Source organism: Geomonas limicola, assembly GCF_014193675.1.
Classification (GTDB): Bacteria; Desulfobacterota; Desulfuromonadia; order Geobacterales; family Geobacteraceae; genus Geomonas; species Geomonas limicola.
The window spans coordinates 1-415,727 of the sequence record NZ_BLXZ01000006.1; the positions used below are offsets into that span (position 1 = coordinate 1).

General features: G+C 62.0%; 352 protein-coding genes, 1 tRNA gene, 2 pseudogenes and 7 riboswitches. Of the genes and pseudogenes, 203 read left to right on the top strand and 152 right to left on the bottom strand.

Annotation, left to right across the window (positions count from 1 at the left end):
* Nucleotides 1-21: 21 nt before the first annotated feature.
* The 3 genes and pseudogenes from H7688_RS22680 to H7688_RS14690 all read left to right on the top strand — a co-directional run.
* Nucleotides 22-495 (top strand): annotated as a pseudogene (locus H7688_RS22680) (MBG domain-containing protein); the annotation flags it as partial.
* A gap of 118 nt (nucleotides 496-613) precedes the next feature.
* Nucleotides 614-1,831 (top strand): YDG domain-containing protein, encoded by a 1,218-nt coding sequence (locus tag H7688_RS14685; protein ID WP_443093458.1) that lies wholly within the window; start codon nucleotides 614-616, stop codon nucleotides 1,829-1,831.
* 26 nt (nucleotides 1,832-1,857) lie between these two features.
* Complete coding sequence (locus H7688_RS14690) at nucleotides 1,858-2,421, top strand: hypothetical protein (protein ID WP_183361933.1); 564 nt, start codon at nucleotides 1,858-1,860, stop codon at nucleotides 2,419-2,421.
* A 204-nt stretch (nucleotides 2,422-2,625) separates the two neighbouring features.
* Here H7688_RS14690 and glgA read toward each other — a convergent pair whose 3' ends face one another.
* The 8 genes from glgA to H7688_RS14730 all read right to left on the bottom strand — a co-directional run bounded on the left by glgA (nucleotide 2,626) and on the right by H7688_RS14730 (nucleotide 14,355).
* On the bottom strand, nucleotides 2,626-4,170 hold the full coding sequence (gene glgA, locus H7688_RS14695; protein WP_183361934.1) for a glycogen synthase GlgA: 1,545 nt from the start codon (nucleotides 4,168-4,170) through the stop codon (nucleotides 2,626-2,628).
* 206 nt (nucleotides 4,171-4,376) lie between these two features.
* Complete coding sequence (locus tag H7688_RS14700) at nucleotides 4,377-5,621, bottom strand: M48 family metallopeptidase (RefSeq protein WP_183361935.1); 1,245 nt, start codon at nucleotides 5,619-5,621, stop codon at nucleotides 4,377-4,379.
* A 264-nt stretch (nucleotides 5,622-5,885) separates the two neighbouring features.
* Nucleotides 5,886-6,695 carry a DNA-binding protein gene (locus H7688_RS14705; RefSeq protein WP_183361936.1) on the bottom strand — a complete coding sequence of 270 codons (810 nt, stop codon included), beginning with the start codon at nucleotides 6,693-6,695 and terminating at the stop codon, nucleotides 5,886-5,888.
* A 112-nt stretch (nucleotides 6,696-6,807) separates the two neighbouring features.
* Nucleotides 6,808-9,399, bottom strand: coding sequence for an ATP-dependent chaperone ClpB (clpB, locus tag H7688_RS14710; RefSeq protein WP_183361937.1), 2,592 nt, complete (start codon nucleotides 9,397-9,399; stop codon nucleotides 6,808-6,810).
* 128 nt (nucleotides 9,400-9,527) lie between these two features.
* Entirely contained in the window at nucleotides 9,528-10,670 is a 1,143-nt protein-coding gene (locus tag H7688_RS14715) for an HD-GYP domain-containing protein (RefSeq protein WP_183361938.1), read from the bottom strand.
* Nucleotides 10,667-12,838, bottom strand: coding sequence for a HEAT repeat domain-containing protein (locus H7688_RS14720; RefSeq protein WP_183361939.1), 2,172 nt, complete (start codon nucleotides 12,836-12,838; stop codon nucleotides 10,667-10,669). The genes H7688_RS14715 and H7688_RS14720 overlap by 4 nt, the downstream gene beginning before the upstream one ends.
* Before the next feature lie 175 nt (nucleotides 12,839-13,013).
* Nucleotides 13,014-13,223 (bottom strand): hypothetical protein, encoded by a 210-nt coding sequence (locus H7688_RS14725; RefSeq protein WP_183361940.1) that lies wholly within the window; start codon nucleotides 13,221-13,223, stop codon nucleotides 13,014-13,016.
* 58 nt (nucleotides 13,224-13,281) lie between these two features.
* Entirely contained in the window at nucleotides 13,282-14,355 is a 1,074-nt protein-coding gene (locus tag H7688_RS14730; RefSeq protein WP_183361941.1) for a branched-chain amino acid aminotransferase, read from the bottom strand.
* A gap of 245 nt (nucleotides 14,356-14,600) precedes the next feature.
* On the opposite strand from H7688_RS14730, the gene rpoH reads away from it, so the two are divergent.
* Nucleotides 14,601-15,455 (top strand): RNA polymerase sigma factor RpoH, encoded by an 855-nt coding sequence (gene rpoH, locus H7688_RS14735; RefSeq protein ID WP_183361942.1) that lies wholly within the window; start codon nucleotides 14,601-14,603, stop codon nucleotides 15,453-15,455.
* Between the two features lie 116 nt (nucleotides 15,456-15,571).
* A complete protein-coding gene (locus H7688_RS14740; protein ID WP_183361943.1) occupies nucleotides 15,572-16,321 on the top strand; it encodes a HesA/MoeB/ThiF family protein in 750 nt (249 codons plus the stop codon).
* 44 nt (nucleotides 16,322-16,365) lie between these two features.
* Here H7688_RS14740 and plsY read toward each other — a convergent pair whose 3' ends face one another.
* Entirely contained in the window at nucleotides 16,366-16,947 is a 582-nt protein-coding gene (gene plsY / locus H7688_RS14745; protein WP_183361944.1) for a glycerol-3-phosphate 1-O-acyltransferase PlsY, read from the bottom strand.
* Between the two features lie 312 nt (nucleotides 16,948-17,259).
* Here plsY and H7688_RS14750 point away from each other — a divergent pair, with 312 nt between their 5' ends.
* On the top strand, nucleotides 17,260-18,645 hold the full coding sequence (locus tag H7688_RS14750; RefSeq protein ID WP_183361945.1) for a sensor histidine kinase: 1,386 nt from the start codon (nucleotides 17,260-17,262) through the stop codon (nucleotides 18,643-18,645).
* A 92-nt stretch (nucleotides 18,646-18,737) separates the two neighbouring features.
* Here H7688_RS14750 and H7688_RS14755 read toward each other — a convergent pair whose 3' ends face one another.
* The 4 genes from H7688_RS14755 to H7688_RS14770 form a co-directional block, all read right to left on the bottom strand.
* A complete protein-coding gene (locus H7688_RS14755) occupies nucleotides 18,738-19,202 on the bottom strand; it encodes a MauE/DoxX family redox-associated membrane protein (RefSeq protein WP_183361946.1) in 465 nt (154 codons plus the stop codon).
* Nucleotides 19,199-19,702 carry a rhodanese-like domain-containing protein gene (locus H7688_RS14760; RefSeq protein ID WP_183361947.1) on the bottom strand — a complete coding sequence of 168 codons (504 nt, stop codon included), beginning with the start codon at nucleotides 19,700-19,702 and terminating at the stop codon, nucleotides 19,199-19,201. The genes H7688_RS14755 and H7688_RS14760 overlap by 4 nt, the downstream gene beginning before the upstream one ends.
* A gap of 111 nt (nucleotides 19,703-19,813) precedes the next feature.
* Complete coding sequence (locus H7688_RS14765; RefSeq protein ID WP_183361948.1) at nucleotides 19,814-20,866, bottom strand: AI-2E family transporter; 1,053 nt, start codon at nucleotides 20,864-20,866, stop codon at nucleotides 19,814-19,816.
* Between the two features lie 24 nt (nucleotides 20,867-20,890).
* On the bottom strand, nucleotides 20,891-21,328 hold the full coding sequence (locus H7688_RS14770; RefSeq protein WP_183361949.1) for a UPF0158 family protein: 438 nt from the start codon (nucleotides 21,326-21,328) through the stop codon (nucleotides 20,891-20,893).
* A gap of 66 nt (nucleotides 21,329-21,394) precedes the next feature.
* On the opposite strand from H7688_RS14770, the gene H7688_RS14775 reads away from it, so the two are divergent.
* A complete protein-coding gene (locus tag H7688_RS14775) occupies nucleotides 21,395-22,108 on the top strand; it encodes a UDP-2,3-diacylglucosamine diphosphatase (protein WP_183361950.1) in 714 nt (237 codons plus the stop codon).
* Between the two features lie 15 nt (nucleotides 22,109-22,123).
* Here H7688_RS14775 and H7688_RS14780 read toward each other — a convergent pair whose 3' ends face one another.
* The 20 genes from H7688_RS14780 to gspC all read right to left on the bottom strand — a co-directional run bounded on the left by H7688_RS14780 (nucleotide 22,124) and on the right by gspC (nucleotide 40,904).
* Nucleotides 22,124-22,354, bottom strand: a complete 231-nt coding sequence (locus H7688_RS14780; protein WP_183361951.1) for a CxxCxxCC domain-containing protein — start codon at nucleotides 22,352-22,354, stop codon at nucleotides 22,124-22,126.
* A 9-nt stretch (nucleotides 22,355-22,363) separates the two neighbouring features.
* A complete protein-coding gene (locus H7688_RS14785; RefSeq protein ID WP_183361952.1) occupies nucleotides 22,364-23,707 on the bottom strand; it encodes a penicillin-binding transpeptidase domain-containing protein in 1,344 nt (447 codons plus the stop codon).
* 50 nt (nucleotides 23,708-23,757) lie between these two features.
* Nucleotides 23,758-25,098 (bottom strand): YhjD/YihY/BrkB family envelope integrity protein, encoded by a 1,341-nt coding sequence (locus H7688_RS14790; RefSeq protein ID WP_183361953.1) that lies wholly within the window; start codon nucleotides 25,096-25,098, stop codon nucleotides 23,758-23,760.
* A gap of 151 nt (nucleotides 25,099-25,249) precedes the next feature.
* The gene (locus H7688_RS14795; RefSeq protein WP_183361954.1) at nucleotides 25,250-25,561 is read right to left on the bottom strand and encodes a YtxH domain-containing protein; all 312 of its coding nucleotides are present in this window, start codon (nucleotides 25,559-25,561) and stop codon (nucleotides 25,250-25,252) included.
* 5 nt (nucleotides 25,562-25,566) lie between these two features.
* Nucleotides 25,567-25,959 (bottom strand): DUF948 domain-containing protein, encoded by a 393-nt coding sequence (locus H7688_RS14800; RefSeq protein ID WP_183361955.1) that lies wholly within the window; start codon nucleotides 25,957-25,959, stop codon nucleotides 25,567-25,569.
* 114 nt (nucleotides 25,960-26,073) lie between these two features.
* A complete protein-coding gene (locus H7688_RS14805) occupies nucleotides 26,074-26,958 on the bottom strand; it encodes a cytochrome c3 family protein (RefSeq protein WP_183361956.1) in 885 nt (294 codons plus the stop codon).
* Nucleotides 26,959-27,476: 518 nt separating this feature from the next.
* The gene (locus H7688_RS14810) at nucleotides 27,477-28,295 is read right to left on the bottom strand and encodes an ABC transporter substrate-binding protein (RefSeq protein WP_183361957.1); all 819 of its coding nucleotides are present in this window, start codon (nucleotides 28,293-28,295) and stop codon (nucleotides 27,477-27,479) included.
* 113 nt (nucleotides 28,296-28,408) lie between these two features.
* Nucleotides 28,409-29,143, bottom strand: a complete 735-nt coding sequence (locus H7688_RS14815; protein WP_183361958.1) for an amino acid ABC transporter ATP-binding protein — start codon at nucleotides 29,141-29,143, stop codon at nucleotides 28,409-28,411.
* Between the two features lie 139 nt (nucleotides 29,144-29,282).
* Nucleotides 29,283-30,119 (bottom strand): type II secretion system protein GspN, encoded by an 837-nt coding sequence (gene gspN, locus H7688_RS14820; RefSeq protein ID WP_183361959.1) that lies wholly within the window; start codon nucleotides 30,117-30,119, stop codon nucleotides 29,283-29,285.
* Nucleotides 30,116-30,661 carry a general secretion pathway protein GspM gene (locus H7688_RS14825; RefSeq protein ID WP_183361960.1) on the bottom strand — a complete coding sequence of 182 codons (546 nt, stop codon included), beginning with the start codon at nucleotides 30,659-30,661 and terminating at the stop codon, nucleotides 30,116-30,118. The genes gspN and H7688_RS14825 overlap by 4 nt, the downstream gene beginning before the upstream one ends.
* The gene (gspL, locus tag H7688_RS14830; protein ID WP_183361961.1) at nucleotides 30,658-31,947 is read right to left on the bottom strand and encodes a type II secretion system protein GspL; all 1,290 of its coding nucleotides are present in this window, start codon (nucleotides 31,945-31,947) and stop codon (nucleotides 30,658-30,660) included. Before gspL ends, H7688_RS14825 begins: the two co-directional genes overlap by 4 nt.
* Complete coding sequence (gene gspK, locus H7688_RS14835) at nucleotides 31,947-32,876, bottom strand: type II secretion system minor pseudopilin GspK (protein ID WP_183361962.1); 930 nt, start codon at nucleotides 32,874-32,876, stop codon at nucleotides 31,947-31,949. The genes gspL and gspK overlap by 1 nt, the downstream gene beginning before the upstream one ends.
* Nucleotides 32,873-33,553, bottom strand: a complete 681-nt coding sequence (locus tag H7688_RS14840) for a type II secretion system protein GspJ (protein ID WP_183361963.1) — start codon at nucleotides 33,551-33,553, stop codon at nucleotides 32,873-32,875. Before H7688_RS14840 ends, gspK begins: the two co-directional genes overlap by 4 nt.
* Nucleotides 33,543-33,887, bottom strand: a complete 345-nt coding sequence (locus H7688_RS14845) for a prepilin-type N-terminal cleavage/methylation domain-containing protein (RefSeq protein ID WP_183361964.1) — start codon at nucleotides 33,885-33,887, stop codon at nucleotides 33,543-33,545. Before H7688_RS14845 ends, H7688_RS14840 begins: the two co-directional genes overlap by 11 nt.
* On the bottom strand, nucleotides 33,884-34,429 hold the full coding sequence (locus H7688_RS14850) for a prepilin-type N-terminal cleavage/methylation domain-containing protein (RefSeq protein WP_281379503.1): 546 nt from the start codon (nucleotides 34,427-34,429) through the stop codon (nucleotides 33,884-33,886). The genes H7688_RS14845 and H7688_RS14850 overlap by 4 nt, the downstream gene beginning before the upstream one ends.
* Before the next feature lie 80 nt (nucleotides 34,430-34,509).
* Entirely contained in the window at nucleotides 34,510-34,953 is a 444-nt protein-coding gene (gene gspG, locus H7688_RS14855) for a type II secretion system major pseudopilin GspG (protein WP_183361966.1), read from the bottom strand.
* Nucleotides 34,954-35,136: 183 nt separating this feature from the next.
* The gene (gene gspF, locus H7688_RS14860; RefSeq protein ID WP_183361967.1) at nucleotides 35,137-36,348 is read right to left on the bottom strand and encodes a type II secretion system inner membrane protein GspF; all 1,212 of its coding nucleotides are present in this window, start codon (nucleotides 36,346-36,348) and stop codon (nucleotides 35,137-35,139) included.
* Nucleotides 36,329-37,891 (bottom strand): type II secretion system ATPase GspE, encoded by a 1,563-nt coding sequence (gene gspE, locus H7688_RS14865; protein ID WP_183361968.1) that lies wholly within the window; start codon nucleotides 37,889-37,891, stop codon nucleotides 36,329-36,331. The genes gspF and gspE overlap by 20 nt, the downstream gene beginning before the upstream one ends.
* A gap of 19 nt (nucleotides 37,892-37,910) precedes the next feature.
* Nucleotides 37,911-39,917, bottom strand: a complete 2,007-nt coding sequence (gene gspD, locus H7688_RS14870) for a type II secretion system secretin GspD (RefSeq protein WP_371873188.1) — start codon at nucleotides 39,915-39,917, stop codon at nucleotides 37,911-37,913.
* Between the two features lie 99 nt (nucleotides 39,918-40,016).
* Nucleotides 40,017-40,904, bottom strand: coding sequence for a type II secretion system protein GspC (gene gspC, locus H7688_RS14875; protein WP_183361969.1), 888 nt, complete (start codon nucleotides 40,902-40,904; stop codon nucleotides 40,017-40,019).
* A gap of 546 nt (nucleotides 40,905-41,450) precedes the next feature.
* Between gspC and mqnB the strand changes: the two genes are divergently transcribed.
* The 5 genes from mqnB (at nucleotide 41,451) to H7688_RS14900 (ending at nucleotide 47,452) form a co-directional block, all read left to right on the top strand.
* The gene (gene mqnB / locus H7688_RS14880) at nucleotides 41,451-42,188 is read left to right on the top strand and encodes a futalosine hydrolase (protein ID WP_183361970.1); all 738 of its coding nucleotides are present in this window, start codon (nucleotides 41,451-41,453) and stop codon (nucleotides 42,186-42,188) included.
* A 114-nt stretch (nucleotides 42,189-42,302) separates the two neighbouring features.
* Nucleotides 42,303-43,184, top strand: coding sequence for a 1,4-dihydroxy-6-naphtoate synthase (locus H7688_RS14885; RefSeq protein WP_183361971.1), 882 nt, complete (start codon nucleotides 42,303-42,305; stop codon nucleotides 43,182-43,184).
* 84 nt (nucleotides 43,185-43,268) lie between these two features.
* Entirely contained in the window at nucleotides 43,269-45,482 is a 2,214-nt protein-coding gene (locus H7688_RS14890; RefSeq protein WP_183361972.1) for a PAS domain S-box protein, read from the top strand.
* Between the two features lie 93 nt (nucleotides 45,483-45,575).
* The gene (locus H7688_RS14895; RefSeq protein WP_183361973.1) at nucleotides 45,576-46,049 is read left to right on the top strand and encodes a septal ring lytic transglycosylase RlpA family protein; all 474 of its coding nucleotides are present in this window, start codon (nucleotides 45,576-45,578) and stop codon (nucleotides 46,047-46,049) included.
* A gap of 302 nt (nucleotides 46,050-46,351) precedes the next feature.
* Nucleotides 46,352-47,452 carry a class I SAM-dependent methyltransferase gene (locus H7688_RS14900; RefSeq protein ID WP_183361974.1) on the top strand — a complete coding sequence of 367 codons (1,101 nt, stop codon included), beginning with the start codon at nucleotides 46,352-46,354 and terminating at the stop codon, nucleotides 47,450-47,452.
* Between the two features lie 15 nt (nucleotides 47,453-47,467).
* Here the strand turns inward: H7688_RS14900 and H7688_RS14905 are convergent, their stop codons facing one another.
* Together H7688_RS14905 and H7688_RS14910 are read right to left on the bottom strand one after the other, a co-directional pair.
* A complete protein-coding gene (locus H7688_RS14905) occupies nucleotides 47,468-47,866 on the bottom strand; it encodes a protease inhibitor I42 family protein (protein WP_183361975.1) in 399 nt (132 codons plus the stop codon).
* On the bottom strand, nucleotides 47,863-48,234 hold the full coding sequence (locus H7688_RS14910; RefSeq protein ID WP_183361976.1) for a hypothetical protein: 372 nt from the start codon (nucleotides 48,232-48,234) through the stop codon (nucleotides 47,863-47,865). The genes H7688_RS14905 and H7688_RS14910 overlap by 4 nt, the downstream gene beginning before the upstream one ends.
* 213 nt (nucleotides 48,235-48,447) lie before the next feature.
* On the opposite strand from H7688_RS14910, the gene H7688_RS14915 reads away from it, so the two are divergent.
* Complete coding sequence (locus H7688_RS14915; protein WP_183361977.1) at nucleotides 48,448-48,930, top strand: phage holin family protein; 483 nt, start codon at nucleotides 48,448-48,450, stop codon at nucleotides 48,928-48,930.
* A 3-nt stretch (nucleotides 48,931-48,933) separates the two neighbouring features.
* Here the strand turns inward: H7688_RS14915 and H7688_RS14920 are convergent, their stop codons facing one another.
* The 3 genes from H7688_RS14920 to H7688_RS14930 all read right to left on the bottom strand — a co-directional run bounded on the left by H7688_RS14920 (nucleotide 48,934) and on the right by H7688_RS14930 (nucleotide 54,323).
* The gene (locus H7688_RS14920; RefSeq protein ID WP_183361978.1) at nucleotides 48,934-51,420 is read right to left on the bottom strand and encodes an MXAN_2562 family outer membrane beta-barrel protein; all 2,487 of its coding nucleotides are present in this window, start codon (nucleotides 51,418-51,420) and stop codon (nucleotides 48,934-48,936) included.
* Between the two features lie 59 nt (nucleotides 51,421-51,479).
* Nucleotides 51,480-52,253, bottom strand: coding sequence for a class I SAM-dependent methyltransferase (locus tag H7688_RS14925; protein ID WP_183361979.1), 774 nt, complete (start codon nucleotides 52,251-52,253; stop codon nucleotides 51,480-51,482).
* A gap of 153 nt (nucleotides 52,254-52,406) precedes the next feature.
* Nucleotides 52,407-54,323: a tetratricopeptide repeat protein gene (locus H7688_RS14930; protein ID WP_183361980.1), complete on the bottom strand. Its 1,917-nt coding sequence runs from the start codon at nucleotides 54,321-54,323 to the stop codon at nucleotides 52,407-52,409.
* Between the two features lie 347 nt (nucleotides 54,324-54,670).
* On the opposite strand from H7688_RS14930, the gene H7688_RS14935 reads away from it, so the two are divergent.
* Genes H7688_RS14935 through thiL form a run of 3 tightly spaced genes read left to right on the top strand, consistent with a single transcriptional unit; the run spans nucleotide 54,671 to nucleotide 58,561 of the window.
* Complete coding sequence (locus H7688_RS14935; protein WP_183361981.1) at nucleotides 54,671-55,111, top strand: Hsp20/alpha crystallin family protein; 441 nt, start codon at nucleotides 54,671-54,673, stop codon at nucleotides 55,109-55,111.
* 10 nt (nucleotides 55,112-55,121) lie between these two features.
* The gene (lon, locus tag H7688_RS14940; RefSeq protein ID WP_183361982.1) at nucleotides 55,122-57,584 is read left to right on the top strand and encodes an endopeptidase La; all 2,463 of its coding nucleotides are present in this window, start codon (nucleotides 55,122-55,124) and stop codon (nucleotides 57,582-57,584) included.
* Entirely contained in the window at nucleotides 57,581-58,561 is a 981-nt protein-coding gene (thiL, locus tag H7688_RS14945) for a thiamine-phosphate kinase (protein WP_183361983.1), read from the top strand. Before lon ends, thiL begins: the two co-directional genes overlap by 4 nt.
* A 217-nt stretch (nucleotides 58,562-58,778) precedes the next feature.
* Here the strand turns inward: thiL and H7688_RS14950 are convergent, their stop codons facing one another.
* Together H7688_RS14950 and H7688_RS14955 are read right to left on the bottom strand one after the other, a co-directional pair.
* A complete protein-coding gene (locus H7688_RS14950) occupies nucleotides 58,779-59,180 on the bottom strand; it encodes a secondary thiamine-phosphate synthase enzyme YjbQ (protein WP_183361984.1) in 402 nt (133 codons plus the stop codon).
* A 33-nt stretch (nucleotides 59,181-59,213) separates the two neighbouring features.
* Nucleotides 59,214-59,678 (bottom strand): tetratricopeptide repeat protein, encoded by a 465-nt coding sequence (locus tag H7688_RS14955; RefSeq protein WP_183361985.1) that lies wholly within the window; start codon nucleotides 59,676-59,678, stop codon nucleotides 59,214-59,216.
* Nucleotides 59,679-59,889: 211 nt separating this feature from the next.
* Here H7688_RS14955 and folK point away from each other — a divergent pair, with 211 nt between their 5' ends.
* Genes folK through fsa form a run of 3 tightly spaced genes read left to right on the top strand, consistent with a single transcriptional unit; the run spans nucleotide 59,890 to nucleotide 61,309 of the window.
* The gene (gene folK / locus H7688_RS14960; RefSeq protein ID WP_183361986.1) at nucleotides 59,890-60,378 is read left to right on the top strand and encodes a 2-amino-4-hydroxy-6-hydroxymethyldihydropteridine diphosphokinase; all 489 of its coding nucleotides are present in this window, start codon (nucleotides 59,890-59,892) and stop codon (nucleotides 60,376-60,378) included.
* A 12-nt stretch (nucleotides 60,379-60,390) separates the two neighbouring features.
* A complete protein-coding gene (locus H7688_RS14965; RefSeq protein ID WP_183361987.1) occupies nucleotides 60,391-60,627 on the top strand; it encodes a YHS domain-containing protein in 237 nt (78 codons plus the stop codon).
* A gap of 37 nt (nucleotides 60,628-60,664) precedes the next feature.
* Nucleotides 60,665-61,309 carry a fructose-6-phosphate aldolase gene (gene fsa, locus H7688_RS14970; protein ID WP_183361988.1) on the top strand — a complete coding sequence of 215 codons (645 nt, stop codon included), beginning with the start codon at nucleotides 60,665-60,667 and terminating at the stop codon, nucleotides 61,307-61,309.
* A gap of 158 nt (nucleotides 61,310-61,467) precedes the next feature.
* Here fsa and H7688_RS14975 read toward each other — a convergent pair whose 3' ends face one another.
* Complete coding sequence (locus tag H7688_RS14975) at nucleotides 61,468-62,079, bottom strand: DedA family protein (RefSeq protein ID WP_183361989.1); 612 nt, start codon at nucleotides 62,077-62,079, stop codon at nucleotides 61,468-61,470.
* 86 nt (nucleotides 62,080-62,165) lie between these two features.
* Between H7688_RS14975 and H7688_RS14980 the strand changes: the two genes are divergently transcribed.
* The 5 genes from H7688_RS14980 (at nucleotide 62,166) to H7688_RS15000 (ending at nucleotide 68,400) form a co-directional block, all read left to right on the top strand.
* Entirely contained in the window at nucleotides 62,166-63,812 is a 1,647-nt protein-coding gene (locus tag H7688_RS14980; RefSeq protein ID WP_183361990.1) for a putative manganese-dependent inorganic diphosphatase, read from the top strand.
* Entirely contained in the window at nucleotides 63,812-65,635 is a 1,824-nt protein-coding gene (locus tag H7688_RS14985; protein WP_183361991.1) for a bifunctional homocysteine S-methyltransferase/methylenetetrahydrofolate reductase, read from the top strand. The genes H7688_RS14980 and H7688_RS14985 overlap by 1 nt, the downstream gene beginning before the upstream one ends.
* A gap of 78 nt (nucleotides 65,636-65,713) precedes the next feature.
* Complete coding sequence (locus tag H7688_RS14990; protein WP_183361992.1) at nucleotides 65,714-66,406, top strand: ferredoxin-like domain-containing protein; 693 nt, start codon at nucleotides 65,714-65,716, stop codon at nucleotides 66,404-66,406.
* A 48-nt stretch (nucleotides 66,407-66,454) separates the two neighbouring features.
* Complete coding sequence (gene ttcA, locus H7688_RS14995; protein WP_183361993.1) at nucleotides 66,455-67,222, top strand: tRNA 2-thiocytidine(32) synthetase TtcA; 768 nt, start codon at nucleotides 66,455-66,457, stop codon at nucleotides 67,220-67,222.
* Nucleotides 67,223-67,401: 179 nt separating this feature from the next.
* Entirely contained in the window at nucleotides 67,402-68,400 is a 999-nt protein-coding gene (locus tag H7688_RS15000; RefSeq protein ID WP_183361994.1) for a 4Fe-4S binding protein, read from the top strand.
* Nucleotides 68,401-68,564: 164 nt separating this feature from the next.
* Here the strand turns inward: H7688_RS15000 and H7688_RS15005 are convergent, their stop codons facing one another.
* From H7688_RS15005 to H7688_RS15070, 14 genes are all read right to left on the bottom strand, one after another.
* On the bottom strand, nucleotides 68,565-68,984 hold the full coding sequence (locus H7688_RS15005) for a TraR/DksA family transcriptional regulator (protein WP_183361995.1): 420 nt from the start codon (nucleotides 68,982-68,984) through the stop codon (nucleotides 68,565-68,567).
* An 85-nt stretch (nucleotides 68,985-69,069) separates the two neighbouring features.
* On the bottom strand, nucleotides 69,070-70,416 hold the full coding sequence (gene rimO, locus H7688_RS15010; protein ID WP_183361996.1) for a 30S ribosomal protein S12 methylthiotransferase RimO: 1,347 nt from the start codon (nucleotides 70,414-70,416) through the stop codon (nucleotides 69,070-69,072).
* A gap of 131 nt (nucleotides 70,417-70,547) precedes the next feature.
* Nucleotides 70,548-71,033: a YajQ family cyclic di-GMP-binding protein gene (locus H7688_RS15015; protein ID WP_183361997.1), complete on the bottom strand. Its 486-nt coding sequence runs from the start codon at nucleotides 71,031-71,033 to the stop codon at nucleotides 70,548-70,550.
* A gap of 89 nt (nucleotides 71,034-71,122) precedes the next feature.
* Complete coding sequence (locus H7688_RS15020; protein ID WP_183361998.1) at nucleotides 71,123-71,830, bottom strand: LolA family protein; 708 nt, start codon at nucleotides 71,828-71,830, stop codon at nucleotides 71,123-71,125.
* A gap of 144 nt (nucleotides 71,831-71,974) precedes the next feature.
* Nucleotides 71,975-72,592 carry a chemotaxis protein CheC gene (locus H7688_RS15025; RefSeq protein ID WP_183361999.1) on the bottom strand — a complete coding sequence of 206 codons (618 nt, stop codon included), beginning with the start codon at nucleotides 72,590-72,592 and terminating at the stop codon, nucleotides 71,975-71,977.
* Nucleotides 72,593-72,719: 127 nt separating this feature from the next.
* Complete coding sequence (locus H7688_RS15030; protein WP_183362000.1) at nucleotides 72,720-74,408, bottom strand: chemotaxis protein CheA; 1,689 nt, start codon at nucleotides 74,406-74,408, stop codon at nucleotides 72,720-72,722.
* A 3-nt stretch (nucleotides 74,409-74,411) separates the two neighbouring features.
* Nucleotides 74,412-74,777 (bottom strand): response regulator, encoded by a 366-nt coding sequence (locus tag H7688_RS15035; RefSeq protein WP_183362001.1) that lies wholly within the window; start codon nucleotides 74,775-74,777, stop codon nucleotides 74,412-74,414.
* Between the two features lie 69 nt (nucleotides 74,778-74,846).
* Complete coding sequence (locus H7688_RS15040; protein ID WP_246329826.1) at nucleotides 74,847-75,272, bottom strand: chemotaxis protein CheW; 426 nt, start codon at nucleotides 75,270-75,272, stop codon at nucleotides 74,847-74,849.
* Entirely contained in the window at nucleotides 75,272-76,585 is a 1,314-nt protein-coding gene (locus H7688_RS15045) for a methyl-accepting chemotaxis protein (protein ID WP_183362003.1), read from the bottom strand. Before H7688_RS15045 ends, H7688_RS15040 begins: the two co-directional genes overlap by 1 nt.
* Before the next feature lie 93 nt (nucleotides 76,586-76,678).
* A complete protein-coding gene (locus H7688_RS15050; RefSeq protein WP_183362004.1) occupies nucleotides 76,679-77,518 on the bottom strand; it encodes a CheR family methyltransferase in 840 nt (279 codons plus the stop codon).
* A 283-nt stretch (nucleotides 77,519-77,801) separates the two neighbouring features.
* Nucleotides 77,802-79,106, bottom strand: coding sequence for a pyridoxal phosphate-dependent aminotransferase (locus H7688_RS15055; protein ID WP_183362005.1), 1,305 nt, complete (start codon nucleotides 79,104-79,106; stop codon nucleotides 77,802-77,804).
* 257 nt (nucleotides 79,107-79,363) lie between these two features.
* Nucleotides 79,364-79,918 (bottom strand): SH3 domain-containing protein, encoded by a 555-nt coding sequence (locus tag H7688_RS15060; RefSeq protein WP_183362006.1) that lies wholly within the window; start codon nucleotides 79,916-79,918, stop codon nucleotides 79,364-79,366.
* Between the two features lie 4 nt (nucleotides 79,919-79,922).
* The gene (locus tag H7688_RS15065) at nucleotides 79,923-80,390 is read right to left on the bottom strand and encodes a WbuC family cupin fold metalloprotein (protein WP_183362007.1); all 468 of its coding nucleotides are present in this window, start codon (nucleotides 80,388-80,390) and stop codon (nucleotides 79,923-79,925) included.
* Complete coding sequence (locus H7688_RS15070) at nucleotides 80,390-80,743, bottom strand: VOC family protein (protein ID WP_183362008.1); 354 nt, start codon at nucleotides 80,741-80,743, stop codon at nucleotides 80,390-80,392. The genes H7688_RS15065 and H7688_RS15070 overlap by 1 nt, the downstream gene beginning before the upstream one ends.
* 120 nt (nucleotides 80,744-80,863) lie before the next feature.
* On the opposite strand from H7688_RS15070, the gene H7688_RS15075 reads away from it, so the two are divergent.
* From H7688_RS15075 to H7688_RS15100, 6 genes are all read left to right on the top strand, one after another.
* Nucleotides 80,864-82,480, top strand: coding sequence for a thiolase family protein (locus tag H7688_RS15075; RefSeq protein WP_183362009.1), 1,617 nt, complete (start codon nucleotides 80,864-80,866; stop codon nucleotides 82,478-82,480).
* A gap of 99 nt (nucleotides 82,481-82,579) precedes the next feature.
* The gene (locus H7688_RS15080; protein WP_183362010.1) at nucleotides 82,580-83,824 is read left to right on the top strand and encodes a GGDEF domain-containing protein; all 1,245 of its coding nucleotides are present in this window, start codon (nucleotides 82,580-82,582) and stop codon (nucleotides 83,822-83,824) included.
* Between the two features lie 171 nt (nucleotides 83,825-83,995).
* Nucleotides 83,996-84,145 carry a hypothetical protein gene (locus tag H7688_RS15085; protein WP_183362011.1) on the top strand — a complete coding sequence of 50 codons (150 nt, stop codon included), beginning with the start codon at nucleotides 83,996-83,998 and terminating at the stop codon, nucleotides 84,143-84,145.
* A 342-nt stretch (nucleotides 84,146-84,487) separates the two neighbouring features.
* On the top strand, nucleotides 84,488-85,102 hold the full coding sequence (locus H7688_RS15090) for a flavodoxin family protein (RefSeq protein WP_183362012.1): 615 nt from the start codon (nucleotides 84,488-84,490) through the stop codon (nucleotides 85,100-85,102).
* 129 nt (nucleotides 85,103-85,231) lie between these two features.
* The gene (locus H7688_RS15095) at nucleotides 85,232-85,672 is read left to right on the top strand and encodes a hypothetical protein (RefSeq protein WP_183362013.1); all 441 of its coding nucleotides are present in this window, start codon (nucleotides 85,232-85,234) and stop codon (nucleotides 85,670-85,672) included.
* A 230-nt stretch (nucleotides 85,673-85,902) separates the two neighbouring features.
* A complete protein-coding gene (locus H7688_RS15100; protein WP_183362014.1) occupies nucleotides 85,903-86,985 on the top strand; it encodes a phosphatase PAP2 family protein in 1,083 nt (360 codons plus the stop codon).
* Between the two features lie 250 nt (nucleotides 86,986-87,235).
* Here the strand turns inward: H7688_RS15100 and H7688_RS15105 are convergent, their stop codons facing one another.
* From H7688_RS15105 to H7688_RS15130, 6 genes are all read right to left on the bottom strand, one after another.
* Complete coding sequence (locus tag H7688_RS15105; protein WP_183354693.1) at nucleotides 87,236-87,364, bottom strand: FeoB-associated Cys-rich membrane protein; 129 nt, start codon at nucleotides 87,362-87,364, stop codon at nucleotides 87,236-87,238.
* A gap of 1 nt (nucleotide 87,365) precedes the next feature.
* Nucleotides 87,366-89,609, bottom strand: coding sequence for a ferrous iron transport protein B (gene feoB / locus H7688_RS15110; RefSeq protein ID WP_183362015.1), 2,244 nt, complete (start codon nucleotides 89,607-89,609; stop codon nucleotides 87,366-87,368).
* Nucleotides 89,606-89,833 (bottom strand): FeoA family protein, encoded by a 228-nt coding sequence (locus H7688_RS15115; RefSeq protein WP_183362016.1) that lies wholly within the window; start codon nucleotides 89,831-89,833, stop codon nucleotides 89,606-89,608. The genes feoB and H7688_RS15115 overlap by 4 nt, the downstream gene beginning before the upstream one ends.
* Nucleotides 89,830-90,081: a FeoA family protein gene (locus H7688_RS15120; RefSeq protein ID WP_183362017.1), complete on the bottom strand. Its 252-nt coding sequence runs from the start codon at nucleotides 90,079-90,081 to the stop codon at nucleotides 89,830-89,832. Before H7688_RS15120 ends, H7688_RS15115 begins: the two co-directional genes overlap by 4 nt.
* 230 nt (nucleotides 90,082-90,311) lie before the next feature.
* Nucleotides 90,312-90,494: a hemin uptake protein HemP gene (gene hemP / locus H7688_RS15125; protein ID WP_246329827.1), complete on the bottom strand. Its 183-nt coding sequence runs from the start codon at nucleotides 90,492-90,494 to the stop codon at nucleotides 90,312-90,314.
* An 18-nt stretch (nucleotides 90,495-90,512) separates the two neighbouring features.
* Entirely contained in the window at nucleotides 90,513-90,770 is a 258-nt protein-coding gene (locus H7688_RS15130) for a hypothetical protein (RefSeq protein WP_183362018.1), read from the bottom strand.
* Nucleotides 90,771-91,425: 655 nt separating this feature from the next.
* Here H7688_RS15130 and H7688_RS15135 point away from each other — a divergent pair.
* The 9 genes from H7688_RS15135 (at nucleotide 91,426) to H7688_RS15175 (ending at nucleotide 102,030) form a co-directional block, all read left to right on the top strand.
* Nucleotides 91,426-91,905 carry a Fur family transcriptional regulator gene (locus H7688_RS15135; protein ID WP_183362019.1) on the top strand — a complete coding sequence of 160 codons (480 nt, stop codon included), beginning with the start codon at nucleotides 91,426-91,428 and terminating at the stop codon, nucleotides 91,903-91,905.
* Nucleotides 91,906-91,990: 85 nt separating this feature from the next.
* On the top strand, nucleotides 91,991-93,640 hold the full coding sequence (locus tag H7688_RS15140) for an alginate export family protein (RefSeq protein WP_246329828.1): 1,650 nt from the start codon (nucleotides 91,991-91,993) through the stop codon (nucleotides 93,638-93,640).
* 235 nt (nucleotides 93,641-93,875) lie between these two features.
* Complete coding sequence (locus tag H7688_RS15145; RefSeq protein WP_183362020.1) at nucleotides 93,876-95,852, top strand: FTR1 family iron permease; 1,977 nt, start codon at nucleotides 93,876-93,878, stop codon at nucleotides 95,850-95,852.
* A 90-nt stretch (nucleotides 95,853-95,942) separates the two neighbouring features.
* The gene (locus H7688_RS15150) at nucleotides 95,943-96,473 is read left to right on the top strand and encodes an iron transporter (protein WP_183362021.1); all 531 of its coding nucleotides are present in this window, start codon (nucleotides 95,943-95,945) and stop codon (nucleotides 96,471-96,473) included.
* Between the two features lie 427 nt (nucleotides 96,474-96,900).
* Nucleotides 96,901-98,364 (top strand): Fe-S-containing protein, encoded by a 1,464-nt coding sequence (locus H7688_RS15155; protein ID WP_183362022.1) that lies wholly within the window; start codon nucleotides 96,901-96,903, stop codon nucleotides 98,362-98,364.
* A gap of 9 nt (nucleotides 98,365-98,373) precedes the next feature.
* Nucleotides 98,374-99,672 carry an ABC transporter permease gene (locus H7688_RS15160; protein ID WP_183362023.1) on the top strand — a complete coding sequence of 433 codons (1,299 nt, stop codon included), beginning with the start codon at nucleotides 98,374-98,376 and terminating at the stop codon, nucleotides 99,670-99,672.
* Complete coding sequence (locus H7688_RS15165; protein ID WP_198424498.1) at nucleotides 99,659-100,822, top strand: ABC transporter permease; 1,164 nt, start codon at nucleotides 99,659-99,661, stop codon at nucleotides 100,820-100,822. The genes H7688_RS15160 and H7688_RS15165 overlap by 14 nt, the downstream gene beginning before the upstream one ends.
* 46 nt (nucleotides 100,823-100,868) lie before the next feature.
* Complete coding sequence (locus tag H7688_RS15170; RefSeq protein ID WP_183362024.1) at nucleotides 100,869-101,531, top strand: ABC transporter ATP-binding protein; 663 nt, start codon at nucleotides 100,869-100,871, stop codon at nucleotides 101,529-101,531.
* Nucleotides 101,521-102,030 carry a TlpA family protein disulfide reductase gene (locus tag H7688_RS15175; RefSeq protein WP_183362025.1) on the top strand — a complete coding sequence of 170 codons (510 nt, stop codon included), beginning with the start codon at nucleotides 101,521-101,523 and terminating at the stop codon, nucleotides 102,028-102,030. The genes H7688_RS15170 and H7688_RS15175 overlap by 11 nt, the downstream gene beginning before the upstream one ends.
* Nucleotides 102,031-102,329: 299 nt before the next feature.
* Here the strand turns inward: H7688_RS15175 and H7688_RS15180 are convergent, their stop codons facing one another.
* Complete coding sequence (locus tag H7688_RS15180) at nucleotides 102,330-102,515, bottom strand: hypothetical protein (RefSeq protein WP_183362026.1); 186 nt, start codon at nucleotides 102,513-102,515, stop codon at nucleotides 102,330-102,332.
* 275 nt (nucleotides 102,516-102,790) lie between these two features.
* Complete coding sequence (locus H7688_RS15185; RefSeq protein ID WP_246329829.1) at nucleotides 102,791-103,381, bottom strand: helix-turn-helix domain-containing protein; 591 nt, start codon at nucleotides 103,379-103,381, stop codon at nucleotides 102,791-102,793.
* A gap of 204 nt (nucleotides 103,382-103,585) precedes the next feature.
* On the opposite strand from H7688_RS15185, the gene H7688_RS15190 reads away from it, so the two are divergent.
* The 6 genes from H7688_RS15190 to H7688_RS15215 all read left to right on the top strand — a co-directional run bounded on the left by H7688_RS15190 (nucleotide 103,586) and on the right by H7688_RS15215 (nucleotide 108,376).
* Complete coding sequence (locus H7688_RS15190) at nucleotides 103,586-103,870, top strand: hypothetical protein (protein ID WP_183362028.1); 285 nt, start codon at nucleotides 103,586-103,588, stop codon at nucleotides 103,868-103,870.
* Between the two features lie 313 nt (nucleotides 103,871-104,183).
* Complete coding sequence (def, locus tag H7688_RS15195) at nucleotides 104,184-104,699, top strand: peptide deformylase (RefSeq protein ID WP_183362029.1); 516 nt, start codon at nucleotides 104,184-104,186, stop codon at nucleotides 104,697-104,699.
* Nucleotides 104,699-105,652, top strand: coding sequence for a methionyl-tRNA formyltransferase (gene fmt, locus H7688_RS15200; RefSeq protein WP_183362030.1), 954 nt, complete (start codon nucleotides 104,699-104,701; stop codon nucleotides 105,650-105,652). Before def ends, fmt begins: the two co-directional genes overlap by 1 nt.
* Before the next feature lie 49 nt (nucleotides 105,653-105,701).
* Entirely contained in the window at nucleotides 105,702-106,421 is a 720-nt protein-coding gene (locus H7688_RS15205) for a DUF116 domain-containing protein (protein ID WP_183362277.1), read from the top strand.
* Nucleotides 106,421-107,386 (top strand): polysaccharide deacetylase family protein, encoded by a 966-nt coding sequence (locus tag H7688_RS15210; protein WP_183362031.1) that lies wholly within the window; start codon nucleotides 106,421-106,423, stop codon nucleotides 107,384-107,386. Before H7688_RS15205 ends, H7688_RS15210 begins: the two co-directional genes overlap by 1 nt.
* Nucleotides 107,387-107,539: 153 nt before the next feature.
* Nucleotides 107,540-108,376 carry an NlpC/P60 family protein gene (locus H7688_RS15215; protein WP_183362032.1) on the top strand — a complete coding sequence of 279 codons (837 nt, stop codon included), beginning with the start codon at nucleotides 107,540-107,542 and terminating at the stop codon, nucleotides 108,374-108,376.
* Here H7688_RS15215 and H7688_RS15220 read toward each other — a convergent pair.
* The 3 genes from H7688_RS15220 to merA all read right to left on the bottom strand — a co-directional run bounded on the left by H7688_RS15220 (nucleotide 108,366) and on the right by merA (nucleotide 111,858).
* On the bottom strand, nucleotides 108,366-109,421 hold the full coding sequence (locus tag H7688_RS15220; RefSeq protein WP_183362033.1) for an HD domain-containing phosphohydrolase: 1,056 nt from the start codon (nucleotides 109,419-109,421) through the stop codon (nucleotides 108,366-108,368). The two genes, H7688_RS15215 and H7688_RS15220, sit on opposite strands and share 11 nt — an antisense overlap.
* A gap of 160 nt (nucleotides 109,422-109,581) precedes the next feature.
* Nucleotides 109,582-110,439 carry a hypothetical protein gene (locus tag H7688_RS15225; RefSeq protein WP_183362034.1) on the bottom strand — a complete coding sequence of 286 codons (858 nt, stop codon included), beginning with the start codon at nucleotides 110,437-110,439 and terminating at the stop codon, nucleotides 109,582-109,584.
* Nucleotides 110,440-110,451: 12 nt separating this feature from the next.
* On the bottom strand, nucleotides 110,452-111,858 hold the full coding sequence (gene merA, locus H7688_RS15230) for a mercury(II) reductase (protein ID WP_183362035.1): 1,407 nt from the start codon (nucleotides 111,856-111,858) through the stop codon (nucleotides 110,452-110,454).
* 560 nt (nucleotides 111,859-112,418) lie between these two features.
* On the opposite strand from merA, the gene glyQ reads away from it, so the two are divergent.
* The 5 genes from glyQ to H7688_RS15255 all read left to right on the top strand — a co-directional run bounded on the left by glyQ (nucleotide 112,419) and on the right by H7688_RS15255 (nucleotide 119,168).
* Entirely contained in the window at nucleotides 112,419-113,294 is an 876-nt protein-coding gene (glyQ, locus tag H7688_RS15235; RefSeq protein WP_183362278.1) for a glycine--tRNA ligase subunit alpha, read from the top strand.
* Complete coding sequence (gene glyS, locus H7688_RS15240) at nucleotides 113,294-115,357, top strand: glycine--tRNA ligase subunit beta (protein ID WP_183362036.1); 2,064 nt, start codon at nucleotides 113,294-113,296, stop codon at nucleotides 115,355-115,357. The genes glyQ and glyS overlap by 1 nt, the downstream gene beginning before the upstream one ends.
* Before the next feature lie 196 nt (nucleotides 115,358-115,553).
* Nucleotides 115,554-118,211, top strand: a complete 2,658-nt coding sequence (ppdK, locus tag H7688_RS15245; RefSeq protein ID WP_183362037.1) for a pyruvate, phosphate dikinase — start codon at nucleotides 115,554-115,556, stop codon at nucleotides 118,209-118,211.
* Nucleotides 118,212-118,409: 198 nt separating this feature from the next.
* On the top strand, nucleotides 118,410-118,610 hold the full coding sequence (locus tag H7688_RS15250; RefSeq protein WP_183362038.1) for a cold-shock protein: 201 nt from the start codon (nucleotides 118,410-118,412) through the stop codon (nucleotides 118,608-118,610).
* 105 nt (nucleotides 118,611-118,715) lie between these two features.
* Nucleotides 118,716-119,168 (top strand): YaaR family protein, encoded by a 453-nt coding sequence (locus H7688_RS15255; protein ID WP_183362039.1) that lies wholly within the window; start codon nucleotides 118,716-118,718, stop codon nucleotides 119,166-119,168.
* 231 nt (nucleotides 119,169-119,399) lie between these two features.
* Here the strand turns inward: H7688_RS15255 and H7688_RS15260 are convergent, their stop codons facing one another.
* The 6 genes from H7688_RS15260 to H7688_RS15285 form a co-directional block, all read right to left on the bottom strand.
* Nucleotides 119,400-120,056 (bottom strand): fumarylacetoacetate hydrolase family protein, encoded by a 657-nt coding sequence (locus H7688_RS15260; protein ID WP_183362040.1) that lies wholly within the window; start codon nucleotides 120,054-120,056, stop codon nucleotides 119,400-119,402.
* A 274-nt stretch (nucleotides 120,057-120,330) separates the two neighbouring features.
* Entirely contained in the window at nucleotides 120,331-121,299 is a 969-nt protein-coding gene (gene mnmL / locus H7688_RS15265; protein ID WP_183362041.1) for a tRNA modification radical SAM protein MnmL/YtqA, read from the bottom strand.
* A gap of 10 nt (nucleotides 121,300-121,309) precedes the next feature.
* Nucleotides 121,310-121,966, bottom strand: coding sequence for a thiamine phosphate synthase (gene thiE / locus H7688_RS15270; protein WP_183362042.1), 657 nt, complete (start codon nucleotides 121,964-121,966; stop codon nucleotides 121,310-121,312).
* Entirely contained in the window at nucleotides 121,963-122,745 is a 783-nt protein-coding gene (locus tag H7688_RS15275) for a thiazole synthase (RefSeq protein ID WP_183362043.1), read from the bottom strand. Before H7688_RS15275 ends, thiE begins: the two co-directional genes overlap by 4 nt.
* Before the next feature lie 56 nt (nucleotides 122,746-122,801).
* Nucleotides 122,802-122,999, bottom strand: coding sequence for a sulfur carrier protein ThiS (gene thiS, locus H7688_RS15280; RefSeq protein ID WP_183362044.1), 198 nt, complete (start codon nucleotides 122,997-122,999; stop codon nucleotides 122,802-122,804).
* Between the two features lie 157 nt (nucleotides 123,000-123,156).
* Complete coding sequence (locus tag H7688_RS15285) at nucleotides 123,157-124,773, bottom strand: sensor histidine kinase (RefSeq protein WP_183362045.1); 1,617 nt, start codon at nucleotides 124,771-124,773, stop codon at nucleotides 123,157-123,159.
* A 337-nt stretch (nucleotides 124,774-125,110) separates the two neighbouring features.
* Between H7688_RS15285 and H7688_RS15290 the strand changes: the two genes are divergently transcribed.
* Nucleotides 125,111-125,893 (top strand): IclR family transcriptional regulator, encoded by a 783-nt coding sequence (locus H7688_RS15290; RefSeq protein ID WP_183356440.1) that lies wholly within the window; start codon nucleotides 125,111-125,113, stop codon nucleotides 125,891-125,893.
* Between the two features lie 124 nt (nucleotides 125,894-126,017).
* Here H7688_RS15290 and coaE read toward each other — a convergent pair whose 3' ends face one another.
* Both coaE and H7688_RS15300 read right to left on the bottom strand, forming a co-directional pair.
* On the bottom strand, nucleotides 126,018-126,617 hold the full coding sequence (gene coaE, locus H7688_RS15295; RefSeq protein WP_183362046.1) for a dephospho-CoA kinase: 600 nt from the start codon (nucleotides 126,615-126,617) through the stop codon (nucleotides 126,018-126,020).
* Nucleotides 126,618-126,653: 36 nt separating this feature from the next.
* Nucleotides 126,654-128,297 (bottom strand): flagellar assembly protein A, encoded by a 1,644-nt coding sequence (locus H7688_RS15300; protein WP_183362047.1) that lies wholly within the window; start codon nucleotides 128,295-128,297, stop codon nucleotides 126,654-126,656.
* A gap of 370 nt (nucleotides 128,298-128,667) precedes the next feature.
* Here H7688_RS15300 and H7688_RS15305 point away from each other — a divergent pair, with 370 nt between their 5' ends.
* The 3 genes from H7688_RS15305 to H7688_RS15315 all read left to right on the top strand — a co-directional run bounded on the left by H7688_RS15305 (nucleotide 128,668) and on the right by H7688_RS15315 (nucleotide 133,685).
* A complete protein-coding gene (locus tag H7688_RS15305; RefSeq protein ID WP_183362048.1) occupies nucleotides 128,668-130,686 on the top strand; it encodes an FAD-dependent oxidoreductase in 2,019 nt (672 codons plus the stop codon).
* Nucleotides 130,687-130,742: 56 nt separating this feature from the next.
* Nucleotides 130,743-133,226, top strand: coding sequence for a molybdopterin-dependent oxidoreductase (locus tag H7688_RS15310; RefSeq protein ID WP_183362049.1), 2,484 nt, complete (start codon nucleotides 130,743-130,745; stop codon nucleotides 133,224-133,226).
* A gap of 222 nt (nucleotides 133,227-133,448) precedes the next feature.
* Complete coding sequence (locus tag H7688_RS15315; protein WP_246329830.1) at nucleotides 133,449-133,685, top strand: hypothetical protein; 237 nt, start codon at nucleotides 133,449-133,451, stop codon at nucleotides 133,683-133,685.
* A gap of 473 nt (nucleotides 133,686-134,158) precedes the next feature.
* On the opposite strand, the gene rpsT is transcribed toward H7688_RS15315, so the two are convergent.
* From rpsT to H7688_RS15335, 4 genes are all read right to left on the bottom strand, one after another.
* On the bottom strand, nucleotides 134,159-134,422 hold the full coding sequence (gene rpsT, locus H7688_RS15320) for a 30S ribosomal protein S20 (RefSeq protein WP_183362050.1): 264 nt from the start codon (nucleotides 134,420-134,422) through the stop codon (nucleotides 134,159-134,161).
* Nucleotides 134,423-134,853: 431 nt separating this feature from the next.
* The gene (locus H7688_RS15325; protein ID WP_183362051.1) at nucleotides 134,854-136,245 is read right to left on the bottom strand and encodes a cytochrome C; all 1,392 of its coding nucleotides are present in this window, start codon (nucleotides 136,243-136,245) and stop codon (nucleotides 134,854-134,856) included.
* A 158-nt stretch (nucleotides 136,246-136,403) separates the two neighbouring features.
* Nucleotides 136,404-136,730, bottom strand: a complete 327-nt coding sequence (locus H7688_RS15330) for a hypothetical protein (RefSeq protein ID WP_183362052.1) — start codon at nucleotides 136,728-136,730, stop codon at nucleotides 136,404-136,406.
* A 111-nt stretch (nucleotides 136,731-136,841) separates the two neighbouring features.
* Nucleotides 136,842-138,494: a DUF3373 domain-containing protein gene (locus H7688_RS15335; protein ID WP_183362053.1), complete on the bottom strand. Its 1,653-nt coding sequence runs from the start codon at nucleotides 138,492-138,494 to the stop codon at nucleotides 136,842-136,844.
* A 300-nt stretch (nucleotides 138,495-138,794) separates the two neighbouring features.
* On the opposite strand from H7688_RS15335, the gene miaB reads away from it, so the two are divergent.
* The 8 genes from miaB (at nucleotide 138,795) to H7688_RS15375 (ending at nucleotide 147,129) form a co-directional block, all read left to right on the top strand.
* Entirely contained in the window at nucleotides 138,795-140,114 is a 1,320-nt protein-coding gene (gene miaB, locus H7688_RS15340; RefSeq protein WP_183362054.1) for a tRNA (N6-isopentenyl adenosine(37)-C2)-methylthiotransferase MiaB, read from the top strand.
* Between the two features lie 169 nt (nucleotides 140,115-140,283).
* Nucleotides 140,284-140,784, top strand: a complete 501-nt coding sequence (locus tag H7688_RS15345; RefSeq protein WP_183362055.1) for a bifunctional nuclease family protein — start codon at nucleotides 140,284-140,286, stop codon at nucleotides 140,782-140,784.
* Nucleotides 140,785-141,110: 326 nt separating this feature from the next.
* Entirely contained in the window at nucleotides 141,111-142,181 is a 1,071-nt protein-coding gene (locus H7688_RS15350; protein ID WP_183362056.1) for a M42 family metallopeptidase, read from the top strand.
* 436 nt (nucleotides 142,182-142,617) lie between these two features.
* A complete protein-coding gene (guaB, locus tag H7688_RS15355) occupies nucleotides 142,618-144,087 on the top strand; it encodes an IMP dehydrogenase (RefSeq protein WP_183362057.1) in 1,470 nt (489 codons plus the stop codon).
* Between the two features lie 209 nt (nucleotides 144,088-144,296).
* Nucleotides 144,297-145,847, top strand: a complete 1,551-nt coding sequence (gene guaA, locus H7688_RS15360) for a glutamine-hydrolyzing GMP synthase (protein ID WP_183362058.1) — start codon at nucleotides 144,297-144,299, stop codon at nucleotides 145,845-145,847.
* Between the two features lie 99 nt (nucleotides 145,848-145,946).
* A complete protein-coding gene (locus H7688_RS15365) occupies nucleotides 145,947-146,636 on the top strand; it encodes an HAD family hydrolase (protein ID WP_183362059.1) in 690 nt (229 codons plus the stop codon).
* A gap of 60 nt (nucleotides 146,637-146,696) precedes the next feature.
* Nucleotides 146,697-146,999: a flagellar biosynthesis anti-sigma factor FlgM gene (flgM, locus tag H7688_RS15370; protein WP_183362060.1), complete on the top strand. Its 303-nt coding sequence runs from the start codon at nucleotides 146,697-146,699 to the stop codon at nucleotides 146,997-146,999.
* A gap of 55 nt (nucleotides 147,000-147,054) precedes the next feature.
* Nucleotides 147,055-147,129 (top strand) — tRNA-Gly (locus H7688_RS15375).
* A gap of 201 nt (nucleotides 147,130-147,330) precedes the next feature.
* Here the strand turns inward: H7688_RS15375 and H7688_RS15380 are convergent.
* Nucleotides 147,331-147,786: a flavodoxin gene (locus tag H7688_RS15380; protein WP_198424500.1), complete on the bottom strand. Its 456-nt coding sequence runs from the start codon at nucleotides 147,784-147,786 to the stop codon at nucleotides 147,331-147,333.
* A 331-nt stretch (nucleotides 147,787-148,117) separates the two neighbouring features.
* Between H7688_RS15380 and H7688_RS15385 the strand changes: the two genes are divergently transcribed.
* The 13 genes from H7688_RS15385 to H7688_RS15445 all read left to right on the top strand — a co-directional run bounded on the left by H7688_RS15385 (nucleotide 148,118) and on the right by H7688_RS15445 (nucleotide 162,509).
* Nucleotides 148,118-148,999, top strand: coding sequence for an AraC family transcriptional regulator (locus H7688_RS15385; RefSeq protein WP_308470309.1), 882 nt, complete (start codon nucleotides 148,118-148,120; stop codon nucleotides 148,997-148,999).
* Between the two features lie 350 nt (nucleotides 149,000-149,349).
* Nucleotides 149,350-150,330 (top strand): aldo/keto reductase, encoded by a 981-nt coding sequence (locus tag H7688_RS15390; RefSeq protein WP_183362062.1) that lies wholly within the window; start codon nucleotides 149,350-149,352, stop codon nucleotides 150,328-150,330.
* Between the two features lie 61 nt (nucleotides 150,331-150,391).
* Nucleotides 150,392-151,579, top strand: coding sequence for an iron-containing alcohol dehydrogenase (locus H7688_RS15395; RefSeq protein WP_183362063.1), 1,188 nt, complete (start codon nucleotides 150,392-150,394; stop codon nucleotides 151,577-151,579).
* A gap of 22 nt (nucleotides 151,580-151,601) precedes the next feature.
* Nucleotides 151,602-152,222, top strand: coding sequence for a flavodoxin family protein (locus tag H7688_RS15400; protein ID WP_183362064.1), 621 nt, complete (start codon nucleotides 151,602-151,604; stop codon nucleotides 152,220-152,222).
* Between the two features lie 20 nt (nucleotides 152,223-152,242).
* Entirely contained in the window at nucleotides 152,243-153,484 is a 1,242-nt protein-coding gene (locus H7688_RS15405; RefSeq protein ID WP_183362065.1) for a multidrug effflux MFS transporter, read from the top strand.
* Nucleotides 153,485-153,514: 30 nt separating this feature from the next.
* Nucleotides 153,515-154,366, top strand: coding sequence for an aldo/keto reductase (locus tag H7688_RS15410; RefSeq protein WP_183362066.1), 852 nt, complete (start codon nucleotides 153,515-153,517; stop codon nucleotides 154,364-154,366).
* A 96-nt stretch (nucleotides 154,367-154,462) separates the two neighbouring features.
* A complete protein-coding gene (locus tag H7688_RS15415) occupies nucleotides 154,463-155,446 on the top strand; it encodes an aldo/keto reductase (RefSeq protein ID WP_183362067.1) in 984 nt (327 codons plus the stop codon).
* Nucleotides 155,447-155,675: 229 nt separating this feature from the next.
* Nucleotides 155,676-156,167 carry a hypothetical protein gene (locus H7688_RS15420; protein ID WP_183362068.1) on the top strand — a complete coding sequence of 164 codons (492 nt, stop codon included), beginning with the start codon at nucleotides 155,676-155,678 and terminating at the stop codon, nucleotides 156,165-156,167.
* A gap of 21 nt (nucleotides 156,168-156,188) precedes the next feature.
* The gene (locus tag H7688_RS22520; RefSeq protein ID WP_209006550.1) at nucleotides 156,189-157,382 is read left to right on the top strand and encodes a carboxymuconolactone decarboxylase family protein; all 1,194 of its coding nucleotides are present in this window, start codon (nucleotides 156,189-156,191) and stop codon (nucleotides 157,380-157,382) included.
* Nucleotides 157,383-157,428: 46 nt separating this feature from the next.
* Nucleotides 157,429-158,130 carry a 4Fe-4S dicluster domain-containing protein gene (locus tag H7688_RS15430; RefSeq protein ID WP_183362069.1) on the top strand — a complete coding sequence of 234 codons (702 nt, stop codon included), beginning with the start codon at nucleotides 157,429-157,431 and terminating at the stop codon, nucleotides 158,128-158,130.
* Nucleotides 158,127-159,935, top strand: a complete 1,809-nt coding sequence (locus tag H7688_RS15435; RefSeq protein WP_183362070.1) for an aldehyde ferredoxin oxidoreductase family protein — start codon at nucleotides 158,127-158,129, stop codon at nucleotides 159,933-159,935. The genes H7688_RS15430 and H7688_RS15435 overlap by 4 nt, the downstream gene beginning before the upstream one ends.
* A 403-nt stretch (nucleotides 159,936-160,338) precedes the next feature.
* Nucleotides 160,339-160,914 (top strand): transglutaminase-like domain-containing protein, encoded by a 576-nt coding sequence (locus H7688_RS15440; RefSeq protein WP_183362071.1) that lies wholly within the window; start codon nucleotides 160,339-160,341, stop codon nucleotides 160,912-160,914.
* A 1,277-nt stretch (nucleotides 160,915-162,191) separates the two neighbouring features.
* Nucleotides 162,192-162,509, top strand: a complete 318-nt coding sequence (locus H7688_RS15445; RefSeq protein ID WP_183362072.1) for a hypothetical protein — start codon at nucleotides 162,192-162,194, stop codon at nucleotides 162,507-162,509.
* A 130-nt stretch (nucleotides 162,510-162,639) separates the two neighbouring features.
* On the opposite strand, the gene H7688_RS15450 is transcribed toward H7688_RS15445, so the two are convergent.
* Nucleotides 162,640-163,446 carry a ferritin family protein gene (locus H7688_RS15450; RefSeq protein WP_183362073.1) on the bottom strand — a complete coding sequence of 269 codons (807 nt, stop codon included), beginning with the start codon at nucleotides 163,444-163,446 and terminating at the stop codon, nucleotides 162,640-162,642.
* Nucleotides 163,447-163,864: 418 nt separating this feature from the next.
* On the opposite strand from H7688_RS15450, the gene H7688_RS15455 reads away from it, so the two are divergent.
* Nucleotides 163,865-165,010: a DEAD/DEAH box helicase gene (locus H7688_RS15455; protein WP_183362074.1), complete on the top strand. Its 1,146-nt coding sequence runs from the start codon at nucleotides 163,865-163,867 to the stop codon at nucleotides 165,008-165,010.
* Between the two features lie 269 nt (nucleotides 165,011-165,279).
* Here H7688_RS15455 and H7688_RS15460 read toward each other — a convergent pair whose 3' ends face one another.
* The gene (locus H7688_RS15460; protein ID WP_183362075.1) at nucleotides 165,280-166,362 is read right to left on the bottom strand and encodes a GTP pyrophosphokinase; all 1,083 of its coding nucleotides are present in this window, start codon (nucleotides 166,360-166,362) and stop codon (nucleotides 165,280-165,282) included.
* A gap of 529 nt (nucleotides 166,363-166,891) precedes the next feature.
* Between H7688_RS15460 and H7688_RS15465 the strand changes: the two genes are divergently transcribed.
* From H7688_RS15465 to H7688_RS15485, 5 genes are all read left to right on the top strand, one after another.
* The gene (locus tag H7688_RS15465; RefSeq protein ID WP_183362076.1) at nucleotides 166,892-167,092 is read left to right on the top strand and encodes a cold-shock protein; all 201 of its coding nucleotides are present in this window, start codon (nucleotides 166,892-166,894) and stop codon (nucleotides 167,090-167,092) included.
* A 139-nt stretch (nucleotides 167,093-167,231) separates the two neighbouring features.
* A complete protein-coding gene (locus tag H7688_RS15470; protein ID WP_183362077.1) occupies nucleotides 167,232-167,477 on the top strand; it encodes a DUF3553 domain-containing protein in 246 nt (81 codons plus the stop codon).
* Nucleotides 167,478-168,164: 687 nt separating this feature from the next.
* On the top strand, nucleotides 168,165-169,835 hold the full coding sequence (locus H7688_RS15475) for a methyl-accepting chemotaxis protein (RefSeq protein WP_246329831.1): 1,671 nt from the start codon (nucleotides 168,165-168,167) through the stop codon (nucleotides 169,833-169,835).
* A gap of 96 nt (nucleotides 169,836-169,931) precedes the next feature.
* Nucleotides 169,932-170,378 (top strand): type 2 periplasmic-binding domain-containing protein, encoded by a 447-nt coding sequence (locus H7688_RS15480; protein ID WP_183362078.1) that lies wholly within the window; start codon nucleotides 169,932-169,934, stop codon nucleotides 170,376-170,378.
* Nucleotides 170,379-170,394: 16 nt separating this feature from the next.
* Entirely contained in the window at nucleotides 170,395-171,624 is a 1,230-nt protein-coding gene (locus H7688_RS15485) for a putative porin (RefSeq protein ID WP_183362079.1), read from the top strand.
* Nucleotides 171,625-171,908: 284 nt separating this feature from the next.
* On the opposite strand, the gene H7688_RS15490 is transcribed toward H7688_RS15485, so the two are convergent.
* The 3 genes from H7688_RS15490 to H7688_RS15500 all read right to left on the bottom strand — a co-directional run bounded on the left by H7688_RS15490 (nucleotide 171,909) and on the right by H7688_RS15500 (nucleotide 176,099).
* The gene (locus tag H7688_RS15490; RefSeq protein ID WP_183362080.1) at nucleotides 171,909-174,368 is read right to left on the bottom strand and encodes a methyl-accepting chemotaxis protein; all 2,460 of its coding nucleotides are present in this window, start codon (nucleotides 174,366-174,368) and stop codon (nucleotides 171,909-171,911) included.
* A gap of 20 nt (nucleotides 174,369-174,388) precedes the next feature.
* A complete protein-coding gene (locus tag H7688_RS15495; RefSeq protein WP_183362081.1) occupies nucleotides 174,389-174,844 on the bottom strand; it encodes a cache domain-containing protein in 456 nt (151 codons plus the stop codon).
* Nucleotides 174,845-175,424: 580 nt separating this feature from the next.
* The gene (locus H7688_RS15500) at nucleotides 175,425-176,099 is read right to left on the bottom strand and encodes a YiaD family glycine zipper/OmpA-like lipoprotein (protein ID WP_183362082.1); all 675 of its coding nucleotides are present in this window, start codon (nucleotides 176,097-176,099) and stop codon (nucleotides 175,425-175,427) included.
* A 312-nt stretch (nucleotides 176,100-176,411) separates the two neighbouring features.
* Between H7688_RS15500 and H7688_RS15505 the strand changes: the two genes are divergently transcribed.
* Nucleotides 176,412-178,403: a TolB-like translocation protein gene (locus H7688_RS15505; RefSeq protein ID WP_183362083.1), complete on the top strand. Its 1,992-nt coding sequence runs from the start codon at nucleotides 176,412-176,414 to the stop codon at nucleotides 178,401-178,403.
* A 107-nt stretch (nucleotides 178,404-178,510) separates the two neighbouring features.
* Here the strand turns inward: H7688_RS15505 and H7688_RS15510 are convergent, their stop codons facing one another.
* Entirely contained in the window at nucleotides 178,511-181,669 is a 3,159-nt protein-coding gene (locus tag H7688_RS15510) for a PocR ligand-binding domain-containing protein (RefSeq protein ID WP_183362084.1), read from the bottom strand.
* 727 nt (nucleotides 181,670-182,396) lie between these two features.
* Nucleotides 182,397-182,474, top strand: a riboswitch (cyclic di-GMP riboswitch).
* A 308-nt stretch (nucleotides 182,475-182,782) separates the two neighbouring features.
* On the opposite strand from H7688_RS15510, the gene H7688_RS15515 reads away from it, so the two are divergent.
* The 5 genes from H7688_RS15515 to H7688_RS15535 all read left to right on the top strand — a co-directional run bounded on the left by H7688_RS15515 (nucleotide 182,783) and on the right by H7688_RS15535 (nucleotide 189,321).
* The gene (locus H7688_RS15515) at nucleotides 182,783-183,133 is read left to right on the top strand and encodes a hypothetical protein (RefSeq protein WP_183362085.1); all 351 of its coding nucleotides are present in this window, start codon (nucleotides 182,783-182,785) and stop codon (nucleotides 183,131-183,133) included.
* Between the two features lie 11 nt (nucleotides 183,134-183,144).
* Nucleotides 183,145-183,822: a hypothetical protein gene (locus H7688_RS15520; protein WP_183362086.1), complete on the top strand. Its 678-nt coding sequence runs from the start codon at nucleotides 183,145-183,147 to the stop codon at nucleotides 183,820-183,822.
* Between the two features lie 48 nt (nucleotides 183,823-183,870).
* Entirely contained in the window at nucleotides 183,871-186,909 is a 3,039-nt protein-coding gene (locus tag H7688_RS15525) for a CxxxxCH/CxxCH domain c-type cytochrome (RefSeq protein ID WP_183362087.1), read from the top strand.
* Nucleotides 186,910-187,285: 376 nt separating this feature from the next.
* Nucleotides 187,286-188,560: an L-lactate MFS transporter gene (locus H7688_RS15530; RefSeq protein WP_443093457.1), complete on the top strand. Its 1,275-nt coding sequence runs from the start codon at nucleotides 187,286-187,288 to the stop codon at nucleotides 188,558-188,560.
* Between the two features lie 299 nt (nucleotides 188,561-188,859).
* Nucleotides 188,860-189,321 (top strand): YaiI/YqxD family protein, encoded by a 462-nt coding sequence (locus tag H7688_RS15535; RefSeq protein WP_183362089.1) that lies wholly within the window; start codon nucleotides 188,860-188,862, stop codon nucleotides 189,319-189,321.
* A 21-nt stretch (nucleotides 189,322-189,342) separates the two neighbouring features.
* Here H7688_RS15535 and H7688_RS15540 read toward each other — a convergent pair whose 3' ends face one another.
* The 7 genes from H7688_RS15540 to H7688_RS15570 all read right to left on the bottom strand — a co-directional run bounded on the left by H7688_RS15540 (nucleotide 189,343) and on the right by H7688_RS15570 (nucleotide 198,512).
* Nucleotides 189,343-190,416: an HD domain-containing phosphohydrolase gene (locus tag H7688_RS15540; RefSeq protein WP_183362090.1), complete on the bottom strand. Its 1,074-nt coding sequence runs from the start codon at nucleotides 190,414-190,416 to the stop codon at nucleotides 189,343-189,345.
* Nucleotides 190,417-190,617: 201 nt separating this feature from the next.
* Nucleotides 190,618-193,356 carry a PAS domain S-box protein gene (locus H7688_RS15545; RefSeq protein ID WP_183362091.1) on the bottom strand — a complete coding sequence of 913 codons (2,739 nt, stop codon included), beginning with the start codon at nucleotides 193,354-193,356 and terminating at the stop codon, nucleotides 190,618-190,620.
* A gap of 321 nt (nucleotides 193,357-193,677) precedes the next feature.
* A complete protein-coding gene (locus tag H7688_RS15550; RefSeq protein ID WP_183362092.1) occupies nucleotides 193,678-194,886 on the bottom strand; it encodes a molybdopterin molybdotransferase MoeA in 1,209 nt (402 codons plus the stop codon).
* Nucleotides 194,887-195,142: 256 nt separating this feature from the next.
* Nucleotides 195,143-195,532 carry a 4Fe-4S binding protein gene (locus H7688_RS15555; protein ID WP_183362093.1) on the bottom strand — a complete coding sequence of 130 codons (390 nt, stop codon included), beginning with the start codon at nucleotides 195,530-195,532 and terminating at the stop codon, nucleotides 195,143-195,145.
* A gap of 9 nt (nucleotides 195,533-195,541) precedes the next feature.
* Nucleotides 195,542-195,847, bottom strand: coding sequence for a hypothetical protein (locus H7688_RS15560; RefSeq protein WP_183362094.1), 306 nt, complete (start codon nucleotides 195,845-195,847; stop codon nucleotides 195,542-195,544).
* Nucleotides 195,848-195,878: 31 nt separating this feature from the next.
* Entirely contained in the window at nucleotides 195,879-198,200 is a 2,322-nt protein-coding gene (locus tag H7688_RS15565; RefSeq protein ID WP_183362095.1) for a molybdopterin-dependent oxidoreductase, read from the bottom strand.
* A 72-nt stretch (nucleotides 198,201-198,272) separates the two neighbouring features.
* Nucleotides 198,273-198,512: a chaperone NapD gene (locus H7688_RS15570; RefSeq protein ID WP_183362096.1), complete on the bottom strand. Its 240-nt coding sequence runs from the start codon at nucleotides 198,510-198,512 to the stop codon at nucleotides 198,273-198,275.
* 613 nt (nucleotides 198,513-199,125) lie between these two features.
* Between H7688_RS15570 and H7688_RS15575 the strand changes: the two genes are divergently transcribed.
* From H7688_RS15575 to H7688_RS15605, 7 genes are all read left to right on the top strand, one after another.
* Nucleotides 199,126-200,157, top strand: coding sequence for a hypothetical protein (locus H7688_RS15575; protein ID WP_183362097.1), 1,032 nt, complete (start codon nucleotides 199,126-199,128; stop codon nucleotides 200,155-200,157).
* A gap of 281 nt (nucleotides 200,158-200,438) precedes the next feature.
* Entirely contained in the window at nucleotides 200,439-200,852 is a 414-nt protein-coding gene (locus H7688_RS15580) for a hypothetical protein (protein WP_183362098.1), read from the top strand.
* A 78-nt stretch (nucleotides 200,853-200,930) separates the two neighbouring features.
* Nucleotides 200,931-202,694 (top strand): type VI secretion system tip protein TssI/VgrG, encoded by a 1,764-nt coding sequence (gene tssI / locus H7688_RS15585; RefSeq protein ID WP_183362099.1) that lies wholly within the window; start codon nucleotides 200,931-200,933, stop codon nucleotides 202,692-202,694.
* 62 nt (nucleotides 202,695-202,756) lie between these two features.
* Nucleotides 202,757-203,176 (top strand): type VI secretion system baseplate subunit TssE, encoded by a 420-nt coding sequence (gene tssE / locus H7688_RS15590; protein ID WP_183362100.1) that lies wholly within the window; start codon nucleotides 202,757-202,759, stop codon nucleotides 203,174-203,176.
* Between the two features lie 39 nt (nucleotides 203,177-203,215).
* A complete protein-coding gene (gene tssF, locus H7688_RS15595) occupies nucleotides 203,216-204,949 on the top strand; it encodes a type VI secretion system baseplate subunit TssF (protein WP_183362101.1) in 1,734 nt (577 codons plus the stop codon).
* Nucleotides 204,913-205,887 (top strand): type VI secretion system baseplate subunit TssG, encoded by a 975-nt coding sequence (gene tssG, locus H7688_RS15600; RefSeq protein WP_183362102.1) that lies wholly within the window; start codon nucleotides 204,913-204,915, stop codon nucleotides 205,885-205,887. The genes tssF and tssG overlap by 37 nt, the downstream gene beginning before the upstream one ends.
* A 116-nt stretch (nucleotides 205,888-206,003) precedes the next feature.
* A complete protein-coding gene (locus H7688_RS15605) occupies nucleotides 206,004-206,933 on the top strand; it encodes an AraC family transcriptional regulator (RefSeq protein ID WP_183362283.1) in 930 nt (309 codons plus the stop codon).
* A gap of 118 nt (nucleotides 206,934-207,051) precedes the next feature.
* Here the strand turns inward: H7688_RS15605 and H7688_RS15610 are convergent, their stop codons facing one another.
* The 3 genes from H7688_RS15610 to H7688_RS15620 all read right to left on the bottom strand — a co-directional run bounded on the left by H7688_RS15610 (nucleotide 207,052) and on the right by H7688_RS15620 (nucleotide 211,056).
* Nucleotides 207,052-209,055, bottom strand: a complete 2,004-nt coding sequence (locus H7688_RS15610) for a methyl-accepting chemotaxis protein (protein WP_183362103.1) — start codon at nucleotides 209,053-209,055, stop codon at nucleotides 207,052-207,054.
* A 269-nt stretch (nucleotides 209,056-209,324) separates the two neighbouring features.
* The gene (locus tag H7688_RS15615; protein ID WP_183362104.1) at nucleotides 209,325-210,551 is read right to left on the bottom strand and encodes a multidrug effflux MFS transporter; all 1,227 of its coding nucleotides are present in this window, start codon (nucleotides 210,549-210,551) and stop codon (nucleotides 209,325-209,327) included.
* 58 nt (nucleotides 210,552-210,609) lie between these two features.
* The gene (locus tag H7688_RS15620; RefSeq protein ID WP_183362105.1) at nucleotides 210,610-211,056 is read right to left on the bottom strand and encodes a MarR family winged helix-turn-helix transcriptional regulator; all 447 of its coding nucleotides are present in this window, start codon (nucleotides 211,054-211,056) and stop codon (nucleotides 210,610-210,612) included.
* A gap of 321 nt (nucleotides 211,057-211,377) precedes the next feature.
* Here H7688_RS15620 and H7688_RS15625 point away from each other — a divergent pair, with 321 nt between their 5' ends.
* The 4 genes from H7688_RS15625 to H7688_RS15640 all read left to right on the top strand — a co-directional run bounded on the left by H7688_RS15625 (nucleotide 211,378) and on the right by H7688_RS15640 (nucleotide 217,988).
* On the top strand, nucleotides 211,378-211,911 hold the full coding sequence (locus H7688_RS15625; protein ID WP_183362106.1) for a DUF2939 domain-containing protein: 534 nt from the start codon (nucleotides 211,378-211,380) through the stop codon (nucleotides 211,909-211,911).
* 351 nt (nucleotides 211,912-212,262) lie between these two features.
* Nucleotides 212,263-213,594, top strand: coding sequence for a radical SAM family protein (locus H7688_RS15630; RefSeq protein WP_183362107.1), 1,332 nt, complete (start codon nucleotides 212,263-212,265; stop codon nucleotides 213,592-213,594).
* A 168-nt stretch (nucleotides 213,595-213,762) separates the two neighbouring features.
* Nucleotides 213,763-217,383, top strand: a complete 3,621-nt coding sequence (locus H7688_RS22825) for an ATP-binding protein (protein ID WP_183362108.1) — start codon at nucleotides 213,763-213,765, stop codon at nucleotides 217,381-217,383.
* On the top strand, nucleotides 217,365-217,988 hold the full coding sequence (locus tag H7688_RS15640) for a response regulator (protein ID WP_183362109.1): 624 nt from the start codon (nucleotides 217,365-217,367) through the stop codon (nucleotides 217,986-217,988). The genes H7688_RS22825 and H7688_RS15640 overlap by 19 nt, the downstream gene beginning before the upstream one ends.
* Before the next feature lie 3 nt (nucleotides 217,989-217,991).
* On the opposite strand, the gene H7688_RS15645 is transcribed toward H7688_RS15640, so the two are convergent.
* Genes H7688_RS15645 through proC form a run of 3 tightly spaced genes read right to left on the bottom strand, consistent with a single transcriptional unit; the run spans nucleotide 217,992 to nucleotide 219,566 of the window.
* Nucleotides 217,992-218,489: a thioredoxin fold domain-containing protein gene (locus H7688_RS15645; RefSeq protein WP_183362110.1), complete on the bottom strand. Its 498-nt coding sequence runs from the start codon at nucleotides 218,487-218,489 to the stop codon at nucleotides 217,992-217,994.
* Nucleotides 218,482-218,766 (bottom strand): acylphosphatase, encoded by a 285-nt coding sequence (locus H7688_RS15650; protein WP_183362111.1) that lies wholly within the window; start codon nucleotides 218,764-218,766, stop codon nucleotides 218,482-218,484. The genes H7688_RS15645 and H7688_RS15650 overlap by 8 nt, the downstream gene beginning before the upstream one ends.
* Nucleotides 218,763-219,566 (bottom strand): pyrroline-5-carboxylate reductase, encoded by an 804-nt coding sequence (gene proC, locus H7688_RS15655; RefSeq protein ID WP_183362112.1) that lies wholly within the window; start codon nucleotides 219,564-219,566, stop codon nucleotides 218,763-218,765. The genes H7688_RS15650 and proC overlap by 4 nt, the downstream gene beginning before the upstream one ends.
* A 1,048-nt stretch (nucleotides 219,567-220,614) precedes the next feature.
* Here proC and H7688_RS15660 point away from each other — a divergent pair.
* The 11 genes from H7688_RS15660 (at nucleotide 220,615) to glpK (ending at nucleotide 236,777) form a co-directional block, all read left to right on the top strand.
* Nucleotides 220,615-222,675, top strand: a complete 2,061-nt coding sequence (locus H7688_RS15660) for a fibronectin type III domain-containing protein (RefSeq protein WP_183362113.1) — start codon at nucleotides 220,615-220,617, stop codon at nucleotides 222,673-222,675.
* Between the two features lie 104 nt (nucleotides 222,676-222,779).
* Nucleotides 222,780-224,897, top strand: a complete 2,118-nt coding sequence (locus H7688_RS15665; RefSeq protein ID WP_183362114.1) for a hypothetical protein — start codon at nucleotides 222,780-222,782, stop codon at nucleotides 224,895-224,897.
* Between the two features lie 240 nt (nucleotides 224,898-225,137).
* Nucleotides 225,138-226,487, top strand: a complete 1,350-nt coding sequence (locus tag H7688_RS15670) for a hypothetical protein (protein ID WP_183362115.1) — start codon at nucleotides 225,138-225,140, stop codon at nucleotides 226,485-226,487.
* Nucleotides 226,484-226,957, top strand: coding sequence for a cytochrome C (locus tag H7688_RS15675; RefSeq protein WP_183362116.1), 474 nt, complete (start codon nucleotides 226,484-226,486; stop codon nucleotides 226,955-226,957). The genes H7688_RS15670 and H7688_RS15675 overlap by 4 nt, the downstream gene beginning before the upstream one ends.
* A gap of 14 nt (nucleotides 226,958-226,971) precedes the next feature.
* On the top strand, nucleotides 226,972-228,843 hold the full coding sequence (locus H7688_RS15680) for a CxxxxCH/CxxCH domain c-type cytochrome (protein WP_183362117.1): 1,872 nt from the start codon (nucleotides 226,972-226,974) through the stop codon (nucleotides 228,841-228,843).
* Nucleotides 228,844-228,939: 96 nt separating this feature from the next.
* Nucleotides 228,940-230,466 (top strand): carboxypeptidase-like regulatory domain-containing protein, encoded by a 1,527-nt coding sequence (locus H7688_RS15685; RefSeq protein ID WP_183362118.1) that lies wholly within the window; start codon nucleotides 228,940-228,942, stop codon nucleotides 230,464-230,466.
* 120 nt (nucleotides 230,467-230,586) lie between these two features.
* On the top strand, nucleotides 230,587-233,322 hold the full coding sequence (locus H7688_RS15690) for a cytochrome c3 family protein (protein ID WP_183362119.1): 2,736 nt from the start codon (nucleotides 230,587-230,589) through the stop codon (nucleotides 233,320-233,322).
* A 205-nt stretch (nucleotides 233,323-233,527) separates the two neighbouring features.
* The gene (locus H7688_RS15695) at nucleotides 233,528-234,004 is read left to right on the top strand and encodes a hypothetical protein (RefSeq protein WP_183362120.1); all 477 of its coding nucleotides are present in this window, start codon (nucleotides 233,528-233,530) and stop codon (nucleotides 234,002-234,004) included.
* A gap of 191 nt (nucleotides 234,005-234,195) precedes the next feature.
* Nucleotides 234,196-234,756, top strand: a complete 561-nt coding sequence (locus H7688_RS15700; protein ID WP_246329832.1) for a hypothetical protein — start codon at nucleotides 234,196-234,198, stop codon at nucleotides 234,754-234,756.
* Nucleotides 234,757-234,847: 91 nt separating this feature from the next.
* Nucleotides 234,848-235,054, top strand: a complete 207-nt coding sequence (locus tag H7688_RS15705) for a GSU3473 family protein (RefSeq protein WP_183362121.1) — start codon at nucleotides 234,848-234,850, stop codon at nucleotides 235,052-235,054.
* Nucleotides 235,055-235,277: 223 nt separating this feature from the next.
* The gene (gene glpK, locus H7688_RS15710; RefSeq protein ID WP_183362122.1) at nucleotides 235,278-236,777 is read left to right on the top strand and encodes a glycerol kinase GlpK; all 1,500 of its coding nucleotides are present in this window, start codon (nucleotides 235,278-235,280) and stop codon (nucleotides 236,775-236,777) included.
* Here glpK and H7688_RS15715 read toward each other — a convergent pair.
* Entirely contained in the window at nucleotides 236,763-238,874 is a 2,112-nt protein-coding gene (locus H7688_RS15715; RefSeq protein WP_183362123.1) for a hybrid sensor histidine kinase/response regulator, read from the bottom strand. The genes glpK and H7688_RS15715 overlap by 15 nt on opposite strands.
* A gap of 308 nt (nucleotides 238,875-239,182) precedes the next feature.
* Between H7688_RS15715 and H7688_RS15720 the strand changes: the two genes are divergently transcribed.
* The 5 genes from H7688_RS15720 (at nucleotide 239,183) to H7688_RS15740 (ending at nucleotide 245,763) form a co-directional block, all read left to right on the top strand.
* Nucleotides 239,183-240,805 (top strand): glycerol-3-phosphate dehydrogenase/oxidase, encoded by a 1,623-nt coding sequence (locus tag H7688_RS15720; RefSeq protein WP_198424501.1) that lies wholly within the window; start codon nucleotides 239,183-239,185, stop codon nucleotides 240,803-240,805.
* A gap of 569 nt (nucleotides 240,806-241,374) precedes the next feature.
* Complete coding sequence (locus H7688_RS15725; protein ID WP_183362124.1) at nucleotides 241,375-242,589, top strand: hypothetical protein; 1,215 nt, start codon at nucleotides 241,375-241,377, stop codon at nucleotides 242,587-242,589.
* Nucleotides 242,590-242,604: 15 nt separating this feature from the next.
* Nucleotides 242,605-243,291, top strand: coding sequence for a cytochrome C (locus tag H7688_RS15730; RefSeq protein WP_183362126.1), 687 nt, complete (start codon nucleotides 242,605-242,607; stop codon nucleotides 243,289-243,291).
* A 33-nt stretch (nucleotides 243,292-243,324) separates the two neighbouring features.
* Nucleotides 243,325-245,301 carry a hypothetical protein gene (locus tag H7688_RS15735; RefSeq protein ID WP_183362128.1) on the top strand — a complete coding sequence of 659 codons (1,977 nt, stop codon included), beginning with the start codon at nucleotides 243,325-243,327 and terminating at the stop codon, nucleotides 245,299-245,301.
* A 255-nt stretch (nucleotides 245,302-245,556) separates the two neighbouring features.
* On the top strand, nucleotides 245,557-245,763 hold the full coding sequence (locus H7688_RS15740; protein WP_183362129.1) for a GSU3473 family protein: 207 nt from the start codon (nucleotides 245,557-245,559) through the stop codon (nucleotides 245,761-245,763).
* 84 nt (nucleotides 245,764-245,847) lie between these two features.
* Here the strand turns inward: H7688_RS15740 and H7688_RS15745 are convergent, their stop codons facing one another.
* From H7688_RS15745 to H7688_RS15755, 3 genes are all read right to left on the bottom strand, one after another.
* Entirely contained in the window at nucleotides 245,848-248,148 is a 2,301-nt protein-coding gene (locus tag H7688_RS15745; RefSeq protein ID WP_183362130.1) for a coiled-coil domain-containing protein, read from the bottom strand.
* Nucleotides 248,149-248,225: 77 nt separating this feature from the next.
* Nucleotides 248,226-248,302: riboswitch (cyclic di-GMP riboswitch) on the bottom strand.
* A 255-nt stretch (nucleotides 248,303-248,557) separates the two neighbouring features.
* Nucleotides 248,558-249,154 (bottom strand): OmpA family protein, encoded by a 597-nt coding sequence (locus H7688_RS15750; protein ID WP_183362131.1) that lies wholly within the window; start codon nucleotides 249,152-249,154, stop codon nucleotides 248,558-248,560.
* Between the two features lie 84 nt (nucleotides 249,155-249,238).
* Nucleotides 249,239-249,574, bottom strand: coding sequence for a hypothetical protein (locus H7688_RS15755; protein WP_183362132.1), 336 nt, complete (start codon nucleotides 249,572-249,574; stop codon nucleotides 249,239-249,241).
* A gap of 344 nt (nucleotides 249,575-249,918) precedes the next feature.
* On the opposite strand from H7688_RS15755, the gene H7688_RS15760 reads away from it, so the two are divergent.
* The gene (locus H7688_RS15760; RefSeq protein WP_183362133.1) at nucleotides 249,919-250,125 is read left to right on the top strand and encodes a hypothetical protein; all 207 of its coding nucleotides are present in this window, start codon (nucleotides 249,919-249,921) and stop codon (nucleotides 250,123-250,125) included.
* A gap of 234 nt (nucleotides 250,126-250,359) precedes the next feature.
* Nucleotides 250,360-251,136: a C40 family peptidase gene (locus H7688_RS15765; protein WP_183362134.1), complete on the top strand. Its 777-nt coding sequence runs from the start codon at nucleotides 250,360-250,362 to the stop codon at nucleotides 251,134-251,136.
* A 94-nt stretch (nucleotides 251,137-251,230) separates the two neighbouring features.
* Here H7688_RS15765 and H7688_RS15770 read toward each other — a convergent pair whose 3' ends face one another.
* Nucleotides 251,231-251,740, bottom strand: a complete 510-nt coding sequence (locus H7688_RS15770) for a hypothetical protein (RefSeq protein ID WP_183362135.1) — start codon at nucleotides 251,738-251,740, stop codon at nucleotides 251,231-251,233.
* A gap of 24 nt (nucleotides 251,741-251,764) precedes the next feature.
* Nucleotides 251,765-254,056 (bottom strand): Lcl domain-containing protein, encoded by a 2,292-nt coding sequence (locus H7688_RS15775; protein ID WP_183362136.1) that lies wholly within the window; start codon nucleotides 254,054-254,056, stop codon nucleotides 251,765-251,767.
* A 421-nt stretch (nucleotides 254,057-254,477) separates the two neighbouring features.
* Here H7688_RS15775 and H7688_RS15780 point away from each other — a divergent pair, with 421 nt between their 5' ends.
* From H7688_RS15780 to H7688_RS15790, 3 genes are read left to right on the top strand one after another with little or no spacing between them, the layout of a single operon-like run.
* Complete coding sequence (locus tag H7688_RS15780) at nucleotides 254,478-255,185, top strand: ABC transporter ATP-binding protein (protein WP_183362137.1); 708 nt, start codon at nucleotides 254,478-254,480, stop codon at nucleotides 255,183-255,185.
* Entirely contained in the window at nucleotides 255,182-257,722 is a 2,541-nt protein-coding gene (locus H7688_RS15785) for an ABC transporter permease (protein WP_183362138.1), read from the top strand. The genes H7688_RS15780 and H7688_RS15785 overlap by 4 nt, the downstream gene beginning before the upstream one ends.
* Nucleotide 257,723: 1 nt before the next feature.
* Entirely contained in the window at nucleotides 257,724-258,884 is a 1,161-nt protein-coding gene (locus H7688_RS15790) for a lipocalin-like domain-containing protein (RefSeq protein WP_183362139.1), read from the top strand.
* Between the two features lie 63 nt (nucleotides 258,885-258,947).
* Here the strand turns inward: H7688_RS15790 and H7688_RS15795 are convergent, their stop codons facing one another.
* The gene (locus tag H7688_RS15795; protein WP_183362140.1) at nucleotides 258,948-259,310 is read right to left on the bottom strand and encodes a CZB domain-containing protein; all 363 of its coding nucleotides are present in this window, start codon (nucleotides 259,308-259,310) and stop codon (nucleotides 258,948-258,950) included.
* A gap of 669 nt (nucleotides 259,311-259,979) precedes the next feature.
* On the opposite strand from H7688_RS15795, the gene H7688_RS15800 reads away from it, so the two are divergent.
* The 7 genes from H7688_RS15800 to H7688_RS15830 all read left to right on the top strand — a co-directional run bounded on the left by H7688_RS15800 (nucleotide 259,980) and on the right by H7688_RS15830 (nucleotide 267,160).
* Nucleotides 259,980-260,954 (top strand): quinone oxidoreductase family protein, encoded by a 975-nt coding sequence (locus H7688_RS15800; protein ID WP_183362141.1) that lies wholly within the window; start codon nucleotides 259,980-259,982, stop codon nucleotides 260,952-260,954.
* Between the two features lie 89 nt (nucleotides 260,955-261,043).
* On the top strand, nucleotides 261,044-261,910 hold the full coding sequence (locus tag H7688_RS15805) for a rod shape-determining protein (RefSeq protein WP_183362142.1): 867 nt from the start codon (nucleotides 261,044-261,046) through the stop codon (nucleotides 261,908-261,910).
* 94 nt (nucleotides 261,911-262,004) lie between these two features.
* Entirely contained in the window at nucleotides 262,005-262,838 is an 834-nt protein-coding gene (locus H7688_RS15810; protein ID WP_183362143.1) for a ChaN family lipoprotein, read from the top strand.
* A 596-nt stretch (nucleotides 262,839-263,434) separates the two neighbouring features.
* Complete coding sequence (locus H7688_RS15815) at nucleotides 263,435-264,937, top strand: methylmalonyl-CoA carboxytransferase subunit 5S (RefSeq protein WP_183362145.1); 1,503 nt, start codon at nucleotides 263,435-263,437, stop codon at nucleotides 264,935-264,937.
* A 30-nt stretch (nucleotides 264,938-264,967) separates the two neighbouring features.
* Nucleotides 264,968-266,512 carry an acyl-CoA carboxylase subunit beta gene (locus H7688_RS15820; RefSeq protein ID WP_183362147.1) on the top strand — a complete coding sequence of 515 codons (1,545 nt, stop codon included), beginning with the start codon at nucleotides 264,968-264,970 and terminating at the stop codon, nucleotides 266,510-266,512.
* Between the two features lie 15 nt (nucleotides 266,513-266,527).
* The gene (locus H7688_RS15825) at nucleotides 266,528-266,704 is read left to right on the top strand and encodes a hypothetical protein (protein ID WP_183362148.1); all 177 of its coding nucleotides are present in this window, start codon (nucleotides 266,528-266,530) and stop codon (nucleotides 266,702-266,704) included.
* Between the two features lie 57 nt (nucleotides 266,705-266,761).
* Nucleotides 266,762-267,160: an acyl-CoA carboxylase biotin carboxyl carrier protein subunit gene (locus H7688_RS15830; protein ID WP_183362150.1), complete on the top strand. Its 399-nt coding sequence runs from the start codon at nucleotides 266,762-266,764 to the stop codon at nucleotides 267,158-267,160.
* A 236-nt stretch (nucleotides 267,161-267,396) separates the two neighbouring features.
* On the opposite strand, the gene H7688_RS15835 is transcribed toward H7688_RS15830, so the two are convergent.
* Nucleotides 267,397-268,314 carry a DUF4382 domain-containing protein gene (locus H7688_RS15835; protein WP_183362152.1) on the bottom strand — a complete coding sequence of 306 codons (918 nt, stop codon included), beginning with the start codon at nucleotides 268,312-268,314 and terminating at the stop codon, nucleotides 267,397-267,399.
* Between the two features lie 93 nt (nucleotides 268,315-268,407).
* Nucleotides 268,408-268,484: riboswitch (cyclic di-GMP riboswitch) on the bottom strand.
* A 247-nt stretch (nucleotides 268,485-268,731) separates the two neighbouring features.
* On the opposite strand from H7688_RS15835, the gene H7688_RS15840 reads away from it, so the two are divergent.
* Together H7688_RS15840 and H7688_RS22830 are read left to right on the top strand one after the other, a co-directional pair.
* Entirely contained in the window at nucleotides 268,732-269,922 is a 1,191-nt protein-coding gene (locus H7688_RS15840; protein ID WP_183362154.1) for an MFS transporter, read from the top strand.
* A gap of 193 nt (nucleotides 269,923-270,115) precedes the next feature.
* Nucleotides 270,116-270,247, top strand: coding sequence for a hypothetical protein (locus H7688_RS22830; RefSeq protein WP_281379497.1), 132 nt, complete (start codon nucleotides 270,116-270,118; stop codon nucleotides 270,245-270,247).
* Nucleotides 270,248-270,384: 137 nt separating this feature from the next.
* Here the strand turns inward: H7688_RS22830 and H7688_RS15845 are convergent, their stop codons facing one another.
* A complete protein-coding gene (locus H7688_RS15845) occupies nucleotides 270,385-271,059 on the bottom strand; it encodes a lipid-binding SYLF domain-containing protein (protein ID WP_183362156.1) in 675 nt (224 codons plus the stop codon).
* A 75-nt stretch (nucleotides 271,060-271,134) separates the two neighbouring features.
* Nucleotides 271,135-271,211: riboswitch (cyclic di-GMP riboswitch) on the bottom strand.
* A gap of 281 nt (nucleotides 271,212-271,492) precedes the next feature.
* Here H7688_RS15845 and H7688_RS15850 point away from each other — a divergent pair.
* Nucleotides 271,493-271,870, top strand: a complete 378-nt coding sequence (locus H7688_RS15850) for a VOC family protein (protein ID WP_183362158.1) — start codon at nucleotides 271,493-271,495, stop codon at nucleotides 271,868-271,870.
* Nucleotides 271,871-271,998: 128 nt separating this feature from the next.
* Here the strand turns inward: H7688_RS15850 and H7688_RS15855 are convergent, their stop codons facing one another.
* From H7688_RS15855 to H7688_RS15865, 3 genes are all read right to left on the bottom strand, one after another.
* Nucleotides 271,999-273,354, bottom strand: coding sequence for a hypothetical protein (locus H7688_RS15855; protein ID WP_183362160.1), 1,356 nt, complete (start codon nucleotides 273,352-273,354; stop codon nucleotides 271,999-272,001).
* A 37-nt stretch (nucleotides 273,355-273,391) separates the two neighbouring features.
* Nucleotides 273,392-274,246, bottom strand: coding sequence for a response regulator (locus H7688_RS15860; RefSeq protein ID WP_183362162.1), 855 nt, complete (start codon nucleotides 274,244-274,246; stop codon nucleotides 273,392-273,394).
* Between the two features lie 454 nt (nucleotides 274,247-274,700).
* Complete coding sequence (locus H7688_RS15865) at nucleotides 274,701-274,895, bottom strand: hypothetical protein (RefSeq protein ID WP_183362164.1); 195 nt, start codon at nucleotides 274,893-274,895, stop codon at nucleotides 274,701-274,703.
* 351 nt (nucleotides 274,896-275,246) lie between these two features.
* On the opposite strand from H7688_RS15865, the gene H7688_RS15870 reads away from it, so the two are divergent.
* From H7688_RS15870 to H7688_RS15895, 6 genes are all read left to right on the top strand, one after another.
* Nucleotides 275,247-276,638 (top strand): sigma-54 interaction domain-containing protein, encoded by a 1,392-nt coding sequence (locus H7688_RS15870; protein ID WP_183362165.1) that lies wholly within the window; start codon nucleotides 275,247-275,249, stop codon nucleotides 276,636-276,638.
* Nucleotides 276,639-276,784: 146 nt separating this feature from the next.
* Complete coding sequence (nrfH, locus tag H7688_RS15875; RefSeq protein WP_198424502.1) at nucleotides 276,785-277,249, top strand: cytochrome c nitrite reductase small subunit; 465 nt, start codon at nucleotides 276,785-276,787, stop codon at nucleotides 277,247-277,249.
* Between the two features lie 16 nt (nucleotides 277,250-277,265).
* Entirely contained in the window at nucleotides 277,266-278,714 is a 1,449-nt protein-coding gene (locus tag H7688_RS15880) for an ammonia-forming cytochrome c nitrite reductase subunit c552 (RefSeq protein ID WP_371873189.1), read from the top strand.
* A gap of 131 nt (nucleotides 278,715-278,845) precedes the next feature.
* Nucleotides 278,846-279,370: an HPP family protein gene (locus H7688_RS15885; RefSeq protein WP_183362167.1), complete on the top strand. Its 525-nt coding sequence runs from the start codon at nucleotides 278,846-278,848 to the stop codon at nucleotides 279,368-279,370.
* A gap of 362 nt (nucleotides 279,371-279,732) precedes the next feature.
* On the top strand, nucleotides 279,733-283,068 hold the full coding sequence (locus tag H7688_RS15890; protein WP_183362168.1) for an FG-GAP-like repeat-containing protein: 3,336 nt from the start codon (nucleotides 279,733-279,735) through the stop codon (nucleotides 283,066-283,068).
* Nucleotides 283,069-283,453: 385 nt separating this feature from the next.
* The gene (locus tag H7688_RS15895; RefSeq protein WP_183362169.1) at nucleotides 283,454-284,581 is read left to right on the top strand and encodes a hypothetical protein; all 1,128 of its coding nucleotides are present in this window, start codon (nucleotides 283,454-283,456) and stop codon (nucleotides 284,579-284,581) included.
* Nucleotides 284,582-284,603: 22 nt separating this feature from the next.
* On the opposite strand, the gene H7688_RS15900 is transcribed toward H7688_RS15895, so the two are convergent.
* Nucleotides 284,604-286,724: a spermidine synthase gene (locus H7688_RS15900; protein ID WP_183362170.1), complete on the bottom strand. Its 2,121-nt coding sequence runs from the start codon at nucleotides 286,722-286,724 to the stop codon at nucleotides 284,604-284,606.
* Nucleotides 286,725-286,860: 136 nt separating this feature from the next.
* Nucleotides 286,861-287,370 (bottom strand): chemotaxis protein CheW, encoded by a 510-nt coding sequence (locus H7688_RS15905; RefSeq protein WP_183362171.1) that lies wholly within the window; start codon nucleotides 287,368-287,370, stop codon nucleotides 286,861-286,863.
* A gap of 321 nt (nucleotides 287,371-287,691) precedes the next feature.
* On the opposite strand from H7688_RS15905, the gene H7688_RS15910 reads away from it, so the two are divergent.
* Nucleotides 287,692-288,741, top strand: a complete 1,050-nt coding sequence (locus tag H7688_RS15910) for an acyl-CoA thioesterase (RefSeq protein WP_183362172.1) — start codon at nucleotides 287,692-287,694, stop codon at nucleotides 288,739-288,741.
* 143 nt (nucleotides 288,742-288,884) lie between these two features.
* Nucleotides 288,885-289,589: a response regulator gene (locus H7688_RS15915; protein ID WP_183362173.1), complete on the top strand. Its 705-nt coding sequence runs from the start codon at nucleotides 288,885-288,887 to the stop codon at nucleotides 289,587-289,589.
* Nucleotides 289,590-289,663: 74 nt separating this feature from the next.
* Here the strand turns inward: H7688_RS15915 and H7688_RS15920 are convergent, their stop codons facing one another.
* The 5 genes from H7688_RS15920 to H7688_RS15940 form a co-directional block, all read right to left on the bottom strand.
* Entirely contained in the window at nucleotides 289,664-292,327 is a 2,664-nt protein-coding gene (locus H7688_RS15920; RefSeq protein WP_183362174.1) for a DUF4118 domain-containing protein, read from the bottom strand.
* Between the two features lie 3 nt (nucleotides 292,328-292,330).
* Nucleotides 292,331-292,897, bottom strand: a complete 567-nt coding sequence (gene kdpC, locus H7688_RS15925) for a potassium-transporting ATPase subunit KdpC (RefSeq protein WP_183362175.1) — start codon at nucleotides 292,895-292,897, stop codon at nucleotides 292,331-292,333.
* Nucleotides 292,898-293,038: 141 nt separating this feature from the next.
* The gene (kdpB, locus tag H7688_RS15930; protein ID WP_183362176.1) at nucleotides 293,039-295,105 is read right to left on the bottom strand and encodes a potassium-transporting ATPase subunit KdpB; all 2,067 of its coding nucleotides are present in this window, start codon (nucleotides 295,103-295,105) and stop codon (nucleotides 293,039-293,041) included.
* A gap of 6 nt (nucleotides 295,106-295,111) precedes the next feature.
* Complete coding sequence (gene kdpA / locus H7688_RS15935; RefSeq protein ID WP_183362177.1) at nucleotides 295,112-296,893, bottom strand: potassium-transporting ATPase subunit KdpA; 1,782 nt, start codon at nucleotides 296,891-296,893, stop codon at nucleotides 295,112-295,114.
* A complete protein-coding gene (locus H7688_RS15940) occupies nucleotides 296,890-297,108 on the bottom strand; it encodes a hypothetical protein (protein ID WP_183362178.1) in 219 nt (72 codons plus the stop codon). The genes kdpA and H7688_RS15940 overlap by 4 nt, the downstream gene beginning before the upstream one ends.
* Before the next feature lie 299 nt (nucleotides 297,109-297,407).
* Between H7688_RS15940 and H7688_RS15945 the strand changes: the two genes are divergently transcribed.
* Entirely contained in the window at nucleotides 297,408-298,193 is a 786-nt protein-coding gene (locus H7688_RS15945; RefSeq protein WP_198424503.1) for an alpha/beta hydrolase, read from the top strand.
* Between the two features lie 18 nt (nucleotides 298,194-298,211).
* Nucleotides 298,212-298,484, top strand: a complete 273-nt coding sequence (locus H7688_RS15950) for a hypothetical protein (RefSeq protein ID WP_183362179.1) — start codon at nucleotides 298,212-298,214, stop codon at nucleotides 298,482-298,484.
* Between the two features lie 164 nt (nucleotides 298,485-298,648).
* Here H7688_RS15950 and H7688_RS15955 read toward each other — a convergent pair whose 3' ends face one another.
* From H7688_RS15955 to H7688_RS15965, 3 genes are all read right to left on the bottom strand, one after another.
* A complete protein-coding gene (locus H7688_RS15955; RefSeq protein WP_183362180.1) occupies nucleotides 298,649-300,190 on the bottom strand; it encodes a SulP family inorganic anion transporter in 1,542 nt (513 codons plus the stop codon).
* A gap of 81 nt (nucleotides 300,191-300,271) precedes the next feature.
* Nucleotides 300,272-301,543 (bottom strand): bifunctional alpha/beta hydrolase/OsmC family protein, encoded by a 1,272-nt coding sequence (locus H7688_RS15960; RefSeq protein WP_183362181.1) that lies wholly within the window; start codon nucleotides 301,541-301,543, stop codon nucleotides 300,272-300,274.
* Nucleotides 301,544-301,555: 12 nt separating this feature from the next.
* On the bottom strand, nucleotides 301,556-302,638 hold the full coding sequence (locus H7688_RS15965; RefSeq protein ID WP_183362182.1) for an ADP-ribosylglycohydrolase family protein: 1,083 nt from the start codon (nucleotides 302,636-302,638) through the stop codon (nucleotides 301,556-301,558).
* Between the two features lie 761 nt (nucleotides 302,639-303,399).
* Between H7688_RS15965 and H7688_RS15970 the strand changes: the two genes are divergently transcribed.
* The 10 genes from H7688_RS15970 (at nucleotide 303,400) to H7688_RS16015 (ending at nucleotide 313,539) form a co-directional block, all read left to right on the top strand.
* Nucleotides 303,400-306,801 (top strand): response regulator, encoded by a 3,402-nt coding sequence (locus H7688_RS15970; protein ID WP_246329833.1) that lies wholly within the window; start codon nucleotides 303,400-303,402, stop codon nucleotides 306,799-306,801.
* A gap of 6 nt (nucleotides 306,802-306,807) precedes the next feature.
* Complete coding sequence (locus H7688_RS15975; RefSeq protein ID WP_183362183.1) at nucleotides 306,808-307,641, top strand: CheR family methyltransferase; 834 nt, start codon at nucleotides 306,808-306,810, stop codon at nucleotides 307,639-307,641.
* Nucleotides 307,634-308,203, top strand: a complete 570-nt coding sequence (locus tag H7688_RS15980) for a chemotaxis protein CheB (RefSeq protein WP_183362184.1) — start codon at nucleotides 307,634-307,636, stop codon at nucleotides 308,201-308,203. The genes H7688_RS15975 and H7688_RS15980 overlap by 8 nt, the downstream gene beginning before the upstream one ends.
* A 6-nt stretch (nucleotides 308,204-308,209) precedes the next feature.
* Nucleotides 308,210-309,460, top strand: a complete 1,251-nt coding sequence (locus H7688_RS15985; protein ID WP_183362185.1) for a response regulator — start codon at nucleotides 308,210-308,212, stop codon at nucleotides 309,458-309,460.
* 1 nt (nucleotide 309,461) lies between these two features.
* Nucleotides 309,462-309,866, top strand: coding sequence for a response regulator transcription factor (locus H7688_RS15990; protein ID WP_183362186.1), 405 nt, complete (start codon nucleotides 309,462-309,464; stop codon nucleotides 309,864-309,866).
* 322 nt (nucleotides 309,867-310,188) lie between these two features.
* Nucleotides 310,189-310,596: a hypothetical protein gene (locus H7688_RS15995; protein WP_183362187.1), complete on the top strand. Its 408-nt coding sequence runs from the start codon at nucleotides 310,189-310,191 to the stop codon at nucleotides 310,594-310,596.
* A 197-nt stretch (nucleotides 310,597-310,793) separates the two neighbouring features.
* Nucleotides 310,794-311,234, top strand: a complete 441-nt coding sequence (locus tag H7688_RS16000; protein ID WP_183362188.1) for a MarR family winged helix-turn-helix transcriptional regulator — start codon at nucleotides 310,794-310,796, stop codon at nucleotides 311,232-311,234.
* A gap of 96 nt (nucleotides 311,235-311,330) precedes the next feature.
* The gene (locus tag H7688_RS16005) at nucleotides 311,331-311,921 is read left to right on the top strand and encodes a YceI family protein (RefSeq protein WP_183362189.1); all 591 of its coding nucleotides are present in this window, start codon (nucleotides 311,331-311,333) and stop codon (nucleotides 311,919-311,921) included.
* 42 nt (nucleotides 311,922-311,963) lie between these two features.
* Entirely contained in the window at nucleotides 311,964-312,662 is a 699-nt protein-coding gene (locus H7688_RS16010; protein ID WP_183362190.1) for a pirin family protein, read from the top strand.
* A 100-nt stretch (nucleotides 312,663-312,762) separates the two neighbouring features.
* The gene (locus tag H7688_RS16015) at nucleotides 312,763-313,539 is read left to right on the top strand and encodes a DODA-type extradiol aromatic ring-opening family dioxygenase (protein WP_183362191.1); all 777 of its coding nucleotides are present in this window, start codon (nucleotides 312,763-312,765) and stop codon (nucleotides 313,537-313,539) included.
* An 82-nt stretch (nucleotides 313,540-313,621) separates the two neighbouring features.
* On the opposite strand, the gene H7688_RS16020 is transcribed toward H7688_RS16015, so the two are convergent.
* A complete protein-coding gene (locus H7688_RS16020) occupies nucleotides 313,622-313,813 on the bottom strand; it encodes a hypothetical protein (RefSeq protein WP_183362192.1) in 192 nt (63 codons plus the stop codon).
* Nucleotides 313,814-314,455: 642 nt separating this feature from the next.
* Entirely contained in the window at nucleotides 314,456-315,277 is an 822-nt protein-coding gene (locus H7688_RS16025; RefSeq protein WP_183362193.1) for a nitroreductase family protein, read from the bottom strand.
* Between the two features lie 203 nt (nucleotides 315,278-315,480).
* On the opposite strand from H7688_RS16025, the gene H7688_RS16030 reads away from it, so the two are divergent.
* Nucleotides 315,481-316,668: an MFS transporter gene (locus H7688_RS16030; protein WP_183362194.1), complete on the top strand. Its 1,188-nt coding sequence runs from the start codon at nucleotides 315,481-315,483 to the stop codon at nucleotides 316,666-316,668.
* A 128-nt stretch (nucleotides 316,669-316,796) separates the two neighbouring features.
* Here the strand turns inward: H7688_RS16030 and H7688_RS16035 are convergent, their stop codons facing one another.
* On the bottom strand, nucleotides 316,797-317,093 hold the full coding sequence (locus H7688_RS16035) for an MTH1187 family thiamine-binding protein (protein WP_183362195.1): 297 nt from the start codon (nucleotides 317,091-317,093) through the stop codon (nucleotides 316,797-316,799).
* Nucleotides 317,094-317,479: 386 nt separating this feature from the next.
* Here H7688_RS16035 and H7688_RS16040 point away from each other — a divergent pair, with 386 nt between their 5' ends.
* The 8 genes from H7688_RS16040 to H7688_RS16075 all read left to right on the top strand — a co-directional run bounded on the left by H7688_RS16040 (nucleotide 317,480) and on the right by H7688_RS16075 (nucleotide 328,775).
* Nucleotides 317,480-318,166, top strand: coding sequence for a PilZ domain-containing protein (locus H7688_RS16040; RefSeq protein ID WP_183362196.1), 687 nt, complete (start codon nucleotides 317,480-317,482; stop codon nucleotides 318,164-318,166).
* Between the two features lie 198 nt (nucleotides 318,167-318,364).
* Nucleotides 318,365-318,565, top strand: coding sequence for a hypothetical protein (locus H7688_RS16045; protein WP_183362197.1), 201 nt, complete (start codon nucleotides 318,365-318,367; stop codon nucleotides 318,563-318,565).
* Between the two features lie 228 nt (nucleotides 318,566-318,793).
* Nucleotides 318,794-319,066 carry a hypothetical protein gene (locus H7688_RS16050; protein ID WP_183362198.1) on the top strand — a complete coding sequence of 91 codons (273 nt, stop codon included), beginning with the start codon at nucleotides 318,794-318,796 and terminating at the stop codon, nucleotides 319,064-319,066.
* Nucleotides 319,067-319,240: 174 nt separating this feature from the next.
* Nucleotides 319,241-320,707: an NlpC/P60 family N-terminal domain-containing protein gene (locus H7688_RS16055; RefSeq protein WP_183362199.1), complete on the top strand. Its 1,467-nt coding sequence runs from the start codon at nucleotides 319,241-319,243 to the stop codon at nucleotides 320,705-320,707.
* Nucleotides 320,708-320,787: 80 nt separating this feature from the next.
* Nucleotides 320,788-322,731 (top strand): transporter substrate-binding domain-containing protein, encoded by a 1,944-nt coding sequence (locus H7688_RS16060; RefSeq protein WP_246329834.1) that lies wholly within the window; start codon nucleotides 320,788-320,790, stop codon nucleotides 322,729-322,731.
* 84 nt (nucleotides 322,732-322,815) lie between these two features.
* Nucleotides 322,816-324,240: a sigma-54-dependent transcriptional regulator gene (locus tag H7688_RS16065; RefSeq protein WP_183362200.1), complete on the top strand. Its 1,425-nt coding sequence runs from the start codon at nucleotides 322,816-322,818 to the stop codon at nucleotides 324,238-324,240.
* Between the two features lie 275 nt (nucleotides 324,241-324,515).
* Nucleotides 324,516-325,841: an anaerobic C4-dicarboxylate transporter gene (locus H7688_RS16070; RefSeq protein WP_183362201.1), complete on the top strand. Its 1,326-nt coding sequence runs from the start codon at nucleotides 324,516-324,518 to the stop codon at nucleotides 325,839-325,841.
* A gap of 381 nt (nucleotides 325,842-326,222) precedes the next feature.
* Complete coding sequence (locus H7688_RS16075) at nucleotides 326,223-328,775, top strand: ATP-binding protein (RefSeq protein WP_183362202.1); 2,553 nt, start codon at nucleotides 326,223-326,225, stop codon at nucleotides 328,773-328,775.
* A 255-nt stretch (nucleotides 328,776-329,030) separates the two neighbouring features.
* Here H7688_RS16075 and hcp read toward each other — a convergent pair whose 3' ends face one another.
* Nucleotides 329,031-330,665: a hydroxylamine reductase gene (gene hcp, locus H7688_RS16080; protein WP_281379500.1), complete on the bottom strand. Its 1,635-nt coding sequence runs from the start codon at nucleotides 330,663-330,665 to the stop codon at nucleotides 329,031-329,033.
* 446 nt (nucleotides 330,666-331,111) lie between these two features.
* Here hcp and H7688_RS16085 point away from each other — a divergent pair, with 446 nt between their 5' ends.
* The gene (locus H7688_RS16085) at nucleotides 331,112-332,479 is read left to right on the top strand and encodes a TAXI family TRAP transporter solute-binding subunit (protein ID WP_183362204.1); all 1,368 of its coding nucleotides are present in this window, start codon (nucleotides 331,112-331,114) and stop codon (nucleotides 332,477-332,479) included.
* A gap of 18 nt (nucleotides 332,480-332,497) precedes the next feature.
* Here the strand turns inward: H7688_RS16085 and H7688_RS16090 are convergent, their stop codons facing one another.
* Nucleotides 332,498-332,770, bottom strand: a complete 273-nt coding sequence (locus H7688_RS16090) for a hypothetical protein (protein WP_183362205.1) — start codon at nucleotides 332,768-332,770, stop codon at nucleotides 332,498-332,500.
* A 287-nt stretch (nucleotides 332,771-333,057) separates the two neighbouring features.
* The gene (locus H7688_RS16095) at nucleotides 333,058-334,287 is read right to left on the bottom strand and encodes an MFS transporter (RefSeq protein ID WP_183362206.1); all 1,230 of its coding nucleotides are present in this window, start codon (nucleotides 334,285-334,287) and stop codon (nucleotides 333,058-333,060) included.
* Between the two features lie 121 nt (nucleotides 334,288-334,408).
* On the opposite strand from H7688_RS16095, the gene H7688_RS16100 reads away from it, so the two are divergent.
* Nucleotides 334,409-335,287 carry a LysR family transcriptional regulator gene (locus H7688_RS16100; RefSeq protein ID WP_183362207.1) on the top strand — a complete coding sequence of 293 codons (879 nt, stop codon included), beginning with the start codon at nucleotides 334,409-334,411 and terminating at the stop codon, nucleotides 335,285-335,287.
* A 39-nt stretch (nucleotides 335,288-335,326) separates the two neighbouring features.
* On the opposite strand, the gene H7688_RS16105 is transcribed toward H7688_RS16100, so the two are convergent.
* The 11 genes from H7688_RS16105 to H7688_RS16155 all read right to left on the bottom strand — a co-directional run bounded on the left by H7688_RS16105 (nucleotide 335,327) and on the right by H7688_RS16155 (nucleotide 348,795).
* Nucleotides 335,327-335,896, bottom strand: a complete 570-nt coding sequence (locus tag H7688_RS16105; RefSeq protein ID WP_183362208.1) for a CheB methylesterase domain-containing protein — start codon at nucleotides 335,894-335,896, stop codon at nucleotides 335,327-335,329.
* A gap of 8 nt (nucleotides 335,897-335,904) precedes the next feature.
* Complete coding sequence (locus H7688_RS16110; RefSeq protein ID WP_183362209.1) at nucleotides 335,905-336,282, bottom strand: response regulator; 378 nt, start codon at nucleotides 336,280-336,282, stop codon at nucleotides 335,905-335,907.
* A gap of 21 nt (nucleotides 336,283-336,303) precedes the next feature.
* Nucleotides 336,304-338,454: a PAS domain S-box protein gene (locus tag H7688_RS16115; protein ID WP_183362210.1), complete on the bottom strand. Its 2,151-nt coding sequence runs from the start codon at nucleotides 338,452-338,454 to the stop codon at nucleotides 336,304-336,306.
* Between the two features lie 25 nt (nucleotides 338,455-338,479).
* Nucleotides 338,480-339,574, bottom strand: coding sequence for a protein-glutamate methylesterase/protein-glutamine glutaminase (locus tag H7688_RS16120; protein WP_183362211.1), 1,095 nt, complete (start codon nucleotides 339,572-339,574; stop codon nucleotides 338,480-338,482).
* Complete coding sequence (locus H7688_RS16125; protein WP_183362212.1) at nucleotides 339,574-340,134, bottom strand: histidine kinase; 561 nt, start codon at nucleotides 340,132-340,134, stop codon at nucleotides 339,574-339,576. The genes H7688_RS16120 and H7688_RS16125 overlap by 1 nt, the downstream gene beginning before the upstream one ends.
* A gap of 306 nt (nucleotides 340,135-340,440) precedes the next feature.
* Nucleotides 340,441-341,322: a CheR family methyltransferase gene (locus tag H7688_RS16130; RefSeq protein ID WP_246329835.1), complete on the bottom strand. Its 882-nt coding sequence runs from the start codon at nucleotides 341,320-341,322 to the stop codon at nucleotides 340,441-340,443.
* Nucleotides 341,323-341,339: 17 nt separating this feature from the next.
* The gene (locus tag H7688_RS16135; protein ID WP_183362213.1) at nucleotides 341,340-343,085 is read right to left on the bottom strand and encodes a methyl-accepting chemotaxis protein; all 1,746 of its coding nucleotides are present in this window, start codon (nucleotides 343,083-343,085) and stop codon (nucleotides 341,340-341,342) included.
* A 42-nt stretch (nucleotides 343,086-343,127) separates the two neighbouring features.
* Nucleotides 343,128-343,628 carry a chemotaxis protein CheW gene (locus H7688_RS16140; protein ID WP_246329836.1) on the bottom strand — a complete coding sequence of 167 codons (501 nt, stop codon included), beginning with the start codon at nucleotides 343,626-343,628 and terminating at the stop codon, nucleotides 343,128-343,130.
* Complete coding sequence (locus H7688_RS16145; RefSeq protein WP_183362214.1) at nucleotides 343,625-345,775, bottom strand: chemotaxis protein CheW; 2,151 nt, start codon at nucleotides 345,773-345,775, stop codon at nucleotides 343,625-343,627. The genes H7688_RS16140 and H7688_RS16145 overlap by 4 nt, the downstream gene beginning before the upstream one ends.
* Entirely contained in the window at nucleotides 345,775-346,104 is a 330-nt protein-coding gene (locus tag H7688_RS16150) for an STAS domain-containing protein (RefSeq protein ID WP_183362215.1), read from the bottom strand. The genes H7688_RS16145 and H7688_RS16150 overlap by 1 nt, the downstream gene beginning before the upstream one ends.
* 618 nt (nucleotides 346,105-346,722) lie before the next feature.
* A complete protein-coding gene (locus tag H7688_RS16155; protein WP_246329837.1) occupies nucleotides 346,723-348,795 on the bottom strand; it encodes a thioredoxin domain-containing protein in 2,073 nt (690 codons plus the stop codon).
* A gap of 280 nt (nucleotides 348,796-349,075) precedes the next feature.
* On the opposite strand from H7688_RS16155, the gene H7688_RS16160 reads away from it, so the two are divergent.
* The 15 genes from H7688_RS16160 to H7688_RS16230 all read left to right on the top strand — a co-directional run bounded on the left by H7688_RS16160 (nucleotide 349,076) and on the right by H7688_RS16230 (nucleotide 364,972).
* On the top strand, nucleotides 349,076-349,783 hold the full coding sequence (locus tag H7688_RS16160; protein ID WP_183362217.1) for a Crp/Fnr family transcriptional regulator: 708 nt from the start codon (nucleotides 349,076-349,078) through the stop codon (nucleotides 349,781-349,783).
* A 386-nt stretch (nucleotides 349,784-350,169) separates the two neighbouring features.
* Complete coding sequence (locus tag H7688_RS16165; protein WP_183362218.1) at nucleotides 350,170-351,285, top strand: sugar transferase; 1,116 nt, start codon at nucleotides 350,170-350,172, stop codon at nucleotides 351,283-351,285.
* Nucleotides 351,286-351,307: 22 nt separating this feature from the next.
* A complete protein-coding gene (locus H7688_RS16170; protein ID WP_183362219.1) occupies nucleotides 351,308-352,318 on the top strand; it encodes a Gfo/Idh/MocA family protein in 1,011 nt (336 codons plus the stop codon).
* Nucleotides 352,319-352,346: 28 nt separating this feature from the next.
* On the top strand, nucleotides 352,347-352,868 hold the full coding sequence (locus H7688_RS16175) for an acyltransferase (RefSeq protein WP_183362220.1): 522 nt from the start codon (nucleotides 352,347-352,349) through the stop codon (nucleotides 352,866-352,868).
* 234 nt (nucleotides 352,869-353,102) lie between these two features.
* Complete coding sequence (locus tag H7688_RS16180) at nucleotides 353,103-354,029, top strand: GNAT family N-acetyltransferase (protein WP_183362221.1); 927 nt, start codon at nucleotides 353,103-353,105, stop codon at nucleotides 354,027-354,029.
* A 60-nt stretch (nucleotides 354,030-354,089) separates the two neighbouring features.
* Nucleotides 354,090-354,773, top strand: coding sequence for a polysaccharide biosynthesis/export family protein (locus H7688_RS16185; RefSeq protein ID WP_183362222.1), 684 nt, complete (start codon nucleotides 354,090-354,092; stop codon nucleotides 354,771-354,773).
* 26 nt (nucleotides 354,774-354,799) lie between these two features.
* Complete coding sequence (locus tag H7688_RS16190) at nucleotides 354,800-356,233, top strand: GumC family protein (protein WP_183362223.1); 1,434 nt, start codon at nucleotides 354,800-354,802, stop codon at nucleotides 356,231-356,233.
* Between the two features lie 2 nt (nucleotides 356,234-356,235).
* Nucleotides 356,236-357,423 carry an AAA family ATPase gene (locus tag H7688_RS16195; RefSeq protein WP_183362224.1) on the top strand — a complete coding sequence of 396 codons (1,188 nt, stop codon included), beginning with the start codon at nucleotides 356,236-356,238 and terminating at the stop codon, nucleotides 357,421-357,423.
* 38 nt (nucleotides 357,424-357,461) lie between these two features.
* On the top strand, nucleotides 357,462-358,190 hold the full coding sequence (locus tag H7688_RS16200) for a P-loop NTPase family protein (RefSeq protein WP_183362225.1): 729 nt from the start codon (nucleotides 357,462-357,464) through the stop codon (nucleotides 358,188-358,190).
* 131 nt (nucleotides 358,191-358,321) lie between these two features.
* A complete protein-coding gene (locus H7688_RS16205) occupies nucleotides 358,322-359,128 on the top strand; it encodes a WecB/TagA/CpsF family glycosyltransferase (RefSeq protein WP_183362226.1) in 807 nt (268 codons plus the stop codon).
* A gap of 28 nt (nucleotides 359,129-359,156) precedes the next feature.
* Complete coding sequence (locus H7688_RS16210; RefSeq protein WP_183362227.1) at nucleotides 359,157-360,653, top strand: O-antigen ligase family protein; 1,497 nt, start codon at nucleotides 359,157-359,159, stop codon at nucleotides 360,651-360,653.
* Nucleotides 360,654-360,901: 248 nt separating this feature from the next.
* A complete protein-coding gene (locus H7688_RS16215) occupies nucleotides 360,902-361,849 on the top strand; it encodes a glycosyltransferase family 2 protein (RefSeq protein WP_183362228.1) in 948 nt (315 codons plus the stop codon).
* Nucleotides 361,850-361,859: 10 nt separating this feature from the next.
* The gene (locus tag H7688_RS16220) at nucleotides 361,860-363,122 is read left to right on the top strand and encodes a glycosyltransferase family 4 protein (protein ID WP_183362229.1); all 1,263 of its coding nucleotides are present in this window, start codon (nucleotides 361,860-361,862) and stop codon (nucleotides 363,120-363,122) included.
* Nucleotides 363,123-363,125: 3 nt separating this feature from the next.
* Nucleotides 363,126-364,109, top strand: coding sequence for a glycosyltransferase family 2 protein (locus tag H7688_RS16225; protein ID WP_183362230.1), 984 nt, complete (start codon nucleotides 363,126-363,128; stop codon nucleotides 364,107-364,109).
* Between the two features lie 59 nt (nucleotides 364,110-364,168).
* Nucleotides 364,169-364,972, top strand: coding sequence for a glycosyltransferase family 2 protein (locus H7688_RS16230; protein WP_183362231.1), 804 nt, complete (start codon nucleotides 364,169-364,171; stop codon nucleotides 364,970-364,972).
* A gap of 97 nt (nucleotides 364,973-365,069) precedes the next feature.
* On the opposite strand, the gene H7688_RS16235 is transcribed toward H7688_RS16230, so the two are convergent.
* A complete protein-coding gene (locus H7688_RS16235; RefSeq protein WP_183362232.1) occupies nucleotides 365,070-366,638 on the bottom strand; it encodes a hypothetical protein in 1,569 nt (522 codons plus the stop codon).
* Nucleotides 366,639-366,854: 216 nt separating this feature from the next.
* Nucleotides 366,855-368,156: a fibronectin type III domain-containing protein gene (locus H7688_RS16240; protein ID WP_183362233.1), complete on the bottom strand. Its 1,302-nt coding sequence runs from the start codon at nucleotides 368,154-368,156 to the stop codon at nucleotides 366,855-366,857.
* A 215-nt stretch (nucleotides 368,157-368,371) separates the two neighbouring features.
* Nucleotides 368,372-368,448: riboswitch (cyclic di-GMP riboswitch) on the bottom strand.
* A 177-nt stretch (nucleotides 368,449-368,625) separates the two neighbouring features.
* Between H7688_RS16240 and rfbA the strand changes: the two genes are divergently transcribed.
* The 6 genes from rfbA (at nucleotide 368,626) to H7688_RS16270 (ending at nucleotide 375,418) form a co-directional block, all read left to right on the top strand.
* Nucleotides 368,626-369,504: a glucose-1-phosphate thymidylyltransferase RfbA gene (gene rfbA, locus H7688_RS16245; protein ID WP_183362234.1), complete on the top strand. Its 879-nt coding sequence runs from the start codon at nucleotides 368,626-368,628 to the stop codon at nucleotides 369,502-369,504.
* 263 nt (nucleotides 369,505-369,767) lie between these two features.
* A complete protein-coding gene (asnB, locus tag H7688_RS16250; RefSeq protein ID WP_183362235.1) occupies nucleotides 369,768-371,771 on the top strand; it encodes an asparagine synthase (glutamine-hydrolyzing) in 2,004 nt (667 codons plus the stop codon).
* Nucleotides 371,772-371,790: 19 nt separating this feature from the next.
* Nucleotides 371,791-373,413 (top strand): class I adenylate-forming enzyme family protein, encoded by a 1,623-nt coding sequence (locus H7688_RS16255; RefSeq protein WP_183362236.1) that lies wholly within the window; start codon nucleotides 371,791-371,793, stop codon nucleotides 373,411-373,413.
* Nucleotides 373,410-374,405 carry an NAD(+) synthase gene (nadE, locus tag H7688_RS16260; RefSeq protein WP_183362237.1) on the top strand — a complete coding sequence of 332 codons (996 nt, stop codon included), beginning with the start codon at nucleotides 373,410-373,412 and terminating at the stop codon, nucleotides 374,403-374,405. The genes H7688_RS16255 and nadE overlap by 4 nt, the downstream gene beginning before the upstream one ends.
* A gap of 30 nt (nucleotides 374,406-374,435) precedes the next feature.
* Nucleotides 374,436-374,729 (top strand): acyl carrier protein, encoded by a 294-nt coding sequence (locus H7688_RS16265; protein WP_183362238.1) that lies wholly within the window; start codon nucleotides 374,436-374,438, stop codon nucleotides 374,727-374,729.
* 47 nt (nucleotides 374,730-374,776) lie between these two features.
* Nucleotides 374,777-375,418, top strand: coding sequence for a GNAT family N-acetyltransferase (locus H7688_RS16270; protein ID WP_183362239.1), 642 nt, complete (start codon nucleotides 374,777-374,779; stop codon nucleotides 375,416-375,418).
* Nucleotides 375,419-375,516: 98 nt separating this feature from the next.
* Here H7688_RS16270 and H7688_RS16275 read toward each other — a convergent pair whose 3' ends face one another.
* The 3 genes from H7688_RS16275 to H7688_RS16285 are packed head-to-tail and all read right to left on the bottom strand — an operon-like array spanning nucleotide 375,517 to nucleotide 377,883.
* Complete coding sequence (locus tag H7688_RS16275; protein WP_246329839.1) at nucleotides 375,517-376,335, bottom strand: cytochrome c3 family protein; 819 nt, start codon at nucleotides 376,333-376,335, stop codon at nucleotides 375,517-375,519.
* Entirely contained in the window at nucleotides 376,332-377,438 is a 1,107-nt protein-coding gene (locus H7688_RS16280; RefSeq protein ID WP_183362240.1) for a cytochrome b, read from the bottom strand. The genes H7688_RS16275 and H7688_RS16280 overlap by 4 nt, the downstream gene beginning before the upstream one ends.
* Before the next feature lie 25 nt (nucleotides 377,439-377,463).
* A complete protein-coding gene (locus tag H7688_RS16285) occupies nucleotides 377,464-377,883 on the bottom strand; it encodes a QcrA and Rieske domain-containing protein (RefSeq protein ID WP_183362241.1) in 420 nt (139 codons plus the stop codon).
* Between the two features lie 415 nt (nucleotides 377,884-378,298).
* Between H7688_RS16285 and H7688_RS16290 the strand changes: the two genes are divergently transcribed.
* Together H7688_RS16290 and arsS are read left to right on the top strand one after the other, a co-directional pair.
* On the top strand, nucleotides 378,299-378,631 hold the full coding sequence (locus H7688_RS16290) for an arsenosugar biosynthesis-associated peroxidase-like protein (RefSeq protein WP_183362242.1): 333 nt from the start codon (nucleotides 378,299-378,301) through the stop codon (nucleotides 378,629-378,631).
* 11 nt (nucleotides 378,632-378,642) lie between these two features.
* A complete protein-coding gene (arsS, locus tag H7688_RS16295; RefSeq protein ID WP_183362243.1) occupies nucleotides 378,643-379,605 on the top strand; it encodes an arsenosugar biosynthesis radical SAM (seleno)protein ArsS in 963 nt (320 codons plus the stop codon).
* Between the two features lie 34 nt (nucleotides 379,606-379,639).
* Here the strand turns inward: arsS and H7688_RS16300 are convergent, their stop codons facing one another.
* The 5 genes from H7688_RS16300 to H7688_RS16320 all read right to left on the bottom strand — a co-directional run bounded on the left by H7688_RS16300 (nucleotide 379,640) and on the right by H7688_RS16320 (nucleotide 384,591).
* Nucleotides 379,640-380,182: a hypothetical protein gene (locus tag H7688_RS16300; RefSeq protein ID WP_183362244.1), complete on the bottom strand. Its 543-nt coding sequence runs from the start codon at nucleotides 380,180-380,182 to the stop codon at nucleotides 379,640-379,642.
* Nucleotides 380,183-380,200: 18 nt separating this feature from the next.
* Nucleotides 380,201-381,085: an SDR family oxidoreductase gene (locus H7688_RS16305; RefSeq protein ID WP_183362245.1), complete on the bottom strand. Its 885-nt coding sequence runs from the start codon at nucleotides 381,083-381,085 to the stop codon at nucleotides 380,201-380,203.
* Between the two features lie 47 nt (nucleotides 381,086-381,132).
* Nucleotides 381,133-382,266, bottom strand: a complete 1,134-nt coding sequence (locus H7688_RS16310; RefSeq protein WP_183362246.1) for an NAD(P)/FAD-dependent oxidoreductase — start codon at nucleotides 382,264-382,266, stop codon at nucleotides 381,133-381,135.
* The gene (locus H7688_RS16315) at nucleotides 382,253-383,530 is read right to left on the bottom strand and encodes an SAM-dependent methyltransferase (protein ID WP_183362247.1); all 1,278 of its coding nucleotides are present in this window, start codon (nucleotides 383,528-383,530) and stop codon (nucleotides 382,253-382,255) included. The genes H7688_RS16310 and H7688_RS16315 overlap by 14 nt, the downstream gene beginning before the upstream one ends.
* Nucleotides 383,531-383,766: 236 nt before the next feature.
* Complete coding sequence (locus H7688_RS16320; protein ID WP_183362248.1) at nucleotides 383,767-384,591, bottom strand: alpha/beta fold hydrolase; 825 nt, start codon at nucleotides 384,589-384,591, stop codon at nucleotides 383,767-383,769.
* 384 nt (nucleotides 384,592-384,975) lie between these two features.
* Here H7688_RS16320 and H7688_RS16325 point away from each other — a divergent pair, with 384 nt between their 5' ends.
* The 13 genes from H7688_RS16325 to H7688_RS16385 all read left to right on the top strand — a co-directional run bounded on the left by H7688_RS16325 (nucleotide 384,976) and on the right by H7688_RS16385 (nucleotide 400,842).
* Nucleotides 384,976-385,173: a ferredoxin gene (locus H7688_RS16325; protein ID WP_183362249.1), complete on the top strand. Its 198-nt coding sequence runs from the start codon at nucleotides 384,976-384,978 to the stop codon at nucleotides 385,171-385,173.
* Between the two features lie 94 nt (nucleotides 385,174-385,267).
* Nucleotides 385,268-388,027 (top strand): aconitate hydratase AcnA, encoded by a 2,760-nt coding sequence (acnA, locus tag H7688_RS16330; protein WP_183362250.1) that lies wholly within the window; start codon nucleotides 385,268-385,270, stop codon nucleotides 388,025-388,027.
* Between the two features lie 301 nt (nucleotides 388,028-388,328).
* Complete coding sequence (locus tag H7688_RS16335) at nucleotides 388,329-389,438, top strand: two-component system sensor histidine kinase NtrB (protein WP_183362251.1); 1,110 nt, start codon at nucleotides 388,329-388,331, stop codon at nucleotides 389,436-389,438.
* A gap of 172 nt (nucleotides 389,439-389,610) precedes the next feature.
* Entirely contained in the window at nucleotides 389,611-390,978 is a 1,368-nt protein-coding gene (locus tag H7688_RS16340; RefSeq protein WP_183362252.1) for a TolC family protein, read from the top strand.
* Nucleotides 390,979-391,048: 70 nt separating this feature from the next.
* A complete protein-coding gene (locus H7688_RS16345; RefSeq protein WP_183362253.1) occupies nucleotides 391,049-392,425 on the top strand; it encodes an efflux RND transporter periplasmic adaptor subunit in 1,377 nt (458 codons plus the stop codon).
* A 35-nt stretch (nucleotides 392,426-392,460) separates the two neighbouring features.
* Nucleotides 392,461-395,610, top strand: a complete 3,150-nt coding sequence (locus tag H7688_RS16350) for an efflux RND transporter permease subunit (protein ID WP_183362254.1) — start codon at nucleotides 392,461-392,463, stop codon at nucleotides 395,608-395,610.
* Nucleotides 395,611-395,832: 222 nt separating this feature from the next.
* A complete protein-coding gene (locus H7688_RS16355) occupies nucleotides 395,833-396,294 on the top strand; it encodes a hypothetical protein (protein ID WP_183362255.1) in 462 nt (153 codons plus the stop codon).
* 395 nt (nucleotides 396,295-396,689) lie between these two features.
* Nucleotides 396,690-397,100, top strand: coding sequence for a heavy-metal-associated domain-containing protein (locus tag H7688_RS16360; protein ID WP_183362256.1), 411 nt, complete (start codon nucleotides 396,690-396,692; stop codon nucleotides 397,098-397,100).
* A 96-nt stretch (nucleotides 397,101-397,196) separates the two neighbouring features.
* Complete coding sequence (locus H7688_RS16365; protein ID WP_183362257.1) at nucleotides 397,197-397,667, top strand: DUF2318 domain-containing protein; 471 nt, start codon at nucleotides 397,197-397,199, stop codon at nucleotides 397,665-397,667.
* A gap of 55 nt (nucleotides 397,668-397,722) precedes the next feature.
* Nucleotides 397,723-398,883 (top strand): ABC transporter permease, encoded by a 1,161-nt coding sequence (locus H7688_RS16370; protein WP_183362258.1) that lies wholly within the window; start codon nucleotides 397,723-397,725, stop codon nucleotides 398,881-398,883.
* 76 nt (nucleotides 398,884-398,959) lie between these two features.
* Nucleotides 398,960-399,634: an ABC transporter ATP-binding protein gene (locus H7688_RS16375; RefSeq protein WP_183362259.1), complete on the top strand. Its 675-nt coding sequence runs from the start codon at nucleotides 398,960-398,962 to the stop codon at nucleotides 399,632-399,634.
* Nucleotides 399,635-399,711: 77 nt separating this feature from the next.
* The gene (locus H7688_RS16380; protein WP_183362260.1) at nucleotides 399,712-400,341 is read left to right on the top strand and encodes a hypothetical protein; all 630 of its coding nucleotides are present in this window, start codon (nucleotides 399,712-399,714) and stop codon (nucleotides 400,339-400,341) included.
* A 120-nt stretch (nucleotides 400,342-400,461) separates the two neighbouring features.
* Entirely contained in the window at nucleotides 400,462-400,842 is a 381-nt protein-coding gene (locus tag H7688_RS16385) for a hypothetical protein (RefSeq protein WP_183362261.1), read from the top strand.
* A 155-nt stretch (nucleotides 400,843-400,997) separates the two neighbouring features.
* Here the strand turns inward: H7688_RS16385 and H7688_RS16390 are convergent, their stop codons facing one another.
* The gene (locus H7688_RS16390; protein ID WP_183362262.1) at nucleotides 400,998-402,848 is read right to left on the bottom strand and encodes a TPR end-of-group domain-containing protein; all 1,851 of its coding nucleotides are present in this window, start codon (nucleotides 402,846-402,848) and stop codon (nucleotides 400,998-401,000) included.
* A 242-nt stretch (nucleotides 402,849-403,090) separates the two neighbouring features.
* On the opposite strand from H7688_RS16390, the gene H7688_RS16395 reads away from it, so the two are divergent.
* Nucleotides 403,091-403,387, top strand: coding sequence for an SEL1-like repeat protein (locus H7688_RS16395; protein ID WP_183362263.1), 297 nt, complete (start codon nucleotides 403,091-403,093; stop codon nucleotides 403,385-403,387).
* 183 nt (nucleotides 403,388-403,570) lie between these two features.
* Here H7688_RS16395 and H7688_RS16400 read toward each other — a convergent pair whose 3' ends face one another.
* Together H7688_RS16400 and H7688_RS16405 are read right to left on the bottom strand one after the other, a co-directional pair.
* Complete coding sequence (locus tag H7688_RS16400; RefSeq protein ID WP_183362264.1) at nucleotides 403,571-405,655, bottom strand: OmpA family protein; 2,085 nt, start codon at nucleotides 405,653-405,655, stop codon at nucleotides 403,571-403,573.
* 106 nt (nucleotides 405,656-405,761) lie between these two features.
* Nucleotides 405,762-406,163, bottom strand: coding sequence for a hypothetical protein (locus tag H7688_RS16405; protein WP_183362265.1), 402 nt, complete (start codon nucleotides 406,161-406,163; stop codon nucleotides 405,762-405,764).
* Nucleotides 406,164-406,442: 279 nt separating this feature from the next.
* Here H7688_RS16405 and H7688_RS16410 point away from each other — a divergent pair, with 279 nt between their 5' ends.
* Nucleotides 406,443-406,844: a hypothetical protein gene (locus tag H7688_RS16410; protein ID WP_183362266.1), complete on the top strand. Its 402-nt coding sequence runs from the start codon at nucleotides 406,443-406,445 to the stop codon at nucleotides 406,842-406,844.
* A 75-nt stretch (nucleotides 406,845-406,919) separates the two neighbouring features.
* Here the strand turns inward: H7688_RS16410 and H7688_RS16415 are convergent, their stop codons facing one another.
* Nucleotides 406,920-408,239: a cytochrome C gene (locus tag H7688_RS16415; protein WP_183362267.1), complete on the bottom strand. Its 1,320-nt coding sequence runs from the start codon at nucleotides 408,237-408,239 to the stop codon at nucleotides 406,920-406,922.
* A gap of 604 nt (nucleotides 408,240-408,843) precedes the next feature.
* Between H7688_RS16415 and H7688_RS16420 the strand changes: the two genes are divergently transcribed.
* The gene (locus H7688_RS16420) at nucleotides 408,844-409,758 is read left to right on the top strand and encodes a cytochrome C (protein ID WP_246329840.1); all 915 of its coding nucleotides are present in this window, start codon (nucleotides 408,844-408,846) and stop codon (nucleotides 409,756-409,758) included.
* A 77-nt stretch (nucleotides 409,759-409,835) separates the two neighbouring features.
* A riboswitch (cyclic di-GMP riboswitch) is annotated at nucleotides 409,836-409,921 on the top strand.
* 25 nt (nucleotides 409,922-409,946) lie between these two features.
* Nucleotides 409,947-410,897: a CxxxxCH/CxxCH domain c-type cytochrome gene (locus tag H7688_RS16425; protein ID WP_183362268.1), complete on the top strand. Its 951-nt coding sequence runs from the start codon at nucleotides 409,947-409,949 to the stop codon at nucleotides 410,895-410,897.
* A 266-nt stretch (nucleotides 410,898-411,163) separates the two neighbouring features.
* On the opposite strand, the gene H7688_RS16430 is transcribed toward H7688_RS16425, so the two are convergent.
* Nucleotides 411,164-412,099 carry a CxxxxCH/CxxCH domain-containing protein gene (locus tag H7688_RS16430; protein ID WP_183362269.1) on the bottom strand — a complete coding sequence of 312 codons (936 nt, stop codon included), beginning with the start codon at nucleotides 412,097-412,099 and terminating at the stop codon, nucleotides 411,164-411,166.
* Between the two features lie 25 nt (nucleotides 412,100-412,124).
* Nucleotides 412,125-412,209, bottom strand: a riboswitch (cyclic di-GMP riboswitch).
* An 810-nt stretch (nucleotides 412,210-413,019) separates the two neighbouring features.
* Here H7688_RS16430 and H7688_RS16435 point away from each other — a divergent pair.
* The 3 genes and pseudogenes from H7688_RS16435 to H7688_RS22700 all read left to right on the top strand — a co-directional run.
* Entirely contained in the window at nucleotides 413,020-414,468 is a 1,449-nt protein-coding gene (locus tag H7688_RS16435; RefSeq protein WP_183362270.1) for a heavy metal sensor histidine kinase, read from the top strand.
* Between the two features lie 32 nt (nucleotides 414,469-414,500).
* Nucleotides 414,501-415,178 (top strand): response regulator, encoded by a 678-nt coding sequence (locus H7688_RS16440; protein WP_183362271.1) that lies wholly within the window; start codon nucleotides 414,501-414,503, stop codon nucleotides 415,176-415,178.
* A gap of 404 nt (nucleotides 415,179-415,582) precedes the next feature.
* Nucleotides 415,583-415,727, top strand: a pseudogene (locus tag H7688_RS22700) (cytochrome C); the annotation flags it as partial.

Here is a 415,727-nt window from a genome sequence, read left to right on the forward strand (position 1 = left end):
ACCATCACTACCCGCGGGACCCTGAGCGGAATCCTAAGCCCCGACGTGGTGACCCTGGCCGGCGGCAGCGCCAATTTCGGAGATGCCAATGTGGGTACCGGCAAGGCCGTTACCATTACCGGCCTCACCCTGGGTGGGGCGGACGCGGGCAACTACAACCTGGCAAACAGCACTGCCTCGGCAAGCGCCAACATCACCCCGGCAGCCCTGACGGTGACGGCGAACGCCCAAAGCAAGGTCTACGGTTCGGCAGACCCGAGCTTCACCTACACGCCGACCGGCACCCTGTACGGCAGCGATGCACTGACCGGGGCACTGGGACGCGCCGGCGGCGAGAGCGTGGCGGGTAGCCCGTACGCCATCAACATCGGCACCCTGAGCGCAGGCTCAAACTACAGCATCACCTTCGTCCCGGCCAACCTGACGGTCACGGCGAAACCGCTTGCCATAAACGGCATCACCGCGAACAGCAAGGTGTACGACGGCACCCGGAGCGCCACGCTCAACACCGGCACGGTCACCTTGGGTGGCGTGGTGGGCTCCGACGTTGTNCTATACCCTCGGCAGCAGCACCGCCTCGGCAAGTGCCAACATCACCCCGGCAGCCCTGACGGTGACGGCGAACGCCCAAAGCAAGGTCTACGGTTCGGCAGACCCGAGCTTCACCTACACGCCGACCGGCACCCTGTACGGCAGCGATGCACTGACCGGGGCGCTGGGACGCGCCGGCGGCGAGAGCGTGGCGGGTAGCCCGTACGCCATCAGCATCGGCACCCTGAGCGCAGGTTCGAACTACAGCATCACCTTCGTCCCGGCCAACCTGACGGTAACGGCGAAACCGCTTGCCATAAATGGCATCACCGCGAACAGCAAGGTGTACGACGGCACCCGGAGCGCCACGCTCAACACCGGCACGGTCACCTTGGGTGGCGTGGTGGGCTCCGACGTTGTGTCGCTTTCTGGTAGCGCTACCGGCACTTTCGACACGAAGAACGCAGGCACCGGCAAAACGGTAAGCTTCAGCGGCCTGAGCCTCTCCGGCGCCGCAGCCGGCAACTACAGTATCACGAGCACCGCGAGCACCACCGCCAACATCACCCCGGCGCCGCTTACCGTTCTGGCGGGAAGTGCGACGGTCGCCAACAAGGTATATGATGGCAGCACGTCGGCCACCATCACTGCTCGCGGCACACTGGGCGGGATCATAGCACCTGACGTGGTAACTCTGAATGGCGGCAGCGCCAACTTCGACGATGCCAACGCGGGTAATGGCAAGGCTGTCACCATTACCGGGCTTACCCTGGGAGGGGCGGACGCTGCGAACTACGCCCTGGGCAGCACCAGCGTCTCCGCTACGGCAAACATCGCCAAGGCGGACCAGGTCCTCAGCTTCTCTACCGCTTTAATTGACAAGGTGGTGGGAGATCCGCAGTTCGACCTGACGGCAAGCTCCAATTCAGGTTTGCCGGTAAGCGTAAGCGTGACCGGGCCGGCAACCTATGCGGCTCCGACATTGACGCTTGGGATCCCTGCTACGGTCGCAGCGAGTGCGGCTGACTATACGGTCACCGTGACCGCGAACCAAGCCGGAGATGTCAACCACAACTCCGCCACCTTGAGCGGCACCTTTAAAGTACTGCAACTCGGCGATATTACCCACGATGGTTCGGTGACCATCATCGATGCCATGGAGTACCTTAAGGTCGCATTGCACCTCGATCCTTCTCCGAGTTTCACCCGTAACATCTTCCTGGACGGGAGCAACAGAGCGGTAATAGATGTACGCGATGTCCTACTTGTGCTGCAAAAGGTTGTTTCCCAACCTATCTAAAGAACCTATGTGAAGAGGGACTCTACATGAACTATGCGATCAAGATTTTCGGCGGCATCTTTATTTTTGGAGCATTCGCCCTGTTCTACGGGTGTGGCGGTGGTGGAGGGGGAGGGGCTACGGTGCAGTCTAAGGCAGTAGCGGTGAAGTTCCGCATCTACTCGTCCAGCAACCAGGGGCCGGGGCTGACTCCCACGCCTTTGCAGGGGGTTCAGTTCACGGTGGCCCTGCCGGCGGGGGTAACCGTTGCAACAGACCCCGGTAACCCGAAGCTGACCGCTCCTGGCGTGCTCAAGCTGTCGGGCGTCTTTACCGGCGTTTTCAGCAACGTCACCAGCAGCATCTTTCCGCGTCCGCTGTTTGGAAGCTATTCCAGCTCCAAGCCGGCAGGCTCGGGACCGAACTACGTTCGCGTCGTGATCGCCGCCAATCCGGGGCACACCTTCGGAGCCGGGGAGATCCTCACCATCAACTGCACGGCAGGGCCAGGTGTCACTGCCACTACGGGCGACTTTGCCTACAGCCAACTTCTGCTGGTAGATAGCGGGTTTCACGACATAACCAGCGAATACAAGTTCAAGGCGCTCTGATTGAGAACATAAAAGGGTAGCTGCCTAGAAAAGGCGGGAGCGAGGTTGGCCGCTCCCGCCTTTCTTTTTCATGGATGAGGTGGCATGCAAGGAATACTGAGCTGTATGGCTGCCGCTGGCTCGTCATAGCACAGAAAAAGGCCATCGGATAAGATCCGGTGGCCTTTTCTTGTGGAGCTGTCCTGAACGCTGCTGCACTTCTGATCAGATCCCTTCACCCTCCTGCTGCTCTTGCTCCTCGCCCCTGCGCGCTTTCTCGATCTCGGCAAACCGCGTCGCCCCGAGCCGCGCCTGCAGGGCGTGCCGGTAGAGGTGGTCGTATTTCTTGGCTGCCTCGTCCCAGGTGAAGCGTTCGGCCATGCCGTTTTGCCGCAGGACGTCGATCATCTCCTTGTCGTGGTACCAGGTGTGCACGGCCCAGCCGACGGTGTCGAAGAGTGCTCCGGCCGAGAGGGCCCAGAACTTGAACCCGGTACCGGTGCGGTTGCCGGAGTCCAGGTTGTGCACCGAGTCGTCCAGACCGCCGGTGGCGCGCACGATGGGGATGGTCCCGTAACGCAGGCTGAACATCTGGTTCAACCCGCACGGCTCGAAGGCCGAGGGCATCAGGAAGAAATCGCAGCCCGCCTCGATCTGGTGGGCGAGTTTGTTATCGTAGCCGATCCGGCAGGCGAAGCGGTCCGGCCGGTTGGCCGCCATCCCCCCGAAATAGAAATGCGCCCAGGGCTCGCCGGCGCCCAGGAGCACGAACTGCACATCCATCTCGAGCAGTCGCGGCAGCGCCTCGGCGAGGACGTCGATCCCCTTTTGTTTCACCAGGCGCGAGACCAGGCCGATGAGCGGTACCTCGGCACGCTCGGGAAGCCCCAGGGCGCGCTGCAACTCACGCTTGCAGACGGCCTTTCCGGAGAGGTCGCCTGCCGAGTAGGTGGCGGGAATGAGCGTATCGACCTCCGGGTTCCACTCCTCGTAATCCACCCCGTTCAGGATGCCGCAGAGTTCCCCGGAACGCTCGCGCACCACCCCCTCGAGCCCCCAGCCGTACTCCGGTGTTTGCATCTCGCGGGCGTACCCCTCGCTCACCGTGTTGATGACGGTCGCGTGGTAGATCCCCCCCTTGAGGAGATTCACCTGGTTGTCCATCTCGAGCCCCAGGTAGGTGAAGTGCTGCCAGCCGATACCGAGGACGTCCATGGCCCCCTCGTAGAAGCTCCCCTGGTGCTGCATGTTGTGGATGGTGAGTACCGAGGCGGCTTCCTTGAGATAGTGGTCGTGCCGGTACAGGGTATTCATGAAGACCGGGACCGCGGCGGTGTGCCAGTCATGGGCATGCACGATGTCCGGTGCGAAGTCGAGCATCCTGCAGAGTTCCAGGCTGGCACGGGAGAGGAAGATGAAACGGTTGTCGTTGTCGATGTACCCCTTGTTGTCCACTTCGTAGAGGGAGTCGCGTCCGTAGAACTTCTCGTGCTCCAGGAAGTAGATGGGGACCTCGCTCCCGGGCAGGCGCCCTTCGTACACGCTGCAGTACATCTCGCCGATAATCCCCATCGGCACCACCAGGGTCCCCGGCAAAAGGCGCAACTGGTGCTTGTCCCGATCGACCTTGTAGTAGCGGGGCATCACCACCCGCACATCGTGACCCTGGGATTTGAGGAATTTGGGGAGGATTCCCACCACGTCGGCGAGTCCACCCTCCTTGGCGAAGGGGACTGCTTCCGAGGCGGTGATGAGTATGTTGAGACGCATGAGACGAACTCTCCTCGCGGCAGGTGGTTTCTGGCGGCGCTATATACATACCACGCGGCGTCTGCCGGGGCAATCTTTCCCTATTTGGAAAATAAAATTATAAAAAAATAATAAAACTGTTGCACTGCGCTGCCGGGTAGCGTACCCTCCGTCGGCACCTGCTACCAGGGGCGGAGAAGGAGGACACAATGGACAGATATCGGGAGTCATCTCCCGTCGCCGTACTCCAGCAATCGGGCCACCCGGTCTACCACCGGCGGGTGGCTGTAGTAAAACGCGGCGTAGACGGGATGCGGATGCAGGTTGGACAAATTGTCACGGGAGAGTTTTACCAGCGCGCTGGCCAAGGCGCGGGGCGTGCCGCACACTTCGGCTGCGAAACGGTCGGCTTCCCACTCGTCCCTTCGTGACAGCCACGAGGAGAGGGGCGTGAGCGGGAAGAGGGCGAGCGATCCCAGGAAACTCACCAGGACCACCTGCGCCACGAACGATGCCTCGTCCAGCCCGAAGAGCCCGGGGACCAGGCCGCTTCCCAGGAGCCGGTACACCAGGTAGCTGACCAGGAGTGCTGCTAGTTCGGTAAGCACCAGGCGCTTGCGGATGTGCCCCAGCTTCCAGTGCCCGGCCTCATGGGCCAGGATGGCCAAAAGCTCCTGGCGCTCCATCTGGTTGATGAGCGTGTCGAACAGGACGATGCGCTTTACCCGCCCGATGCCGGTGAAGTAGGCGTTGGAGTGCAGGCTGCGCTTGGAGGCGTCCATCTTCTGAACCCCCTTGACCTTGAGCCCCGCCTTGGCCAGCATCTGCTGGATCTCCCCCTCGAGTTCCGGATCTCCCAGCGGTTCGAACTTGGAGAAGAGCGGCTCGATCAGCACGGGAGAGAGGTACATCATGGTGATGGAGAAGAGGGCGAAGAAGGCCCAGACCCAAAGCCACCAAAGCTGCGGGGAGTGACGCACCAGGAGCAGCGCGGCGCTCGCCAAAAGCGCCAGGAGCGCCGAGGAGACGAGGGTCGACTTGAGGAGGTCGCTCAGCCAGAGGCCGGGGCTCGTGGTATTGAAGCCGTAACGCTTCTCCACCCGGAAGGTGGAGTACAGGTTGAAGGGGATCTCCATAACGGATTCCGCCCAGGTGAGCAGCAGCAAAAAGAGAAGTCCCTGAAGTACGAAGGAGCCGGTGAGCGAGCCGATCCAGGCGTCGTAGCGCGGCAGGAGCGGGGTGAAGAGGAAGGCGATGAGGAGGATGCCGTCGTACACCGACTCCCACAGGGCGACCCGGCTCACCTCGAAGGTGTACCGGGATGCCTTGGTCAGGGCCTCGGTGTCGACCGTGCCGGCGAAGGCTGCGGGGACCGTCGTGCCATGCCGCTTGAGGTGGCTGAGGTTCAGGTAGCGCAGCAGGCAGACCGCTGCGAAGCGGGCGAGGTACAGGGCGATCAGGACGGTTTTCATGCGTCTCCTCAGGGGGGGGCGGTAGTGCGTGCCATTGGTGGCGGTCGAACCTGCCGGCCGGCGGGCAGCCCTGCAACGGTAACATCTTTGCCGGCCGAGTACAAATGTCCTAACATTTTGGGGACGGCTGGACTGGAGAGCGCACCTCCAAGGCGAATCCCCCCTGTCCCCCCTTTTTCAATGGGGGGACGTGATGATTGCTCCTCAAGCCAAAAGAAAAGGCCCCTCGCGTTGGCGGGGGGCCTTTTTTGCCGGAGCATCGAGCTATTTCTTGATGGTCCCCTTCTCGAGGATCACCTTGTACTTGTAGCCGCTGCCGAAGTCTTTCTCGGCTGCGACCTTGCCGGAGACGGTCACCACCTCGCCATCAGCCGGGACCGCATCGGTGGTGGTGACCACCAGGTCGTTGGTCTTCTCCTTGGGGCTCCCGGTGCCGTCCTGCAGGTGAATCCAGTTCTTGTTCATGATGCCGCTGGCGCTCTTCACCACCTGGCCCCGCACGGTGACCTGCTTGCCGTTGAGCGCCGACCTCTTGGCAAAGAGCTCGGAGACGGTGTAGGCGTTGGCGCCGGTTGCCTTGGCAACCTTGACCTTCCCCTTGGCCTTCGCCGCAGCCCCGGCACTACCCGGAGACTTCTGGTTGCCGGTGGTCGTCGAGGTGACCTTGGGGTCGCCGCAGAAGAGAATCGAGTCGAACTTGCGCTTCAGGCTCTTGCTCTCGAAGCTCTGCATCTCGACGCACCCGTCGAACTCGAGGTGGTCGCCGACGCGGGTTTCCCTGTTGTTGTAGGCAACCCAGGTCTCTTTACCGTCCTTGACGATCTTCGCATAGGTGTAGCCGCCGGCGTTCATCGTTTCGGCAACCTTTCCCGAGGCATTCTGGTTGGAACCGCCCCCCTTATTGGCCTCGAGAGCTCCCATCATCTTGGACTGCTTGGAGCTTTTCAAGGCGTCGCTTACCGCGTCGACGGACGCTGCAGGCTTTTCCGGCTCTTTCGGGGTGTCGGCACAGGTGGCCGCGATCGGGAGTGCCAGGGTCAGCAGAACCGACATGAGGGTCGAATAACGCTTCATTTAATCTCCTTGCGTGCTGGTTGCCGCCGCACCGGGCCGCGGACCTGAGAGTATCGACAGGTCCGGAGCATAGCACGTTTCCCTGCCCGTTCACAACGCAGTTGATGATCCCTTACTGCTTCTTTTCGATGACCAGCGCGTCGCCGCCCGGTGCCGCATCCACCCGCACCAGGTCGCCGGAGACGAACTCCCCTGCGAGGAGCATGAGGGCGAGCGGATCCTGGATCTTGCGCTGCAGCGCGCGCTTCAAGGGACGCGCACCGTAGGCCGGGTCGTACCCCTCCTGCGCCAGCACCTCGCGGGCCCCGTCGGTGACCTCGAGCAGGATCCCCTTCTCCTCGAGCCGCTTGGTGAGCGAGCCGAGCTGGATCACCACGATCTCCTTGATCCGCTCGAGCGGCAGGGCATGGTAGATGACGATCTCGTCGACACGGTTCAAAAACTCCGGCTTGAAGTGCTCCTTCAGGGTCTCCATGACGTTCGCCTGCATGCGCGGGAAATCGGTGGCGTACTGCTGGATCCACTGCGAGCCGAGGTTGCTGGTCATGATGATCACCGAGTTCTTGAAGTCCACGGTGCGTCCCTGGCCGTCGGTGAGCCGGCCGTCGTCGAGCACCTGCAAGAGCACGTTGAATACCTCGGGGTGCGCCTTCTCGATCTCGTCGAAGAGCACGATGCAGTAGGGGCGACGCCGTACCGCCTCGGTGAGCTGGCCACCCTCCTCGAAACCGACGTATCCCGGAGGCGCACCGATGAGCCGCGCCACCGTGTGTTTCTCCTGGTATTCGCTCATGTCGATGCGCACGATGGCCTGGTCGTCATCGAACAGGAACTGGGCCAGGGCGCGCGCCGTCTCGGTCTTGCCGACGCCGGTGGGGCCCAGGAAGATGAAGGAGCCGATGGGGCGGTTTGGGTCCGAAAGTCCGCTGCGGGCACGCCGGACCGCGTTCGCCACCAGGGTGAGCGCGTCGTCCTGCCCCACCACCCGGCTTTTCAGCCGCTCTTCCATGTGCACGAGCTTCTCGGACTCGCTCTCCAGCATCCGGTTCACCGGAATGCCGGTCCACTTGGCGACGATCTCGGCGACCATCTCGCCGTCCACCTCTTCGGGGAGCATCTTCCCTTCCTTCTGGATCTCCTCCAGGAGATGGGTCTTCTCCACGACCTGTTTTTCGATGGCCGGGATCTCCCCGTAGCGGATCTCGGCGGTGCGGGCCAGTTTCCCCTCGCGCTCGGCGATCTTCGCCTCGTCCTTCAACTGCTCGATGCGCTGTTTGAGGACGCTCTGCTCCTTGAGGATATCCTTCTCCTTTTGCCAGTGGTTCTTCAGGTTGGCCGACTGCGCCTTCAACTGCTCCAGCTCGTCCACGAGTTTCTTGAGCCGCTCCTGGGCGTGGGGGTCCTTCTCACGCAAAAGCGCCTGCTCCTCGATCTTCAGCTGGATGATGCGGCGGTCCACCTCGTCGATCTCGGTCGGCTTGGAGTCGATCTCGATCCTGAGCCGCGAGGCCGCCTCGTCGATCAGGTCGATCGCCTTGTCCGGCAGGAAGCGGTCGGTGATGTAGCGGTCCGAGAGGGTGGCCGCGGCGATGATCGCGCTGTCCTTGATCCGGATGCCGTGGAAGGTCTCGTACTTCTCCTTGAGGCCGCGCAGGATCGAGATGGTGTCGGCCACGCTCGGTTCGCCGGTGTAGACCTGCTGGAAGCGGCGCTCGAGGGCGGCGTCCTTCTCGATGTGCTTTCTGTACTCGTTGAGCGTCGTGGCGCCGATGCAGTGCAGCTCGCCGCGGGCCAGGGCGGGTTTCAGCATGTTGGAGGCGTCCATGGCCCCTTCGGCGGCGCCGGCACCCACCAGGGTGTGCAACTCGTCGATGAACAGGACGATCTTCCCTTCGGCCTTCTCCACTTCCTTGATCACGGCCTTCAGGCGATCCTCGAACTCACCGCGGTACTTGGCACCGGCAATGAGGGCTCCCATGTCGAGCGCCAACAGCTGCTTGTCCCTGAGGGTCTCCGGCACGTCGCCCGAGACGATACGCTGGGCGAGTCCCTCGACGATGGCGGTCTTCCCCACGCCCGGTTCGCCGATCAGGACGGGGTTGTTCTTGCTGCGGCGCGAGAGCACCTGGATGACCCGGCGGATCTCGTCGTCGCGGCCGATCACCGGGTCGAGCTTGCCGCGGCGCGCCAGCTCGGTGAGGTCGCGGGCGTACTTGGCGAGCGCCTGGTATTTCTGTTCGGGGTCCTGGTCGGTCACCGCCTCGTCCCCCCGGAGCGCCTTCAGTGCGCTCAGCACCGCATCACGGGTGACCCCGAAGTTCGCGAGCAGCCTCGCGCAGGGGACCTCCTTGGCACCGACCAGTGCGAGCAGGAGGTGCTCGGTGGAGACGAAGGAGTCGCGCATGGCGTCCGCCTCCTTCTGCGCCTGGTCCAAAAGCCGCGCCAGACTTTGCGAGAGCCCCACCTGCACGGCACCGGAGACCTGGGGGCGACGCTGCAACTCCGCCTCCAGGTTCTGGCGCAGTTGGGCGGTCGGTGCGCCGATCTTTTTCAAGAGTTCGGGTACCAGGCCGCCTTCCTGGTCCAGCAAGGCGAACAGCAGGTGTTCCGGCTCGATCGAACCGGCGGACAGGGCAGCGGCCTTCTCCTGGGCTGTGGCCAGCGCTTCCTGGGTCTTCACGGTCATCTTCTCGGGTCTGATCATGGCGTGTGCCTCCTGGCTGGGAATATAGGCAGGGGGGGAGGCAGTGTCAAGGGAGGGGGGGAGACAGTACGAAGTTATTCCCACGATCTGGGAGGGGAGCAGAGGAGGGGAGGGAGGACACAGACGGTTCAGGACCGGGTCAGCGGCTGTAAGAGCTGGAAAAAATTCCGGGTCAGGTCCGGGTGCAGGTGACTTCCTGCCAAGGAACCCATCAGGTTCATGATCTGGTCGAGCGGCAGCGGTTCCCGGTAGGAGCGCCGGGTTCGGGTGGCATCGAAAAAGTCGGAGATCATGGTGAGGTGGCTCCCCAGGTTGAGGCGCCAGCCCGGGGTGAACGAGGGGTAGCCGGTCAGGTCGAACTTGGCGTGGTGCTCGTAGGCCGCGATGGCGGCGATGCGCGGGGCGCCCGTCTGTTCCATCAGGTAGCGTGCCCCCCTGACCGGGTGTTCCTGCATCAGCTTGAACTCGGCGTCGGTCAGGGCACCCGGTTTGGTGATGATCTCTTCGGGGATGAAGAGCTTGCCGATGTCGTGCAGCATGGCCGCGATGCCGATGTCCTTGAGCTGCTGTCCCTTGATTCCCAGGGCCGCTGCCTGGGCCAGGTTGAGGATGCAGACGTTGGTCGAGTGGGTGAAGGTGTATTCGTCGCTTTCGCGCAGCGTCGCCAGTACCAGGAGCGGCAGGCTCTCCTGGCGCAGGACGTCCACCAGGTTGTTCACCATCTCCACGACCCCGCCGAGCCTCAGTTTCTGGTGGCGCTTCACGGCGCGGTAAATCTCGTTGAACTGTTCGAGCTCCTGCTCCGACAGCTTGGGGAGCAGCGCCTCGGGGGAGCCTGCCACCTCGCCGCACCCGTCGGCTTCGTTCTCATCGAGACGCAGTTCGAGCCTGCCGAACCTGACATGCTCGCTGGAGGCGAGCTGGCCGTCGGTCCCGGGCCTCGTGGAGAGGGCCTGGACCAGTTCCTCCACCTCGGGCGGCGTTATGCCGCGGGAGATTCCCAGGTGCTCGATGCCGCGCGCCTTGAACAGCTCGACGATGCGGCTTAGGAACAGGCAGGCATCCTGGGGCTGGTGGTTGATGACCAGTTCGTTGTCCACCATCATGAAGGAGAGTTCTTCCGCGGACTCAAGGACGCTCTCGAGTTGGCTGCAAAGCTGGGCCAAAAGGCGAACCACCTGGGGGTGCTGCGGTCCGTAGAGCGAGACGTTGGCGCTTGCCGCAAGGAGCAGCCGGATGATCTGTTGCGGGTTGCAGGCGGTCACGGTCATGCAAGCCTCCCTGGCAGGCTCGACAACAGCTGCGCTGCCTGGCGCGCTACGCTGCCGCGCCCCTGGGCGAGCCTTTTGAGCAGCGCCCGGCAGGGGGCCGCCGGGTAGCGGGCCAGGGTTGCCAGCGCCTCCATCTTGAGCTTGTTGAGCTGGATCGGGTGCAAGAGGCTGCGGGCGGCGAAGAGTTCCTCCAGGACCCGCAGCGCATCCGTGGTGCCGATCTCCGCCAGGGCCGGCAGCACCGCGCTTTTCAGCTCGCAGTCGCGCGCTCCGAACCCCGGGGCGGCCAGGAGCCGGTGCAGCTTGCCCAGCATGGCCGGGGCGGCCGATTTGCCCGCGAGGCCCAGGCAGAAGAGCTGGGTGCCGCGATCGGGGCTCTCCAGGCCGTTCATCACGCGGGTCTCGGTATCGGGGTCCCGGAACTGCAAGAGGGTGCGCAGCGCCTCCTGGGCCACGCGCCCGTCGCGGTGCCGTGCCAAGGGGCGCAGCCGTTCCACGCACTCGGTGAGCTGTGACTGCCGAACCACGCCGATCAGGTTGCGCAGGTAGTACCAGGGACCGTCGCCCAGCCGTGCCGCAAGTGCGGGGGCCGCGACCGGCCCGAACTCGACCAGGCGATCCATCAGGAAGCGGCGCAGCGACATGCCCTGCTCGACCGCCAGCCGGTCCAGAAGGGGGGGGATGCAGGCCGGGCCGATCTCCTGGACCAGGTGCGTGACCACCTCGAACTTTTCCTTGCCCCAGACTCCCAGCCCCTCCAGGAGTTCCTCGACGAAGTCACGTTCCCCGAAGATCTCGGCCAGAAGACCGGGACCCTGGGCGCCATGGGTCTTGAGCTGGCGCAGTACCTTGAGCAACTCCTCGTACGCGCCGGTCTGCTGGAAGAAACCGCAGATCTCCTTGAGGTTCTGGGCGAGCGCCTCGTGGTCGGCGTCGCCCGCAGCGTCGTCGTGCAAAAGCAAAAGGAGGATGTCGCCGGTCCTGCTCTCCAGGCTGGCCACCTCCATGGTCTCCAATAGCCCGTCCAGCCCAGCGCTTCCCAACAGTGGTATCTGCTCCAGCTCCAACATGCGTCCCAGCTTCTCCTGGTAGCTTTCCGGGATGTATTCCTCCATCGCATGTTCCCGCAGCAGGATGCGCATCTTCTCCTGGAGGGCCTGCTCGGAATCCTGGCTGCCGGTGAGGGCTCCCGGCTGCCCCAGCCCAGCCAACTGCTGCAGCATGCCCAGGATGAACGGCGGCACGCTGGTCTGGTTGGCGTTCACCTCCTCCAGTACCTCGAGGACCACGTCCCTGGGGAGCTCGCGGAGCAGGGCGCTGGCCGCCGCGGAGGCGCCTTGCCGGTTCAGGTCGAAGCTGGCGTTCAGGAACTGACGGCGCAAGGCGGGAGTAAGCGAACTGACGAAGGTCGCCAGGGCACGGAAGGCCGGGTTGGCTGCAGAATCCTCGGCGAAGCCGCGCGAGGTTCCGAAGATGTCGCGACGCACCAGGTAGCCGGCAAACTCGCGCGCCTGAGCCTCGAAGTTCACGCCTTGCAGGAACTCGCGGTTCATGTCCTGCGCCAGGAGTTGGGGATCCAGTGCCTCGACACCGGCTGCCCCCTGGTCGAACAGGCCGCGCACGGCCCCCCTGGCGAACTGCTCCCACAGGGTCGGCTGCGCAGTTCCCTGGGGCTGGTCGGGAAGTCCCGGGGCGGTACTGGTAAAGATGTCGTAGCGGACCACCCTGATCCCCAGGGCGGCAATGCCCGTTTTGTCCCAGACGCTCTCGATCCCCCCTTGCTGGTAGATCTCCTCGCGACTGGTGGCCAGAATGCCGATGAAGCGCTCCAACTCGTCGCCGGTAAGCCCCGGGCGCAGGGTCAGCGCGGCGATGGAGCGCTCGTGTAGGGCGCGGGCAAAGTCCCTGAAGACACGGTTCGACTTGTCGAGCGGGTCCTCCTGCCAGAGCAGCGCATCGCCGGAGACCCCGAGGACGATCTCTCCCGCGGGCATGGTAAGGGTGCCGTAGGTGGTAAGCACCTTGCCCAGGCCGCTCACGATCACCTGGTGCCCCGGAGGGTAGGCGCGGATGTTGCGGCGCGAGATGTTCAACTCGTGGATCAGTGTAGCGAGAGTCCGGACCGTTACGTGGTCATCTGGAGATTCGAGGGTGGTGTGGTTGGTCATATGCCGGCCCGCAGAGAGGTGATGAGCGGCACCAACATAAAACAACCGTATTAAATGTCAATGAGGGAAATGGTAAGTGAAAGCGCCGCTTCTGACGGGGCTTTGGGTCGCTGTTTGTAGGGAGGGGACGCCGGGTGGTGAAACGTGCCGAGGGGGAAGGGAGGAAGACGGTAGGTCAGCGCTGCTTGCTGCGGCTCTTCTTGGCCGGTTCATGCGCAGCGTTCTCCGGCGCCATGGGGAGGAGGGAGAGCTGTTTCCAGTCGACGCGCTTGATGTTGGGACCCTGGTAGTAGCGGGGGCAGGCTGCAATGAGGACGCTGGCGTCCTGCTTGCAACTGCGGCGGCAGGAGAGGCAAAGATGGTTGATTGCTTCGGGTTGCTTCATGGGCCTTCCTGCGTCGCCGCGCGGCAGGGGAGTCCCTGCCGCGCGGCGTTCGCCAATGTTACGCGATCTTCCTGATCCAGCCGAACGTGTCGGCGATCTTCCCGGTCTGGATGCCGGTCAGGGTGTCGTAAAGGGTCCGGGTGTGCTTGCCGACGCCACCGCCGGAGACCTCGAGGCACTCTTCCTTATAGCACAGCGCACCTACCGGCGTCACCACCGCTGCCGTGCCGGAGCCGAACGCCTCGGTGATGGCACCGCTCCTGATGTCCTTCATCAGGTCGTTCACGTCGATGCGGCGCTCCTCCACCTTGAGGTCGAGCGAACGGGCCAGGGTCAGTACCGAGTCGCGGGTCACGCCGTGCAGGATGGTCCCCTGCAGGGGGGCGGTCACGATGGTGTCGCCGTAGACGAAGAACATGTTCATGGCGCCCACTTCCTCGATGTAGCGCTTCTCCACGCCGTCCAGCCAGAGCACCTGGTCGAACCCCTTTTCCTTGGCCTCGAGGCCGGCCTTGAGGGAACTTGCGTAGTTGCCGCCGGTCTTCGCCTCACCGGTGCCGCCCGGGGTGGCGCGCACGTACTTGCTCTCCACCATGATGCGTACCGGCTTGAATCCCTGCGGGTAGTAGGCGCCCACCGGGGAGAGGATCACGTAGAAGTAGTAGTGATCGGACGGTTTGATCCCCACCACCGGCTCGACGGCGATCATGGTGGGACGGATATAGAGCGAGGTCCCTTCCGCGCTGGGGACCCAGTCGCGCTCCAGGCCCACCAACTGTTCGATGCCTCCTACGAAAAGCTCCTCGGGGACCTCCGGCATGCAGAGGCGCTCCGCGGAATGGTTGAAGCGGCGTGCGTTCATCTCGGGCCTGAACAGGGCGATGCTGCCGTCCGCCCACTTGTAGGCCTTGAGACCCTCGAAGATCTCCTGGGCATAGTGCAGGACCAGCGCCGCCGGATCGAGAACGAACGGCTCGTTCTTCTTGATCCGGGCGTCGACCCAACCCTGGCCGGCCTTCCACTCGACCAGGAGCATCCGGTCGGTGAATATCTTGCCGAAACCAAGCTTCGACTCGTCGGTGAACTTCGCTTTCTTCTCCCCCTCGCTAAGCGGTACTATCCGTATTTCCATATGGCTAAACCTCCGGTTATTCGGCGCCGAGCGTCGCTTTTCTGTAGACATTTCCGTTTACCACAACAGCCTGTCAGGGGCAAGCCTTTTAAAGGCTTACCTGTTCTTACGCAGGTTTATCGCCTCCGGGGACGCTTGATTTTTATCGGCGCACTTGTTATATTATTAGCACTCAGGTATAAAGAGTGCTAAAGTCCGTGCCGCTGGTACGGCCACGCCAAACACGTACAGGGAGATGCTACACGATGAACTACAGCATGCCGGTACCTATAGATAGTCTGTCCATCTACCTCACCGAGATAAACCGCTTCCCGCTTTTGAGCGCGGACGAGGAGCAGCGCCTGGCGCTGCGCTTCAGAAACGAGGGTGACCTGGAGGCGGCCCAAACCCTGATCACCTCCAACCTCCGCTTCGTGGTGAAGGTCGCCGGCGAGTACCGCTCCTACGGGATGAAGATGCTCGACCTGATCCAGGAGGGGAACATCGGCCTCATGATGGCGGTGCGCAAGTTCGATCCGAGCAAGGGGGTGCGCCTCATCTCCTACGCCGTCTGGTGGATCCGGGCCTATATCCAGAACCACATCATCTCGGCCTGGAGCCTCTTGAAGATCGGCACCACCCAGGCGCAGCGCAAGCTCTTTTTCAAACTGAACCAGGCCAAACAGGCCATCATCAACATGACCGGTGAGTCCGACCTGCACTCCACCGCGCTTTCGCTCGATGTGAAGGACGTGGAGGCCCAGGAGATGGAACAGCGCCTGCGCGGCGAACTCTCCCTCGACGTCGAGATGTTCGAAGGGGAGGGGGGCTCTTACCTGGAAAGCCTGCCCGACCAGCGCCAGAACCAGGAAGAGCTCCTGGCCGAGTACCAGGAGTCGGCGCAGCTCGAGAAAAACGTGGCGCTCGCCCTCGAGAACCTGAACGAGAAGGAGCGCTTCGTCATCGAGCGCCGCGTCACCGCCGACACCCCGATGACCCTGCAGGAGATCGCCGACCATTTCTCGCTCTCCCGCGAGCGGGTGCGCCAGATCGAGGACGGGGCCCTGAAGAAGATGAAGCGTCTCCTGGCCCCGCTGGTGATCGAGCAGCAGCCGGCCTGATCCAACCGTCAAGCACCGTGAGTCGTGAGAAGGCGTTTCCGCAGAGGAAGCGCCTTTTTTTTATAGGCAGCACAACGATTGTAGGCTATGCTCGAGCTCCTTCGAAGGAGCCTAACATGTTCAACGAACAGGACAAAGAGCGCTACGCCCGGCATCTTATGCTTGAGGAAGTCGGGGAGGCGGGACAAGAGCGTCTCAGGGGAGGGCGGGTGCTGGTGATCGGGGCTGGCGGGCTCGGTTCGCCGGTGGCCCAGTACCTGGCGGCCGCGGGGGTGGGGACCATCGGGATCGCCGACGGTGACCGGGTGGAGCTCTCCAACCTGCAGCGCCAGGTGATCCACGGTACCGGCGACCTCGGGCGCCCCAAGGTGGCCTCGGCGCGGGACCGCATGCTGGAGATCAACCCGGGGGTGCGGGTGGAGTGCCACGAGGGGTGGGTAACGGCGCAGAACATCGCGGACCTGGTGCGGGGCTACGACTTCGTGGTGGATGCCACCGACAACTTCGCCGCCAAGTTCCTCATCAACGACGCCTGCCTCGCGGCGGGAAAGGCCTACTCACACGGCGGGATCCTGAAGTTCCAGGGGCAGACCATGACGGTCTTGCCGCAGCAAAGCACCTGTTACCGCTGCATCTTCCCGGAGCCACCCGAGCCCGAGGTGGCGCTCTCCTGCTCGCGCGCCGGGGTGCTCGGGGTACTGCCGGGAGTGATCGGGGTGATCCAGGCGACCGAGGCGATCAAGTACCTCGTGGGGATCGGGGAGCTTTTGACCTCGCGGCTGATCACCTACGACGCGCTCAGGCTGCGTTTTCGGGAGGTTCCCCTGAAGCGCAACGACAGCTGCCCGGCCTGCGGGGGCGGGTGAGCGCTCGAAAGCTCCGCTGCGTCCTTGTCGCGCTGCCGGAGCGGTCAGGCCTTGAACTTGCTCTCGGTGCCGGCACGCAGCCGGGCGATGTTTTCGTGGTGCCGGAAGATGACGATGAGCGCGATGACGAGCGACATCACGATGAGCTCGGGCTGGCGGGTCGCCAGGGCGACGAAGAGCGGGATGGTGGCCGCCGCGCTGATCGAGGCAGCCGAGACGTAGCGCCACTGGTAGAGGACGCCGGCAAAGACGGCGACGCCCCCCAAGAGGGAAACCGGTGCCGCGGCGAGGAAGACGCCGAGCGCGGTCGCCACCCCCTTGCCCCCCTTGAAACCGAGGAACACGGTGTAGACGTGACCCAGGAAGGCGGCAAGGCCGATGGCGGCGACCCAGGCCTCGGGGAGACCGACCTGGCGTGCGACCAGCACCGGGATCACCCCTTTGAGGCAATCGCCCGCCAGGGTGAGCAGGCCGACCTTGCGACCGGCACTGCGGTAGACGTTGGTGGCCCCGATGTTGCCCGAGCCGGTCTCGCGGATGTTGACGCCGCAGGCCCGCGCCAATAAGAGGCCGGTAGGGACGGAACCGAGCAGGTAGGAAAAGATAAGGAGCAGAATCTCTTTCAAAAAGGCTCTCCTTGGTGTCGATGTTGAGCACCGCGCATCCTACAGTATTTCACGGCAAACTGCAAGGTGCCGTAAGTTTTAAGAAATTAGTAATCTGTCAATGTGCTGTTGGCGCTTTCCACATTGTCATGGAGCTAAACTGTGGTAACCATAACAAGAGAATCGGCCCCGCTTCTCTTAAATACTCTGTACCAGGGAGCCCTCTGGATCCAATCGCAGCGTTTGCTCTTATAGATGCAGCCGGTAACGGCTTTGTGCAGTGCTCGTTGACTGCTGGTTCGAAATCCGCACGAGTAACTTGAGGAACAGGATGTGACGGATCGCAGACGCTTGTCAATTGCCGGGAGGCAGCTCACTACCTTTCTGGTTGGCATGTCCATCATGCTGGTGTCGTGGGTAATGGATGCGGCGCTGGATACTGCCTTCGAACGGGGGAGTTTCTTCACCCAGCTCTTAAGTCCCGCCGACCACGACATGGCCATCCGCATCTGGTTTCTGGCCACGGTCCTCTTCTTCATCGTCTACATCTCCCGCAACAACACCCGGCAGCGTCAGCAGGAAGCGCGGGTGCGCGCCGCCCTGCACAGCGCGGAGCTGGAGCGCAGCCGGTCCCAGGCCATCCTGGAGAGCCTGGGTGACGCCATCAGCCTGCAGGACCTGGAGATGCGGATCCTGTACCAGAACAAGGCGCACATCGCCATGATGGGGGAGCACCTCGGCGAGTACTGCTACCAGGCCTACCAGGGGCAGGAGGCGATCTGTTCCGGCTGCCACCTCGACCAGTCCTACCGCGACGGCGAGACCCACAAGACCGAGCGGCAGGCACTCACCGCCCAGGGGTTACGCTGCACCGAGATCATCTCTACCCCCTTGCGTGACGCCAGCGGTCGCATCGTCGCCGGGGTCGAGTCGGTGCGCGACGTCACCGAACGCAAGAGAGCCGACCTGGAGATCGAGCGGATGAACCGGGAACTGGAGCTGCGTGCCCTCGAGCTGGTGGAGGCCAACCGGGAGCTGGAATCCTTCTGCTACTCGCTCTCCCATGACCTGCGCTCCTACATCACCCGGATCAGCACCGCGCAGCAGATCCTCTCCCAGAACCCCCAGCTCGAGGACCCGGAGCTGGCCTACCCTGCGGGGATCATCGAGGAGTCCTGCCGCGGCATGGAGGAACTCATCGAGGCGATCCTCACCCTGTCGCGGCTCTCCCGCGAGACCATGCACTGGGAGGATGTCCCGCTTTCGGAGCTGGCGCAGCAGGTGGTGTTGCAACTCAGGCAGGGGGATTTGCAGCGGCAGGTCGAGGTGGTGCTCCAGCCGGGTATCGTGGTGCGCGGCGACCGTAACCTGTTGCGGGTGATCCTGGAAAACCTGTTCGCCAACGCCTGGAAGTACACTGCGCAGGCGCCGGTGCCCCGGATCGAAATGGGGAGCACGACCTGTGAGGGGAGACGCTGCTTCTACGTGCGAGACAACGGGATCGGTTTCGACATGGCCGACCAGGAGTTGCTGTTTCACCCCTTCAAGCGTCTCAAGAACGCCCAGGGGTATCCGGGGACCGGAGTGGGGCTTGCCACCGTGGAGCGGGCAGTGCAGCGCCACGGCGGCAGGGTCTGGGGGGAAGGTGCACTTGGGGAGGGAGCCAGCTTCTTCTTTACCCTCCCCGAAAAAATGGAGAGTGCTGTCGCAGGGGAGTGAGGTCGTTCGATCTCTTCCGGTGGTGCCGCGGGGAGTGCACCGCGGAGCGCACGAGGAAGGCACGCGAGCAAGGCACGGAGGTGGCCGCCTCCTCAACCTGCCGGGGCTGCCGGACCGGCACCTGTTTCCGAACCCCGGTCGCGCCGCGCTTCGACCTTCAGCACGAACCAGGTCATGGCGAGAAACAGTACGTCACGGGCCAGCGCCGTCCACGGGGTGGTCTTCTCGCCCCCCTGCTTGAAGCAGCCGCAATCGATGTCGAGCCCCCGCACGATGGCCGAGGCCAGCGCCACGATAAACACCAGGTTCAACACGCCGATGATGAGCGCCCCGCTGCGCACCCGGTAGCCCAGCACCAGCAATATACCGCAGCAGAGTTCGACAAAGGGGAGCGCCGCCGCTGTCAGGTAGCTGCCGAAGTAGGGGAGGATCCGGTAGGCGGCCACGCTGCCGGCGAAGGCGACCGGGTCGGCGATCTTCAGAAGCGCCGCGTAGATGAAAACGGCACCGAGCGTTATGCGCACCAGGGCCGGCAGGTAATGCTTCAACTGGCTCATGCCCCCCCCTTCGCTACCGGGTACCCCGCGTCGCGCCACTCAGGAAAGCCCCCCTCGTAGACATAGACGTTCGGGTAACCCGCCTTGACCAGGATCTTCGCGAGTTCCATGCTGTCGTGGCAGGAAAAACCGTTGCAGTAGGTGATGATGGAGGCCTCGGCGGGAACCTGCACCTTGAGCGGGCGCGACGGGTTCTTGGCGGCCTCCTCGAGCGGCAGGTTGAAGGCACCCTGGAGGTGCCCTTCCGCAAAGCTCGTCCTGCTGCGGGCGTCGAGCAGCACCGCCTGCTTCGCATCTACAAGCTCCTTCACCTGCATAAGCCCAAGCGGCATCGGCTCGGTGACCGCGTTGGCCGCGGGTGCCGCCGCTTCGGCCGGTCGGGCAACCTCCCCACGCCAGGCGCTGGTCAAAAGGGTCCTGTTCCAGGCGATGCCGACGCTTGCCGAGATCGCCACGATGAGCAGGATTTCCATGACTGTCCCCAGCCCGTTCTTCTTCATGACCCCAACCTTTCGTACCGGGCCAGCTCCGGCCCCGCACACCACATTTTAGCTGATAAAAGAGATTCTACCGAGGAACGTTCCGAGGCGTCAACCGCGGCACCACGCAGGTCAGGGCTCTTCCCACTCGCGGAAGTCTCCCCGCTCGATGGAAACCGAGACGATCTTGGCCGCCGCTGCCACCGGGATGGCGAGCAGGATCCCCCAGAAGCCGAACAACTCCCCGAGCGCCATCACCATGATGATGGTGAGCAGCGGGTTTAAATTCATGGAGCGCTTGAACACCAGCGGCTTCACCAGGTACCCCTCGAGGAAGTAGATGGCCGCAAAGGAGATTACCACCTTGACGAGGATGAGCCCGCTTTGGAACTTGAGGTAGGCGAAGAAGAGCGCCGGGATGGTGGCGATGATCACCCCGATGAAAGGGAGCACCGAGGCGAGCCCCGCGAAGATGCCGTTGAACAGGGCGTAGTCGACGTCGAGGATGACGAGGGCGATGCTGGAGAACAGGGCGACGATGAAGGAGACGATCAATTGCCCCCGGAGGTAGCCGCCGATGCTCTCGTTCACCTCGTTACCGATCTCGAGGAGCACCTCGCGGCGGCGCCAGGGGAGCCAGGAGGTGAGGGTCTTCTTGATCTGGGCCTTGTAAAAGAGCATGAAGAAGACCAGGATCGGCGAGAGCACCAGGTTGAAGATGTTGAAGATCAGGCTTGCGGCCGCGTTGTAGACCCCGGTCCCCAGGGTGGAGAAGAGCTTGTTGAGCCCCTCCACCGCCTTGTCCACCGCCCAGCTCCACTCCTCGGCGCCGTAGTAGGGCTGGATCTGCGCCTCGAGGCCGGCCGCCAGGTCACGCGCCTTCTGCAGGTAGAGCGGGATGCTGGGGATGAGTGCCTGCCAGCGCATCAGCACGAAGGGGACGAAGTAGGAGAAGAAAAAGACGGCGAAGATCGAGAGCCCGAGGTAGAGCACCAGGATCCCCTTGGGGCGCGAGATTCCCCGTTTCTCCAGCTGCAGTACCAGGGGGTCCAGGAGATAGGCGATCACGAAGGAGAGCAGGAAACAGGAGGTGGTGTGGCGCAGGGCATGACCGGCCGCGAAGAGCGCCGCCCCGACAAGCAGGATCAGGACGGCACGGTTCGTAGCGCTGGCAGATGATGACATAGGCTCCTCGGGAGGTGCTCTGAATTAGAATCCGCGTTCCGGCGGATAGATGTCGTGTTCTTCGAGCCACTGCCCGACGCGGCCGGTGATGAGCTCCTCGCGCACCGCGTTGAAGCGTTCCTGCTCTTCCGGGTAGAAGGAGAGGATCTCGCTCAGCCTGCCGTGGGACTGCTTCCCCACGAAGGCACGGACCAGCATCGCCTTCAGGCCGTCGTTTTCCACCCCCTGGATGAAGGCGTGCACCATCTGGCGTTCCTGGGCGTAGTCGAAGGCCGGGATGGTCAGGTAGCGCTCGTTCTGAGCCTCCACCTCGTCCCAGAAGGGGTCGTCGTCATAGTCGGCCGGCACCGAGAAGATCTCGCCGGTCTCCCGGTCCAGGAAGTAGATCATCTCGGGATCCGGGTTCTCGAAGGCTTCCATGAGATCGTCCCACACTATTTCCAGGTTCCGCATGTTGTGCATCAAAACTCCACCAAAGACAGGTTAACAACCGTAGACCTGCCCGCTATTTTTGTATATATTGGCGCAATGCGCAAGATCTTCGTCGCCGACGCCCACCTGAGAGCACCCCAGGACCACAACTACCGGACCCTGATCCGTTTCCTGGACACCCTGCCCCCCGACACCGACACCCTCTACCTCCTGGGAGACCTCTTCGAGTTCTGGATCGGTAACCCCGACCCCGTCTACCGTCACTATCGGGAGTTCGTGGACTGTCTCAAGGGGGTGCGCAGGCGGGGGGTACGGATCGTCTACTTCGAGGGGAACCATGATTTCCACCTGGAGCGCTTCTTCACAGAGCAGCTCGAGGCTGAGGTCCATGACGGCGCGGCGCTGGTCGAGATCGGCGGGCGCCGGGTCTACCTGTGCCACGGCGACGAGGTGAACCGCGAGGACCGCGGTTACCGGCTGTTCCGGGGCCTCTTGCGCCACCCGCTGGTGAAGGCCCTGGTCCCGATCTTCCCGCAGCGCCTGGCCTGCCGGCTCGCGGAGTTCCTCTCCCGGCGCAGCCGCAGCCAGCACGGCCTGCGCGCCTCGCGCTGGGACTACCGCAGCATCCTGGAATCCTTCGCCCGGGAGCGTTTCGCCCAGGGGTGCGACGTGGTGATCACCGGGCACTTCCACCTGCCGATCATCTCCCACGTCGAGGGGAAAACCCTCATCTGCCTGGGGGACTGGATCAGCCAGTTCAGCTACGCCCAGTGCCTGGACGGCGAATTCACCCTGGAAACCTTCTCCTGATCCCCGCCGGCCCCTTCAGGGGAGGCCGAACAGCTTCAGATACCCGGCCACCCGTTCCTCCAGGGTTGCCGCGGCAATTTTTTCGCAGAGCTCATCGGGACGGTAGCCGCGGCAGACCGCCGGCCGCTCCTGGTAGATCCCGCACTGAAAGGTTTCGGACAGGTGCCGGCAGCGCTCGCCGACCCTCTTGCCGAGTGAGCTTATGTCCGGTGCCACACAGCAGGTACCGCATCTTCGGCAGTCCATGCCACCCCCCTACTTGAAGAAGGCCTCCAGGGCCTGCTCGCCCACGTGGGTCGCCTTGATGCGCCACTTGTTCTGGTTGATCACCAGGGCCGCGATGGCCACCTGGGGATCCTCCATCGGTGCGTAGGCGGCAAACCAGCTGTAGTGGCCGGCGGGGTCCTTCCCGTCGATGGACCCGGTCTTGGCCGCGACGTGCAGCGAGTTGAACAGCGGGCGCCCGCGCCGGTCGTGGAAGGCCTTGCGCGAGGTGCCGCTCACCACCGTGGTGGAGAGCATGCGTGCCAGCTCGTTGGCGGTCTGGGGGGTGAAGACGGTACGCAGCGGCTTCGGCTGCTGGGTAAAGAGCGGTTTCCCCTTGGCGTCGAAGATCTGTTGTGCCAGGGACGGTGTCATCATCACCCCGTTGTTGGCCACGGTGGCCATGATGGTCGCGGCATGAAACGGCGAGGTCTTCACCTCGTGGTCCAGCCCGGCCCCCATGCGCATCAGCTGGTCAATGGTCCCCGGCGCGGGGGCGCGGCTCGGGATTGCCGGCGAGCCCGGGAAGAGTTCCTGGTTGAAACCGTAGCGCCCGGCGTAGGTGAGGAGCGGGTCGCGCCCGACAAACTCGCCGGCCAGGCGGCCGAAAACCGGGTTGACCGACTTTCCCATCGCCATGGTAAGCGACATCTGCTGGCCGCGCCCCGAGCGTACCCGCCAGTACTTCGGGTTCTCAGAGGTGAGCCGGCCGTTGAAGGCGAAGGCGGTGTCGGCGGTGACCTTCTTCTCTTCCAGCGCAGCGGTTGCCGTGACGATCTTGAAGAGCGAGGCCATCGGGTAGAGGTTGTAGCAGGCGTTCTGCTCCCAGCCCGGTTGGACCGAGGAGTGCGCCACCGTAGCCAGCACCTTGCCGGTCTTGGGCTCGATCGCCACGAACAGCCCGTAGGGGACCTTATAGTCGTTGAACACCTTCTCGACGCGTCGCTGCATCGCCTCGTTGATCGCGTAGACCACCGTTCCCCCCTGGGGGAGCGGTGCGCAGAAGGTACCGTTTTCGGGACGGGCGTTGGGGTAGGCCTGGGCGGCCAGCCGGAAGGCGTTGCTGCTGTCCACCTTTTCCGCAGTGAGCGCGGCAAACGGGGTACTCTTGGGGGGACTCGGAGCGCTGGTCTTGGGACGGGTCGAGCCGAACAGCGAGATGAGCGGGTAACAGGCGAGCAGCAGCGCCAGCACCGGAAGGATGATCTTGAGACGGCGCCTTTTGGGGGGCGTCTCTTCGATATCGCTGAAGGGGGTGCGAAGTTCCGGTTTCCTGGTGGCCTGGGGCTGACGCCTGCGTCGGGACTGGTTATCTATATCTTTAAAATCTTGCATAAACTCGCTTTACACCCGCCGTTTTAATCGGCCCACTATATGTCATGTGGTCACGCTTTGTCAACGCCGGGGGGCGGAGAATTCTGGGCCGTTCGGGCCGTGCCGAACTCCTTCAGGTTCACCCCGGCAAGCCGCTCGCGCAGCGCCTGATCGACCACCTCGAGCATCTCCTGGGCCTCCGCTTCCTCGACCAGGTTGCAGCGGTTGCCGTGGCGACGCAGGGCGATCAGCACCTCGGCTATCGGGATCTGGTCCAGTTCACGGGCCGGCAGGTACGAGGCGACCGGCCGGTCGGTACTCACGATGAACCCGGCTGCGGTAAGTTTGCCCAGGGTGTCCCGGATGATGCGCAACGGTACCCCCATGCGGCGCGCGAGCTGCTCCTCGCTCCAGGCGGGTAAGCCGCCGTGGAAGGCCTCGGCGATGTGGCGCAGGGTGGCGAGGGCCACCAGTTCGGCCGAGGCCTGGCTGATCTGGCCGCCGCGCAGGTCGCGCCGGAAGGTGTGCAGCTGCTGGTGGGCCGCCACGACCTCCATCCCGAACAAGACGATGATCCAGCTCACGTAGATCCAGACCATGAGGATGGGGAGCACCGCGAGGGTCCCGTAGATGGCGTTGTAGTTGCCGACCCCCACCTGGAAGTGGATGTAGCCCCACTGCGCGATCTGCCAGAGCGTCCCGGCGCACACCGCCCCCAAGAACGCCGATCTGAAGCGCACCTTCGTGTTGGGGATGAAGCTGTACATGAGGAAGAGGGCGATCCAGACGCTCAGGTAGGGGGCGAGCCCGAGCACCAGGAAGAAGAGGTCCCCCAGGTAGGTGTTCTCGAAAAACCAGGTGGCCAGCCACCTGCTCTGCAGCGTGGTGGTGATGGAGGTGGCGGCGAGGAGTAAAAGCGGTGCGCTCAAAAGGACGCTCAGGTAATCGCTGAACTTGCGGTACAGCGTGCGGGTCTCGGTGACCCCCCAGGAGACGTTGAAGGAATCCTCGATGCTCCCCAGCATGCTGATCGCGGTCACCAAAAGCGCCGCGAGGCCGATGGCCCCCACCGACCCCATGTTGGTGTTGTTGATGTAGGAGAGGACCCTGGTGACCACCACCTCGGAGCCGGCGGCGACCTGTTTCAGGATGAGCGGCGCCAGGCGGTTCTGGGCGCCGAAACCCTTGAGGATGGAAAAGGCCAGGGCAAAAAGGGGCACGAAGGAGAGTAGCGTGGTGAAGGAGAGTGCGGAGGCGCGCAATAGCGAGTTGTTGCGCATGAAGTTCGCGCCGACGTAGCTTAGGAACTGCACGAGGGCGACCAGCTGCCCCTTGCTGCCGCCGAGCGCCTTCGGGTCGAGCTCCCAGAGTCCCGTGCCGAAAAGATCTTTCCATCCTGGTGCCTGGTTCATACCCTACCTCGAAAGAAGCCGGTGAGAGTCGTCAACGTGGTGAGTCGAAGGAGCGTCGGCCCCCACGGTGCGCTCCGGGTGCTGCAGCCCGCTTGCGCACCGGTCACAAAAAAAGCCCACCGAAGTGGGCTTTTTCAGGGAACACGACCGGCTAGACGGCCTTTTGTTTTTCCTTCTCCCGCTCCATCGCCTCCTTGCCGGCTTCGATGGCGGAGGTGATGATGCTCTTCTTTTCCAGCACGACTTCCTTGCCGTCCTCATAGCTCGCCCTGATCTTGTCCTGAGCCTCAGTGGCGTACTCTTTGATCTTCTCTACGGCATCATCGGCCAGATCCTTGATCTTGCCGCGCATCTCTTCGCCGGTCTTCGGTGCAAACAAAAGTGCAGTACCTACACCTACAGCAGCACCAGCGAGAAAAGACAGCAGCATCGTCATAGTTGCGTTGTTGTTATCATCAGACATGGCAGTTACCCCCCCTTTTTTTTAAGTAGTCTATCAGCAATAAACTGCCCTGCAACTCTCGCTCCGGTGAGCCAACTGGAAGAACCAGAGACAATGGTCGAGGCGACCCCGATCACCCGGTTGATCATGCGGATGTTGTGTCCGGCGTGCCCCAGCTCCTCCATGAACAGGTTGATCCCGTCGGCATTGGCCGCGGCAGAGTTGGTCACCACCTTCACGTCGGCCACGGTGTCGCGCAGGTCCTTGATGAGGGGCTTGAGCTCGAGCTGGAGCGTGTCGGAGAAGGTACGCAGCGAAATTGCGGTTTGTTTCAGTTCGAGCAGGACGGGGATCAAGCAGAACGCCAGAACCACCAGCGTCAGCGCCGTCACTGCCGAGGTTATCTCCAGAAATAGCATGCGTTCCTCCCTTAACAGCGATTCTTTGCCAGGGTTTTCGATAGCAGTGGTGGAAGGGACAAACGGTTCGGGGAGGCCGGAAACCCGGCCTCCCCGAGAGGTGCAAAAGAAGGGTTACTTCTTGGCCGGTGCGGCAGCGGGCTTCTTGGCAGCCGGAGCAGCCGGAGCCTTCGGAGCAGCAGCCGGTGCCGAAGCGGCGGCCGGAGCGGACCAGTGGTTCAGGTCGTGGGCGATGCTGTGGCACTCGCCGCATTTCGGGAACTTGGCCATGATGGCTGCCGGGTGCGGTTTCACGTGGCACTGGGTGCAGGCCGGAACGGTCTTATGCTTGTCCTTGTGGCAGTATGCGCAGGCCAGCTTGCTGTGCTTGGAGGTGCTGGCGGTCAAGAGGGTGAAGGCCTTCTTGTGGCAGGCGGCGCAGAACTTGGACGGAACGTCGGACTTGTAGGTCACCTCTTTCGGCATGTGAGCCTGGTGGCAGGCCTTGCAGTCTTTCTGCACGATTTCGGTGGAGTGCGACTTGTGGCACTGGGTGCAGTCCGGAATCCGGCCGTGAACGTTGTGGCAGAAGGAGCAGGCGAGGGCGGAGTGCTTGCTCTTGAAGGTGCGCAGCTTCTCGATCTGCGGGGTGTGGCAGGTGAGGCACGGATCGGTTACGTTGTTGCCGAACTTGATCACCTTCGGGGTATGCGGGTTGCTGTGGCAGTTCAGGCAGCCCTGGAGTTTGTAGTGCGGCTTGCCGTCGTGGCACTGGCTGCAGAGGGGGATCGGCTTTTTCACCTTGGGCGGGTGACCCTGGTGGCAGTCCTGGCAGGTGACTTCGGTCTTGTGCTTGCCGCCGTTGGTCGCGATGTCCTTGGGCGGTTTTTCATGGCACTTGACGCAGTCGGCGTTGGTCAGGGTTGCCGGCGCTTGTGCAGGGTCAGCGGCCACGGCCGTTCCAATACAGCAGAACAGAAAAATTGCCGAAAGAAGATTTAGTACTCGTGCTACTCTCATTGCCCCCTCCTTGGTGGTAAAACGAAGTTAATTATAAGCATGGATTTATATAACGTCTTGAGGTTCCTTGTCAACACTTGCCTGATAGAATCCCCCTTGATTTTCCGGTTTTTAAGACAAAAAGAGGCAGTTCTGCCAGTTCCTGCCTATACCAGCTCCACGTCGGCTAAGGTGTCGCCCTAGTAGCCTGTGCGAAGTAGTGACTGCTCAGCTGACTGGAAGCATGTTCGAATCGCGAAACCGGACGAAACGCTGCGGCATTTGGGGAGCGTCCTGTCGTTGTCGAAACTAAGTTCTTGCGGAGCCGGGGCTGGTGACGTAGCGGGAGGATGGCGAAAAGAAGTTCCTGAGTCTTAATGGCGGAAACTCGTCGAGGTGAGCTGATGCGGTACCGGGGTGGGGAGGGGAGCGGGGCTTGGCAGGGACTGGGGCGGGGGGAAGGTATCGACTGCTTGGAAAACACGTCGAGGTTAAGGCGAGGGCTTACACCCTCAACCTTAACCTCGACCCGATGCTCGTTACTTGTCAGCAGTGATCTTGAAGGTGCGCTTGAGCGGGGTCTGGGTCTTCGGACCGAACCACTTCTCGAAGATCTTCTTGGCTTCACCCTTCTTCTCCATCTCGAGGAGGGTCTTGTTCACGAAGTCCACGAAGTTCTTGTCGTCTTTGCGCATACCGAGACCGTAGGGCTCCTCGGAGATCTGCAGGTTCGGGATCTCGAACTTGGCCTTGTTGGGGGCCTTGCCGAGGATGCCGGCCAGGATCGACTCGTCGGTGGTGACGGCGGCAACCTTACCCTGCTGCAGGGCAAGGAACGCCTGCGGGTAGTCGTCGAAGGAGAGCACGGTAGCGGTCGGGATCGATTTTTTCACGTTCTGCTCGGAGGTGGAGCCTTTGGCGGTGCCGATCTTCTTCCCTTCCAGGTCCTTGAGGCTCTTCACCTTCCCTTTGTTGGTGATGAACTTCTGGCCGGTCAGGAAGTAGGTGTGGCTGAAGTCGATCTGCTTGGCGCGCTCCGGGTTCTTGGTCATGGTGGCGGCGATCATGTCGATGTTGCCTTCCATGAGCTGCGGCATACGGCTTGCGGAGGTAACCGGCTTCAGTTCGAGCTTGACGTGCAGTTTGTTGGCGATGGCCTTGCAGAAGTCGATGTCGTAGCCCACGATCTCGCGGGTTTTCTCGTCGACGTAGCCAAACGGCGGCAGGGAGTCCTTGACACCGCAGACCAGCACACCTTTCTTCTTCACTTCGGCCAGGGTGTCCCCGGCGGCCAGAGCGGCGTGTGCGAACGAGCCAACCAGGGCGACCGCAGCCAAGAACGTCATCAGTTTCTTCATCGTGTTTCCTCCTGTGGTTTAGTTAGTGCAGCGACAGAACAAAGAGAGCGGGAACCACTGCTGTTCCCGCTGACACAGTCTACTTACCCTTTTCGAAGACAAAATTCCAGCAGTTAATGCATGGGCGAGAGTAATTGTCTCAGGAACTGCTGGGCACGCTCGTGCTGGGGATTCTTGAAGAACTCTTCCGGATCGGCCTGTTCCAGTATGATCCCCTGATCCATGAACACCACGCGGTGCGCCACCTCGCGGGCAAAGCCCATCTCGTGGGTGACCACCACCATGGTCATGCCACTTTGCGCCAGGTCCTGCATGACCGCGAGCACCTCGCCGATCATCTCGGGGTCGAGGGCCGAGGTCGGCTCGTCGAAGAGCATGATGTGCGGTTTCATGGCGAGCGCGCGGGCTATGGCGACGCGCTGCTGCTGCCCGCCGGAGAGCTGGCTCGGATAGGAGTCGCGCTTTTCGGCGAGTCCCACCCGCTCGAGGAGTTTCATGGCCTGCTCCTCGGCCTCCTTCCTGGGAGTCTTGCGGATCTTGATGGGCGCCAGGGTGATGTTGGAGAGCACCGAGAGGTGGGGGTACAGGTTGAACTGCTGGAAGACGAACCCCACCTCGGCTCTCAGCTTGTTGAGGTTGGTCTTCTTGTCGGCCAGGTCCATGCCGTCCACGATCAGCTGTCCCTTGTCGATCGGCTCCAGCTGGTTCACGGTGCGGATCAGGGTCGACTTGCCGCTTCCCGAGGGGCCGCAGACCACCATCACCTCGCCGGGCTTCACGTGCAGGTTGATGTCGTTTAAGACGTGGAGCTTCTTGAACCATTTATGGACGCCGATGAACTGGATCATGGTCTGCTCCTCGAGGCGGCCCGCCTCGTTCTTAAAAACGCGAACGCGGTGACTTCATTAGACATAGTAATGGATGCCACCGCGCATATCAACTAACTTTTTTCGAAAACTCAAACTTTGTTTTGATATACCGCCTACACTAAAGCGCAGGGTGGGCGAGGCTCCCGTGGATCGGGACGGTGTAGGCGCCGGGAGAGGTGAGGTACTTGACGAGCATCAGGAAAACGAATTTCTGCCGATCGAGGAACTCCGGCTTGGGCATCATCTCCAGGGTCAGGTTGAGCGGCGAGTCCCCGAGCGGGGTGGCGAGGTTCACGTCCCCCTTGAGCCTGACGTAGATGCCGTCGCCGGTCAGGGTGAAGCTCTTCAGGTGGGCCTGGCCGCGGTCGAGGCTCAAGGCGCCGCGCACGTCCTGGTAGGTGGCGTCGGGAAGCGGCATCTCGCCCAGCTTCACCGAGGCGAGCTCGGCGCCGCGCACCTGGAGCTGCACTTCCCCCTGCGGGGCCCCCTTGACGCTGGCCACCTCGCCGGTCAGGCGCAGGTCACCGCGCACCCGGGCCCCGGCAACCGTGCCGAAAAATGGGATGTCCTCGAGGCGGATCCCCTTGGCGAGGATGCTCCAGCCCGGCTTCCTGCCGAGGGTGACGGTCCCGGAGAACTCACCGGTGCCGATGTTGCCCCGGTAGGCGACCCGGGGCTTGCCGATGAATAGCGGCAGCAGCTCGAGCCCGACCCGGACGTCGGCTGCCTTGATGAGCAGCCCCTGCTGCGAAGAGAGTTCGACACCGCGCGCCTTGACGGCCAGCGGGAATCCCTTGCCGAACCCGGCAAGGTCCAGGGTGTAACCGGCATTGCCCGCCGCGCGCACCACTACCCCCTTGAGGGCGTCGTTGGGGACGAAGCACAGGGTCAGGTAGGTGAAGAGGAGCAGTCCCGCGGGGATGCCGAGGGCAAGGTAGAGGGCGCGCCGCCTCATTTGCTCCCCGCGGGTGCCGGCTTGATCAGGGCGATAGTGAGGGTGACGTCGAGCTTGCTGGGATCCTCGAAGCGCTGCCGGATGGCGGCCTTCTTCACCGTGATGGGGCGGGTCCCCTTCTCCAGGCGGTAGATCAGGTTGGTCGCCTCATTGGCGGAGAGCCCCTCGATTTTCACTTCGGCGGCATCCTCCACGAACCCGGGGATTTCCGCGCCTTTCACCGGTTTCACCTGGCTGTTGCGCCCCTTGATGCCGATCTCCTCGATGACCTTGGCCGGCGAGTCGTCCGGGCGCACCGCCTGGAGCCGGTTACTGACGCGCTGGCTCCCCGCGCTCGCCTCACGGTAGCGCTGGCGCAGTTTCATGAGTTCGGTCAGGTCGGCCTCGCGCGCCCGCCGTTTCTTTTCCAGGGCGGTGATCCGGGCGTTCAGGGTGGAAAGCCCGATGATCACCACGAGCAGCACCGCGAGCAGCACCCCGAGCCGGGTCCTGGTGCGGCTGTCCAGGTTCTGGAAGGCCTCGCTCACTTCTGAGAGCTTCATTGTGCCACCCCCTTCAGTTTGCCGCGGAAGGAGAAGGTGACGCTGCCATCCGGACGCGATTTGATGTCGGTTACCTCGGCGCCGTCCACCAGCGCTGCGGCGCGCCCCTTGAAGTCGTTGGCGGCCTGGAAGCTGCGGGCTTCACCCTTGAGGCGCACCTCGGCGCCGTCCAGCTCGGTCTCGTAGAACCCGGTGACCCCGTCACCCTTGGCGATAGCGAGCTCCTTGAAGAACTTCAGGGTGTTGCTGGAAACCTTGGCCCCTTCCAGCTTGCGGATCTCGGCGCGCACCTCGGCGACCTCGTCGACCGGCTTCTTGCGGCCGGGGAAGACGTCCTTGTAGATTACCTGGATCGACTTGTCCAGGGAGCTCAGGTCGCGCTTGGCCAGGGCGAAGCGGACGCCGCTCTCGGCGAAGACCAGGAGAATCACGGCGGCGGCGAGGCCGGCGGTGAGGCGCAACTTGCGGTAGAGCTTCTGGGTGCCGGCCGTGTAGGCGAGTGCGCCACGGCGCAGGTTGAGGAGGCTCCCGTCGGCGAGTGACGCTGCCACGGCGTAGGCGCCGGCCAGGTCGTGGGCGGCGTGGGCGTCGTCGGCAAAGGCCTCGGCGAGCGCCGGTCGGGCCTGGGCCAGCACGCCGCGCTCCGGGCTCGTGCGGGCAAAGGAGATGGTCCGCTCCACCTTGACGCCGTGGGCCACCTCGAGGGCCGCCACCGTGCGCTCCAGTTCCGTGTCCCCGCTTCCCGGGCGCAAGGCCCTCAGGTAGATCGGCTTCGCGTCGCGGTAGGCCGCCAGGGCGTCGCCGTCGGTCACCGCGACCGTACCGGCGGCGGGCGCGATCTTCTCCCAGTGGTACAGCGACGCGGTCACCGCCTCGGGTTCCAGGCCGGCCCCCTTCAGGAGCTCGATCTTCTCCTGGATCTCCTTGCTGCGCCCCCAGACCGCCAGGAACCTGCCGGTCGCCAACTGCAGCGCATCGAAGCTCAGATCGTCGGTGTCGAGGGCGGTCTCACCCTTGAGTTCCAGGGGGAGCAGCTCGCGCACCTTGGCGCGGTCGGTGAGCGGCAGCTCCAGTTCGCGCATGAAGAGCTGCGAGGCGGGGAGCGCCAGCACCACGCGACGCTCGCCCGGTACCCGCGCCGCCGCCTCCAAAAGCCGGGTCAGTTCCTGCTCGTCCCCGGCAAGCGGATGGCGTTCGGCGGCGAGGAAGCTGACGCCGCCGCGTTTGGGACGGAAGCTGGCCAGGGTCAGCTCGTCGCGCTTTAAGGCTACGATCAAAATATCCATCAGTATTCTCTCCAGTAGATCGTGGACGTGGGGATACCGGTGCCTTCGCTCACGGGTACCACCGCCTCGACGACGGCGATGCTGTCGCCCACCTTCCCCTCGGAATGGATGCGGTACAAGGAGCCCATGAACCCTATCTTCAGGCTGATGCTGTTGTACACCCTGTCGAGCCCGGTGATGTTCTTCACATCGGCAGCTTTTATGGGGGTCGTCTTCCGGTAGTCGAGGATCCTTTGAACCAGGTCCTCGGTCATGCTCTCGTCCAGCGCGAGCAGTACCTCTTTCGGGGCGGTGTTGATGTTGACCTTTACCTGGTTGCTCCCGTTGCCGACCGTCACAAACGGTTTCAGCTTGGCGACGATGGTGGGGGTGAACCCTTTGAGCAGGCCAAGTTCCTCGACCGTGTAAAACTTCCCGTTCTTTGCCTTGTAGGGAGCCTTGAGTGTTTTGTAGTAGCTGGTTTCCGCACCAGCCGGATTCGGGGCGTCGTTGAGATCGCCCCAGTCCATGATGACGTCAACGAGATCAGGTGACAGCTTGAGGTTCTTGAAGAGCCGCAGCGCCACCTCCGCTCCATCCAGGTACTTGCCGTTCTCGGTCACCACGGCGTTCAGGTCGAGCTTGCCGGATTCCTCCTCGATGGTGACCGTGACCGTCCCGTCGCCGGTGTCGTAGCTGAAAGGTTGGGCCCACTTTTCGGTGAGCGCGCTGTAGCTGGCACCGGCACGCAAAAGTGCCGAGTACTGCAGGAGCTGGTAGCCACCCTGGATGCCGGACTCCGCCAGGATCGAGGCCTGCTGCGAGGCGACGAAGTTGTGGCTGTGCGAGGTGTCGACGTAGACCTCGTTCACGAACTCGGCCAGGAGCGCCACCAAAAGCGCCGTCACGATGAGCGTTATCACCAGGGCGAAGCCCCGCTCGCCTCTCATGGCTGGTACCCCGGCGACGCCACGGTGCGGAACACCTCGCCACCTTTCAGGGTGATGGTCACCCGGACCGTCTTGGGGATCCGGTTGTTGAGCGCGGTGTCCCAGGTTTTCACCCACTTGGAACCGTCGTAACACTCCACCTGGAACCCCTCGATCACCTCGATCACCGGGTAGGGGGTGCTCTTCACCGTGGTCTCCAGGTACGGGTCACGCGCCTCACGCCTCAGGGTAAGCACGCCGTCCTTCTCCTTGACCGTGTAGCTCACCAGGGTCAGGTCCGAGGTGGGCGCAGACGTCAAGCGGGGCGGCGCCAGGTAGGTGAAGGCGAGCGTCGAGGCGGGCTTGCCGAAACTGTCGCGATCCTCGACGACGAAGAGCATGCTCGGGAGATTGCTGTTCGAGCCGCTACTTGTGCTGCCGCCGGTGCTGCTCCCCGGCGTGGACCCGGGCTTGCTGGGTGCCGGACCGGAGCCCTGCTTGAAGAAGGCGGAGGCGATCTCGTTGTGCAGCCCCCCCAGGGTGGCCGAGATCTCGCGGCGCGACTCCATGCGCTGGCCGCCGCGCTCGCGGGCCGCGGTGACCGAGAAGTAGGTACCGTAGAGCGCCCCGGTGAGGATGACCAGCAAGGCCAGCGCGACCAGCAGTTCGATCAGGGTGAAACCTTTGTTATCGAGCATTGGTCGCCACGTACTTCACCAGGTTGATCTTCTTTTTGTCGTCGTCCCAGCTCACCGTGAGCCGGATCTGGCTCAAGCCCGGGACCAGGGTCTCGGTTTTCTGCCGCTCCCACTTAAGGTCCGGGTGCTCCGGGGCAAAGTTCCCCTTGGTCTCGGTGGACTTGTCGAAATCGGGATCATCCAGCCTGGCCCGCCCCACCAGGGCCGCGGCGGTCTCCTCGTTGTCGCGTCCCACGATGGAGAGGTGGTAGTTGACCGAGGAGATCACGGTGAGCAGCACGCCGGCTGCAATGGCGAGCGCGATCATCACCTCGAGCAGGGTAAAGCCCCTCATGATGCGTTCTCCTGCCCCACTTCCTGGCGCCCTTGCTGTACCAGCACCTTGCCGCCCGACGGGTAGGCGATGATGGTGTAGCGCGCCTCGCCCCCCTTGAGGTGGATGGTGATCAGGTCCGGGCTCCCGCCGGGGCCGAACGGTACCTCCACCTCCCCCTCGGTTACCGTTCCCAGGCGCGGAACCGTGACGTCCTCGATGCTGATCCCTTCCTCCACCAGGCGCCGGCCCATGAACTGGTCATCAGGCGCCACCTCGTCGCCGATGGCAGTCAGCCTGACGATGCTGGTGCTCCCCTCGGTGAGGTTCAGTTTCAAACGGTAGGTCTGCTTGGTGATGATGGCCTGGTCGTTCAGAAACCTGATGCCGGAGGCGAGGTTGCGGGCCGAGCTCTTCAGCTTGGTCGCTTCCCCCGAAGGGAGGCGCGGGACCACCACGGCGGCGGCCATTGCCAGGATGACAATGACCACCATCAGTTCGATCATGGTGAAGCCGGCCTCGCGCCGGCGCCCGCGTTTAGTTGGAGATGGTGCGGTTAACAGCTTCGCTGCTCCTGTGACTGCCGTCCGGATCCTTTCAGCGCTCCGTTGCCGGGGGGAGAAATCTGGAATGGGTTTGCCGCCTACTTCAGGTTCCAGCTTTCGATATCGGCGTTCTTCCCCTCACCGCCGCGGGCACCGTCGGCCCCGAAGGAGTAGAGGTCGTAGTCGCCGTGCTCGCCCGGGGAGAGGTAGTTGTAGTCGTTGCCCCAGGGATCCTTGGGAACGTTCTTGTTTTCCAGGTACCCTTCCGCCTTGTAGTTGGTCGGGATCTTGCCGGTGGTCGGCTTGGTGACCAGCGCCTGCAGCCCCTGTTCGGTCGTGGGGAAGTTGCCGGTATCGAGCTTGTAGAGCTTCAAAGCGGTCTCGATGTTGCGGATCTGCACCTTGGCGTCGGCGACCTTCGCGTCGTCGCTGCGGCCGATGATCTTCGGCCCGACCAGTACGGCCAGAAGGCTCAGGATGACGATGACGACCATGAGTTCGATCAGGGTAAAGCCGCGGCTGTCTTTCAGGTTCTTGAACATGCAGGGACCTCTCAAAAAGATGGTGTGAAGTTTCTGAAAACGGTTCAATGGGCGAAACCTTCGATCGCCTGGATTCTGTGATCCCTCAACTCCCCCGCCCTTGACGGGAGGGGGCAGGGGGGGCTGCCACGAAGTGACCGGGTTGCCGCTGCAGGCTTCCCCCTCACCCCGAACCCTACTGGGCTACTTCACCAGCTGGTTCAACTGGAAGATCGGGAGCAGCACCGCGAGCACTACGAAGCCGACGCACAACCCCATCCCCAAGACCAGCAGCGGCTCCAAAAGCGCCATGGCGCGGGTGACGTTCGCGTTGAATTCCTTCTCGAAGGCGTTACCCGCCTTGATGAGCATCTGGTCCAGTTCTCCGCTCTTCTCGCCGACCGCGGTCATGTGGGTCAAGAGCGGCGGGAAGAGCACGCTCCCCTTCAAGGCTCCGGAGAAGCTTCCCCCCTGGATCAGGGCTTCGCGCGCCTGGGCCAGGTAATTCTTGTACTCACGGTTCACCACGGCCTCGCCGGTGATCTCGAGCGCCTTGATGATGGGGACGCCGCTTGCCAGCAAAAGTCCCAGCACCTTGGCAAAACGCGAGAGGATCAGGCGCTGCCAGAGCTGCCCGATGAGCGGCAGCTTGAGCAGGAACCGGTCGCGCTTCTGCAGGAAGGCTTCCTGCTTCCCCAGCTTTTTGAAGCCGAAGCTGATGGCCACCCCCAGGATGATGAGGAACCACCACCCCTTGCGCACCAGGTTACTCACCTGGATCAAGAAGAGCGTGATGAAGGGGAGCGTCGCCTTGCTCTCCTGGAAGACCGCGACGATCTTGGGGACCACGAAGGCGAGCAGGAAGAGCATCACCCCGCCCCCCACCAGCACCATGAGGATCGGGTAGGCAAGTGCCGTGGTCACCCGGCTTCTCACCTCGGCCTGGTCCTCCTGGAACTCGGCCAGGCGCTCCAGTACGACTTCCAGGGCACCGCTCGCCTCGCCGGCGGCCACCATCCCCACGTAGCTCTCGGAGAAAACCGCCGGTTCCTCGGCCAGCGACTGGGCCAACCCCTTGCCTTCGGCCAAGCGGTCGCGCACCCGTCCCAGCACCCGTTTCAGCTCCCCGGGGGCCTCCTGCTCCCAAAGCGTCGCCACCGCCTCGTAGACCGGCACCGCGCTCCCCAAAAGGGTGGCAAGCCGGCGGGTGGCGAGCGAGAGGTCCGGCACGCTCACCTTGGAGCTCAGGCTTAAGAGCTGCTTCGCGGCGGGGGCGTCCTGTGCGGAGGCGATCTCTTTCGCGAAGAGCCCCTTCTGCTTCAACTGCAGCCGGGCCTCGTTCTGGGTCGGCGCGTCGACGGTCCCGCTGACCTCGGCGCCGCCGGAGGTGAAGGCGCTATAGCGATAGGTCGGCATAGTCTTCCTGGGTTACCCTCAGGACCTCTTCGATGGTGGTCACTCCCTGGCGCACCTTCTCCAGGCCGTCCTCGCGCAAGGTCTTCATCCCCCTGGAGATGGCGTACTCCTTGATGACGCCGGCCGGGGTGCGCCGGATGATCATGGAGCAGATCTCGGAGTCGATGGGGAGGAGCTCGTAGATGCCGATCCGGCCGATGGTCCCCAGGTTGAAGCACTTCTCGCAGCCGCGGCCGCGGTAGAGAACCGGCGGTACCTGGATCCCCGGGTAGTCGCGCTCGGGTGCGTAGGACTCCTTGCAGTGCGGGCAGATCACCCGGACCAGGCGCTGGGCGAGTACGGTGGAGAGCGAGGAGGCCACCAGGAACGGCTCGATCCCCATGTCGATCAGTCGGGTCACCGCGGTGGCGGCGTCGTTGGTGTGCAGGGTGGAGAGCACCAGGTGGCCGGTCAGCGAGGCCTGCATGGCGATCTCGGCGGTCTCGGCGTCGCGGATCTCGCCGATCATCACGATGTCCGGGTCCTGGCGCAGGATCGACCTCAGGCCGTTGGCGAAGGTGAGGTCGATCTTCGGGTTGACCTGGATCTGCCCGACCCCCTTCAGCTGGTACTCGATCGGGTCCTCGACGGTGATGATGTTCTTCTCGGGCGAGTTGATCTGGCTCAAGGCCGCGTAGAGCGTGGTGGTCTTGCCGGAACCGGTCGGGCCGGTGACCAGCACGATGCCGCTGGTGCGGGAAAGGACCCGCTCCATGTAGGCGTCGTTTTGCTGGGAAAGCCCGATCTCCCGGAGCGACAGGATGCCGCGCTGCTTGTCGAGAAGCCTCAAGACCACGCGCTCGCCGAAGAAGGTGGGGAGCAGGGAGACGCGGATGTCCACGTCGCGGCCGGCGACCTTGACGCGGATGCGGCCGTCCTGCGGCAGGCGCTTCTCGGCGATGTTGAGCCCGGCCATGATCTTCACGCGCGAGGTGAGCGCCTCCTGGACCACCTTGGGGGGCGAGAGCATCTTGTAGAGCAGGCCGTCGATGCGGAAGCGGACCTCCAGCTCGCGCTCGAAGGGCTCGATGTGGATGTCGCTGGCGCGCTCCTTCACCGCCTGGAACAGGATCGAGTTGAGGAGCCGGATCACCGGCGCCTCGTCGGTGAGCTCCATCAGGTCGCGCGGCTCGTTGAACGAGGTCGCCACCGAGGAGAGCTCCTCACCCTCCAGCTCCTCGACCACCTCCTGGGCGCTCCCGGAGAGGCGCGAGTAGATCCGGTTCACCGCGTCGATCAGGACGGGCTTCGGGACGACCTGCACCGAGACCTCGGCGTCGAAGAGGCCGGCCAGCTCGTCGATGGCCAAAAGGTTCGCCGGGTCCGCACTGGCGGCGATGATGACGCCGTCCTCCTCGCGCAGCGGCAAGAGGAGGTTGTTGCGCGCGAAATTGAGCGGGATGCGGTTTACCAGCGCCCCGTCCACCGTGGCGTCGTCGATCTCCGCCTGGAAGGGGAGGTTCAGCCGCTTCGCTATCTGCTCTATGTCAACAGTATCTGCCATGGGGTATCGATCCGTTCCTCTACGGTCTGGGGGACACCGGGGCCACGACCGGCGGCACCGGGGCGACTACCGGCTGGTTGTTCTCCTTGAGCGAGCGCTGGTCCTTCAGCATCTGCTCCTTGATCATCAGGTCGATGTCGATGGGGGTGTCGTGCTTCACCGCATCGCCGAAGTTGTTCTTCTCGCCCACCGAGACCTCAGCCATGTCGCGGGCGTCCTTGATGATGCGCGGGGTGAGCATGATGAGGAGGTTGGTCTTGTCGCGGGTGGTGCTCTTGGTCTTGAAGAGCCAGCCAAGCCCCGGGATATCACCCAAAAGCGGGATCTTGCTCTCGGTCACCTGGTCCTTGTCCTGGATGAGGCCGCCGATCACCACGGTGTCGGTGTTCTTCACCACGACCGAGGTCTTCGCGGAACGCTTGGTGGTCCCCAGGTTCTGGCTGGTGGCGGTGCCGAAATCCTTCACCGCGGAGATCTCCTGGTAGATGTCCAGCTTGACGTAGTCCCCCTCGCTGATCTGGGGCTTGATCTTCAGGATGATACCGGTGTCTTTCCGTTCGATGGACTGCTGCGAAAGGCCGGTGGAGGTCAGGTTGGTCCCCGAGAGGAACGGGACGTTCTCACCCACGAAGATCTCGGCCTCCTTGTTGTCGCTGGTCATCACGTTGGGGGTGGAGAGCACGTTCACCGCACCGTTGGTCTGCAGCGCCTGGAGCGCCACCGCGAAGTTGGCCGGGCTCTTGAAGACGCCGAGGTCCGGGGTGATGCCTGCCGAGGTCAGGGTGGCCAGGGAGGTGGCCAGCGACGTGGTGGCCCCCATCGGGTCGTAGGTCGCGCCGGCCGAGACCGAGCCGGTGCTGGCACCGCCCAGGAAGGCCCACTGTACGCCGAGCTGTTTCGCCTTGGTGAGCGAGACCTCGGCGATCATCGCCTGCACGAAGACCTGACGGCTTCTGCGGTCCAGTTTCTGGATCACGCCCAGGATGTTCTGGTAGTCGTTCGGGGAGGCGAGGATCACCAGCGAGTTGGTCGCCTTGTCCGGGGTGATGCTCACCTTGCCGCCTTCGAAGAGGGCCATCTGCGGTGCGGCGGCCGCTGCGGCCGGCGCGGCACCGGCGGTTGCCGACCCCTTGATGAGCCCGTCCAGCACCTTGCCGACCTCGGTCGCCTCGGCGTTTTCCAGGTAGTACACGTTCACCTTGCTGCTGGTGGTGGGGGGGACCACGTCGATCATGGCCACGAACTTCTTCACGTCGGCCTTGTCGCGCTCGCTGCCGAAGACGATGAGCGCGTTCAGGCGGGTATCGGCGACCACCGTGGCGCTCGCGCCGCCGCCGGCCACGCTGGCCGCCCCGGGAGCCCCCGCAGGTTTGGCGGCCGTCCCCTTGCCACCCAGCCAGTCCCTGACCATGGTGGCCACGGACTCGGCGCCGGCGTTTTTCAAAAAGACCAACTCGGCGCCTTCACGCGGCTGGTCGCTGTCGATGTACTTGAGAATGCCGAGGATCTTCTGCATGTTGAACGCCGAGTCCACCACCATGATCATGTTGGCGGCGCCGAAGGCGGAGATCTGGCCGTCCTTGGAGACCAGCGGCTGCAGGAAGGTCACCGCGTCCTGGGGGGCGATGTGGGAGAGCGGGATCACGCGCGCCTGGTAGGTGTCGTTGACGACGCTCTTCTCGCCGTCGGTGAAGACCCGCATGCCGGACTGCTTGGCGGCTGCCGTCGGGATGATCTTCATCACCTTGCCTGCCGGCACCACGGTGAAGCCCTTCAGCTCCAAAACCGAGGTGAAGACGTTGTAGGCCTCCTCGTTGGAGAGCTTGGCCGGGGAGAAGACCGAGATCTTGCCTTTGACCCGGTCGTCCATGATGAAGTTCTTCCCGGTCAGGTCGCTTATGAACTTGACCATGGTGGCGATGTCCACGTCGGTGAAGTTCAGCACCACCCCCTTGGCCTGGGCCAGGTTGGGCGCCATGATCAGGAACATGAACAGGGTCAGGATGCGCGCGAATCGAGATTTCAAGTAAAACCCCCCGAAAGACAGGTTAAGGTTGAGGTTTGGGTTGAGATAAATCAGGTAGCCGGGCAAACAGGCCGAGGCGAGGTGCAACCTCAGCCTGCCTCACCTGATGTCGTAGTTAAAGGTCGTAGGCTGGCCGTCGCGGATCATGTCGAGCTTGATCCGGCTCTGCCCCTTCAGGGAGGCGAAGGACTGGATCGCCTTCTCCGGGGAGTCGATGGGGAAGTCGTTCATCCGCAACAGGACGTCGCCGTTTCGGATGCCGATGGTGCCGAAGATCCCCTGCGGCTTCACCTCGGAGGCGCGGAACCCTTCCACCTTGCCGTCTTTCATGCTCGGCAAGAGCCGGGCGTCGGTCATGGCCTGGCCGATGTTGTCCAGGGCCGCGTTCAGGGCGCGCTGGTCGATGATGAAGTTGCCGCCGCCGGTCGAGGACACCCCGCTGGCCGGCGCCGCTGTTGCCGGTGCCGGCTGTGCGGCGCTCGCCTCGGCTACCGCGTTCGGGGTGAGGATCTTGACCCGCTTCCCGTTCACCTGGATCTCGGCTACGTCCTTTTTCACGGAAACCAGCGGACCGGCCGAGAAGACGGTCTCGCCCAGGCGGAAAACCCGCTCCTCGTGGCTCGAGGTCTTCTGCACCAGCGCGAAGGTTTCCCTAAAGGAGCCGACCGCGGTGCCGAGAAGGATCAGGTCGCCCACCGAGGCGGCCGGCGGCGCGGCTTGGGCCCCCGGCTGTTGGGCCGGCGCCTGCGCGATCGGGGTCAGCTTCCCCTGGGTCGCCTTGCCGAAGAGCCCCAGCTCGAGGATCGGCGCAAAGCTCTGCAGGTCCTCGGCGACCGGGGCGGGTGCGCTCGGGGCGGCACTGTTTTGTGCGCTGCGCGGGTAGAGTGAGGAGATCTTGAAGCTCACCAGGTCGGCGGCGATCAGGGCCAGGGCACCGATCGCCAGTACGCCGAGAACTATGTTTGTGGGGAGTATCCACCGCGGCATGAAGTAGCCCTTTTGTTGAGGTCGCTGAAACTGTCTGAATATATTAGATGGCCGGTAGTTATGCAACTGAAAATCCGGGTTCCGGCACCCTGTGTGCCGCAGAAAGGCCCGCCGCGGCAAGACACCCCGGGGCTCCCGCAGTACCCCTGAATCCGCCACCCCCCGCCACAGACAAACCCCTGCAGCAGCAAAAGCCATGCCGTTCCTGTAACTTGGCGCCCCCCTCTGACCGTTGCTGCGCCCCGAAAACTCCTGCCCATGAGACGGACGGTCACCTGCTTTCTCATGGGGTTGTCTCGTTGGCAGCCCGGCAGTCAGGCAGGCAATAACGTCCCGCCTGCGCTGCCAGGTGTTGCCAACGTTCCTGGCCTCGGTGCCCCGGGGCGTGCCGCTGCGTCGGAAGATGTCTCTCATGAGGCGGTGCGCTCCTGTCGGGAATTTTGACAGGCGTTAGGTATTTGACACCGTAACGTCGTCATATTGGACACCTTGGGGTCGACGTGGTACACTCGGCCATCCTTTTAATCTCCAAAGACGGAGCCTGTAATGAAGCCGATAGTGCTGACCGCTTCCACCGATATGGAGCTTGCCCTCCTGGTTGAGCAGTTGGGGGGTGCCCCGCTGGCCGGGTTGGGACACCTCAAGGCGTGGCGGGCCGCGGCCCCCTCGGGGGCGGGTGAGGTCATCCTGGCGGTTACCGGCATCGGCAAGGTGAATGCGGCCTGCGCCGCCACGCTGGTGGTCGAGCGCTGCGCGCCGCGGCTGTTGATCAATACCGGTTGCGGCGGCGCCATGGCCGGCAGCGGCCTTGTCGTGGGCGACCTCGCGGTAGCCAGTGCGGAGTGCTTTCCCGAGGAGGGGGTGCAGACCCCCCAGGGGTGGCGGGGACTCGACCTCATCGGCATACCGGCAGCGGTCAGGGGAGACGCGCGCATCTTCAACGAGGTCCCGCTCGCAGCAGGGGCGGCGCACCAGGCGCTGGAGCTTGCCCGGCGGGAGGGATACCGGGTCGCCCTGGGCCCTTTCCACACCGTCTCTACCTGCAGCGGCACCGCCGAGCACGGTACTGAACTAGCCAGACGCTATCCCGGTATCTGCGAGAACATGGAGGGGGCCGCACTGGCACAGGTCGCCTTCATCTACGACATACCGTTTCTCGAAGTACGTGGCATAAGCAACCTCGTGGAAGACCGCGACCTCTCCCGCTGGAACCTGAAGCTTGCCGTTACCGAAGTACAAAAGTTTCTGATAAAGTTTCTTCAATTTTACAGTTCCTCTTCCTGATATTCGTGATATCATAACTGTTTTAGAAGATCGCCGATTCAGTGACGGTGGGTGCCGACAGCAGCCGATACGGGACCAGGTTCCGGACGATCGAAATTTTCAACGGACTGATACATGACGACAGCTACTGCACCGCAGACCGAGACCGAGGCAAAGCCGGTTCTCAGTGAGCTTTCCCTCGGATTTTCTCCCTGCCCCAACGATACGTTCATCTTTAACGCCCTGGTGCACGGACTGGTTCCCTCTCCGGGACTGGGCTTCACCCCCCGGTTGGAAGACGTGGAGACCCTGAACCGCCTGGTGCTGGCGGGAGCGCTCGACGTCTCCAAGATCTCCTACCACCTTTTGGGGCACGTCCTCGAGGACTACCTGCTGCTGCGCTCCGGGGGGGCGCTGGGGCGCGGCTGCGGCCCCTTGCTGGTCGCGCGCACCCAGCTCGACCCGGCCCGGCTCAAGGACCGGCCGATCGCACTGCCGGGGGAGTACACCACGGCGGCCTTGCTGTTGAGGCTCTTCGACCCGTCCCTGGAGAACCTGGTCTATCTCCCCTTCGAGAAGATCATGCCGGCGGTGGCGGACGGTTCCGTGGCGGCCGGGGTGATCATCCACGAGTCCCGCTTCACCTACCAGGGGCTCGGTCTCACCAAGCTGGTGGACCTCGGGCAGTGGTGGGAGGAGAGCACCGGCCAGCCGATTCCCCTGGGGGGGATCGTGGCCAGGCGCTCGCTGGGGCGCGAGGTGCTGCTCGCCCTCGAGGAGGCACTCACCGCGAGCGTGCGTCACGCCTTCGCCAACCCGGGTGCGGCACGCGGCTACATCCGTGCCCACTCGCAGGAGATGAGCGACGCGGTCTGCGATGCCCACATCTCGCTCTACGTCAACGACTTTTCCGTGAACCTCGGGGCCGAGGGAGAGACGGCGGTACGCGTGCTCCTGGAGCGGGCGGCCCAGGCCGGCATCATGAAACCCGGCAGCCGGCCGCTCTTTATTTCCTGATCCAGCCTGATATGCATCAAGTTCTGGTGAGTTTTGCCGAAGAGGGCGCAGGTGCTGTTTGTCAGTTCTGGAGGTCGTACCTCGATGCCGAAACCGGCCACCCTTAAAAAGCTGATCGCGTGTGCCATCGGGTTCTTCGCCCTGTTCTGGGTGGGAGACGCCCTGATGGACGCGGCGTTCTTCGCCCAGGGAAGCTTCCTCAACGAGCTGTTCATCGAGGAGCCGCGTGAAATCTGGATGCGCTCCTTCAGCTCGCTGGTCCTGGCGGCGCTGTTCCTGGTGATCACCCTGTACGCCGAAGGGCGGCGCAGCGTGGAAAAATCCCTGCGCCAGTCCGACGAACTCTCCCGCATCTTCTTCGAATCCGCCAACGATGCCATCTGCGTGGTTGACACGGAAAGCCTCAGCATCACCGGCGCGAACCAGGTCTTTGCCGCAAGCTACGGGCCGCAGTCCGGCGGGGTCATAGGGTGCAGCTTTTCCGAGCTGATCCAGGCCCGCCGCGCCCCCGAGGATGTCTTGAGCCTTCTGGCGCAGTGCGTGGCGAGCGGCGCCGCGACCTCGACGGAGGTGAGCTACCGCGGGGTGGACGGTGAGGTCGTCTTCGAGGAGGTCTCCTTCCATCCGATCGTCGATCCCCAGATCGGCGTGGACCGGGTGCTCTACCTGGCGCGGGACGTCTCCGCGACCCGGCGCCAGGCCACCCTGCTCAAGGAATCCGAACAGCGCTACCGCGCCATCTTCGAGAACACCGGTTCCGCCATGGCCATCACCCTCCCCGACGGGATCTTCCAGGAGGTGAACCGCGGTTTCGAGATCCTCACCGGCTACACCCGGGAAGAGCTCGAGGGGCGCATGCGCTGGACCGATTTTCTCACCGAGGAAAACCGCGAGGAGATGCTGCGCCAGCGGACGCTGCGCTGGTCCGGGACCGGGGTGCGCCAGAGCTGCTTCGAGCTGCGCATCAAGAACCGTCACGGCGAGCTGATCCCGGTGGTGGGGAACTGGGCTGCCATTGCCGATTCACGTGAGACCATCATCTCCCTGGTGGACATAACGGCGCAGAAACGGGTGGAAGACGCCCTCAGGCAGAGCCGCACCACCCTGGCGCTCGCCCAGCGTATCGCCAGCCTGGGGAACTGGGAGTGGGACGTGGTCTCCGACGTTTTGAGCTGGTCCGAGGAGGTCTACCGCATCTACGGGGTAGATCCGGCCATCACCCCGACCCACGACGCGGTGCTGCGCGCGGTGCACCCGGATGACCGGGAGCAGTTCATCAAGGCGGTGAACGACTCCCTGTACAACAAGAAGCCCTACGGCATCGACTACCGGATCGTGCTCCCCGGCGGCGCGGTGCGCAGCCTCTCCTCCCGGGCCGAGGTGACCTACGACGCACAGGGCAAGCCGTTGCGCATGGTGGGGACCACCCAGGACATCACCTGGCGCATCGAGGCCGAACAGGCCCTCCGCAACTCCGAGGAGAAGTTCTCCAAGGCCTTCCATGCCAGCCCCGACTCCATCGTGATCACCCGCGCCGAAGACGGTACCTACATCGACGTCAACGAGGCCTTCCAGGAGATGACCGGCTACACCCGTGACGAGGTGGTGGGGCACAGCTCGGTGGAGCTCAAACTCTGGGCCGATCCGGAATCCCGGATGGTGATGCTCAGGCTTTTGAACCAGTACGGCCATGTGCGCAACCTCGACGTGCGCTTCCGGGTCAAGTCCGGCGAGATCCGCGAGCTGCTCTGGTCCGCCGACGTCATCGAGTACCAGGGAGAAGCCTGCCTGATCGCCATCTCCCGGGACGTCACCGACCAGCGCCAGTTGGAAAAGGAGCTCCTGGAGAGCGACGCCAAGCTCTACATGAAGCACGAGGAGCTCAAGAACCTGTTCCACCAGATGGAAGGGATCCGTCGCGAGTGGGAGGAGACCATGGACTGCATCAGCGACATGTTCATCCTCGCCGACCAGTGGGGGCGCATCCGGCGCTTCAACCGTGCCGTGGAGACCTTCACCGGCAAGGCACACCGCGATATCGTGGGACGCGAGTGCCTCTCGTTCCTCGACGAGTCGGGGCTCAAGGAGCATCTGGACGCCCAGGGGACCGAGCTTTTCCACCAGAGCAGCGGCAGGTGGCTGGTGCTCAACCGCTACGCCTTCCCGACTGCCGAGGTGGACGGCTCCACCCGGGAGGTCGTCATCATCACCGACACCACCAACGTCAGGCGCCGCGAGCCGCGGCTGGTCCAGGGGAAGTCCTCCCCGCTGCACAAGGTGCACAATAAACCCACGTAAAACCGGGCACTTGCGGCGCTAAAGCCGTATTCTTCCTTGACTTGGCAGGTGATAAGTGGTATAGGAATGCCTCGCCCAACAAAGGAGGTGCGCATGGCATCACTCGAGTGGAGCGGCAAGCTGGCGCGTATCGGCGCCATCTGCTTGATGCTCCTCACGGTCCACACGCTTCCCCTGCTGGCAGCAGAAAAGACAGTAGAACATGCAGTAGAAACGCCGGTAGCGGCAACGAACGTAGTACCGGAGCAGAAGCCTTCGCTGGTCAAGAGACTGGTAGGCATCGCTTCATACTACGCGAAGAAGTTCCACGGAAGGAGGACCACTTCCGGAGAACGGTACCAGCCCGAAGGGATGACAGCGGCTCACCACAGTCTCCCCCTGGGCACCAAGGTTCTGGTCAGGAACCTGGCCAACGACAAGGAAGTGACGGTTGTGGTAAACGACCGTTGCGCCAAGAAAAGCACCCCGTTCATCGATCTATCGCGGGCTGCGGCAAGAAAGTTGGGGTTCCTTGGCGCGGGCAAGGCGAAAGTTGCCATCATCCCGCTGACCGAAGAGGAATCCTAGGCAAGCAGCACTACACAATCTGGGCGAACAGAAGGAAAAAGGCCGGGACAACCTCCCGGCCTTTTTTTGTGCGCAGCGCGTTTCGGCAGATCGGGTCACCTGGGGCCCCCCCTGCGGGAGCGGGCCAAGGTGAGGGAGAAGGCGCCACATCACGGCCGAGGGCAGCTTCACCCACTCCCCGGCCCACCCGTCAAGGGAGGGGAGATGCAGTCCCTGGGATTCCAATCAATCTGCAGGTCTGGTTGCCCATCTCGCAGCGTGAGCCCTTGAACCGCGGGCGGCGAGCTGTTACAGTTACTGGCATGTCCGAAACCGTACGCCGCCACTACGAGCTGTACCCCTATCCCCAGTATCCGCTTCTGGCCTCGGTCCGTCGCTGCGATACCTACGCGAGCAACCTTTCCGCAATCTGGTCCCGGTTCAACGGCGAGCTTCCCCACAAGGCCGCCCGGCGCATCCTCATAGCCGGCTGCGGCAGCTTCGCCCCCTATCCCTTCGGTCTCGCCAATCCCGCCACCGAGATAACCGCGCTGGATCTCTCGACCCGAAGCCTGGGCCGGGCCCGGCTGCACTGCCTGCTGCACGGCGTGCGGGGGGTGGAGTTCCGGGCCGGCGACCTGTGCGACCCGGCTACCCTCACCGGCGAATACGGGCTGATCGATGCCTACGGGGTGCTGCACCACCTGGCCGATCCGGCGGCGGGGCTGCGGGCGCTGGCTGCCCGGCTGGCACCCGGGGGGATCATGCGGGTGATGGTGTACAGCAGCTATACCCGTCGCGAGGAGGAGTCGATCCGCCGCGCCCTGCGCCTGCTCAAAATCCAGGATGTCGCGGGGGTCCGCTCGCTCATCGCCCGCTCGGCGCCGGAGTCGCGGCTGCGCCGCTTCTCGGACGCTTCCCACGAGGTGGCCCAGCGTAGCGGCCTCGCCGATGCCCTCTTGCACCCGCAGGTGCGCACCTACCGCATCGAGCCGTTCATGGACCTGGTGCAGCAGTCCTCGCTGGAACCGCTGCTCTTCGCGCATCGTCAGGCACTTCAGGATGTGCAGCAGGAAGTGGTGAGGATCAAGAGGATGGAACAGGGGAGGCGTTCTCCGGGGAACTTCGTACTCTACCTGGGGCGGCGGACCAAGGGGGCCGCACCCGATGCGGACGAGGCGCGGCTGTTGTTGAACCCCTGCCTGGCCGGGGTGGTGGGACCGTTCAGTTTTGGCAGCGTGCAGTGCTCGCCCAGGCTGGGCCGGGAGAACCCGGTGCTCGACGGAGCCGCCCGCCGTTTTCTCTCCCGTTTCCGCAGGCCGGTGCGCGCCGGCGATCTCTCGGCATCGGAGCGCAAGCTGGCGGGGGAGTTCTGCGAGGCCCTGTTCTTGTTGCGGTTGAGGCCGGACGCGCCGCTCCCCTGAGCCCTGCCCGATTTTCTATTCGACCACTACCGTCACCTCGAAGCTCTGCGCCGGCGCTTGATCCTTCTCGAAACTGCGCCGGTAGACGAACCTGAGCGGCACACGACCTCCCTGCCGGGCGAGGAAGGTGAACCGGTACGAGCCTCCTCCGCCGACCAGATCGCCGGCCGGGGTATAGTGCGGGTCCTCCTGCGGCGTCAGCACCGGTTCGGCACCCGGGAGCTGTTCCCACCGGTAACCGGTGGCCGGATTTCCCGGCAGCGAGAGGACGAGCAGCTGCCCCTGCCGCAGCCGCACCGTCGATCCCGCGGCACCCTGGTCGATGGCCACCCTGCCCCCGCCTCCACCGCCCCCGGCGATACAGGATAGGGTCAGCACCGCCAGTACCAGCGACTGCAGACTTCCCCTCATCATCGCCCACCCCCTTCCTGCCGCTCCTCCTGCTGCTCCCGTTCCAGTTGTTTCCCTGCCAGGTAGGCATGCAGTACCCCGACCAACCATGCGACCATGAGCACCAGCCAGGCAACCCGGATGGAGCGATCGGCAAAGCTGGCAGCTTGGGCTGCCCGTGCTACGGCGAACAGGTCGACCGCACCCCCCTCCGCCTCAGCCTGTTCCACCATGCGGTATGCCCGGTCCGTGAGCTTCGCAGAGATAACCGCAAGTGCGGCGAGCGTCGTCAGCAGGAGCACGGTACCCGAGAGGCGCCGTTTCAGCCAGAGTTGGCCAAGACCCGGGAAGACCAGCGCGGAGAGCAAGGCTCCCTTCAGAGACTTCTTCATGTGAACCTCCCGAGACCCGTTGCCGGGTCAGGCGGGATGCCGGGGGGCATCCTGCTGGCGAGGGACGTTTTATTTACATTTGTTGCTCGAAATTAAATGTGTAGAATCTAATGTAGCGAAGGGGGGGCGGGCGTCAACACGCGAGCTTATCAGAATCGCGCCGCACAAACGCCATTACCAATACATGAGCTACAACGAACCGGAGGTGGGGACATGTTCAGAGTCGGCAGGAAACTTTCCATGGCGCGCTTGATGGTGGAACTGGTCGAGGAGATCGTCATGCTGCTTTTCATTGAAGTACGGCGGGGCGTCCTGGAGATCAAGCACAACATCAAGTCGGTCGAAAAGGGGGCCGTCATGGTGGTGCTGGGGGCAGGCCTGCTCTTCTTCGGGCTCATTACCTTTACCGGCACGGCGGTTGCGGTCCTCACCATCTGGCTCTCCACCTGGCTCTCGGCGCTCATCGTGGCGCTCGGGCTTACCTTTTTCGGGATTGCCTTCGTGTTCTCCGGCCTGTCGCACTTCAAGGAGTTCACCCTGGTGCCCAACGACACCCTGCACCGGGTGGAGAACATCTTCAAGGACTACAAAAAAGTAAGCGCCCAGCACCATGCCGAGGTTCAGACCCGGGCACGGGAAGGGCGCAGGGACCCGGAAGTGCAGCTTCGCAAACCGGGACAGGACCGTGCAGCGTAGCACTTAGAATTCGAAGAGCAACCCTCCGAGCACACTGGTGCCGCCTGCGTTGACCGAACCGCCATCGGTGGTGTCAGCGCGGGCGTTCAAATAGTTCCCCTCGACAAACAGGTAGGTGTGGTGGATGCCGAACTCCTTGTAGAGACTCTGCGAGGCGTCCCGCTCCAGGCCGTCCATCAGGACCTGGACCCCGCCACGCGCATGAAACCCGTTCACCGACCCCTTTACCGTTTCCCCGCCCGAGACGCGCTCGCGATAAAAGAGCCTGGTGTAGCCCCCCCCGATATAGGGAACCAACAGTTGGTCTTCGCTGAAAACAGCTCTGCCAACGATAAAGACATCGAGCGGCAGGAGCTCGTAGTCGACGCGTTGTGAAGACGGGGTCTGGTGCGCGACCAACTGCCCCTTTCCCGTTGCACTCAAGTACGTTGCGCCCACTCCCACTTCCACCATCCGGTGCAGCTTGTACGCGAGCGTACCACCGTACTGTCCTATGGCTCCGTCACCGTAAGAATTCGCTTTGGCAGGAAAGAAGGCGCCCCCCTTTAATTCGAAGGACCAGTGCGGGCGGTCCGGACGCTCTGCAGCCCCCTGTGCCAGGCCGGGCAGCAAGAGTAGCAGAAGGAGCGGCAGCAGGCGTGCGGTCTTGCAGGCCAAGGGGGTAATCTTGTTGCGCCGGCGCAAGGTGAAAAGCAGGGTCGCCAGCAGGATGAGGCTTGATTTGGCGAGGAAAGACCCTCCAGTTAACACCAGGGACATCACGATAAGCGGGAAAAGAACCGCGCGCACCGGCACCTTAAGCCAGGGGTGCACGTTGATGAAATGGGCTACGTACGGGCCATAGTGGTAGTACCAGGCGACGAAGGCACGCCCTGGCGCATTGGTCATCAGGTAGCGGTCCCGGAAGTCGCGGAGCGCCTGTACCTGCGGGGCGGAGTAGAAACCGAAGGCCGCGGTGGCGATGAAACACCCCTCGCTCTTTAAGCTCGGTGCAGGTGAGGTAGCTTCAGGGAAGTCACTGCGTTGGTTGGACATCGAACTCTGCACCACCTGCCCGATTCCTTGGCTCACCTCCGTCGAATAGGCACTTTCGTTACTGCTGGCAACACCGAAGTTTGCGGCAAGGTTCGTGTCGACGACGGCGGTAACTGCAGCAAAAACGGTGGTTTGGGTGACGGCGATTACGGAGACAAAGTAGGCTTGGCCGGTGCTGAGGTTCGGGATCAGGACAGAGGTCACACTTCCGCCGTTAACGGTGAGGAAGGTCGCGGGGAGCGTGGTATCGGTAAAGGCGCTGGTACTGTAATAGACCAGGTATCCGGTGGCGCCGGCTACCGCTCCCCAGGAGGCCTTGAGGACGGTGCTCGAAATTACCTCCAACGGCGCAAGTACCGGAGCCGCCGGGGTAGCCGGGATATCGAGGGGCAGATTCTGGATGCTGGCGGTGGTAGAGGTTACGGTCGATCCGGTTGCCGGGGTGGCGTTGGTAAAACCTGCATAGTTGCCGGAGGAAGGGCCGTAGTAGACGCGATACGCGGTGACTTGGCTGCCGGTACTCGCGTTCCAGGAAAGCACCACCGTTGACGGTGTGGCTTGCGGTACCGAGGCGGTGAGGCCGGTGACGGTAGGGACGGTCAGGTCGGCCTTGGGGCCGCCGTAGGCCCCCATGTCGGACACGCTGCTTCCGGGGTTCACGTACAGCGTGTTTCCGGTGCCGATGCACGGCGAGCCTGACTGCAGGTGGAAGTCCTTGTTGGCAACGGTCGCGTTGTCAGGATCGACGAACTTGGGATCCGAGTTGGTGTGGCTCGTGTTGGGGATCGAGTTGAGGTCCAGCGTGACACCGGTGAAGGTGATTCCGCTTGGGTTGTAGTCGTTGTAGGTTATGTTGCTGGTTGCCGCGGAGGTGGCAATCGCCTTGTTGTTGGAGGCGAAGATGTTGTTGGTGATCACCAGATTCGTGTCGGTGCTGATGGCGATGTTGTTCTTGTAGAAGGTGTTGTTGATGATGCTGCTGGAGGGGGAGCTGCTCACCGTGATGGCGGTATTTCCGGTACCGGTCGTAAAGACGTTGTTGGTGATGCGGACCGCGGAGCTGCCGGAAATCGCGATCGCCGTACCGGTGGACAGGAAGGTGAAATTGCGGATCTCGGCTCCCGAAGCGATGCCGCTCACCGTGATCTGCGGATTGCCACCGGAGATGAAGGTACCGCCGGTCCGCTCGCCGTAGATGGAGATCGGGTCCTTCATGGTGATCGGACCGGCGTAAGCCGTGCTGCTCGCCAGGACCTTGATCTCGAAGGTGTCCGTCGAGCCGCCGACCCGAAGGTTGTGCACCGCTTCGATGGCCGCCTGGATGGTATTGAAGATGTTGGTGCCGGATCCGGTGTGCTGGACGGTCATGGTGGTCGTCACCGCGTGGGCGGTGGTCGTCAGGGTGAAAAGGAGCAGTAAGACAACCGAGATAACAGCAGAACATTTGACGTTCATTGATAGATCCTTTGAGGGCTGGTAGGTATGAAGGAGAAGCTGCTGAAAACGTGGTAACGTCAGCCTTTGCGTCCGACATACACCGAGATCGGTACGGTATAGAGCACCTTCCCGTCTTCGCGCCGGGCCCTGATGCCGATCTGGTTTTTATCGATGTCCCCCACGATCATCTCCCGCACCTTCGCCTCGTCCCCCTCCTTGGGAAACGAGGCCCGCATCTGTGCTTCCAGCTCGATGTCCACGCCGTAGCCGGTCTGCCGGCAGTCCGTGAGCCCGGAGTCGAGGAACAGGGCCGTGAACTCCTCGGTGGTGAGCGCGTGGGTGTGCGAGGGGTCACGCAAGATCTCCAGGCGGTCGTAGAGCTCCACGTGCTCCGGCGGCATGGCGACGTCGGCCACCAGCACCCGGCCGCCGGGGCGGCAGACGCGGATCATCTCGGCCAGGGCTTGCGCCGGGTCGAGCAGGTGGTGATAACTGTAGCGGGTGATGACCAGGGAAAAGCTGTCGTCGGGATAGGGGAGGGGGACCGCATCCCCCACCGCCCAGCTGACGTTCTCCAGCTTGAGTTCGCGCTGCCGCTTTTCGGCCTGCTCGACCATGGCCGGCGTGAGATCCATCCCGACGACCTCAGCCGCGTGCCGGGCAAACTCGCAGGCGACCAGGCCGGGACCGCAGGCGACGTCGAGCACCCGGTCGTCGGGCGAGACGCCGGAGAGCTCAACCAGGATCTGGATGGCGTCGAGGTGCCCCGGCACCTGGGTGAAGGGAACCGCCTGGCGGGAAAACTGGTCCACGATCCGGGCGCGGTGACGCTCCTGGCTTTGCTCGTTCATGTGACTCTCCCTTTCGGCCTGAGCCGCTGTGCAGCTCTACCGCGCCGGTTGCAGGACCGGGAAAAAGAAAAGCCGTCGTACATGGAAAACTCCAGATACCACGGCTTTTTGTAAGACTGCGACAAGCGCCTTATGAAGAGGATGCTGGCGAGGTTACTCTGCGGACTTCTTTTTCTTCTTCGACTTCTTGCTGGATTTCTTGGAGCTCCCCTCGGCGTCGGACTTCTTCCCTTTCTTGCCCTTCTTCCCCTTCTTGGCCGAGGACTTCTTGGACTTGGACTTGTGGTAGCTGCGCGGTTCCGGGGTGAGCTCGTCCTTGATGTTGCTCAGCAGGACGGTAGCTTCTTCCAGGTCGGGGTCGGCCTTCTTGGCGGCCTCCAGCGATTCCTTCGCCTCGGCTATGTTGCCGCTTTTCATCTGCACGCGCCCCATGGCGTTCAAGGCCTTGGCATGGTCCGGCTTGAGCTCCACCGCCTCCTTGTACTGGGCGATGGCCGCTTCGTACTCTTTCTGGAACTCGTAGACCAGGCCGAGCTTGTAGTGCGCGTTGGCGTCGCCCGGGGCGAGTTCCACCCCTTCCTTCAAAAGCTTCGCCAGGTCGTCATAGTTCTTGTTCTTGACGTAGATCGAGGTGAGCGCGGTGCGGGCGTCGGCGTCGTCCTTCTTCAGCCGGAGCACTTCCTGGTATTCCTTGGCCGCCTCGTCGTTCAGGTTGCGCTTTCTCTGCAGGTTGGCGAATTCCCGGTGCGCTTCAAGCGAATCCTTGTCCAGCTTGATGGCGGCGGCGTAGGCTTCGGCCGCGGAATTGACATCCTTGGTGTTCAGGTAGGCGCGGGCGAGTTTGAGCTGCAGCACCGGGTCGGCCGGGCGTTTCTTGATCAGCTCGCGGTACTGCTCCAGGGCCTGCGGGAAGCTGCCGCGCAGGGTGTAGATGTCGGCAAGCCGGCCGCGCGCCTCCTCGTTCTCCGGAGAGGAGGAGAGCACCTGGCGGTATTCCACCACCGCCTCGTCCAGAAGCGCCTTCTTCTCGTAGATGGTCCCGAGGTTGTAGTGGAGTTGGGCGTTGTCGGCCTTGTTACGCAGCGCCTCGCGGTAGTACCCCATGGCGTCGTCGTCGTGCCCGGTCTTCAGGAGAGCGTCGCCCAGGCGCTGCAGCACCACGGCGTCGTTGGGGTTCTCGGCGATGTGCAGGCGGTACTCGACGATGGCGTTGTCCAGGTCCTTCGCGGCCAGGTAGCGATCCGCCAGGGCCAGGTGGTCCACCTTGGGCTCGACGGGCGGGGTCGGCGCGATCCCTGCCAGTACCTGCTCGTAGTCGGCGCTCTTGGCGTCCCCCTTGCGGGTGAACCCTTCGGCGAGCAGCCGGTGGATCTCCTTGTTCCCCGGATCCCCGAGCGCCGCCTGCTTCAGTTCGCCCATCGCCTTGTCGGTCTCGCCGCGCGCCATGAGGAGCGATCCCAGCCCCAGGCGGGCCTGGGCGTTCCCCGGCTGCAGCACCAGCGTTCTGCGGAACTCGTCCTCGGCGCGCTGGCGCTGGTCGACCGAGAGGTAGGCGGTGGCCAGGTCGACGTGCAGTTCGGCATCCTCCGGAAACGCACTGAGCGCCTCGCGGAAGTGGTAGATGGCAAGAAGCGGCAACTTGCGGTCGGCGAAGAACCGGCCAAGCCCTGCGTGGTAGCGCGGGTCGTCCATCTTAAGCGCCGCGCTGATCTCGGCAGCCGCTTCCTCGCCCCCCCCTTTTTTCAGATGTAAAAGACCGAGGTTGCCGCGCGCCGGAAAGAAGTCGGGATCGATCCTCAGGGATTCCTGGTACTCGGTGATGGCCGCGTCGAGGCTGCCGCTGCGCTCGAACTGCACCCCTTTCAGGTAGTGCCCGGCGGCTCCGGAAGGGCAGAGCTCGATGACGCGGTTTTCGGTCTCCTTTTTTTTCAGATCGGTCGCCTTGGCGGGGAGTTCGAAGATGAGCTTCTTGGCTTTCTGGCAGCTGTCTCCGGTGGGAAACGGCCAGCTGAACCCGGTCGAGAACAACGTCACGACCAGGAGGGGGGCGAGCGCCGTGTATCTTTTCATGTATGTCCCTTTTGTTGGATGCTGATGACTGGGGCCCGAGAGGGGCGGGGCAGCTAAGTGCGCGGTACAGCTCGCTTACACCGCGCAGCGGCCGGGATTATACACATCCGGAGGGCCAAATTCAATTCTAAAGACAAAATCATGTGTCATTCAGGAGGCTTAGTTGCGGTTTCCCCGCTCCCCGCGCGCAGCCTTTGGTGAGGGGCGGATTACCTTGACTTTCATGATAAAGATGGTTAAATCAAGCTGACCGGCCAGAGGCTGCTACCGGTCTTTTTTTTGTCTTAGTGTTTAAGGACACTTCACATTTTGCCGAAACAACGAATGTGTCCCCACAAGAGGGCGTCATGGCGGTGATTCCGAAGGAACCGTTGGAGTGGCTGGGGCTGTTTCGCCAGCAGATGGATGAGATCTTTCGCTACCTGTCGACTCTCGAGGGACGCGAAGGGTACGCCGAACAAGAGATCTCGCCGCTGGTCGACATCTACGAGACCCCGACCTCTTTCGTGGTCGAGGTGGAGCTTCCTGGCTGCGAGACCAAGGACATCACCCTGAGCATCTGCTGTTCGACCCTGGTGGTCGAGGCCGTTGCACGGGACTCGGTTGCCGCCGGGGTCAACTACATCTGCCTGGAACGCGCTACCGGCCGCTTCTGCCGTGCGGTCGAAGTTCCCCCGAACGCGGACCTGGACCGGGTCAAGGCCCGCTACGAGCGCGGCCTCTTGACTGTGGAATTCCCACGGTCCAAAGACAAGAAGACACACATCCGGGAGATTACGATTGAGTAAGGAGAGTACGATGGAAACTAGGCAGGAAACGGAAGAACTCAACATCCCCGATATTCTGCCCTTGCTCCCGGTTCGGGACGTGGTCGTCTACCCGTACATGATTCTGCCGCTCTTTGTCGGGCGGGAGATATCCATCAACGCGGTCGATTACGCCCTGTCGAAGGACAGGATGATCTTCCTGGCCACCCAGAAGGAAGTAAGCGACGAAGATCCCAACCCCGAAGGGATCTACGAGGTCGGCACGGTCGCCATGATCATGCGCATGCTGAAGCTTCCCGACGGCCGGGTCAAGATCCTGGTGCAGGGGCTCACCAAGGCGCGGGTTGCCGAGTACCTGGCGGAGAAGCCGTTTTACTCGGTGCGCATCGAGCGGGTCGTGGAGCCTGTAGTGCAGGAGAACACCCTCGAAGCCGAGGCGCTCATCAGGACCGTAAAGGAAGAACTCGGCAAGATCGTGGCACTCGGCAAGGCGGTCTCCCCCGAGGTGATGGTCATCGTCGAGAACATGCAGGAGCCCGGCAGCCTGGCAGACCTGGTGGCGAGCAACATCGGCCTCAAGGTCGAGGAGGCCCAGGGACTTCTGGAGGTGATCGATCCTCTGGAGCGCCTGAAGCGGGTGAACGACTTCCTCAACAAGGAGAGCGAACTCCTCAACATGCAGGCCAGGATCCAGTCCGCGGCCAAGGAGGAGATGGGCAAGAGCCAGCGCGAGTACTACCTGCGTGAGCAGTTGCGGGCCATCCAGCAGGAGTTGGGCGAGACCGATGCGCGGAGCGAGGAGATCGCCGAGCTCAGGAAGAGCGTCGAAAACGCCAAGATGCCGCAGAATGTCGAGAAAGAGGCCCTGAAACAGCTGGGCCGCCTGGAACAGATGCATCCGGATGCCGCCGAGGCCGGGATGCTCAGGACCTACCTCGACTGGCTGGTGGAGATCCCCTGGGGCAAGGCAACCAAGGACGCCCTGGAGATCAACCGCGCCTCCGAGATCCTGAACGAGGACCACTTCTACCTCGACAAGATCAAGGAGCGCATCCTCGAGTTCCTGGCGGTGCGGAAACTGAAGAAGAAGATGAAAGGGCCGATCCTTTGCTTCGTGGGGCCTCCGGGGGTCGGTAAGACCAGCCTCGGCAAGTCGATCGCGCGGGCCATGGGGAGAAAGTTCGTACGCATCTCCTTGGGCGGCGTGCGCGACGAGGCCGAGATCCGCGGGCACCGGCGCACCTACGTCGGCGCGCTCCCCGGGCGCATCATCCAGGGGCTCAAGCAGGCCGGCTCCAACAACCCGGTCTTCATGCTGGACGAGCTGGACAAGCTGGGAAGCGACTTCCGCGGCGACCCGTCTTCGGCGCTTCTCGAGGTACTCGACCCCGAGCAGAACAACAGCTTCTCGGACCACTACATAAACCTCCCCTTCTCGCTGGCGAACGTGATGTTCATCGCCACCGCGAACCAGATGGACACCATCCCGGGCCCCCTGCGGGACCGCATGGAGGTGATCAGCCTGGCCGGTTACACCGAGGAGGAGAAACTGCAGATCTCCAAACGCTACCTGGTGCCGCGCCAGGTGAAGGAAAACGGCATCACCGAAGATACCGTCACCTTCTCCGAGGAGGCCCTGAGGGCCATCGCCGCCAAGTACACCCGCGAGGCGGGGCTCAGGAACCTGGAGCGCGAGATCGGGACCGTCTGCCGCAAGGTGGCCCGCAAGATCGCCGAGGGCTCCCAGGACAAGTTCGTGATCACCGCCGGTAACCTCGCCAAGTACCTGGGACCGCCCAAGTTCCTGCGCGAGGAGGAGATGGAGAAGAACGAGGTCGGTGTGGTGACCGGTCTTGCCTGGACTCCGGTGGGGGGCGAGGTGCTCTTCGTCGAGGCGACTGTCATGAAAGGGAAGGGTGGGCTCACCCTGACCGGACAGTTGGGTGACGTCATGAAGGAATCGGTGCAGGCAGCGCTCTCCTACATCCGGGCGCGTACTGCCGATCTGCAGATCCCCGAGGACTTCTACTCGAACCTCGACATCCACGTGCACGTTCCGGCGGGGGCGATTCCCAAAGACGGGCCGTCGGCTGGCATCACCATGGCGACCGCGCTGGTCTCGGCGCTCACCAGGGTGCCGGTCAGGAAGGACGTTGCCATGACCGGCGAGATCACCCTGCGCGGCAAGGTGCTCCCCATCGGCGGGTTGAAGGAGAAGATCCTCGCCGCTGCGCGTCTCGGGGTTACCACCGTGGTGATCCCGGTGCAGAACAAGAAGGATCTCGAGGACGTGCCCAAGACCATCCTCAAGAAGCTGAAGATCGTCCCGGCCTCGACCATCGACGAGGTCCTCGCCGTGGCGCTGGAAAGCTACCCGCCGACCGCCCCCAAGGCAGCCAAACCCCCGAAAGGGGAGGCTGGCAAAGTCGGCAAGGTAGGCAGGAACCTGGTAGTTTCTCCCCGCAAGGGAGTGACGGCAGGGGGGAAAGCTTGAAACTCAAGGACCTGGGCGAGTTCGGTCTGATCGACCGGATCGCCCGCCAGGTACACAACGCGCCGTCCGTCGTCCTCGGTATCGGGGACGACGCGGCGGCGCTAGCCCCCACCCCGGATACCCTCACCCTGATCACCTCGGACATGCTCCTGGACGGGGTTCACTTCGATCTGGACTTCACCGATGCCAAGAGCCTGGGGCGCAAGTCCCTCTCCGTCAACCTCTCGGACCTGGCAGCCATGGGGGCCACCCCGCGCCAGTTCCTGCTCAGCATCGCGCTCCCCAAGGATTTCAGCACCGAACTGATGGACGGCTTCCTGGCCGGTGTGCTCGAGCAGGCCGAGTGCTACGGCGTGACGCTCGTGGGGGGCGATACCTGCGCTTCGCGCTCCGGTCTGGTTATCTCCATAACGGCGCTTGGCGAGCAGCGTCCCGAGCGGGTGGTGAAACGGAGCGGTGCCTCGGTGGGAGAGTTGGTCTGCGTCACCGGGACGGTGGGAGACGCGGCCGCGGGGCTCGAACAGTTGCGGCAAGGGGTGCGGCAGGGATTCCTGGTTTCGCGCCAGTTGGATCCGGAACCGCGTGTAGCGGTCGGTGTCGCTCTGGCCGACAACGGTCTGGCGACCGCGATGATCGATGTGAGCGACGGCGTCCTGGCCGACCTCGGCCACATCTGTGAACTTTCCGGTGTCGGTGCCCGGCTGCAACTTGGTGCGCTGCCGTTTTCCGAGGAGTACCGCAGGTTTTGCACGGACGACCCCTATGCCTTGGGACTTTCCGGCGGCGAGGACTACGAGCTGCTCTTCTGCATCAAGCCGAAGCACCGCGATGTCATAGCAGAGCTTTTATCCGGCTTCGGCGTACGTTTTTCGGTGATCGGCGAGGTGGTGCAGGGGAATTCGATCGAGCTGGTCACACCGGACGGCTCACCGTACCAGCTGGCCAGGCGGGGGTTCGATCATTTTACAAGCAATTGACAGTTGACGATTGACAATTGACAACGAGAAACAACAAAAGGGGACATTGACTGTTACAGTCAGTGTCCCCTTTTGTTACTGCTGTACGGTGATGGTACGTCGACCGACGCTGCCTTGCTTCGAATCGTAGGGGCGAGTAATCATTCGTCTCTACAGGGTTTCCCGAGTCAAGCCGTCTGCAGGCTGTGGGCGAGAACAAGGTGCTAATTGCCCATCGTCAACTGTCAATTGAGATCCTCACCGCCACCTTGCGCTCGCGGGGGCCGTCGAACTCGCAGAAGTAGATGGCCTGCCAGGTCCCCAAGATCAGCTTGCCGCGGTCGATGAGGAGCCGCTGACAGGTGCCGACCAGGCTCGACTTCACGTGCGCCGCTGAATTTCCTTCGGCGTGGGTGAAGTAGTGGGCGTTGGGCACCAGCCGGTTCAGGCACTCCGCGATGTCGCGCTTCACTGCCGGATCGGCACCCTCGTTGACCGTGACCCCTGCCGTGGTGTGCATCACGAAGACGTCGCAGCAACCGCTGGAGATCCGGGCGGCGCTGACCAGATCCTCGACCTGGGCGGTGATGTCGATCAACTCCGTCCTCTCCCTGCTCCTCAGTGTCAGATAGCTGATCATTGCTCCTCCTGTGCAGATAGAGCTCGTCGTCCGTTACCTCCCGGTCAGGCTCATGCGCAACTTGCCGAGGTACTTGTTGATCGGGTTGGAACGGGCCAGAAAGGGGAGCACCGGTTTCTTGCGGTCGCCCAGGACCTGCAGCCATCTGCTGATGGTGGGATGCTTGCCTACCCTCAAGCCGAGCCGGAAGATCCGGATCGCTTCCTTTTTCCGGCTCGCCACCAGGTAGATGACTCCGAGCCTGAGGAAATGTTCGGGATTCTTGGGGTCGTGCTTCACCGCCTCCTGGCACAACGCGATACTCTGGTCGATCTCCTTTGTGTGGGCCGCGAGGGCCAGTGCATACTGTGAAAGATGGTTCGGAGTTCGCTCTCGCGCCACCGCCGCACTCAAGTAGCGGCGCGCGGTGGTATAGTCCTTCATCTCAAGAGCCTCCGACCCCAGTCTGAAGAGCTCCGTTACATCCAGTTCGGCAAGACCATCTCCTTTATTGCTCATCGCCCGTCCCTCATCTGCCAGCCGCCAACTCTGCTGCTGTCTTGGTTTCTTCATCTCACATGTCTAGCTACTATATACTACAAATTTTATGCTCCTGAATTAAATTGGCGTAAAGTTTCTGCAGACACCCCCTGAAACCGCTGCCAGAGCGGGTTGAGCCTTCTTGGGCCAGGGTTGAAAAAAAAACCTATCTGTGCTCTAATCGCACGCTGTGGAAGAGTGTGCCTATATAGCTCTGGGAAGCAACCTGGGGGACCGCGAACTCAAACTGCTGACCGCGGTCGGCGAGCTGGGGAAACTGCCGGGTACCCGGGTAACGGCCCTGTCTCCGTTCTACGAGACCGATCCCGTTGGTGGCGTGGTCCAGGACAACTTCTACAACGCGGTCGCACGGGTGGCAACGCTGCTGACGCCGGGGGACCTGCTCAAGGAGCTCAAGCGGATCGAGACCAAGGTGTTCAAGCGCAAGGCGACGGTGCACTGGGGGCCGCGCAGCATGGATCTCGACATCCTTTTCTACGGCAACCTGGTGTACAGCGACTCCACGCTTTCCATACCGCACCCTCGCTTGGCCGAGCGGCGCTTTGTGTTGCAGCCGCTTGCCGACCTCGCACCGGACCTGGTGCACCCCACCCTGGGCAAAAACGTCGCCGAGCTGCTTGCTGAACTGACCACCACCGAGAAGGTGGTACGTATCTAAAAAGGGGGGCAGATGCGCTTTCTCATTTATATTCTCATCGGTTATCTCATCTACCGGTGGCTGCGCAACAAGGCTGCCGCGCCGGAGCTTCCCAAGGAGTCCACGGCGACCGAGACCTACCAGGACCCGGTCTGCGGCGTGTACATCTCGGAGGCCGAGGCGGTAGTGGGAAACCTGGAGGGGAAACGCTATCACTTCTGCTCCATGGGGTGTTTGCACGAGTTTGAAAGGAGCCTGCAGCGCAGGTAACCAGCATAGGCAACAACAACGAACAGTGGAGGAATGGATGAAGTTTTTTATCGACACAGCGGACGTCAAAGAAATTCGCGAGGCAAACGAACTCGGGCTCGTGGACGGCGTAACTACCAACCCGTCGCTCATCGCCAAGAGTGGCCGTCGCTTCGAGGAAGTCATCAAGGAGATCACCGGGATCGTTGACGGTCCGATTTCCGCCGAAGTCGTCTCCCTCGAGCACGACGGCATGATCGCGGAAGCGACCGAGCTGGTCAAGATACATCCCAACATCGTGATCAAGCTGCCGATGACCCCGGAAGGGCTCAAGGCAACCAAGACCCTGACCGGCAAGGGGATCAAGACCAACGTCACCCTGATCTTCACCCCGATGCAGGCACTTCTGGCCGCCAAGGCCGGCGCCACCTACGTCTCGCCGTTCGTCGGGCGTCTCGATGACATCTCCCAGGACGGCATGCAGATCATCGAAGAGATCCGCACCATCTTTGACAACTTCGGTTTCGACACCGAGATCATCGTGGCCAGCATCAGGAACCCGGTGCACGTACTGAACTCCGCGCTGATCGGCGCCGACATCTGCACCATCCCCTACTCGGTCATGCTGCAGCTCTCCAAGCACCCGCTCACCGACGCCGGGATCAAGAAGTTCCTCGAAGACTGGGAGAAAGTCCCCAAGTAGGTCAGGAACCGATACGCCCTCCCTGCGTGACAGGAGACGTCCGCGGGGAGCCCGAAACCACCGGACCGCACCACGCGGTCTGGATCGGGAAACGAATGCTGCAACAAAAAAGGGCGGGTCCTTGGGGACCCGCCCTTGCCCGTAACGGGGCTTTTTGTTTACGCCTTGCCGGCGGCGCCGTTTCGGCGCTGCAGCTTCACGTACACGATGACGATCAGGGCGCTCACCACGAGGACCACGCCCAGGGCATGGTGCGAGTACTTCATGATCAGGTCCTGGTTGCTGCCGATGAAATAGCCGATGAAGGTGAGCACGGTCACCCAGATGCCGGCACCCAAAAGGGTGTAGAGCGAGAACTTCAGGTGGTTCATCCCGGCGAGGCCCGCGGGGAGCGAGATCAGGTGGCGCACCACCGGCAAGAGTCGCCCGATGAAGGTGGAGATCTCGCCATGTTTCAGGAAGAAGGTCTCGACCTTGGCGAACTTCTCCTCGGTAATGAGCACGTACTTGCCGTACTTCAGGATGAGCGGACGCCCCAGGAAACGGGCCGCGAAGTAGTTCGCGTAGGCGCCGACCAGGCTCCCCAGAGTGCCGCAGAGGATGGCCAGCCCCATGTTCATCTGCCCCTGCTGGGCCAGGTAGCCGGCCGGAGGCATGACTACTTCGCTGGGAATCGGGATCACCGAACTCTCCATCGCCATCAGGAGAAAGATCCCCGGGTACCCCATCGCGCCTATGGTCTGAACCAGCCAGTCGATTGCTGCGTGCATAAGAAGAAACTCCCCCTCAGAGATTACTAACGACGGGACATTTTATACAGGTCCTCGTAAAAAAACGATCAAATAATCAGGACGACATGAAAAAACAGATCTATGTGATCGGGCACCGCAACCCGGATACCGACTCGGTGGCCTCGGCCATCGGCTACGCCGAACTCAAGCGCGCCCTCGGCGTGGAGCGGGTCACCGCCGCCATGGCCGGTGCGCTGAACCCGCAGACCACCTGGCTTTTGGGCCGGCTCGGGATGGAGGCTCCGCTCTACCTGGCCGACGTGCACCCGAAGGTGGGCGACGTGCTCGGGCGCACTGCGGTGAGTGTCTCCGCCGACCAGCCACTGGTGAACGCGCTGCAGCTCTTTCACCACAACGGGGTGAGGATCCTGCCGGTGCTCGATGCGGCAGATTGTCCGGTTGGCGTGATCTCCCTTTTGAAGATCGCGGAGCGTTCCCTGAAGACCGGTCCGGACTCGCTGCGCCAGGTGAAGGCCTCGCTGGCGACGCTGGCCGCCTGCCTCGAGGGTGAGTTCCTCGCCGGCAGCGCTGACCTGGAGGTGGAGACCCTGCACCTCTTCGTCGGTGCCATGGTGGAGGGGTCCTTCAACGACAAGATTGCCCGCTTCGCACCGGAGAGCCTCATCGTGGTGACCGGCGACCGGCGCAGCATCCAGCTGAACGCCATCGAGCGCGGGGTGCGGGTCCTGGTGGTGACCGGAGGGCTGCCGGTGGCGCCGGACATCGTGGAGCTTGCGGCTACCAAGGGGGTGGCGCTCATCACCACGCCGCTCGACACCGCCGCCACCGTATCGCTCGCCCGTCTTTCCACACCGGCCGGGTACCTGGCCGAGACCCACTTCGAGAGCGTCGGGGTCGGGGAGCCGCTGGGACGCCTGCGCGAGAAGCTGCTGCACTCGGGCGAGACCGCGGTGCTGGTCCTGGAAGAGGACGGCACGCTGGCCGGCGTGGCGACCAAGTCGTCGCTCTTCCAGCCGCTTCCCTACGCGCTCATCCTGGTGGACCACAACGAACTCTCCCAGTCGGTACCTGGCGCCGAGGACCTGGAGATCATCGAGGTGATCGACCACCACAAGCTGGGGAACGCCCACAGTACGAACCCGATCCCCTTCATCACCGCTCCGGTCGGGAGCACCTGCACCATCGTCGCCTCGCTCTACCAGGAGCACGGCGTCACCCCGGAGCCCAAGATCGCCGCGCTCCTTTTGGCCGGCATTCTCTCCGATACCGTGATCCTCAAGTCGCCCACGACCACCGCGCGCGACCAGGCCGCGGTGGAGCGCCTGGCGAGGATCGCAGGCCTTGAGTGGGAGGCTTTCGGTGCCGAGATCTTTGCCGCCTCGGGCGCGCTCTCCGGCTACGGCAGCCCCGAGCGGGTGGTAACCTCGGACTTCAAGCTCTTCAGCCAGGGCGAGGCACGTTTCGGGGTCGGCCAGGTGGAGGTCTTCGGCTTTAGCGAGTTCAACGCGATGAAGGACGAACTGAAGGCCGCCCTGCAGGCACTGCGCGAAAAGGAATCGCTGGAACTTGCCGGACTCATGGTTACCGACATCGCCACCGAGAGCACCATGTTCATGATGGAGGGGGGGCACGCCTACCTGAGGTTCATGGGGTACCCGCAGCCCGAGCCGCACATCTTCGAGATGAAGGGTGTCATGTCGCGTAAAAAGCAGCTGGTACCGCACCTCATCAAGGTATTGGGAGGACGCTGATGGGCGCCAAGTTTCTGGATCGGGTACGCCAGGAGGTACTGGTCGGCGACGGCGCCATCGGTACCATGCTCTACGCCAAGGGTGTTTCCCTCGAGGCCAACTTTGAGCACCTGAACCTGGTGCGCCCCCAGCTCGTCCTGGAGTTGCACGACGAGTACCTGGCGGCCGGGGCGCAGGTCATCGAGACCAACACCTTCGGCGCCAACTTCGTGAAGCTGGACGCCATCGGGCTGGGCCCCAAGGTTGCCGAGATCAACCGGCAGGGGGCGAAGCTGGCCCGACAGGCGGCTGCCGGCAAGGACGTCTTCGTGGCCGGGTCGCTCGGGCCCCTGGGGCGCGGCAAGGCGGAGCTTAGCGCCGAGCAGCTCCGGGACTGTTTCCGCACCCAGTCCCTGGCGCTTGCCGAGGGCGGGGTCGATCTGCTGATCCTGGAGACCTTTACCGAGCTGGAGGAGCTGGAACTGGCGGTCCTTGCGGTCAAGGAGACCGGGCTGCCGGTAGTGGCGAACCTGGCCTTTGGCGAGGGTGCACGGCTCTCCGGCGGCTTCAGCGCCGAGGATGCGGCCCAGCGGCTCGCGTCAGCCGGTGCCGATCTCATCGGCGCCAACTGCGGAGCCGGACCGCTGGAACTGCTGGCGACCCTGAAGCGCCTGGCCCAGGCGAGCGACCTGCCGCTGGCGGCCTATCCGAACAGCGGTTTCCCCGAGTACCTGGACGGGCGCTACATCTACCGCGCCACCCCCGACTACTTTGCCGGGATGGCGCGGGAGATGGTTGAGGCCGGGGCGTCGTTGGTGGGGGGATGCTGCGGCACCACCCCCGAGCACGTACGCGAGGTGGCCAGGCAGCTCGCCGGTCTGAAGCCCGTGGCCCGCCCGGCGTCCCGCAGCGTGGGGACGGTCCAGGTCGGAACCGGGACGGCCAGTACGGAGCAAGGCTTCCTTACCCACTGGGGGACCCGCAAAGTCATCACCGTGGAGCTCGACCCTCCCAAGGGGCTCGACTGCTCGAAGGTGGTGGCGGGGAGCCGGGCGCTCAAGGAGGCCGGTGCCGACGCGATCAACCTTGCCGAGAACCCGCTGGCCCGGGTGCGCATGGGTAACCTGGCACTCGCCGCGCTGGTCCGGCGCGAGGTGGGGATCGAGGTGATCGCGCACGTCACCTGCCGGGACCGCAACCTGATCGGTCTGCAGTCCGACCTGATGGGGGCGAGCCTGCTCGGCATCAGCTCGATTCTCGCCGTCACCGGCGACCCGGCGAACTTAGGCGAGGATGCCGGCGCCTCCTCGGTCTTCGATCTCAACTCCTTTACGCTCATCAAGCTTTTGAATGATCTGAACCGTGGGGTGAACGCGCTCGGGAACCCGATCGGGTCCGGCACCGGTTTCACCATCGGCGCCGCCTTCAACCCCAACGTGCAGAAGATGGAGGTGCAGGTGGGGCGCTTGGCGCGCAAGGTGGCCAACGGCGCGCAGTTCGCCCAGACCCAGCCGATCTACGACATCGCCCGTGCCGAGGAGATGGTCGAGTTGACCGCCCCGCTGGGGATCCCGGTGCTGCCGGGAGTCCTGCCGCTGGTGAGCGGGCGCAATGCGGAGTTCCTGCACAACGAGGTCCCGGGAATCGTGATTCCCGACGAGATCCGCCGCCGTATGGCGGGAAGAAGCGGCGACGACGGCGTGCGGGAAGGGCTTGCCATCGCCTCGGAGTTCATCGATGCGATCTTCGACCGGGTGGGCGGGTTCTACCTGATACCCCCCTTCGGCAAGCACGAGATCGCCACCGAGTTGGTGAAGTACCTCAAGGCCAAAGAAAAGCAGTGACCCCTCTTGCGGGTCCCACCGGAGCTCAGTGGGGTTTCTTGACATCGATCAATTTCAAAAAGCAGCGAGGAGCAGATGATGAAGAAAGACATCCTGGAGAAGGGCGCGATCCTGCAGCGTGACCGTGAAACCTACGCCATCGCCCCCCATATTCCCGGCGGGTTCACCGATACCGCGACCTTACGCAAGATCTGCAATGTCGCAGACAAGTACGGGCTCTCGGTCAAACTCACCTCGGCCCAGCGTATCGGCCTCTTCGGGGTGAAGGAAGAGGAACTGGACGCAGTCTGGGCTGACCTCGCCCAGGACCAGGGGGCGCCGATCGGCCTGTGCGTACGCAGCGTGCGGATCTGCCCCGGCACCACCCAGTGCAAACGCGCGGTGCAGGATTCCACGGCGCTGGGCCTCAAGGTGGATAGCATCTACCACGCCATGCGGCTTCCCAACAAGATGAAGATGGGGATCTCGGGCTGCCTGCTCTCCTGCTCTGAATGCGCCGTGAAAGACATCGGCGTCCTGGGTACCAACCGCGGCTGGCGCATCATGGTGGGCGGCAACGCCGGTCCCCGCCCGCGCCTGGGCGAATTGCTGGTGGACGACGTCGCGGACCAGGACCAGGTACTGGATATCGTCTCCCGCATCGTCGAGTTCTACAAGAGCTCCGGGGAGGAAGGGCGCCTGGGGAGGCTGGTGGAAAAGATGGGGATCGATGCCTTCCGCGCCGCCGTGCTGGGCGAGCCGGGCGAACCCCAGGCGGGGAACGCGCCGTGACGGTAGCGAGCAGCATGCAGTCGGCCGAGCGCCGCAAGGGAGGTGCCCGTGGCGCTTATTGAGGATCCCCTCTTCACCAGGATAAAGAACCGGGTCGGCAAGGCGATCAACGACTTCGACCTGATCTCTGAAGGCGACCGGATCGCGGTCGCGGTCTCCGGCGGCAAGGACTCGTACTCGATGCTGCACATGCTGGAGACCCTGCGCCGCCGTGCGCCGGTGCGCTACGAGTTGGTGGCGATCAACATCGACTCCGGCTACCGCGGCTACCGCGCGGATATCATCGAGGACCACCTGAAAGAGCATGGCTTCGCCTACCACATGGAGAAGACCACGCACTACGACATCATCTCCGAGAAGCGCCGCCCCGGCTCATCGTACTGCTCGATCTGCGCACGCTTGAAGCGCGGCACGCTCTACACGCTGGCCCAGCAGATGGGGTGCAACAAGATCGCGCTCGGGCACCACATGGACGACTTCATCGAGACGCTGCTCTTGAACCAGTTCTTCGTCGGCTCCTTAAAGGCGATGGCGCCCAGCATGCTCGCCGACAACGGCGTCACCACGGTGATCAGGCCCTTGGTCTACGTCGAGGAAAAGGAGATCATCCCGTTTTCGCGCAACAACCGTTTCCCGGTGGTGTGCTGCTGCTGTCCGGTCTGCGGCACCGCCGACCTGCAGCGCAAGAAGATGAAGGAGCTGCTGGAAACCTTGGAACGCGACAACCCCTTGGTGAAGAAAAGCCTCTTGAAGGCGCTTTCCAACGTCCACCCGCGCCACTTGCTGGACAAGGGGCTGACCAGGATTCCCTCCTGACGCAGATCGTTGGTGATATCCTTCACGGTGATGTACCCGCAGTAGATGACGATTCCCAGTGCTACGACGACCATCGGTTCCATAAACTACCTCCCCATTGCGTGATGATCTCACCCTAACAGGGAGGTGTGACAGAAAGTGTCGTAACTGAATTAACCCCCACAAGGACCGCAAAGGACATGGCTGAAAAAGAGAAAAAAGTGCAGCGTATCAGATTGGCAGTACAGTGGGGCTTCCTGCTGTTTTCCCTGTACCTCGGCATCACCTTCTACCGTTTCGTGCTGCACTTCCGCTCCGGCGGGGTAACGCCGTTCGTGGAGCGCCCCGACGGCGTCGAGGCCTTCCTCCCCATCTCCGCCCTGGTGAGTCTGAAAGGGTGGCTCACCTCGGGAAGCATCAACAACATCCACCCCGCCGCGCTGGTGGTCTTCCTGGCGGTCATCGCGGTGTCCTGGCTCATGAAGCGCTCGTTCTGCTCCTGGATCTGCCCGGTCTCCACGATTACCGAGGTGTGCTGGAAGATCGGCAACAAGGTGTTCGGGAAGAACTTCCGTCTCTGGCTCTGGGCCGACTGGCTGCTGCGCCCCATCAAGTACCTGCTGTTGGTCTTTTTCGTCGGCTCGATCCTGGTCGTGATGTCGCCGGACAGCGTGCGCGACTTCATCGTGGGTGACTACAACAAGACCGCCGACATCAAGATGCTCGATTTCTTCCTGCACGTGTCCGGGACGCCGCTCATGGTGATCTCCGGGCTGCTGCTCCTCTCCTTTTTCTTCCGCAACCCGTTCTGCCGCTTCTTCTGCCCCTACGGTGCGCTGCTCGGGCTGGTGTCGCGCTTCTCGCCGGCCAAGGTGGAGCGTTGTGCGAAGGCCTGCATCTCCTGCGGCGGCTGCAACAGGGCCTGCCCTTCGCACCTCGACGTGATGCACGCCGAGCGGGTGAAGTCGGAAGAGTGCATCGGCTGCCTGCGCTGCGTGTCGATTTGTCCGAAGCCGGAGGCGCTGCAGGTGCGGCTTAAGGGGGGCAAGGTGGTAAGCGGGGCGGTTTTTGCCGCGGTCGTGGTCGGTGTCTTTATCGGGAGCACGTTCCTGGCGCGTCTCACCGGGCACTGGCATACCTCCATTCCCAAGGCGGAGTACCAACGACTCATCAACGAGGCGGACCGCATCAGCCATTAGGGGGTTGTCTTGTTCGGGAAAAACGAAACGTCCCGCCGGAGTTCTTCCGGCGGGACGTTTTTTTGTATGGGGTGAAAGATAGCAAACCATCGGCCGGGCCGTTCGCGTGCACAAAAAAAGGGACGGCAGTGTTGCCGTCCCTTTGTAGTTGCTGTCGTTACTGCTTAGCCTTCTTCTTCTTCGCTCAGTGAGATGTCGCGGTAGGCGCGGTCTTCTTCGAAGCGCTTGGTCTGGGCCTGCTGCTTCTCCAGGTCGGCCTTGCACTTCACACAGTGGCGGGCGAAAGGAACAATCTTCAACCTGCCAATAGGAATCTCTTCTTCACACTCTTCACAAATTCCGTATTCCCCTTCTTCAAGTCTTAACAATGCTTCATCTATGTTGCGTAGCTTTTCACGCTCACGGTCACCAAGAAGCAGACCCAGTTCCCGATCGCGTTCACTGGATGCCTGATCGTAGATGTCACCACTGGGTTCATTCACCGGAATATCAGATCCCGACTTAACCGTTTTGTTGATCTCTTTAAGTGTTTCTTCCTTCATCTTAAGAAGCATCGCTTTCAATTCTTCGGGTTTTTCTGTCATGTAAACTCCACTCCGTTTATTCGAGCTACCCTAAAAAGGCGACGCAATAATACAGCATTAAAGGGTCATGTCAAGTCAAAAGCCCTTACTGGACTATCTCACCAATCAGGTCGTAATCCGACGAATCGGTGATCTTCAATCTGACAATGTCACCGACATTGGCATTGCCAGCAGTGATGTAAACCTGCCCGTCGACATCGGGTGCCTGGCGCGAGGAACGGCCCCTCAGCAGCAGTTCGGTCTCCTCGCTGTACCCCTCCACCAGCACCTCTTCTTCACTATCGACCAACGTGCGGTTGTGCTTGAAGGAAACCCGCGCCTGGGTGCGCATCAGTTTCTTGTGGCGCTCGCGCTTGATGCGCTCGGAAACCTGGTCCGGCATCTCCGCTGCCGGGGTACCTTCTTCACGCGAGTAGCAGAAGACGCCCAGACGGTCAAAACGGGTCTCCTCGACGAACTGCAGCAGCGTCTTGAAGTCCTCGTTGGTCTCGCCCGGGAAACCGACGATGAGCGAGGTCCGGATGGCGATGTCCGGGATCTCGGTTCTCAGCTTTGTGATCAGTTCCCGGATCTGCGCCTCGCCGCTGCGCCGCCCCATGCGCTTCAGGATCGGGTCGCTGATGTGCTGGATCGGGAGGTCGAGGTATTTGCAGACCTTGGGCTCGTTCTTCATGAGCTGGATGAGCGAATCGGTCACCCCGTCCGGGTAGGCGTAGAGGAGCCGGATCCACTTGAGCCCCTCCATCTTGGCGAGCTCCTGGACCAGCTGCTCGAGGGTAGGCTTGTCTGCGAGGTCCTTGCCGTAGGCGGTGATGTCCTGGGCGATCAGGTTGAGTTCCTTGACGCCGCCGGCCACCAGTGCCGAGGCCTCGTGGAGCAGGCTCTGCAGCTGGCGGGAACGGTGGTCGCCGCGCAGCGACGGGATCACGCAGTAGGAGCAGCGGTTCGAGCACCCTTCGGCGATCTTCAGGTAGGCCGTGTAGTGCGGCGAGGACTGCATGCGCGGCAGCTCGTCGTTGTAGACGAAGTTCGGGTCGCCGGTGTAGCAGAGCTGCTCGGTGCTGCCGCGTTTCTCTGCGACGATCTCCACGATGCGCGGGTAGTCACCGGTGCCGACGAAGATGTCAACCTCGGGAAGTTCGTGGGCCAGTTCTTCCTGGTAACGCTGCGGCAGGCAACCGGTCACGATGAGCAGGTTGCAGTTGCCGTCGTGCTTGCGGTCCGCCAGGTCGAGGATGGTGTCGATGCTCTCCTGCTTGGCTTCCTTGATGAAGGAGCAGGTGTTGACGATGATGATATCCGCCTGCATCTCGTCGGTGGTCACCTCGAAGCCGGCCTGCGCCAGGTAACCGAGCATGACCTCGGCATCGACCAGGTTCTTGGGGCAGCCCAGGCTGACCAGGCTCACTTTTTCCGTTTTCTTCTCGCTCAAAAAATTGCTCCTTGGGAAAAACAGCTTAACTGTTGAGTGCTTCGGTGAAACTGTGGTGGTGAAGGACGTAAAGGACCACAGGGACGGAAATAGAGGACACTGTCGCCAGTCCCCAGCCCCCATCCCTGCCTTTAGCTCCTGAAGTTGACGAACTGCATGTCGATCTCCAGGTCCTTCCCCTTGAGGAGGGCGATGGTCGCCTGCAGGTCGTCGATGTTCTTGCCGGTCACGCGCACCTGGTCGTCCTGGATCTGGCTCTGGACCTTCAGCTTGCTCTCTTTGATGACCTGGCCGATCTCCTTGGCCTTCTCCTTCGAGATGCCGATCTGCAGGGTGATGATCTGGCGGACCATGCCGCCCGAAGCCTGCTCGACCTTGCCGTACTGCAGCGCCTTGGGGGAGATGTTGCGCTTGATGAACTTGGACTGGAGGATGTCGATGATGGCCTTGAGACGGAAGTCGTCATCCGCCAGGACCTTCACGGTCTCCTTCTCGAGGGTCACTTCGCTCTTGGATCCCTTGAAGTCGTAGCGCTGGCCGATCTCCTTCACGGTCTGGTTGATCGCGTTGTCAACCTCCTGCATTTCCACCTTGGAAACGATGTCAAACGACGGCATGTAGGAACCTCCTGAAAAAATCAGGTTGAGGTCAAGGTTGAGGCTCGCAAGAACCTCGGGCCGACCCCATACCTGGAATGTGTTCTAGCCTATTTCTTTATCACCTCGACCCCCGCAGGGACCTTGAAGGTGAACTTGCCCGAGTCGACGCCGCGGTTGGTCTTCACGTTGCTGTACTCGATCCGGGTGGTGTTGCCGGTCTGGTCGGTCACCATGGAGGAGACGATGGGGAACGGTGTCGTCGGGTGCCCCTTGGCGAGGAACTGCTCCACCGCGGCGCCCTGGATGGTGAGCTGCAGCTTGGCCATGGCCGGGTTCTTCTGCTTCGGGGTCAGTTCCAGGACGTAGTTCCCTTTCTTGTCCTTCTGCTCGGTCCCGAAGGCGATGTCGAAGTCCTTGGAGACGTGACCCATGCCGGTCAGGTAGTTGAGCGCCACCGCGTTGCCGCCGGCGAACATCTGCGCCAGCTCCATCACCATGACCTGCTTCTGGTCCGGCTGGTAGTACCAGACCTTCTTGCCGTTGCAGATGATCTGCTGCTTGGGCTTGGTGTAGTTGAAGCGGAACATGGCGTCCTTGCCGCCCCCCTTCTTGATGAAGAGCTCGCCGCCACCCTTCTCCTCGCGTTTCATGGCGGAGATGGTGCTCCTCTGGTTGAAGTCGGCCTGCACGTCGTTGAGCGTGGCATACCCCTGTTCGAGGGTTCGCACTACCTGCCCCAGGTCGGCTGCGGAGCAGAGCGATGCTGCGAAAGCGATCAGGGCGCATGAGACGACGGCGATTCTGGTAAAGCTCATTTTTCTCCCCCGAAAAGCTGCAAAGGCGACACGCTGTCGCCTCGGCCTGCTTGGTATGATGCTGTTGATCCCGACGCGGCACGTACACCGTGGGGCGACATGACCGGTCATTCTGCCATACAACCGTAAGTCACGCAACTTCTTTTAGTTGGCAGGCCCCGCCGTCGCAATCAGCTGCCAGGAGGCGGTGTCAGGAACCAGGTAGATGCTGCCGAAACTGGGCTCCCCGGCGACAGCGAAACGCGCTTCGTAGAGGGCAGGCGTGGTCCCCGCCGGCGCCTCACCCAAAACGCTTGCCAGGAGCGTCGCCGCGTCTCCTTGCTGAAGACGGGGGATCGACGGGAGCAGGGGAGTGTGCAGTACTTCACCCAGGCCGTTGAGGCAGGCGGATGCCAGGATGTTGCCGACCTCCTGCAAGGCGGAGATCCCGAGCTCCGAGGGGGAGTCCGCGGCGAGGGGAGGCTCACCAAGCAGAAGCTCGAGGATGCGGCAGGTGCCTCGCCGGTTCAGCAGCACGAGGAAGTCCCCCGAGAGCTTGCCGATGATCTGCAGGCGCAGCAGCGTGGCCGTACCGGGCTCTGCCGACTCCGGCGCCGCTGCCAGAACCGCGCCGGTCGGATACAGCTGCGGCGGCTCGCAGTGGACCGGAGTGCCGAGGAGCTGCTCCAGCGCGCTGCCGGCCTGCCGCAGGCCTGCAGCAACTGCGCGCACGTGGCTACGGAGCTGTGCCTGCTTTTCCTGGAACGTTTCCCGGGGACTCATATGCGTATCCAGCTCCTTTCGACAGCTGCAAGCTTCGGCTACAGGAGGATCCGTGGGGTCAGGAACGGAAGATTTGCCCGGGCCCACTCGACGGCAGGGGCCCACCGACGATCCTCCCGCCGTACGGTTACAGCAGGTCCGCGACGTCCAGCAGGGTGATCAGTTCGCCGTCACCCAGGACGGCACCGCCGCCCAGGCCGGGGAGCTTCGAGAGCGGCCGCCCCAGGGGTTTGATGAAAAGTTCGTGCTGCCCCAAAAGCCGGTCCACCACGATGCCGACCCGGCGCCCCTTGGCCTCGGTCACGAAGAGCGGCACGATGCCGTCCGGGAAACGCCCCAAGGGGAGCCCCAGGGCCCGGTTCAGGCTCAAAAGCGGCAGCGCCTCGCCGTCCAGGTTGAAAACCGAACGGTTGCCGACCCGGGTCATCTGGTGGCGCCGCAACTCGACGGTGCGCAGGACCGCGGTGACCGGCACCGCACCCTTGATGGGCCCGCACTGCACCACCAGCGCGTGGATGATGGCGATGGTCATGGGGAGGGCCAGGGTGAAGCGGGTCCCCTTGCCCGGTTCGCTCTCGATGGCCAGCGTGCCACCGAGTTTCTGGATCGAGGCGTTGACGGCGTCCATGCCAACGCCGCGCCCGGAGACGTCGGTCACCTCGCGCGCCGTGGAAAAACCGGGGATGCAGGAGAGCATGAGCGCCTGGCGCGGCGAGAGCTGGCTCGCCTCGTCGGGCGAGATGAGTCCCTTGCGGATCGCGGAGGCGATCATTCGCTCGGGGACCATGCCGCGGCCGTCGTCGCTCACGGTCACCAGCACGCGGTCCCGGTCCCGGGCCACCGAGAGCTTCACCACGCCGCGGGCCGGCTTGCCGGCAGCGACCCGCTCGGCGCTCTCCTCCATGCCGTGGTCCACGGCGTTACGCAGCATGTGGTTGATAGGATCGACCAGGCTCTCCAGGATGCTGCGGTCCAGGCCGATCTCGCGCCCCACGATCTCGAAGTGGAGCTCCTTGCCGCTTTTCTTGGCCAGCGCCCGCACCGAGCGCTGGAAACGGTCGACGATCGCCTCGAAGGGCATCAGGCGCACCTTCATCACCTCGTCGTGCAGGGCGCGCAACAGCTTCGCGGTCTCGCCCACCGCTTCGCCGAGTTGGGGGGAGGCGAGGTCGCGGTTGATGCTCAAGAGCCGGTTCTTGTTGGTGATGAGTTCGCCGGTCAGGTTGGCGAGGTGGTCCAGGAGCTCGGTCTTCACCCGGACGCTGGTTACCTCGAGTTCCTTGGTACGCTCTGGCTCAACCGGCGTGGGAGGCGGCGTGCTCGGGACCGCGGGCTCGACAGCCGGTACGCTTGCCGCACTCGGCGTGGCCTGGGCCGGCGCCGGTTCTGCAGCCGAAGCAGCCGGGGCCGGATCCGCCGCCTTTCGGGGGGGAGGGGGGGGCGGTGTGTAGCCCGCCAGCCGGTCCGGCAGGTCTCCCGCCGGCGTGCGCGGCTCCCGGTCCGCTTCGAGATCGACCATCATCCGCTCGATCAGGTCGCTCCCCTCCAGAAGCAGGTCCGCCACCCCCGAGTCGAACACCAGCCCCATGTCGCGGACCCGCAGCATCAGGTCCTCCATGCGGTGCGCCACCTCGACGATGTCGCCGTACTCCATGGACGCAGCCATCCCTTTCAGGGAGTGGGCTCCCCGGAACAGGGTGTCGATCCCGGAACGGTCCTCGGGGGTCTCTTCGAGGCCTACCACGGTCTCGTTGATGGTCCTCAAGTACTCCCGGGCCTCGGACAGGAAGAGGCTGCGGTACTGCGACATGTCCATGCGTTATCCCCCGCAGACGTCCCTGAGCACCTGGACCACGTGCTCGGGGTTGAAGGGCTTCAGGATGAATGCCTTGGCGCCGGCCAGGCTGGCCTCCTGGGCCATCGATTCCTGGCCCACCGCGCTGCACATGACCACGCGGGCCGCGGGGTCGAGCGCCATGATCTCCCCGAGCGCCTCGAGGCCGTTCTTGTTGGGCATCACGATGTCCAGGGTAACCAGCTCGGGCGCCTTTTCCCGAAACCTTGCCACCGCCTCGTTGCCGTCGGCGGCTTCGGCGATGACCTGGTACCCCTGCTCTTCCAGCAGATCGCGCAGCATTTTTCTCATGAACAGCGAATCGTCGACAACCATGACCGTCGTGGCCATTTACTCCTCCAGAAACTGCGCGTGATGCGTTTGACTGTATTTCCTGCCGGCGGCGGTGCTCCGTCCGGGTCAGGCCGCGCCGGCAAGCCCTTGCTCCAGGGCCTGGAGCAGCGTCTCCACCTTGACGAGCCGGTAGTTCCCCTGCGCCGTCTCGAGACGTTCGGTGCAGAGTGCGCCGTCACCGGCACTGCGTGCCAGGATGGTGGACGCCGGCACCACGGACTCGACCCCGTCTACCCAGAGTGCCAGGCCGGCCAGCCGCGGGTCGAGCACCAGGAACTTCCCCTGGCTGCGCGCCTGGCGCCCCTTGCCGAGGTAGAGCCCCAGGTCGACCAGCGCGGTGAGCGCCCCGTGAAAGTTGATGAGCCCCACGAAGTGCACGGGAGCCTTGGGGATCGGGTAGCTCTCGGAAGGCTCCATGACCTCGGCCACTTCCTGGAGTTCAAAGGCGTACCCTTCGCCGCGCACCGTGAAGAGGAGCAGGCGTTCCTCCATCACACCTCCTCGTCCGGCGGGGTGATGTCGACGGGGGTAACGGAGGGGGCGGAGTCGTCGAGCCGGAAGCGCTCCACCGAGTGCAGCAGCTCGTCGGCGAGTTTGGCGAGCTCCTGGGTCTGGTAGACCATCTCCTGCATGGCGGCGGACTGCTCTTCGGTGGCGGCGGAGACCTCCTCGGTGGATGCCGCGTTGTCCTCGGCGATCTTGGAGATCTCATCCATCATGGAGACCATCTTCTCGGCACCGGTGGTCTGCATCTGGGAGAGGTCGGCGATGGAGTTGGCGCGGCGCTCGGTCTCCACGACCGTGGCGAGGATCTGCTGGAACGAGTCGGCGGTGGTGTCCAGGTTCTTCTTGCCGGCACCTACGCTTTTCGAACTTTCGGTGATGGTCTCCTGGAGCCGGCGGCTCTCCTGCTTGACCACGTCGATCATCTCCACGATGTCGGTCGCCGATTTTGCGCTGGTGTCCGCGAGCTTGCGCACCTCCTCGGCGACCACCCCGAACCCCTTGCCGGCCTCCCCGGCGCGGGCCGCCTCGATCGAGGCGTTGAGCGCGAGGAGGTTCGTCTGCCGGGCCAGATCGACGATGAAGTCCGCCACCTTCCCCACCTGCTGCAGCTTGGCGTTCAGATCCATGAACTGGATGCTGATCAGCTCGATCGAGTCGAAGAAGCTTTTCATGCGCATGAGCGAGTCGTTGGCGAGCTCGCCGCCGCGCTGGGCGGTGAAGCTGGTCTCGTGGGCGGCCTTGGCGGTCTCCTTGGCGCGGCGGGCCACCAGGTCAACCGAAATCGCCATGTCGTGGATCACCTTGGAGGTCTTCGACACCATCTCGGCCTGGTTCTCGGCACCCAGCGAGATCTGCTCGATCGCCTGTGCCACCTCCTCGGTGGATGCGTTTACCTCGAGGGCCGAGGAGGAGAGGGTGCGGCTACTCTCGGAAACCCGCTCCGAGGTCGCGCGGATCTTGCGCACCAGGGCGCGCAGGCTCTCCAGCATGGCGTTCACCGAGTGGGCCATGTCGTGGGTTTCGTCCGGGAAGCGGGAGCCGGGGATCTCCACGTCGCGGGCCAGGTCTCCCTGGCTGATCCCCTCGGTGGCGCCCCGCAAAAGCTGGATGTTCCGGGTGAAGCGCTTGGAGAAGAAGGAGCCGAGGATCAGGCCGATGGTGAGCGCGACCACGTAGGAGAGCACCTGGGTGAGCTCCGGGGCGTAGTCCAAAAGCTTCACCCAGCCCGGGATGAATGCCACGCAGGCGATGACGGCCAGGAACCCGAGGATGAATTTGTACCCGATCTGGATATACATGGTCGACAGACTCCTTTAACTGAAAATCCCCTCAGGGGAGAGACAAACACAAGCGATAGTGGGTGGCAGATCTTGAGGCGTTGCGGCCCGAGGTCAGCTGACCCGGTAGATCCGCTCCACTGGACAGACGGTGCGGAACCGGCGCCGCGCCGAGGCGAAAAGCGACTCCGATTTGCCGAGCACCAGGACACCGCCCGGTCCCAGCGCGTCGGCGAAACGGTTCAGGATCATCTCCTGGCGGCTGCGCTCGAAGTAGATCAGGACGTTGCGGCACAGGATGACGTCGCAGGGAGCTGCGGCCGGCTCGTCGTTCAGGTCGGCGCGGCTGAAGTCCACCAGCGCGCGGATCTCCGGGCTCAGCCGGTAGCGCTCCCCCTCGCGGCTGAACCAGCGCCGCAGCAGGTCCTGCGGTACTTCGTTCAGGCGGTCCGCATGGTAGAGGGCCTGCCGGGCCTGCTCCAGGGTGGTGGCATCCACGTCGCTCGCCTCGATCTTCACCTCACCCTGCTGCACCAGTTCGGGAAACTGCTCCTTCATGATGAGCGCGAGGCTGTAGGGCTCTTCGCCGCTGGCGCACCCCACGCTTGCCACGCGGATCCCCCGGTCCAGGCAGCGCTCGCGTAACACCTGCGGCAGGATCTCGTAGGCCAGCTTCTCGAAGGTCGAGGGATTCCTGAAAAAATGGGAGACGTGGATGGTAAGCACCCGCAAAAGGTGGTCCAGCTCGGTACTGTTGCGGGTAAGCAGGGCGCCGTAGGCCTCTGCGGAGGGGGACTGGGTGGCACGCACACGGATGCCGATGCGCCGTTTGACGCACTTGTCCTTGTAGCCGTCAAGGCTAAAGCCGCAGCGGTCCTTGAGGATCCTTCCGATGGTGTCGAAGGTTTCCCGGGAGATATCTTCCGGATCGATGGCGCGCGGCATGATCAGCATGCGGTGGGGCCATCTGGGGCGGGCGCCAAATGGCGCGTGCCGGGTGCGGTGGGGGACATCGGGAACCTCTTCATGGGCGCCGGCTGGAGTCAGGAATCCATAGCAAATTGCAGGGGAAAAGTCAATTGCGGCGCTGGTAAGAGGCTCTTCGGCAGGAACGAGGTTAATGTTGAGGACCGCGATTCCCTCTCCCCTTGGGAGAGGGGCGTTGCGGATCAGGTCGCATAACAAAAGCCCCGCCGGAAGAGCGGGGCTTTTGCAGGTCAGACGACGCCGGCTCCCGCTAGGAAGCCAGGTACTGGGCGATCTTTTCGGTGAGGGTGCCGTAGATGCGGCGGCACTCGCTTTCATCACGCTCCAAAAGGGTGACCCGGAAACCCAGCAGGTTCGTGTTGAAGGAGGAGAGCGGCACCACGCAGATGCCGGTGTGGGCCAGCACGTAGTAGACGAAACGCTTGTCGGGCGCCACGCCCGGCTGGTTCACGATCCCCTCCACCAGCTCGCGCACCTCGTTGTTCTCGATGGGGAGCGACTGGCGGCTGTTCAGCACCCCTTCCTTGAAGGGGACCGCCATGTAGAAGGCGCCGTTGGTGCGGTTCACCGCCAGCCCCGGCACCTTCTTCAGCGCGTCATAGGTGATATTGCTCATCCGCTCGTAGCGTTCGATGCGCTCCTTGAGGTAGACCTGGTACTGGGGGTGCTTCATGATGGCCGGCAGGCAGCGCTGGGGGAGCGTCGTGGAGCAGACCTCGTTCATCTTGGAGGAGAGGATCGCGTTGACGAACTTCTTGAAGCGCGGGTCGCGGTCGCCGTTGTAGACCTCGATCCAGCCGCAGCGCGAGCCGGGCCAGGGGAGTTCCTTGGAGATCCCTTTCATGGCGATGGCCGGCACGTCGCCGATCACGTCCGAGATGGGGACGGTCTTCTCGCCGTTGTAGACGATGTTGGAGTAGACCTCGTCGGCGATGATGAAAAGGTCGTAGGCCTTGGCAATGGCGACGATCTGCTTCAGGACCTCGACGGGGTAGACCATGCCGGTCGGGTTGTCCGGGTTGATGATCATGATCCCGGAGATCTGCGGGTTGTACTTTACGTGACACTCCAGGTCTTCCATGTCCGGGTACCAGTTGTCCTCCGGCTTCAGGCGGTAGCAGACGGGAATGGCGTTGGCGTGGGAAGCCTCGCCGATGGAGTGGGTGGTGTAGGTGGGCGAGGGCATCAGGACGCGGCTCTCGGCGCGCAGGTTGCCGTACACCTTGGCGATGGCGTCGCCCAGGCCGTTGAAGAAGATGATGTCGTCGGGGGTGATCTGGGCGCCGCCACGGGCGTTGGTGAGGCTGCAGACGAACTCGCGGGTTTCCAGGACGCCGCGGGTCGGGCAGTAGGCGTAACTGTCGTCTTCCATCGCGGCGTGCGCCACGATCTCCTTCATCCAGGCGGGGATCACCTCGCCTTTCACGATCGGGTCGCCGATGTTCTCCCAGTTGATCTTCACCCCGAAACGCTGGACTTTCTCGGCGACGTTGACGATGTTCCTGATTTCGTAAGTCAGTTCTCCGGCTCCGGGAGCCACAATGTCGTTACGCATCTCTGTTTTCCCCCATGAAACATTGATTTGGTATTTGTGAATTTTAAAAAGCTGTTACAACGTAAAAAGGCCGCGGGGGTCCCCCACGGCCTTTAGTCAAAATTCTAGTTTTGAATCAGCAGTGGCGGCTCCGTTAAGGTTTGGCCGCTGCTGCCGACGAATGGACGCTGCCACTCAATGTAACGCTGTTCGTATTCATGGCTTAATCGAATATCATGTGGTCGGTGGAAAGTCAACGATTTTGTCGGCGAAAAAAATCAGGGGGAAACGGTGAGGCGACCGTCGACGTCGCGCCAGCGCAGCCACCCCGCCGGGCGCTCCAGACGAGCCCAATCCTCGGTGACCTGGACGATACGCACCTGCTGGTCCCGGGTCACGTTCCCCGCGTCGGCGCTCCCGTCACGCGGGGCTCCTTTGAGAGCGTAGAGGTTTTTCTTGAGACCGGGAAGCACCTTCACCTGGCGGCCGGTGAGGTAGTCGTCCCAGCTGCGGTACTCCCAGTTGCGCGCACCCTCGACCCAGCCGGAGCGTCCGGCATCGTCCCAGGCGAGTTTGAGCCAGCCCCCCTTGGTGGCGTACACGGCGAGGACCGGCTGTTCCCGGTCGCCGGAAAGGCGCGGCAGTGCGGCGAGGTCGAGTTCGGCCAGGCGCTGCACCCCGGGCTCCGCGTAGAAGGGGAGGGGACTGGGCTCCGCCCCCGGCGCACCCTGGGCGAGAAGCACGCCGCAACCGCTGTAGGGGCGCAGGGGAGCCGCGGCCCAGGCGGTCGCAGCGATGAGGATCAGGAGTGTAAGAGAAACGAGGTATCGCATCGGTCTAGGCGAACAGCGCGGCGAGGCGCTCCAGGTAGCCGGCGGCCTCGGCGCTCCCCTCTTCGGGGGCGAACTCCCCCTTCTCCCCGGCGGCCAGCGGCAGGTAGGGGCCGGCCTTGGCCTCGAAGAAGATGGTGCCGGGTTCCAGCGAGACCGCGGTGTGGAAGGTGCCGTGGGGGACGTCTGCCGCGAGCTTGTCCCCGCAGGCCTCGAGCAACACGCTCTCGAGGATCGTCCCCGCCTCGTCGAAGGTGACCACGCCGAGACGGCCGCGCAGGCAGACGAAGGTCTCGTCCTTTTCGGGATCGAGGTGGCGGTGCGGCCTGATGAAGGTGCCGGGTTCGATGGCGTTCAACAGGCGGTGGCAGCGGGATGCGTCGCTTTGGTGCAGGTTGTGGTTCTTCCTCAGACGGTGAGCGCTGCGGGCCTGGGCGCTCACCTGGTCCAGGAGGTTTCGATCGACGATCTGCATTACCCCTCCACCAGGGCGTACTCGTTGCCGTCGGGGTCGGCGATTACGGCCATCTTCCCCCAGGGGGTGATTTCCAGGGGCTCGGTGAAACGGGCCCCTTTTTCCTGCAGGCGGGAGCAGAACTCCTCGAGCCCCTTTACGGTGAAGGTGATTCCGGTGTGACGCCCGACCAGCTTCTGGGCGTCTTCGTGCAAAGCCGTGGCGATCCCCAGCGTGGTTCCCTGCCCGGTCAAAAACTCCATCATGAACTCGGTCTCCTGCCCGGCAGGGAGCCCCAGCCATTCCCGGTAAAAGGTGCGCGCTGCGGGAAAATCGCGAACGAAAACCACCACGTTCTTTATTTTTTCTACCATGAGGACCACCTTCGATGATATGTTGTGACAGCGTTTTAATACATAGCAGAGAGGGCCGGCGCTGGCAAGAGTTATTGAGCCGCGCCAGCGCGCCAGGCGCGCCCTCGGCAGGAGGGTATCGTGGGGCAGAGATTCGTTCCGAGAGAGGTCTACGTCGCCTCCTCCTATATGGCACCGGTCGGGCGCTACAACGGCCGGGAGCGTGAGGGGCTCAGCTTTCTGGAGATGGCCGAGAAGGCGGGCGAGGTCTTCTCCGGGAGCCGCCTGAGACGCCAGGACATCGACGCGGTCGTGGTCGGCTGCCAGAACCCGGTCGCCTTCTCCGGCGTGGACAACACCGCCGCCAAGGTGGCGGGGGTGCTTGGCATCTCGGGTGCCAAGTCGGTGCTCATCGACACCGCCTCCTCCTCGGGTGCCTCGGCGCTCGAGTACGCCTACCTGCAGATCGCCTCGGGGCGCTGCGACCACGTGCTCGCGCTGGGTATCCAGAAGATGAGCGACGTCCCCACCCCGCAGGCCACCCGCATCGTCGCCGGGGTGATCGACAAGGACGAGGCGGAGTTCGGCCTCACCATGCCCGCCTGCGGCGCCCTGGTGGCGCGCTCGCTCATGGAGCGGCTGAAGCTTACCGAGGAGGAGTGGACCGCCTTCTCCGCGCTTTTGACCCAGCGCTCGCACCGCTTCGCTGCCAAAAACCCCGACGCACACCTGAACTTCGAGATCCCGCTCGAGGAGTACTACCGGCAGATCGTGGACGGCAAGAACTACCGCTACTGGTGGCCCCTGCGCTACCACGATTTCTGCCCGATGTCCGACGGGGTCGCGGCGGTCCTATTGAGCGCCACTCCCCACGAGGTGATCGTCTCCGGCGTGGGGAGCGCCACCGATATCCCGACCATCGCCGACCGCCCCTATTTCCACTCCTTCCCGGCCACGGTACGCGCCGCCGCCGAGGCCTATGCCATGGCGGGGATCAGGGACATCACCAGGTTCGCCGGGAAGATCCACGTGAACATGCATGACCCCTTCAACGGCTTCGGGCCGGTGAACATGGTCGATCTCGGCTTCGTTCCCCGGCGCCGGCTGGTGGAGGTGCTCTTGAACGACGAGCTCACCGGGTTGAACGGCGCCTTCCCCACCAACGTGACCGGCGGTCTCAAGGGGCGCGGCCATCCACTCGGGGCGACCGGCATGATCCAGATCGTGGAGAACCACCGGCTGATCAGCTCCGGCGCCTTCCAGATGGGGCTTGCCCACTCGATCGGCGGGCCGATCAACAACAACGTGGTGACGCTTCTGGAGCGCACCAGCCACTACCGGAACCGGCCGCACCCGGAGGTGAAGAGCTGGGGGCTGCCGCAGTTGGGGCACCTGAAGCCCAAGCAGGTCTGCCTCGGCGAGCTCATGGGGACCCCGGGTGTGCTGGAGGGACGTTTCGTTACCGCCACCACCCGCTTCAACTTCAAGACCGGGGCGCCCGAGGCGGTGATCATCGTGGTCTCCTGCGCCGCGCCTGGCGGCAGATACTCCTTTTTGTTCGGCATCGGCGGCGAGCACTACGAGGCGATGACCCGCCTGGTACCCGGGGACGGGGTGAGCCTGGAGAAAAACGGCGACGAGATCCTGGTGAACCGGATCCCGGTGCGCCGCTTCTACCAGCGCACCTGGAACGGGATGCTGGAACTCGCCGGCAGCGGCTGGAAAAAACTCACCGGAGGCGGGGTTCCCCAGCCGTAGGAGAGCTCCTGCGCTTTGACGTTGCGCGGGAGCGCGCCTAACGGTATAGTGTGCGCGCCCTTAATTTCACATTAGACGCGACGGAGACCGTAACCACCCGTGTCGTACGCACTTATTAAACGCTTTACCGTGCTAGCGCTCCCCGCCGCGCTGCTTGCCGCAGCGTTCGCCGCCCTGCCGCGAATACCGCTTTTGCCGGCACCGCAGCAGGAACTCACCGCCTACGCCCCCTACCTGGCCTTAATCGGCGGCTTCGGGCTGAGCCTCGCCTTCAACCGCGGTCGGGTCTTCTTCGCTCTCCTCCTGGTGGCCGCGCTGTACCTGGTGCAACGCGGGGCCCTGGTCCACGGCGTTACGGAGCCGGTACCCCGGGTGCTCTTTTTGAGCCTGTCGGTCCTCATCCCGGTGAACCTGGCACTCTTCTGCTTCATGCGTGAACGGGGGATCTTCAGCCACGCCGGGCGCCTGCGCCTCGGGTTCCTGGCAGCGCAGGCACTCGCGGTGTACTGGATGGCCCGTTTCCGCCAGGACTACAGCCCGCTCGCCGAGCTGATCGCGCACCACTATTCCCGGTGGCCCGTCTTCGACCGCTTCCTGCTCCCCCAGTCCTCCCTGTTCTTTTTCCTGGTGGCCGACCTCCTGGTCGCGCTGCGGGTCTTCAAACGGCGGCTCCCGATCGACGTCGCCCTCTTGGGGAGCCTTGTCGCCTTGGGGATCGCCCTGAACCGGGTAGACAGTCCCCTGCCCGCGTCGCTCTTCGTGACGGTGGCGGCCCTCCTTTTGACCATCGGGGTCCTGCAGGACTCGCACAACATGGCGTTCACCGACGAGTTGACCGGGCTTCCCTCGCGCCGCGCCCTGAACGAACAGGTCATGGGGCTCGGGCGCAGCTACGTGGTGGCCATGCTGGACGTGGACCACTTCAAGCGCTTCAACGACACCTACGGGCACGACGTGGGAGATCAGGTGCTCAGGATGGTCGGCTCCAAGCTCACCAAGGTGAAGGGGGGCGGGCGACCGTACCGCTATGGCGGCGAGGAGTTCACCATCATCTTCCCCAAACGCTCGATTAAAGAGGTCACGGACCACCTGGAGGAACTGCGCGAGACGGTGGCCGGTTACCAGCTCTGGCTGAGGGGCGCGGACCGCCCCAAGGAGGCCGAGCAGGGGAAGGTGAAGCGTGCCGGTGGCAGCGGCGGAGCCGGGAAATCGGCCTCGATCACCGTCAGTATCGGTGTGGCGGCGGCCAGTGAAACGCTGCGCACCCCGTCCGAGGTGATCCAGGCCGCCGACAAGGCGCTCTACCGTGCCAAGCAGCGCGGCCGCAACCAGGTGGCGACGTAAAAGCAGGTTGAGGTTAAGGCTGAGACTGGGGTTGCCACCGTCCCCTCTCCCCCCGGGAGAGGGTTAAGGTGAGGGCGGTGCCACTCGGGAAAACCTGGCCGTAATAAATACAAACACCATGACCCGCACCCGTTGGTCGGGTGGTTCCACGCCTAAGGAGAGCTTCATTTCATGTTCAAATTCATCGGTATCATCTTTCTGCTTTTCGTCGTGCTCTTCATTGCCATCATCGTCGAGGAGAGTTTCATGGGCGGGCGTCGTCGCCGCCAACTGGAGAAAAAGGCTCGAGAGGCCGCCCAGAAGTCGGACAACCCTCAGTAACTACAGACAGAACCCCACCACTGGACATTCGTCGCCCCTTCTGCATCGGGAAGGGGCGATGTTCCCGCCTATTCGGATCAAATTCGTCCGTAAGAAAATTCTCTCAAATGCCGGCTAAATGCTTGACACAGTGTCATTAGCTGGAGTAGTTTAAGCCAAGCTAATAGCGTGTGCTGTCATAGCAACATCCGCTTACTGTCATAGAGTTTTTGTTATGCCATATCCCGAAATCGTGCCTCAGTCATCGTGCGGAAAAGAGCGCTATGTCGAAGGTTCCGGTGAGGGTTTTTTGTCGGTAGGTACCGGCTCCCGGTTTGGAGAGCCGAGGTTCAGAGGGTATTGATGTCCAAGCAGGTAAAGGTAACAGCGATCGTCGGCAGCTACCGCAAGGGTGGCATGATCGATCAGACCGTGGATGAGATACTAGAGGCGGCCCGGGAGGAAGGGGCCGAGGTTTTCAAGGTTTACCTCTCCGATATCCGGGTGGAATTCTGTACCAACTGCCGCCTGTGCGCCCAGGAATCCGGGGCAGCCCGCGGTCTTTGCCCGATAGCCGACGAGATGGGAGCGGTCCTCGACCGGCTGGAGGCCTCCGATTCGATCATCCTGGCCTCGCCGACCAACTTCGCCACCGTGACAGCTCTCATGAAGCGCTTCATCGAGCGGCTGGTCTGTTACGCCTACTGGCCCTGGGGCGCCCCCGCGCCCAAGCCGCGCAAAAGGGATCTGACCCGTCGCGCGGTGCTGGTTGCTTCCTCGGCGGCACCGGCCTTCCTGGCACGTCTGGGGAGCACGCTCGTCAAACTGCTCAAGCAGACCGCGGGCCTGTTGGGAGCCCGTACCATCGGAGTGCTCTTCATAGGTCTTGCCGCCCGGGAAGAGCGCCAGTCGCCCAGTGACCGGATCAGGAAAAAGGCCCGGCTCCTCGGAAAAAAGCTCTCGCACAGCGAGGCCTGAAGGCTTCCTGGAATAGCGGCAGCTTGCCCGTCATTTATTCCCGTGCTGCGGGATTTGGTTGATCTCATCCAGCAGGTACTACGATCTCCCATCATTGAGTGAGGTGCTATGTTAATCCAGGGTGCGTTCATGCATGTCAAGGATTCGGTGACAGCGGACCGGTTTCTTGCCCTTCTCGCGGACGCGGCTCCGCAGGGCCACTACTTCGTGGCACAGCCGCCGCCGGGCATCATCATGACGGCCGCCATCGACTGGCGTGTCATCCTCCCGGACAACGCCGCCGCCGCCGAGTTGGCAAACGCGCTCTGGAGCGGGTACGAATCGCTGGTGAAGCCCCTTGGTAAAAGGAGCCGCCAGGATAAACCGGGGATCTTCATCCAGATCAAGAACCTGGCCGGGGATTGCGACCAGTTCACCGTGGGGACGGACGTCGACAAGAAGGACGGCCTGCTGCACCGGGTGAAGGAGAGCGTTGCCGTGCTCTCTTCCCGCAGTAACGATGCGGTCCTCAGAGAAATCGAGCAGACTTCCTCTTCCGACTACTGGCGCAGTTTCTCGGGCCAGTCCTAGCTGTCTGCAGCGCGGCGACCGCTTTGAGGTCGTCGCAGCTGCTTACCTCCCGGTGCCCCACCCGTGTACCCTGCGCGCCGAAGTTGGCGCCGGGTGTCGTGCCGATCCCGTTCCTGACGCCCCCGGCTTACCTGTGTGCTTCCCGGCTCATCCTGATGCCCCCCTTCCGTAGATCCGCACCTCGCATCTTCCGCGCTTGACAGGTGTTCTTAGTAGTATTCAATAATGCAATGGCTCGCATCGTACCCGTCAACATCGTCGTACTTCTCGCCTGCGCGGTGCAGCTTCTGGCTCCGCTCGCGCTGCCTGCCGCAGCGGCCGACCCGCCTCCCTCCTGTTCCAAAACCTTCCAGACCAACGAAAAAGGGCTCTGTAGCGAAGCCCCGGACCGGATCTTCAGCCCGGCTGGCCCCTGGTCGGGGACTGGCGGCTATCTTGACGGGATCGCATTACCTCCCCCTGCGCCGGATTCCGGCGCTGCAGCTGCACAGGGTGGTGCCGCACCCGAAAGCTCCAAATGGCGCTGGAGGCGCGCCGGCCTGTGGGACTCCTTAGGCTCCGGGCTCGGCATCGGGGCTACGCTGTTCTCCGAATCCGTCTACGGCGAGCCGGGTTCCCCACGTTGGAGTGCGCGTAACGGCTTCGACGAGGGGGTACGGGATCTTCTGCGCATCTCCAGTAAGCGCGGGCGGGAGGTCGCGGAATTCTCCGGGGACCTTTTGATGGGGACCCTGATAGGTGCACCAGTAGTAGATGCCCTGGCGACCCTGGGGGTGCGCGACCGCAACTGGGACGCCCTCTGGCAGACCGAGATGGTCAACCTGGAATCCTTTGCCTTCACGAGCCTTGCCTCCAGCGTGCTCATGAACACCATACGCCGTGAGAAACCCTACGCCCGTACCTGCGTCGGTACCCGGTGCGAAGACTACGAACAGCGCAACCGGAGCATGCCCAGCGGGCACGTCGCCTTCGCGTTCACCGGGGCAGGCCTTATCTGCACCCACCACGCCTACCAGCACCTCTACCAGGACCCGGGAAACGAACGTCTGGTCTGCGGCACCTCGCTGGGAGTCGCCGCGGCGACCGGCCTGCTGCGCATCATGGCCGACCGGCACTACACCACCGACGTCCTCGCGGGAGCGGGGCTAGGGCTCATCTCAGGTTTCCTTTTGCCGCGCCTGCTGCACTACGGCTTCGGTCCGCCTGCCGGAACGGCGCAAGAAGGGGAGGGGGGCGCGACACAAGGCTCGCTGACCCTGGTCCCTAAGGCTTTGGAGGGAGGAGCAGCGCTCATCTGCGAAGTGCAGTTTTAACGGAGCCCGTGTCGCGCGGGTGCAAAGGAGCTATCAGCTTCCCCCTTACCCGACCCTCTCCCGCAAGGGGAGAGGGGGCGTTATATTTTCGTTCCCAGGTGGGAGCGTGGGGACGAGGACAACCACCATGTAAGTCTGAGCAAAAAAGAACCCGGAGGCTCGGTTAAAGCTTCCGGGTTCTTCTGTTTCAACGCCGCCACGCTCGTGTGGACGCTGTATGAATCAAAGGGCACAACTCTTGACGCGCCGCCTATTTCTTGTGGCAACTCCCGTCACAGCTGCCGTGGCAATGTCCCTTCTTCTTCCAGAGCGAGTGGTAGAGCAGGTAGCTGGCTCCCGCCAGGATGACCGTTGCGATGATCATATCCGAAATTCCCATGTTACCCTCCAAATCCGAGTAGTTTGCCGCCCTGGTAGACGAGAAGCGCCATGCTCCAGGCGAGCACCATCTGGTAGCCGAAGGCTATGCCGTACCATTTCCAGGTGCCGAACTCTTGCACCATGGCGACCGCGGCCACCACACATGGCATGTACAAGAGCACGAAGGTGATGAAGGCGTAGGCGGCCAGCGGCGTGAACTGCTTCTTGAGCTCTTCCCTGAGCGGTGTGCGCTCGGCCAGTTTCTCGGCGTCCTCGGCCGTCGAGAGACTGGAGACACCGAACGTCGAGGTCACGTTATTCACCGATTCGCCGAGCGCCTTCACGAGTCCCGAACCCGCCGTCTGGAGATCCTGGGCAAAGGTCGGCTTCTCCGCCTTTTTCTCCTCGGCTTTTTTCACGTAGATCTCGCCCATGGTTCCGACCACGATTTCCTTGGCGACCAGGCCTGCGATGAGCGAGGAGCTGGCCTCCCAGGAGCCGAAGCCCAAGGGGGAGAGCGCCGGGGCGACCGCCGCGCCCACCTGCCCCAGGTAGGAGTCGCGCTTGTGCTCGACGCCCCAGGGGAGGTTCAACAGGAACCAGACCATGATGGAGACGGCCAGGACGTAGGTGCCGGCCTTCACCAGGAAGTGCTTCCCTTTCTCCCAGGTGTGGATCATGAGGCTCTTGAGCGAGGGGACCCGGTACGGGGGGAGCTCCATGATGAACATCGGTGCGTCGCCGCGGAAGAGGGTCTTCTTGAAGATGAAGCCCATGACGATGGCGAGCACAATCCCCATCACGTAGAGCGACCAGAGCACGGTCCCGCCGTTTTTCGGGAAGAAGGCGCCGATGAATACCACGTAAACCGGAAGCCTCGCGCCGCAGGACATGAGCGGCACCAACAGGGCGGTGAGCGCCTTGTCGCGCGGGTTCTCCAGGGTCCGGGTGGCGTAGATGGCCGGTACGTTGCAGCCAAAGCCCAAGAGCATCGGGATGAAGGACTTGCCGTGCAGACCGATGGCGTGCATGGCGCGGTCCATCACGAAGGCCGCACGCGCCATGTAGCCACTTCCCTCCAGAAAGGTGATGAAGAACATCATGGCGAAGATCATCGGTACGAAGACCAGCACGTTGCCGGTGCCGGCGATGATGCCGTCGGTGGCGAGCGACACGGTCCACTCCGGGGCGTGGATCAGCCCCAAAAGCGCCTCTGCCCAGTGCTTGAAGGGCCCTGCGATCATCGTGGAGATCCAGTCGGCCAGCGGCTTCGAGACGTCGAAGGTGAGCTTGAACATGATCCACATGGCGGCCAGGAAGATCGGGATCCCGAACACCCGGTGCAGCACGATGCGGTCGATCTTCTCGGTGACTTCGGTCCTCGGGAGTTCGGGCTTTTTCAACACCTCGCGGGTGAGTCCGGTGGCCAGCGAGTAGCGCACCTCGGCGAGCACCGCCTCGAGATCCTCGCCGTGGGCGCGGCGCAGGTGGTACAGCGCTTCGGAAAGCAGCGATTGGTCGGTGAGGTTCGTCGTCTTCTGCACCTCGGCGTCCCCTTCCACCAGTTTCAGCAGCAGCCAACGGGTAGGATAGCGCTCCAAAAGCCCCGGGTGCGAGTTTCGCAGGCTGCCGGCGATGAGTTCCGCCGCCGCCTCGATGTCCTCGCCGTAATTGAGCTGGTGCGGTGCGGCAACCTGTTGCCCTTTTTCGCCGGATACTGCAACCTCGAGCAGCTGGTCCAGGCCGGTCTTTTTCGTGGCGGAGGTCGGGATGACGGGGATCCCCAGCATCTTTTCCATCTGAGCGACATCGATGCGGTAGCCTTTGGCCTGCGCCTCGTCGTAGATGTTGAGCGCCATGACCACCGGGATCCCCAACTCCATGAGCTGCACCGTGAGGTAGAGGTTGCGCTCCAGGTTGGTGGCGTCCACCACGTTCAGGATCAGGTCGGGGCGTTCCTCCACCAGGTAGTCACGAGCGATGATCTCCTCCTGGGTGTACGGGGAGAGCGAGTAGGTACCGGGGAGGTCCACCAGCCTGATCTTGGTCCCCTGGTAGTCGAAGGATGCCTCCTTCTTCTCAACGGTGACGCCGGGCCAGTTTCCCACGTGCAGGCGCGAACCGGCGATGGCGTTGATGAGTGTCGATTTTCCGGCGTTGGGGTTGCCGGCGACGGCGATGGTGACGACCCGCTGTTCCACCGGGCGCAGGTTGCCACGTTTCATGGGGCTCTCCTGCTCCTTCACTACGGTCTGACCGTTCATGCCAACACCTCCACCGCGATGCCTTCCGCCTCGTTCTTGCGCAGCGAGAGGTTGTAGCTCTTGATGAAAACCTCGATGGGGTCCCCCATCGGCGCCACCTTGACCACCTTCACCTCTTCGCCCACCAACACCCCCATGTCCATGAGACGCCGCTTCAAGGGGCCAATCGCCCCGATGGACACGATGCGTCCCTTCTGCCCCGGCTTAAGTCCTGCCAGATTCATCGCCCTGCCTCCTTGATCAAAATCTTCATCGCCATGCTGCGGTCGACGGCTATTCTTGATTCGTCTACCTTCAAGAGCACCGGGCTGCCGTTATTGAGCATCTGCACCGTTTTCCCGATGCGCAGTCCGAGGTCTTCGATGCGGCAATCGCATTTGCTCTTCTCGCAGCAGGAACCTCCGGAAGGGGTGATCTTGATGTCGACGATCTCTCCGTGTTCGCCGGTACTTAAAAGTCCGAGGGGTATCATGGTTACTCCTTTTCTGGGTTGGCGTTGCGTCCTGGCTTGCGTGTGCTTGAACCGGCCGAACCGGAGCTCTCTTGGGCGCGTGCACGGGTAGCAAATACCCGAGCGCCAAAGGGCGGTGCGGAGGAAGCAGAGCGCGGGGGCGCATCTTGGCTGCCTTAATGTCTTACTTGTCTGGAGGCTGGCTGGTGTCGCCGGGCGGCGACGTGGCTGGCTGGGGCCCCGGTCGGGGATTATTTGGTGAGGATCAGTTTTCCGTTGCTGGTGATGCGTAGCAGGTACTCGGCGTCGGCGTGCAGGATGATGAGCTCCTTGCCGCCGCCCATCAGGTCGGCGCTGGTGACGGTTCTAGGCTTGACTGCGTGGGCGCGTTTGGGGGCGGTGGATTGGCTCTCCCCGCTGGCGACGTTCATCATGGGACCTCCAGGTGCTGCTCAGTTTATAGTAGCGCGGCTGCCGCAAAGGGCGGCGCCGTCGCAGGAAAGGCAATTAAGGGGGGTGCAGTCGCTCGGGGAAGCTGCTGTGCTGCGGTCTCGATGGACCCTGGCGCCGGTAAAGATGGCCACGGCATCCCAGTCCTCGGGCGCGCTCGGCTGCTGGTCCAGGAACCACAATCCGGCGCCAGTTGCCCGGGAGGACTGCGAAACTTCGTCTACCAGGCACTCCTGACCGCTCAGCACAGCTACACGCATGGGGTATCATCCGGTGGTGATGACTTCCATTTTCAGTATAACGACGCAAGTCGAGATAGTTTGTGTGGTGTGCAGCGTGGGGTGAAACTGTTACCACTCCCCGCGCTGCATGGTCTTTAGGCGGGGCCGCAGCTTCGGGGTGTCCGGAATATGCGGTGAATATGGTTTTGAAAGTTGAAATCGTTTATAGCGGCGAGTTTCGAGGAAGTCAAGACAAAATTTAAACAGGGATGAACGGGATCAGGCAGGCGGGGTGTGAGGGATATAGGGGGAACGGCGGAATCAACAGGGATGAATGGGATGAATGGGATGAGGAGAACTGGGTACGGGAGACTCGGGGTAAGTTCCCCTGGGAGTCGGTGTCGCGGCGGGTGAGGCGTTCGCGCAGTTGATCATTAAAAAAAGACCTTGACTTTTTCAGGGGCTGCCCGTATAAACGAATTCAACTTTCAAAACCAACCCTCCTCCCCTCGATAAGCCAGCCCCCAAAAGCCAGCCAAGAGAACGATATCGGCACCTTAACGCCCGGATGAGCTCGTCTCTGTTTGGTACTCCCCGCGTTCGTTCAGCTGCCAACTGTGTTTTTCTGCCCGTTGTGTGAAATTGAAATTCAAAAATGCTGGCAAGGCTCCCCGCACGGCGACCAGAGGCTTCCATGCAGCGTAATGCGAAAGAGATACTGAGAAGGTACCTGGCCGAGCGCGGTCTGAAGATCACTCGGCAGCGCTACATCATCCTGGAGGCCTTTATTGAACTCGGCCGTCACCTGCACGTCGACGAGTTCTACCCGATCCTCCGGGCCAAGTACCCGAAGATCGGGCACGCGACGGTCTACCGGTCGCTGAAACTCTTCGCCGAGTCCGGGATCGCCCGCGAGATCCGCTTCGGCGACGGCCTCACCCGCTACGAGCTGGTCACCGAGGTGCGCCACAACCACCTGCTCTGCACTGCCTGCGGTACCATTACCGAATTCGAGAGTGCCGGACTGGGGCAGCTGGAAGCAAGCATCGTCAAGGACTACGGCTTCAAGATTCAAAGCCTGCAGATCGAACTGCGCGGTGTCTGCAGCCAGTGCCTCGAGTCCGCACCCGGCGCGCTGGCGCGGGACACCGGTTACCAGCTTGCTGAACTATGAGATACAACCCCGAAAAAGGGGCTTTTTAGAACCATACCTGCAATCGGAGCCGCTTTGGCTCCTCCAACCGACTGAGGAGGGAAAGATGTATATGAGGATTCGTTCGGCACTGGCTATTTCATTGTTGACGAGCGCGCTTGCTGGTGGTGCCGCCGTTGTGCAGGCCGCCGAGGCGCAGCCCGAGGCTGCTCCCCTCGCCGCCGAGCAGCACAAGGCCGCGGACCTGACGGAGATACCGGAGCAGGTCACCAGCGAGCACTGGGCCTACCAAGAGATGGCGGACCTGGTGAAAAAGTACGCAGCGGACAAGCAGCTCCCCCAGGGGCGCAGTTGTTCCCGACGTGAACTGGCCGAGTGTCTGATCGCCGTATTGGACCGCATCGTCGATACCTACGAGAAGGAAGGCAACCGCCTGCTTTTGAAGGATGACCTGGAGGATATCACAAGGCTGAGGCTCGCCCTCGATAACGAGCTCTCCCAGCAGCCCAACTACCTTAAAAAGCGCAAGACCATCGAGGAGATTCTTGCCTTGGTCGAGCCGGAAAGCCCGAGCTTCGTCTACAAGGTGGGCGTGAACGGCTTCCTGCGCGGCGAAGGGGCCCGCAACTATAACCTCCCCGACACCTTTAACGCCGGCCACAACGAGGGGCGCTTCCTGTACCGCGTGAAGCCCTACGCCTACTGGCACCCGACCGACTACCTCGACCTGCACCTGGAAGGGCAGGGCTACGGCTACGAGGGGAGCAGCCAGCGCTACAGCAGGTTCGGGCTCTACCAGGGCTTCATCGAGGCGCGGCTCCCCGAGCATGACTACGTCGGCGTGAAGGCCGGCCGCCAGGAGTTCGTCTACGGCAGCGCCTTCATGCAGGGCTCCGACACCGCCTTCGACGGCCTCAGCTTTGACGCGGTCCGGGTGCGCCTGAAGCCCACTGCCTCGGTCAACCTCGACCTGTTGGGCGGCCGTTACGTGAAAGCCTTCTCCGACGTCGGCGGTAACCTCTACGGCGCCTACCTGACCTACGCACCCTCCGAGGACAGCTCGCTCGACGTCTACTACCTGAGAGACTCCGGCGCCGAAGAGCGCCACGCCGGAGCGCACCTGGACAGCATCGGTCTGCGCAGCGTCTCCAAGGTTGGCCCCTTCGGTCTCGAGTTCGAGCCGGTGGTGCAGACCGGCCGTGCTTTTAACGAGGTAACTGGCGGCAACGACACCATCGACGCCTACGGCGGCCACCTCGACCTGACCAGCGAGGTAGAAACCTTCGGCATGAAACACCACTTCCTGGCCAGCTACGCCGTGGGCTCCGGCAGCCAGAATCCCAACCGCGAATTCCGCAACCCCAATAACGACTCCTCCCTGGTGGGTGACATGCACGCCGTGGGTGATCTCTCCGGCATCGACGTGGGCGAGCACCACGCCTCCGGCATGCAGGTCTACAGCCTGGGCTGGGGCGTCGAACTCACCGACCAGCTGAGCTTCTCGGCCACCGCGCACAAGTTCGTCGCCTCCAGCACCGAGCCCGGGTTCAGCCACCGGATCGGCACCGAGGCCGATTTCAGCGTGAGCTACGCCTTCACCAAGGACCTCACCCTGCAGCTCTCCTACGACCACATGTTCACCGAGCGCTTCTTCCGCGACGCCTCGGGCAGCGCGGAAGACATCAAGTACTTCTACGCGATGCTCACCTTCAACATCGACAAAACCAAGAAACGCGCCGCCAAGATAGAGGGCTAACCGGCTCTCGACCGTTCACGGAATGTTCCCCCTCCCCCTGCGGGAGGGGGAGGGACCGGTCCACCTATAGGTGCGCCGGCGCTGGGAGCACTGCATCCTCCGGGTTGGTGGTCAGCTCCCGATAAACGTTCTGCCCGAACGCACGGGGCGGGGCGCACTCACTGCGTCCCGCCAACCGTAACTGCTGCACGGGCCCCAGTGGCCCCATCTGGAAACCTTAAATGCGAGGCATGTCATGAAAAAAGTAGCGTCCATCGCCGTCCTGGTGACGCTGTTCGCCGCGGTACTCATTGGCTGGAGCGGGTCCGACGCCCGCGCCGCCGGTGCCAAGAAGGGAAACGGCACCGCCCTTATCGAGGAGACCGGATCCTACCTGAACCAGTCCCTGGCACTTTACAAAAAAGGGGATCTCCCCGGTGCCAAGGCCAAGGCCCAGGCGGCCTACTTCGAGGTCTACGAAAACCTCGAGGGGCTGATTCGGGTCAACGTCTCGGCACGCAAGAACATCGAGCTCGAGGAGGATTTCGTCGCCATCCGCAAGATGATCGTCGCCAAGGTTTCGGCTGACCAGTTGGAGAAGAGCATCGGCGCGTTCATGGTGAAGCTGCGGGCGGTCGGCCCGGAACTGGAAAGCGGCATCGAACTGGTCGGCGAGCCCTGCGGCGCCAAGTCTGCAGAAGATGCCACCAAGAAGGCGGGCCCGACCGGCGGCGAGAAAGCGGCACACATCGAGCCGGTCTGGCGCCAGGCTGTCGATGCCATCGAAGCCAACCTGGCAAAGGCACGGGAAACCCAGAAGAAGGGGGACGGCAAGGGCGCCGGTGACCAGGTCATCCAGGCCCAGTTCGACGACTACAAAAACAGCCTGCTCTCCACGGCGGTGCGCCGCTACGTCTCCCCTGAGCGGGATTTCGAGCACAACGCGGCCTTCAGCCAGATAGCCAAGCTGATGCGCGCCGCTGCTACGCCGGCCGAGGTCGAGACCGGTTGTGCCGCGCTGGTGCGCGCGCTCAACGAGGAACTCCCGACGCTCGGGCCGATTGACGGCGCCGTCGCCAAGGGGGATGCCGGCAAACCGGCAACGGCAAGCGGTCCCGAGAAGGACTGGAACAAGGTCTCCGGCGACCTGGTGGCCGAGGTGCAGCGGGCGATCGAGCTCTACGGCAAGGGTGACGCGACCCAGGCGGTCGCTGCAGTGCAGGACGCCTACTTCGACATCTTCGAGTCGACCGGAATGGAATCGAAGATCGGGGCGCGCGACGCAAATCTCAAAGCTGGGATCGAGGCACACTTCAGTCAGCTGGTGGGACAGTTGAAGGCAAAGGCACCGGCCGAAGCCCTTCAGGGAACCCTGGAAAACATGAAGGCCGATCTTGAGAAGGCCACCAAGTTGCTCGGCAAGGGCGGCGACTCGCCGAGGGCGCTCTTTATCTACTCACTGATGATCATCGTGCGGGAAGGTTTCGAGGCCATCCTGGTGATCACCGCGATCATCGCCTACCTGGTGAAGAGCGGCAACCGCGAGAAGCTCAAGGTCATCTACAACGCGGTCAGCTGTGCCCTGGTTTTAAGCGTCATTACCGCGGTCCTGGTGAAATGGGTCTTCAAGACCTCCGCCGCCAGCCAGGAGGCGACCGAAGGCGCCACCATGCTGCTCGCTTCGCTGGTCCTTTTCAGCGTGAGCTACTGGATCGTCTCCAAGGCCGAGGCGCAGAAGTGGTCCAGCTACCTGAAAGAGAAAGTGGGGAGCGCGCTCTCCTCAAACTCGCTGAAAGGGCTCTGGTTCGCGGCGTTCCTGGCGGTCTATCGTGAGGGGGCCGAGACGGTGCTCTTTTACCAGGCGCTGGGGGCGGATGCCGCCGGCACCGGCCTGGGGGCCATCGCCGGCGGCTTCGTGGCCGGCTGTGCGCTGCTCTTCGTCATCTACCTGGTCATGCGCCACGGCGCAATACGGCTCCCCATCCGCCCCTTCTTCCTGGCCACCGGCGGGCTGCTCTACTACCTCTCCTTCGTTTTCGCCGGCAAAGGGGTGATGGAGCTGGTTGAGGGAAAACTCTTCGTACCGTCGGCCGTCCCCTGGATGCCGACCCTTCCGGCCTTGGGGATCTACCCCTACCTGCAGACCCTCTTGCCGCAGGCTGCCCTGCTGCTGGCGGCACTTGCCGCACTTATTCTGATGGGAAAGAAACGCCCGCAGCAGGCCGGTGCCTGAGGCAGCGATTACCGTTTTGGTACCGCCCGTACCATAGCGACAAGCATTCCGGGCAGCTGGCCCGGACACACTAACGAGGAGGAGCACACAATGAAGAAGTTGCTGGCATTGAGCATCATGGTTCTGGCGTTCGCCCAGGGGGCCCTGGCGGCCGACAAACTGAAGGAATACCCGATCGGCGAGGAGAAAGAGATCAACCATATGAAGGTGGCGGCGGTCTACCTGCGCCCCATCGACATGGAGCCGCGCGGCACCGACCTCCCGGCCTCCCAGGCTGACGTGCATCTCGAGGCCGACATCCACGCCCTGCGCGGCAATCCCAACGGCTTCGGCGCCGGCGAATGGATTCCCTACCTGACCGTGAGCTACAAGCTGGTGAACACCGACACTGGCGCCTCCAAGACCGGGACCTTTATGCCGATGGTGGCCAAGGACGGCCCGCACTACGGCAGCAACGTGAAGATGATGGGTGCGGGCAACTACAAGCTCACCTTCAGCATCGAGCCGCCGTCCAAGCAGGGCTTCGGCCGGCACACCGACGTCTTCAGCGGCGTGGGCAAGTGGTTCCAGCCCTTCAGCGCCGAGTACAAGTTCAAGTACGTGCCGATCAAGAAGAACTAGGCGGGGGTAGGGGCCCGGTAACAACCTTCCGGGAGGAGCCTGCGTAAGCCGCGGCTCCTCCCGGCTTTTCAGTTGCCAGCGCGGGGGCGTGGCAACAATATCACCCCCTCCCTTGACGGGAGGGGGCGGGGGGGGTGGGTGAAGCTGCCATCGACAAAGAAGTGGCGCCTTCCCCCTCACCCTGTCCCTCTCCCGCAAGGGGAGAGGGGAGCCTGTCGGTAGCTTTTCTCGTCCCCATCGCTCTTGCCGACTCTCCCTCGCCCTTCGGGAGAGGGCCGGGGTGAGGGGGCGGCCGGGGCGTCGACGTCACTTCGTGGCACCGCCCTCACCCCCACCCCTCTCCCAAAGGGCGAGGGGAGTACAACCACCAGCTTTTTGATGATTTAAACCCTGCGGAGCCCTTGCCGGCGCCCGGGAGGAGAAGAGGATGCTTTCCTATTTTGTGCATTTGATGCGGGCCTTCCTGCCGCTCGCCCTGGTCGCGGGGCTTTTGCTTCCGACGCTGCGCTGCTCGCGCTCCGGTGAGCCCGGTCGCTGGCTGTTCGGCGCACCGGCAGCCGGTCTGGCGGCGGGGGCGCTTACCTACCTGGTAGCCCTGAAGCTCGAGGCCGTGACCGCCTCGCGCGCCACGCTCTTTGGCCTGGGGCTCGTCGCTACCGGCGCCGTAGCCGCTCTTATTTTGACACGGCGCCGCCAGGAGCCCGCTCCCTTCGCGTGGTGGCCGGCGCTTTGCTATCAGGCGGCCCTCGCCGCCGCTGCCATCTTCAGCTTCCTCGCGGCCTCCGGAGAGGAGGCGCTCTCCACGACCACGGTGCTCAACTCCGAGCTGATCCTGAACCTGGGCGGCATCCTCATCGCCCTGCTCTGCTCCGCGGTCCTGGTCCCGGTCGCAGCCCAGGTGGCCGAGCGCTCGCCGCGCCGCCGGCTCAGCTGGGGACTCTTCCTGATTGGCACCCTGATCGCCGTCCCCTGGGGCGCCGACCTCCTGCTCGCCCTGATGCGCCTGGAGCGGATCGAGCTCACCAGCCTGAGGCTCTCCGTCGTCGCCAAGGTCGGCAAATACGCCCACCTCGCCCCCTACGGCGAGCTCGCCATCCTGGTCGCGCTCGCCCTGCTGATCTGGAAAGGGCGCCAGGTCCCGGAACACGCCGAGCTCGCCGCGCTGGAGCCCGCACCACGCCGCAAGACCAAAAGCCTCATCCTGCGCGAGACCCGCTGGCTGAAAAGCGCCCTCTACCTGAGCGTCGTCATCGTGGGTGTCCTTGCCTTCTACGACCTCTACGCCTCCCGGCCGCCGCGCATCTCCACACCGGTCCGCCTCACCCCCGACGCCGCCGGGCTGATCCGGATCCCGGTCGCCCAGGTCGCCGACGGCAAGCTGCACCGCTTCTCGCACCTGACCGACGACGGGCACTTGGTTCGCTTTTTCCTGATCAACACCCGCGGCGCCGGCGCCTCCGGGCCTCCCAGGGTCGGCGTGGTCTTTGACGCCTGCATGCTCTGCGGCGACCTGGGCTACCTGCAGAACAAGAACGAGATCGTCTGCATCGCCTGCAACGTGCGCATCTTCGTCCCCTCCATCGGCAAGGAAGGGGGCTGCAACCCGATCCCGCTCAAACACGAGGCGAACGGCAGCGAGATCGTCATCTCGGCGCGCGAGCTGGACAAGGGGGCGCGCTACTTCAGCGAGGTGCTCTCCATCAAGGTGAAGGACCCGGTGAGCGGCAAGGAGCTCATCAACCTGAAGGCCCCCTTCCGCGAGGAGTTCAAGGGGAGGATCTACTTCTTCGAGAACGAGAAGACGCTGGAGCAGTTCCGGGCCACGCCCGAGCGCTTCGCCGGAGCCGACCCCGCCCGCAACTTCCGGGTGCAGGGTTACCGCCAGGCCTAAGGAGACGCCATGTTTTTGCTGATGCTTCGACAATCGTTTTTCCGGGGGCGCCGCAGAAAGCTGCTCGCCACCTCCACCATCATCCTGGCCGCCAGCCTGATAACGGCGCTCATGACCATCTCCATCGACGTGGGCGACAAGATGTCCCGCGAGATGAAGTCGTACGGTGCCAACCTGAACCTGGTCCCCAAGAGCGAGAACCTCCCGCTGGAGATCGGCGGGGTGGACTACAACCCCCTGAAGGGCGAGGTCTTCCTCGAGGAGCAGGACCTGGGGAAGATGAAGGAGATCTTCTGGCACAACAACATCGCCGGCTACGCACCGTTCCTCAAGGTTCCCGCCAAGCTGGAAGGGAAGGGCGGGGCGGCCGTGCCGATCATCGGCACCTATTTCTCGCGTCTGGTCAAGTTCGCCGGCAACGAGGAGTTCCGCACCGGGGTGCGTGAGATCAACCCCTTCTGGCGGGTCAAGGGGAACTGGCCGGACGACAGCAAAACGGACGAGGTCCTGGCCGGCGCCACCCTGGCGCGCAAGCTCGGGCTCAAGGTAGGCGACCGGCTCACCGTGCGCTACGCCCTGGCGCCCACGCAGCCGGAAGCGGTGACCGTCGCCGGCATCCTGAGCACCGGCGGCGCCGAGGAGTCGGCCCTGGTCGCGCCGCTTGCTCTGGCCCAGCGCATCTACGGGCACACGGGAAAGGTGCAGTCGGTCAGCGTGAGCGCACTCACCGTCCCCGAGGACCGGCTCTCGCGCAAGGCGCGCCACGGCGCGGACGCCTTGGACTCGCTGGAATACGACCGCTGGTACTGCACCGCCTACGTAAGCTCCATCGCGCACCAACTGGAGGAGGCGATCCCCAGCGCCGCGGCACGGCCGATCTGGCAGGTGGCAGCCAGCGAGGGGACCGTGGTCAACAAGATCCAGCTCCTCATGGTGGTGGTGACCATCGCTGCATTCATCGCCTCGGGATTGGGGATCTCTTCGCTCATGGTGACCACCATCATGGAGCGTTCCCGGGAAATCGGGCTCATGAAAGCCCTCGGTGCTGCGGACTGGGAGGTCTACCTCCTTTTCTTGAGCGAAAGCGCCCTGGTCGGGTTGATCGGGGGGCTCATCGGCTGTGGCGCCGGGGCGCTCTTGGCGCAGCTCATCGGGCTTTCCATCTTCGGCGCCACCGTCTCGTTCCACCTGATCGTCATCCCGGTCAACGTGGTGATCTCGATCCTGATCGCCCTGGCCGGTTCCCTGGTCCCCTCCAGGCTCATCACCAGGCTCTTTCCCGCGGAGGTGCTCCATGGCCGCAAATAGTACCAGTCCCAGCCAGACCGGGATGTTCCTGCGCATCCTCTTCAAATCTCTGAAGGTGCGCCGCAACCGCGTCGCCATCACCTTCTGCTCGGTGGCCATCGGCGCCTCCATCATTACGGCGCTCGCCTGCGTCTACTTCGACATCTCCGCCAAGATGAGCCGGGAGTTGAGGACCTACGGGGCCAACTTCTTCATTGGACCGAAGGCCGCTGCCGGCGAGCGCAGCATGGGGGCGCAGGCCGGCCAGGCGGCGCTCAAGATGATCCCGCCGGACAAGCTGATCGGCGCTTCGCCCTATCTCTATGGCCTGGTGCGCCTCGACCTGGGGAACGCGGTCATGGCCGGGGTCGACTTCCCGGGCCTGAGGAGGCTCTCCCCGTACTGGCAGGTCGAGGGGGAGTGGGTGAGCGTGAGCTTCGACGAGGATTCCTGCATGGTGGGGAAGCACCTGGCGAAGACCATGGAGTTGAAGATCGGCTACAGCGTCAACGTGATGCATGCCGAGAACGGCTTCCAGAGAAGGCTGACGGTGAAGGGGATCGCCGAGACCGGCCAGGCCGAGGACGACCAGATCTTCGTGAACCTCTCCCTGGCCGGCAAGGTGCTGGGGGTGCCCGGCGAGGTGAACCACATCATGGCGAGCGTGGTGACCCAGGGGACCGACATCGACACTCTCTCGACCCAGCTGGAACGCGAGTTCCCGAACCTGGACGCCAAGCCGATCCGCAAGGTTTCCTATTCGGACGGCAAGATCCTGGACCGGATCAAGGGGCTCATGGCCATCGTCGCCGTGATCATCCTGAGCGTCACCACACTCTGCGTGATGACCACCCTCATCGCGGTGGTTTCCGAGCGCACCCGGGAGATCGGGCTCATGAAGGCGATCGGCGCCGATGACCGCGGCGTGGTGCTGCAGTTTCTCTGCGAGATCATGATCATCGGGGTGGCCGGGGTCGTTGCGGGGCTGGGTATGGGATTTATTTTGGCACAGGTGCTGGGGCAGGCGGTCTTCGGCTCCGCCATCACCTTCCGGCCGGTGGTGCTGCCGGTGGCTTTGATCCCGTCACTTCTGGCGTCACTCGCCGCAGCGGCGCTGCCGGTCCGTATGGCCCTGGGGATCGTGCCGGCTCGGGTGCTGAAGGACGAATAACGCCGGGATGGTGGCGAGAAGGTTGGACTAAACAGGAGAATACAAGATGCTGAAAATAGTTCTGGAAACCGTCGGTCTCACCAAGAGGTTTGGCAACGTGACGCCGCTGGACGGCATCGATATGCAGGTTCGCGAAGGGGAGTGGGTGGCCATTATGGGGCCGTCGGGCTCGGGGAAGACCACCATGCTCAACATCCTTTCCTGCCTGGATACCCTGAGCGAGGGGCAGTACATCCTGGACGGCATCGACACCTCCAAGGTCAGCGAAAAGGAGCGCGTGGTGGTGCGCCGGGAGAAGATCGGCCTGGTGTTCCAGCAGTTCCACCTGGTCCCCTACCTGACCGCGCTGGAGAACGTCATGCTGGCCCAGTACTACCACGGCATGATCGATCGTGACGACGCCATCGAGGTGCTGAACCGGGTGGGGCTCTCGCACCGCTACGACCACCTCCCTTCCCAGCTTTCCGGCGGCGAGCAGCAGCGCGTCTGCATCGCTCGAGCGCTCATCAACCAGCCGGCCATCATCCTGGCGGACGAGCCGACCGGCAACCTCGACGAGGCGAATGAGCAGATCATCCTGGATTTCTTCAAGGAGCTGCACGCCGAGGGGCGCACCATCGTCCTGGTCACCCACAACCCCGAGCTCGCCGAGTTCGCCGACCGCACGGTGCGCCTGCACCACGGCAAGGTGGTGCAGCATGCGGCCTGACGGAACCGGCCGCCGCTGGCTGTTGCTGGTGGTGCTCGCCCTGTGTGCGGCGTTTCTGGGAGGCTGCCAGAAGGACCAGACCTGGAAGCTGGGCACCCCCGCGCCGCAGATCACCCTCTTCGACAAACAGGATGCTCCGGTGAAACTCTCGGGCTACCGGGGGGACGTCGTGGTGCTGCGCTTCTGGTCCAGTGGCTGCAAGGACTGCGTGGCCGGGATGCCCGCGCTCGATCGCTATGCGCAGAAATACCGCAGTCGCGGCATGACGGTGCTTGCGGTCAACATGGGGGAATCGCGTGAGGTGGTGCAGAAATTCGTAGGAACCATGAACCTGCGCTACCCGGTGCTCAGGGACCCGGAGCTGATCGCGGCCAAGAAGTACCACGTGACCTCGGTCCCTACCACCTTCTTCATCGACCGCAAAGGAGCAGCGCGGCTCATGGTGCCGGGCGAGGTGAGCCAGCAGGTGTTCGAGAAGGCGGTGGACGCGCTGTTGTAGCCCCGGTTGGTGGAGTATGTGGGACGATCTGCCCGGAAATCGGTGGCGCTATTGGATGTGAAGCTGATTTACGGGGCTGGTCGAGGACTTGGCGGGACGGGAAACAAAAAGGGCGAGCACTTGGGCATCCTTACCGATCCGGATCGGATCGTGTGGGAGCCCAGTGTTCGCCCTTCTTTAGTTCATCCTGCATTTCCCGGAAGCCTTGCCTACGTCTGCTGCCCGCCAACGCCGGTGGCACCAGGTTCCCCGCTTTGGAAAGGGGGGCAGGGGGGATTTGCCTTTTAACGGTAAATCCGCTAGCGCATCCGCGGTCCGGAGACCGTAAATCCATCGCTCCTGGTATAGGGGCGGTGGCTGAAACGTGCCCTTCTCTGTGCCAGGCGCTTGACGTTTTCCTCTGAGACGGTGGTCACCGCCTCGACCTGCACGGTCGTCGCCGTCTGCTGTTTCCCCATGAAACCTGCGATGAGTTCCAAGAACATACTCCCTCCTCCTGCCGTGCCGACGAAACTCGGCACAAGCTACCTGCTGCAGTTGGACGTATCGTCGCAGCGTGGGAAATCTTTAGGAGGAAATGAGTACCGGTGAGAAATGGACGAACTGTTCAGGGGAATAGGCACCCGAGGCAAATCCCCCCTGTCCCCCCTTCGCAAAGGGGGGAACCTAAGGGCCGCTCGCAGGTGCTGGGAAGCAGCTTTATCCGATTCGCCGATGAGCCTAACGGAAGCGGGGAGGGCGGGAGCTGAATTGATACGAACTAGAGCAGTACCTTGCGCCAGACCTCGACCACGGTCCCGATCGTGCGGGTCCCTTCATCGGGACGAAACGGTGCGTAGGCCGGGTTGTCCGGTGCCAGAAAAATCTCGCCATCTTTGAGCCGGAATCTTCGAAGGATCGGCTCACCCCACCGGTTGTTCACCAGGATGATGTCGCCGCTCCTTTTCTCAGACCCCGGTTTGAAGATCACCAAGTCCCCATCTTTGATGGTCGGCGCCATGAAGTCGCCGTAGCAGACGATGGCGTAGCATCCCGCGGGGAGGTTCGGTACCGAGATGAAGTCCCCTTGATAGTTATGGGGCTGCGGCAGGCTCTCAGGAATTACCTCGAGCAGTGGCGCCCGCCCGCCCGCAGTTACCAGGCTTGTGGGGGGCTTGAAGGTCTCACCGGTCCCCTGCAAAAGCCACTCACGGTTGATCCCGTAGGTGTGGGTGAGTGCGATCAACAGGGTGTCGGACGGCATCTTCCGGCCCGTTTCGATGCCGCTCAGGAAACCCTGAACGATTCCCAGGGCGCCGGCGAAATCCTTCTGGGTAAGTCCCAAGGCGAGTCGCGCCTGGCGAACCCGCATGCCTAACTCCGGAAAGTATTCCTCAGATATCATAGTATCACCCAGAAATAATGATATATTGCGCTTGACAGGAAATCGTGAGTTGATATATTGGCAATAACACTGGCATATGGCATTAATCTATCGTGGTGCTAATTTATCATCTTTATTCTACCTCTGCAACAAAAAATTTCACAGAGATAATGCAGGGGGGAGGAGGTGGGTATGGCAGGGACACATCACCGGCTGTTTGAAATTACGCAGCATGTAAAGGGCGACCCGCTGGGCAACGCACTGATGGACGAGGTGCTCACCACCTGCTTTGACTTCACGCTGGGGAACCGCCAGGCTCTGGAGCGGCTGATGGTCGCCCTGAACCGCTTCAATCAGCACCTGGAGCACTACGATGCGCCCATCTCCACGGGCCTGTTCCACGGTAGCCCCCGTGAGGTGTCGCGCTGGGCCGAGCAGCTGATGAACGAGATCCTGGAGCACGATCTCTACTCCTAAAAACTCGCGCCCAAACCACCATGCTGGTACATGGTCTGCCTTCACCCAAAAGGGGAGCCTTGGCTCCCCTTTTGGCGTTTTCCCGCCTCGCTCACCGTTCAGCTAGCGTCCGTCATCTCTCCAATCGGTTCTCGCCACGTCCCCTTTTACCCTCTGTACGGCTGCTCTCAAGACTCGGGGGCCACGCGTTCCTTCACGGAAAAAAGCTCGGCCACGCGTTGCGGAGCGCCCCTCGGCTCATGAGTAATAGGATTGATTTTTTCCCGGCAAATTGTATATAGTGGCCCGATAGCCTTAACCAAAGGATGGAACTATGGTACGAACCATTTTGACTTACCCGAACCCGGAACTGAAGAAGCGTTCCAACCCGGTGACGGTGATTACCGACAAAACCCGCGAACTGGTGCACGACATGGCCGACACCATGTACGACGCCCCCGGCGTCGGGCTCGCCGCCCCGCAGATCGGGGTGCACCAGCGCATCATCGTGATCGACGTCTCGGAGAAGAACGAGCCGCCCAACCTGATTGTCGCCATCAACCCGGAGATCGTGCACGGCGAGGGCGAGGAGTACGAGGAAGAGGGGTGCCTGTCGGTCCCCAAGTACTCCGCCAACGTACGCCGGCATGCCCGCGTGGTGGTAAAGGCCCTGAACCTCGAGGGTGAGGAGCAGACCTTCAAGGCCGACGGCCTGCTCGCCATCGCCTTCCAGCACGAGATCGACCACCTGGACGGGATCCTCTTCATCGACCACCTATCCCCTCTGAAACGCGGGATTTTTCGCAAGCGCTACCTGAGAGCCCAGGAAGACGCCCGGGAGCTTCATTAATGACAGGAATGCGCATCGTTTTCATGGGCACCCCCCAGTTCGCCTGCCCGACCCTGAAGACACTCATCGACCGCGGTGAAAACGTGGTGGCCGTGGTCACCCAGCCTGATCGCCCCAAGGGGCGCGGCCAGCAGACCCTGCCGCCGCCGGTCAAGGAACTCGCCGTAACGCACGGTATCCCGGTATTGCAACCGGTAAAGGTACGCCACCCGGAGGCGATCGAGGAGATCCGGGCACTCGAGCCCGACCTGATCGTGGTGGTCGCCTTCGGGCAGATCCTCCCCAAGGCGCTTCTGGACATCCCGGGCAAGGGGTGCATCAACGTGCACGCCTCGCTTTTGCCGCGCTACCGCGGTGCCGCGCCGCTCAACTGGTGCATCATTAACGGCGAAACCGAGACCGGCGTCACCACCATGCTCATGGATGTGGGACTCGATACCGGCGACATGCTCCTCAAGGCGGTGACCCCGATCGATCCGGACGAGGACACCTCGAGCCTGCACGACCGCCTCTCGATGCTCGGCGCCGAGCTTTTGGCCCAGACCATCGACCTGGCAGCCAAGGATATGCTGCAGCCGGAGAAGCAGGACGATGCACTCACCTGCTACGCTCCCATGATGAAGAAAGAAGACGGGCTGATCGACTGGACCCGGGACGCAGCCGCCATCAAGAACCAGGTGCGCGGCATGACCCCCTGGCCGGGTGCCTTCAGCTACCTGGACGACAAGTTCCTCAAGGTGTACCGGGTGCAGAAGGCCGACGGTGCCGGCCGCCCGGGCGAGGTGCTGCGTGCCAGCCGCGACGGCATCGAAGTCGCCTGCGGTACCGGCAGCATCGTCATTTATGAATTGCAGCTGGAAGGCAAGAAGCGTCTTCCGGCAGCCGAGTTCCTGGCCGGGTGCAAGCTCGAGCCCGGGACCCTGATAGGCAAGAAGGGGCTCCCCGTTGGTTAAGAAAGACAAAGCACAACAACCTCCCAAGAAACGGCTCTTCGTGGCCCTGATGGGTTTTACCTGTTTCTTGGTGGTCGGTATCATCTACCTGAGCTGGTGGATCCCCACCAAGGGACTTGCCAACATCCATCCGGACCTGCCGCGCCTGATCGGCATGATCTTCGGCATCCTCTCCGGAGTGGCCCTGCTCGGTACCCTGCTCCTGGTGCTCACCACAGCTCTCGGCAAGGACATCCTGTTCACCAAGTTCATGAGGGGCGTAGTCATCAAGTTCCTCCTGCCGCTCATCGAGTTCTTGGGGCGCCTGTTCGGAATCTCCAAGGACACCATCCGGCAGTCCTTCGTGGCCATGAACAACAGCCTGGTCGCCTCCCAGAGGCTCAAGATCAAGCCGGACCGGATCCTGATCCTGCTGCCGCACTGCCTGCAGCTCGCCGCCTGCGAGATCAAGGTGACCGGAGAGATCGACAAGTGCCTGCGCTGCGGGCGCTGCGACATCATGGGGCTCGCCGACCTGGCCCAGAAGTACTCGGTGGACATCTCGGTGGCTACCGGCGGTACCCTGGCGCGCAAGGTCATCGTCGAGAAGCGCCCCAAGCTGGTGCTGGCGGTCGCCTGCGAGCGCGACCTCACCTCCGGCATCAAGGACTGCTACCCGCTGCCGGTAATCGGCGTCCTGAACGACCGCCCCTTCGGCCCCTGCTTCAATACCAAGGTGGATGTGGAGAAGATCGACGAGGCGCTCCGCTCGGTGCTGGTCATCTCGTGATGTCTCTCCCCCGCGTTGCCCCGGTCTTGCGCTACCCCGCTCTCCTCGTCCTGGTACTCCTGATCCCGTTGCTCTTTGGCCCGACTCCGGTCTGCGCTGCGGCGGAGGCCCAGATCACGGAGTACCGGGTGGTGCACACCTTGGTACGCGACACGGCGGGGCGGCAGCGCCTGGCGATCCGGAGCTTCAACCGCGATGGGATCCCCCACCTCCTGCTGGTGGATCCGGCGACCTTTGCCACTTTCGACCTCCCTGCCGGTCAGTTCTCCACCGAGCCAAGCTCCGCCGAAAAGTTGCTTGCCGCAACCCCCTTCGGACGGGCTTTGCAAAGCTCGACCGCGGCCCCCTATCCGCTACAAAACGACGGTGCCACCCGCGCCGAGGCGCCGCTTGCCGGGGTCTGCCTCACCATCGACCTCTGCCCCTCGAAGCGCCCCTTCGAGCGCGAGCTCTTCGACACCCTGACAACCGGCGCCGCACCGGTTCCGGTGGCCGTCGCGGTGACCGGTGCCTGGCTCTTGAGCCACCCCGAGGAGCTCGCCTACCTGAAGCGCGAAGCTGCCGCCGGGAAGCTCGCCGTCACCTGGGTGAACCACTCCCTGCACCACCCCTACGACCCGCAGGTGCCGCTGGCCCGCACCTTCCTGCTCACCCCCGGGACCGACTTCGACGCCGAGGTGCTCGAGGTGGAGAAACTGCTGCTGGCGCGCGGCCTGGTGCCGTCCACTTTCTTCCGCTTCCCCGGGCTGGTCTCCGATGCCGCCACCGTGAAGCGCCTGCGCGAACTCTCCCTGATCCCGATCGGCGCCGACGCCTGGCTCGCCAAGGGGGAGCACCCCAAGAAGGGGAGCTTCGTCCTGGTACATGGCAACGGCAACGAGCCCAAGGGGATCAAGCTTATCCTCCCCATGCTGCGCCGCGGCGATCTGACCCTCATGCCGCTGGCCGCGGCATTTGGAGGGTAGAGCTGACGTCCCGCTTCCTTGAACCTGCAGGGCATCGTTTCGCCTTTTCCCCTTTTCCCCTGCTCCCCTGCTCCCCCAAGCTCTCCCTCTCCCGGTGGGCGAGGGGAGCCAAAAGTCTCGTGGCCAAAGCGTAAATCCACAGGTGTCGCACCTATGAAAAAGTTCCTGTTGCTCCTTATCCTCTCCCTCCTTCCTGCCTCGCTCTTCGCTGCAGATCTTCCGAGCCGCCTGGTGGCACAGGTCCCCACGCCGGTGCTGAACACCCCCGCGTTCGCCGCTTCCTTCTCGCACGGACGGCTCGACCCCTGCCTCGGCGAGCGCCCCATCGAGTTCGTGGCGCTCCCCGGCACGCTCTTCACCGTGCAGGGGGCCAGCGAGGATCACGGGGTCACCATCTACCGGGTCACCACCCGCGACTACCCTTATCCCTCAAAGACCGGCTACTTCGTGGACAGCAGATTCGTTCGCGCAGCCGAGATTTCGACGCCGGAGCGGGTCGCGCAGCTCCCGGGCCTTACCGAGATCCAGCAGGGACTGCTCGCCTCGCTGGGCAAAACCTACGTCTGGGGCGGTAACGTCAGGGAAGGGGTGGACCTCTTGGGGAAACTCTACCCGGAGGGAGACCGGTTGGCGGGTGTGGACTGCTCGGGGCTGCTCTACCAGGCGACCGACGGATTTACCCCGCGCAACACCTCGGCCCTCATCGGCTATGGCGCGGCGCTGTCGGTTGCCGGACTGAGCGCCCGCGAGATCGCCCGGAAACTCGAGCCGCTCGACTTGATCGTTTGGAAGGGGCACGTGATGATCGTGCTCGACAACGACAGCATCATCCAAAGCACCATGGGGTGCCCCGGTGTGGGCGGGGTGAGCATCTCCCCGATCGGGGAAGCCCTTGAAAAGCTCATGAAAAACAGAAAGCCCCGCGACAGCTATCCGCAGGGCTCGGCAGGCTCCAAAACCTTCGTGGTGCGCAGGTGGTTCAGGCGCTAGCGCCGGGGGGGACGGTCTTGCTGGAGGAAAGGGAGATGGAGAGCTCTTTCTCGGCCGCCACCAGATCGCTCTTGCCGGTCAGTTCGTCGCTGCTCGGCAGCGGCCCGTCCGGGACCACCGACAGGAACACCTCGACGATCTCGGGATCCAGCGAGTTGCCCGCCAGCGCGCGGACCATGTTGCGGGCTTCGGCGCAGGGATACCCCTTGCGGTAGGGGCGGTCCATGGTGAGCGCGTCGTAGATATCCGCTACCGAGACAATGCGGACCTCAATCGGGATCGCCTCGCCGGCAAGCCCGGTCGGATAGCCGGTGCCGTCGAAGCGTTCGTGATGGTGGTGGATGATGTTGGTGGCAACCTCGGACAGGTGAGCCTTCGCCGCCAGGTCGGCCCCCCAGAAGGTGTGCATCTTCATGGTCTCGAACTCGCGGTCGGTGAGCCGGTTCGAGCTGTTCAGGATGAATTCGGAGACCCCGATCTTGCCGCAGTCGTGCAGCCAGCTGCCGAACTTGATCTGGCGCTGGGTCTCCTTGGGAATCCTCATCGCCTCGGCTATCATGAGGGCATAGACCGCCACCCGGTCGCAGTGCCCCTTGGTGCTCGGGTCCTTCAATTCGATGGTCTGGGCCAGCGAGCGCAGTACCGATTCGTCCTCGCGCTGCATGGTCCGGTTCAGCCGGTAGCGCCGCAACCCCTCCTTCACCACCCCCAGAATCTCCTCATCCTGCCAAGGCTTCAACAGGTAGCGGAACACCTCCGAATTATTGATGGCGGCAAGCGCCGTGGGGAGGTCGATGTACGCCGAGATGAGCACCTTCACCGTGTCCGGCGAGACGCTGCGCAGGTGGGAGAGGAATTCGAGGCCCGACATCCCCGGCATCTGGTTGTCCGAGACCACCACGGCGATTTCGTTCTGCTTGATGAGTTCCAGCGCCTCTTCTGCGTTGGTCGCCGTCAGGATGCTGATCCCCCGCGAGAAAAACAGGTCCTTGGACATCTGGAGCGTGAGTTTGCTGTCGTCTACAAACAGAATTTCTGCTGCCATGATTTTCCCCTTGCTGGTTCTTCGGATCCGCGGCACTCCTACGGGGAGCCGCTGTGTGTCCGACGCTTGCCATACTATGGTCTCATGAAGTAATTGTCAATCCAAACATGGTGAAAAGGTGGGAGATAAGAGGGAATTAAAGGCTAGTTACTACGAGGGGTTATGTGGTTTCCGCTTTGTCTGACGGTTTCATTGGGACTATCTCACGGCGGGTGAGCTCTTCTCGGAGTGCTTCCAGCTGACGTGCCCCGGTCCCCTTGGCCTGCGCCAGTCGCCGGACCTCCGCGGCAGGTAGCGAGGGGAGCAGCAGGGTGAACCAGATGGCCGGGGTGTTGCGGTTGCCCAGCGCGGTGAGGCGGATCTTGGGACGCACCCCCCAGCGTTCGTGGCGCAGCACCGCTGAGATAGTCTCGGCGCTGGCCAGGGGGGAGCGGAGGTGGGCGAGCAGGTTCCCCTCCACCAAGCGCGGATTGCTGAGTACTGCCTGTACCAGGCGCAGTTCCCCCTCGGCCAACAGCGCCTCGAGGACGGTGGAGCTGCCGCGCCGGGCGAGGGTGATCTTGATCCCCAGTTCGGTGTCCGGCAGCCGTTTCAGGATGGCCTGTTGGGCCGCCGACTTGTGGTCGGCGCTGGCCGCCGGGTGACGCTGGACCTCGACCAGTTCCAAGAGGTGCAGTTGGCCCAGCAGTTCCTGTAAGAGTGCCGGCGGGGTAGCGGGATGGGCGGCCAGGGCGATCTTGACCCGTCGGCTCGCCATGGCCTGGGGAGTGTGCGCGACGCTGCGCAGCAGTGCCTCGGGGAGCTTCATCCGGCGCAGCACGGCCAAGAGGTGCGCCTCGCGCAGTTCGGGGTTCTTCAAGGCGGCCCGGACCAGGTCGGCGTCCCCCTCGCGCAGCAGCGTTGCCAGCTCTTCACCCTTGGCGGATAGGGCCTTAAGGAGCGTGGCGGCCCGGGCGGAGTCGAATGGGGCGGTGCTCGCCGTATCGCGGGGCTGGGGTGTTTCTATGGTGGTACCCATCCTTTCTCTTTGTTACTCGGCGCAGCAGGAGAGCCTCTGGATGTCCTGGCGGAAACTCTGCGCGCAGAGTTTGAGCCCTTCGCCCATGGAAGGGTAGACGTGCAGGGTCTCCGCGAGCTGCCCAACCGTCAGGTTGCAGCGGATGGCCAGTGCCGCCTCGTTGATGATGTCGGCCCCCCGGTGCAGGCAGAGGTGCACCCCGAGGATGCGCCCGCTCACCTTCTCCGCGACGATCTTGATGGCACCGCGCAACTCGCCGGTGATGTGTGCCTTGGGGATGGCGGAGGCCGGGATGGTGTGGCTGATCACCTCGAAACCGGCCTTGCGGGCCGCTGCCTCGCCGTAACCGACCATGGCAACCTCGGGGTCGGTGAAGATCGCCATCGGGATGGAGCCGTAATCGAGCACACAGCGACAGCCGGTATCGAGCATGTTGTCGACTGCGGAGATCCCCTCGCGGGCCCCGACCGTGGCGATCTGCAACCCACCGGTCACGTCGCCCGCCGCCCAGATGCCGGGCGCGCTGGTGCGCATCTCGCCGTCCACCTTGATGTAGCCGCGCAGGTCGGTCTCGACCCCCGCGTTCTCGAGTCCGATCCCGGCGGAGGCGGGTGCTGTCCCCACCGCAACCAGGAGCTGTTCGGACTGGAACACCTGGGGCTCCCCCCCTACCTCGGTGTCCACGTAGGTGATGCCGTTACGGTAGGCAACCGAGCAGATGGTGGCGTTCACCACGACCCTGATCCCTTCCGCTTCGAGCGCCTCGCGCAGGGCCTGGACCGGCTCCTCCTCGACCGCGGGAAGCAGTCGCTCGCCGTGCTCGATCACCGTCACCGCCACCCCGAGCCGGCTGAACATCTGGCCGAGTTCCAGGGCGATCACCCCGCCTCCCATGATGGTGAGCGAACTGGGGGGCGTCTTCATGAGGAGCGCGGTTTTGCTGGTGAGAAAGGGGGTATCGTCCAAACCGGGAATGGGCGGGATGCGCGGGGCGCCGCCGGTGGCGATGAGGATCCGGTCCCCCTTGAGAATCTGGTCGCCGACCTCTATGGTGGCCGGTGCCAGGAAGCGGGCGGCCCCCTTGATGAGCCTGAGGCCCGGAACGTTGTTCAGGACGTCCAGGTACTTGGTCTGGCGCAGCTCCTGGACCACCTCGAGCTTGTGGGCGTCGAGTCGGGGGAAGTCGAGGCCGTCTGTGGCGGTCCCCAGCCCGAGCGAAGCGCCCAGGCGTGCCTGGTGGCGGTAGAGTGCCGCGTGGATCAGCGTCTTGCTGGGGACGCACCCCCAGTTGATGCAGGTGCCGCCGAGGACGCTCTTCTCGATCATGACCGGGCGCGCCCCTTGCGCCTGCGCCCTGAGCGCCGCTGCAAAGGCAGTCGAACCCGATCCGAGGATGATGATTTCCGGTCCTTCACTCATGGGGAGATCTCCTGCACACCAGTGTACCGTGAAGTTCTTCATTGGTAAACCGGAGAAAGCCGCTCCGTTTGGTCTGGTCGCCGGCGGGGGGCGCCATTTGCCGTGACGCCGCGACTGGCGCTATGGCGCCGTCAGCGTGATGAGGGAAAGAGGCCACTCGAGGCAGGGGAGGATGGGCCGGGCTGGGATTTCAGGAAGCGTTTCATTGGAATGCCGGCTGTGCTGGGCGAGTGATTATTCCCAGGTCGAGTCGTTCTACTGGCCACGTTGCGCACCCTCCCTTGACGGGAGGGAGGCCTGCGGGCTTCTCATTCCACACCGGAGCGTGAGAGCTGAGGGATACACCCCTGCAACCTACTCCTTGCCCTACCAAAGATGCAGCCTTATCAAACTTCCCGTCCTGGCCGCAAAACTCTGCGAGTTATAACAAATTGGGGGGCGATAATCCTTGACACTCGCTGGAAATAATTGTACTTTTGCGAGCCTAACTCTCTGTACAGTATGCCTTTCGGCAGGTCCGGGCACTGTGTGAAATCATCGGTTAATTTGGAGGCGGCGTGTTGACATTTCAGGAGCTGATTCTCTCCCTGCAAGGGTATTGGGCCAAGCAGGGGTGCGTGATCCAGCAACCCTACGATACGGAAAAGGGTGCCGGTACCTTCAACCCGGCCACCTTCCTGCGCGTGCTCGGTCCCGAGCCCTGGAACGTGGCCTATGTGGAGCCCTCCCGGCGCCCCACCGACGGTCGCTACGGCGAAAACCCGAACCGGCTGCAGCACTACTACCAGTTCCAGGTGATCATGAAGCCTTCGCCGGCGAACATCCTGGACCTCTACCTCGATTCCCTGAGGGCCTTCGGCATCGACCCCGGCAAGCACGACATCCGCTTCGTCGAGGACGACTGGGAGTCTCCGACCCTGGGCGCCTGGGGGCTTGGCTGGGAAGTCTGGCTGGACGGCATGGAGATCACCCAGTTCACCTACTTCCAGCAGGCCGGCGGCATCGACCTGAAACCGGTCTCCTCCGAGATCACCTACGGCTGCGAGCGTATCGCCATGTACCTGCAGGGGGTGGACAACGTCTACGACCTCGAGTGGGTCAAGGGGATCAGGTACGGTGACATCCACCACGAAAGCGAGGTGGAGTTCTCTACCTACAACTTCGAGGAAGCCGACGTCGACATGCTCCTCAACCTCTTCAAGATGTACGAGAAGGAGTGCATCCGCCTGGTCGAGAAGGGGCTGGTGCTGCCTGCCTACGACTACGTCATGAAGTGCTCCCACACCTTTAACCTTCTGGATGCCCGCGGCGCCATCTCGGTTACCGAGCGCGCTTCCTACATCGGCAAGGTGCGCAACGTCGCCCGCCTGTGCGCCGAAGGGTACCTGCAGATGCGCGAGCGGCTCGGCTTCCCGCTTTTGAAAGGAGGCCGCTAATGGCTAAGGACCTTTTCCTGGAGATTGGTTGCGAGGAGATTCCGGCCGGCTTCATCCCGAAAGCCATGGCCGACATGGAAACCATCATCCGGCGCGAGCTGGAAAACGCGCGGCTCGAGTTTGCCGAGATCGTCACCATGGGGACCCCGCGTCGCCTGGTACTGGCGGTGAACGGCCTTAACGAGCGCCAGCCCGATGCGGAACTGACCGCCATGGGCCCGGCCAAGAACGTGGCCTACGACGCCGACGGCAACCCGACCAAGGCGGCCCAGGGCTTTGCCCGCGGCCAGGGTGTCGACGTTAACGACCTGAAGCTCGTGATGACCGAGAAGGGGGAGTACCTCGCCGCGGTGAAGAGCGAGATCGGTCGCGAGACCGCCGAACTCTTGACCGAGATGCTGCCGCGCCTGGTGAACGCCATCCCCTTCAAGAAGTCGATGCGCTGGAGCGACCTTGAGGTCCGCTTCGCCCGCCCGATCCACTGGATCGTCGCCCTTTACGGCGGCTCCGTGGTGCCGTTTGGCTTCGGCAACATCGTAAGCGGCTCCACTTCGCGTGGCCACCGCTTCATGGCCAACAGCACCTTCCCGGTGCGCGACCTGGCCCACTACCTGGAGGAGTGCGAGCGCCACTTCGTGATCCCCAACCCCGCCAAGCGCCAGGAGATCATCCGCGCCGAGATCGCCCGGGTGGCGAAACTCGCCGGCGGCAGCGTGCTCGAGGACGAGGCGCTCCTGGAGCAGGTCTCCTTCCTGGTCGAGTACCCAAGCGCCGTGCACGGCACCTTCTCGCCGGACTTCTTGGCCGTGCCGCGCGAGGTGCTCATCACCTCGATGCGCGAGCACCAGCGCTACTTCTCCCTGGTGGACGCGGCCGGGAAACTCATGCCGGGTTTCATCACCATCAACAACACCCTGACCGAGGACCCGAGCGTCGTGGTCAAGGGTAACGAGCGCGTTTTGAGGGCCCGTCTCTCCGACGCCCGCTTCTTCTTCGTGGAAGACCAGAAACAGACCCTGGAAAGCCGCGTCGAGCTGCTCAAAAGCGTGGTCTACCAGGCGAAGCTCGGCACCTCCTACGAGAAGATGGAGCGTTTCCGCTCGCTTTCCGGCTTCCTCGCCGCCAAGTTCAACCCGGCCGTGGCCGAGAAGGCGGCCCGCGCTGCCACCCTGTGCAAGGCCGACCTGGTCACCGGCATGGTGGGCGAGTTCCCCGAGGTTCAGGGGATCATGGGGCGCGAGTACGCCCTGCATGACGGCGAGGACCGCGAGGTCGCGGCAGCCATCGCCGAGCACTACCTCCCCACCCAGGCGGGGGGCGAGCTGCCGGCCTCCGACATCGGCGCCTTCGTTTCGCTCGCCGACAAGATGGACACCATCTGCGGCTGCTTCAGCGTCGGGCTCATCCCGACCGGTTCCGCCGACCCCTACGCACTGCGCCGCTCGGCCCTGGGGATCATCAACATCATCCTCGACAAGGGGTACCGGGTAAGCCTTGCCGAGTTCGTTGGCGCTTCTCTTGACCTCTTGGCCGCCAAGATGACCCGCAAACGCGATGAGGTCGAGCGCGACGTGCTCGAGTTCTTCAAGGTTCGCTTCGTGAACCTGATGGCCGACCGCTACGCCTCCGATGCGGTGGACGCCGTGGTGGCGGTTGCCTGTGACGACCTGGTGGACGCCGGTGCCAAGATCGCGGCCCTTGCCGAGTTCCGCAACCGCGAAGACTTCGCCCCGTTGGCCGTCGCCTTCAAACGCGTGGTCAACATCGTGAAGGAAGGGGTGGACACACCGGTCGCCGAGGCGCTCTTCCAGGACCCGGCGGAAGGCGCACTGTTCGCGGCCCTCGGTGCGGTCTCCGGCAAGGTGGACGCTGCGGTCGCTTCTGGCGCCTACACCGAGGCCCTGGCCCAGATCGCCACCCTGAAGGAGAGCGTCGACCTCTTCTTCGACAAGGTCATGGTCATGGCGGAGGACGAGAGGGTGCGCATGAACCGCCTGGCGCTCTTGACCGGCATCGCCCGCCTCTTCGCCCAGTTGGCCGACTTCTCGAGGCTATCGCCGTAATGATCAAGCAGACACTCGAGCGACGCGTTTCTCTCTGGGTCCTACACGGACTGGCAGAGCGGCTCACGGCGCCCGCATGACGCTCACGTAAACCGCCGTCACCTTCATGGTCGACGGCGGTTTTGTCTTTTGAGAAAAGTAGAGTATACTAATAAAACTCACATTCTTGATGCACTAATCTTTAAGGGGGTTATACATGAAGTACGTGTACTTTTTCGGCGCGGGAAAAGCGGACGGCAATGCAAAGATGAAGGACCTGTTGGGTGGTAAGGGGGCCAATCTTGCCGAAATGACGAGCATCGGGCTGCCGGTTCCCGCCGGTTTCACCATCACCACCGAGGTCTGCACCGAGTACTACAAGAACCAGAAGAACTACCCCGCGGGGCTCAAGGAAGAGGTCGCCACGAACCTGCGTGCAGTCGAAGATCTAATGGGAAAGAAATTCGGCGATCCGAAGAACCCCCTTTTGGTATCGGTCCGCTCGGGTGCCCGCGCCTCCATGCCCGGCATGATGGACACCATTTTGAACCTTGGTTTGAATGACACCACGGTGCAGGGGATCATCGCCCAGTCCGGCGACGAGCGCTTCGCCTACGACGCCTACCGCCGCTTCGTGCAGATGTACTCCGACGTCGTCATGGGGATGCACAAGGACGAGCTGGAGCAGCTCCTCGAGCGCAAGAAAGAGGCGCGCGGCGTGCACCTCGACACCGAGCTGACCGTGGCCGACTGGAAGGAGCTGGTCGGGGCGTTCAAGACGAAGATCCAGGAAACCCTGGGGGTTCCTTTCCCCGAGGAGCCGGAGGCGCAGCTTTGGGGTGCCATCGGCGCCGTGTTCGGTTCCTGGATGAACCAGCGCGCCATCACTTACCGCAAGTTAAACAGCATCCCGGCCGAATGGGGTACCGCCGTCAACGTGCAGTCCATGGTCTTCGGCAACATGGGTGACGACTGTGCCACCGGCGTCGCTTTCACCCGCGACCCCTCCACCGGTGAGAATTACTTCTACGGCGAGTACCTGGTGAACGCCCAGGGCGAGGACGTGGTGGCCGGCATCCGCACCCCGCAGCCGATCAACCGCGCCAAGCACAAGCCGGGCGACCTCCCCTCCATGGAGGAGGTGCTGCCGGATTGCTACCAGCAGCTCGTGAAGATCCGCGAGATCCTCGAGAAGCACTACCGCGACATGCAGGACATCGAGTTCACCATCGAGACCGGCAAGCTCTACATGCTGCAGACCCGTAACGGCAAGCGCACCGCGAAAGCTGCCATCAAGGTCGCCGTGGACATGGTGAACGAGGGACTCATCGACGAGAAGACCGCCGTCCTCCGCGTGGCTCCCAACCAGCTCGACCAGCTCCTGCACCCCTCGCTCGATCCCAAAGCCGACAAGAAGGTGATCGCCAAGGGGCTGCCGGCCTCTCCGGGTGCCGCCTCCGGCACCGTGGTCTTCACTGCCGACGAGGCAGAGAGCCAGGCGAAGCTCGGCAACAAGGTGATCCTGGTGCGCGTCGAGACGAGCCCCGAGGACATCCACGGCATGCACGCCGCCCAGGGGATTCTCACCGCCCGCGGCGGCATGACCTCGCACGCAGCCGTCGTGGCGCGCGGCATGGGCAAGTGCTGCGTGGCCGGTTGTGGCGACATCAAGGTCGACTACGCCAGCGGCAAGTTCACCGCCAAGGACGGCACGGTCATCAACAAGGGTGACGTGATCACCCTGGACGGTGGCACCGGCGAGGTAATGCTGGGCGCGGTTCCGACCGTGGCCGCCTCCGCCTCCGGCGACTTCGCAACCCTCATGGGCTGGGTGGACAAGTTCCGCCGCATGAAGGTACGCGCCAACGCCGACACCCCGCACGATGCCCGGACCGCACGCGAGTTCGGCGCCGAAGGTATCGGCCTGTGCCGCACCGAGCACATGTTCTTCGAGGCGAGCCGCATCGCCGCGGTGCGCGAGATGATCCTCGCCGCCGACATCGACGGGCGCCGCAAGGCCCTGGCCAAGATCCTCCCGATGCAGAAAGGAGACTTCATCGGCCTGTTCCGCGAGATGAAGGGGCTGCCGGTCACCATCCGTCTCCTCGACCCGCCGCTGCACGAGTTCCTCCCCCAGGAGGACAAGGACATCGAGGAACTTTCGCGCACCATGGGTGTTTCGGCCCAGACCCTGCGCCACAAGGTGGAGTTCCTGCACGAGTTCAACCCGATGCTCGGCCACCGCGGCTGCCGCCTCGGGGTCACCTTCCCGGAGATCTATGACATGCAGGTGCAGGCCATCATGGAAGCGGCCTGCGAACTGGTGCGTGACGAGGGGTTCGAGATCGTCCCCGAGATCATGATCCCGCTCGTCTCGGTGACCAAGGAACTCTCGCTGATGCGCGCCAATGCGGTGGCGGTCTGCGAGGAGGTCATGGCCCGTTACAAGGTGAAGGTGAACTACCTGATCGGCACCATGATCGAGCTGCCGCGTGCGGCGATCACCGCTGATTCCATTGCCACCGAGGCCGACTTCTTCTCCTTCGGCACCAACGACCTGACCCAGACCACCTTCGGTCTCTCCCGCGACGATGCCGGTAAGTTCCTCCCGTTCTACGTGGAGAACAACATCATTGAGGAAGACCCGTTCGTTTCGCTGGACCAGGACGGCGTCGGCGCCCTGGTGAAGATGGGCTTCGAGAAGGGGCGCTCCACCCGCGCCTCCCTCAAGGTCGGGATCTGCGGCGAGCATGGCGGCGATCCCTCGTCCGTCATCTTCTGCGACTCGGTCGGTCTCGACTACGTCTCCTGCTCGCCGTTCCGCGTGCCCATCGCCCGTCTGGCCGCAGCCCACGCCACCCTGGGTGCGAAGTAACCAGTTGCCGGGATTCCCCTCTCCCTCTGGGAGAGGGGAATCCCGCCGCTGCACCAAACCAAGCGCCTCCGGAGTCATTCTCCGGGGGCGCTTTCATTATTTCGGCTTGACACCTTCCTAGACGTTGTTGTAAACACGTGGTAACGCTAGAATGGGGCTTGAATGCTCCACATGAAAAAATCAGATGGGGGAACGGTAATGGCTAACGGTGTAGTCAAGTGGTTCAATGACGCGAAGGGGTTTGGTTTCATCGAGCAGGAAAACGGCGTGGATGTGTTCGTTCACTTCTCGGCCATTCAGTCCGAGGGCTTCAAGTCCCTCACCGAGGGCGATGCCGTCTCCTTCGAAGTGACCCAGGGAGCCAAGGGGCTGCAGGCCGCTAACGTGACAAAGATCTAAGTCATACAGCAGACACCAAAGGGGCCCCGGGGACTTGCTTCTTCGGGGCCTTTTTTGCGGTTGAGCCTCCGCAACCCTTACCGATACCCTTAGAGATAGACGGACATGCGCATCAACGAGAAGACAGATTCACCGGCAATAGCCAAGAAAGGGAAGGGGGCCGTAGCAGCCAAGGCCGCTGGGGGCTCCTCCAAGCCGCTCTTTGCCGGCCGCTTGGAACAGATCGCCAGGACGAGCGCCGAATACCAGGGTGAACTGCAGCGGCTCAAGGAGGAGATCGACGAGGCCGGCACCAACCTCGAGAAGGAGCCGACCATCGCCAACTTCAAGACCTTCCGGGGCCTGCTGGGTACCTTGGCCCGTAAAGTGAGTTCCGAGGCGTACCGGATGGAGCTTTTGGGAGGCGGCATCACCGGCCGCACCCATGAGGTGATCACCGTGATCGACAAGGAGGCCGATCTGCTCTACCACCTGATCATGCGTGAGCAGAAGGACCACATCCGCATCGTCGGGCAGATCATCAAGATCAAGGGGCTGGTGGTGGACATCCAGCTCTAGGCGCAGCCGCCGTGAGGTCGCAAGAAAAAAGATAGGGAGGCTCCCGTGCGGGGTGCCTCCCTTTTTGTTGTGATGCGGCGCAGGTGGTGCTGCCGGCGCCCTCACCCCAGCCCTCTCCCGGAGGGGGAGGGAGTGATGGCCTCCCTGCGATGCTGACAGCTGAGGTTTCGCTTAGCCGGTCACTGCATCGTTTCTCGTTGTCAATTGCCCATTGTCACTTGTCAATTGATGTCAAGCTACGCTCACCGCGAGTCGTCCCACCTGTGCGATCTCCGCCACCACCGTATCGCCGCTCTTGATCGGGCCGACGCCGGCCGGGGTACCGGTCAGGATGATGTCGCCCGGCTCGAGTGTGAAGATGCCGGAGAGGTAACTTATGAGCTCCGGGATGCGGTGCATCATGAGCGCGGTGGAACCGTTTTGGCGCGGCTCGCCATTCACGGAGAGGGTGATCAGGACATCCTGCGGGTTCGCGACCGAGGCGGCGGGGACGAATTCGGAGAGCGGGCAGGCGGTGTCGAACCCCTTGGCGATCTCCCAGGGGAGCCCCTTCTTCTTCTGCTCGGCCTGCACGTCGCGCAAAGTCAGGTCGATGGCGACTCCGAACCCGGCAAGGTGGCTGAGCGCGGATTCGACGGGAATCGCTTTCCCTCCGGTTCCGATCAAAAGCGCCAGTTCCGCCTCGTGGTGGCAGTCGCTGCTGTAGGAGGGTATCACGATCTTTTCCCCTTCGCCGATCACGCTCGACGCCGGCTTCATGAAGAGCACCGGCCGCTCGGGCATCTCGTTCCCCAGCTCCTTGATGTGGTCCACGTAGTTTCTGCCGATGCAGAGGATCTTGCCGATGCGGATCTCTTCCGCGCTCCCCTTGAGCTTTGCGGTTTTCATGTAGGTACCCTCCGGGAAAGATGATTTATGGTGTGGTGTTTGGGGGGATGTGTTGTGTATCAGAGGCAACAGGCGTTCCATTTCCACGAAGCGCGGCAGGTGCCTGACGTCCTCCCCTTTGCGAAGGGGAGGCAGCGGGGATTTGCCTCAGAAGGCTGCCACGACGGTGTTTGCCACAGCGCAGTATCCCCCTAAATCCCTCTTCGCAGAGGGGGGCTTTCCAACTGCCACCTCTGTATAAGCTGCACCACTGATTCGGCGCTAACTCCAGCTCTCAAACACTCTCGCCGTTCACCACCCGACGCTCCCCTGCTTCCAGCCGGCACCCCTGCCAGCTGCCGCGGCGCCTCAACTCGTTCACGATCCGGTACCACATCTGGTTGTTCTTGAGGTCCCAGTTGGGCGCAACCCGGATGGCGAGCGGCGCGGAGCCGTAGAGCCGCTGAATGGTTATCTGCGGCGGCAGCTCCTCCAGGAAATCGCAGATGGTCCCGACGTACTCGTCGATGGATATGGGGGTGAAGGTGCCACTGCGGTAGAGTTCCGCGAGCCGGGTCCCCTCGACGACGTGCAGCTGGTGCAGCTTCACCGAGTCGATGGGGAGCTCGGAGATGAGGCGGGCAGTCTTCAAGAAGCCGGCCCGGGTCTCGCCGGGGAAACCGTAGATGAGGTGGGTGCAGATCTCGATGCCGCGCCCGGCCAGGCGCTCGACGGTGTCCAGGTACTCCGCCAGGTTGTGGCCGCGGTTGATGCTGTCGAGGATGCCGTCGTCCATGGACTGCAGTCCCAATTCGACGCAGATGTAGTAGTCGCGCGCCAGCTCGGTCAGGAGCTCGATCGCCTCGTCGGAGACGGAGTCGGGACGGGTGCCGATGGAGAGACCGAGCACGTCCGGATGGTCCAAGGCGCGCCGGTACAGGTCGGAGAGCTTATCCACCGGGCCGTAGGTGTTGGTGAACTTCTGGAAGTAGACCAGGAACTTCGAGCTGTGCAGGCGGGTTCTGTGGTAGGCCATCCCGTCGGCCATCTGGGCCTCGATCGGGATGATCGCCTCGGTCCCCTTGGGGGAGAAGGAGCTGTTGTCGCAGTAGATGCAGCCGCCCGTCCCGCGGCTGCCGTCGCGGTTCGGGCAGGTGAAACCGCCGTCGACGTTCACCTTGGAAACGCGGCAGCCGAAGCGCCGGCGCAGGTAGCTGCCGTAGGAGTTGATGCGCAACTCTTTGTGGATCAGTTCGTTTGGCATGTTCGGCATATCAGACGACGGCCGGCTCCAGGTGCGGCAAGAGGGAAAGCAGGGCACGCGCCGCCTCGCGCGGCTCGGGGGCCGACATGATGGCGGAAATGAGCGCCACACCATGCACCCCGCAGGAGAGTGCCTCGGCACAGTTCTCGGGCTTGATCCCCCCCAGCGCGAAGACCGGGATCTGCAGCAGTTCGACCACGGTGCGCAAGAGCGCTGGACCGACGGGATCGCCGTAGTCCGCCTTCGACGGGGTGAAGTAGACCGGCCCGAAGGTGATGAAGTCTGCCCCCAGCTCCTGGGCCGTGATGGCCTGGACCTGGTTGTGGCAGGAGACCCCGATCAGCTTCTTCTCGCCCAAAAGGCGGCGCACCTTGTAGATGGGGAGCGAACTCGCCCCGACGTGCACGCCGTCGGCGTCCACGGCAAGGGCCACGTCAACCCGGTCGTTGATGAAGAGCTTGGCGCCGTGGCGGGCGGTCAACTTCCGGAGCTCGTAGGCCGTTTCGTAGAGTTCCTTGCTGGTGAGGTCTTTCTCCCTTAACTGGACCGCGCGCACCCCGCCGCGCAGGGCCTCCTCAACCACGTACTCGAGTCCCCGCCCTAACGTCTCGGCGTGGGAGGTGATCAGGTACAGGTTGAAGTCGATCCAGGGGGAATCCTGTCTCACTTGATGAGCCCGGTGATGGGCGACGAGGCGCTGGCGTGCAGCTTCATCGGGATCCGTCCGGCGCGGTAGGCGAGGCGCCCGGCACGCACGGCGAGGTTCATCGCCTCTGCCATGGCGATCGGGTCCTGGGCTCCGGCTATGCCGGTATTCATGAGCACGCCGTGGCAGCCAAGCTCCATGGCGATGGCCGCGTCGGAGGCGGTCCCCACGCCGGCGTCCACGATGACCGGAACCTTCACGGTGTCCAGGATGATCCTGATGTTGTAGGGGTTGCGGATCCCCAGGCCCGAGCCGATCGGCGCGCCCAGGGGCATAACCGCGGCGCACCCCAGGTCCTCGAGGCGCTTGCAGATGATCGGGTCGTCGCTGGTGTAGGGGAGCACGGTAAAGCCGTCCTTCACCAGCACCTCGGCCGCCTTCAAGAGCTCCTGGTTGTCCGGGAACAGGGTCTGCTCGTCCCCCAGTACCTCGAGCTTCACGAAGTCGGAGAGTCCGGCCTCGCGGGCCAGTCGGCAGGTGCGGATGGCGTCGTCTGCCGTGTAGCAGCCGGCGGTGTTGGGGAGCAGGGTGTATTTCTTCAGGTCGATGTGGTCGAGGAGCGATTCCTTGTTGCGATCCGAGATGTTCACCCGGCGCACCGCCACGGTGATGATCTCGGCCCCGGAGGCCTCGAGGGCGGCAACCATCTGGGGGTAATCGGCGTATTTGCCGGTCCCCACCATGAGGCGGGAGTTGAATTCGCGTCCGGCGATAACCAGTTTGTCGGTAGTCTCAGGCATGTTCTCTTCTCCGGTTGCTAAAGGATCTGCTGCGGTGCTGCGCCGGCAGGGATGAGTTACCCCCCTCCCACGAAGTGCACGATCTCCAGGGAATCTCCGTCCTTTAGGAGCGTCCCGGCGTACTCGGCCTTGGGGAGGATCTCGCGATTCAGTTCGACGGCCACCCGGCGCGGGTCGATACCCAAACCCTCCAGGTAGCCCTGAACGGAAACGGGTTCGATGGCTTGGGCTTCGCCATTGACGGTAATGTTCACAGCTGCTCCGAGTTGTGTATACGTTGTCTGGGATTGAAAAAGCCGGTGCTGGGGAGCAACCGGCGGCGGGTCGGGCACACCTGCCACCCGGCAGGTCCGACTGCCAGGGCGCTGTGCCGTAAACTAGATGATTAGCGTGGTGCTGTCAATGCTTTTCTCAAGCAGGTTGCGGGGTTCGGGGGTCTGAGGCCAGGGCCTGGACGACCTCCACCTGCTCCTGCTGCAGCACCGGAAGGTGGATGGTGAAGGTGGTTCCTATCCCGACTTCGCTCTGTACCTCGATGTTGCCGCCGTGCTCCTGGATGATGCCGTAGGAGACCGAGAGTCCCAGGCCGGTACCCTTGTTTTCCTTGGTTGAGAAGAAGGGGTCGAACACCTTGCCCAGGTGTGCCTCCGGGATGCCACAGCCGTTGTCGGTGATGCTGAAGAGTACCTCGTTGCAGGCGTAATCGACCCAGCTCTTGATGGTGAGTACCCCCTCCCCCTGCATGGCCTGCGCCGCGTTCAGGAAGATGTTGATGAACACCTGCTCGATCTGGTTCGGGTCCAGGAGAAGCTGCGGCACGTTGTCGCCGTACTCGCGCCGGATTTCGATGTCCTGGAACAGGATCTGGTGCTCGATAAGCGAGAGCGCCGTGTCGGAGATGGTGCTCACCGAGGTGAGACCCTTTTGCGGCGTGGAGCAGCGCGAGAACTCCAGGAGCCCCTTCACAATGCTGGCGCAGCGTTTGGTCTCCCGGATCACGGTCTCGATGTCGTTTTTCAGCGTCTCGTCCAGGGTGGGGTTACTGTGGATCAGCGACGAGAACACCAGGATACCCGTCAAGGGGTTGTTGATCTCGTGGGCGATGCCTGCCACGACCTCGCCCAGGGAGGCGAGCTTTTCGCTTCGGATGAGCTGGGCCTGGATCTTGGTGAGCTCCTGGGTACGTTCCTGGACCATCTGTTCCAGGTTTTTGCCCCACCCCTCGAGTTCGCTGCGCGCCTTCTTGAGGCTCAGGGTCATCGAGTTGAAGGACTGGGCGAGTTCTCCCAGTTCGTCATTGGCAAAGGAGGGGACCGAACCGTCCAGTTCGCCGCGCTCCAGCATCTTGGTGTGTTCCAGAAGTTCCTTCACCGGGCGGTTCACCAGTTTCTGGGTGAACAGGGTGAGCGACAAGGAGGTGAGGGTGATGAGGAGCAGCACCAGGGCGATGCTGCGGTTTCGGTAGACGTCGATCAGGGTGTGCATCCGGTCCAGCGAGACCACCACGTCCAGAACCCCCAGCACCTTGAAGTTCTCCGGGTGGAAGTGGCAGCTTGCCGTGAAACAGCTCTCCTCGTTGTAGATCGCGTTGGTGATGCCGAGGTACTCTTCGCCTCGGCTGTCGAAGAAGCGCCGACTACGGTTCTTCGAACTGGCGGTCAGCCTGAGTTCCTTCTCGCCGTGGCAGATTGCGCAGATCTCGGCCTGCTTGTTCAGCAGGGTGCCGGTCTCGCTCTCCTGCGTCGAATAGATCACCCGTCCAGATTTGTTAATGAGCCGGATCCGCTCTACGCCGCGCTGGCTGCCGATCTCCGCGATCGTTTTATAAAACAGGGGGCGGTCGTCGCGTAACATCTGGTTGTGGGTGCTGCGGATGATGGTCTCGGTGATCTTGTCGGCCTCGGAAATGGCCTCCTGAAGCAGCAGGTCCTTGAAGCTGTTCAGGTTGAGGTAGGCGAAGAGCGCCATGGTGCAGAGCAGTACCGCACCGGTGGCGATGGTGAGCTTGGAGATGAGGTTGAGACGCACGAGCCACTCCGCTGTTGCTGTTTCCCGTTGACGATCGGCATCAGGCAGGCACTAAGGGAAAGTGAATACAGGACTTAGGGCTTTTGGTGCTTGACTTATATAAAACGTTATTCTATAAGTTGTATGTGTTTTACTGCCTAAGTTGTGCTGCCACCATGTAGTACGGCGGTGCGGCTGTTTTATCAGTCTGAGTGATGCTGAAAATGGTGCGGCGCTGTGTCAGGGAGTGTACTCACATTAAAAGAGATTATCAAGCAATAAATTTCCTTGACACTCGCTCACAAAAGTCCTACACCACGGGTTTGTAATTTTCTTCTACTGAGAACAGGTGCAGCCAATGGCAAAAAAAGAGAAATCGGAATACATCATCCAGGCGGTTTCTCACGCCCTCGACCTTCTGGAACAATTCCATGACGAAGTTGATGAACTGGGCGTGACGGAATTGAGCAAAAGGCTCAAGCTCCACAAGAATAACGTGTTCAGGCTGCTGGCGACTCTTGAGTCCCGAAACTATATCGAGCAGAACAAGGTAACCGAAAACTACCGGCTGGGTCTGAAAACTCTCGAGCTCGGCCAGACCTTCATCAAGCAGATGGGGCTTTTGCGCCAGTCCCGCCCGGTACTCGAAGCTCTGGTCAAGGAGTGCAACGAGACTACCTACGTGGCGATCCTCAAGGACTGCCACATCGTCTACCTCGACGTGGTGGAGACCGACCTCACGGTCCGCGTGGTGCCTCGGGTTGGCGCACGTCTCCCGGCCTACTGCACCGCGGCCGGTAAGATCCAGATGGCTTACATGACAGACGAGGAGCTGGAGAACTACCTCCCCGTGAAAGAGATGAAGCGCTACACCCCGCGCACCATCATCGACCGCGATGAGCTGAAGAAACACCTCAAGGTGATCGCCGAGCAGGGGTACGCCATCGATGACGAAGAGATGGATGTCGGCGTGAAGTGTGTGGGCGCCCCGATCCGGGACTACACCCGTCGCATCATCGGCGCGGTGAGCATCTCGGGTCCCTCGATGCGCTTCACCGACGAGCGTCTCGAGAAGGAGCTGATTCCGCTGGTGATGCGTGCCGGCGAGGAGATCTCCCACAAGCTCGGCTACCACAAGTAACCGGCAGTTATGACCAACGAAAAAAGCCCCACCGAACCAGGCGGGGCTTTTCTTTTTGTTGTGATCGTTGTCCACGAAAGGGAGCCTTACTAGCTACTAGCCCCTAGCCCCTAGCCCCTAGCCCCTAGCCCCTAGCCCCTAGCCCCTTCCAGAGTCGCTCCACCTGGGCCGCCAGTTCCTCCCGGCTGCCGCAGTTGTCGATCACCACCTGGCCCATGAGCCGTTTCTCCTCCATGGGCATCTGCGAGTCGATGCGCTGCTGTGCCTCCTGGGGCCCCAGCCCGTCGCGCGCCATAAGCCTTTTCAGCTGGTTCTCCCGGTCCAGGTAGACCACCCAGATTTCGTCGACACGCGCGGCGCTCCCTGCTTCGATCAAAAGCGGCGCCACGTAGAAGAGCACCTGGGCTCCGGTTTCCTGGTGGTGAGCGATTTTTTCTTCGGCGAGGGTGCGGATGGCGGGGTGGGTGATGGCTTCCAGGGTGCGTCGGGCGGCGGGGTCGGCAAAGACGATGGTTCCCAGGGCGGCACGGTTCAGGGTTCCGTCCGGGTTCAGTACCTGGGTTCCGAACTGCGCGGCAATTTCCTCGAGGGCGGGTTGCCCGGGCTCGACCACCTCACGTGCCAGGAGGTCGGCGTCCACCACCGGCGCCCCCAGTCGCTCCAGCATGCTCGCCACACTGCTCTTTCCCGAGGCGATGCCGCCCGTGAGCCCGATGATTCTCATTGAAGTGCCCCCTTTGCGGGCACCTCGGGTGCCCGGTTACTTGCAGATGAATTCCACGCCGTTTTCGCCCAGGGTAAAGGTCGGCGCCAGGAGGTCGTCCTCGATCTGCAGCGCGGCACTGCCGATGCGCACCTGGACCCCGAGGAACGCGTCGCGCTCCACCTCGACCCGGGCCTGGGCGTTGATCTCCATCCGCTTCTGCAGCCGCTTCTTTTCGCCGGTCAGTTCGGCGATCTCCCCCTGGAGCTTCGCGTAGACCTTCTCCTTCAGCTGGAACAGTCCGGGCTCCATGGAACCGGGGTTCTCGCGCACGTAGGCAAGGGTCTTGGTAAGCTCCTCGAGTCGGCCGTTCTTCTCTTCCAGGGTGTCCTTCACGAAACTCAGCTTCTGGTTCAGGGCCGGATCCACCCCCACCTCGACCACCGTGGGGACACCGGCGTGCGAGCCGATCACGATGGCGTGCACCAGTTCGGCCGCCCGGCACAGGCCGCCGATGATGTGTCCCTTGCGCCCCCCGGTTTCCCCGACGGTGATGGTGCCGGCCGAAGTCAGCTCGCTCTGCATCACCAGGTGCTGCACCGCGATCTCGGTCCCCGCCGTGATGAGGGCGTTCTCGGCGAACTGCACGCTCACCCTGCCGCCGGCCTTCACCTGGGCGGCGCCCGAGAGCCCCTCGCTCTTGGCAAGCGAAAGCTTGGAATGGCCGATCACCCCACCTTTTATCTCGATGTCGCCGCCGGCCTCCACGCGGGCTGCCTCGACGATCCCCCCCACGGTGATCCACTCCGTGGCGGTCACCAGCATCCCCTCGGTGACGTCCCCTTCGATCTCCAGAGCCCCCTTGACCCGGACGTTGCCCGTGGAAAGGTCCACCCTCTTCAGTTTCAAGACCGGCTCGACCACGATGCCGTGCGGTACCGTGACCGGAAAGCCGGAGCAGCCGGCCAGGAGGAGGTCCGCGTCGTTCAGGTCGCAGGCTACGTTGCTGAGGTTCTCGGCCCAGGGAATCTCTACCCCGTCGCTGGTGGAGAGTTCCACCCCGAAAAGGTTCACCCCGGGAATGCCCTTGGTAGGCGGGGTGCGGCGCATCAGGGGATCGCCCAAGCTTACGCTGACCAGGTCGCCCAGGTTGCGGTAATCGGCAGTGTCCCCGTCACCCACCTGCGGCACCATCTCGCGCCCCTGGGGGAGCAGGCTCACGAACTGGCTGTCCTCGCCGGGTGCGGGCGGGGTCCCGGCTGCGACCGTGTGCCGGCTCGCCTGTCCGGCCTCCACTATCTGGTCGATCTCGTCGTAGAGAAAACCTGCCTTGACGCCGCGTTCCTCGAGCTCCTTTAGGATATCTTCCTTGGTGATGCGCTTGCCGCCCAGCGCCGGTGTGATGCTCGCGGTGGCCGACATATAGTCTTCAGAGACGATAATGGCAAGGGTGGCATCGCGCCGTTCACCTATCTGCAGGGTAAAGGCAATCGGGCTCACCTCGCAGCGCCGCAGAAGCTCGGAAATGGCGTCCTCGGAGAAGAAGAAGTCGCCGAACCCTTCCTGTGCCGCACCGCGTTTGACCGCCGCTGCATCCAGCTGCTTTCTCTGCACCGTCGGGGTGAAGGCGCCCAAGAGCTTGTCCCCTTCGGGACTGAGCTGGATCAGCAGGCCGCTCCCTTCAAGTTCACTGTTAACCATACCTCACCTGGCCTGTGCATCGGGAATTTCCACTGCTCGTAGCAACCTTATCGGGTGCCGGGGCCAAAAGATGAGAAAAAACAGCAGGCCAGCTTCATGTGGCGCTTCTTTACGGGCAGGCCAGGGCGAATGGTAGGGCGAATCGGTCGCAAAGACAACTGTTAATTGCGGCACGCCGGGCCGGGGGGGGACCCCGCGCTGGGAGGTGGTCTAGAGCGCCGATTATCCGTATGATTTTTCCCTTGATTAGCGCCCAGCTATGTGATAAAAACTGGATACTGTATACAATGTGTCGAAGTTAATTTATGTAATCATTGTAAACAGTTAGCCAGTCAACACGGCGCAATTTAAAGGTATTTCGGAGGCCTACGTGGCAGAGGTCGTTTTTTCCAGCTGGGGCAGAGAGATAGTTGACAACCGCAAGGGTGGCGAGCCTAAGCAGGCGAGTTTTCGGCTCCCCGCGACCTACGACGGGGTGCATCCCCTGAACGCCTTCATCGGTTGGGACGGCATCATCCTCTACAACAAGGATGTCGATATCCCTGCCATGGTAGCCGAGTACATGAAGAGGGTGCAGACCAAGTACGTCTGTGGCAAGTGCACCCCCGGCAAGAAGGGGACCCGCGTCATCATGGACGCGCTTTTGGCCATCGTCGAGGGGCGCGGCAACGAGCAGATGCTCGACACCATTCTCGAAATTGGCGACATCCTCGGTAACGCCAAGTGCACCCTCTGCCCGAGCTCCGCAGTGCCGGTGGTCGATGCGGTGACCCACTTCCGCGACGCATTCGTAAACTACATCCGCGGCGCCAAGAGCCTGGCCGCCGAGGCCCGCTACATCGAGAAGTACACGGCTCCCTGCATGGACAAGTGCCCGGCGCACATCGATATCCCGCACTACATCGAGGCGATCAAGGACTACCGCTACGACGAGTCGCTCAAGGCGATACGCGATTCCATGCCGCTCCCCTCGGTCTGCGGCCGGGTCTGCCCGCACCCCTGCGAGACCGCCTGCCGCCGCAAACAGGTGGACGAGTCGATCAGCATCATGACCCTGAAGCGCACCGCCTCGGACTACGAGTGGGCCCACGAGGTCGCCCCCCCCATGGTTCCCAAGGCGAGGAAGTCCAAGAAGATCGCCGTGGTCGGGGCAGGCCCGGCCGGTCTCGCCGCAGCCTACTACCTGGCGCTCGAGGGGTACCCGGTCACCATCTACGAGGCGCTCCCCCTGGGCGGCGGCATGGTCGCCGTCGGGATCCCGCCCTACCGTCAGCCGCGTAACCTTTTGCAGCGTGACATCGACATCATCCAAGCCCTGGGCGTGGAGATCATCTACAACACCCGGGTCGGCAAGGACATAAGCCTCGACGAGCTGCGCCAGAAGTTCGATGCCGTGTTCCTGGCGCCGGGCGCGCACCGCTCGAAGCCGATGGGAGTCGAGGGGGAAGACAAGGGGTACAAGGGTTTCCTGACCGGCGGTATCGACTTCCTGCGCAACGTCTACCTGGGGCTCCCCACCGGCATGGGGAAGAAGGTCTTCGTGGTAGGCGGCGGCAACACCGCCATCGACTGCGTCCGCGTGGCCCTGAGGGAAGGTGCCGAGGAATCCGTGCTGGTCTACCGCCGCTCGAGGAAAGAGATGCCGGCGGACGTCTGGGAGGTGGATGGTGCGGACGACGAGGGGGTGCGCTTCGAGTTCCAGGTGCTGCCGACCCGCGTCATCGCGAACGAAGCCAACGAGGTCACCGGCGTCGAACTGATCCGTATGGCCCTGGGCGAGCCGGACGCCTCCGGGCGCCGCCGTCCCGAGCCGGTGCCGGGGAGCGAGTTCATCATCGAGTGCGACACCATCATCCCGGCCATCGGGCAGGACGCTGACCTCTCCTTCATCCCTGTCAATGCGGGGATCGATACCACCAAGTGGAGCACCGTGGTCACCAACTACGTCCCCTTGAAAGGGCATGATGGCAAGGGGTTGCTGGACAACATGGGCAACCCGCTGTCGCGTACCCTGATCACCAACTGCGACGGCGTCTTCGCCGGCGGCGACGCCGAGATCGGCCCGCTCACCGTGGTTGCCTGCATCGGGAGCGGTCACCGCGCCGCGAAGGTGATCCAGCGCTACCTGGAAGGGCAGGGTGTGGATCTCACCGACGACGAACGGATGGAAGACATCCTCACCTACCTCGGGGTCTACGACAAGAACGAGAAGGTGGCCTGGCTCGACTCGGCCGCCCGCGAGAAACAGGACGAGATCCACGGCAAGGAGCGCGCCAGCTACAAGAACTACTGCGAGGTCGAGCTCGGCTTCACCGACAGCCAGGCGATCCGTGAGGCTGAGCGCTGCCTGCGCTGCTACCGCGTCGCCATGGTCGCCGTGCCCGTCTAACCGGGGGCTGCCCGGCAACCGTTACCACGAATTTCACTGAAGACTGGGGTTTTTATATGGTCAGCTTAACCATTGATGGCAAGAGCGTGCAGGTTGAGGCCGGCAGCACCATTCTGGATGCTGCGGCAACCGTAGGGATCAAGATCCCGACCCTCTGCTGGCTGCAGAAGGTCTCCCCCACCGGCGCCTGCCGCATCTGCGCGGTAGAGATCGAAGGGGTGGACCGCACCATGACCGCCTGCAACACGCCGGTCAAGGAAGGGATCGTGGTGTCGACGGACACCGAGAAACTGCGGACCCTGCGCCGCAAGATCATGGAGCTCATGCTGGTGAACCACCCGCTGGACTGCCCGGTCTGCGACGCCGGCGGCGAGTGCGGCCTGCAGGACGCCTGCTACGAGCAGGGTGCCGCCCGGCAGGAGTTCTCGGCGCTTTTGGAACGCCGCCCCATCCGCTACGACTGGCGCCTTTTGGAGAGCGATCCCAACCGCTGCATCCTCTGCGAAAAGTGCGTCAAGGTGGACCACGAGATCGTCGGGTGCGACGCCATCCACGTGGTGAACAAGGGCGAGGCGACCATCATCGACACCATCGATGGCAAACCTCTGGACTGCGAGTTCTGCGGTAACTGCATCGAGGCCTGCCCGACCGGTACCCTCATCTCTGCCCCCTTCAAGTTCAAGGGGCGCGTCTGGGACTTCTCCAAAGTGGCAAGTGTCTGCGCCTTCTGCGGCGTCGGCTGTCAGATCGACTACCATGTGCGTAACGGCAGGGTAGGGCGGGTCACCAGCGACGACTCCACCTTCAATAACGGCAACCTCTGCATCAACGGCCGCTTCGGCTACAGCTACCTGGCCAGCGCCGACCGTCTGGCCCGCCCGCAGCTGCGCCAGGGTGACAGCCTCGCCACGGTCAGCTGGGACGCCGCGCTCGACGCCGCTGCCGGTAAGCTGAAGGCGATCGTCGCCCAGCACGGTGCCCAGGCGGTGGCGGGAATCGGCTCCCCGCGTGTCACCAACGAGGAGAGCTTCCTGTTCCAGAAGTTCCTGCGCGAGGCGGTGGGGACCGGCAACATCGACTCCGAGGCACGCCTTGGGTACGCACCGGCCCAGGCCCAGCTCTTGCGCCGCTTCGGCTTCTCGGGCGCCAGCGCCTGCATCGACACTATCGACAACGCCCAGGCCATCCTGGTCTTCGGCTGCGACCTGAACGCCGAGTCGACCGGGGTCGAGTACCGGGTGATCAAGGCGGCCACCAAACACGACGCCAAACTGGTATTGGCGAACATGCGCGAGGTGAAGCTCAGGAAGTTCTCCAACCAGCACCTGAAGCATCTCCCCGGGCGCGAGCTGTTCCTGATCCAGGGGCTCATGAAGGCGCTCGTGGAGGTGGGGGCGCCGCTTCCGGCCGGGAGCGAGGCTCTGCAGGCAGAACTCGCCAAACTCTCCTTGGCCGAGCTTGCCACGGCAAGCGGGGTCACCGAGGAACAGCTACGGGTGGCCGGCAAGCTTTTGGCCGGCAAGGAGCGGGTCGCCATCATCTTCGGGGCCGACCTGATGCGCGCGGCCGACTCCGCCGCCAAGATCACCGCACTCGCCGACTTGGCGGTATTGACCGGCGCGGCCAGCGGCAACGGTGGCGGGATCTTCCCGATCGACGCCAAGAACAACACCGTGGGTCTGCTCGACATGGGTGTGGCTCCGGACCTGCTCCCGGGCCAGCAGCCGGCAAGTGTCGCAGGGAAGGACCTCTGGGGGATCGTGGAAGGGATCGAGCAGGGGAGCATCAAGGCGCTCTACCTGTTGGGGAGCGACCTCGCCACCCTTCCCGAGAACGCCAGGATCAGGAAGGCGCTCGCCAAGCTGGAGCTGCTCATCGTGCAGGATATTTTCGAAGGGGAATCGCTCCCGTTCGCCCATGTGGTCCTTCCGGCCGCGGCTCCGGCGGAGAAGTCGGGTTCCTTCACCTCTACCGACAACCGCGTTCAGGTGCTCCTCAAGGCGGTGACCCCGCCGGGTGAGGCGAAGAGTGACCTGGAGATCCTGGCCGCGCTCTACCAGCGTGTAGCCGGCGCTCCGCAGCCCGTTCGCGCCGAGGACCTGGTCGAGGAGATCGCCAGCGCTGCCAAGGGGTACCTGGCCCAGGGTGGCCAGGTGGTGAAACAGCCTGTGGCACTGCGCCCGGCGGTTATCGCGCCGCTTTCCAAGGCTAGTGCCGGGGATCTCCCCAAATACCAGCTGCTGGTAGGCCCCATCGGCTACCACAACGGCACCTCCACTACCCGCTCCGAGAACAACCTGATGGTCTCCCCCGCGGGCTACCTCGAACTGCACCCGACCGATGCCGCCTCCCTCGGCGTCACCGACGGTGCCGTGGTCAAGGTGAGTTCGGCGCACGGTGTGCTCGCCGCACGCGCGAAAGTAAGCGCCAAGCTTCAGCCGGGGCTCCTCTTTGCTCCGGTGCACTTCAGGGAACTCAACGCGAACGCCCTGCTCAAGGGGAATTGCAATCTGGTCGAAGTGAAGGTGGAACGGGGATAATTCCTGGCTGTCAGCCGGTGACGGACGTAAGTAAAAGGCCCCGGCGATTTCTGCGGGGCCTTTTTTGTTGGGCGGGTTCGTAGGTGGAGCGGTGACGTGCCTCTCCAGAATCCGTAGGGGTATTCCTCCGGTATTTTCCTATTTCTTTGAGTGACGGATGTGGTAGAGTCATCACGCTGCACTCTCCGCAGTGTTAGTGATGACAGACCCGAGGCGGTGACTATGGACGACGATAAATTGAAATACATGGCTTCATCGGTGGCCCAAAATGCCGATATTGCCGAGAAACTGGATAAGGTGCTGGTCGGTCCGAACGACCGCGCCTATGTCATGTGCAGCTACACGGATTGCACGCTGAGTAGCAAAGGGCGCTGCACCATCTTCACCATTCTCGACGTGCCGCGCATGAAGACAGGGCAGCCCTGCGACCGTTACGAGTCCGCGGTCAAGGTTGGGTAAGGACGAGATCGACCCCGGCTCCAGGCGGCAACGAGTTGCAGGGGGGGGCGGTCCGGTAGTGTTGCAGGTCCCCTAACGCAGGAAAGACGAAAGCCCCGCCGGAAGAACCGGCGGGGCTTTTTTGTAGGTGGGCAGAGGTTGCGAGCGTGGTGGTGTATCCAGGCGGCCTCGCATCCCCCATTTGTGAAGGTTCATCAGGGCCATCCGGGCACCAAGGAGAAGGTTGCCAATCACCACCTGCGGTCGACCTTGCGTTCCCCCCCTTTGCGAAGGGGGGGCAGGGGGGGATTTGGTCCCAGCCCTCAAGCCCGTTCTGCAGAGCCACCGGGCGACCAGACAGCAACTATCCGCAAACGACAAAAGCCTCTGTGCAGACAGAGGCTTGGTCGGTTGCTATAACGGTAATCGATCGGTGCTGTCAGGACTGCCGAAGCCGTGCGGCTGGAGTCCGTGGAGCGTCGTCGCTGCCGGGATTAGCCCAGGGTGTTGACCAGTTTGGTCAGACGGGAAACGTTGCGGGAAGCATTCGAGGCGTGGATGATCCCCTTGGTTGCAGCGCCGTCGATGACGGGAATCGCCACGGCGAGAGCTGCCTGTGCAGCCGCCTGGTCCTTGCTGGCGACAGCTTCGCGAACGCGCTTGATGAAGGTACGCAGAGTGGAACGCTCGTGCTTGTTGCGCTCGGTCCTTTTCGCGGTCTGCTTGATCCTTTTGATTGCCGATTTATGGTTTGCCAAACTGCACCTCCGGTGTATTTAAAGTAGAGCTGTTGGATTTTCGGAAAGTTAAACTTATAGCACCGCGGTAAGTCAGGTGTCAAGCGGAAAACCATCGGACGCAGAAAAAGTGTGAACCCTCGCAGGAAGCCGCCCACCATAGCACGACTGCTCCCCTATTTCCAGCACTTTCTACCCCGCAGTAATCTTCCGCAGCTCCCCTCAATACCTCTGCTATGCGAAAGGCTACTACCCGGTGCGCAGACTTTTGTAGCAACCGAGATTCCCTCGCCCTTCGGGAGAGGGTCAGGGTGAGCGTTGCCACCTAAGTCGTGCTTCCTCTAACAATGAAGAGTCCCCGCTGAGTACTTCCGATAAAAAACTCGCCCTCCGTCCCAGCTGCTGAACGGGAACAGCAGCCGGGGGAGGGGCCGGAGGGCGAGGGTGAAACGCTACCAGTCCTCTTTTTGTTTCTCGATCAGCTTCTTCATGTACAGCTCAGGGGTGGTCAGCTTGCCGATCTCGTCGTCGCTGTACCCGAGGTCCTTGAAGTTCAGGATGCCGTTTGGAGCATGACAGTTGGCGCAGGAGAGCGACTTGGTCTTGGTGACCAGGTGGTTGCTGCCGAAGTAGATGGTCTGCCAGCCGGGGACTGCATTCTTGGCCACCTTTTCCGGATCCTTCATCCCCAGGGTGCGCGCAGCCGAAGCGACCCCGGCACGGGTGTCGCCATTCGCCATGGGGGGAGCGAAGTCCATGGAGAGGAGCTGGCCGCTCGTTGCGTCGTAGAACGCCTTGCCCTGGAAGATCTTGAAGGGGGTGATCCTGCTCTTGCCGTCCTGGCGGCTCCCCTTAGGACCGATGAAGTGCGGCGTGTTCTTCACGGTGCCGTTGTACCAGGCGTAGACCGGAGTGGTCTCGTTGGCCTCTTTCTTCAGGGTGGTCGGCTCGTAGAACTTGTCGCTTCCCTGTTCCCAGACCGTGAAGTCCTTCGCGAAGGCACCGCCGGTGCGCGGGATGTGGCAGGTCTGGCAGGCGATGTGCGCGGTATGCCGGTTCAGGTCGGCGTCCTTGTGCGGCTTGAGGCCATGGCAGGAGGCATCGGCGCAGGAGACCAGGAGGCCGTCGCTCGCCCAGTTGTTGGGATCCAGGCCGGTCGGCATCCGGTGGTTTTTCGCCTTGTGACAGTCCACGCAGACCATCCCCTTGGCGGCATGGGCATCGGTCTCCTTGGTGAAGGAGAATCCGCGTTTCACCACCACCCCGCCACCGGCCGCTTCATGGCAGACCATGCAGTTCTTGACCGTCGGCTTCGAGATGGAGAGGGCAGCCTTGGTGCTGCGGTCCTGTCCCATGACGACGCGCCCCTCGCTGTCCTTGTACGGCTTTCTCTGCCTGAAGTCGTAGTCGCTCGAGTGGCAGACCAGGCAGTCCACCGCCTTCTGGGCCTCCGGCCCGGTGCTCCCCACGTCGCTTAGGTGGTTACCCGGGTGGCAGGTGTTGCACCCCGAGAACTTGGTCTTGCCGGTCTCCGGACTTTTCGGGATCTCCTTCAGGTTGTTGACGATGTCGTTGCCGTTGCACATCACGTAGATACGGTTTTGCATGCCGTACTCTTTGGTGGGGTCGAGCCCCTCGACGTTCGTCACCTTGGAGGCGTGCTTCCAGTGCACCGTCTCAAGGAATGCGGCGGACGTCCCCGGGTGGCACTCCTCGCACGACTCCGAACCATGGTAGCCGTTTTTCTGCAGCGCCTCTTTGCCGGGATGCTCGGCGCCTCGTGCCGGCAGACTCGCCAAGCCCAGCGCCAGAAAAACTGCTGCAACCGTTACTGAATGTTTCATCTGCGTCCCTCTCCCTCAGCTGCCTGCTTCTGCCGAATCATGGTGTGTGCCAGCCGCAGCTCGATCTGTTGTTAAATTCATATTATTGAATGTATTCGGGCGAAAAAAACGCTGCAGTTCTGACCAGAGCTACAGCGTGGCTGATGCGGTGCTGCCGGTCAGCAGCCGGCGGTCTTCCGGAAGTACTTCGAGACGTTCTTGCCGTCGATCACCTCGTACTTGCAGCGGATCTCGTCCCCTTCCTGGATCCGGTGGTCCTTGAACTTGTCCAGGGTCAGGTCGTCGTTCACCGTGAGTACCACGAGGTTCTCGGTCTTGTTGTCCTTCAGGGTGACGGTGGCGGATTTGGCGTCCTTGCCGGCGATCTCGATCTTGGTGATTACCCCCACCATCTTGATTTCGTCTGCCTGAGCCGTGCCGCTGAACCCGATGAGGGACGCCGCGAGAAGTGCCAGTACTGCAACCAGTGCCAATGCGTTTTTCATGGTCGAACTCTCCTTTGTGCGGTGCGCTGGAGGGAAGGGTATCACTCCGGCGCCGGGCTGCAACGCTGGGCGACGGCGGGAGAGAGCTCCTCCCGCCGCCGGCCGCTTTTCCTAGAATTTCACCTCGAAGGTGAAGTAGATGTCCTGTGCGTTTTTAAGCGGGGTGAGCAGCATCATGTCGCCAGGCTGCACGTCGGAGACCTTGACCGGTGCGCCTACCCAGTTGTTGCTCCCGGTGTACTCGAAGTCGTAGTACTGGTACCCCACCTTGACGAAGGCCTTGGAGAGGTGCGAGGAGATCGGTTTCAGGTTCAGTTCCTGGATCAGGTAGGTCTCGTACACGTTGCCGCGGGTCCCCAGTTTGGAGGTCCAGATGTCGTCGGCAGCCGGGGCGAAGGTGATCCAGTTTTTGGAGCCGTGGTTGTACTCGAAGCCGAGTTTGGTGTTGGTCGGTTCGTAGTCGTAGCGGGCGCCCAGGTAGCCGGCCCAGCCGGTCTTGCTGGAGGGAGCCTCGGGGCGGAAGAAGCTGCCGGTCATGAGCCCCTGGAACCCGGCGTTGGCCGAGACGTTGTCGTTGGGGTGGGTGACGCTCATGCCGAGGTTGGCGAAGAAGTTCAGTTTGCCCGGGCCGATGTTCTTGAGGGTGCTGGTAGTCCCCACGCCGTACCAGTCGATGTCGCCCAGTTCGATCGAGGGTGAGGTGTTGCCGAAGGCGGTGTCGCGCATGGTCGGGAAGTCGAAGATGCCGAAACCGCGGTTCCACTGCAGCCAGACCCTCAGCGGGTCGGTATCGATCGGGATCACGGCGATCCCCAGCATGTCGGTGTCGTTCAGCGAGTTGCTCGGGGTTTCGAAGCCGCTTTCAAAGCCGCGACCGTAGCAGACCTTGGCGTAAGCGCCGGGGAGTGCCTCGATGTCCGGTGCCCAGCCGATGGTCATGCCGTCAAAGGCGTAGTCGACCAAAAGGGAAGGGGTGCCGCCGTTACCCGGGCGCTCGGTGTTCTGGCGCAGCTGGGACGGGTCGCCGTTGGTGGAGGGGCGACGCCCCACCGAGAACCAGATCGGCTGGTCGGCGATGTTGGACCAGGTGGCATAGGCGCGGTCCACGTTAAGAAGGCTCGTGGAGGGGATGTGCCCCAGGGTGCCGTCGAAGACGCCGACGCGGTCGGCGAAGAAGGGGGTGTCACCGTTGTTGGTCACGGCCGAAGGATCCTGGGACCCGAAGGTCTTGTAGGCCAACAGGCGGACGTTCACCGTGACGTCCTTGGTCGCCTTGGCGTGCAGGTCGATCCCCAGGCGGTTGGTGTAGAGCGAGTCGTTGCTCGGTTTGAATGCGGGTACCTGCTGGGCGAAGTTCAGCAGCTGGCCAGCCATGGCCTGGTTCGCGCCCAGGAAGTTCATGGCGCCTGAGTAGCTGCGGACCTGCCTCATCTGGTTCGAGAAGGTGGAGAAAGCGGCAACCTGCGGACCGAAGTTGACCGGGTCGGTGAGAAACCCGTTGTTCATGAAGGCTTGTGCGTTGGCAAAGGTCTTGTTGACGTCGGTGTAAGCCTTGGTCTCACCCTTCAGCGAATCGAAGCGGAAACGGTAATCTCCGCCGATGCTGAGCCACTTGCTGAGGGTCTTCTCCTCCAGTCGCTCGACTTTGCGGGTCAGGTCGTTGATCTTCTGCTGCATGGCCTGCTCGTCCGCCCAGGCGCCAGCTGGTAGCCCCAGGGCCAGCAGCAGCGCAACCGCCGTCGTATTTCTCCGTGATACTTTCATGTTCCCCCCTGTGCGTAGGTTTCGGCACCCCGTTCGCTCAGGGAGCCGTGATCCGGCCGCTGCAGTCGGCACGGATGTTTACATTTCATGACATAACCCGGCCGAACTTTATGCTCGAATGTGACATCTGTCAATATGTTTTTTTATATATATAACCGTAGAAATAATGGAATACTGTTTGATTTTTATCACCTGTAACATGGCATAGTGATACCCAAAGCTCGTCCTGGGTTTTAGCAGTTGACGTAACGGCGCCAATATGCGTACTATTCGGCAATTTTAAAGTCAGGAAACGATCGCGTGGAAATGCAGAAAAAACTCTATCTGGAGACCTTCGGGTGCCAGATGAATGTCAGTGATTCAGAGAAGATAGTGGGGCTCATGCAGGGCATCGGCTATGTCGAGACCAAGGACTCGACCCAGGCCGACCTGATCCTATTGAACACCTGCAGCATCAGGGCGAAGGCCGAGCAGAAGGTGTACGGCCATCTCGGCAAGTTCAAGTCGCTCAAGGAGTCGAGGCCCGGTCTCATCATCGGGGTGGGTGGCTGCGTGGCGCAGCAGGAGGGGGAGAAGCTCTTGAAGCGGGCTCCCTTCGTGAACCTGGTCTTCGGCACGCACAACCTGCACCAGCTGCAGGATATGGTGCGCGGTGCCGAGGCGGGGCGGCGCAGTTCGGCCACCGACTTCATCGACGACGAGGCCCGTTTCGACCTCTTTCTGCCGCAGGGACGCGAGGGGGGCGTCTCGCGTTTCGTGACCGTGATGCAAGGGTGCGACAACTTCTGCGCCTACTGCATCGTGCCGCACGTGCGCGGTCGCGAGATCAGCCGCAGCGCCGCGAAGATCGTCGACGAGGTGCGGCAGCTCACTGCCTCCGGGGTCACCGAGGTGACGCTTTTGGGGCAGAACGTCAACTCCTATGCCGCCAAGAACCCGGGCGAGCCTGATTTCGCCGATCTGCTCAGGCTGGTGGCGGAGCTTGACGGGGTAAAAAGGCTGCGCTTCACCACCTCGCACCCGAAGGACATGTCGCAGCGGCTCATCGACTGCTTTGCCGAGATCCCCAAGCTGGCGCCCCACATCCACCTGCCGGCCCAGTCCGGGAGCGACCGGGTGCTCAAGGCGATGAACCGCGGCTACACCGCCGAGCAGTACCTCGCCAAGGTGACGGCGCTCAAAAAGGCCTGTCCGCAGATCCAGTTCACCGGCGACATGATCGTCGGTTTTCCGGGCGAGACCGAGGAGGATTTCCTGGCGACCCTGGACCTCATCCAGGAAGTCCAGTACGCCGACCTGTTCTCCTTCATCTATTCCGCCCGTCCCGGCACCGCGGCAGCCATGCTTCCCGACCTGACCGACCCGGCCGAGAAGCAGGCCCGGCTCGAGCGGCTCCAGGTGCTGCAGAAAAAGGTGACCCTTGAGCGCAACCAGAGCCTGGTGGGGACCGTGCAGCAGGTGCTCGTCGAGGGGCTGAGCAGCTCCGGCGAGTGTCTCTTCGGGCGCACCGGCGGCAACCGGGCGACCCTGCTGGCCGGTGACCTGGCCCTCTCCGGTCAGCTCGTGGAGGTGAAGGTCGTGGAAGGTCTGCAGACCCTCCTCAAAGCGGAGCTCCTGTAGCCGCGATCCGTTTTGCGGAGCGTGGTCTACCTTTAGGTTAGTCGTAATCGTTGGTGCCTTGTTGCAGCAAACCCGTTCTCCAGTGTCTAGAGTCTCTTGGGATAATTTCCCCAGGCCATTTTCAGGGGGGTGAGCCGGGATGCTGGAGAGTCGAAGGGAGGTGGCAGGAATGTACATCGAGATGAAAGTCTTCGGGTTCGCGCTCGATTCCATAGCGCAGATGCCGATGATCCTCCTCAAAGATGCCGAGGAGAATCACACCATTCCCGTCTGGATCGGCACTTCCGAGTCGGTGAGCTTCGCCGCCGAGTTTGTCGGGCGCGAAGTGGCACTGCGCAACGGACGCAAGGACCTGCTCGGCTCGCTCTTGGAGCGGCTGGAGATGCACATCGTGGGGATCTTCATCGAGGACCTCACCGACGGTGCGTTCACCGCCTCGGTACGTCTTGGTGCGGCCGATGGCGAGGAGTTGCGCGTCGAGGTGCATGTGAGCGAGGCGATGCTGCTCTCCCTCAGGTACCGGATGCCGGTCCAGGTGGCCTGCGAACTGCTTGAGCAGGCCTCCACCCTGGACATGAGCGACGCCATCGCCGAGGAGACCAACGCCCGTCGTTTCATCGACTTCCTCGACCAGCTCGATCCCACCACCCTCGGCAAATACCCCATGTAGTAAGACTCACCGGGGGCGTCCACCGAGATTCCCCGGAACCACACCTCGTGTTCCAGAAGCGCCGCAGCCGCCCTCGGGAATTTCGGGAAGCGTGGATATGCTTGCTACCAACCACTGCTGGCAGCCCAACGTGCCCCACTTTGGAAAAGGGGGGGCAATGGGGATTCGCCTTCCGTGCCAGACTCGAAACGCCCCTCCAGTACAGGGTCTCCCTCGACCCCCTCTTTTTTTAATGACAACCCTCCCTTTTGCATTCACATCTCTTCCCGTTTACCGTAAAATCAAGCCATGCTGTGACCAGAAAACCGTCTTGCCAGGAGTGTCCTATGCGTGAAGCATCATTCGAGTTTTTGAAACAGCTGGTGGAAGCGCCCAGCCCTTCCGGCTACGAAGCGCCGGCCCAGCGTGTCTTTAAATCCTATATCGACGGGTTTGCCCAGGTGAGCACCGACGTCATGGGTAACGTCTACGGGTTCATCCAGGGGGCGGGAGAAGAGCGCCTCAAGGTGATGCTGGTGGGCCATTCCGACGAGATCGGCCTCCAGGTGCGTTACCTGGACGATCACGGCTTTATCTACTTCTCGGCCATCGGCGGCGTCGACCCGCACATCACCCCGGGGCTTCGGGTGCGCGTGCATACCACAAACGGCCCGATCAACGGCGTGGTTGGCAAAAAGCCGATCCACCTCATCGAGCCCAAAGAGCGCGACAGCGTGATCAAGCTCGACGCCCAGTACATCGATATCGGTGCGACGAATAAACAGGAGGCGGCGGCCCTTGTCCGGGTTGGCGACGCCATCACCTTTGCCGACTCCCTCGAGAAGCTGCAGGGGGACCGCTGCACCTCGCGCGGCTTCGACGACAAGGCCGGCAGCTTCGTGGTGGCCGAGGTGCTGCGCAAGGTTTCCGAGCTCGGCAAGCCGTTGACCGTCGATCTCTACGGCGTCTCTTCCGTTCAGGAGGAGGTCGGTTTGAGAGGGGGCACCACCTCGACCTACACCGTGCGTCCCGATGTGGGAATCTGCGTCGAGGTCGACTTCGCCACCGACCAGCCCGATGTGGACAAGAAGCACAACGGCGAGGTAGGGCTTGGCAAGGGGCCGATCCTGCCGCGCGGGCCCAACATCAACCATGCCCTCTTCGACGTCCTGTCCCGGGCCGCCGGTGAGGAGAACATCCCGGTCCAGTACACCGGCATCGCCCGCGCAACCGGTACCGACGCGAACGTCATGCAGATCTCGCGTGGCGGCGTCGCCACCGCACTCGTCAAGTTGCCCCTGCGCTACATGCACACCCCCGTTGAGACCCTTTCCCTCTCCGACCTCGAGGCCGCCGCCGACCTGATCGTAGCTGCCCTGCTACGCATGGGGAGCAAAGAGAGCTTTAAGCCGGTGTGAGAGGCAGTAGAAGCAGGGACTGGGGACTGGGGAATAACGGCAGAGGGGGGCTGGCATCGTCAGGTGCCGGTCCCCTTGGCCGGTTCAGGGGCAACCATATTCCGGCCCCCTCGCCCCACCCTACTCCCCCTCGCCCTCCGGGAGAGGGTAGGGGTGCGGGGTGGCAGCTGCGCTCTGCTCACCACCGCGCCCACAGCTACCAGTCGTCTCAGCCTTCACCGCGAGCTTCTGCCGTCGCCCTTAAATGGGTATACGCCGCCGGCGCCCAAAGTGTAGACGCCGCAACTCCCCAGCCTCCTTTGCCTCTTCACGACGAGCCGAACCGTTAGCCTGCACAAACCTCAACACTTAAGCCGATTTAAGTTGACTTGCCTTTCGGGCTGTACTAGATTTTTCGGTTAATATCCCGTGCCGCACCAAGATAAAGGAGTCCCCCATGTTAGAAAGTAACCTCCCCGAAGGCCTTACCTTTGACGATGTACTGCTCCTCCCGGCCCACTCTCTCATCCTGCCTCGCGACGTCGAACTGACCACCCGGCTCACCGCAAACATCCAGCTGAACATCCCGCTGGTGAGTGCAGCGATGGATACCGTGACTGAGTCGAGAGCGGCAATCTGTATGGCACGGGAAGGGGGACTCGGCTTCATCCACAAAAACTTCAGCATTGCCGAGCAGGCGATGGAGGTCGACAAGGTCAAGAAAAGCGAATCGGGGATGATCGTCGACCCGATCACCATGCAGCCCAACCAGAAGATCCGCGAGGCCCTCGACATGATGGCCAAGTACCGGATCTCCGGCGTCCCCATCACCAAGCCCAACGGCAAACTGGTAGGCATCCTCACCAACCGCGACCTGCGCTTCGAAACCAACCTCGACCTCCCCATCTCCGCCCGCATGACCAAGAGAAACCTGGTGACCGTTCCGGTGGGTACCACCCTGGAGCAGGCCAAGGAGCACCTGAAGAACACCCGGGTCGAGAAACTTCTGGTGGTGGACGAGGAGAAGAACCTCATGGGGCTCATCACCATCAAGGACATCGAGAAGGTGAAGAAGTACCCGAACGCCTGCAAGGACTCGCTGGGCCGCCTGAGGGTCGGCGCCGCGGTCGGCCCGACCCCGGACGTTGATGCCCGTATCGACGCGCTCATCAAGGCCGGCGTCGACGTCGTGGTCATCGACACCGCCCATGGCCACTCCCAGGGGGTGCTCGAGGCCGTGCAGCGCATCAAGTCCACCTTCCCGAACCTCGAGCTGGTCGCCGGCAACATCGCCACCGCGGCCGCCGCCGAGGCGCTCATCAAGACCGGCGTCAACGCCATCAAGGTCGGCATCGGACCGGGCTCCATCTGCACAACCCGCGTGGTCGCCGGTATCGGCGTCCCGCAGATCACCGCCATCGCCGAGTGCTCCCGCGTTGCCAAGAAGTACGGTATCCCGCTCATCGCCGACGGCGGCATCAAGTACTCCGGCGATCTCACCAAGGCCGTTGCCGCCGGCGCCGACGTGGTGATGATCGGTTCGCTCTTCGCAGGCACCGAGGAGAGCCCGGGCGACACCATCCTCTACCAGGGGCGCGCCTACAAGAGCTACCGCGGCATGGGCTCCATCGGCGCCATGAAACAGGGGAGCAAGGACCGCTACTTCCAGGGCGACGTGGAAAACGACGTGAAACTCGTCCCCGAGGGGATCGAGGGTATGGTTCCGCTGCGTGGACCGCTCTCCGCCAACGTGCACCAGCTCATGGGCGGCCTGAGGGCCGGCATGGGGTACACCGGTTGCCGGACCGTGAAGGAGCTCCAGGAGAACGGCCGTTTCGTGCGCATCACCGGCGCGGGGCTCAAGGAATCCCACGTCCACGACGTCACCATTACCCAGGAAGCCCCCAACTACCGGGTGGAAAAATAACAGGAACCTCAAACCACAGAGGGCACCGAGGAAAAAGCGAGCTACCCAGAGGAAGGCGTCAGGGGTAACCCAACGTTTTCCGCACGGTTCCTCCCGTCTTTCCTCGGTGTCCCCTGTGGTCATGCTTCTGTAGATTTTTGAGCTGGCAAAGCCTGCCCCAGTGTCTCACGGTGGTTAGGCTTTTAACGTTTTTCCAAAAGGAAATTTCTATGACGATCGACATCCATTCCGAGAAGGTCCTGATCCTGGACTTCGGCTCCCAGGTGACCCAGCTCATCGCCCGGCGCGTGCGCGAGCAGAGTGTCTACTGCGAGATCCACCCCTACAACATGGCGCTCGAGAAGATCAAGGCCTTCGGCCCCAAGGGGATCATCCTCTCCGGCGGCCCCTCCTCGGTCTACGACAAGGAGGCACCGCACTCGGACCTGGGCATCTATGACCTGGGGATCCCGGTCCTGGGCATCTGCTACGGCATGCAGCTCATGACACAGCAGCTGGGCGGTCGGGTCGAGCGCTGCGACAAGCGCGAATTCGGGCGTGCCACCCTGCTGCTCGACGGCAAGAGCGAGATCTTCGCCGGCTTCGAAGGGGGCACCGAGGTCTGGATGTCGCACGGCGACCGCATCGAGGAGATGCCCAAGGGCTTCAGCCTGATGGCCCACACCGAGGGGTGCCCGGTAGCCGCCATGAAGGACGAGAAGCGCAACTTCTTCGGCGTGCAGTTCCACCCCGAGGTGGTACACACCCCGCGTGGCGACGAGATGATCGGCAACTTCCTGTTCAACGTCTGCGGCAGCAAGCCGACCTGGACCATGGCGAACTTCATCGAGACCGAGATCGCCTCGATCCGCGAGAGGGTGGGGACCGGCAAGGTGCTCTGCGCCCTCTCCGGCGGCGTCGACTCCGCGGTCGTCGCGGTGCTGATCCACAAGGCGATCGGCGACCAGCTGCACTGCGTCTTCGTGAACAACGGGCTCCTGAGAAAGGGCGAGGCGGAGAAGGTGGTGAACCTCTTCACCAAGCACTTCAAGATCAACCTGCAGCACGTGCAGGCCACCGACCGCTTCCTCGACAGGCTGACCGGCATCTCCGACCCGGAGCAGAAGCGCAAGATCATCGGCAACGAGTTCATCTACCTCTTCGAAGAGGAAGCCAAGAAGTTGGGCCAGGTCGACTACCTGGCGCAGGGGACCCTCTACCCGGACGTGATCGAGTCGGTCTCCACCAAGGGCCCCTCCGCGGTCATCAAGAGCCACCACAACGTGGGCGGGCTCCCCGAGAAGATGAACCTGAAGCTTCTCGAGCCGGTACGCGAACTCTTCAAGGACGAGGTACGGCTTCTGGGCAAGGAACTCGGCATGCCCGACGAGATGGTCTACCGTCAGCCCTTCCCGGGCCCGGGTCTGGCCATCCGCTGCATCGGCGAGCTCTCCCCCGAGAAGCTCGACATCCTGCGCGAGGCTGACGCCATCGTCATCGAGGAGATCCGCAAGGCGGGGCTATATCGCGACATCTGGCAGTCTTTTGCCGTACTGTTGCCGGTGAAAACCGTGGGCGTCATGGGCGATGCCCGTACCTACGAGTACACCTGCGTACTGCGTGCGGTGAACTCCCTGGACGGCATGACCGCCGACTGGGTCAAGCTCCCCTACGAGCTACTTGGCAGTATTTCCTCGCGAATCATCAACGAGGTGAAGGGTGTGAACCGCGTGGCCTACGACATCAGCCAGAAGCCGCCGGCAACCATCGAGTGGGAGTAGCCGTGGGGCCCCTTCGCGGGGTTCAATAATTGCACACGAAATTCGCGGTGGTCGCCCTGGGGACGGCTGCCGCGTTTTTCGCGTTAAGGGAGAGCCCGCGTGTCCAAGAGCCTCGGCCCGATAAAACTGATCATCTTCGACCTGGACGGCACCCTCATCCACTCGCTGCCCGATATCGCCGACGCGGTGAATCACGTGCGCCAGGACTTCGGCAAGGGGAAGCTCGGCCTTGACGAAGTGCGGCTTCTGGTTGGCAAGGGTGCCCGCTCCCTCATCGAGCGCGCCCTTCCCGAGGCGGGCCCTGAGCAGGTCGACGAGGCACTCGAGCGCTACCTCGGTTACAACCTGGCCCACATCGTCGACAAGACCCGCCCCTACCCAGGCGTGGTGCAGACCCTGGAGGAGCTCATCCGGCGCGGTTTTCCGCTGGTCGTCTTGTCCAACAAGAACGTGGCGCTGTGCCGCGAGGTGTTGACCGAGCTCGGCCTTGCCAAGCTGCTCCCTTCCGTGTACGGTGCCGACTCCTTCCCGTATCGCAAGCCGTCGCCCGAGCCGGTCCTGGCCGTCCTCAAGGAGTACGGGGTTGCGCCGCGCGAGGCGGTCCTGGTGGGGGACAGCATCAACGACATGGCGGCAGGTCAGGGGGCCGGCGTGTACACCGTTGGGTGCAGTTACGGCTACGGCGAGAACGAGGAGTTGGCGGGGTCCGATTTCCAAGTCCATGATTTTGCGTCATTGCTGGAGCTTCCTTTTTTCTTACAAAATAATTCGGCAATGAAAAAAGGCTAAAGTTTTTTCAAGCCCTGCCGATATGGTGGTATAAACCAACCTTCAGGAGTAAATAGCACAATGAAAATAGATGAGCTGAATCAGAAGCCGGGACTTGCCTACCTAGTAGGCGGGCGTGCCGACAAAGCAGAGCCGGCGGACGTTTCCGCGGATGTGGCGGGCAAGCCGCAGACCGGAGCGGACAAGGTTGAGCTTTCCGGTTACATTCCGGTTGTCCCGAGCTCAGAGCGTCAGCAGGGGCTCCGGGTCGATCGGGTAGCCGAGCTCAAGGCACAGATTGCGAGCGGTACCTATCAGGTGCCAGCGACCGCGATAGCCGAGAAGATGATCGCCAAATTTGCCGGCAGTGGGGCGAGCAACTAGTAGAAAAAATATTGACAGACGCACACGGAGTGCGGTATTAATGTCGCTCTACTAAGCGGGAATAACTCAGTGGTAGAGTGTCAGCTTCCCAAGCTGAAGGTCGCGGGTTCGAATCCCGTTTCCCGCTCCAAGAAATTCAAGGGCTTAGCCAATCAAGGCTAAGCCCTTTTTCGTTGCCTTTGACCATTTGCAACCGTTTTTGCAACCGTTTTGCTGAAACCCATTTCACCGTCAAATACGCAGCATTTGCTCGGATCCTAAAAGTGCAGTGGCCGAGTCCACTCTGGGCCATTGCCGCATTTGTAATCGATAGGTTCGCCCCTCTGAAGCTTTAACGGCGCTGGATCCCAAGCCATTTCCGGATTGGCTCTTCCGCACCCTGCACCGATCCGCCAACGATTGCCAATCCCCTCGACACCGTAGCAGTTGGGCAAATCTTGCGGATATCACTCTCGCTGCGCCCCATGCCACTGCCTTCGTGGGTACAAAACGGAACGATTGTTTTTCCCGCGAACTCGTACTCTTCCAGAAAACTGAATACGGCCATCGGCATGGTCCCCCACCAGTTGGGATACCCGAGATAGATTACCTCGTACTCCGAGAGGTCCACGAGGTGCGCGGAGAGTTCCGGCCGGAAATTCTGCCGTAATTCCTTTTTTGAAACCTCGGTCGTCTCGTGATAATCAGCCGGGTACTGCTGCACGGTCTCTATTTTAAACAGTGCGGCACCGGTGAGGTGCTGTACGATGTGCGCCGCAACCTCCGTGTTCCCCACCGTCAGGTTCACGATGTTTCCTCCGACATAGTTGCTGCCAGCACGCGAATAATACGCAATCAAACTTCTACCGTTGCTCATCATGACCATCCTTTCTCATTTTGGCACGGCGTCCAACGACTTGCCTCGGAATGTTCCTCTCCGCACCTTTGGGGTTGGGCACATACTACCTTAGAAAATCAGGCCGCGTTAGCCAGATCCTGCTCTATTTTTGCCCGATTCTCCCGTTTGGCGATAATATGTTGAAAGCCAATTGCCGGCAGGGTAGTATAATTACAGTCTTTGTGCCGGCAACTGGTTAAGTAAGATAGCAAAATCGGAGGTCTCCATGGAAGAGGGGATGATGTCATTAAACGAGGCCATTGCTCGATGGACCGAACGGGGGGAGTTGTACACCACGGCGATTTCGGATCTCGCCCTGTTCAGGCGGCCGAAGCCTACTGAGCCGATGAGCGGTTTATATGAGCCGAGCGTCTGCCTGGTGACCCAGGGTGCCAAACTGGTGCAATTCGGTGACGACTCCCTGGTCTATGACGCCGAACACTTCCTTATTACGGCCATTCATATGCCCACCCTGGTCCAGGTGACCCAAGCAAGCCCGGAAAAGCCCTACCTTGGGCTCAAACTGAAGCTCGACCTGCGCGAAGTCTCGCAACTGATACTTGACTCGAACCTCCCCAAGCCGCGGCCCCAACCCACCAGTCGTGGCATGGCGACCGGCGCAGTCACACCGCAACTCGTTGACGCCTTCAGGCGCCTGGTTGCGCTGCTGGACGATCCGATGGATATCCCGATAATGGCGCCAGTCATTCAAAAGGAGATTGCCTACCGCCTCCTGACCAGTGACCAGGGGGACCGGTTGCGCCAGATAGCTGCCACCGGGAGCCAGAGTAGCCAGATAGCACGAGCGGTCGACTGGCTGAAAGGCAACTTCAGCCTTCCGCTGAGAATCGAGGATCTGGCAACCCACGTCAATATGAGCACCTCCACCTTCCACCACCACTTCCGCAGCCTGACCGCCATGAGTCCGTTACAGTACCAGAAGATGCTGCGTCTCAACGAGGCGCGGCGCCTGATGCTGGCCGAGCGTCTCGATGCAACCACGGCTGCCTTCAACGTCGGATATGAGAGCGCTTCGCAGTTTTGTCGGGAGTACGGCCGTCTTTTCGGTGCACCGCCCTTGCGAGACATCAACAGGTTGCGGCAGGCATCCCTCGCAGCCTGAGCCCTTCAGGCCCATTGGAATAACAGAAAAAGGGGAGGGCAGCCTTGGCTGTCCCTCCCTTTGTTTACTGTCCCACTCACCAGCAGCTCCCCACCGGATATTACTCTTCCCGACCTGATAACCGCTCGTGACGACCGACGCCGACCAGCTTTTGCCTTTCTACCGGTGCCGTCAGTTGGCTCCAGCCCTTGGATCAGCTCGTGCCTCTCGAACTCCCCCCTTACGCCTTGTCAGCACCACACTTTTTTGGCCGGATCAGACGATCAGGCAAAAATGAAGCAGGATCGAAATACCTGGTATTTTGCTGCAGGTGTATGCTCCAAAGTAACGAATGTCTTGAGGAGGACAACATGAAAAAACGCAACTTGGGCAAGAGCGGCCTCGAAGTTTCGGCCATCGGCATGGGCTGCATGAATCTCAGCTTCGGCACCGGCAAGGCGGTCGACATCAGCGAAGGCGTCAAGGTGATCCGCGCCGGATATGACAAGGGGATCACCTTTTTCGATACGGCAGAGGCCTACGGCCCTTTCACGAATGAGGAGCTTGTCGGCCAGGCATTAGAGCCCATCCGCCAGAAGGTCATCATAGCCACGAAATTCGGGATGATTTCCGAGGAGGGGGGGCTCAACAGCAGGCCGGAACACATCAAGAAGGTAGCAGAGGCCTCGTTGAGGCGCCTGAAGACCGACTACATTGACCTCTTTTACCAGCATCGCGTTGACCCTACGGTGCCGATTGAAGAGGTGGCGGGGGCAGTGCAAGAGCTCATCCGGGCAGGAAAGGTCAGACACTTTGGCCTGTCTGAGGCAGGAGCCGAAACCATTCGCCGCGCTCACACTGTGCAGCCGGTGGCCGCAGTGCAGAATCAGTATTCCATCTGGACCCGCGAGCCGGAAGCTGAGGTGTTGCCGGTGTGCGAGGAACTGGGAATCGGCTTCGTCCCCTGGGGGCCGCTCGGCACAGGTTTTCTAACCGGTGCTATCACCCCGGACACCGAGTTCGACAGCAGCAGTGACCTGCGGGCGTCTTTTCCCCGGTTCACCAAGGAAGCCATGCGAGCCAACATGCCTTTGGTGGAGATGCTGAACGAGGTAGCCCGCAGCAAGGGAGTCTCTACTGTGCAGATTGCACTTGCCTGGCTTCTGGCACAAAAGCCGTTCATCGTACCGATCCCCGGCATGGATAAGCTCGAATACATCGAAGACAACATAAAGTCCGCCGACCTGGAGCTGACGCCGACCGACCTGCAGGAGATCGAAAGGCGACTAGCGGGCATCGCTGTCCAGGGGGACCGACTCTCCAAGGAGCTCTTGGCTCTCTCAGAGGAATAGCAGAGTCCTACCCCTGCCATCCTAATTTCAAAGAAGGTACCGAACCTAACAGGAGAACGACGTGAACAATTTCATTTTTAGCATTCCCACCACCGCTTATTTCGGCAAAGGGCAGATCGAAATCCTCGGCGAGACGATCAAGGCCCACGGCGGCTCACATGTGCTGCTTGCATATGGCGGCGGAAGCATCAAGCAAAACGGCATCTACGAGGTGATCCTCGAGCAGTTTCGCAAGACTGGTATTACCCACGTGGAGTTGAGCGGGATTCAGCCGAATCCGAGGATTGAAAGCGTAGAGGCGGGGATCGCAATCTATCGTAAAAACGACTGCGATTTCATCCTGGCGGTAGGGGGCGGGTCGACTTTGGACGCGTGCAAGGCTATTGCTGCCGGCGTGAAATACAGTGGCCCGGTGACCGATCTCTTTGTGGATGAGTCGGGCATCTCGTCCAAAATCACTGAAGTAGCCCCGCTAGCGACCATCCTGACCATGGCAGGAACCGGCTCCGAGCTGGACATGGGAGGTGTCATCACCGTCGGCGAAGACCACAAGAAAAAGGTCGTCCTGCATCCCCTTCTCAATCCGAAGTTTTCCATCCTCGATCCTGAGTACACCTACACCGTGCCGGAGTACCATTCCATGGCCGGTGTCGCCGACATCCTCTGCCACCTGATGGAGCAATACTTCACTCCGGAGGTTGGCGCCAGCGTCCAGGACCGCATGAACGAAGGCGTCATGAAGTCTGTTTTTGAGGAGGCTCCCAAAATTCTGGCAAACCCCACGGACTATGACGCCCGTGCCAACATCATGTGGGCCAGTTCCATGGCCTTGGCCGGATTCCAGTTCGTGCTCGGCAAGCCGGGGTTCCCCTTCCCGCTGCACGGCTTGGGGCATGAGCTCTCCAGCAGGTACGACATGACCCATGGCGTCACACTTGCGCTTTTGACGCCTGCCTGGATGCGTCACACCATGAGGACCGCTCCGGAGCACCTGCCGGTATTCGCCAAATTCGCCCGCAATGTCATGGAGGTCCGTGAGGAGGACGACGCCAAAGCGGCAGAAGAAGGCGTTAAAAAGCTGGAAGCGTTTTACTCGGCCATCAAGATGCCGGCGAACCTGCGCGAGGCAGGTGTCAAGGCTGACGACCTGGACGTGATGGCTGAGAAAGCGGTGGAAAACGGGAAGCTGGGCATTCTGACCTCCATTGGTAAGGACGAGGCCCTTCAGATCATGCAGATGGCATTTTAACCACTCCTGAAAGGACAGCGAAATGAAGGCAATTGCGATAAACGGCAGCCCGAGACCGGGCGGCAATACGGAAATCCTGCTCAAGAAAACCCTGGAGCCCTTGGAGGCCGCCGGTTGGGACACGGAATACCTGCGGGTCAGCGGGAAACCGCTGCGGGGCTGCGTAGCCTGCATGAAGTGCGTCGAGAAGCAAAACGGCAGGTGCGCCATTGAAAGCGACGCCATGAATCAGTACATCGAAAAGATGTTCGCCGCCGACGCGATCATACTCGGCTCGCCGACCTACTTCGCCGACGTTACCGCCGAGCTTAAGGCCCTGATCGACCGGGCCGGTTTCGTCGCCTTGGCTAACGGCGGCGCCTTCAGCGGCAAGATAGGCGCTGCGGTTGTGGCAGTACGACGCGGTGGGGGGACCCACGTCTTCGACACCATCAATCACCTGTTCCTCACCTCATCGATGATCGTCCCCGGCTCCATCTATTGGAACTTGGGCGTCGGGTGCATTCAGGAAGAGGTGCGCGAAGACGAGGAGGCAATGCGGAACATGAGCCACCTCGGCGAGACTATCGCTTGGCTCGGCAGGGGGCTGGCGGCAGCCTCCGTCGCTGCTCCGTTTCCGAAGGTTGCGGTGGAGCTGCATTAGGCACGTGCCCAGGAGTCGTAATGACTGATTCAACACAATCGGAAATATGCGTAGATACCGACGCCTTTGCCCTGGCAGAGCCTAGGCCCACATGGTACGTGCTTGGTGTGCTGAGCCTGTTGATGGGTTTTGCATCGATCTCGACCGATCTTTATCTGCCTGCGATGCCGTTGATGAGTCAGGCATTGCAGACCAATGCCGGAACGATCGAGTGGACCATTTCGGGTTACCTGATCGGCTTCAGTTCGGGGCAGCTATTATGGGGGCCACTCAGTGACCGCTTCGGTCGTCGGCTTGCGGTCGGTAGCGGGTTGCTCCTCTTTGTCATCGGGTCCGCCGGCTGCGCACTGTCGAACGATGCCATGACCTTGATCGGTTGGCGCATCGTGCAAGCGCTTGGTGCTTGCGCCAGTGTTGCCCTTTCGCGTGCCATGGTACGTGACCTTTATGAGGGAACCAGGGCCGCCCAGATGCTGTCCACCCTGATCACGGTGATGGCTGTTATGCCCCTGGTCGGTCCGCTGCTCGGCGGGCAGATTGTGGCGGTGTCAGGCTGGCGGGCCATCTTCTGGTTTCTCGTCGCAGTCGGCTTGGTCACCCTGGGTGCGCTCTACACCATCCCTGAAACTCTGCCAGCCGAACGTCGGAACAGGGAACCTCTCGGCAGGGCCTTGTTGCGTTATTTCGAGTTACTTACCAAGCGTCGGTTGCTGGGATATCTCGGGGCAGGAGGCTTTCTCTATGCCGGCATGTTTGCTTACGTTGCCGGCACACCCTTCGTCTATATCAGCTACTACCACGTCCCGGCTCGATGCTACGGATTACTGTTTGGCCTCGGGATTATCGGCATCATGTTGGCGAATACCCTAAACCGGAAGCTGGTCAGCCGCTTCGGTTATGACAGCGTCCTGATGGTGGGAGGCATTGTGGCCCTGGGCACCGGCATATGGGCCGGTTTCGCAGCTCACAGCGGCGTGGGGGGACTGTGGGGGCTAGTGGTACCATTGTTACTGTTTGCCTCAACCACAGGTTTCATCGTGGCCAACTCGATTACTGGCGCCCTGGCTGACTTTCCTCAAAACGCCGGAGCCGTCTCGGCCTTGACCGGGGCCGTCCAGTACGGCAGCGGCATCTTCGGTTCTGGACTCGTGGGGCTGTGGTCTAACGGTACACCGTGGCCGCTGGGCTTGGTAGTTGCCCTGAGCGGCGTCGGCTGTCTGCTCTCGATGATACTTTTGCTCCCTTCAAAAGAGCAGAAATAGCCGCTCTTTCAGCCTAAAGGAGAATCGATTATGGAAAAGGTTATTCTGAATAACGGGGTTGAGATGCCCATTCTCGGGTTCGGAGTGTACCAGGTGCCCGATGCTGAAGAGTGTGAAAGGAGCGTCTCCGAAGCCCTCGGGGTCGGCTACCGCTTGATCGACACCGCAGCCGCGTACCTGAACGAAGTGGCTGTCGGCAATGCAGTGAGGAAAAGTGGCATTGCGCGGGAAGAGCTTTTCGTTACCACCAAGCTGTGGATCCAGGACGCTGGCTACCATAACACCAAGCAAGCCTTCGAAAAATCGCTGAACAAGCTGCAGCTCGATTACCTTGACCTCTACCTGATTCACCAGCCTTTCGGAGACATCTACGGCTCTTGGCGGGCAATGGAGGAACTCTACCGCTCCGGAAAAATCAGGGCGATCGGGATAAGCAATTTTCACCCGGACCGGGTGATGGACCTCATCGTACACAATGAGGTGCTACCTGCCGTCAATCAAGTCGAGGTCCACCCTTTCTGCCAGCAAGTCGACGTCCACAAATTCCTCGATGAGAACCGGGTGCAAATAGAATCCTGGGGACCCTTTGCCGAAGGGAAGAACGACATCTTTAATAATGACGTGTTGCGGTCCATTGGCAGCAAGTACGGCAAAACGATCGCCCAGATCGTCCTGCGCTGGCTGACGCAGAGAGGGATTGTCGCAATCCCCAAATCGGTTCGCCCGGAACGGATGAGGGAGAATTTCGATGTGCTCGATTTCACCCTGAGCACTGAGGACATGTCGGCCATAGCGACGCTGGATCGGAAACAGAGCAGCTTCTTCGACCACCGCGACCCGGCGATGGTCAAGTGGCTGGGAGAGAGAAAACTCGAGCTCTAAGCGACAGGGGAAAGGCAGGGCTGCAGGGGGTAATACTCTCGCCGGGGAAACCAGAGCGTGAGTTCCTGTGGTGCAACCTTAAAAGGAGAGCACGTCATGCAAAAAAGAGTTCTAGGGAAGGTTCTGGAAGTCTCAGCAATCGGTTACGGAGCGATGGGACTCAGTCATGGGTACGGTCCGGCAACCGACAGGAAGGAGGCTGTTGCGCTGATCAGGGCTGCAGCGGAGCGCGGCGTGACCTTCTTCGATACCGCCCAGATTTACGGCACGGAGAATGAGGAAATCGTGGGCGAGGCTCTTGAGCCTATCCGCGAGCAGGTGGTCATCGCCACCAAGTTCGGATTTGAACTTGGGCGCACCGACAAGCAGCAGGTTCTCAACAGCCGGCCCGAGTACATCCGGCAGGTGACAGAGGGATCCCTCAAGCGGCTTCGGGTCGAGGCGATCGACCTTTACTACCAGCACCGGGTCGACCCGAACGTTCCCATTGAAGAGGTTGCCGGCACAATCAGGGACTTGATCGCCGAGGGGAAGGTAAAGCACTTCGGCTTGTCAGAGGCAGGAGTGGGGAGCATACGCCGAGCTCATGCGATACTGCCGGTTACTGCCGTTGAAAGTGAGTACTCGATGATGTGGCGACAGCCCGAAGACGAACTATTGCCGGTCCTTGAGGAACTCGGCATCGGCTTCGTCCCCTTCAGTCCCCTGGGAAAGGGCTTTTTGACCGGTCGTTTCGACAAAAGCTCCACCTTCGACAGCTCGGATTTTCGCAGCATCGTTCCCCGTTTTTCTCCGGAGAATCTCGATGCCAACCAGGCGCTGGTCAAATTGGTCAGGGATATCGCTGCCGACAAGCAGGCGGCACCGGCCCAGATCGCCCTGGCCTGGGTGCTGGCCCAAAAGCCGTGGATCGTGCCGATCCCCGGGACCACCAAGCTGCACCGCCTTGAGGAGAACCTCGGTGCGGCCGCCGTGGAACTGACCTCCGACGAGCTCAAGGGCATCGCGGACGCCCTCGCCAAGATCGAGGTACATGGGGATCGCTACCCTGCCCACTTGCAGCAGCGCGTGGGACGGTGAAACCGGCATATCGACAGCGACAAGGAACTCCTGCTGAACGTTATCGCCCGGTTCGTCCCCTACGTCGGTCTTCTCCGAGCACTGAATGGCGGTGCGCTGCCTGACTGAAGCCGGAAAGTGCGGGTAGCGAACGGGCGGGGCGCCCGGATGAAGGAGACATTGCAAGGGGACAAACTCAATGACTCACGTGGCCATGCCATTACTCTCTGCTTGGCAGAACTTTTACGTCATGGTCGGTTCGGCCGCCGCTGCGGTCATCGCCATTCAGTTCGTGGTGATCACTCTGATCGCCAACCTGCGCCGGCCTGCCCCGGCAGAAACCATCAGCGCCTTCGCGACGCCGACCGTGGTCCAGTTGGGAAGCGCTCTGCTGGCCGCGGCCATCATGAACGCCCCATGGTCTTCGCTGTGCGCCGCGGCGCTCGTGCTTGGCCTTTTCGGCCTGGGCGGGCTCGCCTACGAGGCCACCGTCATCCGTCGCGCCCGCCGCCAGACCTACTACAAACCGGAGCGGGCGGACTGGATCTGGTATGCACTGCTGCCCGGGATCGCCTACGCGACCATCTCCGTTGCCGCACTGTTCCTGTGGACTTACTCCTGCCCGGCGCTTTTTGCCGTCGGAGCGGGCGTCCTCGCCCTGCTGTTGGTCGGCATCCACAACGCGTGGGACACGGTCATCCATATCGTCGTCGTACGACTCCCCGGCGAGGCCGGGGAGTAGCGCTGTGGGGAGCAATTTGACATGAAAACGTTCCTTGTCCTGGCATTCGCCGGTGTCCTGATGCTGATCGATACGGCCATTTCGGAGGCGCACATCATGCAAAACCATTTGAATGCAAAACAGCGGGCGATCATCCCGATCGCCTCCTTTACTGCCAACGGCGATCTCGACAGGCTGCGGGTCGCACTGAACGAGGGACTCGATGCCGGACTAACCGTGGGTGAGGTCAAGGAAATCCTCGTTCAGCTGTATGCGTACGCCGGCTTTCCCCGCAGCCTGAACGGCCTTGGCACCTTTATGGCCGTGCTGGACGAGCGGGGAAAAAAAGGGATCAGGGACCGGGAGGGAAACGCGTCAAGCCCCATGCCGGCCAACAAAAGCAGCCTGGAACTTGGTACGGAGAACCAGACCAAGCTGGTCGGCCAACCGGTGGCCGGGCCGCTTTACGAGTTCGCCCCGGAAATCGACAGGTTCTTGAAGGCCCACCTCTTTGGCGACATCTTCCAGCGCGACGTGCTGACGTGGCAAGACCGCGAAGTGGCAACAGTGGCCGCTTTGGCCACTATCGAGGGTGTTAATCCCCAATTGCAGGGTCATGTGGCCATTGCTCTGCACAACGGCCTGACACCGGAACAACTGCGGGAGGTTGTCGGTGTCCTGCACCTACAGTGCGGTCCGAAGGTTGCGGAGAATGCCGGTGCCGTTCTTGAACGGGTGTTGGCCTCCAGGAAACCTGTGACGGTTGCTGGCGGCCCGGTGGCGAACCAGCCGAAGAGTGCCGTACACGGAGCGAAGGAGAGCCCGCGGCGCGCTGAAATGCCAGACGGCGGGCTCTTTCCTCGGGGAGAGATCAACGAGAAGTATGCCAAATACTTTACCGGCACCAGCTACCTCAACATGCTGACCACGGAACGTGTTTTTATAGACAACGTGACCTTCGAGCCCGGCTGCCGCAATTTCTGGCATATCCACCACAAGGGGGGGCAGATTCTGCTCGTCACCGGCGGACGCGGGTGGTACCAGGAATGGCGAAAACCGGCCCGAGAGCTCCGCGCCGGCGACGTGGTGAACATCCCTCCGGAAACCAGGCACTGGCACGGAGCTACGAAGGACAGCTGGTTCTCGCATGTGGCAGTGGAAGTCCCGGCAGATGGAGGATCCACCGAATGGCTTGAGCCGGTGTCCGACGAGGCATACAACCGGCTACCGGACTGATCGCGGGTAGAAGGCTAATGACTGCCATAATGAAAGGGGGATCAAGATGAAGGCTAACGATGAAGGCGGCTACAGCCGCCGACAGTTTCTGAAGGGGTGTGGGTTGGGTGCCGGGTCCCTTGTTTTGCTCGGCCAGTTTGGGATTCATTCCGCTGCCTGGGCTCTCTCAGGAGAGCCCGTCCTTAAAATGGTGCTGGTGGATTACAGCAAGTGTACTGGTTGCCGCACCTGTGAAACTGCCTGCTCTGCGAGCAACCATCCGGTGCCGGTCGGCGGTAAGGAGTTGCCGGGACTTGGCAATCCTTATTATGCAAACATCAGGCTCCACAACTTCAATCCCGATGTGGACGTGGCCAACGTCTGTGCCATGTGTGCCGACACCCCTTGCGTCAGGGCCTGCCGGGTTGAGCCTGACGGCGAAACCGGCCGGCGTGCCCTGTACCGGGACGAAGCGACCCATACCATCCGCAACGATTCGGCTCGCTGCATCGGATGCCGCAGTTGCGCCTGGGCCTGTGCCTCGCAAAGGACCGGGACGATCAGCCCAAACCCGGCAACGGGAAAGCCGGAGAGGATGTGCACACTGTGCGGTGGCGACCCGCAGTGCGTGAAAAAATGTCCGTTCTCGGCACTGTCGTACGTTGAAGTCCGAAACAACAGGAAATTCTACGGGCAAGGCCCTGAAAAAATTGCAGCCCAACTGGCCAGGAACTGGTACGGAACGGCCGATTTCGGAGGTTTGAAATGAGCAGTAAGGCTGGATATCACGGTGTTGTCCTCAGCGTGGACCTCTCCACGGGGAAGTCCCAGAAGATACCCATTCCCCCGGAAGATTTCGACAACTTCGTCGGGGGGCAGGGGCTTGGTATCAAGATTCTTTGGGACCGGCTCAAGAGGCCGGGAGTCGACGCGCTATCTCCGGAAAACCCCCTCCTCTTCATGCCGGGACCGTTCTCGGGACTTCCGGTCCCTTCCTCCTCCCGAACCTGCGTGGTGACCAAGTCGCCCATCACGGCTCCCCGGAAAAGCGACCATTCCCATGCCTCGACCGTTACCTACTCGAACATGGGTGGGTTTTTCGGACCTGAAATCCGTTTTGCCGGCTACGACGGGATTGTCATAACCGGCAAGGCACCGGCGCTTTCCTACCTGGTGATCGATGACGCAAAGGTGGAGATCCGCGACGCCGGCAAGTTCAAGGGGATGCGAACGGACGCCTTTGACAGGGCGATTCTTGAAGAACTGGGCGACCGCAAATTTAAAACCGTCTATATCGGGCCTGCCGGGGAGAACCTCGTCCCCTACTCCAGCATCCTGCATACCGCCGGGAGGGCCGCCGGCAGGGGAGGCTCCGGCTGTGTCATGGGCTCAAAGAACCTTAAGGCGATTGCGGTGCGGGGTACCGGGCAGCCCGGTGTCGCCGACCATGCCGGGTTTCTTTCGGCGCTAGAAAAGGCCAGGAAGGTCCTCAATGGTTCGGCGTACGCCAAATCGTGGGCTGAACAAGGAACGGCCCGGGGCATCGTTGGTAACAGTAAGGCCGGGACCGAGTCTGTCCGTAACTACCGGGAAGGAACCTTTAGCGAAGCCGAGAAGATCGGCGGGGAAGCGGCAAGGCGCGACGTCTGGGTGCGAGACATCGCCTGTTACTGCTGCCCGCTGGCCTGCAAAAAGAGCGGGATGACCAGGGGGAAATACGGTGGGGTTGTCCACGATGGCCCCGAGTACGAGACCGGGGTCATGCTTGGCTCAAATCTGCTGATATCCGACATGGCGGGCCTGCTGAAGGCGATCACCACCATCGACGATCTCGGGCTGGATCAGATCTCCACCGGAAACGTCATCGGTTTTCTCATGGAGGCCTACGAGCGCGGGATGATAAGCCGGAGCTTTCTGGACGGTATAGATCTCAAATGGGGGAGCGTCGATGCGACCCTTGCCATGATAGAGAAGATCGCCGCCAAAGAGGGTGTGGGAGCACTGGCCGCCGAGGGTGTACGAGCGCTCGCCTGGCAGATCGGTAAAGGGAGCGAGAAGTTCGCTATCCATGTGAAGGGGCTTGAGCTGGCCGCTCACAACATTCAGGCCAACCCGCCCCGGGGGCTTTCCTACGCAACCGCTTCGAGGGGAGCTTGCCACATGAGCGGAGACAGTGCTGCCATGCAGAACAGGCGGGCGATGCTTGATTCGACCGGCATGTGCTTTTTCCCGACCTTCGAACCAGCCCTGGAAGAGCCTATGCTTTCCCTGCTGAGTGCGATAACTGGACGAACGTTCGACAAGGCAGAGTTTGAAAAAACGGGCGAGAGGATCTTCAACTTGGAGAAGATGTTCAACTACCGTGAGGGGTTCCGCCGTGAAGACGACAGGCTGCCTGACCGCTTCTTTGAAGACGCTTTCACCGTTGGGCCCAAGAAGGGAGCAGTGCTCGACCGGGATCTCTTCGAGACAACCCTTACCGAGTATTACAGGGAGCGCGGATGGGACCCGAAAACCTCCAGCCCAGAAAAAGTGAAGCTAAAGGAACTCGGGCTGGATGGTTTGAGCAGCTAAGTCTTTTGGTTTATCTTTGGTGATGAGGTTGAAAGGGCGCATTCTTAAGCTGAAGGCCGCGGGTTCGAATCCCGTTTCCCGCTCCAAAGACAAACCAAACCCCGGCAGCCGAACAGGCTGTCGGGGTTTTTGTATTCCAGGAAGTATCAGAAGTTTTCTGGAAAATGAAGCCGTGGAGAGGTACCGGGTTTTGCAATATTTGAGGTGTAGCTTTTCCTTTGGGCCCCTCTATGTCCTCCGTGGTTACAGGTTTAGGCTCATGGTTGATTCCCGCCGTATCCCCTTCATCCCCTTCATCCCTGTTGTTTTTCTGAGGTTCAGTCCGCGTTTTTTGGTATAAAGGATTTTCCTCTCTTTGCCTGAGGTGTGGCTTTTCCCCTGTGTCCTTTGTGGTGAGGTCTTTATGTATCTCGCAGTATCCGAAGTTATCGACTGGCAGCACCCGGAAATCCTGTCCCTTGCGGCTACTCTTGCCAACGGTTCCCCGTCCGTCCAGCAGACGGCCCAGCACTGCTTTGAGTGGGTGCGCGACGAGATACGCCACAGCTCGGACTACAAGCTGAACCCGGTCACCTGGAAGGCCTCCGACGCCCTGTCACACCGCACCGGCTACTGCTACGCCAAGAGCCACCTGCTGGCCGCCCTGTTACGCGCTAACGGCATCCCGGCCGGCTTTTGTTACCAGCGCCTGAGCCTCGATGGCAGCGGTGCTCCCTACTGTCTGCATGGCCTGAACGCCGTCCTGCTCCCCGACTACGGTTGGTACCGCATCGACTCGCGCGGCAACAAGGAAGGTATCGATTCCCAGTTCACCCCGCCCGTCGAGCGCCTCGCCTTTCCCATCCTGGACCCAGCCGAAGCCGACCTCCCCGAGATCTGGCCCGAGCCGTTGGAGTGCGTGCTAGCTGCCCTGCGTCGCCACGACGACTACCTCGAGCTCTACCACAACCTCCCCGACATCGAGCTCTTGCCCAGGTAAAGAGACAGTTCCCTAAGCGAACTCTCTGCACCCCGGCCAGGAAGCTCTGCACACCAGCCAGAAAAAGTTCTGTACCGTTTGAAGCGTTAACGCTTCCCTGCTTAGCGCTGATCTTCCGCCAGTGGTCCCTCCCCCTTCAAGGGGGAGGACAGGAGGGGGATGGGGATCAACCCAGGCAGGTCACATCTTGACCGCAGTGCTTATTTTTCGGTTCCTGTCTGTTGTGATTAAAACTGCCGGGTTTTTTATTTCCGGCTCCGTCTTCCCACCGCTAAGCACCTCGCATTTCTTAACGCACACCACGTTTAAGCAAAGTGACACCAGCTTTTTGTTATGTATGGTGTGACATAAGCTAAGTGACCCCTGCTTTAGCTTAAAAAACCGGATCGATTGCCGAGGGACCAGGACAAACAAACCCGAGAACGTGGCGATCAGGCATTTTCACCCTGGCAACTCGCCAATCGCCTCCATTTTAATCTTAACAAAGTCCCGACAGAGCTTTTCGACGCCTGCATTTTAGATTTCGCGCGGGTATTTTGCGGTGCAAGAACAGAATTTGGCCCCGGCGAGACCGTGAATTACTTAAACCAGGTGGCAGTTAGCTTAAAGTACCTGGCAATTAGCTTAAGTGAGCTGTCACTTAGCTTAAGTGAGCTGTCACTTAGCTTAAGTAAGCTGTCACTTAGCTTAAGTAAGCTGTCACTTAGCTTAACGATGGGGATTCTAGCTTAAGCAAGGGGGCGTGTAGCTTAAGGCTAGGGACGTATGGCTTAAGCGTAGGGACATGTAGCTTACGATTGGAGGCTTGGGGCTTACGTGTGGGGACATCGGGCTTACGTGCGGCGGGGTTTGCGTAAGCGTGGGGACGTGGAGCTTAGTCGCAAAGATTTTAGCTTAGCTGAGGGATCCGATAGTCGCTGGTCGCGTGCGTAACCATAACGCCGAGGTCGCTGAGAATAATCGGCGTCCTCCAAGGCTTCACCCGAGGTGCTTTGATCAACGAGGGGGGGGGCAATTAAGCCGATCCCGAATTTTCGGTTTATTACGGGTTTCCTCTCTTTGCCTGAGGTTTGGCTTTTCCTCCGTGTCCCCTGTGGTCATGCTTGTGGTTATGCTTTGTTTTCATCCCCTGCATCCCATGTATCCCCGTTAGAATTAGTTTATGTTTTTCTTTTGCGGAATCCCCTTGGATTTTTCCTAGGAACGGTTTATCTGTGTAACGCGTGTGACGCACTACACATGGAGTGCCTGGAGAGGCGGAAGCCGAGGAGAGCTAGATGGGAATTTTTGATTTGTTAGCCGAAGCGCGTATCCGGGAATGGCAGGAACGTAGCCCGGAAGAGAAGAGACAACTGGCGGAACATGCCGTTACGATAACGGGCGACGAGCCGCTTGAGGTGCAGCTTTTCAAGGAAGTCATCGCCTTACGCAAGGCTGCGCAGAAAGAGCCGGAATCTGAGACCAAGGACGCGATGCTCGCCAAGGCCACCAAGCTGCAAATTCAGTTGATGGTGGTGCTCGAACAGTCGGGGCGCCCGCTGGCTGCTCAAAAGGTTGCGGAGAATATACGGCTGTGCCTGGCTGAAGAGGGATAAGTCGGGGGGGACAGAAAAAGTCCGGGGTCAGGCCTGAAAAAATGAAAGTTGAAGAACATCTTTCAGTCTTTCAGGCTTAACCCCAGGCACTCTTCACCCCGGAGGAGGAAGGCTTTTATCGAGGGCAGTGCTACTGTCGGCGCTCGGTCCTGTGCAGGCGCAGTTCTTCGGCTACCTTCCCGTCTGTCCCCGCCTCGAAGCGCTCCAATCTCTGGTGGATAAGCTGTAACTGCGCGCTGTTTTTCTCCATGATGTCTTTCAGGATGAGCTGCAGCTCCGTTCCCCGTTTGCCTGCCTGGCTCTTGAGGAGTTGCTTGCTCACCAGGTTCTCGAACCTGAGGACGGCCTTCAGCGTGTCCATCGGGCTGAGGCCTGCCCCGTCAATTTGCTCGGCAAGGCGTTCCACCAACTGCAGCGCCTCGGTAAGCCCGCTGCCCCGTCTGCGCTTGATCTCGGCCAGCGCCTTAACGAGCGCGGACTCGTGATCCTGGTCGTGCCCCATCATGGCGTCGAGGAGCTTCTTCAACTCAGGATCCCTGCAGATCACCACCGAGTTCGAGTGGAACTTTCCCGCCTGGTTTTCCAGCTTGATGGCGAGCATCAGGGCCTGCTCCGGATCCAGGTACCCGGTACGCATCCTTTCCAGAAGACGGTCCATCGCTTCGAGCGCCGCCTGGGTGTCGGTGTCGTTTACTGACAGGCCGACGACATCGCTGCGCTTCAGCTTGGCGAGCATCTTGAACTGGGCCGCGTGGGCCTCCTCTTCACGCGCAGTCTTGAACCACAGCGTCTGTATCTCCGGGAACTCCGCGTGCATCTGGGCGAACCTCTGGTAGACCTGGGCACACTTGAGCTCTATCTGCGCGCAGCGATCCAGAATCGCCAAAAAATCGGAGGGGAGGCGGGTGCTGTCTTTTCCGCCGGTAGTAGCCGTCATCGTTAACCCTCCCTGTGTCGAAACGTAGGAGAGGTTATAACCTGCCGGGGGTGGTACTGTCCAGTGCTTGTGAGGTCGATTCCGACATAAACGGCTTCCCGTGCGCGGCGCGTTGCCACCGGCTTCACGGTGCCGGCTGCCTCGGGGAGGGCGCGAAGGAGCACTGGCCCCATCCCCACCCCGACCCTCCCCTTGAAGGGGAGGGAGAAATCCTTGAGAGCGGACGATTCGGAAACTTCATGGTGCCAGGTCCTGAAACAACACTTTTGGTCGAGACTGATGATCTGGCTTACCATCTTTCTCGGTACCCGGGGATAGGAAAGCGATTGTCGCCGGGGCTCTCCGCGTGCTATAAGCACTGGAGTGAACCACGAGACTTCCTGTGGTTTTTTCGTGCTCACCTACAGGAGTTCCACCGATGTCGTTTGCCTCTCTTGGCCTGCACCCCGAGCTTTTGACCGCCCTCGCCGACCAGCCCGACTTCCAGCACCCGTACCCGATTCAGAAAAGGGTGATTCCCGCAATCCTTAAGGGGAGGGATCTCCTCGCCATCGCGAAGACCGGCTCGGGCAAAACTGCCGCCTTCGTGCTCCCCTTGCTGCAGCTCATCCGTTCCCAGGCTCCCGAGGAGCAGAAGACCCTCAGGGTATTGGTCCTGGTGCCGACCCGCGAACTCGCCGCTCAGGTCGAGGGGGTGGCGAACCGGTTCGCCCGCCATCTGACTCCCCGGGTGAAAACCGGTGCAGTCTTCGGCGGGGTCGCCATCAACCCGCAGATGATCCTCCTGAAAGGGATCGAGTTCCTGGTCGCCACCCCCGGCCGGCTTCTCGAGCTGGTTGCCAAAAGGAGCGTCCAGCTCTCGGGCGTAGCCACCTTGGTGCTGGACGAGGCGGACCGGCTCTACGGGGACGATTTCCGCGAGGAACTCGATCAGGTTCTCACCCTTTTGCCGCAGAGACGGCAGAACCTCATGTTCTCGGCGACCTTCGCCGCGGAGCTGGAGGGTGTGGCGGCGAGCCGGTTGAGGGACCCTTTGCGGGTGGAACTTGTGGAGTCGTCGTCGGAACCGGGGCTGATCGCCCAAAAAATCTACGAGGTCGATGCCGCCCGCAAGGGTCCCCTGTTGCGGTTCCTGATAAAAGACGGCGATTGGAAACAGGTGCTGGTCTTCACCTCGTCGCAACGCAGGGCCGACAACGTGACGAAGAAGCTGCGTGACAACGGTATCGCCGCGGCCACTTTCCACAGCGGCATGAGCCAGGGGGGGAGAACCGCAGCACTTGCTGCCTTCAAAACCGGGGAACTGCGGGTGCTGGTCGCCACCGACCTGGCCGCTCGCGGGATTGACGTGCCCTATCTCCCCCATGTGGTCAACTACGAACTCCCGCGCTCGCCGACCGACTACCTGCACCGGATCGGCAGAACCGGGCGCGCCGAGAACGCCGGTGTCGCGGTCACGCTGCTTGCCCCCGAAGACCTGCACCAGTTCAGGGTCATCGAAAAACGGCTCGGCAGGCGGCTCCCCCGTATTGACAGCAGCGAGTTCGACCTGTACGGTTGCTGAGCCCCGGTCCCGCAACGGCTCCCGTCGAGAAAACGAAATCGGTAGATGAGGCGGCGGGGAGGTGGCTGAAGAGTTCTCCAGACAAACAAAAGGGCTTGCGATTTGATAGTCGCAAGCCCTTTTATCGTCTGCCCTCGGTGCCCGTGTGAGCTGAGGATGCTGGCTGAAAGATCCCTCTGTGGTCACGCTATGCGGCGCGCGGCCTCTACATCATCCTCGAAGCGGACCCCGGAGCCGGCCCTGGCTGCAGCGCAACCCGATGACGGGTGTCAACCCTGGTTGCTCCGCACTGCCTTGAGCCACTGTACAAAGCGCTCCTTGGTCCCCTTGAAGAGGATAGACCCGAACCTCTCCTGGTCATAGAGAAAGAGACAGTGCCTGACCGTGAGGAACGGGGTGAAGGTCTTGCCGGGGCTCTCGGCCAGAAAGGCTTCGCGGTAGTCCCGGACGGTTTTCAGGTTTTCGTTCAGGCACTTGTGCAGGTCAGACCTCTGAAATCCCCCGTCGAGCTCCAGGATGCTCTGGACCAGGTTGTCCACCCGCGTCGGCTCGAACTCGAAATCCCGGAAGAAATGCCCGGCAACCCGCAGAAAATTGAAGGCGTTGATGGCCTTGGGCTTGACGGTCGGCGCTGTTTGCCCCACCGCGTCATCTGAGGAACCTTCTGGAGTATCGCTCACCGGCGCCACCGTCGCCTGCTGCAGCAGCTCCACGGTGGCATTGCGGATCTCCTGGAACTCCCGGTCCGCCAGCTCGAACAGCGCGGAGAGGACGGTGATCCTGCGCTTGAGGTCGACGGGAATCGCCTTCTTGTACTTGATCTTATGGTCCAGTACGCTCCAGGCATCCTGGACCAGCGACCTGATCTGCACCTCGAAGGGGAATTCCTGGTAGGGAAGGTTCTTCGGATGGGATGCCATCTCGTTGCTTAGGGCCAGGTCGAGGTGCAACCCCTTGTAGCCGAAGGAGTCCTCGGTACTCTCCAGTGCCGATATCTTGTCGGTGATGTCGAGAATCTTGAAGTGCTGTTGCAACACCTCGGAGACCGCGGGGATCTGGTCCTTGTAGAGGCAGACGATGCGGATCGCGATCAGGTCGGATATGTAGTCCCTGATCTGGTACGGCTGCTCATCGGCTTCGAGTTTGGCGAGATACTTGCGGTGAAATTTTCTGATGCATTCCTCTTTGTCTTTCACCCGCCCCTGTATTTTGGTCACTTCCACATCGGAGCGCGCGAAAAGCGCGCGGATAATGCGGATGTATGCGTTCTTGGCGTCAATGAGGAGCTTCTGGCTCCCTTCATAAAATTCGTTGAAGTTGTTTTTTTCCTGTTCAAAATCCAGAGAAGCCATTACCGATCGGTCCTTATTCGCAGAGCTGAGGTTGAGAGACCGGCACGGAGAGGGAATTGGCGAGGCAGTCAGCCTCGGCTTGAACGGTCCCTGCAACTGCCGGCGTTGTGCTGCGGCCTTAATGGCCATTCGTGTTTCTACTCGGGTGCCAAGCGCTGCAGCGCACCTGGCTGAAGGTCCACATCCCGCCAGACCTCATGGGTTGCTGCTTTAAATGTTCGCATCCAGAAGATGCACCTGATAAAGCGCCGGTCCATAATGCAGGTCTACAAATGTAATGGCAATAATATTCTTGGTAGGTGGATTCCATCCGTTCTTTTGAACCTGGTAAATTGGTACAAGCCGCAGGAACGATTGATATTGTGACGGCCTTGATAGGTATTTTAAGGATTAAAGCTCACCAGCCTGCCGCTTTTACTGTTATTTCTGATAGGCAAATACCTTGCTTTATACCTTCAAAGCTGTTAACGTCTGACAGTATTAGGAAATATTTCGAATCGAATCAGAAAATTTTGGAGACAGAAAGCACATGGCAAACGGAAGAGTGAAATGGTTTAACGACAGCAAAGGGTTTGGCTTTCTCGAGCAGGAAAATGGCGAGGACGTTTTTTGCCACTTTTCCGCTATCAGCGGCGACGGGTTCAAATCCTTGGCTGAAGGCGATGAAGTCACCTTCGATGTGGCCAGAGGGCCGAAAGGTCTGCAGGCTGCGAACGTGAGAAAGATCTAGAACCACCAGCCGAAAACGGCAGAAATCTTCAGCCGTCCCATCATCGTTGCAACGGGCCGAGGCCCCTGAAGTTCATCAGGGGCCTTGTTTTTTTCATCTGCCGGCTACGTACAGCGTCAACCAAGTTAGGAGAAGAAAAATGTCCATCAAACGAGGTGACGTAGTAAGCCATTCCGAGGCGAGCGCTTGGGGCGTCGGCAAGGTGGTCGAGTTGACTTCCCTCAGAGCGACTGTCCATTTCAACGACGGAACGACCCGGAAGATAGCTAATTCCCACTGGGGATGTTTGGTGCCGGTTCTGTCGACGTTGTACCTCTCGGGTTCCGATGCCGGCCTGGCGGTTGTGGCCAAGACCTCCAGCAAGCCTAAAAAGGCGACGCGGTAACGGTCCGCACCCGGCACGATGGGAATCGTGCTCGGGAGCGACTTCGATGTTATGGGCCCGGCTCAGCAGAAGGGATACCTCCTGCTGAGCCAGAAGTATTGCGTGTCCTCGCGCGGGTGACGCGCTCCTGCATTTTCAGATGCTGGCGTACCTCGGCGTCGGATAGCACCTCCTCGCCCTCACCGGGGTCGCGTATTTTTTTCTGGCAGGTATTTCGCCCAATTCCCAACTTCTCAACCCTGGGCACACGCGGCGCAGTTCCCTGTGTGGAAACGTCGAAGAGGTTATAACCAGCCCGGGGCAGCACGGTCCAGTGCTACCAAAAACTCCCCTACACCCTCCCTGTCTTACTACATCGTTGCATTCCCCTCATTCTATGTTCAGGAATAAAGCGGCCGGCGGCCACGGTGAATCCTGTCGGCCAAAAGAGCAGCCCGACCACGAGCTTTTGCGGACAGGATCTGGAAAGTAAACGCGAACTAGCAGCGGTTTTGGGGCTTTGCGGTGGCATCCGGTAATGGCTGCCTTGGGCATTCCGGGGCTTTTATTGCGGTGCTGTTCGGTGCCGTGACGTTTGCGTCGACCCTAAAGGTTCCTGCGCACTTACCGAAAGAATTTAAATGTTCGTGCGGTGTCTTTGGTGCAGTCCGCGGCACTCAGAGGCGATTTCCAACACTGGAGGTGCATATGGGAATGTTCCTGAGTATGAGTATTGGAAAAAAGTTGTTCAGCGCCTTCATGCTCCTGGCACTGATCGCCGGAGGAATCGGCTGGATTGGCACCGCTAAGATCCATACTATCAAATCTGCCGACACCCTGCTCTACGAGAAGGTAACCGTCCCCCTTGAGGAGATAGGTACTATCGCTGTTTCCTTCCAGCGCGTTCGAATCAATCTGCGCGATCTGGTGGAAACCAGCGACCGTGCGGAAAAGGAGAAGATTCTCGGAATAATCAAGGATTTGCGGTCTGGAATTTCCAAAAAAGTCACTGATGTCGAAAAGACCATGCTCACTGCAGAGGGGCGCAAACTGCTGGACGATTACAAGAAGGTCAGGGTTGAGTACGGCCAGTACATAGAGAAGGTGATGGAACTCGCCAGGATGGATCGAGTCGACGAGGCTCGAAACATCCTCCAGGGGGACGGCAAGAAGGCCGCGTTGCACTACCAGGAGGTGCTGGACCGGTTGGTCGACTCGAAGGTTGGCCAGGCCAGGCTCACCGCGGAAAAGAATGCGGAGATAGCACGTGAAGCGACCGTGTTTATGTTAGGAACCGCTGCGGGGGGGATGGCTCTCGCGATGCTCCTTGGTTTCTTCATCTCCCGGATGATTACGGCTCCGCTTCGCAAAGGGGTGGATTTTGCCCATGCAGTCTCCCAGGGCGACCTGAGCAGGACCCTTGCCGTGGATAGCAGGGATGAGGTCGGACAACTGGCCCAAGCCCTAAACGAGATGGTCAGAAACCTGAAAGAGGTTGTTGCCTCGGTGCAGAGTGCCTCCAACAATGTTGCAGCAGGGAGCGTGGAGCTTTCGACGAGTTCGACTGCGATGAGCCAGGGGGCCAGCGAACAGGCTGCGGCCGCGGAAGAAGTATCCAGCAGTATGGAACAAATGAGCTCGAACATCCGTCACAATGCGGAGAACGCGCTACAGACTGAGAAGATAGCGGTGCGTAGTGCCGAGAGTGCCAAGGAGAGCGGCACGGCGGTAGAGCAGACAGTTGACGCCATGCGGGAGATCACCGGGAAAATCACCATCGTTGAAGAGATCGCCCGCCAGACCAACCTTCTTGCGCTGAATGCCGCGATCGAGGCGGCTCGGGCCGGTGCTCATGGTAAAGGGTTCGCCGTGGTGGCAGAGGAGGTCCGGAAGCTTGCCGAGCGCAGCCACAAGGCGGCGGTAGAGATTTCGGAGCTCTCCGCTACCAGCGTCGATGTCGCGGAGAAGGCGGGGGAGATGCTGGTTCGATTGGTACCCGACATCCTGAAAACAGCCGAACTGGTTCAGGAGATCAGCGCAGCGAGCCGTGAACAGGGGATCGGGGCAGAGCAGATCAACAAGGCGATACGGCAACTCGATCAAATCATTCAGCAGAATGCCTCTGCCAGCGAGGAGACGGCCTCGACTGCCGAAGAACTGAGCTCTCAGGCTGAGGTACTGCAGTCAAGTGTCAGCTTCTTCAAGATGGCAGGGAACAGCCGCATCCCCGGAGCACCGTCCCCGAGGCAGGCGCAGCAACCCCAGGCGGTTCCGGCTTCCCATCGCGTTCCAAAGGCCACGGTATCGCGGTCCGGAGCAAAACGCGGCGTCGACATCGGCCCGCATCACAACGACCCTGAGGCCTTCGAGGCATACTGAAATTTTGCTGGTGTTCCCTTGCGCGGGTTTGCCTGTTCATAGCGCACCCCGCTGCATTCGGCAGACGCAGTAATCGTATAAAAAAGGAGGTTGCACATGACGAAGTGCCATCGTGCCATCTGGAGGACGTGCTGGGGGCTCGGCGCACTCGGACTTCTCCTGGTGATCGCACCTGTCGCGCTGGCTGGTAATTTCGAGGTGATCGTGTCGAAAACGGTCCCCGTTGCCTCGGTGAGTAAGGCGGATCTGAGAGCCATTTTCCTGGGCGAAAAGGTGAAGTGGGATAACAGCCGGTACATAAAGGTGGTGGTCCCCGAGGATTCCGAGCTGTTCAAGGAGTTTCTCCAGACCGTGGTAGGGAAGACCCCGATGCAGTTCGATAAGCATTGGCAGAACCTGGTGTTCACGGGAAAGGCCGCCATGCCACGCTCCATTGCGGATACCGCCCAGCTTGTCGACTTCGTGGCCGGGCATCCTGGCACTATCGGGGTGGTGCCGGCCGGGAAGGCCGGGAGTTCGGTAAAAACCATTTCAATCAAATAACTCTGCTGGGGGGAGTATGAAAGCAGGATTGTCGATCGTTCTACTTTGTGTTGCCGGCATGATGTATCCGGCGGTGGACGCCAGTGCGCTTGAGGTCGAAGGCGTAGAGATCCACGGGTTCGTTTCGCAGGGATTCATCCAGAGCACCAAGGAAAACAACTTTCCGGTCAGCAACAGCGGAAAGGGGTCGTTCAACTTCAACGACTTTGCCATCAACTTCTCGAAGGAACTGACCCCGGGGCTGAGGGTCGGCATGCAGTTGCTTGCCATGGACCGCGGCAGTTACGGCAGGGACAAGGTCACCATCGACTGGGCGTACGGCGACTACCGAATCACCGACTGGCTGGGCGTCAGGGGGGGAAAGATCAAGGCACCGCTTGGTCTCTACAACGAGTCGCGTGACAACGACGCGCTGCGCACCTTCATATTCCTGCCCCAGAACCAGTACTACGAATACGACCGCGATTCCTTCAACGCCATAACCGGCGGCAGCATCTATGGCTCGGTTCCTCTGGGCAGGGGAGGGCGGGCCAACTACCAGGTGCAGGTGGGGACCTTTCCGATCGAGGCCGGCGGCGCCTCCGCGAAAAACTACTCGGCCTTCATTTCCACACCCGATATCACCTCGACGGTGACCGATATCAGCACCGAAACCTCGGTCGTGCACCACCTCGAGTGGCGTCCCCCGGTGGAAGGGGTCCGGGCCACCTTCAGCGGGCTGCACACGAGCTTCAGGGGGACGGCTGTCGGCCAGGATGTCCTCGGCAACTCCTTCGACGCCACCTGGAAATTCGCCAACCTGCACCGTTACCTGTTCGGCCTCGAATATACCTGGGGCGACCTGATCCTCGCCTCCGAGTACCAGCTGGACGACTACACGGTGAGCGCCGACTACCCGAATGCCCCTACCCAGTCGTTCAGCTCCAAGCAAAGCGGCGACGGCTGGTACGTGAGCGGGACCTACCGTTTCACGGACTGGCTGGAGGCCGGTGCCTACTACCACGAAACCTATGCCGATCGAAAGGATCGCTCCGGCGCACGGCTCGTTGCCTCGGGGTACGTCGACAACCCCTGGAACGCCTGGCAGAAGGACACCGCGCTCACCCTGCGCTTCGATCCGGTGCCCCACGTGGTCTTCAAGATAGAAGGGCACCTGGAGGAGGGTACCTGGCTGATCGCCGAGACCAGCGGCGCCGAGAAGAAAAACTGGTTCATCTTTGCCACCAAGGCGACGGTCACCTTCTAGCGCGTCGGAGGCAGCCTGCTCGTTTCGAGGTAATGAACTTTCCGATCTTTGCCTTAAGTGTGGATTTCCCTCTGTGTCCCTTTGGGGTGCGGTTGGCCTTGGTTGGGGAGGCTTACGAAGCGATAGATGAAAAATGGAGAAGCCCCGACGTCAAGGTGACGCGGGGCTTCTCTTTTTTCCGGGGTACGCGTGAAGCAATTGACGATTGACGGTCGGTAGATCGTTTCCCGCTTCTGCTACCGCAGGCGGCGTGGGGAGGATTTCTCCCCCCCGTTAGCCGCCTGTTAAACCTTGAACTGATGCACGGCGCTGGAGAGCTTGGAGGATACGCTCGCGAGTTCATGGGCGCAGTGCGCGCCGCTTGATGCCTGCTGAGATACCGATCCGATCCCCTGTTCGATGCCGGTTACCGTCTCGCTGACGCTGTCGGCGGTGGAGGACTGCTCTTCGGCTGCCGTCGCCACGACCGCGATCTGTTCGTTGAGCTTGGATACTGCCGCAACGATGCCGCTTACCACCTCACCGGAGGTGACGGCCATCCGGGCTCCCTGCTCGGCCTGGTCGACCGACTTGGCCATTCCGCTCACCACCTGCTTGGTCTCGTTCTGGATCCCGGTAATCACCTTGGAAATCTCTCCGGTTGCCTGTGCCGCCTGTTCGGCCAGGGCCCGTACCTCGTCGGCCACCACGGCAAAGCCGCGCCCCTGCTCCCCGGCACGCGCCGCCTCGATGGCGGCATTCAGGGCGAGCAGGTTGGTCTGTTCGGCGATCCTCTGGATGGTCTCGATGATCTGACCGATCTCCTCCGAACGTTCTCCCAGGGCTTTCACGCTCTGCGCCGCATCCTTTACCCCCTCGGACAGCGAGACCATGACCCGGTTGGCATCGGCGATAACCTGGGCTCCCTCCTTGGCGGAACTCTCGACCCGCCCGGCCTCCTGCTGCATCGTGACGCAGGACGAGGCGATATCGCCCGCGGTGGCCGCCATTTCGTGCACGGCAGTTGCCGTGGAGGTCGCCAACATGGCGAGTTCCGAGGAGGTCTTGGCGATGCCGGCCGAGGACTCCTCCATCTGGCCGGCCACACTCGCCAGCGACTGGGTGTCGTCCATGATGGAGGATACGGTGCCCCCCAGTTTGCTGAGGAACTCGTTGAAGCGGCCCGACATCTCGGCAAACTCGTCCCCTCCCGAGTCGTCCAGCCGCTTGGTCAGATCCCCTTCCCCCTTGGCGATATCGTCGATCATATCGTTGGTGGACCGCATGGAGCGGCGCACCCTGACGAAGGTCCAGAACAGCGGAACCGATACCACCAGCGCCGCCGCCACGGAGAGGGCGACGATGAGCCCGGTGGAGCGCTGTACCGCGGCGCTCGCCTCCTGCACCATCTGCTCCTGCACGCCCGCGGCCTTGCGCCCCAGTTCGTCTCCCGACTTGGCCTCTTTCTCGGCCATCTGCTTGACCTTGGCTATCGCCGCCTGGGTGCGGGCGGTCGCACCCACGATCTTCGCCTGGGACGCGATCATCCGCTCGGCGACCTGGGCCGCGGAGGAAACACTGGAAAGTGCGGCGTCGATGCTGCGCTGGGCGCCGGCGCTGGAAGCGCCGCGCAAGACGGCGCGCCCGTTTTTAAAGCCGGCCACGGACTGTGCGAAGTCCTGTCTCGCCTGCGCCGCGACCGCATCGAGTTCCTTCATGGTCATCGCGGTGATCGCCTGGCGTGTGATGGCTTCGGCGGACTTGGCCGCGAGCAGCGCAGGTTGCAGCGTGGACGCGGCACGGGTCGCCTGGGCGCTTGCTGCGATGGCCTGTTCCGAATTGGTCTTCGCCTGCCGCGATACCTGCTCCACCCTCAGTTCCACGGTCTGCAGGGCGGTACCCGCCTCCATGAGCCGGCTGGCCAGGTCGTTTCTTTCCGTGAGGTACTCCTTGGTGACGTCCTTGCCGCTCAAGAGCGCACTCTTCAGGGCGAAGAGCCCGGTATCCGCCTTGAGCATGCGCTCGGCCAGCGCCTGGGTGGTCGCCATGGTTTCCCTGATGACGGGATCGCCCGGGCTGCCGGCAGTTGCCGTGGCGACCGCACTCTTCAGCCGCTGCTTCATCGCCGAAACCTGCAACGATTTTTTTGCCTGGTCCAGATCGCCGATGATGACCTGGCTCTCCTTAAGCGTCTTGGTCAACGCGGCAACCTGCTGCAGGTCCGCCATCCCCTGGCTCGAAGCGGAAAACGACCCCGAAACCCTCCGGGAGGAATCCTCGGAAAGAAGCTTCATGTCCCGGGATACCGATGCCAGGGCCTTCTCGGCGCTCAGCATAGCCTGTTCCAGCGACTCTCCGTCCTTGTGCATGGCGCCGGCACTGGCCAAACGCTCACGGACCGCGGCCAGTACCTCGGCTTGCAGATCGGCGAGTGCCTTCTGGTCGGTGCGGGAGGCATCCGGCTGCAGCTTGGCGATCTCCCCCAGGAGCTCCGAGATCCTCTTCAGCCCCTCCTCGGTGCGACTCGACATGGCTGCCGCTTCCTGTTCCGAGGTGGCTATGCCCAGCCTGAGCAGTGAGCCCGTTACCGTTTCGATTTCCCGCTGCAGCAGGGCAGTTTTTACCTGGAGGGGCGTGGAGAGCCCCGTCACCCGTGCCACCGTCCCCCGGATTTTGGAAACTGAGTAGATGCTGACGGCGGAAATAACCAGCAGGCCGAGCAGTGTGGCTGCGATGCTCGCGAAGAGAAGCTTCCGAATAGACATGCCGTACCCCCGAGCCGGTCCTACTTTTTATAGAACCCGCAGCAGAACACCACGTCCTGGTACTTCTCGCAGTAGGAGGACTTCTGCTCGTTTGCCTTGGTTTTCGGGTTCACCGTCACGTAGTCCATCCAGACTTGGTCCTTGGTCTTCATCTGCTCGACGATCTCGCGCCGGAACATCTTCCCCTGGGCGTCCGGCACGTCGAGGATGTTCTTGCCGATCAGTTCCTTTTTCACCACGTTCGCCAGCATGGTCCCATCCATGTCGTAGGCAAAGACGTAGTTGGCTCCGGAGCCCAGTTCCGAGCTGGAATCGTTGAGGACTTCGAGGGTTTTTTCAACACCGCCGCCCTTGGCCAGCGCTATCGCCTTCTGCACCCTGGATACCGCCTCGCCGCGGTCGTCAGCCAGGGCCGTTGCCGCCAGTGCCAGGGAAATCAAAATCGCCATGACCGCCACACGTACTGTTTGTTTCATTGCCACCCTCCTTGGGAGCTGGAATTAGTCTTACCTACCTGTCGGCATCTGGTGTAGGAAATTTAGTATTTACGGGAGAGCCCCTCCGGGGCATCAGCTCGGGGCGCTCCTCTGTGTAGTCTCCACGAAAACGGGGTGATAAACCGTTTCCCGGGCTCTCTTGCAGGTTCTCAGGCCGTGTTTCCAGTTAGTTAGCCAGATAACGATGCGGGCATCGCTGGTACCTGCACCGCAGCTGACTCCCTGGCTTGGGCGGCGCCATTTCTGAAAATACTTACTGCTGTCCCTGTTGGGTTTAATGATGTTTCCTGCGGATCGGGGGCAAACACTGGTAGCAGGCTTTAAGGCGCACCTTTGGCAGGAGAACAAGGAGCTGCATGGTACGTGGAGGGAGAAGATGACGGTGCTGGGCCTCAACACCAGACTCAGACGCTCTAGGAAAGGCAGGACAACGGTGGCGACGACCGGGGCAACTGAAACGGTTCCCGGTCAGGGGGAGGGGGGCCAGAATGGGAGTCTCTGGATAAACTAAGGGCTCGCGATAGGTATCGCGAGCCCCTTTGGGTTAGACCTGGTAGTGCTAGTTGTCCCCGCTGGTTTGCGCCTTGAGTTTTGCGTTCGGGCTGATCTCCATCTGCACACGACGGTTGAGCGCACGGTTTTCGGGGGTGTCGTTGGGGACGGCCGGACGACTCGACCCGTAACCGATTGCCGTCATGCGGGAGGTCGGAACGCCATTGGCGGCCAGAAAATCACGAACGTGATTTGCCCGTCTTTGGCTCAGCGGCTGATTGATCGCATCGGACCCGGTGGAATCGGTGTGGCCTTGAATGACGATGTTGGTCTCGGAGTTCTTCAAGGTCCCCGCAGCTTTGGCCAGCGAATCTTTCGCCTCCGGTTTGAGCACGTCCTTGCCGGTATCGAAGAGGATGCCGGAAGGTAGCGCGACATAAACTTTATCGCCGTCACGGACCACTTCCGCTTCGGGCATGTTCTTCTTCAAGGCCGCCGCCTGGCGGTCCATGTAGTTGCCGACGCCGCCGCCGACTACCGCACCGGTCAACCCGCCGATGGCCGCACCTTTTCCCCCACCGAAGAGCGCGCCGACACCGGCACCCAGTGCGGCACCGCCCACTCCGCCGATGGCGGTTCTCTTGTACTCGTAGCTGCCATCCGGATTGGTCGCACAGCCCGTCGCCAGCGCGGCGACAGCTAAAGCACCCACGACAACTTTGGCAATCCACTTCGAAATCATCGTTCTCTCCTTTTGTCCGACTATTTTAGTAAAGTGCCCAACCCACAACTCGTCTACGCCTGCCGCGCGACTCGTGAACCTGACCGTGGTCCCTGCCACTGTACTGCAGGTAACGCTCGTAGCGACTGGAACAAGGGGAAGGCGTACCTGTTCATATATACTCAAGGACGCACTCATGTAAAGGGGTGGATCTTCCCCGGAGCCCGGTTTGTCTCTCCGCTACCCGTCTCTCAACCCTCGCGTTCTTTTCCCTTCCGGCTCTTTGTCATAAAGATTCTTACGGCGCTTTCCGAAAAGAGGCAGGGGGACGCCGTGTGCCTGCCCCAGCCGCAGTTCGCCCCGGGAACCACCTGGATCAGCGCCACGCAAGGGAGCCGCATCATGAAAATCACCCTCATGCCAGTCCGTACCTTGGTCAACCTCATCACCGCCACGCTTATGGCCCTCGGGCTCAGCCTGTTGCCCGGCTGTGGCGGTACGGGCTCGCCCTCCGCCGCTGACACCGTCTCCGGGCTCGCCGCCACCGGGCAGCCGGTCCAGGGCAGCGTCTTTCTCAAGGACGCCGCGGGCAGGGAGGCCAGCACCACAACCGCCGACGGCAGCTTCAGGTTCGACATCTCGCACCTTACTCCGCCTTTCCTGCTCAAGGCAACCTGGAACGGCGGGCAGCTCTACTCGATGGCGCGGGGCGCCGGCACCGCCAACATCACCCCGCTTACCCAGGTCATCGTGCAATCGGCCAATGCCGGCGGTGACCTGGACGCCTTGTACCAGGCGCCGACACCCACCGCCCTCGCCGCACTGGCCGATGCCCTCCCCGCAGCATCGGCGGCGCTCATGACGGCACTCAAGCCGATCCTTGAGAACTACCAGGCCTACCAGGATCCCATCGCCACCCCCTTCCGCGCCGATGGCAACGGTATGGACGGGGTGCTGGATCACCTGACGGTCACCAGCTCGGCTGGCTCGGTGCAGATCTCCGAGCGCGGCACCGGGGCCGCCTTGCTGAACGCCCCCTTGAGCGACATCTCCAGCGGCTCGAGCTCCACCTTGTGGGACGCGGCGCGCGGGGCGAAGGCGCAGGGACTCCAGCTTGGCGTCTCGGCCGACGGTCATCCCCTGGCGGTCTGGGTGGAGGACACCGGCCAGGGGGGGACCAGCCTTGTCAAGGCGCAGTGGCTGGAAGGGGGCACACCGGTCACCGTCAGCACCGGGCAGGGGCAGGCCACTAACCCCCAGGTCGCCAGGGACGCCGCGGGGAACGCCTACCTCGCCTGGTGCGAGTACACCGGCGGCGCCAACGACATCTGGACCAGCCGCTATCATCCGGGGAGCGGCTGGGGGACCCCCGCGCGTCTTACCAGCACCGACTCCAACAGCTATACCGGTTCCCCCAGCATCGCGAGCGACGCCAACGGCAACCTCTTGCTCGCCTGGACCCAGTTCAACCGTAACGTGAACAGCAACCACTTCGACATCTACCTCTCAAGCCTCTCCGGCGGCACCGGCAGCTGGAGTGCCCCCGCCCGGGTCTCCAACGGGGTTAACTCCGCGTACCAGGCCATCGTGGTGCAAAGCGGTGTGGGGAGCGCCTGCCTCGCCTGGATCCAGGCACTGGACGACGGCTCCACCAGTAACGGCGCCTCCGAGGTCTACGCTGCCACGCTGCAAGAGGGGACCCCGGGGACGCCGGTTAAACTGAACGCCCTTCCCGGCAGCAGCCGGATCGTCTATGGACAGCTCCAGCTTGCCATGAACCAGGCAGGTGTGGTGATGGCGGCCTGGGTGCAGGCCAACCAGCTCGGGTTCTTCGACGTCTGGTGCGCGCGCCGGACGGCGGGCGGCGCCTGGGAGGACGCTGTCAGCGTCTCTGAGGGGAACCTCGGTGAGTGTTACCAGCCAAGCCTCGCCCTGAACGGCTCCGGTGCGGCGCTTCTGGCCTGGATGCAGCAAAACGACGCCCAACAGCTGGCAGGCGGGGACCCCACCCAGCGCATCGTGACCAGCAACTACCTTCCCGGTTCCGGCTGGGGCGCCCCCCAGGCGGTAAGTCCTGCGGCGTACTTCGCCTTTGCCCCGCAGCTCGCGCTCGATGCGACCGGCAACGCGACCGCGGTCTGGTACCAGATCGAGGCGGGCCAGGCGATGGTGCGCAGCGCGCGTCTCGTCGCCGGCGGTTCCTGGGGAACACCGGTTCTGGAGGCGGCGACAACCACCGACGGCTACCAGGTCTACCCGGTGCCCCGTGTCACCTGTGTCCCTGCTGGCCGGACCTTCATCGCGTGGGGAACCGACTCCAACTGACCCGGCGCAGGGGACCATGACAAAAGCCCCGGAACGGCACCTCTGTACTGGTGCTGTCTCCGGGGCTTATTTAGTTGAGGTGGATCTTTGGGCAGGCTGCCTGCGGCCTAGGCGTCCAGCATGCTCCGTACCTTGCGCAAGAGTTCCATCGGCTGGACCGGCTTCATGATCAGTTCCACCTCCTTGCCGGAAACGCCCCGGTTCTGCATGAAGTCGGCGGTATAGCCGCTGGAGTAGAGGACCTTCACCTCGGGACACGTAAGGGCGATCTCCTCGTAGGCCGCCTTGCCGTTTTTCCTGGGCATGATCATGTCCATCACGATGAGCGCGATTTCCCCCCGGTGCGCCGCGAACTTCTCCACGGCATCCTCCCCGTCCACCGCCTCGACCACCCGATATCCAAACTTGGTCAGTACCGTAACCATGAGACTGCGCACGTCGGCATCATCCTCGGCCAGCAGGATCGTTTCGCTTCCCCCCGGCGGCAGAGGGGGCAGCGCGGGAACGGCGTCGGTTTCGAGATCTGCCGCCTGGTAGATCGGCAGGCAGATGCCGATCCTGCTCCCCCGCCCCGGCTCACTGTGGACCTCGATGAACCCGTTGTGCTGCTTCACGATCCCGTAGACGATCGACATGCCAAGGCCGGTCCCTTCGCCCACCCCCTTGGTGGTATAGAAGGGCTCGAAGATCCTCTGGCAGGTGTCGTGGTCCATGCCGCAGCCGGTGTCGGATACGGTCACCACGGCGTACGGTCCCGGCTCGACGCCGCCGAACTCCCGACCGCTCGCCTCTTCCACCGTCCGGAAACCGGTCTCGATGGTCAAAAGCCCCCCATTAGGCATGGCGTCCCGGGCATTGGTCGCCAGGTTGACCAGGACCTGCTCCATCTGCCCCTGGTCCGCATGGATCATGGGGCCTTTCCCCTGGGTCACGGTTCGTAACTGGATGTCCTCTCCGATGACCCTGACGATGAATTTCTTGAAGTTTTCGATGACCTCGTTGAGGTAGAGCGGCTTGAGCGCGAAGACCTGCTTTCGGCTGAAGGCAAGGAGCCCGCGGGTCAGCTGGGAGGCCTTTTCCGCCGCACCCAGGATGTGGGCGATCTCCTCCTTGTGCCGGCCGCTGAGCGCCTCGTCCCGCTGCAGCAGGTCGCCATAGCCGATGATCACCTGAAGGATGTTGTTGAAGTCGTGCGCCACCCCGCCGGCGAGTTGCCCCACGGTTTCCATTTTCTGTGCCTGCCTCAGTTGCTCTTCAAGGTGGATACGCTCGTTGAGCGTCCGGGACAGCCTGATGGTGCTGAAGCTCAAGGTGGAGATGATCTTGGTGAGCTTGGCGTAGAACTGCATGCCGGCAGCGGCCGTCTCGCGGCTGAAGCGGGGCACCCGATCGAGGGCGGCGAGGTACTCCTCCTCGTCGAAGCCGTAGCGCCGCGCCTGGGCCCGGTAGAACTCCACGTCCGGGACCTCGTCGTCGTAGAAGAACTGTCCGATGAAGATGTTGCCCACGTGCCGCCCCCCCACCTCCAGGGGAGTGACCATATCCCACATGTTGTTCTTGCAACGGTAGTGCTTGAAGGACCCCACGGGGACGCCGCTCGTCAGGACCGTGTCGCTCTCCAGGCAGTTCTTGAGGGTCTCGGGGTGGCAGCGGTGAAACTTGGTACAGATGTCCTGCCAGCCCACGGCGACCAGGACCTTCCCTGAGACGTCCAGCACGGCACCCAGCATGCCGGTCAGCCGGTAAAAATCCTCCAGCATGGACTGGAGCATCTCGCAATCGACGATATCGGAGAGCTCGAGCGAACTTATGTCGCCATCGGGCTCGGTGATCGCCTTCAGCCGGTTGCGGACCGTGGTCTCGCTCTGCTTGAGGGCCTTTTCCACCCGCCTGCGTTCCTCGATCTCCTCCTCGAGCAAAACGGTCTGATCCTGCAGGGCTTCCTGGGCCACCTGGCGCTCGGTCAGCTCCTCCTCGAGCCGGGCAGTCTGCCGTTGCAGGGTGTCTTCCAGGTGCTTTCTCTCGGTGATGTCAAAAAAGGTCGCACGGATCAGCCGGCGCTGGTCGTCGGGGAGCCGGGTCAGCCGCACCTCGCAGGAAAGTTCCCGGCCGTCGAGGCTGCGGATGGACCGCTCGAAGCAGGGGGATTCCCCTGCGAACACCCTGGCGTTGTGCTCGGCGATGGTGTCTGCCGGCAGGCGCAGGTCGGGCTGCTCGGGAGCGAAGAACCTCAAGGGGCTGCTTTTCAACAGCTCCTCCCGGTCGCAGCCGAACATCTCCTCCGCCATCTTGTTGGCATCGACGAAGCGGTCCAGGTCGACGTCGTACACCAGGAGGGCTTCGGTGGCCTGCTCGTTCATGATGCGGAAGTAGGCCTCGCTCTTTTGCAGCCGGGCCGTTTGGGCGCGCAGCTCCGCTTCGATACGGGTGCGTGCGGCAATTTCCCGCTTCACCCCCCACATGGCGTAACACATGCCCAGTACCAGGGACAGGCAAAGGAATTCCAGCGCCAAGAGCACCCAGTCGAGCCCCCGGCCGTAGGACTGCAGTTGCAGCAGCACCCCGCCTCCCACCGGGGACAGCTGGGTCCGGTACACCAGGTTCGGGTCGGGATGGCCGGAACCCGAGAGTTCCGCGAGGGCCCCGCCCGAAGCCTCCCGGAGGCTCACCAGGTGCAGGGTCCCGAGTTGGGGAGCGGCGAGGGTCTGGAGCAGCTTGTCGCAGGAGTAGACCGCGGCGAACAGGCCGAGGAACTGGTCCCCGCGGAACACCGGGACCCAGAGTTCGAAAGAGGGGTTCCCCTGGATCGCCTCGAAGGGGAGGGTGTAGGTCGGCTGGTGGGTCTCCCTGGCCAGTCGCGTCGCACGTTTGGGCTCCGGCAGGTCCAGGTGGAGCCCCAGGATCTGTTGGTTGCCCGCTTGGGGAGAAACGTCACGAATATAGAAATCGGCATCGACCCAGGTGATGTTCAGCAACTCCGGGTGTCCCTGGACATAGCTTGCACCGCGCTCCTGGAACTGCCTGGCATCGAGGGCGCCTGCAGAGCGATCCTTGGCCAGCAACTGCAGGTAGTCCTCGTTCCCCTTGAGCCGCAGGTGCATGCTCTTGGCGAGCGACTCCGCGTCGCTTTTCAGCGCGGCGCGCCGGGACCGGTACGATGAGTCGTTCACCAACCATACGAAGGCCAGAAAAAGCACGAAAAAGGCGGCGAGCATGACGGCGGGACCATACCACAGCCTGGTAGTACCCCTATTTTGCTGATTCATGGTGAATCCTTTGAAGAGCCAACGACGACATCGAGTATTTCTCTACGTATCGACGTGATCGGTTCCCTGCTGGAATTATTTAAGGAGATCTGCGCAGTCCGCTCCAACGATGGCAGCGTACGGTGACCCCGGCACCGGCTTTCTTACCTCCTCTCAGCATCTGCAACAGCAAGCACCTGATAATAGCAGACCACGAACGGGTCAGGCACTCAAAATCCTGACTCGATGCAGCGAGGGGGGGGAGCGCCTCGATCTATAACGTCTAGGTGTGTGCCGCATGGCGAACCGCAGGGGTGGACTGCAGGAAGGAGAGATACAACGCGGGGGTTTAGGTATCGGGAGCTTCTGCGATCGGAAGCGGGTTCCTTTCCCCGTTGGGGTAGGATCGGGTTCGGTCGACGGAGGACTTCGCAACTACCTATAGCGGGTCGCTTTGTCACTTTTTGTAAGTTTTCTTGCTGTTCCGTTATAAATTCAGTTGTTATATCTTTCTCAATGTGGTATACGTCACAACATTGCTGAAATTCTTACGGAACCTGTATCCGCAACGCTGACCATTTCATCCGGCAACAGGAACCTGCTCTTAGTGGTGTCCACGTCAGGTGCGCGGTTTGCGCGGTCAGTTAGAAGATTGCAACATGATTAGAGAATTATAATTTTAAAAGAGTTGCAGCGCTAAAACGTTTTTTGTAAATTTTATCATCGACGCAGTACTTCGATACGCCGATAACGATAAGACTAAACCATCCGTGAGGGTGGGGCGGAAAGCCTAGGGTCTTGTAGTCAAGACAGCCGGGATGCCGAATATCATCACTGATATAACGCACCCGGCTTTTTCGTGTCCGCACGACTCGAAAAAGCCGGCACCGCACCCCCATGGAGAGGTTCCTCCCGACCGCCGGCCGGCAACGGCACGGCACCACCTGATACCTCCCCACAACAGAACTGCAAGAACTTCGGCCACCTCGAGCTTATGCTGCCCGAGTCAGCCACAAGAATCGTGAACGACGCGTTGATGCGCCGCATCTGGATGCAGCCACTCTCGCTTTAGGCATACGTAGCCTGACCTTCTTGTAGAAAAGAGACCACAGTTATTGAGGAGGAATCACCGGCATGAAACTACCCAAACAGCAGGACGCGCGGAGCCGTTACTTTGGTAAAGAGGTCGCAGCCGCTGCGCTGACTACTGCGGCTACGCTCCTATTCCTCGGTTCAGCATTCCTGGTTGCACCTTCATCGGCTCAGTCCAAAGAAATTCAGTACCTGGCGCAGGAACCGGCCAACCCCACCATCCTCCAGGTTTATTACAACACCCAGGACAAGCGCGAATATATCTACAACGGCCAGGAGTGGGTCCCGCACGATGCGAGCATCGACAGCTACGTGCTGAAGAAATACAAAAAGCCCAACGTCGCTCGTAGCAACGGTACGACGGCAAACGGCACCGCGGCTGAATCTCGGTAAGGAGTGGGTAAATGAAAAAACTGCTTTTGTCACTTTGTTCTGCAACGCTCATCGTGGCAGCTCTCAGCTCTGCCGGCCGTGCCAATAACTACTGCCTCGACGCCAAGAACAACGACCTCTGTCCCGACGTGATGCACACCAAGCACCAGTCGTTTATGAACGACTGCAAGGCGTGCCACAACCTTTCCTCGTCCTTCATGGCATCCGGCGCTTTCTTCAAGGACAGCTCGAAGGGGGCGTTCCAGCCCGGCGGACCGACCCCGGTGTTCACCCCCTCGGGCAACTGGAGCTCGCCGCAGACCAACAACCCGGCCACGTGCACGAACATCGCCTGCCACAACGTCCCCCCCGGTACCTACACCTACTATATCTGGGACTATGGTCTCAATGCTTCGGTCCCTGTCACCATTAATTACGGCGGGATGAGCAACGCCACGGCGGTATGGCAGGATAACCCGGCAACCAATTGCAACAGCTGCCACGGCAACCCCCCTAACAACGGGAACTGGCACAGCGGTTCTCATGGCGGCGGAGACAACTGCGACCTGTGTCACCCCGACGCGAAGTCGAACATGTCACCGGATGGGACTACCATCATCTCGAATTACATTACCGCGCCGAGTCAGCACATGAACGGTACGATCGACGTCGCAGCCAAGTTCACGTCGAAATGTTTCGGATGCCATTGATAGGTGTCTTTGCACTACTCTACGCATAAGCGGTTTGGGAGCCAGATAATGAAAAGACTGTTGTTTATAACACTCTGCATTGGTGTACTTGGCATACTGACAAGTATCAATGTCGGCGCAGTGGACGCTCCGCACGTAAGTTCCTGCATAACGTGTCATAACTCGACGGCACCAGCGGACAGTAACGTCATCAACGGTAACTGTCTCACCTGCCACAGCACAACTGGCTCCTCGGTATATAAATTCTCCGCTACCGATCAGGTGAACACCTCGCATCGTTGGACGGGGAGTGTCAGCAATCCCGGTGCCGGTGCCCAGGCCCCGGCCGATGGTGCGATGGTTCAGGGACAGGACTATTCCGGGTCCCAGCTTGCCTGCACCAACTGTCATAACCCGCACGTGAACAAGAACACCCGGTACCTGCGCGTTGCCAACGACACCGACCAGATGTGCTTCGACTGCCACCGGTCGCGTGTGACCAGTGTCGCAGCAACCGGGAGCCACCCGGTTCTGGTCGGCTACAGTTCGGCAGCCAAGGCCGCCCCCGCCAAATTCGTCGGCACGACACCGGTAAACGCCAATCCCAACAACCCGACCTCCGATCTCGGCAGCAAGATGAGTGCAGATGGCAAGGTGATCTGCTCGACCTGCCACCGGGTGCATTCCGCGGATTCGCGCAGCTCCAACTACGTCAACGGCTTTAAAAACCTCAGTACCGGGGACGGCAACCTGTTGCGCACCAACCCGCGCGGAGCAACCGTCGCGGTCGGAACGCCCGACCAGATAAACCTCTGCACCAACTGCCACGCCGGCAAGACGAACCATAATGGCATCGGCCAGGACATCCAGTGCATCGACTGTCACGGTGCCCACGTGGACTACGATCCCAACGACCCGACTGGGTCACTGGGGCCGAACATCAAGCTGATCCGGAGAAACCTGCCGGGGAAAAGCAAACAGGTATTCTTCCGCTACACCGGCAGCCGCATGGAGTACAAAAACGCAGCCGGTACCGGTGTCTGCGAAGGATGCCACACCCCGCCTGCTTCCATCGCGGAACACGCAAGCACCGACCCCACGGTGTGCAAAAGGTGCCATACCCACAATAGCCCCAAAGGATCCTTTACGGCATCGTGCGATACCTGCCACGGCAATCCGCCGACGGTCACCAAGTGGTTTGATCCGGGGACGGTGCACCCCAACTACACCAACTGCAGCATGTGCCACAACATGGATCCGACCGTGCATCAAAACGGCGTGCTCGACGTGTACAAAACCTGCAACGGCTGCCACGGTTTCCCGCCGGCCTATGCAAACGGCAACCCCAAGGTGAACAGCCATGGCAGCCACAGCTACAGCTGCGACAAATGCCATGCCGTCACCACTTCGAACGGGACCACCATTACCAACGCAGCCACCCACATGAACGGCACCTACGACCTCTCCGCCGGGACGGGTGTTTCCTTCACCTATCAGTACGCAGCCACCGGCGGCACCTGCTCCAACGTGAGCTGCCACTCCGGTAACGGCATCATCGCGAACGTCGCCGCCGTCAAGTGGGGAACCTCGCTTGGGTGCAACGGCTGCCATGGCGACTCTGCGAGCCTGGCGACCTACGCCCACGCCAAGCACGTGAATCCCACGACCGGCAGGGGGTACGCCTGCGCTGCCTGCCATGGAGCAACCGTCTCCGGCTCGGGCACCATCGTGAATGCGGCCCTGCACGGTAACGGCGTACGCGACGTGGCGGCCTTCTACAACGCCACGGCCGGGACCTGCGCCACCTCCTGCCACGGCAGCTCCACCCCGAACTGGAAGACTGCCTCGACCGGGGCGTGCGGCACCTGCCACAACGCGCTTTCCACCACCACCGGCGGCCTCATAGCCAGCAACGCACACGGCGCCCACTACAACGCTACATACGGTCCGAAGTTCAATGCCACCTCCGGGAACTCCTGCGCCGCCTGCCACCTCTACACCGGGGAACTCGGCGCAAACCACGCCAACGGCCTGGTCGACCTGAACGCCGGCTTCTCGAAGCTGGGCACCTGCGCCGGCTGCCACAACCAGAGCACCAACTGGGCTGGTGGCAAGGTTTCCTGCGAGAGCTGCCACAGCACTGCCGGCGGGGCACTCTCCGTCATCAACGGGATCACCGCTCCGGACAAGACCCTGGCGCCGACCTCCGGGCACGGCCGGCCCGGAATCGGGCAGGCGTGCACCGGCTGCCACGATGCGGCAAGCGGCCACATCTCCACGGCACTGGGCACCACCAACCGCCTGCTGAGCGCCTATACCGGCGCCCTCAACGTGGAGTGCAACGCCTGCCACCAGAACGCCACCAAGGTAAGTGCCGCGTCCCTGAACATGAACACCCACGTCACCGTGAAGGGTGGGAGCGCCAACATGGCCTGCGCTCTGTGCCATGAGCCGCACGGCACCACTAACCTCTACATGCTCCGCTCGGTCATCAAGGGGACCGCTATCAGCGTCAGTGATCCGATCAATGGCCTCGTGGACAACACCACCAACCTGGGCTTCTGCCAGGTTTGCCACACCCAGACCAACCACTACCGTGCCGGCGTACCGGAGACCGGCCACTACACCTCGGGCTGCCTCAACTGCCACAGCCATAACGCCAGCGCCGGTGCCTTCAAACCGGTGGGCGGCGCCTGCGATTCCTGCCACGGGTATCCTCCCGCACCGAAGATGCCGAAACTGGCCTTCGGGGTTCAGGGAGTCTGGTCCTCTGCACGGTTCGAGGACTACTCCGGCGGTGGCGGCGCGCACCTGGTGGCGGCGCACATCGCGCCGAACGCAAAGCCGTCCGACGGTTTCGCAAACTGCAACATCTGCCACAACGGCGGCAGGACCGGAGCTACCCCGTACCACCAGATGGTCACCCCGGTCTCTACCCACATCTCCAACGTGCACGTGGAAGTAGATCCGAAGTACCGCTTCGGCGACGGGTTCCCGGTCTACACCAGCGCGAAGCTGGTCAACCCGCCTGCTATCAACGCAACGGGAAGCTGCTTCAACACCAGCTGCCATATGGTCAAGACCCCGCGCTGGAGTATCGAGCGCTAAACAGAAGTCGCTGTCTTTGCTGAACGTTTGCATTCCGGTATCGTCAGGACCCGAGAGGCTGCTGCACCTGAGCCTCTCGGGGTAACCTGCCCTGCACTCGCCGGCCCGGTCCATCCCTGCACCTCCCCACGGTTTTTCTAGGGGAGGTGCAGGGTCCTCCTTCTGGCACCCCCGCCAGCCTGACCTCCGCCCGAAGCTACCTGCTCTCAGTGCCTCCCCGAAGATCCCTCTCTGGAAACTCCCCCGTATGTTGCGTGGCGGCTTCCTTGACATGTAACCCTAGTCGGTGTATCCAAGAACGCCTGTCCGCGCTTGAAGGCGACGTCATTCTTCTCTTCGCTGTGACGAATCAGAATTCCCGGGAGCCACTTTGCCATTGGAAAATCGATCGAACAGAGTCGCAATCGGCGCAGCCTGCACACTGCTCATGCTGAACCTGGGGACGGTGTATGCCTGGAGCTTCTTCCAGAAACCGCTCTGCGAGACCTACGGATGGACCAACAGCCAGGTGGTCTGGACCTTCAGCCTTGCCATCACCTTTCTGGGGCTCTCGGCTGCTGCCGGCGGGCTCCTGCTTCCCAAAACCGGCCCCCGGCCCCTGGCGCTTGCCGGGGCTGTCCTCTTCGGCTCGGGATACTTCCTGGCCGCTCTAGCCCTGCGCCTGCACTCGCTGCCGCTTCTGTGGCTCGGCTACGGGGTCATCGGGGGGATCGGGCTGGGGCTTGGCTATGTGACACCGGTTGCCACCATCTCCAAGTGGTTCCCGGACCGCAAGGGACTCGCTACGGGGACCGTCGTGATGGGGTTCGGCTTCGGCGCGCTGCTCATGTCGAAGCTGGTGGCTCCGTTTCTCCTGGCGAGGACGGGGGGGGACCTGGTGTCGGCCTTCACCGCGATGGGCGTTATTTTCCTGGTGCTGTCCCTGGCTTCCGCGGCCTTGGTCCGCAACCCTCCCGCTTCGTGGGTGCCTCCCCAGGTGGCAGCTGAGGCTGCTGCGGAGAGCGACGCCGCTCCGGGGAGTCCGGGAAGCTGCATCGCATCCGGTTCGTTCCTGGTCATGTGGCTCATCTTCTTTTGCAACATCACCGCCGGGATCGCCCTCATCGGGTTCCAGTCCCCTCTGTTCCAGGACGTCTGCGCGAAGCACGACCCGGCGCTTGGCAAGGAGGTACTCGCGGCCTACGGCGGGACCATGATCGCTGCAAGCTCGGTATTCAACGGTATCGGGCGGTTCTTCTGGGGCGCACTCTCGGACAGACTGGGGCGCAGCCGGACCTTCAGCCTGATCCTCGGGTCGCAGGTCGCGGCGTTCGCCCTGCTGCTGCGGGTCACCGAGCCCTGGCTCTTTGCGACCCTGGTTTGCTACGTGCTGCTCTGTTATGGTGGCGGATTCGGGACCATGCCGTCGTTTGTCCTGGACCGGTTCGGGGCGCGGGTCATGCCGGCGGTGTACGGTGCGATCCTCACCGCCTGGTCGGCTGCCGGGATAGCGGGGCCGCAGCTCGTGGCGCTCTTGAAGGACAAATACGCGGGGAGTCCTGGCGTGGCCTCGTCGTACAGCTTCGCTGCCGCAATCGGGCTTCTTGGGGTAGGGTTCGTGCTGTCGTTCTTCGTGACGGAACGACGGAAGGAGTCTGAAAAAACAAGGTAGCCACGGAGCCACCAAGCACACGGAGCAATACAGAGTCCCCTTTTCCTGGCAGCGCCCCTTGCACACGGCAGACAAAATGAGAGACAGGTCGGGGAGAGACTACGGCAAAGGGCTTTAAACCTGCTAGCAAGGGGGAGGTCGCTGAGGAAAAGTGGAAGGGGCAACGACTACATTCGGGGGGAACACCAAGGTGAAGCCTTCGCCGCACGGAGTTCTGAAAAACACCAAAACAACCGACACCCTGGTTCTTGCTCCGTGATCTTGGTGGCTTCGTGGCAACCAAAAAGGATAATCAAGTGATGAAAATCTGGATCGATGCCGACGCCTGCCCGCGGGTCATCAAGGAGATCGTCTTCCGCGCCTCGGAACGCCTCCAGATCCCCGTCGACCTGGTCGCCAACAAGGGGCTCGCCAAACACGAGACGAAACTGATCCGCTCCATCGTGGTCCAGGACGGCTTCGACGTCGCCGACGACTACATCGCCGAACACGCCGCTCCGCAGGACCTGGTCATAACGGCCGACATCCCGCTGGCCGCCAGGGTGGTCGCCAAGGGAGGGGTGGCTCTCGACCCGCGCGGCGAACTCTACTCGGAAGAGAACATCGGCGAACGGCTCGCCATGCGCGACCTGATGACCGAGCTGCGCTCCGGCGGGATGGCACTGGGTGGCCCCGCCCAGTTCAGCCTGACCGACCGGCAGCGTTTCGCTGCGTCGTTTGATCGCCTGATAACGAAACTGCACAAAGGCCTGCGCCCCTGATCCCGGCCACCGAGTACCTTTTCAGGGGAACAACGCCGCGAACTGGGACTCTACCCGCATGGCCACCTTGACGATCTCGGGGTCGAAGTGGTTTCCGGCATTTTCCAGAAGCATCGCTACGGTCTCCCGGTGGCTCATGCCTTTCCGGTAGCAACGATCCGAGCGCAGCGCATCGTACACGTCCGCCACCGCCATGATCCTGGCCGATAGCGGGATGCACCTTCCCACCAGCCCGTCCGGGTACCCGTTGCCATCCCAGCGCTCGTGGTGATAGAGCGCTATCTCGATCCCCATTCCGATGAACAGGTTGTCAGGGTACTCGTTGAACACCGACTGCAGGGTCTCGGCACCTATGGTGGTATGGGTCTGTATGGTCTGGTACTCTTCGCTGGTCAAGGCACCGCGTTTCTGCAGGATGGAGTCCGGAATGGCGATCTTGCCGATGTCGTGCAGCGGTGCCGCATGGTGGATGCAGGTGACAAAATCGTCGGTGACATGGTTGGTGTACGCAGAGTCCTTCGCCAACTCCAAGGCCAGCAGCCGGCACAACTCCCGCACCCTCTCGAGGTGGTGCCCCGTCGACTCGTCGCGATACTCTGCCAGTTTCGCCATGGCGAAAATGGTCGCGGCCTGGGCTTCGAAGAGGTTTCTCACCACCCGTTCCGCGTTTTTCTGGATCTCCAGGCTTTCGTGCAGTGCGCTTATCTTCAGGTGGGTCCCGACGCGGGCCAGTACCTCCTCGTTGCAAAACGGCTTGGCGATATAATCCACTCCCCCCGCATCGAACCCCTGGACCACCGCCGTGGCGTCGTCGAGTCCGCTGATAAAGAGGACCGGAATGGACTTCACATAGTTGTGTGTTTTGAGTCTCCTGCAAAGGTCGAAGCCGTTTTCACCGGGTAACACGACGTCAAGCAGGATCAGGTCGGGTGACCACTGCTGGGCGGTTGTCAGCACCTCCGACGCGTCGTGCAGGCACCTGGTCTGGTAGCCTTGCGACTCGAGGATGAACTGCAGCATGCAGGCCGTCAATGGCTCGTCATCCACCACGAGAATCTTGCGGCTGGCATTTGCGTTTGTTCCAGATTGCTCCATCGGTATCCCCACGGCACATTCGGGCGCCAGGCGAGGTTAACTGCACAGCTTCCCCGGTGTGCGTCGCCCGGTAACCTGCTCCTCTTGCTTTATCGGAGTTTCTCCTGCAAGGATAAGAAAAATTACTCCAGCGGTGGGGAGCCCGCCTCGCCGGTGTCGCGTCCCCCGCCAGTTCGGCGTCCCCTCCGCCAGAACGGTCCCCTAGCAGGGGAGGTCCAGCACCTCGCGCACCTTGCTCGCCAGGGTCGGCAGGAGAAAGGGTTTCTGCAGGAAATGGATCCGCTCCTGGAGGACTCCGTGGTTGGCGATGACGTCGGCGGTGTAGCCGGACATGAACAGGCACCTAAGCCCCGGGTGCTTCGCCTTGAGCTGCTCGGCCAGCTCCTTGCCATTCATCCCCGGCATGATGACGTCGGTCAGCAACAGGTCGATCGGTTTGCCGTAGGCGCCTGCCATCTGGATCGCCTCGTCGGGTGCCCCGGAGGCCAGGACCTGGTACCCCTGGTTCTTCAACAGCGCACAGGTTATCCCCAACATGCCGCGTTCATCCTCGACGAGCAGGATGGTCTCGCTCCCCGTGGGTAACGCATGATTCCCCTCCTGTCGTGGCGGCCCTGCGCCAGCCCCGCGGTGCCGGGGGATGCCGATGGTGAAGATGGCTCCCTGGCCGGCCTCGCTGCGGACCGTGATGAAACCGCGGTTCTGCTTGACGATCCCGTAGATGGTCGCGAGCCCCAGGCCGGTCCCCTCTCCGATACCCTTCGTGGTGTAGAAGGGCTCGAAGATGTGGGGGAGGGTCTCCTGGCCCATTCCGCATCCGTTGTCGCTCACCGAAACCCAGACGTATTCTCCCAGTTCCGCTTCGGGATGGTTCACCAGGTAGTCGGCATCCGCCACGACGGTACCGGTCTGGATGACGATCCGGCCGGTCCCCGTGATGGCGTCCCGGGCGTTGACGCAGAGGTTCGCCATGATCTGGTCCACCTGCGAGGGGTCCATGAGGACCGGCCACATCCTGGTCGCCGGCTCGAAGATAAGCTGGATGTCCTCCCCGATGAGCCGCTGCAACATCTTGAGCATGTTGGCGATGGCGTCGTCGATGTCGATGATCCTGGGCTCGATGGCCTGCCTGCGGGCGAAGGCCAAGAGCTGCCGGGTAAGCTCGGCGGAGCGCTCGGCCGCGGCATTGATCGCCTCCAGGTGGTCGTGGCAGGGGTGACCGGGAGCCGTCTCCATGAGCCCGAGTGCGGCGTGCCCGATGATGACGCCGAGCATGTTGTTGAAGTCATGGGCAACGCCCCCTGCCAGCCGCCCCACGGATTCCATCTTCTGGGCCTGCTGCAGCTGCTTCTCGAGGTTGATGCGCTCATCCTCCGACCACCTGCGGATCAGGGCCGCGCCGATATAGGCGGCTATCCCCTCCAGGTGCTGGATCACCTCGACGCTGAAGCGATCGCTGCGGCGATCGTTGCACTGGATCAAGCCGACGATCCGGTCCTTGTAGCGGATGGGAATCAGCGCGGTCGACGCGTAACCTTGGCGGATGCACTCGGTACGCGGACGGTGGCGGGGATCCTGGTCGGGGGACAGGCGCAGCAAAAGCGAGGAATCGTTGGTCCAGAAGCTGCCGGCGGGGGTGGAGAGCGGGTGTCCCTTCGGGACGTGCCCGGAAAGCACCAGCCCGCAGGCACACTCGAGACGGACCCTGCCATGTTCGTCGCGGCAGCTCTCACCGTTGGGATTGCGCTCGATGAGGGTGTTTTCCTTGATCAGGAAATCCCGGGGGAACCCAAGTTGTACGTGGTAGGGAAAGTCATCTCCCTCCTGAAGCCTGACCCCCACGGCGTCGAGATCCATGTGCCCCTGAATCAGGTGGGCAACCTCTGCCAGGGAACCCTTGAGGTCCTGGGGCTCGTTGAGCACCAGCAGGACCTGCTTGACGAGTTCGCGCTGGACCTCGGTCTGCTTGCGCTCGGTTATGTTGTGGTCCATGCCCCGGTAGCCGCAGAAGCGCCCCTGGCTGTCAAAGAAGGGGACCCCGCTGGTCTCCAGCACCACCAGCCGGCCATCCTTGCGCCGGTTGGTGTTTTCCAGGCGGAAAAACGGTTCCTGCCGGGCGGCGATAGCGGCGAAAATCGCCCCGATGCGCTTCGCTTCGGCGTCGGGCATCAGGTCGAACGGGGTCTTCCCCACGACCTCCTCGGGACCGTAGCCCAAAAGATCGAGGACCTGGGGACTCGCGTAGGTGTAGACGGCGTTGGCATTCACCTCCCAGATCCAGTTATGGGAGGAGGCGATCAGCTGCTCGTGGCGCTCCTCTTTTTCCCGGAGGGTCTGGTAGGTACGCTCGAAGTAGATGAGCACCAATCCCATGGCGATGCTGGTGGCCAGGATGCTGCCGATGATGAATCCCCAAGGGGCAAACCACTCGATGGGGCGCAGGATAGGGTAATCGGCCTGATGGATTCCCCAGAGGACGAACAGCCACCCGGTTATCCGGCTGGTCGGCCGCCTGGGCAGACTCTTCAGGAACTGCATCCCGGTGTGGATGTAGGTGTAGGAGAGAAAGGCGAAGATGGGGACGACCACGTAGGGTGCCGGCAGGCGCAGCGTGGGGGCGAGCACCGTCCAGCTCCCGATGACCAGGCCGATGAGGGTCTCCAGCCTGCCGACCGGCTTGCCAATGAAGATGCGGGTGCCTGTCAGCAGCAAAACGGCGCTTACGATGATGCAGAGGTAGTTGATGTCCCTGAGGAAAAGGTGTTCGGGCCAGATCACCGACGCAATGAGAAAGAGGTACCTGCAGGTGTGTACCCCCCAGGCATAGGCCCAGAACTTCATGAACCGTTCCCGGTAGGTGAGGTAGAGATACAGGTTGACGACTGCCAGGACGAACACGGAACTGGCCGTCGCGGCGCCTGCTATGATGATCCAGGACATGCTCTCTCCGGTCGGTGAGGCATTTCACCACAAAATGATAGAGATCGGCGCCGTCGTGCGCGCCGCCCCGATGACAAAGGCGAGGGTGCCCAGTATACGTATCGACACCGTGGAGGATTTCATGAGAATTAAAGGGAGGGGACGGGGGACGACGGTGCTGCTGAGCCGGCTCAACTTCTTGGCGAGAGGGCTCGGAGGGAAAGGGGAGGGCGAGGTACGCCCCGCAGGCCCTGCGGGACGCCCCTGCCAGGTGGGGGAGGTTCCTTCGGGAGACGCGCTGCACGCCGTAGGGTCCAGCGCGTCCTTGCGGTGGTTAGTTGCTCAGGTCAGCTGTCCCATCTCGAAGCCGCGGTCCAAAAGGAGCACCTCGACGCTCTCGCCAGCAGCGTAGCGCGACTCTGGCGGCAGCTTGATGAGACCGTTACCCAGGATGAGGGAGGAGAGTCGTCCGGAACTCTGGTCGCCGGTGCTCGAGACCCGGTAGCCTTCCCCGGCCCGGGAAACCAGGCCGCGCACCAGGTGCGGGCGCCCCCCCTTGTTGGCCACCGGCTCGCACAGCTCGGCCTTAACCACGGGCCTCAGGATGTTCCGGTGTCCCATCGCCTTCAAAAGCGAGGGGCGCACGAAGAGTTCGAAAGAGACCATGGCCGCCACCGGGTTCCCGGGGAGGGCGAAGACCGGTTTCCCCTCGAGCGTGGCGAAGGCAAGCGGCTTGCCCGGTTTCATGTTCACCTTCCAGAAGGTGATCTCTCCTCCCAGGCTCTCGATGGCCGCTTTCACGAAGTCCCGGTCTCCTACCGATACCCCGCCCGTAATCACGACGAAGTCGGCGTTGAGTCCCGCGAGGATCTTCTCCTTGGTCGACTCCAGGGTGTCTGCCGCGATCCCCAAGAGGAGCGGTTCGCCACCTGCGTCGATCACCTGGGCCGCCAGGCTGTAGCTGTTGGAGTTGATGAGCTTGCCGGGAGCGGGGGTGGAGCCGGGTTCCAAGAGTTCGTCGCCGGTGGAGAGGATGGCGACCCGGGCCCGGCGGTACACGGCAAGCGAGGTGCACCCCATGGCGGAGAGCATCCCGATCTCCTGGGGACGCAGGAGCGACCCGGCCGGAATGACCACCTCACCCTCGCGGATGTCCTCGCCGCGCAGCCTTACGTGGTTTCCCGCCTTCACCGCCTTGAGGCGGATCCAGTCCTGGTGATCCTCGACGTCCTCGATGGGGACCACGGTGTCGCAACCCGGCGGAAGCGGCGCCCCGGTCATGATCTTCACCGCCTCGCCCGGCAGAAGCGGTGCGGTGCGCACCTCGCCGGCTGCCAGGAAGCCGACCACGTCGAGGCGGTTGTCGGTGAGCCCGGCGTAGTCGAAGGTGAAACCATCCATCGCCGAGTTGTCGGCGGGGGGGATGTCCCACGGGGCGATGTGGTCCTCGGGGGTTACCCGGTTGAGCCCCTGGAAAACCGAGACCTTCTCGGTCTGCAGCGGGGTTATCTCTTGCAGTATGGCGCGCTGCGCCTCTTCGATGCTGACCATGTAGGGCTCTCCTTTGAGCGAATCGGGCAAGAAAAGATACTCCCGGGGACGGGCCTTGGCAAGGGGGAATCCCCGGAGACGCGACCGTGGTGGTGGCCGAGTTCCGTCACCTTACGGCCGTCACCTTCTATTGCCAGTGATGCGAACCAAGGTCGACTCGTTTATGAAGGTTCTTCCGGGATTTTCGGGAAGCTGTCCAACTGGGTCCCCTCTCCCCCTGCGGGAGAGGGGCGGGAGGTTCGGGGCCGAACTTTCCTTACCTTGAGGCCAGGACGGCGGCGTCCTCGTCCTGCTCGGACGGGCGGGGGACCATGACGAGGGAGCGGGGGGTGGTGGGGCAGATTTCGACGCAGACTGCGCAGCCGTTGCAGAGTTCGGCATCGATCCGGAGCCCCTGGCCGATCACCAGCGAGATCGCCTGCCGCTCGCAACGCTCGAGGCAGCTCAGGCACCCGCAGCTCGCCGCGAAGCACTCGCTGCCCTGCGGCGCGGCCACCAGGTGCGCCCCGCGCTCCAGCGCCGGCTCCTCGGGCTCCCGCTTGGGAAGCTCTCCGGTGCTTGCCTGAAGCGCACCGGCCAGGTCGAGGGCGGCCCGACCGAGCGAGGCCGCCCCCTGACGCAGGAACTCTTTACGGGTAAGAGTCATGGTGGTTCGTCACTTCTTTACTTTGCCTTTGAGGGTGGCCGGAGTGCCCAGGTCGCTGCGCACGTGGCACGAGGTGCAGTAGACGCGCACCGGGTGCGGGCAGAGCGGGGCCTTGGACGCGCCGGAGAGGTCGAGGTGGCAGGTAAGGCAGCTCTCTCCTTTTGCGTTGTCCACGATCTTATGCGGAATCACCGGCGGGTTGCCTTCCGCGAACTGGGCCTGGGCGTCGAAATCGGCCGGTTGAGCGGCAAGCGCGGCCGAGGCACCCGGGGCGATAAGGGCGAGCGCCGCCAGGGCGACGAGCACGTTCTTCATCTGTTACCTCCTTAAGGTTGCGCGACGTACGCTAGCGTGCCTTTTCGACCTTCACCGCGCACTTCTTGTAGTCCGGCTCGCCGGAGATGGGGCAGTAGGCGTCCAGGCAGAGCTCGTTGATGAGCTTGTTTTCGTCGAAGAAGGCGACGAAGACGTTGCCGTGCTCGGCCTTGCCGCGGCCGTTCAGGTCCGCTGCCAGTACCACGCTGCCGCGGCGCGAGCTGACCCGTACCAGGTCCCCCTGCTTGATTCCCAGCTTCTTCGCGTCGTCCGGGTTGATCTCGCAGACCGCCTCGGGATAGGCGCGCTTCAATTCCGGGACCCGGCCGGTCATGGTGCCGGTGTGCCAGTGCTCCAGGACTCGTCCGGTACAGAGCCAGAACGGATAGTGCTGGTCGGGCTGCTCGGGGGCCGGCTCGTAGGGGCGTGCCCAGATCACCGCGCGATAGTGGTCCGGCTTGTTCTTGTAGAACTTGACCCCTTCACCGGCCTTCACGTAGGGGTCGTACCCCTCGACGTAGCGGTAGCGGGTCTCCTGGCCGTTCACGACCGGCCAGCGCAGGCCGCGCGACTCGACGTAGGCGTCGTACGGGGCGAGATCCTTTCCCTGACCATCGCCGAACTTGCGGTACTCCTCCCAGATCTCCCGCTGCGGGTGCTGGTAGGGGAAGAGCGAGCCGTAACCCAGGCGCCGGGCGAGCTCCATGGTCTGCCACAGGTCGTCCTTCGCCTCGCCGGGGGCGTCCACCATCTTGAACCACTGGTGGGTGCGGCGCTCGGCGTTGCCGAACATCCCCTCCTTCTCGACCCAACTCGCCGAGGGGAGCACCACGTCGGCCTGCTCGGTGGAGCGGGTCGGGTACATGTCCGAGACAATGACGAAGCGACCTTCCCCCTTGCGCGCCCCTTTCCGGTAGCGGTTCAGGTTGGGAAGCGACTGGAAGGGGTTCGTCACCTGGCTCCAGATCACCTTGATGTCGCCGCGGTCCAGGGCACGGAACATCTCCGTGGCGTTGTAGGTCGGCTTGGCCGGGATCTTCTTGGGATCGATCCCCCAGATCTTGGCGGTCTTTTCGCGGTGCTCGGGGTTCATGACCACCATGTCGGCGGGGAGCCGGTGCGTGAAGGTCCCCACCTCGCGGGTGGTGCCGCAGGCCGAGGGCTGGCCGGTGAGCGACATGGGGTTCTCGCCGGGGCGGCAGATCTTCCCGGTCAGCAGGTGGACGTTGTAGGCCAGGTTGTTAACCCAGGTGCCGCGGGTGTGCTGGTTGAAGCCCATGGTCCAAAGGGTGGTCACCTTGCGGTTCTTGTCGGCGTAGAGATGCGCCATCTCGACGATGGTCTCGGCAGGTACGCCGGAGAGCGCGGCGACCTTCTCGGGGGTGTAGGCCTTGAGCGATTCGCGGTACTCCTCGAAGCTGATCCCCTTGGGCTCGTCGGCGAATTTGAACTTGTCCTCGAGGCCGTAGCCGATGTTCTCCTTCCCCTTCTTGAAGACCACGTGCTCCTTGATGAAGGCCTCGTCGTGCAGCCCGTCGCGGATGATGACGTAGGCGATGGCGTTCAAAAGCGCCAGGTCGGTCTGCGGCTTGAACTTGACGTAGCGGTCCGCCATGAGCGAGGTGCGGGTGCGGCGGGTGGCGAAATCGATGATCTTCACGTCCGGGTTGCTGAGCCGGTTGGTGAGCAGGCGCGAGAAGAGGATGGGGTGGCACTCGGCCATGTTGGCGCCCCACAGGAAGTAGGTGTCGCCCAGGTCAAGGTCGTCGTAGCACCCCATCGGCTCGTCGCTCGCAAACGTGGTCATGAAGCCGGTCACCGCGGATGCCATGCACAGGCGCGCGTTCACCTCGATGTTGTTGGTGCCGATCCCCCCCTTGAAGAGTTTGCTGGCGGCGTACCCCTCGAAGATGGTCCACTGCCCCGAGCCGTAGATGGCGACGGAATCCGGGCCGTACTTCTCGATGGACTCCTTGAACTTGGAGGCGATGAGGGTCATGGCCTCGTCCCAGGTGGCCGGGGTGAGTTTGCCGTCCTTGCGGATGAGCGGCGTAGTGAGGCGGTCCTGTCCGTTGAGGACCTTGGAGAGGAAGTACCCCTTGACGCAGTTGAGCCCCTTGTTGACCGGAGCCTGCGGGTCACCCTTGATGGCGACCACCTTGCCGTCGCGCACCCCCACGAGTACGCCGCAGCCGGTGCCGCAGAAGCGGCAGGGTGCCTTGCCCCAGGTAAGGCCACCTTCGGCCGCCTCGGCCGCTCCCGGTTTCAGCGGGTTAAGACCTTTGCCGCCCACCGCGGCAAACGCGGCTGCTGCGGCACTCGCCTTGATAAAATTTCGTCTGCTTACATCCATTTCGCACCCTCCTCGAAAGTGGCGACGCTAAAAAAGGCCGGGCCCGTAAGGCCGGTCCTGATATCACGGGGATTACTGCTCCAGGTCTTCGAAATTGTGGTAGGCCAGGCGTACCGTGGCAACGCCTGAGATCTCGTGCATGCGGGTCACCAGGCTCACCTCCGCATCGACGCTCTCCGCTTCGAGTACGGCAACGATCTGGCCGTCGGGGAGCACACCGTGCACCTCTACCCCGTCAAACGAGGCAAGTTCACCGACGACTGAATCACTGTGCCCCGGTGCACACGTAACGACGACACCCGAAATTGGCATAGCTGCTCCTGTTCTTGCTACTGTTTTAGGTTCATCCTTTTGAAGGATACTGCAGATACTGTGTCTGACAATGCTGCGAACTCTGAAACTGTGACAGATACTTCTGACATCCTGAGGGGTTAGCAGTGTAAGGCGGCACGCAGAGACCACCGACTGACACAATCCGCTACTTGCTTCAAGAAAACTTTGACGAAAGTCAAAAAAGAGCGGTTAAAGGGGCACGGCGTTTAACCACAGGGGCGCTAAGGGGAGCGCCGAGGAATACCCGGGAAGGCAAAAGACCTGATGTCTGCCACGGAGCCACCAAGGGCACGGAGAAAACCTGCAGATCTGGAGCGACCCACGGTTCCACGAGGCAGAGCACCGCACCTTTGGAAACCGGTACGGCCCCGAACCTTGTCACCTCCGAGCGAACCAGTCGCCAGGTTCGCTCCTCGCCTGCGATTGCCTGGGGGCCAGCGTTATGACAGACCGTCTTATTCCGCGGGCAGGGAGGCTGCATCGTAGACAGTCGATCCTGCCCCCAGCGGGCTCTTCTCATTATCGGCACTTTCATGCTATATCGGAGAAGAGTTTTCACCGTTTTCTGTCCTTCCCTTGTCCCGAGGTCACGATGCCGCGCATTTTCACTCTGTGTCTATTTGTCGTACTGGTCATGGCCGCCCCGCTTTTTGCTGCCGCGGTAGGAGGAGGTCCCCAGCGTGTGGTAGATCGGGAGCGGCGCTTCCTGCTGCAGACTATCGACGATCTGGCTACTTCCCGAAAGCTCGCGGAAGAGGATCTCGGGGACCTGGTCCGACAAAAGGACGCCATCAACATCTTGGAGCCGGATCGTGGCGAGGCGCTCAGGGATCTTCTCGACTGGACCACCCGCTATCTCGACTTCATCACCGGCGAGGAGGCGCTGATTCAGGAGGACTATGCGCGCGTCTCGGCCCGCGGCGCGAAGAAGGAACTCCAGGTCGGCTACTTCATGGAACTGGCGGCGACCACGGAAAGCATGGCGCAGGAGCTGAGAGACAGGGTTGCCGGCTTCGAGGCGGTGCGCAAGCAGCTTGCGCTGAACGTGGAGCGGCAGCGGGTGCTGCAGGCGGAGATCTTCGACCTGAGGAGTCGGCTGGGGTGGCTAAGATCGCGCGATAACGACCCGGGGCGGCCCCGGGAGGAGAGAAGGAACGAGGCGCGCCTGGAGCGCAAGATCGGCTCCCTGCAGTCCGAACTGGCGACCCTGCCCAACGTGGATCCGGAAGTGCTGCAGTACTACACGGTGCTGGTCGAGCAGGGGAGGTGGCAGGGCGAGTGGCTTGCACTGAAGGTAGAGGAGTATCGGGCGCTGCGGGCTCTGGCCGAGTCAGTTCCCTATGGCGAGCCGCGCGACCTGGAGGAGTTGGGGCAGGCCTACAGGCGGCTAAGCCGCACCTACCAGGGCGAAATCAGCCGGCTGAACCGAAGGATCGATGAATTGGATCGCAAGCGTGAAGCAGTGAATCCCTCGGGAACCCCGGGTGAACTGGACCGGGCCAGGAACCTGATAGACCTCTACGAGCGCCTGCACCAACGGTACGACCGTCGCGTCCGTGAGTTGAAGGGGCTCGTGGGTGCCTGCGACGCCGAATTGAGCGAGCTGCATTCGCTGCAGCGCTGAATCGGGAAGCCCCGTCTTCCGGTGCTCGCCCCCCACTCAGGTAACGATCTTCCCCTAATCAAGCTCTTCCCAAAAGGCTTGGCCGCTTCGGTCAGGCCTTTTTTTGTGTCTGTTATGCAGAATACCCACCGGGTGCTTCATTCGTGCAAAGTCGATTATCCAACTTTCCTGGTTGCAGATAGATTGGTTCGTGTTAATCTCGTGCGCATGGTTTTGTAAGCCTTCTTGGGTGGCAGGCGCTGGGGACGTGCGTCTGTCTTGCGACAAGCATTGGAGGAGTGATGAGAGCGTTTACCGTATGCCTGGTTTTTGTGGTGCTCCTTATTGCTGTGCCAGTTGTCGCTGTCATGGATGGCGACATATTCTATTCTAAATTTCGTAGTGCGGTTTTACAGTCACAGATCAAAACTGTAGTAGCTGTAGCACGGTTTCCATTCGAGGTGAGAGGGACTGATGACAATGTGAGGCACTATGATGAAAGTGGTTTCAGAAAAATATTTGGAGAGCTCCTAGCTCAGAAAGAACTTGTGTTAACGAAGGGCCAGGTTGTGGAACTCACAATGTATGAAGTTTTAAAGGAAAAAGAAAACTTGGCCGCTCATGATTATTTGAATAAGGACTTTATCAGGGTCGGTGATTTCGAGTTCCAACTTTTGGACGGCAAATGGAGGTTCACAGGAGCATACCTCAACTAGGCAATGCCCATTTCGTGGCCATTTCAGGTGCCACGTTGACGTCAATCGGCGTTTTTGCAGGAAAATTAACCGCATACAATGACCCTTGAATCCTCGACGGAGAAATTTTCAATTTTGATTGCTGGCATTAAGTCGGCAATCGCGGTGGAGAATTTCTACCTCGAGGAGGGGCTCTCCAAGCCTTTCTCTCTACGCGCCAACTTGGTAGCAGAGGAGGCCATTTCTGTAGATACCATCCCTGGACAACCTGTCAGTCTTACCATTCGTGGCGATGACGTAGATCGATACCTGAACGGTGTTGTTTCCTCGTTTTCCTCTACCGGGCAGACAGGACGTTTCTTTTCGTATCAGATGATTGCTGGACCGACTGTACGGTTGTTGGGGCTTAATTCTAACTACCGTGCCTTTCACAAGCTATCGGTCCCGCAGATAATTACAGCTGTTCTGAAAAATAGCGGTTACTGCATAGGGTTCGAACTCAGACTCACGGAAGAATACCCAGCCAGACGCTACTGCGTACAGTACGGAGAAAGTGATCTTTGCTTTATCTCCCGAATTCTGGCGGATGAGGGCATCTTCTATTTTTTTGAACATAGAGAGGATGGCCATACCCTGATCTTCGCCGACAGCAACATTGAGTACCCACAGTTAGCGGGTGATGCGGACGTCGCGCTTGATGGCGCTCTCGGTATGGTTCCGGATCAGGAGGTCCTCAAAGGATTCACCTATAGCCGCTCCGTCTGTCCAGGGAAAGTCGCCCTTTCCAGCTTTAATTTCAAACGGCCAACACTGGACATGGAGGTAATGGACGAGGGCTCTACATGGCCGGAAATTGAGGATTATCAGTATCCCGGGGACTATGCTCTGCCAGTAGCCGGCCAAAAGAGAGCGAGATTCCGACTGCAGGGAAAAAGGGTGTTTGAAGGATGCGCGCAGGGGACCAGCAATATCGCCAGATTCATGCCTGGCTCGCTGTTCTCCCTCGCCTGTCACCCTGTTGAGGAACTTAACCAGGAATACTGCCTCGTGACGGTGGCGCATTCAGGCTCGCAAGGTAACGTCCTCGGCGAATACTCCGGAATCGGCGGGGATTACAGCTACTCCAACTCATTTCTCGCGATACCTTCCTCCGTTACCTATCGCCCAGAGAGATCTTTGGATAAACCGCGGGTCAAAGGGCTCCAGACCGCCCTGGTAGTCGGCCCTCCGGGGGAGGAGATCTATGCGGACGAGTTCGGGCGGGTCAAGGTGCAGTTTCACTGGGACCGCGAGGGACAAAGGGACGAGAACAGTTCCTGCTGGCTCAGGGTAAGCCAGCCCTGGAGCGGGGCCGGCTGGGGCTTCGCCGCCCTGCCGCGGGTGGGCGACGAGGTGCTGGTGGATTTCCTAAACGGCGACCCGGACTGGCCGATCATCGTCGGCAGCGTGAACAACGCGGCCTCTCCCGCGCTCTATCCGCTGCCGGAACAGAGATCCAGCAGCGGCTTGCGCACCCGCAGCTATCCAAAGGGGGAGCGGGACAACTTCCACGAACTGCGCTTCGAGGACCGCAAAGGGCAGGAAGAGATCTTCCTCAAAAGCGAGCGGGACTGGAATGTCGTTGTGAAAAACGACAAGTGCGAAGAGGTGCAGTGCAACTCCCGGGAGGAAGTCGGTGCCGACAAGACGACGCGCGCCGGCAGGCACTTCAGGATCGAGGCGGGGGAGAGCGTCGAGATCGTCTGCGGGGCCGCCTCGATCACCCTGGACAGCCTCGGCACGATCACGCTCAAAGGCACGACGATAGACGTGGCAGGATCCCAACACCTCCAGCTCTCCAGCCTCAAGATCGATATCAACTGACCTGAAACCAACAGGGATGAATGGGATGAATGGGATGTAAAACCGCAGACACGGAGCCTGTCATGCGCGAGGAACGACTGCTGGAACGCCTGAGTTCGCTGGAGCGGGAACCCTTGCGCCGGGAAGGGCTCGACCGGGCTCGCCTCATCGACTCGGTCGTCCGCCACCTGAGCCTGATACTCAATACGCGGCAGGGGAGCGTCCCCGCAGCAGCCGGCTTTGGGATGCCGGATTTCCAGGAGTTCCTGCAAGGCTATCCGCAATCGGTGCGGGAGCTCGAGACGGAGATACGCCGCACCATCGAGCGCTACGAACCGCGTTTGCAGTCGGTCCAGGTGGCGTTCCTGCCGCAAAACGACGATCCCTTGAAGCTGCACTTCCAGATCAGCGCTTCACTTAAGGGAGTGGAGGGACGCGACTCGACACGGGTGTGCATGGAGACGGTGGTCGGGGCGGCGGGGAGGTTCTCGGTGAAGCTGTAGTTTGCTCCTCTGCGGGAGGTGGCGGGGCAAGGAGGGATCATGCTGGAGATCTTGTACCAGGAGGAGCTGGCCCGCCTCAAGGACCTGGCTGCGGAGTTCGCCGAGGCGCACCCCGCACTGGCGCCCCTGCTCGGCGGCACGGCGGCGGACCCGGACGTGGAGCGGCTGTTCCAGGGGGTGGCACTCCAGTTTGCGCAGCTGCGCCAAAAGCTGGAGGACGATGTCCCCGAATTCACTCATGCCCTGGCGCGCCAACTTTGCCCCCAACTCCTGAGACCGGTGCCTGCGACCACCATTGTCGCATTTGCCCCGAAAGCCTCATTGAGCGGGACGCGGACCGTGAAAGCGGGGACGGAGCTCGATTCGGTGCCGGTGGAGGGGACCTCGTGCCGGTTCCGCAGCTGTGCCGACGTGGAGCTGCATCCCCTCGAATTGCTGGACGCGGCTTACGTGCAGTCGCCCGGCGCCCCGCCCGCCATTTCCCTTACCTTTGCGCTGACCGGTTGCTCCCTGGAGCAGTGGCAGCCCGATTCGCTACGCCTGTTCCTCGCGGAAGAGTACCCGGTTGCTGCGGAGCTCTTCTTCGTGCTGAACCGTCAGGTTCGCAGGGTGCTGATCGCTCCCGAGAGGGGAGGGGAAACCCTGGAACTCCACCCCGACTGCCTGATCCCTGCCTCGTTCAACGATGCCGAGCCGATGCTGCCGTACCCTGCCACCGCGTTCCCGGGTTACCGGCAGCTGCAGGAGTTTTTCGCTCTCCCCAGCCGCTTCCTGTTCCTGGACCTCACCGGGTGGAGGGGGTGGCGGAACCGGGGCTCCGGAACGCGGTTCACGGTCCGCTTCGAACTTGCCTCGGCGATTCCTGCCTCGCTGCGGGTGCGGCCGGAGAGTTTCGCCCTCTACGCAACTCCGGCGGTAAATCTCTTCGCCTGCGATGCGGTTCCCTTCCTGCTCGACCACCGCAGTGATCGTTACGCGGTGCATCCGGACGGATTACCGCGCGGTCATGCCCAGGTATTTTCGGTGGACCGGGTGCAAGGGTTCGGTCACGGGACGGGCCGCCGGAGAAGGTACCGCCCGGTGGAGGCGTTTGCATCGGCCGACGGTTCCCAACCAAGCTTCGGCACCACGGCCGCCCTTGCCCCGCTGGGGGGCGAACTGGAGGTATCGCTCACCTTCAACCACGCGCCGGACGGCCTTTGGCAGGAAGGGGAAACCATCTCGGTGGCGCTCACCTGCACGAGCGGACGGCTCCCCGAGCTCCTAAGCCTGGGGGACGTCTGCCGGGCCACCTCCAGCTCGCCGGAGTGGGCCAGCTTCCGCAACATCACGCCGGTGCGACCCGGGGTGCTCCCCTGCCTGGGGAACCACCTGCTGTGGCGCCTGGTAGCGCACCAGAGCCTGAGTCTCGGTTCGCTGCTCGATGCCGAGGCGCTGCGGGAACTGCTGAACGTCTACCTCTTCGAGGAGACCTGCGGGGGACTGCCGGTAATGGCCCACCGCAAGCGGATCGCCGGTATCGAACAGGTCGTGGCAACCGCCGCCGACCGGGTGGTGCGGGGAATAGCGATCCGGGGCACCGAGATCTGCCTGAGGGTGAACGGCGGCAATTTCGCAGGTGTGGGAGATCTTTTCGTCTTCGGCTCGGTTCTCGACGCGTTCCTGGCAGGGATCGCCGCGTTGAACAGCTACACCTGTCTCACCGTTCACGATACGTCTACCGGGGAGGTCATGGCATGGACACCGCGGCTCGGGGATCAACCACTTCTCTAGCAGATGAACTCGTCCGCAAGGGGGACGAGTTCTCCTTTGTGCAGGCCATGCGGCTCCTCGAGGGGAGGTCGCCGGGCAGGATCCGGATCCGGCCGGTGCTGGGTCTTGGCTTTGCCGGCAGCGACGTGGTCCGGATCGCCCAGGACCGGGACGGCTACCGTGTCGTGATCAGCTTCCTGGGGCTCTACGGAACCGGTGCGCCACTCCCCACCTTCTACACCGAAGAGCTCATTGAGGAGCGGCTCTCCGAGCTCTCGGTGCGGCGCGATTTTCTCGACATCTTCAACCAGCGGATCGGCGAACTCTGTTACCAGTGCCTTGCCAAGTACCGCCTGTTCCTGCCCGAGGTACGTGACGTCTTCCGGGAACGGCTGTTCTGCCTGATGGGGTGGGGCGGCAGGGCCCAGCGTCGCCCCCTGGAGGAACCGGGACTACTCCCCAGGTTTGCCGGCGTCGTGGGGATGCGCTGTCACGGAGCGCTGGGACTGGCCACGCTGCTAAAGGGGGTGTTGCGGGTACCCGTGCGGATCCTGCAGTGCCTGGAACGTCGGACAGGGATCCCGGAGAACCGGCGGGCGGTGCTGGGGAGCGGGAGGCTGGGGAGCGCCTTTGCGGGGAGTTCCTTGCCGGACCGCAACGGGAAGTTCGCGATTCGGCTCGGACCGCTGGATGCCGGGAGCTTTGCGAGCTTTCTCCCGGAGGGCAGCGGCAGGCGTCGCATTGAGGAACTGGTCGAGAGTTACCTGCGGGCGCCTTTACGGTGGGATCTGCAGCTGCTATTGGCCGCGCCGGAGGTCCCGGCAGCGCGCCTGGGCTGCACCCCCGGGGGGAGAGTGGGGTACGACAGCTGGCTTGGGCGGAAAACGATGACGACCGCTATGGTGACTTTTTCGTCCTGCGGACTTCCTCAAGGCTTCGGCCGACGGACGCCGGGATAGAACGATCCTGGCATTTTTTTGCCTGATCGTACGAATGAAGCCAATTCCTGTTGTCTCGCCCCAGGGGCTTCCAGTACTATGCGGACTGGAGGTGACCCGTGGACGATCTAACCTTGATAGTATCTGCCGAGGAACAACGACTCGCTGCAGCCCTGACTGCACTCTGCCAAAGCATTGCCCGATGGACCGAAGCGGGGGAGAGATGCGATACGGCGGTCCCGGGTTTGTCGTTGTTCCGACGCGTGGCACCGACGGAACTGGTCTGCGGCATCTACGAACCAAGCCTCTGCATGGTCACCCAAGGGGCCAAACGGGTCTTTCTCGGTGACGACTGCTATGTCTACGATCCCCAAAACTACCTGATCACCTCGGTGCACCTCCCCACCCTGGTCCAGATCCACGAGGCCAGTCCGGAGAAGCCCTACCTGGGGCTGCGGCTTACCTTCGATCAGCGGGAAATCGCCCAACTCCTGGCGGACAGCAAGGTGCCGCTGCCACGCACCCAGTCCTCCAGTCGCGGTATGGCGACCAGCCGTATCACGCTCCCCCTGGTCAGTGCGGTACAGCGCCTGGTGGATCTGCTCGACGACGAGAAGGACATCCCGGTGCTGGCGCCGATCATCCAGCGGGAGATCATCTACCGGCTGCTGGTCGGGGAGCAGGGAGCGCGACTGCGCCAGATAGCGGTTGCCGGGAGCCAGAGCCAGCAGATCGCCCGGGCCATCGAGTGGCTCAAGGGGAACTTCACCAAATCGTTCCGCATCGACGACCTCGCCGCGCAGGCACGGATGAGTACTTCCACCTTTCACCATCACTTCCGCTCGATGACTGCCCTGAGCCCGCTGCAGTACCAGAAAAACCTGAGACTCCAGGAGGCCCGCCGCCTCATGTTGACCGAGCGTCTCGACGCGGCGAGCGCCGCCTTCAACGTCGGGTACGAGAGCCCGTCGCAGTTCAGCCGCGAGTACAACCGCCTGTTCGGCGCGCCGCCGCTGCGCGACATCTCGAACCTGCGCCGCAGCGTCGTCGTGGAGCAATCCCCGTAGCAGGGAACTGCGGTGCGGCGCAAGGCTCCGCTACCTTGTGCGAGCCCTTTCGGGTCCCGCTATTCCCGTTGTACGGTTCATCCAAAACACCCAGCAATATCGAATGTCTCGGCACCTGCTAATAGATCCGCGACGAGTCCAGTTTGAAGCGGTTCACGATGCGCTGCAGGCTCTGGGCAAGTACCGAGAGCTGGGAGGCTGCCGCTGCCGTCTGGTGTGCGCCACGGGCGGTTTCCGAGATCACCTCGGTTATCTGGTGGATGTTCCCGGTGATCTCTCCGGTAACCGCCGTCTGCTCCTCGGCGGTGGTCGCGATCTGCTGGACCTGGCTGGCAACTTCGTCGATGGCTCCCAGGATCTCCTTGAGCGCCACGCCGGACTGGCGAGAGCTCTCCATCCCCTGTTCCACCTCCTTTACCCCGTCTTCCATGCTGCGTACCGCCTGCGAGGTCTCGTCCTGGATCGCCACGATCATGGTGCCGATCTCGCGGGTCGCCCGGGTGGTCCGCTCGGCAAGGGCCCGCACCTCGTCGGCCACCACCGCAAAGCCGCGCCCCTGTTCGCCGGCACGCGCGGCCTCGATCGCCGCGTTGAGTGCGAGGAGGTTGGTCTGATCCGCGATATCCTGGATGGTCCCCACGATGGCACCGATCTGGTCCGATCGCGCACCAAGGCGCTCCACCATTCGGGCAACCTCTTGTACACACTCCGCAATTTCCTGCATACCCTGGAGTGCTGCCTGGACCACCTGGGCGCCATTTCTGCCCGTGGCACCGGCGCGATCCGAGACTTCGGCGGTGGTAAGGCAGTTATGGGAGATGTCGCGTGAGGTGGCCGACATCTCTTCGCTCGCGGTAGCCACCACTGCGGACTGGTGCGACACCTCTTCGGCGGCCGTCGCGATCTGCTCGGCGGTGGAGCTGAGCAGGCTCGCCGACTGGGTAATCTCGCTGGTGTTCCCGGCGACCTGGGCAACGATGCCGTGGACGTTGTCCACGAACCGGTTGAACCACAGGCTCACCTCGCCGATCTCGTCCTTGCGGTCCACCTCGAGCCGGTGGGTGAGGTCTCCGTCCCCCTCGGCGATGTCCTTGAGGATGGTAAGCATCCTGGCCAGGGGCCGGGTGATGTTGATGAACACGAGGAACCCGACGGTAAGGGCTATGGCGATGACGACGGCACTAAAGCACAGGTTGAAACTGAGGGAACCCTTGGCCTGGCCGGCCAGCTGGTCCGCGGTTTTCACGATCTCGGAGGCGAGCCGGTCCTCGATCCCTTTCATGGCGTTGATCTTTTCGGTGCTGGTGCCGAACCAGACCTCGGGGGTGGTGTCGAAACCGCCGGCGGAACTCTTGGCGAGGATGGCATTTCTGAGCTCCTCGACCTTCTGGAACGTAGGGGTCTTGGCCTGTTCCTCGAAGGCTGCCACCTGGTCGGGGGAGGCGAATTTCCGGAACAGGTCGAGGTTGTTTATCTGGGAGGCCAGCACCGTCAGGAGCCTCTGGAGCTTTTCATCATCGAAGGCTCCGGCGGCCAGGACGGCGTTCAGGGTGGCCCGTTCCTTTCCCGCTTCCTCCTTGGCCTGCACGAAGGCGTAGTACCCGGTGGCCAAACGCATGATTTTCTGGTGGTTGCTGGCCGTGACGACGGCACCCATGACGTCCAGGTGGTTGCGCACCAGCGCCGTGTAGAAGGTGAAGGCTTCGGGGCCGCTGATCTTTTGCTGATCGATGGCGTTGCGGGTTTCTGCCAGTTTCCCCAGCGCCGACTCGGCGTCCTCGAGAGGTTTGCGCACGATACTGAGCGCCTCGTGGTGGGCCGCCAGGTACTCCTTCAGCTTGCCCGTTTCCGCATCCACCGCTCCACGCTGCCGGAGCAGGTCGTCGCGAAATTTCTCCCCCTTGGCGTTGAGGAACCCGGTGGAAAATCCACGTTCCTTCTGGATCTCGTGTACCAGCGACCCGGTGCGTACCGCGAGGCCGGTCAGCTCTTTTACCGCGGTGACGTTGCCGAGCACCGTGTAGCTCTCCCGCACCTCTCTGATGGAAAGCATAAAAAGCCCTACGATGGGGACCAACAGCATGAGCAGCAGCTTCGTCTTGATTTTCAGGTTTTTGAACATACGACCTCCTCCAACGGCATAACAATCGGCAATAGTGATTCTTACAGCCACATCGGGAGTTGTCGGAAATCCTTTAATGAAATCAGCTGTCTTCACGTTTACCATATACGGGCGACATGACAGGTCCGGTTGTTCATGGTGCGGTAGGGACGTAACCTGCGGTAGCTTCGTGATTTTTCCCGGACAGGTTGCGCGAGGAATTAGGCGAGGGCAAGGGAAGTGCTCAGTGGGGGGGAGGGACGATGGCTTGCGGAGTGGCCGCAGGGGCCTTAGCGGTGTGGGGAGGAAACCCGCCCGGCTGCGATCAGCGCGGCGAGGCCGGCGCTGCCGCAAAGGGCCATGGTCGCGGTCATGGGGAGGGCGGTGCCGTTATGCAGGAGCCCCACGAGCGCTCCACCGGAGGCGCCCAGGGTGTACTGGATGGTGCCTAACAGCGCCGAGGCGCTGCCGGCGGCCTTGTCGAACGGGGCCATGGCCAGCGCGGTGATGTTGGGGTAGAGGAGTCCGGTCATGCAGAGGCAGGTGAAGATGAAGATCCCCTGGAGCTGGAATCCCCCAAATCCGGTGTAGCTGCACGCGGTGAGCAGGAGGCCGGAGAGGGCGTTCACGAGAAAGGAGGTGCGGGCGATCTGCTGCGGGGAATAGCGACGCAACAGGGTACGGTTCACCTGCGAGGCGCCGATCAGGCCGAAGGCGTTGACCGCAAAAAAGTACCCGAACTGCTGCGGCGATACCTCGTGCAGTTCGATGAAGACGAAGGGGGCACCCGAGATGTAGGCGAAGTTGACCCCCGCCACGCACCCGAGCGCGATGGCGTAGCGCAGGTAGTGACGGTTCTGCACCAGGTGACCGTACACCTTGAGCATCTCGACCATGCTGCGGCGGTGGCGGCGCTCGCTGGGGAGCGACTCGGGAAGTCCCACCGCTGCCGCAAAAAGTGAGATGAGCCCGAAGATGGCGAGGAAGCCGAAGATCCCGCGCCACCCGGTAACCAGCAGCAACTGCCCGCCGCCGATGGGGGCGAGGATCGGTGCGATCCCCATGATCAGCATGAGCAGCGAGAACATGCGCGCTGCCTCGGTGGTGTCGTAGAGGTCGCGCACCACGGCACGCGAGATGACCATCCCCGCGCCGCCTCCAACGGCCATGGCAATGCGCCAGAAGAGCAGGGCTTCGCCGCTTTTGACCAGGGCGCAGCCGATGGTTGCCGCGACGTAGAGGGAAAGCCCCATAAGCAGCGGCAGGCGCCTCCCCCAACGATCGGCAAGCGGCCCGTAGAAAAGCTGACCCAGGGCGGAACCGAATAAAAAGGCGGACACCGAGAGCTGCACGGTGCTCAGCGGCACGTGCAGATCACGCGACATCTGCGGAAAGGCCGGGAGGTACATGTCGATGGACATGGCGCTGAAGGCGGTGAGCGCACCCAGAATCAGTACGAAAAAGCCAAGCTGCCAGCGGTTCATCTCTGTCGGGTGGAGGGGGGTGGCCGTTCTCATCGGTTCTTCTCCAACTAGTTGCTTGTAGCAACTATCAGGTCGCAAAAAAAAGGTGCTTTTACTTGCACAGGTTGGCGTAGGCGCGTCGGAGCACTTCGCGGCAGGTATCGAGGTCGGCAGCCGGAATACCCTGCTGGGCCTCGTCGAGGATCCCCCTGGCGAGTTTCGTGGCCCGGTCCATCAACTGCTTACCGTTGTCGGTCAGGTAGAGTAGACGCTCCCGGGCGTCGTCCGGGCTGGGGAGACGCACGATCAGGTCGCGTGACTCAAGGCCCGCGGCGAGCCGCGCCATCGTGGTCTTATCCTTGGCCGTCTTCTCGGCCAGCGCACCCTGGGCAAGGCCGTTGCACTCCCAAAGCTGCACCAACAGCGAGTACTGCTCTGCCGTGATGGGGATGCCCTGTTCGACGAGCACCAGGTTGAAACGGCGCAGCACGGTCCGCGAGAACCGCGAGGCCAAGTGCCCCAGGGAAACGTTCAAGGTGTAGGTGTCGGTGGTCTTCATTGGTTGTACGGTACAACTAAATGAGGCGGTTGGTCAAGGGGAAAACTGGGGACTGGGGACTGGGGACTGGGGACTGGGGACTGGGGACTGGGGACTGGGGACTGGGGACTGGGGACTGGGGACTGGGGCGGCGCGAGCGGGCGGGCGAGGATGGAGGCAAGGGGACAAGTAGGCTGGGCAGGTTTAGCGACGGGGGAGTGCTCTTGGTCAAGTGCTTCTGGTTCGACGAAAAGGTCCTGTTAATTTGGTGGGTTGTGGCACTAATTCGGGGACGGTGTATACTGTTTGCCAGGTTTCCCATGCCACACCTGGAGGTGCCGGATGAAAAGGATCGCCACCGTTGCCCTGATCGCCACCCTGGCCGTGCTGGGAATTGCCAGCTACGTGCGCCATACTCCCCACTATTCGCTTTACAAGTTCAGCCAGGCGCTCAAGCAACACGACGCCGATACCGCGTTCCAGTACCTCGATGTCGACCAGGTGGTCGACAACCTGGTGCAAAAGACGGTGCACGAGATGGAGGCACAGAAGGCTCCATCGTTCACCGAACAGATCGGGAACGACATCGCCAAGGGCTTGATATCCCTGGTACTCCCCACGTTCAAGGAGGCCGCGCGCAGCGAAATCCGCGCCGCCATCCAGGAGCCGACAAAATCCGGGAACCGCGGCGTCTTCAAGGTCTTCGCGGGATCCAGTGCCTGGCACGACTTCAGCATCGAGCGCCAAGGGAAGATCGCCCTGGTGACCAAGAAGTCGGACAAGGACTTCTTGGTGAAACTCGCCCAGGAAAAGGACGGCCACTGGAAGATCGTCCAGCTTACCTCGAAGGAGTTCAGACCGGCTTTCGGCAAGTGAAGAAGGTCAAACAACTCTGCGCAGGAGACAGCAAAGGCGAATCCCCCCTGTCCCCCCTTTTCCAAAGTGGGGAACCTGAGAGTGCTTGTGACAGCTAAAGATCGCCGTTCCCCGTGATGACCGGATGAACCTTTGCAACGGGTGGCGCCGGGGTGACTACCCTGTGTTCCGGCTCCCGGGCTCCTGCTCCTCGGAGCTCGCCGATGGAGCCTTTGAAGCGCGACCTTGGCAGTGAGGTATGAGGGGGGTGGAAGAGCCAGCCCCTTTACCTTGCCGGGACCGGGCTTTTTTGCTAATGTAGCCGCTTCAACCCAAACCAATACGGCCTCGCCGCCTTCAGGATCGCACCTTATGTCCCGCAGAAAACCTCTCCCGAAATTACTCTACGCCGACAGCCGCGGCAACATCTACGATCACCCCTACCTCACCATGGCCGGCATGAGCGGCAACGAGGCGCAGCTCCCCGAAGCTGTCGAGTTGATCCCGCTCCCCGAGGACAGCCGCCTCTTCACCATCCCCGATACCCCCCCGGTCGCCTGGGATAGCCGTGAGCGACGCTTCATCACCGTGAGCCAGGTGAAAGAGGGGAGGCGCAGCATGCCGGTCCAGGCGGTCTCAGCCTTCATGGCACCGGGCTACATGAGGACGCTGTTGCCGGCCTGCGACTACAGCAAAAAGAAGGTGCACCTGCCGCTGTGGTCCTATACCGCGGTGGGGTGGGACGCGGAGGAGGAGCGCTTCGTGGTGGCGGCAACCCGGGTCGACGCCAACGAGAACTGGCTCCCTAAAAACTACGACGACCGCAAGCTCGATCCCTTGGTACGACGCAGGCTCGCCGAGTTCCCCAAGAACCGGCTTGTGGAGCAACTCTCCCGCTGCGCCGTCGACTATCACTGCTTCGCCGCCAAGAACCTCTTCTTCAGGCGCTGGGAGGCGCCGATCCCGACCTCGCCGGTCTGCAACTCGCGCTGCCTCGGGTGCATCAGCCTGCAGCCTTCGGACTGTTGCCCCTCGAACCACGAGCGGATCCCCTTCGTGCCGACCCCCGAGGAGATCGTGGAACTGATGCTGCCGCACCTGGAGGAGGCCCCCGATCCGATCGTCTCCTACGGCCAGGGGTGCGAGGGTGACCCCATCATGCAGGCGGACACCGTTGCCACGGCCACCAGAATGCTGAAGGAGCAGGCCAGCCGCGGGACGGTGAACTTCAACTCGAACGGCTCGATCCCGGAAAGGATCCGCCTGCTCTGCGATGCGGGCATGGACTCGATGCGCTTTTCCATGAACTCGGTCCAGGAGGAGCTCTACAACCGCTACTACCGCCCCAAGGGGTACCAGTTCGCCGACGTGGTGGAGTCGGTGCGCACCGCCAAGGAGCGCGGGCTCTTCACCATGATCAACTACCTGGTCTCGCCGGGGGTGACCGACAGCCCCGCTGAGGTGGAGGCGCTGCTTGCCTTCATCGAAAAGACCGGCGTCGACATGCTGCAGATGCGCAACCTCTCCATCGACCCGGCGTTCTACAACGAGCGCATGGGGGTGACCGGCAAGGGGATCGGCATGTACCGGCTGCTCCAGCGTATCAAGGAGGCCTTCCCAAAGATCCAGTACGGCTACTTCAACCGGACCCGCGAGAACTTCTATCCCGAGGGGTATGAGAAGGGGTGGCCGATTGTCGAGTAGGGAAAAACCTCAACCGGCCTAAGAAATTTCCTTACCGGAAGATAAAGCGGTGCGCCGGCGGGACTTTGGTGCTATAGTGGCGCCGCTGTCAGAAAGTGCAAGCTCTTTACCTACTGCACCTCCGACAGCGCGCGACCGCTCGTGCGTTAACCCCACCGGAGGCTACCGTTGTCGAAATTCTCGCAATCTGCGGCCACCGGCACCCGCGGTTTCCGCGACCCGCTTTTCCCCGTCCTTTTGCTCCTGGCGTTCGCCGGCAACTATTTCCACTATCCCGTTTTCCTCAACATCGACTTCCTCTTCGGCAGCATCTTCAGCATGCTCGCCCTGCAGCTCTTGGGACCGGCACCGGGGCTTGCCTGCGCGGCACTGGCTTCCGGATACACCTACCTGCTCTGGAACCACCCCTATGCCTGGCTGATCCTGATCCTCGAACTGGCCACGGTGGCCTGGCTGGCGCGGCGGCGCATGGGGCTCGTCCAGGCTGACGCCCTGTTCTGGACGGTGGCGGGGATGCCTCTGGTCTACCTCCTGTACCACCAGGTCATGGGGACCCAGATGGACGGGACGCTCATGGCGCTCACCAAGCAGGCGGTCAACGGCATCGTCAACACGCTCCTGGCGCTGCTTTGCTACACCGGGTACGCGCTGTGGTCCCGGCGCGAGAGGGTCGCTTTAGGTGAACTGATCTACAACCTCTTGGCCTTTTGCGTACTATTCCCCTCACTGGTGCTCTTAGCCGTGGGGAGTCGCAACGATTTTCTTCAGACCGAGCAGAGTATCCGCAGCATGCTCACCCGGGAACACCTCCGGGCCGACCTCGTGGTCAAGAACTGGGAGCTGAGCCGCAAGGCCGCGGTAGTCACCCTGGCGGAGTTGGCCGCTCGGCTTACCCCGGCCCAGATGCAGTCCCACCTGGAACAGGCGGCGCGCTCCGACCAGAACTTCAAGCGCATCGGCCTTTTGGACGCCGGGGCCACCATCGTTGCCTATACACCGGTGCTTGACGAAACCGGCAAGCCCAACATCGGCAAGAACTTCGCGGACCGCCCCTTTATAGCGCGCCTGAAGAGCACCCTGAAGCCGATGCTTTCCGAGGTGGTGCCGGGGCGCATCGATAAGCCGCAGCCGATCGTCACCATGCTTGCCCCGGTGGTAAAGGACGCTTCGTATGCCGGGTACATTACCGGCATCCTGAGCCTGGACCGCCTCAAGGAACTGCTGGAGGTGAGCGCCGAACATAACGGTTCATTCTTTACGCTGCTCGACAAAAACGGCACGGTAATCCTGAGTAGCCGGCCGGACCAGAAGCCGATGACCCCCTTTAAGCGTGGCCGGGGGACCCCGGTGCACCTGGAGGGAGGGATCGATCAGTGGATCCCGGAGGCCCGGGCCAACCTTCCCATCTCCGAACGCTGGAAAAGCTCCACCTACCAGATCATTTCACACTGCGGAGACCTCGCGGAGTGGACCCTCATCCTGGAGCAGCCGGTGGCCCCCTTCCAGAAGGCGCTCTTCCAAAGCTACACCGGGGATCTCGGTATCCTGCTCGGCATCCTGCTCGCTTCGCTGGCCCTGGCGGGGCCTTTGAGCCGGCGGGTGGTTCATCCCCTGGAGCGGCTGCGCCAGCTGACGGGCGAGCTCCCGGCCCGCCTGGGGGTGGGGGAGCAACAGGGGTGGCCGGAAAGCGGGATTAAGGAGACCCACGAGCTCATCGTCAACTTCCACCAGATGAGCGACCACGTGCAGCGCTACGTGCGGCAGCTCGAGCAGTTGAACCAGACCCTGGAACAGCGGGTGACCCGGCGCACCGAGGAACTGGGCACGCTCATGGAGGAGCTCAACATCATCCTGGAGAACGCCCCGGTCGGCTTCTCCAAGACTGTGGGCCGCAGGCAGGTCTGGGTGAACCGGCGCACAGTGGACCTCTTTAAGTACTCGAAGGAAGAGCAGGAACAACAGGAAACGCGGCGTTTCTACCCAAGCGAGACCGCCTACCAAAAACTCGGGGAGGAAGCCTACCCCGTACTCGCCGCCGGCGAGGTGTTCGAGACGGTGCAGGACCTGGTGCGCAAGGACGGGGTGCACATCCTGGTGCGCTACATCGGGCGCGCGCTTGATCCGAGCAACCTGGAAAAAGGGGTGCTCTGGATCCTGGAAGACTACACGGAGCGCCAGCGCGCCGAGGCGGCCCTCAAGGAGAGCGAGGCGCGTTTCCGGCTGCTCTTCGACCAGATGCCCATCCCGCTGGTGCTCGTGGAACCCGACGGCACCTTAAGCTACCTGAACCGCAGCTTCGTGAGCAGCTTCGGCTACACGCGGGACGACATCCCCGATGCCGCCACCTGGTTCCAGCAGGCCTACCCGGACCCCGCCTACCGCACCCAGGCCCAGGTCAACTGGCAACAGGACCTCTCCCTCCCCCACCTCCCCGGACTGCCACCCGGCTCCCGGGAATACACGATCTGCTGTCGGGACGGCTCGCCACGCACCGTGGTGCTAGCCAAGGTGCCGCTGCAGAAGGGGGGGATCGTGGTGACCTTCGTGGACATCACCGAGCGCAAGGAGTTCGAGGATGAGCTGAGCCGGGCCAAGGAGCAGGCCGAGGCCGCCAACCGGGCCAAGAGCGCCTTTTTGTCCAACATGAGCCACGAGATCCGCACCCCGATGAACGGGGTGATCGGCATGGCGCAGCTCCTGGAATTGACCGAGCTCTCCGCGGAGCAGCGCGAGTACGTTGAATCGCTCAGGGGGGCGAGCCGGAACCTTTTGCTCCTCATCAACGACATCCTGGACCTCTCGAAGATCGAGGCCGGCCGGATCAACATCGAACTTGCCGAGTTCAGCCTGAAGCGCTGCGTGGACGAGGTGGTGCAGAACCAGCGTGCCGCGCTTGCCGGGAAGGGGCTCACCCTCGCGGTGGACGGGGACCCGCTGCCGAAGGTCGTGGGGGACGAGCTCAGGGTGAAGCAGATCCTGCTCAACCTGGTGGGTAACGCGGTGAAGTTCACCTCGCGGGGTGGGATCACGGTGACCACCCGGGTGCGCGAACTCGGCGCGGAGCTCGTGGAGGTGGCCGTGTCGGTCAGGGACAGCGGGATCGGCATCCGCCCCGAGGCGCTCACCTCGATCTTCCAGCCATTCGTCCAGGAGGACGATTCGACCTCGCGCCGCTACGGCGGCACCGGACTGGGGCTCACCATCAGCGAGCGCCTGGCCCATCTCATGGGGGGGAGCATCGTGGTCGAGAGCGAACCGGGCAAGGGGAGCGCGTTCACCCTGACGCTTCCCCTGCGCCTTCCGGTCGCCTCGAGCCCCGAGCCCCGCCAGGACCGGCCCGGCCTGCTTGACTGGGAAGGCGAGCGGTTGCGGGTCCTTTTGGTCGAGGACAACCCGGTGAACATCAAGTTCGCCGCCTCGCTCCTCGGGAAACTGGGGCACGACGTGGTGGTGGTGGCAAGCGGCACGGACTGCCTGGACGCCCTGGAAAAGACCAGCTTCGACCTGGTGCTCATGGACATCCAGATCCCGGTACTGAATGGCGAAGAGGTGCTCAAGGAGATCAGGGAGCGCGAGCGGTTACGGGGGGGACACCAGCCGGTCCTGGCGGTCACCGCCTACGCCCTGCGCGGCGACCGGGAACGTTTTCTGGCGGAGGGGTTCGACGGCTACGTCTCGAAGCCGCTCGACCTGAATGAACTGTTAGGAGAGATGAAACGGGTGACCGGCAGGGGTAAGGCCTCGGGGGCGCCGGAAGGGGAGGGGGAGTCATGCGCGGCGAGCAATTGAAGGTATTGGTGGTGGACGACGAGCCCACGAACGTGCAGCTCTTGATAGGGGCGTTGAAAATGCACTACCGGGTGCTGCGCGCCGGCAACGGGTACGAGGCGATCACCCTCATCAAGCAGGAGGTCCCGGACCTGATCCTGCTCGACGTGATGATGCCGGACCTAAGCGGTTTCGAGGTGGCGCGGCTCATCAAAGCCGACGAGGCACTCTCGTCGATCCCGATCATCTTCCTGACTGCGCTCGATTCCTTCGAGGCGATGGCGGAGGGGCTCGAGACAGGGGCCATCGACTACCTGAGCAAGCCGGTCGACCTCAACCTCTTGAAGCTCAGGGTGCACAACCACCTGGAGCTGAAACAGCGAACCGACCTGATCCGCGAACAGCGCGACGAGCTGCAGCGGGTGAACGACGCCCTGGAGGAGGCCCTGGCGCGCATCAAGCGCCTGGAGGGGACCTTCGCCATCTGCATGCACTGCAAGAGCATCCGCAGCGACCAGGAGACCTGGCAAAAGATCGAGGAGTACCTCCTTGAGCACACCGACGCCCTGTTCAGTCACGGCATCTGCCCCACCTGCCTGTCGCGCCACTACCCGAGCTTCGCCTGACCCTTACTTGAGCAGCGGCTCCAGCCGGCGCAGGTCCAACCCTTCGATAATCCTGCCGTAGATCATGAAGGTGGGGGTGGAGGTCATCTTGTTGGCCCGGGCGATCTCCTGATGCTCCTTTTGCAGCCGGACCCCCTCCGGGGTGATGGCCGCCAGCCGGGCGGGGTCCAGGGGGCCGCTGCCGGCGAGCACCTCCTGGTAGGCGCGCGCCTTGTCCCGGGCCGACAGGATGTACTGCACCTTGGGCTTCGAGGCGGGGTGGCTGGAGAGCGGGATGAAGAAGATGTAGCGGGTCACGTCGCTGCGGTTACGGAAGTAGGCTTCCGCCTTGCGGCAGAAGGGGCAGTCCGGGTCGGTAAATTCGATCACCATGATGCGCCCGGAGCCGACCTTGACCGCCTTGTCCAGGTCGAGGGTGTCCTGGGCCAGGGCGGGACGCGCCAGGGTCAGGACCCAGCCGAGTACCGCGAGCGACAAAAGTCCCACCAGCACCCTAGTCATGATCGTACCTGATCCGGAACCCGGTACACTCGCCGGTGTACGGCTCTTCCCGCCAGTCGACTGCCTCGACCCGCGCCAGGTCGGGTCCCCTGCGGCACCATTCAAGCTGAGCATGAACATCCTCTTCCTCCCCTTCGAAACATGCCTCGACCGAGCCGTCCAAGCGGTTGCGTACCCAGCCGGCGACCCGGTGGAGCGCCGCCTGCTGTGCCGTGTGGTGCCGAAAGGCGACCCCTTGTACCAGGCCGCGTACCACTACCGTGACCCGGATCTTCATCGCGTGCCGAGCTCCAGCGATTTTGCCACGCAGACGTCGACCGCGTTCATCACCGCGGCGCGGAAGCCGTCCCGGTCCAGCGAGTGCATGGCCGCGATGGTGGTGCCGCCGGGCGAGGCGACGTTCCCCTTGAGGACCGCGGGGTGCTCATGGGTCTCCAGGAGCAACTTGGCGCTCCCGAGGACGGTCTGTGCGGCAAGGGCGGTGGCCACGTCGCGGGTCAGCCCGTGTTTCACCCCTGCGTCGGCCAGGGACTCGATGAAGGTAAGGACGTAGGCCGGTCCGCTGCCGGAGACCCCGGTGACCGCATCGAGGAGCTTCTCCTCGACGACGCAGGTGGTACCGACCAGGTCGAAGATGCGCCGGGTCAGGGCGAGGTCCGCCTCGCTCGCCAGGGTGCCGCGCGCGATGGCGGAGGCTCCCGCGAGCACCAGGGCCGGAGTGTTGGGCATGACGCGCACCACCCGGGCCTCGCTCCCCAAGAGGGCCTCGAGGGCGGCACTCTTAACCCCGGCCATGATGGAGATGAAGAGCTTGCCGGCGCCCGCTATCCCCTTTAGGGCCGAGCTGTAGACCTGGGGCTTCACGGCGAGCACCACGGCGTCGCAGTCGGCGCACAGCGACTGGTTGTCGGCCGGGATACGGATGCCGTAGCGGCTGGTAAGGGTCGCGGCGCGTGCCGCGAGCGGTTCGGTGACGCTCAGGTTGCCGGCCGGCACCCCCCCCGCTAAAAGCCCCTTGATGATGGCTTCCGCCATGTTGCCGCCGCCGATGAATCCTATCTTGATCTCTTTGGGCATGATCGCCGTCCTCCGGTTGCACTGGAACTGGAATAGAGTAGCAGCTTTAAGGGCTGTAGGCACCAATGATAGGTAATAAATTAGGGGGCAAAAGTCAAACCTTATCCTGATTAACCGGTGCCGGCGGCCGCGCCGGCTGACGGCCCGGTCCCCTCCGGAATGGCTCCGGAAACGGGGTGTCAGAATCCCGTACGCCAGTACCCGTTCCCCTCGCGGCACGCTGTAGCAGCTGCGCTCCCCCACCCTTTTCCTCTTTCGAGGTCCTTCTCCCTCCCGTCAGTCCCTGTAGGAATCAAGCGTTAAAAAACTCTTAACCTCGTATTGCCGATTTGCTTTGTGTTCGCAACTCGCACAGTTACAGATTTGCATCGATTTGCATTAAAACAGACACATTCAATTCACTGTAAGTTATCGGACTACCAACGGATTATCACGGGCGCTTTTTTTTGACCTAAGTCAAATTTGTCTAAAGTCTGAGCAGTGATTGCCGAAACAGGGACATGAAGGCCAATTGTGAGTACCACTGTCAAAAAAATGAAGGGTACTGTCAAAACAACTGCGTCTTTGACACACGCCGCATGCCTTCTGAGGAACTGAAAATTATTATGAAACAATTGGTTGTGTGATTGGTTTTCTTCTTGCACAAACGCAGGCGGCCAATCAGGCATACCTTTAGGTAACAAAGGAATCAGCTTTGTCCTCAGACACTCCATCGAAAACCCGCAATACTTCGAGCTCCCTGGCGCGCCCCATCTCTGTCAGGACCTCATCTCTTATACATTTCGACTTTGACAGTATCGACATGACGGTTGTGGTACCGGAACTGTCGGCGCACCCTGCCGTGTGCCCGTTCGAGTACGGCCTCTCCCGCTATAACGGGAGCCGGTCGGCGCAGCATCGACGCCTGACGGTCCGGTAGTTTGCTGGCGGAGCCCCGGGGGCTTCGGCAGCCTGTGTTCTTAGGTTCACTAATTCGCCTCAAAACAAGACTGAAGCGCGGAGGATTTGTATGCGGATCATCTGGAAAAGGTACTCTGTTGGAGCGTTGTTGCTCGCATTTTTGTCGCTGCTCTTTGCAGGTTGCGGTGATTACAGCTCCAGCTCGCCGACTCCGCCCCAGCCACAGCAGCTGAAGACGGTCTCCGGCTATGTTTCCAATTCCGTCACCGGACTGGCACTCCCCGGCGCAGTAGTCACCGCGTACGGTGTCGATGCCAACGGGGTGCAGGCCTCGGCCCCCCTGGCCGGCTCGAGCTTCGGCGTGAGCGATCAAAACGGCATGTACAGCCTGAAGATCCCGGCAAGCTACGTCGGGACCCTGGTCGTGAAGGCCACCCTCCCCACCTCGGGCGTGGGCAAGCGCGTTGCCGGACTGTCCACCCCGGCGCCGACCCCGCTGCGCGCCGCGATCTCCATCACCGGGACCAACGACGTGTTGAGCGTGATGATCAGCTACGCCACCGACGCCGCCGTGCAGCTCATCGAGAACAACGCAACCGCGGCCAACCTGGCCACCGGCTTTACGCCCACGGGCTTCAGCGCGGATAACGTGCTGAAGGCGAACCGGGTGCTGGAGGCCGTGTTCGGCACCGGCTTCAACATCATCCAGCCCCCCAGCGACCCCAGCGCCCTGGGGACGAGCTCGACCGGCGCACAGAACCTGGTGGTCGCCATCCAGGCCTTCAACCAGGTGCTGGTCAGTGAAAGCACCTCGACCTCCCAGATCGTCACCCTCCTGGTGACCACTGGCCTGGGTTCCGGCATTTCCGACGCGCTGGTGAACGCCATCCAGGACGTGGTGAGTACCGACCTGAGCAGCGTCCTCCCGCCGAGCTTCCAGCCCAGCCCGGCCATCATCAGCAGCATAACCGATGCGGGGACCACCCCGGTCACCGTCCCGGTGGTCAGCGACACCACCCCGGCAAGCGCCCCGGCAAGCGTGACGGCGACTGCGGTGAGCTCAACCCAGGTTTCGGTTACCTGGACCGCCTCCAGCGACGCCGAAAGCGGCATCGCCAACTACATCATCTACCGCAGCGTCAACTCGGGCGCCTTCGAGCAGCTCGCCGTCCTGGCCGGCAGCGCGACCAGCTACCTCGACACGAGCGCCGCGCCGCAGACTGCCTACCAGTACAAGATGACCGCGGTAAACGGCACCGGCCTCACCTCCGCCTACAGCAACGTGGCCTCGGTCAGCACGCCGGCCGACCCGAATGCCCCGGACACCCAGATCTACACCCTGACGGGCCGGATCACCGCGAACGGGGTAGGGGTTGTCAACGTGAAGGTCGACCTGACCGGCTCCGGTACCGGTTCCGCCACGACCGACAGTAACGGTGACTACAGCTTCTACGTGTTGAGCGGTTCCTACACCGTGCAGCCCGACCCGCAGCAGACCAACTACCTGTTCACCCCGCTCAGCAAGACCGTGACCGTGGCGGGCGCCAGCGTAAGCGGCCAGGACTTCACCGCGGCCCAGACCGGTTCCGCCGGCGGCAGCGTCACCTATCCGTCCGGTTCCGCCAACGGCTCGGTTACCTATCCCGACGGTTCCTTCACCACCGGCATCGTCTACCCGACCGGCGTGGTGATCGGCGGGGTGAGCTACCCGGCCGGCACCGTGGTGGTGAGCATCCACTACCCCAACGGTGCGCTCATCTCCGGCGTCAACTACCCGGCCGGCACCGTCATCAGCACCGTCTCGTACCCCGGCGGCGTGGTGGTGGGTGGCGTGACCTACCCGGGCGGCTCGACCGCGGTCGTGGTGACCTACCCCAACGGCACCATCACCACCAAGATCGTCTTCGCCTCCGGCAACGTGCTGACCAGCACCGCCTACCCGACCGGAACCTTCTCGGTGAGCATCATCTACGCGTCCGGAACGGTAGTCGGCGGGGTGACCTACCCGGCGGGGACCGTGGTAACCCAGGTGACTTACCCAAGCGGCGCGGTGATCGGCAACGTGACCTATCCGGCCGGCACCATTTTCACTACCGTGAGCTCCCCGTCCGGCGGCGTCGGCATCACCATCGGATACCCGGACGGCTCGGTCGGCTACGGACTTGACTACAACAACTCGCAGAACAACTACACAACCTACGTTCCCTGAGTGAGGGATGGAAAGAAGGAGGTGGCAGCGTAGCTCAGCAGGTAACCAACCAACTATTTAGCAACAACCAGTTGTTCAACCCAACACAAGAAGGAGAAGCCGCAATGAAACATCTCAGTAAGCTGCATGGTGCATCGGCAATCATGCTCATGATTGCACTGACCGGGTGTGGCGCAAGCAACAGCAACGTCTCCAAAAACGCAGGCAAAGCATCGCTGTCCGCCAAAGTGGTTTTCGGCTCCGGTGCGGTTGCCAAGTCCGCCGCCCTGCCGGCGAGCCTCCCCACCAACGTCACCGCCCTGCGCATGACCGTTACGGGGACCGGCAGCGACGGCAACCCGATCCCGGTGGTGCGCGGCACCTTTGGGAACGTGTCCTCCTCCACCATCACCGGGATCTACCCGGGGAGCGTGAGCCTTGCCGTCCAGGCCCTGAACGGCTCGGGCGCCGTGGTCTATGAAGGCTTCGCGACCGATCAGGTAGTGGCGAGCAACGCCACCTCCCAGGTACGCGTCTACATGAGCGCTCCGACCGTGAAGGCCAACGAGGCCGCCTGCCTGCAGTGCCACGAGACCACCCTGGACCAGACCGGCCAGAACCTGGTGGCGAGCTACAAGCTCTCGGGCCACTACACCAACATGGCCTTCGCCGACGGTAACGGTGTGGGAGCAGGGTGCGTCGGCTGCCACGGGCCGTCCCACAACACCCCGAACCCCTACGCCACCGGCCGCTGCTTCGAGTGCCACACCGACAAGGTGACCCTGCACGCCAACAGCGACACGACTGCCGGCGCCAACGCCATGTATGCTCCGACCAACTACGCCGAGAACTGCAACGCCTGCCACCAGCCGCACAACGCCTTCGTGGGCAACGACGAGCGCCACGACTGGGCCCAGTCGGCGCACGGCGCGGTTGACGGTGCAGCCTGGAGCCACTACGAGTTCCAGACCCCGTCGTACCTGACCTGCCAGCGCTGCCACACCGCGAGCGGCTTCAAGGCCTTCGCAGCGAGCGGCCTGACCGCCTTCACCCCGACCGCCTCGGTTGCCGGCGCCACCGACAAAGCCAACGAAGTGCTGGCCTGCGACGCCTGCCACACCAACAACAAGTTCGACATGCGTACCGTCGGTGCCTTCACCGCTCCGTACACCGTCGGCAACGATCTCGCCGGCAAGAAAGGTACCGCAATCACCTTCCCGAACGTAGGCGAGACCAACCTGTGCATCCCCTGCCACGCCGGTCTGGTAAGCGGCGTCGGCAGCGTCTCGAACTTCGCCGCCACCGGCTTCTCCGCGGTGAACCCGCACTACCTGGCCGCCGCGGGCACCATGTACATGTCCATCGGCTTCACCGACTTCACCTCGGCCAGCGCAGCGATCGGCACCTCGACCTACGCCAAGACCCTGACCATCGACAACGTCTCGGCTCCGGGCTACGGCATCACCGGCGGCGTCACCTCGACCCACCGCAAGCTGGGTACCACCGCGATCAACGGCGACACCCACAACACCGCGGTCTTCGTGCCGGGTAAATTCGACGCCAACGGCCCCTGCGTTGTCTGCCACCTGAACGCCAACGGCGCTCCGGCCGGCGACCGCTCCGGTCACGGCCACACCCTGGCGATCGACGAGAACGCCTACAACCAGGTCTGCATCAACTGCCACACCTCCGAGAACACCGTGCCGCTTACCGCACAGAACTTCAAGGCCGTGTTCCTCGAGCCGCAGTCCGAGGCATTCCAGACCACCCTGGCGCTGGCCGTCCAGCTGCTGAAAACCAACTACAACATCGACTTCAACCCGAACGCGTACCCCTACTTCTACCAGGGCGGCACCTTGACCGCACAGACCGACTGGACCAAGGGTGGCACCGTGAACGGCAAGAAACTCCTCGGTGCGGCGTACAACATCCAGCTCCTCACCAAGGACCCGGCAGCCTACGCCCACGCCCGCAGCTACTCGCGTCGCCTGCTCTACGACACCATCGACTTCCTCGATGACGGCGTTATTAACCTCTCCGTCGGTGCCACCGCACAGACCGTGAGCGGCCAGGGCACCGCCCAGACCAACGCCCTCTACGGCAAGTTCACCAAGGGGAGCGCTGCCTACAACGCAGCCAGCGGCAGCATCACCACCGTGGCAACCGGCACCTCCGAGGCCATGCTCTACGCTCTCGGCTGGAGCCGCTCTACCGGCGCCTGGAACTCTCCTGAGCGTCCGTAACCAGAACCTGTAGTACCCGTGAAGAAAAGCCCCGCCTCGCAAGAGGCGGGGCCCTTTCCCGCAAAGGCAGCACCCGAAGAACCGTGTATGCACAGCAGCGAAGTGGTTCCTTCCGGCCCCCGCCGGCAACCAAAACGAGCCGTACCCGACTTTGACAACACCATTACCTGGTCCTTTGGCCCAGGAATTTTCAATACGACCAGCACGTCAATCTGCTCACTTCTTACCAGGAGAGCTTACATGAAAAAAGTACTGTCCCGTTTGTTGGCGTCCCTCTCACTCGCGGCCCTGCCCGCCGCAGCCTACGCGGCCGACAGCCTGGTCGATACGACCACGCTGTTGCGCTTCTCGCAGGATTCCCGCCCCGGCGTCGCCAAAAGCACCCTGCTTCCGGCGACCGTGTTCCTGGGGCTCGATGCCGACAAGTTGGCCGACGGCAAGCTCTCGGCGCACGTCCTGGGCTGGGGGCGCGCCGACCTCGCCGACAAGAGCTTCAACGAGAACCAGGTCGACGGCAGCCTCACCTACGGCTACCTGCAGTACCGCTTCGGTGCCGCCAACGCCCAGGCCCGCGCCGGCCGCTTCTTTGTGCACGAAGGGATCCTCAACGAGCAGGTGGACGGCGTGAGCGTGCGCAGCGACCTCCCCTACGGCTTCGGGGTTTCTGCCTTCGGCGGCGCCACGGTGCACAACGTGCGCATCCCGGGGACCTCGAGCGACGGCAAGGGTGACGGCATCTTCGGCGGCCGGGTCAACTACCGCTACGGCGGGATGTTCGAGATCGGCTTGGCCGGCGTCTACGAGACGGTCGCCCCCACCATGGCGGACCCGAACCTGGCGGGGCGCTTCGGTTCGCACCGGGTGATCGGCGCCGACCTCTGGTACTCCCCCTTCGCCAAGGTGGCCCTCATGGCCCGCGCCAGCATCAACACCGAGACCAGCCGCTGGGCCGAGCAGGGGTACCTGCTGACCGTGAAGCCGCTCAAGGACCTGACGGTGACCGGCGAGTTCAACGACTACCAGGACCGCGACCTCTTCTACTCCTCGGCGCTGTTCGCGGCGATGCCGAGCATGCTCTCGGGGAACAACCTGAACCAGCAGTCGCGCACCTTCGGTGGCAGCGCGAGCTACCAGCTGAACCCGAAATTCGAGCTTACCGGCGACTACAAGCACTACACCCGCGAGATCGGCAAGGCGGACCGCCTGGGCGCCGAATTGCGCTGCACGCTCTCCGACCTGGCCGTGAGAACCGGGGCGGGCTACCACTACCTGCGCTCCAGCGCCGACTTTGCGGTGCTCCCCACCTTGGACGCCTCGGGCTCCTTCCACGAACTCAGGGCCTGGGCCATGCGCGACACCAAGAGCTACTTCGCCTCCCTGGACGTGATCGACTACCTGTTCAAGCGCGAGATCGACGGCAAGAAGAACGCCCTGGAGCTCTACGGCTCGCTGGGATACCACCTGACCCCCAACCTGGCTCTCTCGGGCGATTTGAGCTACGGCAGCAACCCGCAGAACACCGACGAGCTCAAGGGGCTGATACGCCTGAACTATTCCATGAAACTCGCTGGAAAAGGAGACACTAAATGAGACCGTCGTCCCAGTCCTTAACCCTCTTGGCGCTCGTGGCGCTGCTCTTCGCCCTGGCGGCCTGCGCCCAGATCAAGGCGCTTCCCAACCTTCCCGCGAACCATCCCGAGGAGCTGGCCAGCGGCCCGGTGAGCTGCACCGAGTGCCATGAGGACCAGCAGAAGGGGACCCTGAAACAGTACGCGGCCTTCAACCACAGCCGCTCCTTCATCACGAACCACCGCTTCTATGCCGGCTCCGACGACGTCCTGTGTGCCACCTGCCACAAGGTCTCCTTCTGCGCCGACTGCCACACCAACCAGACCGAGATCAAGCCGAGCGTGAAAAACGGCAGCCGTCCGGACCGCGTCATGCCGCACCGGGGCGATTACCTCACCCTGCACAAGATCGAAGGGAAGCTGGATCCGGCAAGCTGCCACCGCTGCCATGGCCGGGCCAACAACGAACGTTGCGTAGTCTGCCACCGATAGGAGAGGTGCCCGATATGAGATCATGGATCAAGAACCTAACCCTGCTGTGTCTGGCGGGCGCGCTGTGCGCCTGCAGCAACGGCAACGGCAACTCGGCCACCGGCCTGGTCGACAACTCAGGTAAACACGCCGCCAACTGGCTTGAGCAGCACTGGAGCGTGGCGGCCAACCTGAAAGGGATCCTCCCCGCCGAGGCGGCGGCGAAGGTCGCCGAGACCGGCACCGCGTGCGCCCAGTGCCACGGCAAGGACCTCCTGGGCGGCATCTCGAAGGTGAGCTGCTTCTCCGCGCAGCTTCCCAACGGCCTGCAGTGCCACGCCACCAAGATCGGACACCCGGACGGCTGGGGCAGCAACGCGATGTACCACGGCAAGCTGGGCGCCATGGCTGCGGGGGGCTTCGCCTTCTGCGCACGGTGCCACAGCCTGGGGACCCAGGCCGCTGCCGGCAAGACCCAGACCTCCTGCTCTACCAACAATGCGAGCTGCCACAACTCCGGCGCGCCGCATCCGGCCAAGCCCTGGAACACCGGCAACATCGACCACGGCCTGGCGAGCTCGACCAATGCCGCGGTCTGCGCGCTGTGCCACGCAAACGGCAGCAACTTCCGCTACGGGATCATCACCTCGACCAAGGCGGCCGGGAGCCCGAATGCGCCGACGCCGGACTGCTACAACAACACCATGTGCCACGGCGGTCAGGTGACCCCGCCGGACGGGCACCAGACCGGGAGCGCCTACCTCGCCGCAGCCCAGCACGGTCCCGACGCCGCCGGCGTCTCCGCCGGTCACGTGGGGCTCGGGCTCGCCGAGTGCGCCAAGTGCCACGCCGACCGTAACACCGGCCGGTTCGACGTCCAACTTACCGGGTCCACCGGTTTCGCCAACGGCTGCGAGACCTGCCACACCAAGCAGCACGTGCCGCACCCGACCCCCTGGCTCTCCAATCGGACCATCGCCGTCAACAACATGACCCCTGGCGGGGTGCCGAACCAGACCTCGCACTCCATCATGGCGCAGGGCAACGTGGGGAACGACTGCACCGGCTGCCACGGCACCGCCCTCGATGGCGGCACGGGCGCCCAGTACAGCGCACCTAACTGCATGTCCGGCTCGCTGTCCGGCATCAAGTGCCACTTCCAGAGCCTGGCCAACGCGAACAACCGCACCGGCTGCGTCTCCTGCCACGACGGCCAGACCCAGGTGACCGACAGCGCGCACGCCTACACCGTGACCCTGTCCGCCTTCACCAACAACAAGCCGACTAGCGGGATCCACGGCGTGCATACGAACGCGAGCAAGATCCCGGGGCTCACCTGCGAGGCCTGCCACTCCGGCGGCGGTGCCGACCCGGTATCGCTTCTGGGCAACCCGCGCCACGCCAACGGTTTCTTCGACATCTCCTCGGCGAGCTACTGGGCGAAGGGTGCCTCCTTCAACTACGACCGGAGCACCAAGACCTGCTCCAACGTGCGCTGCCACGGCGGCAGCACGCCCAAGTGGGACGTGAATGCCTTCACCCCCATCGACGTGACCCAGAACTGCGACGCCTGCCACGAGCAGAGTCCGTTGAACGTGGTGACCGGTGTCAGGCCGCCCGCCACGCCGCAGTTCAACAGCTACTATTCGGGGCAGCATGACTTCCATCTTAACCCGGCAAACCACGCCTTCTTCCCGGGCCTGCCGATCACCTGCCAGAGCTGCCACACGCTCACGGCTGACCAGCACTTCAGGTACCTGGCGAACCCGAACTTCCCGACCGCCAACGGCTACCGCCCGATCGACACCGTCAACCTGAACGCCTGGGGCGGCGTGCTCGACAAGACCGCCAAGACCTGCGCCAACGTAAGCTGCCACAACAGCCCGAACGCCAAGTCCTGGAACTAGCAACAACGAGGCCCCGGCTCTCCCGCAAGGAGGGCCGGGGCGTACGCATGAAACGCGGCACAGCGAGGCCTTGGGCCTCAAAGGAAGCACCGAACCATGAGAACCACCCTTTTTGCGACACTCCTTTTTGCCCTTGTCTCCGTCTGCGGATGCGGCGGCGGAGGCGGCACCGGCGCCCAGCCGGCCCCGACGGTTTCCGGCGTGGCCGCAACCGGTGCCGCCCTCAAGGGGACGGTCACCCTGAAGGACGCGGCCGGGCACCAGGAGCTCAGCAAGAAAACCGATGTGAACGGCGGCTACAGCTTCGACGTGAGCGGGCTTTCCGCACCCTTCATCCTCAAGGTGACGCCGGACAGCGGCGGGAGTGCGCTCTACTCTTTCGCCCCCGCAGCGGGGACCGCGAACCTGAACCCGCTGGCGAACCTGGTGGTCGCCAAGGCGGCCGGCAGCGCCGACCTGGCGACGGTCTACCAGAACGCCAGCACCCAGTCCCTGCAGGGGATCGCGGGGAGTCTGGGGCAGGCCCTCACCGACGTGCGCGCCACCCTGACCGCGCTCCTCGCCAAGTACGGCGTGGCGACCAGCGTCGACCCGATCTCCGGGGCCTACAAGATCGACGGCACCGGGCTCGACGGGATGTTCGACCACGCACAGCTCGCCCTTGCCAGTAACGGCCAGCTGAGCGTCGTGGAAACCGGAGGGACCACGACCTACAACCTGAACAGCGACTTTGCCACCTTCGCGGTCTTCGGAAGCGCTACCCTCAACAACCTCCCCTTCGCCAACGTGCAGGTGAGCGTGGTGGATGCCGCCACCGGGAACCTGAGCTTCGGCAGTGTCCAGACCGACGCGGCGGGAGCCTACCGGATCGCCGGCCTACCCAGGGGGAGCTACACGGTCAGGGCGCTCAAGGACGGCTACAGCTTCCAGCCGGCGGTCGGCCAGGTCGGGGTAACCGGCTCTGACGTCGCGGGACCGGTATTCCGCAGCGCGCTCCCCTACAGCATCTTCGGCACGGTCCTTGGCTCCAACGGGGCGGGACTTGCCGGCGTCACCGTGAGCGTCGTCCGCTCGGGGTTCACCAGCGGCAAGACCGCCGTGACCGACGGCAACGGGCGCTACCAGGTGACCGGGCTCACCAACGCCGTCTACACCGTGACGCCGTCCCGCATGAACGCCGCAACCGGCAGCGCGGTTATCTTCGATGCCTCTTCGAAGACGGCGCAGCTCTCCACCAGCACCAACTATTCCCAGACCGATTTCCAGGCCGACATCCCGGCCTATACGGTCTCCGGGAGTGTCAAGATGCACACTGACAACGCGGCACTGCCGAGGGTGGCGCTCACCCTGGTCACCCTGAACAACGCCGGCGTCGCCGCGGGGACCAGCGGCAGCACCTTCCAGACGGTGAGCGACAGGGACGGCAACTTCAGCCTGGCGGGGATCCCCAGCGGTTACTACGCCATCGCACCGGTGCTTACCGGGTACGATTTCAGTCTTTTGAACGCCGCTCCCGGCGCCACCATGAGCCTGTTCCTGCTGGACGGAGCCGACCTGACCCTGAGAATCGGGGCCTGGTCGACCAGCGAGGCGACCGGCGGCGTGGGGGGGATCGGACAATGACGACTCTGGCGCCCTCGGGTGCCTTGAGCTTCACACCATAGCTGCACAGATTTCTTTGTAGATGACGGTTGAGGAACACAGGAAGGCAACAGGGTGGAACTACAACAAGGAGGAGAACAGATGAAACACAGTATGGGGAGTAGAATGCAGGTCGTGCTGTATGCCCTGCTCATCGTCGCCCTGGCGGGCTGTGGCGCCAACAGGCTCGGTCTTGGTGGCAACAACGACCCGGGCGGCGTCTCCGCGAAGCTCGCCTTCAAACAGGGCGCAGCGGGCAAGGTTGCTCCGAAGGCAGCCGCTGGCCTGCCGGCGGGGATCACCCAGGTTCAGGTCACCGTGACCGGTACCGGATCCGACGGCAAGGCGATTCCGGTGGTGCGCGGGGTGTTCGGCAACGTGTCGAGCGCCATGGTAAGCGGCATCTATCCGGGCAAGGTGACCCTGGCCGTCAAGGCCTTTGTGGGGAGCACGGTCCAGTACGAGGGCTTCGCCATCGGCGTGGACATCTCCTCCAACCACACTACCCAGCTCGGCAACCCGATCAAGATGTACTACCCGCAGGAGAAGGCCAAGGACGTCGCCTGCATCCAGTGCCACGAGACCACCCTGGACAAGGACGGCCAGAACCTGGGCGCCAACTTCAAGCAGTCCGGCCACTACACCACCCACAACTACACGCTGAACACGAAAAATGGTTCGGACGATGTCGGCTGCGCCGGCTGCCACGGTACCTCGCACAACGACCCGAACCCGGCCGCCAGCGGCCGCTGCTGGGACTGCCATGGCAGTGTACCGCCGCCGATCCACACCCTCGACATGTCGGTGTACACCCAGAACGCCTGCGGCAACTGCCACAACCCGCATAACGTGAAGACCTTCGCGGGCGGCGGCTGCGTCTCCTGCCACTCCGTCGCGCAGAACCTGAGCGACGCCAACGGTCCCTACGTGAACGACAACAACGGCGTTCGTATCATCACCGACGAATTCCAGAAGTGGTCGCACCACGTAACCGGCGTGACGCTCAACGATGCACACTGCGTTGCCTGCCACCTGGAAGGTACCGTCGCCAACGGTGAAGTCATGACCGACGCCACCAAGCACCTGGCCGACAACAAGATCCACCTCCGTAACGCGGACACCGACGCAGACATGGTCTGGGATCCGGAGAACCCGAGCTTCAGCACTCTGGACAACTTCTGCCTCTCCTGCCACGACGCTGACGGTGCAGTCTCTCCGGTCAGCCAGGCCCTGCAGACCGCGATCAACACCAAGCGCCTGAACGCCACCGGCAAAACCGCTTCGGCCATCAACCCGTTCGGCGATACCATCTCGAACCAGTACGACAAGATGGAGCGTCCGGCCGTCGTCGACGCAGCGGGCCAGTTCAACACCGCGAACCCGTCGCACCATGCGGTACTCGGCAAGCGCTACTCCGGCCGTACCCGTGCTGCCGTCGCCCGTCAGATTAACAACCCGGCCACCTTCAACGCCAACTCCTCGGCCACCCTGCCGGGGGCACGCAGCACCATTTACGACGCCGGCAAGTTCCAGTCCGACTACGTGACCCTGGCCGACGCGGCCGGTGAGGCCGGCGCTCGCAACGGCGGCAGCACCCTGGGCGACGACTCCACCCTGCACTGCGCCGACTGCCACACCGTAGGCCAGTTCGCGGCGCGCGGTTCCCAGGCCTTCCAGAACCTGTCCGCCAACTACTGGGCAGCTTCCGGCGGCCAGGCGGGCATCACCCGCTATTACAAAACCGCGATCGGCGCCCACGGCTCCGACAACGAGTACCTGCTGCGCAACAACGTCGGTACCGATGCCCGCCACATGGGCGTCAAAACCAGCACCAGCGCAACCGCCGCAGTCCTCGGCTACGGCACTAACCCGTACCTGGTCTGCTACAACTGCCACGCCTTCGCCACCTATGGCGTCCCCGGCGCTACCGGTCTTGCCGGCATCAACCACATCGGCGAGTACTCGCAGACCAACCGCTGCAACGGTCCGCAGAACACCATCTTCGGCAACATGACCGGCGAAGCCCGTCTGCGCTCCATCGTGACCCAGACCAACTCTTCGACCTACGGCAAGCAGAGCGCGACCTTCAGCAACGCCTTCGGCATCCAGTGCGCGAACTGCCACAACTCCGGTATCTCCGCTGCCAACATCTTCGGCGGCATCCACGGCGCCAAGCAGACCACCTACACCGACGGCATGGGCAACACCTCCAAGCACCAGCGCTTCCTGCCGGGTCTGGGCAACGTGATGTACGTACCGGGCACCAGGGGCGGCTTCACCGGCGGTACCCTGACGACCTTCAACTCCTACTCCGGCAACCGCGACGGCATCAAGTTCGGCAACATGACCGGTCAAACCTTCACCCTGCTGCCGGTACGCGGCGTCGTCGCGGGTACCCCCGCTGCCAACGTCACCACCATCGACGGCAAGACCGTACCGTCCAGCCCGGCCTACAGCACCACGGTCACCAAGGGCGTCAACCCGATCTCTACCGGTTCCTACCAGTACGTGACCGGCGGCGTCAGCAACGACCTGAACTGGGAACAGAAATCCGTCCAGCCGATCCCCGGCCAGTACGACTTCGGCGCCCAGGCCATGGGGTGCTACACCGTGGGACCCGCTGGTGCACTTGCTGAGTCCAGGAACAACTCCGCAAACGGCAAGATCGGTCAACCGTTCGTCCCGGCAGTGACCGACAACATCCAGGCAGGGCAGAAAGGCCCGGATGGCACCACCACCGTGTTCGACAACTGGGGCGGCTGCGAAGACCACAGCGCTTCCCAGGGCGGTGGCGACCACCGTCAGATCCGCAAGGTTCTGCGTAAAGTAACCTACTAAGCTGGCTTTGGGAGGAGAGGCCTTGGCCTCTCCACTTGGACCTGCAATGGGCCGGCGTTATCATGACGCCGGCCCTTTTTTAAAAACTGCAGCTCCCAAGGGGAGCTTGGCTCCCCGGGTAACTGTCTCAATAGTATGGTCATCTGGATTGCGGTTAAGAACCGTCGACGCAGGGTCCTGTGGGCCCCCGTTAAAAGGAGACATCATGAAAAAAGGATTGCTTTGTGGAGCGCTGGCCGGCCTGTTGCTGGTGGCCGTATCCGGCCAGGCCGCCGAGAAGTGGGACCAAAACAGCTATACCGACAACGCCATCAGCGCCGGCTACTACGACGTCTCGAGCATCAAGTCCCAGGGGGGGGTGGTGAGCTGGACTGAGCGCTACGTACTCACCCCGGAAGGGGCAGGGTACGTCAACAACCTGATTGCCAAGTATCCGGGGTGCAAGGAAAGGATCGCCAAGGAAGGAAAGGCGGCAGAGTACCAGATGGACTACGAGGTGAAGAACAACAAGCAGTACCGCGGCGCTGCCAAGCGCTACTATTCCAGTTCCAAGAAGCTCATCTGCACCAACAAGGAGACCGGGCCGGAGTTCTCCACCGAGTGGCGCAAGATCGTGCGTGACTCGCCGATTCAGCAGGCCCAGTACGACCTGGTGACCAAGTACAAGGTGAAGTTCCAGTAGCTACCGGCTCTCGGGCCGATTCTACCTCCGGTACCTGCCAGAAACCATTCGCGGTTTGCTGCAGTGCTCCCGGAGGTTTTTTTTGTCTGCACGCCTCCGGTCTAGTTGCTCTGTCGGAGCATTTCCCCTGCACTGATAGCTTCTGCAGTTCTGGCTGTGACAATCTCGCTTTTTTTAGTTAGAATGCGGCCATGATAAAGATCCTGGTCTGTGCCATTGTGCTGGTTGCTCCGCTGCCGCTCTTCGCTGCCGGGCTCGACACGCCGGTATTGTCGGCGCCGCTGGCCACAGCCCGCTTTTTCGACCCGGAGCGCCTCTTGACCACGGCCGGGGTGAAGTACCAGCCGGCGGGGACGCTCACCCTGGAGCCGGAGCTCGGCCTTGGGTACCGGGCCCTGGAGCGGGACCTGCAGGGTGGTGCGGCGGAGGAGATCCACAAGGTGCATGCCCTGGCAGGCTGGCGCCTCTCCCTGGCCGACACCCTCTACCTCTCCGCGGCCGCCAAGCTCCCGGTCTACTCCTACCAGCGCTCCGGCAGCTACTCGGGGCAGAGCCTGGGGAGCCGGCAGGACTACGACCTGGTGCGCTCGCTGCGCGAGACACCCGCCTGGACCGGCGAGATGGGGGTGCACCTGGGGCGGCGCGCCGACCTCACCCTCTACTACGACCAGGGGCTCGTGCCGGGCACGGTGACCGGGCTGCACCAGCAGGAAGAGCGGATCGGCACCCGGTTCATCTGGCACTTCGAGTAGCACGATTGACACGGACGGTGAGCTCCTTGTCGCAGGAAAGGAATCTGCTACCCTTGTTCAGTTGCACGATTGACAGAGCGGAGTAGCCGTTATGATCCTGCGGGTCGTCTTTACCAGTGGCGAGACGGGTCTGGTCCAGGCGACCGACCTCGACGCACTGATCAGGGAAGAGAAGATCGTCGCCTTTTGTCGCTCCGAAGGGTGGGTGCGCATCGGCTTCGACCAGATCCGCTACCTGGAACGCCCCTACGCCGGGCCTGGCAGGCGCTGGGCCGACCTCGCGCAGGGTAGGAAGTAATCCCTTTTACCTCTCCCCACCGGCTCCCTTCCCTGCCGCACACCTGGCAACCTCTCGCGACCTCAGCCGTTTCTCCCCGCCCTGCACCATGCCGCTTAGCCGGTGCCGGATCCGCACAAACCCCTTGACTCTCCTGGTACTTTCGCTATGCTCGGCCCGATCGCGACCGCACACCGGCTCGTGCGTCCGGCGCCGGATGCCGAACCGGGGCAAAGGGGGGACCATGGCCTACCTCATTTCCATCGACCAAGGGACGACCAGCAGCAGAGTCACGCTCTATACGGAACGGGGCGTGCCACTGAGGAATGCCGGGCGCCCGCTCACCCAGCATTTCCCGCAGCCCGGCTGGGTGGAGCACGACGCGGAGGAGATCTGGCAGGGGGTCCTCGACTGCCTGAGGCAGGTCCTGGACGAGAGCTCGCTCAGTGCCACGCAGGTGGCCGGCATCGGCATCACCAACCAGCGCGAGACCACGGTCATCTGGGAGAGGTCCACCGGGCGCCCCCTGCACCGCGCTATCGTCTGGCAGGACCGGCGCACGGCCCCCCTGACCACGCAGCTGCGCGAGGCGGGGCACGAAGCGCTGGTCCGGCAAAAGACCGGGCTGTTGCTCGATCCCTACTTCTCGGCAAGCAAGCTGAACTGGCTGCTCGCCAACCTCCCGGGGGTGCGCGAACGGGCGCTCGCAGGCGAGATCTGCTTCGGCACCGTCGACTCCTGGCTCATCTACCGGCTCACCGGCGGGCGCTCCCACGTCACCGACCTCTCCAACGCAAGCCGCACGCTCCTCTTCGACATCAAGGCCCTTTCCTGGGACGACGAGCTCCTCGAGCTGTTCGACGTGCCGCGCCCCCTGCTACCGGACGTGCTCCCGAGCACCGCCTGTTTCGGGCACAGCGACGCCCCTCTTCTCGGGGCCGAGATCCCGATCACCGGGGTGGCCGGCGACCAGCAGGCCGCGCTCTTCGGTCAGGGGTGCTTTCAGCCGGGGCTCGCCAAGGTCACCTACGGTACCGGCGCCTTCGTGGTCCTGAACTGCGGCGCCTGCAGCACACCCGGCGAGGGGGTACTCACCACCATCGCCTGGCAACTCCCCGGGGAGCCGGTCTGCTACGCGCAGGAGGGGTCCATCTTCATCGCCGGCGCCGCGGTGCAGTGGCTGGTCGAGGGGCTGGGGATCGTAGCGAGCCCCTCCGAGGTGGAGGCGCTGGCGCGCAGCGTGCCAGACAGCGGCGGCGTCTACTTCGTGCCGGCGCTCTCGGGGCTGGGGACGCCGTACTGGGACCCGCAGGCGCGCGGGGTGATCGCCGGGCTTACCCGGGGGAGCAGTGCCGGCCACCTGGCACGCGCCGCCCTCGAGGCGATCGCCTTCCAGACCGTGGACGCCATCCGGGCCATGGAGCGCTCGAGCGGGCTTACCCTGCGTGAGCTGCGCGCCGACGGCGGGGCCGCCGCCAACAACCTCCTGTTGGAGCTGCAGGCCGACCTCCTGAACGCGCCGGTGGTGCGACCGCGCTCGACCGAGGGGACCTCGCTGGGGGCCGCGCTTTTGGCCGGCATCGGTGCCGGGGTCTTGGACCCGCAGCGGGTGGGGGAACATTGGGAGCTGGAGCGGGAATTTGTGCCGCGGCTGACGGACCAGGTCCGTGAGCGACTCTACCGCGGCTGGGGGAGGGCGGTCAGGCTATCGCTGGGATGGGAGGACGGTTCAACTGGCCTGTAACACTTCGCGGATCTTCGAGAGGAGCTGGCTGGGGAGCAGGGGCTTGTTCACCAGGTGCAGGCCGTGGTCGGCCAACCCGTTTTTGTCCATGATGTCTGCGGTGTAGCCGCTGATGAAGATGGCCCTGGTGCGGGGCTTGCGGGCGAGGATCTCGTTGTAGGTCTCCCTGCCGTTCAGTTTCGGCATCACCACGTCCAGGATCGCCAGGTCGATCTCCTCCTCGTGCTCGCGGAACAGGGCGACCGCCTCGGCGCCGTCGGCCGCCTCGATCACCCGGTACCCCTGGGCCGCCAGCACGCTGCGCACCAGGGAACGGACGCTCAGGTCGTCCTCGGCCAGAAGGATGGTCTCGGTGCCGCCGATGATCGCCTCCAGGTCCGGCGCCGGGGTCGCTTCGGGCTCGCCGCAGACCGGGAGGTAGATGTTGAAGGTGGTGCCGTGCCCGGGCTCGCTGTAGACGTTGATGTAGCCGTTATGCTGCTTCACGATGCCATAGACGATGGAGAGCCCCAGTCCGGTGCCGTGCCCCATCTCCTTGGTGGTGAAGAAGGGCTCGAAGATCTTCTCGCGCACCGCTTCGTTCATGCCGCTTCCGGTGTCCGAGACGCTCAACACTGCGAAATCACCGGGTTTTCCGTAGCCGTGCATCCTGACGAACTCCTGGTCGATGTGGATCCGCCCGGTGCTGATGATCAGGCAGCCCCGGCGCTCCATGGCGTCGCGCGCGTTGGCGGCCAGGTTCATGAGGACCTGTTCGAGCTGGGTCGAGTCGGCGAACACCGTGATCCGCTCGGCCCCGAGCCTGGCGACCAGCTCGATCTGTTCGCCGATCAGCCGGGCCAGGAACTTCTCCACCTTGTGGACGCACTGGTTCAAGTCGAGCGGCCTCGGGGTGATGGCCTGCTTGCGGCTGTAGGCCAGAAGGCTGTTGGTGAGGGCGGCGGCGCGTTCCGAGGCGGCCATGATCTGGTTCAGGTTCTGCCTCACGGGGGTGTCCCGGTCCAGCTGCTGCGCGGTCAGGTTGCAGTACCCCATGATGACGGTGAGGATGTTGTTGAAGTCGTGCGCCACCCCCCCGGCGAGCGTACCGAGCGCCTCCATCTTCTGGGCATGGCGCAGTTGGTTCTCCAGGTTCTTCTGCTCGGTGATGTCCCGGAAGTTGATGACCCGTCCCACGATGTTCCCTTCGACGACCTGGGGGGTGGCGACCCGCTCGAAGACCCTGCCGTCCCGAAAGGCGAGGATGTCCATGGATTCCTGCTGCGGCTCCCTGCGCTGTTGTTCGGTGATCTCGAGAAAGTGGTGCGGGTCCTTCAGCTGGTCCAGCACGTAGTCGCGCATGATGCGGTCGTCCCCGCTGGCGAGAAGATCCTCCGGTATGCGCCACATCTCGGCGAACCTGCGGTTGGCGATCACCGACCTGCCGGTAAGGTCGCGCACGATGATGCCGTCGGCGGTGGACTCGAGGGTGGCATTCAGGAGGGACAGGGCGTGCTTCATCTGTTCTTCGCCCTCTTTGCGGGCGCTGATGTCCCTGATGATGGCGAACCACATCCGGCTCCCATTCCAGTCTACCTGGCTCAGCGAGACCTCCAGCGCAAGCGGCGTGCCGTTGCGGTGCCGGCCCGTCGCCTCCAGCGTGGCGGTCCCCTTTCCCGGACGCGGCACCGTGCCGGTCCCCAGCACCGCGGCGAACTGGACCGGGTCCAGGAGCCCCCGCAGTTTCCCGCCGGGGAGCTGGTCGGCGGGGTAGCCGAAGATCGCCTCGGCGGCGGCGTTGAAGGCGTGGATGGTTCCTGCCTCGTCGAAGATGATCACGCCGTCCACCACCCCGGCCAGGATCCGGTCGGTGAGTGATTTCTGCATGGCGGCTACCCTACGGAAGGGGTGGAAAACCTTGCGGTACAGGATGGGGGTGAACAGGGCGGTCAGCAGGGTGGCGTCGGCCAGGTTCTCCAGGTAGGGGTTGCGGATCGGCACCAGCCAGGGGAGCAGGTACATGATCGTCGTCTCGATGGCAAAGAGCACCACCAGCAAAATCGCGATGGTCCTGACCGGCGACGGGAAGCTCAGGTTGTTCATCTTCAAAGGGGGCATGGACCTTCCCGGGAAAACGTATGACCTTGCCGCGGGGACTCGGCACGAAGCACACCCGTCTTGTCGGACCTGATTGCCAAGGGCGCAGCAGCGCAGGCAACGGATCGGGGACGGATGGGCGGGCGCGGGCGCAACCGCAGCGGCAGTTTGAGGGGTGGCGAACGAGCGCAGCGACTCATTGGTAGTCATCGGTCAATGGGGTTCAAACTTTAGTAAGGAATTGCCGATGAGCTACCCCGAGAGCCTCATTTTCTGGGCCGTTGCCGGTGCCGCCGGGCGGAGTTTGCCGGCATGAGTGGAGACAAGACGTGGTGAGACGCGAGACCGATCTGGAAAGCCTCAAGCGCGGCGGGGAGTTCGACCTTTTGGTGGTGGGGGGGGGAGCCACCGGTTGCGGCGTGGCCCTCGATGCCGCGAGCCGCGGGCTGCGGGTGGCGCTTGTCGAGCGCGAGGACTTCGCCTCGGGTACCAGCGGCCGCAGCACCAAGCTGGTGCACGGCGGGGTGCGCTACCTCGAGGCTGCGCTCACCCACCTGGACCGGGTGCAGTTCAACCTGGTGCGCGAGGGGCTGCACGAGCGCGGAATCCTGCTCAGGCTGGCTCCGCACCTCTGCCACCGGCTCCCCCTGGTCACCCCGCTCTACGGTACCCTGGAGGTCCCCTACGTCTGGTTCGGTCTCAAGCTCTACGACCTCCTGGCCGGCAGGCTCGGCCTGGGGCACAGCAGGTTTTTGCGCGCCAGGGAGCTGCTGCGGCGCTTCCCCATGATCCGCAGCCAAGGGCTCAAGGGGGGTGTTCTCTACTACGACGGCCAGTTCAACGACGCCCGGATGAACCTGGCCCTCGCGCTCACGGCACGACAACAGAGTGCGCTGGTCCTGAACTACCTGGAGGTGCAGGAGCTGCTGCACCGTGAGGGGCGGGTGGCGGGTGCCCTGGTCCGCGACGGGATCGAGGGGGACTCCTTCGAGATCCGGGCGCGCTGCGTGGTGAACGCCACCGGGCCCTGGAGCGACCTGGTGCGCCGCCTGGACGACCCGCGGCAGGAACCGCTGCTTGCGGTGAGTTCCGGAAGCCACCTCGTGCTCCCGGCCTCCTTTGCCCCGGCCGGGGCGGGGATCACCATCCCGCGCACCGAGGACGGCCGGGTCCTCTTCATCCTCCCCTGGCTGGGGGGATGTCTGGTCGGCACCACCGACAACCCGGCCCGCCTCGAGCCCGACCCCCAGGCCTCCCCTGGCGACATCGACTACCTGGTGCGGCACCTGAAGCGCTACTTCAACCTCGAGGTCGCCCCCTCCGACATCACGGCCGCCTGGTGCGGGCTGAGGCCCTTGGTGCAGGATCCCGCGGCACACGACACCGCACGGCTGGCCCGCGATCACGTGGTGAACGTCTCCGGTACCGGACTGGTCAGCATCGCCGGCGGCAAGTGGACCACCTACCGCCGGATGGCCCAGGACGCGGTGGACGCGGCGCTGCGCGTGGCCCAGCTTGCGCCAGGGAAGGGGTGCCACAGCGACCGGATCCCCTTGTGGGGGGCGGACGGGTTCCACGATACGCTGGCCGACGAGCTCGCGCGCGAGTTCCACCTGGAGCCGGAACAGGCCGCGCACCTAAGCCGCAACTACGGTGGAGAGGCGGGGCGGGTCCTTGCCTGCTGCCGGGGCGCCTTGGCCGAACGGCTGGTCGCGCACCACCCCTACCTCAAGGGGGAGGTGGTCTACGCGGTGCGCCACGAGATGGTCCGGCACGGCGCGGATTTCCTGCTGCGCCGGATTCCTTTGGGCCTTTTGGACCAGGCCGCAGCACTCGAGGCCGTACCGGCGGTGCTGGACCTCATGTCCCGTGAGCTTTCCTGGAGCCCGAGCGAGCGCGCCGTCGAGGCTCAGCGCCTTTCCACGGTACTCCACCGGCCCCACACTTCCTGATCCCGCTGCCATCCCGCCCTACTGCGAACCGGCACCGACACCTCGTCGCCCGCCTCGGTTCACCCTTTACGCGCTCGTACTCGCTTCCGCAAGCTCCCGAAAGACAGACAGCTAAGCCCCCCTTGCGACGTTGCCGCGCCTTCCAGCTTTCTCGTCTCCCCATCTCCCGAGGTCGGACTATTCTTCGAAAAAACGCAGCTTACTCTTGCTAAATCATAATTAGCTGGTAAATAAGAAACTGCCAATAAAAATGAGCTAATGTGATTGTCCAGTGAGAGGAGGGGTCGGATGCTGTTGGGTCTGACGCTGTAACTGACACCTCTCTGCAGTACCACGAATTTCCCCCTGTCGACAACTAACCGTCTTTTCGGTACCAGGTCCCGCCGGGTGTCGTCGCGCAACTTTGCGCGTCGCAGCTTGTGACTGCGGGTGTCCGGGCAATGCCAGCCGGCGAGCCGGTTGCACCAGAAGCTGCATACCTTTTCTCGGGGGAGGTGACCCACATCCGCAAGTTGAGCGTTGGGCGTTGGCAAGCTGCAATCAGCGTTTTAGGAAAGGAGGTTACATTAATGGTGATCAAAGGGGTGTCTCGATTGCTTCTCTGCATGTCCCTGCTGAGCGCTACCGCGAGCTGGGCGGCGGATATCCACGGCAGAAGCTCCACCCAGTTTTTGACCGGTGCCAGCGGCTTCACCAGCGACCGGCGTCAGAACGAACTGGACGAGTATCTGCGGCTATCCATCACCAACATCGATCCGGCCGGCAAGTTCTCGCTGCAGGGGTACGGCAGAATCGGCCAGGACTTCGGTACGGGAGAGGGGCTCAACGGTCGGCTCTACTACCTCTACGGGGAGTACCGTGACCTCTACGACAAGGTCGACTTCCGTCTGGGGCGCCAGTTCGTGAACCTCGCGGCGGGGAGCGCCATCATCGACGGCGTCCAGGTCGACCTGCGCAACGTGGGGCCGGTGGCCTTCACGGTCCTGGGGGGGCGCGACGTGCTGTTCGGCTTCGGCGGCGAGACCGGGGACCCGGCCAACACCGCGTTCGGCCTCGCCGCCTACCTGGCCGGCTTCAAAAAGACCGACGCCGAGATCAGCTGGTTCAGGAAGTGGGACAACGGCGACAACTCCCGGGACCAGTTGGGCGGCAACTTCCGCCAGCAGATCTTCAACTCGCTGCAACTCTACGCCAATGCACGCTACGACCTGGTGAGCGAGACCTTCAACGAGGTCCAGGCCGGCGTGAAGTTCTTCCCCACCTCGAGCCTGCTCTTCACCGGCGAGTATTTCCAGAGCTACCCCATCTTCGACACCACCTCCATCTACTCCGTCTTTGCCGTGGACCGCTACCAGGAGGGGGTGCTCAAGGTCAACTACCGGTTCAACGAGATCGTCTCGGTGTACGCGGGGATCACCCGCGAGGAGTTCGGCGAGGGGGGCGGCGCTTTCGTCTGGCAGGCGGGAACCGTGCTGCGCCCCATCGAACCCCTGGGGATCAGCGTCGAGTACGATGCGCGTAACGGCTATTACGGCAAGACCAACGGGATCATCTCCGACGTCACCTTCGACATCACCAAGAATGCCCAGGTGGCAGGCGGCATCGACTTCGACGTGTACCAGCGCGACTCCATGACCGGCGACGAGTACGCCCGGCGCTACTACCTGGCCGGAAAATACCGGCTGGCCAAGAACCTGGCGGTCTCGGGACGGATCCAGGACGACGTCAACGTGCGCTACACCAAGAACATTTCGGGCCGCTTCGTGCTCGATTACGACTTCTAGAAAGGGGGTGCCACTGTGAAGAACAAGGTGTTCATCTGCACCGTTGTGCTCTTGTCTGCGGTGTACGTCTCACAGGCCACGGCGCAAAAGCAGAACCACAAAGAGTACCAGGACATGAAGATCTCCGAGTGCAACGACTGCCACAAGGGAGAAGGGGTGGCGCTCAACCACGACGCCGACTGGGTGCGCCAGCACCGCTCCATCGCCAGCAAGGCCGGTCACAACTGCGCCCAGTGCCACACCCAGGCCTACTGCCTGGACTGCCACCAGGGGGGCGGCATCAACGCGGACCTGACCCGCGCCAACTTCGGGCAGGACTACATCCCGAGAAGCCACCGCAGCGACTTCGTCCAGATCCACCCCTTGAAGTCGCTGGACAACCCGCAAACCTGCTACCGCTGCCACGACCAGCGCTTCTGCAACGAGTGCCACTCGCGTTACCCGCGCGGCAGCTTCCGGATCAGGTCGCACCTTCCGAGCGGCACCGGCCAGCTCTACAGCGGGGTCTGGAGCTCGGAGCACAGCCGCGAGGCGCGGCGCAACCTGCAGACCTGCCAGTCCTGCCACCCCAACGGGGACGTCTGCCTGCGCTGCCACGGCGGCAACCGGGCCCTGGGCGTGCGCGTGAACCCGCACCCGAAGAACTTCCAAGGCGGCAATATCAGCAGGAGAACCGACAGGACCTGTCGCGCTTGCCACTAGACCAATCGCTAGGAACAAAGGAGGACTCATCGCATGAAACAACTGAGACTTTTGGCACCCCTTATGTGCGTAGCGCTCGTCGCCTTCCTTTCGGGCTGCGGCAGTGACAAGCGCGAAGGATCCACCCCGACGCAGGTCCAGGCCTCGCAGTCCTGCCTGGGCTGCCACAGCGGTACCACCTCGCGGGTGACCGGCGCCTCGGTCGCCACCGACTGGCTCCGTTCGGCCCACGCCTCGGCCGCCGGCGGCGCCGGCTGCGACGACTGCCACCACGCGACCCAGTTCGGGCACCCGCAAAACGGGGCGATCCCGCCGCTGCCCAACGACTCGGTCTGCACCGCACAGTGCCACACCATGACGGTCACCATGAGCACCCAGCGGCAGCATTTCGCGAACCGTTCCGCCTCGTTCCTCGGCTTCCCGCTCTCGAGCCTGAACCTCACCCTGATCAACCCGGTGAACACCATCGCGAACCAGGGGACCGAGACCGCCACCAGCTGGTCCAGCTGCAACGGCTGCCACAACCCGCACGACGTGACGACGCTTCTACCGGTGAACCGCCAGTGGGCCCAGTCGGGCCACGGTGACACCACCTCCGAGGCCTTCGACGAAGAACCGTTCATGAAGTTCTCCGGCGGCGCCTGCAACCGCTGCCACACCGCGACCGGATTCCGCTACTACATGACTGTCGGCGCCCAGCGGGTGATCACCCCGGCGCTTTTGGGGGCCTACAGTTCGGCAAAAGAGGTGATCAGCTGCAACGCCTGCCACACCGACTACAGCTGGCGCCGGCTCTCCAGCGACACCCGGGTCGCCTTCCAGGTCTATTCCACCCCGTACGTGCGCTTTGCGAACGTCAGCAAGCGGATCCCGGGAAGCACCAACACCACCACCGCTTCCAACATCGGCGACAGCCAGCTCTGCGTGCCGTGCCATGCCGGTCGCACCGGGGCCCGGGCGGGAGCAGCCATCTTGCTGACCAGCCCGACCACCGCTCCGTTTGATTCGCACTACTTCCCGGCGTCGGCGACCATGTACGGCAAGATCGGCTTCATCAACTTCACCTCGCAGGGCGCAGTCCTGCCGGCTGTTACGGCAACCACGGGGACCACCGGGTACGGCGCCATCACCGCCAGCACCTACGGCCAGAGCCTGATCACCAACGAGGACATCACCGGCGGGGTCACCAGCACCCACCGCAGGCTGGGTACCCCGGCGATTAACGGTTTCAGCGCCAATTTCACACCGGGACGCCTGGATGCCAACGGTCCCTGCGTGGTCTGCCACATGACCGCCGGGCACACGCTGACCTTCGAGAACACCACCTTCGCCCAGAACAGCTACAACCAGGTCTGCATCAACTGCCACACCTCGGAGCGCGGTACGCCGCTCAACGCCACGAACTTCATGGACCTCTTCGTGCGCGAGAACCGCGACCAGATGTTCGACGCCCTGGCCCTGGCGGTCAGGCTGCTCGAGGCCAACTACGGGATCAGCATCAACCTGACCGACGACGAGGCCCTGGAGACCCCGCAGGACGTCTCTTATGTCTTCACCGCTACCGGTCGCTCCGCGGGGCTCACGGGAGTGACCGCCGGTACCCCGATAACGAGCGCCAACTGGCCCACCTACCTCACCGCGAACCCGGGGCTCACCAACCTGCAGGTGTACAAGCTCAAGGGGGCCATGTTCAACATCATCCTGAACTACAAGGAGAACTCGGCGTTCCTGCACGCCCGGACCCTCACCCGCCGTCTCATCTACGACTCGATCGACTTCCTGGATGACGGCCTGATGAACCAGTCGGCCGGCGCCACTGCGCAGGCGGTGTCCCAGCAGGGTGACGCCACGACCAACCGCGTGTTCGGCAGGTTCGTCAAAGACGTGCGTGCCTTCGTCACCAACACCGACGGTCCGCTCTACGGCACCACCACGCCGAGCATGACCTACCTGATCGGCTTCGACCGTACCACCGGAGCCTGGACGCCGCCGCAGCGCGAACGCCCCTAAACGTTGCGAAGGGTCGCTGTACCCGAGCCCCGCCTGCTGTCAGGCGGGGCTCTTTTCGTGGTGCCGGCGCTGCCGCGGCGAGGTGTGAGGGGCGAGCTGGAATACGGGCGCTGGACGAACCGGTGCACGGGCAGTTCGGGGTTGAGCGGGCGCAAGCTGCTGGGCTACAATGAGAGGGGAAGGAACTGTAGTGTTTTCCGGAATAGTGCGGCGGGAGGTGTGTGGGAGTTAGAACGCCAGAACGTGGAGCAGGCTATGTCGGTTATCTTTACCAACGGCGAAGAACGGGACGTTCCCGCCTACATGCTGGAGTACCTGATTCGCGAAAAAAAGATCGTCGCCTTCCTGAGGTCGGACGGCTGGGTGCAGATCGGCAAGGACCCGATCCGCAAGGCGCAGTTACCGCTGATCCGCCCAGGCGACAGGTGGAGCGATTTCATGTTCAAACGCGACGGACACTGAGCCGTGCGCGGCAAAGCGGCCAGACTCCCGGCCGCTTTTGTTTTTCCCTCCGGTAGAAATTCCCGTTTCCTCATCCCGCTTCGGTCAGGTCCCTTTCCCGGCGCAAGCGAGCACCGGGCAGCGGGCCAGCGCTGCCGCGCGGTCCTGCACCGGAACCTGCTCCATCAGTAACCCGACGCTTTCGGCAAAGGCCAGGGCTGCGTCGAGGGCCTGGGGGAGTTCCTCCGGACGCTCCGGCTGCCGTTCGGGAAGGTAGAGCCAGTTGCGGCCCCCCTGCGTGGCATGGAGCGCCACGGCCACCTGGAACCGCTTTTCCAGAGCCAGGGCGAGGATGTACCCCTGGCAGACCACCGGCGCCTTCCCCTCCGGCGAGAGGCTTGCCACGTTTACCGAGCGGTGGAACTGGACCACCCCCTCGGGGGAACGGCAGGTGAGGGAGTCCGCACCGGGCGCGAGCAGGAAGAGCCCGCACCCATCCGTGGCGGCGTCGTCTGCCGGGAAGAAGTCGTCGTCGGACGAAGCGAGCTGGACGCTCGGCGCGCCACCCCCGCTCCACTGGTACCAGTCGGCAGCCACGCTGGTATGCCGGTGCGAAAGGGGGGCCTGGTCTTCGTGAGCTTCGGCTCCGGCCGGGGCTTCCCATGCCGGGGAGGGAGTGGGAAACTCGGGGAACTGACAGGCCTCGGGTACCTCGTCCTCCTGCCAGGCGTCGAGTTGGGGCAACTCCTCCTCCCGAGCCTCTTGGGACACTTCCACAGGGTCTGCCGGTAGGCTGCTACGTTGCTGGACAGGCGCCGCGGGGAGGGCCGGCGGTGCGCTCTCGGTTACCAAAAGCTGCGCGTTCAAGGCCGCCAGTTCCCGCATGAGGGCACGGTTCTCCTGTTCATAATGAGAACGCTCGCTCATTGCCAGGTCGAGTGCGGCTTCCAGGTTCGCGAGTTCCGTCGCCTGCTGCTGGCGCTCCGCCAAAAGCTTCTCGACCCGTTTCTCGAGAGCTCCGGCTCGCACTGTCTCGGCGAGCTGCTCCGCGCCGTGCTGCTGTGCGGTTTCCAGGCTCTGCCGCAGTCGGTCGCATTCTTCGAGGAGCTCCTGATGCGCCGCGACCGCCAGGTCACGAGCCTCCGTCAACCGGTCGACCTCCGCCCGCAGCACCTGGGCTTCGCCGGTAGCTTTTTCGCGTTTCTTCTCCAGCTTGTGCAGGTCCTTGGCGGCCTTGCCCTGCAGCCGCGCCTGCCGGGTCGCCTCTTCCTCCGCGACGGCAAGCCGCCCCGCCTGTTCCCGGCAGCTGGCCTCGCTCTCCTCCAGCTTGCGGCAGAGCGCTTCCTGCTCCTGGCGGCGCTTGGCAAGTTCCTGCTGTGCTGTGACGAGCCGGTTGGACTGCTCCATAAATTCCGCCTCGAGCCGGGTGTGACGTGCACCCATCGCTTCGTGAGCGCTCGTCAGTTCGGCAAGCTGCGCTGCGACCTTGCCGAGGGTCTCGCTCTGGGTCCGCAGTTCCGCCTGTTCATTGGACGAACGCTTGGCGGCGGCCCGCGACGTCTCGCTCATCTGCCGTTTCAGCTGGGCGAGCTCGCGCGCCCCTTGGTCCCGCTCCTCCTCGGCCCTTTGCAAACGCTCCTGGAGGAGCGCACGTTCTTGTGCCGTCTGGCGCCGGAATTCCTGGTGCTGGTCCGTGACCTGTGCCAGCTCGGCTTCCAGGGTATCTGCCACTTCCGGTGCCGGTTCGGGTGGGGGTGTGCTGGCAAGCCGGGCCGGTTCGGGTGGGGGGGCGCTGGCAAGTCGGGCAGGTTCGGGGGAGACGGGGGCCGCAACTGCGACGGGGACGGGGACGGGGACCGGTAACGGCGCGACGAGGGGGGGCTCGTGGTCCGGAGCAGGATCATCAAACGACAGGGGCAGTTCGCCCAGTTCGGCGTCCGTCCCGGTAGTATCGGCGGGAGTACTTTTTGCGGCATGGCGGGGTGTCGGGGCGTCTGCCGTGCCGTGGCGCAAGAGCGCCTGCACTTTGCTCCCCGGGGGGCGCAGGATCTTGATGTTCCGTAGCACCACCTCGCGCATGGCCGGGCTGTAGTTCAGGTTCACCCGCTCCGGGCAAAACCCCAGACCCTTGGCGAACTCGAGCGCCTCGTCGAGCGTGCGGTGGTACTCGTTTTCCGGTTCCGGGTCGCCGGTGCTGCTATAGACAAAAACCTTCTTGTCGGCTGCCACCAGCCCGACGTAGACCTTGACCCCGGCCTGCCTGCGCACCGCACAGATGTAGGCCTCGTGGGCGACCCGTCCCTTGCCGGTGCGCCGCTCCAGGACCACCGGTGCCGCGCTGAACAGGTCGAGCACGTCGGTCCCGATTGCTTCGATACAACCAATACTGCTGTCCAGGGCCAGCATACCCCCTCCTCGAGGAGCATCTCCTCTGCCAGGGCCGGTACCCGGTAAAAAAAAACGGGTTGCCGAAAATGCGATATTTCGGCAACCCGGCTGTCTGCATGAGACCCTGTGGGCTTTCCGCCCCACCCTCGCGGATGGTTTAGTATTGTCGTTTATCGGTTGTAGGCCAATGAGGCTCGTGCGCGAGTCTCTTTAATTGGCGAGGGAACTATAGCAAAATGGCGTAAAATGGCAAGGGCGAAATACCCGAGAGGTGGAGCCGAGGCACGGCAAAGTGGCTGAAGTTGCGAGGAGAGGGTGAGGAGGAACCCGGAAAGGGGAGCGCTGCGTGGACCGGTGAAAACACGAAGGCGCCCGGGCCGGTCTGGCTCGGGCGCCTCATGTGGATACCTGCTACTGCTGAGGGATACTACTTGGAGACGACCACGAACTCGTCGCGGCGGTTCTGGGCCCGGGCCGCATCGTCGTGGCCGCCAACCGCAGGTTTTTCCTTGCCGTAGCTGATAATCGACATCCGTTCTGCCGGGACCCCCAGTGCCTTCAGGTACTTCAGCGCACTGGCGGCGCGGCTTTCGCCCAGCGAGAGGTTGTAATCGTCGGAGCCGAGTTCGTCGCAGTTACCCTCGATGCGGATCTTCAGGTTGCTCTTCTTGAGAACCTCGGCGTTCTTGGCGAGGCTGGTGCGTGCTGCCGTGGAAAGCGCGGAGGAGTCGAAGTCGAAGAAGACCTTTTCCAAAAGGTTCTGTACAGTCCCCTGGTCGTTTTTCAGCTCGGCGGCCTTGGCCGGGGTGGGCTGTGCTTCTTTGATCGAGGTGTCCGGCAGGCGCTCTTCCGCCGGCGCCTTCGCAACGGGTGCCGGGGCTGCCGACTTCGGGGTGCTGGCCGGCTGGGTAGCCGCCGGGGTGGTCGGGATCATCTGGTCGTGTTTTACGACTTCCTGCTTGGCGCAGCCGGCGCAAAGGGCGGTGGCTGCCAGGCCTAAAAGAACGGATTTGGTGAACGTCATGGTGCTCTCCTTGAGGTCAGTGTGGTGTTGGGACGTGGCTCTCCCCCAGTCGCAGGGACGGGGGACTGCGGGGGATGCTGCTGGCTACGGCCTGACCGGAGGAGCACGTGCGCTGACCTGGGGAGCTACGGCGCACCGGAACCGGTACTCCGTGGAAAGGAACAGGAGGGCGTAGAAAACCGGCGCTGGCAACTCCGTGAGGACGTCACAGGGTTCCAGCGGCATCACCAGCTTGGCCCAGGTGGACTTACTGGACTCGCTGGCCGTTTCGATGACAGCGCGCGGTGATGGCTTGGGTGAGGCAGCTTTGTTGCTGACAGTGGGAAGCCTGAGTCCCAAAAAGAGCAGGAACAGGCAAAGCGGTATGACGTACCAGGCAGCGAGCCTTCTTGTGCGGATGACCGTTCGGAATCCAAGCATGACCGTCATGATGTACACCAAAAGCGCTCGTTCCGCAACGGTTCTCTAAAAAAAACTGGAGCACTGTTAAAGGGGGAACTCACCGGCTGCTCCAGTGAGAGAGGCGTTGCCGTTTCAGAGTTGGTTCCCGCAGCCTTACCAAGCTCTAGCCGTACTCGTTCTTTTTTCGACCGGATAGAGCCCAATGCGGTTGACTTATGGTAGGAGCTGCATAGAATCGTATACGGTATCCTGTCAACCTTAGTTGGTACTCATTGACGTGGACTCCGGCCAGGGGGAGAGGGCTGGGGCCCGTTGCGCGACAAGGTTGGCCTCCGAGACTAATCGATGCCAAGGGGATTGCGATGGCAACTATCGAGGTTGACGACAAGGGTTTCACCTGCGAGTGCGGCATGCGCAACGAGTACCCGCACTATGTCCAGGAGCACTGGAGTGTGCGCCTGGTCTACTCCTGCTCCTGCCAGCGGCAGTATGTCCTGTACCGCGGCACGGTCACCAAGACCTCCCGAGAATCCGCGGGCCCCTCCGAAAGCGACGGCTTCGGCGACTAGCCCGTTTCCTTGAACATCCCGAAGGACCCTTTTTTTGCCTCCTTCTTTCTCGTTGGCCGGCCCTTTGCACCGTCGGTTGGCTAGCGGGCCTATCCGCGCCCCGGGGCCCGCTCCCTGCGGGTTCGCGCCCTTGAACCCTGCCGTTTTTCTGCCAAGTAATTGACGTTGCGTCAAAAGTGCCTGCCCCGTCGCGCTTTCCGGAGCGCGAACCCAGGCGATACCAAGGAACCACCGATGGCGATTTCTTCCCTGCAGTTCCCGTTACTGTCGAACACGGTCCCCGAGCCCGGGACCACCAGGAAACCTAAGGAAACTGCCGCTTCCTTCGACACGCTGCTCAGTTCGCTGCACCAGGATGCAGCGCAGGCGTTGCCCGCCAGGCATCAGGCGGCCGCCGATCTGTTCCGGATCGAGATGATGCAGCGCTCGCTGGCGCTCTCCGGTTCGGCCGAGCCCGAAAACGCGCCGACCGGCGCCGTACCGGCACTGGCAGAACTCTTCGCCTCCGCAGCAGCCTGGACCGGTGCCGAGGTCTCCCTGCCGGGACAGCCGTTCCGCGCACCCTTGGCGGGTGCCCCGCAACAGCCCGGCGGGGCGGGCACTCCCGCTACGGGCCAGGTGGCCGGCAGTGCCGCCAGCCCGGGTGTTGCCGCGGCCATCGAAGGTACCGCCGAGCGCTACCTCGGCATCCCCTACCGCTTCGGCGGCGAGAGCGCTGCCGGCATCGACTGCTCGAGCTTCGTCCAGCAGGTGTTCCGCGAGCACCAGATCGAGCTGCCCCGCACCGCGCGCGAGCAGATCCAGCTCGGCAGCGACGTGGCACCCGGCGAGCTCAAGAAGGGGGACCTGGTCTTTTTTCACACCTACGCGTCCTATCCCTCCCACGTCGGTATTTACCTGGGTGAGGGCAAGATGATCCATGCCTCTTCCGGGAAGGGGGAGGTGACCGTCTCGGATCTGAACAGCACCTACTATCGTGAGCGGTTCATCGGGGCAAAGCGCCTGGTCTAGCCGCTGTCCGACTGCACGAAGCGAGCGGCACGCACAAAAAAAGCCCGCGTTTCCTTGGGATGCGCGGGCTTTTCTGCGTCTGGCAAAGGGGGTGTCAGGGGGGATCCACCACGGCGACCGATACCCCGGACAACGGGTTGCCGTTACTGTCGATCGCCTGGAGGTTAGCTACGCGGAAGGCCGAGGCGGACGGTGCGCTCGCCCCTGCCGGGATGGTTGCCGAAATGCTGGCGAAGGGCCCCTTGGCGAGCCCCGAGACGCTGACCAGCGCCACGGTGAGGACACCAGAGGCTACCCGCCCCTGCATGAGTGCCCCGGAGGCTGCACTGGCGGAGAGCGCGAGGCTTGCCGGGAGCACGGTCTGGTCCTGGCTGTCCAGGGCCAGTTCCACCCCTGCGGGGAGCGTCACCTCGAACTGCAGCCCGGTTGCCTGCCCGGACTCCACGCTCCCCTGCAGGGAAAGCAGGTAGCTTTTCGAGGTGGGGCCGGAGTTGACGCTTGGCGCGGGTTGCGGGTCCGCACCGGGGCTGCCGCCACCCCCGCCGCAGCTGGCGCATACCACGAGGATCAACAGGCTGGCAATAAGCAGCGTGATATTTTTCATGGTCTGTCTCCTTTCCGGCGGGCCTTACCAGATGGGCATCCCGACCGACTTCTTGAGGATCAGCAGGGCATCAGAGATGTCGATCTTGCCATCCTGGTGCGGCTGTCCGTTGACCAACGGTCCTACGTCGCCACGCACGGTTTCCTCGGCCGACGGGATGGCTGCGCCGACCGCGATCATCAGCGCGCGCACGGCGTCGGTGAGTTCGACCTTCCCGTCGCCGTTCAGATCTCCGATGAGCCCGAAGCTTGCCGTGACGCTGCAGTCGGCGCTCACCGTGCCGGTGGTGAGGCGGTCTCCGGCGAGGCTGCCGCCGCAACCGCCGGCCGTGAGGGTCCGGTAGCCGGTGGCCGGGATGACGCTGAAACTTGCCGTGCCGTTGAGCCGGACGCTCTGGACCGTGGCGGGAACCAGGCTCCCCCCGAGTCCGGGGAGCGGCGTCACGTTGAAGACCGGGTCGATGGTAAAGAGGGCCCCGACGAAGCTGATCAGGTAGTTGCCTCCGGCGGAAAGGCTCCCCTGGGTGATGCCGTAGCTTCCCGGCGCCTCGCCGCCACCCCGGCTGAGCACGCCGCCGAACACCGCCGCGCTGTCCGTGGGGGCCAGTCCCGAGTACTGGTAGGTCAGCAGGGGATCGAGGCTGCCGAACCCCTTGCTCTGGGGGAGGGCGGTCACGGTGAGCGGGGCCGGCGCGATCACCAGTTGTCCGCTTGCGACCCCGGGATAGGCCGGATCGCTGCCCGTGGCCAAGACCTGGTAACTGCCGGCGTTGCGGGGCGCGCTGCTGCTGCCGTTGTAGGTGATCTGCACCGGCTTGCCGGGAGGCACGGTGCTGGTGCCTACCGACTTGGGGGTGCCGTCGTAGCTTGCCGTGAGGCCGCTCAGGGTGATGGTGATGCCGCCGGTCACGGTAAGGGGGACGCTCTTGGTGGCGACACTGTAGTTGTCCTGGTCGCTGGGGGTGAAGGTGACGCTGAGCTGCTGGCCGATCCCGGTGGACAGGATGCTCCCGGAGGGGGGCGCGTAGCTGAAGTTCCCCGGGACGCTGGACGAGGCGTTCAACTGCGCCGGACCCAGTGCGGTGCCGGCGGCGATCGGGGCGGGAGCGGGCCAGGTGAGGACCGGCTTCAGCTTGTCGCGCAGCGGGATCACGTGCTTGATCTCCGGTGGAGTGAGGACGGTGACCCAGCTGGAGAGCACGGTTCCCCCCAGGGAGCGGACCATCCACTTGTCCCCCAGGTTCGGATCGGCGCCGGTGGGGAGCCAGTTCAGGTCGACTACGTTGGGATAGGAGTCGGAACTCCAGTAGTAGGCGTTGTAGGCGTTGACGAACCCCTGGCTGGTGAACCAGACCCCGCCGTCGGCCTGCGAGTAGTTGAGCAGGCTGCGCAGCTCCTTGCGGTTGGGGAGGCGCCAGTCGCCGCGCTGTGAGCCGTCCTGCACCCCGCAGACCCCGTTTGCCACCGTCTTCACGTAGCCGAGCGCGGCATCCTGTGAGGTGGTGTTGCCGAAACAGTCGGCGTTTTTCACCCAGACGAGCCCGGTGAGCCGGTCGGCGAGGGTGCCTATCCCGGTATCGACGAAACGCGGCACCGGCCAGGCCATGCCGACGCGCTTGTCGCCGTCCTGGCCGGTGCCGGCGCAGGGGATGGCGAGGCCGCCGGCGTCCCAGCAGGAAGTCTGACCGGTCCGGGCGATGCTCGTGGTGTTGCCGCGCACCGGCCAGAGGTAGCTCAGGTTGGTCTTCACGTCGCCGCGAGCCCCGCCGTTATCGAAAGCGACCCACTCGGCATTGCCGGGGAAGGCGGCCAGGGTGGTCGAGGTCCAGTAACCCCACTGTACGTTGAGAAACGGGTGCCCCAGGGGAAGCGGGTGGTAGTACTGGGAAAGGTCGATGAGACTCTCCAGCTCGTTGACGTTCGGCATCCGCCACTCCCCCGCGGCCGAGGTGTCGCTCAGGCCGCAGCGCCCGCTAGCCAGGGTGCTGACGGAGCTTAGAGCCGCACTCCAGGTGAGGCCGGCGGCAGGTTGCAGCTCCGCGCAGTCGGCGTCCTTGAGCCAGATGAGCCCGGTCAGGTTGTCGGAGATGGTACCGTTCAGGTTGTCGGTAAAGCGGGGTGCGGGCCAGGCGACCCCCGCCTGCAACTCGCCGTCCTGGCCGGTTCCCGTACAGGGGATCACGCTTCCCGCGGTGTTGTAGCAGAGGTTTTGCCCGGTCTTCGGGAGGTTCAGGGCAGCGCCGGGGGTCGCTCCCAAGGCCCACAGCACGGCAAGTGCTGCGGCGCTCCTCCCGGCGCAGATGGTTTTCCAGGTCATATCGAGCTCCTCCTGTGTACAGTGGATTAATTTTAGCTAATGCTTTCTCCGTGCCAAATCCGGTGCGGGAATTTTTTGTGGGATTTCGAGCGCCTGGAAGGGAGGGGAGGTGCGCGGCGGGTGCCACTTGTGCAAACCCTGGACAACGGGTGGTCAGGCGGCTTGCCTGAGGTAAGGGAGAACCCGCGTCGCCGGCGGGGGGGCTGCGGTACCAGGTCGCAGACGGCGATTGATGGGGGGCAGCCGATTTCCCTCGTGAACCGTTCTGCAGAGAAACAAAACCGCGCCGATGAGCTGTGGTATGATTTGTCGGTCCTTTCAGGGAACGACGTGAAGCTCACGGGCCGGCGGGCGCAGTGAAGCAGCATGAGGCTGCTCGCTATCGGCACGGCTTCAAGAAACAGCACCAAGGGGAGATTCGATGGTCCAGGAAGCACTGGTTCAATTGCGCGGTGTCTCTAAGAATTATTCCGAAGGGGAGCGGGAACGCCTGGTACTGAAGGATGCCACCCTGGAGATCTCCCGCGGCGAGTGGCTCTTTCTCCTGGGCAAAAGCGGCTCGGGTAAGTCCACCCTGCTCAACCTGGTGAGCGGTATCGACCTGCCGGAGCACGGCGAGATCCTCATCGAGGGGCGGCCGATAAACCGCCTCTCCGAGCGGGAGCGCACCCTGTTTCGCCGGGAGAAGATCGGCTTCATCTTCCAGTCCTATAACCTGATCCCGACCCTCACCGTGGCGGAGAACCTGCTCCTGCCGCTGGAGCTTTTGGGGGAGCTGACCCGGCAGCGGCGCGCCGAGGGGCTCGCCCTTTTGGAGCAGGTGGGGCTTGCCGATCGGGCACAGAGCTATCCGGACCGGCTCTCGGGAGGGGAGCAGCAGCGGGTTGCCATCGCCCGGGCCCTCGTCCACCGGCCGCTGTTGTTGCTGGCCGACGAGCCGACCGGGAACCTCGACGCCGATACCGGGCGCGAGGTGCTCGAGCTCTTCGAGCGGCTATTGCGTCCCACCGCCTGCACCCTGGTGCTGGTGACCCACTCGAGCGAAGTGGCGCGCCTGGCCGACAGGCTCTGCCGCATCAGGGACGGCCACCTCGAGGAAACCACGCTTGCCCCGGGGGCGCTGGTATGATCCTGATCCGGGCCGGATTGCGCAACCTGGTGCGCCACCCCTGGCAAGCGGTGCTGACCGTGCTCGGCGTCGCCTTGGGGGTCGCCGTGGTGACCGCGGTGGATCTCGCCAACGAGACGGCACAGCGCGCCTTCAAGATCGCCGCGGAGACGGTGGCGGGGCGGGCGACGCACCAGATCGTGGGGGGGCCTACCGGGCTTCCCGAGGAACTCTACCGGCAGATCCGCGTCGGGCACCACTTCCGGGGCTGTGCGCCGGTAGTGAGTGCCGATGTGCGGGTCGCCGGCCGCTCCGGTACCACGCTTCAGCTGGTCGGCCTCGACCCCTTCGCCGAGCCGCCGCTGCGCAGTTTCAGTTCCCGCTTCGCAAACGGCGACGTCCTGGCCACCCTGCTCACCCGGCCGGGGAGTGTCCTCTTGGCGTCCGGCACCGCCGGGCAGCTGGGACTCAAGATCGGCGACCGCTTCCGCATCCAGCTGTCCGGCACGACCCCCGAGGTGCTCCTCGCCGGGCTTCTCGAGGCCCCGGACCCGACCACGCGGCTGGGGCTCGAGTCGCTCCTGGTGACCGATGTCGCCTCAGCGCAGGAGCTTACCGGTCGGCTGGGACGCCTGTCCCGGATCGACCTGGTGATTCCCGAGGGCGCCGCGGGAGCGCGTCTGCTCAAGGAACTGCGCTCCCTGCTGCCGCCGGAGGCGACCCTGCTCCCGGCGGGGGCCCGTGCCGGGTCGCTGGAGCAGATGACCCGCGCCTTCCGACTCAACCTCACCGCCCTAAGCCTTTTGGCCCTCGTCGTCGGCATGTTCCTCATCTACAACACCATGGTCTTCTCGGTGATCAGGCGGCGCCGGCTGATCGGCCTGCTGCGCGCCCTCGGAGTGACCCGGCGCGAGGTGCTGGTGCAGCTTTTATGCGAGGCGCTCCTGGTGGGGCTCGCCGGGACGCTGGCGGGACTCGCCTTGGGGAGCCTCCTGGGGCAGGAACTCACCCGGCTGGTTACCCGCACCATCAACGACCTCTACTTCGTGGTGGAGGTGCGCAGCGTCCCGGTCATGTCGCAGACCCTGGTGAAGGGGGCGCTCCTCGGTGTACTCGCTACCCTGGCCGCGGCGCTCCCCCCCGCCCTCGAGGCGACCGGCGCTCCGCCGCGGGCGGTCTTGGGGCGCTCCTTCCTGGAAGCGCGCAGCCGCAGGCTGATGCCCTATGCGCTCATTTCCGGCACCCTGGTGCTGCTGGTCGGTGTGCTGCTTTTGAGCGTGGAGGCCTGGGGGATTGCCGGGAGCTTTGCCGGGCTGTTCGCCCTCATCGTGGGGTACGCACTCCTGGTGCCGGCGGGGGTGGTGCTATTGGCGCGTGCGCTGCGCCCGGTGCTGGGTGGGCTCTTCGGGATGATCGGCCGTATGGCGGCACGCGGGGTCCTGGTCTCGCTCTCGCGCACCGGGGTGGCGGCCGCGGCCCTCGTGGTGGCGGTCTCGGCGACCATCGGGGTCGGCATCATGGTGGGGAGCTTCCGGCTCACCGTCACCAGCTGGCTGGAGAGCTGGCTTCGGGCCGACCTCTACCTGACCAGCGCCGTCGAGGCGGACGCGCGACGCCGGCCGCCGCTCCCCCCCGCACTGGTGGAGCGCTTAAGCCGGATCCCCGGTGCCCTGACCAGCGTGACCCGGCGCGTTACCCTGACCACCCCCCAGGGGCCGGTGGAGCTCTTCGCGGCCCAGGTCCCGAAGAGCACCTTTGTAAGCTACCGCTTCAAGGAGGGGAGCCCGCAGGCGGCCTGGGATAGCTTCAGCCGGGGCGACGCGCTGCTCATCTCCGAGCCCTATGCCTACCGCCATCGGCTGCACCGGGGGGACCGCGTCACGCTCCCCACCCGCACCGGTCCGCTCAGTTTCCCCGTGGCGGGGGTCTTCTACGACTACGGCTCCGACCAGGGGATCGTCATGATGAGCCGCCCCGGCTACCTGCGTTTCTGGGAGGATCCCGGGGTGGACGGCATGGGCTTTTACGCCACACCGGGGACGACCCGGGAGCGCCTGGCACAGGAGATCCGCACCCGGGTGGGGAACGAGCGGGTGCGCCTGGTATCGAACGCCGAGCTGCGCCAAAGTACCGTCGCCATCTTCGACCGGACCTTCGCCATCACGGGGGTGCTGCGCATCCTCACCATGATCGTCGCCTTCGTCGGCATCCTCTCCGCGCTCATGGCGATGCAGGTGGAAAGGGCGCGCGAGCTGGCCGTGCTGCGGGCGCTGGGGCTCACCCCCGGCCAGGTCTGGGGCGTGGTCACCGGAGAGACCCTCCTGATCGGCCTCGCTGCGGGGCTCTTGTCGCTCCCCCTGGGGATCCTGCAGGCCCTGGTGCTCATCTTCGTGGTGAACCTGCGCTCCTTCGGCTGGACCATGGATCCGTACCTCGACCCGAAGCTCCTGGTCCAGGCCGTGCTCCTGTCGCTGGGGGCGGCACTTTTAGCCGGCATCTACCCGTCGCTTAAGATCGCGCGCCTGAGCCCGGCGCTCGCGCTCAAGGAGGAGGAGTGACATGCGGCGATTGGTGACGGTCATAGTCGTTGTCGTGCTGGTGGCGGGCGCGCTCTGGACGCTCAGGCACCGCTTCGAACCTGCTCCCGCCGCGGGCGGCATGAGCGTGAGCCAGGCGCTGGGCGGGGTGCCGCAGGCGGGGTTCGCACGGGCGGTCGTGCCGCGCCCGTTCCGGTTCCCCGCGGACCACGGTCCGCACCCGGAGTACAAGACCGAGTGGTGGTACTTCACGGGAACCCTGGCCGACAAGACCGGCCGGCGTTTCGGCTACCAGCTTACCTTCTTCCGGATGGCGCTGGCACCGCAAGAGCCCCCGCGTACCTCCCGCTGGGCGACCAACCAGGCCTTCATGGCGCACTTCGCCCTCACCGACGTAGCGGGGCGGCATTTTTACTCAGCCGAGCGTTTCAGCCGTGCCGCCCTCGGGCTGGCCGGCGCCGAGGCGGTCCCCTTCCAGGTTTCCTTGGAAGACTGGTCGGCCCGGGAGACCGGGGTGACACCCTGGAGCCTGAGGCTTCGGGCAGCCGACGGCAGCGGCGCGCTCGACCTCGAACTGGCCAGCGCGAAACCGGTCGTGCTCAATGGCGAGCGGGGCCTGAGTCGTAAGGGGCCGGAGCCGGGGAACGCCTCGTATTACTACTCGATCCCGCGCCTTGACACCCGCGGGACGCTCAGCGTGGGGGGCGAGCGCTACCAGGTGACCGGGACCAGTTGGCTTGACCGGGAGTGGAGCACCAGTGCGCTCTCCGGCGACCAGGCGGGCTGGGACTGGTTCGCCCTGCACCTGGACGACGGGCGCGATCTCATGTACTACCAGTTGCGCAAGAAAGACGGCTCCGCAGACCCGTTCAGTGCCGGGACCCTGGTGGCCGCGGACGGCAGCGCTACGCGGCTGAGCCGGGACCAGGTGCGGCTGGTGCCGAACGGCTGGTGGAGCAGCCCGCACGGCGCGGCACGCTACCCTGCCGGCTGGCGTTTAAGGGTTCCGGGAGAGGGGATCGATGTTCAGGTGGTGCCGTGGCTGGCGGATCAGGAGCTGCTGACCAGCTTCCGCTACTGGGAAGGTGCGGTGGCGGTTAAGGGGGCGGGGGGTGTCGAGCGTGGCAGCGGGTACCTGGAGATGACCGGCTACCAGACCGGGGGCGCAGCTGGCGGCCGCTGAGTTTGCTCCGGCCGGCACGCCCGGAAGGCTGCAGCGCCGGCGGAGCTGGTCACATGGGGCAGCTCAGTGAGAAACCTGTTTCCAGGCCTGCAGCGCGTTGGTGAGTTCGATGGAGGTGGTGACGAACCGGCCGCGCAGGTCGCCGACCAGGGTGAGCGCCTCCTCCTGTTCGCCGTCGAGCGCGAGGGCGAGGATCTTCCCGGCTTCCTGGTGGAAGATGGTGTGCAGTTCCCGGATCCTGTCCCAGAACTCCGCCGGCCGCTCGGTTACCGGGATGCTGTGCAGCCATTTGCCGAACTCGCACTCCCGGTCCCGGGCCACGGTCTGCGGCTGATACTCACTGTGGCCGCTTTCGATCGCCTCCCGGAGTCTTACCTTCCATACGCCGTGAGCAGCCATCGCCTTGTTGATTTCCCTGGCATCCATCGAGATCCCTCCTGATAGTAACATTTCAGAAAAAGCAGCCCTTGCCTCGAGGCGCAAGCTACAGGAGTGATTTCGGGTTTCCGCACAACCTACTTTAGAAATAATTGGTGAGAAGCTTGCCGCTGGCCTGATCCAGGGCCGGGCCTTGCAGAAGCTTTGGCCGGGTTGACGGGTATAAGTATCCTGAATCGCGCTGATCTTCTGCCAGTACATCCCTCCCTCTTCAAGGGGGAGGACAGGAGGGGGCTGGGGATCAATGTCCTGCCGGTGTGCGCCCATCCCCACCCCGACCCTCCCCTTGAAGGGGAGGGGGATTTTTTGGAGCGGAGGGTTGGCGTTACTCCAGGTAAAGTATTGACTTGGGGCGCTTCACAGTGTAATGAATGCCTACCTGTGAAGACTAGGAGGGTTTGCTCGGGAGTTCATGTAGTGTCATTTGTGCCGCCTGCAGCTTTGCTGATCAGGCGTTTTTTTTTGATCCATCGGAAAATTTTGTGAGGTCGCCCGCGCCGCACAAACTCTGCTGCACCGGATCACGGCTCTCGGCGAACCGGGCGCCTGATGCAGGTTTGCCGATCACGGGGTTTGCGGTAAGCTCTCAAGGTTCTCATTATCGAGACACTACACCAACCGTCATTAGCCGTTGCGGCTTCAGGAAGGAGACAGGATATGAGCATGGCAATCCGCTTTCACGAGTTTGGCGGACCCGAGGTGTTGCGCTACGAGGCGGTCGAGGTGGGGGAGCCCGGGCCGGGCGAGGTCAGGATCCGTCAGCGCGCCATCGGGGTGAACTTCGTCGATATCTACCAGAGAAACGGGCTCTACCAGGTGGCACTTCCGGCGATAGCCGGCAACGAGGCGGCGGGTGAGGTGAGCGCCGTCGGGGCGGGGGTGACCTCTCTCAAGGTGGGGGACCGGGTCGCCTACGTCGGGAAGGTCGGCGCTTACTGCGAGGAGCGCCTCATGCCGGCCGACCGGCTGGTCCAGCTTCCCGAGGCGATCGGCTTTGATCAGGCGGCCGCGATGCTGCTCAAGGGGCTTACCGTGCAGTATCTGATCCGGCAGAGCTACCGGGTCGAGCCGGGGGACATCGTGCTCTTCCATGCCGCGGCCGGAGGTGTCGGTCTCATCGCCTGCCAGTGGTTGAAGTCGCTGGGGGCGCGGGTGATCGGCACGGCGGGATCGGACGAAAAGTGCGCCCTGGCCATCAGGCACGGTGCCGAGTACTGCATCAACTACCGGACCGAGAACATCGTGGAGCGGGTGAAGGAGCTGACCGGGGGCGCAGGGGTTCCGGTGGTCTACGACTCGGTCGGCAAAGAGACCTTCGATGCGTCGCTCAGGTGCCTGCGTCCTTACGGCCTTTTGGTCAGCTTCGGTAACGCCTCGGGACCGGTGCCGCCGCTCGATCTGAGCATACTGGCACAGTTGGGTTCGCTCTATGTCACCCGGCCGACCCTCAACACCTACACCGCCAAGCGCGCGGACCTGGAGTCGATGGCTGCGGAACTTTTCCAGGTGGTGACTTCCGGAATGGTGAAGATCGACATCAACCACCGCTATCCCCTGAAAGACGCGGCTCAGGCGCACCGCGACCTGGAGGCCCGCCGGACCACCGGTTCCACCGTGCTGATACCGGAGTAGGGCGGTACCACCGGGATCCGTTTTATGCCAAAGGTGCCCTTGCCTGCGCGAGCTTTACGCGGGTTGGGGCATCGTGTTGTGGAGGAACCATGTGGAACAGCATGTTGCGACATAACCTTGCCCTCGACGTCGGTACCGCCTCGGTCCGGGTCGGGACGGGGGCCAGACGGGTTGTCGAGGCACCTTCGCGTTCCGGGGAGCGGCAGGCGTTGGCCGGAGGTGTGGTGGTGGACGGCGAGGCGCTGGTTGCCATCCTCGATCCGCTCTTGCGGCAGGGGCGCGTCTTCGGCGTGGTGAAACCGCGGGTGCTGGCGTGTGCTCCCAGTGACGTCAACCGCAGCGAGCGCGAGCTGCTGAGGGATGCCATCCTCCGCTCCGGGGCAGCCTCGGTGGTGCTGGTTCCCGAGCCACTCGCCGCTGCGGTGGGAGCCGGCGTTGATGTCGCCTCGCCCTACGCCCAGATGGTCGTCGACGTGGGTGATGGGGTGACTGACTGCGCCGTGATCCGCTCCGGAAAGCTGCTGGAATCGTGTGCACTGCGGGTGGCCTGTGCCGGCATGCGTGCCGGGATCGCCGGGGCGTTACGCGGAGAGGGCAAGGAACCTCTTACCGAGGGGGAGCTCGACCTGCTGTTGAGGGAAAAGGGGGTGGTGCACCGGGGAACGCGCTGCCGCCCCGAGGGGGCGTCCCTTGCGGAGCGAGCGGTGGAGCCGGTGATCCGGCTGATCATGGACCGGGTGACTGGATTTCTGAAGGATCTTCCCGATGCGCTGGGGTGCGAGGTGATCGAGAGCGGCATCTGGCTCACCGGTGGAGGATCGCTCATTCCCGGCCTGCGCCAGCGCTTCGAGGAGGAGACGGGTATCCGGGTAATGACGGTGCCCAATCCGCGCGAGGCGGTGGTCGAGGGGGCCAGGCTCATGATGCCGGTAGTCACTGCGCTGAACCAGTGGTAACGGCTGGGGGATTGTCTGCCGGAACGGTTTTGGGTAACCTGAGATAAAGCGTGAGAGTCGTCTTCGATGCATCGTCCGCGAAGGGGGGATGACCATGATCAGGAACCTTGGAATCTTCGGCATTGGACTTATGCTGCTGAGCTTCACTTCGGCGGCGAGTGCCCACACCATCATCACCCGGATGAGCGACCGGCAGACCGTCGGCATGCCACAAATGGTGGCGGCGGCGGGCAAGACCGACCTGGTGCTGGTGGGGGAGGTGCACACCATCAAGGAGCACCACGACCTGCAGCTCGACCTGCTTCGTTCGCTCAACCAGGGGAAACCCCGGCTGGCCATCGGGCTGGAGATGCTCCCGGCCTCCAGACAGCACCAGCTGGACCGGTGGAGCGCGGGTCAGCTAAGTGAACCCGCCATGCGCGCCGTATTCGAAGAGAGCTGGACCAATTGGGAACTCTACCGGGATATCTTTCTCTTCGCCCGCGACCACCACGTCCCCATGGTGGCTCTGGATGTTGCCCCCGAGGTGGTGCGCAAGGTGTCGCAGTACGGTTTCCAGTCGCTCTCCCCACAGGAGCGCAGTTACCTGCCGGCAGGGACCAGCTGCGATCTACGCAACCCGCAGATCGCCCTGTTGCGCAAGGCCTTTGCCCAGCACTTCCAGGAGAAGGTCTTCAACTACTTCTGCGAGGCCCAGACGGTGCGCAACAGCGGCATGGCCATTAACCTGGCGCGTTACGTAAAGGAGCACCCGGGGCACCGGGTTGCCGTGCTGACCGGCGTCTGGCATGCCGTAAAATACGCGATTCCCGAGCAGCTGTCACGCACCGGCAGCAGGCTTTCCTATACGGTGATCCTCCCGGAGACCCCGGAATTGAACGCCGAGAGTGCCGGGCTTGCCGAGGCAGATTACCTCTTCGACATGTAGTGCTGCCAGGGGCTTGCCTCAACGCGCTAATCGTTGACAAGAAAGATGAGTAAGAGGGGGGGCACTTTGGCCCGATCGCCCCTCTCGCCACCCCGGCTGTTTTACGAGGGCCCTTTTTGACGTGCCCGGTCGGAATCGTCCCATCTGACGGCTCTGTTCCTGTCCCAACCTGCCCCCCTTTCCTCTCCAATCAAACAGCTGAAGACGGACTGACCGCCTGGCCGGGAGGCTTTTGGACGCTCCTGTGCCAGGTGAGCTGGTGCAGACACTATTTTAAAACGACGCAATAGAGTTTGTGGCACCCACGGCCCGGAACTCACTCGGGATGCTGCTGCTTCATTCTCTCTATTAGCTCCAGATACTGATGTTAATGGTTGAAATCTACTTCAGTATTGTAGTGTAGACGGTTATAACGGTTTTATAGCTATGTCTGTTTGCGGAATATGATGACTGTATACTGGTCATGATATGAGTGCGTTCTGCAACGTAGTGCGACGTATACGCAAAAATAGAATAAACAGTATTGCCAAAAAGAACGAGTGGCGTAGAATTCCTACTTGGTCGTTTTCACCTTCACAGAGTTACAGGGGGTAGACGTGAAACGCATCATCGACGTTACCGAACTGGCGCTGCGGGATGCACACCAGAGCCTGATTGCCACCCGGCTGGGGATCGACGACATGATCGGTGCCTGCGAGGAGCTGGACAACGCCGGCTACTGGTCCATCGAGTGCTGGGGCGGCGCAACCTACGACGCCTGCATCAGGTTTTTGAACGAGGATCCCTGGCAGAGGCTGCGGACCTTCAAAAAGCTCATGCCCAAGACACCGCTGCAGATGCTCCTGCGTGGCCAGAACCTCTTGGGTTACCGGCACTACCAGGACGAGGTGGTAGACCGCTTCGTCGAGAAGTGCGCGGAAAACGGCATCGACGTGTTCCGCATCTTCGACGCCCTGAACGACCTGCGCAACGTGGAGCGTTCGGTCGCCGCGGTGAAACGCTGCGGCAAGCACGCCCAGGGTGCCATATCCTACACCGTGAGTCCGATCCACTCGACCGGGGTGTTCGTCGAACAGGCCAAGCGCCTGGTGGATATGGGGTGCGATTCCATCTGCATCAAGGATATGGCGGCGCTCATCAAGCCGCAGGCGGCCTACGACCTGGTCAAGGGGATCAAGGATGCCTGCGGGGAGAACACCCGGGTGCACCTGCACGTGCACGCGACCACCGGCGTCACCCTGGTGAGCCTCTTCAGGGCCGTGGAGGCGGGCGTCGACTGCGTGGATACCGCGGTGAGCTCGATGAGCCTCGGGCCCGGACACAACCCGACTGAGAGCTTCGTGGAGATGCTGGAAGGGACCGGGTATGAGACCCGGCTCGACCTCGACCGCGTACTGAAGGTGAAGGAGCATTTCGCCCAGATCCTGCCGCGCTACCGCGAGTTCCTCTCGGCGGTGACCGGCGTGGAGACCGAGATCTTCAAGAGCCAGATCCCCGGCGGCATGCTTTCCAACATGGAGAGCCAGCTGAAGCAGCAGGGGGCGGGCGACCGGCTGCACGAGGTGCTCGAAGAGATCCCGATCGTGAGGAAGGATACCGGCTACGTGCCGCTCGTTACCCCCACGAGCCAGATTGTCGGGACCCAGGCGGTCCTGAACATCCTGATGGGACGCTACAAGGTGCTCACCGGGGAGTTTGCCGACCTGATGCTCGGCTACTACGGTGCTGCACCGGGCGAGCGCAACCCCGAGGTGATCGAGCTGGCGCGGGCCCACGCCAACAAGGGGATGATCGACTGCCGTCCGGCCGACCTCCTGGAGCCGGAGTGGGCCAAGCTCAGGGCCGAGGCGCTGCCGCTTAAAGGGTGCAACGGTACCGACGAGGACGTGCTCACCTATGCCATGTTCCCGAAAGTGGCCCCGGGCTTTTTCGCTACCCGCGACGAGGGGCCCCGCAACCTCGGGCGCGACCCCGAGACCGGCGCCTTGGAGACCGAGGTCCCGCAGGGGCACGCGGGGAAGATCACCGGTCCGGTCACCTACACGGTCACCCTGAGCGGCCAGCAGCACAAAGTAACCGTTTCCCCTTACGGCAAGTAAGACATCCCGGCGTCTAAAGGAATCGAGACCATGTCCATCGACGACAAGATCAAGGAACTGAACGACCGAAAGAGTGAACTGAAGCTGGGCGGGGGGCGCGCCAAGATCGACCAGCAGCACGCCCAGGGCTCCCTCACCGCGCGGGAGCGCATCGACGCCTTCGTAGACCGGGACAGCTTCCAGGAAGTCGGCATCTTCGCCCTGCACCGCTGCACCAACTTCGGCATGGCGGGGAAGGTCCTGCCGGCGGAAGGGGTGGTGACCGGGACCGGCAGCGTCCAAGGACGCCTGGTGCACCTGGCGAGCCAGGACTTCACCGTGGCGGGTGGCGCCGCCGGCGAGATGCACTGCGACAAGATCGTGCAGGCGATGGAGTCGGCGCTGAAGCTCGGCACCCCGTTTATCTTCATCAACGACTCGGGTGGCGCCAGGATCCAGGAAGGGATCGACTCGCTGGCGGGCTACGGCAGGGTCTTCAACCACAACGTCATGCTCTCGGGGAGCGTGCCGCAGATATCGCTGATCTGCGGCCCCTGCGCCGGCGGCGCCGCCTACAGCCCCGCACTCACCGACTTCATCATCCAGACCAAGAGTTCGCGCATGTTCATCACCGGCCCCTCGGTGATCAAGGAGGCGACCGGCGAGGAGGTCAGCGCCGAGGAGCTGGGAGGGCCGCAGGCTCAGATGAACCGGTCGGGGGTGGTGCACTTCGTGGCGGAGAACGACGTCGACGCCCTGCGCATCTGCCAACGGCTCCTCTCCTTTCTCCCCTCCAACAACCTCGAGGACCCGCCGCAGCTGGAGTGGGACGGCACGGTGCTGCCGGACAAGGCCCTGAACGAGCTGGTTCCCATCGATCCCAAGAAATCCTACGACGTGCGTACCGTGATCGCCCGGCTGGTCGATGACGGGGACTTCATGGAGGTGCAGCCCTCCTTCGCGGGGAACCTGGTCATCGGTTTTGCCCGCATCCTGGGGCGCCCCGTGGGGATCGTGGCCAACCAGCCCTGCGTCATGGCGGGGGTGCTCGACATCGACGCCTCGGACAAGGGGGCGCGCTTCGTACGCTTCTGCAACGCCTTCAACATCCCCCTGGTGACCCTGGTTGACGTGCCGGGGTTCCTCCCGGGTGTCCAGCAGGAGTACGGCGGCATCATCCGGCACGGCGCCAAGATGCTCTTCTCCTATGCCGCGGCCACCGTCCCCAAGATCACCGTGATCCTGCGCAAGGCCTACGGCGGCTCCTTCCTCGCCATGTGCGGCAAGGACCTGGGGGCCGACCGGGTCTTCGCCTGGCCCACCGCCGAGATCGCCGTCATGGGGCCGCGCGGTGCGGTCAACGTGATCTTCCGTGAGGAGATCAAGAAGGCCGAGAACCCCCAGGAAAAGCGCGAAGAGCTGATCAAGTCCTACCAGGACACCTTCGCCACCCCGTACGCGGCCGCGGCCCGGCGCGAGGTGGACGACATCATCGAGCCCGCCGACACCCGGCGCCAACTCGCCATGACACTGGACATCCTGCACACCAAGCGCGAATTCAGGCCCATGAAGAAGCACGGCCTGATCCCGCTGTAGCAGGGGAGGCACGACATGAAAGAAGACGAGATCACCCCGGAACTGTTGATGGTCATGTCCGCGGCCATTGCCGCGTACCTGGGGAAGACCGTGAGGATCAGGCAGGTGCGCTTCGTGAACCCGCAGCTCGACAACAGCTGGGGGCGCTCGAGCCGCGTGGTGCTGCAGTCCTCGCATTTCCTGAAACGCTGACCGGCAACCCTGGGGCAGGCGGAAAAGCCCCGGCAGACTCTAGACAAGGAGCCCACCGTGCAACTTACGCTTACCATTGATGGCAAGAAGTACCTGGTCGACGTCGAGGTAGAGGAAGGCGAAGAGGTGCGCCAGCCCGGATCGTTCCCCGAGCCGGTCTCAACCCTCAAAGCCGCGCCGGCACCGCAGCCGATGGCGCCGCCCGCCGCACCGCAGTCGGCGGCGCCGGCGGATGCCGGCAACGAGAAGATCTGCCGCAGCCCGATCGCCGGGGTGGTCTTCAAGATCGTGGCCCAGGAGGGGCAGCAGCTCCAGGCCGACGACCTCCTCGTGGTACTCGAGGCGATGAAGATGGAGACCAACATCACCGCCCACATGTCGGGTAAGGTGAAGAAGATCCTGGTCGCCCTCGGCGAGGCGGTAAAACCGGGGCAGGCGATCGCCGAGTTCGAATAACTTCAAAAGCTTTACTTCTTCAAGAGCATTACCACAGCGGAACACAGGGGGAACGGCGAGGAACACAGGGGAAGGCACAGTCGCTCGTTTCCTGACGTGGTTTTCCTCTGTGTCCCCGGTTTTCCCTCTGTGTTCCTGTGGTCGAGTCTTGAGGTTCTTTCTGCCCGTGAATGAAAAAAAGGGATTAACCCGTGTGGTTAATCCCTTTTTGCGTGTGACCGGTTACCGGCGCAAGGTCAGGGGACTGTCAACAGGATGTCCCCCAGCGGCGAGTCGGCCCCAGCGGTCACCGTGGTGAGCGGCGAGGAGTAGGGGGCGAAACCGCGGGCCTGGACGTGCAAGCGGTAGGTCCCGCCGGGGACGAAGGCCGTTACCGGGCCGATCCACCGGTTGCTCGAGAAGCTGCTGAACACCGTCCCGGCCGCAATCGGCGTGCTGGAGGCCTGCGGGACCACCGACACGGAGGCGCTCGACCAGTCCCTGAAGGAGGAGACGATGGTGCCGGAAAGCGAGCCGAAGCTGGTGAGCGGGGTAGCCGGCTGGACGATCCGGATGCCGGTCGGCTTCAGGTTGTAATCTCCGTTGCCACGCGCAACGATTGCGGTGTTCGGGTCGAAGTCGAGCAGGATCGCGCTGATGATGCCGGGCCTAACCGTGAAGGACCCCAGGACCTTGAGCCCGGACTGCTGGGCGCTCGGGGTGGTGAGGGGGATCTTCACCGTGGGGTCGGTCTTCAGGGTGAGGTAGTTCACCGGCGGTCTTCCCTGTCCGTTGGGGTTCGCCTCCAGGATCAGACGGACCTGGCTGTACGAGCCTGCAGGGATCACGATCGTCCCCAGGAGTTCCTGCTGGAAGCGCAGGGTGAGCACATCTACCACGTGCGGCGTCGTGTAGGTCACCACCACCGGCAGCCGGGCATCGTCATCGGCGGCGTTTTCCAGCCCCGCCGGGACCACCCGCACTTCCTTGATGGAGACCACCACCTGGGCAAACGCGTCGCTCTGCTTGTCGGTGAGCCCGACCTTGAGGGTCCCGGTCGTGGCCGAGGAGCCACCGCTGCTGCCGGAACAACCCTGCACCAGCGCCAGCGCCAGGACCGCGAACCACAGCATCCCCAACCTGCCAGCTACCTGCCAACTGCTGCTTCTTTTCATGATCTGCCTCCTTTGTGCGTGTACCCTCCACTCCAGCCTGCCCCAGTGCATTGGCCAGACGCAAAAAAGCCGGGGCTGAATATCGGCTGATATTTCGGCAACCCGGCTGTCTCGGTGAGACCCTGTAGGCTTTCCGCCCCATCTTCGCAGATGGTTGAGTATTGTCGTGTACCATGCTCGGAGAGCTATATCTGCCGTGTATTATGCACACCCTCGGCGCCAAGTCAACGTGCCGCTTTCCTGAGTTCTCTCCGCTAAACTCCTACAGTTTTTAGGTTTTGTGCCACGAAACCTCCCCCCGGCTGCTACCGGCTCCGCCCCCGCTTCCCGCGGCCTGCGCACCGCGGGGGGACCCTGCACCGGGCTTTGCCACTTCTTCCTTGCAAATTAATCCCAGACACGGTACGGATGCCGGTGATGAAGAACCTCCCCGCCAACATCCGTAACCTCTACATCTTCTCCTTCCTGCAGATGACCCTCTTCCCGATGGCCATCATCACGCTGTTCTGGAAGGACCACATCGGCCTCACGCTTACCCAGATCCTCCTTTTGCAGAGTATCTTCTCGGTAGCGACGCTGGCGCTCGACTACCCGGCCGGCTACGTAAGCGACCGGGTCGGCTACCGCTGCGCACTCAACATCGCCGCCGCCCTGGGTATCGTCGGCTGGGCGATCTACATCTGGGCCCACTCCTTTGCCACGGTGCTCCTGGCCGAGATCGTCCTGGGGATGTCGCTCTCCTTCGTGAGCGGCTCGGACAGCGCGCTGCTCTTCGAAACCTTGCGGGCGCAGGGGGACGAGCAGTCCTATGCGCGGCACCAGGGGCGCATGCACGGGTTCGCGCAGGTGGGCGAGGCCACCGGGGCCATCCTGGCCGGGGTCATCTACGCCTGGGACGCGCGGCTCCCCTTCGTCCTCCAGGTGGCGGTCTGGGCGCTCGGTCTCCTGGTCACCCGGCAGTTGGTGGAGATCCCCCGGGCCCACGCGCCAGCGCGCTCGCACCTGGCCGAGGCGCTGGCCACCGCCCGCTACGCCTTCGGGGAGAACCGGCACCTGCGCTACACCATCCTGCTCAACACGGTTTTGGGGATCGCCTCGTTCTACCCGGTCTGGTTGATCCAGCCCTACATGCAAAACGCCAAGGTGCCGCTGGGGTGGTTCGGCCCGGTCTGGGCGGGGGCGAACCTCACCGTGGCGCTCTGCGCGCTCGCCAGCCACCGCGTCTACCTGCGGCTGGGCGACCGCGGCATGGTCCTGCTCTTTTTGGGACTGGTGGGGGTGGGCTACCTGGGGCTCGGGCTCAGCGCGGGGATCTGGGGCTTTCTCTTTTACTACCTCTTGACCTGCATGCGCGGCCTGCGCGGGCCGATGATGCTTACCCACACCCAGCGCGAGTCCAGCAGCGCGAACCGGGCGGCGACCCTCTCGCTGCAGTCGGTCTCCTTCAGGCTGCTCTTCGTGGTCACCGGGCCTTTGGCGGGGAGGCTGGCCGACAAGGTCGGCGTGCAGGAGTGCTTCTACCTGCTGAACTACGGTTTTCTGGCCACGCTGCCGCTTTTGGCCTTCCTCTTTCTGAAGAACGTTCCCGGTACCTTGCACGGGAAGTGAGAACCGGCGCGCGGCACTTCCTTACCGGTACGCGCTGTGACAAGGCCACGACACCTGCGACCAGCCGCAGGAACCCGTCCCGGTTCGCTCGCTATTTCACATTTGCTCCACATTGCCTCCTCTTTTCGCTCCTATGCTGATCACGTTGGTCACCGGTTCCTGACCTTCACGCCGGTGGCGAAGGAGAACGGACATGAAAAAGGGAACGCGCATCGTGTTGGCGCTGCTTCTGCTGCCGACCTTACTGACCGGTTGCATCATCGACCCCTATTGGGGCGAGGGGTACCATCACCACCGTGGTGGCTGGTATGGTGAACGCCGCTAGGAAAAGAAGAAGGCCGGGTCAAAAGACCTGGCCTTCTTAGTTCTTGGGGAGTGTAGGAAAAGCCGCCCCAATGGGTTTCCTCTCCCCCTGTGGGCAGTTCATCCACCCCCTCCCGTGAAGGGAGGGGAGGATGGTGGCTATTTCAGCTGGCGCAGCAGTTCCTGCACCAGCGGCGGCCGGTTCGCGAGGTTGCCGGAGATGATGTCCTTGGCAGCCAGGTCAGGCTTTCCGTAGAAGGAGGCGTTGGCATCGTCGTCGATGGTGATGCCGGCACCGTCCAGGGCCAGGCCGGCAAAGAGGCCGCGGCTGCGCGAATAGGAGAAGATCTCGGACTTGAGCATCACGTCGGTCGCCCCACTGGCGCTGCGTCCCACCGGACCGGCGGCCACCGAGGCGTCCGCACCCAGGGTGAATTTCCCCCGGAGGATGCCGTTGACGCTCGCCTTGCTCTTGAATACCAGGATGAGGTCGGTGGACTGGGCGCCGATCTGCCAGCCCAAGCTGCCGCCGGCGATCTTCACGAACACCGGATCGCTCCATTCCCCCTTTTCGTTACGTACCGTCAGGATCCCGGTACCGTACCTGCCGCCGATCACGAAGCCGACCTTGATCACCCCCGGAATGATCGCGATGGCGTGGGCGTTGTTTAAAAGTGCCTGAGGTATCCCCTCTTCGGGCATCGCCTTGACGGCCTTGACCACGTCGATGCACTCTTCTACCTTCTGTCCCTCTTTCTCGGCCAGGGCAGGTTGTGGCAGTGCCCCGAGCAAGAGAAACAGGAATGCTGCGAGACTCAGGATTGCTTTATTCATAGGTGTCCCCCTTTGTGATGGTGCTTCAGTCCAACGTCACAGACGCAAAAAAGCCGGGGCCGAGTGTGATGAACATTCGGCAACCCGGCTGTCTCGGTGAGACCCTGTAGGCTTTCCGCCCCACCCTCACGGATGGTTGAGTATTATCGTGTACCACCTGGTATAGCCCAGTAGCTATGTCTGCATTACCACCTCTTTTGCTGGTTGTCAATGATGAAGGGTTAACTGGTTGCCAGTAGTACCACGCTCTGTGACAGTCGCGCCGGCCGCTTTTTCAGGGAGTCGCCTCCCCTGAATTCCTTGAGCATCCCCTTTCCTTGTGAGCACTGAGCAGTATAATGAATGGCTGCGGCAATCCGGCGCTACCGGTCGTTCCGGGGGCGCCCGAATCCGGAAATCGCGCGCGTATTCTGCTTACCACAAGGAGGCTGTCATGAGGAAAAATCCGGTTGGTTGGTTCGAGATCTATGTGGACGACATGAACAGGGCGAAGAGCTTTTACGAGAAGGTGTTCGAGGTCACGCTGGAGCGGCTGGAGTCGATGGCTCCGGGACTGGAGCTCTGGAGTTTTCCCGGTGACATGCAAAGCTACGGGATCGGAGGGGCGCTGGTACAGATGACCGGCAAGTCGGCAGGAGGCAACTCCACCCTGGTGTACTTCAGCTGCGCCGATTGCGCGGTGGAGGCGGCCCGGGTAGCCGATGCGGGCGGCACCGTGATCCGGGAGAAGATGTCCATCGGCCAGTACGGCTTCATAGCGCTCGCCCAGGACACCGAAGGTAACGTGATCGGTCTGCACTCCATGACCTGACAGGCGCTTTTGACCGCAGGCTTTCAAGCTCCGTCCCCCGGTGGTCTCAATCCGACAAGGGGGCGGGGCTTTTTTGCGTTTTCGAGAGGAAAAAGGGGCGAGGGGATCGGGGCGGCTTCGTGTCGAGATCAGTGCAGGCCGAGTACCGGAACCCTGTCGAAGATCCTGGCCCGGGCAACCGAGCCACCACCCAGCGGTTCCAGGTTCAGGATGAAGCCGCTTACGTCGGCAAACGCGATGGCGCCTTCCAGGGTGCGCTCGTATCCCTGGGCATCAACGGGCTGGCGCTCGGGGACGTAGATGAGCGATCTGCAGTCCTCGGTGAGATGGATGGCCAGGTAGACCTCGCGCCTCCCCTCACGCTGCACGCCGCAGATGTAGGCGTTGCAGTTCTGGGCGGGGGCGCTGCCGCAGGTCATGCGGATCGCGTTGAACGAGGAACGCAGATCGACGATCTCCTCGGTGGAGCTGCAGGGAACGGCTGCCAGATCCGGGTCCAGGTGGAAGGCGACCGGTTCGTCAAAAGTGGGTTCGGAATCGGTTGCCAGCTGGGGTGAGGGTCCCGCCGGGTCGGCCCCCGCTGCCGTGGCTGCTGCCGCGCTCCGCTGTGTTTCGGGGGGTGGGGCGGAGAGGCGCAGGAGGCTTGCCTTGAGACGGGCGATCTCCTCCTGGTCAGCCTTGCGCTGTTTCTCGAAGCCGGACTGCAGACGCTGCAGTGCGCTTTGCCGATCGGTCAGCTCGTCGTTGATCAGCACGTATTCCGACCGCAACGCCTGGTAATCTTCGCGCAAAAGCGCGAGCTCGTCGATGTCAGGCTCCGGCGCTCCCTGATCCTGGTCCCTTGCAGCTTTCAGCTCCGCGAGTTCGGCCCGGGCCTGCGCCAGTTCCTGCTCCAACTGCGCGATCCGCCCGGCGCTCGTCCGCGCCAGCTCCTGGTATTTTTCCTGGGCCTGCCGCAGTTCCGCCAGCGGCACGCCTGCTGCTTCGGCAGGGCGGGCGCCGGGAGTGGCCGGGGCAGGCGCGGCCTGGGGTGCGGGGGGAGCCTTTGGCGGGGGGGCCGCTTGTGGTGCCGCTGCGGGCGGGGGGGAGGGGCGTGCCGCCGCCCCGGGGCGGGGTGCCTGCACCACCTTGATCCCACCCAGCACCAGAGAGCGCAGTGCCGGGTTGCCGCCCAGGTTCACGTTCTCCATGCGAAACCCGAGATCCTCCAGGAAATCCAGACCGCGCTGCAGGGTTTCCGCCGCAGTCGCCGGACCGCGATCCGGGTCGGCTTCGTACACCAGCGACTCCTTGTTGCGGGGGAGGTAGAGGGCGGGATACACCCGGTCGCTGCCGCCGTCGCGCACTACGAGCACAAACGCCTCGCACATCTGCCGGTCACGCCGTTCGGGAGCCAGAAAGAGCGCTTCTCTGCAGCGGTGCACGGAAACTACCTGGGGTTCGGCAACTTCGATGGAACTGAGCGCTCCGTTTAACTGAAACATCGCAACCTCTACAAGACGGGATCCGTCAAAAGCCCCCTCAGGCCCGGTTCAACGAGGCCGCCAATTCGAAGGCCCGCTTGACCCGGGAGACCAGCCGTACCGGTTGGATCGGCTTGGGGATGAAGTCGATGAACCCTGCTTCCAGGGCCCGCTGCTCGTCCTCGCACCCGGACTTGGCGGTGACCAGGAGGGTGGGGATCTGCGCAGTGGTCGGGTTACCCTTCAGCGCGCGTAACAGGCCGTAGCCGTCCATGCGGGGCATCACGGTGTCGCAGATGATCAGGTCGGGACGCTCGGCGATGGTAAGCTTCAGCCCCTCCATGCCGTCGTGGCCGATCACCACCTGGTAGCCTTCCTTCTCCAGGGCATTGGCGATGATGGCGGCGATGGAGTGGGAGTCGTCGACCACCAGGATCTTGCGCCGCTGCTCGGGGGCCGGGGCCGCTGCCTCAGGAGCAGAAAGCTGGTAGAACTTCTCGATTGCCGCCTTGATGTCCGCCTGGCGCGCCAGGAACGGGATCACCTTGAGACCGGTCTTCTGGGTGACTTCGCTAAGCGGTGGAGCATGGAAGGGGTCGGTGACGGCCAAGGCGAGCATGCCGTCTTTTGCCTTGAGGGGGAAGATCAGGTGCCGTACGGCGAAGCTTGCCGGAATCAGTTTGAGCAGGTCCGGAGCGAAGGTGTAGCCGGTTATCTCCTGCACCGTCTTGAGGCCGAACCCCTTGGCCAGCGAGTTGATCCACTGGTCCTCGCTCATGACTCCCATCTCACAAAGCGTCCTGCCCAGGGGGAGACCGCTGGATGCTCGACGCGCCTCGGCCTCCTCGAGAACCGCCTGGGTAATAAGTCCTGTCGTTACCAGCATTTCACCCAGTTGACCGTGTGCTGCCATGTGTGCTCCTTGCTGCCGAAGATTTCGGGTAGGAACTATCGCACAAAAAAACCCTTTAATCCAGTCTTTTCGCGAAGCTGCGACCAATTCAGGCCGTATGTTCAATCGCTGCACAGAACCTCGGCGCTATGGTGAAGTATGAGGGTGACATCATGATGTCTGTCTCGCTGTTGCATAGGCGATGCACCAGTAGCGGCTCTGGTGCCCGGGGAGCGGTCGGGTGCTGGAAGCGATCGCCAGGCAAGGAATCCGTGGAATGGAAAATCGGTGTTTTCGCGGGAGCCGCGCTGCACCAATTCCTACCCGGATGGCAGGGGAGAAGGCGGCCTGGGTTCGAAAGGGGGCGTCGCGGGTGATGGGGAAGGGTGCGGGAAGCCTGGTACTGGCAGGCAAACAGCGAGGGCCGCGACCCGAAGAGCGGCCGCGGCCCGTGGTTCATGGTTGATGCCGGTGGTTATGCCTTCTCCAGGATGCGCTGCAACTTCATGCGCTGTGCCATCCGTGCCGAGGTATCTGCTGCGTAGGATGAACTGTAGGTCGGCCGGGAGGCGCTTCTGCCGGGGCTGCTCAATGCGATGACGGGCAGGGCGGACAACTCGCTTTTCGGGGTGGGATTGCCACTGAGAAATCTTTTGATGATGCCGAACATGCTATCTCCTCGTCGAGAGTAGTTCGTGTGCCTTGGAGGCAACGCTCCGTGCTGCGGGGAAAGACACAAGCATCATGCTACTGAAACCTAAGTGGCTGATTCAACATAATTTAGCTTAATAATGAGTGGCTAGGGAAAAGGCTCGTGCGGTATTCGTCAGAGCGTTCCCGGTTTTGATGTCCGCGTGCCGCAGGCACCCGTGCCAGGTCCGGTCTTGCCCAGACTCTCCCCTGCGACGCTTTTCTCTCCACCAGGGTCTGTTGATTCAGGTCAAAATTGATCCCGGTCAAGGACCCGAGTAGCGGCTGCCGTTACCATGGTGTTACCAACCGGTAACGAAGGGAGAGGGGTATGCAGCAGATGGGGAACCACGCGGATGCGCTGGTATGCTGGGAGATCGTGGCCAGCATGGGGGAAGGGATCATCTTCGCCGACCACGAGAACCGGATCGTCCTGGTGAACCAGGCGGCCGAGCAGATCAGGGGGATCAAGGCGGCCAACTTCCTGGGACGGCACCTTTTGGAGATGCACTCCCCACTGGCCCGGGAGCGGATCGGCGGCATCCTCGAGGCGCTGCGCTCGGGGCAACTCGCCTCGCACACCAGGCCGCTGCGCACCAAAGGGAAGGTCTACGAAAACGTCTACTACCCGGTTCGCGACCCCGGGGGCAGCTTCGTGGGGACCGTGATGCTCAGCCGCGACATCACGGAAAAGGAACAGCTGAAGGTCGAGAACTCGGTACTGCGGGAACGGATCCAGTCCGAACAGAGCTGCGGCGAACTGGTGGCCCGCAGCGCCGCGATGCAGCCGGTCTTCCAGGTGATCCGCGCCACCGCCCCCCTCGACTCCACCATCCTGATCGGCGGGGAAAGCGGCACCGGCAAGGAACTGGTGGCGCGGGCGATCCACCAACTGAGCCGGCGCAGCGGTGGCCCGCTGATCAAGGTGAACTGTGCCGCACTGCCGGAAAACCTTTTGGAGTCAGAACTGTTCGGCTACGAGAAGGGGGCCTTTACCGGTGCCGTGCGTGAGCGCAAGGGGAAGTTCGAGCAGGCCCACAAGGGAACCATCTTCCTGGACGAGATCGGCGAGATGCCGCTTGCCGCCCAGGCGAAGCTCTTGCGGGTGCTCCAGGAAAAGACCGTGGAGCGGATCGGCGGCACGAAAGAGATCACGGTGGAGGTCCGGGTCATCGCCGCCACCAACCGCGACCTGGCCCGCGAGGTGTCCCTGGGGAACTTCCGGCAGGACCTCTACTACCGGCTGAACGTGATCCCGGTCCAGCTCCCCCCCTTGCGCGAGCGCCGCGAGGATATCCTCCCCCTGGCCGAGCGGTTCGTGGCCGGCTTTGCGGCGCAGATGGGGCGCCCGGCGCTGGAGTTGACCCCGCAGGCGCAGCGGATGTTGACCCTCTACGACTACCCCGGCAACGTGCGCGAACTGAAGAACGCACTGGAGCGGGCGGTGGCGCTTTGCAGCGGCACGCAGCTCGGCGAAGGCGATCTTCCTGCCGTGTTTGCCGGCGGGAGCGGAGCGCCGGAACTCCCCCAGCCGCCGCACTCCGGAACGAAGCCGGGCTCGCCCCTGGCGGCGCACCTGTCCGGCTACCAGGACCGGCTCATCGACGAGGCCCTGGAGAGCGCCGGCAACAACCGCAGCGAAGCGGCACGCCTGCTGGGAATCTCGCGCAAGACCCTCTGGAAAAAACTGAAGCAGCGTGAGGCAGGTGTTACCGAAGGGTAACACCGCGTCTCCCGAACTACCCACCTCCGCACCCCTTTCACACTTTCCCGCACGAAATATCAACGAGTTACCCTGCTGTCGGGGTTGGCACGCAACCTGCCATGATGCTGTTCATCTGTAACGGCACCCCTTCAGCAGGAGACCCCATGAAATTGAGCACACCGAAACGAACCTGGACCGCGATGCTGGCGGCTGCACTGGCGGGGCTTGCCGTGGCGCTGTTCCTCGCGCTGGGCCCGCCGCAGCTTTTGGCCAAGTCGGAATCCCCGGCCTTTTGCGCCAGCTGCCACGTGATGGAACTGGAGCACGAGGCCTGGAGCCACGCCGGCGCCCACCGCAGGCTCCGTTGCGTAGACTGCCACCTGCCGGAAGGCAATCCTGCCGTGCACTACTTCTGGAAAGGGATCGACGGGATGAAGGACGTCGTCTGCTTCCAGTCCGGCCACGTGCCGGAACGCATCGAGTTGAGCGCACACGGTGCCAAGGTGGTCCAGGAGAACTGCGTGCGCTGCCACAGAGCCACCCTTGCCGGCATGGACCTGACCCGTCGCTGCTGGAACTGCCACCGACAACTGCGGCACCGGCTGACCGGTACTCTCGCCACCCGCTAATACCAAGGAGATGAAGATGAAGAAAATGACGACTGTAATCTGCGCCGCACTGGCGCTCCTCGGGGCGCTGGCCCTGGTTTCCGGCTGCGCGCCGGAGAAGGCCGAGCGGGTGAAGACCGTGCAGATCGCGGACGGCACGGTGGACCCCGCCCTGTGGGGCAAGGCCTACCCCGCCGAATACGAGCTGTGGAAGAAGACCGGCGAGCCGACCCCGGCCGGCAAGAGCAGGTACAAGAAGGGGTTCGACGAGGGGGGGCACCGCCCTGACAAGCTGGACGAGTACCCGTTCCTGGCGCTGCTCTACAACGGCTGGGGGATGGGGCAGGAGTACAGTGAGCCGCGCGGCCACATGTTCATGGTGAAGGACCAGCTTTCGGTCGAGCCGGCGCGCTACAAGGCCGGCGGCTCCTGCCTCACCTGCAAGACGCCGTACTCGCCCTTGCTGCGGCAGAAGGAGGGGTACTTCGGCAAGCCCTACCAGGAGGTGCTCTCCCAGGTTCCCAAGGAGCACCAGGAACTGGGTGTCGCCTGCGTCGACTGCCACAGCAACAAGGACCTCTCGCTTAAGATCTCGCGCGACTTCACCCTGGGCAAGGGGATCGCGAAACTGGGCGTCGACCCGGCGAAGCTCACCCAGCAGGACATGCGCACCCTGGTCTGCGCCCAGTGCCACGTGACCTACAGCATCCTGAAAGACGGCCAGATGCACTCGACCGACGTGATCTTCCCCTGGGACGGCAGCCGCTGGGGCAAGATCAGTATCGAGAACATCATCGCCAAGCTGCGCGGCAACCCGGCGAGCGCGGAGTGGACCCAGAGCGTGACCGGCTTCAAGCTCGCCTTTTTACGGCACCCCGAGTTCGAGCTCTTCTCCAACAACAGCGTACACTGGCAGGCGGGTGTGGCCTGCTCGGACTGCCACATGCCCTACACCAAGGTGGGGACCCAGAAGGTGTCCGACCACCGGGTGATGAGCCCGCTGAAAAACGACCTGAAGGCGTGCCAGCAGTGCCATGCCGAGACCCCCGAGTGGCTGCGCCAGCAGGTGTTCGCGATCCAGGACCGCACCATTTCGAGCTTCATCCGCTCCGGCTACGCCACGGCCACCGTCGCCAAACTTTTCGAGATGGCCAACAAGGCGACTGCCGCCGGCAAGAAGGTGGACCAGGAGCTCTACGCCCAGGCCAGAGAGCACTACGAGGAGGCCTTCTACCGCGTGGTGTACATCGGCGCCGAGAACTCGAGCGGCTTCCACAACCCGAGCGAAGCCCTGCGCATCCTGAACGACGCCTCGGTGCAGGCCGGGAAGGCCGAGGGGCTCTTGCGGCAGGCGCTCACCAAGGCGGGCGTGAACGTACCGGTTAAGGTGGACCTGGAGCTTGCCAAGTACCTGAACAACCGGGGAACCAAGAAGCTCATGTTCCAGGCCGCCGACGAGATCAAGGACCCGCTCCCCAGCAAGTAGCAGCAACGGTCCTTTTCAAAACGCCGCCCGCGAGGAAACTCCGGGCGGCGTTTGCATCCGGGGGTAAGGGCGTAGCCACCTGTACCCGTGCGGCAATTTTGCTCTGAAATGATCTGAAAAAGGAGGACGTCATGAAAAGGCGACTGACCAAGGTCCCCGCCAAGATGAAGGGGACCCTGCGGGGGCCGCGTGCCCCTCTCTGCCCGAAGTACGCCGCCTGGGGGTTTGTCAGCGGCAGCATCTCGATACTGGCCATCGCGCTGGTGACCCAGCTGGCGGCCTGCCCGCTGTTGATCGGCTCGTTCGGAGCCTCGGCGGTACTGCTCTTCGGGGCGTCGGAGTCACCCCTTGCCCAGCCCCGCAACCTGATCGGTGGTCACCTGGTCTCCGCGCTGGTGGCGGTGGCCGTGGTATCCCTCGCCGGCAACGCCAGCTGGGCCGTGGCTCTGGCGGTCGGGAGCTCCATCTGCCTCATGTACCTCACCCGAACCGTGCACCCTCCCGGGGGGGCGACCGCACTCATCGGCGTGCAGAGCCATGCCGCCTGGTCCTTCGTCCTCGTCCCCGTGTTAAGCGGCACGCTGATCCTCTTGCTGGTGGCGCTCTTCACCAACAATATCGTGCACCACCGGCAGTATCCCAAGCACTGGATGTAGCCGCAACATCCATCAGTTCACAGCAACAGGTGCGCAGAGTGAACAGGTATGATCACCGGGGGGCGACATTTGTGTAAGAATGAATACTACAAAAAATTCCAGCATATCTGACTTCTGCATTTGATTATTGCTATTTAACGCAGGCTGTGACATAAGGGCGGCATACCCGATTCGGCCGTACTTCCGGTGGCAATTACCGGGGTGCGGCTACAACTTCTGGAAGCTGTCGCTTCAGGCTTGGCACCCGGTTCGTAACGCCGGGCTCGCGGGGCATCGTTGCGACCGCTTCGCTCATATGCGCTCCGCTTTCCACGCCGTGGCCTGACGCCCGCGGTCGCCGGTTGCGGAACTGGGAGGACTTCATGCGCGCCGTCACCTCGCTTCGCTGCACCCTCGCCCTCGTTCCCCTTATCCTCAGTATCGTGATCAGCGGTTGCAGCGGCGGCGGTGGAGGTGCCCAGGTCGGGAACCTGGTCGATCCCGCCTCTTCCTACCTGGGGCGCAGCAGCGCGGCCCAGGTCAACGCGGGCACTGCCGAGAGCCTTGCCATGGGGGCCTTCGGCGGCAGCGTCCTGGGGAGCGAAGTGGGTGCCATCGGACGGGGCAAGGTGACCAGCAAGGCTGCGACGCGCACTCTGCCGATGCGCCAGCTGGTACAGTCGCTCAAACTCTCCACCCGGCGCCTCGCACTCCCCCAGCAGGCTGCCAAGCTCCGCCAGAAGCAGGTTTCCCAGGCCAAGGCCGCGGCCCGCCAAAGCAGTTTCACGGCGTACGGCGACCAGGGCGGAACGGCATCCTATACCCTTCAGATCAACGACAGCGACGGCTCTTTCTTCGGTTCGGTCACCTACACCGGATTCACCCTGCAGGGAACCACCACGAACGGTACCTGCGACCTGTTGGGAAGTTTCGACTCCAGCCGCCAGGAGGTGAGCCGACTCACCCTCTCGTTCAAGGCCTTGAGCCTGGCAACCCCTTCCGCCAGCTACCAGCTGACCGGCAATGTCGGCTGGATCTACACCTTCGCCTCATCCAGCGACAGCATCTCGATGAACCTCGTCTTGAGGGACGGCGCCGACGGCAAGACCTACTGGTTCAAGGACTACCAGATCGTTACCGTGTACGGTTCGCAAAGCCTGACCCAGACCATCGCCGGCCGCTACTACGACCACGACAACGGCTACCTGGAAATCAGCACCCCGGTTGCCCTGGTGGCCGACTACGGCAACCAGTGGCCCTCGTTCGGTACCTTTAACTGCGGTGCAGCCAATGGCAACTGGGTCCAGATGAGGTTCCAGGCCACGACCTACACCGTGGAAGCAGAGACCAACGGGGATGGCCTTGGCGACTGGTCCGTCGCACACGACAGCAATCCGCCGCTCCCTCCGGTCAACCTTCCGCCGGTGGCGCAGGCTGGCCCGGACCAGACTGCAGTCGTCGGTGCCACCGTGCAGTTGGACGGCAGCGCCAGCAGCGATCCCAACGGGGACACCCTCAGCTACTCCTGGTACGCCACCTCATACCCCAATGGCTACCCGAACCTCTCCGGGGCCAACACCGCGACCCCCAGCTTCACCCCGAGTGTCGAGGGGACCTACCAGTTCCGCCTCTCGGTGTACGACGGCAACTACATGAGCGAGGACACCGTCACGGTGGTGGTCACCCCGGCGCAGCCCCTGCAGCCTGCTGCCGTCAAGCAGGTCTGGCAGTTCGGCACCTATGGGTCCGGCATCGGGCAGGCCGGTTTGCTCACAGCAGATCTGGACGGCGACGGCAAGCAGGAGATCGTCGCCAGCGCCTCCGCCGGCTATTACGGCGGCAGTATGTGGTACGTGGTGCGCAAGAACGGATCCGGCTACGAGCAGGTCTGGCGCAGCGAGTACTACGCAATGAACATCGTGCGCCTGCTTTTGGCCGACATGAACGGCGACGGTAAGTTGGACGTGGTCGTTGCGTTTTCCGATGGCACCATCCGCAGTTACGACGGACCGACGCTCCAGGAACTGTCGCGCCTGAAGATCGGCAACGCGTTCGCCGATGTCGCGATCGCGGACCTCGACGGCGACGGCAAACTCGAGGTCATCAGCACCGATGGTGGCACCCTGTCGGTTTCCAGTGCGCAGACCGGCGCGCTAAAGTGGAGCAAGGCGGTGGTGGGCGGAAACTCGCTGGGCGTTGGCAACGTGGACACCGACGCCGCCCTCGAGATCGTGACCACCGGCTACGGCGGCAAGGGGTACGTGGTCAGCAACACGGGGAACGTGAAGTGGGAGTACCTCAACGGTTTCGGGTCGAGGGTGCGGCTTGGTGATCTTGACGGTGACGGCAGGCAGGAAATCGTGGGAGCCTCGTCGTGGTACAAGATCACCATCTTCGACGCGGATTTGAAGTCCCCGGCCTGGGAGATCTCCACCAACCTTGACGTGGCTGCCGTCGAGGTCATGGACACCGACGGCGATGGCGTACCGGAGATTCTGTACGGCGATGGACAGTGGGGCAGGATCCACGCTGTCGACGCGACGACGCACAGCGACCGGTGGTCGGTGTACAACCCCGGGTATGGAGCCTTGGGAATAGCCAGCGCCGACGTCGACCAGGACGGGAAAAGGGAGATCCTCTGGGCGACCGGGTCCTACCTGTATGTGGGAGATCCCGCGGCCGGAACCATCAAGTGGCAAAACGTGGTCTCAAGCGGCCTGAGCCCGCTGGCCCTTGGGGATCTCGACAACAGTGGCAGCCTCGAGCTTTTGATGGTGACCGAGGAGGGGGGGGCGAGCTTCGACGGGGGAATCATCCACGTCTTCGATCTTCCCGGCCACACCCTCGCCTACCAGAAATCCTTGCCTCTCTACGACTGGATGGGGAGTAACCGCGTGGTGCGCATCGGCGACCTGGACGGGGACGGCCGGCAGGAATTTGCCCTGAGCACCTCCAATACCTATGACGGCATGATCCAGGTATTCGACGGAGCCACCAGGGCACTGAAAGGTCAGACGCCAGGGTACGACGGCAACTTCTTCTCAGCGATGGCGCTCGGTGATGTCGACGGCGACGGGAAGATGGAGATCGTGGCGGGTCAGGGGCGCGCACACACCGGGGCGAAAGGTGTCTACCTGGTCGTCTTCGATGGCGTCACCTACCAGGAAAAGTGGAAAAGCGTGGACCTCGGGACCTATTGGGGGTCGGTGGACGATCTGAAGCTGGCTGACCTGGACAAGGATGGCCACATGGAGATCATTGCCTCCGTGGATGACAGCCAGCTGGTCATCTACGACGGCGTCACCCACCAGTTAAAGCTCCTGATGAACGCTCCGGTGCGGGCTTTGGAGGTAGCCGACGTGGACGGAGACGGCAACCTGGAGATCCTGGTCGGCCGTACCGATGGGAAAATCGACATCTATAACGGGGTCACTTATGCCCTGAAGCGGACCATGTCGACGAACAGCACGCAGCCGGTGGACGCCCTCTTGGCCACGGACCTCGACGGCAACGGGAATCCCGAACTGCTGGTTTCCAGCGGCGGGGTCCTCTCCATCTTCCAGGGCGATCAGCTCTACTGGCGCAGCGGCCAGCTGGGATCCCGGTTGGGACGCACGAACAGCATCGTGGTCAGGGATGTGGACGGCGACGGGCACCCCAACATCTTCATCGGCAGCGAACAGGCGGTCTACCAGTTCAAGTACCTGGGCGCTCAGTAAGGCAATGGACGATTGACGATGGACTATTGACAATGACTGAAGCTGGTGGGCCGCCTGTTTTGCTGGCAAGCTCCCGGCTTTCCCTCCCGTTTTCTCTGCACTCCAGATCCAGATCGTGAGACCTCGTCCCCGCAAGCCCAGGCAATGACACGTGCCTGGCTTGCGGGGGGTGGGACACACCTCCCTCTCCTAAGCGCAGCTGTGCCATCTTCATATCCCCTACGTTTCTCGGCCAGCGCACCGCCCGTGACCTGTACAGCTGCGACCATCTTAGCTCTAACCCCCACAAAGACCCCGGCAGTATAATGAGGATGATGGCCTGTGCTTGGGAAAAGGGCACCTTTCCGAGGCGGGCTGGTGCCGGTTGGGCACGAGGGGGTTGCACATGAAACGGACCTTGATACTGCTAAGCCTTGTGATGCTGGTCGCAGCGCTCTGGCGGCCTGGGGTGGTCCTGGCGCAGGGCGCTGCCGGGGCACCACCCATCAGCCAGCCGCTGGTGACGGAGGGGATCTTTGCGGTCAACCTTGCCAATGCGCTGGGGTTAAGTTCCAGCTCTGATCCGGTCGAGGCGGAAAACGCACTGGCCAAGGTCAGGGTGGCGCCGCAAAACGGCTGGATCGGGGATTATCCCATGACGCCGGACCTGGTGGGCGAGGTGCGCCAGGCGGTGGAGGACGCGGTTACCGACGGTGACCTCACCCTCTCCCGGGACGACGCGCTACGGCGTTTCGACACGGCGACGGGGAACGTCGACCTGGCGGTCCAGGCCTATGCCGGCACGGTGACCGAGACGGAAGCTCCGACACCGCAAAGCTGCGCCAACTATCCCAACCCCGCCAACATCTCCTCGGCTTACAGCAGCGATGGGCCTCCGGTGGTCACCTACTACTGCCCACCCCAGGATTACTACTACCAGTACGACTACGTCCCATACCCCTTTTACTGGGGGAGCTTCTGGTTTCCGGGGTACTTCATCCTGAACGACTTCCATCGGCACGTGCGCTACCACGGGCACCACGTCCTGATCTCCAACCATTACAACGACCTACGGCGGCACCGGATGTACCGGGTCGACCCGGTGGACCGTTTCCACGGCAGGTCGTTCTCGGGGATCGGCGCCTGGCGCAACCAGCGCGGTTTCATCTCCACCGGTCGTCCGCACAGCCCAGAGCGCATCTTCAACGCACCGCGCACCGGTAGCGTCGCCCCCGGCCGCAACGGTGGGACTGGCATCTACCGGGGTTCCGGTGCTGTGGGGGGCGGGGCAGGCGCTCTGTCACGGGGAGCAGGCGGCGTGGTGATCAGGACCCCGCGGAGCGGCGGCAGTACAGGATCGGCCGGTGGCGGCCGGGTAGGCGGTTTTCACGGCGGGGCAACCGGCGGTGCGGTGCGCAGTGGTGCTGGCAGCGGTTTCCGTGGCGGAGCAGGCGGTGGTGCTGCCACGCGGGGCGGAGCCGGCGGTGGTTTTCAGGGTGGTGGTTTCCGTGGCGGCGGGGGGATGAGGCGCTAGACCTGAACGTCGTGGTGGCCGCTTACCATTTCACGATCTGCCAGAGGCTGACGAAATCGTCGGTCCACCCCGTTACCTGCCGGCTCCCGGTCTCGTGCTCGATGCTTCGCGAGCGGATCTCCTCGCGTTTCAGGAATGCCTCGTTGTTGGTTACCACCATCCAGAGGCAGTCCGACTCTCCCACCTGTTGCCGTTTCGAGCTGATGGTCGCGGTGCGGTACCCGAAGGTTCGGGCCTGCGCCTCGACCACCGGGACCAGATCGAGAAAGTGGTTGGTGACGTGGATCAGCAACAGTCCGTCGGGATTGAGGTGCTGGCGATAGATGGAGACGCACTCCCGGGTCAGGAGGTGCACCGGGATGGAATCGCTGGTGAAGGCATCGACGACCAGGACGTCGAACTTCTGGGGTTGCTGCCTCTTCAGTTCCGCTTCCATCTGGATCCGGGCGTCGCCGGGGACCGTTTCGACGCGTGCTGCCGAGTCGCGGCGGAAACTGAAGTAGCGGTCGGCGAAATCGATCACGTCGTTGTTGATCTCGTAGAAGCGGAAGCTGTCCCCCTTTTGACCGTACGCTGCCAGGGTGCCGGTTCCCAGCCCCACCACCCCGATGTGCAGAGCGCGCCGCTCCGGATCTGCCGCCGTGCGGCGCGGATGGAAGCGCAGCGCCAAGCCGACGCCGCTTTCCGGGGCGTAGTAAGTGGTGGCGAGTTTTTTGAGCTGCGGGTCCTGGTACTGGAAACCATGCAGCACCCGGCCGTTCACCAGGTAGAGCAGCGAGCCGCGGCTGTCCCAGGAGGGGACCACGCGCAGTACACCGTAGAAGTTGCGGCTACTGGCCAGGGCGCCACCGTCGCTCTTGGCAATGTAGAAGATGGTGAATCCCGCCAGGGAGAGCGTCGCCAGCGCCACACCCGCCAGCGCCCTGCGGTTCCGGGGGCGTCGGCCCCCCTCCCGGTACCAGGTGAGGGCGAGCGCGAGGCTCGAGGCGGTCAGTACGATGGGGAGCTCCCAGTAACCTTTGAAGAAAAGCGGAGCCACCAGCGCCACGAACAGGCCGCCCACGGCACCGCCAACCGACATGGTGAGGTAGAAGCGGGTCAGGTAGCGCGGGCCGGGGCGCAACCGGACCAGTTCGCCGTGGCAGACCATGCAGCAGGCGAAAAGCAGCTCGAGAAAGACCAGCAACTCGATCGGCAGCGAGGCGCTCTTCTTGGCATAGAGCAGCCAGCAGGCCGGCAAGAGCGAAATGAAGAACATGGTGGCGAAGGCGCCGCGCTGGTAGCCGCGGTCACTGTTGAAGCAGATGATGAAGGTAACCAGGTACAAGGTGAGGGGCGCCACCCAGAGAAAGGGGACCACGGCGACTTCCTGGCAGACCTGGTTGGTGGTGGCGAGCAGCGCCGCCGAGCCGCAGGCCGATAGCATGAGCCAGAGGAGGGTGAGGCCGCTGCCTGGCGGACTCTCCTGTGTCGCCGGGGGGGGCACATCCGCTTCCCTCTCGCCCTCCGGGAGAGGGTCGGGGTGAGGGCGTTGCCACGAAGTGATGTCCTCGCCGCTCCCCTCCTCCCGCGTACTCAGCAGCGTGCACCAGGTGCAGCTTGCTGCGAAGAGCAGAAATCCCCAACTCCAGAGGCCGACCTGCCGGCTCAAGGTGAGTGTCGGTTCCACCAGGAACGGGTAGCTCACCAGTGCCAGAAGCGATGCGCTGTTGGAGAGTGCGTAGAGCCGATAGGGGGAGCGTTCCGGGAAGGAGCGCGCAAACCAGTGCTGCACGAGGGGAGCCGTGGAGGAGAGTATCAGGTAGGGAGCGCCGATGTTCACGGTCAGCAGCAAGAGGATGGCGCCGAGCGGGCTCCCCTCCGAGCTGCTTTTCCAGTAGGCAGCCGAAGGTGCGATGGGCAAAAAGGCGAGGGAGGCGGCCAGCAGAAAGAGGTGCAGCAGGCGCTGCTTTTTGGCAGCGAGGCCGGTCAGGTAGTGCGCGTAGCCGTAGCCGGCCAAGAGCATCACCTGGAAAAAGAGCATGCAGGTGGTCCAGACGGCGGGACTGCCGCCGAACCAGGGAAGGATGTATCTCCCGATCAGGGGCTGGACCTGAAAGAGCAGGAACGAACTGAGAAAGATGGTAATCAGGTACGCGGCCACATACTCCCCCTCTGGTCGTGATCCGTCAGCCCTCGGCAAACGTCGCTCACTATAGGGGAGTTGCTTAGCAATCGCAAATGTTTTCAGCCCGGTACGCCTGGGCTCCCTCTATTGGGAACCCAGGTCCCGGCCGCTGCTACTCGAATGCCGACACGATGCCGCTGCGGTCCTCGTCCGAGAACATGTGGTCCACGTCCATGATGATCAGGAGTCGTTCGCCATGATTGTAGACCCCCGTGATATACTCCTGCCCGACGGTTCCCTGCCCCGAGAGGATGATCGCCGGAGGAGGCTGGATCTCGCTGCTGCGCAGCCTGATCACCTCGGCTACGCTGTCCACGATGAAACCGACCAGGTTGCTGCCGACATCCATGATGATGATCCTGGTCTGGCTGTCCTGCGCCAGCTCCGGCAGGTTGAAGCGCTTGCGCAGGGAGATGATCGGGATCACCTTGCCGCGCAGGTTGATGATCCCCTCGATGAAGTGCGCAGTGTTGGGAGTCTTGGTCAGGCTGGGAAGCCGGATGATTTCCCGCACCTTGAGCACCTCGATACCGTACTCTTCACCATTGAGATTGAAGCTCACCAGTTGGATCAGTTCGTCGGTAACCTCACCGAGCTTGACCAGAGCATTGCCGATTGCCATGATATATTCCTCCTTGTGCGATGTTCCCGCTGGGCACACTATTTCGTGGGCTCATTGCCATGCACTTTCTCTTACACGGATGATGCCATTTGGCTAAGTGCGGGAAGTACCGTGCTTTGCTGCTCTAGTTTAATGAATTGAGTGTCCCGGGAACGAACAGTGCTGTACCGCGGCGGAACAGCTCATAAAAAGGGTCTTGAAACCGCGGGGACTGGATGTGTGAGGCGAACGATCTTTGTGAAAGAGGCTGGCACTGGAAATATCCGCTAAACCTGCTAATGGTTATGGGGCTTCGAGCTATGTGAGAAAAGGAGTTGTGCTATGACTACACCCACCGAAACCACCTTCGTGCAGACGCTTCCCTTGGGGAGCGATCCAGAGATGCGGCGCCGCTTCAAGGTGCTGGAGGATGACCTGCAGGGGAACATCCGCTTCGGTCTTTTACTGGAGGTACTGGACAAGGTCGCCGAGGAAACGGCACTCAACTACGTGAACCGGTTCCACCCGCAGGCCCGCGTGGTGACCGCCGCCATCGACAACGTGGTGGTGCGTCACCCCGCCGACGTGAACCGGGACCTGGTCTGCCAGGCGCGCATCAACCATGTCGGCCGCTCCTCACTGGAGATCGGGATCCGGGTGGACCAGCCGGGAGAGCCGGCGAACCACGTGGCCTCCTGCTACTTCACCATGGTGGCGCGCTCCGGCATGGGGGAGGATGCGGTGAGCGTGGTCCTGCCGCCGCTCGAGTACCAGGACGAAACCGAAAAGCTCAGGGCGCACAAGGCGGTGGCGCGCCGCGAGGAGTACCGGCAGCAGCAGGCGCTCTTGTCCGGCCCCCCCAGTCACGAGGAGTACCAGATGCTGGCCGGTCTGCACAACGCCCAGGACGCCCCCGGCTTCCAGGGGCTTTTGGCGGGACGCCTGGTGGCGGACTCCTGGGAGCGCATGTACCCCGAGTTCGAGAACGTGCCGCAGAAGATCTTCGGCGGCTACCTGGTCAGGCGCGCCTACGAGATCTCCTCGATCTGCTCCGAGCTGGTGGCGCCGGAGCGCTCCATCATCGCCGCGGTGAACCGGATCAACTTCTTCCATCCGGTGCGCATGGGGGACAAGCTGCACTACACGAGCCGGGTGGTCTACACCAACGGGAGCTACATCTGCGTCGAGGCGAACATCGAGCGGATCAGCCGGGACCGCACCAGCAAGGCGCTCTCCAACTCGTGCCTCTTCACCTTCGTCAACGTGGACCGTGACCTGGTGCACCGATCGGTCCCCGAGGTCTACCCGACCAACTACGCGGAGGACGCCCGCTACCTGGCCGCGCACCGCAGCTACCTCGCCCTTACCGAGCACAGCAGGAACATCATCTGACCTCCGGTCATCGCGGCAAGCCCGGCGGCACAGTGATCTTGATGCGTTCTTGAGGTTCCCGAGGGCTATCTTGATGCGCCCTTGATGCAGGCAGAGGTAAGATGAATCAGACGGTGCTGACTCGTGAAAGGGGGCGGGATTACATGACAGCAGGTACGACAAAGAACCTGCCGCGCATCCTGGTGGTGGACGACGAGCACGCCATCCAGCGCTTTTTGAAGACGGCGCTCGACCCGGGTGAGTTCTCGGTGCACCTGGCGGATTCCGGACATACCGGACTCGCCGCGGCGGTTGCCGTGCGCCCGGACGTCATCCTGCTCGACCTGGGGCTGCCGGACCTGGACGGCATCGAGGTGATCCGGCGCATCCGCGAGTGGTCCCAGGTTCCCATCATTGTCCTGTCGGTGCGCGAGCGCGAGGACGACAAGGTGCAGGCGCTCGACACCGGCGCCGACGACTACCTCACCAAGCCCTTCGGTATCGGCGAGCTCCTGGCGCGCGTCAAGGTAGCGCTCAGGCGCTCGCTGCAGCAGGCGCCCGAGCCGGTCTTCCGGGTGGGGGAATTGGAGGTCGACCTGCCGCTACGCCGGGTTTCCGTAGCCGGCGCCGAGGTGCAGTTGACCCCGACCGAGTACGAGTTGTTGCGCCTTCTGGTGAGCCACGCCGGCAAGGTGCTCACCCACAGCCAGATCCTGAAGCAGATCTGGGGCGTCGCCTACCTGGAGCAGCCCCACGTCCTGCGGGTCAACATCAGTAACCTGCGGCGCAAGCTGGAGGCCGACGCCTCCCGCCCGCGCTACATCCTGACCGAGCCGGGGGTGGGATACCGGATGAGGAGTGGCGGGTAGGGCAGGGGAGGGCGAGACGATGGAAACGAGAAGGGGACTGGCTCCGCAGGTGCCAGTCCCCTCTTATGTTCTGATCACCCCAGCGGCAGGGTGATCACCACCCGCAACCCGCCGCCCTGGCGGTTCTCGGCGCGGATGTTGCCGCCGTGGGCCTCGACGATCCCCTTGCAGATGGAGAGCCCGAGCCCGGTGCCGCCGGCCCCCTCGGGCACCGGCACCCGGTAGAACTTGTCGAAGATGCGCCCCAGGTCCTGCCGGGTTACGCCAGGACCGTGGTCCGCCACCGCCAGGATGAGCCGGTCCTCGGCTACCGCGGCACTAACCTCCAGCTCCGCCTCGGGCGGCGCGTACTTGAGCGCGTTGTCCAGAAGGTTCACCAGCACCTGGGTCATCAGCACCAGGTCCATGCTCACCTCGGGGAGCTCGGCCGGCACCGACAGCCGCAGGCCGTGCCCCTCGAGCTGCGGCTCCAGGGCAGCCAATGCGCAGCCCACCAGGTCCTGCACGTCGCAGGGCACCTTTCTCACCTTGAGCGCCCCCGCCTCCAACCGTGTCATGTCCAGGAGATTCCCTACGAATCGGTTCAGACGTCCCGCCTCCTCCCAGGCCTGCTCCAAGAGCTCGCCGCGCGCCGACTCGGTGAGGCTGCCGCGCTCCCGCAGCGTGGCGAGCGCACCGTAGATGGAAACCAGCGGGGTGCGCAGGTCGTGGGATACCGAGTTCAGGAGTGCCCGCTCGAGGCCCTCCCGCGCCTGGATGATCTGGGCCTGCTCGGCCTGCTGGGCAAACTGCACCCGCTCGATGGCGAGCGCCACCTGCGAGGCGAAGGCCTGCAAGAGCCGGCGGCTCAGGGGCGAATCGTATTCTCCCTGGTTCCTGAGCTCTACCCCCATGACCCCCAGCACATCCCCGGTGGTCTGCAGCGGGAGGTAGAGATGCCCGGACTGGCTCAGGGTCTCGGTGCCGCGCCCGGCCGCCATCCGGTTCCTGAAGGCCCAGTCGGCCACCGCCTCCTCTTTCACGCTCAGCTCGAAGCCGCTGCTGGCCGCACGCGCCGCCAGCCGCTCCCCCTCGGGCAGCAGCACCACCAGGCGCGCCCCCAGGCTTTCTTCGATGTTCTTCACCAGCGCTTCCAGGATCCCCTTCAGATCGGAGGCGACGGCGAGGTCGCGGCTTAGGTAGTAGAGGCTCGAGGTCTGGATCTCGCGCTCGCGGATCGCCTCGGCGCGCTCGCGCGACTGGGAGACCAGGTTGCTGATCACTACGCCTACGGTGAACAGGGCGGCGAAGGTGATGAAGTACTGGGTGTCGGCCACCCCGAAGGTGAAGCGCGGCGGCACGAAGAAGAAGTCGAAGGCAAGCACGCTGAAAAAGGCGGTGCAGATCGCTTCCTGGCGCCCCAGTCGCGTGGCCGCCAGCACCACCGCCAGGAGGAAGAACATGGCGAGGTTGGTGGGGGCGAGGAAGTGGCGTGCCGGCTCGCACAAAAGGGCCGTGGCCAGGACCAGGGCGAGGCTCTTCAGGTAACCCGGCAGGTGGCGCCGCCGCTTCTGGGATGCCGGCAGTGTCTTGGCAGGCTCCGTGGCTGCCTGAATGCTCACCACGTGCACGTCGATCGATCCGGAGAGCCGGATCACCTGGTCCACCAGGGGGGTGCGCAGGAATTCGCGCCAGCGCGGCTTGGCCGGCTTGCCCACCACGATCTTGCTCACGTTGTTGCGCACCGCGTAATCGACCAGTGCCTCGGCAACCGAGGTGGAGCTGAGGCTCGCCACCTGGGCCCCCAGGCTCTCGGCGAGCCGCAGGTCCTTCCAGACCCGCTCCCGGTTCTCGCGGGTGTGCGGGTCGCCGCCGGGTGTCTCCACGTAGACCGTGTGCCAGGACGCCTTCAGTTCGTCGGCCAGCCGCCGGGTGGTGCGGATGAGCCGTTCGCTGAAGGGGCTGCCGCTGACGCAGACCAGGAGCCGGTCGGCAACCGGCCAGGGCCCCGCAATGGCGCGCGATTCCATGTAGGCGCGCACCTGGTCGTCCACCCGGCTAGCCGCACGGCGCAGGGAGAGCTCGCGCAGCGCCATCAGGTTGCCCGGCTTGAAGAACTGCTTGGCGGCGCGGGCCGCCTTTTCGGGGATGTAGACCTTCCCCTCCTGGAGGCGCTGCAAGAGATCCTCGGGCGGGATATCCACCAGGCGGATCTCCAGAGCCTGGTCCAGGAGCGAATCCGGCACCGTCTCGCGCACCGTGACGCCGGTGATCTGGGCCACCGCGTCGTTCAGGCTCTCGAAGTGCTGGATGTTCACCGTGGTGTAGACGTCGATGCCGGCGGCGAGGAGTTCCTCCACGTCCTGCCAGCGTTTCTCGTGGCGCGAGCCGGGTGCGTTGGAGTGGGCCAGCTCGTCGACCAGGGCGATCTGCGGATGTCGGGCCAGCACCGCGTCGAGGTCCATTTCGCTAAGCGGCACGCCCAGGTAGTCGAGCGTAAGCCGCGGTACCTGCTCCAGCCCCTCCAAAAGGTGGTCGGTCTCGTTCCTGCCGTGCGATTCGACGTAGCCCACCACCACGTCGCGCCCCTCGTTTTGACGCTGCCGGGCCGCCTCGAGCATGGCGTAGGTCTTGCCCACCCCGGCCGCGTAGCCCAGGAAGATCTTGAGCTTCCCGGTCCCCTGACGGGCCTCTTCGGACTGGGCCAGCTTGAGGAGCGCCTCGGGGGAGGGGCGTGTCTCGTCGGTCTGCGTCGTCATGGCTTAGCGTGCTCCGTCCAAAGCGAGATTCAGTACCAGTACGTTCACCCGCGGTTCGCCCAGAAAGCCCAGTTGGCGTGCCTCGGTGTGCCGGGCGATCAGCCGGTCCAGCTCTGCCGGGGCAAGTCCCCGGGCGTGCGCCACGCGGGGCGCCTGGAGCCGGGCCGCCTGCGGCGAGATGTGCGGGTCGAGCCCGCTTGCCGAGGCCTGCACCAGGTCGGCCGGCAGGGTCCCCGTCAGGCCGCTCGCCCTCAGGTCCGCGACCCGCTGGGCCACCGTCTTCAGGTAGTCGGGGTTGGTGGGACCCAGGTTCGAACCGCCCGAGCCCAGCGGGTTATAGGGGAAGTCCGTGGTGGCCGAGGGTCGTGGCCAGAAGTAGCGGCTCTCCGAGAAGGGCTGCCCGATCAGCCGGGAGCCCACCACGCGCCCCTGCCGATCGGCGATCAGGCTTCCCGAGGCCTGGCCGGGGTATACTAGCGCAGCCAACCCGGTAACCGCCAGAGGATAAATGCCTCCGCAGATGACGGTGAAGGTGATGAACAGCAACAGTGCCGATTTCAGTTCTCGCATGGTGATACCTCGCGTAGCATTTTCCTAGCCCCTAGCCCCTAGCCCCTAGCCCCTAGCCCCTAGCCCCTAGCCCCTAGCCCCTAGCCCCTAGCCCCTAGCCCCTAGCCCCTAGCCCCTAGCCCCTAGCCCCTAGCCCCGCCTTCAAAACAGTCCCAGCACCATATCGATCGCCTTGATCCCCACAAACGGCGCCAGCACCCCGCCCAGGCCGAAGATGAACAGGTTGCTGATCAAGAGCCGCTCGGCGGGCATGGGGCGGAACTTGGTCCCTTTAAGCGCCAAGGGCACCAGGCACGGGATGACCAGGGCGTTGAAGATGACCGCGGAGAGGATCGCGGAAAGCGGCGTCGCCAGCCGCATCACGTTCAAGACGCCGAGCTGCGGGTAGACCGAGATCATCATAGCCGGCACGATGGCGAAGTACTTGGCCACGTCGTTGGAGATCGAGAAGGTGGTCAGGTTGCCCCGGGTCATCAGGATCTGCTTCCCCACCTCCACGATGTCCAGAAGCTTGGTTGGGTTCGAGTCGAGGTCGATGATGTTGGCCGCCTCGCGGGCCGGCTGGGTGCCGGTGTTCATGGCCACCGCGACGTCGGCCTGGGCCAGCGCGGGCGCGTCGTTGGTGCCGTCGCCGGTCATGGCCACCATGAAACCGGCCTCCTGGTTTTCCTTGATGAGGCGTAGCTTGTCCTCGGGCTTGGCCTGGGCCAGAAAGTCGTCCACCTGGGCCTCGGCCGCAATGGCCGCCGCGGTCAAAGGGTTGTCGCCGGTGATCATCACGGTCTTGATCCCCATGCTCCTCAACTGCTGGAAGCGCTCCTGGATGCCTCCCTTGACGATGTCCTTCAGGTTGATCACCCCGAAGATCTCGCCGTCGCGGCACACCACCAGGGGCGTAGCGCCGGCCCGGGCAATGCGGTCCACCACGTCGGCAAGATCGGCGGGAACCGCGGCCGCCCCCAGCCCCTTCACGAAGGCGACGATGGAGTCGGAGGCACCCTTGCGGTACCGGCAGCCGGCGGTGTCGAGACCGGAGAGCCGGGTGTCGGCGGAGAAGGCGATGATACGCGCGTCGGCGGGCAGGGCCTCAGCCTTCAGGCTGCAGCACTTCCTGGCGAGGACCACCACGCTCCTCCCCTCGGGGGTCTCGTCGGCCAGGGAGGCCCAAAGTGCCGCCTCGGCGACCTCGCGTTCGCTGTGGCCGCCAACCGGGACGAACTCTACCGCCTCGCGGTTACCCAGGGTGATGGTGCCGGTCTTGTCCAGAAGGAGCACGTTTACGTCGCCGGCCGCCTCGATGGCGCGGCCGGATAGGGCGATCACGTTCTTCTGGAAGAGCCGGTCCATGCCGGCGATGCCGATGGCGGGCAAAAGGGCCGCGATGGTGGTAGGGGCCAGGCAGACGAAGAGCGCCACCAGGACGGTGAGGGAGACCGGGCTTCCCTTGCCGGCTGCGGTCACGCTGTAGACGGTAAGCGGTCTCAGGTTCAGGCAGACCAGCAAAAAGACCAGGGTGAGCGCGATGAGCAGCACCTCGAGCGCCACCTCGTTGGGTGTCTTGCGCCGCTTGGCCCCCTCGATGAGCGAGATCATCCGGTCCAGGAAGGTCTCGCCCGGGTTTGCGGTGATGCGCACCACGATGGCGTTGGCGATCACCTCGGTGCCGCCGGTCACGGCGCTGCGGTCGCCGCCCGACTCGCGCACCACCGGTGCCGATTCGCCGGTCACCGCCGACTCGTTCACCAGGGCGGCGCCGGCCACTACCTCGCCATCGCCGGCGATCTGCTCGTGCGCCTCGACCAGGATCAGGTCCCCCTTCTTCAGCTCCTGGGCCGGCACCACCTTGAAGGGAGCATTGAACTCGGCGCGCGCCACCAGTTTCGCGGTCACCTCGGTGCGGCTTTTTCTAAGCGACGCGGCGCGGGCCTTGCCGCGCCCCTCGGCGAGCGATTCGGCAAAGGTGGCGAAGATGACGGTGAGCCAGAGCCAGGCCGATACCTGCCCGGTAAACCAGGCGGGCTCGGGGTTGTGGCCCGACAGCGAGGCCACGAAGGTGACCAGGGTGATGACGCTTGCCAACTCGACGCACAACATGACGGGGTTGCGCCACAGGTCGCGGGGATCGAGTTTCTTGAACGATTCGACCAGGGCTGCCTTGAGGAGCCTCGTGTCGAAGAGTGATACCGGTTGCGGTGCATGTTTGGACATGGTCAGTTACCTCCCCACCATGACGAGATGTTCCACGATGGGCCCGAGCGAAAGCGCCGGGAAGAAGGTGAGCGCCCCCACGATAAGGATCACCAGGGTGAGCCAGAGCATGAAGGGGAGCCTGTCGGTGGGGAGCGTCCCGAGGCTCGCGGGAACGTACTTCTTGCCGGCGAGCGAGCCCGCCATGGCCAGGGTGGCCACTATGGGGGCGAAGCGCCCGGCGAGCATGGCGAGCGAGCCGCAGACGTTGTAAAAGACCGTGTTGGCGTTGAGCCCCGCGAAGGCGCTGCCATTGTTGTTGGACATGGAGGCAAAGGCGTAGAGCACCTCGGAGAGCCCGTGCGCCCCGGGGTTCGCCATGGAGGCCACCGCCGAGGGGACTACCAGGGCGAGTGCCGTGAAGATCAAAACCAGGACGCCCGAGGTGAGCACCGTGACGATGGACATCCACATCTCGCGCACCTCAATCTTCTTGCCCAGGAATTCGGGGGTGCGGCCGATCATGAGGCCCGCCACGAAGACGGCGATCACCACGAAGGCCAGCATGGTGTAGAGCCCGGTCCCCACGCCGCCCACCACCACCTCGGATAGGAGGATCAGGGAGAGCGGCACCATGCCGCCCAGCGGGGTCATCGAGTCGTGCATGGCGTTCACCGCGCCGCAGGAGGTCCCGGTAGTGGCGGCAGTGAAGAGCGCGCTGCCGGCGATGCCGAAGCGGGTCTCTTTCCCCTCCAGGTTGGCCTGGGTCACCCCTTGGTGGAATACCAGCGGGTTGCCGGCGGACTCCGCCCAGTAGTTGACCCCGACCGCCAGCACCAAGAGGGCCAGCATCACGGTGAGGATCGCCCACCCCTGCCGGGTATTGCCGGCCATCTCGCCGAAACAGTAGGTGAGCCCCGCGCCGCCCCAGAGGATCAAAAAGACCTCGACCAGGTTGCTGAGCGGGGTGGGGTTCTCGAAGGGGTGCGCCGAGTTGGCGTTGAAGAAGCCGCCGCCGTTGGTTCCCAGTTCCTTGATGGCCTCCTGGGAAGCCACCGGTCCCATGGGGATGGTGACCTCGGTGAGTGGGGCATTCTCGGTGACTGGATTCCCCTTGGCGTCCTTGAGCGCGTTCCCCTGCGCGTCCAGCTTCGGCTTGTTGTAGCTGGTCTTTTGCACAAGCGGCACGGTGCGGTAGCCCTGGAAGTTCTGGATCACCCCCTGGGAGACCAGGAACAGGGCGAAGACCAGCGACAGCGGCAGCAGAAGGTAGAGCGTCGAGCGGGTGAGATCGACCCAGCAGTTGCCCAACTCCGTGCTGCGGCGCCTGACGAAGCCGCGGATGGCCGCGATGGCAACCACGATGCCGCTGGCGGCGGAGAGGAAGTTGTGCACCGCGAAGCCGACCACCTGGCTGAAATAGCTCGCGGCGCTCTCGCCTGCGTAGGCCTGCCAGTTGGTGTTGGTCATGAAGCTGATGGCGGTATTGAGCGCCAGGTGCCAGGAGAACCCCGGCAGCTTTTGCGGGTTCAGGGGGAGCACCCCCTGCAGGAGCAGGATGGCCAGGAGCGCGGCTCCTCCGATCAGGTTGAACCAGAGGATCCCGAAGGTGTAGCGAGGCCAGTCCATCTCCCGGTCGGCTTCGACTCCGCACAGCCGGTAGATGAGCCGCTCGCAGGGGACCAAAAGCGGGGTGAGCAGGGTGCGCTCGCCGGCAAAGACGCGCGCCAGGTAACTCCCCAGGGGGCGAACCAGGGCCAAAAGCACCAGGAAGAAGATGAGGGTCTGGGTCCATTCGTACGCGTTCATGGATTCCTCCCTCCGCGCTTCAGGTCGGTGATGCGACAGATTTGCCAGGCCGCGCTCAGCGACTGGAATATGGGGACTTGGCCGGGTCCGAAGGGGGGCGGCGCAATGGTAGTGGCGCCGGTGAAGCTGGTGGGGACTGAGTCGTCGAGCGGCCCGTCGACGAAGTCTTCGCCTTGGTAGCAGCCGGTCTCGTTGTCGAAGAGGTAGATCTTCATGGTCACTCCCGTGCTTTCTGAAGTGGTTCTCCTGACTGTAACGATACCGGCGGAGGGATAAAGATGGTGTTAAAATGCCGGGGCAAGGCGTCAAGAACGCGTCAATGTTTCTATCCTGGGCGTGCAGCGTATCTGTCCCCACCAGATAGTGTACCGCAAGGTGCAGCTCAGTCTGCTGCAACTGGTCCAAATGACACAGCGGATGCTTTTGCAGTGCAGGTAAGCATGGTATATAGATAGCGCGAGCCGACAACTTGATCTGCCCGATTTGGTTTTAGTCTTTGTGGAGGTGGTGTGGTATGCGCACCAAACATATGCTGAGCCTGCTGCTCATGCTTTTCACCCTGCTGGCGGCGCTGCCCTGCCGGGCCGAGCCGGGGCGGCTGGTAACCATCCCGACCCGCCCTGAGGTCACCGTCTCGTTCTACTACCTGAAGCGACCGGCAGCCGCGGCTACGCTCATGCTCTTGACCGGCGGTGCCGGGGGGATCGGCATGAAGGACGGGATTCCCACCTCCAACAACTTCCTGGTGCGCAGCCGAGATCTCTTTGCGGCTGGCGGCTATAACGTAGCCCTGGTGGGGAAACCCAGCGACCGCAGCGAACTGGACGGCAGCTTCCGGATCGGCGACGAGCACGTGGCCGACCTGAAAAAGGTGCTGGAGTACCTGAAGAAGGACACCGGGCTCCCGGTCTGGGTGGTGGGGACCAGCATGGGAACCATCTCGACCGCGGCACTCGCCGGGGTGGCGGCACCCGGGGAACTCGCCGGCATCGTGCTCACCTCAAGCGTCACGGCGCAAAAACGCATCGGCGCGGTGCCCTGGCAGGACCTGGCGAAGATCCGGGTGCCGGTCCTGGTGCTGCACCACCAAAACGACGAGTGCAGGATCTGCCGTCCTGATGAGGTCGGTCAGATCCTGGCGGGGCTGAAAAACGCTCCGGTGAAACGCCAGGTCATGGTGAGCGGCGGGGCGAACCCGCGCGGTAACCCGTGCGAGGCCCTGCACTGGCACGGCTACATCGGCATGGAACAACAGGTGGTGGACCTGATCACGGCGTGGATCGCCAAGCCGCAGCCCTGAGGGGCGAGGGGGGAATTGATGCTGGAGACGGAACCGGTGGCAAGAGTGTTACGCAACGAAGACGTGGTGCGGGTGGTGGCGGAGATTCCGGAGGGGCACCAGCACCTGCGCACGACGGTGACCTTGGCGGATGGCAGCGCGTTCACCTTCCAGGAGGCCACCATGGCTGCCCTGGTACGGGCCTATGTCGCGGTGAAGACCCACCCCTTGAGGAAGCGCGCGGCACTGTCCGGGCGCCTGGTGCGGGAGCGCAAAGATGGGTATGCCGAGTGGCAGCTCGTGGAAGGGTAGGGGACTGCCCCGCCGGGTTAGCGGCCAGTCCCGGGCGGCGATTCAACCAAAAGCCTGGCACACGGAAAAGGCCAGAAACAAAGGCAGAACTGCCGGGTACAGCTTTTTCTGGGTTTAACCCAAAGATTTTGTTTGGATCGGGCTTTTTTGCCTTGGTTTCCGCGTCATCCGCGTGCCGGGGGGGCTTTTAGCCACTGCAAAAGCAGAAAGCTCAGCGCCAGTACCGCGTAGCCGGCGCCAATCTGCCAGACCATGGGGGAAGGCGGGGCGAGCGGCGAGAAGAGGGCGCCGGAGGCCAGCGGCGAGTGGATCACCCCGCACAGCGCAAGAACCGCGCAGACCCCGAGGTAGATGGCGGCTCGCCCGGGTCGATGGTCCAGCACGTAGGCGAAGGCGGCTCCCCATAAAAGTGACGTGACGATGAAGCCGTTGCCCAGGATGGTGGTGGCGTTCCAGGTGGCCAGGGCGTCGCCGGTCAAGTCCGTCGCGCTCTTCCCCAACCCGGCGAGGACTTGGCCGAACTCGATGGAAATGAGGCAGGCGATCACCGGCACGAAGGAGATCGCCACGGCACGGTAGTGGCGCTTTGGCGTGGCCTCGAAGGCCTGGGCGGTAATCTCGATGCCGATGAAGATGAGGATGGGGGCGACCGCCGCCTCGGGCAACAGTCCCACGAAGAAGGAGAGGTAGCCGAACACGGCCCCCAGCCCGATGAAGAGCCCGGTGGCGATGGTGTAGCCGGAGCGTCCCCCCATCTCCTTGTAGGCCGGGTGGCCGATGTAGGGGCAGGACTGGATCACCCCGCCGCAGAGCCCCGCCACCAGGGTGGCAACCCCCTCCACCAGGAGGATGTCCCGGGTGTGATAATCGTCCCCGGCCACCGCGGCACTCTCGGCGACGTCGACGCCCCCCACCACGGTGGCGAGCGCGAAGGGGATGGCGAGCGGCAGGTAGCCAAGGGCCCGGGGGATCCCCGGGAGAAACTCGAGCGTGGGGAGCGGCAGGTTGAAGCCGAGTGCGGGTGCGGCGATCTGGGGGTGGACGCCGCCGGGGAGTAGGCCCAGGGCGCCCAAAAGGTAGTAGGCGACGGTGCCTGCGAGGATGCCGGCCAGCGCGCCGGGAACCCGGAGCGGCAGCTCGAAGCGCGCCAACAGCGAGATGAAGACGATGCCCAGGGAGAGAAAGCCGACCACCGGGGAGGCGAAGAGCTTCAGGAAGGGGAGGTAAGCGATGAGTAACAGCGCTACCGCGGCGATGCTCCCTAAAAGACCGGCGCGCGGGACGGCGCGGCGCAGGGCCGGCCCCCACCAGGAAACCGCGATCTTGAAGAGCCCCATGAGGGCGATGGTGGCCATGGCCACCTGCCAGGTGAGCCGGGGGTCCCTGGTAGCGAGGTAGCAGGGGCCGATCACCCCGAAGGCCATGCCGAAGGTCGAGGGGGTGTCGAGCCCCAGTGGCATGGCGGTCACGTCGTCGCGGCCGCTTTTTTGGGCCAGGCGCCAGGCGAGCCACGAGTAGAGCAGGTCCCCCACCAGTACCCCGACCGCGCTCCCCGGCAGCATGCGGGTCAGCACCAGGTCGCGCGGCAGCCCGAAGACCCCGGTCAGGATCCCGGCCATGATGACCAGGTCCGACATGTTGTCCAGCATCAGACCGAAAAAGGCGTTGATATCGCCCACCCCAAAAAGGGCGGATCGCGTTTTCATGAAAGGCACCTCCCGGGCAGGCCCAACGTGCCACAGCCAGGGAGGCTTTGCAACCGCAAATCACGGGCTAACCTGCCGCAACTACCCCGCTTCCGGCCTCTCGCCCTCCGGCGCCCCCTCGGGTTCCGCCTTGAGCCCGGTGGTCACCCGCACCTCGCCGGTGATGGTGCGATGCACCGGGCAGTGCTCGGCAATCTCCACCAGGCGCCGGCGCTGTTCCTCGTCCAACTCCCCTAAAAGCTCCAGCTCACGCTCAATGAGGTCGATCTTTGCGCCAGGGTCCGGGCAGTCCCGACAGTCCGTGGCGTGGATCTTTTGGTGTGACAGCCGGACCACCGCCTCCTCGAGCGGCCACCCCTTGCGTTTCGCGTACATCTGCACGGTCATCCCGGTACAGGCACCCAGTGCGGCCAAGAGGTACTCGTAGGGGGAGGGCCCCTCGTTCATGCCGCCGTAGGCGATCGGCTCGTCCGCCACCAGGGGATAGCCGTTGGCGAAGATCTCAGTGCGGAAGGCGCCGGCAAAGGTGTGGGCGGTGACCCGGTTGTCGAGCCGCGGCGTGGGCTCCGCGGTCATTAGCTCCGGCACGGCCTCGGTCAGGTAGCGTCCGGCCCAGGCAGCGATGAGTTCCCCGGCGTAGCGCGAGTCTCGGTGGTCGCTCATCAGGTGGTCGGCCGGGTCCAGCGAGACGAAGCTCTTCGGGTGCTGCGCGGCCCGGTAGATCTCGGCGGCGTTGGAAATCGGCACGATCTCGTCCTTGGGGGAGTGCAAGACCAAGAGCGCCGCCGTGAGCCGCTGCAGGGTTACCTCTGGCTGCTGGGCCTCCAGGTCCTCGAGGAGCTCCTTCCTGATGGTGAAGCTGCGCCCGGCGATCTCCACCTTCGCCTCCCCCTCCTGTTCGATGCGACCCGCAGACTCCCCCAAAAGCCCGCGCAGGTGGGCCGGCCTGAAGGGGGCCGCGATACTCACCACGCCGCGCACCGAGGGGATTTCCGCTGCTGCCGCCAGGACCGCGGCGCCCCCCAGCGAGTGACCGATCAAGAGCTGGGGCGCCTGGTAGCTCTCCTCGAGAAAGCGCGCCGCGGCCAGAACCTCGCTCACCTCGGACGAGAAGGTGGTGGCGGAAAATTCCCCCTCGCTCTCCCCGAGACCGCTGAAGTCAAAGCGCAGGACCGCGATGCGCCGGCTGCTCAGGGCGCGGCTGATCTGCACCACCGCATTCAGATCCTTGGTGCAGGTGAAACAGTGGGCGAAAATGGCGTAGGCGAGCGGCCGCTCGTCCTCGGGAAGCTCCAGCCGTGCCGCGAGCCGCTCCCCCTGCCGATTGACGAAGCTGATCCTCTGGGTTCTCATGGCATCCCCTCGCTATTCGCCTGCCGCCTGGTCTGCCAGGTGCAGCGCCAGCGCTCGCAATACCGGCGCGTCATCCAGCCCGGCTATCAAACGCTCCGGGATCCCGGATAGCCCGACCTGGGCACCGACGAGGGCGCCGGTCAGGATGGCGCGGGCCTGGTTTTGCCCCCCGCCGTTCACCGCGTGCAGGACCGCCGACTCGAAGTCGTCGTGGAAACGTGCTGCCAGGTAGTAGGCCGCCGGGAGTTGGTGATAGATGGCGCAGGGCATCCCGTAGACGATGGACACCTTCCAGGCGGGCTCGATGCGGATCTCCGGGTCGGTCGCGGCCTGCGCCATGTAGGAAGGGGTCAAAAGCGCATCGGGCGAGGCGAACTTCCCCACCCGCGGCGGGTCGGGGGCGCCGGGTCGGGGCGGCCCTAGGTTGTCGCTGGTCACCGCGTGGAAGGGGAGTGTCCCCTCCTTGACGAGTTTCATGAGCTTCATGGAGAGCTGCGCGTCGAGGCGGTGCCCCTGGACCAGCATCCCGAGTACGGCCCCGTAGGCCACGGTCATCGAGACCACGGTGGCGTCGTTCTGGGTAAGGACGGTGTTCGCCGCAATGCTCTGCGCGAGCTTACCCGGGTCCCGGGCGTAGCGCACGGCAAGCGCCAGGGTGCGCTCGATGGCCTCCGTGGTGTCGGCAGGGCCGCCGGTTTCGCCCCAGGGCAGGTTCTGCTCGACCCGGCGCCGGTAGAGCTCGCGAATCGATTGGCTGGTGTAATAGCCCGGCCCGCTGATGGGGGTCCCGTCCAGAAGCGGCAAGAGCTCCTGGTCCATCCGGTAGCAGAAGTCGGCCTCGTCATAGCCGCCACGCTCCACCAGCGACTGCGCTGTGAGCCTCAGGAGGTATCCCGCCTGGGAGAGCTGGCCCGCCTTGAGTCCGGCGTGGTAGCGCCCCGGCCGGGGATCGGTGTAGTCGGTGATCCAGTCGCCGTAATCGCGGCGCAGCTCGCCCAAATCGTAGTACCAGTGCGGCCCCAGCCCCAGGGCGTCACCGATGAAGGCGCCCATGAGGGCACCCGCGGCCCGATATTTCCACGATGTCTGAAGCATCTGAAACCTCCTCATCCTGCCGAATGGATAGTGATGCTGCCCCGCCCCGTACTGTCAACGTCGTTACGGTGTCTCATCCTGAGCTGCCCCCGCCTTGAGAAACCGGGGCGCTCCACGACACAGCGCACGGCGCTTCGGTGATTATACCATCTGCAGCTGGAGGAGAGGTGAAAGAGGATTCAGTCGGGCAAGGGATGATTCGGGGAGCCGGGGCTCTCCACCAGTGGAGAAGATGCCGTGTGTCACAGGGCCTCGAGCTTTGAGTGCATGGTAAAAGGCCGGTGCGCCAACTCGGCACGTGACGGCAACTCCGCCCGACCGGGCTCTCCCGAAATCTCCAGGTGCCGGAAGCATCGAAAGGCTGTCACACCTGTCGAGTTGATGCCCTGGTGAGACATCTGCGAAGGTAACAGATACGAGAAATCCCTACGGCCACCTCGTTGGAATCTTTCCTTTAGTCAGGTAAAATCGTTGCTGTGCCTTAAAAGGAAAGCGACAGCGACGGCACGTCGATTCTGATTCATAGTGCGACATCGCCGGCAAGTCCTCTAAATTCCGGTTCATGGGTAAGTCAAAATCTTACTTACCGATAGAGTCTCCCTGATTTTGCTGTTCTGTCTTGTCTTTAATCTGTAGATGCAGTAATAGCAGAGAGCAATTGATTCTTCTTGTTAGTGAGCACAGTGCCGTGGATTCAGAAACAGGGGCACGTCAAAAAGAATATTTTAACGAGTATTCAGTGTGATGACAATGGGGTGTACATGCTCAAGACTCGTTCCCGGAAGCCGATACTTTCTCTGGCCTTTGCCGTTGCCCTCTCCATCTTCCTGATCATCGGCTGGCAGGTGCACCGCAGCATGGAGGGGGTGCGCGAAGCCGATCTCTGGGAGAACCACACCTACCAGGTGCTCTCCGAGGTGGACCTGCTGTTCTCGGCGGTAAAGGATGCCGAGACCGGCCAGCGCGGCTTCATCATCACCGGGCTCGAGGAGTACCTGGAGCCCTACCGTGATTCGCTGGGCGTCATCACCACCAAAGAGCACTCCCTCAGAAACCTCTCCAAGGACAACGCACGTCAACTGAACCGGCTGGACCGCATCGAGACCCTGGTGCGCAAACGCCTGGAGACCCTGGACCAGGTGATCGAGATGCGCCGGCTCAAGGGGCTCGATGCCGCCGTGCAGCTCATCCTGACCCACTCGGGCAGGATCGTCATGGACCAGATCCGGGCCGAGGTGGACGATTTCCGCAGGACCGAGAAACAGTTGCTCGAAGAGCGCTCCCAGGCGAAGTCGGCGGGCCTCTCCCGTACCCTCGCCATCTTCGAAGCGGGGACGGCGGTCGGTTTCATCATCCTGGTGCTGGTGTTCGTGGCCCTCACCCGGGAGATCGCCCAGCGCAGCCGGACCGAAGCGGACCTCGAGGTGCAAAACGAGCAGCTCCGGGCCGTGCGCGACCGGGAACAGGCCCAGAACTGGATCAAGGGGGGGCTCAACGAGCTCAACCAGAACCTGCGCGGGGACAAGACATCCGCCGCCCTTTCGGGCGACGCCCTCACCTTCGTCGCCAGCTATTTGAAAGCGGGCGCCGCCGCGCTCTACCTGTACGACGATCGCAGCACTGCCCTCAAGATCGCCGCCAACTACGCCTACACCCAGGGGAGGGCGCTGCACGACAGCATCCACCTGGGCGAGGGGGTGGCCGGCGAAGCGGCCCGCGAGCGCCGCATGCTGGTCCTCGACGAACTGCCGCCGAACTACCTGATGATCGGCTCCGCGCTGGGGCAGGCGGTGCCGCGCTCGCTGGTCGCCTTGCCGCTCACCCAGGACGAGCGCCTGGTCGGGGTGCTGGAACTTGCCACCTTCCGCGCCTTAAGCGACCTGGAACTCGATTTCCTCGTGGGGGCGGCGGAGAACGTGGCGGTCGCCTTGAGCGTGAGCCAGGCCCGCCAGCAGGTCAACGAGCTCCTGCTGCAGAGCCAGGCCCAGGAAGAGGAACTGAGGGTCCAGCAGGAGGAGTTGCAGCAAAGTAACGAAGAGCTTGAGGAACGGGCCCAACTGCTCGAGCAGCAGCGCACCCAGATCCAGGGGAAAAACCGGGAGATCGAGCGGGCGAGCCAGGAGTTGGCCCAGAAGGCGCGGGACCTGGAGCAGGCGAGCAACTACAAGTCGGAGTTTTTGGCCAACATGTCCCACGAGCTGCGTACGCCCCTCAACAGCCTCTTGATCCTCTCGGGACAGCTCCAGGAAAACCGCGAAGGGAACCTTACCGCCAAGCAGGTGGAGTATGCCGCCACCATCAAGGGGGCCGGCAGCGACCTCTTGAACCTCATCAACGACATCCTCGACCTCTCCAAGGTGGAGGCGGGGCGCCTGGAGTTCGTGTACCGTGAGTCCAACCTGAGGGAGCTTGGCGAGCAGGTCGCCGCTGCGCTGGAACCCCAGGCCGCCCAGAAGGAGCTCAGCTTCGCGACCCGGTTCGAGCCGGAGCTTCCGGAGCGGGTCGTCCTGGACCTGCAGCGCACCCAGCAGGTCCTGAAAAACCTCCTCTCCAACGCCATCAAGTTCACCTCCCAGGGGGGCGTCACGCTCAGGGTCTACCTCCCGGAGCGTGCCCGCAACCCGCTGCCGGTCCCCGCCGTCGCCTTCGAGGTGAAGGACAGCGGGATCGGCATACCTGCCGAGAAGCACGAGGCGATCTTCCAGGCCTTCCGCCAGGCCGACGGCTCCACCAGCCGCAAGTACGGCGGGACCGGGCTCGGGCTCTCCATCTCGCGGCAGCTCGCCCGCGGCATGCACGGCGAGATCCTCCTGGAAAGCGGATTGGACCAGGGGAGTACCTTCACCTTGTACCTGCCGCTGGACGCCGAGGCAGCCGGGACCACCCCTCCCCCCGCAGCCGGGACGCCCCCCGCCGGGCAGGTGGCAGATGGGGTCCTCGCGGCGCCCCCCTTAGCCGACGACCGGGACCGCGTGGCCCCCGGAGAGCGCTGCATCCTCATCGTCGAGGACGACCTCAGCTTCGCGCAGCTCCTCATGGAGAAGGTGCACGAGCGCGGCTTTTCGGCCATCGTGGCGGCCGACGGCCCGAGCGGGGTGATCCTTGCCGAGCGCTACCTGCCGAGCGCCATCCTGCTCGACGTACTGCTTCCGGGACTGGACGGCTGGGGGGTCATGCAGAAGCTCACCGACAACCTGCGCACCCGGCACATCCCGGTGCACTTTCTCACCTGCCTCGAGGAGAAGCAAAAGGGGCTCGCCATGGGGGCGATCGGTTTCGGCACCAAGCCGCTCAGCCTGGAGCAGCTGGACCTCACCCTGGCCGCCATCGAAAGTGCCGTCGAGCGGACCTCGGGAAAAGTGCTCATCGTGGAGGACGATCCGGCCGAGGCCACGGCGCTCCACGCGCTTCTCGAGGGGCGCGACATCGCCATCTCGCAGGTGGCCAACGGCCGCGAGGCGATCGAGCTGCTGACCCGCGAGAACTTCGACTGCGTGGTCCTCGACCTGGGACTCGCCGACATGTCGGGGTACCAGGTGCTCGAGCACCTGCACCACCAGGGGGAGGAACGCCGGGTCCCGGTGATCATCCACACCGGGCAGGAGCTCAGTTCCGAGGAGACCGCGAAGCTGCAGCGCTACGCCGAGAGCGTCATCATCAAGGGGGCCAAGAGCCCGGAGCGGCTTTTGAACGAGGTGACCCTGTTCTTGCACGTCATGGAAAGCCGGCTCCCCCCCGAGAAACGGCACATGATCCGGACCACCCTGGACAACGACACCCTGCTGGCCGGGAAAAAGGTGCTGGTGGTGGACGACGACATGCGCAACGTCTTTTCCCTGGCGAGCGCCTTGGGCGAGAAGGGGATGCAGGTGGTGGAGGCGGAGAACGGCCGCGCGGCCCTGGAGCGGCTCGCCGAGCAGCCCGACGTCGACATCGTGCTCATGGACATCATGATGCCCGAGATGGACGGTTACCAGGCGATCCGGCTGATCCGGCAGGATCCCCGCTTCAGCCGGCTTCCGGTGATCGCGCTGACCGCCAAGGCGATGAAGGGGGACCGCGAGGCCTGCCTCAAGGCGGGTGCCAGCGACTACATCACCAAGCCGGTGGACCTGGACCGGCTCTTGTCCCTGCTCAGGGTCTGGCTCTACCACCAGGGGTGATACGGTATGTGCCCTACCCTGAACCAGCAGCAGGTGGCCGAACTCGGGAGCCTTTTGTCCGACCTGGCCCGGGTCTACGGCTACGACTTCCGTGAGTACGCCGAGGCCTCGCTGCGGCGCCGGCTGCTTTTGTGGCTCGCCGGTTCCGGATTCGGCTCCTTCGAGGCGGCGCGGCTGCCGCTGTTGCGGGATCCCGCCCTCTTCGAGGGGGTTTTGCGCGGCGTCACGGTGAACGTCTCGGAGATGTTCCGTGACCCCCAGGTGTTCAAGCTGTTGCGGGAGCAGGTGGTGCCCCACCTGGCGACCTACCCCGCGGTGAAGATCTGGCATGCCGGCTGCGCCAGCGGCGAGGAGGCCTACTCGATGGCCATCCTCCTCGACGAGGAGGGGCTCAAGGGGCGCTACCGGATCTACGCCACGGACATCAACCAGCAGGTTCTCAAGACGGCGCAGGACGGCATCTTCCCGCTCTCGGGGATGCGGCTGTACACCCAGAATTACCAGAAAAGCGGCGGCCGGAGCGCCTTCTCGGACTACTACACGGCGGGGTACGACCACGCCCTGTTGAGCGCGAGCCTGAAGGAGGGGATCGTGTTCGCCCAGCACAACCTGGCGGTGGACGGCTGCTTCGGGGAGATGCAGCTCGTGTTCTGCCGCAACGTGCTCATCTACTTCAAACAGTCCCTGCGGCGCCGGGCACTGGAGCTCTTCGACGCGAGCCTGAGTCCCGGGGGCTTTCTCTGCCTGGGGACCAAGGAAACCCTGGACGGCAGCGAGCTGGGCTCCCGGTACCAGGAGGTCGGCTCGCACAGCCGGATCTATCGGAAACGCTATGGGTAGCTTTCGCGCCATAACCCTGGGGGTATCGACCGGCGGCATCGCGGTGCTGAGGGCGCTTCTGGGAGCGCTTCCTGCCGACTTCCCGCTGCCGGTTTTGGCGGTTCAGCACTTAAGCCCGTTGTCCGGGGGGGACCTGGCCCAGCTGCTCGACGAGACCTGCGCCATCCGTGTCAAGGAGGCCGACGACGGGGAGCTGCCCCAGGGGGGGACGGTCTACCTCGCGCCGGCGAACTACCACCTGCTCCTGGAGGCCGACGGCCGCCTGGCCCTCTCCATGGACCCGCCGGTCAACCTCTCCCGCCCCTCGGTGGACGTGCTCTTCGAGTCGGCGGCGGATGCCCTGGGGGAGGCGCTCATCGGCGTGGTGCTCTCCGGGGTAGGGTCGGATGGCAGCCGCGGCTTGCGCTACCTGAAAGAACGCGGCGGCACGGCGGTGGTGCAGGACCCCGCGGACGCCATCGCGCCGGGGATGCCTTTGAGTGCGCTTCAGCTGGTGACGCCGGATTATCAGCTCCCTTTGGCCCAGATGCCCCAGCTCTTCATCAACTTGTCGGACACGTGAGGCCCCATGCCCAGCTTTCACCACATACCCGTACTGATCGTCGACGACCGGCCGGAGAACCTGGTCTCGCTCCAGGAACTCTTGCACGACCTTGAACTGGACCTGGTCCGGGCCCATTCCGGCAACGAGGCGCTGCGCCAGGCCCTGCACCACGACTTCGCCCTGGTGCTTTTGGACGTCCAGATGCCGGAGATGGACGGCTTCGAGACGGCGGAGCTGTTGCGTCGCAACCCGAAGACCCAGCACTTCCCCATCATCTTCGTCACGGCCGGCCTGCGCGAGGAGCGCCACCTGTTCAAGGGGTACGAGGCGGGGGCGGTCGACTACCTCACCAAGCCGATCGAGCCGGAGATCCTGCGCAGCAAGGTGCGGGTCTTCTGCGAACTGTACCGCCAGCGCCGGGAGCTCGAGCGGGTAAGTCTCGAACTGGAGCGCAAGCACGAGGAACTCAAGCTCAATCACGAGGAACTGGCCCAGCAAAACCGCAAGCTGCAGGACACCTACCTGGAGCTCGAGGAGGAGACGGCGCAGCGCCTGTTGGCCGTCGAGGAACTGCGCCAGAAGGACCAGATCATGCTGCACCAGGGGCGCATGGCCGCCATGGGGGAGATGCTCAACAACATCGCCCACCAGTGGCGCCAGCCGCTCAACGTCCTGGGGCTCAAGATCCAGGAGCTGGGGCTTACCTACGAGATGGAGGAGCTGACCCCGCAGCTGCTGCATAAGAACATCGACAAGGTGATGGAGATCCTGCGCCACATGTCGCAGACCATCGACGACTTCCAGAACTTCACCGCTCCCGACAAGGAAAAGTGCCGGTTCAGCGGTAAGGACGTGGTGGAGAAGACCCTCTCCCTGATCGGGGAGAGTTTCCGCGCCAAGGGGGTCCAGGTGAGTGCGGAGTCCTGCGCCGAGGTCATCATCTTCGGGTACCCGAACGAGTACCGCCAGGTGCTGCTCAACATCCTGATGAATGCCAAGGATGCCCTGGGGGAGCGGCGTACCGGCGCCGGGCGCATCGTGGTACGCCTGTGGCAGGAGGGGGATCGCTCGGTTCTCACCGTGACCGACAACGCAGGAGGGATCGCCGACGAGATCCTGGACCGGGTGTTCGACGCTTACTTCACCACCAAGGACCTGGGCAAGGGGACCGGGCTGGGACTCTTCATGTCCAAGGTGATCATCGAGAAAAACATGGGAGGACGTCTTTCGGTGCAGAATGTGGCCGAGGGCGCCGAATTCCGGATAGAGGTCTGACATGGAAACTAGCGAGAAGAGATCCGTTTGCTTCCTCGTGGTTGAGGACGATCCCGAAACCCGTACCACCATAAGTAACGTGGTGGCCCGACGCTTCCCCGAGGTCACGGTGCGCGTCGCAGAAAACGGCAAGGTGGGGCTCGAGCTCTGCAAGGAGTTCCGGCCGGCCCTGGTCATCACCGACATCAACATGCCGGTCATGGACGGGCTGCGCATGATCGAGGAGATCCGCGCGGTGGGCGAGGAGACCCGGTTCATCGTGATGACCGGCTACAGCGATCGCTACCACGTGGAAAACACGAGCCAGCTCGGCATCAGCGGCTTTCTGGTGAAGCCGGTCGACCTGCGCGAACTCTTTACCGCAAGCGAGAAGTGCCTCAGCGAGTTGCGGCAGCTCGATTGCTGAACCGCGGCAGTCTTCGGCTGCCGCAGGTGGTACTCCGTCAGGACCCGCCTGCCGCAGCGTTGCGCAGAACGACCGTCCCGCACCCGCCGCCTCCGGCTGATCCTCCCGCTGTTTTCCCCGCCAGATTTTACTCTTTTTTTACTTCTTTACTCAGACTGCTTCGCGTATCATTAGAAACCCCGGCGCAGCAGTACGCAAGCGACCGGAGATGCCGGGCGCGAGGCGCCGGTTCCGAGCCTCCCCGCCCAACCGGCGGCGGCTTGAGAGCCGATGAACCGCACCCGGCAGCGCCGATTTTGCCAACAGAAGGAGTCTACCGAGTATGAGTGTCATCGAAGTCAGTGAAGAAATCCGCAGCAACTTCCACCTGTTTTGGGACAATTTCCCCACCCCGGTGACGCTGGTCTACAAGGACCGCACCATCGTCGAGGCGAATACCATGGCGCAGCAGCAGGGGTACCCGGTGGGGACCAAGTGCGTCGAGCTCGGGGAGAAAAAACATCACGCCGGCTGCCGGGCCAACGTGGCGCTGCGCGAGAAAAAAGGGGTGCGCGAGGTCGCCTACTACGACTTCCTCGACAAGGTGATCGACGGCTACTGGGTTCCCCTGGCCGGTTCCGAGGACCTCTACATCCACTTCGGCATCGACATCACCGACTACGCGGCCGATCGCATGTTCCCGTCGAAGTCGGGGAGCGAGTGTGATTCCTGCTCCTGCAGCTGTGGCTGATCCGTAACCACCAGCGCGGTTGCCGCAGGCGGAACTCACCTCCGGCAGCCGCGCTTTTCCCTCCCGGTACTCTTCTCTCTCCCTCGCCTCTCCCCGTCAGGCTCGTGCCGCAGCCCCTGAAAAAAATCCCTTGACAAGAGTGGCGAAGGTGATTAGTTTAATATCAAACGATACGATGTTGACTTAAGGGACGCGCCATGAGCGACACAACGACGAAAAAACTGGCCCTCACCACCTACACCAAGCTGATGCGGGCGGCCGAGTCGGCCACCAGCCGCACCAGCAAGGTGATGACCGCGGCAGGGCTCACCATAAGCCAGTTCGGCGTGCTGGAGGCGCTCTACCACAAGGGGCCGCTCTGTCAGCGCGACATCGCAGCCAAGATCCTGAAGAGTACCGGCAACATCACGCTGGTCATCGACAACCTGGAGAAAAGCGGCCTGGTACGGCGCGAACGGGACAGCGAGGACCGCCGTTTCCTGACGGTACACCTCACCGAGACCGGCACCGCGCTCATCGCCAAGGTCTTTGCCGAGGTGGAAGCGGCCATCGTCGCCGACCTCGCAACCCTCACGGCGGAGGAGCAGGAAACCCTGGGTCGACTCTGCAAGAAGCTCGGGTTGAAAAGCGCCGCCTGACGCGCAGAAAAAAATTTGTTCTGATAGTTCGACATTAAACCAATCAACATCTAACCAAAGCTGACCTTCGGGTCGGCGACCACAAGGAGAAATGCCATGAAACGCACCATCGCAGCAATTGCTACCGTCGTCTCCCTCTCTCTGCCCGGCTTCGCCTTCGCCTCCACCTGGAGCATCGATCCGGAGCACTCCAATATCGGCTTCAAGGTCCGTCACATGATGGTCTCCAACGTCAAGGGGAGCTTCGAGAAGGCCAGCGGCAGCGTCGAGATCAACGACCAGGACATCAGCAAATCGAAGGTCGAGGTGGTGATCGACACCAACTCGGTCAACACCAACATCGCCAAGCGTGACGCCCACCTGCGCGGCCCCGATTTCTTCGACACCGCCAAGTACCCGACCATGACCTTCGTTTCGAAGAAGGTGGCCAAGGCGGGGAAAGACAAGCTGAAGGTAACCGGTGACCTGACCCTGCACGGGGTGACCAGGCAGGTGGTGCTTGACGTTGACGGGCCGTCCAAGGAGAGCAAGGACCCCTGGGGCAACATCCGCAAGGGGGCTACCGCCAGCACCAAGATCAGCCGGAAGGACTTCGGCCTGGTCTACAACGCGGCGCTGGAGACCGGCGGAGTAGCAGTGGGTGACGAGGTAGCCATCACCCTGGAAATCGAGATGATCAGGAAGTAAGGCAGGTCACTACGCGGGAGGCCTGCGCAAGGAGGCACGACCATGGTACGCATCAGAAGAGCAGCAGAGCGCGGCCACGCCGATCACGGCTGGCTCAACACCTACCACACCTTTTCCTTCGCGAACTACTACGACCCGGACCACATGGGATTCCGGTCGCTCAGGGTGATCAACGAGGACCGGGTGCAACCCGGGGTGGGCTTCCCGACCCACCCCCACCGGGATATGGAGATCCTCTCCTATGTCCTGGAAGGGGAGCTCGCGCACCGCGACAGCATGGGGAACGGCTCGGTGATCCGGCCCGGCGAGATCCAGCGCATGAGCGCCGGAACCGGGATCACCCACAGCGAGTTCAACCCGTCCGGGGATAACGGTCTGCATTTCCTGCAGATCTGGATCCTGCCGGCGGCCCAGGGGATCACCCCGAGCTACGAGCAGAAGGCGTTCAGCGAGGCGGAAAAGCAAGGGGTCTTGCGGCTGATCGCCTCGCCGGACGGGCGGGAGGGGTCGGTCGGCATCCACCAGGACGCGCTGCTCTACACCACGCTCATCGAGCCGGGGAGCGAGCTGAACCATCCGCTGGCGCAGGGGCGGCATGCCTGGGTCCAGGTGCTGGGTGGCGAGGTGCAGGTGAACGGTCAGCTGTTGCGGGAAGGAGATGGAGCTGCGCTAAGCGGCGAGGACCGCGTGGTGCTTACCGGTAGCCGAAGAGGCGAGGTCCTGCTGTTCGACCTGGCCTGAAAACGGGGCTCCGGTTGCAGGTAAACGGCCGGAGCATTCGGGAGAAAGACCGCGGGGGAGGGGCGCTGTGCCCCTCCTCCGCTTGTTGAAGGAGGAGAGTATGAACCGGAAATTTCCGGCACTGTTCGTGTCACACGGCGCTCCCAGCATGGTCATCGAGCCCTGTCCCACCCGCAGCTTCCTGGTGCAGCTCGGTCAGGAACTGGGAACGCCGGCCGGCATTGTCTGCGTCTCGGCCCACTGGACCACGGCAAAGCCGCGGGTCACCCTGCATCCCCACCCCCCCACCATCCATGACTTCGGCGGTTTCGCTGAGGAGCTGCACCACATGGAGTACCCGGCTCCGGGTGATCCGCAGCTCGGGCGGCGGGTGCTCGCCCTACTCGAGGCGCGGGGGCTTAACGGGGAACCGGATCCCGTGCGGGGCTACGACCATGGCGCTTGGTCGCCGCTTATGCTGATGTATCCGCAGGCAGAGGTGCCGCTGGTCCAGCTTTCGGTGCAGCCCCATCGGGGACCCGAGTACCATCTCGAGCTCGGCAGGGCACTTGCTCCGCTTCGCGAAGAGGGGATCCTGATCCTCGCCAGCGGGTCGACGACCCATAACCTGGCGGACTTCTTCGGGCGCAGCCTCGATGCGGCGCCGCTTCACTATGCGCGGGAATTTGCCGAGTGGCTCAAGGAGGGAGTCGAGGCGGGTCGTCTGGAGGAGCTCTTGGCGTACCAGGAACGGGCGCCGCAGGCGAACCGGAACCATCCGACACCCGAGCACCTGCTGCCGTTTTACGTCGCCTTGGGTACAGGGGGAGCGGGACGCCAGATCCACGATGCCTATACCTACGGTGCCCTCTCGATGGCGGCATTCAGGTGGGATTGACGGAAGGGACTGCGGGCCTTCAGCTCGCGAGGCGGGCGCTTTAGTCGTGAGGGGGGGGGCGGCTCGCGAGGCGGACAGACGCCTACAGCATGATGTCGAGGTGTTCCTTCAGCCAGTGGTAGGTCTCCGGCCAGCGGAAGACTTCCGGCATGAACAGGATGGCCCCCTCGTTGTCGCCGCGCTCCAAGGCCGAAACGATAGCGTGGCTGTCGGCGGGGTCGCCGGGGGGGCAAAAGATCTGAAGCTGGCGGGCCAATTCGTTCTTCTGGTTCATGACGAGCTCCGGTACCCGGTTGCAGGCCAGGGTACAAGCGTTTTACTAACCGTATCGGCGCCTTCGGGAGGAGCTTTAATTATCGTGGTGCAACGTGCCTTGGGGCCACCGTCCGACAAAAGAAAAGGGGGCCGGATTGCTCCGGCCCCGCCCTCTATCAGTCGCTTACCTACTTGTTGTGATCGGACTTGATGAATACCGCTACCTGTGTGGTGATGGCAACGGCCGACAGAACTGCGAAAGCGATAAGTACTACCGATACGAAATTCCCCATAGATTCCCTCCTTGTACACTCTCCTTGCCGAGAGCTGCTGTCACTGCTTCCCCGTTTGGCTTAGTGGCTGTCGTTGAATGATCCTTTTGCTCGGAGCATGCCAATGCTAACCGTTTGATATCATGTAGGACGGTGTCTGCCAGAGAGAGTGCCCTGCTCAAAGAGTTTTGCGCTGCTGTTCAAGATTTGCACTGAAAGAACGCTCTTGGATGTGCAGGAACGCATACGGGGAAACGCTGAGAGGGAGCCCCGGCTTGGAAGGCGCGGGAGTGTGGGAGTGTGGCTAAGAACTTGCCTGAAAGGCAGGGGGGGAAGGAGAGGCTGGCGGTCCCGCGGTAAGAGGCGCCAGCCTCGAGGTTTGACAGGGGTCAGCGCAGGTAGTGTACCTGGGCCGGTCCGTGCTGGGCGGTGCGGGCGTACTGCACCGCGGGCTTGCCGAAGGCGATGGCGTAACCGATCACGTGGTCCTCGGGTATCCCAAGGCGCGTCTTGAACTGTGGGAGCAGGTCGTTGATGGCCCCCTTGGCCAGGCCGTCCCAGACGGCACCGACCCCCTGGCTCGCCGCGTAGAGTTCGAAGTACGAGAGCGCGATCAGGCAATCCTGCATCGGGGTGACCACGCTGGTCGGGGCCGAGGCGATCAGCAGGTGCGGCGCGCCGCGAAACAGGAAGTCCACGCCGGTTTCCTCCCACTGGCGCAGGAAGTGTCCAAAGAATTCCAGTCCCGGGGGAAAGGAGCCCTCGCGCGCCATGGTGCAGAGCCCTTCGAGCAATTCGTCGCGCAGCGTGCCCAGCCGGTCCCGGTCGTCGACCACGGTGAAGCGGACCTGGCGGCTGTTCATGCCGCAGGGTGCGTGGCAGGCAACGTCCAGAAGCTTCTGGATCAGTGCCGGCTCCAGGTTCTCGGGGCGGTAACGGCGCACCGCGCGGCGACCCCGTATCAGGGTCTCCATCTGCAGCGGGGAGGGGAGGTTACTGAGCGGCAGGCTCTGAACCGGTTTCTTGCCGAGAATGGAGATGGCACCTACCGGGCAGACCGCGAGGCAGTGCTGGCAGCGGTAGCAGCTGGCCTCTTTCTCGGGGGCAATGCTGGGGAACGCGCCGTTGAGCTCGATGATGGCGGCGGGGCAGTCGGCGGCACACAAGCCGCACTTGGTGCAGGCCTGCTGATTCACGGTGAATTCGATCATGGCTACTCCTGGGGCGTAATCTATAAGGGATTGGGTGGCTCACTTTAAAGTGAAATCGCTTCGGGATCAAGATCCAAAAGAGTGGTTTTCTTGCCTGATCCTGTGACCGTTTATTTGCCTTGACAATGACGGCTTCCAGGCCCGATAGTGTGCTGCCACACCACCCCCGACTCCCCCGATCCCCGACGTGTCCCGCGCAACCTATGAACGAAACCAAAGAACATGTAGGCCCCTTTCTGCTGCTCTGCCTGATTGGCTTTGCGGCCTTTTTCTGCTCGTACCTGCGCATCCCGGTACTGCCGCTCCTGGCGGCGCAGTTGGGGGCCGGTCCGGCCCAGGTAGGGATGATCAACGGGGCCTTCATGCTGACCACCGGGCTGCTCTCCATCCCCGCGGGGTTACTGGCCGACCGCATCGGTCGCCGTATCCCGATCGTTGCAGGGCTCACGCTGACCGCGGTCTCTTCCTTGCTGGTCGCCCACTGCCAGGTGCCGGTGCAGATGGCGCTGGCCTACCTGCTCTTCGGTGCGGGACTGGCGGCGTTCGCCCCGGGGATGCTCTCGCTGGTCGCCGACCTGATGCCGGCACACCGGCTGGGTCAGGCCTACGGCTGGTACACGACGGCGATCTACATTGCGATGACCCTGGGGCCTGCCTCGGGGGGGCTCCTTGCCAAGCACTGGGGGCTGCGCCAGGTCTTCCTCTTTTCCGGAACCGCGCTGGGCGCCGTGATCGTTCTTGCCCTCCTGGCGCTTCCCCAGGGCCCTCCCCGGCACCGAACCGAGCTCCACGCGGCACTCGCCGGGAGCCTGGACCTGGTTCGGGACCGTCGCCTGGTGGGGTGCCTGCTGGCCACCGCCGGCAGTTGCATCGGCTTCGGCGTGTTTCTCACCTTCCTGCCGCTCTACGCCTCGCAGCACGGCCTCGACCCGGCCCAGGTCGGCCTGGTATTTGCGGCGCAGGCGGTGACCAACGTGGTGGGGCGCATCCCGCTGGGAACCCTTGCCGACCGCTGTGACCGGCGCCTGCTGGTGGCGGCGGGCCTCAGCTGTCTCGCCCTGGCGCTCGCCGTGCTGGGCCAGGTGTCTAAGCTCGGGGCCCTCATCGCCTGTGCCGTCCTCATGGGGGTGGGCATGGCGCTCATCTACACCTCCATCGGCGCGCTGATCGCCGAGCTGGTCCCCGCGCTCAAGCGCGGCCTTGCCATGGGGATGTACAACAGCTGCATCTACCTGGGGATGATGTCCGGCTCGACGGCATTGGGACTTGCGCTGAAGCGGGTCGGCTATCCTGCCGGCTTTGCCTTGGCCGGCAGCACCTCGCTCTTCGCGCTGGTGTTCTTCCTGGTGCTGTTGCGCGGCGGAAACGGCAGGGATAGGGCGGCATCGTGAAAGCTCGGTGCCCGGGGGGGGCTGGGGCGGAATCGGCGGCAAATCGAGGCTGAGCGGGCTTTGGCGGGATGAAACGTTCGTGCCGCGAACGGTGGCCCAGCCAGGCACCGTCCGCGGCTCGCAGGTTCCTACAGTTTCTCCTGTACGCTGCGTACCTTGTCTTCCATGCTCTGTTCCCGGTCGGTCCGGGTCCCGGCCTTGATGGTGGTGGTGATGCGTGGCGCGCCCATCTGGTGCACCACCTCGTGGCAGCGCTTCACCGCCGCGAACACCTCGTCCCACTCTCCTTCGATGCTCGTTCCATAGGAATGCAGTTCACTTTTGAGGCCGGTCTCGGCCAGCACCTTCTGGCAGGCCGCGATGTACGGCGAAAGCGATACGCCCACCCCGAGGGGCACCAGGCAAAGGTCGATGAGGACTTTCATGGCAGCAGTCTCCTTGTCGTTGGTGAACCGGCACCGAGGCCGGTACGGTTGCGGGGTTCCATAGCGTTCATATCCTGTACGTTCTGCCCCGCCTGATCTGGCGGTCAGTATACGGTATCCGCGGGTGGAGCTCAACTACTTCGAGGCAGGCTCTGTCACGGTTGTTTCCTCCCGCAGGTCAACCTTCCCGTTGTCTGATAGCGCGATGCCTTGGCAATTAATGGTTGATTATTGACTCCTCCTATGTAATAAAAGGCGCGTAACTGGTAAGTGTCACTGTAGTGTGTGTATTTGCCGCTTTTTTACTGTCATTTTCGTGTCAGACAGCTGGAATCAAACCAGCTCTGCCACATGGATATTGAACCAGGTACCAGGATCTCAACCGCATGAAAAAGATTCTGCTCGTCAACAGCCAGGAAGCTTTCCTGGATCGCAACAAAAGCCTGCTGAACCGTGCCGGTTTTCGCATCCTTACCGCCTCCTCGGTCGAGGAAGCACTGGCCATCTGCCGCCACCAGGAAATCAGCCTGATCATTTCCCAGCTGGAGCGCTTGCCCGCCGGCGGCGACCAGCTCTGCACCCAGCTCCGCGCCGACCGCGTACTGCGCAACGTCTCCATCATCCTGGTCTCCTACCTCCAAGATGCCGATTTCGCGGCGACCTGCGGCGCCAACGCGGTGCTGACCAAGCCGGTGCGCCCGGAGGAACTGCTCAAGCTGGTCGGCAAGTTCCTGGAGATCCGTGCCCGGCGTGAATACCGCGCGGTGTTCAATGCGCGGGTGGACGCCACCTGGGGGAGCCTCTCCTTTTCCGGGGTGACCCGCAACATCAGCGCCTCCGGGCTGCTCTGCGAGACCAGCGTCCTGTTGCGCAAAGACGACCAGCTGAGTAACGTGCTCTTCGACCTGGCCGGCTTCCCCATCACCGCCGAGGCGGTGGTGGTCTGGTCGGGCAGTCTTCCCGCCGGGACCCACGTCTACGGTGTGAAGTTCAGCGCCATGGCAGCGGAGCAGCGGGAGCGGATCGACCAGTACGTGGTGTCTACTGCGCAGCACGCTCCCCTTTTGCAGTAGCCTCCGGGTTCCTTCCCGTTTCCCCCTGACGCACCTCTGGTTCCTTCCTCCTTCGTTCCCCTTGTTTGTACAGCTTTGCCCGCCGCGATACACTTCAGAAAGTCTCACGTGACGACAAAAGCCAGCCCGGACGGTCCGGGACGAGCGCGCTATCCGCTGCTTCGCGGCCGGCAGCCGGCGCTGTATCAGGAGGTGACCATGAAGGATCGTGACCGAAAGGAGGAAATAGCTCCGGTAATCGTGCTCCTGGAGCGGCGCAGCCAACGGCAGTCGGACCTGAGCGCGGCAGAGGTTATGCGGATACTGCGCAAACGTGCCGCCAAGGCCAGTACCTCGAAAGGAGCCGCGCCCGCACTCCCCCCGGGAAAGGACTCCCGTAGCGACCCGCGCAACCAATGAAGGGATCGGCCAGTCGGCCGACACCCCCTTCCTCCCCCCGGAACCGGCGTCGGCCCGATGCCGGTTCCCGCTCCCACCCCCGCTGGTGAACCTACAGAAAAACGAAGGGTTATCCTGCCTCAGGCGGTATTTTTTTCCAGTGACAGCTCTGTTCAAACGCGCTAGCATGGCTGTTGATGGACCAATGAAAGAATCATTCCGTCCTTTTTAAGCTAAACGAGGCATCCCATGCCGGAGCACACCGAAAAGACCATCTGCACCTGCGTCACCAACCACGAACACCACATCTGCGCCCTGCACAGCAAGGGGCTGGTGGAGGAAGCGGAGCGCCTGACCGATAACCCGACCGTCACCTGCTCCATCTGCCTGGTCAACGCCAACTCGCCGGAAAACGTCTGCTCGCCCACTACCTTGGGGGGCGGTTTCAAATATTCGGATATGAAGGACAGCAAGAAGATCCTCTGCGAAAGCGTGGATGCCGAACTGGAGAAGGAACCCTAAGCCGCACGCCCGAAGGGAGCGTGGAGCACCAGGGGCCGCTTTATCGGAAGCGGCCCCTTCTTTTTGGGCATGACAATCGGCTGCCCGGCAAATTTTTTCCGCCCTGCGCTTTCCAGTACATTAAAAGGCTCTATACTATCCCGGTTGTCATCTGGGAGCTCGTGGAGGAAAGACATGGTGCACGTCGTAGCGATCCCACGCCGGGCGGTCGGGATCCTTGCAGTGGCCCTGCTACTGGCCGGCTGCAGTCTGAAGGCAGGAGGGGGCGCGCTCGCCCCGGGCGCCGGAGCCGCGGTCATGGAACAGAAAAGGCCTACCCGAACCGAAGAGTACGCGATCGAAGACCTCAGGCGGATCCCGCAGGAGCTGGGGCGGCTTGCCGTCGCGGCGGGGGAGCGTCTAAACCTCTCCACCCAGTGTCGGGACTCTTTGCTGGAGGAGTTCCGGCAGCACTACTTCGCTCCCTGGCGCGCCGGGGCCTCCGGCGAGGAGCCCGCGGAAATTCGCGGCTTCATGCGCCAGCAGGGGAGGGTGACCTGGTACGGCCCCAACCAGCGCAAGGTCCCCAAGCGCGAGCTGCGCGAGATCCTGGACAACTGCGCGCTGGAGAACTTCCCGTCGCAAAGCGTTCCTGCGGTGGCCGTGGCACCGGCCCACCTGCGCGGGCTCCCCAGCTACCAGCCGCTCTACAAAAGTCCCGACGACGCCCCCTTCGACATGATCTCCTATCCGCAGGTGAAGCTCAACGAGCCCCTGCTGGTGCGTCACGCCTCGGCTGACGGGGTCTGGCTCTTCGTGGAGACCGCCTACTCGAGCGGCTGGCTGGAGCGCCGCGACGTGGCCGTGATGGACCCCGAGCAGGTGATTGCCTGGATGCAGGGGCGCTTTTTGGTGCTGATCGAGGACTACGCCCCGGTGCCGGACGGCAAGGGGGTCGGGGTGTTCCGCTGCAAGGTAGGGACGCTCTTGCCGCTCCTCGGCGAGGAGGCCGGGACCTGGCAGGTGGCGGTCGCCTCGGCAAGCGAGGGTGGGCGTGCCGAGATCCGCAGGGTTTCCCTCCCCAAAAGCGCTGCGGCACCCTTTCCCGTCCCGTTTCAGCCCGAAGAGATCGCGCTGGTCGGCAACCAGATGCTGGGGGAACCCTACGGCTGGGGGGAGATCTACGACCTGAGGGACTGCTCGGCGCTGTTGCGCGACTTCTTTATCCCCTTCGGAATCTGGCTGCCGCGCACCTCGAGTGACCAGATAGCCTCGATCCCGGGGCGGGTCGATCTGACGGGGCTGCCGCCGGCTGGCAAGGCGGAACTCATCAAGAAGAGTCCCCCCTTTCTGACCCTGTTGTTCAAGCCGGGACACATCATGCTCTACGTGGGCCTCGATGCCGCGGGGCGCCCCCTGGTGTTCCACGATGCCTGGTCGATCCGGCTTGCCGGGAACAGCGCTCCCGGAAACGGCGGCCAGGTGACGGGTGAACCTCCCGGTCAGCGAACCCAGATCATCGGCCTGTCCGCCATCACTACCCTGGAACCCGGCAAGGAGCTGGGGCTGGTCCCCGGGGCCTCGCTCCTGGAAAAGAGCAGCGAGCTTGGCGTGTTGACTACCCGCTGCCCTGCCTCGGCTCCGCTTGCCCCGCCTCGTTAAAGCCTCTCTTCGACGTTTCTCATGACCTGACACCGGAAACGTGTTAATAGTAGGGTACGCCGGGAGGGTTCCCCCGGCAGATGCCCCGGTCGGGAGACGCCGAACTCATGTTCGCACTATGTGGAAGATTGCTAAGGTCGGTGCCGCCGCCTTGCGCACCGGCGGGTGCGGCCTGGTTTCTGCTGGCGCTGCTTTGCTGGGCTGTACCTGCCTGGTCGGCGCAGAGCCCGCTCGGCGCTGGGGCTGGATCCCCGGCTGCCGGGCTGGCACCGGCCACTAAAGCGCAACACCCCCCCGCTGCCGCCTCCCCGGCGGCCCCTCCGCAGCAGGCCGGCCAACCTGCCGGGCACCGCGCCGCCATCATCGTCGGCGGCGACCGCGACTACCCCCCCTACGAATTCATCGATCGCGACGGCCACCCCTCCGGGTACAACGTCGAGCTCACCAAGGCCATCGCCGAAGTCATGGGGATGAAGGTCGAGTTTCGGCTGGGCGCCTGGTCCGAGATGCGCACCGCCCTGCAAAACGGCTCGGTCGACGTGCTGGAGGGGATGTCCTATTCGGAACAGCGCCTCTCGGAGGTCGACTTCTCGCTGCCGCACGCCATCGTGAACCACGCGGTCTTCGCCCGGAAGGACTCGCCACGGGTCAACTCCCTGGAAGAGCTGCAGGGAAAGACGGTGGCGGTTCATCGCGCCGGCATCATGCACGACTTCCTCAGGAAACAGGGGTTCACCGGGAAACTCGTGCTCACCGACACTCCCGCCGATGCCCTGCGCCAGACCGCTGCCGGCAAGACTGATTTCGCCATCGTCGCCATCGTCCCGGGGATGTACATCATCCGCGAGCTGAAGCTCAGCAACCTGATCCCGGTAGTGCGCAACGTCGCCAGCCACCGCTACTGCTACGCCGTCGACAAGGGGAACGAGGAACTCATCTCCCGTTTCAACGAGGGGCTCGCCATCCTCAAGAAGACCGGGCAGCAGCAGGCGATCTACGAGAAGTGGCTGGGGGTTTTGGAGCCGGCCCCCATCGAGTGGCACATCGTCGCCAAGTACGCCGCCATTGTGGTCGTCCCCCTGGTGCTGCTCCTGGGAGGTTTCGCGCTCTGGTCGCGCACCCTGCACCGCCAGGTGGCGCTGCGCACCGCCGACCTCACCCGCGAGATCGCCGAGCGCCGGCACGCCGAGGAGGAGTTGCTCCTGAACCAGCAGCAACTGGTGCAGGCGGACAAGATGGCGGCGCTGGGGATCCTTGTTTCGGGGGTGGCCCACGAGATCAACAACCCGACCGGGCTCATCCTCCTGGATCTCCCGGTGCTCAAACGGGCGCACCAGGACGCGGTGCCGATTTTGGAGAGCTACTTCGAGGAAAACGGCGACTTCATGCTGGGCGGGGTCCCCTACAGCGAGATGCGCGAGGAGATCCCGCGTCTTTTGGACGGGATGCAGGAGGGGGCCCAGCGCATCAAGCGCATCGTGCACGACCTGAAAGACTTCGCCCGGCGCGACGACGCCGGGGACAAGGTGGCGAGCGACCTGAACCAGGTGGTGCAGACCGCCCTGCGCCTGGTCGAGCCGACCATCCGCAAGGCGACCGCCCACTTCACGACCGACTTCGGGGTAGGCCTGCCGCGCTTTCAGGGCAGCGGTCAGCGCATCGAGCAGGTGGTATTGAACCTGGTGCTGAACGCCTGCCAGGCGCTTTCGGACCGCGAACAGGGGATCGCGGTGAGCACCCGGCTGAGTGCCGATACCCAGCGCCTGGAATTGAAGGTGCAGGACCAGGGGGGCGGCATCGCTCCGGAGCACCTGGCCCGGCTCACCGACCCCTTCTTTACCACCAAACGGGAGAGCGGCGGCACCGGTCTCGGGCTCTCGGTCTCCGCGGGGATCGTCAAGGATCACGGCGGTACCCTGGTGTTCGATTCCGCCCCCGGGCGCGGCACCACGGTAACCCTGAGCCTGCCAGCCTTGCGGGAGACCACGGCCCCCTCGCTCGACAGCATGGAGTGGAATACCTAGGAAGGGAAAGGTTGAGGTTGTACGCGTGGCCTGGTCCCTGCGGAGCCAGTCCCCGCTATTCAACGGTTTCTTCGGAGTAACTATATGCTACCCAGCAGCTATCCCAGTTTCCAGATCCTTTTGGTGGACGATGAACCCGCCTGGCTGCGCTCGCTGGCGCTGACCCTCAAGAGCACGGCCGGGCTCAACAACCTGGTGACCTGCGAGGACAGCCGCGAGGTCATGACGCTCCTGGAGGCGGGGGGGATCGGGCTGGTGCTTTTGGACCTCACCATGCCGCACCTCTCCGGCGAGGAGCTCCTGAAGAAGATCGCCGAACACCACCCGGAGATCGCCACTATCGTGGTGAGCGGGCTGAACCAGCTGGAAACGGCGGTGCGCTGCATGAAGCTCGGCGCCTTCGACTACTTCATCAAGACCGACGAGGAAGACCGCATCGTGGGGGGCGTCTTGCGTGCGGTGCGCATGCTCGAGATGCAGCGCGACTACCGGGAGATGTCGAGCCGCCTGGTGTCGGGGGAGCTGCGCCACCCGGAGGCCTTTGCCGACATCGTCACGGCGGACCGCGGCATGCTGGCCATCTTCAGCTACCTGGAGGCGGTCGCCAAGAGCCCGCAGCCGCTGCTCATCACCGGCGAAAGCGGGGCAGGGAAGGAGCTCCTGGCCAGGGCCGCCCACACCCTGAGCGGCTGCCGCGGCAAACTCGTCACGGTGAACGTGGCGGGGCTCGACGATTCGGTCTTCGCCGACACGCTCTTCGGACACCTGCGCGGCGCCTTCACCGGTGCCGAGGCGGTGCGCAAGGGGATGGTCGAGGAGGCCGCCGACGGGACCCTGTTCCTGGACGAGATCGGCGACCTCTCCATCGCCTCGCAGGTGAAGCTGCTACGCCTGCTCCAGGAAGGGGAGTACTTTCCGCTGGGCTCGGACCAGCCCAAGCGCATCAAGGCCCGGGTCATCGTGGCGACCCACCAGAACCTGGCCGCCAAGGAGACGGCGGGAGCCTTCCGGCGCGACCTCTATTTCAGGCTGCGCACCCACCAAATCCAGGTGCCGCCTCTGAGGGAGCGTAAGGGGGACCTGCCGCTTTTGCTGGATCACTTCCTGACCGAGGCCTCCCAGGCCCTGGAGAAGAAGAAGCCGACGCCGCCCAAGGGGCTCGCCCAGTTCCTGGCCACCTACAGCTTCCCGGGGAACGTGCGCGAGCTGCGCGCCATGGTCTACGACGCGGTCAGCGTGCACCGCGACCGGATGCTCTCCATGGAGAGTTTCGTGAAGGCCGTGGAGCGCGCCCAGGGCGAGGTGCCGCCTGCCGCCGCACCGGTACCCCGGCAAAACCCCTTTGCCGGTTTCGACGAGCTCCCGACCTTTGCCGAGGCGGCCTCCTTCCTGGTGCAGGAGGCGCTGGAGCGGGCCGGCGGCAACCAGACCCTGGCCGGCCGGCTCTTGGGGATCTCCCAGCCCGCCCTCAACAAACGCCTGAAGATGATGCGCAACCAACAGGGATAACCTGAGGTTATAGTCATAGCCCCCGGTTATAGTGCTGCCAAGTTACTGAATTTATGAGATTAGCCTCCAGCTACCCCAGGCCGGCATAACCTCCCGTTATGCCGGTTACTTTTTTCCTCCCGCTGAAATTTCCTGGATTCTCCATTAATACCAAAGAGTTATAGTTTCTGTGCGCTGTTGGCATCATCCCTGCTCTAGTAAAGGCAGCAGCAAGCGCATATTCGGCTGCCGGCGTGGCAAAGGCCCGCGGCAGCGACAAGGAGAGGTGACTCGTCATGGTAATGTTCTGGATCCAGTTTGTGCTCGTTCTCGGGGCTATCCTTTTAGGCGTCCGTAAGGGGGGCGTGGCCCTCGGTCTGATCGGCGGTCTCGGCGTCTCGGTCCTGGTGCTCCTGTTCCGGGTGCAGCCTTCGGAACCCCCCATCGCCGTCATGCTGATCATCCTGGCCGTGGTGACCGCCTCGGCGACCCTGCAGGTGGCCGGCGGCCTGGACTACCTGGTGCAGTTAACCGAACGGATGCTGCGTGCCCATCCCAAGTACGTCACCATCCTGGCGCCGCTCTCCACCTTCTTCCTCACCGTCTGTGTCGGCACCGGCCACGCCGTGTATGCGCTCCTGCCGGTCATCGCCGACGTGGCGCTGAAAACCAAGATCCGCCCCGAGCGCCCCATGGCGATCTCCTCGGTCGCCTCGCAGATGGGGATCACGGCAAGCCCGGTGGCGGCCGCGGTGACCACCTTCCTCGCCTTCTCGCTCAAGTCGGGGCACCCGGTTTCCCTGTTCGACATCCTGATGGTCACCATGCCTGCGGGGGTCATCGGCGTACTGGCCGCCGCAGCATGGAGCTTCAACCGCGGCAAGGACCTGGACCAGGATCCCGAGTTCCAGGAGCGTCTGAAGGACCCTGAATTCGCCCGTTCGCTGGAGGCCTCGGTCACCACCCTCGACAAGCAGATCACCGGTCAGGCGAAGCTCTCCGTGCTGTTTTTCTTCACCGGCGTGCTCACCATCGTCGCCATGGCCGTCTGGCCCCAGATCCTCCCCGTCGCCGGCGGCAAGCCCATCCCGATGACCACCGTGGTGCAGTTCATCATGCTCGGCTACGGCGCCTTCATCATGTTCGCCACCGGCGTCAAAGCCAAGGACATCGCCCACTCCAGCGTCTTCATCGCCGGGATGATCGCGGTGGTCTCCATCTTCGGTATCGCCTGGATGAGTGACACCTTCGTGACCGCCAACAAGAGCTTCCTCATCGACAAGATCGGTCTCATGGTGAAGATGGCACCCTGGACCTTCGGCATCGCCATGTTCTGCGTCTCGGCCTTCGTGAAGAGCCAGGCTGCCACCCTGATTATCATGCTCCCCTTCGGTGCGGCACTCGGTCTTCCCATCCCGCTGCTGCTGGGTCTCGTCCCGACCAGCTATGCCTACTTCTTCTTCGCCTTCTACCCAAGCGACCTGGCCGCCATCAACATGGACCGCTCCGGCACCACCCGCATCGGCAAGTACCTCCTGAACCACAGCTTCATGATCCCCGGTTTCATCGGCGTCGGGGTGTCCACCCTGGTCGCCTACACCATCGCGAAGATCCTGTTCTAGCCCCTAGGCGGGAGAGAGAGACAACGGACCGCGGCAGGTTTTCCTGCCGCGGTCTCGTTTTTTTGTGCCTGGAACAATGGGGTTACTGCCGACCAGCTCATGTGTGCCAGGTAGCCAAAGAGATAATTAAAGTTACCAGGCTAACCTGCCGATAAGACTGCCAGTGGCCTGTGCCGCGAGGTGGGAATTTCGCAAGTGATGTAAGAAATCTCCTGCGGATAACCTGATTGCAGTGCCACAACATTAATGATATAAGGTGGTTTCGCTTACTGCATTAGAATAGACACCTCCAGTGTCGCAGGCTGTCGTTGCAATTCGGAAAACTGGTTTTTGGCCGGTTCTGTTCCCCTTTCACGCAGCTCACCTGCAGGTATTCGACAGATGAAGATTGCATCGACGCACTGCTACGGTTTCTGTTCCCGCCCGGGCCGCTTTACCCTCCTGCTCGGCGTTCTCCTCTTCTTTTGTCTCTGCATCTTCAAAGGCCAATCGTTGCACGCGGAACCGGCACCCAAAAAGGTGGTCCGGGTGGCGGCGTTCAACTTCAATCCCGCCATCTACCAGGACCGTGACGGCAAGGTCAAAGGGTTCTACGTCGAGATGCTCGACGAGATCGCCCGCCGGGAGAACTGGCAGATCCAGTACGTCTACGGCAGTTGGGGCGAAGGCCTGGAACGCATCAAACGGGGCGAGGTGGATCTCTTGACCTCGGTTGCCTGGCTCGAGGAGCGTACCCGTTTCCTCGACTACGGCAAGACTGCCATCATGACGGTCTGGAGCGAAGTCTACGTGCACCAGAAGTCCGATCTCAGCGGCATCCGGGACATGGCCGGCAAGAAGGTCGCCATCATGAAGGGGGACTCGAACGGCAAGCAGTTCCGCAACCTCGTGGAGAAGTTCGGCATCCCCTGCACCATCGTCGAGTATCCCGGGTTCGAGGAGGTGTTCAAAGAGGTGGAGGCGGGGCGCGTCGATGCGGGGGTGGTGAACAACACCTTCGGGATCGGGCGCAGCAAGGATTTCAAGGTGAAGTCCTCGGGGATCATCTTCAGCCCCTTCGATCTCTACTTCGCGACCGCCAAGGGAAAGAACGCGGAGCTCCTCGGGGTGTTGGACGGCTACCTCACCAGCTGGAAGGCGGACAAGAGTTCTCTGTACCACAGCGCGCTGAACCGCTGGCTGCATCGCAACGCCGAGGTGGTCAGTGTCATCCCGACCTGGCTGATCCAGCTGCTCCTGGGGCTCGCGCTCTCGGGAGTGCTGGGTACTGCGTTTATCGTGCTGCTGCGCCGGCAGGTTGCCGCGCGCACCCATGAGCTGCAGGAATCGGAGAGCGCGCTTCTGGAGAAGAACGAGGAGCTGGCGGCCGTCGAGGAGGAGCTGCGTCAGCAATTGGACGAGACCTTCACGGCGCAGGAGGCCCTGCAGAAGAACGAGGAGTTTCTCACCGCCATTGTCGAGAACATGCCGGCCATGGTGTTTGTGAAGGATGCCCAGGACCTGCGCTTCGTGAGCATGAATCGGACCGGTGAGGAGATCCTGGGGATCCGGCGCGAGGAGCTGATCGGGAAGTGCGACTTCGATCTCTTCCCGGAAAAGGAGGCGACGTACTTCACCGGCATGGACCGCTTCGTGCTGCAGCAGGGGACGATCCATGAGATCCCCGAGGAGCGCATCCACGTGCGCGACGGGCAGGAGCGCATCCTGCACACCCGGAAGGTCCCCATCTGCGACCCGTCGGGCAAGCCGCTCTACCTCCTGGGGATCTCGGTCGACATCACGAACCAGCGCAGCGTCGAGGAGCAGTTGCGCCAGGCGCACAAGATGGACGTGGTGGGGCAGCTGGCAGGCGGGGTGGCGCACGACTTCAACAACATGCTGACCGGCATCATCGGCGCGGCGGAGTTGCTCAACTGGCGCCTGGGGGACGATCCCAACAACGCCAAGCTCACCGCCGTGATCCTCGATGCCGCCACCCGTTCGGCAGATCTCACCCGGCAGCTTTTGGCCTTCTCCCGCAAGGGGAAGATCACCTCGACCGCGATCTCCATCAACGACTGCATCAACGCCGTGGTGGCCATCCTCGAGCGGACTATCGACAAGCGGATCGATCTCAAGGTGGAGTTCCAGGCCCAGAACCCGACGGTCATCGGCGACCCGGGGCTTTTGCAAAACGCCCTCCTGAACCTGGCGGTCAACGCCCGCGACGCCATGCCCGAGGGGGGTACGCTCACCTTCACGACCTGCAACGTGGAACTCACCGGGAGTTCGCCGGTCGGACAGCTGGCGGCGGGCCCCTACCTGGAGATCTCGGTGGCCGACACCGGCATCGGGATGACTCCGGAGGTTTTGGAGCATATCTACGAGCCGTTCTTCACCACCAAGGAGACCGGCAAGGGGACCGGGCTCGGGCTCGCCGCGGTGTACGGTACCGTCAAAGAGCACAACGGCACCATAAGCGTTACCAGCGAACCCGGCAACGGGACCGTGTTCCGGCTCTGCCTCCCCTCGGGCGCCAGCCAGAGCAGCGAGATGACGGTGGGCGAAGAGACCGTCCCGGGCAAGGGTGGGATCATGCTGGTCGACGACGAGGCGATCATCCGCCTCTCGGGTCACTGCCTGCTCGAGGAGCTGGGATACCAGGTCTACCTTGCCGAGGACGGCGAACAGGCACTGGAGCTCTACAGCCGTGAGCGCTCCCGCATCGGCCTGGTCATTCTGGACATGGTCATGCCCAAGCTGAGTGGCAAGGAGACTTTCCTGAGGCTCAAGCGGCTCGATCCCGAGGTGCGGGTGCTCTTCTCTTCCGGTTTCCACCGCGAAGGGACGGTGCACGAACTGCTCGCTATCGGTGCCAAAGGTTTCATCCACAAGCCCTACCGCCTGCAGAACCTCAGCAAGTCCGTTGCGGAAGCACTGGGAGAAGTAGTCTAGCGCACGGCTTTTCGGCAACGGCCAACCCCCTAACCTAACCTGATTGACCCATCCCCACCCCGACCCTCCCAAATGAAGGGGAAGTGGCGTTTTACGAGCGGGAGGGTGGCGCGAATGAAGGAGGGGGAATCCTGCGAGCGGAGGGTGGCGCTCATCGGGAAAACCTGAAACAGAGAACGTAGCACCTTGAACATAAAAAACGCGGCCCCGGAATTCCGGAGCCGCGTTTTTTCGTGATGGGTGCTGCCTGCTTTCTTAGCCGAGGATCTGCTTCAGGTCCTCTTCGGCGGTGCCGATCGGGGCGATGTTGAAGTTCTCCACCAGGAAGTTCAAGACGTTCGGGGTGATGAAGGCCGGGAGGCTGGGTCCCAGCTTGATGTTCTTGATGCCCAGGTGCAGGAGGGTCAAGAGGATCGCCACTGCCTTCTGCTCGTACCAGGAAAGGATCATGGAGAGCGGCAGGTCGTTCACGCCGCAGTTGAAGGCACCGGCCAGGGCCACGGCGATCTGGATCGCGGAGTAGGCGTCGTTGCACTGACCGACGTCCAGAAGGCGCGGAATGCCGCCGATGTCGCCGAAGTCGAGCTTGTTGAAGCGGTACTTGCCGCAAGCCAGGGTCAGGATCACGCAGTCGCTGGGGACCTGCTCAGCGAACTCGGTGTAGTAGTTACGGCCGCTCTTAGCACCGTCGCAACCGCCGATCAGGAAGAAGTGACGGATAGCGCCGGATTTCACTGCGTCGATGACCTGGGGAGCTACGCCGAGCACCGCGTTGTGGCCAAAGCCGGTGAGGATCTCTTTGCCCGGGTTCTCTTCGAAGCCCGGCAGGGCGAGCGCCTTCTCGATGACCGGGGAGAAGTCCCAACCGTCGATGTTCTTGACGTCGGGCCACTGTACGAGGCCCCAGGTGAACAGGCGGTCTTTGTAGCTTTCAGCCGGACGCTGGATGCAGTTGGTGTTGAAGATGATGGCGCCGGGGAAGTTGACGAATTCCTTCGCCTGATCCTGCCAGGCACCGCCGAAGTTGCCGGCCAGGTGGGCGTACTTCTTGAGACCCGGGTAGCCGTGCGCCGGCAGCATCTCGCCGTGGGTGTAGATGTTGATCCCTTTGCCTTCGGTCTGCTTCAACAGCTCCTCGAGCATGCGCAGGTCGTGGCCGGAGACCAGGATCGCCTTGCCTGCCTTGGTACCCAGCTGTACCGGGGTCGGTACCGGGTGGCCGAAGCTGTCGGTGTTGGCCTTGTCCAGAAGCTGCATGGTGACCAGGTTGATGCGGCCGCACTCCATGGAGAGGCCGACGAAGTCCATGAGGCCCAGGCTCTTGTCGAGGGTCGCGGAGAGTGCCTTGTGGGTGAAGGCGTAGATCTCGTCGTTCTCGAGGCCGATCACCAGGGCGTGGTGAGCGTAGGCTGCGTAGCCTTTCATGCCGTAGATCAGGATCTCCTGGACCGATTTCACGTCCGGGTCGATGGAGGGGTCCTTCACGCCGTGCTGAGCGCCCAGGGCGACCAGTTCAGCGGTGCTGGCAGCGGCAAACGGTTTTGCGGCTTCGGGAACCTCACCGGCAAAGGCACCGCCGTTGGCCAGTTCGAAGAGGGCCTGTGCCTGGGTGCGCTTCTCGGCGCCCTTGCGGACCAGCTTGGCGATCTCTTCGGCGCTGAAGTCGACGTTGGTAACCGTGGTGAAGAGGCCGTCCAGCATGAAGCGGTCGATGTCGGAGTTCTTGGCGCCCTTGGCGCGTGCCTTGTCGGCCCAGAAGGCGATCCCCTTCATGGTGTAGACCAGAAGGTCCTGCAGGGCGGCCACGTCCGGCTGCTTGCCGCAAACGCCTACTTTCGAGCAGCCACCGTTGGCTGCCTGCTCACACTGGTAGCAAAACATGTTTTCCATCGTTGCCTCCTTGGCATTAGTGTTAGGGGTGGTAGTTTCTTTGGCTAAACCAAGCCAGCTCATGATCTTGTTCTTCATTCAGGTCTCCTGTATCCCGGGTGGTCCGGAGTGTGGTAATCTCTCTCGGGTCTTGCTCCGGCAGCACCTTTAATGGGAGTTGGTGGCCGTTTGTTGAGGACACCATAGCGGCATCCACTTCCTTAGGCCTTGACCTATGTCATAAAAATGCAGTTCTGTGTTTTAGGCTCTTTTTTGTCGGAAAGTCGTTGAGGGGTTGGTTGTGGTCAGTTAAGTTGCTAAAATGGCAGGGAAAAATGGCCGCCGGGAGTGTCGTCTCGTCCAGGCCCAGGTAGTTTCGGTCCGGTTATTTTGTGCCTTTGGTTCATTTATGTGTCGTAAAGAGCGTTACTGCATCCTGAAAGTTTTTGCGGTGAGAGAGGTTTGTCATGGAAGAGAAGAAGCAGTTCCGTAACTTCGCGGCGGTGCGCCCCATGGCGCGCTTCGTCGGGGTCTCGGTCCGGGACCTGATGGTGACGGTGGGGCCGCTGGTGCTCCTTACCCTGGTGGCGATCTGGGCCGCCTACTGGCTCTTGCGCCCCGCGCCTCCCAACACCATCACCATCACCAGCGGTCCCGAGGGGAGCAACTTCCTGGTGACGGCGCAGAAATACCAGAAGATCCTGGCCCGCAACGGCGTGAAGCTGAAGATCCTCACCTCCGGAGGATCGCTGGACAACCTGCGCCGCCTGAGTGATCCCAAATTCCAGGTCGATGTCGGCTTCGTACAGGGGGGCGTTACCCAGGGGGTGAATATCGACAAGCTGGTTTCCCTGGGGAGTGTCTTCCACGTGCCGATGCTGGTGTACTACCGTACCGACGCGCCGGTACAGCTCCTCTCCGGTTTTACCGGCAAGAGGATCGCCATCGGGCTCCCGGGGAGCGGCACCAGGGTGCTGGCGCTCACCGTCTTGAAGGCGAACGGCATCGAGCCGGGCGGGGCGACCCAGCTCGTGGACCTCGGCGGAGAGGCGGCCTCGCAGGCGCTCATCGACGGCACGGTGGACGCCGCGTTCCTCATGGGGGACTCGGCGACCCCGGCCGTGATGCGCAAGCTGCTCTGGACCCCGGGGATCCGGCTGCTCAACTTTCCGCAGGCCCCGGGCTTTGCCCGGCGCTACCAGTACCTGGAGAAACTCGACCTGCCGATGGGGGTGTTCGACTTCGGCAAGAACATGCCGCCCGAGGACATCCACCTGATGGGGCCGACCGCGGAGCTGGTGGCGCGCAGCGATCTGCACCCGGCGCTTTCCGATCTCCTGATCGAGGCGGCGCGCGAGGTGCACGGCAAGGCGACCTTGATGCAGAAGGCGGGCGATTTCCCGGCGCCGCTCGAGCACGAGTTCCCGATCAGTGCCGACGCCAAGCGCTACTACAATTCCGGCAAGAGCTTTTTCTACCGGGTGCTCCCGTTCTGGCTGGCGACCCTGGCCGACCGTCTCATCGTGGTGGTCATTCCTATCGTGGTGGTCTTGATCCCCGGGCTCAAGCTGGTGCCGGCGGTGTACAGCTGGCGCATCAAGTCGCGCATCTACCGCTGGTACGGCAACCTGATCGCGCTGGAGCGCAGCATTCTGGCCAATCCCTCCGTCGAGGAGCGCGCGGCGCTGCTCAAGCGGTTGGACGACATCGAGGCGGAGGTCAACAAGATGAAGATGCCCCTGGCCTACGCAGAGCAGTTCTACGTGCTGCGCGACCACATCAAGTTCGTGGGGGATCGGTACCGGGAGGGGCTGAAGGGGACAGCCTCGGGGTAGGGGAGGCGGCCGGGGCCGCTAGTTGTTCACGCCGCCCACCATGGCGCGGTAGATGTCCGGCCGGAGGGAGAACTGCAGGCTCGACGAGGTGGCGGTTTCGAACGAGATGGCCTGCTCGCCGCCGATGGACTGGTTCAGGCTGAACAGCGGGCGCAGGTTGAGTCCCAGGCGCGTGACGTCCGCCTCGAACTCCGGTCCGTAGACCGTGGCGTACTCGCACAGGCGCTCCCAGGTGGACAGCATCTCGACAGGTATGGCGACTCCATCAGCTACACGAATCAGATCCGACATGATGTACTCCTTGCGTTGCAACCTCATGGTGCATCTATCGGTGGCCGGCAAGAAAACTTGAGCAGGGATGAATGAGAAGGTAATCCCAGGAGGCAACACCGAACGAACAGGGATGAATGGGATACACGGGATAAAACCTGGAGGGTCCTGAAAGGCGAGACGGCGGGCTCTTTTGGAAAATCAGGGGGGGTGGCTTAATTGCTTCGTTGTTATCCCCTTTATCCCATGTATCCCTGTTCGTTGGGGTTGTTCTTTGTGGTTGTGCAGTTATCTGCTGTATCCCTGTACTAGCTGCGCAGCGCCTCGAGGCCTGCTACGGCCTCGGTGCCTGACTCGCTTTCACAGATCCTCACGAGCCTTCTCACGCAACACACCGCCAGCAGCAACACTGCGATGATCAGGCAGATCACGCCGTGCCAGCCGAACTCGCTCCAGAAAAGCCCCCCCGCCGTCCCGGAAACGCTGGAACCCAGGTAGTAACTGAAGAGGTACAGGGAGGCCGCCTGGGCACGCGCGCTACGCGCCCGGCTCCCGACCCACGCCGAGGCGATGGTGTGGGCTCCGAAAAATCCGCAGGTCAGAAATCCTATCCCCACCACGATGGTGGTCACGTCCCCCGACAAGGTGATCAGCGCGCCTACCACCATGCTCGCAATGGAGAGGTAGATCATCCGCTCCCGCCCGAACAGCTCCACCTGTCGTCCGATCATCGACGAACTGAAGGATCCCAACAGGTACACCAGGAAGATCCAGCTCACCGCCGAGTGCCCCAGCGAGAAGGGGGGCGCCAGGAGCCGGAAGGTGATGTAGTTGTACAGCGTCACGAACCCGCCCATGACCAGGAAGGAAATCCCGTAGAGGTAGCGCAGCCCGGGATCCTTGAGCTGCTTGAAGAGCGAGCTGAACAGGTAGCGCACCTGGAAGCTGCGCCGGGTGAAGTTGGCGGAGGGGGGGAGCGACCAGGCAAAGAAGACGCTGAGCAGGAGGCAGCCGACCCCGATCACCCCGAGCGCCACGCGCCAGCTGGACCACTCGGTCATGGTGGCGGTGAAGATCCGTCCGGTCATGCCGCCGATGGCGTTGCCGCTGATGTAGAGCCCGATGGCCGAACTCAGAGAGGCCGGCGCGATCTCCTCGCTCAGGTAGGCCATGGCAATGGCGGGGAGGCCCGCGAGCGCGATCCCCTGCAAGAGCCGCAGCACCAAGAGCGGCAGGAAACTGTGGGTGAAGGAGGTCAAAAGGGCCAAAAGCGAGGTGGTGACGAGTGATGCCACCATGACCCGCTTGCGGCCGAAGGTTTCGGAAATGGTTCCGGCGAAAAGCATGGAAACGGCCAGACTGCAGGTGGTCACCGAAAGCGGCAGGCTCCCCAAGGCGGCCGGCAGCCCGAACTCCCTGGAAAAGACCGGCAGCAGGGGCTGCACGTCGTACAGGGTGATGAAGGTGACGAACCCGGCCATGAAGAAGGCGAGGTTGATCTGGCGGTAGCGTTTGGTGCCACTGGTTACGGAGCCCATAGGTCCTTCTTTTGCTGAGGTTGTTGCTTCGGTCCTGGTGACTATAGCTCTTGTTTTAGGATAAGAAAAATATATAATAATTATTGTTTTGATAAATAAAATATATGGTCGGGGGTGTGCCATGGATGTGCGGCAGCTCAGGTATTTTCTGGAAGTGGCTAAGGCGAGGAATTTCACCAAGGCGGCGGAAACCCTGCACATCGCGCAACCTGCGGTCAGCATGGCCATCAGGAAGCTGGAGGAGGAGCTCGAACTGACCCTCTTCAACCGGCAGGACAAGAAGGTCTCGCTCACGGCTGAGGGGGAGATCTTCCTGCCCCACGCCCAGCGCATCCTGGACGATCTGCAGGCGGCCGAGCAGGAGATGGGGGAGCTGCGCGGGCTCACCAAGGGGGAGGTGCGCATCGGCATTCCGCCCATGATCAGCGCCTACTTCTTTCCCGATATCATCAGGGATTTCCAGCGCCGTTACCCGGAGCTCTCCCTGTCGGTGCTGGGAGAGGGGGCCGGCCGCATCCAGAAGCTGATCGCCCAGGGCGAGTTGGACATGGGGGTGGTGGCGGGTGAGAGCTTTCCGGAGAACCTGGAGGTGCGCCGCTTCCTGCGCGAGGAGATCGTGGTCTGCGTCCCGCTGGACCACCCCTTCGCGCAGCGCAGTTCGGTGACCCTTGCCGAGTTCATCCGCGAGCCGCTGGTCTTTTACAAGGAGGGGTACTACATCAGGGAGTTTTTCCTGGATGTCCTGAAGGGGACGGGGGCCGCGCCGAACATCGTCTTCGAAACCAACCTCTTTTCGCTCGTGAAGTCGCTGGTGCGTAACGGCACCGGCATCTCCATCTTCCTGCGCATGGTGGTGAGCGCCGACCAGGACCTGGCCGCCGTCTCCTTCGACCCGCCGCTGTACCTCGATCTTTTGATCGCCTGGAAGAAGCAGGTCTACCTCTCCCGCGCCAATCGTGCCTTCGCCGACTTTCTCCTTCAGCAGATCGAGGGGCGCTAGGAGACCGGGGACTGGCTCCGTCAGGTGCCTGTCCCCTTGTCAGCCCCCCCCCAGAAGTTCCACCAGCTTGGTCGCGATCCCCAGCGGGGGGAGGACGTAGTCCACCGCGCCGGTCTCCAGGGCCGCTTTCGGCATGCCGTAGATCACCGAAGATTTCTGGTCCTGGGCGATGGTGGTCGCACCGATCTCCTTCATGTGCTTGAGCCCCAGGGCCCCATCGCGCCCCATCCCGGTCAGGATGACCCCGATCAGCTGCCCTGCCGACTGCCGGGTGAAGGAGAACATGGTGACGTCGACCGAGGGCTGCACGTAGTTCACCCGCGGCCCGGTGTAGAGCGCGAAGCGGTGGTTCCCCTCCACCTTCAGGTGGTAGCCGCCCGGCGCCAGGTAGATGTGGCCCGACTTCATGAACGCGCCGTCCTGCGCGAGCTCGGCCGGCATCGAGGCGCTGGCCGCGATCCCCTGGGCGATCCGGAAATCCATCTCCGGTGTTATGTGCAACACCACGAGAAAGGCTGCATTGAGCGGGGGGAGCTCGTTGAACAGGGCCTTGAGCGTCATGGGGCCGCCGGTGGAAACTCCGATAACGACGATATGTTTGGCTTTCATGGGCACGCTCAGGATTCAACCAGGTTCAGGTAGTACCTCAGCGCGTCGACCAGCTGGTCCGGTCCAAACGGCTTGGTGAGGTAGTCGGTCACGTACTCCTGCAGCCCGTCCATCCGGGAGTCGGGCTGCCCCATCCCGGTCAGCATCAGGATCAGGTTGCCGCGGTAGAGCCCTTGCTCCACGATCTCCCTGATGGTCTGCCAGCCGTCCATCTCGGGCATCATGATGTCCATCAGGATCACCCCGCGAAACCCGGACTGCAGCTGCTGGAGGCACTCCTGGCCGCTCGCTGCGCAAACCAGGTCCAGGTCTTCGAACTCGCAGATCATCTGTACCGATTGCCTGATGTGCTCGTTGTCGTCGACGATCATTACGCCGTTATTCATGTCGGTTCCCTCGTGGGCCCTTTAAGCCTCGACTGCCTTCAGGGTGAAGAAAATGGTGGTGCCCCGGCTGAGCCCCGGGCTCTCGGCCCAGATCCTCCCCTGGTGGTTCATGACGATGGTCTTGCAGATGGGAAGCCCCAGCCCCTGGGTCTTGGTGTCGTGGCGCGCCGCGTCGACCTTGTAGAATTCCCGGAAGATGAGCTCGCAGTGTCCCGGCTCCAGCCCCAGGCCGTCATCGTGGACCGCTACCGTGACGGTCTCTTCAGTCCGGTTCGCCTGGATCCGGACGTAGCCGCAGTCTGCCGCATAGCGCGCCGCATTGCTGAGCAGGTTGTCGAAGAGCAGGGCGAGCTGCTCAGGCTGGCCGAAGACGCTCAGCTGCGGGTCGATCTCGTTCAGGCAGGTCACCCCGCGCTGCTCGAAGGAGGCCGCGCAGCCGTGCAGCGAGACGCGGGCGATACCGGCGAGCGGGACGGGGCTCAGCTGCACCGGTTGCTGGGCACCCGAGAGCCGCACCAGGTCGAGGGCCTTGACGGTGAGGCCCTGGATCTGCTGCACCGACTCCTCGCACAGGGCGACCATGCGCTCCAGCTTGGGGTCCTTAACATGACGGCGCACCATGGGAAGCAGGGCGAACAGCGGGGTGAGCGGGGTGCGCAGGTCGTGGCTTAACTGGGTCAAGAGCGACTCGATCATGTTGGAGTGCTTAAGCTGCATCTCCAGCCGGTGCCGTTCCTGCTCGGCCAGCCGCACGTCGGTCAGGTCGCGCACCGTCTGGATTCCCCCCACCTGGTTTCCCTGCAGGTCGTAGAGGGGCGAAGCCGCGCTCCAGAGGTAGCGCTCGCCGTTGTGGAGCCCGAGCCAGGCCTCCGCGCTCAGCGTCTCGCCGCTCCTGGTGATGCCGGCATACCAGCTTTCCTGGGTCTCCGGAGGGTCCTCCAGGAGGTCGATGAGCATCTTGCGGCGTACCCCGTAGAAAGGGACCGCGTACGCGTAGTTGCCGTTACCAAGGATCTGCTCCTTGCCGACACCGCTCAGCTCCTCGATGGCCAGGTTCCAGGCGATGACCCGCCGCTCCTGGTCCACCACGAAGGTCGGGTCGGGGAGGAACTCGAGGATGTCCGCCAGCTTGCGGTAGGCGTTGCGGGTCTCCTCCTCGGCCGCCTTGCGCTCCGTGATGTCGAGCATCACCCCCACGAGCCCCCCGAGGCTCCCATCGGGGTTGTGGAACGTGGCCTTGTTCATGATGACCGAGTGGTGGGTGCCGTCCGAGTGGCGAACCGCGGAGGTCTCGTAGGTCTGCACCCCCGGCGCGGCAAAGAGTTGCTGGTCCATCTTATGGAAGATCTCGGCGGCATCGGGGGCCCACAGTTCGAAGACCGACCTTCCCAGCATCTGTTCGCGGGAAAGCCCGATGTACTCCTCGTAGATCTTGTTGAACCCAAGGTAGATCCCGGCGGCGTCCTTGTAGAAGACCGGGGCCGGAATGGCGTCGATGATCACCTGCAGGAAATCGAGCTGTTTTTCGATCCTTTCCTGGGCCCGTCTGCGCTCGGTCAACAGCAGGAAGGCGCACAGGATGAAGATGCAGGTGAGCACGGTGTTGATGGCGCGAATGCGCAGCGCGGTGCGCCGGTAGGGGACCAGGTAGTCGCCGGCCCGGGCCCCCACCGCCAAGGCTCCGATCACGTTGCCGTGCCGGTCCCGGATCGGGTCGTAGGCGCACAGGAACTTTTCGCCCAGAACCAGCGATTCCCCGCGGTACGGTTTGCCTCGACCGACCACGCTGGTGTAGATGTCGGCTGGCATCCGGGTCACCTGGGCCCGGCGCCCGGTGGGATAGAAGGCGTTGGTGGCCACGCGGGTGCCGTCCAGAAAGACGCTGGCCGTGCTGCCGGTGATCGCCTTGACCCGGTCCGGGACCGCCTGGCTCCCGCTCACCCGGTAGCTCCCCACCATGAGGTCGCGCCCCTGCACGCTCCAGTTGGTACCCCTGGCCAGGTACAGTTCCCAGAAGAGCTTGAGCGCGTGGTCCTGGACCTCGGCCGCTTCCTGGGTCTCCTCGATGCGGATTTGCTTCAGCACGACCTCGGTGGCGATCGTCAGACAGATGACGATGACCAGGGCGGCACTTAAGGTAGCGTTGGCGATCTTGGTGGTTTGCGTGCGCACGTACCGGTACTCCTGGGGGGCCGTATCAGACCCGGAAACTGCGCTTACCCTGCGTGGCGAGCCAGGCCTGCAGGCGGTTTGCCAGCTCGTCCAGCGCGACGATCTCGTCGACCCCGCCCCGGGCGATAGCTTCTTTGGGCATGCCGAAGACCACGCAGCTCTCCTCGTCCTGGGCCAGGGTGCGGGCGCCGACGTTGTGCAGCTCCAGCATGCCGGCGGCCCCGTCGTCGCCCATGCCGGTCATGATGACCCCCAGGCAGTTGCTGCCGGCGCAGTTGGCTGCGGAGCGGAACATGACGTCGACCGAAGGGCGGTGCCGGCTCACCGGCGGGCCGTCGGAGAGGGTTGCCGTGTAGTTCGCCCCGCTTCGGGACAACAGCAGGTGTCGGTTGCCCGGCGCCACGTAGATGTGTCCCGGCATGAGCCGCTCGCCGTGCTCGGCCTCCTTCACCGCCATGGCGCACAGCCCGTTGAGGCGCGCGGCGAAGGCGCGGGTGAAGGCCTCCGGCATGTGCTGGGTGACCAGGATCGCGGGGCAGTCCGGCGCTAGTGCCGCCAGAAAGGTCTTCAGTGCCTCGGTGCCCCCGGTCGAGGCCCCCACCACGATGACCTTCTCGGTGGTGGAGAAGTGCAGGTGGTTGGTCGGGAGCACGGCATCGGCGGTGAGCTTGCGCATCGGCGCCGCAACGGAGCCGCTGCGCGGGGTCAAGGGGCGCCTGAGACCCGCCTGGTGCGCGCTGCGGATCTTCGAGGTGAGCTCCTCGGCGTACTCCAGCATCCCGCTGCGGATGTCCAGCTTGGGCTTGGTGACGAAGTCGAAGGCACCCAGTTCCAGGGCCTTCAGGGTAATCTCGCAGCTTGCCTCGGTGAGCGAGGAGACCATCACCACCGGCATGGGTCTGAGCCGCATCAGCTTCTCCAGGAAGGCGAGCCCGTCCATCTTGGGCATCTCGACGTCCAGGGTGAGGACGTCCGGGTTGAGCGCCTTGATCCGTTCGCGCGCCACCAGGGGGTCCGGTGCGGTCCCCACCACCTCCAGGTCGGGCTGGGCGTTGATGATCTCGCTCAAAAGCGCCCGGATCAGGGCGGAATCGTCGACGACGAGGACTTTGATGGGCATCAGGGCACTCCTGCCGGCAGGTCCCGGAGTCGTTTCACGAGCACCCGGCCGGTTGTGGGGAAAAAGACGATCTTGCGTGGACACTTGGCGCCCAGGTCCTGGGCCAGCACCCGGATGCCGCGCTCCTCGAGGTAGCCCAGGGCAAAGGAGGCGTTCTTGTCGCCGATGTCGGTAACCCGGGCCAGCACCCGTCCTGCCCCGAACACCTTGGCCTCGAGTCGCGGGAGGCTGGCGCCGAGCTGCTCCAATTTCTTGAGGAGCTTGCGCATGGCGCAGGAGCCGTAGCGAGCCGAGCACTGGTCGCTGCAGGAGCCGTCGGGGGTCTCGCAACGACTCCGGGCAGTACCATGCCAGAGCTCCGGGAGCATGAAGTGGTTCATCCCGCCCACCTTGCAGACCGGGTCGAAGAGACAGACCGAGACGCAGGACCCCAGCAGGGTGGCGATGGCGGTGGTCGGCTCGCTGGTGGCGTAGAACTCACCGGGGAGTATTTTTACGACCTGGGTCTGCAGGTCGGGGTCGTAGTAGCCGTGACTATCGTGTTGCTGTTCTTTGACCATGGGACCTTTCCGAAAACGGCCAAAAAAAAGGCCGCGTGTGGCTTTTCAGTGATCTATCGGCAGAAATGAAGGAAACTGAAACCTTTGAAAATTATAGGTTCTTTGTCCTACGCACCATGTCGTGAAGTGGGGATTGCTCTTACCTGGACAGGCTGTGAGGCGTGGATATGTATTGGGGTTAGGTAATCTGGCGGGCTGTCCGTACTTAGAAGCTGGAACGCGGAGAACGCAAAATGCAAACCTGACCTGGCTCCTGGAATCAGGGCTTAGAACCTGGAACGTAGAGCGTAGCGTGCAGAACCCGATTTATTTCAGCGTGTACATGGTGTTGCCGCAGATCTGGAAGAGGTCGGAGGCGTGGTGGAAGCTTTCGGAGTGGCCGACAAAGAGCAGGCCGTGCGGCTTGAGGTAGCCTGCCAGCCGTTTCAGGAGGGCGTACTGGGTTGGCTTGTCGAAGTAGATCATGACGTTGCGGCAGAAGATGAAGTCGAATCTGCCACGCATCGGCCAGGTCTCCTCCAACAGATTCAGGCGCTTGAAGCTCACCAGCTGCTTCACCTCGTCGCGCACCCGGGCGAACCCCTGGTTCTTCCCCTCGCCCTTCAAGAAGAAGCGCCGCAGCTGTTCGGCCGGAAGCTTGGCGAGCTGATCCAGCGGGTAGACGCCGCGCCGCGCGGTGGCCAGCACGTTGGTATCGATGTCGGTCGCCAGGATGCGCGGCTGGTGCCGGTAGCTCTTCAGCGCCTCCAGGACCGTGATGGCGATGGAATAGGGCTCCTCGCCGGTCGATGAGGCGCAGGTCCAGATGGAGACGGTGCTGTCGCGCTGCTCGGCCAGCCGGTCCGCGAGGATCCTGAAGTGGTGCGGCTCCCGGAAAAAGGAGGTCATGTTGGTGGTGAGGGCGTTGATGAAGGCCTCGATCTCCTGCACGTCCCCCTGGACCAGGTAGTCGAGGTACTCGGTGAAGTTCTGCATCCCCCGGGCACGCAGGCGGCGGGCCAGTCGGCTGTACACCATGTCCCGTTTCGCGGGGGAGAGGGAGATGCCGGCCATCTGGTGGATGAGCTCGCGGACCCGCTGGAAATCCTCCTGTGCGAACTCGAAGTGCAGGGGAGTGCCTTCGCCCGATGTGTCGAAGGCGCTCCCCTTGGTCTCCTGCTCCAGGTCCTGGGCTCCCAGAAGCTTCAATGTGGCGGCGAGCGCTTTCAGAACTCTTTCCAGTCGTCGTCGAGGTCGGCCGCTTCCACCGCAACAGCCGGACGCGCGTCGATGCGGGCCGCACGCGGCACCGGTGCCTGGGCCGGCCTTTTCTCGCCCTGCTTGGGCCGTTGCAGGGTTCCTCCGGAGCGGGTCACCTTGCGCGGTGTCGCTGCGGGAGACGCTTCGCTGCGCACACCCTCCTCGAGCTTGAAGCGCGCCACCACCGACACCATCTGGCGGGCCTGGTCTTCCAGGGATTCGGCCGCGGCGGCAGCCTGCTCCACGAGGGCCGCATTCTGCTGGGTGACGTCGTCCATCTGGGTGATGGCGATGTTCACCTGCTCGATGCCGCTGGACTGCTCGACGGAGGCCGCCGAGATCTCGGCCATGATGTCGGTCACCCGCTTGATGCTGGTCACGATGTCCTGGGTGGTGCGGCCGGCCTCCTCGACCAGGCGGCTGCCGTCCTGTACCTTGCCCACCGAGTCCTCGATGAGGGCCTTGATCTCCTTGGCTGCGGCGGCGCTTCGTTGGGCGAGGCTTCTCACCTCGGCCGCCACGACCGCGAAACCGCGCCCCTGCTCACCGGCCCGGGCCGCCTCGACCGCGGCGTTGAGCGCCAGGATGTTGGTCTGGAAGGCGATGCCGTCGATGACCCCGATGATGTCGGAGATCTTCTTCGAGCTGTCGGTGATGCTTTCCATGGTGAGCACCACCCGGTTGATCACCTCGCCCCCCTTGACCGCCACGCCGCTTGCGTTGATGGCCAGCTGGTTCGCCTGCTGGGCGTTGTCCGCGTTCTGCTTCACCGTCGAGGTGAGTTCCTCCATGGAGGAAGCGGTCTCCTCGAGGGCACTTGCCTGTTCTTCGGTGCGCTGCGAGAGGTCGGCGTTGCCGGCGGCGATCTCCTCGGTCGCCGTGGCGATGGAGTCGGAGCCGTTTCTCACCTCCCCGACGATGCGGGCGAGTCCTTCGTTCATCTCTTTAAGGGAGCCGATCAGGTGGCCGGTCTCGTCCTTGCTCTCCACGGTCAGGTGCGCGGTGAGGTCGCCCGAGGCGATGCGCTGCGAGGCGGTGATCGCCAGGTCCAGGGCCAGCTTGATGCGGCGCGCCACCAGCCAGGCGAAGACGAAAACCACCAGGGAGAGCAGGAGCGTCCCCCCCAGGATCTGCCAGCGCATCTTCGCCACCTGCGCTTTCACGTCGTCGACGTAGATGCCGCTCCCCACGACCCAGCCCCAATCCTTCATGAGCTTCACGTAGGTAACCTTGGGTACCGGGACACTGGAGCCCGGCTTCGCCCAGAGGTAATCCACCACCCCTTCGCCCTTCTCGCGGCAGACGTTGGCGCACTCGACGAAGAGCTTCTTCCCGGTGGGATCCTTGGTCTCGGTCTGCAGCTTGCCCACCATGTCCGCCTTGGGGTGTGACAGGATCTTGGTGTCGAGGTCGCTGATCCAGAAATACTCGCTGCCGTGGTACTTGAGCTCCCCGATCTCCTTGAGAGCGTTTGCCTGGGCCTGGGCCGGGGTAGTTTTCCCCCTCTTCACGTCGTTGAGGTTACTCTCCAGAACCGAGTAGGCCACGTCGACCACCCCTTTGGTAGCGGTGATCTTCTCGTTCATCAGGTTCTTTTCCATGTAGGGGAGCACGTAAAAGAGCACCCCGAGGATGAGCAGCACAACGGTGGCAATGGAGATGCTGAGAATCTTGGTGAGGATCTTCCAGTCCTTGAATCCGGTGATTTTCATAGTCGTTTCCGCCTTGAATGAGAGTTTTCTATGTGAAGGTCCTTATGCCTCGGCAATCCGGTCCATGAGCTGCATTTCGTCGCTGGCAATGAGCTTCTCGATGTCGATCAGGATGAGCATGTCGTCGTTGACGGTCCCCAGGCCGGTCAGGTAGCGGGTGTCCAGGGCGCTGCCGAATTCGGGCGCCGGCTTGATCTGTTCCTCGGAGAGCGCCACCACGTCCGAGACCCCGTCCACCACCATCCCCACCACCTTGTCGGCCACGTTGATGATGATCACCACGGTGAACTCGTGGTAGGTCGCCTGTCCCACCTTGAACTTCAGGCGCAGGTCGACGATGGGGACGATCACCCCGCGCAGGTTGACCACCCCCTTGATGAAGTCCGGGGTGTTGGCGATCCGGGTGACGGCGTCGTAGCCCCTTATTTCCTGCACCCTGAGGATGTCGATCCCGTAGGTCTCCTCGGCGAGGGTGAAGGTGAGGAACTCGGCCCCACGGGTCCGGTGTTGTTCGCTGCTTTTCAGTGCTCCCTGCATGGTCATGCCGCCTCCTTGGCCGGGCCCGGTTCGGGCTGTGCCTTTTTTGCCATTTCGAAGAGTTCCGCGACGTCGAGGATGAGGGCCACCCGGCCGTCACCCAGGATGGTGGCGCCGGCACTCCCCGCCACGCGGCGATAGTTGGTCTCGATGCTTTTCACCACCACCTGCTGCTCGTCCAGGAGCGCGTCCACCAGCAGGGCGGTCTTCTCCCCCCCCAGGTCGACGAGAACCAGGATTCCCTGGCGCGGGTCGGTCACCTCGGTCTCGATGTTGAAGAGCTCGTGCAGCCTGAGGATCGGGAGGTACTCGCCGCGCACCGCCACCACCTGCTTGCCGTTCACGCTCTTCAGCTGGTCGGGCTTGGGCTGCAGCGACTCGATGATGGCGCTTAACGGAATGATGAACTTCTCGGCACCCACGGCAACCGACAGTCCGTTCAAAATCGCCAGGGTGAGCGGCAGGCTGATGGTGACGCAGGCCCCTTTGCCGGCTTGCGAGGCGATCTGCACCCGTCCCCCCATTGCCTGCACGTTCTTCAGCACCACGTCCATCCCGACACCGCGCCCGGAGAGGTCGGTGACCTGGTCGGCGGTAGAGAACCCGGCGGCAAAGATGAGCTGCCAGACCTCCTCGTCGCTCATGCTCTCCGAGCAGGGGATCCCCGCCTCGCTTGCCTTGGCGAGGATCTTGTCGCGGTTCAACCCGGCGCCGTCGTCTGAGACCTCGATGACGATGCGGCCGGCGACCTGCGAGGCCTTCAACTGGATGGTGCCGGTCGGCTCCTTGCCGTTTGCCAGCCGCACCTCGGAGGTTTCCAGGCCATGGTCCAGGGCGTTGCGCACCAGGTGCGAGAGGGGATCGGCGACCTTCTCGATGAGTCCCTTGTCGAGTTCGGTGGTCTCGCCCACCGTCTTGAGCTCCACCGACTTGCCCAGCCGTCCCGCCAGTTCGCGCACCATGCGGGGAAAACGGCTGAAGACGATGCTGATCGGCACGAGCCTGATCGACATGACGCTTCCCTGCAGGTCGCGGCTGTTGCGCGCCAACTGCAGGAGCCCCTTGTGCAGGGTCTCGTAGCGCACCGGGTCGAGTTCGCTCGCCACCTGGGCCAGCATCGCCTGGGTGATCAGGAGTTCGCCCACCTGGTTGATCAGCTGGTCTACCTTGGTGACGTTGACCCGGATAGAGCTCTCCGCCTCACCCTGGCGTCTGCCGAAGGCGCCGGGGCTCGTTTCGTCGCGGTCGTAGGCGCGTCGTCCCTCGAGGCGGGGCTCCGGAACGGGGGGAGCGGCGCCGGGCGCCGTACTGGGCTCAGCTGCAGCCGTGGCGCCGGGCAAGTTTGCCGGTGCCGCGGCAGGAAGCCTTTCGCTGGGAAGTTCGCGCAGGTTCAACTGCTCTTCGTCGGCCACGAACATGAAGACTTCCATGACCTGGTCGGCGCTGGCCGGTGTGGTAAGGGTGAAGTGCCAGCGGGTGAGGCAGTTCTCGGGGTCGAACTCGGCGAGGGTCGGCACCTCGACCAGCTCGGCTCGGCTGGCAAAGCCGCCGGGCTGGGCCAGTTCGCTCAGCTCGGCAATGATGCTTTCGACCCTGATCCCCCTGCGGAAGATGTTGTCGTCCGGCGTGAAGCTGAGTTCGAAACGGTGCGTTGCAGTGTCGTCGCCCAGGCTGCGGATGAGTGCGCCGGAACAGGGGCTCGAGTCGGGCGGCTCGACCACGGCGACGGGCGGGGCGGCGGGGCCGTTGTCGACCAGGCGCTGGAGCTTGTCGCGTACCGCGTCGATGGCCTCCTGGCGCACCACGCTCCCCTCACGATGCCCGGCAAGCTGCATAGCGATGACGTCGCCGGCCTCCAAAAGGACGTCGACCATGGAGGCGGTGAAGCCGATCTCGTGTTTGCGCAGCCGGTCCAGCAGCGATTCCATGACATGGGTCACGACCGTCATGTCGTCGAACCCGAAGATCCCGGCCCCCCCCTTGATGGAGTGCGCCGCGCGGAAGATGGCGTTCATCTGCTCCTGGTCCGGCTCGCGGTCCGACAGCGAGATGAGGATCCGTTCCATCTCGACGAGATGCTCGGCGCACTCCTCGAAGAAGACCTGGTTGAACCGTTTGATGTCGATATCAGATCCCGGTTTGCCGTTGCTCATCAGGTTTCCTTTGGGCCGTCCTGGGCGCCGAGCAGGCCGGCGAAACCCAAGAGGCGAGTGGTGTCGAAGAGGGCCGGCGCAAGGCCGTGCGGCACGGGGAGGATTCCGTTCCCTTTGAGGTTTTCCAGGAATACCGCCAGAAGCTGGCAACCGCAGGCGTCGAGTTCACGTACCTGGCTGAGGTCCACCTCGGTGCTGGTTGGCGGAGGCGTGGCCTCCAGCTGGTCCTGCAGGGCCAGAGCCAGAAAACTGAGCCCTTCGACCGCCTGGTCCATGGTCCAGGCCCCGGTGAGGACCACCTTGCCTGGAGTACTGGTTGTCTGCTGCATAGCTTCTCCTCGTTGCGGGCTGCGAAAACACACGGTCGGCGGGTGGGAAGGCCTGCCGGAACCAGGGCACACTCGACGCCGTTGCCGCAGGCCGTTTTCGCTAGTGGTGCCACTCTTCGGCGCGCCGTGCGTTGAGCTTTAATGAAATGTGCGCGCGGCGAATTAAAATGTAAGATAAACCCTCACATGAAAATTATGCGATACTTCGCTGGCTTCTGGAGCAAGTGGCGCGGGAAGTAAGCGGTAAAAAGCTGCCTGCAATAGGGTAAACGTGATGTCTTCATTGGAATTTTAGACACTGAGGGGCGGGGGTAGGTAGGTCGTTTGCCGACCTGTCGTCGCGGGGAGGGGGGCACAACTTCGGGGCCCGGGTGGCCCTCGTGGGGACCGCTTTATGGTTTGAACTCTCTCCAGAATAAGCCGCTATCTTTATTTCGCTGTCGGAGTCTTCCATGCTCCTGGTGAAGGCCGCGGAGGTCATTTCCAAGGGGTTTGTTGACAACCGAACGATGGCTACTATACTCCAACGGTTGAAAGTTAGATCTTGCTAATCTTTTGGCCGGTGGACGTCAAAGGGAAATGAGCGCTGAGTTCGCGCTGAGATCATTTGCGCTGCGGTTAAATCCGTCTCAAAAGATGGCTTAGCTCTCCAGGGTCGGAGGTAGGCCGTTGACAAGTTCTCCCTTGGCAGACATACGCCACTGAATTACTACCGTCAGCATGTCTCCCTTTTAGGGCCGGGATAATTTGCAGTGCCTCCTTGTGTTGTGCTCCGTCGATGGCCTGTATCAGTACACTGTTCGGCAAATATGTTTCTTTATAGACGTTGAGCAGGGGCTCGACTGATTCCGGGTTCTCCGGTGGTATGACAATAACAACTTGTAGTGTCTCTCTGAGATGCGACTGGAGGGCGATTAACATCTCGGGTAGGGCAGTTGGTGTTTCATTGATGCGTGCTCCGAATGCGGATAACGCCCCTTCGGCAGCTTCCCGATAGTGCCGCTGCTCCACAATCGCGTACAACCTCAAAAGGTTTTGAATCATGATCGAGTTGCCGGAAGGGACAGCACCATCATACGCGGGCTTTTCCCTGGCAAGTAACACTTCGTGTTGAATACTCGTTAGGAAATATCCACCTGATTCAGTATCAAGAAATTCGCGCTGCACAACGTCAGTTAATTCCTGCGCCCTTAAGAGATACTTAACGTCTCCAGTTGTCTCAAAGAGGTCCAGGAAACCAGCTATGACAAATGAATAATCGTCGAGGTATCCGAGGCCTTTGGCCGAACCTCTCTGAAAGCTGTGCGACAAGATATTGTTGTGAGTCATCTCTTCAGAAATGAAATGTGCAACTTCTTGCGCAACTTTGAGAAGGTTCCGATTGCAGAGAAAGAATCCTCCCTTGGCGAAGGCGGAAATGGCAAGGCCGTTCCATGATGCTAGCATTTTCTCATCGCAAAAAGGGAGCGGTCGTTTCGACCTGGCAACGAGGAGTTCGCTTCGACCCAGCTGAATGATTGTTTCCAGCTCTTTTGGTGAAATTTGAAATTGAACCGCTGCACCATGAAGGGAGATGTTCCGATGCGGGACGCTGCGCCCGTGAAAGTTACCAGTTGCTGTGATTCCGAAGTATGTTTCCAGCGAGGGAGCCTTCTCTGGACCGAGAATCTGGACAACTTCTTCGGGAGCCCAGGTAAAAAAATATCCTTCTTCCTTTTTCCCTTGTGCTCCTAGGCTGTCTGCATCTGTCGCGGAGAAAAATCCTTTGCAAGGAGACTTCATATCGCGAACAAGGTAGTCAAGTATTTCCTTTGCTGTAGTTGAAAACTCGCAGTTACCCGTTGCCCAAAAGCCCTCGAGATAGGTCGAGGCAAGTAGGGCATTATCGTAGAGCATCTTTTCAAAATGGGGGATCGACCAGTGGTCGTCGGTAGCATAGCGATGGAAGCCTCCACCAATTTGGTCGTATATCCCACCTGAAGCCATTCTTTCCAAAGTGACTTCAGCCATTTTACGGAGGTCTGGTTGGTTTGTTGCGTGGTGCTGGCGCAAAAGAAGCCTGATAGGTAAGGAACTTGGGAATTTAGGGGCCCCTAGAATGCCACCGTTTTCATTGTCGAAGAGCTGACGGTAACGCTCAATCGCTCGGTCAAGGGCTGATGACTCTGGTGAGATATGTGCTTTGTCTAGAGCCAACATCTGTCTCACCGCGTCGGTCACTTGATGTCCCGCGCTATGAACTCGATGGGGTTGGCTGTTGTACGTTTCCGTGATCCGTTGCAACAGCGTCAGGAACCCAAAACCTCGTGAATCATCCGAGGGCGGAAAGTAGGTACCACCATAGAAAGGTTCCCGCTTTGGAGTAAGAAAAATGTTAAGTGGCCATCCCCCCTGATTTCCCATCGCGTGTAGTGCGTTCATGTAAAGCGAATCAAGGTCAGGCCTTTCTTCTCGGTCTACCTTTATCGATATGAAATGCTCATTTAAAAAACGTGCAATTACTTCGTCTTCAAAGGACTCAACCTCCATAACATGGCACCAGTGGCAAGTAGCGTAACCAATGCTCACAAACAACGGTCGGGATAAGTTTGTGGCTAGCTTTAGTGCCTCCTTACCCCAGGGAAACCAGTTGACGGGGTTTCCTGCATGTTGAAGAAGATAAGGACTCGTCTCCAGGATAAGACGGTTCACGAAGCGCGGGACGTGTGGTAACCCGTGGTTCCTCAGCGCCTCTTGCAACATTGACATCCGTGGCGCTGTTTCCTCATCCACTCCTGGGAGTAGCGTTGGTCGGTATGAGTTTGTCATAGTTGTATCCCTTGTAACTGCTGCGATCAATGTCCTGCGAATAGTATATCAGTTGCTGCCTGGAAATACTGCCCTGTCTCGGTGGAGTCGGCAAAATAGTGCTTCTCGTTGAAAAAGACTCTCTCGAATAGAGATTTCAAAAGTGTGGTGAGGGAAGGGACAAATGCTCAAGACACAAGTTCAAAATGAGTCTCCTCACATCAGGGTTTTGCGAGCTATTCCATTGTTTGCATCATTGGAAGTAGATGACTTCTCTGAAGTCCAAACAAAAATTATGGAAAAAAGGTTTCACAAAAACCAAGTGGTTCTACTTGAGGAGGAAACTACTAAGTACTTATATGTGGTTTACAGTGGCAAAGTTCGTGTGGTTCATCTCGGTAGCGATGGCAGCGAAAGGATCCTAGCTGTCCATAAACGTGGTGACATTTTTGGCGAGATGGCGATGCTTGACGCTAAAACAGCACCCGCGACAGTTATTGCGATGGAAGACTCGGAGATTGGACTGTTGTCAAAACAAACATTTGACAGGATCTTTCTTAAAGACGAGAAGGTCCTATTGCAGATAGTATCTGTGCTTTGTAAGAGACTAAGAGAAGCTCAGCTAGTTATGAAAGCAATAGCATTGCCTGATGCTGAAATGAGGTTGAGATCCATACTCAATCATTTAAGTAGGCTGCATGGGGTAAGAGATGACCGAGGGGTGGTCATCGCCCTTCGTCTGACTCATAAAGAATTGGCAGGGTATACTTCTGTTTCCAGAGAGACGGTTACACGGATTCTTCACCGTTTAATGGTAGAAGGCGATCTTGAAACTCTGGAAAATAGAACAATTTTGCTTAAAGGTAGCTTTTGGGAAAAACAGCAATACTAGTACCTTTTAGTCTACTACGACTGTTAATACCTCTCGTTCACACTTGCGTGTCCCAATTGTTCAAGTAATTAATCCCGGCTCATATAACGGGGTCTAGGCCGCTACTCTGTTTCAGGCCAGCATGTAGCCACCAAAGGGACGTTGAAGTTGGGACGGCCCCCTTCTCCTCAAATACCGGAGATCGCTTTTTTTTGTGAAGTCTCAAAATGCCTCTATTCAGTTCAGTTGACAGGGCGATATCTAAAGTTATACTAAAAATATTAAAGATTGCTAATTTTTCATAGGTGATGCTCATGGAATTCGCGGTGCCGTTTCCCGCAATGAGTTGGGCGGGTAGCAAAGGATGGCCTGGCAGTTCGCGTACTCGCTTAGGGGTGAAGAAACCAATGACCAGGAATAAGGGATACAAGAGAGCCACCAAAAGCCGTGCACTAAATGAAGATCCCGTCTTGGCCTACGGGCTCTATCCAGAAAAAAAATTTCACGAGAAATTGATTCAGGAGAGAAAGAGAGCAGAACGATCCAATAAGCCGCTGCTGGTGATGGTAGTAGATGGTACCGCAACTGGGTTGGCGAATATGGGGGAAGACGGTTCACTCGGTGAGGGACTGAAACGGTGCGTCAGGAAAACAGATATCTGTGGGTTACTAAAAGAAGGATCCCTCATTGGGGTAATTCTGACAGAGGTTGAACAGGACAAAGTGGAACTTGCACAAATGGTTGTAGCCAAGAAGGTTTTCGAGAGCCTAGCCAATACCTTAAACGAAGAGTTGATGTGTCAGGTCGCGATCACATTCCGTTTCTTCCCGGTGGTTGGGAGTGCGAGTGTCTTTGATATGACATTCTACCCCGAGTTCCTTGTTCGGGACATCCGGACTAAGGGGGGAGAAATCGCGAAAAGGGCTTTGGATGTCATCGGCGGTCTATTCGGCTTAGTCGTGTTTTCACCATTATTCGTGGTGTTACCAATTTTAATCAAGCTCTCTTCGAAAGGTCCTGTGCTCTTCATGCAAGACCGGGTTGGTCGTAATGGCAAACAATTTAAACTACTCAAGTTCCGCTCTATGTACTTGGACAACGACGACATCATTCATCGGGAGTACGTTACAAAGTTAATAAAAGGGCAGGTAACCCCTCAGCAGGGGGTATTTAAGATTCAGGGTGATCCGAGAGTGACACCAATCGGCAGGTACCTCCGCAAGTACAGCCTAGATGAGCTTCCTCAGTTCATCAATGTCTTGAAAGGGGACATGTCCTTGGTGGGACCACGGCCGCCAATCTCTTACGAGGTGGAAAACTACCTCGGCTGGCAAAGAGGCCGGCTGATGGGCAAGCGGCCCGGCATTACCGGATTGTGGCAGGTAACTGGTAGAAGCAGTACCAGCTTTGACGACATGGTGCGACTGGACCTCAGATATCTTTCTGGATGGTCCATAATCTTAGATATCCAGATCCTGCTGCGGACTCCCAGGGCGGTCTTTAAAGCTAAGGGAGCGTACTAGTCGGAGAGAAAGGGGCAAGGCCATGATTAACGTTGGCATAATTGGGTACGGTTACTGGGGCCCAAATGTGGCAAGAAACTTCAATGAAACTCCGGGCGCAAAGGTTACGGCGATTAGCGATCCTGATGCTGGATCTCTCGCAAGAGCGGGGCAAATTTATCCAGGCATTCGGCTGGAGCGGAACTGCGAGGGACTCCTTACTGCCAAGAATCTGGATGTTATAGCTATTGTGACCCCAGTTTCCTCTCACTTCGAAATAGCTAAGACAGCTCTGCTCAATGGAAAACACATCTTCATTGAGAAGCCGTTCACAGCATCGGTCTCTCAAGCTGAAGAATTGATTGAGCTTGCGGAACAAAAAAAATTAAAAATTATGGTAGATCATACATTCCTATTCACAGGCGCCGTTAAAAAAATTAAAGAGCTGATAGATGGAGGGGTACTAGGAGATCTTTACTATTTTGATTCAATTAGGGTCAACCTGGGTCTTTTCCAAAAGGATGTAAATGTGGTATGGGATTTGGCTCCTCACGACCTATCAATAATGGATTACTTAATAGATAAAGAACCATTAGCTGTGATGGCAACTGGAGTCGCACATTTCAACCACGGTTTAGAAGACGTAGCTTACATAACAATTTATTTTCCAAATAATGTAATTGCGCACCTGAATGTGAACTGGCTCTCTCCAGTCAAGATAAGGACGACACTGATTGGTGGGCAGAAGAAAATGCTGGTTTGGAACGATTTGGTCAGTGATGAAAAGATAAGGGTTTATGACAAAGGGGTAGAAGGGATGGAGGGGACCAAGGAACAGTCTTATGGCCTAAGAGTGAGTTATCGCAGTGGAGATATGTGGGCTCCGCGAGTAAATCAAGTTGAGGCTCTTAAAGGTGAGGCTGCCTATTTCATAGACTGTATTAATAACAATCGCATCCCACAAAATGACGGTAAGGCGGGTCTACGAGTAGTACGTATGCTTGAAGCCATTATAAATTCGCTTAAGGCAGGTGGGAAGTTGGTGCACCTTTAGACGACATGAAGCTATAACGGGGGTGATCATGGAAGCATATTTAGCTGTCGCCGATGACGTAAAGCTTGGTCAAAATGTCACACTTGCCAAATTCATCAATCTTTACGGCTGCACAATTGGCGATAATACGAAAATTGGCGCCTTTGTTGAAGTTCAGAAAAATGCATATATCGGGAACAATTGCAAAATCTCAAGCCACACATTCATTTGTGAGGGGGTCGTCGTGGAAGATAACGTATTTATCGGACATAACGTAACCTTTATAAACGACCTATATCCTAGGGCAACTACAGCATCTGGCCAATTGCAAAGCGAGTCGGACTGGTCTGCTGGAAGTACTGTTGTGAAAAAAGGTGCCTCAATCGGGTCTAGCACAACGCTATTATGTGGAATAACGGTCGGAGAACACGCCATTGTAGGGGCCGGAAGTGTTGTGACCAGAGATGTTCCACCATACTGCATTGTGGCTGGAAATCCTGCACGTTTCTTACGTAGCATAGCCCATAAAATCGACGAAGAGCAGCATTCTCAGCCGCAAAGCGCAACATGATTCAAATCATAGGGTGATATATCAAATAGGTTAAGCCTTAGTTTCTAAGGCCGGCTTTTTTGTAGAATTGGGAGCCTTGTGCGATTCTGGGTAGTACTTATAAGGTGCTCAATGTCAGCTACGAATAAAACAGTCACTATAGTTAATCCACTAAGTTACCCCCAATGGAACAAATTGTTGCATGCCTCGGGACATGGAACTGTCTTCCATACTGCGAACTGGGCAAGGGTGTTGGTGGAAACCTATCATTACCACCCTGTGTACCTCATGCTGACAGAACAAGAGACCTTCTGCGGCTGTCTGCCAATTATGGAGGTGGACAGTATTTTCACTGGTAAACGTGGTGTTTGCCTCAGTTTCTCAGACTGTTGCGGAGCGGTCGCAAAAAACAAGGAAGAATTTCGTATGCTGCTGGAAAGTGTCCTGGCACTTGGGGGAATGAGTGGTTGGCGCTACATCCAGTTTCGCGGGGAGCAATACCTTGCTGACCAAGCGTGTGACGAGGCATATGCTTACCATGAACTGGAGCTTCTTTCAGATGAAGCTAAGATGCACTCACGTTTGAGAAAAGGAACCTCCAGCAGTATCCGCAAAGCAGAGCGGGAGGGGGTGACGATCACTATTTCTCAATCATTGGACGACATTTTAGGTTTTTATCGGTTACATTGTCTCACTCGGCGACGTCTCGGATTGCCACCGCAGCCATCATCATTTTTTGAAAAATTGCACACGCATGTAATTAACGAAAATCTCGGGTTCACGGTTCTGGCGCGCTACAAGCAAAAAACAGTAGCCGGGCTCATATGTCTAAATTTTGCAGATCAGGCCGTATGGAAATATGGAGCTTCAGATGACACCTACAAGCATCTTAGTGCGAACAATTTAGTTCTTTGGGAAACAATCAAAGCGTGTGCCGCACGTGGGTTTCGAAGTTTGAGCATGGGGCGCACTGATCTCGACAATGATGGACTAATCTCTTTTAAAAATGGCTGGGGGGCTACTAAAACCTCGGTTGGTTATTATAGATATGACTTCGAGAGCAACGGCTTTGTCAGCAGGAGTAAAAATAGTAGGAAGATTCAATACCAGAAAATTTTACGATACTTACCAGTTGACGTGCTTAGGGTGATAGGTGAATTTGCTTATAAGCACATTGGATAAGTGTATATTCCTGCGTTATCAAAAGCTGTATCAGCCGCTACTGTTGTGATGGAGGATGCCATGACGTGGGCTAAATTCTGGTGGTTAATCTTTTTTTCACTTATGGTTGGTTGCTCACATCAGTCTATCGGTAAAATAGGCCTTCCACAAAATTCTGATGTACCAGCAAAGGAGTATAGAATTCAGCCAGGGGATCAACTTGACATCAAGTTGTTCTACAACCCGGAACTTAATGAACAATTGACCGTACGGCCAGATGGGAGAATTACACTGCAGTTGGTCAATGATGTTGTTGCGGCCGGATTGACGCCAGCAGAACTGACCAACGTCTTAACCAAGGCGTATTCGAGTGAGTTACGTAACCCAAAAGTGGCAGTGATCCTTCGCACCTCTGTAGCCGACAGGGTTTATGTCGATGGCGAAGTAAACCGCGCAGGGCTGATACCTCTGGTGGGGCCAACGACAGTGCTACAATCAATTTCGCAGGCTGGTGGGGTAAAAGAAACCGCAAAGAGTGGCGAAGTTATTTTATTGCGGAAAACCGAAGACAACAAAGTGGCAGCCTACAAGATCAACTTGGAGGACGCACTCGACGGAGGAGGCGGCGCCAAAGATATCTACCTCAAGCCAAATGATATAATATATGTACCTAAGTCAACAATTTCAAACATAAACACCTGGGTTGACCTGTATATCCGAAAAAATATTCCGATTCCATTGGGGCTGAGTATTGGCACTCTTTAAGATACCCAACCTAAAGTGAGCATGCCATGAAAATGCGCGATTTTTTAAACATAATTTTTAAACATTGGACAAAGATACTCACTGTTGTGTTATCAGTTACAGCTGTGAGCGTATATGGTGCAATGATTTCAAAACCAGTATATTTGGCAAAATCCTCTTTTTTAGTAAAGCCATGGAGAGAGGATGCACCACGTCCTGGAATGGATACAAGCAATAACACCATGAACGTAATGCTAAGCCAGGATGAATTGGTAAACACAGAAATACAGGTATTGACCGGTAGAGAGTTAGCAGAAAAAGTCGTGCGGGTCCTTAAGGTCAATGCGATTTACCCGAACCTTGTAAGGTCAAAAAAGAAAAATCAAAATTCAGTAGATGCCGCCGTAGAGCAGTTCGGGAAGCATCTTAAAGTGACGGGTGTACGGAAATCTAATGTTGTAGAAGTGTCTTTCCAGCATAATGATCCAAAAATTGCAGCAAAAGCGCTCAACCTTCTGATTGATACATTCAAAGAAAAACATCTAGCTCTCCATAGTGACCCGCAATCTTATTTCATAGCAACCCAGATGACATCATTCGAGAACAAATTAAAGGACTCCGAGAGAAATCTACAAACATTTCAGCAAACAACGGGGGTTTTTTCGCTTGAGGAACAACGGAGTCTATTGCTTAAGCAAAGATCTGATTTGGACACGGCACTAAAGTTTTCACTAAACAGTATAAGTGAACTTCGAAATAGAATTGTTGCAACTAAGTCCCAGCTCACTGCTTTATCTAAAAGTAATAGCCGTTATACTCCTACCGAAAGAGACAAAATTGTCATCGAGGCTAAAACAAAGTTATTAGAGCTTAGACTGAAAGAACAGGAGTTGAAGAGAAAGTATAATGAGAAAAATCCACTAGTGGTTGAAGCGAAAAGAGAGGTCGACCTTGTTAACCAATTCCTCCTTGATCAGGAAGAGGGAATTAGTGGGAAGGTTAAAACTGGGAATCCTGTATACCAGAACGTTGAAATAGATCTATTCAAGTCTGAGGGAGAGTTGAATTCACAACTTGCCAGAGCAGAGGCTCTCAAGCGTCAGGTTAAGCAACTCGACAATGATATCGCAGATCTTGATTCAAATGAAACTAAATTACAAAACCTGAAGCGCCAAGTCGCAATTAACGAGAAAAATTACAAGACTTATGCGGACAAGCAGGAGGAAGCCCGCATGTCTGAAGCTATGAATAGGTTGAAACTCTCAAACATCAGCATCATTCAAAACGCAGAGGTGCCGGCAAAACCCGAAAGTTCGAACCGCATGATGAAAATAGTGGTTGGTGCGATTATGGGTCTATTTTCGGGTATGGCATGCGGATACCTTGCGGAAATGTTAGGGCAGACTTTTTCCGATCCCGAAAGTGTAGAAATGTATCTAGATATTCCAGTGGTTTTGACTGTTCCATATAAAGAGGCTTGAACATGTATCTTAATTTCTTTGATTTTAAAAAAGAGCCATTTCAAATAACGCCAGATCCTTCATTTCTGTACTTGAGCCACGGACATAGAGAAGCTCTTGCTTCAATAATATATGGAGTAGAAAAGAAGAAAGGGTTTATTCTTATAGTAGGAGCGGTCGGAGTTGGTAAGACAACAATATTAAGAGCATACCTAGAGAATACAGACAAGTCCAAAATCAAAGTAATTTACATTTTTGACTCAAATATCTCCTACCATAATCTTCTTAGGCATATTTTCCTGGAATTGGGGCTGGTTCGCGATTCAGATGAATCTTGCCATATGGTTAATCAGCTACACAGGTTTCTAATTGATGAATACAGGGAGGGTAAGAATATAATTCTTTTGATAGATGAAGCTCAGAACATGCCAGCCGATACCCTTGAAAATCTGAGGATGTTGTCAAATCTTGAAACCGCGACAGAAAAGCTGATTCAGATCATTTTCAGTGCTCAACCCGAATTCGAAAAAACTCTCAATCTTGAAGAATTGAAGCAACTTAAACAACGAATTGCTGTAAAAGCTATAATCTCCCCACTCAACAAAGAAGAGGGATTGTCATACATAGGGCACCGTTTGAAAAAAGCGTCCGATAAGGAAACAATAATCTTCACAGGAAGAGCTCTGCGCGAGATTGTTAGGTGCTCAAAAGGCATTCCCCGTGTAATTAACATTCTTTGTGACAACTGTCTAATATCGGCGTTTGGATATGGAAAGAAGAAGGTTGGACTTGGGGTGGTTAGGGAAATCCTGCGTGATTTCGGGATTCGCCTGCCTTTATACCTTCAGTGGCGCATTTATGTTACGGGCGTGCTTTTAACCACGGTCATCGCAGGAATGGTATATCGCGAAAAGTTTACGGAGACCAAGCGTCCGAATCTCATTGAGAGGAAAATTCAAGATTCTGCTCTAGTCGAGCGGAAGGTGATCCCTTCGGTGACAACGGTAGTAGAATCTGCAGCAGGTGATGAGCTGGTGGCAAGTAGGACCGTGGCACGTGGAGACACCCTCGCCCGGTTAGTGCATGAAGTATATGGTCGTGTGGACTCGAAGCTCATTAGATTGGTTAAAAAGGCAAACCCCAGCATAAATAACGAGAATCTGATTATCGAGGGACGCCGCATTGTTTTTCCCGCTAAAAAGGAAAACTGAAAGTAAAATTCCCTCCCTTCTGACTTATAGGTGAAGCCATGAGTAACATTTATGAGGCACTTGAACAAGCATCTGGAAAGAAAAATAACTCAGAAGTCACACCTGAACTATCCCTGCAGACTGAAGTGATTCGCGGGGTTTCCCTCCGGAAAGAGATGGTGTGGTTACACCACCAAGTTGAAACATGTCTGAGCAATACGGCGAGTAAGATCATTCAATTTGTTGGTTCCCGGCGAGGGGAGGGCGTGTCAACGATCGTTCGTGAATTTGCTAAAAATGCTGTTGAACGTCATGGCAAATCTGTCCTGATACTTGATTCAACGTACAAAGATCACGCCGGTAGGGTATGCATCAATGGGGCTCGTGACTATGGCTGGCTTGATTTTATCGAAGAAGGGAAGTTAATTGATAAGGCATTTTTTAGGGTTGGAGATTCAAATCTATACTTTGCGCCAATTTCAGTTCAGGAGTCACTGATGCCACTACAAAATGACTTACCTCTAGAAGTTAATCTTTGGGAAAAACTCAAAGAACGGTTTGATCTCATACTTATTGACACCTCATCCAATTTAAATTCGTTTGAAAGCATAGGTATAGCAAGAAATGCTGATGGCGTAATCATGGTTATAGAGGCTGGTGTGACAAAAAAAACAACTGCAGCAAAGCTAAAAAAACTTATAGTATCAAATGGTGGAACTATTGTAGGAGCAATACTTAACAAAAGAAGGTACTATATACCAGAATTTATTTACCGGAAGTTTTTTTAATTATTTGTTTACATATTGAGGTGAGGCAGAAGAAAAGGGGAATCCGTGAACGAGGTGAAAACCACGACTGATGCGGAACTCCTTTTTTTTGACTTTCAGTTGAATCTGCTTTAAGTGCCATGAGGTGATCAATGAGATTTACAGAAATTCCTTATATTAAATACCGGGGCGTAAAGGTTAGTAACGTTTCATACCGAAGTGTCCTCAATACTGTTTCTGAAATGATTAAAAGGAAAGAGAAAAGCTATATCTGCCTTACTGATGTTTCAAATTTGATAGTTGCTACAAAAAATTCCGATCTGCGAACAGCGATCAACGAGTCCTTACTCTCCTTAGCCGATGGGATGCCACTAGTGTGGTACGCTTGGATGGCTGGGTGTAAGGAAATTGAGAGAATATCTGGAGCTGCGTTGATGAAACGTCTGATCCTTGACATGCATGACTACAAACATTTCCTTCTAGGTGATACCGAAGAAACAATTCAAAAAGTTATTGCTGAGGCTAATAAGCTTAGTCCAAATATCCTTATGACAGGACATAGCCCACCATTCAAAGAGTTTGATGATCAAGACAATCGGTGCATGATTGAGAAAGTAAAGGCAGCTAAACCCGACATTATCTGGGTCTGCTTTGGAGGAGTAAAACAGGAACGTTGGATGAAAAAGCATTTTGCTTCTCTGGATAGCGGGATAATGATTGGTGTCGGCGCAGCCTTCAGATTTTTTATTGGAGAGATCGTGACGCCTCCAGAAAGTATTCAAAAACTTGGCCTGCAGTGGTTGTTCAGGCTGAGCCAAGCCTTCGTCAGGGATCCTATCCAATGCGTGAAGCTTGTTCACGAAAGGCACATCATGTCGAGCAAGTTGGAATACCTAGTCCGTCTACCGTTGGAAGTTGCCAGAGCTAGGCATAGGATCAGACAAAACCGTTGGCAATGACAAGCTTTAAAGAGTGAAGGTCTAAATTATGAACAAGTCCTTGTCCAGTAATGCGCAACTGAGAGGTGTGATTGGCAGACTAAAGAATGGTGAGTGTCTAGGTGGACTACTATGCTATCTCTGCCTTGCATGTGTTGGGGGAGGCATCGGCACAGTAATCGTTGGCCTTTCGCCTACGGCTGCCATTGCCGCCGCGGTCGGGACATTGTTGATCGGTCTTATGGTAAAAAACCTTCTTTTCCCTTTTTATTTCGCGAGCCTCTGCATTCTTGGATTGCAAGAAGTAGAAATTACTCCGGGATCACTTCTGGGGATTTTTGAAAATGTGAAAGCTCCAGGGATTCCATCAGTGCTTGAGATTTCAGTGTTCCTGTTAGCGATTTGTTTCCTGTTGGGATATGCGTTGCAAAAAGATTTAGCTAAGTTTCCAGTGTTTACTTGGCCTGTTTTTATGTTTGTGGTTTTTTATGGTATCTCCTACTATGTCGGAGCTGAATCTGGTAATAATGTTATTCTCCTAAAAGAAGACTCGAAGAAATTTTTTATTCCAGTAGTATTTTTTTTATCTAGTATAAATATTTTAAACTCTATCGAAAGGATTACAGCATTTGCTAGTTTTGTAGTTGGTATTTCTTTTGTAAAAACTATAATTGGCATTATGAGCTACCTAAAAGGTGTAGGATTCGATTATGGTGATTCAAGAGTAATCTTTATTGAAACCTCAGATCTGATCTTGGTTGTAACCATTTTGGTGGCGATTGCCTCCAGATTGATCTACCGCAAGATAACCTGGAAGGTATTCTTTGTTGTTTCTTTGGTAGGTGCCCCTTTGCTTTTCTCCTTAGTATATTCGAATCGAAGGAACGCCTGGCTCGGGATTTTGATGGCGTTTGGTCTCCTGTTTCTGATGACACCAAGGAACCTTAAGGCTCGTATGGTTGTGATCGTAGCGACTGCCGCACTCGCTGGGGGGGGCATGATCGCATCTGCCATGGCACTACGAGGCGTCCCAACCGGAGAAGATTTGAAAAGTCGATTCGCTTCTATCTCGGATAAAGGTGACAAATCCAATGAGGCGCACGTAAACGAGTGGATAGTCACCGTTGAAGCACTTAAAGGTCATCCGGTTCTCGGGTTGGGGTTCGGATCGGAACATGCCCCCGTACCTGGTGATGATACCATCAATCGTCACACCGTTCACAATGCGTTACTGATGTTGTACATGAAAATGGGCGTCTTCACGTTACTGTTGTTTCTTTGGTGCATGTTCCGATACTTCCGTTTCTGTGTGCGGTGCAGGACGGTCTCTCTCGACCAGAATTTGGAGTGGTTGAGGCTGGGACTCTTTTCGACATTTGCTTACTGGTTGGTGACGTTGAATGTTGCTCCCTCTTGGTGGTACTACAGGGAGACGTGCATGATGGCACTAGTAATGGCGATTGTTATAAGGCTTTCCTTGTTATCTTCTCCGATGCTTCATCACAACGAATACAGCCGACATTTGTCTGAGGAAGTCGGCGGTTAGCCGAGCACTACGAAATATGCTCCCTTGAAGACAGAACCACTGTTTGTGATCTGATATTCTTTACCCTCTCTGGGTGGCCTGCCAAATTATGAAGCTTCTTATGTTTGACCGAGATGTGAACGTATTTGGTTTGTGCTTTCTTTGCTCGGTTATCACCCGCTCTTGTTCTTGCTGCTGGTGTGAGGCTTCGTTATCATTTCCAGAAGTAAAAGAGACAGCACATGTCACCTTAATGGACGAGGTTTGAGATGCCAGCTAAAGTCCCTGACCTTTCTATAGTCATTGTGAGTTACAACACCGTTGATATTACGCGCAGGTGCCTTACCTGCTTGTCTGACGCCGCTGCCGGTCTTGATTGGGAAGTCATTGTTGTTGATAACGACTCAAGTGATGGAAGCGGCACGATGGTCAGCAGTGAATTCCCGTTGTTCAAACTGATACAAAATACCTCTAACCTTGGAGTGGCTGCTGCCACCAATCTCGGAATTCGTCGCAGTAGGGGGGCTTACCTCGTCAGCATGAATAGCGATGTACTAGCACCGCCAGGGGCATTTGTCGATTTAGTGAAATTCATGGAACACCATCCTGACGCGGGAGGTGCAACCCCTCGCCTGGTTCTGCAGTCGCAGGGAAAGCATCCTCCCTTTGTTGGCAATCTTCCTACCTTCAAAACCGATACATTATTCGCACTTTGCCTATTTCACAGCAAGTTTGCCCACTGGAGCAATCAGAAGATCTTTTCCGGTTGGGACAACTGCGAGGACAGTTGTGAAGTACCGTGCATACACTGGGGGACGTGCTTTCTATTGCGGCGCGAAGTTCTCGGCGCAGTTGGAATGCAGGATCCCAGATTCTTTGTTTACTGTGAGGATCTTGATTGGTCAATACGGATCAGAAAGGCTGGTTGGAAGCTTTACTACGTGGCTGAGGTGAGTGTAGTCCATTTGCTTAACCAGAGCACCAAAAAAGGGGGCCACAAGATGTATGGCCAAATGTGGAAGAGCCGTTGCCGGTTAATCGACAAGAACCGTGGGGTTTGGGCTGGCCTGTTTTTCAGGAGTTTGGTTGGTGCAGCGTGCAGCATAAAAGGAATTGTTTTGGTATTGTCTAGCTGCTTCATAGCAAAGCGTCGTGCTGAACTTAAAGAGCGCCTTGTCCTGCTATATACGGTGTTTAGATCAATACTTTCGTACTGAGGGGTCCTCGATGATGCCCTTGCGAATTCTCTTCCTGCTGTCCGATATGAAAGAGTCCGCCACTTACGTGCGGGCCTTCAATCTCTCAAAACAGTTGGCGAACCTAGGGCACGATCTTACCCTGATGGTGGTGTCGCAGGACCAAATATTTGGCAAGGTGTCTTATGTCAAGGAGGGAGTGAGGGTAATAGAAACTCCAAACTTCATGCACCACGGGTTAGGTCATTTCACCCGTCGGCTTTTTCTGGATCCAGGAATGGGAATTCTCGATATTCTTTTGCGATTTCGGGAAATGAGGAATGGTTGCTACGACATAGTTCAGTTGTTCGACCATTCACTCAACGTCTTCCTCCCTTGGCTCATTTTCAAAAGCAATTTAAACCTAAAGTTCGTCTCCGACTGGTGTGACATCTTCAATTACGAAGGGGGGCTTAGATACGCCTACCGTTTTCGGCTTGATGCCATCTATCGGATTATTGGTTTTCCCTTCAGGAAATTCTCACGCTACTTAGAATTTGACCTGCGTCAAAGGGTGGACGCGGTAACGGTAATCTCGGAAGGGTTGGCGGAGTTTGCCATGCGGAATGGGGTTCCCAAAGACAACATATTCGTCGTTGAGGGGGGGGCGGATGTTGAGGCGATCCGGCCCATCCCGAAGGAAGACGCAAGGAGGCGGCTGGGCCTTCCCCTGGAGAGCCGCATCGTTGGATTCCTGGGGACATTCCAGGGCGATTTGGACATCGTGATCAAGAGTTTCGTAAGGATCAAACGCGATGTTCCCGACGCTTTGCTGCTTGTCATCGGCAAACCCTCGGCTTGGATCAAATCTGCCGTGGATGATGCCGGAATTGTCTCGAGCTTCATCCAAGCGGGACGGTGTTCCGACGAGATGCTGCCTCACTTTCTGGCGTGCGTGGATGTGCTTACCCTACCCCTCAAAGAAAACCTTGCCAGCCGCACTCGCTGGCCGAACAGGATCGGTGAGTACATGGCATGTGGTAGACCGGTCGTCGTCAGCGATGTCGGTGACACCGCCAAGGTTGTCAGAAACCATGAAATCGGTCTGGTCGCCGGCAACGATATCGAGAGTTTTGCCGAGACTGTCGTAAAGCTATTACAAGACGGAGCGCTGGCCCACAGTATGGGGCGCAGAGCACGGGAACTTGCCTGCAATCGCTATTCATGGGCGTTACAAGCGACGAAGCTGGAGGACGTTTATTTCAACCTGCTGACGTCGTCTTCTTCGGCCTCTACATCACCTAAGGCGGTATGAAACATGGCCGGACCACAGAGAAACAACAGCATTTCGGTCATAATACCAACCTGGCAGCGACAGGCACAGCTAACTAATCTGCTGCACTCTCTAGGAAGACAACTCAGAGTTCCAGATGAGGTTGTGGTGGTGTGCCGCGACAGCGACACCGGCTCGATCGATGCTGTAATGGAATGGGCACAGTCAGCCCAGCCCCCCCTGCCCCACAAAGTCGTAACGGTTCAACGGGAAGGGCACCTCCCTCCGCTCATCGCGGCACTGGACCAGTGTACCGGGGACATCTTCTGTCTCATTGATGATGATGCAATTCCCCGAGAAGATTGGCTGTATCGTTTGGAGGAAGACTTCCGTGACCCGAGGGTAGGTGGGATCGGTGGCACCGTCGTGAACCATTTCCAGGGGATTCACGCTGCAGACTGCGGCCGTCCCCGTGTTGAGATACCGGGAAAGCTCTCGTGGTTTGGCCGCTCAGGGAACCACGGTCCTTCGGTGGCGAATAGCAATCTTATCGAGGCAGACTGCTTCATTGGATGCAACATGGCCTTTCGCAAAGTGGCCCTGTTGAACAGCTTCGATCTCGTGCTCAACGGTGGATCGGCGATCTCCTATGAAACCGATGTTGCGCTCAATGTGAAAAGAAAAGGGTTCAGACTCTTCTACGACCCGGGTTCTATTGTTGACCACTATCTGGAACCGAGGAAGATCGATTCGAAACGAGGCTGGAACAAAGGTGAGTGCTTTGTCTATGCGCACAACCTGACCTACATCTGCCTCAAGCACCTCAGCTGGTACGGAAAACTTGGTTTCGCGCTGTATTTTTTTGTCGGTGGGTCCTGGGGGTGTCCCGGCCCTGCCACCTTCCTCCTGAGTTTCCTCAAAGGCTGCCCATTATCCTTGCGAGAGCATTTCATCCCTGCGATGAAAGGACGCTTCTTAGGAGTGATCTCCTATTTACAGAATCAGCACCGAGTCCGCAAATCGTCCTGACCGACGGCACGCTCGTCACTACTGAAAAGGCTTCAGTCAGCTCTCCTGGAGAAGTCCACATGGCAAAGATCAGTATCGTCACACCGTCATATAACCAGGCACAGTACGTACGAAGAACCATCGAGAGTGTCCTCAGCCAGGACGTCGACCTCGAGTACATCATCGTAGATGGTTGTTCGACTGATGGATCTGCTGAAATAGCGAAAGAGTATAATGGGTGTGCTCGGGTGATCGTCGAGAAGGACAAAGGGCAATCCGACGCCATTGCCAAGGGATTTGCTCTCGCTACCGGTGAGATCCTGGGGTGGCTCAATTCCGATGACATGTACCTGCCCGGAGCCTTGCGCCAGGTCGTGCAGGCGTACGAAGAGGGACAAGAATTCTTCTATGGCCATGTCTTCATCGTCGACGCCCAGGATGCCCTCCTGCGAAAGAGGATAGCGATTCCCGCCAATTTTGACGATCTTTACTATGGGCGCTACATCATCCCGCAAGAGGCGACCTTCTTTTCCAAAATGCTGTACCGAGCAGCGGGAGGGGTTGATCCCAGTTTCCACTATGCGATGGACTACGACCTGTGGCTCAGGCTCGCTCTACTGCAACAGCCCAAGCGCCTGGATACCTTCCTCTCGTGCTTCCGTTACCACCACAACCAGAAAAGCAGCCGCCGCCCCGACCTATACACCCGGGAAGTGCAACTGGCACGCATGAAGTCAGGGGGCATGCGTCCCGAGTCGATGCTGAAGAGTTCGTCACACCGGACCACACTGCTGCTTCGGAAGATCTGTTCGAACATCGCTGCGTCAGGACTAAGGACCACGATCGCCGACTTGATAAAGAAAAAACGGGGCAGATTGCCTTGAACTCCATTCGAGATCAGCACCTCGAGGAGGGCACAGAAATAAACAGGCCGCTTCCATTAAAGGAGCGGCCTGTTTTCGTGTGAAGCTGGTCGATTCGTTAGTTGAGGCTCAGTACCGGGGCAGACAGCCGTTTGCCCTCGAAGACCCCGATGTCCGGTGCGTTACCGGAGTAGGGCAGACCGACGTTGATCCCTGCATCGACAAGGTTACCGGTACCGGAAACGCTACGATAGTAGGGATCCGGACGAGTGCCGGACCCGGTTATTTGCGGTGCTACACCCTTTGTGTTGTTGCTCTGCGTTGTGCTGCTGCTGGAGTTGGCAATGTTGTTGCTGTTGCCGGTATTGTAGAACCAGTTATGGTCTACCAGGGTATTGGTCAGCGATGAGCCGATGCTGATGGGCGCCGCCGGAGTATTCATTACGAGGTTGTTCTGGATCTTCGCGCCCGACAGTGAGCCGGAAAAGCCGGAGCCGTCAATACCGCTGCCGCCCCACGGGTTCGCCGTCATGGTGTCGAAGATGTTGTTGTAAATCTCCACGTAGCTGTTGGTTCCCCGCACGAGTTGCAGTCCGTCGGCGCAGTTGTAGATGACGTTGTTGCGGAATCTCCAGTGTGAGACGCCCGAGCCAGTCGTGTAGTTGGTACTCCAAAGACCCGCTGCGATACCTTTGTTGCCGGTGATGTAGTTGTTGTAGAAGTCCAGCCAGTGATGGGAAAGCTCCTGCCCCACCGATTGAACCTGCATCTGGGAAAGATCGATGGTGTTATCGTGGATCTTGAGGTTCCAGCTGCTCCCCGAATCAAGACTCTTGGCACCGCCGTTAAGCGAGATCGACTGAAAGAAGGTCGAGTTGTAGATCTCGGAGTCCCCGGTGAAGTTGTAGGTTTCGAAGACGAAGGAGTCGGAGTAGTAGACGTTGGTCTTGATGTTGAGGTTGTAGCCTTTAAAACCCTGCAGCCACCCCGGTACGGCTTTCACGCCAGTGCCGCGTGCCGAGTAGTTCTCGTTTATGGTGACGTTGTACATCTTGAAGTTCGACAGGGCCTGCAGGTCGATTGCGCCGTAGCGGTCATCAGTGGTCTGGGTGGTCTGCGAGGTGCAATCGTCGATGTCGACGTTGTAGACCGCGTCGTTGTAGCCCCAGGCTGCGGGAGGGGTGTTGGCCGTTGTGTTGTAATCGGTCCAGTAGGTCCAACCGGCAAGCTTAATGGCGTGCGACTTCATCTTCTGGAATTTGATGTCGTGGATGGTGTTATAGTCGGTGCCCCTGAGCCAGATGCCGCAGCTCAGTGTCTTGTTGCTCCCGTTGAGGGTAAATCCGCTGATGTCGTTGTTGCCGTGCGGGACGGGGCTGGTCTGGCCGGTCTCCCGGAAGATGTAGCCGGTGCCGTAACCGCCGCTGTAGGCACTGGTGATAGTTACCAGGCTCTTGCCCGCTCCCTGGATGTTGACGCCCGGGGCGAGGTTGCAGCGGTTGTTGTCGGTGTAGTTACCGGCGTTGAGGTAAATGGTGTTTCCGGCGCTGGTGACTTTCGAGCAGGCCGTGGAAAGGGTTTTCCAGGGAGAGGTCGAACTGCCGTTGCCGGAAGTGTCGTTGCCGTTGGGATCGACGTAATAGGTGGCTGCAAAACTGGTGGATCCCAGCAGCAGGGTTGCCAGCAAGGTAAAAAAGGTAATTTTTTCGGCAAATAAGGGTTTCTTCAAACTCATCATGGTCTCCTGTAGTGCTCAAATCGATCGCTCAACCGCTCCCGGAGGAAGTGGCTGGCTCCGGCAGCCCCGGGTGGGGAGCCGGAACCAGCTTGGTTCAGCAACGACGCAGTTCTTGGCGCGAATCTACTTCATCACGCGCCTCTTGCCGGTGTGCAGCAGGGGTGGTTAGAGGAAGCTTGCCTGGACAGTATGGCCCTGGCTTATGTTGGTGAAGGTGTAGCTTGGCACCGCTCCAACCGAAACCCCGTCGACAGTTACCGAGGCGATCTTCTTCCCGGAGGCCGGGGTGATGGTCACGGTCTGAGAGCTGTTGTAGAGTGCCCAGGTGTTCCCCGGGGTGATGGTGCCGCCGGTCCCGGCCGTCGCCACGATGTTGTAGTAGCGGATGCCGAAGGTGGCGGAGATGGTGTGGTTGCCAGCCAGGTTACTGAAGGTGTAGCTGTAGCCGCCGCTGGGGATGTTGCTCGCCACGGTGGTGCCGTCCACCACCACGCTCGAGACGTAGTACCCGGTGTTCGGGGTGATGGTATAGGTCTTGGAACTCCCGGCGCTGGCGGCAGTGGCGCCTGCCGGGGTGATGCTGCCGTTGCTCCCTGCAGAGGCGGTGATGGTGTAACCTTGGGCGAAGGTGGCGTTCAGGGTATGGTCGGCATTGAGGCTACTGAAGGTATAGCTGCTGACGGCTCCTGCCGATTTCCCATCCACCTGCACGTCGGCTACCTGGTAACCGGTGGCCGGGGTGATGGCGATGGCCTGGGATCCCTGGTACTGCACCCAGGCGTCCGCTGGGGTTACGCTCCCTCCGGTGCCGGCAGTGGAGACGAGGTGGTAGGAGCGGACCGCGAAGCTCGCAGCAATGGTGTGCGATGCTGCGAGATTCGTGAACGTGTAGCTGTAGCCCAGGCCGCCGACGATATTCTTGACCACGGCGGCACCGTCCACCGTGACGCTCGCCACGTAGTACCCGGCATTCGGGGTGACGGTGTAGCTCTGGCTAACGCCCCCGGAGAGAACCGTGGTGCCGGTCGGGGAGATGCTGCCGCCAGTCCCGGCTGAGGCGGTCACGGTGCAGGTGCTGTTCTGTGTAGCGGCAGCCGGAGTGGAGTAGCTCACCTGATTTGAGTAGCCACTGACATCACCAGCTGAGCTGTAGGCGGTAACCGCGAAATAGTACGTGGTTCCGTCGTTGAGGCCGGTCAACGTGTACGAGTTGACATTGCCGAGGTCGACCCCGGTCCCGTAGCTTCCCGAGGCGGTTCCGGTGTAGAGCTTGTAGCCGCGCAGGGTGGTGAGTGGCGTGCCGTCGGAGTATGTGGCCGGGGTGCTCCAGGACAGTGCAACCTGCGCAGCCTGCGCGCTCCCCGCACCAAAAGACAGGGTGGCGGTCGTTATGCCGATGATGAAGAGGGCGAGATACGCCAGGCGGGTCAGGACCGTGAGGTTGCCATACCAGCTGCTTTTACCCATAGAATCTACTTCCTCCCTGAAAGGTCTGCCGGAATGAGGTGCTTCGCTGCTGCAACCTGCCGCTGCCGGCTTGCTTCGGCTGGACGCCGAGGCCAGTTGCTCTCTTTTGCAGTACGTGCCGCTTGTTTCATCGCTGCTCCTTTTTGCTGGCCCGCTACGGGCTGTCTGCCCTGTGGACGCAAAAATGCCGGGGCCGATATCAGTGCTGGTGATATTTCGGCAACCCGGCTGTCTCGGTGAGACCCAATAGGCTTTCCGCCACTTCCTCGCAGAAGTTTTAGTATTGTCGTGTATCGAACTATTCGTTTTTTGCGTTGGAGAGACGGTAGCACGGTTGGCGGAGAAAAGTTTGTGACGCCGGTCACCGCATCGGCTGATGCTGCAGGGGCTCTCCCGACCACCATTTCTTGACATTTGATATCTCCAATGTAGGCTTCCATGGGTGCAAAACTTCCGGTAGAGGTGCGGCATGGGCGGAATCAAAAAGGGGATCGTGTTGGCTGGAGGAGCTGGAACACGGCTCTACCCCCTGACCCTGGTTGCCAGCAAACAACTGCAGCCGGTGTACGACAAGCCTATGATCTATTACCCGCTATCGGTACTGTTCATGGCCGGGATCAGGGAGGTGCTGATCATCTCCACCCCCCAGGATCTACCGCGGTTCCAGGCCCTGCTCGGGGACGGTCGCCAGTGGGGGGTGAACTTAAGCTACTGCGAGCAACCGCAACCACGTGGCATCGCTCAAGCCTTCCTCTTGGGGGAGGAGTTCATAGCCGGCGACTCGGTCTGTCTCATCCTGGGTGACAACATCTTTTACGGCAAGATCGGCCTGGACCGGATTGTCGCCGATTTCGACCTCGGCGCAGCGGTCTTTGGGTATCCCGTCACCGATCCGCAACGCTACGGGGTAATCAGCTTCGACGCCCAGGGGAGAGTTACCGGTATCGAGGAAAAGCCAAAGCACCCGAAGTCCAACTACGCCATCCCCGGGCTGTACCTTTACGATCGCGAGGTGGTACCCATTGCCAGGTCGCTCCGTCCCTCGGCGCGTGGCGAGCTCGAGATCACGGACGTAAACCTGGAGTACCTACGCAGGGGATGCCTGCGGGTTGAGGCACTGGGGCGAGGTATCGCCTGGCTTGATACCGGTACCCACGAAAGCCTCCTGGAAGCAAGCACCTTTATCGGCACCCTCGAGGCGCGCCAAGGCCTCAAAATCGCCTGCCTCGAAGAGGTGGCCTACCGGATGGGGTACATAGACACCCCGACCATGGCGCGCACCATTTCCGGCATGCCCGCGTCCAGCTACCGTGACTATCTAGAACACGTACTGAACGAGAATCCCTGACGTCCCGGACAACCCCACCCACCCGGCGTTCAAGCCACCCGACTGCGTCTGAAAAGTCCCACCACGACAGCATACCTTGCTGTCCTGCACCACAAAAAACCCCTCCGCTCCAATTGCTAACCGAAGAGTCGTTGGTATAGTTGGTGGGGCCGTATTTGAAAGCATTAATGTGTTAATGCGTCTTGGATGTTGGAGGGCGCTTCCCCGAATAGCAGCAGCTATCGCAGGTTAGGGTGGGCCCGCGGTAGTGGGAGGAAAATTACGTGTGTGGCATTGCCGGAATAATGAGCCGCGCGATCGGTCGCGGACCCGATCTGGAACAGATAAGCGCCATGATGGCACCACTGCGACACCGCGGTCCGGACCAGTCCGGGGTCTATCTGGACCCGCACCTTGCCATGGGCAACCTGCGGCTGAGCATCATCGGCCTGGGGGATGGGATCCAGCCGATCGGTAACGAGGACGGCACCTTGTGGATCGTCTACAACGGTGAGGCCTTCAACTACCTCGAGCTCAAGGGGGAGTTGGTAGAGAAAGGGCACCGGTTTTCCACCTCAACCGATACCGAGGTGCTCCTGCATCTGTACGAGGAGTACGGAACGTCTTGCCTGCAACGCATCAACGGGCAGTTTGCCTTCGCCATCTGGGACAGCAACAAGCAGGAACTGTTTCTGGCCCGGGACCGCGTCGGTATTCGCCCGCTTTTCTACCTCGACACCCCGGAAAGGCTCTGCTTCGCCTCCGAGATAAAGGCCATTCTGGCACTTGAGGGGTCGCGGGCGCTGGACCTTGAAGCGCTTGCCGAGGTCTTCACGCTCTGGACGACCCTGCCGGGCCGCACTGTCTTCGAAGGGGTGAGAGAACTGCCACCGGGCCATTTCCTGGTGGCCCAAAAGGGAAGACCGTCGGTTCCCCAGCCCTACTGGCAGATCCCGTTCTACCCGAGCGACCCCGCGTTGCACGACCCCGAAGAGGCGGCCGAGCAGTTGCGCGAACTGCTTACCGACGCGGTCAGGCTCAGGCTGAGGGCCGACGTGCCGGTGGGGGCTTACCTGAGCGGCGGACTCGATTCGTCCATCATCGCGAGCCTGATCTCCCGGCAGGGAACCAGCCACCTGAAGACCTTTTCGCTGGGGTTCCAGGCCGCCTCCTTCGACGAGACCCGGTACCAGCGAGAGCTCATCGACCACCTCGGGACGGACAACCGCCAGGTCCTGGTGGGTAACGACGAGATCCGTGCGGCCTTCCCCGACACGGTGTGGCATTGTGAAAAGCCGATGCTGCGTACCGCACCGGTGCCGATGTTCCTGCTCTCCCGGTTGGTGCACGACGAGGGGTACAAGGTGGTCCTTTCCGGCGAGGGGGCAGACGAGATCCTTGGGGGGTACAACATCTTCAAGGAAGCCAAGATACGGCAGTTCTGGTCCCGGTACCCCGGCTCGCAGCGCCGGCCCCTGCTCCTGGAGAAACTCTATCCCTACATCTTCAGCAACCCGAGCCGCGAGCGCCACTACCTCCAGGAGTTCTTTGCGGTGCGGGATCAGGGCACGGCGTCCCCGTTCTTTTCCCACGAGATCCGCTGGGAAAACAGCCGCAAGAACCTCACCTTCCTCTCCGACGACTGCCGCAGCGAGTTGGCAGTCTACGATCCCTTGGCCCGGTTGGCGGAGACCCTGCCGGAGCACTTCGGTGAGCGCGACCTGCTGGCAAGGGCTCAGCACCTGGAGATGGAGCTCTTTCTTGGCGGGTTCCTGCTCTCTTCCCAGGGGGACCGGGTCGGCATGGCCCACTCCGTTGAAATGCGGCACCCCTTTCTCGATTACCGCGTCATCGATTTTGCCTTCAGGCTCCCGGCGCGCTGGAAGCTCAGGGGACTCAAGGAGAAGTACCTGCTCAAGCGGGCTTTCAAGGGGCTTATTCCGGAGAGCATCGGCAACCGCAACAAGCAGCCCTACCGTGCTCCGATCCGGGAGCTCTTTTCACCCTTGGCCCCCCGTGACTATGTCGACGATCTGCTCTCCGAGTCGAGCCTCAGGCAAAGTGGCTACTTCAACCCGCAAAAGGTGGCCCGGCTCTACGCGAAGTTCCTGAATACGCCGACAGGTCTCTCCAGCGAGTTCCATAACATGGCACTCATCGGAGCACTCTCCACACAGATACTGCACGAGCAGTTCGTCAAGGGTGAGCGGCTGCGCTCGCTGGGCCGACTGTCTCCGGACCGGGTGGTGCGGCGCGGCGGAGCGGACGCCGGCCCCGGTGCTCGCTGAAGAAAGAGGAGATCTGGTCATGAGCGAGAGATCGGTCCACCACCTGCTTGAGAACAGCGCACGTTTGCATCCCCAGCGGATCGCGCTGGTCCACGACAGCGAACGGGTAAGCTACGGCAGGCTGAACCAGGAGGCAAACCGCCTGGCAAGCTTTTTATTGCAACAGGGGGTGACTGCCGGAGAGCGGGTCGTAATGCTCCTGGAGAACAGCCAAAGCTACGTGGTGAGCTACTACGGGATTCTGAAAGCCCAAGCGGTTGCGGTACCGCTCAACCCGGAACTTAAGGCCGAAGGGCTTAAAGAGCTTTTGCGGGAGCTGGAGCCGCGGGTGGTGATCGTGAGCCGGAAAGCGGAGCACGCCCTCAGGGAGTGCGATCCGGACAGCCTGGGGATCTCGCTGGTCCTGGTGAAGGAACCGGGGCTTGCCTGGAGCGGAGAGCATGCCCGGATCGTCGTGTGGGAGCAGGCCCTGGAACAGGGTGAGCCGGACGACCCCAGCTACTCCGGAACGCCGGACCGGCTGGCGAGCATCATCTACACCTCCGGTTCCACGGGAAAACCGAAGGGAGTGATGCTGTCGCACCGTAACATCGTTGCCAACACCGATTCCATCGTGGCCTACCTCGGGTTGACCGAGCGGGATATCCAGATGGTGGTGCTCCCCTTGTTCTACGTGATGGGAAAGTCGCTCTTGAACACCCATGTTGCGGTGGGGGGGACGCTGGTCTTGAACAACAACTTCGCCTATCCCGCCTCGGTGATCGCCCAGATGGCGTCCGAAAGGGTAACGGGCTTCTCCGGGGTCCCGGCGACCTACGCCTACCTCTTGCACCGCTCGCCTCTGGCGGCCTTCCGGGACCGGCTCTCCGAGCTGCGCTACTGTACGCAGGCCGGCGGCCATATGTCGCGGCAGATCAAGGAACAGCTCATCCAGGTGCTGCCGCCGCACACCAGGCTCTTCGTGATGTACGGTGCCACCGAGGCCGCGGCACGGCTGAGCTACGTGGAGCCGGAGCGGCTTCGGGAAAAGATGGAATCGATCGGCAGACCGATACCCGGGGTCACCATGCGGGTGGTGGACGACCAGGGGCGCGAAGTGGCTCAGGGAGAGTCGGGGGAGCTCGTCGCCTGTGGCGCAAACATCATGCTCGGCTACTGGCGCGACCCCGAGGCGACCGCGCGGGCCCTGGACCGCAACGGCTACCACACCGGCGACCTGGGCTACCAGGATGCAGACGGCTACCTCTACGTCACCGGCCGCAAGGACGACCTGCTCAAGGTTGGCGGGCACCGCATCGACCCGCAGGAGATCGAGGACGCCCTGATGGCGAGCGGCCAGCTCCTCGAGGTCGCGGTGCTCGGCGTGCAGGACGAACTCCTGGGTAAACGGCTGGTGGCCCTGGCAGTGCCGCTTGACGCGCAGACCCCGGCGGGGACTATCTTGGCCTGCTGCCTGGACCGGCTGCCGCGCCACAAGCTCCCCGGCGAGATCCGGTTCGTCCAGGCGCTTCCCAAGTATCCCAGCAGCAAGACCGACCGACCGGGCTGCCTAGCGCTCTTTCACTCCCTGGGCGCAGACGCCGGCTCCGTGCGGCCTCAAGCAGTGCAACCCGGGGCCGCAGACGAGGAGGTACATCCATGAACGGTAGCACCCCTTTCTCCCGGCACCTTCTGCACCTCAACCCCGAACTCGAGGTTGACCGTATCTGCCGGCGTATCCGGGAACTCATGCTTTCCCAGGTCAAGCGGCGCGGCCTGGTGGTGGGACTTTCCGGCGGGATAGACTCCAGCGTCACCGCCGCCCTGGCTGCCCGGGCCCTGGGGACGGAACGGGTACTGGGTCTGGAGATGCCCGAGCGCCACTCGGCCGAGGAGAGCCTGAGACTCAGCAGCAGCGTGGCCGGCACCCTGGGGATCCAAACGGTCCGGGAGGAGATCTCGGACACCCTGGAATCGGTCGGATTTTACCGCAAGTACGAGGATGCCGTGCGCCAGGTGGTGCCGGAGTACGGGGCCGGGTGGAAATCGAAGATCGTCACGAGCGGCATCACGGCAAGTGCCACCATCACCGCCTTCTCGATCGTGGTGCAGGCCCCGGACGGCGCCCAGTTGAAAAGACGGCTCCCCTTCAAGCCCTACCTGGAGATCGTCGCAGCGACCAACTTCAAACAGCGCATCAGGAAGATGCTGGAGTACTACCATGCCGACCGGTTGCACTACGCCGTGGCCGGCACACCGAACCGCCTGGAGTACGACCAGGGGTTCTTCGTGAAGCTTGGGGACGGGGCCGCCGATCTCAAGCCGATCGCGCACCTCTACAAGACCCAGGTGTACCAGGTGGCGGAGTACCTGGGCATCCCCGAGGAGATCAGGCGCAGACGCCCGACCACCGACACCTACTCGCTCACCCAGGGGCAGGACGAGTTCTACTTTTCACTCCCTTTCGACCAGATGGACCTCTGCCTGTTCGGGAAGAACCACGCCGTGCCGGCTCTCGAGGTGGCCGCGGCGCTCGGGATCACCGAACAGCAGGTCGAACTGGTGTATCGGGACATCGACGTCAAGCGGGCCACCACACGCTACCTGCACCTGCCGCCGCTTCTGGTGGACCGGGTGGAGTGGCAGGAGGAGTGAGCTGGCCAGGAACCAAGGGAGGACACCCACATGAGACTTCAGGAGGAAATCAGGCAGTTCATCGTCGATACCTTTCTCTTCGGGGAAGATGGCGGTCTTAAAGACGACAGCTCGTTTCTCGAGGAGGGGATCGTGGATTCCACGGGGATCCTGCAGCTGGTCTCGTTTTTACAGGATAGGTACCTGATCAGCATCGAGGATGCCGAACTGATCCCGGACAATCTCGACTCGATCGGCAAGGTCTCGGCGTTTGTGCGCAACAAACGGGGCACGTTCGACTTCGAGCAGGAGGCCGCACAGGCACTCGTACCGGAACCGGCCTGAGGCAAGGTGCAGGCAGGCGCGGCAGGGCAGGGGAGAAGAGGAGAGTGATGACGAAAACGGCACGGGTCGACAACTGGCAGATCCTCAGGGAGTTAGGTCCATTCAACTCCCTGAAGCTGTTGGGCTCGCGGGTGCTTTCCCTGGACCACTACTTCGTGCTGAGGAAAAATCTCATGGCGGCCGAGCCCGAGGCTCCGGCATTGGGGGCCAAGTTTACGCTGGAGCCGATCGCCCCGTGCGACGTCCAGAGTATTCTCGACAGCCTGGAGAGCCTCACTGCAGCGGAGAAGCGGGACGTCCTGGGGTACCTGCACTTTTACCAGAGCGGCTTCAAGAACTGCTTCGTGATGCGTCGCGACGGCCAGGTGGCCTACATGCAGACGCTCATCTACCCGGAACAAAACGACCTGATCGCGAAGAAGTACCGCACCAAGTTCTACCCCCTCAAGGAGAGCCAGGTCATGGTGGAGAACGTCTTCACCTTCGTACCGTTTCGGGGGCTGGGCTGCCTGCAGGCGGGGACCGGAAAACTTTTAGACCTGGCGCGCAGCCAGGGCTACCGCTCGGCGGTCTGCTACATCAGAAAGGACCGCATCGTCTCGCTCAACGAGTTCATCAAGATGGGGTTCAAGATCACCCGGATGATGCCGGAGTACAAGGTGCTGGGGAGGGTCTGGCGGGATCTGTAGCACCGGTCTGGTCCGGTCGAGGCTGGTAACGCGAGAGCGGCTTTACCTTCAGGGAGGATAAAGCCGCTCTTTTTTTGCCGATCAGGTGACCAAGGTCGCTATTTCTCGTCGTAGGTCTTCTTCAAAAGGTGGAACAGGATCGCCAGGATGAGTGCACCGGCAACCACGATGCCGCCCACGACCTTGCGCTTGGCACGGGTCTCCTCGATGACCTTGAGGTCGCGGTCCAGTTTGGCGAGTTCGCCGTTGATCTGGGCCGACTCTCCCTGGACCTTGGTGACGCTCACCTCGTGGAACAGCGAGTGGAAGCGGTTGCGCACCGCGAAGAGGCTCTTGCCGAGCCGCTCGGTGTCGACCCCTTGGGACTGGTAGGTCTTGATCCTGCGGTCGATGCTGACGATGGAACCTTCGGTCTGCTGCATGGCGTCCCGGATCACCCGGGCCCGCTCGAAGCTGTGGCAGCGGCTGCAGGTCTTCTCGTTTATGATCGTGAGCGAGGCCCGCTGCACCGCGTGGTTGGTGTGGCAGGTCACGCAGGTGGGGCCCCCCTTACCCAGGGCACGGCCGTGGGCGCTGGCCAGGTAGTCCTTGAGGACCCCCGGATGGCAGCGCCCGCAAAAGGCCGGGATATCAGCCTCCTTGGGGGCGCCCAGAAAGCCGCGCGAGCGGTTCATCGCGTCGGCGGCATCCTTCGGGTCGCCGCCGTGGCAGGCGTTGCAGGAGATGCCGTTTTCGGCGTGCACGCTGGTGCGCCAGAGCTTCACCGGGGCGCCGAGCCGGTCGGGCAGGGAACCGTGGCACTGGATGCAGACCGTCTCGGGTTGCTCGGCCCGGGCGGAGCCGCAGAAAAGGCCCACTCCCAGGAGGACGGCGGCAGTGGCGAGGAGGGTGCGCGGGAACTTGATTCGCATCATCATGAGTAGTGCCCCCATACGGAAAGTCCGACCCAGAGCAGGAACCCGCCGAAGAAGCAGGCCAGGAACAGCGGTCGCTTGAAGGGGTTTCGTTCGGGTGAGCGGTCGATAAACGGCAGCAGTGCCAGGAAGGTCATCGCGGCGGCCTGCACCGAGAGGCCGAGCAGTTCGCTGGGGAAGATCTTGAGCGTCTGGTAGTTGGCCAGGAAGTACCACTCCGGCTTGATGTGGGCCGGGGTCTGGAAGGCGTTGGCCGGCACGAAGGCGTCCGGGGTGAACAGGAGGTTGGGGGCGAAGAAAACCACCGCCAGGAACACGGCAAAGTAAACGCTGATCGAGGTGAGATCCTGCAGGGCGTAGTTCGGGAAGAACGGGATCCCGCCGGGGTGGCTCTCGTAGCGGTAGTGCTCCGGCGACCAGTGGGTGCCGGTTTCTGTGTTGGCACCGAAGGGGGGCGTCGAGATGCCGGTCCGCTTCAGGCAGAACAGGTGGGCGCCGATGAGGCCCGCGATCACCGCGGGGATCACCCCGACGTGCAGCGCGAAGAAGCGCCCCAGGGTGGCGGGGCCGACCAGTTTGCTGCCGCGCAGGAACTCTACCAGGTAGGGTCCGACCACCGGTATGGCCGCCGCCGAGTTGGTGGCAACCGTGGTGGCCCAGAAGGAGAGCTGGCTCCAGGGGAGGAGGTAGCCGGTGAGCGAGATCCCCTGCACCAGGGTGAAGAGCATAAACCCGGTGAGCCAGTTTAATTCGCGCGGGCTCTTGTAGCTCTTCATGAACAGCGTGGAGAGCATGTGCATGATGAGTACCGCGACCATCATGTTGGAGCCCACCGCGTGGCAGAGCCGGATCAGCCAGCCGTAGGGGAGCTCGTTCATGATGTAGGTCACGCTCTTGAAGGCCTTCTCGGCGTCAGGGACGTAGTACACCAAAAGGAGCAGGCCGGTCACCACCTGTAGGGTGAAGATGACCAAAAGTACGCTCCCCAGCGAGTACCATTCGTTGATATTTTTGGGCAGCAGGTAGCCGGTGAGCTCCTGCTCCACGATCTCTTTGGCACCGATGCGCAGGTCGAGCCAGTTGTACAGCCTTTTTATCAGGGCCATGGAACCTCCGTTGGCAGGTCAGGAGTTAACCGACAGTAATCTTTCCGTTGGCGACGGAGACGGGAATCTTGGCGAGGGGTCTGGGGGGCGGCCCCGAGACCACGGTGCCGTCGGGGGTGTAGCGGCCGGCATGGCAGGGGCAGAGGAAATCCTGCTTGTCCTTTTCCCACTGTACGATGCACCCCAGGTGGGTGCAGACCGCGGAGAGGGCTACTACGGCACCGGCCGAGGTCTTCACCAGTACCGCGGAGGAACCGGCGTACTCGAAGAACTTCGCTTCGCCGGCGGGGAGATCGCTCTCGGCGAACTCGATCTTGTTGGAGCCCTGCTGGTCCGAGCGCGGAGCCAGGTAGCGGAACACCGGGTACACCACGGCGGCTGCCGCGGCAGCCGAGGCTCCCGCCAGGCACACACCGAGAAATTTTCTCCTGCCATCATTTTCCATGCTTCCTCCCGGATTGCTTGTGCAAATTGGGCTCAAGTATAGTGGTTGTTCTCGGCATTTCAAGCCACAAACTTAAATGGGCTTTTTGAGAATCTTCCAGATGGTGCACACTCACAAGGATTCGACTACTGAGTATCTTCTTTGAAACAGGTTCAGCTACAGAGGTTTGCAGCCAGATGTTGCCTGGTTCGATCCCTATGGTTGTCATGGAGGCTTGCCAGACAATCAGCCGCAATCCTGTCAGGATCATCGTAGTGACACGTAAGCCAGGACTCATGGCCGTCTGCTCCGCGAATCTGGCCTGGTTAAGGAGAGGACTTTACGGCGTCGGGCAAATCCGTTATCCTGCCACACCACCTGTCAGCCCGCGGCCCGCGGCCGGCTCTTGGATCCTGCACATCTCAAGGAGTGACCCATGCAGAGTTACTATGACCCCAGTGACCTGGCGAAGTTCGGCGACATCGGCAAGGATGCCCCGGAACTTGCCGGTAAATTCTTCGACTACTACGGCGCGGTGTTCGCTGAGGGGGAGCTGAGCGAGCGGGAGAAGGCGCTCATCGCCCTGGCAGTGGCGCATACCGTACAGTGCCCCTACTGCATCGACGCCTACACCCGGGCCTGCCTGGAGAAGGGGTCCAACCTGGGAGAGATGACCGAGGCGTTGCACGTGGCGACCGCCATCAGGGGCGGGGCATCGCTGGTGCACGGGGTGCAGATGCGCAAGATTGCCGAGAAGCTGTCACTGTAAAAGGGAGCCCGATGAGCGAGGAGAGGGAGGACAAGGTGGTCGGCGAGCCGTTTGCCGAGCGGCTCGTGCGGCTGGGACTCGAGCTTGCCCGGGACCGTACCGTGGCGCTGCAGGTGAACGTAGGGTTGCGCTGCGACCTGAGCTGCCGGCACTGTCACCTTGAGGCGGGCCCCGGGCGCGACGAGGTGATGGAGCGTCCCACCATGGATGCGGTGATCGACCTGGCACGGCGCTTTTCCTTTGCCAGCATCGACATCACCGGTGGTGCGCCGGAACTGGTGCCGGATCTCGAGTACCTGATCCGAAACCTGGCCCCCCATACCGGTAGGCTGGTGCTGCGCAGCAACCTGGTCGCCCTTGTCGGAGAGCGTGGCGAAGCGCATATGAGGCTCTACCGCGAGCTTAAGGTGGAACTGGTCGCCTCACTGCCGGCGAGTAACCTGAAGCAGACCGAGGCGCAGCGCGGCACCGGCGTCTGGGAGACGAGCCTTGCCGTTTTGAAGCGCCTGAACGAGCTGGGGTACGGGCGGGAGGGGAGCGGGCTGGTTCTGGACCTGGTCTCGAACCCGGCAGGGGCCTTTCTGCCGGCCGGACAGCGAGGGCTGGAGAAGAAGTTCCGGGAGGACCTCTGGCGTCGCTACGGCATCAGCTTCAACGCGCTGTACAGCTTCGCCAACGTCCCCCTGGGGCGCTTCCGCAGCTTTCTCGAGCGCTCGGGGAACCTGGAGGGGTACCTTGCGACCCTCGAGGGTGGCTTCAACCCGGCGAGTCTTCCCGGGCTCATGTGCCGCAGCCAGCTCTCGGTCGACTGGCAGGGGCGGCTCTACGACTGCGATTTCAACCTGGCGACGGGACTTCCGCTTCTGGACGGGCCCCGGCACGTTGCGGACCTCGAGGTTCTGCCCGCAACGGGGAGCCGGATCGCGGTCGGCGAACACTGCTACGCCTGCACCGCCGGAGCCGGCTTTACCTGAGGGGGGAGCATCGTGGTCTAGTTGAGACCACGCCTCATTTACCTTCCTGGCCCGGGTGAAAGAGCTTCCCCTGGTAGTTGTCGCGATCTTTCCAATAGCTCTTGAACTCGGCGTTGCGTTCGGCGCGGATCTGGGAAAGTGGTTTTTTGCGCAGTTCCGCAGGGAGATCGGCATAGCCCGTCTTGATCCAGGGCCCCCGGTAGCTTGTCGAGCGGTGCCAGATACCGTTGGACCAGTAGTAGTAGGTCTTGTCGAGGTAGACCAGGTCGTAGGGGACCCCGACCGCCACACCGAAGCCGAGCTTGGCGGGGAACAGGAACTCCGGAGCTGCCTGGATCGGCGCGGGCTTGCCGGCATCCACGGGGGGGCGGGGCGGCGGCACCGGCCGCTTGGTCTGCGGGGGGGCGGGTGGGGGAGCCGCTGCCGGGGCCGGAGCTGCCGGTGGCTCGTTTTGCGGCGAGTTGTAGTACTTGTCGATGGTCTGGTAGGGGAAGTAGGGTGCCGGGGCGCCCGCTGCCGTGAGGGTAACCAGAAGCTGCGCCGTTACTGCCAGAGACAGGGCTGCGGTTGTTTTCATGTCGTTTCCTCCCGGGTGTCACCCCTCGGCAAACCTGGCGAGCCTGAGGCTCACCTCCCATAGGCGTCTGGCTGCTACCCCGTCGTACGAGGCTTCGGACGAGGGGTGCTGTACCGTGTCGATGAAGTACTTGCCGCTGACCCGTGCCGCTTCGGGAGCGCCTGCCAGGTACACCGTCCCCTGCGCCGCCTGTCCGGGCAGCCGCAACTCCCCCGCGCGCAGCGATCCCACCACGTGGCACAGCCAGCTGAGCCAGCCGCTGTTCCTGGAAAAGCCGCTCATAACGTTCCCCGGGTGCACTGCGTTCACCACGACGCCGGTACCGTCGAGTTGCCGGGCCAGCTCGTAGCTGAACAGCAGGTTGGCCAGCTTTGACTGGGCGTAGGCCGCCTTTCCCTCGTAGTTCATCTCTCCCTGCAGGTCCTCGAAGTCGATCCCCGCGCAGAGCCGGTGCGCCTCCGACGCCACGTTCACCACGCGCCCCGGCATACCGGTCAAAAGCTCCTTGAGCAGCAGGTTGGTCAGGATGAAGTAGCCCAGGTGGTTGAGGGCGAAGGTCATCTCGATGCCGTCGGCGGAGAGGTAGCGTTGCAAAAAGCGGGCACCGGCGTTATTGACCAGCACGTCCAGCCGCCCGTAGCGCTCGCGAAACTCCCGGACCATGCGGTGAATCTCCTGTTGCACCGAGAGGTCCGCTACCAGCGCTTCAACGCAACCGTTGCCGCTTTGGCGCCTAAGCCTCGCCACCGTGGCCCGCGCCTTCAGCGGATTGCGTGCCGCGAGGACCACCGTGGCTCCCCGGCGGGCCAAGGCGAGCGCCGTGGCGCGTCCGACCCCGGAGGTGGCTCCGGTGACCAGGCAAATTCTGCCTGCCAGCTGACTGTCGGGCTCGGAGTGGAACACGTGCGGCTCCTTGATTGCGGGGGCAGGGCGAAGACCCGGCGGCGCGGCTATTCCGGCAGGGCCCGCGGTACCAGGGGGCGCTGCTCGCGGTGCAGGAACCAGCGATCCAGCACCAGGTGGCGGGTGAGCCAGGAGTTCCCCAGTAACAACCGGGTTCCCAGGCGCTGCACCGGGGCCGGCAGCCCCAGGCGGTGCACCGGACCCGCCGCGACGGCAAAGCGCTCCGCTACCGCCGTCGCGTAGGGCTCGAGCCAGCGCGGACGGTAATCAGACGAGGCGCAGAGGATCGCCTGCGCGGCCAGTATGGCCGATTCTATCGCCGGGAGTATCCCCTCGCCGCTCTCCGGGTAGGCAAGCCCTGCCGCGTCGCCGATTACCAGTGCCCGGTCACCGACGATCCTGCGTCCGTTGCCGGCGCGGAAGGGGAGATAGGCGTGCCCCTTGAAGGGGAGCTCGGCCGTGCCGGGGAGCGCTCCGCATTTGCGCAGGTGCTCCAGGTATGCCGCAAGCCGGCTGCGTAGCTCCGCCCCACCTAAAACCCCGAGCCCCACGTTGAGGGTCGTCCCCTTGCGCACCAACCAGCCGTACCCCTTGACGTCTTCGAGAAAGGAGAGCGAGGTATGTCCGGGTGCCAAAGGAGAGTTCGCGAGCTCGCCCGGGTCCAGCTGGAACTCGGCAACCACCGCGGCGATCGGCTCCTCCTGGGCCGGCTTCGCCCCGAGTACCCGTGCCACCGGGCAGTGATGCCCCCCGGCCCCCACCACCAGCCGGGCCCGGATCCTGCCGTTCACCAGCCAGCCGTCCGGAGTCCGCTCCAGGCTGCGCACCTCTTCGCCCAGGATGGTGCGGCTTTTGTTGTGCAAGAGCAGGTAGTGGTCAAACTCCCGGCGCCTGATCGCGTAGCTTACCGTGGTGCCGAAGTCGAAGCGGTTTTGCCTGCCGAACATGAGGCCGGCGTGGAACTGCCGGATCTCCTGGAGCTCCCTCCCCCTGCGGTACTGGGCCGGGTCGATGCGCAGGGTTTCCAGGACGCTCGGGGTGATCCAGCCGGCGCAGGGCTTGTCGCGGGGGAACTGGTCCCGGTCCATGAGTACGACCGAGATCCCCCAGTGGGCCAGCACCCGTGCGCAGGTGGCACCGGCCGGCCCGGCTCCCACGATGAGGACTTCACACTGTTCCATGACGCCCTTCCGGGTCCATGAGGTGCTGGCGGGTCCAGGGGATCTCGTTGTTCCCCTGGCGCGAGAAGAGTACCTGGTAAAGCTGCAGGGTCCCGGTTTCGAAGCTGGCGATGGAGCCGCACAGGTACAGGCGCCAGGCCCGGACGAAATTGGCGTCGAAGTTCTGCTCCACCTCAGCCGCGTGCGCCTCGAAGCGCCGCAGCCAGTGCGTCAAGGTTCGCGCGTAGTGCAGGCGCAGGTTCTCGAGGTCGAGGACGCTGAACCCCCAGGGCTCGAAGATCTCCATCATCTCCCGCGGGGTCGGGGTGTAGCTCCCCGGGAAGATCCGCTTCTCCAGCCAGTCGCTCATCGGCTGCGCCACGTCCTGGCCGATGCTGTGAATGAGCCCCACGCCGCTTCGGGAGAGCACCCGGTCGATGACCCCGCCCAGCCTGCGGTAGTTATTGGGGCCTACGTGCTCCAGCATCCCCACCGAAACGAAGACGTCGCACTCCCCAGAGATGTTGCGGTAGTCGTCTTCCAGGTACTCGACGCCGGAGATCCCTTCGCGGCGGGCACGCTCGCGGGCGTAGGCGACCTGCTCGGCGGATATGTTGAAGGCCCGCACCCGGGCGCCGTAGTTTTTGGCCATGTAGCGGGCCAGACCGCCCCAGCCGCAGCCTGCCTCAACCACGCGCTCGCCCCCCTTGAGGCGCAGCTTGCGGCAGATAAGCTCCATCTTCGCGGCCTGGGCCTGCTCCAGGGTGACTCCGAACTCGGGGAAGTAGGCGCAGGTGTAGAGCATCTCGTCGTCCAGCCAGAGCCGGTAGAAGTCGTTGCCTAAGTCGTAGTGGTGCTGGATGTTCTGGCGTGAGCCGGTAAGGGAGTTGCCCCACCAGGACCTGCTGAGCCGCGACAGCCGCCCGTAGCGGCGCCGCAGCTCACCCGGCTGCGCCAGCGCCCGGTAAATCTCCTCGAGAAAGCCCACCAGGTCACCCTCAACCTCGAGTGTTCCGGCACTGAAGTCGTCGCCGAAACATAAAAGGGGGTTGGCCACGAGCCTTAAGAGTGAGCGCCGACTCCGGATCAACAGCTGGTGCGCCGACTCCGGGTCCCCTGACGCCCATTCCCCGTCCCACAGCCTTACCCCGATGCGCGGGGACCCCATCCCCTTCAAGAACGCGCGCAGCACCCAGCGGTCGACCTCGAACACCGGTCCGGACCCGGCAAAGGTTGCAGAAAAGGGGGTATCCGGGCAGACACCGCACGCCTTACTACTCTTCATGGCAGCTCCTTCTAATTGGAACGAGATGAGGAACAGTTAATGATTTTGTGGGATTTTGAAAGAAAGTCAAGGGCGGGCGCCCGGGGCCGCCACGGCTGGGTCTGTAGCGTCAGGGTTTCCGGTGGGCTGCCGCCCGGGGAGCGGGGACATCAAAGAAAATTTGGCAGGAAGGGTAAGGGCGCGGGGCAACCGGATGCTAGGCGTCAGGCGTCAGGCGTGGCAGGGGGCGTTGGAAGCTAGAGGGAGGCGCAGCACGGGGGGCTCGTGGTGTCGCGGTCGAAGCTTGTGGCGATGAGCGGGTTTACCAGGTCCGGATGACTCACCGGGCCCATGTGCCCAGTCTCCACGAACTGCAAACGACAGGTTGGGAGGCTCTTGGCCAGCTCCTGGGCGACGCGCTGGGCGGGAAGCGGACTTTGGGTTCCGGCGAGCACGGTGACCGGCATGGCGAGTTGGCTGTAATCGGTAAGGGTGAGGGGAGTCCGGGTGAGGGCCAGGAAGTCGAGGGCGAGCTTGTCCGTTCTGCGGGCGAAGTCCTGCTGCACCCGGGGCGGGAAGTTGGCGAACGATCCGGGTGTGCTCCAGTAATCGAGGAAGGTTGCCGCGGCCTGTGCCGGTTCGCCTTGTTCCAGCAGCCGGGCCAGTTCGGTCATCATCTCCTGAACCGGCGTCGCACCGGGGTCGCCGGCATCCAAAAGGTGGAAGGCAACCGGTTCGAAGATGGTGAGGGTACGAACGCGCTTGGGGAACTGGTAGGCGAAACGCAGGGCGACGGCGCCACCATAGGAGTGCCCGACCAGGTGAAAGGCTTCGTCCGGTGCCAGCAGGTTCTTAAGCAGCCGGTCCACCAGTTCGGCCTCGTTCAAGAGGGTGTAGTTGTCGGTCTGTTCCGGCATCCCGGTTTCGCCGTAGCCGTAGAGGTCCACCGCGATCACCCGGTACTTTTTCTCCAGCATCCCGCACAGGGCGCGCCACTGGCTTTTCGAGCTGAGGGTGCAGTGCAAGAGCACCACGGCAGTTCCGGAACCGACACTATAGTAGGCGGGAAGGGATCCTTCCATTTAAGACTCCTTGTTTGCTGCCGCACACTCCCGATGCTTCCAGGCGTTCGCGATCTGGACCTGACAGTGCACCTGATAGCGTGACGGAAGGGGGTACCTGAATGAAGGGAGCCCCAGGTGCTGAAGGGTTGGTCACGGTTAACAAAACAGCAAGGAACAAAGGCGCTTTATGACTAGTGCGGCCGGTCCGATGAGTACAAAAAAACAGTCCCTTTCGGTTGACGGCAGCCCATTTGCCTATATGCTGAAGTCTTCAGAATGACTGAGCACCGGGACAGCTTCGAGGTCCCGGTACCAGCGGGCCGCCGCGAGCCGGCACCACCATAACGCAGGGAACACCCGCGGTCAAGTGCTGGCGATACGGAGCAGAAAGGGGGACGCACCATGGCAAGGAAACCATGGGTTGACAAGGACGAATGCATAAGCTGCGGCATCTGCAAGACCAACTGCCCGCAGGTGTTCCGCTTCGACTCGCACCGCAAGGCGGAGTGCTACGATCCGGCCGGAGCCTCCGAAGAGGAGATCCAGAGCCAGGCGATCGATCTCTGCCCGGTCTCCTGCATAAGCTGGGTCGACGAGTAAACTCCCGCCTGCCGGAATCACCCATCTATCATCTCGCCCGGCCCGGATTCGGGCCTGCCAGCTACGAGAAAGACCATCACCACGAGGTAATGACATGACGCAAACCAACCTGAACAGCTTTGACACCGAACGCAGCCTGCTGGTCGGTGGAGTGGTACACCGTTACTACTCCCTGGCCGCCTTCGCCCGGAAATCCGGCAAGGACCTCTCCCGGCTCCCCTTCTCCCTGAAGATCCTGCTGGAAAACCTGCTGCGCCGCGAGGACGGCGTAACCGTGAAGCGGGAGGATATCGAGGCGCTGGCCGATTGGGATCCCCAGGCGACGCCGGATCGGGAGATCCAGTTCATGCCGGCGCGGGTGCTGTTGCAGGATTTCACCGGCGTTCCCGCGGTGGCCGACCTGGCTGCCATGCGCGGCGCGCTCAAGCGGCTGGGTGGGGATCCGGCGCGCATCAACCCGCTGCAGCCGGCGGACCTGGTTATCGACCACTCGGTGCAGGTGGACCGTTTCGGGACCACGCTCGCCCTCGCGGAGAACGCGCAGCTCGACTACCACCGAAACCACGAGCGCTACCAGTTCCTGCGCTGGGGGCAGGGGGCCTTCCGGAACTTCAGCGTGGTGCCGCCGGCGACCGGCATCTGCCACCAGGTGAACCTCGAGTACCTCTCGCGGGTTACCATGGCGCTCGAGCAAAGCGGCAGCGATCCCCTCATCTACCCGGACACCGTGATCGGCACCGATTCGCACACCACCATGATCAACGGCCTTGGGGTCGTCGGCTGGGGTGTCGGCGGGATCGAGGCCGAGGCGGCGCTTCTGGGCCAGCCCTGCTCAATGCTGATCCCGCAGGTGGTGGGCTTCCGGCTCTCCGGGCGACTTAAGCCCGGGGTCACGGCGACCGACCTGGTGCTCACGGCGACCCAGATGCTCAGGAAACACGGGGTGGTAGGAAGCTTCGTCGAATTCTTCGGCCCGGGTGTGGCGGAGCTCCCGGTGGCCGATCGCGCCACCATCGGCAACATGTCCCCCGAGTACGGCGCGACCATCGGGGTCTTCCCGGTGGACCAGCAGACCATCGAGTACCTGAAACTCACCGGGCGGGAGAGCCTGACCAGCCTCGTCGAGGCGTACTACCGAGACCAGGGGCTCTGGCACGAGCCGGGGCAGCCCGAGGCGAGCTACTCGTCGGTCTTAGAGCTCGACCTGGGCGACGTGGAGCCGAGCCTGGCCGGGCCGTCGCGCCCGCAGGACCGGGTCCCCTTAAGCCAGGTGGCGAGTGCATTCGAGAAGGACCTGACACGCCTGGCCGGTGCCGGCGCCGCCATAGCCCGCGGCTCCGACCCGCTCTCTCCCGAACTCGCAGCCCTCGAACCGGGGGCGGGGCGGGTGGTGGTGACCCAGCCCGACGGCGCCCGCTACCAGCTGACCCACGGCTCGGTGGTCATCGCCGCCATCACCAGCTGCACCAACACTTCGAACCCCTCGGTGCTCTTCGCCGCCGGCCTCCTGGCACGGAACGCGGTGCGGCGCGGCCTGCAGGTGAAGCCCTGGGTGAAGACGAGCCTCGCGCCGGGCTCAAAGGTGGTCACCGATTACCTGGAGGCTTCAGGGCTCATGTCCTACCTGGAGGCCCTGCGTTTCCACCTGGTCGGCTACGGCTGCACCACCTGCATCGGTAACTCGGGCCCCCTGCCGGATCATGTCGCCGAGGCGGTGAGCGCGGGTGACCTCTGCGTCGCCTCGGTCCTCTCGGGCAACCGCAACTTCGAGGGGCGCATCAACAGCCAGGTGAAGGCGAACTACCTGGCCTCGCCCCCCCTCGTGGTGGCCTACGCCCTGGCCGGCAACATCGCCATGGACCTCGGGAAGGAGCCTTTGGGGATAGACACCGGCGGAGAACCGGTCTTCCTGAAGGACATTCTGCCCGACGACCGGGAAGTGGCCGAACTGGTGGCGCGCTTTGTGACTCCGGCCCAGTTCCAGAAGAACTACGGGGAGGTCTTCGCCGGGGACCCGCTCTGGAGCGCCCTGGAGACCCCGACCGGGGAAATCTACGAGTGGCAGGCGGACTCCACCTACCTGAAGGAACCGCCATTTCTCGCCGAGGTCGGTGCGGAACCGGAGCCGCTGGCCGACATCGCCGGCGCACGCGCCCTCGCCCTGCTGGGCGACTCGGTCACCACCGACCATATCTCCCCGGCAGGCTCCATAGGGAAGAACAGTCCGGCGGGGAAATACCTGGTCTCGCTGGGCGTGCCGCCCGAGGAATTCAACTCCTACGGGGCGCGGCGCGGCAACCACGAGGTGATGATGCGCGGGACCTTCGCCAACATCCGCATCCGCAACAAGCTGGTGCCGGGGGTTGAAGGCGGCGTCACCGTACACTTCCAGGCGGGCGCGGCAACCGGGGACCAGCTCCCGATCTACGATGCGGCGATGCGCTACGCCCAGGAAGGGATTCCACTCGTGGTGATCGCCGGCAAGGAGTACGGCACCGGTTCCTCGCGCGACTGGGCCGCCAAAGGGACCAGGCTCCTCGGGGTCAAGGCGGTCATCGCGGAGAGCTTCGAGCGGATCCACCGTTCCAACCTGGTGGGGATGGGAATTCTCCCGCTGCAGTTCCTTCCCGGCGAATCCGCTGCATCTCTGGGCATTTCCGGTACCGAAACCTTCGACATCGCCGGCATCACCCAGCTTGGCGTTGGCGGTACCCTCGAGGTGCAGGCCCGCTCCGCCGACGGCGGCAGCCGCTCCTTCACCGTCCGGGTCAGGATCGATACCCCGAACGAACTCGAATACTTCCAAAATGGCGGGATACTCCCCTACATGCTGCGCCAGGCGCTGAAAGGGTAACTGCAGGCGCGCGGAACCCGCGGGAAAGCAACAGGTGAATATAAATACGGGGGAGTGCTGGCATGACCGGTATTTCCCCGTTTCTTTTGGCGCTCAGGTGACTTTGTTGGCAACCCGTTCTTTTCCCTTGCTGTCAGCGCCCTCACCCCTGCCCCTCTCCCAGAGGGCGAGGGGATTTCCTTAGGTGCTGTCGGAGCGAACCGGTCGAACGTAAAAATACTGGAAACCACTAGCGATTTGCCGAAGAGTTGGTATATAAACCAGAAGGTACAAGATTAAAAAAGACAGCACCCGGAGTCACATGAAGAAGTCCGACATACTGAAGATCGTTACCTTGGTGGTCTGCGTGGTGGGGATCAGCCTGCTGCACTATACGACGCCACTTAGGCTCGCCATGCTGCACGACATCTTCCAGCGCCTCTACTACATCCCGATTATCCTTTCGGCCTTCTGGTTCGGGTTTCGCGGCGGCATCGGTTGCGCCCTTCTGGTGACGGTTTGCTACGCTCCCCACATCTTGTTCCAGTGGGGCGGGCACATCGCTATGGAGATGGAGAAGTACCTCGAGGTGGTGCTCTACAACGTGGTGGGGGGGATCACCGGCTTTCTCTCCCAGCAGGAGGCGGCACGCCGTGCCCAACTCGAGGAGACTGCCAAGGGGCTCGAGGAGTCCTACCAGAAACTGCAGACCCAGTCGGAGCTCATCATCAGGATAGAAGAGCAGTTACGCCGGGCGGAGCGGCTCTCGGCCCTGGGTGAACTGTCTGCCATCCTCGCCCACGAAATCCGCAACCCGCTTGCCTCCATCAGAGGGACCGCTGAAATCATGATGGACGAAAAGATGCCCGTGGCGAGCCGTGCCGAGTTCCTCGAGATCCTGATCAAGGAATCGGACCGGCTAAACCGGGTGGTGGAAGATTTCCTCAAGATGGCCCGGCCGGAGCCGAAGAGTAAAAAGGCTTGTGATATCAATGAAGAACTGGCGAACATGGTGACGCTGCTCTCCGCCCAGGCCCGCCAGAGCAAGATCAACCTGGAACTGCAACCGGCACCGCTGCCCCCCTTTGTCGGGGACGCCGAGAAACTGCGCCAGGCATTTTTGAACATCATCCTGAACGCCATCCAGGCCTCTCCGGCCGGGGGCACCGTGCGTCTGGCAACACGCGCCGTTCCGGATAAGGGGTACCTGGAGATAGCCTTTACAGACAGCGGCGCCGGCATCGCACCTGACGCCGTGGCGCGGCTCTTCGAGCCGTTTTTCACCACCAAGGGAAACGGCACCGGGTTGGGGCTCTCCATCACCAAGAAGATCATCGAGGGGCACGGCGGGACCATCGAGGTTGACGGCGGGTCTGGAGAGGGGGCCACATTCCTGGTCCGACTCCCGGTCACCCCGGAAACCGAGGAGTAGCGAACAGGGTTTTCCTGGCACCTCTCGTTGTGGAATATCCAACAGCCTTCGGTAGGATATTCTGCTTAATGTGAGCGGGCTGGCTGTATCGGTTCGTATTTTCAGATAGATAGCTCCTGGCACGACGATTGCTCCTTTGTCTCCTAATTAAAAGCACTCTCCTGGAGTCACCATGCACGCCCGGTTTGTTTCAACTGCCCTTCTCATTGCTCTGCTCGCCGCCTGGCCCGTCCAGGCTGCCGACCCCCACACTCCCCGTACTGAAAATCTGAACCAGCTGATCGACACAGCGCTGACCGGAAACCCGGAACTGAAGGCCTCGGCCTCGCGCTGGGAGATGTTCAAGAGCCGAGTGAAGCAGGCCGGCAGCTGGGAAGATCCGATGCTCATGCTGAAGATCCAAAACGGCATCGTCACGGATCCGCTCAACTTCACCCGCGACTCCATGACCCAGAAGGTGATCGGGATCTCGCAGCAGATTCCCTACTTCGGGAAGACCACACTGCGCGAGGAGGTGGCGCTGCACGAGGCCGAGGCGCAGCACTTCGCCCATGCCGAGCGCCGGCTGGAAATCACCCGGATGGTGAAGGAGGCCTACTACCAGATAGGCTCGGTGGACCACGAGCTGCACCTTTTGCAGAAGAACATTGACATCATGGACACCTTCATCACGCTTGCCGAAACAAAGTACTCGGTGGGGAAGGGGGCCCAGCAGGACATCTTCAAGGCGCAGTTGGAGCGCTCCAAGATGCTCGACATGAAGATCACCCTGGAGCAGCAGCGCAGAAGCCAGGTCATCGCGCTGAACGCACTGCTATACCGCCCGGCCGACACCCCGGTGGGCGAAATTCCGGAATTCGGTATCGATCAGGAGGTTCCCAAGACACCGGAGCTTATGAAGCTTGCCGAAGAGAACCGGCCGGCGCTCAAGGGGCTGGCCTCCCAGATCCTCAAGGGGCGCGGTGCCGAGGCGCTGGCCCGCAAGGAATCCTACCCCGACTTCAACGTATCCTTCGAATACATGCAGCGCCAACCGGCCATGGGGAGCGACGGCTCCGACATGTACTCCCTGGGGGTGACTTTCAACCTGCCGGTTCGCAAGGAGCGGCGCCAGGCGATGGTGGCCGAGGCGAATTCCGAGGTGACCATGGCGACCGAGGAGATGAACGCTACCCGCAACAGCATCTCGTCGGGAATCGCCGAGCTCTTGTCCCAGATGGAGCGCCGGCGCAGCCTGGTTGACCTCTACAAAAACGGCATCATCCCGCAGGCCGAGCAGGCGCTGGAGTCGGCGACCATCGGCTACCGGGTGAACAAGGTGGACTTTCTCACCCTGTTGGACAGCCGGGTGAGCCTCTACAACTTCGAGCACCAATACTACGACTCGATCGCCGATTTCCAGATGAAGAAGGCGCAACTGGAGGCGCTGGTCGGGGGGAGCCTGGGCGGCGTGAGCCAGCAAGAACAGCCGCCCGCAGCGGAGCAACCCAAGGGCGCCAGCCACGGAGAACATCTGAACCACGGCGGAGAACATCAGTAAGACCTGACGTCTTTCCCACAGTACCGACAATGACCCGAGGACCAGCGGTCCTCGTTCCAGGAGCGAGCGGATGAGCGTGAACAACAAGGTGGCAATTCCCGTAGTGGTGATCCTGCTGGCCGCGGCGGCCGGTGGCGGGTACTGGTTCTGGCACCAGAAACACGGCGCCGACCAGAAGACCAAGGCAGCGGCGACGCAGAGCCAGGAGCTCTACACCTGCGCCATGCACCCCTTCATCATCAAGGACAAGCCGGGGACCTGCCCCATCTGTGGGATGCAGCTCATCAAGAAGGTGGCTCCTGCGGAAGGGGCGGCGAGTGCCAAGGAACAGGAGATGCTCTCCCATGTTTCGCTCTCTCCGACCCAGCGCCTGATGGCCAATGTGGCCACCGTGGAGGTCGGCAAGGTGCCGCTCGCCAAGGAGATTACGGCCACGGGGATCGTGCAGTACGACCAGGCCCGCCAGGCCAAGGTAACAGCCTGGGTGGCCGGGCGTATCGATCACCTCAGGGTGAACACGGTCGGCTCCTACGTCTCGAAGGGGAAACCGGTAGCCGACGTCTATTCGCCGGACCTGGTGGCCGCGCAGCAGGAATACCTCCTCGCGCTCAAGAGCCGCGAACAGCTGAAGAACTCCCCGATCCAGTCCATCTCGCACGGCGGTGACGGCCTGGTGAGCTCGGCACGCCAGCGCCTGAAACTGTTGGGGGTGAAGGACGAGCAGATCGCCAGCCTGGAGAAATCAGGCGAGCCGAACATCAGGATCCCCGTCTATACGCCGCTCTCCGGCATCGTCATCGAGAAGATCGTCCAGGAAGGGCAGTACGTGAACATGGGCGACCCGCTCTTTGCCATCGCCGATCTCTCCACCGTCTGGGTCGAGGTCGAGGTCTACGAGAACGAGTTCTCCTTTGTGAAGCTGGGGCAGTCGGTGGCGATCCAGTCCCAGTCCTATCCGGGCAAGACGTTTTCCGGCCGGGTGAGCTTCATCTATCCCTTCCTCGACCCGAAGACCCGGACCGTAAAGGTGCGCGTGGAGCTTGCAAACCCCGGGCTCAAGTTAAAGCCGGACATGTTCGTCAACGCCATCATCAAGTCGCCGCTGGGAACCGGGCTTGCGGTACCCGCCTCGGCGGTGATGGACACCGGGACGCGCCAGGTGGTCTGGGTGGAGAAGGATGCGGGGATGTTCGAGCCGCGCGACGTGAAGGTCGGGGCGCGGGTCGGGGAGAACGTGCAGATCCTCTCGGGGCTGAGCCAGGGCGAGAAGGTGGCGGCGACCGGCGGCTACCTGATCGACTCGGAGAGCCAGCTCAAGGGCGGCAGCGGCCACGAAGGGCATACCCCTGCGGCCCCGGCCCCGGCCGGGCAGCCCGCTCCGGCAGCACCGGGAGCGCCGGCACCCAAAAAGGGCGGCGGCCTCAGCATGGATGATATGAAGATGTAATGAAACGGTCTGATTTCAGGATTTAAGGGTTCTCCATGATCGAGAAAATAATCGAATATTCCGCCAGGAACCGCGTGGTCGTCCTGATGCTCTTTGCACTGATCATCGCCTGGGGCGTCTGGTCGGTCTACAAGACGCCGGTGGATGCCATCCCCGACCTCTCGGACAACCAGGTCATCGTCTTCACCGACTACCCCGGCCGCTCGCCGCAGGTGGTGGAAGACCAGGTCACTTACCCCTTGGCGGTCAACCTGCAAGGACTCCCCCAGGTACGCGCGGTACGCGCCTCCTCGGCCTTCGGCTTCTCCATGATCTACGTGATCTTCGAGGACAAGGCGGACATCTACTGGGCCCGCACCCGCGTCCTCGAGCGCCTGAACTACGCGGCATCGCTCTTGCCGCCGGGTGTTGTGCCGACGCTCGGTCCCGATGGCACGGGCGTCGGACACGTCTTCTGGTACACCATCGAAGGGAAAGGGTACGACCTGGAACAGCTGCGCACGCTGCAGGACTGGTTCGTGCGCTACCAGCTGAACACGGTCCCGGGCGTCGCGGAGGTGGCCTCCATCGGCGGCTTCGTGCGTGAGTACCAGATCGACCTCGATCCCAACCGCCTGTTCGCCTACAAGGTGACCGCGGGGCAGGTGATGGAGGCCATCAAGCGTTCCAATAACGACGTGGGGGGGCGGCTCCTGGAGCACGCCGACGCCGAGTACCTGATCCGCGGCAAGGGGTACGTGAAGTCGCCCAAGGATCTCGAAGATATCGTGGTCGGAGCCGACATGCGCGGCACGCCGATCTACGTGAAGAACCTCGGCACGGTGCAGATGGGTGGCGCCATCCGGCGCGGGATGCTCGATAAAAACGGCGATGGCGAGGCGGTCGGCGGCATCGTGGTCATGCGTTACGGCGAAAATGCCAAGGATGTCATCGACCGGGTGAAGGAGAAGATCGTCTCGCTGCAGAAGGGGCTCCCGCCGGGCGTTGAGATCAAGGTCTCCTACGACCGCAGCGACCTGATCGAGCGCGCCATCGAGACCCTGAAGCACGCACTCACCGAAGAGTCGATCGTGGTCTCGCTGGTGATCCTGGTTTTCCTCTTGCACTTCCAGAGTGCCCTGGTCATCGTGCTCACCCTCCCCATCGCGGTGCTCATGTCGTTTATCACCATGAAGCTCATGGGGGTCACCTCGAACATCATGAGCCTGGGAGGGATCGCCATCGCCATCGGCGTTCTGGTGGATGCCGGGGTCATCATGGTGGAGAACTGCTACCGGCACCTCTCCGAGATGCCCGAGGAGGAGCGCAAGGAAAAGCGCCTCGAGGTGATCATCAACAGCGCCAAGCAGGTGGGACGCGCCATCTTCTTCTCGCTGGCCATCATCATCCTCTCCTTCGTGCCGGTATTCCTTTTGGAAGGGCAGGAAGGAAAGCTCTTCCATCCGCTGGCCTTCACCAAGACCTTCTCGATGATGGGGAGCGCCTTCATCGCCATTACGCTGGTGCCGGTGCTCATGTACTTCTTCATGAGGGGCAAGATGCCGCCGGAGAGCGCCAACCCGGTCTCTACCTTCTTCATCAAGCTCTACTCGCCGGTGATCCGCTGGGTGCTCAAGTGGAAGAAGACCACCATCTTCCTGAACCTGGTGGCCCTCGCCATCGCCATTCCGATGTTCATGAGCATCGGTAGCGAGTTCATGCCGCCCCTGGACGAGGGGAGTCTCCTCTACATGCCGGTCACGCTCCCCAACGTTTCCATCAACGAGGCGAAACGTCTCATCCAGGTGCAGGACAAGGTCATCATGAGCGTTCCCGAGGTGGAACACGTGCTCGGCAAGGTGGGCCGCGCCGAGACCTCCACCGACCCCGCGCCGGTCTCCATGTTCGAGAGCATCATCATCCTGAAAGACAAGGCGAAGTGGCGTCCGGGGATCACCAAGGCGGACATCGTTAGCGAGCTGGACGGCAAGCTGCAGCAGATCGGGGTGCGTAACGGCTGGACCCAGCCGATCATCAACCGGATCAACATGCTCTCCACCGGCGTGCGTACCGACCTCGGCGTGAAGATCTTCGGCAACGACCTGAACGTTCTGAAGGACCTGGCGGTGCAGGCGGAGGGGATCCTGAAGACAGTCCCGGGGGCAGCGGACGTGGTTGCCGAGCGGGTCACCGGCGGCTACTACCTGGACATCGATATCGACCGCGAGGCTGCGGCGCGCTACGGCGTCAAGGTGGGGGACATCCAGGATGTGATCAGCACGGCACTCGGGGGCGAGATGCTCTCCACCACGGTGGACGGCCGCAACCGCTTCCCGATCCGGCTGCGCTACCTGCGCGACTACCGCGACAACATCGACTCGATCCGGCGCATGCTCATCTCGGGCATGGGGGCCGACGGGGCTCCGGTCCAGGTGCCGCTCTCCCTGGTGACCAAACTGAAGATGTCGACCGGCGCGCCGGAGATCAACTCGGAGGGGGGCCTGTTGCGCTCCATCGTGTTCCTCAACGTGCGTGGCCGCGACATGGGCGGTTTCGTGGGCGAGGCGAAGACGGTCCTGGAGAAGCAGCTGAAGCTGCCGCCGGGCTACTACGTCGCCTGGTCCGGCCAGTGGGAGAACCAGGTGCGCGCCAAGGCAAGGCTGCAGCTCCTGGTGCCGGCGGGACTCTTCATCATCTTCATCCTGCTCTACTTCACCTTCCACTCGGCGCTGGAGGCGAGCATGGTCATGCTCTCGGTCCCCTTTGCGCTGGTGGGCGGGGTGTATCTGGTGAAGCTGTTGGGCTACAACATGTCGGTGGCCGTCTGGGTCGGCTTCATCGCACTCTACGGCATCGCGGTGGAGACCGGCGTGGTCATGGTCATCTACCTGCACGAGGCGCTGGACAAGCGACTCCTGAAGGGGCCGGTCACCGAACAGGACATCTACGACGCCACCTTCGAGGGTGCGGTATTGAGGCTGCGTCCCAAGCTGATGACGGTCGCTGTGGCGCTTATCGGCCTGGTCCCCATCATGTGGTCCTCGGGCACCGGTGCCGACGTCATGAAGCCGATCGCCGCGCCTATGATCGGCGGGATGATTTCCTCCGCGGTGCACGTACTCATCATGACCCCGGTCATCTTCGTGCTGATGAAGATTCATGACCTGAAGAAAGGGAAGCTGAAGTACTCGGGGATGAAACACTAGGAGCTGTAATTGACGATGGATAGTTGACAATTGACAATGAAGAACATAAGGGCCGGCACTTCTTTGTGGGAGTGGCGGCTCTTTGTGTTGACAACTCTAGGTGCTTTGGCACAATTCTCTGGCTGTGCATCGACCAACTGGCACTATGACAGACTAAATTTGGCTCTGCCATTTTCCATCAAGGCAATGAGACAGATCACACTCACCCAAAGGAGAAACAACATGAAGAAACTGGCCCTCATTCTGGCGGCATCCTGCCTTGCACTATCGGCTCCGGCACTGGCTATGGATCACAGCGGTATGGACATGGACCACTCGAGTCACGCCTCGGGCATGGCGCATGAAGAGGTGGTGGAAGGCGTCAAGGTGAGCTTCAAGATCCAGGGTGCCAAGGAAGCCATGAAGGCTATGAAGATGGAGATGCCGCTGCAAAAAGGCGAAAGCCACTACATCGCGGTGATTTTCAAAGATGCCAAGACCGGCAAGGCGCTCACCGAAGGGGAGGCGAAACTCAAGGTGATTGCTCCGGACAAGGGCGAGCAGACCAAGGACCTGATGGCGATGCACGGCGAGTTCGGCGCCTTCTTCGACCTGTCGAAGAAAGGGAAGTACGGCGTCATGACCAAGTTCCAGCTCAAAGATGGCAAGACCCGCTCCGCGAAGTTCTGGTACACCGTGAAGTAATTCGGCACTCTTGAAAAAACTGGTTCGCGATTCCCGCAGGAACAAAAAAAATCCCATGTCGCCGTCGTCGGCCGCATGGGATTTTTTTCGAGCTGGATCTTGCCCTACCGGAGTGCGTGGGAACTGACTCCGCAGGTGCCAGTCCCCTTCGTTGTTCATTGTGGGGCATGTCGTGCGCAGCTCAAGCACAACGGGGGGTGTGGAAAATCCTACGAATTGCTGCTGGATATTCTCCAACTCCTATAGCGAAAACTGCTGGTATTTTCACGGAGAAAAACAATATCATGCGGTTACAGCTCTCATGAGGTCGTGGCACGCTCCTTGTAAAACGGACAGGGTGCGCCGGTTGGTGGCGCCGGTCGAATGCGGCAAGAGGCCGCTTCTGGGGAGAAACCATGAACAACAAAATCCTCAATTCCTGCCTGCTGCTGGTGGTCCTGGTCATCCTGGGTGTCTGTGCCTTTTTCGTGCGCATCGGTGCCACGGCCGATTCGGTAGTGGTTCTGAAGACCACCGGGATGACCTGCGGCGCCTGCATCTCTAAGGTTTCCAAGGCACTGCAGACTGAGCGCGGTGTGGCAGCTACCGAGGTGGACCTGGCCGGAGGCTGGGTCATAGCCGGCTACGATTCGAAGCAGGTCGCCCCGGAGCGCCTGGCCCAGAAGGTCGCGGCAACCGGCTACGCGAGCACCGTCCAGACGGTTCTCACCCCGGACCAGTTCAGGAAACTGGTGGGGAGGGATGTCGGTAAGCAGAGTGCTGCAACGGGAGGCTGCTGTGGCGGTGATGGGTGTAAAGGGAAGTAACGGCGTAACGGCAGGGACTGGGGACTGGGTCTTTTCTGGATTTTCACTCACTGACGACATAGCGACAAAGGTCATCACACAACAAGGAGTAGGGGCATGGAAAACAAGAAAAACGGCGTGAAGATTGGTTTGGCGATCGGGGCTGCGGTGCTGGCGCTGGTGACGGCTGCCTTCGGATTCAGCCTCCCGGGCATGGGGAAATTCGAGAAGGTGAAGCCGGCCAATGGGGTGGTCACTATCCCGGTTGCCAAGGTGAGTGACGGCAACGCCCACTTCTACAGAATCTCGGATGGCGGCAAGGATCTCGCCTTCTTCATCGTGAAAGGGAGCGATGGTCAGTTGCACACCGCCTTCGACGCCTGCGACGTTTGCTTCAAAGAGAAAAAGGGTTACGAGCAGGCCGGGGACCAGATGAAGTGCAAAAACTGCAACCAGAAGTTTGCTATCAACCGTATCGGTGCGGCCTCCGGCGGCGGTTGCAACCCCTCGTACCTGCCGGCCAAGGTGGATGCCAAGAGCGTGACCATCAGCGTGGCCGATCTTAAGACGGGTGGCAGGTTCTTCTAATTCGGTCTTGGCTATCAGCCGGTAATCAGTTTGTAGCTCAAGGAACAATCCTCTTATGAAACTGCACAACATCTCTTTCAATAACCTGAGACGGCGCAAGGCGAAGATGGCGTTTCTCACCATTGGCCTTACCGTGGGGATCGCCACCATCGTCACCCTGGTCACGCTCACTAAGTCGATGTCCGGCGACATCGAACGCAAGATGGACGAGTTTGGGGCCAACATCCTGATCACTCCGCAGCAAAACGGGCTCTCCATGAACTATGGCGGGATCAGCCTGGGCGGTGTGAGCTTCGACCAAAAGGAGATCCTCGAGTCGGACCTGGCCAAGATCTCCACCATTAAAAACGGCAAGAACATCTCGGCGGTGGCCCCCAAGGTGCTGGGTGGAGTGCAGATTGCCGGGCACCCGGTGCTGCTGGTCGGGGTACAATTCGACAAGGAACTGAAGCTTAAGCAGTGGTGGAAGCTTTTCGGCGAGGCGCCCAAGGGCGAACACGAGCTCCTCTTGGGTAGCGAAGCCGCCAAAGTCCTTAACGTGATGACTGGCGACTCGGTGCAGATAAAGGGAGAGAGCTTCAAGGTAACCGGCGTCTTGGATCAGACTGGCAGCCAGGACGACTCTTTGGTTTTCGCGCAGCTTCCGGTAGCCCAGCGGCTTTTGGGCAAGGTGGGACGACTGAACCTCGTGGAGGTGGCAGCGCTCTGCTCGGGGTGCCCGATCGGCGACATGGTCTTGCAGATCGCGGAGAAGCTCCCTGAGGCCAAGGTGAGCGCGATCCAGCAGGTGGTGGAAGGGAGACTCAAGGCGCTGGACCAGTTCCGCCGCTTCTCGTACGCCATGGCCGGCGTGGTGGTCTTCATCGGTTCGCTCATCGTCTTCATCACCATGATGGGGAGCGTGAACGAGCGCACCACCGAGATCGGCGTGTTCCGCGCCATCGGGTTCAGAAAGAGTCACATCATGCGCATCATCCTCCTGGAGGCGACGGTGGTGGGGCTTCTGGCGGGCCTGCTCGGCTTTGGGGCGGGACTTGGCGGGGCACGCATCGCGCTCCCCTTCATGGCGGAAGGGAAGCAGGTGGCGCTGGTCTGGGACAGCCTGGTGGCCTTCGGTTCGCTGGGGCTTTCGCTCACCCTGGCGCTCCTGGCGAGCCTCTATCCGGCGCTGCACGCAAGCAAGATGGACCCGACCGAGGCGCTCAGGGCACTGTAACGAAATTTCCGGACCAGCCGGATTGCACGAACCACGAAGTGGACCGGCTGACTTCCGGTTTTAAGAGGACCTTACCATGGCTTTAATCGAAGTACGCAACCTGGCAAAAAGCTACCAAAGCGGCGACGAGACCGTCGAGGCGCTCAAGGGTGTCGACGTCAGTATCGAATCAGGTGAATTCATCACCATCATGGGGCAGTCGGGCTCCGGCAAAAGCACACTCCTTTCGGTGCTGGGCGGGTTGAATCACCCCTCTCAAGGCTCGGTGCAGATGGCGGGGGTCGATCTCTATGCGCTCTCCAGTGAAAAACGCGCCGATTTTCGCAGCCAGAGGCTCGGCTTCGTGTTCCAGTCCTTCAACCTGATTCCGTACCTGACGGCGCTGGAGAACGTCATGCTGCCGCTGGCCATCGCCCCCTTGAAAAAGGGGGAAAAAGTGGCTGCTGCCCGGGAGGCTTTGGAGCGCATCGGGCTGGGTGCCAAGGCCGATCGGCTCCCCAACGCCCTTTCGGGAGGCGAGCAGGAGCGGGTCGCCATCGCGCGTGCGGTGGTGAACCGGCCGGAGATCCTCTTCGCCGACGAGCCCACTGGGAACCTGGACTCGAAAACCAGCCTGGAGATGATGAACCTGTTCCGGGCGCTCAACGAAGAAGGGCAGACCATCGTCATGGTGACCCACAATCCGGAGAACTGCGACTTCGCGGACAGGACCATCCATATCCGCGACGGCCGCGTGGTTGCCGGCGCCTGAGGGATTGCTTGACACCCGTCTCTTCAGGGGTGTATTACATCTAGAGATGTTGAGCCACCCGGAGGGACGTAGGTTAGATGAAAAAGGACAAGGACGAGCGCAAGATGTCGCACCTGAAACTGGTCGTTAACAATGCCGAGGTCAGGAGTGCGCGCCCTGCAGGTGGCGAACAGGAGTTCATCCCGCTGGAGGAACTGATCCTGCGGCGTGATGTGTTCCGTCCCGCCTTCTACCGGGGGATGGGAAGATCGCAGGCCCGCAGCTACCAGGCTCTGGAACGCTTTCTGGAAAAGCGGAACTCACCCTACGGTATCGACCCGGTGCACGGCAAAGTGCTGGTGCTCCCCGCAGGAGACCTCTCCCCCGAGGCCCGGGAGTACGGCTCGCCGCAGGATGAAGTGCTCCTGAGCATCTCCGAGGACGCAGGTGGCACCGGCCTTTGCTTCTCGCTTGAGATGATCCTCCCTTACTTTAGCGAGGACGACGCCATCATGGAGGAGGCGCTGCTTTTTGCGCCGGTCTTGCAGTATGGTGCCCTGTTTCTCGAGGAAAACCCCCATGACGGCCTTTTGGACCTGATCTACCGGTTGGCCGTGCCGCTTTACCCTCCACTGCTTACCTCCCGACTCGCCGAGAGGATGTTCGCCATCTTCGGGTTTGAGCTCAAAGAAACCTTCCTTGCCCTCTCCGACTACCCGGAGACGTAACAGGCGATGTTACACACGGCTTGGGTGCTAAATGCAGCTCATGCCGTGTGAGAATGTCCCCAGCTGGTCCTGCGCAATCCTGGATCACGGCACAATGGTCTTGAAAGGGAGGTAGTTGTAATGCGCGGAATCCTGGCAGTTATTGCCCTTGCATCGTTCTCTGCAGCAGCACACGCCGAGGAGTGGACCCAGGTCGGGCCGGCAGACTCCCGACTGTCTGCCGAGTACAGTAAGTCTAGCCTCGAAACCATCTCCCCCTCAACCAAAAGGGTAAGAACTCGCATCATCTCGAAGGTCGACGATGTGCATGTGTTCACCGTGGTCAGTGAAACCGAATTCTACTGTCCCCAGCCACTGGAGAAGCTGCTCTCGGCTCAAATTGTTGCAACGACCGGAGAGGTGACCTCGCAAGAGAAGATCGATGCTCCCGTCTTTTCCGAGATGCCGCAAGGTACCATCAGTTTCCGGCTCTGGGAAGCTGTCTGTTCTCTCGCCAAATAAAGAGGAGATTGTACGGCGGGTCATCCAACTGGGATGCGAAGTGGGAAGGCGGGCAAAAAAAGAACAGGGCCCGTCAGGCGGGAGTCGGATCGCGGTTCAACTGAAGACCGTACGGCTCGGACTGTCGATTTTCCATGGTGTGCTGTGAGGAACCATTACCGCGGAGAACGTATGGTGCTCATGAACTCGGGAAGGGACCGTACCGCAGCGAGATCAGGATCCCGCTCCATTTCAGCCGTGTTCACAAACCCCAGCCTCACCGCGTTTTGAAGATGTTTGAGAGCCTTAGCAGACCTTCCGCTTAGCGATTCCACGCAGGCAAGATTGTACTCGATATTCGCGTCTGTCGTCCCCAGCGAAACCACTCCCTCAAGACACTCCCTGGCAGCATCCAACTTTTTAGTCCTCAGATACAGTGTCCCCAAAAGCGTCATCGCTTCAGCCGATTTCGGTTCCAGTACTAAAGCTTGGCGCAGCGCCTTTTCTGCAGCGTCGAATTCACCAGTCAGGTAGTAGTTGTTACCCAAGTCCAGGAAACCCCGGGAAAAATTAGGGTAATAACGAGTGAGCTCGAGCAGGTAGGGGCGCCCCTTAACCGGGTCGTTTTTCGAGCGAAACAGGGCAGCTACGTGAATCAAGCTGTCAGGGTGTTTGGGATTGAGGCTCAGGACGCGGAGGTACAGGGGGAGAGCCGCCTCGAGGTTCCCCGAATTTTGAAGGGCTTGAGCTTTACCGTACAGGGCAATCGGGTGGTTGGGAGCTTTTGCTGCCGCGTCGCTCCATAGTGTCAGGTCGTTCTCCCACACCGGCCCCCTGGCATAGCTGAGACCGAAACAGGAAGCCACTATGACTGCACCAACTGCCGTAGCAACGACCTGGCTACCCTGGATGCGCGCCAAGGTACGAAAAATCAGCCACCCGAAAAACGGTGCTGCGCCGAGCATCGGGAAGTACAGATAGCGGTCGTTCATCAACGTGGTTATGGGAATAATTTGGGAGACGGGCAACAATCCGAGGAAAAAGACGGCGTACCAGAAGAAAAGTTCGCGGTTTCTCCGATACAGTGCGATTGCCGTGACAAGAAGCAGGATAAAAACTAGACCGCCAGACAGTACAGCGAGGTCGACTCCCGTCTTGACGGGCGGGTCATACATGGCACTGAGCTTGGTTGGCCATACCAGGAGCCCCACGTAGCGCACCAGGACCGTCAGCATGGTCAGCGCAGTATTAAGAGGGCTCCCGCCATGGTAGCCAACTCGCCCGCCTCCGATACCTGGCACATCCCCATGCGATTGGTACTTGATAGTTATCCAGGCTATCAGGAGCGCCGCTAAGAAAAAGGGGATCTTCGCTACCAGAGAGGGGATTCGTTCGGACGTATCCTCGAAGCAGATATCGAACAGAAGAAACAGGCAAGGGACCACGACGGCTATCGACTTGGACAACAGAGCAAGGATGAAGAGGCCCAAGCTCAGGAAATACATTCCCTTAGCTTCTCCCCAGCGCTTGTGCCGGCAGGAAAGGTAGGCGGAAAACGACAGCAGTGAAAAAAACATGGCCAGCAGGTTCTTGCGCTCGGAGATCCAGGCAACCGACTCGACCTGAACCGGGTGGAGGCAGAAGACCAAGGCAGAAAAGGCAGCTGCCAGCCTGGGCCAGCCTAGTCTGATGAGGAGCGAGTAGAGGAGGACTCCGTTTGCAGCATGGAGCAGGATATTGCTCAGGAGAAATCCCTTGGGGTTAAGTCCCCAGAAGGTGTAATCGAGCATGTAGGAGATGATGTGCAGGGGCGTGAAGTTGCCGGCATAGTTGCTGATAATGGCGCTCTTCAGGTGTGAAAGCGAGAACCCACGCACTGCCTCATTTGCCGTGACATACATGGCGTCGTCCCAGAAGACTTGGAAGTGGTTCCCCAGGATGTGCAGGTAGGCGGCCAGTGTCAGGGCAAAGATAGCCGAGACCGTAACGGCATGCGGGTAGACCTGCGTATCGAGAAATCTTTTCATCCTTGTCGTTCTCCTGAAACAATGCTGCACTTAATCTGCACATCCGTTGTTTCTACTGAATCTCCCGAAAAAACGGTGAAATAGCCACCAGCGGATGTACTGGATGTTCATGAGGTGATGAGGCACTTGTTAACTGGTGCTGTTGCTTAAGTGCATAAAAACGATTAGTTACCTCGTCTGGTCCGTTGGCACCGCCATTGCAAAATCCTGGTTGTGCGGCACAACCCCACTGGAGGTGGCAGATGAAAAACGTGGTCCTGGCACTCTTTTTAGGTATTTCCGGTATCGTCGTCTCAGTCCCTGCGGCACATGCCGATTTTGACTCAGCCCTCAGCGCCTTTCGCGAGCAACGCTACACCGAGGCGGCGGTAGAGTTCAAGAAGTGCAACACCGCTAAAGCGAAGTTCTACCTGAGTTTGATGTACAGTATGGGATGGGGGGTGCCGCAAAATAAGGAGGAATCCGTGGCATTGATGCGCAGTGCCAAACAGCAGGAACTCGCCGAAACGCAGCCGGTGCAGGTTGCCGGTAGACAGTAAGCGAAACCTCCATTTACAGCGCAGGCCGCGGATGAACCGCCCTAGGAGGGCGCACCGCGGCCTGTTGTGCTACCGCCATACTGGTTACTGCCAAGATAATCCATCATCGGTCTGCGACGCATCTGGAGATGCTCTGTTCCTACCTGCTACACCGCCTACCTAGTAGTTCGACCTGTCCTATTTCTACCGGGTTTTCTCCGGGGCCGAACGCTCGATCACCGTTGCCGGCACCCCCTGTTTTTCCAGTTCCTGCACCCTGGTCTCCGCGGCTGCGCGCGAGGGGAAGTTTCCGACCGTCAAAAGGTAGGTTTGCATAGGCACTACCGCCGGTTTCAGAGTCGGCTGCACGCCCAGGGCCACCATGCGCAGACGCTCCCGCTCGGCACCTTTCTCGTCCGAGAAGGAACCGGCATAGACCTGGAACTTCCCTTCACTCATCAAGAAGAAACCACTGATTTTACGTGCGCGGAGACTGCTGACTTCCTTCTTTGCCGCTTCCTGGCTGGAAAATTCCCCAACGAAGAGACGTGTCCGTTGCTCCTGCTTTTTGGGCCCCAGTTCCAGCACCGGCTGGATTCCAGTACTCTTCAGCTTCTTGCCTACCTCAGCCAATGCCGATTTCACAACCGACTCGCCGACCACCAGAGTATAGATCACCTGCTGCGGGACCGAACCTACGGAGGCATCCGCTTGCCCGCCCGGAGTTGCAGTGGGGGCAGGCTTGTTTGTCGGAACCGCCACCGGAACGGGTGTTTGGGTGGCAGCCGTCGGCGCTGCCGGCAACGCTGCATCAACCGCAGGGGTGGTGGGAGCGGGTGAGGGGGCCGGCTTTTTGATGGCAATGGTGACCGCCCGCCGGTTTTGGCCCCGACCGATCTTGGTGTTGTTACGGGCGGCCGGACGGCTCGGTCCGTAATACACGATGGAGAGGTTTTCAGCCAGTACACCTTTTTCGATGAGCAGTTGTTTGATGTGCTCTGCCCTCTGGCGCGACAGCTTCAAGTTATGGGTGAGGGATCCGGAATTATCGGTGTGTCCCTCGATGACACCCTTGCTACCTGCCGCCGATTTAAGCCATGTCGCAATGGCATCGAGTTTCTCGCGGTCTTTGCTCGGTATGACCGAACTGTCGCTGGCGAAATAGACCTCGACCCGGCCGGGGATCGGCAGTTCCGGAGGTGTCACCGGTGCGGCAACCGGGGCCACAGGCTCGGTAGGTTGCGGGCTCACTGGCGCCGCGGCAACCTGGGCAGGGGCCGGAGGTGCTATAGCCTCCGGTTTAGGCGCAGCCACCTGAGCCACCGCAGGCGGAGTGACCGCTAGCGGAACATTGGTCAGCCGTACTACCGAGTTGGGCGCAGCAGGCGGCGTTGCCGGTTCGGGTTTGTGCGGGAACACTACCGGTACGCCATAGTTGACGAATACCGGGGAGTCATAGAACATGCCGGAGACGCTAACCAGAGGAGGTGCAGCAGGTGCCGCAGGAACTGAAGGTGCAACTGGAGCAGCAGGAACTGCAGGTGCGGCAGGAGGCGGAACTGCCGCAACCACAGTAGGTTGAGCTGCTCGCGCTTTCTTAACCGCAAGCTGTGCAGAGCTCAGTTCCGGTTCCGGGGCTGGCAGCGCTGCCTCTACAGGCGGGGCAGGTGGCGGAACGGGGGTGACTGGCTGTGCGACAACACGGGGTACGGCACGGGGAAACTGCAAGAGTGCTCGGTACCTGCTAAGAGAAACCGGTTGGCTTGGAGTGTTGAAATCGAAGAAGTAGGAGACCCCGGCGCTTACCAGCAGGTTGTTGCCAATATTGGCAACTTCGATGACATCGCGGATGTCGCTTCGCAAGGCCAGACGGTCGGACAGAAAATAAAATGCTCCCAACCCGAAGTCAGCGTTTGCGCCACTTTTAACGGCCCCGCTGCCCAATGTTCCCCCCACCCCAATTGCACCATACAGGCGCCACTGGTCCTTTTTCAGGAACTGATAGAGGAACTCCAACTGTAGCTGAGAGAAATTGGAGGAAAGCCCGCTCGTAGAGGTTGCAGGAGTGAAGCTGATGCCGGATTCAATGGTGATGAGGTCGGTGATTGATGTACCGATTTTGAGCCCGAATTGTGGCGCGGGGTCTATGTGCTCTGCCCCGCCGGGCAAAAAGCCCCCCAGCTCACCGGTAAGAATGAGATTTTTGGAAGAAGACTCCGCGAACCCGGAACTTGAAGCCACAGCCACCATGGCAAGCGCAGACATTACTTTTAGTAGAAGCGAGTTCATTGCGCCTTCTCTCATCACATTAAAGGTTAAGGCAACCCAAGGAGTGTAACGCCAAAAGCCCCCTGTCGGAGCAGGAGGCTTTTGGCACGCAAAACAATGGCGGAATTTATTTTACAGTAGCGCCTTCCACAATAACTGCATAGAAATAGCCGCTTCCGAAATCCTTATTCTTGGTCAACGTGCCGGTGATGGTCACCGTCTGCCCGACTGCCGGGAGATCTTTGGAGGTGGTCACGGTGAGGTCGTTGTCCTTGGTGGCGGCTTTGCCACTGCCGTCCTGGATATGTATCCAGTTGCGATCCATTATGCCGGAGGAAACCTTGACGACCTTCCCTTTGACGGTAACCTGCTTCTTATCCAGCGAGTCCTTGTTCTTGTAGAGATCGCTTACTTTGGTGATCTTGCCGGGTGCAGCCTTTTCAGAATGCGCGGGCGTGTCGGCGCTGAAGCAAACAGTAGGGATGGTAAGGGCCAAGACGACCAGCAGCGCTTTGGAAAAACTCTTCATCTAACTTCTCCTTTTGGGTTGGGTCTCCGGATGCAGTTACTCCCGAATTAAGCTGGGAATTTATCCTCTTTGTGTCAAAAATTCAAGCAGATTATCTCTCGAGTACACCCAGGATTGCCGCTGTCGCGTTCCGAAAGGCCAGATGCACAACTTTCTCAGGAGCAATCCGCCCCTGTTCTGTGCTATAAGGTGTTTGCCATCCGATAGCCGGTAGGCCGGTGGGAGGCGCCGCAGCCTAGCAGACGGTTGCTCATTACTGATTTGCGGGAGGATATCCAGATGAACTTTGCAAGCAGGCTGGTTGTTGTTCTTTGTTGTGGCGGGGCTGTCCTGGGTCCCATCAACTGTTTCGCTGCCGGAAACAAGATAAACATGATCCCTCTGGTTGAAATGCTGCAGCAGAACAAGGCGAAAATATCCACTGACAAGAAAAGTATCATCGACTTGAAAGGTGAGGTGCTTGCCAAACAAACACCCCCGCCTGTTATGAAAAAACGAGATCCCTCCGCCGCGATCGAGTTTGGTAACAAAGACAAAGACGCAAATGTTACCATGATTGTCAACTGTTACAAGAAATGCGCCATGGTCACACGGCAATGCTACCTTGATGATATTGGCAACACAATTTGCTTAAACGTGTGTGATAAAGAGGGCTTGGTCTGCGAAGAAATGGCCAACTGATCCGCTGCAACACGTGACGAGCCGCGGAAACAATCTTCGCGGCTCGTCTGCACTCCCCAGTCTCGTCCGTTCGTTTCAATCCTTAGCGTGGCATTTGTTGCACAAGCTCCTCTGGAAAAGTGCATAGCGGCTTGCCGGACGATCATAGAATGTCTTCCTGGTTTCCGCCTCGGTGCGTCCCTGCGCGTCGTCTGCTGAGGCGCCGTTATCAATCCCTGGATACCTGCCGTTAGACACCAGCAGGGTCGCCTGGTTATTCCACCTGGTAATGCTGTCCCACCCGGAGGCATGGGCCCTATGGCACGACAGGCACATGACGTTCCCACTTCCATCCGGCCCGCTCAGGTTGGAGCCGTTGCTGTTGGCAACCTGCTTCAATACACCGAAGTCGTCCGTTCCCATCTCGTAGGGTACCATCGAGGTATAGGCGGTATCCTGTCTGCCAGTCAGGTTGCCCGACGCTACGTAAAAGTTGTAATTGTTCGTGGTGTCTGCCGAGAGCCTGGCGTTATTGCCCGCCGGGTGCTGCCGTGAGCGGGCTCCCTCGCTGCTGTGAATGTTCCCGTGGCAGTTTTGGCACCATTCGGACATGCCGCTTCCGTAGGCAACACGCGTATCGGTCATGGCTTCGGATCGGTTGTAGTTGACCGGAGCAACTGCCGCGGGGGGGTCGGTAATGAACGCGCTGCCAGAAGATAGTTTTTGCTGATATCCTTTGCCGGCCAACATGCGATAGGTACCTACCGATGCATTGGAATCCGGATTTGTGCTGTTGGTATAGGAACCGGAACCGACAACGGCGGGCCCTGCGGTAGAGATGGTCCCGTTCACGTCACGGCGATACCTGCCATGCGGATCGTGGCAGCTGGTGCAGGAGAGGTTCGCGGCCTGAAAGCTTCCGCCAGGTGCGGTTCTGAGGATGGCGTCGGCGGAGTAGCCGTAGTCTGCCGCAACTATGTTGTGTCCATGCCGGTCGCCCGAGCTGCGTTCCTGTCCACCATCTTTAGCCTGCCACTGGAAATTTTTTCTCAGCCAGCCGAAGTCGCCACCGGGGGTAAGCTGGGTGGGTGCCAGTCCCTGCCCGAGGTTGGGGGAGGATACATAATGCCCTTGAGTCTGCAAGACGCCTTGGGGCGCCTCGTGGCACCTCAGGCAGGTAGAACTGACATCTGAACCACGTAACATGACTTTGCCACTTTTCGAGCCTACCGCGCGGACGGCCGAACTCGTACCTGTTGCTGCATCGGCCGCCTCGTCATTCCTGGCAGAGAGATGGCACTCTTCGCATTTGCCTGCGCTTCCCGAGTGAAACCATTCAGCAGCGTTTGCGGGGTGTGCCGGAAGCCCTGTGATGAGCAAACTAAGGATAAAAACTAATGCGCCCAGGTATGCCATGACTGATCTCCTCTTTTTCAGATCTGTCCTGGGGTTTACACTAGTTGTGCCAGATCCTGTGCGAAGCTGTCGTCTTGTCCAAGTTGCCGAATTTGATGTTAAAAATTGTCTGGTGACGCACTAATGGAATGTCGATTTCATTTTCAGCTGTACCTAACTTGAACATCGGCTCGGTTGATCTCAAAATTTGCACCGGGGGGGATGAGCGTGGGAAGTGACGCCGTACGCTCGGGATTGGCAGGAGATTTATCGATTCGAAGGGGAGACGTCTCAGTGGGGATCTGAAAGAAAGAAGTAAGCTCTCTGACCTGCCATTTAGCGGGAATTAATTCTTCAATCTTACGTGATTTTTTGACAGTCCGTAGAGTTTGTGATATAGAAAGCCTAAATTAGAAAAACTTTTACTTGCCTCATCTTTAATTCAGCTAGCGACCTGCATCACAAGCCCGTTGTTTTCAGTGCGTGCAGAGTTAGTGCCGTAGGGACCCCTCGTGTAAGGCAACAGAGTTGCAGTTTCTAAATTGTGTAGCTGCCGACACCGTACTGCAAAGGAGTGTTCATTATGTCAGTTAGATGCTTTTCCCCGGCTGTTATGAGGTCAGCTTTGGTCACGACCGCTTTGCCGCTGATGCTCATTGCCGGGTGCGGTCAGGAATCTTCTTCTTTGCCGGGTGCGGCAGTCAGCAAGTCTGTGACATCTAAACCGACTACCGTTGCGACCAAGGCTGAAGTCGCGAAACTTCCCGCACGCGGGAAGCAGAAACTCGCCGCTCCTCCGGCCGTTGCCGTGTTCGGGATGATCTACATCGATTCCACTACCGGCAAAGAGAAAATTTTTGACGGCGCCTCTTGGGTTCCCCACGACAACACGGTCGATAGTTATTACGCATCCCGGAAAGCTCCTGCCAAAACCGCCGCTTCTATGGTGCAGACTGATGTCTGTACCGACGGTGATCCGGCCTGTACCCCGTCGGGGGCCCACGGAGGCCCGGGCACCAATCCCGCCGGCCACTACGCCTTTGCCTGCTCGGTATGCCACAAGGTAGGTGGGCGGGTCTCGTTTGCGAAGAACGGTCCTGCCTTCGGAGCCGGGCTGCCTGCGCCAACGTTTGATGCTACCGCCAAAACCTGCTCGAACATCGCATGCCATGCGGTCAGCGGCACCTTCAGTTACTACGTTTACGATTGGGGCCTCGAAGATTACGTGCTAACCACCATCAGCTACGGAGGTGGTGCCCCTCGTCCGACCTCGTCCTGGTTCTCGACGGGGGCCGCGGGATGTACTGCTTGCCATGACGACCCTCCTCGCAGCGGTTCGACCGGCTCAAATGTTTGGCACAGCGGCAATCACGGCAACCAGGGTCCCACCGGTGACCGCAACCAGTGCCAGTTCTGCCATCCCGATGCTTACAGCCCCGGTAACGGGATAGGCAACACCATAACCAATCCGGCACTTCATGCAAATGGTGTCGCCAATGTCCAGGCTACCTTTACCTCGGCCTGTTTCACTTGCCACTGATCGCCTGGGTGATCGTGGAGCTTCAGGCAGTCTAATTGACGACCGCCACAGAATTGTATTTGTAGGTAGATGAAGTCTCCGTGCAAGGGCAAATCCATCGGAAGGTGGGGGCGCAAAGCAACCAGGTCCCAAGTTCTCAGAACCGGACGGCTGAGCTACCGGAAGTCTTGCTGAAAAAGGAGGAACCCATGTCAGTCAGGAATTTTGTTCCGGTATCTGCACTGTTCGGCGCAGCCTTGGCACTCTTGCTCTTTGCCGGTTGCGGGGACGAATCGACAGCTCCGCAAACGGCTGCGGAAACCAGCTCGACGGAAGCCAAGATATCTTCGGTCGCCGTCCCCGTGGATATCAGCAAGCTTCCCCTGAAAGCACGGCAAAGACTTGCGGAGCCGCCCGCTGATGCCGTCTTCGGCATGATTTATTTCGACACCGCCAAAGGTCGAGAGTACATCTACGACGGTGCCTCCTGGGTTCCCCATGACAGTACGGTCGATTCATACTATGCTGCCAAAAAGGCCGCAGGCGTTGCAAAGACTGCTGCCTTGATGGTGCAAGCTGACGTCTGCACCGACGGTGATCTTTCTTGCACCCCGACCGGCGCACACGGTGGTGCAGGCACCACACCAGCGGGGCATTATGCCTTTGCTTGTTCGGTTTGCCACAAGGTCGGTGGCCGTTTGGTCTTCGATAAGAACGGTCCCGCTTACGCGGCGGGCAAGCCCGCCCCGACCTACGATGCGGTGGCCAAGACCTGCTCCAACGTGGCATGCCATGCCGCGTCCGGTACCTTCACCTACTACACCGTTGACTGGAGTGATGGGTCTGTCGTACTCACCACGATCAGCTATGGCAGCGGCTCCCGCTCGACTCCTTCCTGGTACTCCACCGGTGCTGCCGGATGTTCTGCTTGCCATGACGATCCGCCCCGCAACGGTTCAACCGGGAGCAATGTCTGGCACAGCGGTTACCACGGTGGCCAGGGCCCCACGGGTGAGCGTAACCAGTGCCAGTTCTGCCATCCCGATGCTTCCAGTCCTGGCAACGGGATCGGCGACACCATCACCAATCCCTTGCTGCACGCCAACGGGTCTGTACAGGTGCAGGCAACCTTTACCACCGCATGTTTCGGCTGCCACTGACAACAGGTCACTCTGGCTGCATCGCTCTTTGAAACTGGGCGATTGAAGTTGGGATATGTAAATAAGAAAAGGGCAGCTGAATTCAGCTGCCCTTTTTGCGTTTTCACCAGTCAAACGTGGTGCCCGACTTGACTGCTGGGGCACCTACTCGAACTAGTTCACGAGCCCACACCCTGCTTGTTTAGCAATACCCTGCACCATTGATCCAACCCTTGCATTCGCGACAGAATGGCTGTGGTGAGACCTTTGTTGCATTGGCACGAAACTCAGTGACAACCGAAGCAGGAACTTGTAAAGGTGGCACGCACGTTTGCCACGCCGTTAACGTGGAGAGAAGGATCAATAATAGTGTCGCCGATGCCGTTTCCTGGGCTGGTTGCGTCAGGGTGGCAGAACTGGCACTGGTTGCGAGCGCCGGTGGGGCCTTGACCGCCATGATAACCGCTGTGCCACACGTTGGACCCGTCCGAACCGTGGCGAGGCGGATCGTCATGGCACGCGCTGCAACCGCTTCCGTTACTGGTGCCGTTCCAGGGAGGCGAACTACCGGTTCCCGTGGTACCACCGTAGGTTACCGTCACCAAGGTCACGTCACCGTTGCCATCGGGAACGGAGTAGTAACTGAAGGTCCCTTTGGAAACGCCGTGGCAGGATACGTTGGAGCAAGTCTTGGCGATCGCATCAAAGGTGGGAGCTGGCAGATTGGCAGAGTAGGCCGTCGGAGTAGAGGTCTTGGAGAACGAGAGGCGGCCCCCGACCTTGTGGCATACCTTGCAGTCGAATCCGGCATGCCCTCCGTGTGCCCCTGTCGGCGTGCAACTAGGATCCCCATCTACGCAGACCTCAGACGTATCGAGTGCTACCGTTTTGGACATTGACTTTGCCCTTTGCTCTTTTGCTTTGTAAAAATCGTCAACTGTGTTGTCGTGGGGAACCCAGTCGGCACCATCGTAGATGTAGTTACGGTTGTCAGCGGTATTGAACCAGCGCATCCCGAAGGCAGCTGTCTCCGGTGCCGTCGTACCCGTTACTTTACCTTTGACCGGGAGCTGACCAACGTCTGCGCTCTTTGCCACTGACGTGGTTGTAGCACTGCCTTGCTTGTCAGGTTCACTGCCACACGAAGTCAAGAAAAGGGTGGAGATGGCGCCGGTCAACAAAAGAGCAGTCCGGAGCGGGTAATTCAGGCGAAAATCAGTCATGATTTGCGTCCTCCTTGGTTTTTTCTCCGGTAGCCCAGCTGTCCGGTTCGTTGAACGTGGGACCTGTGGCTTTGTGCCCCCATCTTCCAATGGGTTTACTATGATCAGAGTTTGTGGTTAAAAGATGATCTAAAGATAACCTCCAGACCCTATGTCACACTTGGGATCGCGGCTCCCAGGCCTGGTCCCGCTCTGGATCGCCGACCATTCGCATGCCTTTCGCCCCGTCTCTCTTTGTTCCCTAACATCCCGTACATTTCCGCACCTCCTGTCGTTGAACGGCCGGAAAATTCAGTTCAAGCGTTGCTAGTACGGTCTAACCCAAAGCTCTGGTGGCAGCCTGAGCGAGGGCCTGTGTGGCCTCGCGGCAACCAAACGTTAGTCCTCCGTGATTACCAGGAACTAATCGACAGGGAATGGGTAAAACTTTAGCCGTGCCCATTGGCTATTTTCCTGCCTCTATGATTAGAATGAAGAGGTCTCGAAGGAGAGTCGCGAGGTGGTGCCAGTACACGGTAAACGCGTATGCCGGGCGACTTGTGCATACTTGTAGCCCATCCGTATACCGTAACTGTTGACACTGGTGCATTACATGCGTTAGCCTCTGTGGGCCGTTACGGCTCAATTCTGGTGTGCGGCTACCAAAAACCAGAATGACCGTCAAAGGGCGTACCGAGACCTGGATTGCTACAGGCTGGGCCTGAGAGAACTTGAAGGGGTTTTCCGGGAGACGAGGCGTCTGCTTGTACGGCCCTGTATCTTAATGGCTGCGCGTGAACTGATGAGCGTCATGTTAGAGGAAAAGCAAACGGCCTAGCCGGAGTGATCCGCGTCCAGGCGAGCCGGAAGGGTTGAAGAGGGTGGCAGGGGGCAACGTTGGAGCAGTTCTCTCTCGCTTTCCCGCATTTTGAGAGGTGTTTGTGGTTACCAGGTTTGGTCGAAATTTCAAAAAATGGCCTATAAAGTTCAGACTGTCTCTCATCATAGTTGCACTTTCCACCTTCTTCCTCTTTACGATGTACCACTTTCTGCACTCTTCTCTACGTAGCAGTCTGTCGCGGGTTCAGAGAGATTTCGTTTACGACAGACTGCACATGTTGCATGCAATCATTGAAGAAAACCCAAATTATCTTGAAATCATTCGGTCTGATATGGATTGGGAAGTGGAAAATGTGTTCTTCCCACATTACTATCTCCGTTTTATCGACGCATCAGGACGAGAGGTATTTGAAACAAAGGGGATGAGTAAGATACTGCCCCAGCAATGGTTCCCCCCTCCTCCTAAGAAGTTTGATTCGAAAAGCGATACCATCAAGTTGGCGAACAACGACAGGTATTTCTTTCTGCAGTCAGATTCTATGATTCCTTCACGGGATGGCCAAAAATTAACCATACAGATTGCTCTTGACGTCAATTCTTCTGTCAAGATTGACCGCGATAACTCGGCTAAGATCATAATGGTCGCAATTTCACAGATATTGTTGCTACCGGTAATAATTTTCCTCCTTATAAGAAATGTTGTCAGACCTCTTGATGAATTGGTAGAAGTAGCAGAGGATATAAGCTGCAATAAAATAACAAAAAGAGCCGATCCTAAAGATTGGCCCGTTGAAATTGAACGTCTGGCGATAACGTTTAATGCCATGCTTGACCGGTTGGAAGACTCCATGACACGTTTGTCCCACTTCGCTTCGAACCTGGCCCATGAGATCAGGACTCCCATCAATATCCTTATGGGGGAGGCCGAGGTTGCCCTGATGCATGACATGGAGCCCGAAGAATACAAAAAAGTGCTCGAGTCGGGTGTCGACGAGTGTGCCCGCCTATCTCGTCTGGTGAACAACCTTTTGTTTCTTGCCAGAGCCGAAAATCCGGCTAGTCATATCGAGCGCACTGTCTTCGATCCTGTTGACGAGATAGAAGATTTGTATACCCTGTACGCGCCGATGGCAGAGGAAAAGGGGGCAACCTTCTCCTGTCGCGGCCACGCTCTGTTGAGCGGGGACCCATTGCTTTTTCGCCGCGCCATAAGCAATCTTTTGCTCAATGCATTGAATTACTCGCCGCAAGGTGTTGATGTGAGCATCGTTGTGCGGGAGGCCGAGGGGCAGTTTCTGGAAATTGTCGTAAGCGACACCGGCTTCGGAATTCCCCAGGATAAACTCCCTTGGATCTTTAACCGTTTGTACCGCGGAGACGGTTCGCATTTACTAAATGCCTCAGGTGCGGGACTTGGTCTTTCCCTGGTAAAGGCGGTCATGGACCTCCATGGTGGTTCGGTATCGGTCACGAGCGAAATGCACGTGGGAACAACGTTTACCCTACGCTTCCCGAATGAGGCGACCGGCGGCGCAACGGTGGTGAGCTGATTGGTTGGAAATGAAAAGGAGAGGTGGGAATCATGCGGATATTAATAATCGAAGATGATGAGAAAACGGGCGCTTTTCTCAAAAAAGGTTTTTCGGAATATAGCATTGCTGCAGACGTGGCTGAGGATGGAGAAAGGGGACTTTCTCTGGCAGTCAAGGAAGAGTACGACTTCATTATCCTCGATCTGACGCTTCCTAAAATGGACGGTTTGTCCGTAATCACCGAACTGCGCCGGACCAAGATGACCCCGGTGATCATACTGACGGCTCGCGATTCGGTTCCTGAACGGATAAAAGGTTTGCAGCTTGGCGCCGACGATTACCTGGTGAAGCCGTTTTCCTTTTCCGAACTGACCGCTCGCATAAGCGCCGTGCTCCGCCGCGGACCGGTTCTTAAGGAAGAGCTTTATCGGGTGGCCGACCTTGAGATCGACCTGGTGCGGCAGAGGGTCAAGCGGGGTGGGAAACGGCTGGACCTGACTCCTAAAGAATTCGCACTGCTTTACCTCCTTGTCAGCAATTCTGGGGAAGTTATTTCGAAGACGAGAATTGCGGAGCACATCTGGAGTGCCGATTTCGACAGTTTTGACAAAATTTCGAGCATTATCGATGTTCACATGACCCGGCTGCGAGCCAAGGTTGACGAACCTTTCGAGGAGAAATTGATACACACCGTCAGGGGGAGGGGGTATGTTCTCGAAGAACGCTGACTCAAGCCCACCAATCTGCGGAAAGTAGGTAATTCATAGTGGGGCCTTGCCCCACTATTTTTGTGCCTGACTGCGGTCGCTGCACGTTTCGACCTTGCACCAGGACCCTGTGCAGTATGCGAAAATAACCTTTCGTAAAATTAAGGTTGCAGTATGTCTTTGGAAAGCCCGTCTCTGGTTGTTCCCGCCAAATAAAAATGCCTTCCCGCCTTCCCGCTTTTGCGGCGCAGCGTCCCTACCTGAAAACTCTGTCTTTTGACCGGCAGCTGAAATTTATTCTTCAGATAAAATAGGGTGTTATCTCGCCGGCGAACCGCGAAGTGGCGGTTTGGCATGCGGAGTGTAAAGAGGGATACAAGTTCGCAGCACATGTCATGAAGTAAAAACCAAAAAGGAGACAGTACATGAAAGCAACGAAGATCTTCGCCGTAGCAGCACTCTTCACCCTCGCTACCGCTGGTAGCGCGCTGGCATTCCACTCCGGCGGTGTCGCCGAGTGCGAAGGCTGCCACTCGATGCACAACAGCCTGGAAGGTTCCGCCAACGTGA

What these genes read in the sequence shown, in the direction of transcription:
- H7688_RS14690 (WP_183361933.1), top strand. Translation starts at nt 1,858, where the DNA reads ATGAACTATGCGATCAAGATTTTCGGCGGCATCTTTATTTTTGGAGCA.
- glgA (WP_183361934.1), bottom strand. Translation starts at nt 4,170, where the DNA reads ATGCGTCTCAACATACTCATCACCGCCTCGGAAGCAGTCCCCTTCGCC.
- H7688_RS14700 (WP_183361935.1), bottom strand. Translation starts at nt 5,621, where the DNA reads ATGAAAACCGTCCTGATCGCCCTGTACCTCGCCCGCTTCGCAGCGGTC.
- H7688_RS14705 (WP_183361936.1), bottom strand. Translation starts at nt 6,695, where the DNA reads ATGAAGCGTTATTCGACCCTCATGTCGGTTCTGCTGACCCTGGCACTC.
- clpB (WP_183361937.1), bottom strand. Translation starts at nt 9,399, where the DNA reads ATGATCAGACCCGAGAAGATGACCGTGAAGACCCAGGAAGCGCTGGCC.
- H7688_RS14715 (WP_183361938.1), bottom strand. Translation starts at nt 10,670, where the DNA reads ATGACCGTGACCGCCTGCAACCCGCAACAGATCATCCGGCTGCTCCTT.
- H7688_RS14720 (WP_183361939.1), bottom strand. Translation starts at nt 12,838, where the DNA reads ATGACCAACCACACCACCCTCGAATCTCCAGATGACCACGTAACGGTC.
- H7688_RS14725 (WP_183361940.1), bottom strand. Translation starts at nt 13,223, where the DNA reads ATGAAGCAACCCGAAGCAATCAACCATCTTTGCCTCTCCTGCCGCCGC.
- H7688_RS14730 (WP_183361941.1), bottom strand. Translation starts at nt 14,355, where the DNA reads ATGGAAATACGGATAGTACCGCTTAGCGAGGGGGAGAAGAAAGCGAAG.
- rpoH (WP_183361942.1), top strand. Translation starts at nt 14,601, where the DNA reads ATGAACTACAGCATGCCGGTACCTATAGATAGTCTGTCCATCTACCTC.
- H7688_RS14740 (WP_183361943.1), top strand. Translation starts at nt 15,572, where the DNA reads ATGTTCAACGAACAGGACAAAGAGCGCTACGCCCGGCATCTTATGCTT.
- H7688_RS14755 (WP_183361946.1), bottom strand. Translation starts at nt 19,202, where the DNA reads ATGAGCCAGTTGAAGCATTACCTGCCGGCCCTGGTGCGCATAACGCTC.
- H7688_RS14760 (WP_183361947.1), bottom strand. Translation starts at nt 19,702, where the DNA reads ATGAAGAAGAACGGGCTGGGGACAGTCATGGAAATCCTGCTCATCGTG.
- H7688_RS14765 (WP_183361948.1), bottom strand. Translation starts at nt 20,866, where the DNA reads ATGTCATCATCTGCCAGCGCTACGAACCGTGCCGTCCTGATCCTGCTT.
- H7688_RS14770 (WP_183361949.1), bottom strand. Translation starts at nt 21,328, where the DNA reads ATGCACAACATGCGGAACCTGGAAATAGTGTGGGACGATCTCATGGAA.
- H7688_RS14775 (WP_183361950.1), top strand. Translation starts at nt 21,395, where the DNA reads ATGCGCAAGATCTTCGTCGCCGACGCCCACCTGAGAGCACCCCAGGAC.
- H7688_RS14780 (WP_183361951.1), bottom strand. Translation starts at nt 22,354, where the DNA reads ATGGACTGCCGAAGATGCGGTACCTGCTGTGTGGCACCGGACATAAGC.
- H7688_RS14785 (WP_183361952.1), bottom strand. Translation starts at nt 23,707, where the DNA reads ATGCAAGATTTTAAAGATATAGATAACCAGTCCCGACGCAGGCGTCAG.
- H7688_RS14790 (WP_183361953.1), bottom strand. Translation starts at nt 25,098, where the DNA reads ATGAACCAGGCACCAGGATGGAAAGATCTTTTCGGCACGGGACTCTGG.
- H7688_RS14795 (WP_183361954.1), bottom strand. Translation starts at nt 25,561, where the DNA reads ATGTCTGATGATAACAACAACGCAACTATGACGATGCTGCTGTCTTTT.
- H7688_RS14800 (WP_183361955.1), bottom strand. Translation starts at nt 25,959, where the DNA reads ATGCTATTTCTGGAGATAACCTCGGCAGTGACGGCGCTGACGCTGGTG.
- H7688_RS14805 (WP_183361956.1), bottom strand. Translation starts at nt 26,958, where the DNA reads ATGAGAGTAGCACGAGTACTAAATCTTCTTTCGGCAATTTTTCTGTTC.
- H7688_RS14810 (WP_183361957.1), bottom strand. Translation starts at nt 28,295, where the DNA reads ATGAAGAAACTGATGACGTTCTTGGCTGCGGTCGCCCTGGTTGGCTCG.
- H7688_RS14815 (WP_183361958.1), bottom strand. Translation starts at nt 29,143, where the DNA reads ATGATCCAGTTCATCGGCGTCCATAAATGGTTCAAGAAGCTCCACGTC.
- gspN (WP_183361959.1), bottom strand. Translation starts at nt 30,119, where the DNA reads ATGAGGCGGCGCGCCCTCTACCTTGCCCTCGGCATCCCCGCGGGACTG.
- H7688_RS14825 (WP_183361960.1), bottom strand. Translation starts at nt 30,661, where the DNA reads ATGAAGCTCTCAGAAGTGAGCGAGGCCTTCCAGAACCTGGACAGCCGC.
- gspL (WP_183361961.1), bottom strand. Translation starts at nt 31,947, where the DNA reads ATGGATATTTTGATCGTAGCCTTAAAGCGCGACGAGCTGACCCTGGCC.
- gspK (WP_183361962.1), bottom strand. Translation starts at nt 32,876, where the DNA reads ATGAGAGGCGAGCGGGGCTTCGCCCTGGTGATAACGCTCATCGTGACG.
- H7688_RS14840 (WP_183361963.1), bottom strand. Translation starts at nt 33,553, where the DNA reads ATGCTCGATAACAAAGGTTTCACCCTGATCGAACTGCTGGTCGCGCTG.
- H7688_RS14845 (WP_183361964.1), bottom strand. Translation starts at nt 33,887, where the DNA reads ATGAGGGGCTTTACCCTGCTCGAGGTGATGATCGCGCTCGCCATTGCA.
- gspG (WP_183361966.1), bottom strand. Translation starts at nt 34,953, where the DNA reads ATGTTCAAGAACCTGAAAGACAGCCGCGGCTTTACCCTGATCGAACTC.
- gspF (WP_183361967.1), bottom strand. Translation starts at nt 36,348, where the DNA reads ATGCCGACCTATCGCTATAGCGCCTTCACCTCCGGCGGCGCCGAGGTC.
- gspE (WP_183361968.1), bottom strand. Translation starts at nt 37,891, where the DNA reads ATGGCAGATACTGTTGACATAGAGCAGATAGCGAAGCGGCTGAACCTC.
- gspC (WP_183361969.1), bottom strand. Translation starts at nt 40,904, where the DNA reads ATGCCGCGGTGGATACTCCCCACAAACATAGTTCTCGGCGTACTGGCG.
- mqnB (WP_183361970.1), top strand. Translation starts at nt 41,451, where the DNA reads ATGAAGCCGATAGTGCTGACCGCTTCCACCGATATGGAGCTTGCCCTC.
- H7688_RS14885 (WP_183361971.1), top strand. Translation starts at nt 42,303, where the DNA reads ATGACGACAGCTACTGCACCGCAGACCGAGACCGAGGCAAAGCCGGTT.
- H7688_RS14890 (WP_183361972.1), top strand. Translation starts at nt 43,269, where the DNA reads ATGCCGAAACCGGCCACCCTTAAAAAGCTGATCGCGTGTGCCATCGGG.
- H7688_RS14895 (WP_183361973.1), top strand. Translation starts at nt 45,576, where the DNA reads ATGGCATCACTCGAGTGGAGCGGCAAGCTGGCGCGTATCGGCGCCATC.
- H7688_RS14900 (WP_183361974.1), top strand. Translation starts at nt 46,352, where the DNA reads ATGTCCGAAACCGTACGCCGCCACTACGAGCTGTACCCCTATCCCCAG.
- H7688_RS14905 (WP_183361975.1), bottom strand. Translation starts at nt 47,866, where the DNA reads ATGATGAGGGGAAGTCTGCAGTCGCTGGTACTGGCGGTGCTGACCCTA.
- H7688_RS14910 (WP_183361976.1), bottom strand. Translation starts at nt 48,234, where the DNA reads ATGAAGAAGTCTCTGAAGGGAGCCTTGCTCTCCGCGCTGGTCTTCCCG.
- H7688_RS14915 (WP_183361977.1), top strand. Translation starts at nt 48,448, where the DNA reads ATGTTCAGAGTCGGCAGGAAACTTTCCATGGCGCGCTTGATGGTGGAA.
- H7688_RS14920 (WP_183361978.1), bottom strand. Translation starts at nt 51,420, where the DNA reads ATGAACGTCAAATGTTCTGCTGTTATCTCGGTTGTCTTACTGCTCCTT.
- H7688_RS14925 (WP_183361979.1), bottom strand. Translation starts at nt 52,253, where the DNA reads ATGAACGAGCAAAGCCAGGAGCGTCACCGCGCCCGGATCGTGGACCAG.
- H7688_RS14930 (WP_183361980.1), bottom strand. Translation starts at nt 54,323, where the DNA reads ATGAAAAGATACACGGCGCTCGCCCCCCTCCTGGTCGTGACGTTGTTC.
- H7688_RS14935 (WP_183361981.1), top strand. Translation starts at nt 54,671, where the DNA reads ATGGCGGTGATTCCGAAGGAACCGTTGGAGTGGCTGGGGCTGTTTCGC.
- lon (WP_183361982.1), top strand. Translation starts at nt 55,122, where the DNA reads ATGGAAACTAGGCAGGAAACGGAAGAACTCAACATCCCCGATATTCTG.
- H7688_RS14950 (WP_183361984.1), bottom strand. Translation starts at nt 59,180, where the DNA reads ATGATCAGCTATCTGACACTGAGGAGCAGGGAGAGGACGGAGTTGATC.
- H7688_RS14955 (WP_183361985.1), bottom strand. Translation starts at nt 59,678, where the DNA reads ATGAGCAATAAAGGAGATGGTCTTGCCGAACTGGATGTAACGGAGCTC.
- H7688_RS14965 (WP_183361987.1), top strand. Translation starts at nt 60,391, where the DNA reads ATGCGCTTTCTCATTTATATTCTCATCGGTTATCTCATCTACCGGTGG.
- fsa (WP_183361988.1), top strand. Translation starts at nt 60,665, where the DNA reads ATGAAGTTTTTTATCGACACAGCGGACGTCAAAGAAATTCGCGAGGCA.
- H7688_RS14975 (WP_183361989.1), bottom strand. Translation starts at nt 62,079, where the DNA reads ATGCACGCAGCAATCGACTGGCTGGTTCAGACCATAGGCGCGATGGGG.
- H7688_RS14980 (WP_183361990.1), top strand. Translation starts at nt 62,166, where the DNA reads ATGAAAAAACAGATCTATGTGATCGGGCACCGCAACCCGGATACCGAC.
- H7688_RS14985 (WP_183361991.1), top strand. Translation starts at nt 63,812, where the DNA reads ATGGGCGCCAAGTTTCTGGATCGGGTACGCCAGGAGGTACTGGTCGGC.
- H7688_RS14990 (WP_183361992.1), top strand. Translation starts at nt 65,714, where the DNA reads ATGAAGAAAGACATCCTGGAGAAGGGCGCGATCCTGCAGCGTGACCGT.
- H7688_RS15000 (WP_183361994.1), top strand. Translation starts at nt 67,402, where the DNA reads ATGGCTGAAAAAGAGAAAAAAGTGCAGCGTATCAGATTGGCAGTACAG.
- H7688_RS15005 (WP_183361995.1), bottom strand. Translation starts at nt 68,984, where the DNA reads ATGACAGAAAAACCCGAAGAATTGAAAGCGATGCTTCTTAAGATGAAG.
- H7688_RS15015 (WP_183361997.1), bottom strand. Translation starts at nt 71,033, where the DNA reads ATGCCGTCGTTTGACATCGTTTCCAAGGTGGAAATGCAGGAGGTTGAC.
- H7688_RS15020 (WP_183361998.1), bottom strand. Translation starts at nt 71,830, where the DNA reads ATGAGCTTTACCAGAATCGCCGTCGTCTCATGCGCCCTGATCGCTTTC.
- H7688_RS15025 (WP_183361999.1), bottom strand. Translation starts at nt 72,592, where the DNA reads ATGAGTCCCCGGGAAACGTTCCAGGAAAAGCAGGCACAGCTCCGTAGC.
- H7688_RS15030 (WP_183362000.1), bottom strand. Translation starts at nt 74,408, where the DNA reads ATGGACATGTCGCAGTACCGCAGCCTCTTCCTGTCCGAGGCCCGGGAG.
- H7688_RS15035 (WP_183362001.1), bottom strand. Translation starts at nt 74,777, where the DNA reads ATGGCCACGACGGTCATGGTTGTCGACGATTCGCTGTTCATGAGAAAA.
- H7688_RS15040 (WP_246329826.1), bottom strand. Translation starts at nt 75,272, where the DNA reads ATGGAGGAACGCCTGCTCCTCTTCACGGTGCGCGGCGAAGGGTACGCC.
- H7688_RS15045 (WP_183362003.1), bottom strand. Translation starts at nt 76,585, where the DNA reads ATGTATATCCAGATCGGGTACAAATTCATCCTCGGGTTCCTGGCCGTC.
- H7688_RS15050 (WP_183362004.1), bottom strand. Translation starts at nt 77,518, where the DNA reads ATGCTGATCATGCCGCGCGCCATCGATCCGGAAGATATCTCCCGGGAA.
- H7688_RS15055 (WP_183362005.1), bottom strand. Translation starts at nt 79,106, where the DNA reads ATGCGTAACGACATTGTGGCTCCCGGAGCCGGAGAACTGACTTACGAA.
- H7688_RS15060 (WP_183362006.1), bottom strand. Translation starts at nt 79,918, where the DNA reads ATGCGATACCTCGTTTCTCTTACACTCCTGATCCTCATCGCTGCGACC.
- H7688_RS15065 (WP_183362007.1), bottom strand. Translation starts at nt 80,390, where the DNA reads ATGCAGATCGTCGATCGAAACCTCCTGGACCAGGTGAGCGCCCAGGCC.
- H7688_RS15070 (WP_183362008.1), bottom strand. Translation starts at nt 80,743, where the DNA reads ATGGTAGAAAAAATAAAGAACGTGGTGGTTTTCGTTCGCGATTTTCCC.
- H7688_RS15085 (WP_183362011.1), top strand. Translation starts at nt 83,996, where the DNA reads ATGTTCAAATTCATCGGTATCATCTTTCTGCTTTTCGTCGTGCTCTTC.
- H7688_RS15090 (WP_183362012.1), top strand. Translation starts at nt 84,488, where the DNA reads ATGTCCAAGCAGGTAAAGGTAACAGCGATCGTCGGCAGCTACCGCAAG.
- H7688_RS15095 (WP_183362013.1), top strand. Translation starts at nt 85,232, where the DNA reads ATGCATGTCAAGGATTCGGTGACAGCGGACCGGTTTCTTGCCCTTCTC.
- H7688_RS15100 (WP_183362014.1), top strand. Translation starts at nt 85,903, where the DNA reads ATGGCTCGCATCGTACCCGTCAACATCGTCGTACTTCTCGCCTGCGCG.
- H7688_RS15105 (WP_183354693.1), bottom strand. Translation starts at nt 87,364, where the DNA reads ATGGGAATTTCGGATATGATCATCGCAACGGTCATCCTGGCGGGAGCC.
- feoB (WP_183362015.1), bottom strand. Translation starts at nt 89,609, where the DNA reads ATGAACGGTCAGACCGTAGTGAAGGAGCAGGAGAGCCCCATGAAACGT.
- H7688_RS15115 (WP_183362016.1), bottom strand. Translation starts at nt 89,833, where the DNA reads ATGAATCTGGCAGGACTTAAGCCGGGGCAGAAGGGACGCATCGTGTCC.
- H7688_RS15120 (WP_183362017.1), bottom strand. Translation starts at nt 90,081, where the DNA reads ATGATACCCCTCGGACTTTTAAGTACCGGCGAACACGGAGAGATCGTC.
- hemP (WP_246329827.1), bottom strand. Translation starts at nt 90,494, where the DNA reads ATGATGAACGTCGCCAGCGGGGAGAGCCAATCCACCGCCCCCAAACGC.
- H7688_RS15130 (WP_183362018.1), bottom strand. Translation starts at nt 90,770, where the DNA reads ATGCGTGTAGCTGTGCTGAGCGGTCAGGAGTGCCTGGTAGACGAAGTT.
- H7688_RS15135 (WP_183362019.1), top strand. Translation starts at nt 91,426, where the DNA reads ATGCAGCGTAATGCGAAAGAGATACTGAGAAGGTACCTGGCCGAGCGC.
- H7688_RS15140 (WP_246329828.1), top strand. Translation starts at nt 91,991, where the DNA reads ATGTATATGAGGATTCGTTCGGCACTGGCTATTTCATTGTTGACGAGC.
- H7688_RS15145 (WP_183362020.1), top strand. Translation starts at nt 93,876, where the DNA reads ATGAAAAAAGTAGCGTCCATCGCCGTCCTGGTGACGCTGTTCGCCGCG.
- H7688_RS15150 (WP_183362021.1), top strand. Translation starts at nt 95,943, where the DNA reads ATGAAGAAGTTGCTGGCATTGAGCATCATGGTTCTGGCGTTCGCCCAG.
- H7688_RS15155 (WP_183362022.1), top strand. Translation starts at nt 96,901, where the DNA reads ATGCTTTCCTATTTTGTGCATTTGATGCGGGCCTTCCTGCCGCTCGCC.
- H7688_RS15160 (WP_183362023.1), top strand. Translation starts at nt 98,374, where the DNA reads ATGTTTTTGCTGATGCTTCGACAATCGTTTTTCCGGGGGCGCCGCAGA.
- H7688_RS15165 (WP_198424498.1), top strand. Translation starts at nt 99,659, where the DNA reads ATGGCCGCAAATAGTACCAGTCCCAGCCAGACCGGGATGTTCCTGCGC.
- H7688_RS15170 (WP_183362024.1), top strand. Translation starts at nt 100,869, where the DNA reads ATGCTGAAAATAGTTCTGGAAACCGTCGGTCTCACCAAGAGGTTTGGC.
- H7688_RS15175 (WP_183362025.1), top strand. Translation starts at nt 101,521, where the DNA reads ATGCGGCCTGACGGAACCGGCCGCCGCTGGCTGTTGCTGGTGGTGCTC.
- H7688_RS15180 (WP_183362026.1), bottom strand. Translation starts at nt 102,515, where the DNA reads ATGTTCTTGGAACTCATCGCAGGTTTCATGGGGAAACAGCAGACGGCG.
- H7688_RS15185 (WP_246329829.1), bottom strand. Translation starts at nt 103,381, where the DNA reads ATGCGGGTTCGCCAGGCGCGACTCGCCTTGGGACTTACCCAGAAGGAT.
- H7688_RS15190 (WP_183362028.1), top strand. Translation starts at nt 103,586, where the DNA reads ATGGCAGGGACACATCACCGGCTGTTTGAAATTACGCAGCATGTAAAG.
- def (WP_183362029.1), top strand. Translation starts at nt 104,184, where the DNA reads ATGGTACGAACCATTTTGACTTACCCGAACCCGGAACTGAAGAAGCGT.
- fmt (WP_183362030.1), top strand. Translation starts at nt 104,699, where the DNA reads ATGACAGGAATGCGCATCGTTTTCATGGGCACCCCCCAGTTCGCCTGC.
- H7688_RS15205 (WP_183362277.1), top strand. Translation starts at nt 105,702, where the DNA reads ATGGGTTTTACCTGTTTCTTGGTGGTCGGTATCATCTACCTGAGCTGG.
- H7688_RS15210 (WP_183362031.1), top strand. Translation starts at nt 106,421, where the DNA reads ATGTCTCTCCCCCGCGTTGCCCCGGTCTTGCGCTACCCCGCTCTCCTC.
- H7688_RS15215 (WP_183362032.1), top strand. Translation starts at nt 107,540, where the DNA reads ATGAAAAAGTTCCTGTTGCTCCTTATCCTCTCCCTCCTTCCTGCCTCG.
- H7688_RS15220 (WP_183362033.1), bottom strand. Translation starts at nt 109,421, where the DNA reads ATGGCAGCAGAAATTCTGTTTGTAGACGACAGCAAACTCACGCTCCAG.
- H7688_RS15225 (WP_183362034.1), bottom strand. Translation starts at nt 110,439, where the DNA reads ATGGGTACCACCATAGAAACACCCCAGCCCCGCGATACGGCGAGCACC.
- merA (WP_183362035.1), bottom strand. Translation starts at nt 111,858, where the DNA reads ATGAGTGAAGGACCGGAAATCATCATCCTCGGATCGGGTTCGACTGCC.
- glyS (WP_183362036.1), top strand. Translation starts at nt 113,294, where the DNA reads ATGGCTAAGGACCTTTTCCTGGAGATTGGTTGCGAGGAGATTCCGGCC.
- ppdK (WP_183362037.1), top strand. Translation starts at nt 115,554, where the DNA reads ATGAAGTACGTGTACTTTTTCGGCGCGGGAAAAGCGGACGGCAATGCA.
- H7688_RS15250 (WP_183362038.1), top strand. Translation starts at nt 118,410, where the DNA reads ATGGCTAACGGTGTAGTCAAGTGGTTCAATGACGCGAAGGGGTTTGGT.
- H7688_RS15255 (WP_183362039.1), top strand. Translation starts at nt 118,716, where the DNA reads ATGCGCATCAACGAGAAGACAGATTCACCGGCAATAGCCAAGAAAGGG.
- H7688_RS15260 (WP_183362040.1), bottom strand. Translation starts at nt 120,056, where the DNA reads ATGAAAACCGCAAAGCTCAAGGGGAGCGCGGAAGAGATCCGCATCGGC.
- mnmL (WP_183362041.1), bottom strand. Translation starts at nt 121,299, where the DNA reads ATGCCAAACGAACTGATCCACAAAGAGTTGCGCATCAACTCCTACGGC.
- H7688_RS15275 (WP_183362043.1), bottom strand. Translation starts at nt 122,745, where the DNA reads ATGCCTGAGACTACCGACAAACTGGTTATCGCCGGACGCGAATTCAAC.
- H7688_RS15290 (WP_183356440.1), top strand. Translation starts at nt 125,111, where the DNA reads ATGGCAAAAAAAGAGAAATCGGAATACATCATCCAGGCGGTTTCTCAC.
- coaE (WP_183362046.1), bottom strand. Translation starts at nt 126,617, where the DNA reads ATGAGAATCATCGGGCTCACGGGCGGCATCGCCTCGGGAAAGAGCAGT.
- H7688_RS15300 (WP_183362047.1), bottom strand. Translation starts at nt 128,297, where the DNA reads ATGGTTAACAGTGAACTTGAAGGGAGCGGCCTGCTGATCCAGCTCAGT.
- H7688_RS15310 (WP_183362049.1), top strand. Translation starts at nt 130,743, where the DNA reads ATGGTCAGCTTAACCATTGATGGCAAGAGCGTGCAGGTTGAGGCCGGC.
- H7688_RS15315 (WP_246329830.1), top strand. Translation starts at nt 133,449, where the DNA reads ATGGACGACGATAAATTGAAATACATGGCTTCATCGGTGGCCCAAAAT.
- H7688_RS15325 (WP_183362051.1), bottom strand. Translation starts at nt 136,245, where the DNA reads ATGAAACATTCAGTAACGGTTGCAGCAGTTTTTCTGGCGCTGGGCTTG.
- H7688_RS15330 (WP_183362052.1), bottom strand. Translation starts at nt 136,730, where the DNA reads ATGAAAAACGCATTGGCACTGGTTGCAGTACTGGCACTTCTCGCGGCG.
- H7688_RS15335 (WP_183362053.1), bottom strand. Translation starts at nt 138,494, where the DNA reads ATGAAAGTATCACGGAGAAATACGACGGCGGTTGCGCTGCTGCTGGCC.
- H7688_RS15345 (WP_183362055.1), top strand. Translation starts at nt 140,284, where the DNA reads ATGTACATCGAGATGAAAGTCTTCGGGTTCGCGCTCGATTCCATAGCG.
- H7688_RS15350 (WP_183362056.1), top strand. Translation starts at nt 141,111, where the DNA reads ATGCGTGAAGCATCATTCGAGTTTTTGAAACAGCTGGTGGAAGCGCCC.
- guaB (WP_183362057.1), top strand. Translation starts at nt 142,618, where the DNA reads ATGTTAGAAAGTAACCTCCCCGAAGGCCTTACCTTTGACGATGTACTG.
- guaA (WP_183362058.1), top strand. Translation starts at nt 144,297, where the DNA reads ATGACGATCGACATCCATTCCGAGAAGGTCCTGATCCTGGACTTCGGC.
- flgM (WP_183362060.1), top strand. Translation starts at nt 146,697, where the DNA reads ATGAAAATAGATGAGCTGAATCAGAAGCCGGGACTTGCCTACCTAGTA.
- H7688_RS15385 (WP_308470309.1), top strand. Translation starts at nt 148,118, where the DNA reads ATGTCATTAAACGAGGCCATTGCTCGATGGACCGAACGGGGGGAGTTG.
- H7688_RS15390 (WP_183362062.1), top strand. Translation starts at nt 149,350, where the DNA reads ATGAAAAAACGCAACTTGGGCAAGAGCGGCCTCGAAGTTTCGGCCATC.
- H7688_RS15400 (WP_183362064.1), top strand. Translation starts at nt 151,602, where the DNA reads ATGAAGGCAATTGCGATAAACGGCAGCCCGAGACCGGGCGGCAATACG.
- H7688_RS15405 (WP_183362065.1), top strand. Translation starts at nt 152,243, where the DNA reads ATGACTGATTCAACACAATCGGAAATATGCGTAGATACCGACGCCTTT.
- H7688_RS15410 (WP_183362066.1), top strand. Translation starts at nt 153,515, where the DNA reads ATGGAAAAGGTTATTCTGAATAACGGGGTTGAGATGCCCATTCTCGGG.
- H7688_RS15415 (WP_183362067.1), top strand. Translation starts at nt 154,463, where the DNA reads ATGCAAAAAAGAGTTCTAGGGAAGGTTCTGGAAGTCTCAGCAATCGGT.
- H7688_RS15420 (WP_183362068.1), top strand. Translation starts at nt 155,676, where the DNA reads ATGGTCGGTTCGGCCGCCGCTGCGGTCATCGCCATTCAGTTCGTGGTG.
- H7688_RS22520 (WP_209006550.1), top strand. Translation starts at nt 156,189, where the DNA reads ATGAAAACGTTCCTTGTCCTGGCATTCGCCGGTGTCCTGATGCTGATC.
- H7688_RS15430 (WP_183362069.1), top strand. Translation starts at nt 157,429, where the DNA reads ATGAAGGCTAACGATGAAGGCGGCTACAGCCGCCGACAGTTTCTGAAG.
- H7688_RS15435 (WP_183362070.1), top strand. Translation starts at nt 158,127, where the DNA reads ATGAGCAGTAAGGCTGGATATCACGGTGTTGTCCTCAGCGTGGACCTC.
- H7688_RS15440 (WP_183362071.1), top strand. Translation starts at nt 160,339, where the DNA reads ATGTATCTCGCAGTATCCGAAGTTATCGACTGGCAGCACCCGGAAATC.
- H7688_RS15445 (WP_183362072.1), top strand. Translation starts at nt 162,192, where the DNA reads ATGGGAATTTTTGATTTGTTAGCCGAAGCGCGTATCCGGGAATGGCAG.
- H7688_RS15450 (WP_183362073.1), bottom strand. Translation starts at nt 163,446, where the DNA reads ATGACGGCTACTACCGGCGGAAAAGACAGCACCCGCCTCCCCTCCGAT.
- H7688_RS15455 (WP_183362074.1), top strand. Translation starts at nt 163,865, where the DNA reads ATGTCGTTTGCCTCTCTTGGCCTGCACCCCGAGCTTTTGACCGCCCTC.
- H7688_RS15460 (WP_183362075.1), bottom strand. Translation starts at nt 166,362, where the DNA reads ATGGCTTCTCTGGATTTTGAACAGGAAAAAAACAACTTCAACGAATTT.
- H7688_RS15465 (WP_183362076.1), top strand. Translation starts at nt 166,892, where the DNA reads ATGGCAAACGGAAGAGTGAAATGGTTTAACGACAGCAAAGGGTTTGGC.
- H7688_RS15470 (WP_183362077.1), top strand. Translation starts at nt 167,232, where the DNA reads ATGTCCATCAAACGAGGTGACGTAGTAAGCCATTCCGAGGCGAGCGCT.
- H7688_RS15475 (WP_246329831.1), top strand. Translation starts at nt 168,165, where the DNA reads ATGGGAATGTTCCTGAGTATGAGTATTGGAAAAAAGTTGTTCAGCGCC.
- H7688_RS15480 (WP_183362078.1), top strand. Translation starts at nt 169,932, where the DNA reads ATGACGAAGTGCCATCGTGCCATCTGGAGGACGTGCTGGGGGCTCGGC.
- H7688_RS15485 (WP_183362079.1), top strand. Translation starts at nt 170,395, where the DNA reads ATGAAAGCAGGATTGTCGATCGTTCTACTTTGTGTTGCCGGCATGATG.
- H7688_RS15490 (WP_183362080.1), bottom strand. Translation starts at nt 174,368, where the DNA reads ATGTCTATTCGGAAGCTTCTCTTCGCGAGCATCGCAGCCACACTGCTC.
- H7688_RS15495 (WP_183362081.1), bottom strand. Translation starts at nt 174,844, where the DNA reads ATGAAACAAACAGTACGTGTGGCGGTCATGGCGATTTTGATTTCCCTG.
- H7688_RS15500 (WP_183362082.1), bottom strand. Translation starts at nt 176,099, where the DNA reads ATGATTTCGAAGTGGATTGCCAAAGTTGTCGTGGGTGCTTTAGCTGTC.
- H7688_RS15510 (WP_183362084.1), bottom strand. Translation starts at nt 181,669, where the DNA reads ATGAATCAGCAAAATAGGGGTACTACCAGGCTGTGGTATGGTCCCGCC.
- H7688_RS15515 (WP_183362085.1), top strand. Translation starts at nt 182,783, where the DNA reads ATGAAACTACCCAAACAGCAGGACGCGCGGAGCCGTTACTTTGGTAAA.
- H7688_RS15520 (WP_183362086.1), top strand. Translation starts at nt 183,145, where the DNA reads ATGAAAAAACTGCTTTTGTCACTTTGTTCTGCAACGCTCATCGTGGCA.
- H7688_RS15525 (WP_183362087.1), top strand. Translation starts at nt 183,871, where the DNA reads ATGAAAAGACTGTTGTTTATAACACTCTGCATTGGTGTACTTGGCATA.
- H7688_RS15535 (WP_183362089.1), top strand. Translation starts at nt 188,860, where the DNA reads ATGAAAATCTGGATCGATGCCGACGCCTGCCCGCGGGTCATCAAGGAG.
- H7688_RS15540 (WP_183362090.1), bottom strand. Translation starts at nt 190,416, where the DNA reads ATGGAGCAATCTGGAACAAACGCAAATGCCAGCCGCAAGATTCTCGTG.
- H7688_RS15545 (WP_183362091.1), bottom strand. Translation starts at nt 193,356, where the DNA reads ATGTCCTGGATCATCATAGCAGGCGCCGCGACGGCCAGTTCCGTGTTC.
- H7688_RS15550 (WP_183362092.1), bottom strand. Translation starts at nt 194,886, where the DNA reads ATGGTCAGCATCGAAGAGGCGCAGCGCGCCATACTGCAAGAGATAACC.
- H7688_RS15555 (WP_183362093.1), bottom strand. Translation starts at nt 195,532, where the DNA reads ATGACTCTTACCCGTAAAGAGTTCCTGCGTCAGGGGGCGGCCTCGCTC.
- H7688_RS15560 (WP_183362094.1), bottom strand. Translation starts at nt 195,847, where the DNA reads ATGAAGAACGTGCTCGTCGCCCTGGCGGCGCTCGCCCTTATCGCCCCG.
- H7688_RS15565 (WP_183362095.1), bottom strand. Translation starts at nt 198,200, where the DNA reads ATGGATGTAAGCAGACGAAATTTTATCAAGGCGAGTGCCGCAGCAGCC.
- H7688_RS15570 (WP_183362096.1), bottom strand. Translation starts at nt 198,512, where the DNA reads ATGCCAATTTCGGGTGTCGTCGTTACGTGTGCACCGGGGCACAGTGAT.
- H7688_RS15575 (WP_183362097.1), top strand. Translation starts at nt 199,126, where the DNA reads ATGCCGCGCATTTTCACTCTGTGTCTATTTGTCGTACTGGTCATGGCC.
- H7688_RS15580 (WP_183362098.1), top strand. Translation starts at nt 200,439, where the DNA reads ATGAGAGCGTTTACCGTATGCCTGGTTTTTGTGGTGCTCCTTATTGCT.
- tssI (WP_183362099.1), top strand. Translation starts at nt 200,931, where the DNA reads ATGACCCTTGAATCCTCGACGGAGAAATTTTCAATTTTGATTGCTGGC.
- tssE (WP_183362100.1), top strand. Translation starts at nt 202,757, where the DNA reads ATGCGCGAGGAACGACTGCTGGAACGCCTGAGTTCGCTGGAGCGGGAA.
- tssF (WP_183362101.1), top strand. Translation starts at nt 203,216, where the DNA reads ATGCTGGAGATCTTGTACCAGGAGGAGCTGGCCCGCCTCAAGGACCTG.
- tssG (WP_183362102.1), top strand. Translation starts at nt 204,913, where the DNA reads ATGGACACCGCGGCTCGGGGATCAACCACTTCTCTAGCAGATGAACTC.
- H7688_RS15610 (WP_183362103.1), bottom strand. Translation starts at nt 209,055, where the DNA reads ATGTTCAAAAACCTGAAAATCAAGACGAAGCTGCTGCTCATGCTGTTG.
- H7688_RS15615 (WP_183362104.1), bottom strand. Translation starts at nt 210,551, where the DNA reads ATGAGAACGGCCACCCCCCTCCACCCGACAGAGATGAACCGCTGGCAG.
- H7688_RS15620 (WP_183362105.1), bottom strand. Translation starts at nt 211,056, where the DNA reads ATGAAGACCACCGACACCTACACCTTGAACGTTTCCCTGGGGCACTTG.
- H7688_RS15625 (WP_183362106.1), top strand. Translation starts at nt 211,378, where the DNA reads ATGAAAAGGATCGCCACCGTTGCCCTGATCGCCACCCTGGCCGTGCTG.
- H7688_RS15630 (WP_183362107.1), top strand. Translation starts at nt 212,263, where the DNA reads ATGTCCCGCAGAAAACCTCTCCCGAAATTACTCTACGCCGACAGCCGC.
- H7688_RS15640 (WP_183362109.1), top strand. Translation starts at nt 217,365, where the DNA reads ATGCGCGGCGAGCAATTGAAGGTATTGGTGGTGGACGACGAGCCCACG.
- H7688_RS15645 (WP_183362110.1), bottom strand. Translation starts at nt 218,489, where the DNA reads ATGACTAGGGTGCTGGTGGGACTTTTGTCGCTCGCGGTACTCGGCTGG.
- H7688_RS15650 (WP_183362111.1), bottom strand. Translation starts at nt 218,766, where the DNA reads ATGAAGATCCGGGTCACGGTAGTGGTACGCGGCCTGGTACAAGGGGTC.
- proC (WP_183362112.1), bottom strand. Translation starts at nt 219,566, where the DNA reads ATGCCCAAAGAGATCAAGATAGGATTCATCGGCGGCGGCAACATGGCG.
- H7688_RS15665 (WP_183362114.1), top strand. Translation starts at nt 222,780, where the DNA reads ATGAAACATCTCAGTAAGCTGCATGGTGCATCGGCAATCATGCTCATG.
- H7688_RS15670 (WP_183362115.1), top strand. Translation starts at nt 225,138, where the DNA reads ATGAAAAAAGTACTGTCCCGTTTGTTGGCGTCCCTCTCACTCGCGGCC.
- H7688_RS15675 (WP_183362116.1), top strand. Translation starts at nt 226,484, where the DNA reads ATGAGACCGTCGTCCCAGTCCTTAACCCTCTTGGCGCTCGTGGCGCTG.
- H7688_RS15680 (WP_183362117.1), top strand. Translation starts at nt 226,972, where the DNA reads ATGAGATCATGGATCAAGAACCTAACCCTGCTGTGTCTGGCGGGCGCG.
- H7688_RS15685 (WP_183362118.1), top strand. Translation starts at nt 228,940, where the DNA reads ATGAGAACCACCCTTTTTGCGACACTCCTTTTTGCCCTTGTCTCCGTC.
- H7688_RS15690 (WP_183362119.1), top strand. Translation starts at nt 230,587, where the DNA reads ATGAAACACAGTATGGGGAGTAGAATGCAGGTCGTGCTGTATGCCCTG.
- H7688_RS15695 (WP_183362120.1), top strand. Translation starts at nt 233,528, where the DNA reads ATGAAAAAAGGATTGCTTTGTGGAGCGCTGGCCGGCCTGTTGCTGGTG.
- H7688_RS15700 (WP_246329832.1), top strand. Translation starts at nt 234,196, where the DNA reads ATGATAAAGATCCTGGTCTGTGCCATTGTGCTGGTTGCTCCGCTGCCG.
- H7688_RS15705 (WP_183362121.1), top strand. Translation starts at nt 234,848, where the DNA reads ATGATCCTGCGGGTCGTCTTTACCAGTGGCGAGACGGGTCTGGTCCAG.
- glpK (WP_183362122.1), top strand. Translation starts at nt 235,278, where the DNA reads ATGGCCTACCTCATTTCCATCGACCAAGGGACGACCAGCAGCAGAGTC.
- H7688_RS15715 (WP_183362123.1), bottom strand. Translation starts at nt 238,874, where the DNA reads ATGCCCCCTTTGAAGATGAACAACCTGAGCTTCCCGTCGCCGGTCAGG.
- H7688_RS15725 (WP_183362124.1), top strand. Translation starts at nt 241,375, where the DNA reads ATGGTGATCAAAGGGGTGTCTCGATTGCTTCTCTGCATGTCCCTGCTG.
- H7688_RS15735 (WP_183362128.1), top strand. Translation starts at nt 243,325, where the DNA reads ATGAAACAACTGAGACTTTTGGCACCCCTTATGTGCGTAGCGCTCGTC.
- H7688_RS15740 (WP_183362129.1), top strand. Translation starts at nt 245,557, where the DNA reads ATGTCGGTTATCTTTACCAACGGCGAAGAACGGGACGTTCCCGCCTAC.
- H7688_RS15745 (WP_183362130.1), bottom strand. Translation starts at nt 248,148, where the DNA reads ATGCTGGCCCTGGACAGCAGTATTGGTTGTATCGAAGCAATCGGGACC.
- H7688_RS15750 (WP_183362131.1), bottom strand. Translation starts at nt 249,154, where the DNA reads ATGACGTTCACCAAATCCGTTCTTTTAGGCCTGGCAGCCACCGCCCTT.
- H7688_RS15755 (WP_183362132.1), bottom strand. Translation starts at nt 249,574, where the DNA reads ATGCTTGGATTCCGAACGGTCATCCGCACAAGAAGGCTCGCTGCCTGG.
- H7688_RS15760 (WP_183362133.1), top strand. Translation starts at nt 249,919, where the DNA reads ATGGCAACTATCGAGGTTGACGACAAGGGTTTCACCTGCGAGTGCGGC.
- H7688_RS15765 (WP_183362134.1), top strand. Translation starts at nt 250,360, where the DNA reads ATGGCGATTTCTTCCCTGCAGTTCCCGTTACTGTCGAACACGGTCCCC.
- H7688_RS15770 (WP_183362135.1), bottom strand. Translation starts at nt 251,740, where the DNA reads ATGAAAAATATCACGCTGCTTATTGCCAGCCTGTTGATCCTCGTGGTA.
- H7688_RS15775 (WP_183362136.1), bottom strand. Translation starts at nt 254,056, where the DNA reads ATGACCTGGAAAACCATCTGCGCCGGGAGGAGCGCCGCAGCACTTGCC.
- H7688_RS15780 (WP_183362137.1), top strand. Translation starts at nt 254,478, where the DNA reads ATGGTCCAGGAAGCACTGGTTCAATTGCGCGGTGTCTCTAAGAATTAT.
- H7688_RS15785 (WP_183362138.1), top strand. Translation starts at nt 255,182, where the DNA reads ATGATCCTGATCCGGGCCGGATTGCGCAACCTGGTGCGCCACCCCTGG.
- H7688_RS15790 (WP_183362139.1), top strand. Translation starts at nt 257,724, where the DNA reads ATGCGGCGATTGGTGACGGTCATAGTCGTTGTCGTGCTGGTGGCGGGC.
- H7688_RS15795 (WP_183362140.1), bottom strand. Translation starts at nt 259,310, where the DNA reads ATGGATGCCAGGGAAATCAACAAGGCGATGGCTGCTCACGGCGTATGG.
- H7688_RS15800 (WP_183362141.1), top strand. Translation starts at nt 259,980, where the DNA reads ATGAGCATGGCAATCCGCTTTCACGAGTTTGGCGGACCCGAGGTGTTG.
- H7688_RS15805 (WP_183362142.1), top strand. Translation starts at nt 261,044, where the DNA reads ATGTGGAACAGCATGTTGCGACATAACCTTGCCCTCGACGTCGGTACC.
- H7688_RS15810 (WP_183362143.1), top strand. Translation starts at nt 262,005, where the DNA reads ATGATCAGGAACCTTGGAATCTTCGGCATTGGACTTATGCTGCTGAGC.
- H7688_RS15820 (WP_183362147.1), top strand. Translation starts at nt 264,968, where the DNA reads ATGTCCATCGACGACAAGATCAAGGAACTGAACGACCGAAAGAGTGAA.
- H7688_RS15825 (WP_183362148.1), top strand. Translation starts at nt 266,528, where the DNA reads ATGAAAGAAGACGAGATCACCCCGGAACTGTTGATGGTCATGTCCGCG.
- H7688_RS15835 (WP_183362152.1), bottom strand. Translation starts at nt 268,314, where the DNA reads ATGAAAAGAAGCAGCAGTTGGCAGGTAGCTGGCAGGTTGGGGATGCTG.
- H7688_RS15840 (WP_183362154.1), top strand. Translation starts at nt 268,732, where the DNA reads ATGAAGAACCTCCCCGCCAACATCCGTAACCTCTACATCTTCTCCTTC.
- H7688_RS22830 (WP_281379497.1), top strand. Translation starts at nt 270,116, where the DNA reads ATGAAAAAGGGAACGCGCATCGTGTTGGCGCTGCTTCTGCTGCCGACC.
- H7688_RS15845 (WP_183362156.1), bottom strand. Translation starts at nt 271,059, where the DNA reads ATGAATAAAGCAATCCTGAGTCTCGCAGCATTCCTGTTTCTCTTGCTC.
- H7688_RS15850 (WP_183362158.1), top strand. Translation starts at nt 271,493, where the DNA reads ATGAGGAAAAATCCGGTTGGTTGGTTCGAGATCTATGTGGACGACATG.
- H7688_RS15855 (WP_183362160.1), bottom strand. Translation starts at nt 273,354, where the DNA reads ATGTTTCAGTTAAACGGAGCGCTCAGTTCCATCGAAGTTGCCGAACCC.
- H7688_RS15860 (WP_183362162.1), bottom strand. Translation starts at nt 274,246, where the DNA reads ATGGCAGCACACGGTCAACTGGGTGAAATGCTGGTAACGACAGGACTT.
- H7688_RS15865 (WP_183362164.1), bottom strand. Translation starts at nt 274,895, where the DNA reads ATGTTCGGCATCATCAAAAGATTTCTCAGTGGCAATCCCACCCCGAAA.
- H7688_RS15870 (WP_183362165.1), top strand. Translation starts at nt 275,247, where the DNA reads ATGCAGCAGATGGGGAACCACGCGGATGCGCTGGTATGCTGGGAGATC.
- nrfH (WP_198424502.1), top strand. Translation starts at nt 276,785, where the DNA reads ATGAAATTGAGCACACCGAAACGAACCTGGACCGCGATGCTGGCGGCT.
- H7688_RS15880 (WP_371873189.1), top strand. Translation starts at nt 277,266, where the DNA reads ATGAAGAAAATGACGACTGTAATCTGCGCCGCACTGGCGCTCCTCGGG.
- H7688_RS15885 (WP_183362167.1), top strand. Translation starts at nt 278,846, where the DNA reads ATGAAAAGGCGACTGACCAAGGTCCCCGCCAAGATGAAGGGGACCCTG.
- H7688_RS15890 (WP_183362168.1), top strand. Translation starts at nt 279,733, where the DNA reads ATGCGCGCCGTCACCTCGCTTCGCTGCACCCTCGCCCTCGTTCCCCTT.
- H7688_RS15895 (WP_183362169.1), top strand. Translation starts at nt 283,454, where the DNA reads ATGAAACGGACCTTGATACTGCTAAGCCTTGTGATGCTGGTCGCAGCG.
- H7688_RS15905 (WP_183362171.1), bottom strand. Translation starts at nt 287,370, where the DNA reads ATGGCAATCGGCAATGCTCTGGTCAAGCTCGGTGAGGTTACCGACGAA.
- H7688_RS15910 (WP_183362172.1), top strand. Translation starts at nt 287,692, where the DNA reads ATGACTACACCCACCGAAACCACCTTCGTGCAGACGCTTCCCTTGGGG.
- H7688_RS15915 (WP_183362173.1), top strand. Translation starts at nt 288,885, where the DNA reads ATGACAGCAGGTACGACAAAGAACCTGCCGCGCATCCTGGTGGTGGAC.
- H7688_RS15920 (WP_183362174.1), bottom strand. Translation starts at nt 292,327, where the DNA reads ATGACGACGCAGACCGACGAGACACGCCCCTCCCCCGAGGCGCTCCTC.
- kdpC (WP_183362175.1), bottom strand. Translation starts at nt 292,897, where the DNA reads ATGCGAGAACTGAAATCGGCACTGTTGCTGTTCATCACCTTCACCGTC.
- kdpB (WP_183362176.1), bottom strand. Translation starts at nt 295,105, where the DNA reads ATGTCCAAACATGCACCGCAACCGGTATCACTCTTCGACACGAGGCTC.
- kdpA (WP_183362177.1), bottom strand. Translation starts at nt 296,893, where the DNA reads ATGAACGCGTACGAATGGACCCAGACCCTCATCTTCTTCCTGGTGCTT.
- H7688_RS15940 (WP_183362178.1), bottom strand. Translation starts at nt 297,108, where the DNA reads ATGAAGATCTACCTCTTCGACAACGAGACCGGCTGCTACCAAGGCGAA.
- H7688_RS15945 (WP_198424503.1), top strand. Translation starts at nt 297,408, where the DNA reads ATGCGCACCAAACATATGCTGAGCCTGCTGCTCATGCTTTTCACCCTG.
- H7688_RS15950 (WP_183362179.1), top strand. Translation starts at nt 298,212, where the DNA reads ATGCTGGAGACGGAACCGGTGGCAAGAGTGTTACGCAACGAAGACGTG.
- H7688_RS15955 (WP_183362180.1), bottom strand. Translation starts at nt 300,190, where the DNA reads ATGAAAACGCGATCCGCCCTTTTTGGGGTGGGCGATATCAACGCCTTT.
- H7688_RS15960 (WP_183362181.1), bottom strand. Translation starts at nt 301,543, where the DNA reads ATGAGAACCCAGAGGATCAGCTTCGTCAATCGGCAGGGGGAGCGGCTC.
- H7688_RS15965 (WP_183362182.1), bottom strand. Translation starts at nt 302,638, where the DNA reads ATGCTTCAGACATCGTGGAAATATCGGGCCGCGGGTGCCCTCATGGGC.
- H7688_RS15970 (WP_246329833.1), top strand. Translation starts at nt 303,400, where the DNA reads ATGCTCAAGACTCGTTCCCGGAAGCCGATACTTTCTCTGGCCTTTGCC.
- H7688_RS15975 (WP_183362183.1), top strand. Translation starts at nt 306,808, where the DNA reads ATGTGCCCTACCCTGAACCAGCAGCAGGTGGCCGAACTCGGGAGCCTT.
- H7688_RS15980 (WP_183362184.1), top strand. Translation starts at nt 307,634, where the DNA reads ATGGGTAGCTTTCGCGCCATAACCCTGGGGGTATCGACCGGCGGCATC.
- H7688_RS15985 (WP_183362185.1), top strand. Translation starts at nt 308,210, where the DNA reads ATGCCCAGCTTTCACCACATACCCGTACTGATCGTCGACGACCGGCCG.
- H7688_RS15990 (WP_183362186.1), top strand. Translation starts at nt 309,462, where the DNA reads ATGGAAACTAGCGAGAAGAGATCCGTTTGCTTCCTCGTGGTTGAGGAC.
- H7688_RS15995 (WP_183362187.1), top strand. Translation starts at nt 310,189, where the DNA reads ATGAGTGTCATCGAAGTCAGTGAAGAAATCCGCAGCAACTTCCACCTG.
- H7688_RS16000 (WP_183362188.1), top strand. Translation starts at nt 310,794, where the DNA reads ATGAGCGACACAACGACGAAAAAACTGGCCCTCACCACCTACACCAAG.
- H7688_RS16005 (WP_183362189.1), top strand. Translation starts at nt 311,331, where the DNA reads ATGAAACGCACCATCGCAGCAATTGCTACCGTCGTCTCCCTCTCTCTG.
- H7688_RS16010 (WP_183362190.1), top strand. Translation starts at nt 311,964, where the DNA reads ATGGTACGCATCAGAAGAGCAGCAGAGCGCGGCCACGCCGATCACGGC.
- H7688_RS16015 (WP_183362191.1), top strand. Translation starts at nt 312,763, where the DNA reads ATGAACCGGAAATTTCCGGCACTGTTCGTGTCACACGGCGCTCCCAGC.
- H7688_RS16020 (WP_183362192.1), bottom strand. Translation starts at nt 313,813, where the DNA reads ATGAACCAGAAGAACGAATTGGCCCGCCAGCTTCAGATCTTTTGCCCC.
- H7688_RS16025 (WP_183362193.1), bottom strand. Translation starts at nt 315,277, where the DNA reads ATGATCGAATTCACCGTGAATCAGCAGGCCTGCACCAAGTGCGGCTTG.
- H7688_RS16030 (WP_183362194.1), top strand. Translation starts at nt 315,481, where the DNA reads ATGAACGAAACCAAAGAACATGTAGGCCCCTTTCTGCTGCTCTGCCTG.
- H7688_RS16035 (WP_183362195.1), bottom strand. Translation starts at nt 317,093, where the DNA reads ATGAAAGTCCTCATCGACCTTTGCCTGGTGCCCCTCGGGGTGGGCGTA.
- H7688_RS16040 (WP_183362196.1), top strand. Translation starts at nt 317,480, where the DNA reads ATGAAAAAGATTCTGCTCGTCAACAGCCAGGAAGCTTTCCTGGATCGC.
- H7688_RS16045 (WP_183362197.1), top strand. Translation starts at nt 318,365, where the DNA reads ATGAAGGATCGTGACCGAAAGGAGGAAATAGCTCCGGTAATCGTGCTC.
- H7688_RS16050 (WP_183362198.1), top strand. Translation starts at nt 318,794, where the DNA reads ATGCCGGAGCACACCGAAAAGACCATCTGCACCTGCGTCACCAACCAC.
- H7688_RS16055 (WP_183362199.1), top strand. Translation starts at nt 319,241, where the DNA reads ATGGTGCACGTCGTAGCGATCCCACGCCGGGCGGTCGGGATCCTTGCA.
- H7688_RS16060 (WP_246329834.1), top strand. Translation starts at nt 320,788, where the DNA reads ATGCCCCGGTCGGGAGACGCCGAACTCATGTTCGCACTATGTGGAAGA.
- H7688_RS16065 (WP_183362200.1), top strand. Translation starts at nt 322,816, where the DNA reads ATGCTACCCAGCAGCTATCCCAGTTTCCAGATCCTTTTGGTGGACGAT.
- H7688_RS16070 (WP_183362201.1), top strand. Translation starts at nt 324,516, where the DNA reads ATGGTAATGTTCTGGATCCAGTTTGTGCTCGTTCTCGGGGCTATCCTT.
- H7688_RS16075 (WP_183362202.1), top strand. Translation starts at nt 326,223, where the DNA reads ATGAAGATTGCATCGACGCACTGCTACGGTTTCTGTTCCCGCCCGGGC.
- hcp (WP_281379500.1), bottom strand. Translation starts at nt 330,665, where the DNA reads ATGGAAAACATGTTTTGCTACCAGTGTGAGCAGGCAGCCAACGGTGGC.
- H7688_RS16085 (WP_183362204.1), top strand. Translation starts at nt 331,112, where the DNA reads ATGGAAGAGAAGAAGCAGTTCCGTAACTTCGCGGCGGTGCGCCCCATG.
- H7688_RS16090 (WP_183362205.1), bottom strand. Translation starts at nt 332,770, where the DNA reads ATGTCGGATCTGATTCGTGTAGCTGATGGAGTCGCCATACCTGTCGAG.
- H7688_RS16095 (WP_183362206.1), bottom strand. Translation starts at nt 334,287, where the DNA reads ATGGGCTCCGTAACCAGTGGCACCAAACGCTACCGCCAGATCAACCTC.
- H7688_RS16100 (WP_183362207.1), top strand. Translation starts at nt 334,409, where the DNA reads ATGGATGTGCGGCAGCTCAGGTATTTTCTGGAAGTGGCTAAGGCGAGG.
- H7688_RS16105 (WP_183362208.1), bottom strand. Translation starts at nt 335,896, where the DNA reads ATGAAAGCCAAACATATCGTCGTTATCGGAGTTTCCACCGGCGGCCCC.
- H7688_RS16110 (WP_183362209.1), bottom strand. Translation starts at nt 336,282, where the DNA reads ATGAATAACGGCGTAATGATCGTCGACGACAACGAGCACATCAGGCAA.
- H7688_RS16120 (WP_183362211.1), bottom strand. Translation starts at nt 339,574, where the DNA reads ATGCCCATCAAAGTCCTCGTCGTCGACGATTCCGCCCTGATCCGGGCG.
- H7688_RS16125 (WP_183362212.1), bottom strand. Translation starts at nt 340,134, where the DNA reads ATGGTCAAAGAACAGCAACACGATAGTCACGGCTACTACGACCCCGAC.
- H7688_RS16135 (WP_183362213.1), bottom strand. Translation starts at nt 343,085, where the DNA reads ATGAAAATCACCGGATTCAAGGACTGGAAGATCCTCACCAAGATTCTC.
- H7688_RS16140 (WP_246329836.1), bottom strand. Translation starts at nt 343,628, where the DNA reads ATGACCATGCAGGGAGCACTGAAAAGCAGCGAACAACACCGGACCCGT.
- H7688_RS16145 (WP_183362214.1), bottom strand. Translation starts at nt 345,775, where the DNA reads ATGAGCAACGGCAAACCGGGATCTGATATCGACATCAAACGGTTCAAC.
- H7688_RS16150 (WP_183362215.1), bottom strand. Translation starts at nt 346,104, where the DNA reads ATGCAGCAGACAACCAGTACTCCAGGCAAGGTGGTCCTCACCGGGGCC.
- H7688_RS16160 (WP_183362217.1), top strand. Translation starts at nt 349,076, where the DNA reads ATGCTCAAGACACAAGTTCAAAATGAGTCTCCTCACATCAGGGTTTTG.
- H7688_RS16165 (WP_183362218.1), top strand. Translation starts at nt 350,170, where the DNA reads ATGACCAGGAATAAGGGATACAAGAGAGCCACCAAAAGCCGTGCACTA.
- H7688_RS16170 (WP_183362219.1), top strand. Translation starts at nt 351,308, where the DNA reads ATGATTAACGTTGGCATAATTGGGTACGGTTACTGGGGCCCAAATGTG.
- H7688_RS16175 (WP_183362220.1), top strand. Translation starts at nt 352,347, where the DNA reads ATGGAAGCATATTTAGCTGTCGCCGATGACGTAAAGCTTGGTCAAAAT.
- H7688_RS16185 (WP_183362222.1), top strand. Translation starts at nt 354,090, where the DNA reads ATGACGTGGGCTAAATTCTGGTGGTTAATCTTTTTTTCACTTATGGTT.
- H7688_RS16190 (WP_183362223.1), top strand. Translation starts at nt 354,800, where the DNA reads ATGAAAATGCGCGATTTTTTAAACATAATTTTTAAACATTGGACAAAG.
- H7688_RS16195 (WP_183362224.1), top strand. Translation starts at nt 356,236, where the DNA reads ATGTATCTTAATTTCTTTGATTTTAAAAAAGAGCCATTTCAAATAACG.
- H7688_RS16200 (WP_183362225.1), top strand. Translation starts at nt 357,462, where the DNA reads ATGAGTAACATTTATGAGGCACTTGAACAAGCATCTGGAAAGAAAAAT.
- H7688_RS16205 (WP_183362226.1), top strand. Translation starts at nt 358,322, where the DNA reads ATGAGATTTACAGAAATTCCTTATATTAAATACCGGGGCGTAAAGGTT.
- H7688_RS16210 (WP_183362227.1), top strand. Translation starts at nt 359,157, where the DNA reads ATGAACAAGTCCTTGTCCAGTAATGCGCAACTGAGAGGTGTGATTGGC.
- H7688_RS16215 (WP_183362228.1), top strand. Translation starts at nt 360,902, where the DNA reads ATGCCAGCTAAAGTCCCTGACCTTTCTATAGTCATTGTGAGTTACAAC.
- H7688_RS16220 (WP_183362229.1), top strand. Translation starts at nt 361,860, where the DNA reads ATGATGCCCTTGCGAATTCTCTTCCTGCTGTCCGATATGAAAGAGTCC.
- H7688_RS16225 (WP_183362230.1), top strand. Translation starts at nt 363,126, where the DNA reads ATGGCCGGACCACAGAGAAACAACAGCATTTCGGTCATAATACCAACC.
- H7688_RS16230 (WP_183362231.1), top strand. Translation starts at nt 364,169, where the DNA reads ATGGCAAAGATCAGTATCGTCACACCGTCATATAACCAGGCACAGTAC.
- H7688_RS16240 (WP_183362233.1), bottom strand. Translation starts at nt 368,156, where the DNA reads ATGGGTAAAAGCAGCTGGTATGGCAACCTCACGGTCCTGACCCGCCTG.
- rfbA (WP_183362234.1), top strand. Translation starts at nt 368,626, where the DNA reads ATGGGCGGAATCAAAAAGGGGATCGTGTTGGCTGGAGGAGCTGGAACA.
- H7688_RS16255 (WP_183362236.1), top strand. Translation starts at nt 371,791, where the DNA reads ATGAGCGAGAGATCGGTCCACCACCTGCTTGAGAACAGCGCACGTTTG.
- nadE (WP_183362237.1), top strand. Translation starts at nt 373,410, where the DNA reads ATGAACGGTAGCACCCCTTTCTCCCGGCACCTTCTGCACCTCAACCCC.
- H7688_RS16265 (WP_183362238.1), top strand. Translation starts at nt 374,436, where the DNA reads ATGAGACTTCAGGAGGAAATCAGGCAGTTCATCGTCGATACCTTTCTC.
- H7688_RS16270 (WP_183362239.1), top strand. Translation starts at nt 374,777, where the DNA reads ATGACGAAAACGGCACGGGTCGACAACTGGCAGATCCTCAGGGAGTTA.
- H7688_RS16275 (WP_246329839.1), bottom strand. Translation starts at nt 376,335, where the DNA reads ATGATGATGCGAATCAAGTTCCCGCGCACCCTCCTCGCCACTGCCGCC.
- H7688_RS16280 (WP_183362240.1), bottom strand. Translation starts at nt 377,438, where the DNA reads ATGGCCCTGATAAAAAGGCTGTACAACTGGCTCGACCTGCGCATCGGT.
- H7688_RS16285 (WP_183362241.1), bottom strand. Translation starts at nt 377,883, where the DNA reads ATGGAAAATGATGGCAGGAGAAAATTTCTCGGTGTGTGCCTGGCGGGA.
- H7688_RS16290 (WP_183362242.1), top strand. Translation starts at nt 378,299, where the DNA reads ATGCAGAGTTACTATGACCCCAGTGACCTGGCGAAGTTCGGCGACATC.
- arsS (WP_183362243.1), top strand. Translation starts at nt 378,643, where the DNA reads ATGAGCGAGGAGAGGGAGGACAAGGTGGTCGGCGAGCCGTTTGCCGAG.
- H7688_RS16300 (WP_183362244.1), bottom strand. Translation starts at nt 380,182, where the DNA reads ATGAAAACAACCGCAGCCCTGTCTCTGGCAGTAACGGCGCAGCTTCTG.
- H7688_RS16310 (WP_183362246.1), bottom strand. Translation starts at nt 382,266, where the DNA reads ATGGAACAGTGTGAAGTCCTCATCGTGGGAGCCGGGCCGGCCGGTGCC.
- H7688_RS16315 (WP_183362247.1), bottom strand. Translation starts at nt 383,530, where the DNA reads ATGAAGAGTAGTAAGGCGTGCGGTGTCTGCCCGGATACCCCCTTTTCT.
- H7688_RS16320 (WP_183362248.1), bottom strand. Translation starts at nt 384,591, where the DNA reads ATGGAAGGATCCCTTCCCGCCTACTATAGTGTCGGTTCCGGAACTGCC.
- H7688_RS16325 (WP_183362249.1), top strand. Translation starts at nt 384,976, where the DNA reads ATGGCAAGGAAACCATGGGTTGACAAGGACGAATGCATAAGCTGCGGC.
- acnA (WP_183362250.1), top strand. Translation starts at nt 385,268, where the DNA reads ATGACGCAAACCAACCTGAACAGCTTTGACACCGAACGCAGCCTGCTG.
- H7688_RS16335 (WP_183362251.1), top strand. Translation starts at nt 388,329, where the DNA reads ATGAAGAAGTCCGACATACTGAAGATCGTTACCTTGGTGGTCTGCGTG.
- H7688_RS16340 (WP_183362252.1), top strand. Translation starts at nt 389,611, where the DNA reads ATGCACGCCCGGTTTGTTTCAACTGCCCTTCTCATTGCTCTGCTCGCC.
- H7688_RS16345 (WP_183362253.1), top strand. Translation starts at nt 391,049, where the DNA reads ATGAGCGTGAACAACAAGGTGGCAATTCCCGTAGTGGTGATCCTGCTG.
- H7688_RS16350 (WP_183362254.1), top strand. Translation starts at nt 392,461, where the DNA reads ATGATCGAGAAAATAATCGAATATTCCGCCAGGAACCGCGTGGTCGTC.
- H7688_RS16355 (WP_183362255.1), top strand. Translation starts at nt 395,833, where the DNA reads ATGAAGAAACTGGCCCTCATTCTGGCGGCATCCTGCCTTGCACTATCG.
- H7688_RS16360 (WP_183362256.1), top strand. Translation starts at nt 396,690, where the DNA reads ATGAACAACAAAATCCTCAATTCCTGCCTGCTGCTGGTGGTCCTGGTC.
- H7688_RS16365 (WP_183362257.1), top strand. Translation starts at nt 397,197, where the DNA reads ATGGAAAACAAGAAAAACGGCGTGAAGATTGGTTTGGCGATCGGGGCT.
- H7688_RS16370 (WP_183362258.1), top strand. Translation starts at nt 397,723, where the DNA reads ATGAAACTGCACAACATCTCTTTCAATAACCTGAGACGGCGCAAGGCG.
- H7688_RS16375 (WP_183362259.1), top strand. Translation starts at nt 398,960, where the DNA reads ATGGCTTTAATCGAAGTACGCAACCTGGCAAAAAGCTACCAAAGCGGC.
- H7688_RS16380 (WP_183362260.1), top strand. Translation starts at nt 399,712, where the DNA reads ATGAAAAAGGACAAGGACGAGCGCAAGATGTCGCACCTGAAACTGGTC.
- H7688_RS16385 (WP_183362261.1), top strand. Translation starts at nt 400,462, where the DNA reads ATGCGCGGAATCCTGGCAGTTATTGCCCTTGCATCGTTCTCTGCAGCA.
- H7688_RS16390 (WP_183362262.1), bottom strand. Translation starts at nt 402,848, where the DNA reads ATGAAAAGATTTCTCGATACGCAGGTCTACCCGCATGCCGTTACGGTC.
- H7688_RS16395 (WP_183362263.1), top strand. Translation starts at nt 403,091, where the DNA reads ATGAAAAACGTGGTCCTGGCACTCTTTTTAGGTATTTCCGGTATCGTC.
- H7688_RS16400 (WP_183362264.1), bottom strand. Translation starts at nt 405,655, where the DNA reads ATGAACTCGCTTCTACTAAAAGTAATGTCTGCGCTTGCCATGGTGGCT.
- H7688_RS16405 (WP_183362265.1), bottom strand. Translation starts at nt 406,163, where the DNA reads ATGAAGAGTTTTTCCAAAGCGCTGCTGGTCGTCTTGGCCCTTACCATC.
- H7688_RS16410 (WP_183362266.1), top strand. Translation starts at nt 406,443, where the DNA reads ATGAACTTTGCAAGCAGGCTGGTTGTTGTTCTTTGTTGTGGCGGGGCT.
- H7688_RS16415 (WP_183362267.1), bottom strand. Translation starts at nt 408,239, where the DNA reads ATGGCATACCTGGGCGCATTAGTTTTTATCCTTAGTTTGCTCATCACA.
- H7688_RS16425 (WP_183362268.1), top strand. Translation starts at nt 409,947, where the DNA reads ATGTCAGTCAGGAATTTTGTTCCGGTATCTGCACTGTTCGGCGCAGCC.
- H7688_RS16430 (WP_183362269.1), bottom strand. Translation starts at nt 412,099, where the DNA reads ATGACTGATTTTCGCCTGAATTACCCGCTCCGGACTGCTCTTTTGTTG.
- H7688_RS16440 (WP_183362271.1), top strand. Translation starts at nt 414,501, where the DNA reads ATGCGGATATTAATAATCGAAGATGATGAGAAAACGGGCGCTTTTCTC.